Origin of the sequence: Skermanella sp. TT6 (assembly GCF_016653635.2) — a bacterium.
Taxonomy (GTDB): domain Bacteria; phylum Pseudomonadota; class Alphaproteobacteria; order Azospirillales; family Azospirillaceae; genus Skermanella; species Skermanella cutis.
This window is the reverse complement of sequence record NZ_CP067420.1, coordinates 4,716,671-5,171,757: the sequence shown is the minus strand read 5'-3', so window position 1 is coordinate 5,171,757 and position 455,087 is coordinate 4,716,671. Positions and strand designations below refer to the sequence as shown.

General features: G+C 68.2%; 413 protein-coding genes, 2 tRNA genes, 1 other RNA gene, 2 pseudogenes and 1 riboswitch (2 of these 419 running past the window's edge). Of the genes and pseudogenes, 220 read left to right on the top strand and 198 right to left on the bottom strand.

Annotated elements, in window-relative coordinates:
- The 3 genes in view from IGS68_RS24150 to IGS68_RS24140 are tightly spaced (at most 3 nt apart) and all read left to right on the top strand, a layout consistent with a single transcriptional unit that may run on beyond the window.
- Nucleotides 1-952, top strand: the 3' end of a protein-coding gene (locus IGS68_RS24150; protein WP_201074814.1) for a cellulose biosynthesis cyclic di-GMP-binding regulatory protein BcsB. Its footprint begins 1,442 nt before the window's first position; the window shows 952 of its 2,394 coding nt (coding positions 1,443-2,394); its start codon lies off the left edge, out of view; it ends in the stop codon at nt 950-952.
- 3 nt (nt 953-955) lie between these two features.
- Nucleotides 956-1,987: a glycosyl hydrolase family 8 gene (locus IGS68_RS24145; RefSeq protein ID WP_201074809.1), complete on the top strand. Its 1,032-nt coding sequence runs from the start codon at nt 956-958 to the stop codon at nt 1,985-1,987.
- On the top strand, nt 1,987-3,756 hold the full coding sequence (locus tag IGS68_RS24140; RefSeq protein WP_201074805.1) for a hypothetical protein: 1,770 nt from the start codon (nt 1,987-1,989) through the stop codon (nt 3,754-3,756). Before IGS68_RS24145 ends, IGS68_RS24140 begins: the two co-directional genes overlap by 1 nt.
- Before the next feature lie 15 nt (nt 3,757-3,771).
- Here IGS68_RS24140 and IGS68_RS36040 read toward each other — a convergent pair whose 3' ends face one another.
- The 5 genes from IGS68_RS36040 to pepN form a co-directional block, all read right to left on the bottom strand.
- Complete coding sequence (locus IGS68_RS36040; RefSeq protein ID WP_256445733.1) at nt 3,772-3,897, bottom strand: hypothetical protein; 126 nt, start codon at nt 3,895-3,897, stop codon at nt 3,772-3,774.
- Nucleotides 3,898-4,148: 251 nt separating this feature from the next.
- A tRNA-Sec gene (locus IGS68_RS24135) sits at nt 4,149-4,241 on the bottom strand.
- An 89-nt stretch (nt 4,242-4,330) separates the two neighbouring features.
- Nucleotides 4,331-4,909 carry a hypothetical protein gene (locus tag IGS68_RS24130; protein WP_201074803.1) on the bottom strand — a complete coding sequence of 193 codons (579 nt, stop codon included), beginning with the start codon at nt 4,907-4,909 and terminating at the stop codon, nt 4,331-4,333.
- 49 nt (nt 4,910-4,958) lie between these two features.
- Nucleotides 4,959-5,276, bottom strand: coding sequence for a hypothetical protein (locus IGS68_RS24125; protein WP_201074801.1), 318 nt, complete (start codon nt 5,274-5,276; stop codon nt 4,959-4,961).
- 223 nt (nt 5,277-5,499) lie between these two features.
- A complete protein-coding gene (gene pepN, locus IGS68_RS24120; protein WP_201074798.1) occupies nt 5,500-8,154 on the bottom strand; it encodes an aminopeptidase N in 2,655 nt (884 codons plus the stop codon).
- Nucleotides 8,155-8,340: 186 nt separating this feature from the next.
- Between pepN and IGS68_RS24115 the strand changes: the two genes are divergently transcribed.
- The 3 genes from IGS68_RS24115 (at nt 8,341) to IGS68_RS24105 (ending at nt 10,041) form a co-directional block, all read left to right on the top strand.
- On the top strand, nt 8,341-9,348 hold the full coding sequence (locus IGS68_RS24115) for a hypothetical protein (RefSeq protein ID WP_201074796.1): 1,008 nt from the start codon (nt 8,341-8,343) through the stop codon (nt 9,346-9,348).
- A 130-nt stretch (nt 9,349-9,478) separates the two neighbouring features.
- Nucleotides 9,479-9,901 carry a hypothetical protein gene (locus tag IGS68_RS24110; protein ID WP_201074795.1) on the top strand — a complete coding sequence of 141 codons (423 nt, stop codon included), beginning with the start codon at nt 9,479-9,481 and terminating at the stop codon, nt 9,899-9,901.
- Nucleotides 9,898-10,041 (top strand): hypothetical protein, encoded by a 144-nt coding sequence (locus IGS68_RS24105; RefSeq protein WP_201074793.1) that lies wholly within the window; start codon nt 9,898-9,900, stop codon nt 10,039-10,041. The genes IGS68_RS24110 and IGS68_RS24105 overlap by 4 nt, the downstream gene beginning before the upstream one ends.
- A 26-nt stretch (nt 10,042-10,067) precedes the next feature.
- On the opposite strand, the gene IGS68_RS24100 is transcribed toward IGS68_RS24105, so the two are convergent.
- Together IGS68_RS24100 and IGS68_RS35700 are read right to left on the bottom strand one after the other, a co-directional pair.
- Complete coding sequence (locus tag IGS68_RS24100; protein WP_247881053.1) at nt 10,068-11,312, bottom strand: RNA polymerase sigma factor; 1,245 nt, start codon at nt 11,310-11,312, stop codon at nt 10,068-10,070.
- Nucleotides 11,309-11,680 carry a YciI family protein gene (locus tag IGS68_RS35700; RefSeq protein ID WP_247881052.1) on the bottom strand — a complete coding sequence of 124 codons (372 nt, stop codon included), beginning with the start codon at nt 11,678-11,680 and terminating at the stop codon, nt 11,309-11,311. The genes IGS68_RS24100 and IGS68_RS35700 overlap by 4 nt, the downstream gene beginning before the upstream one ends.
- Nucleotides 11,681-11,906: 226 nt before the next feature.
- Here IGS68_RS35700 and IGS68_RS24095 point away from each other — a divergent pair, with 226 nt between their 5' ends.
- The gene (locus IGS68_RS24095) at nt 11,907-12,326 is read left to right on the top strand and encodes a hypothetical protein (RefSeq protein ID WP_201074789.1); all 420 of its coding nucleotides are present in this window, start codon (nt 11,907-11,909) and stop codon (nt 12,324-12,326) included.
- Between the two features lie 24 nt (nt 12,327-12,350).
- Here IGS68_RS24095 and IGS68_RS24090 read toward each other — a convergent pair whose 3' ends face one another.
- The 5 genes from IGS68_RS24090 to IGS68_RS24070 all read right to left on the bottom strand — a co-directional run bounded on the left by IGS68_RS24090 (nt 12,351) and on the right by IGS68_RS24070 (nt 18,730).
- Nucleotides 12,351-12,746 carry a response regulator gene (locus IGS68_RS24090; protein WP_201074787.1) on the bottom strand — a complete coding sequence of 132 codons (396 nt, stop codon included), beginning with the start codon at nt 12,744-12,746 and terminating at the stop codon, nt 12,351-12,353.
- Nucleotides 12,747-12,800: 54 nt separating this feature from the next.
- Nucleotides 12,801-14,267 (bottom strand): PAS domain-containing sensor histidine kinase, encoded by a 1,467-nt coding sequence (locus tag IGS68_RS24085; protein ID WP_201074785.1) that lies wholly within the window; start codon nt 14,265-14,267, stop codon nt 12,801-12,803.
- A 192-nt stretch (nt 14,268-14,459) separates the two neighbouring features.
- Nucleotides 14,460-15,191 (bottom strand): Bax inhibitor-1/YccA family protein, encoded by a 732-nt coding sequence (locus IGS68_RS24080; protein ID WP_201074783.1) that lies wholly within the window; start codon nt 15,189-15,191, stop codon nt 14,460-14,462.
- 206 nt (nt 15,192-15,397) lie between these two features.
- Entirely contained in the window at nt 15,398-17,938 is a 2,541-nt protein-coding gene (locus tag IGS68_RS24075) for an ABC transporter permease (RefSeq protein ID WP_201074781.1), read from the bottom strand.
- A gap of 48 nt (nt 17,939-17,986) precedes the next feature.
- A complete protein-coding gene (locus IGS68_RS24070; protein WP_201074779.1) occupies nt 17,987-18,730 on the bottom strand; it encodes an ABC transporter ATP-binding protein in 744 nt (247 codons plus the stop codon).
- A 40-nt stretch (nt 18,731-18,770) separates the two neighbouring features.
- Between IGS68_RS24070 and IGS68_RS24065 the strand changes: the two genes are divergently transcribed.
- From IGS68_RS24065 to IGS68_RS24045, 5 genes are all read left to right on the top strand, one after another.
- Complete coding sequence (locus tag IGS68_RS24065; RefSeq protein WP_201074776.1) at nt 18,771-19,451, top strand: arylesterase; 681 nt, start codon at nt 18,771-18,773, stop codon at nt 19,449-19,451.
- A 5-nt stretch (nt 19,452-19,456) separates the two neighbouring features.
- Complete coding sequence (locus tag IGS68_RS24060) at nt 19,457-20,599, top strand: FIST signal transduction protein (protein ID WP_201074773.1); 1,143 nt, start codon at nt 19,457-19,459, stop codon at nt 20,597-20,599.
- Between the two features lie 63 nt (nt 20,600-20,662).
- Nucleotides 20,663-21,706, top strand: a complete 1,044-nt coding sequence (locus tag IGS68_RS24055) for an NADP(H)-dependent aldo-keto reductase (RefSeq protein WP_201074771.1) — start codon at nt 20,663-20,665, stop codon at nt 21,704-21,706.
- A gap of 38 nt (nt 21,707-21,744) precedes the next feature.
- Nucleotides 21,745-22,281 (top strand): RNA 2',3'-cyclic phosphodiesterase, encoded by a 537-nt coding sequence (gene thpR, locus IGS68_RS24050; protein WP_201074769.1) that lies wholly within the window; start codon nt 21,745-21,747, stop codon nt 22,279-22,281.
- A 248-nt stretch (nt 22,282-22,529) separates the two neighbouring features.
- Nucleotides 22,530-23,546 carry an aspartate-semialdehyde dehydrogenase gene (locus IGS68_RS24045; RefSeq protein ID WP_201074767.1) on the top strand — a complete coding sequence of 339 codons (1,017 nt, stop codon included), beginning with the start codon at nt 22,530-22,532 and terminating at the stop codon, nt 23,544-23,546.
- Between the two features lie 124 nt (nt 23,547-23,670).
- Here the strand turns inward: IGS68_RS24045 and IGS68_RS24040 are convergent, their stop codons facing one another.
- Nucleotides 23,671-24,093 (bottom strand): type II toxin-antitoxin system VapC family toxin, encoded by a 423-nt coding sequence (locus IGS68_RS24040; protein WP_201074766.1) that lies wholly within the window; start codon nt 24,091-24,093, stop codon nt 23,671-23,673.
- The gene (locus IGS68_RS24035) at nt 24,093-24,335 is read right to left on the bottom strand and encodes a type II toxin-antitoxin system Phd/YefM family antitoxin (RefSeq protein WP_201074765.1); all 243 of its coding nucleotides are present in this window, start codon (nt 24,333-24,335) and stop codon (nt 24,093-24,095) included. The genes IGS68_RS24040 and IGS68_RS24035 overlap by 1 nt, the downstream gene beginning before the upstream one ends.
- A gap of 323 nt (nt 24,336-24,658) precedes the next feature.
- On the opposite strand from IGS68_RS24035, the gene IGS68_RS24030 reads away from it, so the two are divergent.
- The 12 genes from IGS68_RS24030 (at nt 24,659) to IGS68_RS23975 (ending at nt 33,909) form a co-directional block, all read left to right on the top strand.
- Complete coding sequence (locus tag IGS68_RS24030) at nt 24,659-25,168, top strand: SUF system Fe-S cluster assembly regulator (RefSeq protein WP_201074764.1); 510 nt, start codon at nt 24,659-24,661, stop codon at nt 25,166-25,168.
- Nucleotides 25,152-26,633 carry a Fe-S cluster assembly protein SufB gene (sufB, locus tag IGS68_RS24025; RefSeq protein ID WP_201074763.1) on the top strand — a complete coding sequence of 494 codons (1,482 nt, stop codon included), beginning with the start codon at nt 25,152-25,154 and terminating at the stop codon, nt 26,631-26,633. Before IGS68_RS24030 ends, sufB begins: the two co-directional genes overlap by 17 nt.
- Before the next feature lie 6 nt (nt 26,634-26,639).
- Nucleotides 26,640-27,155 carry a DUF29 domain-containing protein gene (locus IGS68_RS24020; protein WP_201074762.1) on the top strand — a complete coding sequence of 172 codons (516 nt, stop codon included), beginning with the start codon at nt 26,640-26,642 and terminating at the stop codon, nt 27,153-27,155.
- Between the two features lie 40 nt (nt 27,156-27,195).
- The gene (gene sufC, locus IGS68_RS24015; RefSeq protein WP_201074760.1) at nt 27,196-27,948 is read left to right on the top strand and encodes a Fe-S cluster assembly ATPase SufC; all 753 of its coding nucleotides are present in this window, start codon (nt 27,196-27,198) and stop codon (nt 27,946-27,948) included.
- A complete protein-coding gene (gene sufD, locus IGS68_RS24010; protein WP_247881051.1) occupies nt 27,948-29,303 on the top strand; it encodes a Fe-S cluster assembly protein SufD in 1,356 nt (451 codons plus the stop codon). Before sufC ends, sufD begins: the two co-directional genes overlap by 1 nt.
- 24 nt (nt 29,304-29,327) lie before the next feature.
- On the top strand, nt 29,328-30,596 hold the full coding sequence (locus tag IGS68_RS24005) for a cysteine desulfurase (protein ID WP_201074758.1): 1,269 nt from the start codon (nt 29,328-29,330) through the stop codon (nt 30,594-30,596).
- Nucleotides 30,596-31,078, top strand: a complete 483-nt coding sequence (sufU, locus tag IGS68_RS24000) for a Fe-S cluster assembly sulfur transfer protein SufU (RefSeq protein ID WP_247881050.1) — start codon at nt 30,596-30,598, stop codon at nt 31,076-31,078. The genes IGS68_RS24005 and sufU overlap by 1 nt, the downstream gene beginning before the upstream one ends.
- Before the next feature lie 29 nt (nt 31,079-31,107).
- Nucleotides 31,108-31,464 (top strand): SUF system Fe-S cluster assembly protein, encoded by a 357-nt coding sequence (locus IGS68_RS23995; RefSeq protein ID WP_228435233.1) that lies wholly within the window; start codon nt 31,108-31,110, stop codon nt 31,462-31,464.
- A 62-nt stretch (nt 31,465-31,526) separates the two neighbouring features.
- Nucleotides 31,527-31,865: a HesB/IscA family protein gene (locus tag IGS68_RS23990; protein WP_201074754.1), complete on the top strand. Its 339-nt coding sequence runs from the start codon at nt 31,527-31,529 to the stop codon at nt 31,863-31,865.
- Nucleotides 31,866-31,907: 42 nt separating this feature from the next.
- Nucleotides 31,908-32,582 (top strand): energy-coupling factor ABC transporter ATP-binding protein, encoded by a 675-nt coding sequence (locus IGS68_RS23985; RefSeq protein ID WP_201074753.1) that lies wholly within the window; start codon nt 31,908-31,910, stop codon nt 32,580-32,582.
- A complete protein-coding gene (locus tag IGS68_RS23980) occupies nt 32,582-33,181 on the top strand; it encodes an energy-coupling factor transporter transmembrane component T family protein (RefSeq protein ID WP_201074751.1) in 600 nt (199 codons plus the stop codon). Before IGS68_RS23985 ends, IGS68_RS23980 begins: the two co-directional genes overlap by 1 nt.
- A 182-nt stretch (nt 33,182-33,363) precedes the next feature.
- Nucleotides 33,364-33,909, top strand: a complete 546-nt coding sequence (locus IGS68_RS23975; RefSeq protein ID WP_201074749.1) for a biotin transporter BioY — start codon at nt 33,364-33,366, stop codon at nt 33,907-33,909.
- A gap of 4 nt (nt 33,910-33,913) precedes the next feature.
- Here IGS68_RS23975 and IGS68_RS23970 read toward each other — a convergent pair whose 3' ends face one another.
- Nucleotides 33,914-34,633, bottom strand: coding sequence for a GntR family transcriptional regulator (locus IGS68_RS23970; protein ID WP_201074747.1), 720 nt, complete (start codon nt 34,631-34,633; stop codon nt 33,914-33,916).
- Between the two features lie 161 nt (nt 34,634-34,794).
- Between IGS68_RS23970 and IGS68_RS23965 the strand changes: the two genes are divergently transcribed.
- The 7 genes from IGS68_RS23965 (at nt 34,795) to IGS68_RS23935 (ending at nt 40,435) form a co-directional block, all read left to right on the top strand.
- Nucleotides 34,795-35,778, top strand: coding sequence for a C4-dicarboxylate TRAP transporter substrate-binding protein (locus IGS68_RS23965; protein ID WP_201074744.1), 984 nt, complete (start codon nt 34,795-34,797; stop codon nt 35,776-35,778).
- Between the two features lie 69 nt (nt 35,779-35,847).
- The gene (locus IGS68_RS23960; protein WP_201074742.1) at nt 35,848-36,366 is read left to right on the top strand and encodes a TRAP transporter small permease; all 519 of its coding nucleotides are present in this window, start codon (nt 35,848-35,850) and stop codon (nt 36,364-36,366) included.
- On the top strand, nt 36,363-37,640 hold the full coding sequence (locus IGS68_RS23955) for a TRAP transporter large permease (RefSeq protein ID WP_201074740.1): 1,278 nt from the start codon (nt 36,363-36,365) through the stop codon (nt 37,638-37,640). The genes IGS68_RS23960 and IGS68_RS23955 overlap by 4 nt, the downstream gene beginning before the upstream one ends.
- A gap of 7 nt (nt 37,641-37,647) precedes the next feature.
- On the top strand, nt 37,648-39,063 hold the full coding sequence (gene uxaC / locus IGS68_RS23950; RefSeq protein WP_201074739.1) for a glucuronate isomerase: 1,416 nt from the start codon (nt 37,648-37,650) through the stop codon (nt 39,061-39,063).
- A 43-nt stretch (nt 39,064-39,106) separates the two neighbouring features.
- Nucleotides 39,107-39,495, top strand: a transfer-messenger RNA (tmRNA) gene (gene ssrA, locus IGS68_RS23945).
- 170 nt (nt 39,496-39,665) lie between these two features.
- Entirely contained in the window at nt 39,666-39,863 is a 198-nt protein-coding gene (locus tag IGS68_RS23940) for a hypothetical protein (protein ID WP_201074730.1), read from the top strand.
- A gap of 23 nt (nt 39,864-39,886) precedes the next feature.
- The gene (locus IGS68_RS23935; protein ID WP_201074728.1) at nt 39,887-40,435 is read left to right on the top strand and encodes a hypothetical protein; all 549 of its coding nucleotides are present in this window, start codon (nt 39,887-39,889) and stop codon (nt 40,433-40,435) included.
- 246 nt (nt 40,436-40,681) lie between these two features.
- Here the strand turns inward: IGS68_RS23935 and IGS68_RS23930 are convergent, their stop codons facing one another.
- The 10 genes from IGS68_RS23930 to IGS68_RS23885 all read right to left on the bottom strand — a co-directional run bounded on the left by IGS68_RS23930 (nt 40,682) and on the right by IGS68_RS23885 (nt 50,304).
- Complete coding sequence (locus IGS68_RS23930; RefSeq protein WP_201074726.1) at nt 40,682-40,906, bottom strand: DUF4926 domain-containing protein; 225 nt, start codon at nt 40,904-40,906, stop codon at nt 40,682-40,684.
- Entirely contained in the window at nt 40,903-41,253 is a 351-nt protein-coding gene (locus IGS68_RS23925; RefSeq protein WP_201074723.1) for a DUF6883 domain-containing protein, read from the bottom strand. The genes IGS68_RS23930 and IGS68_RS23925 overlap by 4 nt, the downstream gene beginning before the upstream one ends.
- Nucleotides 41,254-41,344: 91 nt before the next feature.
- On the bottom strand, nt 41,345-42,391 hold the full coding sequence (fba, locus tag IGS68_RS23920) for a class II fructose-bisphosphate aldolase (RefSeq protein ID WP_201074721.1): 1,047 nt from the start codon (nt 42,389-42,391) through the stop codon (nt 41,345-41,347).
- Between the two features lie 34 nt (nt 42,392-42,425).
- Nucleotides 42,426-44,453: a transketolase gene (tkt, locus tag IGS68_RS23915; RefSeq protein WP_201074719.1), complete on the bottom strand. Its 2,028-nt coding sequence runs from the start codon at nt 44,451-44,453 to the stop codon at nt 42,426-42,428.
- Between the two features lie 38 nt (nt 44,454-44,491).
- Nucleotides 44,492-45,367, bottom strand: coding sequence for a phosphoribulokinase (locus IGS68_RS23910; RefSeq protein WP_201074717.1), 876 nt, complete (start codon nt 45,365-45,367; stop codon nt 44,492-44,494).
- A gap of 4 nt (nt 45,368-45,371) precedes the next feature.
- The gene (locus tag IGS68_RS23905; protein ID WP_201074715.1) at nt 45,372-46,478 is read right to left on the bottom strand and encodes a class 1 fructose-bisphosphatase; all 1,107 of its coding nucleotides are present in this window, start codon (nt 46,476-46,478) and stop codon (nt 45,372-45,374) included.
- Nucleotides 46,479-46,543: 65 nt separating this feature from the next.
- On the bottom strand, nt 46,544-47,431 hold the full coding sequence (cbbX, locus tag IGS68_RS23900) for a CbbX protein (protein ID WP_201074713.1): 888 nt from the start codon (nt 47,429-47,431) through the stop codon (nt 46,544-46,546).
- A complete protein-coding gene (gene rpe, locus IGS68_RS23895; protein WP_201074711.1) occupies nt 47,428-48,135 on the bottom strand; it encodes a ribulose-phosphate 3-epimerase in 708 nt (235 codons plus the stop codon). Before rpe ends, cbbX begins: the two co-directional genes overlap by 4 nt.
- A gap of 12 nt (nt 48,136-48,147) precedes the next feature.
- The gene (locus IGS68_RS23890; protein ID WP_201074709.1) at nt 48,148-48,564 is read right to left on the bottom strand and encodes a ribulose bisphosphate carboxylase small subunit; all 417 of its coding nucleotides are present in this window, start codon (nt 48,562-48,564) and stop codon (nt 48,148-48,150) included.
- A gap of 273 nt (nt 48,565-48,837) precedes the next feature.
- Complete coding sequence (locus IGS68_RS23885; RefSeq protein ID WP_201074706.1) at nt 48,838-50,304, bottom strand: ribulose-bisphosphate carboxylase large subunit; 1,467 nt, start codon at nt 50,302-50,304, stop codon at nt 48,838-48,840.
- A gap of 146 nt (nt 50,305-50,450) precedes the next feature.
- On the opposite strand from IGS68_RS23885, the gene IGS68_RS23880 reads away from it, so the two are divergent.
- On the top strand, nt 50,451-51,389 hold the full coding sequence (locus IGS68_RS23880; RefSeq protein ID WP_201074698.1) for a LysR family transcriptional regulator: 939 nt from the start codon (nt 50,451-50,453) through the stop codon (nt 51,387-51,389).
- Nucleotides 51,390-51,558: 169 nt separating this feature from the next.
- The gene (locus IGS68_RS23875) at nt 51,559-53,340 is read left to right on the top strand and encodes a sensor histidine kinase (protein ID WP_201074696.1); all 1,782 of its coding nucleotides are present in this window, start codon (nt 51,559-51,561) and stop codon (nt 53,338-53,340) included.
- 179 nt (nt 53,341-53,519) lie between these two features.
- Here IGS68_RS23875 and IGS68_RS35695 read toward each other — a convergent pair.
- From IGS68_RS35695 to IGS68_RS23865, 3 genes and pseudogenes are all read right to left on the bottom strand, one after another.
- Nucleotides 53,520-54,257 (bottom strand): annotated as a pseudogene (locus IGS68_RS35695) (amidoligase family protein); the annotation flags it as partial.
- Between the two features lie 95 nt (nt 54,258-54,352).
- Nucleotides 54,353-54,679: a DUF1476 domain-containing protein gene (locus IGS68_RS23870; RefSeq protein ID WP_201074694.1), complete on the bottom strand. Its 327-nt coding sequence runs from the start codon at nt 54,677-54,679 to the stop codon at nt 54,353-54,355.
- Between the two features lie 241 nt (nt 54,680-54,920).
- Nucleotides 54,921-55,667, bottom strand: a complete 747-nt coding sequence (locus IGS68_RS23865) for a class I SAM-dependent methyltransferase (RefSeq protein ID WP_201074692.1) — start codon at nt 55,665-55,667, stop codon at nt 54,921-54,923.
- Between the two features lie 154 nt (nt 55,668-55,821).
- Between IGS68_RS23865 and IGS68_RS23860 the strand changes: the two genes are divergently transcribed.
- The gene (locus tag IGS68_RS23860) at nt 55,822-56,442 is read left to right on the top strand and encodes a glutathione S-transferase family protein (RefSeq protein ID WP_247881049.1); all 621 of its coding nucleotides are present in this window, start codon (nt 55,822-55,824) and stop codon (nt 56,440-56,442) included.
- A gap of 32 nt (nt 56,443-56,474) precedes the next feature.
- Complete coding sequence (locus IGS68_RS23855; RefSeq protein ID WP_247881048.1) at nt 56,475-56,882, top strand: VOC family protein; 408 nt, start codon at nt 56,475-56,477, stop codon at nt 56,880-56,882.
- A 19-nt stretch (nt 56,883-56,901) separates the two neighbouring features.
- Here the strand turns inward: IGS68_RS23855 and IGS68_RS23850 are convergent, their stop codons facing one another.
- The gene (locus IGS68_RS23850) at nt 56,902-57,561 is read right to left on the bottom strand and encodes a glutathione S-transferase family protein (RefSeq protein WP_201074687.1); all 660 of its coding nucleotides are present in this window, start codon (nt 57,559-57,561) and stop codon (nt 56,902-56,904) included.
- A 248-nt stretch (nt 57,562-57,809) separates the two neighbouring features.
- On the opposite strand from IGS68_RS23850, the gene IGS68_RS23845 reads away from it, so the two are divergent.
- The 3 genes from IGS68_RS23845 (at nt 57,810) to IGS68_RS23835 (ending at nt 61,700) form a co-directional block, all read left to right on the top strand.
- Complete coding sequence (locus tag IGS68_RS23845; protein WP_201074685.1) at nt 57,810-59,027, top strand: polyhydroxyalkanoate depolymerase; 1,218 nt, start codon at nt 57,810-57,812, stop codon at nt 59,025-59,027.
- Between the two features lie 140 nt (nt 59,028-59,167).
- Nucleotides 59,168-60,850, top strand: coding sequence for an energy-dependent translational throttle protein EttA (gene ettA, locus IGS68_RS23840; protein WP_201074683.1), 1,683 nt, complete (start codon nt 59,168-59,170; stop codon nt 60,848-60,850).
- A 121-nt stretch (nt 60,851-60,971) separates the two neighbouring features.
- Nucleotides 60,972-61,700, top strand: a complete 729-nt coding sequence (locus IGS68_RS23835; protein ID WP_201074681.1) for a hypothetical protein — start codon at nt 60,972-60,974, stop codon at nt 61,698-61,700.
- A 16-nt stretch (nt 61,701-61,716) separates the two neighbouring features.
- Here the strand turns inward: IGS68_RS23835 and IGS68_RS23830 are convergent, their stop codons facing one another.
- Entirely contained in the window at nt 61,717-62,331 is a 615-nt protein-coding gene (locus IGS68_RS23830; RefSeq protein ID WP_201074679.1) for a glutathione S-transferase family protein, read from the bottom strand.
- Between the two features lie 158 nt (nt 62,332-62,489).
- Between IGS68_RS23830 and IGS68_RS23825 the strand changes: the two genes are divergently transcribed.
- The 3 genes from IGS68_RS23825 (at nt 62,490) to IGS68_RS23815 (ending at nt 65,175) form a co-directional block, all read left to right on the top strand.
- Nucleotides 62,490-62,975: a PaaI family thioesterase gene (locus tag IGS68_RS23825; RefSeq protein WP_247881047.1), complete on the top strand. Its 486-nt coding sequence runs from the start codon at nt 62,490-62,492 to the stop codon at nt 62,973-62,975.
- A 176-nt stretch (nt 62,976-63,151) separates the two neighbouring features.
- Nucleotides 63,152-64,654, top strand: coding sequence for a S8 family peptidase (locus IGS68_RS23820; protein ID WP_201074677.1), 1,503 nt, complete (start codon nt 63,152-63,154; stop codon nt 64,652-64,654).
- Nucleotides 64,655-64,845: 191 nt separating this feature from the next.
- On the top strand, nt 64,846-65,175 hold the full coding sequence (locus IGS68_RS23815) for a hypothetical protein (RefSeq protein WP_201074675.1): 330 nt from the start codon (nt 64,846-64,848) through the stop codon (nt 65,173-65,175).
- 73 nt (nt 65,176-65,248) lie between these two features.
- On the opposite strand, the gene hemB is transcribed toward IGS68_RS23815, so the two are convergent.
- The 3 genes from hemB to IGS68_RS23800 all read right to left on the bottom strand — a co-directional run bounded on the left by hemB (nt 65,249) and on the right by IGS68_RS23800 (nt 68,277).
- Nucleotides 65,249-66,226 (bottom strand): porphobilinogen synthase, encoded by a 978-nt coding sequence (gene hemB, locus IGS68_RS23810; RefSeq protein WP_247881422.1) that lies wholly within the window; start codon nt 66,224-66,226, stop codon nt 65,249-65,251.
- A gap of 192 nt (nt 66,227-66,418) precedes the next feature.
- Nucleotides 66,419-67,270 carry a metallophosphoesterase family protein gene (locus tag IGS68_RS23805; protein ID WP_201074673.1) on the bottom strand — a complete coding sequence of 284 codons (852 nt, stop codon included), beginning with the start codon at nt 67,268-67,270 and terminating at the stop codon, nt 66,419-66,421.
- A gap of 20 nt (nt 67,271-67,290) precedes the next feature.
- Entirely contained in the window at nt 67,291-68,277 is a 987-nt protein-coding gene (locus tag IGS68_RS23800) for a diacylglycerol/lipid kinase family protein (RefSeq protein WP_201074671.1), read from the bottom strand.
- Between the two features lie 219 nt (nt 68,278-68,496).
- Between IGS68_RS23800 and IGS68_RS23795 the strand changes: the two genes are divergently transcribed.
- From IGS68_RS23795 to IGS68_RS23780, 4 genes are all read left to right on the top strand, one after another.
- Complete coding sequence (locus IGS68_RS23795) at nt 68,497-69,636, top strand: isobutyryl-CoA dehydrogenase (protein WP_201074669.1); 1,140 nt, start codon at nt 68,497-68,499, stop codon at nt 69,634-69,636.
- A 64-nt stretch (nt 69,637-69,700) separates the two neighbouring features.
- Nucleotides 69,701-70,840 (top strand): enoyl-CoA hydratase/isomerase family protein, encoded by a 1,140-nt coding sequence (locus IGS68_RS23790; RefSeq protein ID WP_201074667.1) that lies wholly within the window; start codon nt 69,701-69,703, stop codon nt 70,838-70,840.
- 44 nt (nt 70,841-70,884) lie between these two features.
- On the top strand, nt 70,885-71,775 hold the full coding sequence (gene mmsB / locus IGS68_RS23785; RefSeq protein WP_201074664.1) for a 3-hydroxyisobutyrate dehydrogenase: 891 nt from the start codon (nt 70,885-70,887) through the stop codon (nt 71,773-71,775).
- A gap of 74 nt (nt 71,776-71,849) precedes the next feature.
- Complete coding sequence (locus tag IGS68_RS23780) at nt 71,850-72,323, top strand: MarR family winged helix-turn-helix transcriptional regulator (protein WP_201081626.1); 474 nt, start codon at nt 71,850-71,852, stop codon at nt 72,321-72,323.
- A gap of 131 nt (nt 72,324-72,454) precedes the next feature.
- On the opposite strand, the gene IGS68_RS23775 is transcribed toward IGS68_RS23780, so the two are convergent.
- Nucleotides 72,455-73,693: an acyl-CoA dehydrogenase gene (locus tag IGS68_RS23775; RefSeq protein ID WP_201074655.1), complete on the bottom strand. Its 1,239-nt coding sequence runs from the start codon at nt 73,691-73,693 to the stop codon at nt 72,455-72,457.
- A 139-nt stretch (nt 73,694-73,832) separates the two neighbouring features.
- Between IGS68_RS23775 and IGS68_RS23770 the strand changes: the two genes are divergently transcribed.
- Nucleotides 73,833-74,036, top strand: a complete 204-nt coding sequence (locus IGS68_RS23770) for a DUF6898 family protein (RefSeq protein ID WP_201074653.1) — start codon at nt 73,833-73,835, stop codon at nt 74,034-74,036.
- A 194-nt stretch (nt 74,037-74,230) separates the two neighbouring features.
- Here IGS68_RS23770 and IGS68_RS23765 read toward each other — a convergent pair whose 3' ends face one another.
- The gene (locus IGS68_RS23765) at nt 74,231-74,674 is read right to left on the bottom strand and encodes a Ros/MucR family transcriptional regulator (protein ID WP_037454989.1); all 444 of its coding nucleotides are present in this window, start codon (nt 74,672-74,674) and stop codon (nt 74,231-74,233) included.
- 524 nt (nt 74,675-75,198) lie between these two features.
- Here IGS68_RS23765 and rpiB point away from each other — a divergent pair.
- The 4 genes from rpiB to ribD all read left to right on the top strand — a co-directional run bounded on the left by rpiB (nt 75,199) and on the right by ribD (nt 78,676).
- Nucleotides 75,199-75,633, top strand: a complete 435-nt coding sequence (gene rpiB, locus IGS68_RS23760; RefSeq protein ID WP_201074652.1) for a ribose 5-phosphate isomerase B — start codon at nt 75,199-75,201, stop codon at nt 75,631-75,633.
- A gap of 85 nt (nt 75,634-75,718) precedes the next feature.
- A complete protein-coding gene (gene glyA, locus IGS68_RS23755; protein WP_201074651.1) occupies nt 75,719-77,047 on the top strand; it encodes a serine hydroxymethyltransferase in 1,329 nt (442 codons plus the stop codon).
- 5 nt (nt 77,048-77,052) lie between these two features.
- A complete protein-coding gene (nrdR, locus tag IGS68_RS23750) occupies nt 77,053-77,511 on the top strand; it encodes a transcriptional regulator NrdR (protein WP_201074650.1) in 459 nt (152 codons plus the stop codon).
- A gap of 40 nt (nt 77,512-77,551) precedes the next feature.
- The gene (ribD, locus tag IGS68_RS23745) at nt 77,552-78,676 is read left to right on the top strand and encodes a bifunctional diaminohydroxyphosphoribosylaminopyrimidine deaminase/5-amino-6-(5-phosphoribosylamino)uracil reductase RibD (RefSeq protein ID WP_247881046.1); all 1,125 of its coding nucleotides are present in this window, start codon (nt 77,552-77,554) and stop codon (nt 78,674-78,676) included.
- A 9-nt stretch (nt 78,677-78,685) separates the two neighbouring features.
- On the opposite strand, the gene IGS68_RS23740 is transcribed toward ribD, so the two are convergent.
- On the bottom strand, nt 78,686-79,681 hold the full coding sequence (locus IGS68_RS23740; RefSeq protein ID WP_201074649.1) for an acyltransferase family protein: 996 nt from the start codon (nt 79,679-79,681) through the stop codon (nt 78,686-78,688).
- 346 nt (nt 79,682-80,027) lie between these two features.
- Here IGS68_RS23740 and IGS68_RS23735 point away from each other — a divergent pair, with 346 nt between their 5' ends.
- The 5 genes from IGS68_RS23735 to thiL are packed head-to-tail and all read left to right on the top strand — an operon-like array spanning nt 80,028 to nt 83,883.
- Nucleotides 80,028-80,615 carry a riboflavin synthase gene (locus IGS68_RS23735; protein WP_201074648.1) on the top strand — a complete coding sequence of 196 codons (588 nt, stop codon included), beginning with the start codon at nt 80,028-80,030 and terminating at the stop codon, nt 80,613-80,615.
- Between the two features lie 3 nt (nt 80,616-80,618).
- Nucleotides 80,619-81,806, top strand: a complete 1,188-nt coding sequence (ribB, locus tag IGS68_RS23730) for a 3,4-dihydroxy-2-butanone-4-phosphate synthase (protein WP_201074647.1) — start codon at nt 80,619-80,621, stop codon at nt 81,804-81,806.
- 3 nt (nt 81,807-81,809) lie between these two features.
- A complete protein-coding gene (gene ribH, locus IGS68_RS23725; RefSeq protein ID WP_247881045.1) occupies nt 81,810-82,322 on the top strand; it encodes a 6,7-dimethyl-8-ribityllumazine synthase in 513 nt (170 codons plus the stop codon).
- Between the two features lie 45 nt (nt 82,323-82,367).
- Complete coding sequence (gene nusB / locus IGS68_RS23720) at nt 82,368-82,931, top strand: transcription antitermination factor NusB (protein WP_201074646.1); 564 nt, start codon at nt 82,368-82,370, stop codon at nt 82,929-82,931.
- Nucleotides 82,918-83,883 carry a thiamine-phosphate kinase gene (thiL, locus tag IGS68_RS23715; protein ID WP_201074645.1) on the top strand — a complete coding sequence of 322 codons (966 nt, stop codon included), beginning with the start codon at nt 82,918-82,920 and terminating at the stop codon, nt 83,881-83,883. Before nusB ends, thiL begins: the two co-directional genes overlap by 14 nt.
- Nucleotides 83,884-83,952: 69 nt before the next feature.
- Here thiL and argC read toward each other — a convergent pair whose 3' ends face one another.
- The 4 genes from argC to IGS68_RS23695 all read right to left on the bottom strand — a co-directional run bounded on the left by argC (nt 83,953) and on the right by IGS68_RS23695 (nt 86,797).
- Entirely contained in the window at nt 83,953-85,005 is a 1,053-nt protein-coding gene (gene argC / locus IGS68_RS23710; protein WP_201074644.1) for an N-acetyl-gamma-glutamyl-phosphate reductase, read from the bottom strand.
- 136 nt (nt 85,006-85,141) lie between these two features.
- Nucleotides 85,142-85,642, bottom strand: coding sequence for a 30S ribosomal protein S9 (gene rpsI, locus IGS68_RS23705; RefSeq protein ID WP_201074643.1), 501 nt, complete (start codon nt 85,640-85,642; stop codon nt 85,142-85,144).
- A 2-nt stretch (nt 85,643-85,644) separates the two neighbouring features.
- Nucleotides 85,645-86,109 carry a 50S ribosomal protein L13 gene (rplM, locus tag IGS68_RS23700; protein WP_201074641.1) on the bottom strand — a complete coding sequence of 155 codons (465 nt, stop codon included), beginning with the start codon at nt 86,107-86,109 and terminating at the stop codon, nt 85,645-85,647.
- A gap of 223 nt (nt 86,110-86,332) precedes the next feature.
- A complete protein-coding gene (locus tag IGS68_RS23695) occupies nt 86,333-86,797 on the bottom strand; it encodes a PaaI family thioesterase (protein ID WP_247881044.1) in 465 nt (154 codons plus the stop codon).
- A gap of 112 nt (nt 86,798-86,909) precedes the next feature.
- Here IGS68_RS23695 and IGS68_RS23690 point away from each other — a divergent pair, with 112 nt between their 5' ends.
- From IGS68_RS23690 to IGS68_RS23670, 6 genes are all read left to right on the top strand, one after another.
- Complete coding sequence (locus IGS68_RS23690) at nt 86,910-87,725, top strand: enoyl-CoA hydratase (RefSeq protein ID WP_201074639.1); 816 nt, start codon at nt 86,910-86,912, stop codon at nt 87,723-87,725.
- A 560-nt stretch (nt 87,726-88,285) separates the two neighbouring features.
- Nucleotides 88,286-89,737 carry a cytochrome c oxidase accessory protein CcoG gene (gene ccoG, locus IGS68_RS23685; protein WP_201074638.1) on the top strand — a complete coding sequence of 484 codons (1,452 nt, stop codon included), beginning with the start codon at nt 88,286-88,288 and terminating at the stop codon, nt 89,735-89,737.
- 4 nt (nt 89,738-89,741) lie between these two features.
- Complete coding sequence (locus tag IGS68_RS23680) at nt 89,742-90,272, top strand: FixH family protein (RefSeq protein ID WP_201074635.1); 531 nt, start codon at nt 89,742-89,744, stop codon at nt 90,270-90,272.
- Between the two features lie 10 nt (nt 90,273-90,282).
- Nucleotides 90,283-92,790: a heavy metal translocating P-type ATPase gene (locus IGS68_RS23675; protein WP_201074634.1), complete on the top strand. Its 2,508-nt coding sequence runs from the start codon at nt 90,283-90,285 to the stop codon at nt 92,788-92,790.
- Nucleotides 92,729-92,872 (top strand): cbb3-type cytochrome oxidase assembly protein CcoS, encoded by a 144-nt coding sequence (gene ccoS, locus IGS68_RS35690; RefSeq protein ID WP_247881421.1) that lies wholly within the window; start codon nt 92,729-92,731, stop codon nt 92,870-92,872. Before IGS68_RS23675 ends, ccoS begins: the two co-directional genes overlap by 62 nt.
- Nucleotides 92,873-92,974: 102 nt before the next feature.
- Nucleotides 92,975-93,712 carry a Crp/Fnr family transcriptional regulator gene (locus IGS68_RS23670; RefSeq protein WP_201074632.1) on the top strand — a complete coding sequence of 246 codons (738 nt, stop codon included), beginning with the start codon at nt 92,975-92,977 and terminating at the stop codon, nt 93,710-93,712.
- 48 nt (nt 93,713-93,760) lie between these two features.
- Here IGS68_RS23670 and IGS68_RS23665 read toward each other — a convergent pair whose 3' ends face one another.
- The gene (locus tag IGS68_RS23665) at nt 93,761-94,672 is read right to left on the bottom strand and encodes a methyltransferase domain-containing protein (RefSeq protein WP_201074630.1); all 912 of its coding nucleotides are present in this window, start codon (nt 94,670-94,672) and stop codon (nt 93,761-93,763) included.
- A 106-nt stretch (nt 94,673-94,778) separates the two neighbouring features.
- Here IGS68_RS23665 and IGS68_RS23660 point away from each other — a divergent pair, with 106 nt between their 5' ends.
- Genes IGS68_RS23660 through IGS68_RS23650 form a run of 3 tightly spaced genes read left to right on the top strand, consistent with a single transcriptional unit; the run spans nt 94,779 to nt 96,744 of the window.
- Nucleotides 94,779-95,558 carry a ComF family protein gene (locus IGS68_RS23660; RefSeq protein WP_201074627.1) on the top strand — a complete coding sequence of 260 codons (780 nt, stop codon included), beginning with the start codon at nt 94,779-94,781 and terminating at the stop codon, nt 95,556-95,558.
- 59 nt (nt 95,559-95,617) lie between these two features.
- Nucleotides 95,618-95,878 (top strand): glutaredoxin 3, encoded by a 261-nt coding sequence (gene grxC, locus IGS68_RS23655; protein WP_201074625.1) that lies wholly within the window; start codon nt 95,618-95,620, stop codon nt 95,876-95,878.
- Nucleotides 95,878-96,744 (top strand): carbon-nitrogen hydrolase family protein, encoded by an 867-nt coding sequence (locus IGS68_RS23650; protein ID WP_201074623.1) that lies wholly within the window; start codon nt 95,878-95,880, stop codon nt 96,742-96,744. Before grxC ends, IGS68_RS23650 begins: the two co-directional genes overlap by 1 nt.
- A 19-nt stretch (nt 96,745-96,763) precedes the next feature.
- On the opposite strand, the gene IGS68_RS23645 is transcribed toward IGS68_RS23650, so the two are convergent.
- The 3 genes from IGS68_RS23645 to IGS68_RS23635 form a co-directional block, all read right to left on the bottom strand.
- On the bottom strand, nt 96,764-97,156 hold the full coding sequence (locus IGS68_RS23645; protein ID WP_201074621.1) for a response regulator: 393 nt from the start codon (nt 97,154-97,156) through the stop codon (nt 96,764-96,766).
- A complete protein-coding gene (locus IGS68_RS23640; RefSeq protein ID WP_201074619.1) occupies nt 97,149-98,804 on the bottom strand; it encodes a sensor histidine kinase in 1,656 nt (551 codons plus the stop codon). The genes IGS68_RS23645 and IGS68_RS23640 overlap by 8 nt, the downstream gene beginning before the upstream one ends.
- A gap of 241 nt (nt 98,805-99,045) precedes the next feature.
- Nucleotides 99,046-99,627 carry a class I SAM-dependent methyltransferase gene (locus IGS68_RS23635; protein WP_201074609.1) on the bottom strand — a complete coding sequence of 194 codons (582 nt, stop codon included), beginning with the start codon at nt 99,625-99,627 and terminating at the stop codon, nt 99,046-99,048.
- Nucleotides 99,628-99,747: 120 nt separating this feature from the next.
- On the opposite strand from IGS68_RS23635, the gene IGS68_RS23630 reads away from it, so the two are divergent.
- Nucleotides 99,748-100,176, top strand: a complete 429-nt coding sequence (locus tag IGS68_RS23630) for a DUF1178 family protein (RefSeq protein WP_201074607.1) — start codon at nt 99,748-99,750, stop codon at nt 100,174-100,176.
- A 14-nt stretch (nt 100,177-100,190) separates the two neighbouring features.
- On the opposite strand, the gene IGS68_RS23625 is transcribed toward IGS68_RS23630, so the two are convergent.
- Complete coding sequence (locus tag IGS68_RS23625; RefSeq protein ID WP_201074605.1) at nt 100,191-101,309, bottom strand: DUF2336 domain-containing protein; 1,119 nt, start codon at nt 101,307-101,309, stop codon at nt 100,191-100,193.
- A gap of 529 nt (nt 101,310-101,838) precedes the next feature.
- Between IGS68_RS23625 and IGS68_RS23620 the strand changes: the two genes are divergently transcribed.
- The 10 genes from IGS68_RS23620 to IGS68_RS23575 all read left to right on the top strand — a co-directional run bounded on the left by IGS68_RS23620 (nt 101,839) and on the right by IGS68_RS23575 (nt 110,611).
- On the top strand, nt 101,839-102,042 hold the full coding sequence (locus tag IGS68_RS23620; protein WP_201074603.1) for a hypothetical protein: 204 nt from the start codon (nt 101,839-101,841) through the stop codon (nt 102,040-102,042).
- Between the two features lie 67 nt (nt 102,043-102,109).
- The gene (locus tag IGS68_RS23615) at nt 102,110-102,661 is read left to right on the top strand and encodes an NUDIX hydrolase (RefSeq protein WP_201074601.1); all 552 of its coding nucleotides are present in this window, start codon (nt 102,110-102,112) and stop codon (nt 102,659-102,661) included.
- 101 nt (nt 102,662-102,762) lie between these two features.
- Entirely contained in the window at nt 102,763-104,010 is a 1,248-nt protein-coding gene (locus tag IGS68_RS23610; protein WP_247881043.1) for a DUF2336 domain-containing protein, read from the top strand.
- Nucleotides 104,011-104,237: 227 nt separating this feature from the next.
- A complete protein-coding gene (locus tag IGS68_RS23605) occupies nt 104,238-104,834 on the top strand; it encodes a c-type cytochrome (protein WP_201074598.1) in 597 nt (198 codons plus the stop codon).
- A gap of 11 nt (nt 104,835-104,845) precedes the next feature.
- A complete protein-coding gene (locus IGS68_RS23600; RefSeq protein ID WP_201074596.1) occupies nt 104,846-106,150 on the top strand; it encodes an NAD(P)/FAD-dependent oxidoreductase in 1,305 nt (434 codons plus the stop codon).
- Nucleotides 106,151-106,221: 71 nt separating this feature from the next.
- On the top strand, nt 106,222-106,794 hold the full coding sequence (locus tag IGS68_RS23595) for a NapC/NirT family cytochrome c (RefSeq protein WP_228420906.1): 573 nt from the start codon (nt 106,222-106,224) through the stop codon (nt 106,792-106,794).
- Between the two features lie 23 nt (nt 106,795-106,817).
- Nucleotides 106,818-108,122, top strand: a complete 1,305-nt coding sequence (locus tag IGS68_RS23590; RefSeq protein ID WP_201074594.1) for a c-type cytochrome — start codon at nt 106,818-106,820, stop codon at nt 108,120-108,122.
- 29 nt (nt 108,123-108,151) lie between these two features.
- On the top strand, nt 108,152-109,489 hold the full coding sequence (soxC, locus tag IGS68_RS23585) for a sulfite dehydrogenase (protein WP_201074592.1): 1,338 nt from the start codon (nt 108,152-108,154) through the stop codon (nt 109,487-109,489).
- Complete coding sequence (locus IGS68_RS23580; protein WP_201074590.1) at nt 109,473-110,141, top strand: c-type cytochrome; 669 nt, start codon at nt 109,473-109,475, stop codon at nt 110,139-110,141. The genes soxC and IGS68_RS23580 overlap by 17 nt, the downstream gene beginning before the upstream one ends.
- Nucleotides 110,141-110,611: a DsrE family protein gene (locus IGS68_RS23575; RefSeq protein ID WP_201074589.1), complete on the top strand. Its 471-nt coding sequence runs from the start codon at nt 110,141-110,143 to the stop codon at nt 110,609-110,611. Before IGS68_RS23580 ends, IGS68_RS23575 begins: the two co-directional genes overlap by 1 nt.
- A 32-nt stretch (nt 110,612-110,643) precedes the next feature.
- Here the strand turns inward: IGS68_RS23575 and IGS68_RS23570 are convergent, their stop codons facing one another.
- Both IGS68_RS23570 and IGS68_RS23565 read right to left on the bottom strand, forming a co-directional pair.
- Entirely contained in the window at nt 110,644-111,150 is a 507-nt protein-coding gene (locus tag IGS68_RS23570) for a GlcG/HbpS family heme-binding protein (RefSeq protein WP_201074588.1), read from the bottom strand.
- Nucleotides 111,151-111,204: 54 nt separating this feature from the next.
- A complete protein-coding gene (locus IGS68_RS23565) occupies nt 111,205-111,555 on the bottom strand; it encodes a thioredoxin domain-containing protein (RefSeq protein WP_247881042.1) in 351 nt (116 codons plus the stop codon).
- 166 nt (nt 111,556-111,721) lie between these two features.
- Here IGS68_RS23565 and soxY point away from each other — a divergent pair, with 166 nt between their 5' ends.
- The 4 genes from soxY (at nt 111,722) to IGS68_RS23545 (ending at nt 115,180) form a co-directional block, all read left to right on the top strand.
- Nucleotides 111,722-112,201, top strand: a complete 480-nt coding sequence (gene soxY / locus IGS68_RS23560) for a thiosulfate oxidation carrier protein SoxY (RefSeq protein WP_201074587.1) — start codon at nt 111,722-111,724, stop codon at nt 112,199-112,201.
- A gap of 96 nt (nt 112,202-112,297) precedes the next feature.
- Nucleotides 112,298-112,627 carry a thiosulfate oxidation carrier complex protein SoxZ gene (gene soxZ, locus IGS68_RS23555; RefSeq protein ID WP_201074586.1) on the top strand — a complete coding sequence of 110 codons (330 nt, stop codon included), beginning with the start codon at nt 112,298-112,300 and terminating at the stop codon, nt 112,625-112,627.
- 71 nt (nt 112,628-112,698) lie between these two features.
- A complete protein-coding gene (gene soxB, locus IGS68_RS23550; protein WP_201074585.1) occupies nt 112,699-114,387 on the top strand; it encodes a thiosulfohydrolase SoxB in 1,689 nt (562 codons plus the stop codon).
- A gap of 25 nt (nt 114,388-114,412) precedes the next feature.
- The gene (locus IGS68_RS23545) at nt 114,413-115,180 is read left to right on the top strand and encodes a cytochrome c biogenesis CcdA family protein (RefSeq protein WP_201074577.1); all 768 of its coding nucleotides are present in this window, start codon (nt 114,413-114,415) and stop codon (nt 115,178-115,180) included.
- Nucleotides 115,181-115,419: 239 nt separating this feature from the next.
- Here IGS68_RS23545 and IGS68_RS23540 read toward each other — a convergent pair whose 3' ends face one another.
- The gene (locus IGS68_RS23540; RefSeq protein WP_201074575.1) at nt 115,420-115,821 is read right to left on the bottom strand and encodes a hypothetical protein; all 402 of its coding nucleotides are present in this window, start codon (nt 115,819-115,821) and stop codon (nt 115,420-115,422) included.
- Nucleotides 115,822-116,100: 279 nt separating this feature from the next.
- Between IGS68_RS23540 and mdh the strand changes: the two genes are divergently transcribed.
- The 7 genes from mdh to IGS68_RS23505 all read left to right on the top strand — a co-directional run bounded on the left by mdh (nt 116,101) and on the right by IGS68_RS23505 (nt 125,084).
- Nucleotides 116,101-117,066 carry a malate dehydrogenase gene (gene mdh / locus IGS68_RS23535; protein WP_201074573.1) on the top strand — a complete coding sequence of 322 codons (966 nt, stop codon included), beginning with the start codon at nt 116,101-116,103 and terminating at the stop codon, nt 117,064-117,066.
- Between the two features lie 225 nt (nt 117,067-117,291).
- Complete coding sequence (sucC, locus tag IGS68_RS23530) at nt 117,292-118,488, top strand: ADP-forming succinate--CoA ligase subunit beta (protein ID WP_201074571.1); 1,197 nt, start codon at nt 117,292-117,294, stop codon at nt 118,486-118,488.
- Nucleotides 118,489-119,364: a succinate--CoA ligase subunit alpha gene (gene sucD / locus IGS68_RS23525; protein ID WP_201074569.1), complete on the top strand. Its 876-nt coding sequence runs from the start codon at nt 118,489-118,491 to the stop codon at nt 119,362-119,364.
- Nucleotides 119,365-119,460: 96 nt separating this feature from the next.
- Nucleotides 119,461-122,391 carry a 2-oxoglutarate dehydrogenase E1 component gene (locus IGS68_RS23520; RefSeq protein ID WP_201074567.1) on the top strand — a complete coding sequence of 977 codons (2,931 nt, stop codon included), beginning with the start codon at nt 119,461-119,463 and terminating at the stop codon, nt 122,389-122,391.
- Between the two features lie 87 nt (nt 122,392-122,478).
- The gene (gene odhB / locus IGS68_RS23515; protein WP_201074565.1) at nt 122,479-123,738 is read left to right on the top strand and encodes a 2-oxoglutarate dehydrogenase complex dihydrolipoyllysine-residue succinyltransferase; all 1,260 of its coding nucleotides are present in this window, start codon (nt 122,479-122,481) and stop codon (nt 123,736-123,738) included.
- Between the two features lie 90 nt (nt 123,739-123,828).
- Complete coding sequence (locus IGS68_RS23510; RefSeq protein WP_201074563.1) at nt 123,829-124,302, top strand: chemotaxis protein CheX; 474 nt, start codon at nt 123,829-123,831, stop codon at nt 124,300-124,302.
- A complete protein-coding gene (locus IGS68_RS23505) occupies nt 124,299-125,084 on the top strand; it encodes a response regulator (RefSeq protein WP_201074554.1) in 786 nt (261 codons plus the stop codon). The genes IGS68_RS23510 and IGS68_RS23505 overlap by 4 nt, the downstream gene beginning before the upstream one ends.
- A 155-nt stretch (nt 125,085-125,239) precedes the next feature.
- On the opposite strand, the gene IGS68_RS23500 is transcribed toward IGS68_RS23505, so the two are convergent.
- Nucleotides 125,240-125,821, bottom strand: a complete 582-nt coding sequence (locus IGS68_RS23500; protein ID WP_201074544.1) for a hypothetical protein — start codon at nt 125,819-125,821, stop codon at nt 125,240-125,242.
- 81 nt (nt 125,822-125,902) lie between these two features.
- On the bottom strand, nt 125,903-126,721 hold the full coding sequence (locus IGS68_RS23495; protein ID WP_201074542.1) for a hypothetical protein: 819 nt from the start codon (nt 126,719-126,721) through the stop codon (nt 125,903-125,905).
- Between the two features lie 306 nt (nt 126,722-127,027).
- Between IGS68_RS23495 and lpdA the strand changes: the two genes are divergently transcribed.
- Nucleotides 127,028-128,434: a dihydrolipoyl dehydrogenase gene (lpdA, locus tag IGS68_RS23490; RefSeq protein ID WP_201074540.1), complete on the top strand. Its 1,407-nt coding sequence runs from the start codon at nt 127,028-127,030 to the stop codon at nt 128,432-128,434.
- Nucleotides 128,412-129,704: an MFS transporter gene (locus tag IGS68_RS23485; protein WP_247881041.1), complete on the top strand. Its 1,293-nt coding sequence runs from the start codon at nt 128,412-128,414 to the stop codon at nt 129,702-129,704. Before lpdA ends, IGS68_RS23485 begins: the two co-directional genes overlap by 23 nt.
- Here the strand turns inward: IGS68_RS23485 and IGS68_RS23480 are convergent.
- From IGS68_RS23480 to fsa, 3 genes are all read right to left on the bottom strand, one after another.
- A complete protein-coding gene (locus tag IGS68_RS23480; protein ID WP_201074538.1) occupies nt 129,701-130,666 on the bottom strand; it encodes a tyrosine recombinase XerC in 966 nt (321 codons plus the stop codon). The two genes, IGS68_RS23485 and IGS68_RS23480, sit on opposite strands and share 4 nt — an antisense overlap.
- Nucleotides 130,645-131,325 (bottom strand): DUF484 family protein, encoded by a 681-nt coding sequence (locus tag IGS68_RS23475; protein ID WP_247881040.1) that lies wholly within the window; start codon nt 131,323-131,325, stop codon nt 130,645-130,647. Before IGS68_RS23475 ends, IGS68_RS23480 begins: the two co-directional genes overlap by 22 nt.
- A gap of 113 nt (nt 131,326-131,438) precedes the next feature.
- On the bottom strand, nt 131,439-132,110 hold the full coding sequence (gene fsa, locus IGS68_RS23470) for a fructose-6-phosphate aldolase (protein WP_201074534.1): 672 nt from the start codon (nt 132,108-132,110) through the stop codon (nt 131,439-131,441).
- 88 nt (nt 132,111-132,198) lie between these two features.
- Between fsa and IGS68_RS23465 the strand changes: the two genes are divergently transcribed.
- From IGS68_RS23465 to IGS68_RS23455, 3 genes are all read left to right on the top strand, one after another.
- Nucleotides 132,199-134,439 (top strand): primosomal protein N', encoded by a 2,241-nt coding sequence (locus IGS68_RS23465; protein WP_201074532.1) that lies wholly within the window; start codon nt 132,199-132,201, stop codon nt 134,437-134,439.
- A 97-nt stretch (nt 134,440-134,536) separates the two neighbouring features.
- The gene (locus IGS68_RS23460) at nt 134,537-134,821 is read left to right on the top strand and encodes a BrnT family toxin (RefSeq protein ID WP_201074530.1); all 285 of its coding nucleotides are present in this window, start codon (nt 134,537-134,539) and stop codon (nt 134,819-134,821) included.
- A gap of 4 nt (nt 134,822-134,825) precedes the next feature.
- Nucleotides 134,826-135,122 carry a BrnA antitoxin family protein gene (locus IGS68_RS23455; protein ID WP_201074528.1) on the top strand — a complete coding sequence of 99 codons (297 nt, stop codon included), beginning with the start codon at nt 134,826-134,828 and terminating at the stop codon, nt 135,120-135,122.
- 7 nt (nt 135,123-135,129) lie between these two features.
- Here the strand turns inward: IGS68_RS23455 and IGS68_RS23450 are convergent, their stop codons facing one another.
- The gene (locus IGS68_RS23450) at nt 135,130-135,459 is read right to left on the bottom strand and encodes a hypothetical protein (protein WP_201074526.1); all 330 of its coding nucleotides are present in this window, start codon (nt 135,457-135,459) and stop codon (nt 135,130-135,132) included.
- Between the two features lie 374 nt (nt 135,460-135,833).
- On the opposite strand from IGS68_RS23450, the gene IGS68_RS23445 reads away from it, so the two are divergent.
- The 6 genes from IGS68_RS23445 (at nt 135,834) to IGS68_RS23420 (ending at nt 141,873) form a co-directional block, all read left to right on the top strand.
- Nucleotides 135,834-136,394: a F0F1 ATP synthase subunit delta gene (locus tag IGS68_RS23445; RefSeq protein WP_201074524.1), complete on the top strand. Its 561-nt coding sequence runs from the start codon at nt 135,834-135,836 to the stop codon at nt 136,392-136,394.
- On the top strand, nt 136,394-137,923 hold the full coding sequence (atpA, locus tag IGS68_RS23440) for a F0F1 ATP synthase subunit alpha (RefSeq protein WP_201074523.1): 1,530 nt from the start codon (nt 136,394-136,396) through the stop codon (nt 137,921-137,923). Before IGS68_RS23445 ends, atpA begins: the two co-directional genes overlap by 1 nt.
- 100 nt (nt 137,924-138,023) lie before the next feature.
- On the top strand, nt 138,024-138,923 hold the full coding sequence (locus IGS68_RS23435) for a F0F1 ATP synthase subunit gamma (protein WP_201074522.1): 900 nt from the start codon (nt 138,024-138,026) through the stop codon (nt 138,921-138,923).
- A gap of 50 nt (nt 138,924-138,973) precedes the next feature.
- Nucleotides 138,974-140,440 (top strand): F0F1 ATP synthase subunit beta, encoded by a 1,467-nt coding sequence (atpD, locus tag IGS68_RS23430; protein WP_201074520.1) that lies wholly within the window; start codon nt 138,974-138,976, stop codon nt 140,438-140,440.
- Nucleotides 140,441-140,512: 72 nt separating this feature from the next.
- Nucleotides 140,513-140,929, top strand: a complete 417-nt coding sequence (locus tag IGS68_RS23425) for a F0F1 ATP synthase subunit epsilon (protein WP_201074519.1) — start codon at nt 140,513-140,515, stop codon at nt 140,927-140,929.
- 122 nt (nt 140,930-141,051) lie between these two features.
- Complete coding sequence (locus tag IGS68_RS23420; RefSeq protein WP_201074518.1) at nt 141,052-141,873, top strand: ferritin-like domain-containing protein; 822 nt, start codon at nt 141,052-141,054, stop codon at nt 141,871-141,873.
- Nucleotides 141,874-141,931: 58 nt separating this feature from the next.
- On the opposite strand, the gene IGS68_RS23415 is transcribed toward IGS68_RS23420, so the two are convergent.
- From IGS68_RS23415 to IGS68_RS23395, 5 genes are all read right to left on the bottom strand, one after another.
- Nucleotides 141,932-142,819 carry an RNA polymerase factor sigma-32 gene (locus IGS68_RS23415; RefSeq protein WP_201074517.1) on the bottom strand — a complete coding sequence of 296 codons (888 nt, stop codon included), beginning with the start codon at nt 142,817-142,819 and terminating at the stop codon, nt 141,932-141,934.
- 156 nt (nt 142,820-142,975) lie between these two features.
- Nucleotides 142,976-143,752, bottom strand: a complete 777-nt coding sequence (locus tag IGS68_RS23410) for a hypothetical protein (protein ID WP_247881039.1) — start codon at nt 143,750-143,752, stop codon at nt 142,976-142,978.
- Nucleotides 143,753-143,939: 187 nt separating this feature from the next.
- Nucleotides 143,940-144,443, bottom strand: coding sequence for a CarD family transcriptional regulator (locus IGS68_RS23405; RefSeq protein WP_201074515.1), 504 nt, complete (start codon nt 144,441-144,443; stop codon nt 143,940-143,942).
- 338 nt (nt 144,444-144,781) lie between these two features.
- Entirely contained in the window at nt 144,782-145,120 is a 339-nt protein-coding gene (gene fdxA, locus IGS68_RS23400) for a ferredoxin FdxA (RefSeq protein WP_201074514.1), read from the bottom strand.
- 84 nt (nt 145,121-145,204) lie between these two features.
- Nucleotides 145,205-145,708: a tellurite resistance TerB family protein gene (locus IGS68_RS23395; protein ID WP_201074512.1), complete on the bottom strand. Its 504-nt coding sequence runs from the start codon at nt 145,706-145,708 to the stop codon at nt 145,205-145,207.
- 140 nt (nt 145,709-145,848) lie between these two features.
- Here IGS68_RS23395 and IGS68_RS23390 point away from each other — a divergent pair, with 140 nt between their 5' ends.
- Nucleotides 145,849-146,466, top strand: coding sequence for a DUF938 domain-containing protein (locus IGS68_RS23390; RefSeq protein WP_371821858.1), 618 nt, complete (start codon nt 145,849-145,851; stop codon nt 146,464-146,466).
- A gap of 24 nt (nt 146,467-146,490) precedes the next feature.
- Here IGS68_RS23390 and IGS68_RS23385 read toward each other — a convergent pair whose 3' ends face one another.
- Genes IGS68_RS23385 through IGS68_RS23375 form a run of 3 tightly spaced genes read right to left on the bottom strand, consistent with a single transcriptional unit; the run spans nt 146,491 to nt 150,281 of the window.
- On the bottom strand, nt 146,491-147,252 hold the full coding sequence (locus IGS68_RS23385) for a TerC family protein (protein ID WP_201074510.1): 762 nt from the start codon (nt 147,250-147,252) through the stop codon (nt 146,491-146,493).
- A gap of 57 nt (nt 147,253-147,309) precedes the next feature.
- On the bottom strand, nt 147,310-147,744 hold the full coding sequence (locus tag IGS68_RS23380; protein WP_201074507.1) for an RNA-binding S4 domain-containing protein: 435 nt from the start codon (nt 147,742-147,744) through the stop codon (nt 147,310-147,312).
- The gene (locus tag IGS68_RS23375) at nt 147,741-150,281 is read right to left on the bottom strand and encodes a helicase-related protein (RefSeq protein ID WP_247881038.1); all 2,541 of its coding nucleotides are present in this window, start codon (nt 150,279-150,281) and stop codon (nt 147,741-147,743) included. The genes IGS68_RS23380 and IGS68_RS23375 overlap by 4 nt, the downstream gene beginning before the upstream one ends.
- 186 nt (nt 150,282-150,467) lie before the next feature.
- Here IGS68_RS23375 and htpG point away from each other — a divergent pair, with 186 nt between their 5' ends.
- Nucleotides 150,468-152,348 carry a molecular chaperone HtpG gene (htpG, locus tag IGS68_RS23370; RefSeq protein ID WP_201074503.1) on the top strand — a complete coding sequence of 627 codons (1,881 nt, stop codon included), beginning with the start codon at nt 150,468-150,470 and terminating at the stop codon, nt 152,346-152,348.
- 24 nt (nt 152,349-152,372) lie between these two features.
- Here the strand turns inward: htpG and IGS68_RS23365 are convergent, their stop codons facing one another.
- Nucleotides 152,373-154,292, bottom strand: coding sequence for an adenylate/guanylate cyclase domain-containing protein (locus IGS68_RS23365; RefSeq protein ID WP_201074501.1), 1,920 nt, complete (start codon nt 154,290-154,292; stop codon nt 152,373-152,375).
- Nucleotides 154,293-154,698: 406 nt separating this feature from the next.
- Between IGS68_RS23365 and clpX the strand changes: the two genes are divergently transcribed.
- A complete protein-coding gene (clpX, locus tag IGS68_RS23360) occupies nt 154,699-155,943 on the top strand; it encodes an ATP-dependent Clp protease ATP-binding subunit ClpX (protein ID WP_201074499.1) in 1,245 nt (414 codons plus the stop codon).
- A 90-nt stretch (nt 155,944-156,033) separates the two neighbouring features.
- Here clpX and IGS68_RS23355 read toward each other — a convergent pair whose 3' ends face one another.
- Nucleotides 156,034-156,816 carry a thermonuclease family protein gene (locus IGS68_RS23355; protein ID WP_201074497.1) on the bottom strand — a complete coding sequence of 261 codons (783 nt, stop codon included), beginning with the start codon at nt 156,814-156,816 and terminating at the stop codon, nt 156,034-156,036.
- A gap of 100 nt (nt 156,817-156,916) precedes the next feature.
- On the opposite strand from IGS68_RS23355, the gene pip reads away from it, so the two are divergent.
- The 10 genes from pip (at nt 156,917) to IGS68_RS23305 (ending at nt 167,959) form a co-directional block, all read left to right on the top strand.
- Nucleotides 156,917-157,867, top strand: coding sequence for a prolyl aminopeptidase (gene pip / locus IGS68_RS23350; protein ID WP_201074496.1), 951 nt, complete (start codon nt 156,917-156,919; stop codon nt 157,865-157,867).
- Nucleotides 157,868-157,977: 110 nt separating this feature from the next.
- Complete coding sequence (locus IGS68_RS23345; RefSeq protein ID WP_201074494.1) at nt 157,978-158,514, top strand: hypothetical protein; 537 nt, start codon at nt 157,978-157,980, stop codon at nt 158,512-158,514.
- A 128-nt stretch (nt 158,515-158,642) separates the two neighbouring features.
- On the top strand, nt 158,643-158,840 hold the full coding sequence (locus IGS68_RS23340) for a hypothetical protein (protein WP_201074492.1): 198 nt from the start codon (nt 158,643-158,645) through the stop codon (nt 158,838-158,840).
- A gap of 290 nt (nt 158,841-159,130) precedes the next feature.
- On the top strand, nt 159,131-159,331 hold the full coding sequence (gene rpmI / locus IGS68_RS23335) for a 50S ribosomal protein L35 (RefSeq protein ID WP_201074489.1): 201 nt from the start codon (nt 159,131-159,133) through the stop codon (nt 159,329-159,331).
- A 16-nt stretch (nt 159,332-159,347) separates the two neighbouring features.
- The gene (gene rplT, locus IGS68_RS23330) at nt 159,348-159,713 is read left to right on the top strand and encodes a 50S ribosomal protein L20 (RefSeq protein WP_201074488.1); all 366 of its coding nucleotides are present in this window, start codon (nt 159,348-159,350) and stop codon (nt 159,711-159,713) included.
- 135 nt (nt 159,714-159,848) lie between these two features.
- Nucleotides 159,849-160,928 (top strand): phenylalanine--tRNA ligase subunit alpha, encoded by a 1,080-nt coding sequence (pheS, locus tag IGS68_RS23325; protein WP_201074486.1) that lies wholly within the window; start codon nt 159,849-159,851, stop codon nt 160,926-160,928.
- 12 nt (nt 160,929-160,940) lie between these two features.
- Nucleotides 160,941-163,346, top strand: a complete 2,406-nt coding sequence (gene pheT / locus IGS68_RS23320; protein WP_201074484.1) for a phenylalanine--tRNA ligase subunit beta — start codon at nt 160,941-160,943, stop codon at nt 163,344-163,346.
- A gap of 75 nt (nt 163,347-163,421) precedes the next feature.
- A complete protein-coding gene (locus tag IGS68_RS23315; protein ID WP_201074482.1) occupies nt 163,422-164,372 on the top strand; it encodes a cation diffusion facilitator family transporter in 951 nt (316 codons plus the stop codon).
- Nucleotides 164,373-164,551: 179 nt separating this feature from the next.
- Nucleotides 164,552-164,878: a hypothetical protein gene (locus tag IGS68_RS23310; RefSeq protein ID WP_201074480.1), complete on the top strand. Its 327-nt coding sequence runs from the start codon at nt 164,552-164,554 to the stop codon at nt 164,876-164,878.
- Between the two features lie 180 nt (nt 164,879-165,058).
- On the top strand, nt 165,059-167,959 hold the full coding sequence (locus tag IGS68_RS23305) for a PAS domain S-box protein (protein ID WP_201074478.1): 2,901 nt from the start codon (nt 165,059-165,061) through the stop codon (nt 167,957-167,959).
- Between the two features lie 66 nt (nt 167,960-168,025).
- Here the strand turns inward: IGS68_RS23305 and IGS68_RS23300 are convergent, their stop codons facing one another.
- From IGS68_RS23300 to IGS68_RS23285, 4 genes are read right to left on the bottom strand one after another with little or no spacing between them, the layout of a single operon-like run.
- A complete protein-coding gene (locus IGS68_RS23300; RefSeq protein ID WP_201074475.1) occupies nt 168,026-168,382 on the bottom strand; it encodes a Lin0512 family protein in 357 nt (118 codons plus the stop codon).
- A gap of 52 nt (nt 168,383-168,434) precedes the next feature.
- Entirely contained in the window at nt 168,435-169,895 is a 1,461-nt protein-coding gene (locus tag IGS68_RS23295; protein WP_201074473.1) for an efflux transporter outer membrane subunit, read from the bottom strand.
- 31 nt (nt 169,896-169,926) lie between these two features.
- Complete coding sequence (locus tag IGS68_RS23290) at nt 169,927-173,070, bottom strand: efflux RND transporter permease subunit (RefSeq protein WP_201074471.1); 3,144 nt, start codon at nt 173,068-173,070, stop codon at nt 169,927-169,929.
- A 27-nt stretch (nt 173,071-173,097) separates the two neighbouring features.
- Nucleotides 173,098-174,249, bottom strand: a complete 1,152-nt coding sequence (locus tag IGS68_RS23285) for an efflux RND transporter periplasmic adaptor subunit (RefSeq protein ID WP_201074469.1) — start codon at nt 174,247-174,249, stop codon at nt 173,098-173,100.
- 270 nt (nt 174,250-174,519) lie between these two features.
- Between IGS68_RS23285 and IGS68_RS23280 the strand changes: the two genes are divergently transcribed.
- On the top strand, nt 174,520-175,122 hold the full coding sequence (locus tag IGS68_RS23280; protein WP_201074467.1) for a TetR/AcrR family transcriptional regulator: 603 nt from the start codon (nt 174,520-174,522) through the stop codon (nt 175,120-175,122).
- Nucleotides 175,123-175,138: 16 nt separating this feature from the next.
- Here the strand turns inward: IGS68_RS23280 and IGS68_RS23275 are convergent, their stop codons facing one another.
- Nucleotides 175,139-176,389: a sensor histidine kinase gene (locus tag IGS68_RS23275; RefSeq protein WP_201074465.1), complete on the bottom strand. Its 1,251-nt coding sequence runs from the start codon at nt 176,387-176,389 to the stop codon at nt 175,139-175,141.
- A 443-nt stretch (nt 176,390-176,832) separates the two neighbouring features.
- Between IGS68_RS23275 and IGS68_RS23270 the strand changes: the two genes are divergently transcribed.
- From IGS68_RS23270 to IGS68_RS23260, 3 genes are read left to right on the top strand one after another with little or no spacing between them, the layout of a single operon-like run.
- A complete protein-coding gene (locus tag IGS68_RS23270; protein WP_201074463.1) occupies nt 176,833-179,307 on the top strand; it encodes a PAS domain S-box protein in 2,475 nt (824 codons plus the stop codon).
- 37 nt (nt 179,308-179,344) lie between these two features.
- Nucleotides 179,345-179,785 (top strand): response regulator, encoded by a 441-nt coding sequence (locus IGS68_RS23265; RefSeq protein WP_256445729.1) that lies wholly within the window; start codon nt 179,345-179,347, stop codon nt 179,783-179,785.
- Nucleotides 179,786-179,811: 26 nt separating this feature from the next.
- On the top strand, nt 179,812-181,095 hold the full coding sequence (locus IGS68_RS23260; protein ID WP_201074458.1) for a diguanylate cyclase: 1,284 nt from the start codon (nt 179,812-179,814) through the stop codon (nt 181,093-181,095).
- A 150-nt stretch (nt 181,096-181,245) separates the two neighbouring features.
- On the opposite strand, the gene IGS68_RS23255 is transcribed toward IGS68_RS23260, so the two are convergent.
- The 5 genes from IGS68_RS23255 to IGS68_RS23235 form a co-directional block, all read right to left on the bottom strand.
- On the bottom strand, nt 181,246-182,274 hold the full coding sequence (locus IGS68_RS23255; protein WP_201074449.1) for a Fe(3+) ABC transporter substrate-binding protein: 1,029 nt from the start codon (nt 182,272-182,274) through the stop codon (nt 181,246-181,248).
- A gap of 104 nt (nt 182,275-182,378) precedes the next feature.
- A complete protein-coding gene (cobT, locus tag IGS68_RS23250) occupies nt 182,379-184,274 on the bottom strand; it encodes a cobaltochelatase subunit CobT (RefSeq protein ID WP_201074447.1) in 1,896 nt (631 codons plus the stop codon).
- Nucleotides 184,275-184,351: 77 nt separating this feature from the next.
- A complete protein-coding gene (cobS, locus tag IGS68_RS23245; RefSeq protein WP_201074438.1) occupies nt 184,352-185,350 on the bottom strand; it encodes a cobaltochelatase subunit CobS in 999 nt (332 codons plus the stop codon).
- 97 nt (nt 185,351-185,447) lie between these two features.
- On the bottom strand, nt 185,448-186,044 hold the full coding sequence (locus IGS68_RS23240; protein ID WP_201074431.1) for a J domain-containing protein: 597 nt from the start codon (nt 186,042-186,044) through the stop codon (nt 185,448-185,450).
- Nucleotides 186,045-186,100: 56 nt separating this feature from the next.
- On the bottom strand, nt 186,101-187,093 hold the full coding sequence (locus IGS68_RS23235; RefSeq protein WP_247881037.1) for a DMT family transporter: 993 nt from the start codon (nt 187,091-187,093) through the stop codon (nt 186,101-186,103).
- 112 nt (nt 187,094-187,205) lie between these two features.
- On the opposite strand from IGS68_RS23235, the gene IGS68_RS23230 reads away from it, so the two are divergent.
- Nucleotides 187,206-187,502 carry a BolA family protein gene (locus IGS68_RS23230; RefSeq protein WP_201074429.1) on the top strand — a complete coding sequence of 99 codons (297 nt, stop codon included), beginning with the start codon at nt 187,206-187,208 and terminating at the stop codon, nt 187,500-187,502.
- 236 nt (nt 187,503-187,738) lie between these two features.
- On the top strand, nt 187,739-188,179 hold the full coding sequence (locus IGS68_RS23225) for a ribbon-helix-helix domain-containing protein (RefSeq protein ID WP_247881036.1): 441 nt from the start codon (nt 187,739-187,741) through the stop codon (nt 188,177-188,179).
- 10 nt (nt 188,180-188,189) lie between these two features.
- Here the strand turns inward: IGS68_RS23225 and IGS68_RS23220 are convergent, their stop codons facing one another.
- Both IGS68_RS23220 and IGS68_RS23215 read right to left on the bottom strand, forming a co-directional pair.
- Nucleotides 188,190-188,777, bottom strand: coding sequence for a DUF2889 domain-containing protein (locus tag IGS68_RS23220; RefSeq protein WP_201074427.1), 588 nt, complete (start codon nt 188,775-188,777; stop codon nt 188,190-188,192).
- 102 nt (nt 188,778-188,879) lie between these two features.
- Nucleotides 188,880-189,755, bottom strand: coding sequence for an AEC family transporter (locus IGS68_RS23215; protein WP_201074425.1), 876 nt, complete (start codon nt 189,753-189,755; stop codon nt 188,880-188,882).
- A gap of 91 nt (nt 189,756-189,846) precedes the next feature.
- A riboswitch (glycine riboswitch) is annotated at nt 189,847-189,944 on the top strand.
- A gap of 262 nt (nt 189,945-190,206) precedes the next feature.
- Between IGS68_RS23215 and gcvT the strand changes: the two genes are divergently transcribed.
- Genes gcvT through gcvPB form a run of 4 tightly spaced genes read left to right on the top strand, consistent with a single transcriptional unit; the run spans nt 190,207 to nt 194,618 of the window.
- Nucleotides 190,207-191,250 carry a glycine cleavage system aminomethyltransferase GcvT gene (gene gcvT / locus IGS68_RS23210; RefSeq protein WP_371821917.1) on the top strand — a complete coding sequence of 348 codons (1,044 nt, stop codon included), beginning with the start codon at nt 190,207-190,209 and terminating at the stop codon, nt 191,248-191,250.
- Nucleotides 191,251-191,302: 52 nt separating this feature from the next.
- On the top strand, nt 191,303-191,680 hold the full coding sequence (gcvH, locus tag IGS68_RS23205) for a glycine cleavage system protein GcvH (protein ID WP_201074421.1): 378 nt from the start codon (nt 191,303-191,305) through the stop codon (nt 191,678-191,680).
- The gene (gene gcvPA, locus IGS68_RS23200) at nt 191,680-193,029 is read left to right on the top strand and encodes an aminomethyl-transferring glycine dehydrogenase subunit GcvPA (protein ID WP_201074419.1); all 1,350 of its coding nucleotides are present in this window, start codon (nt 191,680-191,682) and stop codon (nt 193,027-193,029) included. Before gcvH ends, gcvPA begins: the two co-directional genes overlap by 1 nt.
- The gene (gene gcvPB / locus IGS68_RS23195; RefSeq protein ID WP_201074417.1) at nt 193,026-194,618 is read left to right on the top strand and encodes an aminomethyl-transferring glycine dehydrogenase subunit GcvPB; all 1,593 of its coding nucleotides are present in this window, start codon (nt 193,026-193,028) and stop codon (nt 194,616-194,618) included. Before gcvPA ends, gcvPB begins: the two co-directional genes overlap by 4 nt.
- A 19-nt stretch (nt 194,619-194,637) precedes the next feature.
- On the opposite strand, the gene IGS68_RS23190 is transcribed toward gcvPB, so the two are convergent.
- From IGS68_RS23190 to IGS68_RS23155, 8 genes are all read right to left on the bottom strand, one after another.
- On the bottom strand, nt 194,638-194,934 hold the full coding sequence (locus IGS68_RS23190; RefSeq protein WP_201074415.1) for a hypothetical protein: 297 nt from the start codon (nt 194,932-194,934) through the stop codon (nt 194,638-194,640).
- A 15-nt stretch (nt 194,935-194,949) separates the two neighbouring features.
- A complete protein-coding gene (locus IGS68_RS23185; protein ID WP_201074407.1) occupies nt 194,950-195,153 on the bottom strand; it encodes an XRE family transcriptional regulator in 204 nt (67 codons plus the stop codon).
- Nucleotides 195,154-195,417: 264 nt separating this feature from the next.
- On the bottom strand, nt 195,418-196,095 hold the full coding sequence (locus IGS68_RS23180) for a cysteine hydrolase family protein (RefSeq protein ID WP_201074405.1): 678 nt from the start codon (nt 196,093-196,095) through the stop codon (nt 195,418-195,420).
- A 2-nt stretch (nt 196,096-196,097) separates the two neighbouring features.
- Entirely contained in the window at nt 196,098-197,630 is a 1,533-nt protein-coding gene (locus IGS68_RS23175; RefSeq protein ID WP_201074403.1) for an ABC transporter ATP-binding protein, read from the bottom strand.
- A gap of 10 nt (nt 197,631-197,640) precedes the next feature.
- Entirely contained in the window at nt 197,641-198,318 is a 678-nt protein-coding gene (biuH, locus tag IGS68_RS23170) for a biuret amidohydrolase (protein ID WP_201074401.1), read from the bottom strand.
- Nucleotides 198,315-199,235, bottom strand: a complete 921-nt coding sequence (locus IGS68_RS23165; RefSeq protein WP_158047196.1) for an ABC transporter permease — start codon at nt 199,233-199,235, stop codon at nt 198,315-198,317. The genes biuH and IGS68_RS23165 overlap by 4 nt, the downstream gene beginning before the upstream one ends.
- Nucleotides 199,236-199,239: 4 nt before the next feature.
- Complete coding sequence (locus tag IGS68_RS23160) at nt 199,240-200,343, bottom strand: ABC transporter permease (protein ID WP_201074399.1); 1,104 nt, start codon at nt 200,341-200,343, stop codon at nt 199,240-199,242.
- 14 nt (nt 200,344-200,357) lie between these two features.
- Nucleotides 200,358-201,488, bottom strand: a complete 1,131-nt coding sequence (locus tag IGS68_RS23155) for a BMP family ABC transporter substrate-binding protein (protein ID WP_201074397.1) — start codon at nt 201,486-201,488, stop codon at nt 200,358-200,360.
- Nucleotides 201,489-201,762: 274 nt separating this feature from the next.
- Between IGS68_RS23155 and atzF the strand changes: the two genes are divergently transcribed.
- A complete protein-coding gene (gene atzF, locus IGS68_RS23150; protein ID WP_247881034.1) occupies nt 201,763-203,571 on the top strand; it encodes an allophanate hydrolase in 1,809 nt (602 codons plus the stop codon).
- 144 nt (nt 203,572-203,715) lie between these two features.
- On the top strand, nt 203,716-203,970 hold the full coding sequence (locus IGS68_RS23145; protein ID WP_201074386.1) for a DUF3126 family protein: 255 nt from the start codon (nt 203,716-203,718) through the stop codon (nt 203,968-203,970).
- Here the strand turns inward: IGS68_RS23145 and IGS68_RS23140 are convergent.
- Nucleotides 203,967-204,674: a GntR family transcriptional regulator gene (locus IGS68_RS23140; protein WP_201074385.1), complete on the bottom strand. Its 708-nt coding sequence runs from the start codon at nt 204,672-204,674 to the stop codon at nt 203,967-203,969. The genes IGS68_RS23145 and IGS68_RS23140 overlap by 4 nt on opposite strands.
- 138 nt (nt 204,675-204,812) lie before the next feature.
- On the opposite strand from IGS68_RS23140, the gene IGS68_RS23135 reads away from it, so the two are divergent.
- The 3 genes from IGS68_RS23135 to hpxZ are packed head-to-tail and all read left to right on the top strand — an operon-like array spanning nt 204,813 to nt 206,778.
- Entirely contained in the window at nt 204,813-205,013 is a 201-nt protein-coding gene (locus tag IGS68_RS23135; protein ID WP_201074383.1) for a DUF4089 domain-containing protein, read from the top strand.
- Entirely contained in the window at nt 205,013-206,395 is a 1,383-nt protein-coding gene (locus IGS68_RS23130) for an AtzE family amidohydrolase (RefSeq protein ID WP_201074381.1), read from the top strand. The genes IGS68_RS23135 and IGS68_RS23130 overlap by 1 nt, the downstream gene beginning before the upstream one ends.
- A 5-nt stretch (nt 206,396-206,400) precedes the next feature.
- Nucleotides 206,401-206,778 (top strand): oxalurate catabolism protein HpxZ, encoded by a 378-nt coding sequence (gene hpxZ, locus IGS68_RS23125; protein ID WP_201074379.1) that lies wholly within the window; start codon nt 206,401-206,403, stop codon nt 206,776-206,778.
- 140 nt (nt 206,779-206,918) lie between these two features.
- Here the strand turns inward: hpxZ and IGS68_RS23120 are convergent, their stop codons facing one another.
- Nucleotides 206,919-207,110: a DUF3553 domain-containing protein gene (locus IGS68_RS23120; protein ID WP_201074370.1), complete on the bottom strand. Its 192-nt coding sequence runs from the start codon at nt 207,108-207,110 to the stop codon at nt 206,919-206,921.
- A gap of 117 nt (nt 207,111-207,227) precedes the next feature.
- Here IGS68_RS23120 and IGS68_RS23115 point away from each other — a divergent pair, with 117 nt between their 5' ends.
- The 6 genes from IGS68_RS23115 to IGS68_RS23090 all read left to right on the top strand — a co-directional run bounded on the left by IGS68_RS23115 (nt 207,228) and on the right by IGS68_RS23090 (nt 213,834).
- Nucleotides 207,228-207,854, top strand: coding sequence for a histidine phosphotransferase family protein (locus IGS68_RS23115; protein ID WP_201074368.1), 627 nt, complete (start codon nt 207,228-207,230; stop codon nt 207,852-207,854).
- A 286-nt stretch (nt 207,855-208,140) separates the two neighbouring features.
- Nucleotides 208,141-210,873 (top strand): hybrid sensor histidine kinase/response regulator, encoded by a 2,733-nt coding sequence (locus IGS68_RS23110; protein ID WP_201074366.1) that lies wholly within the window; start codon nt 208,141-208,143, stop codon nt 210,871-210,873.
- Entirely contained in the window at nt 210,870-211,361 is a 492-nt protein-coding gene (locus IGS68_RS23105; RefSeq protein WP_158047185.1) for a chemotaxis protein CheW, read from the top strand. The genes IGS68_RS23110 and IGS68_RS23105 overlap by 4 nt, the downstream gene beginning before the upstream one ends.
- Before the next feature lie 82 nt (nt 211,362-211,443).
- Nucleotides 211,444-211,809, top strand: coding sequence for a response regulator (locus IGS68_RS23100; RefSeq protein WP_158047184.1), 366 nt, complete (start codon nt 211,444-211,446; stop codon nt 211,807-211,809).
- Nucleotides 211,810-211,822: 13 nt separating this feature from the next.
- A complete protein-coding gene (locus IGS68_RS23095) occupies nt 211,823-212,989 on the top strand; it encodes a protein-glutamate methylesterase/protein-glutamine glutaminase (RefSeq protein WP_247881033.1) in 1,167 nt (388 codons plus the stop codon).
- Entirely contained in the window at nt 212,986-213,834 is an 849-nt protein-coding gene (locus tag IGS68_RS23090) for a CheR family methyltransferase (protein WP_201074364.1), read from the top strand. The genes IGS68_RS23095 and IGS68_RS23090 overlap by 4 nt, the downstream gene beginning before the upstream one ends.
- A 118-nt stretch (nt 213,835-213,952) precedes the next feature.
- Here the strand turns inward: IGS68_RS23090 and ctrA are convergent, their stop codons facing one another.
- A complete protein-coding gene (gene ctrA / locus IGS68_RS23085; protein WP_201074362.1) occupies nt 213,953-214,666 on the bottom strand; it encodes a response regulator transcription factor CtrA in 714 nt (237 codons plus the stop codon).
- A 198-nt stretch (nt 214,667-214,864) separates the two neighbouring features.
- On the opposite strand from ctrA, the gene fliI reads away from it, so the two are divergent.
- Nucleotides 214,865-216,196 (top strand): flagellar protein export ATPase FliI, encoded by a 1,332-nt coding sequence (fliI, locus tag IGS68_RS23080; protein ID WP_201074360.1) that lies wholly within the window; start codon nt 214,865-214,867, stop codon nt 216,194-216,196.
- The gene (locus IGS68_RS23075) at nt 216,193-216,609 is read left to right on the top strand and encodes a flagellar FliJ family protein (protein ID WP_201074358.1); all 417 of its coding nucleotides are present in this window, start codon (nt 216,193-216,195) and stop codon (nt 216,607-216,609) included. Before fliI ends, IGS68_RS23075 begins: the two co-directional genes overlap by 4 nt.
- Here IGS68_RS23075 and IGS68_RS23070 read toward each other — a convergent pair.
- The 10 genes from IGS68_RS23070 to sciP form a co-directional block, all read right to left on the bottom strand.
- Nucleotides 216,606-218,702: a hypothetical protein gene (locus IGS68_RS23070; RefSeq protein ID WP_201074356.1), complete on the bottom strand. Its 2,097-nt coding sequence runs from the start codon at nt 218,700-218,702 to the stop codon at nt 216,606-216,608. The genes IGS68_RS23075 and IGS68_RS23070 overlap by 4 nt on opposite strands.
- A complete protein-coding gene (locus IGS68_RS23065) occupies nt 218,699-219,490 on the bottom strand; it encodes a MinD/ParA family protein (RefSeq protein WP_201074354.1) in 792 nt (263 codons plus the stop codon). Before IGS68_RS23065 ends, IGS68_RS23070 begins: the two co-directional genes overlap by 4 nt.
- Nucleotides 219,487-220,491: a flagellar biosynthesis protein FlhF gene (locus tag IGS68_RS23060; RefSeq protein ID WP_247881032.1), complete on the bottom strand. Its 1,005-nt coding sequence runs from the start codon at nt 220,489-220,491 to the stop codon at nt 219,487-219,489. Before IGS68_RS23060 ends, IGS68_RS23065 begins: the two co-directional genes overlap by 4 nt.
- A 91-nt stretch (nt 220,492-220,582) precedes the next feature.
- A complete protein-coding gene (gene flhA / locus IGS68_RS23055; RefSeq protein WP_201074351.1) occupies nt 220,583-222,694 on the bottom strand; it encodes a flagellar biosynthesis protein FlhA in 2,112 nt (703 codons plus the stop codon).
- Nucleotides 222,695-222,716: 22 nt separating this feature from the next.
- Nucleotides 222,717-224,195 (bottom strand): sigma-54-dependent transcriptional regulator, encoded by a 1,479-nt coding sequence (locus IGS68_RS23050; protein ID WP_201074348.1) that lies wholly within the window; start codon nt 224,193-224,195, stop codon nt 222,717-222,719.
- Between the two features lie 37 nt (nt 224,196-224,232).
- Nucleotides 224,233-224,556, bottom strand: a complete 324-nt coding sequence (gene fliN, locus IGS68_RS23045) for a flagellar motor switch protein FliN (protein ID WP_158047175.1) — start codon at nt 224,554-224,556, stop codon at nt 224,233-224,235.
- 10 nt (nt 224,557-224,566) lie between these two features.
- Nucleotides 224,567-225,337 carry a FliH/SctL family protein gene (locus IGS68_RS23040; RefSeq protein ID WP_201074346.1) on the bottom strand — a complete coding sequence of 257 codons (771 nt, stop codon included), beginning with the start codon at nt 225,335-225,337 and terminating at the stop codon, nt 224,567-224,569.
- Between the two features lie 34 nt (nt 225,338-225,371).
- A complete protein-coding gene (gene fliG / locus IGS68_RS23035) occupies nt 225,372-226,334 on the bottom strand; it encodes a flagellar motor switch protein FliG (RefSeq protein WP_247881418.1) in 963 nt (320 codons plus the stop codon).
- Nucleotides 226,335-226,422: 88 nt separating this feature from the next.
- Nucleotides 226,423-228,087, bottom strand: coding sequence for a flagellar basal-body MS-ring/collar protein FliF (fliF, locus tag IGS68_RS23030; protein ID WP_201074344.1), 1,665 nt, complete (start codon nt 228,085-228,087; stop codon nt 226,423-226,425).
- Nucleotides 228,088-228,385: 298 nt separating this feature from the next.
- Entirely contained in the window at nt 228,386-228,688 is a 303-nt protein-coding gene (gene sciP / locus IGS68_RS23025) for a CtrA inhibitor SciP (RefSeq protein WP_158047171.1), read from the bottom strand.
- 315 nt (nt 228,689-229,003) lie between these two features.
- Here sciP and IGS68_RS23020 point away from each other — a divergent pair, with 315 nt between their 5' ends.
- The gene (locus IGS68_RS23020; RefSeq protein ID WP_206379344.1) at nt 229,004-229,540 is read left to right on the top strand and encodes a hypothetical protein; all 537 of its coding nucleotides are present in this window, start codon (nt 229,004-229,006) and stop codon (nt 229,538-229,540) included.
- A 38-nt stretch (nt 229,541-229,578) separates the two neighbouring features.
- On the opposite strand, the gene IGS68_RS23015 is transcribed toward IGS68_RS23020, so the two are convergent.
- From IGS68_RS23015 to IGS68_RS22990, 6 genes are all read right to left on the bottom strand, one after another.
- On the bottom strand, nt 229,579-230,943 hold the full coding sequence (locus IGS68_RS23015) for a nucleotide sugar dehydrogenase (RefSeq protein WP_201074340.1): 1,365 nt from the start codon (nt 230,941-230,943) through the stop codon (nt 229,579-229,581).
- Between the two features lie 32 nt (nt 230,944-230,975).
- Nucleotides 230,976-231,995, bottom strand: coding sequence for an NAD-dependent epimerase/dehydratase family protein (locus IGS68_RS23010; protein WP_201074332.1), 1,020 nt, complete (start codon nt 231,993-231,995; stop codon nt 230,976-230,978).
- A 68-nt stretch (nt 231,996-232,063) separates the two neighbouring features.
- Complete coding sequence (locus IGS68_RS23005) at nt 232,064-234,328, bottom strand: tetratricopeptide repeat protein (RefSeq protein ID WP_201074330.1); 2,265 nt, start codon at nt 234,326-234,328, stop codon at nt 232,064-232,066.
- 41 nt (nt 234,329-234,369) lie between these two features.
- Nucleotides 234,370-234,786 (bottom strand): flagellar biosynthesis repressor FlbT, encoded by a 417-nt coding sequence (locus tag IGS68_RS23000; protein ID WP_201074328.1) that lies wholly within the window; start codon nt 234,784-234,786, stop codon nt 234,370-234,372.
- Between the two features lie 275 nt (nt 234,787-235,061).
- Entirely contained in the window at nt 235,062-237,626 is a 2,565-nt protein-coding gene (locus tag IGS68_RS22995; protein ID WP_201074325.1) for a tetratricopeptide repeat protein, read from the bottom strand.
- Between the two features lie 93 nt (nt 237,627-237,719).
- The gene (locus IGS68_RS22990; RefSeq protein WP_201074316.1) at nt 237,720-239,411 is read right to left on the bottom strand and encodes a methyl-accepting chemotaxis protein; all 1,692 of its coding nucleotides are present in this window, start codon (nt 239,409-239,411) and stop codon (nt 237,720-237,722) included.
- A gap of 321 nt (nt 239,412-239,732) precedes the next feature.
- Here IGS68_RS22990 and flgK point away from each other — a divergent pair, with 321 nt between their 5' ends.
- The 7 genes from flgK to IGS68_RS22955 all read left to right on the top strand — a co-directional run bounded on the left by flgK (nt 239,733) and on the right by IGS68_RS22955 (nt 247,299).
- Nucleotides 239,733-241,220, top strand: a complete 1,488-nt coding sequence (gene flgK / locus IGS68_RS22985) for a flagellar hook-associated protein FlgK (RefSeq protein WP_201074314.1) — start codon at nt 239,733-239,735, stop codon at nt 241,218-241,220.
- A gap of 20 nt (nt 241,221-241,240) precedes the next feature.
- On the top strand, nt 241,241-242,275 hold the full coding sequence (locus tag IGS68_RS22980) for a flagellin (RefSeq protein WP_201074312.1): 1,035 nt from the start codon (nt 241,241-241,243) through the stop codon (nt 242,273-242,275).
- Nucleotides 242,276-242,369: 94 nt separating this feature from the next.
- Complete coding sequence (locus tag IGS68_RS22975) at nt 242,370-243,542, top strand: glycosyltransferase family protein (protein ID WP_201074310.1); 1,173 nt, start codon at nt 242,370-242,372, stop codon at nt 243,540-243,542.
- Between the two features lie 190 nt (nt 243,543-243,732).
- Entirely contained in the window at nt 243,733-244,551 is an 819-nt protein-coding gene (locus tag IGS68_RS22970) for a flagellin (RefSeq protein WP_201074308.1), read from the top strand.
- A gap of 135 nt (nt 244,552-244,686) precedes the next feature.
- Complete coding sequence (locus tag IGS68_RS22965) at nt 244,687-245,085, top strand: flagellar biosynthesis regulator FlaF (protein ID WP_201074306.1); 399 nt, start codon at nt 244,687-244,689, stop codon at nt 245,083-245,085.
- A gap of 45 nt (nt 245,086-245,130) precedes the next feature.
- Complete coding sequence (locus IGS68_RS22960; protein WP_201074305.1) at nt 245,131-245,871, top strand: DUF1217 domain-containing protein; 741 nt, start codon at nt 245,131-245,133, stop codon at nt 245,869-245,871.
- A 93-nt stretch (nt 245,872-245,964) separates the two neighbouring features.
- Nucleotides 245,965-247,299, top strand: coding sequence for a tetratricopeptide repeat protein (locus tag IGS68_RS22955; RefSeq protein ID WP_201074302.1), 1,335 nt, complete (start codon nt 245,965-245,967; stop codon nt 247,297-247,299).
- Nucleotides 247,300-247,378: 79 nt separating this feature from the next.
- Here IGS68_RS22955 and IGS68_RS22950 read toward each other — a convergent pair whose 3' ends face one another.
- Nucleotides 247,379-249,436 carry an O-linked N-acetylglucosamine transferase, SPINDLY family protein gene (locus IGS68_RS22950; RefSeq protein WP_201074300.1) on the bottom strand — a complete coding sequence of 686 codons (2,058 nt, stop codon included), beginning with the start codon at nt 249,434-249,436 and terminating at the stop codon, nt 247,379-247,381.
- 146 nt (nt 249,437-249,582) lie between these two features.
- Between IGS68_RS22950 and IGS68_RS22945 the strand changes: the two genes are divergently transcribed.
- On the top strand, nt 249,583-249,852 hold the full coding sequence (locus tag IGS68_RS22945) for a hypothetical protein (protein ID WP_201074292.1): 270 nt from the start codon (nt 249,583-249,585) through the stop codon (nt 249,850-249,852).
- A gap of 12 nt (nt 249,853-249,864) precedes the next feature.
- Here IGS68_RS22945 and IGS68_RS22940 read toward each other — a convergent pair whose 3' ends face one another.
- From IGS68_RS22940 to IGS68_RS22910, 7 genes are all read right to left on the bottom strand, one after another.
- Nucleotides 249,865-250,281: a flagellar biosynthesis repressor FlbT gene (locus IGS68_RS22940; RefSeq protein WP_201074290.1), complete on the bottom strand. Its 417-nt coding sequence runs from the start codon at nt 250,279-250,281 to the stop codon at nt 249,865-249,867.
- Nucleotides 250,282-250,431: 150 nt separating this feature from the next.
- Nucleotides 250,432-251,733 carry a flagellar hook protein FlgE gene (gene flgE, locus IGS68_RS22935; RefSeq protein ID WP_201074288.1) on the bottom strand — a complete coding sequence of 434 codons (1,302 nt, stop codon included), beginning with the start codon at nt 251,731-251,733 and terminating at the stop codon, nt 250,432-250,434.
- Between the two features lie 90 nt (nt 251,734-251,823).
- Nucleotides 251,824-252,510, bottom strand: coding sequence for a flagellar hook assembly protein FlgD (locus IGS68_RS22930; RefSeq protein ID WP_201074286.1), 687 nt, complete (start codon nt 252,508-252,510; stop codon nt 251,824-251,826).
- A gap of 20 nt (nt 252,511-252,530) precedes the next feature.
- Nucleotides 252,531-254,441 (bottom strand): flagellar hook-length control protein FliK, encoded by a 1,911-nt coding sequence (locus IGS68_RS22925; RefSeq protein ID WP_201074284.1) that lies wholly within the window; start codon nt 254,439-254,441, stop codon nt 252,531-252,533.
- A 225-nt stretch (nt 254,442-254,666) separates the two neighbouring features.
- Entirely contained in the window at nt 254,667-255,113 is a 447-nt protein-coding gene (locus IGS68_RS22920) for a hypothetical protein (protein WP_201074282.1), read from the bottom strand.
- Nucleotides 255,114-255,446 (bottom strand): rod-binding protein, encoded by a 333-nt coding sequence (locus IGS68_RS22915; protein ID WP_201074280.1) that lies wholly within the window; start codon nt 255,444-255,446, stop codon nt 255,114-255,116.
- Nucleotides 255,446-256,618 carry a flagellar basal body P-ring protein FlgI gene (locus IGS68_RS22910; RefSeq protein WP_201074278.1) on the bottom strand — a complete coding sequence of 391 codons (1,173 nt, stop codon included), beginning with the start codon at nt 256,616-256,618 and terminating at the stop codon, nt 255,446-255,448. The genes IGS68_RS22915 and IGS68_RS22910 overlap by 1 nt, the downstream gene beginning before the upstream one ends.
- 234 nt (nt 256,619-256,852) lie before the next feature.
- On the opposite strand from IGS68_RS22910, the gene IGS68_RS22905 reads away from it, so the two are divergent.
- The 8 genes from IGS68_RS22905 to egtD all read left to right on the top strand — a co-directional run bounded on the left by IGS68_RS22905 (nt 256,853) and on the right by egtD (nt 265,240).
- A complete protein-coding gene (locus tag IGS68_RS22905; RefSeq protein WP_201074276.1) occupies nt 256,853-257,278 on the top strand; it encodes a flagellar assembly protein FliX in 426 nt (141 codons plus the stop codon).
- Nucleotides 257,279-257,415: 137 nt separating this feature from the next.
- Nucleotides 257,416-257,835 carry an RNA polymerase-binding protein DksA gene (gene dksA / locus IGS68_RS22900; RefSeq protein WP_158047149.1) on the top strand — a complete coding sequence of 140 codons (420 nt, stop codon included), beginning with the start codon at nt 257,416-257,418 and terminating at the stop codon, nt 257,833-257,835.
- On the top strand, nt 257,825-258,370 hold the full coding sequence (locus tag IGS68_RS22895; RefSeq protein WP_201074274.1) for a hypothetical protein: 546 nt from the start codon (nt 257,825-257,827) through the stop codon (nt 258,368-258,370). Before dksA ends, IGS68_RS22895 begins: the two co-directional genes overlap by 11 nt.
- Nucleotides 258,371-258,483: 113 nt before the next feature.
- Nucleotides 258,484-260,529 (top strand): NAD(+) synthase, encoded by a 2,046-nt coding sequence (locus IGS68_RS22890; protein ID WP_201074272.1) that lies wholly within the window; start codon nt 258,484-258,486, stop codon nt 260,527-260,529.
- Nucleotides 260,530-260,665: 136 nt separating this feature from the next.
- Nucleotides 260,666-261,643, top strand: a complete 978-nt coding sequence (locus tag IGS68_RS22885; RefSeq protein WP_247881031.1) for a TAXI family TRAP transporter solute-binding subunit — start codon at nt 260,666-260,668, stop codon at nt 261,641-261,643.
- Between the two features lie 87 nt (nt 261,644-261,730).
- Nucleotides 261,731-263,800: a TRAP transporter permease gene (locus tag IGS68_RS22880; RefSeq protein WP_201074261.1), complete on the top strand. Its 2,070-nt coding sequence runs from the start codon at nt 261,731-261,733 to the stop codon at nt 263,798-263,800.
- Nucleotides 263,801-263,904: 104 nt separating this feature from the next.
- Nucleotides 263,905-264,186 (top strand): GNAT family N-acetyltransferase, encoded by a 282-nt coding sequence (locus IGS68_RS22875; RefSeq protein WP_247881030.1) that lies wholly within the window; start codon nt 263,905-263,907, stop codon nt 264,184-264,186.
- Nucleotides 264,187-264,226: 40 nt separating this feature from the next.
- Entirely contained in the window at nt 264,227-265,240 is a 1,014-nt protein-coding gene (gene egtD / locus IGS68_RS22870) for an L-histidine N(alpha)-methyltransferase (protein ID WP_201074257.1), read from the top strand.
- 19 nt (nt 265,241-265,259) lie between these two features.
- Here the strand turns inward: egtD and IGS68_RS22865 are convergent, their stop codons facing one another.
- On the bottom strand, nt 265,260-266,558 hold the full coding sequence (locus tag IGS68_RS22865; protein WP_247881029.1) for a Gfo/Idh/MocA family protein: 1,299 nt from the start codon (nt 266,556-266,558) through the stop codon (nt 265,260-265,262).
- Between the two features lie 361 nt (nt 266,559-266,919).
- Entirely contained in the window at nt 266,920-267,471 is a 552-nt protein-coding gene (locus IGS68_RS22860; protein WP_201074255.1) for a MarR family winged helix-turn-helix transcriptional regulator, read from the bottom strand.
- A gap of 84 nt (nt 267,472-267,555) precedes the next feature.
- On the opposite strand from IGS68_RS22860, the gene IGS68_RS22855 reads away from it, so the two are divergent.
- On the top strand, nt 267,556-268,077 hold the full coding sequence (locus IGS68_RS22855) for a DUF417 family protein (protein ID WP_201074246.1): 522 nt from the start codon (nt 267,556-267,558) through the stop codon (nt 268,075-268,077).
- Between the two features lie 5 nt (nt 268,078-268,082).
- Here the strand turns inward: IGS68_RS22855 and IGS68_RS22850 are convergent, their stop codons facing one another.
- The 5 genes from IGS68_RS22850 to flgF form a co-directional block, all read right to left on the bottom strand.
- Nucleotides 268,083-269,114, bottom strand: coding sequence for a DUF3466 family protein (locus IGS68_RS22850; protein WP_201074244.1), 1,032 nt, complete (start codon nt 269,112-269,114; stop codon nt 268,083-268,085).
- A 637-nt stretch (nt 269,115-269,751) separates the two neighbouring features.
- The gene (flgH, locus tag IGS68_RS22845) at nt 269,752-270,552 is read right to left on the bottom strand and encodes a flagellar basal body L-ring protein FlgH (protein ID WP_201074242.1); all 801 of its coding nucleotides are present in this window, start codon (nt 270,550-270,552) and stop codon (nt 269,752-269,754) included.
- A gap of 64 nt (nt 270,553-270,616) precedes the next feature.
- A complete protein-coding gene (gene flgA / locus IGS68_RS22840; RefSeq protein ID WP_201074241.1) occupies nt 270,617-271,576 on the bottom strand; it encodes a flagellar basal body P-ring formation chaperone FlgA in 960 nt (319 codons plus the stop codon).
- A 15-nt stretch (nt 271,577-271,591) separates the two neighbouring features.
- Nucleotides 271,592-272,377 (bottom strand): flagellar basal-body rod protein FlgG, encoded by a 786-nt coding sequence (gene flgG / locus IGS68_RS22835; protein WP_158047139.1) that lies wholly within the window; start codon nt 272,375-272,377, stop codon nt 271,592-271,594.
- Between the two features lie 36 nt (nt 272,378-272,413).
- The gene (flgF, locus tag IGS68_RS22830; protein ID WP_201074239.1) at nt 272,414-273,139 is read right to left on the bottom strand and encodes a flagellar basal-body rod protein FlgF; all 726 of its coding nucleotides are present in this window, start codon (nt 273,137-273,139) and stop codon (nt 272,414-272,416) included.
- A gap of 406 nt (nt 273,140-273,545) precedes the next feature.
- On the opposite strand from flgF, the gene IGS68_RS22825 reads away from it, so the two are divergent.
- The 7 genes from IGS68_RS22825 to IGS68_RS22795 all read left to right on the top strand — a co-directional run bounded on the left by IGS68_RS22825 (nt 273,546) and on the right by IGS68_RS22795 (nt 280,755).
- Nucleotides 273,546-274,121 carry a flagellar basal body-associated FliL family protein gene (locus IGS68_RS22825; RefSeq protein WP_201074237.1) on the top strand — a complete coding sequence of 192 codons (576 nt, stop codon included), beginning with the start codon at nt 273,546-273,548 and terminating at the stop codon, nt 274,119-274,121.
- Between the two features lie 16 nt (nt 274,122-274,137).
- A complete protein-coding gene (fliM, locus tag IGS68_RS22820; RefSeq protein ID WP_201074230.1) occupies nt 274,138-275,223 on the top strand; it encodes a flagellar motor switch protein FliM in 1,086 nt (361 codons plus the stop codon).
- The gene (locus IGS68_RS22815) at nt 275,220-275,849 is read left to right on the top strand and encodes a DUF6468 domain-containing protein (RefSeq protein ID WP_201074222.1); all 630 of its coding nucleotides are present in this window, start codon (nt 275,220-275,222) and stop codon (nt 275,847-275,849) included. The genes fliM and IGS68_RS22815 overlap by 4 nt, the downstream gene beginning before the upstream one ends.
- A 33-nt stretch (nt 275,850-275,882) precedes the next feature.
- On the top strand, nt 275,883-276,659 hold the full coding sequence (locus IGS68_RS22810) for a MotE family protein (protein ID WP_247881028.1): 777 nt from the start codon (nt 275,883-275,885) through the stop codon (nt 276,657-276,659).
- 36 nt (nt 276,660-276,695) lie between these two features.
- Nucleotides 276,696-277,349, top strand: coding sequence for a protein phosphatase CheZ (locus IGS68_RS22805; RefSeq protein WP_201074220.1), 654 nt, complete (start codon nt 276,696-276,698; stop codon nt 277,347-277,349).
- A 6-nt stretch (nt 277,350-277,355) separates the two neighbouring features.
- Nucleotides 277,356-280,397 carry a tetratricopeptide repeat protein gene (locus IGS68_RS22800; protein WP_201074218.1) on the top strand — a complete coding sequence of 1,014 codons (3,042 nt, stop codon included), beginning with the start codon at nt 277,356-277,358 and terminating at the stop codon, nt 280,395-280,397.
- 64 nt (nt 280,398-280,461) lie between these two features.
- Nucleotides 280,462-280,755, top strand: a complete 294-nt coding sequence (locus tag IGS68_RS22795; protein WP_201074214.1) for a hypothetical protein — start codon at nt 280,462-280,464, stop codon at nt 280,753-280,755.
- An 18-nt stretch (nt 280,756-280,773) separates the two neighbouring features.
- Here IGS68_RS22795 and IGS68_RS22790 read toward each other — a convergent pair whose 3' ends face one another.
- From IGS68_RS22790 to IGS68_RS22770, 5 genes are all read right to left on the bottom strand, one after another.
- The gene (locus IGS68_RS22790; RefSeq protein ID WP_201074212.1) at nt 280,774-281,466 is read right to left on the bottom strand and encodes a YsnF/AvaK domain-containing protein; all 693 of its coding nucleotides are present in this window, start codon (nt 281,464-281,466) and stop codon (nt 280,774-280,776) included.
- Between the two features lie 350 nt (nt 281,467-281,816).
- Nucleotides 281,817-282,599 (bottom strand): flagellar type III secretion system pore protein FliP, encoded by a 783-nt coding sequence (gene fliP, locus IGS68_RS22785; protein WP_247881027.1) that lies wholly within the window; start codon nt 282,597-282,599, stop codon nt 281,817-281,819.
- Complete coding sequence (locus IGS68_RS22780; RefSeq protein ID WP_201074210.1) at nt 282,596-282,889, bottom strand: flagellar biosynthetic protein FliO; 294 nt, start codon at nt 282,887-282,889, stop codon at nt 282,596-282,598. Before IGS68_RS22780 ends, fliP begins: the two co-directional genes overlap by 4 nt.
- A gap of 28 nt (nt 282,890-282,917) precedes the next feature.
- Nucleotides 282,918-283,304 (bottom strand): hypothetical protein, encoded by a 387-nt coding sequence (locus IGS68_RS22775; protein ID WP_201074208.1) that lies wholly within the window; start codon nt 283,302-283,304, stop codon nt 282,918-282,920.
- Complete coding sequence (locus IGS68_RS22770) at nt 283,301-283,660, bottom strand: EscU/YscU/HrcU family type III secretion system export apparatus switch protein (protein WP_201074206.1); 360 nt, start codon at nt 283,658-283,660, stop codon at nt 283,301-283,303. Before IGS68_RS22770 ends, IGS68_RS22775 begins: the two co-directional genes overlap by 4 nt.
- 281 nt (nt 283,661-283,941) lie before the next feature.
- Between IGS68_RS22770 and flgB the strand changes: the two genes are divergently transcribed.
- From flgB to IGS68_RS22705, 13 genes are all read left to right on the top strand, one after another.
- Complete coding sequence (gene flgB / locus IGS68_RS22765; RefSeq protein ID WP_201074204.1) at nt 283,942-284,352, top strand: flagellar basal body rod protein FlgB; 411 nt, start codon at nt 283,942-283,944, stop codon at nt 284,350-284,352.
- Between the two features lie 34 nt (nt 284,353-284,386).
- On the top strand, nt 284,387-284,797 hold the full coding sequence (flgC, locus tag IGS68_RS22760; protein ID WP_201074202.1) for a flagellar basal body rod protein FlgC: 411 nt from the start codon (nt 284,387-284,389) through the stop codon (nt 284,795-284,797).
- A gap of 38 nt (nt 284,798-284,835) precedes the next feature.
- Nucleotides 284,836-285,141, top strand: coding sequence for a flagellar hook-basal body complex protein FliE (locus tag IGS68_RS22755; protein ID WP_201074194.1), 306 nt, complete (start codon nt 284,836-284,838; stop codon nt 285,139-285,141).
- A gap of 33 nt (nt 285,142-285,174) precedes the next feature.
- Nucleotides 285,175-285,447: a flagellar biosynthesis protein FliQ gene (fliQ, locus tag IGS68_RS22750; protein ID WP_201074192.1), complete on the top strand. Its 273-nt coding sequence runs from the start codon at nt 285,175-285,177 to the stop codon at nt 285,445-285,447.
- Between the two features lie 4 nt (nt 285,448-285,451).
- Nucleotides 285,452-286,228: a flagellar biosynthetic protein FliR gene (locus tag IGS68_RS22745; protein WP_247881026.1), complete on the top strand. Its 777-nt coding sequence runs from the start codon at nt 285,452-285,454 to the stop codon at nt 286,226-286,228.
- A 72-nt stretch (nt 286,229-286,300) separates the two neighbouring features.
- Complete coding sequence (gene flhB / locus IGS68_RS22740) at nt 286,301-287,377, top strand: flagellar biosynthesis protein FlhB (protein ID WP_201074190.1); 1,077 nt, start codon at nt 286,301-286,303, stop codon at nt 287,375-287,377.
- 65 nt (nt 287,378-287,442) lie between these two features.
- Entirely contained in the window at nt 287,443-290,043 is a 2,601-nt protein-coding gene (locus IGS68_RS22735; protein WP_247881025.1) for a hybrid sensor histidine kinase/response regulator, read from the top strand.
- A gap of 181 nt (nt 290,044-290,224) precedes the next feature.
- Nucleotides 290,225-291,301 (top strand): recombinase RecA, encoded by a 1,077-nt coding sequence (recA, locus tag IGS68_RS22730; RefSeq protein WP_201074188.1) that lies wholly within the window; start codon nt 290,225-290,227, stop codon nt 291,299-291,301.
- Nucleotides 291,302-291,530: 229 nt separating this feature from the next.
- The gene (alaS, locus tag IGS68_RS22725; protein WP_201074185.1) at nt 291,531-294,191 is read left to right on the top strand and encodes an alanine--tRNA ligase; all 2,661 of its coding nucleotides are present in this window, start codon (nt 291,531-291,533) and stop codon (nt 294,189-294,191) included.
- A gap of 1 nt (nt 294,192) precedes the next feature.
- On the top strand, nt 294,193-295,062 hold the full coding sequence (locus IGS68_RS22720; protein WP_201074183.1) for an AAA family ATPase: 870 nt from the start codon (nt 294,193-294,195) through the stop codon (nt 295,060-295,062).
- Between the two features lie 89 nt (nt 295,063-295,151).
- Nucleotides 295,152-295,559 (top strand): coiled-coil domain-containing protein, encoded by a 408-nt coding sequence (locus IGS68_RS22715; protein WP_201074181.1) that lies wholly within the window; start codon nt 295,152-295,154, stop codon nt 295,557-295,559.
- 73 nt (nt 295,560-295,632) lie between these two features.
- A complete protein-coding gene (locus IGS68_RS22710) occupies nt 295,633-296,820 on the top strand; it encodes a vWA domain-containing protein (RefSeq protein ID WP_201074179.1) in 1,188 nt (395 codons plus the stop codon).
- Nucleotides 296,821-297,285: 465 nt separating this feature from the next.
- Nucleotides 297,286-297,654, top strand: a complete 369-nt coding sequence (locus IGS68_RS22705; protein WP_037459387.1) for a GcrA family cell cycle regulator — start codon at nt 297,286-297,288, stop codon at nt 297,652-297,654.
- A gap of 170 nt (nt 297,655-297,824) precedes the next feature.
- Here IGS68_RS22705 and IGS68_RS22700 read toward each other — a convergent pair whose 3' ends face one another.
- The 4 genes from IGS68_RS22700 to IGS68_RS22685 all read right to left on the bottom strand — a co-directional run bounded on the left by IGS68_RS22700 (nt 297,825) and on the right by IGS68_RS22685 (nt 301,274).
- Nucleotides 297,825-298,403, bottom strand: coding sequence for an OmpA family protein (locus IGS68_RS22700; protein ID WP_201074177.1), 579 nt, complete (start codon nt 298,401-298,403; stop codon nt 297,825-297,827).
- Between the two features lie 304 nt (nt 298,404-298,707).
- On the bottom strand, nt 298,708-299,085 hold the full coding sequence (locus tag IGS68_RS22695) for a Gfo/Idh/MocA family oxidoreductase (protein WP_201074176.1): 378 nt from the start codon (nt 299,083-299,085) through the stop codon (nt 298,708-298,710).
- A gap of 173 nt (nt 299,086-299,258) precedes the next feature.
- Complete coding sequence (locus IGS68_RS22690) at nt 299,259-300,482, bottom strand: NADP-dependent isocitrate dehydrogenase (protein ID WP_201074174.1); 1,224 nt, start codon at nt 300,480-300,482, stop codon at nt 299,259-299,261.
- Between the two features lie 207 nt (nt 300,483-300,689).
- Nucleotides 300,690-301,274 carry an LOG family protein gene (locus tag IGS68_RS22685; RefSeq protein WP_201074172.1) on the bottom strand — a complete coding sequence of 195 codons (585 nt, stop codon included), beginning with the start codon at nt 301,272-301,274 and terminating at the stop codon, nt 300,690-300,692.
- Between the two features lie 299 nt (nt 301,275-301,573).
- Here IGS68_RS22685 and IGS68_RS22680 point away from each other — a divergent pair, with 299 nt between their 5' ends.
- Nucleotides 301,574-302,650, top strand: coding sequence for a LysM peptidoglycan-binding domain-containing protein (locus IGS68_RS22680; protein ID WP_201074170.1), 1,077 nt, complete (start codon nt 301,574-301,576; stop codon nt 302,648-302,650).
- 28 nt (nt 302,651-302,678) lie between these two features.
- Here IGS68_RS22680 and IGS68_RS22675 read toward each other — a convergent pair whose 3' ends face one another.
- The gene (locus IGS68_RS22675; RefSeq protein WP_201074168.1) at nt 302,679-303,113 is read right to left on the bottom strand and encodes a hypothetical protein; all 435 of its coding nucleotides are present in this window, start codon (nt 303,111-303,113) and stop codon (nt 302,679-302,681) included.
- 198 nt (nt 303,114-303,311) lie between these two features.
- On the opposite strand from IGS68_RS22675, the gene IGS68_RS22670 reads away from it, so the two are divergent.
- Genes IGS68_RS22670 through IGS68_RS22660 form a run of 3 tightly spaced genes read left to right on the top strand, consistent with a single transcriptional unit; the run spans nt 303,312 to nt 305,488 of the window.
- Entirely contained in the window at nt 303,312-304,004 is a 693-nt protein-coding gene (locus tag IGS68_RS22670) for a phosphatidylserine decarboxylase (protein ID WP_201074166.1), read from the top strand.
- Between the two features lies 1 nt (nt 304,005).
- The gene (gene pssA, locus IGS68_RS22665; RefSeq protein ID WP_201074164.1) at nt 304,006-304,866 is read left to right on the top strand and encodes a CDP-diacylglycerol--serine O-phosphatidyltransferase; all 861 of its coding nucleotides are present in this window, start codon (nt 304,006-304,008) and stop codon (nt 304,864-304,866) included.
- A 16-nt stretch (nt 304,867-304,882) separates the two neighbouring features.
- A complete protein-coding gene (locus tag IGS68_RS22660) occupies nt 304,883-305,488 on the top strand; it encodes a CDP-alcohol phosphatidyltransferase family protein (protein ID WP_201074162.1) in 606 nt (201 codons plus the stop codon).
- A gap of 15 nt (nt 305,489-305,503) precedes the next feature.
- Here IGS68_RS22660 and IGS68_RS22655 read toward each other — a convergent pair whose 3' ends face one another.
- The 4 genes from IGS68_RS22655 to IGS68_RS22640 all read right to left on the bottom strand — a co-directional run bounded on the left by IGS68_RS22655 (nt 305,504) and on the right by IGS68_RS22640 (nt 307,376).
- A complete protein-coding gene (locus tag IGS68_RS22655; RefSeq protein ID WP_201074160.1) occupies nt 305,504-305,758 on the bottom strand; it encodes a hypothetical protein in 255 nt (84 codons plus the stop codon).
- Nucleotides 305,759-305,760: 2 nt separating this feature from the next.
- Nucleotides 305,761-306,003: a hypothetical protein gene (locus IGS68_RS22650; protein ID WP_201074158.1), complete on the bottom strand. Its 243-nt coding sequence runs from the start codon at nt 306,001-306,003 to the stop codon at nt 305,761-305,763.
- Nucleotides 306,004-306,021: 18 nt separating this feature from the next.
- Complete coding sequence (locus IGS68_RS22645) at nt 306,022-306,363, bottom strand: cupin domain-containing protein (protein WP_201074156.1); 342 nt, start codon at nt 306,361-306,363, stop codon at nt 306,022-306,024.
- A 101-nt stretch (nt 306,364-306,464) separates the two neighbouring features.
- Nucleotides 306,465-307,376, bottom strand: coding sequence for an MBL fold metallo-hydrolase (locus IGS68_RS22640; protein ID WP_201074154.1), 912 nt, complete (start codon nt 307,374-307,376; stop codon nt 306,465-306,467).
- A 138-nt stretch (nt 307,377-307,514) separates the two neighbouring features.
- Here IGS68_RS22640 and IGS68_RS22635 point away from each other — a divergent pair, with 138 nt between their 5' ends.
- Nucleotides 307,515-310,226, top strand: a complete 2,712-nt coding sequence (locus IGS68_RS22635; protein ID WP_201074152.1) for an ATP-binding protein — start codon at nt 307,515-307,517, stop codon at nt 310,224-310,226.
- Nucleotides 310,227-310,229: 3 nt separating this feature from the next.
- On the opposite strand, the gene IGS68_RS22630 is transcribed toward IGS68_RS22635, so the two are convergent.
- Nucleotides 310,230-310,946 carry a terminase small subunit gene (locus IGS68_RS22630; RefSeq protein WP_201074150.1) on the bottom strand — a complete coding sequence of 239 codons (717 nt, stop codon included), beginning with the start codon at nt 310,944-310,946 and terminating at the stop codon, nt 310,230-310,232.
- Nucleotides 310,947-311,139: 193 nt separating this feature from the next.
- Nucleotides 311,140-311,418, bottom strand: coding sequence for a hypothetical protein (locus IGS68_RS22625; protein WP_201074148.1), 279 nt, complete (start codon nt 311,416-311,418; stop codon nt 311,140-311,142).
- A 94-nt stretch (nt 311,419-311,512) separates the two neighbouring features.
- On the opposite strand from IGS68_RS22625, the gene IGS68_RS22620 reads away from it, so the two are divergent.
- On the top strand, nt 311,513-312,016 hold the full coding sequence (locus tag IGS68_RS22620) for a DUF6916 family protein (RefSeq protein WP_201074146.1): 504 nt from the start codon (nt 311,513-311,515) through the stop codon (nt 312,014-312,016).
- 112 nt (nt 312,017-312,128) lie between these two features.
- On the opposite strand, the gene IGS68_RS22615 is transcribed toward IGS68_RS22620, so the two are convergent.
- On the bottom strand, nt 312,129-312,662 hold the full coding sequence (locus IGS68_RS22615) for a GNAT family N-acetyltransferase (protein ID WP_201074144.1): 534 nt from the start codon (nt 312,660-312,662) through the stop codon (nt 312,129-312,131).
- Nucleotides 312,663-312,759: 97 nt separating this feature from the next.
- On the opposite strand from IGS68_RS22615, the gene IGS68_RS22610 reads away from it, so the two are divergent.
- Nucleotides 312,760-313,089, top strand: a complete 330-nt coding sequence (locus IGS68_RS22610) for a DUF6916 family protein (protein ID WP_201074142.1) — start codon at nt 312,760-312,762, stop codon at nt 313,087-313,089.
- A 53-nt stretch (nt 313,090-313,142) separates the two neighbouring features.
- Here the strand turns inward: IGS68_RS22610 and IGS68_RS22605 are convergent, their stop codons facing one another.
- Both IGS68_RS22605 and IGS68_RS22600 read right to left on the bottom strand, forming a co-directional pair.
- Nucleotides 313,143-313,778: a phage tail protein gene (locus IGS68_RS22605; RefSeq protein ID WP_201074140.1), complete on the bottom strand. Its 636-nt coding sequence runs from the start codon at nt 313,776-313,778 to the stop codon at nt 313,143-313,145.
- Between the two features lie 554 nt (nt 313,779-314,332).
- The gene (locus tag IGS68_RS22600; protein ID WP_201070323.1) at nt 314,333-315,595 is read right to left on the bottom strand and encodes an IS110 family RNA-guided transposase; all 1,263 of its coding nucleotides are present in this window, start codon (nt 315,593-315,595) and stop codon (nt 314,333-314,335) included.
- 338 nt (nt 315,596-315,933) lie between these two features.
- Between IGS68_RS22600 and IGS68_RS22595 the strand changes: the two genes are divergently transcribed.
- From IGS68_RS22595 to IGS68_RS22565, 7 genes are all read left to right on the top strand, one after another.
- Nucleotides 315,934-316,233: a DUF6916 family protein gene (locus IGS68_RS22595; protein ID WP_201074138.1), complete on the top strand. Its 300-nt coding sequence runs from the start codon at nt 315,934-315,936 to the stop codon at nt 316,231-316,233.
- A 52-nt stretch (nt 316,234-316,285) separates the two neighbouring features.
- Nucleotides 316,286-316,546 (top strand): hypothetical protein, encoded by a 261-nt coding sequence (locus IGS68_RS22590; RefSeq protein ID WP_201074136.1) that lies wholly within the window; start codon nt 316,286-316,288, stop codon nt 316,544-316,546.
- A 456-nt stretch (nt 316,547-317,002) separates the two neighbouring features.
- Nucleotides 317,003-317,512 carry a hypothetical protein gene (locus IGS68_RS22585; protein ID WP_201074134.1) on the top strand — a complete coding sequence of 170 codons (510 nt, stop codon included), beginning with the start codon at nt 317,003-317,005 and terminating at the stop codon, nt 317,510-317,512.
- Between the two features lie 436 nt (nt 317,513-317,948).
- Entirely contained in the window at nt 317,949-318,260 is a 312-nt protein-coding gene (locus IGS68_RS22580; RefSeq protein WP_201074132.1) for a hypothetical protein, read from the top strand.
- Nucleotides 318,261-318,641: 381 nt separating this feature from the next.
- A complete protein-coding gene (locus IGS68_RS22575) occupies nt 318,642-321,677 on the top strand; it encodes a DUF4347 domain-containing protein (RefSeq protein ID WP_201074130.1) in 3,036 nt (1,011 codons plus the stop codon).
- A 3-nt stretch (nt 321,678-321,680) separates the two neighbouring features.
- Nucleotides 321,681-322,451 carry a hypothetical protein gene (locus tag IGS68_RS22570; protein ID WP_201074128.1) on the top strand — a complete coding sequence of 257 codons (771 nt, stop codon included), beginning with the start codon at nt 321,681-321,683 and terminating at the stop codon, nt 322,449-322,451.
- Between the two features lie 160 nt (nt 322,452-322,611).
- Nucleotides 322,612-323,031, top strand: a complete 420-nt coding sequence (locus IGS68_RS22565) for a hypothetical protein (RefSeq protein WP_201074126.1) — start codon at nt 322,612-322,614, stop codon at nt 323,029-323,031.
- A 150-nt stretch (nt 323,032-323,181) separates the two neighbouring features.
- Here the strand turns inward: IGS68_RS22565 and IGS68_RS22560 are convergent, their stop codons facing one another.
- On the bottom strand, nt 323,182-323,466 hold the full coding sequence (locus tag IGS68_RS22560; protein ID WP_201074124.1) for a hypothetical protein: 285 nt from the start codon (nt 323,464-323,466) through the stop codon (nt 323,182-323,184).
- A 119-nt stretch (nt 323,467-323,585) separates the two neighbouring features.
- Here IGS68_RS22560 and IGS68_RS22555 point away from each other — a divergent pair, with 119 nt between their 5' ends.
- Nucleotides 323,586-324,374, top strand: coding sequence for a hypothetical protein (locus IGS68_RS22555; protein ID WP_201074122.1), 789 nt, complete (start codon nt 323,586-323,588; stop codon nt 324,372-324,374).
- A gap of 415 nt (nt 324,375-324,789) precedes the next feature.
- A complete protein-coding gene (locus IGS68_RS22550; RefSeq protein ID WP_201074120.1) occupies nt 324,790-327,651 on the top strand; it encodes a class I SAM-dependent DNA methyltransferase in 2,862 nt (953 codons plus the stop codon).
- Here IGS68_RS22550 and IGS68_RS22545 read toward each other — a convergent pair.
- Nucleotides 327,648-327,878 carry a DUF6471 domain-containing protein gene (locus IGS68_RS22545; RefSeq protein WP_201074118.1) on the bottom strand — a complete coding sequence of 77 codons (231 nt, stop codon included), beginning with the start codon at nt 327,876-327,878 and terminating at the stop codon, nt 327,648-327,650. The two genes, IGS68_RS22550 and IGS68_RS22545, sit on opposite strands and share 4 nt — an antisense overlap.
- 121 nt (nt 327,879-327,999) lie before the next feature.
- On the opposite strand from IGS68_RS22545, the gene IGS68_RS22540 reads away from it, so the two are divergent.
- Complete coding sequence (locus IGS68_RS22540) at nt 328,000-328,986, top strand: IS1595 family transposase (RefSeq protein WP_201074116.1); 987 nt, start codon at nt 328,000-328,002, stop codon at nt 328,984-328,986.
- 511 nt (nt 328,987-329,497) lie between these two features.
- Here IGS68_RS22540 and IGS68_RS22535 read toward each other — a convergent pair.
- On the bottom strand, nt 329,498-329,932 hold the full coding sequence (locus IGS68_RS22535) for a hypothetical protein (protein WP_201074113.1): 435 nt from the start codon (nt 329,930-329,932) through the stop codon (nt 329,498-329,500).
- Between the two features lie 117 nt (nt 329,933-330,049).
- Nucleotides 330,050-330,634 (bottom strand): hypothetical protein, encoded by a 585-nt coding sequence (locus IGS68_RS22530; RefSeq protein ID WP_201074111.1) that lies wholly within the window; start codon nt 330,632-330,634, stop codon nt 330,050-330,052.
- Nucleotides 330,635-330,890: 256 nt separating this feature from the next.
- On the opposite strand from IGS68_RS22530, the gene IGS68_RS22525 reads away from it, so the two are divergent.
- The 4 genes from IGS68_RS22525 to IGS68_RS22510 all read left to right on the top strand — a co-directional run bounded on the left by IGS68_RS22525 (nt 330,891) and on the right by IGS68_RS22510 (nt 361,952).
- Nucleotides 330,891-358,964 (top strand): Ig-like domain-containing protein, encoded by a 28,074-nt coding sequence (locus IGS68_RS22525; RefSeq protein WP_201074109.1) that lies wholly within the window; start codon nt 330,891-330,893, stop codon nt 358,962-358,964.
- Nucleotides 358,965-359,095: 131 nt separating this feature from the next.
- Entirely contained in the window at nt 359,096-360,889 is a 1,794-nt protein-coding gene (locus tag IGS68_RS22520; RefSeq protein ID WP_201074101.1) for a TolC family protein, read from the top strand.
- A gap of 9 nt (nt 360,890-360,898) precedes the next feature.
- Nucleotides 360,899-361,684, top strand: coding sequence for an efflux RND transporter periplasmic adaptor subunit (locus IGS68_RS22515; protein ID WP_201074100.1), 786 nt, complete (start codon nt 360,899-360,901; stop codon nt 361,682-361,684).
- 40 nt (nt 361,685-361,724) lie between these two features.
- Nucleotides 361,725-361,952 carry a sulfurtransferase TusA family protein gene (locus IGS68_RS22510; RefSeq protein WP_201074098.1) on the top strand — a complete coding sequence of 76 codons (228 nt, stop codon included), beginning with the start codon at nt 361,725-361,727 and terminating at the stop codon, nt 361,950-361,952.
- On the opposite strand, the gene IGS68_RS22505 is transcribed toward IGS68_RS22510, so the two are convergent.
- The 3 genes from IGS68_RS22505 to IGS68_RS22495 are packed head-to-tail and all read right to left on the bottom strand — an operon-like array spanning nt 361,921 to nt 365,916.
- Nucleotides 361,921-362,895 (bottom strand): lysylphosphatidylglycerol synthase transmembrane domain-containing protein, encoded by a 975-nt coding sequence (locus IGS68_RS22505; protein ID WP_201074095.1) that lies wholly within the window; start codon nt 362,893-362,895, stop codon nt 361,921-361,923. The genes IGS68_RS22510 and IGS68_RS22505 overlap by 32 nt on opposite strands.
- Nucleotides 362,896-362,899: 4 nt before the next feature.
- Nucleotides 362,900-363,685: an endonuclease/exonuclease/phosphatase family protein gene (locus IGS68_RS22500; protein ID WP_247881024.1), complete on the bottom strand. Its 786-nt coding sequence runs from the start codon at nt 363,683-363,685 to the stop codon at nt 362,900-362,902.
- Nucleotides 363,682-365,916 (bottom strand): VTT domain-containing protein, encoded by a 2,235-nt coding sequence (locus IGS68_RS22495; RefSeq protein WP_201074091.1) that lies wholly within the window; start codon nt 365,914-365,916, stop codon nt 363,682-363,684. The genes IGS68_RS22500 and IGS68_RS22495 overlap by 4 nt, the downstream gene beginning before the upstream one ends.
- Nucleotides 365,917-366,132: 216 nt before the next feature.
- Between IGS68_RS22495 and IGS68_RS22490 the strand changes: the two genes are divergently transcribed.
- The 7 genes from IGS68_RS22490 (at nt 366,133) to IGS68_RS22460 (ending at nt 372,715) form a co-directional block, all read left to right on the top strand.
- Nucleotides 366,133-367,725, top strand: a complete 1,593-nt coding sequence (locus tag IGS68_RS22490) for a peptide ABC transporter substrate-binding protein (protein WP_201074089.1) — start codon at nt 366,133-366,135, stop codon at nt 367,723-367,725.
- Nucleotides 367,726-367,759: 34 nt separating this feature from the next.
- Nucleotides 367,760-368,677 (top strand): oligopeptide ABC transporter permease OppB, encoded by a 918-nt coding sequence (gene oppB, locus IGS68_RS22485; RefSeq protein ID WP_201074086.1) that lies wholly within the window; start codon nt 367,760-367,762, stop codon nt 368,675-368,677.
- 182 nt (nt 368,678-368,859) lie between these two features.
- Complete coding sequence (locus tag IGS68_RS22480; RefSeq protein WP_201074084.1) at nt 368,860-369,747, top strand: ABC transporter permease subunit; 888 nt, start codon at nt 368,860-368,862, stop codon at nt 369,745-369,747.
- A complete protein-coding gene (locus IGS68_RS22475) occupies nt 369,719-370,768 on the top strand; it encodes an ABC transporter ATP-binding protein (RefSeq protein WP_247881023.1) in 1,050 nt (349 codons plus the stop codon). Before IGS68_RS22480 ends, IGS68_RS22475 begins: the two co-directional genes overlap by 29 nt.
- Complete coding sequence (locus IGS68_RS22470; RefSeq protein WP_201074082.1) at nt 370,765-371,751, top strand: ABC transporter ATP-binding protein; 987 nt, start codon at nt 370,765-370,767, stop codon at nt 371,749-371,751. Before IGS68_RS22475 ends, IGS68_RS22470 begins: the two co-directional genes overlap by 4 nt.
- 189 nt (nt 371,752-371,940) lie before the next feature.
- The gene (locus IGS68_RS22465) at nt 371,941-372,420 is read left to right on the top strand and encodes a hypothetical protein (RefSeq protein WP_201074080.1); all 480 of its coding nucleotides are present in this window, start codon (nt 371,941-371,943) and stop codon (nt 372,418-372,420) included.
- A complete protein-coding gene (locus IGS68_RS22460; RefSeq protein ID WP_201074078.1) occupies nt 372,407-372,715 on the top strand; it encodes a helix-turn-helix transcriptional regulator in 309 nt (102 codons plus the stop codon). Before IGS68_RS22465 ends, IGS68_RS22460 begins: the two co-directional genes overlap by 14 nt.
- Here the strand turns inward: IGS68_RS22460 and IGS68_RS36330 are convergent.
- Nucleotides 372,712-373,542 (bottom strand): annotated as a pseudogene (locus IGS68_RS36330) (IS5 family transposase). The gene IGS68_RS22460 and the pseudogene IGS68_RS36330 overlap by 4 nt on opposite strands.
- Before the next feature lie 87 nt (nt 373,543-373,629).
- Between IGS68_RS36330 and IGS68_RS22450 the strand changes: the two are divergent.
- From IGS68_RS22450 to IGS68_RS22435, 4 genes are all read left to right on the top strand, one after another.
- Nucleotides 373,630-373,803: a hypothetical protein gene (locus IGS68_RS22450; RefSeq protein ID WP_201074076.1), complete on the top strand. Its 174-nt coding sequence runs from the start codon at nt 373,630-373,632 to the stop codon at nt 373,801-373,803.
- Between the two features lie 247 nt (nt 373,804-374,050).
- The gene (locus IGS68_RS22445; RefSeq protein WP_201074074.1) at nt 374,051-375,319 is read left to right on the top strand and encodes a molybdopterin molybdotransferase MoeA; all 1,269 of its coding nucleotides are present in this window, start codon (nt 374,051-374,053) and stop codon (nt 375,317-375,319) included.
- A 15-nt stretch (nt 375,320-375,334) separates the two neighbouring features.
- Complete coding sequence (locus tag IGS68_RS22440) at nt 375,335-375,835, top strand: CoA-binding protein (protein ID WP_201074072.1); 501 nt, start codon at nt 375,335-375,337, stop codon at nt 375,833-375,835.
- Nucleotides 375,836-375,854: 19 nt separating this feature from the next.
- Nucleotides 375,855-377,165, top strand: coding sequence for an O-acetylhomoserine aminocarboxypropyltransferase (locus IGS68_RS22435; protein ID WP_201074070.1), 1,311 nt, complete (start codon nt 375,855-375,857; stop codon nt 377,163-377,165).
- Here the strand turns inward: IGS68_RS22435 and IGS68_RS22430 are convergent.
- On the bottom strand, nt 377,152-378,393 hold the full coding sequence (locus tag IGS68_RS22430; protein ID WP_201074068.1) for an MFS transporter: 1,242 nt from the start codon (nt 378,391-378,393) through the stop codon (nt 377,152-377,154). The genes IGS68_RS22435 and IGS68_RS22430 overlap by 14 nt on opposite strands.
- Before the next feature lie 111 nt (nt 378,394-378,504).
- Nucleotides 378,505-378,813, bottom strand: a complete 309-nt coding sequence (gene cutA, locus IGS68_RS22425) for a divalent-cation tolerance protein CutA (RefSeq protein WP_371821854.1) — start codon at nt 378,811-378,813, stop codon at nt 378,505-378,507.
- Between the two features lie 95 nt (nt 378,814-378,908).
- Between cutA and IGS68_RS22420 the strand changes: the two genes are divergently transcribed.
- Entirely contained in the window at nt 378,909-379,250 is a 342-nt protein-coding gene (locus IGS68_RS22420) for a hypothetical protein (protein WP_201081735.1), read from the top strand.
- A gap of 270 nt (nt 379,251-379,520) precedes the next feature.
- On the opposite strand, the gene IGS68_RS22415 is transcribed toward IGS68_RS22420, so the two are convergent.
- From IGS68_RS22415 to IGS68_RS22380, 8 genes are all read right to left on the bottom strand, one after another.
- Nucleotides 379,521-379,594 (bottom strand) — tRNA-Pro (locus tag IGS68_RS22415).
- A 109-nt stretch (nt 379,595-379,703) separates the two neighbouring features.
- Complete coding sequence (locus IGS68_RS22410) at nt 379,704-380,225, bottom strand: MerR family transcriptional regulator (protein WP_201081591.1); 522 nt, start codon at nt 380,223-380,225, stop codon at nt 379,704-379,706.
- Nucleotides 380,226-380,227: 2 nt separating this feature from the next.
- Entirely contained in the window at nt 380,228-380,560 is a 333-nt protein-coding gene (locus IGS68_RS22405) for an integration host factor subunit alpha (protein ID WP_158047070.1), read from the bottom strand.
- Between the two features lie 149 nt (nt 380,561-380,709).
- The gene (locus IGS68_RS22400) at nt 380,710-381,684 is read right to left on the bottom strand and encodes a beta-ketoacyl-ACP synthase III (protein WP_201074064.1); all 975 of its coding nucleotides are present in this window, start codon (nt 381,682-381,684) and stop codon (nt 380,710-380,712) included.
- Entirely contained in the window at nt 381,685-382,788 is a 1,104-nt protein-coding gene (plsX, locus tag IGS68_RS22395) for a phosphate acyltransferase PlsX (RefSeq protein WP_201074062.1), read from the bottom strand. It abuts the gene before it with no gap.
- Between the two features lie 50 nt (nt 382,789-382,838).
- Nucleotides 382,839-383,024, bottom strand: coding sequence for a 50S ribosomal protein L32 (rpmF, locus tag IGS68_RS22390; protein WP_158047067.1), 186 nt, complete (start codon nt 383,022-383,024; stop codon nt 382,839-382,841).
- A gap of 101 nt (nt 383,025-383,125) precedes the next feature.
- Nucleotides 383,126-383,704 (bottom strand): YceD family protein, encoded by a 579-nt coding sequence (locus tag IGS68_RS22385; protein WP_201074060.1) that lies wholly within the window; start codon nt 383,702-383,704, stop codon nt 383,126-383,128.
- A 77-nt stretch (nt 383,705-383,781) separates the two neighbouring features.
- Nucleotides 383,782-384,327, bottom strand: coding sequence for a ubiquinol-cytochrome C chaperone family protein (locus IGS68_RS22380; RefSeq protein WP_201074058.1), 546 nt, complete (start codon nt 384,325-384,327; stop codon nt 383,782-383,784).
- A 140-nt stretch (nt 384,328-384,467) separates the two neighbouring features.
- Here IGS68_RS22380 and IGS68_RS22375 point away from each other — a divergent pair, with 140 nt between their 5' ends.
- Nucleotides 384,468-384,944: an outer membrane protein assembly factor BamE gene (locus tag IGS68_RS22375; RefSeq protein WP_201074056.1), complete on the top strand. Its 477-nt coding sequence runs from the start codon at nt 384,468-384,470 to the stop codon at nt 384,942-384,944.
- Between the two features lie 36 nt (nt 384,945-384,980).
- Here IGS68_RS22375 and IGS68_RS22370 read toward each other — a convergent pair whose 3' ends face one another.
- The 4 genes from IGS68_RS22370 to IGS68_RS22355 all read right to left on the bottom strand — a co-directional run bounded on the left by IGS68_RS22370 (nt 384,981) and on the right by IGS68_RS22355 (nt 389,346).
- Entirely contained in the window at nt 384,981-387,071 is a 2,091-nt protein-coding gene (locus IGS68_RS22370) for a sodium-translocating pyrophosphatase (RefSeq protein WP_201074054.1), read from the bottom strand.
- 250 nt (nt 387,072-387,321) lie between these two features.
- The gene (locus tag IGS68_RS22365) at nt 387,322-387,780 is read right to left on the bottom strand and encodes a flagellar basal body-associated FliL family protein (protein WP_201074052.1); all 459 of its coding nucleotides are present in this window, start codon (nt 387,778-387,780) and stop codon (nt 387,322-387,324) included.
- Between the two features lie 134 nt (nt 387,781-387,914).
- Nucleotides 387,915-388,640: a hypothetical protein gene (locus tag IGS68_RS22360; RefSeq protein ID WP_201074050.1), complete on the bottom strand. Its 726-nt coding sequence runs from the start codon at nt 388,638-388,640 to the stop codon at nt 387,915-387,917.
- A 121-nt stretch (nt 388,641-388,761) separates the two neighbouring features.
- On the bottom strand, nt 388,762-389,346 hold the full coding sequence (locus IGS68_RS22355; protein ID WP_201074048.1) for a glutathione peroxidase: 585 nt from the start codon (nt 389,344-389,346) through the stop codon (nt 388,762-388,764).
- A 147-nt stretch (nt 389,347-389,493) separates the two neighbouring features.
- Between IGS68_RS22355 and IGS68_RS22350 the strand changes: the two genes are divergently transcribed.
- Nucleotides 389,494-390,987 (top strand): CoA-acylating methylmalonate-semialdehyde dehydrogenase, encoded by a 1,494-nt coding sequence (locus IGS68_RS22350; protein WP_201074046.1) that lies wholly within the window; start codon nt 389,494-389,496, stop codon nt 390,985-390,987.
- A 4-nt stretch (nt 390,988-390,991) separates the two neighbouring features.
- A complete protein-coding gene (locus IGS68_RS22345) occupies nt 390,992-391,783 on the top strand; it encodes a 2-keto-4-pentenoate hydratase (RefSeq protein ID WP_201074044.1) in 792 nt (263 codons plus the stop codon).
- 324 nt (nt 391,784-392,107) lie between these two features.
- On the opposite strand, the gene IGS68_RS22340 is transcribed toward IGS68_RS22345, so the two are convergent.
- The 9 genes from IGS68_RS22340 to IGS68_RS22300 form a co-directional block, all read right to left on the bottom strand.
- The gene (locus IGS68_RS22340) at nt 392,108-393,103 is read right to left on the bottom strand and encodes a branched-chain amino acid ABC transporter permease (protein WP_201074036.1); all 996 of its coding nucleotides are present in this window, start codon (nt 393,101-393,103) and stop codon (nt 392,108-392,110) included.
- Between the two features lie 3 nt (nt 393,104-393,106).
- Nucleotides 393,107-393,994, bottom strand: a complete 888-nt coding sequence (locus IGS68_RS22335) for a branched-chain amino acid ABC transporter permease (RefSeq protein WP_201071326.1) — start codon at nt 393,992-393,994, stop codon at nt 393,107-393,109.
- Nucleotides 393,995-394,008: 14 nt separating this feature from the next.
- The gene (locus IGS68_RS22330; RefSeq protein WP_201074034.1) at nt 394,009-395,229 is read right to left on the bottom strand and encodes an ABC transporter substrate-binding protein; all 1,221 of its coding nucleotides are present in this window, start codon (nt 395,227-395,229) and stop codon (nt 394,009-394,011) included.
- 50 nt (nt 395,230-395,279) lie between these two features.
- Nucleotides 395,280-396,002, bottom strand: coding sequence for an ABC transporter ATP-binding protein (locus IGS68_RS22325; protein WP_201074032.1), 723 nt, complete (start codon nt 396,000-396,002; stop codon nt 395,280-395,282).
- Nucleotides 395,995-396,753, bottom strand: coding sequence for an ABC transporter ATP-binding protein (locus tag IGS68_RS22320; protein WP_201074030.1), 759 nt, complete (start codon nt 396,751-396,753; stop codon nt 395,995-395,997). The genes IGS68_RS22325 and IGS68_RS22320 overlap by 8 nt, the downstream gene beginning before the upstream one ends.
- A gap of 158 nt (nt 396,754-396,911) precedes the next feature.
- Nucleotides 396,912-397,976: a LuxR C-terminal-related transcriptional regulator gene (locus tag IGS68_RS22315; RefSeq protein WP_247881416.1), complete on the bottom strand. Its 1,065-nt coding sequence runs from the start codon at nt 397,974-397,976 to the stop codon at nt 396,912-396,914.
- Between the two features lie 292 nt (nt 397,977-398,268).
- On the bottom strand, nt 398,269-398,661 hold the full coding sequence (locus IGS68_RS22310; RefSeq protein WP_201074026.1) for a response regulator: 393 nt from the start codon (nt 398,659-398,661) through the stop codon (nt 398,269-398,271).
- Between the two features lie 204 nt (nt 398,662-398,865).
- A complete protein-coding gene (locus IGS68_RS22305; RefSeq protein WP_201074024.1) occupies nt 398,866-399,972 on the bottom strand; it encodes a sensor histidine kinase in 1,107 nt (368 codons plus the stop codon).
- Between the two features lie 142 nt (nt 399,973-400,114).
- Nucleotides 400,115-400,402 (bottom strand): GapR family DNA-binding domain-containing protein, encoded by a 288-nt coding sequence (locus IGS68_RS22300; protein ID WP_201074021.1) that lies wholly within the window; start codon nt 400,400-400,402, stop codon nt 400,115-400,117.
- A gap of 177 nt (nt 400,403-400,579) precedes the next feature.
- Here IGS68_RS22300 and IGS68_RS22295 point away from each other — a divergent pair, with 177 nt between their 5' ends.
- Nucleotides 400,580-401,245, top strand: coding sequence for a hypothetical protein (locus tag IGS68_RS22295; protein ID WP_201074020.1), 666 nt, complete (start codon nt 400,580-400,582; stop codon nt 401,243-401,245).
- A 524-nt stretch (nt 401,246-401,769) separates the two neighbouring features.
- Here the strand turns inward: IGS68_RS22295 and IGS68_RS22290 are convergent.
- Nucleotides 401,770-402,552, bottom strand: a complete 783-nt coding sequence (locus tag IGS68_RS22290) for a LamB/YcsF family protein (protein WP_201074018.1) — start codon at nt 402,550-402,552, stop codon at nt 401,770-401,772.
- A gap of 614 nt (nt 402,553-403,166) precedes the next feature.
- On the opposite strand from IGS68_RS22290, the gene IGS68_RS22285 reads away from it, so the two are divergent.
- Both IGS68_RS22285 and IGS68_RS22280 read left to right on the top strand, forming a co-directional pair.
- On the top strand, nt 403,167-404,111 hold the full coding sequence (locus IGS68_RS22285) for a PEP-CTERM/exosortase system-associated acyltransferase (protein ID WP_201074015.1): 945 nt from the start codon (nt 403,167-403,169) through the stop codon (nt 404,109-404,111).
- Between the two features lie 72 nt (nt 404,112-404,183).
- Nucleotides 404,184-406,238, top strand: coding sequence for a ThiF family adenylyltransferase (locus IGS68_RS22280; RefSeq protein ID WP_201074013.1), 2,055 nt, complete (start codon nt 404,184-404,186; stop codon nt 406,236-406,238).
- Nucleotides 406,239-406,247: 9 nt separating this feature from the next.
- Here the strand turns inward: IGS68_RS22280 and IGS68_RS22275 are convergent, their stop codons facing one another.
- From IGS68_RS22275 to IGS68_RS22215, 13 genes are all read right to left on the bottom strand, one after another.
- Nucleotides 406,248-407,495 (bottom strand): BaiN/RdsA family NAD(P)/FAD-dependent oxidoreductase, encoded by a 1,248-nt coding sequence (locus tag IGS68_RS22275; protein WP_201074006.1) that lies wholly within the window; start codon nt 407,493-407,495, stop codon nt 406,248-406,250.
- On the bottom strand, nt 407,492-408,790 hold the full coding sequence (locus IGS68_RS22270; protein WP_201074003.1) for a glycosyltransferase family 39 protein: 1,299 nt from the start codon (nt 408,788-408,790) through the stop codon (nt 407,492-407,494). The genes IGS68_RS22275 and IGS68_RS22270 overlap by 4 nt, the downstream gene beginning before the upstream one ends.
- A 4-nt stretch (nt 408,791-408,794) precedes the next feature.
- The gene (locus IGS68_RS22265) at nt 408,795-409,736 is read right to left on the bottom strand and encodes a S1 family peptidase (RefSeq protein WP_201074001.1); all 942 of its coding nucleotides are present in this window, start codon (nt 409,734-409,736) and stop codon (nt 408,795-408,797) included.
- Nucleotides 409,733-409,915: a hypothetical protein gene (locus IGS68_RS22260; protein WP_201073999.1), complete on the bottom strand. Its 183-nt coding sequence runs from the start codon at nt 409,913-409,915 to the stop codon at nt 409,733-409,735. The genes IGS68_RS22265 and IGS68_RS22260 overlap by 4 nt, the downstream gene beginning before the upstream one ends.
- 35 nt (nt 409,916-409,950) lie before the next feature.
- Entirely contained in the window at nt 409,951-411,483 is a 1,533-nt protein-coding gene (xrtA, locus tag IGS68_RS22255) for an exosortase A (protein ID WP_201073996.1), read from the bottom strand.
- Nucleotides 411,480-412,751 (bottom strand): TIGR03087 family PEP-CTERM/XrtA system glycosyltransferase, encoded by a 1,272-nt coding sequence (locus IGS68_RS22250; protein ID WP_201073994.1) that lies wholly within the window; start codon nt 412,749-412,751, stop codon nt 411,480-411,482. The genes xrtA and IGS68_RS22250 overlap by 4 nt, the downstream gene beginning before the upstream one ends.
- A gap of 6 nt (nt 412,752-412,757) precedes the next feature.
- Nucleotides 412,758-413,798 (bottom strand): FemAB family XrtA/PEP-CTERM system-associated protein, encoded by a 1,041-nt coding sequence (locus IGS68_RS22245; RefSeq protein WP_201073992.1) that lies wholly within the window; start codon nt 413,796-413,798, stop codon nt 412,758-412,760.
- 223 nt (nt 413,799-414,021) lie between these two features.
- Nucleotides 414,022-414,933, bottom strand: a complete 912-nt coding sequence (locus IGS68_RS22240) for an XrtA system polysaccharide deacetylase (RefSeq protein WP_201073991.1) — start codon at nt 414,931-414,933, stop codon at nt 414,022-414,024.
- Entirely contained in the window at nt 414,920-415,990 is a 1,071-nt protein-coding gene (locus IGS68_RS22235; protein WP_201073990.1) for an XrtA/PEP-CTERM system-associated ATPase, read from the bottom strand. The genes IGS68_RS22240 and IGS68_RS22235 overlap by 14 nt, the downstream gene beginning before the upstream one ends.
- Nucleotides 415,990-417,504 (bottom strand): TIGR03016 family PEP-CTERM system-associated outer membrane protein, encoded by a 1,515-nt coding sequence (locus IGS68_RS22230; RefSeq protein WP_201073989.1) that lies wholly within the window; start codon nt 417,502-417,504, stop codon nt 415,990-415,992. The genes IGS68_RS22235 and IGS68_RS22230 overlap by 1 nt, the downstream gene beginning before the upstream one ends.
- The gene (locus tag IGS68_RS22225; RefSeq protein ID WP_201073988.1) at nt 417,504-418,427 is read right to left on the bottom strand and encodes a P-loop NTPase; all 924 of its coding nucleotides are present in this window, start codon (nt 418,425-418,427) and stop codon (nt 417,504-417,506) included. Before IGS68_RS22225 ends, IGS68_RS22230 begins: the two co-directional genes overlap by 1 nt.
- Nucleotides 418,428-418,539: 112 nt before the next feature.
- The gene (locus IGS68_RS22220) at nt 418,540-420,117 is read right to left on the bottom strand and encodes an XrtA system polysaccharide chain length determinant (protein ID WP_201073987.1); all 1,578 of its coding nucleotides are present in this window, start codon (nt 420,115-420,117) and stop codon (nt 418,540-418,542) included.
- Between the two features lie 58 nt (nt 420,118-420,175).
- Nucleotides 420,176-420,793 carry an XrtA/PEP-CTERM system exopolysaccharide export protein gene (locus IGS68_RS22215; protein ID WP_247881022.1) on the bottom strand — a complete coding sequence of 206 codons (618 nt, stop codon included), beginning with the start codon at nt 420,791-420,793 and terminating at the stop codon, nt 420,176-420,178.
- A 369-nt stretch (nt 420,794-421,162) separates the two neighbouring features.
- On the opposite strand from IGS68_RS22215, the gene IGS68_RS22210 reads away from it, so the two are divergent.
- Together IGS68_RS22210 and IGS68_RS35685 are read left to right on the top strand one after the other, a co-directional pair.
- Complete coding sequence (locus tag IGS68_RS22210) at nt 421,163-422,101, top strand: FkbM family methyltransferase (RefSeq protein WP_201073985.1); 939 nt, start codon at nt 421,163-421,165, stop codon at nt 422,099-422,101.
- 960 nt (nt 422,102-423,061) lie between these two features.
- Complete coding sequence (locus IGS68_RS35685) at nt 423,062-427,810, top strand: carbohydrate-binding domain-containing protein (protein ID WP_305800073.1); 4,749 nt, start codon at nt 423,062-423,064, stop codon at nt 427,808-427,810.
- Nucleotides 427,811-427,858: 48 nt separating this feature from the next.
- Here the strand turns inward: IGS68_RS35685 and IGS68_RS22180 are convergent, their stop codons facing one another.
- The 3 genes from IGS68_RS22180 to IGS68_RS22170 all read right to left on the bottom strand — a co-directional run bounded on the left by IGS68_RS22180 (nt 427,859) and on the right by IGS68_RS22170 (nt 430,169).
- On the bottom strand, nt 427,859-428,203 hold the full coding sequence (locus IGS68_RS22180; protein WP_201073976.1) for a hypothetical protein: 345 nt from the start codon (nt 428,201-428,203) through the stop codon (nt 427,859-427,861).
- Nucleotides 428,204-428,290: 87 nt separating this feature from the next.
- Nucleotides 428,291-429,391, bottom strand: coding sequence for a polysaccharide deacetylase family protein (locus tag IGS68_RS22175; protein WP_201073974.1), 1,101 nt, complete (start codon nt 429,389-429,391; stop codon nt 428,291-428,293).
- Between the two features lie 79 nt (nt 429,392-429,470).
- Entirely contained in the window at nt 429,471-430,169 is a 699-nt protein-coding gene (locus IGS68_RS22170) for an FUSC family protein (protein WP_201073972.1), read from the bottom strand.
- Between the two features lie 381 nt (nt 430,170-430,550).
- On the opposite strand from IGS68_RS22170, the gene IGS68_RS22165 reads away from it, so the two are divergent.
- From IGS68_RS22165 to IGS68_RS22155, 3 genes are all read left to right on the top strand, one after another.
- Nucleotides 430,551-431,687, top strand: a complete 1,137-nt coding sequence (locus IGS68_RS22165; protein ID WP_201073970.1) for an AAC(3) family N-acetyltransferase — start codon at nt 430,551-430,553, stop codon at nt 431,685-431,687.
- Nucleotides 431,647-432,837, top strand: coding sequence for a hypothetical protein (locus IGS68_RS22160; RefSeq protein ID WP_201073968.1), 1,191 nt, complete (start codon nt 431,647-431,649; stop codon nt 432,835-432,837). Before IGS68_RS22165 ends, IGS68_RS22160 begins: the two co-directional genes overlap by 41 nt.
- Nucleotides 432,838-433,253: 416 nt before the next feature.
- Entirely contained in the window at nt 433,254-434,180 is a 927-nt protein-coding gene (locus tag IGS68_RS22155) for a hypothetical protein (protein WP_201073966.1), read from the top strand.
- Between the two features lie 329 nt (nt 434,181-434,509).
- Here IGS68_RS22155 and IGS68_RS36325 read toward each other — a convergent pair whose 3' ends face one another.
- Together IGS68_RS36325 and IGS68_RS22145 are read right to left on the bottom strand one after the other, a co-directional pair.
- The gene (locus IGS68_RS36325) at nt 434,510-434,773 is read right to left on the bottom strand and encodes a DUF1883 domain-containing protein (RefSeq protein WP_201073964.1); all 264 of its coding nucleotides are present in this window, start codon (nt 434,771-434,773) and stop codon (nt 434,510-434,512) included.
- Between the two features lie 124 nt (nt 434,774-434,897).
- The gene (locus IGS68_RS22145) at nt 434,898-435,872 is read right to left on the bottom strand and encodes an IS1595 family transposase (RefSeq protein ID WP_201073962.1); all 975 of its coding nucleotides are present in this window, start codon (nt 435,870-435,872) and stop codon (nt 434,898-434,900) included.
- Nucleotides 435,873-435,992: 120 nt separating this feature from the next.
- On the opposite strand from IGS68_RS22145, the gene IGS68_RS22140 reads away from it, so the two are divergent.
- Complete coding sequence (locus tag IGS68_RS22140) at nt 435,993-436,178, top strand: plasmid mobilization protein (protein ID WP_201073960.1); 186 nt, start codon at nt 435,993-435,995, stop codon at nt 436,176-436,178.
- Nucleotides 436,179-436,180: 2 nt separating this feature from the next.
- Nucleotides 436,181-437,896, top strand: a complete 1,716-nt coding sequence (locus IGS68_RS22135; protein ID WP_206379343.1) for a DUF262 domain-containing protein — start codon at nt 436,181-436,183, stop codon at nt 437,894-437,896.
- Here the strand turns inward: IGS68_RS22135 and IGS68_RS22130 are convergent.
- The 7 genes from IGS68_RS22130 to IGS68_RS22100 all read right to left on the bottom strand — a co-directional run bounded on the left by IGS68_RS22130 (nt 437,879) and on the right by IGS68_RS22100 (nt 444,611).
- Nucleotides 437,879-438,370 (bottom strand): hypothetical protein, encoded by a 492-nt coding sequence (locus tag IGS68_RS22130; protein WP_201073951.1) that lies wholly within the window; start codon nt 438,368-438,370, stop codon nt 437,879-437,881. The two genes, IGS68_RS22135 and IGS68_RS22130, sit on opposite strands and share 18 nt — an antisense overlap.
- Nucleotides 438,371-438,681: 311 nt before the next feature.
- Entirely contained in the window at nt 438,682-439,764 is a 1,083-nt protein-coding gene (locus tag IGS68_RS22125; RefSeq protein WP_201073949.1) for a helix-turn-helix domain-containing protein, read from the bottom strand.
- 2 nt (nt 439,765-439,766) lie between these two features.
- A complete protein-coding gene (locus tag IGS68_RS22120; protein WP_201073941.1) occupies nt 439,767-440,438 on the bottom strand; it encodes a hypothetical protein in 672 nt (223 codons plus the stop codon).
- A 222-nt stretch (nt 440,439-440,660) separates the two neighbouring features.
- Nucleotides 440,661-441,059, bottom strand: a complete 399-nt coding sequence (locus IGS68_RS22115; RefSeq protein WP_459559362.1) for a hypothetical protein — start codon at nt 441,057-441,059, stop codon at nt 440,661-440,663.
- 422 nt (nt 441,060-441,481) lie between these two features.
- Nucleotides 441,482-441,964: a hypothetical protein gene (locus IGS68_RS22110; RefSeq protein WP_201073937.1), complete on the bottom strand. Its 483-nt coding sequence runs from the start codon at nt 441,962-441,964 to the stop codon at nt 441,482-441,484.
- Between the two features lie 63 nt (nt 441,965-442,027).
- Nucleotides 442,028-442,270 carry a hypothetical protein gene (locus IGS68_RS22105; protein ID WP_201073935.1) on the bottom strand — a complete coding sequence of 81 codons (243 nt, stop codon included), beginning with the start codon at nt 442,268-442,270 and terminating at the stop codon, nt 442,028-442,030.
- A 928-nt stretch (nt 442,271-443,198) separates the two neighbouring features.
- Complete coding sequence (locus IGS68_RS22100) at nt 443,199-444,611, bottom strand: glycosyltransferase (protein ID WP_201073933.1); 1,413 nt, start codon at nt 444,609-444,611, stop codon at nt 443,199-443,201.
- A gap of 401 nt (nt 444,612-445,012) precedes the next feature.
- On the opposite strand from IGS68_RS22100, the gene IGS68_RS22095 reads away from it, so the two are divergent.
- From IGS68_RS22095 to IGS68_RS22085, 3 genes are read left to right on the top strand one after another with little or no spacing between them, the layout of a single operon-like run.
- The gene (locus tag IGS68_RS22095) at nt 445,013-446,338 is read left to right on the top strand and encodes a putative O-glycosylation ligase, exosortase A system-associated (RefSeq protein ID WP_201073931.1); all 1,326 of its coding nucleotides are present in this window, start codon (nt 445,013-445,015) and stop codon (nt 446,336-446,338) included.
- A 34-nt stretch (nt 446,339-446,372) separates the two neighbouring features.
- On the top strand, nt 446,373-447,554 hold the full coding sequence (locus IGS68_RS22090) for a glycosyltransferase (RefSeq protein WP_201073929.1): 1,182 nt from the start codon (nt 446,373-446,375) through the stop codon (nt 447,552-447,554).
- Nucleotides 447,551-448,519: a glycosyltransferase family 2 protein gene (locus IGS68_RS22085; protein ID WP_201073926.1), complete on the top strand. Its 969-nt coding sequence runs from the start codon at nt 447,551-447,553 to the stop codon at nt 448,517-448,519. The genes IGS68_RS22090 and IGS68_RS22085 overlap by 4 nt, the downstream gene beginning before the upstream one ends.
- A 236-nt stretch (nt 448,520-448,755) precedes the next feature.
- On the opposite strand, the gene IGS68_RS22080 is transcribed toward IGS68_RS22085, so the two are convergent.
- The 4 genes in view from IGS68_RS22080 to prsK are tightly spaced (at most 13 nt apart) and all read right to left on the bottom strand, a layout consistent with a single transcriptional unit that may run on beyond the window.
- The gene (locus tag IGS68_RS22080) at nt 448,756-449,766 is read right to left on the bottom strand and encodes a methyltransferase domain-containing protein (RefSeq protein WP_201073925.1); all 1,011 of its coding nucleotides are present in this window, start codon (nt 449,764-449,766) and stop codon (nt 448,756-448,758) included.
- A 5-nt stretch (nt 449,767-449,771) separates the two neighbouring features.
- Nucleotides 449,772-452,579: an XrtA/PEP-CTERM system TPR-repeat protein PrsT gene (gene prsT, locus IGS68_RS22075; RefSeq protein ID WP_201073923.1), complete on the bottom strand. Its 2,808-nt coding sequence runs from the start codon at nt 452,577-452,579 to the stop codon at nt 449,772-449,774.
- A 13-nt stretch (nt 452,580-452,592) separates the two neighbouring features.
- On the bottom strand, nt 452,593-453,954 hold the full coding sequence (prsR, locus tag IGS68_RS22070; RefSeq protein ID WP_201073921.1) for a PEP-CTERM-box response regulator transcription factor: 1,362 nt from the start codon (nt 453,952-453,954) through the stop codon (nt 452,593-452,595).
- Nucleotides 453,951-455,087, bottom strand: partial view of an XrtA/PEP-CTERM system histidine kinase PrsK gene (prsK, locus tag IGS68_RS22065; RefSeq protein WP_201073919.1) — the 3' portion only. The gene runs 954 nt beyond the window's last position; 1,137 of the gene's 2,091 nt are visible here — the last part of the coding sequence; its start codon lies off the right edge, out of view — the gene reads right to left on this strand; its stop codon occupies nt 453,951-453,953. Before prsK ends, prsR begins: the two co-directional genes overlap by 4 nt.

Below are 455,087 nucleotides of genomic sequence, written 5' to 3'. Positions count from 1 at the left end.
GGTGGTCACGATCCCGGACATGCCGCGGGTAGCCTCGCTTCCGGACCTGCAACTCTTCGCGTCGGGCGGCTTTCCCTATACCGGGGTCTCGGATGCCCGTTCCGGCCCGCGCCGGGAATTCGACGTGGTGCTGACCGCCGACGACGACGCCACCATCGGCGGCGCCTGGACGCTGCTGGCCAAGCTGGCCCGGACGGCGGGCCACCCGATCGACAATTTCACCGTCGGGTCGGCCTCCCGGTACGGGGGCGACGTGCTGATGGTCGGCCCGGCCGGTGCCCTGGACGACCGCATCGCGTCGCGCCTGCCGACGGTCGCCGGCACCGTCCGGGACGCCTTGCGCCCCGCTCTCGCACCGTTCGATCCGGCGTCGCCGTTCCTGCCGGGGCTCTCCTCCGGCCTGGTCGCCGCCCCGGCGGCCGCTTCTACCGGGGCCTCCCGCGGCGCCATCATGGCCGCCTCCGTGGCCGAGTTCAGGATGGTGGAGCAGGCGATCGACTGGACCGCCGAGATGTCCCGGGAGTTCCGCGAGGCCCTATGGCCGGACCGCTACGGACGGGCCGCGTCGAGCCTGTCCGCGATCGACGAGGGCAGCGCGCTGATGACCGCGTTCGAGAACCCGCTGCGGCCGGAGGGCACCGTGACCCTGGTCACCGCGGCGTCCGGCGCGGCGGTGGAGGAGGGTATCGCGGCCCTGGTCCGGCCGGCCCTGTGGGACCGGCTGTCGGGCGGCACCGTCGCCTGGAACCCCGGTACCCTGGCGATGCAGTCCTGGGCGGCCGAGGAGAGCTACCGCGTCGGCACCCTCCCGGACAGCTGGCACCAGCGCATCCTGTTCGTCAACGCCCTGTTCGCCCGCAACCCGGTGGCCTGGACCTTCCTGGCGCTGGCCGGCCTGCTGGTGATGACGGTCCTGACCCAGGCCGCGCTCAACCGGCGGCAGGACTCCTGAGCCATGCGGAGGATCCTCCTCGTCCTGGCGCTGCTGGGCGCCGCCCTCGGAAGCGCCGGCGCCGCATCGGCCGGCTCTCCCCTCCATGGGTCCGAGTGGCAGGCCTTCGCGACCCGCTTCGTCCTGCCGGACGGGCGGGTGGCCGATACCGGCAACAAGGGTATCAGCCACAGCGAGGGCCAAGGCTACGGCATGATCATGGCGACCGCCTACGGCGACCGGGAAACTTTCGACCGGCTCTGGCGGTGGACCGCGGCGAACCTGCAGGTCCGGGGCGACCACCTGTTCGCCTGGAAATGGGAGACGGGACCGTCCAGGGCGACCGACCTGAACAGCGCGTCCGACGGCGACATCCTGATCGCCTGGGGCCTGCTGCGGGCGGCCGACCTGTGGAAGGACGAAGGCTACGGCGCGGCGGCGCTGGCGATCCTGGACGACGTCCGGGACCGGCTGGTGGTCGAGACCTCCCTCGGCAAGGTCCTGCTGCCCGGCCCGGAGGGCTTCGTCCGCGACGGGTCGGTGGTGCTCAACCCGTCCTACTGGGTCTTCCCGGCGCTGGACGCGTTCGCCCGCCGCCATGACCGGGACCTGTGGCGCGCCGTGTCGGACAGCGGCCGGGCCCTGGTCGCCCGGGCGCGGTTCGGCGAGGCCGGGCTGCCGCCCGACTGGGTCGAGCTGGCCGGCACCGAGCTGCGGCTTCCGTCGGGGTTCGAGACGGTCTTCGGCTTCAACGCGATCCGCGTGCCGCTCTACGCGATCTGGGGCGGCCTGGACGACGCCGACGCGCTGAACCGTCCGGTCGTCTCCTGGTGGAGCGGCCATGACGGCGCACCCTTCATCCCGGCGACGGTCGACCTCGCCACCGATGCCAAGGCGCCCTACGGCCTGTCCGGCGGCGGCCGGGCGGTCAGCGTCCTGACCCGGTTCCGCGGCGAGGCGCTGCCCATGCTGCCGAGCATCGGCGATACCGACGACTATTACTCCGCCACCCTCATTCTGCTCACGAAAATCGCTTTCTCCGAAAGGTTCCTGTGATGAGCTCCCTCGCTCCGCGCACCGCGTCCGCCCTGGCGGCCCTGCTGCTGGCCGCCGCTCCCGCCGTCTTCCCCGCCTCGGCCGAGGCCCAGATGGACAACCGCTACCGCGCCATGCGCCAGGGCGTGACCGTCGACCTGACGGTCGAGCGCGCCGGTCCGGCGGACGGCCCGCTCCAGGGCCCGGAAGCCGGCGCCGACGTGGACGTCTCGCTGCTGCGGGCCTACGCCACCCGCTTCGATTACCAGCGGGTGGACGACGAGATCCGCCGCCTGAAGGCGCTGCATCCGGGCTGGTCGCCGCCGACCGACCTGTTCGCCCCGAAGGCCGCCGCGGTCGACGAGCGCGGGCTGTGGGCGAGCTGGGAGCGCGGCGACCTGGCGGCGGTGGACCGCGAGACCGCGATCCTGCGCAGCCTCAATCCCGGCTGGACGCCGCCGGCCCGCCTGACCGAGCTGATGGACGCCCGGCGGACCCGCGACGCCGTCGCCGCGGCGAGCGGGGCCGGCGACTGGGGCGCCGTCGTGGGGCTGGCCGCCGGCAAGCCCGGGCTGTTCACCTGCCAGCATGTCGAGAACCTCTGGGACCTTGCGGAGGCGCAATTCAAGACCGGCGACGCCAAGGCGGCCTATGCCACCTACGGCAACGCCATGGCGACGTGCCCGACCGCCGACCTGCGCCTGTCCACCCTTCAGAAGGCGCTCGCCAACCGGGACACGGCGGCCTTGAAGGCGCTGATCGAGCAGGAGGCGGAACTGCCGAAATCGGCCGAGCAGCAGGTCCGCTTCGCCGCCATCCGGAAGGATTTCGGCGGAGCCGGCAATGAGGGCGGTGCCGGCGCCCGGACGGCGGCGGTAGCGCAGGACAAGCTGGGCGAGGCGCTGGGCCGGCTGGCCAAGGGGCGCTCGGACTCGGCCGAGCTGGACTGGATCGGCCGGACCGCCCGCGACAGGCGCGATGCGCGCGCCGCCCAGGCAATCGGCTGGCATCACTTCAACGCGAAGAGATGGGACGAGGCCGGCACCTGGTTCCAGGCCGCGCTGGACTGGAAACCTTCCGGCAAGGACGGGGCCAAGGCGGCGGAAGGGCTGGTCTATACCTACCAGAAGCTCGGCCGCGCCGAGGAGGCCCGGACGCTTGCCGCGGCCTGGGCCGGCAAGGCGCCCAAGCTGAAGCAGGTCCTGGAGGGTGGCGGCGGTTCCGGCGCCGCGGCGGCCTTCAAGGCGGGCGACTACGCGACCGTGCTGAGCCTGACCGAACCCGGCCGCGGCCCGGAGGCGGCGACCGGCCAGAGCCTGCGCGGCTGGACCCTGATGAAGCTGAACCGTCATGCCGAGGCGGCCCGCGCCTTCGAGGCCGCCCTGAAGCAGGCCGGCACCGATCCGGCCCGGGCGTCCGACGCGGCCCAGGGGCTGGCGCTGGCGAAGAACGCCCAGGGCCTGTCGCGCGAGGCCCGCGCGGTGGTCGAGGCCCATGCGGTGGCGCCGGAGAAGTCCGCCCGGATCGAGGCCGGCATCGTGAGCCAGGACGCGCTGGCCGCGTTCAACCGGGGGCAGTATGGCGAGACCCTGCGGCTGGTGGCCCAGGTGAAGCGTCTCGCCCCGGAGGACCGGTCGCTCGCCATGATCGAGGCGTGGAGCCTCTATAAGAGCAGCCGCTTCGCCGAGGCCGAGGCCGCGTTCCGCCGGCTTGCCGACGTCTACGGCAGCGCGGAGGCCAAGGAAGGGTTGCGGCTCGCGACCGCGCAGGTCAACCGGCGCTGGGATTGAACAGGGGAGGGCGGATCAGGCGGGCTCGGCGTAGTCGACCTGATCCGCATCGACGGCGTGGACTTGGCCGGACGGGTCCTCTACCAGGGCCCATCCTTCGAAAAGCTCGACCAGGACGACGGGAGTCGGAACGTTGGGCACCCACACGAGCTTCCGATCGGCCGCGCCGACGGTGGGGGCCGTGGACGACGGGCCGGGTTTCTTCATAAGCGTAGGATACATTCCGAACATGCCTGAAAGCTGTGCCGCACCCCCTTCCTAACAAACTCATTCGGGGAACGTTCACTCTTTCAGATAATGATCAACCTACCGACTTGTTTTTGTCACATGGCCGACGGAGTGCCCGGCCCTATGTCAAAGGTGCATGCCGCTTGTACAGATGCGCCGGGACATGGCGGAGGCGGATGGGAATCGAACCCACCGCACGCTTGGGGCGTGCCGCTGGTTTTGAAGACCAGGAGGGCCACCAGACCCTTGTCGCCTCCGGTTTGGCATGTGCCAATCAGCACATGCGAACGGATTTAACGATTTCAAGGGTTTATCGGTGCCGCGGGCGGAAGCGGATGGTTTCCGGTTACTCGGATACCAGCCTGAAAACGAACTGGTCCATCAGATGGACGAGATTGTGCGGGCCGAATGCTTTGTAACGCATATCGCGGATCAGCGTCTGGAGCACGGACTTGCCATCCGATCCGAGCCTCTGGTTCAGGTATCTGTCGACCGCGGCGTCGAACCTGGCTCTGTCGTAGACGTACGGCCTGTCCATGCCCTGCGAGGCATCGTAGACGATGATCGACTTGCCTTTCGCATAATCCGCCAGGAACTCGAACGCGAGAAGGATGGCCACCCGCTCATTGATATCGATGATCTCTTTGGAAGAGGGTACCGCGCGCCCAGACGACAGCGCGGCTCTTATGTCGGCTTCCCGGTAGGCTGCGGACACCGGCTTGACCTTCCTGATCCAGAACATCAGGTAGGCGATCAGACGGGCCGGACGAACACCCTTGGTTTCGTCCAGCTTGATCCGGTCAAAGTCCCGAAACCAGTTCACGGCGATGTCGAGGAAGAGTTGCCTGGACAGATCTGCCCGAATACCCATGCGCTCGCTAAGCAGTTTGCCCGTGGCGCGCTGGAGATTTATCGCGAGATCCATGGCTTTCGCCGGGTCCGAGCAGAGCGGAGACGTCATTCCGGCAAACCGATCAGTCGAGCAGGCTGTTTATTTTATCTGCGACGGTGAGGTTTCCCGCAGCGACGCGTCTGGTGACCTCGACAATGCTATCGACCGCCACGCCAGCGTTTTCGTTGCTGTTCTGGGAGGTGGCGTTGAGTTCCATCACCCGGATGCACTCGTCACGCTCGGCCTGATCGGGATCCCATGGCTCCATACCATTGTCGATCAAAGCGAAATCCCTGCTGCCGGGCTTGTCCACGACTGGCACAGTCATTCCACCACCTTCATCCCGTTCGAGCGCATCCGGAAGCGTGTCTCTTACGGGAATATCAATATTAACGTGCATGAAGCCGGGCTCCCGTTCGGAGCCTGTCCCACAAGATGCCCGATACTGCTTACCGCCGCGGGCATTTTCAAGGCATTTTTTAATAAAAAAGAGAGGACATGCCGTCGATATGCTCTCTGATGCGCATGTCCGGCGGACCCGTGAGAATCGGGTGGTCCGCGCAGGTTCGATGATCAAGACAAGCGAGGGTAAGCCTGCGGCCGGGGAGTTCCCGGCCGCAGGGTCAGGAGGCTTCCAGGCTCTTGGAGGCGATCTCGAACACGTCGCGCGACAGCCCGGGGGTGGCGACGATGCGTTCCAGCTCGGCGCGCATCAGGGACTGGCGCCGGGGATCGTACTTGCGCCAGCGGGCGAACATCTTGACCATGCGCGACGCCACCTGTGGGTTGAGACGGTTCAGCGCCAGGACTTGGTCGGCCAGGAACCGGTAGCCGCCGCCGCCCGCGTCGTGGAAGCGCACCGGGTTGCCGCCGGCGAAGCCGCCGATCAGGGCGTAGACCTTGTTCGGGTTGCGGATCTCGAAGGCGGGGTGGGCGAGCAGGGCCGCGACCTCGTCCAGCGTCTCCGGCCGTTCCGACATGGCCTGGATCGAGAACCATTTGTCCACCACCAGCGGCTCGTCCTTCCACAGGTCGTAGAAGCGCCGGAGCGCGGACTCGCGCTGGGGCAGGCGGGTGTCCGCCAGCAGGCCCAGCGCCGCGATCACGTCGGTCATGGCCTGGGCGTTGTGGAACTGGCCGACGCACAGCTCGACCGCCTCGGCGTCCTCCAGCGCCATCAGGTATCCCAGCGCCAGGTTCTTCAGGGCGCGCCGGCCGATCGCGGCGGCGTCGATCGAGAAGGGTTCGTTGCCGCCCATCGCGCGGTACGTGGCGAGCAGGTCGTCGCGCAGCCGCCCGGCGATGGCGCGCCTGGCGAAGGTCCGCACCTCGTGGATGCCGTCCACGTCGATCACCGGCATCTGCTGGCCCAGGTAACCTTCGGACGGCAAGGTCAGGGCCTGCGCCGCGAAGGCGGGGTCGAGGTCCGGATCCTTGAGGATCCGGGAGAAGGCGTCGATGAAGCCGGGCGACAGCTCCAGCGGCCGGTTCTCCGCCCGGTCGGCGACCAGGTCGAGCAGCAGCCGGGTCGCCAGGGTCTGGCCGGCCTCCCAGCGGTTGAAGGCGTCGCCGTCATGCGCCATCAGGAAAGTCAGGTCGTCGTCGGTATAGGGCGCACGCAGCTTGACCGGGGCGGAGAAGCCCCGCAGCAGCGACGGCACCGGCTGCCGCGGCACGTCGACGAACTCGAACACCTGCTCGGGCCCGGTCACGTCGAGCACGCGCGAGGTGCCGGCGGGTCCCGGCTCGCCCGCGAGGCGGAGGGGAATGTCGGCACCGGACGGATCGAGCAGGCCGAGGGCCAGCGGGATATGGAACGGCAGCTTGGTCGGCTGGCCCGGCGTGGGCGGGCAGGACTGCCGCACCGTCAGGCGGTAGGTGCGCGCGGCGGCGTCGTATTCCCCGGTCACCGCCAGTTCCGGCGTCCCGGCCTGGGAGTACCAGCGGCGGAACTGGCCCAGGTCCTTGCCGGCGGCGTCCTCCATCGCGGCGACGAAGTCGTCGCAGGTGACGGCCTGCCCGTCGTGGCGCTCGAAATAGAGGTCCATGCCCTTGCGGAAGCCGTCGGCCCCCAGCAGCGTGTGGATCATGCGCACGACCTCGGCGCCCTTCTCGTAGACCGTGGTCGTGTAGAAGTTGTTGATCTCGATATAGCTGTCGGGGCGCACCGGGTGCGCCATGGGGCCGCTGTCCTCGGGGAACTGGGCTGCGCGCAGGCGCTGCACGTCGGCGATCCGCTTGACCGGGCGGGAATGCATGTCGGAGGAGAATTCCTGGTCGCGGAAAACGGTCAACCCTTCCTTCAGGCTGAGCTGGAACCAGTCGCGGCAGGTCACCCGGTTGCCGGTCCAATTGTGGAAATACTCGTGCGCCACCACCGCCTCGACGCCCAGGAAATCGGTGTCGGTCGCCGTCTCCGGCTTGGCCAGCACGTACTTGGTGTTGAAGACGTTGAGGCCCTTGTTCTCCATGGCTCCCATGTTGAAGTCGCCGACCGCGACGATCATGAAGATGTCCAGGTCGTATTCCAGCCCGAACACCTCCTCGTCCCAGGCCATCGACTTCTTCAGCGAGGCCATGGCGTGGCCGCACTTGTCCTGGTTGCCGGGCTCCACATAGATCCGCAGGGTCACGGTCCGGCCGGAACGGGTGACGTAGCTATCCTCCACATGGACCAGCACGCCGGCGACCAGGGCGAACAGGTAGGAGGGCTTGGCGAAGGGGTCCTCCCAGGTGACGGTGTGGCGGCCGTCCCCTTCCATCTTCGAGGAGGCCACCAGGTTGCCGTTGGACAGCATGACCGGGTATTTCAGCGCGTCGGCGGTGATGGTGGTGCGGTAGCGCGCCATCACGTCGGGCCGGTCGAGGAAGTAGGTGATCTTGCGGAAGCCCTCGGCCTCGCACTGGGTGCAGAAATTGCCGCTGGTCCGGTACAGGCCGGACAGGGAGGTGTTCTCCTGCGGCTTTAGCTCGGTCACCACTTCCAGGGAGAAGGCTTCCGGCGGGCCGGGGATGGTCAGGCTCTCCGGTCCGACCGAGTATTCCGACGGGTCGAGCGTCCGCCCGTCGAGCGCCACCGAGACCAGCCGCATGTCCTGGCCGTCCAGCACCAGCGCGCCGGCGGGGGAGGCGGCATCGGGATTGGCCCGTATCGCCAGCCTGGAGCGGACCCGCGTCACATCCTCGCCCAGGTCGAAGGCCAGATCGACGGTGTCGATCAGGTAGGGCGGCGGGGCGTAGTCCTTCAGGTGGATGGCCTGGGGGGTGCTCTTGTCCATGGGAGATCCCGTGCTTGCTTCCGGTACGGCGGGCCGTAGGGGCATCCTAACAGGGCGGACGGCCTATTGTCGCATGCCGACTGGACGGAGCGCCGCGCTATCCCGAAAGCCGTGCTTTCCGTAACCGCGCCGACATTGTATAAACGCGGTTGTGGTTACCACCATCGGACGGATGAGTTTCAGGCCATGACCGCGGCTGACCAGCTTTCGCAGGCGACCGGCACCACGCCGGCGGCGGACCCTGATTCCGATGAGCGCAGCCAGACCTTCAAGTTCGAGCACAAGGTCTTCTCGATGGACGGAGGCTACTTCTCCTACGTCAAGAACACCCAGGAAGCGGCTTTCCATATCCCGCTCGGCGACCTCAAGGGATCGATCGCGATCCCGGTGCTGCGGTCGGAGTTCGACCTCAACCCGGACACCAAGGACGGCAAGCTGCTGGGGATCGTCGAGAAGTCGCTGCGCTACGTGCGGGAGATCCGGCCCAACGACTCGATTCCGCACGAACTGCTGGACGGCACCGCCTCCTGGACGGTCGAGGAGAAGCACCGGACCATCGCGCGCAACCGCCTGACCATGCAGCTGGTGTCCTGGCTTACGGGCGGCGAGACGCAGGTGGTCGACCTGACCCAGTTGGAGCAGCTGTCCGAGGACCCGCAGACCAAGGCGCGCGTGCAGGAGGCCTTCGCCCGCGCCGCCGAGAAGCTGGGCATCGGCGCGGACCGCAAGCAGGAAGTCGTCGACATGATCGACAAGCTGGGCCGCGAGCTGTCCTATATCGAGGCGCTGCGCGACCGCTACACCCGGGTGCAGTATATCGGCGCGCAGCTGGGCATCCTGTCGAAGCTCTACAAGCGCGAACCCGGCGTGCGGAACGAGATCTTCCGCATGCAGGTGCTGATCCGGGCGCCCCTGGCCGATTTCGACAGCATGTTCACCCAGGCCGACGCCCAGACCGGCGAGATCCTGGCCGTGCTGCGCAACATCGGCGCGCAGACCAAGTTCATCCGGGAGATGCGCGACGAACTGCATCACCGGCTGATGCTGTGGGACGAGATGATCAATCCGTGGGCCGCCGTGACGGTCGAGCGGTCGCCCGACATCGAGGCGCTGCTGAAGGACACCTACCGGTTCCTGGCCCGCAACTTCTCGATCAGCAACGACTGGCCGCTGGCCGGCCGGCGGGGACGCTGACGGACCTTTCCGCCTGCAAGAAAGTGTTATGCGGACCGATTTCGGGCTTGATATGCGGCCCGGATCGGCGCACTATACTGCCCATGTTCGGACCGCATAGGACGGCCCGCTTGGTCAGAAAGCCGCCAGCATGCAGTTCCGCGAGCGCCGCCGCGTCATCCAGGTCATCCGCACCACCTATGACCCCGCCCTCAAGCGCGGCCGGTCCGAGGTGGTCGGCAAGATCGACAAGGACGCCCTGGCCATCCCGGAGAAACTGCGCAAGGCCTGCACCCAGGCCGAAATGGCGGAAGTCGAAAACTGGCTTGCCGAACGGGAAACCGCCTTGCGGACCGAAACGATCCGGGACGACATCGGCACCCTCGCGGCGCGGATGCGCCGAGCGGCCGACTACTTCCGGCATCACGCCACCGGTTCCGAAGGCGATGAGCAGGCCGCCGTCCATGCGGCGGACATCTGGCTTGCCTGGGAGGACCTCAAGAAAGCCATGCGCAAAGCGGGATACGCAGAATCCAGGCTGGCGGAAGAACAAAAAGAACGGAGTTCGCCATGACCACCCAGCAATTCGCTTCCGAGGTTCTCACTTCCGTGCGCGACTGCCGCCGCGGCTTCGACCGGGTGGAGCTCGGCCTGGAGATCGCCCTGGCCCTGAGCGCCGGCCTGCTGCTCCTGGTACTGTTCGCGGGGGCGTGACGGGAACCGGCCGTCCGCGGCCCGGATCAGTCCGGGTCCCGGGCGAGCCGGTCGAGATGCTGGCGGATATGGGCGGCCTCCGCCGCGGTATTGGCCAGCGCGATCGCCCGGTCCCAGGCGCAGCGGGCTTCCCCGGCGCGGCCGAGCTGCATCAGGAGCGCGCCCTTGACCCCGAAGAAATGGAAATACCCGGACAGCCGGGGCTCCAGCGGCTCGATCAGGGAAAGGGCTGCCTCGGGCCCCCGGGTCTTGGCGACCGCGACGGCCCGGTTGAGCGTCACGACCGGTGACGGCTGGAGCCGTTCGAGCGTGGCGTAGAGCCGGTCGATCTGCGCCCAGTCCGTTTCCTCCGGCCGGGACGCCCGGGCATGGAGCGCCGCGACGGCGGCTTGGACCTGATAGGGACCGGTCCGCCGATGGCGCATGGCCTTGTCGATCAGGGCCAGCCCCTCGGCGATCATCTCCCGATTCCAGAGCGCGCGATCCTGGTCCTCCAGCAGCACGACGGCGCCCGCGGGGTCGAAACGCGCGGGGGTGCGGGCATGCTGCAGCAGCAGCAGGGCGGTCAGCCCCATGATCTCGGGCTCGGCGGGGAACAGCCGCAGCAGCAGCCGGGCGAGCCGGATCGCCTCGTCGCACAAGGGCGCCCGGCGGGGCGTGTCGCCGGCGGCGGAATATCCCTCGTTGAACACCAGGTAGATCATCGCGGAGACGGCGGCGAGCCGTTCCGCGCGCTCGACCGGACCCGGCGCCTCGAACGGCACGTCGGCCCCGGCGATGCGGGCCTTCGCCCGGGTGATCCGCTGCTCCATGGCGCTTTCGCCGACCAGGAAGGCGCGGGCGATCCGCCGGACCGGCAGGCCGGAGACGATGCGGAGCGCCAGCGCGATCTGCTGGGTGGCGGGCAGGTCGGGATGGCAGCAGATGAACAGGAGCCTGAGGATGTCGTCGCGGTAGTGCGACCCGTCCAGCCGCTCGGCCATGGCGGCTTCGGAGTCCTCCAGGTCGGATATCACCTCGTCGGGCGGCAGCGGCCGCTGCCTCGCCCGGTGGCGGACCTGGTCGATCGCGGCGTTCCGCCCGACGAGGATCAGCCAGGCCGCGGGATCGCGCGGCGGACCTTTGCGCGGCCAGTTCCCCAGCGCGCGCAGGCAGGCCTCCTGGAAAGCCTCCTCGGCGGCGTCGAGGTCGCGGAAATAGCGGAGCAGCGCTCCGAGCGCCTGGGGGCGCGCCGCGGTCAGCGCCGCGTCGATCCAGGCGAGGTCCGTCACGCCCCGATGACTCCCGGCCGGAAGACGGCGAGCGGGCGGAGTTCGTAGGCGCCGGACGAGCTGCTGGCGCGCGCCAGGTCGCCGGCGGTCTCGATCGCCTGGTCCAGCGTCTCGCATTCGACGATGTAGAACCCCAGGAGCTGTTCCTTGGTCTCGGCGAAGGGGCCGTCGATCACGAGGGGTTCGGCGCCCTTGCGGACGGTCGTCGCCGCCGTCGTGGGCAGCAGGCGCGCGACCGGCCCCAGCCGCCCGTCCGCCGCAAGCTTCCGCTGGACCGCTCCGAGGCGGGCCATGGCGGCATCGTCCTGCTCCTTCGTCCAGGAACAGACGACGTCTTCGGAATCGTAGCAAAGGATGGCGTAGAGCATCTCTGGTCCTTCCGGGTTCCCGCAACCGAGGACGGACGAGTATGCCCGCGGCCGACAGGGTCGGGCAAGAAAACGCACGACCCTGTTTTATCAGCCATACGAGAGCATCTGTGGTCATATGGTTCCTCAGGGTTGCGTTTAGTGCCGGGGTAGGACGGATATCACGCATCTGTGTGGACCTGATCGGCGCTCGCGTGTAGAATAACCGCGAATCTTGGAGTTAAAGATGAGCGACGGCGATAGGGTCACACGTCTGGCTGTCAGCACCTTAAGCCTTGGGCAGAAGGTCGACATGATTCTGGACGTCCAGGCGGAGCACGGCAGGAAGCTGGATGAGCACACCAGGAAGCTGGATGAGCACACCAGGAAGCTGGATGAGCACGGCAGGAAGCTGGATGAGCACGGCAGAAAGTTGGATGAGCACGGCAGGATCCTGGGGGAGCACACCAGGATACTGGATGAGCACACGAGAACTTTGAACGAGCACACCAGGATCCTGGGGGAGCATGGCGAAATGCTGGCGACCCATACCAAGCAGCTGTCCAATCTCGAAAAAGGGCAGGCCATGCTGATCGAGAACCAGTTCCACATGAACCGGAGCCTCGATGCGATCCTGGTCCATCTCGGCATTCCGAAGCCGACCTGAAACCCCGGGCTCGTCCGATCGCCTTCAACCGCTTCGGGTAAAGCCGTCGATCAACCGCTCGATGTCCTGGATCGTGTAGGGCTTCCGGATTCGGGGATAGTCCGCCAGATGCGCCGGGACGCTGAGGCCGCGGTCGTAGCCGGAGGCGAATACCAGGGCAATACCCCTGGCATCCAGGACCTCCGCGATGGGATAGACCAGTTCGCCGGCCACGTTGATGTCGAGGATTGCGCCGTCCAGCGGCTCCTCGCGGGCCAGGACCAGGCCGCGGGCGACCTTGGCGACCGGGCCGACCACTTCGCAGCCGATCGACACCAGCATATCCTCGAGATCCATGGCCACCAGGGTCTCGTCCTCCACCACCAGGATGCGGCGCGCGGCTTTCGGGGCGTGGGGCGGTGTCGTCGCGGAGATCGGCATGGCCCGGATCGATGAGGATGCTGAATACTCACATAACCTTAACCTACCGTGAGGTCAGGGGAAAGGGAGCACACGCTCCGCCGGAAGGCGGACCGTCACCCGGGTGCCGGCGTCCAGGTGACTGTCGACCGTCAGCAGGCCGCCGTGCAGGTCGACCAGGGTTCGCACGATCGACAACCCCAGCCCGGACCCGCTTTCGCCCGTCCTGCCCGCGTTGCTCGCTTGGCTGAACGGTTCCAGGACGGTGGCGAGTTCCGCCGACGGGATGCCGATGCCAGTGTCGGCGACCACGAGCGCCAGCCCGCCGGACCCGTCGGGGGCGGCCGACAGCTCGACGCGCCCGCCCGGGGGCGTGTACTTGACCGCGTTACCCAGCAGGTTGACCAAAACCTGGGTCAGCGCCATCTCGTCGCCCCGGACCCGCATGTCCCGGTCCATCCTGACGGTCAGGGAAATGCCCTTCCTGGACGGCCGGTCGCCGAGCAGTTGGACGGCGCCGCTGGCCAGGGCCGGCAGGTCGATCTCCTTCTCGGTGAGCACGTAGCGGCCGGTCTCGGTCCTGGCGAGTTCGAGGATGCCGTCGATCAGGCTCAGCAGGTGACGTCCGCTGACTTCGATGTCGCGGCAATAGTCATGGTAGCGGGGCGAGCCCAGGGGGCCGAAATACTCCGCCCGCATCACGTCGGCGAAGCCGATCACGGCGGTCAGCGGGGTGCGCAGCTCGTGGCTGACCAGGGCGAGGAAATCGGACTTCGCGCGGCTGGCCGCCTCCGCTTCGGCGCGGGCGTGCTCCAGCGCGTCGCGGGCTTCGGCAAGCTCCCGCTCGCGGGCGAGGCGCGCGGTCACGTCGACGCCGATCCCCCAGCCGCCGGGATAATCGGCGATGGGAAAGTCTCGCGCGATGCAGGAGATCGCGATGGTGCGCACCTGCCCGTCCTTGCAGGTTATCCGCCGCTCCCAGTCGCGGCAGCACAGGTCGGCGCGGCGGAAGGCGGCGGCGGTCGCCCGTCGGTAGTCGGGATCGGGCAGCAGCTGCGACAGGAGCTGGGGGTTGCCGATCGCCTCCGCGGCGCTGTAGCCGGTGATTCGCTCGGCCTCCCGGTTCCAGAGGGCGAGCCGTCCCTCCTCGTCAAGGGCCGCCACCAGCACCGGCATGTTCTCCAGCATGACCAGAAGACGCGCCTGATCCTGGCGCAGGACGACTTCGGCGCGGGCGGCGGCCCCGATATGCCGGATCAGCGCGTGGAGCAGCAGCGACGTGATGAGGATGAAGGTCAGGCCCTTGACGGTCTGCGACAGGGACAGCACCAGCGAGGCGGCATTGCCGAACAGCAGGTTGAGGAGCCCGTCGGAGAGCAGGATCCAAAAGCCCGCCGCGAGCGCGTAGACGATGGTCACGTTGAGGGCCCGCCGCCGGTCGGCGCGGTCATCCTGCCGGCCGCCCTCCCGTTCGCGGGGGCAGTCCTGGGAGCCGCTCCGGAAGCGGAGGGAACCGGCGGAGGATCGCCTTACGGTGAGCATACCCTGATATGCATACGCCCATGCCCTCTTCGTGGTGCGGAACTTCCTATACTTTAGGGCATAGACGGCTTCCGGGAAATCCTCCGCTTCACGCCGGCTCGGCATGGTCGCGTCCGCGCATGAAAAAACCCGGGCTCGAAAGCCCGGGTTTCCTCAACAATCGTCGGCGTGGGGACGCCCGGTACGGCTTGTTTATTCGCGGTTGCCGAAGAGCGACAGCAGCATCGTGAAGAGGTTAATGAAGTTCAGGTACAGCGACAGAGCGCCCATCAGGGCCATCTTGCCGAGCGACTCGGAGCCGTAGCCTTCGCTGTACTCTTCCTTGATGCGCTGGGTGTCATAGGCGGTCAGGCCGGTGAAGACCAGGACGCCGATGACCGACACGGCGAACTGCAGCGCGGTCGAGCCGATGAAGATGTTGACCACGCTGGCGATGATGATGCCGATCAGGCCCATCATCAGGAACGATCCCATGCCCGACAGGTCGCGCTTGGTCGTGTAGCCCCACAGGCTCATGCCGCCGAAGGTCGCCGCCGTGATGAAGAACACCCGGGCGATGCTGGCGCCGGTGAATACCAGGAAGATCGACGAGAGCGACAGGCCCATGACCGCGGCGAAGGCCCAGAAGGTCATCTGCGCCGTCGACATGGACATGGAGTGGATCTTCGCCGACAGGAAGAACACGAACCCGAGCGGGGCCAGCATGACCACCCACTTCAGCGGGGAGCCGTAGAGCGCCTGCGCGAAGGCCGGGTTGGAGGCAGCCAGCATGGCCGTCGCGAAGGCCACCACGCCGGTTACGCCGAGGCCAACCATCATATAGTTGTACACGCTCAGCATGTGCTGACGCAGGCCTTCGTCGTACTGGGCCTGATCGACCGCGCGGCCGGGGGTCGCGTACCGATTGAACATGCCGTTTGCCATGTGATCCTCAATCCGAAAGGTAGATGTCACTTGAGCAAGGATATTGGGGAGCGGCTCGCTCAATTCAACAAAAATCGGATTCTTCGAAAGTTCCTGCCCGAGCGTGCAACCCTTTGACCTGCATCGATTAAATTGGCTCGGCCGGCGCTACGCGCGAGCCGTTTCTTTAATCCCGGGATTTTTGCGCGGACACGCTTTTTCCGGCGTCAATCGTTCCGCAGCAGCGGTGCGGCCGGCTGGCCGAGCGCCCGCCAGGTGCCGACGAAGCCGAAGGCCAGCGTGATCGCGGTGCAGAGCGCGGCGGTGACCAGCACGGCCGACGGCAGGAAGGTCCATTCCCAGTCCATGACCTGGGTCAGCACCGCCCAGGCGGTGACGGTGCCGATGGCGCCCGCGATCGCCGCGGTGATCAGCCCCAGAAGGCCGTACTCGACCAGGAAGGCTTTCAGCACGTCGGCGCGGGTGGCGCCCAGCACCTTCAGCACGACGGAGTCGTAGACCCGGCGCCGGTGCCCCGCGGCCACGGCGCCGGCGAGTACCAGGGTGCCGGCCAGCAGGGTGATCGCCGCGGTGACCCGGACGGCGGTGCCGATGTTGCCGAGCAGTTCGTTGACCGTGTCGAGCGCGTCCTTGACCCGGACCGACGTGATGTTGGCGAAGCGGTCGGTCACCGCCCGCTGGATCAGGGGTTCCGCCTCCGGCGTGGCGCGGACGGTCGCCAGGAAGGTCTGGGGGGCGCCGTCCAGGATGCCGGGGGAGAAGATCATCGTGAAGTTGATGTTCATGGTGGAGAAGTCGATCGCCCGGATGCTGGCGACTTCCGCCGTCAGGTCGCGGCCCAGAACGTTGACCGTGATGCTGTCGCCCAGCTTGAGGCCGAACGCCTCGGCGATATCGGAATAGATCGAGATCAGCGGCTTGCCCCGGTAATCCTCCGGCCACCACTGGCCTGCGACGATGTCGGCGTCGGCGGGCGGACGGGCCGAGTAGGTGATGCCGCGGTCGCCGCGCAGCACCCAGGAATGCTCCGGGTTGACGATCGCCTGCTCGGCGTCCACGCCCTTGGCCTTGGTGATCCGGCCGCGCAGCATCGGCACTTCCCGCAGGTCGCTGGCGCCAGGGACGCCCAGCACCGTCGCGTTGAAGGCCTCCCGCTGGTTCGGCTGGATGTCGATGAAGAAGTAGGCCGGGGCGTCCTTCGGGATGCTTTCATTGACGCGGGCTGAGAAGTTGCCCTCGATCAGCGCGATGGCGACCAGGACGGTCAGGCCGAGGCCCAGCGACAGCACGACGCTGCCGGTCGGGTTGCCCGGCCGGTGCAGGTTGGCGAGCGCCAGCCGGAAACCGGGATGGCGCGGCCGGCCGGCCCGCGCCGCCGCCCAGGTGACGCCCTGGGCCGCCGCCCGGAACGCCAGCAGGGTCACGAAGGCGCCGCCGACGAACCAGGCGGCGAACAGCTTCTCCTGCGCCGTCAGGATCGCGAGCGCCGCCAGCGCCAGCCCGGACAGCACGCCGGCCATCAGGTAGGCGCCGCGCGGGCGTCCGCCCGCGGGAGAGACCACGTCGCGGAACAGCGCGCCGGCCGGAACCTCGCGCGCCCGGCCCAGCGGCCAGAGGGAGAAGGTCAGGGCGGTCAGGAAGCCGAAGGCGGCGGCGATGGCGAGGCCGCCGGGATAGACCCCGATGCGGGCCGTGATCGGCAGCACGTCGGCCAGCACGGCCGCCGCGACCAGGGGCGCCACGGCGCCGATGACCAGGCCGAGCGCGATCCCGAGCGAGGCCAGCACCAGGATCTGGAGCAGGTAGGCCTGGAACACCAGCGGTCCCGGAGCACCCACGCATTTCAGCGTCGCGATGGTCGCGACTTTGCCGTCGAGATAGCTGCGCACGGCGTTGCCGACCCCGACGCCGCCGACCAGCAGGGCCGTCAGACCGACCAGCGTCAGGAACAGGGTCAGGCGGGTGATGAAGCGCTCGATCTGCGGGGCGGCGTTGGTGAAGTCGCGCACCCGCCAACTCTGCTCGGGGAAACGGGCCTGGAGGTCCGCCTGCCATGCCTGGAGGTCGGTGCCGGGCGGCAGGCCGATCCGGTAATGCCAGTAGATCATGCTGCCGGGCTGGATCAGGCCGGTGCTTTCCAGCGCGTCCAGATCGATCAGCAGGCGTGGCCCCAGGGTGAAGCCACCCCCGCCGGCCCGGTCGGGCTCCCGCAGGATGGTGCCGCGGACCTGGAAGGATGTCTCGCCGACCCGCACCGTGTCGCCGACGGCGACGTCCAGGCGCTGGCTCACGGTCTCCTCGACCACGGCGCCCCAGACGCCGTCCCGCCGGCCGATCGCGTCGGGCAGGCCGCCGCCTTCGCGCAGGGTGAAGTCGCCGTAGAGCGGATAAGTGTCGTCCACCGCCTTCAGCTCCACCAGGGTGGAGCGGGCGCCGTCCTCGCGGCGCGCCATGGCCCGGGCTTCGGCCGCGGCCGAGACGCGGCCCTGGCCGTCCAGGTAGGACCGCTCGGCCTCGCCGATGGGGGTGTAGAGGACGCGCAGCGCCACGTCGCCGCCCAGGATCGCCCTGCCGTCGGCGCGCAGCCCCTCGATGATGCCGCCGGACAGCGACTGGACGGTCGCGATGGCCGCGACGCCCAGGGTCAGGCAGGCCAGGAAGATCCGGAAGCCCTTGAGCCCGCCGCGCAGTTCCCGCCGCGCGATGGTCCAGGCGACGGACAGGGTGGACAGGGACATGGCGTTCATCTCGGGTGCCGGGGCGGGTGTCGGGGGCGGATAGGCGGGCGCCGGGGGTCAGATGCCCGAGGCGCGGACGGGACGGAACTCGGCCTTGGAGTCGCCGGCGCTCTCGATCCTGCCGTCGGCGACCCGGATCGCCCGGTCGCAGCGGGCGGCGAGGCCGGTGTCGTGGGTGATCAGCACCAGGGTGGCGCCCCGGTTGGCGGCTAGGTCGAACATCAGCCTGATGACCTGGGCGCCGGTCTCGCCGTCCAGGTTGCCGGTCGGCTCGTCGGCCAGCAGCAGCGACGGTTCGGCGGCGAAGGCGCGGGCGAGCGCCACGCGCTGCTGCTCGCCGCCGGAAAGCTGGCCGGGATAGTGGGTCACGCGGTGCTTCAGGCCGACCGATTCCAGCCCGGCGCGGGCCCGGTCGAAGGCGTCGGACAGCCCGGCGAACTCCAGCGGGATCGCCACGTTCTCCAGCGCGGTCATGGTCGGGATCAGGTGGAATGCCTGGAAGACGATGCCGACATGGTCGCGCCGGAAGCGGGCCAGCCTGTCCTCGTCCAAGGTCCCGAGGTCGTTCCCGGCGACCCTGACCAGGCCGCTGGTCGGCCGCTCCAGCCCCGCCATGATCATCATCATGGTCGACTTGCCCGAGCCCGAGGGACCCACGACGCTGACCGTCTCGCCACGCCTGACGGTAAGATCTATGCCTCGCAGGATGTTGACGGGACCGGCGGCACTGGCCAGCTTTAGGTGGACGTCGGCCAGTTCGACGATCAGGTCATCCCGAGAAGCAGCATCGGACTTCGCCATGGGTCTTCCAGACATTCGTGACAGCTCAAGCGGATATGGCATGCGCCACCGGCTTTTCAACGCAGGTGCGAAAGCCGCCGCCGCGGCGGGACTGGCGCTGCTGGCCCTGGTCGCGGTGCCGGAGGGACGGCCCGCGGCGGCCGCGGAGCCGGTCAGGATCCTGGCGCTGGGCGACAGCCTGACCGCCGGCTACGGTCTTCCCGAGCAGGACGGCTTCACCGCGCGGCTCCAGCGGGCGCTGCGCGACAAGGGTTACCAGGCGGACGTCATCAATGCCGGGGTGTCGGGCGACACGACGGCGGGCGGGCGGGCGCGGCTGGAATGGGCCCTGGCCGACCAGCCCCAGCTAGCCGTGGTGGCGCTGGGCGCCAACGACGGTCTTCGCGGAATCGACCCGGCCTCGACCCGCGAGAACCTGGACGCCATCTTGGCAACCTTGAAGGAACGCGAGGTCCCGACACTGCTCGCCGGGATGTATGCGCCGCCCAACCTGGGGCGCGATTACGGAGAGCGCTTCAACGCGATTTACCCGGAGCTCGCGGCGAAATACGATGTTCCCCTCTATCCTTTCTTCCTGGAAGGGGTGGCGCTCGACCGCAAGCTGAATCAGGAGGACGGCATGCATCCCAATGCCCAGGGCGTGGCGATCATGGTGGACGGCATTCTGCCCCATCTGACCGGGCTGCTCGACGACCTCCCGCGGCGGGACGTGAAGGGATGAGCGGGATGGAGGCCCCCACGGGGGCTCGTTTCGCCTCGGCCTCCGCGACCGGCGAGGACTGGCGCACGACGGTCAAGGCCTGCCTGGACAAGCTGGGACCGGTCGAAGGGTGCAATCTGGGGTTCCTGTATATCTCGGACGCGCTGGCGGCCGACGCGGTCAGCATCGTGACGCTGATGCGCGGCGTCACCGGCATCAAGGACTGGGTCGGCACGGTCGGCATCGGCGTCTGCGCCACGGGCGAGGAGCTGTTCGACCGCCCGGCCATCGCGGTGATGACCGCCCGGCTTCCGCCCGGCAGCTTCCACCTGCCGGCGCCGATCACCGAGAGCATCGAGGGGTTCGAACCCGAGACGGCGGAATGGCTGAAGACCCACGCCCCGGTCCTGGGACTGGTCCACGGCGACCCGCGCAATCCGCGGACCCACGAGATCATCCCCGAGCTGTCCGATGCCGTGGGAGGGTTCCTGGTCGGCGGGCTGACCTCGTCGCGGACCAACTACGGCCAATTCGGCGGCAGGCCGGGCACGGCGCCGGTGATCGAGGGCGGCGTGTCGGGCGTGCTGTTCTCCGGCCAGGTGCCGGTGGCGACCGGCCTGACCCAGGGCTGCACGCCGATCGGGCCGATCCGCAAGATCACCCGTGCCCAGAACAACATCATCGTCGAGATCGACGGCCGGCCCGCGCTGGAGGTCTTCAAGGAGGACATCGGCGAACTGCTGGCGCGGGACCTGCGCCGCGTCGCCGGCTACATCTTCGCGGCCCTGCCGATCACCGGATCCGACACCGGCGACTACCTGGTGCGCAACCTGGTCGGCATCGACCCGAACAACGGGCTGATCGCGATCGGCGACATGGTCGAGCCGGGCCGAGGCATCATGTTCGCGCGCCGCGACCGGGCGAGCGCCGAGGCCGACCTGGAGCGCATGCTGACGATTCTGAAGAAGCGGCTGAAGGGGCCGCCGCGCGGCGGCATCTACGTGTCGTGCCTGGCGCGCGGGCCGGCGCTGTTCGGCGACGACAGCGAGGAGCTGAAGGCGATCCGGGACCGGCTGGGGGATTTCCCGCTGGTGGGATTTTTCGCCAATGGGGAGATTTCCCACAACAGGCTCTACGGCTATACCGGCGTGCTCACGCTTTTCCTCTGAAGCGTCCCGCCGGGGCCGCGAACCTTCAAGCTCCCGGACAGGGGCAGGAAACCAAGGACAGACATGGATTACCGTCGTTTGGGCCGCACCGACGTGCAGGTCAGCGCGATCTGCCTGGGCACGATGACCTGGGGCCGCCAGAACACCGAGGCCGAGGGCCACGCCCAGATGGACTACGCGCTGGAGCGCGGCGTCAATTTCTGGGACACGGCGGAGATGTACGCGATCCCGCCGATCGAGGAGAGCTACGGCTCGACCGAGCGGATCATCGGCTCGTGGTTCGCCAGCCGGGGCGGGCGCGACAAGGTCGTGCTGGCAAGCAAGGCGATCGGCCGCTCGCCCGGCGGCTTCAAGTGGGTCCGCGACGGCAGGGCCCGGCTGGACCGGGAGAACCTGGTGCGCGCGGTCGAGGACAGCCTGACCCGGCTGCGCACCGACTATATCGACCTGTACCAGCTCCACTGGCCCGACCGGACCACCGCCCGCTTCGGCGCCCGCGGCTGGAAGGGCGGCGCCGACGAGGGGGCCACGCCCATCGAGGAGACCTTGCGGGCGCTGGACGAGCTGGTCCGATCGGGCAAGATCCGCCATGTCGGCCTGTCCAACGAGACGCCTTGGGGCACCATGGCCTTCCTGCGGCTGGCCGACGAGCTGGGACTGCCGCGGGTGGTCAGCGTCCAGAACGCCTACAACCTGCTGAACCGGACCTACGAGGACGGGCTGGCCGAGGTGTCGGTCCGCGAGCAGTGCGGGCTGCTGGCCTATTCGCCGCTGGCGGCGGCGACCCTGACCGGCAAGTACCTGGACGGCCGGATCCCGCCGGGGACCCGGCGCGCGCTGGACCATCGCAAGTCGCGCTATGACAAGGTGAACGCCGACGCGGCGGTGCGGGCGTACCTGGAGGTGGCGAAGCGCCACGGGCTGGACCCGGCGCAGATGGCGCTGGCCTTCGTCACCCGGCAGCCCTTCGTGACGTCGAACATCATCGGCGCCACCTCCATGGAGCACCTGAAGACCAATATCGACTCGATCGGGATCACCCTGGGCGAAGAGGTGTTGAAGGAAATCGAGGAGGTCAACGACCGCTTCCCGAATCCCTGTCCCTGATCCCGGTGCCTAAGACGCCTTGCCATGCTCCGTCTGCCATGATCCGTCTATTCGTCGCCCTTGAGCTGCCCGAAGCCGTCCGCGAGCGATTGGCCGGCCTGGGCGGCGGCGTGCCCGGCGCCCGCTGGACCGAGCCGGAGAACCTGCACCTGACCGTCCGCTTCATCGGCGAGGTGGAGAACGGCCTGTTGCCCGACATCGACGCGGCCCTGGGGAGCGTCTCGGCCCCGGCCTTCGACCTTGTCCTGGACGGGGTCGGGCAGTTCGGCAGCGGCAGCCGGTCGCGCGTGCTGTGGGCGGGGGTGGAGCGCAACGACGCGCTGGTCCACCTGAACCAGAAGGTCGAATCGGCGCTGGTCCGGGCCGGGCTGCCGCGCGAGGAGCGGCGCTACAGCCCGCACGTGACCCTGGCCCGCCTGCGCGACGCGCCGCAGGAGCGGGTCGGGCGCTTCATCCAGGACCGTGGGCTGTTCCGCGCCGGGCCGATCCGGGTGGAGCACTTCACCCTGTTCGAGAGCCGGCCGGGCAGCGGCGGACCGGTCTATGACCCGTTGAGGGAATACCCGCTGGGGTGAGGCGAAAGGGACGCTTTACAAAATGCGGGAGCCTTGGTAACAGACCTGCCATGAACCGTTCGCGCGCCATCAAGACTACCATCTCCAAAACGACCCGCTGCGGCGGGCCGTCGGTCGGTGGTATGCGTTGATCGGTTAGAGACGCTTCATCCACCACGAAGGCCCCGCCGGACACGGACGGGGCCTCGTCGTATCGGGGGTTCGTCCTGCGCTCAGTACGGGCATGCAACAGGACGGAACTTGATACCATGAGCCCTTCTTCAAACCCCTCTCCCCGCCGTGTCGCCATCGTCGGCGCCACCGGCGCCGTCGGCCGCGAAATGGTCAGCGTGCTTCACCGCCGCGCCTTCCCGGTGGGCGAGCTCGGCCTGTTCGCCTCGGAGCGCAGCGCCGGCCGCACGATGGAAACCCCGTTCGGCGTCAAGACGCTGGCCGCCTTCGACGCCGACGTGGTCAAGGGCTACGACATCGTCCTGATGGCGGTGTCCGGCGACTTCGCCAAGGAGCACGCCCAGACGCTGGCCTCGGCCGGCGCCGTCGTGATCGACAATTCCTCGGCCTTCCGCTACGACCCCGAGATCCCGCTGATCGTGCCGGAGATCAATGCCGGGGCGCTCGGCACCAGCCGGCTGATCGCCAACCCCAACTGCACCACGGCCATCCTGGTGCTGGCCCTGGGTCCGCTCCACCAGGCGTTCGGCCTGAAGCGGGTGATCGTCTCGACCTATCAGGCGACCAGCGGCGCCGGGGCGGAAGGCATGGCCGAGCTGGAGGAGCAGACCCGCAACCAGCTGTCCGGCCGCCCGGTCACCAACAGCTTCTTCCGCCACCCCATCCCGTTCAACGTCATCCCCCAGATCGACGCCTTCCAGGACAACGGCTACACCAAGGAAGAGATGAAGGTGACGTGGGAGAGCCGGAAGATCCTGGGCATCCCCGATCTGCCGGCGAGCTGCACGGCTGTGCGCATCCCGACATACCGCGCCCATTCCGAGAGCGTCACCATCGAGACGGAACGCCCGGTGACCGCCGACGCCGCCCGCGCGGTGCTGGCCGAGGCCCCCGGCGTCAAGCTGGCCGACGATCCGGCCAACGGCGTCTACCCGATGCCGCTGACCGCGACCGGCGAGTTCGACGTCGAGGTCGGCCGCATCCGCGCCAACCCGGTGTTCGGCGAGAACGGCCTGGACTTCTTCCTCTGCGGCGACCAGCTGCTCAAGGGCGCGGCGCTGAACGCGGTGCAGATCGCGGAGCTGACGCTCTGACTGGACGACGGAGGAGCACGGAGTGAGCGGGGCGGGCGGCCGGGAGGCTGCCCGTCTTCTTCATGGCCGGATCAGGAGGAGAGCTTTGCGGCCAAGATCCGGGACCGATCCTCGGACATCCAGGCTACGGCAGCAGCGTGCTCACGCCCAACGCCATTCCTCCCTCGGCGAGCCGGCGGTCTAGGGTGCAGAGGCTGGCCCCCTTATCTCCGGCGACGGCGAGGTGCAAGGCGTCGCCTGCGCGCAGCCCCAAGGCGTACTGGTCGACGAAGCGGGCGGCGGTACGGAAATGGCTGCCGGTCACCGGAAGCACGGTAAAGGATTCGGCGCTCAGCCGGGTAAACAAGGCCAGTGACGCGGCACGGTGTTCGACGCCGATCTGTCCCGTCCGGACCTTGATCGACAGGGCGGACGAAAATTCGGTCGCTACCCACTCGCTTATCAGCAAACCCTCAGGGTCCTGTTCGCTGAGCCAAGTCTGGATCCGTGCGGTGGCGACTTCATTGGTCAGTGCCGCGATCAGCAGGGAGGTGTCGAGATACCGCATTAAAAGCGGTCGTCATCGCGCATGGTGCGGACGAAGTCACCGGCGGTCTCGGTCTGCATCGGCATCGCATCGGTATGGGATTGGAGCATGGCGAGGGCGATGGGCAAACGGGGCCTGTATACTGCGGTCAGCCGGGCGACCGGCCTGCCTCGGCGAACGATGCAGACTGTTTCTCCGGAGGCGGCCTTTGCCACCAGTTCGCTCAAGTGAGCCTTCGCGTCGGCAAGATTGACTGTATCCATGGTTATGCTTCCTGACCAATCAATTGGTCACATGTAGCGGGTTTGGATCTTGGAGGCAAGCTGGCAGCCCTCTGCCATCCTTATGTATACGGCTTTCGACCGTCCGCGGGGCTTGCGTGAAAACACCCTGTGAGGCGAGCCACTGATCTGGGTGACCGCGGCGGAATGCCGCAGTCTGCCGCCCTGCCCCGAAAGCCCCATAAATGCGGTGGGTCTTTCGCGAACCTGCTGAAAGGCCTATGATAAGGCCACCTTCCGCCTTGACTTTCGGACCGCGCTCCTCACTTAATCAGTACCAGATTGGTACGGATTGAGGCGCCGGCATGATCAAGCTCAGTAAGATGACGGACTACGCGGTCGTCGTGATGGCGCGGATGGCGCGCGACGGCGCCTGCGTCCAGACCGTTCCCCAGCTTGCCGAGCGTACCGGCGTACCGGCCCCTACCGTCGCCAAGCTCATGAAACTCCTCGCCCCCGCCGGCTTGATGGAATCCCACCGCGGGGCCGCCGGCGGGTACCGGCTGACCCGTGCCGCCGAGGGGATCTCGATCGCCGAGATCATCAGCGCGGTGGACGGGCCGATCGCCCTGACCGCCTGCGTCGACGGCGCGGAGGGGAATTGCGACGTCGAGAGCCTGTGCCCCATGCGGGGCAACTGGGACAAGGTCAACCGCGCGGTGCGCCGCGCGCTGGAAGAGGTTTCGCTGGCGGACATGACGGCGGTGCCGACATTCCTGCCGCTCCCCGAAGTGGGGCCTGACATGACAATGAATAACCGTCGGACCGGACGGACGATGAGGGAAATAGGAGAGAAGCATGGCTGCGACGCTTGAGACTGTCGAACAGGTCCGGGCCGTTACGGAACAGAAGTACAAGTACGGGTTCTTCACGGACATCGAGTCGGAGACCGCTCCGAAAGGCCTGAGCGAGGACATCGTCCGGTTCATCTCGGCGCGCAAGAACGAGCCGGAATGGCTGCTGGAATGGCGCCTGAAGGCCTATCGCCACTGGCTGACCATGGAGGAGCCTGACTGGGCGAAGCTGGGCTATCCGGCGATCGACTACCAGGACGCCTACTATTATTCGGCGCCCAAGGTGGCGTCCAAGCCCAAGAGCCTGGACGAGGTCGATCCCGAGCTGCTGCGGACCTACGAGAAGCTGGGCATCCCGCTGAAGGAGCAGGCGATCCTGGCCGGCGTCGAGGGCGCCGGGGACAGCCCGTCCGTGGCGGTCGACGCCGTGTTCGACAGCGTGTCGGTGGCGACCACCTTCAAGAAGAAGCTGGAAGAGAAGGGCATCATCTTCTGCCCGATCTCCGAGGCGGTGCAGAACCACCCGGAGCTGGTGAAGAAGTACATGGGTTCGGTGGTGCCGTACTCGGACAACTTCTTCGCGACGCTGAATTCGGCCGTCTTCACCGACGGGTCGTTCGTCTACATCCCCAAGGGCGTCCGCTGCCCGATGGAGCTGTCCACGTATTTCCGGATCAACGCCAAGAACACCGGCCAGTTCGAGCGGACGCTGATCATCGCCGACGAGGGCAGCTATGTCAGCTACCTGGAAGGCTGCACGGCGCCCCAGCGCGACGAGAACCAGCTGCACGCCGCCGTGGTCGAGCTGATCACCCATGACGACGCGCAGATCAAGTACTCCACCGTGCAGAACTGGTATCCGGGCGACGAGAACGGCAAGGGCGGCATCTACAACTTCGTGACCAAGCGCGGTGCCTGCCGGGGCAGGAACTCGAAGATCTCGTGGACGCAGGTCGAGACCGGTTCGGCGATCACCTGGAAGTATCCGAGCTGCATCCTGCAGGGCGACAATTCGGTCGGCGAGTTCTATTCGGTCGCGATCACCAACAACCGCCAGCAGGCCGATACCGGCACCAAGATGATCCATATCGGCAAGAACACGAAATCCACCATCGTGTCGAAGGGCATCTCGGCCGGCCGGGCGCAGAACACCTATCGCGGCCTGGTCAAGATCCTGCCCAAGGCGGAGGGGGCGCGGAACTTCACCCAGTGCGACAGCCTGCTGATCGGCGACAAGTGCGGGGCCCACACGGTCCCGTACATCGAGAGCCGGAACCGCAGCGCCCGCGTCGAGCACGAGGCGACCACGGCGAAGATCAGCGAGGACCAGATGTTCTACTGCCAGCAGCGCGGCCTGTCCTCCGAGGACGCCGTGTCGCTGATCGTCAACGGCTTCTGCAAGGAGGTCCTGAAGGAGCTCCCCATGGAATTCGCGGTCGAGGCGCAGAAGCTGGTCGGCATCAGCCTGGAAGGCAGCGTGGGATAACCGGCCATGACAGGGCAGCCCGCATCCAAGCCCGGAACCAAGCCCGGAACCAAGTATGAGACGGACTATGTGGCGTGGACGCGTGAGCAGGCCGAAATGCTCCGCTCCCGCCGCTGGGACAGCCTCGATCTTGACCATCTGATCGAGGAGATCGAGGACTTGGGTGACAACAAGCTCGATGCCTTCGAGGGTGCGCTGACCCGTGTCGTGGAACACCTGCTGAAGCTGCAGCATGGCAAGGCCGCCGAGCCGCGCCGCGGCTGGAAGATCAGCGTGGCAACGCACCGGGTCAACGCCGCCCGGCTTCTGCGGCGGGCCAAGTCGTTGCGCAAGCTGGCGGATCTGGACGAGATCTACGCCGACGGCCGCAAGCTGGCGGCCAAGAGCTTCGAAAGCTTCGGCGATACTGATCCGGCGATCCTTCCGGCCCACTGCCCCTACACGCTCGACCAGATTCTCGACCTGGACTGGCTGCCCGAGAACGCCGGCTTTCCGGAACCCGACTCCCCCGAGCGCGCCTGACGGCGCCGCCACCAACCCAATTCGATACGGAACCGCAACGATGCTCGAAATCAAGAATCTCCACGTCAACGTCGCCGACAAGCCGATCCTGAAGGGTCTCGACCTGACCATCGGCGCCGGCGAGGTCCATGCCATCATGGGGCCGAACGGCGCCGGCAAGAGCACGCTGGGCTACGCGCTGGCCGGCCGCGACGGCTACGAGGTCACCGAGGGCAGCGTGACCTACAAGGGGCGGGATCTGCTGGAGATGGAGCCGGACGAGCGCGCCGCCTCGGGCGTGTTCCTGGCCTTCCAGTACCCGGTCGAGATCCCCGGCGTGTCCAACACCACCTTCCTGAAGTCGGCGCTCAACTCCATCCGCAAGGCGCGCGGCGAGAAGGAGCTGGACGCCATGGAGTTCCTGAAGCTGATCAGGGCCAAGACCAAGCAGCTCGGCATGACCGACGAGATGCTGAAGCGCGCGGTCAACGTGGGCTTCTCCGGCGGCGAGAAGAAGCGCAACGAGGTGCTTCAGATGGCCGTGCTGGACCCGGCGTTCTGCGTGCTGGACGAGACCGACAGCGGGCTCGACATCGACGCGCTGCGCATCGTGGCCGACGGCGTCAACGCGCTGCGCGGCCCGGAGCGCGGTATCCTGGTGATCACCCACTATCAGCGCCTGCTGGACTATATCGTTCCGGACAAGGTCCACGTGCTGGCCAACGGCCGCATCGTGCGCACCGGCGACAAGAGCCTGGCGCTGGAGCTGGAAGAGAAGGGCTACGCCGAGTTCGGCGTGGACGAGGCGGCCTGATGGCGAAGAATTCCATGACGACCGATACCGCGACCATCCAGCCCTACCTGGACCACCATGGCCGGGTGGCTGCCGCCCTTCCCGGCGGCGAGCTGCCGTGGCTGGCCGGGCTGCGCGAGACCGGCCTCTCCCGGTTCAGCCGGCAGGGCTTCCCGACCGCCCGGGTCGAGGCGTGGCGCTACACCAGCCTGCGCCCGCTGGAGAAGGTCGCGTTCGAGCCGGCGTCCGCCGCGGGCGGGGCCGTGTCGATCGACGTGCTGCCGACCGTCATGCCGGCCGGGCAGGCGTCGCACCGCCTGGTGTTCGTCGACGGCGCGTTCCGCGCGGACCTCTCCTCCGTCGGAGCGCTGCCGGAGGGGGCCGTCGTGACCTCCCTGAGGCAGGCGTTGACCGGGCATGCCGCCCTGCTGGAGCGGTACCTGGGCCATGTCGGCGTGACCGACGCCAACCCGTTCCAGGCGCTGAACACCGCGTTCCTGGCCGACGGGCTGGTCGTCCACCTGCCCAAGGGCGTCGCGGTGGCCGAGCCGATCGAGGCCGTGTTCGTCGGCAGCGGCGGCGGTGCGGGAACCGGCAAGCCGACCATGCACCATCCGCGCATCCTGGTGGTGGCCGAGGCCAACTCCGAGGCGACGCTGGTCGAGCACCATGTCGGGCAGGGGGACGGCGTCTATTTCGCCAACCTGGTGACCGAGATCGTGGCCGGCGAGGGCGCCCGGCTGCATCACTACAAGGTGCAGCGGGAAAGCCGCGAGGCCTTCCACATGGCGACGGTCACCGCCGACCTGGCCAAGGACGCCAGCTACGACAATTTCGTGCTGACCATGGGCGGCCGTCTGTCACGCAATGAAATCAAGCCTGTGTTGAACGGCACGGGCGTCGAATGCCGGCTGTCGGGTTCCTACATGGTGAACGGTCGGCAGCACTGCGACACGACCACGGTGATCGACCACGCCCAGCCCCACTGCACCAGCCGCGAAGTCTACAAGGGCGTCATCGACGGCAATGCCAAGGCGGTGTTCCAGGGCAAGATCATCGTGCGCCCGGACGCGCAGAAGACCGACGGTTACCAGCTGAACCGGGCGCTGCTGCTGTCCGACACGGCCGAGATCGACAGCAAGCCAGAGCTGGAGATCTACGCCGACGACGTGAAATGCAGCCACGGCGCCACCGCCGGCGAACTGGACGACGACCAGCTGTTCTATCTGCGTGCCCGCGGCATCGACCTGGAGAGTGCCCGGAACCTGCTGATCTCCGCCTTCCTGGCGGACGCGATCGAGGAGGTCCGGATCGACACGGTGCGCGAGGCATTCCAGGGCATGGTTACCGGCTGGCTGAAGACCCAGCGCGTCTGAAGCTTCCAGGGATCAGGAATCGACATGAACGAGATCGCCAAGGTGCGGCAGGGTTTCGATAGCGGAACGGCGACGGGATACGATGTGGAGGAGGTCCGCAAGGACTTCCCCATCCTGTCGCGCACCATCTACGACAAGCCGCTGGTCTATCTGGACAGTGCCGCCAGCGCCCAGAAACCGCGCCGGGTGATCGACGCCATGGTTTCCTGCATGACGGAGGAATACTCCAACGTGCATCGGGGCGTCCACTGGCTGAGCGCCACCGCGACCACGCGGTTCGAGGCGGCCCGGAAGACCGTGCAGCGCTTCATCAACGCCCGCGAGGACCGCGAGGTGGTCTTCACCCGCAGCGCCACCGAGGCGATCAACCTGGTGGCGTCGAGCTGGGGGCGGACCAACCTGCGGGAAGGCGACGAGGTCGTCATTTCGCAGATGGAACATCACGCCAACATCGTGCCGTGGCAGATGCTCCGGACCGAGAAGGGCATCGTCCTGAAGATCGTGCCGATCGACGAGTCCGGCACCCTGCTGATGGACGAGTACGAGAAGCTGCTGGGGCCGAAGACCAAGCTGGTCGCGATCAGCCACATGTCCAACGCGCTCGGCACCATCAACCCGGTCAAGGACATCGTCCGGATCGCCCACGCCAAGGGCATCCCGGTGCTGGTCGACGGCTGCCAGGGCGTCACCCACCTGGGCGTGGACGTGCAGGACCTGGACGCCGACTTCTACGTCTTCTCCGGCCACAAGCTGTACGGCCCGACCGGCATCGGCGTGCTCTACGGCAAGGCCGAGATCCTGGAAGCCATGCCGCCCTACCAGGGCGGCGGCGACATGATCGCCCGCGTCACCTTCGAGGAAACGACCTTCAAGGGCATCCCGCATCGTTTCGAGGCCGGAACGCCGGCCATCGTCGAGGTGATCGGGCTGGGCGCGGCGCTGGAATACCTGATGGAGCTGGGACTGGACAGGATCGCCGCGCACGAGCGCGACCTGCTGGCCTATGCGACGGCGCAGCTGACGGAGATCCCGGGGCTGCGGATCTACGGCACCTCGCCGAACAAGGCGAGCATCCTGTCCTTCACGCTGGGCGACGCCCATCCGCACGACATCGGAACGATCGTCGACCGGGCCGGCGTCGCGGTTCGGGCCGGGCACCACTGCGCCCAGCCGCTGATGGACTTCTACAATGTGCCGGCGACGGCGCGGGCCTCCTTCGCGCTCTACAACACCTTCGACGAGGTGGACGCGCTGGCGGCGTCGCTCCGCCGGGTCCAGGAGATCTTCGGGTGATGACGGGAGCGACGATGGACGACCTGCGGGACCTGTACCAGGAAGTCATCCTGGACCACGGCAAGAACCCCCGGAACCTCCGCCATCCGGAGGACAGCAACCGGGAAGCGCGCGGCGACAACCCGATGTGCGGCGACAAGGTCACCGTATACCTGAAGGTGAGCCCCGACGGCATCGTCGAGGACGCCGCCTTCGAGGGGCGGGGCTGCGCCATCTCCACCGCCTCGGCCTCGATGATGACGGAGCTGGTCGCCGGCCGGACCGAGGCGGAGGTGAAGGCCCTGTTCGAGCGCTTCCACGAGATGTGCACCAAGGACGACCACGAGCATGTCCATGGCGGGGGCGTGGACGGGGAGGCCCTGGAGCGGCTCCAGGTGCTGGCGGGAGTCCGCCAGTTCCCGATGCGGGTCAAGTGCGCCACCCTTGCGTGGCACACCCTGGACGCGGCCCTGGCGGGCGGCGCCAAGGCTTCTACCGAATGAACGGGCGGCAGGTTCGAGGAGGCGATGAAATGCCAGACGATGTGAGCGGCCAAGTGCTGGAGCAGACCGGCGTGGTGGACAACGAGACTTTGATGGACCAGGTGATCGACGCGATCAAGACCGTCTACGATCCGGAGATCCCGGTCAACATCTGGGAACTGGGGCTGGTCTACCGGGTCAACGTGGACGCGGAGAAGAACGTCGAGGTCGACATGACCCTGACGGCGCCGTCCTGCCCGGTGGCAGGCGAGATGCCGATGCAGGTGCAGCAGGTCATCGAGAATCTCGACGCCGTGAAGTCATGCCGCGTCGAACTGGTCTGGGAACCGTCCTGGCATCCCGGCATGATGTCGGAAGAAGCCAAGGTGGCCCTGGATATGTTCTGATGCCGCGGATCGGCACTGGAATCGGCACCGGACAGAGCATGCAGAAGTCGGAGTAGAACGAGATGGCACTTCCCAAGGCAATGACGATCACCGACGCCGCGGCCGAGCGGGTCAAGCAGATCATGGCGAAGTCGGAGAAGCCGGCCCTGGGCCTGCGCGTCGGCGTCAAGACGCGCGGCTGCTCCGGACTCAGCTACACCGTCGAATACGCCGAGGAGATCAAGAAGTTCGAGGAGGTGGTCGAGGACAAGGGCGTCAAGATCCTGATCGATCCGGCCGCGACCATGTTCCTGATCGGCACCGAGATGGACTATGTGGACGACAAGATCCAGTCCGGCTTCGTCTTCAAGAACCCGAACGAGAAGGCCCGCTGCGGCTGCGGCGAGAGCTTCAGCGTCTGACGGCCGGCCCGCGGTACCGTTCCCGATGCGGGCCTTTCCTCCGTGATCGAACTTCGGCAGGTCAGCCACCGGTTCGGCGACCATCAGGTCCTGCGCGACGTGTCGGTGACCCTGGCGGAGCGCCGGGTCGCCGTGGTCGGCGCGAACGGGTCGGGCAAGAGCACCTTCGCCCGCCTGCTGAACGGGCTGGTGGTGCCGGACGAGGGCTCGGTGCTGGTGGACGGGCTGGACACCCGGACGGAGGGCAAGGCCGTCCGCCGCAAGGTCGGCTTCGTGTTCCAGGACCCGGACACCCAGATCGTCTATCCCATGGTCGAGGAAGACATCGCCTTCGGCCTGAAGAACCTGAAGCTGGACCGCGCAGAGATCGACCGGAGGGTGGCCGCGGTGCTGGACCGCTACGGGCTGGCCGGGCACCGGAGCCGCCCCGCGCACCTGCTGAGCGGCGGCCAGAAGCAGATGCTGGCGATCTGCTCGGTGCTGGTGATGGAACCGGCTTACGTCGTGTTCGACGAGCCGACGACGCTGCTCGACCTGCGCAACAAGCGCATGGTCATGGAAACGGTGGCCGGACTGCCCCAGGCCGCCGTCTTCGTCTCCCACGACCTGGACCTGCTCGGCGGGTTCGACCGGGTCCTGGTCTTCGACGGCGGCCGGATCGTCGCCGACGATCGCCCCTCCGCCGCCATATCCCGTTATGTAGAACTGATGGCCTGATGCTGGGCCTCTATATCGAGCGCGAGTCGCCGGTCCACGCGCTGGCCCCGGGCGCCAAGATGCTGGCGCTGATGCTGGTGGCGGTCGGCCTGATCCAGGTGACCGATCCCCGCGTCCTCGGCGTCGTCCAGGCCGTGGCCCTGGGCCTGTTCGCCCTGGCGCGCCTGCCGCCCCGCGAGGTCGCGGCCCAGCTTCGCCCGGTGCTGCTGCTGGGACTGTTCTTCTTCGCGGTCCACGCGCTGCTGGTCGGCTGGGAGAGCGGGCTGGTCACGGTCCTGCGCTTCACCGTGCTGGTTTCCCTGGCGGTGCTGATCACCCTGACGACCCGGGTCTCTGACATGGTAGAGGCCCTGGAACGGGGGCTCCGGCCCCTGCGCCGGGTCGGCGTCAATCCCGCCAAGGCCGGCCTGATGATCTCGCTCGCGATCCGCTTCGTGCCGCTGCTGATCGATCTGGTCCGCGAGATCCAGGCCGCCCAGCGGTCGCGCGGCCTGGAGCGCAGCGTCACCGCCGTGGCGGTGCCGCTGATCGTCAAGACGCTGCGCATGGCCAGCGTGCTGACCGACGCGATCGAAGCCCGCGGCTACGATCCCGATTGAGTTTTCCGCGCCGGCGCGCCATGTCTCCGCCTTGCTGGTGCGGAGCGAAGTGCCGCAGGTCGGCCTTCGCCCGTCAGGGCGAACGCCGACATCCTGCGTCAACGCTCCGGCCATGTTGTCGGCCTTCGGCCGAGGCCGACCTACGATTAATCGATCAAAACCAAGTACCGGACCACACCGACATGCTGACCACCCGCGACATGGTCCATATCGCCCTGTTCGCCGCCATCATGGCGGCGCTGGGGCTGATGCCGCCGATCCCGGTCGGGTTCATCCCCGTGCCGATCACCGCCCAGTCCATGGGCGTCATGCTCGCCGGCTCGATCCTGGGGGCCAAACGCGGCGGCCTCGCGATGCTGCTGTTCCTGGCGCTGGTGGCGGTGGGCCTGCCGCTGCTGTCGGGAGGGCGCGGCGGCCTTGGCGTGTTCTTCGGCCCGACCGCCGGATTCCTGCTGTCCTGGCCGGTCGGCGCCTTCGTGGTCGGCTGGCTGACGGAACGCTTCCGCACCCGCCTGACCTTCGCCCGCCTGCTGGCCGCCTGCGCCGCGGGCGGGATCTTCGTGGTCTACGCGATCGGCATCGTCGGCGTCAGCTTGGTCGCCGGCCTGCCGCTGTTCCAGGCCGCCGCCGGCTCCCTGGCCTTCATCCCCGGCGACCTGGCCAAGGCCGTCGTGGCCGCCTTCGTTGCCCACACCGTCAACCGGAGCTACCCCGTCATCCAGGCCTGAGCCGTCAGGCGGCGCAGGTGGGCCGCGCGGCGGGTGCCGCGGCGCCGTCGAACAGGTCGGGGAAGCGCTGCTCCAGCTCGGGCAGGGAGGTCAGGATCTCCCGCAGATGGCGGCGCATGGCGGCCTCGGCCCCGTCGGGATCGCGGGCCTCGATCGCGTCCACGATCGCCTCGTGCTGGTGGATCAACCGATCGAGCGGCGTCGCGTGGGGCAGGCTCAGGTAGCGCACCCGGTCCATCTGGGCCTTGGTCTCCTCGACCACGCGCCATGCGTATTCGCAGCCGATCCCCAGCGCGAGGGTCCGGTGGAACGCCTCGTCCAGGTCGAGGAAGCGTTCGGGCGTGCTGTCCTCGGCGGCGGCCCGCTGGGCCCCCAGGTTATCGCGCAGGTCGCGGACGATGCCGGCCGGCGGCTCCTCGCCGGCCTTGCGGGCGACCGCCACCTCGACCGCTTCCCGGACGAAGCGCGCGTCGATCACCTGCTTGACCGAGATCTTGACCACGAAGGTGCCGCGCTGCGGGCGGATGGTCACCAGACCCGACTCGCCCAGCTTGATGAAGGCCTCCCGGACCGGCTGTCGGCTGACGCCGAGCTGGGTGGCGACCTCCTGCTCCGACAGCGGCTGGCCGGGGCTGAACTGCATCGTGACGATGGCCTGGCGCAGGGCCTGGAAGACGCGCTTCGCCACCGGCTCGGCCGAGTTCGATTCGATCCTGCTGAGCATCGCCGTCCTTTCGCCCCCTCTCGACCAAACCCCGCAAGGCAAATGGTGCTGCCCATCCTGCGCCGTCGCAAGGGCATTGCCAATACCATTCTTGTATACTACCATACCAGTGAGTAGCAAGAACGCCTCTGCAACACAGGCAAGCCCTCGAGGGAGGAGACATGAGCTTCATCACGCGCACGTGGCGCGCCGCCACGCTCGGCATGGCCCTGGCCACCCTGGCCGGAAGCGCCTTCGCCGCCGACTACACCCTCAGCGTCAACACCGCCCTGGCGCAGCAGGACCCGCTGTACAAGGGCCTGGAGGAATTCAAGAAGAGCGTCGAGCAGCGGACCGGCGGCAAGGTCTCCGTGCGCCTGTTCCCGGGGTCGCAGCTCGGCAAGGACGAGGACGTGCTTGAGCAGGCCCGGGCCGGGGCCGGTGTCGCCGTGGTGGTCGACGGCGGCCGCCTCGCCGTCTTCACCAAGGAGTTCGGCGTCCTCGGCGCGCCCTACCTGGCGCAGGGCTACGAGGGCATCCGCAAGGTCGTCACCTCGCCGCTGTTCGAGCAGTGGACCGAGAAGCTGCGCAAGGCTTCGGGACACCAGGTGCTGTCGTTCAACTGGTGGCAGGGCGAACGCCACGTGCTGACCAACAAGCCGGTGGCCACGCCGGCGGACCTCGGCGGCATCCGCATGCGCACGCCGGGCGCCCCGGTCTGGATGGAGACGATCCGCGCCATGGGCGCCACGCCGACGCCGATGGGCTGGTCGGAGGTCTATACCGCGCTCCAGCAGAAGGTGATCGACGGGGTCGAGGCCCAGCACCCGGCCAGCTACGGCTCCCGGCTGTACGAGGTGACCAGCCACGTCACCAAGACCGGCCACATCAACCTGATCACCGGCATCGTCACCAGCGCCGCCTGGTTCGACAAGCTGCCGGCCGAGTACCGCCAGATCCTGCGCGAGGAGTCGACCAAGGCGGGCGACAACGCGTCGCGCGCGACGGAGGCGTCGCTGGCCGATTACGAGAAGCAGATGAAGGAGCAGGGCATGACGATCGCGGAGATCGACGTCGCCCCGTTCCGCGAGGCCACCAAGCCGGTCTACGACAAGCTGGGCTACACCGAGCTCCATCAGGAGATCGAGAAGATCCTCCAGAACTGACGCGACCGCCCCAGGCCCGCCGTCTAAAGGCCCGCCGTCTAAAGGCCCGCCGTCTAAAGGATTGCCGCCATGACATCCTGGCTGATCAAGGGGGAGGGGCTGCTGGCAACGCTCCTCCTGGCCATCATCGTGCTTCTCGTCTTCGCCGCCGGCGTCATGCGCTGGTTCGGCCATCCCCTGGTCTGGTCGGTGGACCTGGCGCAACTCCTGTTCGTCTGGGTCAGTTTCCTCGGCGCCGACATGGCGCTGAGGAAGCGCGCCCATATCGGCATCGACTACCTGGTCAAGCGCCTGCCCGCGACGGCGCGGGCGGCGCTCGACCTGGTCCTGGGCGCCGTGGTGCTCGGATTCCTGCTGACCATGGTGGTCATGGGCTACGAGCTTACCATGCTCAACCTGGAACGGCAGTTCGGCGACAGCGGGATCAGCTATGCCTTCGTGACGGGCGCGGTTCCGGCCGGATGCCTGCTGCTGTCCGTCACGCTGCTGGGGCAGATGGTCCGGACCGTGCGCGGCCTGCGCACCCGGCCGGAACCCGTCTTCGCTCCCGCCCCATCCGCCATCCATGCCGAGGAGGTCGTTCCGTGACCCTGCTCGCCGTCACTTTCTTCCTCCTGATGGGGCTCGGCCTGCCGATCGCCTTCGCGATCGGGATCGCCGGATTCTCGTTCTTCGCGACCAACGAGATCATGCCGATGTCGATCGGCGTGCAGCAGGTCGCGACCGCGTCCCAGAGCTTCCCGCTGCTGGCGGTGCCCTTCTTCGTGCTGGCCGGCCACATGATGAACCGGACCGGCATCACCACCCGGCTGATCGCCTGCTCCAGCGTGCTGGTGTCGTGGATGTCGGGGGGGCTGGCCCAGGTCTGCATCGTGCTGTCCACCCTGATGGGCGGAGTCTCCGGGTCGGCGGTGGCCGACGCGGCGATGGAGGCGCGCATCCTCGGCCCCAGCCTGATCGCCCGGGGCTATTCCAAGGGCTTCACCTGCGCCACGATCGCCGTGGGCTCGCTGATCACCGCGACCATCCCGCCCAGCCTGGGGCTGATCCTGTACGGCTTCGTCGGCAACGTGTCGGTCGGCCGGCTGTTCCTGGCCGGCGTCATCCCCGGCCTGCTGATGATGGCCGGGCTGATGGTCACCGTGTGGCTGATCGCGCGCCGGCGCGGCTACCGCGCCGAACTGGCGGAGCGGCCGACCCTGCGGTCGGTCGGTCGGGCGGTCGCCGACGCCAAGTGGGCGCTGCTGTTCCCGGTGGCGCTTCTGGTCGCGATCCGCGGCGGGCTGTTCACCCCGTCGGAGGTCGGCGCCTTCGCGGTGATCTATGCCGCGATCGTCGGATTCCTGCTGCACCGGGAGCTGACCTGGGCCGGCGTGATGGAATCCCTCTACGAGGCGGTGGTGGATACCGGGCTGATCATGCTGATCATCCTGTTCTCCGGCATGGTCGGCTACGCCATCATCTTCGAGCAGGCGCCGCAGAGCATCGCCGAGGCGATGACCGGCCTGACGCGCGAGCCGATCCTGGTGGTGGCGCTGGTGCTGTTCTTCCTGTTCGTCGCCGGGCTGTTCATCGAGAGCACGGTTCTGGTGCTGCTGCTGACGCCGATCTTCCTGCCGATCGTGACGCCGCTGGGCGTCGATCCCGTGCATTTCGGCATCCTGATGATGACCATCGTCACGCTGGGGTCGATGACGCCGCCGGTGGGGGTCGCGATGTACACCGTGTGCAGCCTGCTGGACTGCCCGGTGGAGGAGTACGTGGTCGAATCGCTGCCCTTCATCTTCACGATCCTGCTGCTGGTCGTGGTCCTGGCCTTGTGGCCCGGACTGGTCCTGTTCCTGCCGAACGCCCTGATGTGAGAGCGCCATGCTGAACGAAGACCGACTGTTCCCGGCCGATCCCGGCACGCGGGCGATCGCCCGCCGGCTCTATGCCGAGGTCCGGGACCTGCCCATCGTCAGCCCGCACGGCCACACCGACCCGGCTTGGTTCGCCCTGGACGAGGCGTTCCCCGATCCCGCAACCCTGCTGGTGGTACCGGACCACTACCTGCTGCGCATGCTCTACAGCCAGGGCATCCCGCTGGAGAGCCTGGGCGTGCGGCCTCGGGACGGGGCGGCCGCCGCGACAGGCCCGGTCGAGACCGACCCGCGGCGGATCTGGCGCACGGTGGCCGAGCGCTGGCACCTGTACCGGGGGACGCCGACCCGGCTGTGGTGGGAATATTCGCTGGAGCGCGTGTTCGGCGTGACGGAGCGCCTGTCGGCGGCCACCGCCGACGCGATCTACGACCGGATCGCCGAGTGCTTGGCGAAACCGGAGTTCCGGCCGCGCGCCCTGTTCGAGCGCTTCGACATCGAGGTGCTGGCAACCACGGAATCCCCGCTCGACACGCTGGAGCACCACAAGGCGCTCCGATCGTCGGGATGGCGGGGACGGGTGGTGACGACGTTCCGCCCGGACCCCGTGGTCGATCCGGATACCCCGGGCTTCCTCGCCAACCTGGAGACGCTGGGCAGGATCACCGGCGAGGACACGCTGGGCTGGAAGGGCTACCTGTCGGCCCTGGCGCGGCGGCGGCGCGACTTCATGGCATGCGGTGCCACCGCGACCGACCACGGCCACCCGACGGCGTCCACTGCGGACCTGCCCCCGGACCAGGCGGCGGCGCTGTTCGAGACCATCGTCTCCGGCCGGGCCTCTCCCGCCCAAGCCGAGCTGTTCCGCGGCCAGATGCTGACCGAGATGGCGCGCATGAGCCTCGACGACGGACTGGTCATGCAGATCCATGCCGGCGTCCACCGCGGCCACAATGATTGGATGCGCCGCACCTTCGGGCCGAACCTGGGCGACGACATCCCGGTGCGGGGCGAGTTCGTCACGGCGCTGAAGCCGCTGCTCGACCGGTTCGGCAACGAGCGGGACCTCACCGTCATCCTGTTCACCCTGGACGAGACGGTCTACGCGCGCGAGCTGGCGCCGCTCGCCGGGCATTATCCGGTCCTGCGGCTCGGCCCGGCCTGGTGGTTCCACGACAGCCCGGAGGGCATGCGCCGCTACCGCGAGCAGACCACGGAGACGGCGGGCTTCTACAACACCGTGGGCTTCAACGACGACACCCGGGCCTTCCCGTCGATCCCGGCCCGGCACGACGTCGCCCGCCGGGTGGATTGCGCCTATCTGGCCGGCCTGGTGGCAGAGCACCGGCTGGACGAGGACGAGGCGCGGGAGGTGGCGGTCGATCTGGCCTATCGCCTGGCGAAGCAGGCCTACCGGCTGTGAGGCCCGCGCCGGTCCCGGGAAGGGCTTGCGAATCCCGGCGCCAAGGCTTATCTAGGGGATAGCGTTGCAGGGCGGCCCTTGGGCCGTCCGGGACTGCGATCATATAAGACCTGGCGGACGGGGGCTGCAATGCCCCCCGCCTCCACCAAAAGACCTCGCGATGAGCGGGGCATGGCCTCCGGGCCATCAGGCCAAACCTCTGCGGAGTGAGGGCTTGTCCGATGGGGGCGAATTAGGATCGACGTGGGTGAATAAGGGTCGTTTAGACGTTGGGTGAGGTACGCCCGCTGATCCCTTCGGGGAAAGGCTCGTCCGACAACTTGTGAATGTCGCAAATGACAACCACAATGCTCAGGATCTCCGCGTAGCTGCCTAACGGTGGCCGTGGTGAAACTAGGCGGGGCTGGAATGGCCTAGCAACAGAATATTCCCGGGAAGGGCGGGGGCAACCCCGCCCTTTTTGCGTGTGGGCGGCTGTGAGTGGCTGCATCTATGCGGCGGCTCGGGTCCCCTGAAATCCCTTGACCGACCTGCCATCTCGTTGCTATCCATGCGTCGAAAGTGGTATGTTTCCATGTAAAATTCCGGGAAGAGCGCGACCGATGAAGTTGGCCGACATCAAGAAGAACAACAGCCAATTCATCAAGGAACTGCAAGCCGCCAGAGCGGTCGCGTCTTCCGAAGTCCATGTCAATTCGGGCGTCCGCACGGCAGCCGACGTATCCGCCATCATCAACAACCGCATAACAGAAAAGCCGGACTGGGAGCCTCTTTACCAGTACGCGATGCAATTCGATTGATGCGGGACTCGGACCTTTTGCCGGTGGAAGTTCAGGACAAGCTGGCGGTCCTGTTCTGTGAAGCCGTCTCTTCCATAGCGGAGGAGAACGGGTTGCCCGACACCCTGATCGACGTTTCAAGTAGCGAGCTGTCCCTTGCGTTGAGCGAGGCTCGCAAGGATCTGATGATCATGTTGGCGCGCCGCGTTACCCTGACGTCCAAGTCTGGCGGGCCGGATAGGTTCGACGGGCTGTCGATCGGAAAGCTGGCTGGAATACTCGTATTCCGGCTTTCACGGTATCGCATCGTCCATGTGAATACGTCGGGCATGAAATCGACGGACGTGAGGGCGATGAAGCTGTCCAGCAAGCTCCAGGAGTTGGCGGCGCTCAGGTTCGCATCCGAAACGATCCTCAAGGTTCGTCCACTGGTCTGGCATCCCGAGTTGCTTTACGTCCTGTCGCGACGCCATATCAATCAGGAGATGCTTGGCGTAACCTTCGACGTCATTGCAACCCACTGCCCGAACCTAACTACGGCGTCTCCCCTGGACAAGCCTCCATTCGACAAATTCTATAGGCGTGCTTCCTGAGGCGGAGTTCGGTCGGTGTCGGTTCTTGGGGAAAGAGCCGTGATCTCTGGATCTGTACCCGATCAGGTCGATCCGCCCGAGACAGCTGATCCGATGCGTTGCGCCATGGGCGCAACCTACGACCGTCGGCCCGCATCACCTCCGCCCTGCATCGAGCCGTAGGTTGCGCCCATGGCGCAACACGGGGCGGCGAGTGGAACGGCAGGCTGCGAAGACCGGAGCGGTTCAACCTGATCGGGGACCGCTCTAAGCCACCATCCTTGCATGGGGGATTTCCCTATCGCCTACTGCCCTGACCGCGTGGGCGGGAACAGTCACGACGGAGATGGTTTCGCCCGTCAGCGTGGCAAATTCGACTTCATAACCAGCTCCGCCAGCATGGACCATCACGATGCAGCCCACATCACCGGCTTGCAGTCCTTCCTCGGGAAGGTCCTTGGTCAAGACGACGGGGTCGAGTTCCTTGATCATCGCTGACCTCCACGTGCCGGATAGGCTGTCACCAGCCTGGGGATGATAGTACTTCTTGCGACGAACCAAACCACTTTAATCTGCGGATTTCTTCCATCGGGCGTAAGCAACGGCCCCTCAACGATGTACTTTGTGCCGAACTCCGATGAGGTTGCCGATATGAAGTCACTCGTACCCAGGTGGAGGAGCAGTGCATCGCTGAAGATGCTCGATGAGTCGGCTCGAAAGCCAAAGCTACGGAAGTAGGCAGATTTGTTGCGCCCTGTCGGGTGGTTTTCGGATGGCAGGTATCCTTTGATCTTGCTCTCCTCGACTACCGCCAGATGGGAGTTCGGCACAGTGTTCATGGCGTGCGCTCGGCACCTGCAATCTCGATCGGAGAACGTCACTCCTGCATTCGGACCAACCTTCAAGTCAAAACCTTTCGCGCTTCCCCCCTCACGCCGCGACCATATAGCTCTCCGCCACCCGCTCCATCGTCATCGGCCGGATCCGGGACGCCTGGCCGGCGCTGCCGAACGCCTCGAACCGGGCGCGGCAGAGGTCGCTGGCGGCGGTCAATGCTGCGGCGAAGAATTTGCGGGGGTCGAACTCGTCCGGCTTCTGGGACAGCAGGCGGCGAACCGCGCCGGTCATGGCGAGGCGGATGTCGGTGTCGATGTTGACCTTGCGGACACCGTAGCGGATGCCCTTCCGGATCTCCTCGACCGGGACGCCATAGGTTTCCTTGATCTCGCCGCCATGCTCGCGGATGACGTCCAGCCATTCCTGCGGCACGGAGGAGGAACCGTGCATCACCAGGTGGGTGTTGGGCAGGCGGGCGTGGATCTCGCGGATGCGGTCGATCGCCAGGATGTCGCCGGTCGGGCGGCGGGAGAACTTGTAGGCGCCGTGGCTGGTGCCGATCGCGATCGCCAGCGCGTCCACCCCCGTGGCCTGGACGAAGTCCGCCGCCTGGTCGGGGTCGGTCAGCAACTGGTCGCGGCCCAGCGTGCCCTCGGCGCCCGAGCCGTCCTCCTCCCCGGCCTGGCCGGTCTCCAGCGATCCCAGGCAGCCCAGCTCGCCCTCGACCGAGACGCCGACGGGGTGGGCCATCTCCACCACCCGCCGGGTCACCCGGACATTGTACTCGAAGCTGGCCGGCGTCCTCATGTCCTCCCGTAGGGAGCCGTCCATCATGACGCTGGTGAAGCCGGAGCGGATCGAGCGCTGGCATACCGCCGGACTGGCGCCGTGGTCCTGGTGCAGCACGATCGGGATGTGCGGCCAGGTCTCGACCGCGGCCTCCACCATATGGCGCAGGAAGGCCTCGCCGGTATAGTTGCGGGCGCCCGCCGAGGCCTGGAGGATCACCGGGCTGTCGCAGGCGTCGGCCGCCAGCATGATCGCGCGGATCTGCTCCATGTTGTTGATGTTGAAGGCGGGCAGGCCGTAGCCGTGTTCGGCGGCGTGGTCCAGCAGCTGACGCATCGCGACGAGAGCCATGGTTTCCTCCGGGGGATCTTCGGTTTTCGTTCTATCAGAGCAGCGCGCGGGCGGTTTCGGCGACGCGGCCGGGCGTCAGGCCGAAGAAGGGGAACAGCACCTCCGCCGGGGCGGATTCGCCGAAACGGTCGATGCCGATCACGGCGCCGTCCAGCCCGACATATTTCCACCAGCCGTCGGTCCGGCCGGCCTCGACCGCCAAACGGGGGATGTCGGTTCCCAGCACGGCCTTGCGGTAGCCGGCGTCCTGACGGTCGAACACCGTGGTGGACGGCATCGACACCACCCGCGCCGCGATACCGTCGGCCGCCAGCAGGTCGCGCGCGGCCATGGCGAGGGGAACCTCGGAGCCGGTCGCGATCAGGACGAGTTCCGGCGTTCCGGCGTCGGGTTCGGCCAGGACATAGCCGCCCCGTGCCGCCGCCCGGCCCCGGTCGGCGCCGCCCGGCTGGGCGGGCAGGTTCTGGCGGGACAGCAGCAGGCTGGTCGGGCCGTCGCGGCGCTCCACGGCGGCGCGCCAGGCGACGGCGGTCTCCAGCGCGTCGCAGGGGCGCCAGACATCCATGTTCGGGATCAGGCGGAGGCTGGCGGCGTGCTCGATCGGCTGGTGGGTCGGGCCGTCCTCGCCCAAGCCGATGCTGTCGTGGGTGAAGACCTGGATCGTGCCCAGCCCCATCAGCGCCGACAGGCGGAGCGCGTTCCTGGAATAGTCGGAGAATACCAGGAAGGTGCCGCCGAACGGGATATGGCCGCCATGCAGGGCGATGCCGTTGACGATGGCGGTCATGCCGAACTCGCGCACGCCGTAATGGACGTAGTTGCCGCCGCCGACCCCCGAGACGGTCCGGCAGGCCGGCCAGTTCGTCAGGTTGGAGCCGGTCAGGTCGGCGGAGCCGCCGAGCAGTTCGGGCAGCAGGGGGGCAAGCGCTTCGATCGCGCGCTGGGACGATTTGCGGGTCGCCGCGGTCTGGGCCGCTTCCGCCGTGGCGGCGATGAAGGCGTCGGCGCGCTCGGCGAAATCCTCCGGCAGCCGGCCCGCGATGCGGCGGGTGAACTCGGCGGCGAGGTCGGGATGCTCCGCGGCGTAGGCGTCGAAGCGCCGCCGCCAGTCCTCCCGGAGTTTAGCGCCGCGCGCACGGGCGTCCCAGGCGTCGCGGATTTCGGCGGGAATCTCGAAGGCTGGATGGGGCCAGCCGAGGGCCTGTCGGGTGGCGTCGGCCTCGTCGGCGCCCAGGGGAGCGCCGTGGACGTCGTGGGTTCCCGCCTTCTTCGGGGCGCCCCAGCCGATCACCGTCTTGCAGCAGACCAGGACGGGCTTGCCGTCGGGAGCCAGGGCCCGGGCGAAGGCGTCGTCCAGGGCCGCGGGATCGTGGCCGTCCACGTCGCGGATCACGCGCCAGCCATAGGCTTCGAACCGGGCCGGGGTATCGTCGGTGAACCAGCCCTGGACATGCCCGTCGATCGAGATGCCGTTGTCGTCGTAGAAGACGACCAGCTTCTCCAGCCCCAGCGTGCCGGCCAGCGAGCAGGCCTCGTGGGAGATGCCCTCCATCAGGCAGCCGTCGCCGACGAAGACGAAGGTTCGGTGGTCGACGATCGCGTGGCCGGGGCGGTTGAATTCGTCTGCGAGCAGCCGTTCGGCCTGCGCCATGCCGACCGCGTTGCAGATGCCCTGGCCGAGCGGGCCGGTGGTCGTCTCCACGCCGGGCGTGATCCCCCATTCCGGATGGCCGGGGGTGCGGGAATGGAGCTGGCGGAAATTCTTCAGCTCATCGAGCGGGAGGTCGTAGCCGGTCAGGTGCAGCAGCCCGTAGAGCAGCATGGAGCCGTGGCCGTTGGACAGCACGAAGCGGTCCCGGTCGGGCCAGCGCGGATCGGCGGGATCGTGGCGGAGGTGGCGGTTCCACAGGGTCTCCGCGATGTCGGCCATGCCCATAGGCATGCCGGGGTGGCCGGACCTGGCCTTCTCTACCGCGTCTACCGCGAGCATGCGGAGCGCGTTCGCCAGGGTGCGTCGGTCCGTCGCCGGGGCCTGGGCCTCGGCGGTCAGCGTCTCAGTCATCGCGTTTCCTCCGCGGGCGTTTCTTGCGATTGCCCTTTTCAGTGGGCTTTCTTCTTGCGGTCCATGAGCTGCCAGATCAGCGGCGTGATGATCAGCTGCATGGCGAGCGCCATCTTGCCGCCGGGGCAGACGATGGTGTTGGGCCGGGACATGAAGCTGTCCTTCAGCATCGACAGCAGGTAGGGGAAGTCGATGCCCCGCGGGTTGCGGAACCGGATCACCAGCATGCTCTCGTCGGCGCTGGGAATGTCGCGGGCGATGAAGGGGTTGGACGTGTCCACCGTCGGCACCCGCTGGAAATTGATGTCGGTCAGCGAGAACTGCGGGCAGATATAGTTCACGTAGTCGGGCATCCGCCGCAGGATCGTGTCGACGATCGCCTCCTGGCTGTGGCCGCGCGAGATCTTGTCCCGGTGGAGCTTCTGGATCCATTCCAGGTTGATGATCGGCACCACGCCGATCAGCAGGTCGGCATGGCGGGCGGCGTCCACCGTCTCCGTCTTCACGGCACCGTGCAGCCCTTCGTAGAACAGAAGGTCGGTCGGCTCGGGCAGGGGCTCCCACGGGGTGAAGGTGCCGGGCTCCTGGCCGTAGGGTGCCGCCTCCTCCGCGCTGTGCAGGTACTTGCGGGTCGTCCCGGTGCCGGTCTCGCCATAGCCCTGGAACAGCGCCTCGACCTCCTCGAACAGGTTCGCCTCGGGGCCGAAATGGCTGAAGCTGGTCTGTTCCTGGCGCTGGGCCTCGGCCAGCCGCCGGCGCATCTCGGCGCGGTCGTAGCGGTGATAGGCATCGCCCTCGATGATCGCGGCGGTGATCTGCTCCCGGCGGAAGATCTGCTGGAAGGTATGGCGGACCGTGGTGGTGCCGGCGCCCGACGATCCGGTGATGGCGATGATGGGGTGCTTGACGGACATGGGATCACGTTCCTCCTGCTGCGCCGGCCGGCAGGCGGAACAGCGAGCGCGTGTTGAACAGGGGCGAGTCGAACACCCGGTCCTCGCCCCGGTCGTGGGCCTCGTGGTACCGGACGATGCGCTCGACCTCGGCCTTCGAGCCCAGGATCAGCGGCACCCGCTGGTGGAGCGCGGTCGGCACCATGTCCAGGATGCGCTCGCGGCCGGTGGAGGCGGCGCCCCCCGCCTGCTCCAGGATCATCGCCATGGGGTTGGCCTCGTAGAGGAGGCGCAGGCGTCCGGGCCTGGCGGCGTCGCGCGTGTCCCACGGATACATGAACAAGCCGCCGCGGATCAGGATGCGGTAGACCTCGGCGACCAGCGACGCGATCCAGCGCATGTTGAAGTCCTTGCCCCGGGGACCCGCCTTTCCCTGGACGCATTCCTCCACGTAGCGCCGGACCGGAGGCTCCCAGTAGCGCTCGTTCGACATGTTCACCGCGAACTCGCCGGTCTCCTCCGGCACACGCATGTCGGGATGGGTCAGGTTGAAGTTGCCGACCTCGCGGTCCAGGGTGAATCCGTGGACGCCGGCGCCCAGCGTGACCACGATCATGGTGGTCGGGCCGTAGAGCGCGAACCCCGCCGCCACCTGCTCGGTGCCCGGCCGCAGGAAGTCGGCCTCGGTCGGGTCGGCGTCGCCCGGCGGCGCCCGCAGGATCGAGAAGATGGTGCCGACCGTCACGTTGACGTCGATGTTCGAAGAGCCGTCGAGCGGGTCGAACACCAGCAGGTGGCGGCCCTTCCGGTGCGGCGGAGGAACGGCGTAGAACTCGGCCATCTCCTCCGACGCCATGCCGCAGACCTTGCCGCCCCAACTGCACGTATCCAGCATGATCTCGTTGGCGGTGACGTCGAGGGGCTTCTGTTCCTCGTCGTGGACGTTGATCCCAGGGGCGGTCCCGGGAGCGGTCCGGTGCCTGTGGAGCGGCCCGCGCGACACGGTGACCCCGATCAGCTTGCAGGCGGTCTGGACATCGTTCAGCAGCGCGGTCAGTTCGGCGTCGGGACCGCCGCGTCGGCGCTGGTCCTCAATGATGAACTTCGCGAACGTCATGCTGCGATGCGGCATGTGACTTCTCCCTGGGAAATCGTCGTCGTTCTTATTGTTTGCTTCTGTTTGTAAGCTTGGCGGGGCTATTGAGTAAAGACGCGGCTGGCGCGGATGTCGGCCTCCTCGATGGTCTGGAGCATGTCGGCGTCGAGCACGCCGCCCCGGGCGAACAGCCGGTTGGCCTGGCGCAGGCGTGCGCGGTCGAGCGCGTTGCGGATCGAGCGGGCGTTGGCGAAGCGGGGCTGCTCCATGCGGCGCTCGATATATTCCCGCAGGGCGGCGGCGGCCCCGCCGGACAGGCGGTAATGCATCGATCCCGTCATGGATTCCGCGATGTCGAACAGCTCGTCCGACCGGAAGTCGGGGAAGTCCACGTGGTGGGCGATGCGCGATCCCATGCCCGGGTTGCTGGAGAAGAAGGTGTCCAGCCGGTCCTTGTAGCCGGCCAGGATGACCACGAGGTCGTCGCGGTGGTCCTCCATCACCTGGAGCAGGATCTCGATCGCCTCCTGCCCGTAGTCGCGCTCGTTCTCGGGCCGGTAGAGATAATAGGCCTCGTCGATGAACAGCACGCCGCCCATGGCCTTCTTCAGGGCTTCCTTGGTCTTGGGCGCGGTGTGGCCGATATACTGGCCGACCAAGTCGTCGCGGGTCACCGAGACGACGTGGTCGCGGCGGATATAGCCCAGGCGGTGGAGGATGCCGGCCATGCGCCGGGCCACCGTCGTCTTGCCCGTGCCGGGATTGCCGGTGAAGCTCATGTGCAGCGACGGCGGGTCGGTCGCGAGGCCGAGCTGCCGGCGCGCCTGGTCGATCAGCAGCAGGGCCGCGATCTCGCGGATGCGGGCCTTGACCGGGACGAGGCCGACCAGTTCGCGGTCGAGTTGTTCCAAAATCTCGCCGATGTTCGATGCGGCGTAGAGCGCGTCGAGATCGACGGAGGTCCGGGTATCCGTTGCCAGCGCGGTCATGCCGCCCTCCTTGCCGGTTCCATGGCGTTCCGCAAGTCGGCCAGGATCTCCCGGTAGGAGCCGTCGGCACCGCGGGCGCCGAAGATCGCGGAGCCGGCGACGAAGGTGTCGCCCCCGGCCTCCGCGACGGCGCGGATGTTGCCGGCCTTGATGCCTCCGTCCACTTCCAGCCAGATATCCCGTCCGCTCTCCGCCGCGTGGCAGTCGATCCGGCGGCGGACCTGGGCGATCTTGGCCAGGGCCTCCGGGATGAAGCCCTGGCCGCCGAAGCCTGGGTTGACCGACATGACCAGGATCAGGTCGAGCCGGCCCATCACATGGTCCAGGTGCTGGAGCGGGGTGGCCGGATTCAGGGCCAGCCCCGCCTTGCAGCCATGATCCCGGATCAGCGCCAGGGTGCGATCCACATGCTCCGACGCTTCCGGGTGGAACGAGATGATGTCGGCACCCGCTTTGGCGAACATCGGCACCAGCGCGTCCACCGGCCTGACCATCAGATGGACGTCGATGGGTGCGCGCGTGCGGGGCCGGATCGCTTCGCAGACCAGCGGCCCGATGGTCAGGTTGGGGACGTAATGATTGTCCATCACGTCGAAATGGACGATGTCCGCCCCCGCCGCGATGACGTTCTCGACCTCTTCGCCCAGCCGGGCGAAGTCGGCCGACAGGATGCTGGGGGCGATCCGGAAGCCGCCGCTGCTCATGGTGCCGCTCCCTCAGTACCGTGCGCCTATGGGTTTCTCGGTCGCGTAGCTGCGGACGGTGTAGTTGACCTGGCGGCCGGGTCCCTCGGCTCGGACCAGCTCGAAGCCCTTCTCCTCGGCCGGGCGGTCGATGATGAAGGACATGCGGATGCTCTCGAAGCCCTTGCTCGCGTCGAAGGCCAGCACCTTGACGTACCTGCCCTTGTTCGCCTTGCGGCAGGCCTTGACCTCCATCATCACGCCGGCGGCGTCGGCGATGTCGAACATCGGGGTGCCCCACATGTCCCAATAGGTGTTGCGGGGATGGGGATCGTCGGTGGATTCGATCGCGACGGCCCAGCCCTGGCCGAGCGCGTAGGTGATCTGCTGCTTGATCTCGTCGTCCGTCAGGTCGGGAAGGAACGAGAACTGGCCCTGGGTCAGGCGCATGGGAATGGTCCTTCTTGAGGTCGCGGTGAAGGGGCAGGAGAGTCGGAGTTCCGTAGGTCGACCTACGGCCGACCGCTAAAGCTTTGCCCGATCAGGTTGAACCGCTCCGGTCCTCGCAGCCGGCCGTTCCTCCCCGCACTGCGTTGCGCCATGGGCGCAACCTACGGCCCAATGCAGGGCCGAGGTGATGCAGGCCGATGATCGTAGGTTGCGCCCATGGCGCAACGCATCGGATCAGCCGTCTCGGGCGGATCGACTTGATCGGGCACCGCTCTAGAAGGCGGGCGTCGGGGTCGGGACGTAGTCGACGCTGTCGGTCGAGGCGTAGTCGAACGTCACGTCCTTCCAGGTGTCCAGCGCCGCGCGCAGCGGCTGGCACCATTTGGCCGCCCTGGCCAGGATCTCCGGCCCTTCGTTCCAGATGTCGCGCCCCTCGTTGCGGGCCTTGACCATGGTCTCCAGCGCCACGCGGTTGGCGACGGCCCCGGCCTGGATGCCGCCGGGATGACCGATGGTCCCGCCGCCGAACTGGAGCACCACGTCGTCCCCCAGGTATGTGAGAAGCTGGTGCATCTGTCCGGCATGGATGCCGCCGGACGCCACCGGCATCATCTTCTTCAGGCTGGCCCAGGGCTGGTCGAACAGGATGCCGTGCTCCAGCCGCTGGGGCACATGGGTCTCGCGGCAGGTATCGTAGATGCCGCGGATCACGCTGGGGTCGCCTTCCAGCTTGCCGACGACGGTTCCGGCGTGGATATGGTCGACGCCGGCCATGCGCATCCACTTGGCGATCACCCGGAACGACACGCCGTGGGACTTCTGCCGGGTGTAGGTCGAATGCCCGGCGCGGTGCAGGTGCAGGATCATGTCGTTCCTGCGCGCCCACTTCGCCATGGACTGGATGGCGGTGTAGCCGATCACCAGGTCGATCATGATGATGACGCTGCCCAGCTCCCGCGCGAACTCAGCCCGCTCGTACATGTCCTCCATGGTGGCGGCGGTGACGTTCAGGTAGGTGCCCTTGATCTCGCCGGTCTCGGCGATCGCCTTGTTGACGCCTTCCATGCAGTAGAGATACCGGTCGCGCCAGTGCATGAAGGGCTGGGAATTGATGTTCTCGTCGTCCTTGGTGAAGTCCAGGCCGCCCTTCAGCGCCTCGTAGACGACCCGGCCGTAGTTGCGGCCGGACAGGCCCAGCTTCGGCTTCATGGTGGCGCCCAGCAGGGGGCGGCCATAGTTGTTCAGCCGCTCGCGCTCGGCGATGATGCCGGTCGCCGGTCCCTGGAAGGTCTTCAGGTAGGCGGTCGGGATGCGCATGTCCTCGAGGCGCAGGCCCTTGAGCGGCTTGAAGCCGAAGACGTTGCCGATGATCGAGGCGGTCAGGTTGGCGATCGAGCCTTCCTCGAACAGGTCCAGGTCGTAGGCGATGTAGGCCATGTACTGGTCGGGAGCGCCCGGGATGGGGTCGACCCGGTAGGCCTTGGCGCGGTAGTTCTCGCAGTCGGTCAGGCGGTCGGTCCAGACCACGGTCCAGGTCGCGGTGGAGGACTCGCCGGCGACGGCCGCGGCGGCCTCCACCGGATCGACGCCGTCCTGGGGCGTGATGCGGAAGGCGGCGAGGATGTCGGTGTCCTTGACCTCGTAGTCGGGGTCCCAGTAGCCCATCTGCTTGTACTTGAGGACACCCGGCTTGTAGCGGGCCTTCTTGTCGGTGATGACGCGATCCGCGACCACTTCCATTATTCGTTTCCTCCCGCGATCGGCCTGGAGGCTTCCAGGCGTGCCACGATTGACTTGGCCTTGACGGTATCAGCGGATCAGGTTAAGGAAAATTCAAATGTTCTGACCGTTTACCCTAGGGATCCCTTGAGTATGGTGAGGCGACGATGACCCTGCGGCATTCCACGATCCGTCAGCTCCAGGTCTTCGTGGAGGCGGCGCACACCCTGTCCTTCGCCCGCGTGGCCGAGCGGCTGGGGCTGACTCCGGCGGCGGTGTCGTTCCAGATCAAGCAGATCGAGGGGCTGTGCGGCTTCGCCCTGTTCGAGCGGGTCGGCCGCCGGGTGGTCCTGACGGAGGCCGGGGCGGCCCTGCTGGAATATGCCTCGGTTGTGCTGAAGGCGCTGACCGACGCCGACGAGCGGATGCAGGAACTGAAGGGGCTGAGCGGCGGCCACGCCCGGATCGGCCTGGTCAGCACCGCCAAATACATCATGCCGCGGATGCTGTCGCGCTTCCAGGCCGAGTACCCGCGGATCGCCATCCACCTGCACGAGGGCAACCGGCGCGACATCATCGCGGCCCTGCTGTCGGGGGAGGTGGATATCGCGGTCATGGGCAAGCCGCCCGACGACGCCGACGTGGCGGCCGACCCTTTCGCCCCGCATCCTTCGGTCCTGATCGCCCCGCCGGGGCACCGGCTGGCGGGCCAGAAGGATATTCCCCTGGACGGGCTGGCGGAGGAACGCTTCATCGTCCGCGAGGAAGGGTCCGGCACCCGCGCGCTGATGGAGAACTTCTTCCGCGGCGCCGGCTTCACGCCCCGCATCGCGCTGACGTCGAGCAGCAACGAGACGATCAAGCAGGCGGTCATGGCGGGGATGGGCGTGGCGCTGATCTCCCGCCACACCATCGTGCTGGAGCTGCGCATGGGCCTGCTGACCGTCCTGCCGGTGCAGGGCCTGCCGCTGATGCGGAGCTGGTTCGTGGCCTGGCGGCGCCACATGCCCCTGCTGCCGGTCCATACCCAGCTCCGCCGTTTCCTGCTGGCCGAGGGAAAGTCGCTGATCGCCGGGATCGAGAGCGCCTATCGGACCGGAGACTGAGGCGCCGGAAAGAGCTTGCGCGGCCAAGGAATTTTCCGAACTCAATCAATGGACACATAATACTATCTTAATAGGTAGCCTATCACTACAAAGCGGTTTAAAGTTGTGCTAGAATAGGCACCGGTTTCGAGTGTTCCTCACCTGGGGATCGCCGCCCCGGAGTTCGCTGATGTCGCTGCGCCTGAAGATCCTTTCGGTGATGGCCCTGATCGCCGCGCTGATGATCGCCGTGAGCTGGATCCTGCTGCAATCCCTCGTGGTTCCCGGATTCGAGGCGCTCGAGGCGGGAGAGGCCCGGCGCAACCTGCTTCGGGTCGAGCAGGCGCTGGCGGCGGAGAACGAGGCGTTCGGGCGGAACACGAACGATTGGGCGAAGTGGGACGAGACCGCGGCCTTCGTGACCGGCGGTCTGCCCGAATTTCCGGACCGCAACGTCACCGCGGCGGTCCTCCGGGACATGGGCGTCGACATCCTGCTGGTGGTGGCGGCCGACGGCTCCCTGGTCTACGGCACCTCGCTCGACGGCGACCGGCTGACCGAGGGTGCGCCGGCCGGGCTGACCCGCGAGATCCTCCCCCTGGCGTCTCCCGGCGATGCGTCCGGCGCGACCGAAGGGATCGTCCTGAGCGACCGCGGACCGGTCATGATGGCGGCCCGCGCGATTCATCCGACCGACCGCAGCGGCCCCGTCCTGGGCATGCTGGTGTTCGGGCGCTTGATCAATTCGGAGACGGTCGCGGCCGTCCGCCGGAGCGTCCAGCTCGACGTGGATTTCCTGTTCAGCGACCCGGTGACCGGTGCGGCCTTCCCGGAGCATGGCGGGCACGACCATCCGCCGGTGCTGGATCGCCGGGACGACGTGCTGGTCGCCACCGGAATGATCGACGACATGCACGGCCATCACGCGATGATGGCCCGGATGACCATGCCGCGCGACGCCGCCCGGGCGGCGGGGCGGACGGTCCATCTGGCCATGGCCCTGCTGGTGGTCGCCTGCGGCGCCGCGCTGGTGATCCTCTGGCTGATGCTCAACCGACTGATCATGGCGCCGGTGCTGGCGCTGACCGACCACATCCTGTCGATCCGCACCACGGGCGATCTCGCCCGGCCCGGCTTGGCGGACCGCGGGGACGAGATCGGATCGCTCGCGCGGGAGTTCGGCGCCCTGCTGCGCCAAGTGGAAAGCCTGATCCAGGAGAGCGAGACGGCGCGCCGGTCGGCGGAGCAGGCGAGCCGGACCAAGACCGAGTTTCTGGCCAGCATGAGCCACGAGCTGCGGACGCCGCTGAACGCGATCATCGGCTTCTCCGAGATCATCCGGGACGCGATGTTCGGCGCCAGCAGCCCCCGGTACCAGGACTATGCCGAGGACATCCACCGCAGCGGCCAGCACCTGCTGGCGCTGATCAACGATATCCTGGACTTCTCCAAGGCCGAGGCGGAGCGGATCGAGCTGCACGAGGAGGCGGTCGACCTGCCCCGGGTCGTCGCGACCTGCCGGCACCTGGTGGAACCCATGGCCCGCGACGGCAACATCGACGTCGTCGCCCAGTTCGCCGACAGGTCGGTGCGGCTGCTCTGGGCCGACGAACTCCGGCTGCGCCAGATCCTCCTGAACCTGCTGACCAATGCGATCAAGTTCACCGCTCCCGGCGGCGAGGTCCGGGTCCGGGTCGGCCGTCAGGCCGACGGCGGCGTGGAGATCCGGGTGGAGGACAATGGCATCGGCATGTCGCCGGAAGGCGTCGCCAAGGCGCTGGAACCCTTCGGCCAGATCGAGAGCGCCCTGAGCCGGCGCCACAGCGGCACGGGGCTGGGGCTGCCCCTGGCCGCCCATCTGGTCAAGGCCCATGGCGGCCGGCTGGTCATCGAGAGCTCGCTGGGCTGGGGCACGACCGTCAAGGTCGGGCTGCCGCCCGCGCGCCTGATGGACGAGCGCCTGTCCGCCTGATCCCGGTCGCTTCCGTCCCCGTCATCGTCCCGGTCCGCGACCGGGCGGCCCCGGAACAGCAGCCAGGCCCGGCTGAGCCGGTCGAGCCGGCGGGGGTCGCCGGCGAGCCGTTCGACCGCGACCCAGCGGTTCCATTCCGGCGCGATGCTCCAGCCCGGCACGCCGACATGGGCCTGCGGCACGCGGTAATGGAACACGGGACGGGCGGCGATCTTCTCCCGCGGCAGCCGGTGCCGGACGCGGGCGGGGTCGACGTGCAGCAGCAGCGGCAGCAGGTCCAGCCCGCGGTCGCGGGTCGGGTTGGCCGCGAGGTAGTCGTCCACGAAGCCCGCCAGATCCGGCGCGTAGTCCGGATGCAGGACCCGCAGGACATAGTCCTCGGGATAGGGCGGCGGCGTGGCTGTCCGCGTCCCCGGGAGGGTCCCGTGCGGTCCCGCCTGCGGCGAGCGCAGCCAGCGGTCGAGCAGCATGAAGGCGCGCAGATGGGCCAGCAGGCAACCGACCTCAAGCCCGGGCACGTCGACGTTGAAATGCAGGCCCAGCGAACCGAACTGGGGCGACCCGAATCCCGGCGAGCCGAACCGGATCGCGCCGTTTCCGGTCGCGCCGGCCTCCCGCAGCACCGCGACGGCCTCGTCCACCTCGGGCAGCCGGTCCGGCGGCAGCGGTGCCGTGATCAGCTCGCGCGGGACGATGCCGCCGGCGAGCCTGCCCAGCCAGGCGGCGCCGGCAGGGCTCGGCCGGAGCCGCAGGCTGCCGGCGTGGCGCTGGGGATGGGTGTGGCGGAGATCCAGCTCGACGGCGAGGTCGCCGATCTCCGTCCCGCGGATCGTGAAGGCGTGGGGATCCTCCTCCAGCGGCAGGCCGCCCAGCCGGATGGCCAGGATCCGCGCCGCCTCGGCGACGCCGATGCCCATGAACTCGATCTCGACCCCCACCTGCCGCACCGTGCCGCCCGCGGTGAGGGCGGTCGGCAGGGCTTCGAAGCGGGACCCGACGGCGAAGTCGGGTATCAGTCCGTCGCGGCGCACTGGCGGCTCGCCTCCGCATGGCAGGCGACCAGCCGGCTGGTCAGCTCGTCTTCCGGCACCGGGCAACCGGCCTGCTCCAGGTCCGCGCGCACCTTGCGCAGCATGTCCTGGTGCCCCGGCTCGTCGCGGTCGGCCTTGACGACGGACCGCGCGTAGGTCTCCAGCTCGGTGCCGGTGAGGGACAGCCTGCGGCCGGCCCAGAGGCCGAGCAGCAGGTTGCGCCGGGCGGTCACGTAACCCTCGGTCGCGTCGAACGGACAGGGAGCCTCGAGCTCCGGGACTGTATGCTTGTGGTGGGAGGCGGGCATCGGTTGTCTCCTCGCGAGAAAGGGCTGACGGTGACCCACAGCCTGCGGTTTCTGAGAAGGAACCATGTCTTGAACCCTCCAGATGCACGGCGTGCAGGTGGAGAGGTCCGACATCGCGGCGCTCGCTGGAGCTGCCGCCAGAGGGGCCCGGACCCCCGATAAGGATTACGTGGGGGTGGCGGGGCGGTACTTCAATCCTCAGACGGGGCGCCGTCGCCGGGACATCGATGCGACGGCGATATCACCGGCTTGCCACGGGGAGGCTGCGTATCCGGGGACGCGGTTCGATCCCCGTGCAGGTCAGCACCAGCGAGAGCGGCCGGCCGGTCCGCGGGTCGGGCGGCTCCCGCAGGTCGGTCACGCGCCAGCCGCCGTCCCGCAGATCCCCGATCCAGGACCCGAGCGTCCGGAAGTACCAGGGCATCGGGCTCCAGGCATCGCCGCCGGGGCCGCCGAACCCGGCGAAGCTCTCCTCCCGCCAGCCGTCGGCGTAGGGACCGTCGCCGCAGGCGGTCCAGGGATGCACCGTCTGGATGACCAGCGCTCCCGCCGGCGCGCAGACCGCCAGGGCGCGGAGCAGGCCCGCGAGATCCTCGTCCAGCAGCGCGAAGTTGGCGGCGACGGCGTCGAACGGACCGCCGAGGAGATCCGGGGCGGCGGCGATCGCGGCATAGTCGGCGTGACGATAGCAGCCGCCCGGATCGGCCTCGCGGGCCAGCCGGACCAGCTCGGCGCTGCCGTCGGTGGCGGTGACCCGGCAGCCCGCCTCGGCGCGCAGCCGGCGGGCGAGCCAGCCTTCGCCGCAGCCGAGGTCCAGCACGTGGTCCAGCTTGTGGCCGGGACGCAGGCGGGCAACGGCCTCGACGATGGCCGAGTCGGTTCCCGCCCGGCGGCTGGCGATCGCGCCCGACCGCACCGCGGCGGTCCACCGCCCGGCGTTGGCGTGCCAGGAGTCCAGGATCTTCCGGTCCGTCGGTGACGCCGCCATGGTGCTCTCCCAGGTTCGGCGGTAATCCTGCGGACACTATAGTCATATACCTTTGGCCTGACAGGAGCATTCCGGCGCGGCTGGACAGGATATGAATGTTCACGTATTGTTCTTGTCGTTGGATGTCTTTCGAACCTTATGGGAGGCGAGGGCCATGACTGTGATGAAGCTGTACTGGACGCCGCGGACGCGGTCGATGCGGGCGCTCTGGCTGCTGGAGGAGGCGGGCTGCGCGTACGAGCGGATCCTGGTCGACCTGTCCACCGGGGCCCAGTCCGCTCCGGACTACCGCCGGATCAATCCCATGGCCAAGGTCCCGGCGCTGGTGGACGGGGACGCCGTCGTGGCCGAGTCGGCGGCGATCTGCGCCTACGTGGCCGACCGCTTTCCCGAAGCCGGCTTGGCGCCGCCGGTCGGCGACCCGGCGCGCGGCCGCTATCTGCAATGGCTGTTCTTCTCCGCCGGTTGCGTGGACCCCGCCTTCAGCGAGCGGATGAACGGCTGGACGACCGACAGCGCCGCGACGGGTTGGGGCAGCTTCGACCGGGTCTTCGCGGTCCTGGAAGAGGCGCTGGACGGTGTGAAGGCGCGGGGCGGCTGGATCCTGGGCGAGCGCTTCTCCGCCGCCGACGTGCTGCTCGGCATCGACCTGCATTACGGGAAGGACATCATCGGCCTCGTGCCGCGCCGTCCCGCGTTCGAGGACTATGTCGCGCGCTGCCTGGACCGCCCGGCCTTCCAGCGCGCGCTGGCGATCGACGCGGCGGGCGCGTGATGGCCGGCTCTTCCAGGCCCGGGATCGGCAGCGTGGTCCCCTGCTTGCGCTATCGCGATGCTCCCGCCGCGATCGACTGGCTGTGCGATGCCTTCGGCTTCGAGCGGCACGCGGTCTATCCGAACGGCGACGGCACCATCGCCCATGCCGAGATTTCCACCGGCCGGACCGGCGGCCGGGGCATGGTCATGCTCGGTTCGGCGGTCGAGAGCGACTATGGGGCCTTGATGCGCCAGCCGGACGAACTGGGCGGCGCCAACACCCAGGGCATCTATGTGGTGGTGGAGGATATCGACGCGCATTACGCGCGCGCCAGGGCGGCCGGCGCGCGGATCGCCATCGACATCAGGGACCAGGACTATGGCGGCAGGGACTATACCTGCCGCGACCCCGAGGGCCATGTCTGGACCTTCGGGAACTACGATCTCTGGGCGGAGTGACGGCTGGGGCGCGGAGTTCTCAGAACTCCGCGTCCAGCTCCGGCAGCTCGTCGGGTTCCATCCTCGCCGCCTCGAACCATTCGGCCATGTCGGGCAGCGACAGGATATTGGCGCAGTAATCCGAACAAGCCTTGTCCAGCTTTACATCATAGGTCTGGAAGCGGGTGGTCACCGGCGCGTACATCGCGTCGGCCATGGTCGGCATGGCGCCGAACAGGTAGGGACCGCCGTATTTTCCCAGGCAGTCGCGCCAGATGTCGGCGATCCGCTCGATGTCGGCGAGCGCCCCCGCCCATACCTTGAAGCCGGGATAGTGCCGCTTCAGGTTCATCGGCAGGGCCGAGCGCAGCCCGGCGAAGCCCGAATGCATCTCCCCGCAGATCGAGCGGCAATGGGCGCGGGCGCCCGGATCCTCGGGCAGCAGGCCCTTGCCCGCGGGCCTGATCTCGTTGAGGTATTCGCCGATCGCCAGCGTGTCCCACACCGAGTTGCCGCCATGGATCAGGCAGGGGACCAGGATCGACGGCGACAGCAGCAGGATCTCCGCCTTGGCCGAGGAGTCGTCGAGCGAGATGATCCGCTCCTCGAATTTCAGCCCCGACATCCGTGCCAGGAGCCAGCCCCGGAGCGACCACGAGGAATAGTTCTTGCTGCTGATGACGAGGGTGGCGTCGGCCATGGCTGGGATCCCTTCCGGGCGGGGTGCCGTTCGATGCCCCAAGGATTGCGTGCGCGGCGCTTGCAAGTCCAGAAGAAACGCTGTTGCTTGAAGGGGCTTTTGCCTATCATTTCGTATAGGCGAGGGCAGGGGTCTGGGCGCGATTATTTCTTGGGCGGGCTGCCGAGTTCTTGTGCAATCACGTTTTCGGCGAGCTTTTCGTTCGTTCTAAAATAAAGCACTCCACTCAGCGGATCGGGTGAACGCGTATGATTTACCAGCTGTACCAGCACCAGTCCGACATCCTCGATCCGCTGCGCTGGATGGCGAGGAGTTCCAGCGCCGTCTTCGGCCATCCCTGGCCGGGCATCGGCACCGGCGCCGTGGCGCGGCGGCTGTCGGCGGCGCTGGAGGTGCTGTCCTGCATGGGAACCACCCATGACCGCCCCGATTTCGGCATCCGCTCGGTCACCGTGGGCCACCGGGAGGTCGGCGTGACCGAGGAGGTGGTCCGCCGCACCCCGTTCTGCTCGCTGGTCCGCTTCCGCAAGGATATCCAGGTGCAGGAGCCGAGGGTCCTGGTGGTGGCGCCCATGTCCGGCCACTTCGCGACCCTGCTGCGCGGCACCTGCCAGACCATGCTGGCCGAGCACGACGTCTACATCACCGACTGGCACAATGCCCGCGACGTGCCGCTGTCGGAAGGCCGGTTCGACTTCGACTCCTATGTCGACCACCTGATCGGGTTCTTCCAGTTCCTGGGGCGCGACTGCCACGTGGTGGCGGTCTGCCAGCCCTCGGTCGCGGTGCTGGCGGCGGTCGCGGTGATGGCCCAGTCCGACAACCAGTCCCAGCCGCGCAGCATGACCCTGATGGCCGGCCCGATCGACACCCGCGTCAGCCCGACCAAGGTCAACGAGCTGGCCATGTCCAAGCCGATCGAGTGGTTCGAGGAGAAGATGATCTCGACCGTGCCGCTTCGCCATGCCGGCGCCCTGCGGCGGGTCTATCCGGGGTTCGTGCAGCTGGCCGCCTTCATGCAGATGAACCTGGAGCGCCACGTCAAGGCGTACCGCGACATGTACGAGCATCTGGTCGCCGGGGAGGAGGAGAAGGCCCGCGCGATCCGCACCTTCTACGACGAGTACCTGGCCGTGATGGACCTGCCGGCCGAGTTCTTCCTGCAGACCGTCCGGCTGATCTTCCAGGAGCACGCGCTGCCGCTGGGCACGCTGGAGTGGCACGGCCAACGGGTCGAGCCGGCCGCGATCCGCCGCACCGCCCTGTTCACCGTCGAGGGCGAGAACGACGACATCTGCTCGGTCGGCCAGACGCTGGCGGCCCAGGATCTCTGCACCGGGCTGCGCCCGCACCTGAAGCACCATCATCTCCAGGCCGGGGCCGGCCATTACGGCGTGTTCAACGGCCGGCGCTGGTCGGGACAGGTCTATCCCATGCTGCGCATGATCATCCAGGCCAACGACTGAGTCGCGCGAACCTCCCCGGCGGCGAGTCAAACCTCGCCAATCCCCGCGCCTTGCGCTACATAAGGCGCAACATCGACGGGAGGCCGTTGCGGTGGCGTCCCGTCGCACCCTGATCCACGTGAATTTGGTCGGAGAGACGCATGGCGTCCTATCAATACGTCTTTGTCATGAAGGGGCTGACCAAGATCTACCCCGGCGGCAAGAAGGTGCTGGATAACGTCTGGCTGTCTTTCTACCCCGGAGCCAAGATCGGCGTGCTCGGCGCGAACGGCGCCGGCAAGTCCACGCTGATGAAGATCATGGCCGGCATGGACAAGGACTTCAACGGCGAGGCCTGGACCGCGGAGGGAGCCACCGTCGGCTACCTGTCGCAGGAGCCGCAGCTGGACGAGTCCAAGACCGTGCAGGAGAACGTCATGGAGGCCCTGGCGGGCACCAAGGCGCTGCTCGACCGGTTCGAGGAGGTCAGCATGAAGCTCGGCGAGGTCGAGGACCCCGACGAGATGACCGCGCTGATCGACGAACAGGCCGAGCTGCAGGAGAAGATCGAGGCGGCCGACGCCTGGGACCTCCAGCGCACGGTCGAGATCGCGATGGACGCGCTGCGCTGCCCGCCGCCCGACAGCGAGGTCACCAAGCTTTCCGGCGGCGAGCGCCGGCGCGTGGCGCTGTGCAAGCTGCTGCTCCAGAAGCCCGACTTGCTGCTGCTCGACGAGCCGACCAACCATCTCGACGCCGAGTCCGTCGCCTGGCTGGAGAAGTTCCTGGAGGACTACAAGGGCACCGTCGTCCTGGTCACCCACGACCGCTACTTCCTCGACAACGTCACCGGCTGGATCCTAGAGCTGGACCGCGGCCAGGGCATCCCCTACGAGGGCAACTACTCCGCCTGGCTGGAGCAGAAGCAGAAGCGGCTGGAGCAGGAATCCAAGACCGAGGCCAACCGCCAGAAGACCCTGGCGCGCGAGCTGGAGTGGATCCGGCAGTCGCCCAAGGCCCGCCAGACCAAGAGCAAGGCGCGTATCTCCGCCTACGAGACGATGCTGGCGGAGAGCGGCAAGGCGCAAGGCGCCGACGCCCAGATCATCATCCCGACCCCGCCCCGGCTGGGCGGCGTGGTGATCGACGCCGAGAACATCGCCAAGGGCTTCGGCGACCGGCTGCTGTTCGAGAACCTGAGCTTCCGCCTGCCGCCCGGCGGCATCGTCGGCGTGATCGGCCCCAACGGCGCCGGCAAGACCACGCTGTTCCGCCTGATCACCGGCCAGGACCAGCCCGACGAGGGCAGCTTCAAGGTCGGCGACACCGTCAAGCTGGGCTATGTCGACCAGAGCCGCGACACGCTGGCCCCGAACAAGACGGTGTGGGAGGAGGTCTCCGACGGGCTGGACGTGATCGAGCTGGGCAAGCGCTCGATGCCGAGCCGGGCCTATGTCGCCGCCTTCAACTTCAAGGGCAGCGACCAGCAGAAGAAGGTCGGCCAGCTCTCCGGCGGCGAGCGCAACCGCGTCCACCTGGCGAAGATGCTGAAGTCCGGCGCCAACGTCCTGCTGCTCGACGAGCCGACCAACGACCTGGACGTCGATACGCTGCGGGCGCTGGAAGACGCGCTGGAAGGCTTCCCCGGCTGCGCCGTGGTGATCAGCCACGATCGCTGGTTCCTGGACCGCATCGCGACCCACATCCTGGCCTTCGAGGGCGAGAGCCACGTCGAATGGTTCGAGGGCAACTACCAGGACTACGAGGCGGACCGCAAGCGCCGCCTGGGCCACGAGGCCGACCAGCCGCACCGCATCAAGTACAAGCCGCTGGTGCGGGCGTAACGGGAACACGCCTCCGCCGATCACCCATAAGGCCGTGATCGGCGGAGATCGCCGCTTTTCCATGAACCTTGGACCCGATCCGGAGTTGTAGAGAGACCGCCAGCCAGATCGGGTTCTCGACATGACTTCGCGCAGACCGCTTTCGCCTCCCAAAGCAGCGGACTGGCCGGACGAGGAGTTCCCCCGTTTCAAACGGCCCGTCGGTGCCGCCGCCCAACCCTCCGGGCCGGCGGAACCGACTCCGGCGCGCAGGCCGCCGCCCGCGCCGCCGCGCCGCGCCGGGCGCTTCGCCCTGGGATTTCTGGCGGGCTTCCTGTTGGCGGGAATCGGGCTGGGCTTCGCGACCTATGTGCTGATCGTCGACGTGCTGAGTCCCGCCCGTCCGGCGGCGCCGGACGCGGTCGTCATCGAACCGGAGATACTGGGCGCCCCGCTGCCCCTGGGCGGGGAGGAAGCCTACGCGCCGCCGCCGGTGCCGCCGGCCGCGGAAGCTCCGCCGCCCGACCTTCCGCCGCCCGGACCGGCGGACCCGACGCCGCTGAGCGGCGCCCGCCTGTTCGTGCATCATTACGCCACCCCGCCGCTCGCGACGGTCGCCGCCGACGTGGTCGGGGCCTTGCGCTCCGAAGGGCTGACCGTCATCGATACGCGGACCGTCCGGAGCAGCGTCTCCTCCGGCAACGTGCGCTATTTCTTCCCGGAGGACCGGGACGCGGCGGCGAGCCTCGCCGAGCGGCTCGGCGGACTCTATGGCGAGCGGTTCGGAGGGCAGGATTTCCGGGTCATCGACTTCACCCATTACGATCCGAAGCCGCGGGAGCGCACGATCGAGATCTGGCTGCCCGGATGACCGGCCGTGTCCTGGATCAGCGTCCCGGAACCTCGGTGATCGCCACGTGCCCGGGACGCGCGGCCACGCGGCTCAGCCAAGCCAGCACCGACGGGTAGGGCTCCAGGTCGAAGCCGCCCTCGTGGGCGACATGGGTATAGGCGTAGAGCGCGATGTCGGCGACGGTGTAGGTATCGGCGACGAAGAACCGGTTCAGCGCCAGATGGGCTTCCATCACGTCGAGCGCGGCGTAGCCGGCGATCCGCTTCTGGACCACGGATTCCTCGCGCCAGGGCGTCATCTCGACGCCGTGGGTCAGCCAGAAGCGGACGGTCGCGATGTTCGGCTCGTGGCTGTACTGCTCGAAGAACATCCATTGCAGCACCTGGGCGTGGCCGAACCGGTCGGCCGGAAGGTAAGCCGTGCCGTCCGCCAGGTAATGCAGGATGGCGTTCGATTCCGGCAGCAGCCGTCCGTCGTCCAGCTCCAGCAGGGGAATGCGGCCGTTCGGGTTCTTCGCCAGGAACTCCGGCGTGCGGGTCTCGGCCTTGTCGATGTCGAGCGGGATATACTCGTAGCCCTGCCCGAGCAGGGCCAGCATCAGCCTGACCTTGTACCCGTTGCCCGAGCAGGGATCGTCGTAGAGCCGCATGGTGCCTCCGGAAGCTGGGAGCGGTCGAACGTGCCCGCCGATGATAACCGATGGCCGCGAATTTCCAGTATGCCGCGAGCGCATGCTGTCGGGACGGGGGTGCGGCGCGTTACCCTCTGGTTTCCATCTTCCGGACACCGCGTACAGGTACCCAGCCCATGACGATGCCGCCAAACCCTCACGCAGAAGAGCCGAACGATCTGGAGCCGTTCGCCGATCCCCTGCTCGCGCCGGAGCAGCCGTCCGCCTTCCAGCGGACGATCCGCTACCGCCTGGCGGAATGGAAGCCCGACGAGGCGGTGCTGGTGCTGGACCTGCTGCCGCGCCACCTGAACCGCGGCGGCGTCGTCCATGGCGGCGTGCTCGCCACCCTGATCGACACCGTCGGCGGCTTCGCCGGCACCTTCTGCACCGTTCCGGGCAACAAGCGCGGCACCGTCACCCTGTCTCTGACCACCAGCTTCCTGGGGCAGGCCAGCGGCGGCACGCTCCGCGCGGTCGGCCGCCGGCGCGGCGGCGGCCGCAAGATCTTCATGGCAAGCTGCGAGGTCTTCGACGCCGAGGGCAACCTGATCGCCATGGGCGAGGGCACCTACCGCTACCGAAGCGGCAGCGAGAACCCGGAGGGCGTGCCGGTCGGGTGACCGGCTTCGTTAGAGTCGGCAATTTGCAGCAGGACAATTTTACCGCATCTTTCTCAGGATATTTATATTGATTTCGTGGCATATCCGTGGGAACAAACTACCTTAAGAGGAAGCTGGGCGGAGCTTACGGGCTGCCCGCGACCGCCCTGCGGGAATTTCTGTTCAATGGTGCGACGATGAGCGAAGCGATCTCTGATTATGACCCGCAGTCGGGAGATGGATGCGAGCTCATCATAACCTTGAACCAAGAGCCGCCCGAGACACCTTGGTCGCAACATATGCCGGCCGATGCCCTCATGTCCGGATTAACGCATCAGGACATTGCGGCCAAATTCGGGATCCGGTTCCGCAGACTGTTCGGCAGGGCGGACGGATCCCGCGGGGACGCGCCGGCTGACCGGTGGTTCGACGCCGAGCGGTCCGCCGTTTCGAGGCTGGAGGCTTTCTTCGCGGCGGAACCCCTCGGCGGACGGATGGGCCGAAGACAGTTGGAGGAGATCGCGGAGCGTTTGGCCGCATGCCCGGAGATCGCCGCAGCCTACGTCAAGCCCCCTGCTGCTCCGGCCACGCTGCTGGGGACCCCGGACATAGGGCGGGTCGATCCGGGCCTCAAGGGCAAAGTCCCGTCAGGCCCTATGCCGTCGGGGGTATCCGATTTCAGGAGGCTCCAGTCCTACCTGGAACCGGCTCCCGGAGGTGTCGATGCGTTCCACGCTTGGTCCCTGCCGGGCGGGCGTGGCGAGAAGGTGCGGATCATTGATGTCGAGGGTGGCTGGCAGTTCACCCATGAAGCCTTGAGAGCGGGGTCGGTCGGATTGCAGCGTGGGTCTTTGACAGATCCCTCATGGCGGAATCATGGCACGGCGGTTCTGGCGCTGCTTGGTGGTTCCCATGGCGTCATGGGCGTGGCGCCCGGCTGCCAGTTCGGCGGCGTCTCCATCTTTCGGGAGAATGGCGGGGTTGGAAGCGCCGAGGCCATCTATGGCGCGGCGGCGAAGTTAGAGCCGGGTGACATCATCCTTATCGAGATACACCGGCCGGGACCCGGCCAACAATTCTCGGTGATGTCCAACCAGAGCGGATACATCGCCACGGAATGGTGGGACGATGATTTCACCGCGATCCGCAAGGTAGTGGACGACGGCATCATCGTCGTCGCCGTGGCAGGCAATGGGGGAGAGAATCTTGATGATCCCCTTTACGACAGCGCGATGCCGGGCTTTCCTCACCAGTGGCGCAATCCTTTCCGTCGTGGTGCCCGCGACTCGGGTGCGATCCTCGTCGGCGCGGGAGCGCCGCCCTGCGGCAGTCACGGCCCCAACTGCTCGCGCCTGGGCTTTTCGAACTACGGAAGCGCCGTCGATGCGCAGGGCTGGGGACGTGAGGTGGTCACCGCCGGGTACGGGGACCTCCAGGGCGGAGCGGACGAGGATCGATGGTATACGGGAAGATTCAGCGGTACCTCGAGCGCCGCCGCGATGGTCGCCGGCGTGCTGGCCTGTATCCAGGGCATCCGGCGGGCCGCCGGACTTACCCCGTTGAACCCGGGTCAGGCGCGCGACCTGCTTCGGGCCAGCGGGACTCCGCAGGCAGGGGCTCCCGGTAAGCCGGCTGCTGAACGGATCGGCAGTCGGCCCGATCTGAAGGCTTTGACCGCGCTGGCGCTGTCATTCGCCTGATGCGCGAAGTATCGCTCGGCGTCAGCCCTTTTGGCTCGCTTGACTCTCGCTAAAGATAGTTGTCTCGCTGCTTGGAAGGTGTGTTATGGTGACTCCCCCATACCGACTAACCGTCGCGCGGGTCCCGCTTGCGGCGCGAGTCTCGGTTCATGGGGCGGGTTGAGAATAACCTGTCTTGTCGGAGGGTGCGTATGGAGATTGTTCTTACCGTGACGCCCGAGGCCGCGCGCTGGCTGCGTGAAGGCAACGTCAAGGAGAATGAGGAAGCCCAGCGCATCTCCAGAACCGTCCGGTCGCTCGGCGTCAGGCTGGTTCCCATGCATAAGCATATCCGAGGGCGGGATGGCGGGCTCTCCACCTTCTTCATCATCGAGGGCGCGAAGCCCTGGCAGGTCGAGGCGATCACCGGCAAATTGCGCGGCATGAAGGCCGTTACGGGCGCTTACGCAAAGCCGGATGCAGCACCTGCTGCCGGGTTGGTATCCACGCCGCTCAGCCGGGTCGGCTTCAGCCCGCGGTAACGTCATCCCCTGCGATGGCCGCAGGCATGCGCCGGATCAGGGTTCCCGCGCATGCCTGTACAGCCGGAACAGGTCACCCCCGCATCTGGCGCAGCAGCTTGGCGGCCTCGATCGCCGAATAGGTCAGGATCGCGTCGGCCCCTGCGCGCTTGAAGCCCAGCAGGGTTTCCATCACGACCTTGTCGTTGTCCAGCCAGCTGTTGGCCGTGGCGGCCTTCAGCATCGCGTACTCGCCGCTGACCTGATAGACGAAGGTCGGGACCGAGAAGGTCTGCTTCACCCGGGACACGATGTCCAGGTAGGGCATGCCCGGCTTGACCATGACCATGTCGGCGCCTTCCTGGAGGTCGAGCGCCACCTCGCGGAGGGCCTCGTCGGTGTTGGCCGGGTCCATCTGGTAGGTGCGCTTGTCGCCCTTCAGCAGCCCGCCGGAGTTCAGCGCGTCGCGGAACGGGCCGTAGAAGGCCGAGGCGTACTTGGCGGCGTAGGAGCAGATGCGGACGAGTTGGTGGTTGCGCGCGTCCAGCGCGTCGCGGATCGCGCCGATCCTGCCGTCCATCATGTCGGACGGTGCCAGGATGTCGATGCCGGCGTCGGCCTGGGCCAGCGCCTGGGCGACCAGCACCTCCACCGTCTCGTCGTTCAGGATCACGCCGTCGCGCACCAGCCCGTCGTGGCCGTGGCTGGTATAGGGGTCGAGCGCCACGTCGCCGATCAGGCCCAGGTCGGGGAACTGGCCCTTGAGCGTGCGGATCGTGCGGCACATCAGGTTGTCGGGGTTGGCGGCCTCGGCGCCGTCCGGGGTCTTCAGCTCGTTCGGCGTGACCGGGAACAGGGCCACCGCGGGGATGCCCAGCTCCACGGCCTGCGCCACGTGGCCGACCAGCAGGTCCAGCGACAGGCGCTCCACGCCGGGCATCGAGGCCACCGGCTCGCGCCGGTTCTCGCCGTCGAGCGAGAACACCGGCAGGATCAGGTCGTCGGTGCTCAGCCGGTTCTCGGCGACCAGCCGGCGGGTCCAGGCATCCGCGCGGTTGCGGCGCGGCCTCATGCGCAGGCTCAGCTGGCGGGTCGCGGCGGCTTCGGTCTGCGGCAGTTCGGCGGGCCGGGGCGGCTGCCGGTTGAACATCTTGGTGAACATCGGACCTGGGACTCGGGCTTGGAACGGGGGGCTTGGAACTCGGAGTCGGCGCCCGGTATCGCGGCAAAAGGCTTGCCGGCTCCGGCGGGGACTGTACGCCGTTCAGGACGCCGGGCTCAATCCCGGATCTTGCGCCTGAAGCTCCCAGCGGTGTCCCCGCTTCACATATTGGCTCTTCAGCCCCGGCGTGAAACGGGCGCCCTCCCACGATCGCACCAGGAAAGTCACCCTGGCGTCCTCGCCGGTCCCCTCGATGGTGATGAAATTGTACGCGTTCGGCTCGTTCCGCAGCCGGGTCGAGGTGGCCGTCGAGGCCTGCGCCACCAGGATCGAGCGCGCCACCTTCGTGTGGTGGCTCATGATGTCGCCGCTGTACGCCCGGTGCAGGTGCCCGGCCAGCATCAGGTCGACGCCGGCCTCCTCCAGCCGGCGCAGGGCCTCGCGGGCGCGGCCGACCAGCCTGGTCTCCGGCGCGTCGGGCGGCGGCAGGAACGGGTGGTGGGTGAAGAAGATCTTGAACCGGTCCGGTCCGGCGGCGTGGAGCACCTCCTGCATGCGCTTCATCTGGGCGCGGTTGATCCGGCCTTCGGCGAAATCCAGGATCCACGACCTCACCGTGTTGATGCCGACCGCCACCAGCTCGTCGTCCTGGTGGATCGGGCACAGGTCCTCGCTGATGTAGCGCTTGTAGTTGCGGTAGGGGTCGGTGAACCGGCCGAGGATGTTGAAGTTCGGTATGTCGTGGTTGCCCGGGATCACCATGTAGGGCATCGGCAGCCGGTCCAGGAAGGCGCGCGCCTCGCGGAATTGGTTCCGCCGCGCCCGCTGGGTCAGGTCGCCGCTGATGATCGCCAGGGACGGCTTCTGCTCGGCCAGATCCTCGGCCAGGGCCTCGACCACCCGGGGATCGATGCGGCCGAAATGCAGGTCGGAGATGTGGGCGACGGTGCGCATGGTCTGATCCCGGCGCCGGTTCAGGCGCTTTCCTTCCGCGCGACATTGGCCCGCGCGGTCCCGGTCGCCTCGGCCAGGCGCTCCCCGGGGGACGCCGCCCGCACGCCCGACTCCTCGGACGGGACCAGCATCCTCAGCCCGCCGGCCAGCATCCGGTAGTGCAGGGGAGGCTTCATGCGGTGGACCTCGCCGTCGTTGGCGACCTTCAGGGCGCTGCGGCGGCTCTTCACGGTGAATTCGGTCAGGTGCATCACCTCCAGCTCGGCGTCGCGCTGCCAGGTGCCGAGCACCAGGGCGACCATCATCCGGGCCATCCGCAGCGGCTGGCGGTGCTTGGCGACGTAGAGCGCCAGCTCGCCGGTGTCCAGGTGGGAGCGCTTGAGGAAGGAACCGAACCCCTCGTCATAGGGGTTGTTGGCGACCGCCAGGATCGGCGTGGTGATCCGCCGGGTTCCCCTGTCGGTCTCCAGCCGGACGCGCAGCAGCGGATAGCGCTTCAGCGCCTTGCACATGGCGATCGCCATGGCGGGCCACTTGCTGAGCCCGCGCTCCTCCCGGACCTCCTCGCGCTCCTGGACCATCAGCGGATAGAGGCCCAGCACGGAGTGGTTGAGGAAGACGGTGCCGTTGACGTCGCCGACATCCATCGGCTTGATCCGGCCGTGCGCCAGCAGCGGCACCGCCTCGGCTATGTCGAGGGGAATGCCCAGGTCCTTGGCGTAGAGGTTGAGCGTGCCGAGCGGCAGGATGCCCAGCGCCTTGTCGGTGCCCATCAGCTTGCCGGCCGCCGTGGCCACCGTGCCGTCGCCGCCGCCGACGACGACCACCTCGGCGTCCGACGCCGCGGCCTGGTCGATCGCGGCCACGATCTCCGGGCCGGACGCGGCCGTGACCGTGGCGATGTGCCCGGCCTCCTCGAACAAACGCTTCACCTCGCTGACCGACTCTTCGATCGGCTGGCCCACCAGCGATCCGGCGGCGCCATTGAGGACCACGGAGATTTTCATGTGACGGGTTCCACTTCGGAACGGCTTGAAAAGGGAGAATATCCACGCACCTGGGGTTCAACACGGGTGCCGGTCCGGTGTTCCAGGGGGCCCGGCGCGCCGCGCATTCCCGCCCCGCGCTCCGCCGGGGTGCGCCTCGATTGACAGTCATTCCGCCGGCTTTATCATCCGGTCCGAACAAACGGGGCATCCGGATAAACGGGAGGAAGCAAGGCCGCCATGAATTTCGACCTCACCGAGGACCAGCGCGCGTTCCAGGAAACCGCCCGCGGTTTCGCCGACGAGCACATGGCGCCCCATGCCGCCGAGTGGGACGAGCACCAGGTCTTCCCGACGGAGACCTTGCGCCGCGCCGCGGAACTGGGCTTCGCCGGGATCTATTGCCGCGAGGAGTTCGGCGGCTCGGGCCTGTCGCGGCTGGACGCCGCCGTGATCTTCGAGGAGCTGGCGGCCGGCTGCGTGTCCACCTCGGCCTATATCTCGATCCACAACATGGCCTCCTGGATGATCGACAGTTTCGGCGACGAGTCCCAGCGCGCCCGCTGGCTGCCGAAGCTGACATCCATGGAGCATTTCGCCAGCTACTGCCTGACCGAGCCGGGCGCCGGCTCCGACGCCGGGTCGCTCAAGACCCGGGCGGAGCGCGACGGCGACCACTACGTGCTGAACGGGACCAAGGCCTTCATCTCCGGCGGCGGCGTGTCCGACGTCTATGTCGCCATGGTCCGCACCGGCGAGCCGGGTCCCAAGGGGATCTCCTGCATCGTGGTCGAGAAGGGGACGCCGGGGCTCTCCTTCGGCAAGAAGGAGAAGAAGCTGGGCTGGAACAGCCAGCCGACCGCGGCGGTGATCTTCGAGGACTGCCGCGTTCCGGTCGCCAACCGGCTGGGGGCGGAGGGCGAGGGCTTCAGGATCGCCATGAAGGGGCTGGACGGCGGCCGGCTCAACATCTCGGCCTGCTCGCTGGGGGGAGCGCGCGCCTGCCTGGACCTGGCGCGCGACCACATGACCGTACGGACCCAGTTCGGCCGCAAGCTGGCAGATTTCCAGGCGCTCCAGTTCCGGCTGGCCGACATGGCGACCGACCTGGAGGCCGCCCGGCTGATGGTCCATCGCGGCGCCGCGAAGTTGGATGACGGCGACTCCGAAGCCACGCTATATTGCGCGATGGCGAAACGCTTCGCGACCGATGCCGGCTTCAGGATTTGCAACGAAGCCTTGCAGCTTCACGGTGGCTACGGCTACATCAAGGAGTATCCGGTGGAGCGCTATCTGCGCGACGTCCGCGTGCACCAGATCCTGGAGGGCACCAACGAAATCATGCGCCTGATCATTGCCCGCCGCCTGCTCTCGGCCTGACCTCCTCTCCTGATCGGACCCGCTTTTCCGATCGGACGCCTGCCAACGACCAAGAACGGACGCCATGACCGATACAGCGAATTCCCCATCCGGAGCCGGGAGCACTCCGGAGAACGGGCCGGACTCCAGGCACGAGATCACCTTCGAGCGGCGGGGCGCCATCGCCGTCGTGACGCTCGACAGGCCCAAGGCGCTGAACGCGCTGACCCTGGGCATGATCCGGGAATTCGATCCCCGCCTCGCCGGCTGGGCCGGGGACCCCGCCGTCAAGGCTATCGTGGTGCAGGGCGCCGGAGACCGCGCCTTCTGCGCCGGCGGCGATGTCCGCGCCGTGGCGGATGCCGGACGGGCGCTCAAGGAAGGGCGCGCGGGCGGCGATCTTGCCAGCGATTTCTTCCGCGAGGAATATGTCCTCAACCGCAGGATCCACGCCCTGTCCAAGCCCTACGTGGCGCTGCTCGACGGCATCACCATGGGCGGCGGCGTCGGGATCTCCGTGCCGGGCTCGCACCGGGTGGTGACCGAGAGGACCCTGTTCGCCATGCCGGAGACCGGCATCGGCCTGTTCCCCGACGTCGGCGGAAGCTGGTACCTGCCGCGCTGCCCGGGCGAGATCGGGACGTACCTGGCGCTGACCGGTGCCCGGTTGCACGCCGCCGACACGCTCTATGCCGGGCTCGCCACCCATTACCTGCCGAGCGCCGCCGTGGGCGGCCTGGTCGACGCGCTGGCCGGCGCCGACTGGTCGGGCGACGGGCGGGCCGTGGTGGACGAAGCCCTGGCCGCCGCGGCCGGCGGGTCGGCCGGAGAGCCGCCGCTCGCGGCCCATCGCGAGGCGATAGACCGCTGCTTCCGCTTTGATTCGGTTGAAGAGATTTGTGCCGCCCTGGAAAAGGACGGAACAGATTGGGCGGTGTCCACGTTGAAAAATTTGAGCCAGATGTCTCCGACAAGCCTCAAGGTCACCTTGCGGCAGGTCAGGCTCGGAAAGAACCTGTCATTCGATGATGCGATGATCATGGAGTACAGGATGAGTCAGGCATTCATCCGGGGGGATGACTTCTACGAAGGGATCCGCGCCTTGCTGGTCGACAAGGATCGTTCGCCCAGGTGGCGTCCGGCCACCCTGGCCGAGGTCGGCGCGGCCGACGTGGAGCGTCACTTCGCGCCGCTCGGCGACCGCGATCTCGGCTTCGCCGACTGACATGAAGCGCCTGGATCATATGACAAGACGGGGAGGCATCTGAAATGGCGACGGTAGCGTTCATCGGCCTGGGCAACATGGGACTGCCGATGGCCCTCAATCTCGTGAAGGCGGGGCACGAGGTCATCGGGTTCGATGTGTCCGCTTCCAACCTGGAAGGACTGACGGCGGCGGGCGGCACCGGCGCCGCCAGCGCCGGCGAGGCCGCCGCCCGGGCGGACGCCGTCGTCACCATGCTGCCGGCGGGGCAGCATGTCCGGCAGGTCTACGCGGGCGAGGGCGGGGTGATCGCCTCGGCCAGGCCGGGAGCCCTGCTGATCGACTGCTCGACGATCGACGTGGACAGCGCGCGATCGGTCGCGGAGGCCGCGACCGCGGCGGGATTCGCCATGGTCGACGCGCCGGTATCGGGAGGCGTGGGCGGGGCCGCGGCCGGTACCCTGACCTTCATGGTCGGCGGGCCGGACGACGCTTTCGCCAGGGCGGAGCCGCTCCTGTCGCAGATGGGCAAGGCGGTGATCCACGCGGGCGGCCCCGGAACGGGCCAAGCCGCCAAGATCTGCAACAACATGGTCCTGGGAATCTCGATGATCGCCGTGGGCGAAGCTTTCGTCCTCGCCGAAAAGCTTGGCTTGGACCACCAAAAATTGTTTGATATCAGTTCCAAATCATCCGGACAGTGCTGGTCCCTGACCACGTACTGCCCGGTGCCGGGACCCGTACCCACCTCGCCGGCCAATCGGGACTACCAGCCCGGTTTCACGGCGGAAATGATGCTGAAGGATCTCAAGCTTGCACAGCAGGCTGCCAATAATTCCGGAGCGGCGACGCCTTTGGGAGCCGAAGCGGCGGCGCTCTATACGGTGTTCGCCAATAACGGCAATGGCAAACTGGATTTTTCCGCGATTATAAAGATGCTTCGCGGAGCTTGTTGAGCTAACGTATTACTTGAAAGGCTACGGAGTCCTTGGCCTCGAGGAATTCCGGAACCGGGAGAATGGAGAACGCCGTGCGACAGCCCTACTATGACAGCATCCTCCTGATCGAGCGTCTGCATCGACACTTTCTGGAAGTGCTGAAGACCGAACTGGACCGTTTGGGAATCCAGGACATCAACAACGTCCAGAGCCTGATTCTCTACAACATCGGTGATGACGAGCTGACCGTCGGCGAACTGACCGCGCGGGGCTATTACCTGGGCTCGAACGTGTCATACAACGTGAAGAAGATGGTCGAGAACGGCTATCTGGGCCAGGAGCGCTCGCCCCACGACCGCCGGTCGGTCCGGGTCCGCCTGTCCGACAAGGGCCTCGATCTTCGCGACAAGATCAGCAACATGTTCGAGCGCCAGATCAAGGCGCTGGACAAGGCCGGCCTCAGCGACGAGGAGCTGATCAAGGCGAACGAGACCATGCGCAAGCTGGAGCGTTTCTGGTCATCGTCGCTGGATTACAGCGGCTATCCGGTCACATCCGCCGCCTGACCCGGGCGGCCCGGTTCGCACGCCGACGTGCCGGGCTGCCCGAGGGGCGGCCCGGCACGTCGGCGTGCCGCTTCTCCGCCGGCGCTCCCGCGGCGTCCGCGGGGTGAACCGGATCACCCCGCGGCCCTGGGTCAGCCGAAGGCCTGGATGCCGGTCTGGGCTCGGCCCAGGATGAGGGCGTGGATGTCGTGGGTGCCCTCGTAGGTGTTGACCGCCTCCAGGTTCATGACGTGGCGGATCACGTGGTACTCGTCCGAGATGCCGTTGCCGCCCAGCATGTCGCGGGCGACCCGGGCGACGTCGAGCGCCTTGCCGCAGTTGTTGCGCTTCATCAGGCTGATCGCCTCCGGCGGGGCGCGGTGTTCGTCCTTCAGCCGGCCCAGCCGCAGCGCCGCGTGCAGGCCCAGCGTGATCTCCGTCTGCATGTCGGCCAGCTTCTTCTGGATCAGCTGGTTGGCCGCCAGCGGCCGGCCGAACATCCGGCGTTCCAGCACGTAGTCGCGCGCCTGGTGCCAGCAGAACTCCGCCGCTCCCATGGCGCCCCAGGAGATGCCGTAGCGCGCGTTGTTCAGGCAGCCGAACGGACCCTTCAGCCCCTTGACGTTGGGCAGCAGGTTCTCGTCGGGAACGAACACCTCGTCCATCGCGATGCCGCCGGTGATCGAGGCGCGCAGGCTGAACTTGCCCTCGATCTTGGGCGCGCTCAGCCCCTTCATGCCCTTCTCCAGCACGAAGCCGCGGATCTCGCCGGCGTCGTCCTTGGCCCACACCACGAACACGTCGGCGATCGGCGAGTTGGTGATCCACTGCTTGGAGCCGCTGACCGAGTAGCCGCCGTCGACCTTGCGCGCCCGGGTCTTCATGGAGCCGGGATCGGAGCCGGCGTCCGGCTCGGTCAGGCCGAAGCAGCCCACCCACTCGCCGCTGGCGAGTTTCGGCAGGTACTTTTGCCGCTGCTCCTCGGTGCCGTAGGCGTGGATCGGGTGCATGACCAGCGACGACTGGACCGACATGGCGGAGCGGTAGCCCGAGTCCACCCGCTCGACCTCCCGGGCGATCAGGCCGTAGCTGACATAGCCGACCCCGGCGCAGCCGTAGCCCTCGATGGTCGGCCCGAGCAGGCCGAGCGCGCCCATCTCGGTCATGATCTCGCGGTGGAAGTGCTCGTGACGGTTCGCCTCCAGCACGCGCGTCATCAGCTTGTCCCGGCAATAGCTCCGCGCGCTGTCGCGGACCATGCGCTCTTCCTCGGAAAGCTCCTCCTCCAGCAGCAAGGGGTCTTCCCACTGGAAGCGGGCGGCCTGCGCCGACGTCCCGGTTTCCTCGCCTCTTGCCGCATCGGTTGCTGCGACGATCGGGTTTGCGGTCATTGTTGATTCTCCGACTCGAACTCCAGGCGACGGAAAAGGCGCGCCTGGCACTGGGGGAATTTACCGAATCGAAACGCCCGCGGCACTATCCACCTGGACCGAAGCGCTCGATTACCGGATATGGGAAGGGGAAACTGTGATGGCCAAGCCACCCGGGCGCGAGGTCCTCCTGGAGTTCCAGCGCGTCGGCATGTACATGAAGGCGATCGCGATGGATCCGGAAACGCTGACCGAGGTGACCGTGCTCGGCCCGCTGACACACAGCCAGGAAATGCTTCGCCGGACCGCCGTGGCCAAACTGGAATATGTCCTGGCGAAGAAGGCGTCGACTCCGCCGCGTTGATCGCGTCCTCGGCCTGCGAAACGAAAACGGACAGGCAGGCGGATTCCCCATCCGGCCTGCCTGTCCGGCAGTCAGTTCATACCTGTCGACCTGTCAGAACGCCGGGCAGGCTTCCGATGACCTCCGGCTCCCCGGGTCCGGCACCCTTGCTCCCGTACGGGAGCAAGGGTGCCGGACCCGGGGAGCGACGGAAATCAGGACGCCTTGCGCCGGGTCTGGCGACCGGAAGAGCGGCCGAGGCCGATCTTCTTCGCGAATTCGGACCGTTGGGCAGCGTAGTTCGGCGCCACCATAGGGTAGTCCGGCGGCAGGTTCCACTTCGCGCGGTACTCGTCCGGGGTCATGCCATAGGTGGACCGGAGGTGCCGCTTCAACATCTTCAACTTCTTGCCATCTTCCAGGCAAACGATGTATTCGGGCGTCACCGACTTGCGGATCGGCACGGCGGGCTTCTGCGGTTCGGCCTGAACCTCCCGCGGCTGGCCGTTCAGGCCGGTCAGCGAGGAGAATACCGTATTGATGACTTCCGGGATTTGGGTCGCCGGAAGCACATTCTTGCTGACGTAGGCGGATACTATGTCCGCCGTCATCCTCAGAATGGCACCATCCGGCGCGTCGTGTTCAAGCTGGTCACTCATGCCCAGTATCCTGATTATTCATTGTGTTCGATGCTCTTCAAGTCGCACATGGGGATTTGGGTGTCAATAAAATTTCCGCAAGTGGTTCAAAGGTTATTTTGACTCTGCCCAGGTTTTCATCCACACGGCAAGATTGGAAACCGCTAGTTCGCGGGGCGGATTGAGGAGCGGGCAGCATTAAAGATATTTTAGTGGTGCCGGAATGGCATTTCAGCTCCGATCTCCACCCGGCACTTGGCCACGAATTCGAGGCTGGAAGCGAGAACAGCGCTTTTGCTTCAGAAGCATAGTTTGTTCGGGTGCATGGCCGATACGCGCTGAGCGCATGGCTTGCCGCGGCGTGCGCCCCGTGCAGGTCTGCCCGGCAGCGTCGCCCGGTGCGATTCTGGCATGCCGCGCCGATATCTGGTAGTGTCGCGCAAGTAATGCCCCTATGGCCAGCTTTCGGAGGGGAACGCGCGGGGCCGAGGCTTCCCGCCGGGCCACGAGGGTTCCGTTGGGTCTCCGGAAATGGGTTTGGTTCGATGTCTAAACAGAAACTCGTCATTGCGTCCGATCACGCCGGCTTCGACTTCAAGGCTTCGTTGAAGGACTCGCTCGCCGGCCAAGGCTACGAGGTGATCGACCTCGGCGCCCACAGCACCGAGTCAGTGGACTACCCCGACATCGCCGCGGCCCTCGCCGGGGCCATCAGGGACGGGTCCGCCGACCGCGGAATCCTGATCTGCGGGACCGGCATCGGCATCAGCATCGCCGCCAACCGGCATGCCGGCATCCGCGCCGCCCTGTGCCACGACACGACGGGCGCCAGGCTTTCCCGGCAGCACAACGACGCCAATGTCCTCGTCATGGGCGCCCGGGTGACCGGGATCGAGGTCGCGAAGGACTGCGTCGCGACCTTCCTCGCCACGCCGTTCGAAGGCGGCCGCCACAGCCGCCGCGTTGACAAGATGGGCTGAACCGGCCTTTTTTACCGCGATTCCGGTGCCCGGTGCCGGCTTCTCCGTCCGGCGGCCCGAAGCAGCAGATCCTAAGGAACCCCCCATGTCCTCCCTTCCCCAATCCTTCGCACCCTCCTCCGGCTTCTTCGGCGCCGCCCTGGCCGAGAGCGATCCCGAGCTGGCCTCGGCCATCGCGCGCGAATTGTCGCGCCAGCAGGACCAGATCGAGCTGATCGCGTCGGAGAACATCGTCTCGGCCGCCGTGCTGGAGGCGCAGGGCTCGGTCCTGACCAACAAGTACGCGGAGGGCTATCCCGGCCGCCGCTACTACGGCGGCTGCGAGTTCGTCGACGTCGCCGAGCAGCTCGCGATCGACCGGGCCAAGGCCCTGTTCGACTGCGCCTTCGTCAACGTGCAGCCCCACTCGGGCGCGCAGGCGAACCAGGCGGTGTTCATGGCGCTGCTCCAGCCGGGCGACACCATCCTCGGCATGTCGCTGGACGCCGGCGGGCACCTGACCCACGGCGCCGCGGCCAACCAGTCCGGCAAGTGGTTCAAGGCCGTCCAGTACGGCGTGCGCCGCGACGACGCGCGGATCGACTTCGACCAGGTCGAGGCGCTGGCGCGCGAGCACAAGCCGAAGCTGATCATCGCGGGCGGCTCGGCCTATCCCCGCCAGATCGACTTCGCCCGCTTCCGCCGGATCGCGGACGAGGTCGGCGCCTTCTTCATGGTCGACATGGCCCACTTCGCCGGCCTGGTCGCCGGCGGCGCCTACCCGACGCCGCTGCCCCATGCCCACGTCGTCACCACGACCACGCACAAGACGCTGCGCGGCCCGCGCGGCGGCATGATCCTGTCCAACGACCCGGACCTGGGCAAGAAGATCAATTCCGCGGTCTTCCCGGGTCTGCAGGGCGGCCCGCTGATGCATGTGATCGCCGGCAAGGCGGCGGCCTTCGGGGAGGCGCTGCGGCCCGACTTCAAGGACTATGCCCGCTCGGTGGTGGAGAACGCCCGCGCGCTGGCGGCCCGCCTGATCGAGGGCGGCGTCGACATCGTGTCCGGCGGCACCGACAGCCACGTGGTGCTGGTCGACCTGCGGCCGAAGAACCTGACCGGCAAGGCGGCGGAGGCGAGCCTGGAGCAGGCCGGCATGACCTGCAACAAGAACGGCGTGCCGTTCGACCCGCAGAAGCCGATGGTCACCTCGGGCGTCCGGCTCGGCACCCCGGCGGCGACCACCCGGGGCTTCGGCGTCGCGGAGTTCACCCAGGTCGGCGCGATGATCTCGGAAGTGCTCGACGGCCTGGCCGCCAGCAATTCCGGCGACAACGCGGCGGTGGAGGCCCAGGTGCGCGAGCGCGTCCGCGCCCTGTGCCGGCGGTTCCCGATCTACCAGGGCTCGCCGGCCCATCCTGAGAGGCGTTGACCTAGATGCGCTGCCCGTTCTGCGGACATGACGACACCCAGGTCAAGGACAGCCGGCCGACCGAGGACAACTCGGCGATCCGCCGGCGCCGCTTCTGCCCCGGCTGCGGGGCCCGCTTCACCACGTTCGAGCGGGTCCAGCTGCGGGAACTGACGGTGATCAAGAGCATGGGGCAGCGCGAACCCTTCGACCGCGACAAGCTGCTGCGCTCCATGCGCATCGCCCTGCGCAAGAGGCCGGTCGATGCCGACCGCATCGACCGGCTGGTCAACAGCCTGGTCCGCCAGCTCGAATCGTCGGGCGAGAGCGAGATCCCGTCCAAGCAGATCGGCGAGATGGTGATGAACGCCCTGTTCAACCTGGACCAGGTCGCCTATGTCCGCTATGCCTCGGTCTACAAGGATTTCCGCGAGGCGTCCGATTTCAACGAATTCGTCGGAACCCTGAAGCCGGAAGTCACCTGACGATCCGGCAATCCGGGTTTCCGACCAGGATCAGCGACCGATGCCAGTTCCGCCCCCGCCCGCATCGTACCCGCCAGCCGACGCCGGCTTCATGCGGTCGGCCATAGCCCTGGCGCGGCGCGGCCTGGGCACGGTGGCTCCCAACCCGTCGGTCGGCTGCGTCATCGTGCGCGACGGCGTGGTGGTCGGCCGCGGCTGGACGCAGCCGGGCGGGCGGCCCCACGGCGAAACCGAGGCGCTGAGGCGCGCCGGCGCCGCCGCGCGGGGTGCCACCGTCTATGTCTCGCTGGAGCCCTGCAACCATTGGGGCAAGACCCCGCCCTGCACCGAGGCGCTGCTGGAAGCCGGCGTCGGCCGCGTCGTGGTGGCGTGCGAGGATCCCGATCCCCGCGTCTCCGGCTCCGGCATCCGCCGGCTGCGGGACGGCGGCGTCCAGGTGGACGTGGGTCTCTGCGCGGACGAGGCGGCCGAGCTGAACGAGGGCTTCTTCCGCCGCATCCGGGACGGCCGCCCGCTGGTGACCCTGAAGCTCGCGACCTCGCTGGACGGCCGGATCGCGCTCCGCACCGGCGAGAGCCAGTGGATCACCGGCCCGACCGCGCGGGCCTGGGGACACGGGCTGAGGGCCCGCTACGACGCGATCATGATCGGGCTGAACACGGCGCTGGCCGACGACCCGGAGCTGACCTGCCGTCTTCCCGGCCTGGGCCACCGCTCGCCGCTGCGGGTCGTGGTGGACAGCCGGCTGCGCCTGCCGCTGACCTCCAAGCTGGTGCGCGGCGCCCGCACCACGCCGACCCTGGTGTTCACCCTGCAGGGCGTCGATCCCAAGCGCGCCCGCGCCTTCACCGACTGCGGCGTGGAGGTGGTGTCCCTGGTGCCCGACGCGTCGGGCGTGCTGGACGTGGCCGGGACGCTGAAGTCGCTGGCGACCCGGGGCACCACCCGCCTGCTGGTCGAGGGCGGCGCCCGGCTCAGTGCCTCGCTGATGCAGCAGCGGCTGGTCGACCGGCTGGAATGGTTCCGGGCGCCGCGCATGATCGGCGGCGACGGGCTGCCCGCCGTCGTCGGCTTCGGCGTGGACCTGCTGGAGGACACCGCCGATTTCATCCGGGTCGGCGTCCGCCGCGCCGGCGACGACGTGATGGAGAGCTATCGGCGCTGACGGCGGCGCTCAGGCGGCTCCCAGCAGCGCGGTCCGGGTCCAGGGGTTCACCGAGGCCAGGCGCTGCAGGACCATCGGCCCGACGCAGCCGCCCGCCGTCGCCAGCAGGAAGATCTGCCAGTCGTCGGCCCCCAGCCGCATCAGCAGGATGCGGACGGCCGCCTGGAAGAACATGTGGTGCAGGAAGATCGCGTAGGAGTGCCGGCCAAGGGTGTTCAGCAGCGGCACCGCCGGCATGGCCCGGACCAGGACCAGCGCCGCCGCCGATCCGGTGACCAGGGCCAGCAGGCTGGTCCGGCCGAACTCCACCGGGATCAGATGCCACAGGGAGGCCTGGTGGATCAGCGCGCCCGCCGCCAGCACCGCCACGGCCCCGATCCTGGCGGGCGGGGCGGACAGGGCGCCGTGGAACCGCGTGAAGGCGACGCCGAGCAGGAAGTAGGGCAGCAGGTACGCCGCCTGGCTGACCGAGAACAGGTCTACCGTCTTGTACAGGGTGCCGCCGAAGGTCAGGTTCAGCGCCACCGCGGCCGCCGACAGCGCCAGGAACGGCCGGGGCCGGAACAGCGCGCCGTGGGCATCCAGGAACCCTATGAGCACGAAGATCAGCAGCAGCGCCTGCAGGTACCAGAAATGCTGGTAGGGCAGCACCGGGATGGTCAGGAACTCGTACCAGTCTGGCGAGGCGGTCGTCCCCGGCGTGAGCGCCTGGAGCACGAAGAAGGCCGGTGCGACGATCAGCAGCGGGATGCCGAGCCGGCGCAGCTTCTTGCCATAGAAATCGGCCAGATGCTCCCGCCGAACCGGCCGCAACGCGTACACCAGGCCGGAGAGGAAGGTGAAGAGCGGCATCCGCACGAACAGCCAGCTGTCCACGGCGTACCGGTACCAGCTGTCGTCCGGGACCCGCATCGCCACGGATGGATCGTGCCCGATCACATGCAGCGATACCAGCAAAAGGCAGGCGAGTCCCCGCAATTCATCAATATTGAATTTATCGCGCATGGCGAAGGTCTTTCAGATCACTGAATTCGTTTCGATAAAGGGGGCGGGAACAGGTAAGGTTCCAACATATATTTTTGGTGATGCAAGGTATAAGAAGAGGCTATTTGCCGGATCGGGGCGTGCGTGAATAACGGCTGGGTCGAAGTTTGGGTATTTGTTCGAAATGCTTTGCGTACCGCTCCCGGCTGTGTGAAACCGTCGGCCTTCCCGGTGCCGCCAGTCCCGTCGGGAAGGCTGCGCCGCGACCCATCCGCAGTTGACTGGCACCGTGGCGGATGCCATGTCATCTCCCCTGCGGCTTACCGTTACGTGGCCGGCATCCGTCGAAGCTGCTAGGCTTGTGCCCATGTTCACCGGAATCATCACAGACGTGGGTCGCGTCGCCGCCGTGGAGCGGCGGGGCGATACCCTTTTCACCATCGAGACAGCCTTCGACATGGGCACCGTCGACATGGGCGCCTCGATCGCGTGCAGCGGCTGCTGCCTGACGGTGATCGACAAGGCGCCCGGCCGGTTCACCATCTCGGCTTCCGCCGAGACCCTGTCCAAGACGACGCTCGGCACCTGGGGACAGGGGACGGAGATCAACCTGGAGCGGGCGCTTCGGCTGGGCGACGAGATGGGCGGGCACATCGTCTCCGGCCACGTGGACGGCGTCGCCGACGTGGTCTCCTCGACGCAGGAGGGCGACAGCTGGCGCTACCTGTTCGAGGTGCCGGCCGACCTGGCCCGCTTCGTGGCGCCCAAGGGCTCGGTGGCGCTGGACGGCGTGTCGCTGACCGTCAACGAGGTCGAGGGGCGCCGCTTCGGCGTCAACATCATCCCGCATACCCGGGCCCACACCACCTTCCGGACGCTGGGTCCCGGCAGCAGGGTGAACATGGAAGTGGACATGCTGGCCCGCTACGTCGCGCGCTTGGCGGAGAGCCTTTAGATCATGCGGACCGTCAACAAGACCGACCTCGTCGCGGGCCTGCGCAGCCCCCACGACGCCGAATATCTCTCGACCACCGAGGAGATCCTGGAGGAGGCCCGGCAGGGCCGGATGTTCATCCTGGTCGACGACGAGGACCGGGAGAACGAGGGCGACCTCGTCATCCCCGCCCAGATGGCGACGGCGGAAGCGATCAACTTCATGGCGAAGTTCGGCCGCGGCCTGATCTGCCTCGCCATGACAGGGGAGCGGATCGAGAAGCTGCGCCTGCCCCTGATGGCGAAGCAGAACGCGTCGCGCCACCAGACCGCCTTCACCGTCTCGATCGAGGCGCGGGAGGGCGTCACCACCGGCATCTCCGCGGCCGACCGGGCGCGCACCATCCAGGTCGCGATCGACCCGGAGATGGGCGCCGACGACATCGCGACCCCCGGACACGTCTTCCCGCTGATGGCGCGCGACGGCGGCGTGCTGGTCCGCGCCGGGCACACGGAGGCCGCGGTCGACGTCGCCCGCATGGTCGGCCTGAACCCGGCCGGCGTGATCTGCGAGATCATGAACGACGACGGCACCATGGCCCGCCTGCCGGACCTGGTGAAGTTCGCCCAGTTCCACGGGCTGAAGATCGGCACCATCGCCGACCTGATCGCGCACCGCCGCCGCACCGAGACGATCATCGACCGCACGCTGGAGACGGTGCTGGACAGCCGCTACGGCGGCCAGTTCCGCATGATGGTCTATGTCAACAAGGTGCAGTACGCGGAGCACATCGCCCTGGTGAAGGGCGACATCGCGGCGCCCGGCCCGGTGCTGGTCCGCATGCATGCGCTGAACGTGCTGGACGACGTGCTGCACGACCGGTCCTGCGGCCGGGGCGGGGAGCTCCAGGCGGCGATGCGGGCGATCGGCGAGGCCGGCCGCGGTATCGTCGTGCTGCTGCGCGAGCCCCAGCCGACCAGCCTGTCCAGCCGCGTCAAGGCGCAGCTCGAAGGCATGCCCAACCCGGCGGGCGAGCTGCGCGACTACGGCATCGGCGCCCAGATCCTGTTCGACCTGGGGGTGCGGGAGATGATTCTCCTGTCCAACCATAAGAAGACGATCATCGGGCTCGACGGCTACGGCCTCACCGTGGTCGGCCAGCAGCCCATCCCGCTGACCAGTCCTGACCCAACCACTTCCGGAGCCGACTGAGGCATGTCCGCCGTTCCCGATTCAGTAGCCCAGATCATGGGTCCCCACGTCCTGATCGTCGAAGCCCGCTTCTACGAGGACATCGCCGACGAGCTGGTGCGCGGCGCCATCCTGGCGCTGGAGGCGGCGGGGGCGACCTATGACCGGATCGCGGTGCCCGGCGCCTTCGAGATTCCGGCCGCGATCAATTTCGCGATCCAGGCCGGCGGCGATGCCGCCCACGCCCCTGCGAACGACGAAGCCGCGGCGCCGCGCTACGACGGCTATGTGGCGCTCGGCTGCGTGATCCGGGGCGAGACGACCCATTACGACTATGTCTGCGTGGAGAGCGCCAGAGGGTTGCAGGATCTCGCCTTGCGCCACAACGCGGCGATCGGCTACGGCATCCTGACGGTCGAGAACGACGACCAGGCTTGGGCGCGCGCCAAGGTGGATCAGAAGAACAAGGGCGGGGCGGTCGCCAACGCGTGCCTTGACATGATCCGGTTGAAACGCCACTTCGGCCTCACGTCCTGACCGGGACGTTCAGATCAGACATAGACGCGGTTGAAAAGCTCCACCATGGCACAGTCCGACGATGCGCGCGACGGCGCCCCGCCCAAGCGCGGCTCTTCCGGTTCGGGGGCGCGCCGCAGCGGCGGCGGCTCCGCGAAGGCGCGCCGCAAGGCGGCCCGGCTGGCGGCCGTGCAGGCGCTCTACCAGATCGACCTGACCGGCACCAACGCGGAGTCGGTCCTGGGCGAGTTCATCAAGCATCGGCTGGGGCACGAGGTGGACGGCGACACCTATGTCGCCGCCGACCCCCAGCTCTTCTCCGACATCCTGCGCGGCGCCAGCGCCCGCCGGGCCGAGCTGGACGAGATGCTGGGCAGCTGCCTGGACGCCCAGTGGCCGGTGGACCGGCTGGAGCTGCTGATGCGCGCCATCCTGCGGGCCGGCGCCTTCGAGCTGCTGGTCCATGTGGACACCCATCCCCGCATCGTGATCAGCGAGTATGTGGACGTGTCGCACGCCTTCTTCGCCGGGCGCGAGCCGGCCATGGTCAACGGCGTGCTGGACAAGCTGGCCCGCGCGATCCGGGCCGAGGACCTGGCGACGCCGGACCCTTCCCGTGCCGCTCGGTGAATTCGGCCGGATCGAACGATACCTGAAGCCGCTGGCGGCGGGCTTCCCCGGCGCCCTCGGCCTGACCGACGACGCGGCGGTCTTCGGCGTCCCGGCCGGGCACGAGCTGGTGGTGACCACCGACGCGCTGGTCGCCGGCGTGCATTTCCTGGCCGACGACCCGCCGGCGGACATCGCCGCCAAGATGCTGCGGGTCAACCTGTCCGACCTCGCCGCCATGGGGGCCGAGCCGCTGGCCTATTCCCTGGTCACCAGCCTGCCCGCGGGCCTGGGCGACGAGTGGCTGGCCGACTTCGCCGCCCAGTTGGCGGAGGACCAGCGGGACTACGGCATCCACCTGATGGGCGGCGACAGCGTGTCCACGCCCGGCGCCGTCACGCTGTCGGTGACCGCCTTCGGACTTGTGCCCGCCGGCCAAGCATTGCGCCGGGGCGGGGCGGACCCGGGCGACCTGGTCTTCGTCAGCGGCACCATCGGCGACGCCGTGCTTGGCCTGGCCGTGCTCCAGGGAAATCTGACCGCCGCCGACCCGCAGCCGTTGATCGACCGCTACCGCCGCCCGCGACCGCGCCTGTCGTTGGTGCCCGTGCTGAGGCGCTTCGCCACGGCCGGCCTCGACGTGTCCGACGGCCTGGTCGCCGACCTCGGCCACCTGTGCGAAGTCTCGGGCCGCGCCGCCGTGATTCACGCGGACCGCGTCCCCCTGTCCGCCGCCACCCGCGCCGTCCTGGCCGCCGACGCGACCCTGCTGGCGACGGCGCTGACCGGCGGCGACGACTACGAGATCGTCTTCACCGTGAAGCCGGAGGACCGCGACGCGCTGCTCGCCTCGGGCGCCGACGTGACCGAGATCGGCCGCCTTGTTCCCGGCGGCGAGCCCGGAAGCGTCACCGTCCTGGACGCCGCCGGCCAACCCCTGCCGCTGCCGTCCCGAGGCTGGACGCACTTTTGACAAGCCCTCGGCGGAGGGTGCGCGTCTCGCGCACCATGGGCGGCGGGACGCCGCCTCTCCGCGGCAGACTCACGGGAACAGGGGCGCCTGCTCCAGGCCCATGGTTTCGATCAGGCCGGTCATCACGTTCATGTTCTGGATCGCCTGGCCCGAGGCGCCCTTGACCAGGTTGTCGATCACCGACAGCACGATCGCGCGGCCCTTGATCCGGTCCGGGAACACGGAGATATGGATCTGGTTCGACCCGCGGACATGCTTGGTGTGCGGCACCACGCCGGCCGGCAGCACCTGGACGAAGGGCTCCGCCTCGAACCGCGCCGCCAGCGCCGCGCGCAGATCGTCCGGCGTGTTGCCGCCGGCCAGCCTGACATAGGTCGTGACGAACTCGCCGCGGTTCATGGGGATCAGGTGCGGGGTGAAGGCCATGGTCACCGGCTTGCCGGCGGCCAGGCTCAGTTCCTGCTCCATCTCCGGCATGTGGCGGTGGCGGCCGACGCCGTAGGCGTGCATGCCCTCGCCGACCTCGCAGAACAGGTTCTGCTGCTTGGCGTCGCGGCCGGCGCCGCTCACCCCGGACTTGGCGTCCACGATGATGTCGTCGGTCTCGATCAGCCCGTCCAACACCAGCGGCAGCAGCGGGATCAGGGTCGCGGTCGGGTAGCAGCCGGGATTGGCGACCAGCCTCGCGTTGCGCACGCCCTGCCGGTTGAACTCGGTCAGCCCGTAGACCGCCTCGGCCTGGAGCTCCACCGCCTGGTGCTCGTGGCCGTACCATTCGGCATAGGTCGCGGCGTCCGACAGCCGGAAATCGGCCGACAGGTCGACGACCCGAAGCGAGTGCGGCAGCGCGCGGATGATCTCCTGCGTGGTGCCGTGGGGCAGGCCGCAGAAGACGAAGTCGATTTCCGACCAGTCGACCTGCTCGACCTTCACCAGGTCCGGCATCTTCAGGTAAGCCAGATGGGGAAAGACGTCCGACAGCGGCTTGCCGGCCTGGCGCTCGGCCGTCAGGACGCGGATGTCGGCGGCGGGGTGGCGGGCCAGCATGCGGACCAGTTCGGCACCGGTATAACCGCTGGCTCCCAGGATGGCGATCCGGATCCGATCGACCGTTTCGGGCATGGAACGAACTCCCAAAGGCGAAGAGCGGGACAGAAGGCGGAGATATGCAGACTGTACGAAAACGAACAGGGCGCCCCGATCGGGACGCCCTGCCGCAGTATAACAGAAATGCGGGGCTTGGTGCCCTGGGTACCCGTTAGCGCTTCGAGAACTGGAAGCTGCGGCGGGCCTTGGCGCGGCCGTACTTCTTACGCTCGACGACGCGGGCATCGCGGGTCAGGAAGCCGGCGGCCTTCAGCGGCGAGCGCAGGGCCGGTTCGTAGTAGGTCAGCGCCTTCGAGATGCCGTGGCGAACGGCGCCGGCCTGGCCCGACAGGCCGCCGCCGGCGACCGTGCAGGTCACGTCGTACTGGTCGATGCGCGCGACGATCTCGAACGGCTGGTTCAGCAGCATGCGCAGCACCGGGCGGGCGAAATACACGCCGATGTCGCGGCCGTTGACCGTCACCTTGCCGGAGCCGGGCTTGATCCAGACGCGGGCGACCGCGTTCTTCCGCTTGCCGGTGGCATAGGCGCGGCCCTGGGCGTCGATCTTCGGCTCGGGCGCGGTCGCCTCGGCGGTCACGGCGGTGACGGTGGAGGGGGCGCCGCCGGTCAGGTTCTTCAGATCGGCAAGGGTGGTGGTGACCTGCGCCATGATTATGCGATCCTCTTGTTCTTCGGGTTCCGGGCGCCGATGTCCAGCACCTCCGGCTGCTGGGCTTCGTGCGGATGGGCGGTGCCGCCGTATACCTTCAGGTTGCCCATCTGCTTGCGGCCCAGCGGACCGCGCGGAACCATGCGCTCGACCGCCTTGATGATCACGCGCTCGGGATACTTGCCATCCAGGATCTGACCCTTGGAGCGGCCCTTGATGCCGCCGGGGTAGCCGGTGTGCCAGTAGAAGATGTCGTCATTGCGCTTGTTGCCGGTCAGGCGGACCTTCTCGGCATTGATGACGATGATGTTGTCGCCGCAGTCGACGTGCGGGGTATAGAACGGCTTGTGCTTGCCGCGCAGGATGTTGGCGATGATGCTCGCCATACGTCCGAGGACGAGGCCTTCCGCGTCGATCAGGAACCACTTCTTTTCGACTTCGGACGGCTTCAGGGACAGGGTCTTCATTGCCACTCTCTCAAGAAATACCGGTAACGGCACGAGAGCGGGACTCCCCTGCCGAAGTTGGGCGCTGTTCTAGGGCGCCGGCAGGGCTTGAGTCAACCGGAAAAACGCCGCCAGGGCAGGGATTTAAGCAGACGGTACCACAATACCTCTATGCTTATCCCCTTGTTCGAAAAAGCTTTTTCCCGATAGTTTCATCTAACGGTATCTCTATACCGCCCACGCCTCAGGCCAGCATGGTGACCGGAGGGCGGTCGGGCGGGATGCTGTAGGTGCCGGTGACATGGGCGACCGGGTCGTCCTCGCCCTCGGAATAGAGCAGGATGTCGCCATAGGCCAGCCGCTTGCCCAGCTTCAGCACGCGCGCCTCCGCGATCACCGCCCGCTGGCCGGGCCTGCGCAGGAAATTGATGGTCATGCTGGTGGTGACCGCCAGCTCGACCCGGCCGATCAGGCTGAGCACGGCGCCGTAGAGCGCCACGTCCGCCAGGCCGAACAGGGCCGGCCCCGTCACGGTGCCGCCCGGCCGCACGAAATCCTCGCGGTAGGGCATGCGCAGCCGGATCGTCCCGGCGCCCACGCTCTCCACCGCGACGCCATAGCTGCCGACCAGCGGCACGCCCTCCCGGATCAGCGTTTCCAGTTCCGCCGCCGCGATCGCCGACTCACCCATTTCCCAGGCCCCCGTCATCTCGTCTCTTGAATCCCTTCGTCGCATGGTTTCCCATGCGCGTCACCATCCAAGCGAACCATCGCCCCCAAGCGAACCATCGCACAGCCGAAATGAACGGGAGAACGTCACCATGACAGCCACAGGCTCGGCCCCGGCCGCCGCCCGCCCCGCGGAACCGATCCTCCTGCGCGAGGTCCGCGACGGCGTGGCGACGCTGACGCTGAACCGGCCCGCCGCCCGCAACGCGCTCTCCATGGAGTTGATGACCCTGCTGACCGAGGAGCTGGAGGATATCCGCGACGACGCCGGGATCGCGGTGGTGGTGCTGGCCGGGGCCGGCCCGGCCTTCTGCGCCGGCCACGACCTGAAGGAGATCCGCGCCAACCCGGGGCTGGAGACCTACGAGGCGCTGTTCCGGCAGTGCTCCCGCCTGATGCTGACGATCACCCGCCTGCGCCAGCCGGTGATCGCCCGGGTCCACGGCATCGCCACGGCGGCCGGCTGCCAGCTGGTCGCGACCTGCGACCTCGCCATAGCGGCGGACACGACCCGCTTCGCGACCCCCGGCGTCAATATCGGCCTGTTCTGCTCCACCCCCATGGTGGCGCTGTCCCGCGCGGTCGGCCGCAAGCACGCGATGGAGATGCTGCTGACCGGCGACATGATCGGCGCCGGCGACGCCGTGATGTTCGGCCTGATCAACCAGGCGGTGCCCGAAGCCGAGCTGGACGCGACCGTCCAGGACCTCGCCGCCCGGATCGCGTCCAAGTCGCCGCTGACCCTGGCGATCGGCAAGGAGGCCTTCTACCGCCAGCTCGACATGGGCCTGGACGACGCCTACGCCTATGCCAGCGACGTCATGACCAGGAACATGCTGGCCCGCGACGCTGAGGAGGGGATCGACGCCTTCCTCGCCAAGCGCCCGCCGGTGTGGGAAGGCCGTTAGGGAAGGGACTGTCTGAGACCCTGGCTTCATCGCCTGCCGTAGACGATGTCTGCCAGGAAGATGAGGGAGTTGCCCACAAATGCGCGCAGGCAGGCCAGAATGTTATTCAGGCCTTATCCGTGTCCATCTGCGTGAATCTGTGGATGAATGATTATCCCTGCCGCTGACGACGCTGGGCCGGGAAGAAGGAGTTTTGCCACAGATTACGGCGATATCATCAGATGATCCGGGCCTTATCTTTGTCCATCGCCGTAATCTGTGGCAAGAACCTGAATTACGCTTGCGTCCCTCCCGATATACCGGGCCGCACCCCTGGACCGGGACACGGAAAATGATGACGCTTCATGACATTCCGCCCCTTCCGCCGGAGGCGGACGGCGGGAGCGCCCCCGGCACGCCGGCAAGGCCGCGCCCCGCCGCATCCTCCGAAAGCGCCGAATATCGCCGCCGGGCTTTGATGTATCGCAATGCCGGGACCGACCTGTCCGGTTCACACTGCGTTCCGTGATCCGCCGCGTGCGCGCCGGCGGAGACGGCGATGCAGACCCGAGGCGGACGGAATGACGACGACTACCCAGACCCACGGCGCGGCGGAGGATCACGCTCCCAAGTCGCTTTTCAAGAACCGGGAGAAAGTCTACCCGCGATCGGTCGCGGGCAAGTTCCGCAAGCTCAAATGGGCCGCCGTCGTCGTCCTGCTCGGCATCTACTACCTGGTTCCCTGGATCCGCTGGGACCGCGGGCCGACCGCGCCGGACCAGGCGGTGCTGGTCGACATGACGGGGCCGCGCCTGTACTTCTTCTTCATCGAGATCTGGCCGCAGGAGATCTACTACCTCACCGGGTTGCTGATCATGGCCGCGGTCGGGCTGTTCCTCGCCACCTCGCTGGCCGGGCGCATCTGGTGCGGCTACGCCTGCCCGCAGACCGTGTGGACCGACCTCTACATGTGGGTCGAGCGCAAGATCGAGGGCGACCGGTCGGAACGCATCCGGCTGGACAAGGGGCCGTGGACCGGGTCCAAGGCGATGAAGAAGATCGCCAAGCATTCGTCCTGGCTGGTCATCGCCTTCCTGACCGGCGGCGCCTGGGCGATGTACTTCACCGACGCGCCGACGCTGGTCTACAACCTGTTCCATTTCCAGCTCGACAGCCAGTCGATCTTCTTCATCTCCCTGCTGACCTTCACGACCTACCTGCTGGGCGGCTGGGCGCGCGAGCAGGTCTGCACCTACATGTGCCCCTGGCCGCGCTTCCAGAGCGCCATGATCGACGAGGACAGCCTGATCGTGACATACGAGGGCTGGCGGGGCGAGCCGCGCGGGGCCAAGCGCAAGGACCAGTCCTGGGAAGGGCGGGGCGACTGCATCGACTGCAAGGCCTGCGTCCATGTCTGCCCGACCGGCATCGACATCCGCGACGGGCTCCAGATGGAATGCATCGGCTGCGGCCTGTGCGTCGACGCCTGCAACGACATCATGACGAAGATCGGCCGGCCGCTCAATCTCGTCACCTTCGACACCCACAACAACCAGGTCGCCCGCTCCTGCGGGGAGAAGACCAGCGTCAAGCTGCTGCGGCCGCGCACCGTCATCTACGGCCTGATCCTGGTCGTCCTGCTGGGCCTGATGGCCGCAGGACTGATCTTCCGCCCGCAGCTCGACATCAGCGTGCTGCGCGACCGCGCGCCGCTGTTCGTCACGCTGTCCGACGGCGACATCCGCAACGGCTACACCTTCAAGATCTCCAACATGACGCGGTACCAGAAGGAATACAGCCTTCAGCTCGCCGGCGTGCCGGGCGCCACCCTGTCGGTGATCGGCCAGGACGAGAGGCTGGACCGGATCGAGCTCTCCGCCAAGCCGGACACCGTCGCGACGTACCGGATCTACGTGCGGACCCCGCCGGCCGCCCTCAAGGCGACCTCGACCCCCGTCACCTTCACCCTGACCGACAAGCAGACCTCCGAAACGGCGGGCTACGACTCGGTCTTCATCGGCCCGGACAAGTGACGTCATGATGGACCCCACGAGCAGCACCATGAACATCGACCAGCAGCAGTCCCGCCCGGGCGGAAGATCGCCGGGGTGGTGGTACCCGTGGATCTTCGTCGCCTTCTTCTTCGTCACCGTCGCGGTGAACGCGACCATGGTCTATTTCGCGATGAACACCTGGACCGGGCTGGAAACCCAGCACTACTGGCAGCGCGGCACCACCTACAACGCCGCCATCCAGGGCGCCCGCCGCCAGCAGGAGCGCGGCTGGCAGGTCGGGATCGACTTCCAGGCGGCGGCCCTGCAGGGCCGGCTGACGGTGGACCTGAAGGACCGTCAAGGCAATCTCCTGAACGGCGCCACGGTGACCGCCCGGGTCGTCCGCCCGACCAGCGAGGGCCACGACTTCACGGTCGACCTGGCCTACCAGGGCCAGGGCCGCTACGGCGCGGAGTTCGCGATGCCGCTGGCCGGCCAGTGGGACATCCGGATCGTCGCCGACCATCCCCAGGGAGACTACCAGGAAGTCCGCCGGGTCGTGGTCAAGGGGTGATGACCCGGACATGAGCACCTCCGCCGCTTCCGCTCCCGCCTCCACGCTTCCGGGCACCTGCCTCCATTGCGGCCAGGAGGTCCCCGGCCGGGGCGCCGGCTTCTGCTGCTCCGGCTGCGAGGCCGCCTACGCGCTGATCCGCGACCTGGGGCTGGACACCTACTACGCCCGCCGTTCCATCGATCCCGACGCGCGGCCGATCCGCCCGGACGACGACGCGGCCCCCGCCGATTTCTCGGCCCATGTCTCGGTCGGCGCCGACGGGCGGGCCAGCCTGCACCTGATGGTGGACGGGCTGCAATGCGCCGCCTGCGTCTGGCTGATCGAGACCGTGCTGCGCCGGCAGCCCGGCGTCAGCCATGCCCGGCTCAACATGACGACCCGCCGGCTGACCGTGACCTGGGACCCGGCGGCGACGGACGCCGCCGAGGTCGCCGGCGCCGTGGTCCGCCTGGGATACCGGCTGGTGCCGTTCGATCCGGCGAAGCTGGAGGCGGCCGAGGCGGTGAAGGAGCGAGAGCTGCTGCGGGCGCTGGGCGTCTCCGGATTCGCCGCCGCCAACGTGATGCTGCTGTCGGTCGCGATCTGGGCCGGGCATTCCCAGGGGATGGGGCCGGCGACGCGCGACCTGATGCACTGGGTCTCGGCCCTGATCGCGATGCCGGCGATCCTCTACGCCGCCCGCCCGTTCGTCCGCTCCGCATGGGCGGCGCTGTCGGCCCGGCGCACCAACATGGACGTGCCGATCTCCATCGGCGTGACGCTGGCGACCGGGATGAGCCTGGCCGAAACGATCCGCGGCGCGGAGCACGCCTATTTCGACAGCGCGGTGACGCTGCTGTTCTTCCTGCTGATCGGCCGCTACCTGGACCTGCGGGCGCGCGGCCGGGCGCGGTCCGCGGCCGAGCACCTGCTGGCGCTGGGCGCTGCCGCCGTCACCGTGCTCGACGCCGACGGGCGCGGGCGCGTGGTCCGGCCCGGCGAGGTCGCCGCCGGCATGACCGTGCTGGTCGCGGCCGGGGAACGCATCCCCGTGGACGGCCGGGTCTCCGACGGCGTCTCGGACATCGATACCGGCCTGATCACCGGGGAGAGCGTGCCGGGCGCCGCCAGGCCGGGCGACCAGGTGTTCGCCGGCACCCTCAACCTGACCGCGCCGCTCCGGCTGACCGTCACCGCCGTGGGCGAGGGCACCCTGCTGGCCGAGATCGTGCGGATGATGGAAGTCGCGGAGCAGGGCAGGGCGCGCTACGTGGCCCTGGCCGACCGGGTGTCGCGGGGTTATGCGCCGGTGGTCCACCTGACCGCCCTGGCGACCTTCCTCGGCTGGGTGGTCCTGGCCGGCAGCCCGTGGCAGCCGGCCCTGCTGAACGCCATCGCAGTGCTGATCATCACCTGTCCCTGCGCGCTGGCGCTGGCGGTGCCGGTGGTCCAGGTGATCGCCAGCGGCCGGCTGATGCGCCAGGGCATCCTGCTGAAGTCGGCCACCGCGCTGGAGCGGCTGACCGGAGTCGATACCGTCGTGTTCGACAAGACCGGCACCCTGACCGAGGGGCGGCCCGAACTCCAGGGCACGGACGGGGCGGAGGACGGGGACCTGCGGCTCGCCGCCGCCATCGCCGGGGCCAGCCGCCACCCCCTGGCGCGGGCCCTGTGCCGCGCCGTACCGGGGGTTCCGGTGGCGTCCGGCGTGCGCGAGGTGCCCGGCGCCGGGCTCGGCCTCGACGGGCCGGACGGGGAGATCCGGCTGGGCAGCCGCCGCTTCACCGGCGCGGAGGAGGGTGCCGGGAGCCATGGCGGGATGGGCGGCGAGTCGGCCGGCCCCGAGCTGTGGCTGGCCCGGCCGGGCCGCCGCCCCGTCCGCTTCGCCTTCAGCGACGCCCTGCGGCCCGACGCCGCCGCCGTGGTGGCTGCCCTGCGGGCCGGCGGCAAGCGGGTGCTGCTGCTGTCCGGCGACCGGCGTCCCGCCGTGGCGGCCTGCGCCGCCCGCCTGGGCATCGAGGAGTGGCGGGCCGCCCAGGCGCCGGCCGACAAGGCCGCCTGCCTGGAGGAGCTGGCCCGCTCCGGGGCCACCGTGCTGATGGTCGGCGACGGCCTCAACGACGCGCCGGCGCTCGCCGCGGCGCATGTCTCCATGTCGCCGGCCACCGCGGCGGACGTCAGCCAGACGGCGGCCGACGTGGTGTTCCAGGGGATCAGGCTGACGCCGATCCTGGAGGCGCTGGACGTCGCGCTGCGGTCGGACCGGCTGGTCCGCCAGAACTTCGCCCTGACCTTCCTCTATAACTTATTGACTATACCGGTGGCGGTCGCCGGGTTCGTGACTCCGCTGATCGCGGCGCTCGCCATGTCCTCGTCGTCGCTGATCGTCATCCTCAACGCCCTGCGCCTCGCCCGGCGCCGGGCCAACCCGGGACAGTCCCATGGACGTGCTCATATATCTCATTCCCTTGGCGGTGGGCCTGGGACTCCTGGGCCTTCTGGGCTTCCTGTGGTGCCTGAGGTCCGGCCAGTTTGACGACCTCGACGGAGCCGCCAACCGCATCCTGTTCGACGATGACGAGCGTGCAACACCGCAGCCGCGAAACGACCAAAAATAACCCCTATGAGAATGGTTATATTAAGGCGTGTTGCAATCTTGCGAAAAATCCAATTTATAACCAGAATGGAATAGGGAAGCGGAAGGGCGGGGGGGAACCGAGATGCCTCCATTCGACATGGGCAGGGTGCGCGACAAGGGTGCCGCGGCGGAGACGACGCCCTGCGGCGCGTGTCCGGTTCGGACGCTGACGGTCTGTGCGGCGTTGGAAGCGGACGAGGTGCGCCGGCTCGCCGACATCGTCCAGATGCAGCGCATGGAGGGCAACCAGACGATCTTCGCCGAAGGGGATCAGGCGGATGCCCTGTTCAACGTGACCTCCGGCACGGTCAAGCTCTACAAGCTGCTGCCCGACGGCCGCCGCCAGATCACGGGCTTCCTGGTCACCGGCGATTTCCTCGGGCTCGCCATGAACGAGAGCTACGCCTATTCGGCGGAAACGGTGACGCCCACGTCCCTCTGCAGGTTCCCGCGCCGCAAGATGGAGGCGCTGCTGGACGAGTTTCCCAAGATGCAGCGGCGCCTGTTCTCCATGGCGTCCAACGAGCTGGCGGCAGCGCAGGACCAGATGCTGCTGCTCGGCCGCAAGACCGCGCGGGAGAAGATCTGTTCGTTCCTGCTGATGCTGTCGCAGCGCCAGTCGCGCCGGGGCCACAAGGAGAACCCGGTCTACGTCCCGATGAGCCGGGCCGACATCGCCGACTATCTCGGCCTCACGACCGAGACCGTCAGCCGGACCTTCACCCAGCTCAAGACCTCCCAGGCGATCTCGCTCCAGGAGGGCAACCGGATCCAGATCGCCGACATGGACGGCATCTACGACATGGCCGAAGGCGTCTGATCGGTCCCGGCCGCCAGGGTTTTCCCCGATTTGCCGGATGCCGAGTCGTCAGGGTTCCGCCTTGTCGCCCGCCGGCCGCTCCTCCGTCCTCAGGGCGTCGGCCAACCTCGCCTGGGCGCTGCCCGGCTGCATCGGCTTCTGCTGGCTTTCGTGCGGCGACCAGCCGGCGAGGTAGAGCACCTGGAAGGTCGCAGTCACCCGCCCGTCGGGTTCGGAGAACAGCTCGGCATAGCGGCGCGCGGCGTCGATCAGCAGGGCCCGCGGAGTCGGCCGCCGGCGGCGGTTGAGCCCGGCGTTCGTCTCGCCCATGCCGCGAAGGTCGGCCATCAGCTTGAAGGCGCTGTCGTAGGTCACGGTCAGCGTGTCGCTGTCCACCACCGGCAGGCTGAAGCCGGCGCGCTGGAGCAGGCCGCCGGCGTCCCGGACTTCCGCGAAGGGGGAGATGCGGGCGCTGACCCCGCCGGTCAGGTCCAGTTCCGCCTCCATCAGGCAGCGCCGCAGCTCGAACAGGGTGTCGCCGCCCAGCATGGCGCCGATGAACAGGCCGTCCGGCTTCAGCGCGCGGCGGAGCTGGAGCAGCGCTCCCGGAAGGTCGTTGACCCAGTGGAGGCTGAGGTTGCTGACCGCGAGGTCGAAGCTGCCGTCGGCGAAGGGCAGCAGCTCCTCGTCGCCGGCCACGCGCAGGCCCCCGGCGGCGGCGGCCATGGCGGGCGACAGGTCGCACTGGACCAGCCTCTCGATCCCCTTCCGTCCGCGCAGCGCGCGGCCGACCTCCCCGGTGTGGCAGCCCAGGTCGAGCGCCGTGGGGAAGTCGCGGACGACGTCCTCCAGCCGGTCGGCCAGCCGCTCCGCGATCTCCTCGAACAGGAAACTGTACCCGGCGAAACCGGCCGCGGCCCGGTCTCGGTGGCGGCGGACCGCGGCGCGGTCGAACACGTTCATGATGTCGCTGTCGTCCATACCCCTTATATGGAGATCCTGCCGCGCCGCACAACTCGGTCCGGCGCGCGCCGGGTGCGGCATCCGGCCCGTTGCCGTCCGGCGGGGGGCGGTGCGATCCTGCGCCATGGACTGGCCGCTGACCGCCTCCCTGACGACCCTGGCGCGCGCGGCGCTCGACGCGGTGCTGCCGCCGCGCTGCCTATCCTGCGCCGAGTCGGTCGACCGGCAGGGGACGCTGTGCATGCGCTGCTGGGGTGCCCTGACCTTCCTGGCGCCGCCCTGGTGCTCCTGCTGCGGCGAGCCGTTCGAGGGCGTGGTCGATCCGGGCCTGCCCGACGCGCAACGGGCCGAGACGCTGCTGTGCGCCCGCTGCGTCGGGAGCCCGCCGCCGTTCGGCCGCGCCCGGTCGGCGCTCCGCTACGACGACGGCAGCCGGGGCATGATCCTGGGCTTCAAGCATGCCGACCAGACCTATGCCGCGGTCGCCTTCGGCGGGTGGCTCGCCCGGTCCGGGGCCGAGCTGCTGACGCCCGACGCCATCCTGGCGCCGGTGCCGCTGCACCGCTGGAAGCTGTTCGCCCGGCGCTACAACCAGGCGGCGCTGCTCGCCAAGGATGTCGGGCGCCGCTCCGGCGTCGCCGTGCTGCCCGGCCTGCTGGTCCGCCACCGCCGGACAACGCCGCAGGGCGGCCATTCCCGGACCGGCCGGCAGCGGAACGTCCGCGGCGCCTTCCGGGTCCGGCCGAGCCTGGCGGAACGCATCCGCGGACGGCCGGTGGTGCTGGTCGACGACGTCCTGACGACGGGGGCCACGGCCTCCGAATGCGCCCGCGTCCTGCTGCGCGCGGGTGCCGCCAGGGTCGACGTCCTCACGCTCGCTCGAGTCATACGGTCCGGCGTCTAGCGAAATCGCCGGTATCGATCATATAACGGGATAGTCAATCCACAGTGGAGCCGCAGTCCATGGCCGAAGTCGTCATCTATACCAGTCCCTGGTGCCCCTATTGCACGCGGGCCAAGAAGCTGCTGACCGAGAAGGGCGTCCAGTTCGAGGAGATCGACGTGATGATGCAGCCGCGCAAGCGGGTGGAGATGACCCAGCTGGCCGAGGGGCGCACCACGGTGCCGCAGATCTTCATCGACGCCAAGCCGATCGGGGGCTGCGACGACCTCTACGCGCTCGACCGGGCCGGCAAGCTCGATCCCATGCTGGGCCGCGCCTGATGACCGGCGCCCCTCCCGCCGCCTCGCTCCCCGCCGCTGCACTGACGGTCGCCTGCGTCCAGGTCAATGCCGGGCCCGACATCGAGCCGAACCTGACCGCGGTCGGAGACCTGATCCTGCGCGCGCGGGAGGCCGGGGCCGATTTCATCACGACGCCGGAAAACGTCAGCATGATGGTGCTGGGCCGCAGCCGCGTGCTGCGGCGGGCCCGGCCGGAGGACGACCATCCGGCGGTCCCCTTCTTCCGCGACATGGCCAAGCGGACCGGGGCGTGGCTGCTGGCCGGCTCCCTCGCGGTCAAGCTCGACGAGGAGCGGGTCGCCAACCGCAGCCTGCTGTTCTCGCCCGAGGGGGAGATCGCGGGGCGCTACGACAAGATCCACATGTTCGACGTCGACCTGGCGCGGGGCGAGAGCTACCGCGAGTCGGCGACGTTCCGGCCCGGCGACCGGGCGGTGCTGGCCGCGACGCCCTGGGGCGGGGTCGGCATGACGGTCTGCTACGACCTGCGCTTCGCCTATCTCTACCGCATGCTGGCCCATGCCGGCGCCTCGGTACTGACCGTTCCGTCCGCCTTCACGGTGCCGACCGGCCGGGCGCACTGGCACGTCCTGCTGCGCGCCCGGGCGATCGAGACCGGCTGCTTCGTCGTGGCTCCGGCCCAGTGCGGCACCCATGACGGCGGCCGCACCACCTACGGCCATTCGCTGATCATCAGCCCGTGGGGCGAGATCCTGGCCGACGGCGGCGAGGAGCCGGGCGTCGTCACCGCCCGGCTGGACCTGGAGGAGGTCGCCAAGGCCCGCGCCCAGGTGCCGTCGCTGAAGCACGACCGGACCATCGAGCCGCCGGAATCGGTGCCTTGAGCGAGCGGTGCCCTCGGCGTCAGCCCGCGAAGCTCCGGATGATCTCCAGGAGCCGTTCGACCTCGATCGGCTTCTGCATCACCACCAACCTGTCGCCGGCGGGAATGGCCTCCTCCTCGTTCGGCGACATGTAGCCGGTCATCACGACGATCGGGAGGTCGCCGTCCGTCGACCGCAGGGTGCCGATCAGCTCGTGACCGCCGCCGCGCGGCATCCGCATGTCGGTCACCACGATGTCGGCCGGATCCTGCCGGTGGATCGCCAGCGCCTCCCTGCCGTCGCAGGCGGTGGTGACGCGATAGCCCTTGCGGGTCAGGAACCGTTCGAGCGCCATGGCGGCGATCGCCTCGTCGTCCGCGACCAGGACGTGGCTCCTGGGCTGTTCTTGCGTCACGGCATCGGTGTCAGGCATTCGGGTTCTCATGCGGTGGTCTGCTGCGGACCGGCAGCAATATGGTGAAGCGGGCGCCCTGGTCCAGGTTTTCGGCGGATATTCGCCCGCCCATCGCGCCGATCAGGCTGGCGCAGATCGACAGGCCGAGGCCGACCCCTTTGGTCGCCTCCTTGGTGGTGACGAACGGGTCGAAGATCCGCTCCGCCATTCCCGGCGGCAGGCCGGTTCCGTCATCGCTGATCGTGATGCGGATCTGGTGCGGCGCCTGCTCCTCGGACAGGCGCACCTCGATGCGTCCGCCCTCGAATCCAGGGTCGGTGGTCCGGCGGGCGGCGATGGCGTCGTGGGCGTTGCTCAGCAGGTTGATCACGACCTGCTCCAGGCGGCCGGGCCGGCCGGCCACGGCGGGCGCGGCCGGCGGGGCGTCCAGGGCCAGGGCCATGCCCTCGGTCGCGAAGTGCCGTTCCAGCAGGCCGACGGCGCGCCGGACCGGCTGAACCGGGTCGAACGGCACGACCTCCGGGCCGTCGCGCCGGCTGAAGGAGCGCATCTGGTCGACGATCTCGCCCATCCGGGTCGCCTGGGTCGAGATCAGCTCCATACCCTGGCGGAGATAGGCCGCGTCGGCCTCCACGCCCTCCTCCTCCATCAGCAGGCGGTTGTCGTCGGCGGTGATCCTGATGATGTTCAGCGGCTGGCTCATCTCGTGGGCGATGCCGGCCGCCAGGGTGCCCAGGGTGGCCAGTTTGGAAGTCTGGGCCAGTTCCTCCTGCAGCGTGCGGTACTCGGTCATGTCGCGCGCCGTGCCCAGCAGCTTGGTCGGACGGCCCTCCGCGTCGAGCACGGGAGCCAGGTTGGTCTGCCAGACGCGGGTGCCAGCCGGCAGGTCGAGCGTCTCCTCGTACTGGATCGGCTGGCGGGCTTCGCAGCAGGCGCGGTAGCGCTCGACGATCTGATCGGCCAGGGCGGGCGGGAAGAGGTCGTGCGGCGTCCGGCCGGCCACTTCGGCCGAGACCAGGCCGGTCTGGCGCTCATGGCTGGGGTTGAGCGCCTCGAACCGAAACTCGCCCGGGCCCTCCACGCCGACGACGAACAGGCCCTCGGCCAGATGGTGGAAGATGCTGGAATAATGCAATTCGCTGGCGCGCAGCCGGCGGTTGGCCTCCGACAGCTCGGCGGTGCGCTCGGCGACCCGCACCTCCAGCGTCTCGTTGACCCGCTGCAGCGCCGCGTTGGCGGCTTCCAGCTCGGCGGTGCGCTCGGCGACCCGGCGTTCCAGCTCCCCGTTGACGAGCCGGACCTCCGCTTCCGCGCGCTGCCGCTCCCGGATCTGCTGTTCGAGCCGGAAATTGGCGTCGCGGAGCTGGGCCGGGCTGGGCAGGGCGAGCGCGTGGGGGATCAGGGGCCAGAGCACGACCGCGGTCACGACCGAGATCGCGGCGGTGAAGGCCTTGACCGCGCCCTGCGCCACGTAGTCCGGGTTCCACAACGTCCAGGCGCCGAAGAAGTGGCTTATCCCGCAGGCCAGGATGAAGCCGCAGAACATCAGGAAGATCCACTTGTAGGCGAGATCCTGGCGCCGCCAGACGAAATAGAGCAGTCCGACCGGAATGGAGCAGTAGGCGAGGCCGATCAGAACGTCGGACAGCAGGTGCGTCCAGATCAACTCAGGCCGCCAGGTCAAGCAAAGGCCATGGGGCAGAAAGTCGCCGGGTTCGCCAAGGGCGCGAAAGAAGGTTTCCATGCAGTTCCCGGTCTAATAGCGTAGTATGCAAAGCCCTGCGGTTACCGCAAGCCGGTGTCCCGCCCGATCGAGAAGCGCAAACAAGGTAAATAATTGTAAGCTAAAGCTCCGCGCCTTGTCTCTCCCTATCGCACGGAAGGTTCTGTCTCATCGCTGGCGGCGGTCACCCCTCCGCCCGGTTCGGCGGAAGCGGCCAGGGAGCGGGATCTGCCACGGCGCAGAGGCGCTGGACGACCGCCCGCCTCGGGAAATCCGTCACGCCCTGTTCGAAGGCCACCACCTGGAGTTGGTGTCCGACGCGGTCGAGAAGCTCGCCGGGAGCCAGCAGGAAGGCCGGCGACGAGGGCTTGCCGAACCGCTCGTTGCCCTGCCCGAACGTCTCGTAGATCAGCACGCCGCCGGGTTCCAGCGAGGCCAGCAGCCTGGGAAACAAGGGGCGGTGAAGATAGTTGGTGACGACCACGGCGGCGAAGCGCCTGTCCGCCGGCAAGGGCCAGGGGCTTCCGTCCTCCAGGTCGGCCTCGATCAGCTCCGGGGAGGAGCCGCCGGCGAGGTCGGCGACGCCCGCCAGGGTCCGGTCGATCGCGGTGACCGGGTGCCCCAGGCCGGCGAACAGGCGCGTGTGCCGGCCGGACCCGCAGGCCACGTCGAGCACCGGGCCGCCCTGGCGCACCAGAGGCGCGAAGCGGGCCACCCACCGTGACGGGGGCGGGGAAAAGGGCGTGGGGGATGCAGTGGTATCCATTGTCCGTCAACCCGCTTGTGCTTTCACCTTGGCCTAACCAATTCGTACATATATGAAAGCTCGGTCGGATCGATGAACATTCGGCGGCGCCGCCGCCGGGAGCGGAACGAGTAACGGTCGATGATCCTCTTCGATCTCAAGTGCCAGGCCGGCCACGTCTTCGAAGCCTGGTTCAGGAACAGCGGCGCCTACGAGGCCCAGGCGTCGGCGCGGGAGATCTCCTGCCCGGTCTGCGGGGACGTCAGGATCGGCAAGGCGCCCATGGCCCCGCGCATCGCGAAGTCGCGCGACGCCGCCGCCAGGGACACCGACGAGGCGGCCCGGCGCAAGGCCGAGATCCTGCGAGAGCTGAAGGACCTGCGCCGCAAGGTCGAAGAGAACTGCGACTATGTCGGCGACCGCTTCGCCGAGGAAGCCCGGCGCATCCATTACGGCGAGGTCGAAAGCCGCGGCATCTACGGGGAGGCGACCGAAGCCGAGTCGTCGGAGCTGAAGGAGGAAGGCATCACCGTCGAGCGCATCCCCTGGGTTCCGACGACCAACTCCTGACGGCGGGACGGCCGTCAGGCATCCGGGCGTTCGCGGCGGCGCAGCGGGACCAGGTTGATGGCGGCGGGATTCTGGCGCCAGCCCTGGAGGATCGGCAGGGCCGATTCCGGAGTCAGGCGGTCGTAGAGCGCCAGCACCCGTGACAATTCGCGCGGATCGACGATCTGCTCGCCCGGCCGGGCCGCCCGGCTCAGCAGGAAGATCGAGGCGAAGAAGCCCTTGTCGATCCTCAGCGCCCGGCAGGCCAGCGTCAGGGCCTCGCCGCCGGTCTCGGCGATCAACTGGTGCATGGCTTCCGGACCCAGGCCGGCGATCCGGCCGAACAGCGCCTTGAACAGGTCGATCTGGCCGAGCCGCAGGGTCTGGATCAGGACCTGCGGCGTGATGGCACCGGCCTCGGCCATCCGCTCGACCGTCTCCAGCTGGTCGGCGGTCAGGCTGGTCCGCCCGCGCGTGCCATCGATCAGGTCCTGGAGCGTGGCCTGGAGCGCCGCGTCGAGCTGCGCCCTCGGGATCGCGAAGCGATCGAGGATGGTCCGCCGAAGCTCCTGCGAGACGAGCCAGTAGATCTTCGTCGCCAGTTCCGGCGTCAGCTCGGGCCGCCCGAGCAGGGGGGACCGCAAGGGCGGCACCCGGCGCGCGACGTTGGCCAGGCGGATCATCGCCTGTCCGGACAGGCTGGCGCCCCGGTTGCCCAGCAGCGTCTCGGCGACGCGCGTGTTGCCGGTTTCGATCAGGACGTCGCTGACCGCCGTGCTGATCCTGGACCGGCCGGCGACCGCCAGCTGGTGGGCCTCGGCGTGGGCGCGGACGATCGCGATCAGGTCCTCGTCCTCGAGCACGTCGCTGCGCAGCAGGATCGGCCGGGCGATCTCGATCTGGTCGTTCGCCAGGGTCACGATAAGGTCCCGGGGTGCCTCGGCATGGGACGCCAGCCGTTCGGCGAGCGATCGCCGGACATCCATCTCGGCGTCGCGCAGCACTTGCCGGAGGATGTCGACCACCAGGTCGCGCTCGCGGTCGGACAGGCTGTGCCCCGCGAAATAGAAATCGCCGACCTTGTCGGCCAGAGCCCGCCGTCCGGTCTGGCTCCTGTCCCGCGCCATCTCGAACAGATCGGCCAGATGCGCCATTGTACCGCCGCCTGTCCTTGCTTCCGATCCGGGTTCCGTCACGCCTCCGCTCATCGGCGCCCTCCGGCCGGACCGCGCCGGGAGATCTCCCGGCCGCCGTCGCGATGCGCCACAGGACGGGCCTTCCGATCGGCCGGTATTTCCTGGGAAAACAAAACCAAACGCTTCATCGTCGCGACCCTTCTGGTCGGCCGGTCATTGGATCGGGACCGTGTTCCCGCTGGCTTCGCAGCGTGAAGAGCATGCGGAATCTTCCTTAGTAAAATGTTAATCCGCCGCCCCTGGATCATCGGGCCGCGACCGGGCCGCGGATTCGATTGTATTTTAAGCTATTTGGCGCAAGCCCGCCGGGCGCTGGAGAATAGGCCGGGCAAGGTCATTCACCCTCCTGAAAGGCAGTGCCGTCGCAGCCTCATGGGTATGGCTTTATCCCTCCGGTGCGGGCTATACTCCAGACGGTATAACCCTTCTTCGGAATGCGGCGGGCTCGTGCGAGGCCCGGCTTCCGCAGCGCGTCCAGGAGATCGCCATGCAAGTGCAAGCATCGGGAGTCGGTCCCGCATCGGGCTACTCCAGCCCGCTCCAAACAGCCGCGACCCGTCCCCAGGACGAGCAGCAGGGCGGCCAGGGCGGCGGTCAGGCCGTCGGCGGAACGCAGGGCGGCACGCCGGAGAACCAGCCGGTGACGGACCCCTTCGCCACGCGCGGCCGGAACGTGAACATCACGGTCTGAAGTCTCCGCCCGAGGACATCGGCGCGTTCCGCTTGCCCGCTCCCACGGGCTGCGCCACATTACGGCCATGACCTCCGATCCAAAGCCGAGCGGGCCGACAGTCCGCATCATCCCCGAGGGCGACGACCGTCACCGCCTGGTATGCCCCGATTGCGGCTTCATCAATTACGAGAACCCGAAGATCGTGGTGGGGTCGGTGGCCGCGTGGGAGGACCGCATCCTGCTGTGCCGCCGGGCGATCGAACCGAGCAAGGGGCTTTGGACCCTGCCGGCCGGCTACATGGAGCTGAACGAGACGACCGCCGAGGGGGCGATCCGCGAAGCCTGGGAGGAGGCGAGGGCCAGGATCGAGATCGATTGCCTGCTCGCCGTGTACGAAATCCCGCGCATCAGCCAGGTCCAGCTCATCTACCGCGCGCGGCTCCGGTCGCCGGACGTGGCGGCGGGACCTGAAAGCCTGGAGGTGGGGCTTTTCAGGTGGGACGAGATCCCCTGGGACAGGATCGCCTTTCCGACCGTGCGCTGGGCCCTGGACGAGTTCAACGGCCGGCGCCGCGAGCACGAGTTCAGCCCGGCGACCAACCCCGAACCGGAACCGCCGCCGCCCACGGGCCTGTAAGGCCCAGCCTGCAAGTTCATCTTCTGGAAACCCTGATCGCCGATAAAGGTTCGGGATCGGCGCGGCGAGCCAACGCCGCGCCCGGCAGACCAGGACAGATCGTGCCCAGCAGAGAGCAGAACCCGCCGCCCGACGGCCCGCTCGATTACGAGACCTCGAAGCGCATGGCGCAGAGCGAGGACACCGCCGTCCGCGCGCGGGTGGCCGGGCGCGAGGATGTCAGGCCGGAACTGCTCTATTATCTGGCGATCGATCCCGCGGTCGAGGTGCGCCGCGAAGTGGCCGCCAACCCGTCGGCGCCGGCGCAGGCCAGCGCGGTCCTGGCGCGCGACAGCGACGAGAGCGTGCGCCGCCTGCTGGCGGACAAGCTGGCCCGCCTGCTCCCCGACCTCTCGCGCGAGGCGCAGGGCCAGCTCTTCCAGCTCACGGTGCGGACTTTGGAGCAGCTGGCGCGCGACCAGGCGGTCGGAGTCCGGCAGGCGCTGGCGTCCAGCCTGAAGGACGTCGCCTGCGCGCCGCCCGACCTGTGCGCGCATCTGGCGCGCGACGTCGAGCGGGAGGTGGCGGAGCCGATCCTGCACTATTGCGCCACCCTGACCGACAAGGACCTGCTGAGCATCATCGCCAACCAGCCGAAATCCTGGGTGCTCAGCGCGATCGCCCAGCGCGGCGGCGTCTCCGGCCCGGTCGCGGCGGCCTTGTACGAGACGGGCGACGTCGAGGCATCGACCGCGCTGCTCGACAACCACGGCGCCCTGATCCCCGAGAACACCCTGTCCGGCATGGTCGAGCAGTCGGCCGCCCGCCCGTCCTGGCAGGAACCGCTGGCCAGGCGGCCCAGGCTGCCCGGCCGCCTCGCGGTCCGGCTCGCCGAATTCGTCGACCAGCACGTGCTGACCATCCTGCGCCAGCGCCGCGACCTGGATGCCGAGACCGCGGCCGAGGTGGTCAGCGTTGCCCGGCGCCGGATCGACTACCTGGACCAGAGGTCCGACGGCGAGTCGCCCGAGCACCGCGCCCGCCGGCTTTTCATGGTCGGACAACTCGACGAAAGCGCCATCAGCGACGCCCTGTCGTGGAACGACATGGTGTTCGTCAAGCTGGGCCTGGCGCTGATGGCCGGCATCTCTCCGTCCCTGGTGGAGGAGATCATCGCGGCGCAGAGCCCCAAGGGGGTCACGGCGCTGGCCTGGCGCGCGGGCCTGAGCATGCGGTGCGCCATGCAGCTCCAGTCGCGCGCCGCCAACATCCCGCCGCGCATGCTGCTGAATGCCCGCAACGGCGTGGATTATCCGCTGACCCCGGTCGAGATGACCTGGCAGCTCGAGTTCTACGGGGTCGGGCTGTAGCGGCCGGGCGGCCGCGCGGCGGTCCGCCGGCATTGCCGAAAAATTGATCTGGATCATTTCTGCGCCGCCCCGGCCGGCTTTCTTACATTCGGAATCCATTATATACGAGTTCCCTGATATAAGTCGTCCATTCGGACGATCGTTCAGGCGAAGGCGGCAGCGCGACAGCCAGCGGAGCATCCGTCCGGAACAACGAAACGGAACGGGGAGGTTCCCAGGACATGCTCGTGAGGCCATCAATCCCAAGCCGCCGGCTGGGTTCCGCCCTCCTGCTCGGCGCGATCCTGTGGTCGGCGCCGGCGCTGGCGGATCTGGAGACCGAACTGCTCGCCGTTTCCTGCGCGGCGTGCCACGGAACCGACGGCAGCAGCATCGGCGCCGCGACGCCCACGATCGCCAGCCTGTCGCCGGAATACTTCGTCGACAGCATGATCGCCTACAAGACCGAGACGCGGCCCTCCACCGTGATGGGACGGATCGCCAAGGGCTACAGCGACGCCGAAATCGACAAGCTGGCCGAATATTTCGAGGGCAAGCCGTTCGAACGGCCCGGCCAGGCGGTGGACCAGGCGAAGGCGGACGCCGGCAAGGGCCTGGCGAAGAAATACTGCGAGTCCTGCCATGAGGAGGAAGGCAAGGTCGGCGAGGGCGTCGGCGTGCTCGCCGGGCAGCGGCTGCCCTACATGCAGTTCTCGGTGACCGACTTCCTGTCCGGCCGGCGCGCGATGGAGAAGCGCCAGAAGCAGAAGTTCGACGCATTGCTCGCCGACCAGGGCAGGGACGCGTTCGACGCGATCCTCCACTACTATGCCAGCGTGAAGTGAGGGCCGCCGCCATGCAGAACACCGGACGCCGGACCTTCCTGAAACTCGCGGCCCTGAATCTGGCGGGAGCCGCCGCGGCCGGCGTGGTCGCGATGCCCCGCATCGCCCGCGCCGCCGGACCCAAGGTGGTCGTGGTCGGCGGCGGGCCGGCCGGAGCGACCGCCGCCAAGTACCTGAAGCGCTTCGATCCCTCGGTCGAGGTCACGCTGATCGAGGCCAACCCCCAGTACCACACCTGCTTCATGAGCAACGAGGTGATCGGCGGCGAGCGCAAGCTGGAGAGCCTGGCGATCGGCTACGACGGGCTGAAGAAGCACGGCATCGCCGTGGTCCACGACCTGGTGACCGCCGTCGACGGCGCGGCCCGGACGGTGACGACCAAGGGCGGCCAGACCTTCGGCTTCGACCGCTGCGTCGTGGCCCCGGGAATCGAGCTGAACCATGCGGGCCTCGAAGGCTACGGCGTCGAGGCGGCGGAGAAGATGCCGCACGCCTGGAAGGCGGGGGCGCAGACCGCGCTGCTGCGCCGCCAGCTCGAGGCCATGCCGGACGGCGGCACCTTCGTCATGGTGGCCCCGGCCAACCCGTTCCGCTGCCCGCCCGGCCCGTACGAGCGCGCCAGCCTGATCGCCAATTACTTCAAGCACCACAAGCCGAAGTCGAAGGTCATCATCCTCGACGCCAAGGACGCCTTCTCCAAGCAGCCGCTGTTCAAGGAGGCCTGGGAGAAGTTCTACGGCTTCGGCACGGCCGACAGCATGATCACCTGGATCCCCCTCAAGGAGGGCGGCAAGGTGCTGAAGGTAGATCCGGGCACCATGACGGTGACGGCGGAAGCCGGGACCTTCAAGGGCGACGTGGTCAACGTGATCCCGCCGCAGGGCGCCGGACGGATCGCGGTCGATGCCGGCCTGACCGAGGGGGCTTGGGTCCCGGTCAACAAGGGCACCTTCGAGGCGAAGAAGCTCCCCGGGATCTACGTGATGGGCGATGCCGCCGACGCGGCGACCATGCCCAAGTCGGCCTACGGCGCCAATTCCCAGGCCAAGGTGGCCGCCGCGGCGGTGGTCTCCGCGCTCAAGGGGCAGGAGCCGCCCAAGCCGTCCTACATCAACACCTGCTACTCGGTGGCGGGAACCGACCACTGCTTCTCGATCGCGGGCGTCTACGGCTACAGCGCGGCCGACAACAAGATCGTCGAGCTGCCGGACGCGGGCGGCATCTCGCCGCTCGGCGCCTCGGCCGAGGATCGCCGGCGGGATCTGATGTACGCCTACAGCTGGTTCGACAATATCCGCCACGACGCCTGGGGCTGAGCCTGGCCAGCCGCCCGGGCGCTTCGCGCCCGAGGGACCGGCGGGCATTCCCCTGAATCGGAGAGTTCCCCATGTTCGGCCGACTCTGGAACCGGCTTGCGCGCCCGTGGCCCGTCTTCGGCGGCGGGATGGTCCTGATCTTCTCGGGCGTCGCCGCCGCGGTCGTGTTCCTCGGCGGGTTCACGGTCTTCGCCGAGTACACCAACCGCATGGAGTTCTGCATCTCGTGCCACGAGATGGAGACCGGGACCTATGCCGAGTACCGCAAGAGCATCCACTTCACCAACCGCACCGGCGTCCGGGCGGAGTGCGAGGACTGCCACGTGCCCAAGGAGTTCGGCCCCAAGCTGGTCGCCAAGGTCGTGGCCGTCAAGGATGTCTGGCATCACCTGCTGGGCACCATCGACACGCCCGAGAAGTTCGAGGCCCACCGGCTGGAGATGGCGACCCGAGTCTGGGCGCGCATGGAAAGCACCCAGTCGCGCGAGTGCCGGAACTGCCACGCCTTCGACGCCATGAACCTGGGCGAGCAGGGGCGGCGGGCCAAGGTCCGGCACCCCGTGGCGATGCAGGAGGGCAAGCATTGCATCGACTGCCACAAGGGCATCGTCCACGAACTGCCCGCCGGATACGACCCGAAGTGAGTCCGGCACGACTGGAGGCAAGCATGCCCGTCCGCATCATCGGTCCGGCCGTCCTGGTCCTGGCGGCGCTTCTCGCGGCCCTTCCGGCCGGCGCGGAGGAGGTGCTGTCCTCGATCGCACGGGGCGGCCGGCTCTACGATAACTGGCACGTGGAGACCGGCGAGCACGAGCGCCGGATCTCCCATCTCCGCAAGGAGCGCGCGGAGGGCGCCGCCGGGACCGGTTCCGGGCGCTGCGTGGAGTGCCACGGCTGGGATTACCGCGGAGCCGACGGCGCCTCGGGCGGGACCGCCAGGGGCCTCGGCGCCTTCCAGGGCGGCGACCCGGCGGCGGTCGCGGCGCTGCTGCGCCACCCGTCCCACGGCTACGGCGCGCTGCTCGACGCGGAGGACATCCAGGACCTCGCCAACTTCGTGACCGGCGGCCAGGTCGCCATGACGGACCATATCGACCCGGAGACCCTCAGGGCCCGGGGCGAGCCGGCGCGGGGCGCCGTCTATTTCCAGACGATCTGCGCCAACTGCCACGGCGCCGACGGGCTCCAGGTCGAAAGCATGCCGCCGCTGGGCGAGCTTGGCCGCGACCAGCCCTGGCATGCCCTGCACAGCATGATGAACGGCCATCCCAACGGCAGCATGCCGGCGCTTCGGGCGCTGGACCGGGCCGTCCTGACCGACACGCTGGCCTATCTCCAGACCCTTCCCCAGCGCGACCCAACCGCCTCGCTGGTCCGCGGCGGCCGGCTCTACGACAACTGGTTCAAGGAGAACGGCCGGACGCCGCCGCCGGGGCTTCACCCCTCGTTCCCGGCCGCCCGGGCGGCCATGGACGAGGGGCTGCGCCCGCAATCCACCTGGCGCTGCGTCGAGTGCCACGGCTGGGACTATCGCGGGCGCGACGGCATCGCCGGGCTGCGGAACCTGGAGGGGGCCGATCCTGCCGCCGTGGCGGCGGCGCTGTCGAACCAGGTCCACCAGTTCGGAGGCCTGCTGTCGGTCCGGGACCTCACCGACCTGGCGCGCTTCGTGACCCGGGGGCAGGTGGACATGGCGGTCTTCATCGACGATGCGGAGCGCAGGTTCAAGGGCGACGCCGCCGCCGGGGAACCCTTCTTCCAGACCATCTGCGCGACCTGCCACGGCAAGGACGGCCGTGCCGTCCGGACCATGCCGCCGCTCGGCCGGATGGTCGCGTCGGATCCGTGGCGGTCGCTGCACAGCGTCTACAACGGCCATCCGGGAGACACCATGCCGCCGCTCCGCGCGATGCCGGCGGACATCATCGGCAGCATCCTGGCCTACGCCCAGACCTTGCCCGCCAAGAAATGAACCCGCGGAACGATCCCAGGGAGCGCACCATGAACGACCAAGACGAAACTGCCCCTCCGCGCACCCCGACAGCCGTCCGGCCCGGGGAGAGCCCGTCGCGCCGATCCTTCCTGCGCAAGGTCGCGGGCGGAACCGCCGGCCTCGCGGCGGCGCCGGCGCTGCTGTCGGGAACATCCCGCCCGGCGCTGGCCGGCCCGGCCGATCCGGCGAACCTGCCGCCCAACAACCCGCCCTGGACGACCACGGCCGGATACGGAGTGGTCGAGTATCCCTACGGCATGCCGTCGCCGTACGAGGCGAACGTGGTCCGGCGCAACGTCGACTGGCTGACGGCGGACCGCATCGCCTCGATCAGCTTCACGCCGCTGGCCGACCTGTCCGGGATCATCACGCCGAACGGCGTCTGCTTCGAGCGCCACCACGGCGGTTGCGCCGACATCAACCCGGACGAGCACCGGCTGATGATCCACGGCATGGTCGATCGCCCCCTGATCTTCACCATGGACGAGCTCACGCGCTTCCCCTCGGTCAGCCGGATCCATTTCCTGGAATGCCCGGCCAACGGCGGGATGGAGTGGAAGGGCGCGCAGATGACGCGCCTGCAATACACCCACGGCATGATCCATTGCTGCGAATGGACCGGCGTGCCGCTCTCGGTCCTGCTCGACGAGTGCGGCGTGAAGCCCGGGGCCAAGTGGATCCTGGCCGAGGGAGCCGACGCCGCCGGCAACCACCGCTCGATCCCGATGGACAAGGCGCTGGACGACGCGCTGGTCGCCTGGGGCCAGAACGGCGAGCGGCTGCGGCGCGAGCAGGGCTATCCGATCCGCCTGTTCCTGCCCGGCTACGAGGGCAACATGAGCGTCAAGTGGCTGCGCCGGCTGGAGGTCGGCGACAAGCCCTGGCACAGCCGCGAGGAGACATCGCGCTATACCGACCTGATGGCGGACGGCAAGGCGCGCAAGTTCACCTTCATGCAGGAGGCCAACTCGGTCATCACCTTCCCCTGCCCGGAAAAGCCGATACGCCAGGGGCCCGGCCTGTACCACGTGTCGGGCCTCGCCTGGAGCGGCCGCGGCAAGATCCGCCGGGTGGACTTCTCGGCCGACGGCGGCAACACCTGGACGCCCGCCCGGCTGAACGAGCCGGTTCTGTCCAAGTGCCTGACCCGGTTCGAGATCCCGTGGACCTGGGACGGCAAGGACGCCTTCCTGCAATGCCGGGCGATCGACGAGACCGGCTATGTCCAGCCCTCGCTGCCGCAGCTCCGCGCGGTCCGGGGCACCAACAGCATCTACCACAAGAACAGCATCTACACGTGGCATGTCCTGCCCGGCGGCGAGGTCGAGAATGTCCAGATTTCCTGAGAATGCGAAACGCCGCTGCGTCCTGCTGGGCGCCCTGCTCGCCGCGACCCTGCTGTCCGGCGCGGCCATGGCCGGCGACCGCTACGGCTTCGGCCGGCCGGTCACCCCGGAGGAGATCGCCGGCTGGAACCGGACCGTCCGGGCGGAGGACGGGCTGGGCCTGCCCGCCGGCAGCGGCAACGCCACCGACGGCGAGGAGGTGTTCTCGGAAAAATGCGCCGTCTGCCACGGCGACTTCGGCGAGGGCACCCGCTACCTGCCGCTGGCCGGCGGCTTCGACACGCTGGCGACGGCCGATCCGGTGCGCACGGTGGGCAGCTTCTGGCCCTACGCGCCGGGCGTGTTCAGCTACATCTACACCTCGATGCCGTTCGGCCAGGCCCACAGCCTGACCGCGGACGAGACCTACGGCATCGTCGCCTACATCCTCTACCTGAACGACCTGCTGGGCCAGGACGAGACGCTGGACGCCGCCAGGCTGGTGTCGATCAGGATGCCAAACCGGGACGGGTTCCTGGAAGAGGACCCCCGTCCGGACGTTCCCGCCGGCGAGCCGTGCATGAAGGACTGCCGCAAGGGCGAGCCGGTCAGGATCACCGCCCGCGCGGTGGACGCCAACATCACGCCCGACATCGCGCCGGCGGGCAAGTGATGGGACCGGCGGTCAGGCGCCTGACGGCAGCCCTGGTCCTGGCCGGGGCGGCTCTCGGCGGCGCGGGGCATGCTCCGGCGTCGGCCGATACCGTGCTGGCCAGCCCGGAGCCGAGCCCGGAGGCTCCCCGCCGGCTGCTGCTGCAGCTGACCAGCTCGGACGAGAAGGACATCAACAACCTTTTCTACAATGCGGTGAACGTCCAGGACTTCTACGGCCAGGACAATGCCGAGGTGGTGATCGTCGCCTTCGGCGCCGGCATGCAGGCGCTCTACGCCGACGTCTCGCCGGTGGCGGAGCGGATCCGCAGCCTGATGCGCTACGGCGTCGCCTTCATCGGCTGCGCCAACACCATGAAGACCCAGAACCGCACCCCCGCCGACCTGATCCCCGGCGTCGAGGTGGTGACCGCCGGCGTCGCCGAGATCGTCGAGCGCCAGCTGGCCGGCTGGGTCTATGTCCGGCCATGAGGCGCGCCGGGGATGCGGTCCCGGGACCGCGGTCAGAACAGCTTGTCCTCGACCGCGGCTATCCCGGTGCGCGCGCAGGCGTCGTCCGCCTCGCCCGACGGGCCGCCGGACACGCCGACGCCGCCGACGATCGATCCGCCGGCCTCGACCGGGAGCCCGCCGCCCAGCATGACCGCGCCGGCGATGAAGCGGGCACCCGACTGGGGCTGATCGCCCGCGGTGGACGCCGCCAGCTTCAGGGTGTCGGACCGGAAGCTGATCGCCGTCCAGGCCTTGGCCGTCGCGGTGTCCGGCGTGTGCGGACCGGCGAACTGGTCGCGCAGCATGACCTGGGGCGTCCCGAACCGGTCGACGACCGCCACGGCCACCTGGAATCCCTTGTGATGGCAGCTGTCCAGGACCGCCCGCGCGAGATCGAGGGCCACCGAGGGGCTGAGGCTGCGGAACGTGACGAGGGCCTCGTCCTCGGCCCGGGGCTGGGCGGGAGAGGCGGCGAAGCCGAGCAGCAGGGCCGCCGCGAGGGTGATGCGCTTCATCATGGTGTTTCCTTCCTGTTGGGATCGATCGGCATGTTCGGCCCGGCCGGCGCAGGATCAGGGATCCAGCTTGCGGATCAGGTCGCCCAGCATGGCCCAGAAGAATTCCTCGCCCGGGTAGCCCCGGATGCGGCCGACCTCACGGCCGCCCTCGGTCAGGACGAAGGTCGGCGTATGGACGACCCCGGTGATCGGCTTGAGGTCGTCCGGGCGGGGGCCGTGGAGATCGACGCGGCGCAGCGGCGCCCGCCGGCCCTCGTCGGTCAGCGGATAGACGGGGCCGATCTGCCGGTCCCAGGCCGCGCACCAGACGCAGCCCGCCGCTTCGAACATCACCAACTCGGCGGCGAGCGACGGCCCGAAGGGGAGCGGGAGGAAGGCGAGGAGGCTCAGGACGCGGGCGATCATGGCGGCTTCCTATTCCATATGGCCGGTCTTTGATGCTGGATTATATAAGAGAAACATAATATAAAAGCGAATGCCAGCATGGAGTTCGGGGGAAGGCGGAAAGCTTCCCGGAAGGCTGTTCCGTGCCGAACCGATTCAACCCTGAAACCGTAAGGAGGAAGCACCAATGCCGAATTCGACCCCGGCCGCCGGCATCAGCCGCCGCGGCCTGCTCGCCACCGCCGGCGCCGGCGTGATCGCCGCTGCGGGCACGGTCTTCCTGCCGCCGCCCGCCCATGCCACGGTCGAGGCGGCGACCAAGTTCATGGCGAGCCTGATCGGCAACCGGACCCCCGTGGCGGGCCGGGTGAAGCTGACGATGCCGGAGATCGCGGAGAACGGGAACACAGTGCCGGTCGCGGTCACCGTGGACAGCCCGATGACCGACGCCGACCACGTCAAGGCCATCCACATCATGGCCGACGGCAATCCCGCCCCGGAAGTCGCGTCGTTCCACCTGTCGCCGGCCAACGGCCGGGCCGAGGTCACGACCCGGATGCGCATGTCGACCACGCAGAACGTCTGGGCGGTCGCGGAGATGAAGGACGGATCGGTCTTCATCGACAAGACCGAGGTCAAGGTCACCATCGGCGGCTGCGGCGGCTGATCCCGCGGCCCAGTCCCGACCCGGTCAAGTCCCGACCCGGTCAAGTCCCGACCCGGCCGCAGCCTGCCGGCCGCAACCCATTCGAGGAGTGCCACCATGGCCATCGACGCCAAGCCCCGGATCAAGCTGCCCAAGACCGCAGCGAAGGGCGAACTGCTGGAAGTGAAGACGCTGATCACCCACCCCATGGAGTCGGGCCAGCGCAAGGACGACAAGGGGCAGCCGATCCCGCGCCAGATCATCAACGGCTTCGTCGCGACCTTCAACGGCCGGCAGGTATTCAAGGCCGACCTCTATCCGTCCCTGTCGGCCAACCCGTACATCACCTTCCTCGTCAAGATGGAGGAGAGCGGCAAGTTCGAGTTCGCCTGGACCGACGACGACGGCACCGTCTACAGGGACGTCAAGGAAATCACCGTCGGTTGAGCGGGGAGGCCCCAGCGGCCGCCCGCTCCGAGCGCCTGTCCAAGAGAAGACACATCCAAGAGGCGGAAGCGATGTTCAATCGCCGCGATTTCCTGCAGGTGGCAGCGGCCGCCACCACCCTGACCGGCTTTTCCGGCTCGCTGAGCCAAGCCATCGCCGAGGGCGCCATCACCCAGGACGGGCTGCTCCGGTTCGATCCCGTCGGCACGGTGACCCTGCTGCACGTCACGGACATCCATGCCCAGCTCGTGCCGATCTTCTTCCGGGAGCCGTCGGTCAACCTGGGCATCGGCGAGGCGGCCGGGGTGGCGCCGCACGTCACCGGCGACGCCTTCCTGAAGAAGTTCGGCATCCGGCAGGGCTCGGCCGAGGCCTATGCCTTCTCCAGCGTGGGCTATGCCGGGCTGGCGGCGGAGTACGGCCGGGTCGGCGGGCTGGACCGCATGGCGACCCTGGTCAAGGCGATCCGCGCCGAACGCCCGGGCAAGACCCTGCTGCTGGAGGGCGGCGACAGCCTGCAGGGATCCTACGGGGCGCTGAAGACCCGCGGCGGCGACATGGCGGCGGCGCTGAAGGCGCTGGGCGTCGAGGGCTGCACCTTCCACTGGGAGTTCACCTACGGCACCGAGCGGGTCAAGGAGCTGATCGAGGAGCTGGGCTGCCCCTTCGTCGCGGGCAACGTGCTGGATACCGAGTGGGACGAGCAGGCCTTCAAGCCCTACGAGATGTACGAGCGGGGCGGCGTGAAGATCGCGGTGGTCGGCCAGGCCTTTCCCTACACCCCCGTCGCGAACCCGCGCTACATGAACCCGACGCTGTCGTTCGGCATCCGCGAGGATCTCGTCCGCAAGCATGTGGAGGCGGCGCGGGCCGAGGGGGCCGGGCTGGTCGTGCTGCTGTCGCACAACGGGTTCGACGTGGACCGCAAGCTGGCGAGCCGGGTCGCCGGCATCGACGTGGTGCTGTCCGGCCATACCCATGACGCGGTCCCGGCGGTGGTGCCGGTCGGCAGGACGCTGATCGTGGCGTCGGGCTCGCATGGAAAGTTCCTGTCGCGCCTGGATCTCGACGTGCGGGGCGGGGAGGTCAAGGACTACCGGTTCCAGCTGATCCCGGTCTTCTCCGACGCCATCGCGCCCGATCCGGACATGGCCGGGGTGGTCGAGGGGCTGCGGGCCCCCTTCAAGTCCGAGATCTCCCGCGTGGTCGGACGGACCGACGGGCTGCTGTACCGGCGAGGCAACTTCAACGGCACCTGGGACGACCTGATCTGCCGGGCGCTGATCGAGGAGCGGGACGCCGAGATCTCGCTGTCGCCGGGCTTCCGCTGGGGCGCCACGCTGCTTCCCGGCCAGGACATCACCATGGACGACATCTACAACCAGACGGCCATAACCTATCCCGCGGCCTACCGGATGCAGATGAGCGGGGCGCAGATCAAGGACATCCTGGAAGACGTCGCCGACAACCTGTTCAACCCCGATCCCTATTACCAGCAGGGCGGCGACATGGTGCGGGTGGGCGGCCTGGGCTACGCGATCGACGTCTCCAAGCCCATGGGGCAGCGGATCGGCGCCCTGACGCTGCTGCGGACCGGGCAGGCGATCGACGCCTCGGCCAGCTACGCCGTGGCCGGCTGGGCCTCGGTGAACGAGGGGACGGAGGGGCCGCCGGTCTACGACCTGGTGCGCCGCTTCATCGAGCGCCGGCAGGTCGTGAACATTCCGGAGAACGAGACGGTCAAGGTCAGCGGCTTCTGAGTCACCGGTTCCGGGGATCGCGCCGATGGGGATCGACATCACCTGGACCGGTGCGCTGGCGGCGGGCCTGCTGAGCTTCGCCTCGCCCTGCGTGCTGCCTCTGGTGCCGGCCTACCTGTGCTTTCTCGGCGGCGTCTCGCTCGACCGCCTGACCGGCGGGGAAGGGACGGATGCGGAGGGGGGCGGCGGGCCGCCGCCGGGGACCCAGGCGCGCGTCTTCGCGGCGGCGCTGGCCTTCGTCCTCGGCTTCGCCACGGTCTTCGTGGCCCTGGGCGCCACCGCCTCGGCGCTGGGCCGCTTGGTCGCGGACCATCTGGAGCCGCTGTCCCGGATCGCCGGCGCGATGATCGTCCTGCTCGGGTTGCATTATCTCGGCGTGTTCCGCGTCACCGCGCTGTACCGCGACTGGCGGATCGATCCCGGGAGCAGGGCGGCCGGAAGCCTTGCCGGCGCCTATCTGGTCGGGCTGGCCTTCGCCTTCGGCTGGACGCCCTGCGTGGGGCCGGTGCTGGCCGCCATCCTGTTCGTCGCCGGCGGCGAGGCGGACGCGGCGCGCGGCGCGCTGCTGCTCGCCGTCTACGCGGCCGGCATCGGCATTCCCTTCCTGGCCGCAGCCCTGGTGGTGCGGCCGTTCCTCCGCCTCGCGAAGCGCCTGCGGCGGCACATGCCGGTGGTCGAAGGGGTTATCGGCCTGTCGCTGATCGGCACCGGCGCGCTGATGCTGTCGGGAACCATGCCGGCGGTCGCGGGGTGGCTGCTCGACGCGATGCCGGCGCTCGGCCGCATCGGCTGAGGCCGCGGGATGCCCCTCCGGCAGGTTGCCATGCGAAGATTTCCGGAACTGCCGGCCATTCGGCGGGAAGTTGCTTCCGGAGGGCGGCAAGCTATACAAATCTGTCCAAACTGCCCCCGATCCGGCCGACTTTCGGGCACTGCGTCAATCTGCCGCCACAACCGGAAACTGCCTCCGAAGCACATCGGAACGACCTTCCGGCCGACCCTCGGGGAGCCCTATGTGGGGGCCGGCGCCCCTCACATGCCCGGTCGCGGCACCCGGTCCACCGGCCGCTCGACCGGAACGTTTTCCTCGAAGCTCACGACCGGGGAGGCCGTGACGTCGAAGCAGCGCTGGCGCGCGGCGAGCTGTTCGAGCGTCGGCTCGTCCCGGACGAACGGTTCCTGGAACCAGGCGGTCGCGCGCTCCCAGGAGGGGATGTCGACCCGCAGCAAAGTCAGCAGGGACCTGCATTCGAAGGTTTCCGCGGCATCGGAGCCGGGGGTCACCGAGGTGAAGGCGGGAGGGGTCGGCTGGGCCTGCCGGGAGGCCGGATCGGGGGCCGTCCCGGGCGATGGTGATACCACTTGGGCTTGTACCGGCAGCGCGGCGGCGAGCAGTGCCGCCGCACCGCACAAGCGGGAAGTCCAGGTCGACATGAGCGATCTCCTCAGCCAGATTTGGTATTACCATCCAAACCTTAAGCGGGGCCCGCGGGTTCCCGAAGCGCGATTCCGGGGAGGGTCGGCGCGATGGTCGTGAGCGGGTGCTACTCAACCGCCGCTCGGTTATGCCCGGCCCGTCCCCCTTGCCCTCGGCACGGAATCGGAGTACGTAGCCGCGCGGATTTGAGGGCCGATCTCAGGACCGGCCGGCCCGGACCAAAGCGACCCTCGCTCCCTCGTAAACAAAGCTCGGCAACACTTGGGGAACGCTTCATGGCACGCAATAAGATCGCGCTCGTCGGCGCCGGCCAGATCGGTGGCACGCTTGCCCTGCTGGCAGGCTTGAAGGAACTCGGCGACATCGCCGTGTTCGACATCGCGGAAGGCATGCCGGACGGCAAGGCGCTGGACATCGCGCAGTCCGCCCCGGTCGAGGGTTTCGATGCCAAGCTGGTCGGCGGCAGCGACTACTCGATCATCGAGGGCGCCGACGTCGTGATCGTGACCGCCGGCGTTCCCCGCAAGCCCGGCATGAGCCGTGACGACCTGATCGGCATCAACACCGGCGTGATGAAGACGGTCGGCGAGAACATCGGCAAGTACGCCCCCAACGCCTTCGTCATCGTCATCACCAACCCGCTCGACGTGATGGTGTGGGTCCTGCAGCAGGCGTCCGGCCTGCCCACCAGCAAGGTCGTCGGCATGGCCGGCGTGCTCGACAGCGCGCGGTTCCGCACCTTCCTGGCCCAGGAATTCGACGTCTCGGTCGAGGACGTGACGGCCTTCGTGCTGGGCGGCCACGGCGACACCATGGTGCCGCTGGTGCGCTACTCCACCGTCGCCGGCATCCCGCTCCCCGACCTGGTCAAGATGGGCTGGACCACCCAGGAGAAGCTCGACGCGATCGTGCAGCGCACCCGCGACGGCGGCGCCGAGATCGTCAAGCTGCTGAAGACCGGCTCGGCCTTCTACGCCCCCGCCGCCTCCGCCATCGCGATGGCCGACAGCTACCTGAAGGACAAGAAGCGCGTCCTGCCGGTCGCGGCCCACCTGACCGGCCAGTACGGCGTGGACGACCTGTATGTCGGCGTGCCGGTCGTGATCGGCGCCGGCGGCGTCGAGAAGATCGTCGAGATCGAGCTGAACCCCGACGAGAAGGCCATGTTCGACCACTCGGTCGGGGCCGTGAAGACCCTGGTAGAGGTCGTCAAGAAGATGGAAAGCGAGAAGTCCGCCTGACAGCGGCCTTCGGGAGGCCGCCGCTCCGGGCGGCCTTTTTCGTATCCCGACTGGCCGCCCGGCATAGCCGGTACGGCCGGGCCCGGTTCAATCGGGGCGCGGGGGGTGCTAGACTGAGCGGCCGGCACCCCCGCGACCCGGACGGAACGGGCCAGGTATTCTTAAGCCGGGGTGCCTCGTTTGCCACCCGTCACCAGATAGCCGCCATCAGATAGACGGACGTCCATGAACATTCATGAATATCAGGCCAAAAACCTGCTGAAAAAATACGGTGTGTCGGTGCCGCGCGGCGGCGTCGCCTATACCATCCCCGAGGCAGAGCAAGTCGCGAAGGAACTGGGCGGTCCGGTCTGGGTGGTGAAGTCCCAGATCCACGCCGGCGGCCGCGGCGCCGGGCGTTTCGCCGACAATCCCGACGGCAAGGGCGGCGTCCGCGTCGTCAAGTCGGTCGAGGACGTGGCGTCCAACGCCAAGGAGATGCTCGGCCACGTCCTGGTGACCAAGCAGACCGGCCCGTCCGGCAAGGAAGTGAAGCGCCTCTACATCGAGGAAGGCTGCGACATCAAGCGCGAGCTGTACCTGGGCTTGCTGCTGGACCGCGCCACCTCGCGGGTCACCGTCATGGCGTCCACCGAGGGCGGCATGGAGATCGAGGAGGTCGCCCACAACACGCCGGAGAAGATCCTGAAGGTCGCGGTCGACCCGGCGACCGGCATCTCCGGCTTCCATGCCCGCAAGATCGCCTTCGGCCTGGGCCTGGAAGGCAAACAGGTCAACGCCGCGGTCAAGCTGATCCTGGCGACCTACAAGGCCTTCGTTGACCTGGACGCCTCGATCGTCGAGATCAACCCGCTGGTCGTGACCGGCTCGGGCGACATCATCGCGCTCGACGCCAAGATGAACTTCGACGACAACGCCCTGTTCCGCCACAAGGACGTGGAGGAGCTGCGCGACGCCGACGAGGAGGAAGCCTCCGAGCTGGAAGCCGCCAAGCACGGCCTCAACTACATCAAGCTCGACGGCTCGATCGGCTGCATGGTCAACGGCGCCGGGCTGGCGATGGCGACCATGGACATCATCAAGCTGTACGGCGGCGAGCCGGCCAACTTCCTCGACGTCGGCGGCGGCGCCACGCGCGAGCGGGTCACCACCGCGTTCAAGCTGATCCTGTCGGACAAGAACGTCGAAGGCATCCTGGTCAACATCTTCGGCGGCATCATGCGCTGCGACGTGATCGCCGAGGGCGTCGTGGCCGCGGCCCGCGAAGTCTCCCTCCATGTCCCGCTGGTCGTCCGCCTCGAAGGCACCAACGTCGACCTGGGCAAGAAGATCCTCAGTGAATCGGGCCTCCCCATCCTGTCCGCCGACAATCTGGCGGACGCGGCGGAAAAGGTCGTCAAAGCGGTGAAGGAAGCGGCGTAAATGGCTGTCCTCGTCAATTCCCAAACGAAAGTCATCTGCCAGGGCTTCACCGGCGCGCAGGGGACCTTCCACTCCGAGCAGGCGATCGCCTACGGCACGCAGATGGTCGGCGGCGTCACCCCCGGCAAGGGCGGCACCAAGCACCTCGACCTGCCGGTGTTCGACACCGTCGCCGAGGCCGTCCATGTCACCGGCGCCAACGCCAGCGTGATCTACGTCCCGCCGCCGTTCGCGGCCGACGCGATCCTGGAGGCGATCGACGCCGAGATCGCCTTGGTGGTCTGCATCACCGAGGGCATCCCCGTCCTCGACATGGTGACCGTCAAGCGCGCCCTGGCCGGCTCCAAGACCCGCCTGATCGGTCCGAACTGCCCGGGCGTCATCACCCCGGACGAATGCAAGATCGGCATCATGCCGGGCCACATCCACCGCCGCGGCAAGATCGGTGTTGTCTCCCGCTCCGGCACGCTCACATATGAGGCGGTGGCGCAGACCACGGCGGCGGGCCTGGGGCAATCGACCTGCATCGGCATCGGCGGCGACCCGGTCAACGGCACCAACTTCGTGGACAGCCTGGAGCTGTTCCTGGACGATCCGGAGACCGAAGGCATCATCATGATCGGCGAGATCGGCGGCGACGCCGAGGTCAAGGGAGCCGAATTCCTCAGGGACAGCAAGACGAAGAAGCCCGTCGTGGGCTTCATCGCCGGCCGCACCGCTCCTCCGGGACGCCGGATGGGACATGCCGGCGCCGTGATCTCCGGCGGCAACGACACCGCCGACTTCAAGGTCGAGGCGCTGAAGTCCGCCGGCATCCACGTTGCCGACAGCCCGGCCAGCCTGGGCAGCACCATGCTGAAGGCTCTGAAGGGTTGATGACGATCAGCCCGGGCCGGTCCCCGACCGGCCCATCGGAGCCGTAAACCCTTGCCAGAAAGAGGGCGCGGGCGCCAACGCCCGCGTCATTAACAAATGTCAGCGATCGCAGCGACCCCTGATCAGTCATCGTTCCTATTCGGCTCGAACGCCACTTTCATCGCCGAGCTGTACGCCCGTTATCTCAAGGACCCGCAGTCCGTCGACCAGAGCTGGAGCAGCTTCTTCGGCGAGCTGAACGACGACGCGCGGGAGGTGCTGGACGAACTGCGCGGGGCGAGCTGGGCGCCCAACACCACGGCGGTGATCGGCGAGGAACCCGCCCCCGCCGCCAAGCCGAACGGCTCGGCCAAGGCCAACGGCCACGCCGCCGCGAACGGCGCCGCGGCACCGGCGGCTGCACTGGACCAGGACCAGCTCCGCGCCGCCACGCTGGACAGCCTGCGGGCGCTGATGCTGATCCGCGTCTACCGCGTCCGCGGCCATCTCCAGGCCACCCTGGACCCGCTGGGGCTGGAGAAGCGCGAGCAGCATCCGGAATTGGATCCCAAGACCTACGGCTTCACCGACGCCGACTGGGACCGCCCGATCTTCATCAACAACGTCCTCGGCATGGAGACGGCGACGCTGCGCCAGATCCTGGAGGTCCTGAAGAAGACCTATTGCGGCACCATCGGCGTCGAGTTCATGCATATCCAGGACCCCGACCAGAAGGCCTGGATCCAGGAGCGCATCGAGGGCGGGCGCAACCACACCGACTTCACGGTCAACGGCAAGAAGGCGATCCTGGAGCGGCTGACCGCGGCCGAGAACTTCGAGCGCTTCCTCGACAAGAAATACACCGGCACCAAGCGCTTCGGCCTGGACGGCGGCGAGGCCCTGATGCCCGCCATGGAGCAGGTGCTGAAGCGCGGCGGCCAGCTGGGACTGCGGGAGGTCGTGCTCGGCATGGCCCACCGCGGCCGGCTCAACGTGCTGGCCAACTTCATGGGCAAGCCGTTCAAGGCGATCTTCTCCGAGTTCCAGGGCAATTCGGCCCATCCGGAGGACGTCCAGGGTTCGGGCGACGTGAAGTACCACCTGGGCACCTCGTCGGACCGCGACTTCGACGGCAACTCCGTCCACCTGTCGCTGAGCCCGAACCCGTCGCACCTTGAAGCGGTCGACCCGGTCGTGATCGGCCGCGTGCGCGCCAAGCAGATCCAGCGTTGCGGCACCGTCCCGCCGACCGACGAGAGCCGCGACGAGGTGCTGGGCATCCTGCTGCACGGCGACGCCGCCTTCGCCGGCCAGGGACTGGTGGCCGAGACGCTGATGATGAGCGAGCTGAAGGGCTATCGCGTCGGCGGCACGATCCACTTCATCATCAACAACCAGATCGGCTTCACCACGATGCCGAGCTATTCGCGCTCGGGGCCGTACTGCACCGACGTCGCGAAGATGATCCAGGCGCCGATCTTCCACGTCAACGGCGACGACCCGGAGGCGGTCGTCCACGTCGCGCGGATCGCGATCGAGTTCCGCCAGAAGTTCAAGAAGGACGTGGTCGTTGACCTGTTCTGCTACCGCCGCCACGGCCACAACGAGGGTGACGAGCCCGCGTTCACCCAGCCGCTGATGTACAAGGCGATCCGCAGCCACGCCACGACCCGCGAGATCTACGCCAAGAAGCTGATCGACGAGAACGTGATCACGGCGGAGGAGTCGGAGAAGATCGTCGCCGACTTCTACAAGAAGCTGGAGGACGAGTTCGAGGTCGCCAGCCACTACAAGCCCAACCGCGCCGACTGGCTGGAAGGCAAGTGGTCGGGCCTGGAGGCGGCGTCGGGCGACGACCGCCGCGGCAACACCGCGGTCGAGCTGGACGTGCTGCGCGAGGTCGGCAAGGCGATATCGACCGAGCCGAAGCACATCAAGATCAATTCCAAGATCGCCCGCCAGCTCAAGGCCAAGGCCCAGGCGATCGAGAGCGGCGAGGGCATCGACTGGGCGACCGCCGAGGCGCTGGCGTTCGGCACCCTGTGCGTCGAGGGCACGCCGGTCCGCCTGTCCGGCCAGGACGTCGGCCGCGGCACCTTCTCCCAGCGGCACTCCGTGCTGGTCGACCAGGAGACCGAGGAGCGCTTCATCCCGCTCAACAACATCCGGGAAGGCCAGGCGATCTATGAGGTCCACGACAGCCCGCTGTCGGAAGCGGCGGTCCTGGGCTTCGAATACGGCGTCTCGCTGGCCGAGCCGCACGAGCTGGTGATCTGGGAGGCGCAGTTCGGCGACTTCGCCAACGGCGCCCAGGTGATCATCGACCAGTTCATCAGCTCGGGCGAGTCCAAGTGGCTGCGCATGTCAGGCCTGGTGATGCTGCTGCCCCACGGCTACGAGGGGCAGGGGCCGGAGCACAGCTCCGCCCGCCTGGAGCGGTACCTGCAGATGTGCGGCGAGGACAACTGGCAGATCCTGAACTGCACGACGCCGGCCAACTATTTCCATGCGCTGCGCCGGCAGGTCCGCCGCGACTTCCGCAAGCCGCTGGTCGTGTTCGAGCCGAAGTCGCTGCTGCGCCACAAGCTGGCGGTGTCGAAGCTGGAGGATTTCGGTCCCGGCACCTCGTTCCACCGCATCCTGAGCGAGCCGTACGAGCTGGTCGCCGACGACCAGGTCAAGCGGGTCGTGCTGTGCACCGGCAAGGTCTATTACGACCTGCTGCAGGAGCGCGAGACGCGGGGCATCAAAGACGTGGCGATCGTCCGGCTGGAGCAGCTCTATCCGTTCCCGCGCACCTCGCTGACCCGCGAGCTGTCCCGCTACGTCAACGCCGACGTGGTCTGGTGCCAGGAAGAGCCGCGCAACATGGGGGCCTGGGCCTTCATCGACCGCCGGCTCGAGGACTGCATGGTCGCCGCCCAGATCAAGGCCACCCGTCCGCTCTATGCCGGCCGCGTCGAGGCGGCGTCCCCGGCGACCGGCCTGCTGAAGCGGCACAACCGCGAGCAGGCGCAGCTCGTCGACGAGGCGCTGACCGTCAAGTAACCGGACCTGCGGGGGCGCCGTCCTGCGGCCGCCCCCGCACCTCCCAACAAAACCGAGCGAACCGCTCACATAAAAAGGTTTGAAATCATGGCCCTGGAAATCACGGTCCCCGTCCTCGGTGAATCGGTCAGCGAAGCCACCGTCGCGAAGTGGCTGAAGAAGGTCGGCGACTCGGTCGCCATGGACGAGCCGCTGCTGGAACTGGAAACCGACAAGGTCACGCTGGAGGTCAACGCCACCTCCGCCGGCACGCTGGCCGAGATCGTCGCCGAGGAAGGCGCCACGGTCGAGGTCGGGGCCCTGCTGGGCACCCTGTCCGACGGCGCCGGCGCCCCGGCCGCCAAGCCTGCGGAGTCGAAGCCGGAAGCCAAGGCCGAACCCGCCCCGGCCCCCGCGCCGGCGGCCCCCGCCGCTCCGGCAGCCGAGCAGCACGACACCCTGTCCCCGGCGGTGCGCAAGCTGATCGACGACAACAAGCTGAAGGCGTCGGACATCCAGGCGACCGGCAAGGACGGCCGCCTGACCAAGGAAGACGTGCTGCGCTACCTGGAGAGCCGCCCGACCCAGATGCCGGCCGCCCCCGCTCCGGCCCCCGCGGCCAAGCCGGCGCCCAAGCCCGCCGTTCCGGCCGGCCCGCGCGCCCGCGCCGAGCAGGAGGAGCGCGTCCGCATGACGCGCCTGCGCCAGCGCATCGCCGAGCGCCTGAAGGAGGCCCAGGACACCGCGGCCATGCTGACCACCTTCAACGAGGTGGATATGACCAACCTGCTGGCCGTGCGCAATTCCTACAAGGACGTGTTCGAGAAGAAGCACGGCGTCAAGCTGGGCTTCATGTCGTTCTTCGTGAAGGCCTGCATCACGGCGCTCCAGGAGCTCCCGGCGGTCAACGCCGAGATCGAGGGCACCGACATCATCTACAAGAACTACTATGACATCGGCGTCGCCGTCGGCACGCCGAGCGGCCTGGTGGTTCCGGTGGTGCGCGACGCCGACAAGCTGAACTTCGCCGGGGTCGAGAAGACCATCGGCGCGCTCGGCAAGAAGGCGAGGGACGGCAAGCTGTCCATGGAGGAGCTGTCCGGCGGCACCTTCACGATCTCAAACGGCGGCGTCTACGGCTCGCTGATGTCGACCCCGATCATCAACCCGCCGCAGTCGGCCATCCTGGGCATGCACAAGACCCAGGAGCGCCCGATGGTGGTCAACGGCAAGATCGAGATCCGCCCGATGATGTACCTGGCGCTGAGCTACGACCACCGCATCATCGACGGCAAGGAAGCGGTCACCTTCCTGGTCCGCGTCAAGGAGTGCATCGAGGACCCGCAGCGCATCCTGCTGGACGTCTGATCCGGCATCACGGCGCAAGCGAAACCCACGCCCCGGCCATCCCCTGGCCGGGGCGTCGTCGTATCCTCATCCGGCGGGGCGGAAGACAGCATGAGCGCTCTGGAGCACGGCATCACCGAGGAGGCGGTCACCACCTTCGTCGCCGAGGCGCTGGCATCGTTTCCGGAGCCACCTTCCCCGGCGCTGAGCAGGACGGACGCCCGAGTCGTGCTTGCCCAGGCCAGGCTGTCCGGCGCCTGGAACGGCACCGTCGCCGTCCGGGTGCCCTCGCCGCTGGCGGCCTGCCTTGCCTCCGCCCTGTTCGGCATCCCCGCGGAGGAAACCACGCCCGCCGAGCGGACCGACGTGGTGGCCGAACTGTGCAACACGGTCGCGGGAAACGTGAAGGGCCTGGTCCGCGGCGCCGCCGTCCTGTCCCTGCCGTCCGTCGCCGAGCGCGGACCCGAGGCGATGGGCCACCATACCGCATCCCCGGCGGGCGTCGTCGCGGTTAATCTCGTCCATCCATTCCTGGGGCGGTTCATCGTGGTTCAAATCATCGAGCATCGGGACGGCGAGCCGTGAAGCTTCCCGCCAAGGTCAAGGTCCTGCTGGCCGACGATTCGCGGGCCATGCGGGCTCTCATCAAGGGCAATCTCGTCTGGCCGGGCACGAACTTCCAGATCACCGAGGCGGACAACGGGACCGACGCCCTCGCGGCCTACCGCGCGCAACGCCACGACCTCGTCCTGCTCGACATCCACATGCCGGGCCTCGACGGTCTGCAGACGCTGCACGCGATCCGGTCGTACGATCCCTGCGCCCTGGTCTTCATGATCTCTTCGGACACCAGCGCCGCGGCCAGCGGGACCGCGCAGGACTACGGCGCCCTGGGCTTCGTGACCAAGCCGATCAGCGGCGCGTCGCTGAACCGGATCATGTCCACGCTGGAGGAGATCCGTCGGCCCTTCGCGGTGCTGACCGCCGACGACAGCCGTACCGGCCAGGCGCTGCTGAAGCGCGGCCTCGATCTGCTGGGGGTCGAAAGCATGGTGACCGGCGCCGACGACGGGCGGATGGCGGTCGAGGCCTGCAACCGGGAATATTTCGACATCGTCTTCCTGGACGTCCACATGCCGGACATGACGGGCATCCAGGCGCTGAAGGCGATCAAGGCGCTGCGGCGCGACGCTTATGTGGTGATGGTGACGTCGGACGCCTCGATGGACACGGTGCGCGACGCGCGGTCGCTGGGGGCCGACGACTACCTGCTCAAGCCCGTCCAGCAGCCCAACCTCAAGAAGGTCTGGTCACGCTTCCGCGTCATGGCACCGCAATATGTCGGTCACGGCCAGACCATCTTCTGAGCGACCGCCGGCGGTCCGCACCGTGTTGCGCCATGGGCGCAACCTACGATTCGACGCAGGGCGGAGGTGTTGCGGACCGTCGATCGTAGGTTGCGCCTATGGCGCAACGCATCGGTTCGGCTGCCCCGGGCGGATCGACCCGATCGGGCAGAGCTCTACGCGACGGCGCTGAGCAGCGGCAGGGTCAGGTTGTCCTCCTCGGCGTCCAGGTATTCGATCCGGAAGGGGGCACGGACGCCGCCATTCAGCAGTTCGGCGCATTCCAACCCTTTCCGGACGCGCTGCTCCGCCGGCTGGCCGACGGTGGAGGCCAGGGAGCCGAGCGCATAGTCGGCGCCGCAGCCGATCGCGTGGAAGCCGCGGGTCGTCTCGCAGACCTGATAGTCGCTCTGGATCGAGAACAGCCGGCCCTCGTAGGCCACCAGGAAGCTGCCGCCCTGCTCGGCGTCGTTGTTGCGCTGGGCGTAGCCGCCCTCCTTGAGGCAGTTCCGGACCTCGTCCACGAAGTCGGTGACCATGAAGCGGAACACGTCCATCCCTTCGGGCCGCTTCGGCGGACGCAGCCGGAACGCCAGCAGCTGGCCCATGCGGAACGAGCTGGTGAACCCGATCAGGAAATCGCCGTTGCGGAAGACCTTGGGGTCGGCGCGCACGGTGATGTCCAAACCGGAAACTCCGGCGCTGTCGCCGCCCATCCATACGCGGCGGCCTTCGATCAATCCAACGATGCAGGTCATGGGTTCCCCGAACTGGCAAGTCAACCAGAGGGAGAATGACGGCTGTATGGTTAATAAAAACCTACCAAAATTGGACGCGAGTCACCGGCGCCTCGCCGACAGCATCCCCTTGGTCCGGCCCTCGCGAGCGGCCAGGTCCTTCTTGAACTGCTCGAAGGCGAAGAAGATGCTGGAGATCCCGTCCGCGGTGCCGTCCCCGTAATAGACATCCATCTTGATCCGTCCCTCCGGCGTGCGGATCAGGGCCTCGTAGCGGCTGAACATCGCCTCGAAGACGGTGCAGAAGTCCTGGTCGGTGAACTTGTAGACATTGGCCTCGATGCTGCCGACGATGGCCGCGGTGAAGGTCTGGCGCTGATGGTTGAACTGCTTGAAGCGCAGCAGCATGCGGATGAAGATCTTGTCCGCCAGCATGCTCATGGTCTCGTCCGCCCGGATCAGCGGCCACATCTGGGTATCGTCGTCGGTCCCGATGGTGGCGAAGATCGCCTGGGCCTGGCTGTTCAGCATCTCGTACTCGGCATTGCTGAACAGGGTCGTGACGTTGCGCTGGATGCCCCGGACGATCACCTGGGGGAAGTGCTTGCCGCTGATCGGGTCCATGCGGGACGGGATGCTGGTGATCAGCAGGGAGAAGACGAAACGGGTCAGGAAATCTTTGCGGCGGGCATCGGGGTTGTAGGCGCGGGCGCCGTGCTTGTCCAGGCACAGCCGGCAATTGGCCTTGAAGGCGGGCAGCGTCTTCGGCCAGAACCCCTCGATCAGGGTGAAGGCGCGGTCGAGCTCGTCTCGGGTAATGTGGTCCTTGCGCTCGAATTGGACCGCCAGCGCCTCGTAGAAGGTACGGATCAGCGTCCGCGCCAGATCATGTTGGGTTTGATGGAACGTCTCGTCGGCCATGTTCTTGCTTCAAATGTGTGCCGGAAAGCGACGTCTTATGCGCTCCGTCCTATGCCGCAAGCATGATGAGCGCCTGCTCGGTTAAGGAAGATTTACGGCAGTGCCATGGCGCCGGGACCAGCCGTGCGACCCATCGCCGCGCAGCTGCCCTGCGTGCCGCCAAGTACCGCCAATATCAGGGATTTCGGGCATTTCCATAGGCTTGTGACAGTCACGGCGATTGCCACGGGCCGCTTGAGAGGCCATAAATCGCATCCGCAAAGCACGGCCACGCTCGCGAGCTGCCCACGGAGGCGAAGAAGAAAAATGCCTGAGAAAACCTACGACGTTGTAGTCATCGGCGGCGGTCCCGGCGGATACGTCGCCGCGATCCGCGCAGCTCAGCTCGGCCTGAAGACGGCCTGCGTGGAAATGCGCAAGACTCTGGGCGGCACCTGCCTCAATGTCGGCTGCATCCCGTCCAAGGCGCTGCTCACCAGTTCGGAGAAGTTCGAGGAAGCCAAGCACAGCTTCGCGTCGCACGGCATCAAGCTGGGTTCGGTCGAGCTGGACCTGCCGACGATGATGGCCAACAAGAACAAGGTGGTCGAGGACAACACCAAGGGCATCGAGTTCCTGTTCAAGAAGAACAAGGTCGACTGGCTGAAGGGCCGCGGCCGCATCACCGCCAGGAACGAGGTGACGATCGAGGGCGATGGCGGCAGCGAGACCGTCGGTGCCAAGAACATCATCATCGCCACCGGTTCGGAATCGATGCCGGTCCCCGGCGTAGAGGTCGACGAGCAGCGGATCGTCACCTCCACCGGCGCGCTGGAGCTGGCCGAGGTGCCCAAGCGCTTCGCGGTGATCGGCGGCGGCGTGATCGGGCTGGAGATGGCCTCGGTCTGGGGCCGGCTGGGCGCCGAGGTTACCGTGATCGAGTTCCTGGACCGGATCCTGCCGGGCATGGACGGCGAAGTGTCCAAGCAGATGCAGCGCATCCTGGGCAAGCAGGGCATGACCTTCAAGCTGAACACCAAGGTCACGGCGGCCGCGGTGGGCAACGCGGGCGTCACCCTGACGGTCGAACCGTCCAAGGGCGGCGAGGCGCAGCAGATCGAGGCCGACGTCGTCCTGGTCGCGATCGGCCGCCGGCCCTACACCGCCGGGCTGGGCCTGGAGGAGATGGGCGTCGAGATCAACCAGCGCGGCCGGATCGTCACCTCCCACCACTGGGAGACCAACGTCCCCGGCATCTATGCCATCGGCGACGTGATCGAGGGGCAGATGCTGGCCCACAAGGCCGAGGACGAGGGCGTCGCGGTGGCCGAGCTGATCGCGGGCCAGTCGGCCCACATCAACTACGACGCCATTCCCGGCGTGGTCTACACTTGGCCGGAGGCCTCCACCGTCGGCAAGACGGAGGAGCAGCTGAAGGCCGCGGGCGTCAAGTACAAGGTCGGCAAGTTCCCCTTCACCGCCAATGGCCGCGCCCGCGCCCTGGGCATGACCGAAGGCTTCGTGAAGATGCTGGCCGACGCCGCGACCGACCGCGTGCTGGGCGTCCACATCGTCGGCGCCAGCGCTGGCGACCTGATCGCCGAGTTGGCCCTGGCGATGGAGTTCGGTGCGTCCGCCGAGGACATCGCGCGGACCTGCCACGCCCACCCGACCCTGAACGAGGCGGTCAAGGAAGCGGCCCTGGCGGTGGATGGCCGACCCCTCCACATGTAAGCCGGCGCCGTCGGATCCGGCGGCCGGAAGGTCCACTCCCGGCCGGCTGGCCCTGGTGCTCTGCCTTGCCGAGGTGCTCGGCATGGCCGGCACCATGAGCTTCCCGGCGCTGCTGCCGACCTTCTTCGCGGAGTGGCGCCTGGGCACGGTGGAGGCCGGCTGGATCAACGGCGTGTTCCACGGCGGCTACGTCGCCGCCGTGCCGGTCCTGGTCACCTTGACCGACCGGATCGATCCTCGGCGGATCTACCTGTTCTCGACGGCGCTGGCGGCCCTGGCGCTGCTGGGCTTCGCGCTGTTCGCGGAGGGGTTCTGGACCGCCATGCTGTTCAGGGCCCTGGGCGGCGTGGGGCTGGCCGGAACCTACATGCCGGGGCTGCGGATCCTGTCCGACCATACCGCCGGGCCGCGGCAGGGGCGCTATCTGTCCTTCTACACGGCCAGTTACGCGCTGGGCTCCAGCGCCTCGGTGCTGATCGCCGGGCTGGCGGGGGCGGAGTTCGGCTGGCGGGTGGCCTTCCTGGCCTCCTCGGCGGCGACCGCCGCCGCCCTGGCGCTCGCCTGGTGGGGGATCCCCCGGGCGCCGGCCGAGCGTCCCGCGGCGGCCGAGACCGCGCTGCTCGACTTCCGGCCCGTGCTGCGCCACCGGGCGGCCATGGGCTACATCCTGGCCTATTCGGCGCACTGCTACGAGCTGTTCGGCCTGCGCGCCTGGCTGGTGGCCTTCCTTGCCTTCGCCTTCGCGGCCAGCGCCGGGACCGTGCCCGATGGGACCGTCCCGGCGGTGGTCACGACCCTGGGCACCGTCATCCTGCTGCTGGGGCTTCCGGCCAGCATCCTCGGCAACGAGGCCGCGACCCGCTACGGCCGGCGCCGCGTCCTGGTCGCGATCATGGCGGGGTCGGCGCTGCTGGCCTGCGGCGTCGGTTTCTCGGCGAGCCTGCCGTTCTGGCTGGCGGTCTGCGTCGTGGCGCTCTACGGCGTCACGGTGACCGCCGACAGCGCGTCGCTGACCGTCGGCGCCGTCACCAACGCCCTGCCGGGCCGCCGCGGCGCCACCATGGCGGTCCATTCCTTCCTCGGATTCGGGGCGGCCTTCGTGGGCTCGGTGATGTTCGGGGTGGTCCTGGACGCGGCGGGCGGCGGGGAGAGCCACCTGGCCTGGGGACTGGCCTTCGTCTCCCAAGGGCTGGTGGTGGCGCTGGGGCCGGTGGCGCTGCTCGCCCTGGGCGACATGGGAAGCGGCGGGAGAGACGGCGGGAAGCGCTAGTCCTCCGCGGGCTTCCTGCGGGCGCGGGGATGGGCGTTGTCGTAGACGCCGAGCATCTGGTCCGCGTCCACCTCGGTATAGCGCTGGGTGCTGGACAGGGAGGCGTGGCCGAGCAGGTCCTGGATCGCCCGGAGGTCGCTGCCGTCGGCCAGCAGATGGGTCGCGAAGCTGTGGCGCAGGGCGTGGGGCGTGGCGGTGTCGGGCAGGCCCATCAAATGCCGGATCTCCCGCATCTGCTTCTGGGCGATGGCGGCCCTGAGCCGGCCGCCGCGCACCCCGACGAACAGCGGCCCGTCCGCAGGCAGGGCGTAGGGGCAGGCGGCGACATAGTCGGCCAGGGCGTCGCGCACCACCGGCAGCACCGGCACCATGCGCTGCTTGCTGCCCTTGCCGGTCACGACCAGGGTATCGTCGGCCGGCATGTCGCGCCGGTCCAGGCTCAGGGCCTCGTCGATGCGCAGGCCGCAGCCATAGAGCAGGGTGAACAGCGCCCGGTCGCGCTTGCCGACCCAGGGCTGGTTGGCCCAGGCCTCGGCGTTGGGCAGCAAGGCCGCGGCGTCGGCCACCGTGAGGGGCTTGGGCAGCCGGTCGGGCAGCTTGGGCGCCCGGATCAGCCCGACCGCGGCGTTGTGCATCCGCCCGCTGCGGTCGAGCCAGCGGAAGAAGTTGCGGATGCCCGACAGCGCCCGCGCCCGGCTCGCCGTGCCCAGGCCGTCCGCGGCCTGCCGGGCCAGCCAGGCGCGGAAATCCATCAGCCGGGCGGCGCTGAGGTCGTTCAGCGCCGGCGGGCGGCCATGATATCCGGTCAGGAACTCCAGGAATCCCGAGAGGTCGGCGGTGTACGCCGTCAGCGTGTGGCGCGAGACGCGCTTCTCCATCTCCAGCCAGCGGCGCCAGGCGGCGATCGCCGCCGTGACGTCCTCGGCGCAGGAGAAACCGATTACTCCGGCAGGTCGAGCCATGCCCGGATGCTGCGCTCGATCACCCGGCCCAGGAAGCAGACCAGCTCGGTCCCCTGGCCGGAATGGAACATGTCGGGATCGCGGCTGCCGAAGGCGAGCAGCCCCGGCGGCGTATCCTCGCTGACCTGGATGCGGATCAGCGCCTGCGAGCGTACCAGCCCGGCCGCGGCGCCGAAGATCGCCGGGTCGCCGCGCGTGTCGGAATAGAGCATGACGTCGCGCTTGCCCAGCCACCCGTCGACCGTACCCGCCTCGACCACCCGTACGCCCGAGGTGTGTACGTGCGGCCTGTCGTCGCCGTTCGCCTCCACCGCCAGGCCGGCCACGTCGAGGTCCAGCAGCACCGCCAGATCCGTCGTGATGGTCTGGATCAGCTGCTCGAACGACCGTGCGTCCAGCAGGAACAGCACGGCGGCATGGATCCGGTTCTGGTTGTTGATGTTGGCGCGAGTGGTGGTGATCAGCTCCCGCTGCTGCTCCTTCAGGCGCCCGACCTCGCCGCGAAGCCGCTCGACCATGAAGTACTGGAAATCCACCACTCCCTTGCCGTGCGCCATGGCGGGAGGCGTCAGGTGCTGGACAAGGTCGGCGTGCTGGGTCAGGAAATCGGGATGCTCGCGCAGATATGCCGCGACATCCTCAGCAGTCAGCGCGTCCATCGTCCTTTGGCTATGTCCGGTTTCCCGAGCCATCAGCGTCGGCCCTCTCCCATTGTCTGAACCCGTGCCCGTCCCAAGCGGAACTTACTCCATCAGGCGTTAACGTTGTGAGCCTACTCGGCGGCCTTGTCCAGAATCGTCTGTCCAGTGCCCGCCCAGTCGGCGACGAACTGATCCAGGCCCTTCTCGGTCAGGGGATGCTTGAACAGCTGGCGCAGCACCGACGGCGGCATGGTCGCGACGTGGGCGCCCATCTTGGCGCTCTCGACGATGTGGATCGGGTGGCGGATCGAGGCGACGAGCACTTCGGTGGTGATGCCGGGATACTGGTCGTAGATCTGCACGATATCGGAGATCAGCGACAGCCCGTCATACCCGATGTCGTCCAGCCGGCCGACGAAGGGGGAGATGAAGGTGGCGCCGGCCTTGGCCGCCAGCAGCGCCTGCGCGGCGGAGAAGCACAAGGTGACATTGACCATCGTGCCGCCGGACGACAGGATGTTGCAGACCTTCAGCCCGGCCGGGGTCAGCGGCACCTTGACCGCGATGTTCGGTGCCAGGGTCGCCAGGTACTTGCCCTCGGCCAGCATGGTGTCGAAATCGATCGCGGCGACCTCGGCGCTGACCGGGCCGGGAACGATCTGGCAGATTTCCTTGACCAGTTCGATGAAGTTGCGGCCGGACTTGGCGACCAGGGACGGGTTGGTGGTAACACCGTCCAGGAGGCCGGTATCGGCGAGGTCCCGGATTTCGGCGAGGTCGGCGGTGTCGATGAAGAACTTCATCAGGAAACGATCCTTGATTGAGCGAAGCGGCGATTGCGGCGGGCGCCTGCGCGGCAGCCGGCCCGGAAACTCGGGAACACTCTAGCCCATGGTGGATCAGGGTTCCAGTTCCGCCCCCGGATTCGATTTCGGCGATGGCTGGGAGGCGCCGCCTCCGGCTCCCAGGCGGGTGTCGGTGCTGCTGCCGCTGCCCTTGCCGGAGGCGTACGATTACAAGGTGCCGGCCGGGCTCGACGTGGCGCCCGGCGACTATGTCGAGGTGCCGCTCGGCCCCCGCCACCTGCTGGGCGTCGTCTGGGGGCCGGGCGCGGGCGAAGTCGCCGACGGCAAGCTGCGGCCGATCGCCCAGCGGTTCGACGTGCCGCCGATGCCGGAGGTCCAGCGGCGCTTCATCGACTGGGTGGCCGCCTACACAATGGCGCCGCCGGGTGCCGTCCTGCGCATGGCCCTGAGCGCGATCGGCGGCATGGAACCGCCCAAGCCGGTGACCGCCTATCGCCTGGGCGATCCCGGCCGGCTGGCCGAGCTGCGCATGACCCCGGCCCGGCGCCGGGTGCTCGACCTGCTGGCCGACGGGCCGCCGCGCCCCCCGGCCGAGCTGGCGCTTGATGCCGGGTGCGGCGTCGGCGTGGTCCGCGGGTTGGCCGACGCAGGCGTGCTGGAGCCGGTGCTGCTGCATCCCACCCGCGACCTGCCGCTGCCGGACTGGAGCCTTCCCGGCCCCCATCTGTCGGGCGAGCAGGCGGCCGGGGCCGCGGCCCTGCGCGCCCGCGTCGCGGCCGGCGCCTTCAGCGCGACCCTGCTGGACGGCGTTACCGGGTCGGGCAAGACGGAGGTCTATTTCGAGGGAATCGCGGCGGCTTTGGAGGCCGGGAAGCAGGTGCTGGTCCTGCTGCCGGAGATCGCCCTGTCGGCCCAGTGGCTGGAGCGGTTCGCCCTCCGCTTCGGGGCGCCGCCGCACCAGTGGCACAGCGACCTGTCCGGCGCCCAGCGGCGCGCCACCTGGCGCGACGTGGCGACCGGCGCCGCGCGCGTGGTGGTGGGCGCGCGGTCGGCCCTGTTCCTGCCTTATCCCGAGCTGGGCCTGATCCTGATCGACGAGGAGCACGACCCCTCGTTCAAGCAGGAGGACGGGGTGATCTACAACGCCCGCGACATGGCGGTGGCGCGGGCGCACCTGGCCGGCATCCCGATCGTCCTGGTCTCGGCGACGCCGTCGCTCGAATCGGCGATCAACGCGGAGGCCCACCGCTACGGCCGGATCGACCTGCCGGCCCGCCACGGCGGCGCCAGCATGCCGGAGATGAAGCTGATCGACCTGCGGCTCGACCGGCCGCCGCGCAACCGCTGGCTGGCACCGTCGCTGGTCCAGGCCTTGACCGAGACCTTCGCCTCGGGGGAACAGGGAATGCTGTTCCTCAACCGGCGGGGCTATGCGCCGCTGACCCTGTGCCGCAACTGCGGCCACCGGCTGCAATGCCCGAACTGCACGGCCTGGCTGGTCGAGCACCGCCTGGCGGGCAAGCTGCAATGCCACCACTGCGACTTCACGGTGAAGCTGCTGGACGTCTGCCCGTCCTGCGGCGCCGAGGGATCGCTGACCGCCTGCGGTCCCGGCGTGGAGCGGATCGCCGAGGAGGTGACCCAGCTGTTCCCCGACCAGCGCACCGCTCTGATGACCAGCGACAGCCTGGTCGGCCCGCACGCGATCCGCGAGATGGTCCGCCGCGTCCAGGACCACGAGATCGACCTGCTGATCGGCACCCAGGTGATGGCGAAGGGCCACCATTTTCCCATGCTGACGCTGGTCGGCGTGGTCGATGCCGACCTGGGGCTTGGCGGCGGCGACCTGCGCGCGGCCGAACGGACGTACCAGCTGCTCCAGCAGGTCGCCGGCCGGGCCGGGCGGGCGGAGCGTCCGGGGCGGGTCTTCCTCCAGACCTACATGCCGGAACATCCGGTGCTGCAGGCGCTGGTGTCGGGCGACCGGGATTCGTTCTACGAGCGCGAGGCGGAGGAGCGCCACATTCACGCCATGCCGCCGTTCGGCCGGCTGGCCGCGCTGATCGTGTCGGGCGAGGAGGAGGGAGCGGTGGAAGCGGTCGCCCGCGCCCTGGGGCGTACGGCGCCGCGGTCGGAAACGGTCCAGGTGCTGGGACCCGCGCCGGCGCCCTATGCGCTGCTGCGCGGCCGGCACCGGCGGAGGCTGCTGCTGAAGGCGCCCCGCGCCGTGTCGGTCCAGCCGCTGATCGCCGATTGGCTGGCGCGGGTGGAGGTGCCCGGAACGGTCAGGGTGCAGGTGGATATCGACCCCTACAGCTTTCTATAGGGCGCCTGCGATCGCGTTCGATCCATCGAAAGTGTTATAGGCAAACCTTGCGATTCGGTCCTGTTTGTAACTACAATGCAACTACACGCGAGGCGTCATGGACCTGGAATTCGAGTGGTCCGAGGCTAAGCGGCAAGCGACGCTTGAAGCGCGTGGGGTGGACTTTCCGCGCATGCGCGAGCTTTTCGATGGAAGACCGGTGGTCGTCTATCTTTCGGCCCGTGGCGCGGAAGAGCGGTGGGTCAGTGTCGGCCGGATCGAGGACAAGTTTTTTGCCGTGGTCTGGACGATCCGGGAAGAGCGTATCCGGATCATTTCCGCCAGGGGGGCAAGGTATGGTGAAGAGAGACGATACCGTGCGGTATACCGCATCGGAAATTGACGCGATGATCGCGAGGGGCGAGGATCGAACCGATTGGTCGCGCGAGGATACCGACGAAGAGATCGAGGCCCAGATCGCTTCCGATCCCGATCTGGCGGTGCCGGACAACTGGGAGGAACTTTCCGTGCCCGGCTTTCCCTTTCCCCTGCCGTCGCGCGAGAACAAGCGCCAGGTCACGGTGCGCTACGACGCCGAGGTGGTGGATTTCTTCAAGGCCCAGGGGCGCGGCTGGCAGAGCCGCATGAACGCCGTGCTGCGCGCCTTCGTGGAAAGCCAGCGGAACGGAGGCCGGTCCCGCTGAGCCCTCCTCACGCTTCCCGCAGCGCGGGGGCCGGGACGCGGGCCGGACGGGTGCGCCAGATCGACAGGCACTCGGTCGAGGTGGAGCCGCTGCCGATGCTGTGCCAGCCCTGGCGGTCGTGGAACCACAGGGTATAAGTCCCGCGCCGATCGCGCTCGAACCGGAAGACGGGGCGGTCCAGATGGGGGAAGGTGACCAGCAGCAGGTCGCCTTCGGGGCTGGTCTGGCGGGACACGCCGGCCCACAGCCCGCGCTCCATGCGCGGCCGGGCTATCTCGTAGAATTCCGCAAGGTCGGCCGGGGTGAAGCGGGCCAGGCTGAAGGCGACGACGGTCATGGTCAGGTGATCCGGAGGCGTGATCAGAGGAAAAATCCGAAGGGGCGATACCGGCGGGACCGGTCGCCGCACCGCCAGCCGGCGGCACCCCTAAAGATGCGCATCCAAAGTTAATTTGCGCTTAATCGCGGTCCGGATCGCCTCCGCTCCCCGGCCTTAGTGTCGCAGGCCGGCCGGTGCCGCCCGCAGAACGGTAAAGCCGGGGGTCTTTCGGCCCCAACTGCCCGGTTTTGCTGGATTTGAGTCGGTTGCGCGCACCGGCTCCCTGTGTTATGTGACCGCTCGCCGTCAGGGGAGGGGGCCTGCCCGACGCATGTCTTCTCCTCCAAGGCCCTAAAAATCAACAAGGTCTATGGACCGAACCGAGGTACCGCGTGGCATCCGAAGGTACAGGAGTATCCGGGCTGGCAGGGCGATACGCGACTGCCCTGTTTGAGCTTGCGGACGAAAACAAGGCGCTGGACCAGGTCGCCCAGGATCTGGCCGCCATCAAGCAGATGCTCGTCGAAAGTCCCGAACTGGACCGTATGGTACGCAGCCCCGTGCTGTCCCGCGGCGACCAGAGCCGGGCGATGGGCGCTCTCCTCCGCCAGGCCGGCGTGTCCGAGCTGACGCAGCGGTTCGTCGGGCTGGTCGCCCAGAACCGCCGGCTGTTCGCGCTGCGCGGCATGATCGACGGCTACCTTGCCGAGCTGGCGCGCCGCCGCGGTCAGATGACCGCCGACGTGACCTCGGCATACCGCCTGTCCGATCCCCAGGTCCAGGCCCTCACAGATGCCCTCAGGGCCCAGATGGGGTCCAAGATCGAGGTGCGGGTCACCGTCGACCCGTCCCTGATCGGCGGCATGATCGTCAAAGTCGGTTCGCGCATGGTCGATAGCTCCGTGCGCACCAAGCTGAACAAGCTGCAAATCGCCATGAAAGGGGTTGGCTGATGGAAATCCGCGCCGCGGAGATTTCCGCGATCCTCAAGCAACAGATCGCGAATTTCGGGAATGAGGCGGATGTCGCCGAAGTCGGCCAGGTCCTCTCGGTCGGCGACGGAGTCGCCCGCGTTTATGGCCTCGACAACGTCAAGGCCGGCGAGATGGTCGAGTTCCCCAACGGTCTGAAGGGGATGGCGCTGAACCTCGAGACCGACAATGTCGGTGTCGTGATCTTCGGCGACGACCGTGACATCAAGGAAGGCGACGTCGTCAAGCGCACCGGCGCCATCGTCGAGGTGCCGATCGGCCGCGGCCTGCTGGGCCGCGTCGTGGACGGCCTGGGCAATCCGATCGACGGCAAGGGCCCGCTGACCGACGTGGTCATGAGCCGCGTCGAGGTGAAGGCGCCCGGCATCATTCCCCGGAAGTCGGTCCATGAGCCGATGCAGACCGGCCTGAAGGCCATCGACGCCCTGGTTCCGATCGGGCGCGGTCAGCGCGAACTGATCATCGGCGACCGTCAGACCGGCAAGAGCGCCGTCGCCATCGACGCCTTCCTGAACCAGAAGGGCATCAACCAGGGCGACGACGAGAGCAAGAAGCTCTACTGCATCTATGTCGCCGTCGGCCAGAAGCGCTCGACCGTCGCCCAGATCGTCAAGACCCTGGAAGACTCCGGCGCGCTGGAATACTCGATCGTGGTCGCCGCGACCGCGTCGGAGCCGGCGCCGCTGCAGTTCCTGGCGCCCTACACCGGCTGCGCCATGGGCGAGTTCTTCCGCGACAACGGCATGCATGCGCTGATCGTCTATGACGACCTGTCCAAGCAGGCCGTGGCCTATCGCCAGATGTCGCTGCTGCTGCGCCGTCCGCCGGGACGCGAAGCCTATCCGGGCGACGTGTTCTACCTGCACTCCCGCCTGCTCGAGCGCGCGGCGAAGATGAACGACGCCAAGGGCGCCGGTTCGCTGACGGCATTGCCGATCATCGAGACGCAGGCCGGCGACGTGTCGGCCTACATCCCGACGAACGTCATCTCGATCACCGACGGCCAGATCTTCCTGGAGACCGGCCTGTTCTACCGCGGCATCCGCCCGGCCATCAACGTCGGCCTGTCGGTCAGCCGCGTCGGCTCGGCCGCGCAGATCAAGGCGATGAAGCAGGTCGCCGGCACCATCAAGCTGGAGCTGGCCCAGTACCGCGAGATGGCCGCCTTCGCGCAGTTCGCCTCGGACCTGGACGCCTCGACCCAGCGGCTGCTGAACCGCGGCGCCCGCCTGACCGAGCTGCTGAAGCAGGGCCAGTTCTCGCCGCTGCCGGTGGAAGAGCAGGTGGTTTCGATCTTCGCCGGCGTGCGCGGCTACCTCGACAAGGTCAAGGTCGAGGACGTCAACCGGTTCGAGGCCAAGCTGCTGGATGAGGTCCGCTCCAAGGGGGCCAACATCCTCGACGCCATCCGCACCGAGAAGGCGCTCTCCAAGGAGACCGAGGAGAAGCTGAAGGGCTTCCTCGACAACTTCTCCAAGGTGTTCGTCTAAGCTCGAAGCGGTCCCTGGATGCGGCCTCCCGGTGTTCCGGGGGACCGCATCGGGGATCAGGAAGGCAGGGCTCCAACCCCCGGTGTGATGAAGGCCTCGAATGCCAAGCCTTAAGGACCTTAAAAACCGTATCTCCAGCGTCAAGTCGACGCAGAAGATCACGGCCGCCATGAAGATGGTCGCCGCCTCCAAGCTGCGCCGCGCGCAGGAACAGGCGGAGGCCGGCCGTCCCTACGCCGAGCGCATGGGCCGTATGCTCGCGTCGCTCGCCGCCAACGTGTCGAGCAACGGCGAAGGTCCGAAGCTGATGACCGGTACCGGAAAGCAGGACGTGCACCTGCTGGTCGTCATCACGTCGGACCGCGGCCTGTGCGGCGGCTTCAACGGAACCATCGTGCGCGAAGCGCGGCGCCAGATCGCCCGGCTCGAAAGCGAGGGGAAGACCGTCAAGGTGCTGACCGTGGGCCGCAAGGGCCGCGACCAGCTCCGCCGGACCAACCCGAACAGCGTCATCCAGTCCTACGAGGACATCGGGCGCAAGCGGCTGTCGTTCGCCGAGGCCGACATGATCACCGCCAAGGTGCTCGAGCTGTTCGATGCCGGCGAGTACGACGTGGCGTCGGTGATCTACAACAAGTTCAAGTCGGCGATGACCCAGGTCGTCACCGTCCAGCAGGTGATCCCGTTCGCCATGCCGGAGGGCGAGGCCGCCGAGACCCAGGCGGAGGGCCAGGGCGAGGCGAAGGCGCTGTACGAATTCGAGCCGGAGGAGGACCAGATCCTCGCCGACCTGCTGCCGAAGAACCTGTCGATCCAGGTCTATCGCGCGCTGCTCGAAAGCGCCGCCAGCGAGCAGGGCGCCCGGATGACCGCGATGGACAGCGCCACCCGCAACGCCGGCGACATGATCAACAAGCTGACGCTGACCTACAACCGGACCCGCCAGGCCGTCATCACCAAGGAGCTGATCGAGATCATCTCCGGTGCCGAGGCGATCTAACGTCTGCAAGCGTCCGACACTGATATCTGGTTCCGAGGGAGCGAACCCACATGACTGCTGCAATCCAGACCGGCACCACGCCGACCAACGCCGCGCCCAGCAACGCCATCGGCAAGATCACCCAGATCACCGGCGCGGTCGTCGACGTCCAGTTCGAAGCCGACCTGCCCGCGATCCTGAACGCCCTGCACACCCAGAACGAGGGCAAGACGCTGGTGCTCGAAGTGGCCCAGCACCTGGGTGAGAACACCGTCCGCGCGATCGCGATGGACACGACCGACGGCCTCGTCCGCGGCCAGCCGGTCACCGACACCGGCAGCCCGATCTCGGTGCCGGTCGGCCCGGCGACCCTGGGCCGCATCCTGAACGTGATCGGCGAGCCGATCGACGAGCGCGGCGACGTCGGCAACACCTCGACGCTCCCGATCCACCGCTCCGCCCCGGACTTCGTCGACCAGTCGACCGAAGCCCAGGTGCTGGTCACGGGCATCAAGGTCATCGACCTGCTGGCGCCCTACGCCAAGGGCGGCAAGATCGGCCTGTTCGGCGGCGCCGGCGTCGGCAAGACCGTCACCATCATGGAGCTGATCAACAACGTCGCGAAGGCGCACGGCGGCGTGTCGGTCTTCGCGGGCGTCGGCGAGCGGACCCGCGAGGGCAACGACCTCTACCACGAGATGATCGAGGGCGGCGTCATCAAGACCGACGGCCCGGGCTCCAAGGTGGCGCTGGTCTACGGCCAGATGAACGAGCCGCCGGGCGCGCGCGCGCGCGTCGGCCTGACCGGCCTGACCCTCGCGGAGTATTTCCGCGACGAGGAAGGCCAGGACGTGCTGTTCTTCGTGGACAACATCTTCCGCTTCACCCAGGCGGGTTCGGAAGTGTCCGCGCTGCTCGGCCGCATCCCCTCCGCGGTGGGATACCAGCCGACGCTGGCGACCGACATGGGCGCCCTCCAGGAGCGCATCACCTCCACCAAGAAGGGCTCGATCACCTCGGTGCAGGCGATCTACGTGCCGGCCGACGACCTGACCGACCCGGCGCCCGCCACCTCGTTCGCCCACCTGGACGCCACCACCGTGCTGTCGCGCTCGATCGCCGAAATGGCGATCTTCCCGGCCGTGGACCCGCTGGACAGCACCAGCCGGATCCTTGACCCGCGCGTCGTCGGCGACGAGCACTACCAGGTCGCCCGCTCGGTCCAGAAGGTCCTGCAGACCTACAAGTCGCTGCAGGACATCATCGCGATCCTGGGCATGGACGAGCTGTCGGAAGACGACAAGCTGGTCGTCGCCCGCGCCCGCAAGATCCAGCGCTTCCTGTCCCAGCCGTTCCACGTCGCGGAGGTGTTCACCGGCACCCCGGGCGTGCTGGTCAGCCTGGAAGACACGATCAAGGGCTTCAAGGGCATCGTCAACGGCGAGTACGACCATCTCCCCGAGGCCGCCTTCTACATGGTCGGCAAGATCGAGGAAGCGGTCGAGAAGGCCCGCAAGATGGCCGCCGAGGCCGCGTAAGTACCGGAGGCCGAAGGGGCCCGATCGCCCCTTCGCCTTGTTTGACGCCTAACTCAGGAACGAGAGCTATCCATGGCCGACAAAGTCGAGTTCGAGCTGGTTTCGCCGGAAAAGCTGCTGGTCTCCCAGCCGGTCGACATGGTCGTGGTGCCGGGCGGCGAGGGTCACTTCGGCGTGCTGGCCGGTCACGCGCCGATGATCACCACGGTGCGCCCCGGCGTCATCGACATCTTCGAAGGGGACCGGGTCGTCGACCGGATCTTCGTCGCCGGCGGCTTCGCCGAGGTGACCGAGACCCGCTGCACCGTCCTGGCCGAGCAGGCGACCAACCTGAGCGAACTGGACCGCGCCGCGGTCGAGCAGGAGGTCAGGGACGTGGGCGAGGACGTGGAGGACGCCAAGTCGGACAGCGAGCGCGCCGCCGCGGAGGGCCGCCTGGCGGTCGCCCGCGCCAAGCTCGAGGCGATCACCGGCACCACCGCGCACTGATGCCCGCTCCGGCGTTGTAAAACGCGCATGGTGGGATAATCTGCAGACCTGATATCGATGGCCTGGCCGCCTAAGCCGGGCCATCGGTCTTTCAGGGTCAACAAGAATCGGCTTGGGAAAGAATGGGCTATCAACACTGGACGCTGGAGGATCTTCCTTGGGACCGGATCGACAGATCCAAAGCGGATGCGGAGATCCTGAAGATCATCAAGGCCGCGGCTCTCGTTGAGTACAACGGCAGGGACTACGCGACCTACCTGTGCAACGTCTTCAACGACGATCCCGAGTTCCAGCAGGTGGCCCGGGACTGGGCGGAAGAGGAAGTCCAGCATGGTGCCGCGCTCGGCCGCTGGGCCGAGATCATCGATCCCTCCTTCTCCCTGGAGGACGCCTTCAAGCGGTTCACCGACGGCTACAAGATCAAGCTGGAAGCGACGGAGTCGGTGCGCGGGTCGCGCAGCGGCGAGCTGATCGCCCGCTGCATGGTCGAGACCGGCACCAGTTCCTACTACACGGCCCTGGGCGATGCGACGGACGAGCCGGTTCTGAAGGAGATCTGCCGCCGCATCGCGACCGACGAGCTCCGTCACTACAAGCTGTTCTACCAGCATCTCAAGCGCTACATGGAGCGCGAGGACCTGGGGCGGCTGTCCCGGCTGCGCATCGCGCTGGGCCGGATCAACGAGTCCGAGGACGACGAGCTGGCCTATGCCTATTACGCGGCCAACGGCTCCGACGCTCCCTACGACCGCGAGACCAACACCCGTGCCTATATGCGCCGGGCCTATGCTTATTACCGTCCGACCCACGTTGACCGCGGCGTCGCGATGATCTTCAAGGCGGTCGGTCTGAAGCCCCATACGACACTGTACCGGGCGGCTACGCGGATGGCCTGGTGGTATCTTGACAGCAGGCTGAAGAAGCTGACCAAGGAAGCGGCCTGAGTCCTGCCGAGCGCCGGGTCCGGAGGCCCGGCGTACCTCCCCGGGTCAGCGAAAGCGATCACATCTCCAGGAGAAGGTCGCTGGACAGTTCCACCCGGCGCATCATGGACTCCTTCAGCTTGAGCATCGCGCGGTGCTCGAGCTGGCGGACCCGCTCCTTGCTGACGCCGAGTTCCCTGCCAAGCTCCTCCAGGGTGGCCCCGTCGTCACGCAGGCGGCGCTGGGCGATGATGGTCCGCTCCCGGGGGCTCAGCTCGCCCAGGGCTTCGGCGAGCCACTTGGAGCGTGTGTTGCTGTCGCGCATGCCGATCACGACGTCTTCGGGGCTGGGCCGCTGGTCGGCGAGGAAATCCTGCCAGTCGTCCTCGCTGCTGTCGCTGATCGGGGCATTGAGCGACTGGTCGGCGCCGCTCAGGCGCATCTCCATCGCCTCCACCTCATGGACCTCAACCTTCAGTTCGGTCGCGATCTTCAGCCGGCCGGCCTGGGTCAGGGCGCCGTTGCTGGACGCATCCTCGATCTTGGCACGCAGGCGGCGCAGGTTGAAGAACAGGCTCTTCTGGGCGGCGGTGGTGCCGGTCCGCACGATCGACCAGTTGCGCAGGATATAGTCCTGCATGGCCGAGCGGATCCACCAGGCGGCGTAGGTCGAGAACCGCACCTCGCGATCCGGCTCGAACCGGGCGGCGGCCTGCATCAGGCCGACATTGCCCTCCTGGACCAAGTCGCCCATGGGCAGGCCGTAGTTCCGGAAGCGCGACGCGGTGGAGACGACCAGACGGGTATAGGCGCGGACAAGATCGTGAAGCGCCGACTCGTTGCCGTCTTCCCGCCAGTTGCGCGCCAGTTCGAATTCATGGTCACGGGAAAGGAGAGGTTCCCGCATCGAGGCCTTGATGAAAGTCAGATTGGCCCGCTGTGTTTCCGGGTCATCGATATGAGCCATCGTCCTGTCCTTCCCCCTGATGGACGCGCGACCTCGGCGATGGCCCTGTCCGTGAGGGTCAACACCGGCGGGTGCCGTCGGTTGCTTCAGATACGCAGCCCGGGCGGACCCGGATCACATCGGGAAGGAAGTTTTTTCAGCCGGCCGGCCGCCGCTTCAGACCTCTATCAGCTCAAGGATCTCCCCCGAGGCGGCGAGGCAGCCGCAGACCAGCGGGCCGCCGAAACCGCATCCGCCATCCAGGGTGACCGTGAAATCACCAGCCTGGATACCTCCGCGTCCGGGGTCGTACCCGCGGACGATGCGGCGGAACTGGTCGTAGGGCTGGTCGATGCGTCCGAATCCGGTACCGCCCCACCAGAAGGTGTCGCCCTGGGCCGCCAGCGGCCGGGAAATCTCGATGCCGGAGGAGACCAGCAGGACGCCCGCAGGATTGCGTTCGGCCGGTCCGGCGCCGGGCTGGCTGGTGTAGGCGGCGCGGCGCAGCGCGCTCATCACGTTTTCGTGACCGGGGTGCCCGCGCATGGCGCCCCGCAGGCTGTTGGTCCAGCGCGTGATCGCGACGGCCCCGTCGCGCGCGGCGGCCAGGCCCTGGTCCGGGTTGCCGCCATAGGCAGCCAGGGTCGCGTCGGCGCCCTGCCGGAGCATCCAACTCAGGACGACGGCCGGATCGGGCGCGAACTGAAGCTGGAGCAGCTTCTGCCACATCTCCTCCTGGGCGCCGCGGAGATAGACGACATCCTCCGCCAGCATGCCGGGCATCGCGATGAGGGTCCGGCGGAACGACAGCAATTCGTCCATCGTTTCCCGAACCGCGGTACCCCGGCCTATCATGTTGCCGGTGTAGACGAGCCGATCGCCCGGCGTGAACCGCCGGCCGATGTCGGCATGCAATGCCGCCAGACGGTCGACTTCGCCATGGACGGCACCCACGGCCCAGATCCGCTTGGGATGGCCGATATCTGCAAATTTCTGATTGTCTGACATCAGGACGCGTAAACGCAACTCCGGTCCGGCTTGGACTGTGGCCGGAGTTTAGGCGCCCGGCGTGCCCAGCAAAAGCCGATAAAAGGGAGTGGCCGGGGATTGTTGCGGTCCCCGGCCCCAGCTTCCGCGCAGCTCAGGCGGCGGCCTTGGTCAGGACGGCCTCGAGCCGTTCCGTGGCCTTCATCTCGTCGATCTTCTCGACGGCGGCCAGCTCCCGGGCGAGCCGCTCCAGTGCCGCCTGGTAGATCTGGCGTTCGCTGTAGGACTGGTCGGGCTGGTCGCTGCCGCGATACAGGTCGCGCACCACTTCGGCGATCGAGACAGGGTCGCCGGAATTGATCTTGGCTTCGTATTCCTGGGCGCGGCGGCTCCACATGGCGCGGCGGGCGCGCGAACGGCCCTGGAGCGTCTCCAGCGCGACCTTGATCCGGTCCTTGGAGCTGAGGCGGCGGAGACCTGAGTCCTTGGCCTTACCCACCGGTACCTTCAGCGTCATGCGCTCCTTCTCGAAGGTGATGGCGTAAAGCGTTACGGTCTGGCCGGCAATATGATGCGTTTCGATTCCCTCGACACGACCGACCCCGTGGGCCGGGTAGACGACGAAATCACCGGCCGTGAACTCAAGCTTGTTCATCATTCCTGTTGGCTCTCACTTCACGCTCGCTGGCACCCGGCTGTCCCGGCCGGATGCCTCGGGACAACGAAAGGCTGAAGCGCCATCCACCAGCCCCCATGAGGTTCAAGGGCCGACGAATAAGGCAATCCGAGCCTGGAGCATCGCAAGCCCGGGACGCGCGCGAAAGCGACCGGGCCTAGGGCCGCCATTATATAGGAAGTGAGGAGGGCGTTACAAAGATATAACGTCTTGGTCATAAGCAAGCTCCCGCCGGTCGCACGATGGCGGACCTGCGGGAATTGCATGGCGGAACGTAAGAATAAACTTTCAGGCTGACGAATAGCGCGCCAGCCCAACGTTCAGTTGCCAGATCCCGGATTGGGATTGAAGAACTTCTCGAATTTGTCCGGGGCTCCCTTGAACTCCTCGGCCTCGGGCGCCGCGTCCTTCTTGCGGGTCAGGTTCGGCCATTGCAGGGAATACTCCCGGTTCAGCTCCAGCCACTTCTCCGCATCGGGCTCGGTGTCCGGGACGATCGCCTCGGCCGGGCATTCCGGTTCGCAGACGCCGCAGTCGATGCATTCGTCGGGGTGGATCACAAGCATGTTCTCCCCCTCGTAGAAGCAGTCGACGGGGCACACCTCGACGCAGTCGGTATATTTGCACTTGATGCACTGTTCGGTGACGACGTAGGGCATGCTCGCTTTCCCTTTATCCTCTTCGGACGCCCGGGCTTCGTCCTGGTCCCGGGGGCCGGCAGCAGTTCAGTCAGATGGAGATCTCTAGTTCGAGCTCTCTCCGGTCGGCGCCTCCAGCGTGGAGTCGGCGATGCCCAGCCGTTGAAGCACGCGCATCCGGGCCGCACCACGGTCGCGGTCGGAGACGTAGAGCAGTCCGCCCACCCTGCGCAAGAGGCTGGCTTCCAGATCGTGCAGTTCGCCATCGGCGTAGACCACTTCCCAGAGCATTTCAATCATCTGAATGCGTTCCTGGTCGGAAAAGCGGTCTTTCAGGGTGGAGGTGAAGCGGTGCCACTGGGCCGGCCCCTCCGTCACCGTCTCGGCCTCGGCCAGAAGGTCTTCCGCCTCGGCGCCCGACAGGGAGAAGCGCCCCTCGAGCAGGTCGCGGATGCGGGCGCGCTCGCGCTCGCCGAACTCGTCGTCCAGGCGCGCCGCCTCGACCAGCAGCGTCGCGGCCGCCAGTTGCACCTCGTCGCGCGAGTGCCGCCCGGCCCGCCGGGCCGTTTCGTCGGCATCCATCAACAGTGCTTTCAGTCGAGCCAGCATTACGGAAATCCCATCCTTGCGGCCCATCGCCGGGCCGGTATCGCGAAACCATGCAGTCCGTCAGATATGGGGGCTGTCCTGTCGATGACGACCCCTGCTGACCCTTGCCCTCGGGTGCGGGAGGCACTAGCCTGCTCGCCATGATGACCGCAGCCGGCCCAGACCACCGCCGCCATGCCCCGGCGACCCAGCGCAACAGGGAACCTATCCTGGGCGTGCTTCGGCGCGTGCTTCCCGCCGCCGGCACCGTGCTGGAGATCGCCAGCGGCAGCGGCGAGCACGCCGTCTTCCTGGCCGGCTCGCTGCCCGACCTGATCTGGCATCCGACCGATCCGGACCCCGACAACCGGGCCAGCATCCGGGCCTGGATCGCCGAGACCGGCGTCACCAACGTCACGGCTCCGGCCAGCCTGGACGCCGCGGCCCGCGCCTGGCCCGTCACTCACGCCGACGCCATCGTCTGCATCAACATGATCCATATCTCCCCCTGGCCGGCGACCCAGGGCCTGATGGCGGGGGCGGGGCGCACCCTGCCGACGGGCGCGCCGCTCTATCTGTACGGCCCGTACAGGCGGGACGGGCGGCACACCGCGCCGAGCAACGAGGATTTCGACCATTCCCTGAAGGCGCAGAACGCCGAGTGGGGGGTGCGCGACCTGGAGGAGGTCTGCGCGGCGGCGGCCGGCTCCGGCCTCACCCTGGACGAGGTCATCGAGATGCCGGCCAACAACCTGTCCGTGGTCTTCCGGCGGGGCTGAGGCGGCCCGGCCGAGTTCCGCGGGTCACCCCGCCGCGCGCGGGCTGCCGGCGGGCCGGCCGGCCAGGCCGCGCTTGCGCCGCCGCCTCCGGTTCGCCAGCAGGTTCAGCGACTCGACGAGGATCGAGAAGGCGATCGCGAAGTACAGGTAGCCCTTCGGGATGTGGAAGTGCAGGCCGTCGGCGATCAGGGCGACGCCGACCAGCAGCAGGAAGCTGAGCGCCAGCATCTTGACCGTGGGATGGTCGTTGACGAACCGGCTGACGGGGCCCGACGCGAACAGCATGACGCCCACGGCGATGATGACGGCGGCCATCATGACTTCCAGGTGCTGCGCCATGCCGACCGCGGTGATCACCGAATCCAGCGAGAAGACGATGTCCAGCATCATGATCTGGATCACCACGGAGGTGAAGGTCGCGGTGCCCTTCCCCCCGGCCTCCTCGTCCTCGCCCTCCAGGTTGTGATGGATTTCCGTGGTCCCCTTGGCCAGCAGGAACAGGCCGCCGACGATCAGCACGAGGTCGCGTATCGACACGTCGAACTCGCCGACCGTGAACAGCGGGTTGGTCAGGGTCGAGATCCAGGCGATCGAGGCGAGCAGGCCCAGGCGGGTGACCAGCGCCAGCGCCAGGCCGACCTGCCGCCCGCGCGCCTGCCGCTCCGGCGGCAGCCGCCCGGCCATGATCGAGATGAAGATGATGTTGTCGATGCCGAGCACGATTTCGAGCACGGTCAAGGTCAACAGGCTGGCCCAGGTATGGGGATCGGCGAGGATGTCTGGCATGGCGCGCTGAGAACCGGGCAGCAGCAGGTAAGTTCCGCGCCGACCCGGCGAATCGACTCAGGAATCCGACCGCAGCCTTTCGGTCGCCCGCCGTTCCGCCTTGGTCGGCCGGCCGGCCCCGGAGGGGCGTTCCGCCGGACGGGCCATCGCCGTCTCTGGCGCCGGCGGCGACAGATCCTCGTACAGCGCCTGGGCTTCCGGCGCCGGACCGCGCCGGGAGCCCAGGGCGACCACCTTGATGATCCGGATATGGCGCCCCTGGGCGAAGGTCAGCACGTCGCCCGGCTTGACGGCGTGATGCGCCTTGGTGACCGGCGCGCCGCCGATGCGGACGGCCCCGGCCGCGCAGAGCTTCGCCGCCAGGCTGCGCGTCTTGAAGAAGCGGGCGTACCAGAGCCACTTGTCGAGCCGCAGCCTGCCGGACGCCAGCTCCCGGGCGGTGGCGGCCCCGCCGTCGCCCTGATCCTCGTCCCGATCCTCGTCCGCTGTCATCGCATGAACTCGATCTGCCTCAGCTTGGCGAAGGGGGAGTCCGGGGACGCCTCCGCGCGCGGATTGGCCGCGGCACCGCGGCGCCGGCCCTTCCGCTCCTGCCGGCGGCGCGGCGGCTTGCCGCGCGCCCAGGTGACGGCGCCGGCCTCGTCCTCCCTGCGGCGGTATCCCATGGCCGCCAGCACCCCTTCCAGGTCCTGGGGCGTGCTGCCGATCATCTGGGCCAGGTCGGGCGCCGCGGTCAACGGGCCCTCGCCGGACCGCCTGTACAGTTCGCGCTCGAACCGCTCCAGGATGTCGGCCCGGAGCGCCCGCGGTCCCATCGGCGGATAGCCCACCGCTTCCCAGAAGCCTGGCGGCACGGCATCGGTCGCGACCGAGACCCGGCCGGCCGGCGGAGTGGGCGGGGGCAGGGGCATCGCGGCGTGGCCGCCGTGCAGCACGGCCCACAAGAGGCCGCGGGTCTCCACCGCCCGGGGCTTGATCAGGGCCGGCAGGAAAACCTGGCTGGTCGCCAGCCGCACGCCCAGCCGGTTGAGCGCCTGCCGGTCGGCCTTGCTGAAGCCGGCGATCAGCGGCTCAAGGTCGGGCCGGGCGAGGCTGCCCAGCGACTCGGAAAGCTGGAAGGCCAGCCCGCGCGCCGGGCCGGCCAGATCGGCCTCGCGCAGCTTGAACAAGGGCGCCAGCCGCTCCTTGACGAACCCTTCGACCCAGCGGCCGAGCCGCGCCCGCACCCGGTCGCGCTGCCCCGACTCGAACAGGTCGTCGTGCAGCGGGATCACCGCCGGGGTCAGGACCGACGTGCCCGGGCCAAGACGCGCCACGGGATGGCCGTCCCAGGCCAGGATGCCGTCGGGCCGCAGGTCGATCCTGTCATCGCCCGCCTGTTCCAGCAGGCGGACCCGCCGGCCGATCTCGTCGCGAAGCGCCCGGCGCGCGGCGCTCATGAAGGCTCGCACGTCGTCCTCCCGCACCTCGGGGTCGAGCGTGAAGTGGAAGCCCTCCAGCCGGCCGACATGGTGACCTTCCACCAGCACCTCGCCTGCGGCGGTGACGGCGGCCAGGAGTTCGCCGCCGCCGGCCAGGGTGCGCGCCAGCACGGCGGAGCGCCGGTCGACGAATCGCTGGGTCAGCCGCTCGTGCAGGGCGTCGGACAGCTTGTCCTCGATCGCGCGGGACTGGGCCTGCCAGTGGGCCGGGTCGGTCAGCCAGTCCGGCCGGTGCGAGATGTAGGTCCAGGTCCGGATATGGGCGATTCGCGAGACCAGGGTATCGATGTCGCCCTCGGTTCTGTCCATCCGGGCGACCTGCTTGGCGACCCAGTCCTCCGGCAGGCGGGCTTCCGGCGTCATCAGGTGGCGGTAGATCTGGGACAGCAGTCGGGTATGGGCGTCGGACAGGACCTTGCGGAAGTCGGGGATCTGGCAGACCTCCCACAGCAGCCGCACGGCCCCGCGGTTGGTCGCCAGGGAGGCTATCTCCTGGTCGCGCGACAGCGCCACCAGCGACAGGTAGTCGTCGGCGTCCCGGGCGCGCATCAGCTCCGGCCGGGGCGGGCGCTGCTCCAGGCTCTTGATCAGCGCGCCCGGGCTCTCGAACCGCAGCGCGGTGTTCCGCCACATGATCGCCTTGAGCGACTCGAACTGGTGGTTCTCCACCGCGTTGACCGTCTCCGCGTCCAGGCCGTTCAGGTCGCCGGTGGTGCCGAAGGTGCCGTCGGTCATGTGGCGGCCGGCGCGCCCGGCGATCTGGGCGATCTCGGTCGGGCGGAGCTTGCGCGGGGCGTGCCCGTCGAACTTGGTCAGCCGGGCGAAGGCGACATGGTCCACGTCCATGTTCAGCCCCATGCCGATCGCGTCGGTCGCGACGAGGTAATCGACCTCGCCGGTCTGGTACAGCGACACCTGGGCGTTGCGGGTGCGCGGACTGAGCGCCCCCAGCACCACGGCGGTGCCGCCCCGCTGCCGGCGGATCAGCTCGGCGATGGTGTAGACGTCGGTCGCGGAGAAGGCGACGACGGCGGAGCGCGGCGGCAGCCGGGTCAGCTTCTTGTGCCCGGCATAGGTCAGCGACGAGAATCGCGGTCGGCTGATGAACTCGGCCCGGGGCACCAGCCTCTGGATCAGCGGCCGGACGGTGTCGGCGCCCAGGAACATGGTCTCGTCCATGCCGCGGGCGTTGAGCAGCCGGTCCGTGAAGATGTGGCCGCGTTCCGGGTCGGCGCAGAGCTGGATCTCGTCCACCGCCATGAAGGCGACGGGCCGGTCCAGCGGCATCGATTCGACCGTGCAGACGAAATAGACGGCGCGCGGCGGGATGATCTTCTCTTCGCCGGTGACCAGCGCCACCGCGTGACGGCCCTTCGCCTTGACGATCTTGTCGTAGTTCTCGCGCGCGAGAAGGCGCAGCGGGAACCCGATCATGCCCGACCTGTGACCCAGCATCCGCTCGATGGCGAGAAAGGTCTTGCCGGTGTTCGTCGGCCCAAGGACTGCGGTAACCCGCCCCTGGTGCTGACCCTGGTGCTGAAAGGCCACGCCAGAAGATGCTGCGCTCATGGGGGAGAGCATTGGGGTTCGCGTGCTGCATTGCAAGGGGCGTTATCGCCCCTCACGCTCCGGTGCCGGAAGGGGTTGCAGCTTTTCGCGGCATTTCACATATCTGGCGCACCTTACCATCAGCCTGCTCAAGGCACCGAACCTATATCCGAAGGTGATACTGCAATGTCCGAGGAACGGCTCAGTTTCCAGGCCGAGGTCAGCCGCCTGCTCGACATGGTCGCGCACTCCCTCTACAGCGAGAAGGAGGTGTTCCTGCGCGAGCTGATCTCGAACGCATCCGACGCCTGCGACCGTCTGCGCTACGCCGCCCTGACCCAGCCGGAGCTTTCGGCTGACGATCCCGACCTCAAGATCCGCCTGCTGACCGACGCCGACGCCAAGACCCTGACGGTGGCGGACAACGGCATCGGCATGAACCGCGAGGATCTGATCGAGAACCTGGGGACCATCGCGCGGTCGGGCACCGCGGCCTTCATGAACAAGCTGACCGGCGACGCCAAGAAGGACATCGGCCTGATCGGCCAGTTCGGCGTCGGCTTCTATTCGGCCTTCATGGTGTCGGACAAGGTCGAGGTGCTGACCCGCAAGGCGGGCGAGAGCCAGGGCTGGCGCTGGGTCTCGGACGGGCGCGGCGAGTTCACGGTCAGCGAGGCGGATGAGGCCCCGCGCGGCACCCGAGTCGTGCTGCACCTGAAGGCCGACGAGGGCGAGTTCCTGGAGGAACACCGGCTGCGGCGGATCGTCCAGAAATACAGCGACCATATCGCCTTGCCGATCCTGTTCGGCGACGCCGCCGACGCCCAGGCGCTGAACAGGGCCTCGGCGCTGTGGACCCGGTCCAGGAACGAGATCACGGCCGACGAGTACAAGGAATTCTACCACCATGTCGGCCACGCCTTCGACGATCCCTGGCTGACCCTGCACTGGCGGGCCGAAGGCAAGATCGAATACACCAGCCTGCTGTTCGTTCCCTCGGCCAAGCCGTTCGACCTGTTCAACCCCGACCGGCGGCACCGGGTGAAGCTGTACGTCAAGCGCGTCTTCATCACCGACGAGGCCGAGGGGCTGCTGCCGCCGTACCTGCGGTTCCTGCGCGGCGTGGTGGACAGCGAGGACCTGCCGCTCAACATCAGCCGCGAGATGCTCCAGCACAACCCGATGCTGGCCAAGATCCGCGCCGGCATCGTCCGCCGCGTGCTGGGCGACCTCGTGAAGAAGGCCGACGACGCTGAGCAGGCCGAATCGTACGCGTCGTTCTGGGAGAACTTCGGCGCCGTCCTGAAGGAAGGCCTGTACGAGGACTACGAACACCGCGAGCAGCTGACCAGGCTGATGCGCTTCCGCAGCACGGGCTCCGACGGGCTGGTCTCGCTGGACGACTATGTCGGCCGCATGAAGGAAGGCCAGGACGCGATCTTCTACATCACCGGCGACGACATCGAGGCGCTTCGCCGCAGCCCGCAGCTGGAGGGCTTCAAGGCCCGCGGCGTCGAGGTGCTGCTCCTGACCGACCCGGTGGACGAGTTCTGGATCCCCTCGGTCGCCGAGTACAAGGAGAAGAAGTTCAAGTCGGTCACCCGCGGCGGCGCCGACCTGTCCAAGATCAAGGCCGAGAGCGAGCCCGAGAAGAAGGAAGAGGAGAAGCCCGCCGAGAACGACCTGGGCAGCCTGGTCGCGGCGCTGAAGCTGACCCTGGCCGACTCGGTAAAGGACGTCCGGATCTCCGAGCGGCTGACGGACAGCCCGGTCTGCCTAGTGGCCGACGAGGGCGACATGGACATGCACCTGGAGCGCCTGCTGAAGCAGCACCGCCAGCTCGACGGCGGCGCCAAGCGCATCCTGGAGGTCAACCCGACCCACCCGCTGATCCGCCGGCTGACCGGGATGGCGGCGAAGGAGGGTCTCTCCGACAACATCGAGGACGTCGCCTGGCTGCTGCTCGACCAGGCCCGCATCGTCGAGGGCGAGCCGATCCCGGATCCGGCCGCCTTCTCGCGCCGCCTGGCGCTGGTGATGGAGAAGGGCCTGGGCTTGGCGGCCTAGAGACGGCCGGGAAGGGAGGGGTGCTCAGGCGTCCAGCCTGAACACCTCGACCCGGCCGCTTCGCCCGCGCAGTCTCTGGGGACCCAGCGGGCTGAGCGGGACGCAGCCGCCGCTCTCCGCCGCGGTCGTGGCGCCCACCAGCACGATGATCTCGGCATCGCCCTGCATCGCGGTGCCCAGTTCCTCGATCCGGGCGGCCGTGTTCACGCTGTCGCCGACGATGGTGTAGTTGATCCTGCTGGCCGAGCCGATGTTGCCGACCACCACCGGGCCGCTGTGCAGGCCGACGCGGATCCGCACCGCCGGCAGGCCGACCGCGATGCGCTTGGCGTTGTCGGCCCGCAGCGCCAGCGCCATGGCGCGGGCCGCGCGGAGAGCGCGCGCGGCATGGTCGTGCTGGACTTCCGGGGCGCCCCAGAACGCCATGATCGCGTCGCCGATGAACTTGTCCACCGTGCCGCCCTCGGCCTCGATGCAGGTGGCCAGCAGGGTGAAGTGGCTGTTCAGCAGGGCCGCGGTCTCGGCGGCGCCGAGATCCTCCGCCAGGGTGCTGAAGCCCCGGATGTCGGTGAACATCACGGTCACCTGCCGTTCCTCCGAGACGAGGCCCGACGTGCCGCCGCCCTGGGCGCTGCGGCGGATCAGGCGCAGCACCAGCCCCTTGGGAACATAGGTCTCGAACCAGCGCAGCCCGGCGACCATGGAATTGAAGGCGTCCGCCGCGTTCGCCAGCTCGCGGAAGCGGCTGTCGGGCAGGGTCGGGGCGCCGCGGAAGTCGAGCGCGCTGACGCTGGCCGCCGCCGCGGCCAGGCGGGCGATCTGGCGGCTGATGGCACGCCCGATCCACAGGGCGGCGCCGACCGACACCAGCAGGATGCCGAATCCGACCAGCCCGGTCGTCCACAGCCGCTCGACCTCCACCCCGACCTCGTCCAGGCGGTAATTGATACCGACGGTCCAGGGCTGGGCGCCGTAGCCCTCCAGCGTGCGCAGCAGGAACAGGTGGCTGTCGTCGCCGATCTCGACCACCTCGGCGTTGGCCGAGTTGCGTCCGGGGATCGCGAAGGTGTCCGCCGGCCGGCTGTTGCGCCACAGGCTGGCGAGCACCGGGTCGTCGACCTGGTCGATCCGCGGCAGCGGCAGTCCGCCGCCATGGTCGGAAAAGTCGAATTCCTTGTAGCGCAGCGCCTGGTGGGCCAGCACGTGCTCCCGGCCGTAGAGGACGAAGGCGCTGAGCCCCTCGTCGACGTACAGTTCCGACAGGAAGCGCGAGAGGTCGCCGATGGAGACCCCGACGATCAGCATGCCGATGAAGCGGTCGTCGCGCCGCACCCCCATGCGCACGGTCAGCAGCGTCGTCTTCACCTCGGGCGACCACATCGGCTCGACCCAGAAAGGACCCTGGCGGTCCCTGGCCTCCGCCATGGCCGCGGTCATCTCGGGCGAGGCGGACAGGTCGAGCGTGCTCTCCACCATCTCGCCGTTGATTCGGCCGGCCCTCGTCATTATCTGGTTGAGAGGCGCGAAGCCGATCCCGGTCACCTGGGGCGTCGCGGCCAGCGCCCCGCGCAAGGTGTCGCGCATGGCTTCCGGATCATCCGGATCCAGTTTTCCGCTTTCGATCAGCCGGTTCAGGTACGTGATCTGATCGCGCGCCGGATCGAGCTGGTGGCGGACCCTCACCACGACATTGTCGATCGCCAAGTCGGCCTTGTCGTTCAGCAAGGCAAAAGTGTTGCGCCCGGCGCTGCTGAGCCCCAGGATGAGGACGCTTGCCACCGCGGCCAGCATCAGGGTGCCGAACCCCGCCACGAGCACGGCGGCGATCGGCAGACGCAGGCGGCGGCGCCGTCCGGCGGCCTGCCCGGTCATCGGGGAGGTCGGCATCAGGGCGGCGGGGGGAGCGACCAAGGGTGTCGGTGCGTGGTCGGCCGCTTCGGTCATGGCCGGGAACTTACCCGGTGGCGACCCCGGCGGCAATCGCGATCGTAGGGGGGCGACCGGCGGTTCAGACGGGTGCGCCCGCGCTTCAGGAGGTTTTGCATGATGGCGTGTGACCGGAGGCGTGGTAGCGTGTCATGCATGCCACGGCATACCGAACCGCTTACAGGCCAACGGCGTTCTATGTCATGCGTCGTGTTGACGCTGGCATGAAAGGTGTGCAGGACTGGTATGATCGTGCAGTGCTGCAACAGGCTGGAACCTTCTACGCAGAAAATCCACCTCGGAACTGTTAACTGTTGGGGATGCACCATACATTGTGGATAGACGCGGACAATCCACACCGCTTCGCCGCATCGAGTCGTGATGCAGTTCCGGTTGCTCGCAGGGACCAAGGTACAGCCCGGATATGACGAAAGAACACTCGAACCAGACCCTCTACTGCTCCTTCTGCGGCAAGAGCCAGCATGAAGTGGTGAAGCTGATCGCCGGCCCGGCCGTGTTCATCTGCAACGAATGCGTCGATCTCTGCATCGACATCATTCGGGAGGAGAACAAGGAAAGGGACACCAAGGCGGTCGGCACCCCGTCGCCGAGGGAGATCGCGGCGACGCTCGACAGCTATGTCATCGGGCAGGCCCAGGCCAAGAAGGTGCTGGCGGTAGCGGTTCACAACCACTACAAGCGCCTCGCCAACGGGGCGGGGGCCGGGCGGGGCGAGGTCGAAATCGCCAAGTCCAACGTCCTGCTGCTGGGTCCCACCGGCTCGGGCAAGACGCTGCTCGCCCAGACCCTGGCCCGCATCATCGACGTGCCCTTCGCCGTCGCCGACGCGACCACGCTGACCGAGGCCGGCTATGTCGGCGAGGACGTCGAGAACATCGTCCTGAAGCTGCTCCAGGCGGCCGACTACAATGTCGAGCGGGCGCAGCGCGGCATCGTCTATATCGACGAGATCGACAAGATCTCGCGCAAGGGCGAGAACACCTCGATCACCCGCGACGTGTCGGGCGAGGGCGTCCAGCAGGCCCTGCTCAAGATCGTCGAGGGCACCGTCTGCTCGGTCCCGCCCCAGGGCGGCCGCAAGCATCCGGGCCAGGAGTTCATCCAGGTCGACACCTCCAACATCCTGTTCATCTGCGGCGGCGCCTTCGCCGGCCTGGACCGGGTCATCGCGCAGCGCAACCGCGGCACCGTCATGGGCTTCGGGGCCGACGTGAAGGGGCCGGACGAACGGGGCATCGGCGAGCTGCTGCGCGAGGTCGAGCCGGAGGACCTGCTGAAGTTCGGCATGATCCCGGAATTCGTCGGCCGCCTGCCGGTGGTCGCGACTCTGGAGGACCTGGACGAGGCGGCCCTGATCAAGGTGCTGACCGAGCCGAAGAACGCGCTGGTCAAGCAGTACCAGCGGCTGTTCGAGCTGGAGCAGGTCAGCCTCGAGTTCACCGAGGACGCCCTGGCGGCGATCGCCCGCAAGGCGATGCAGCGCAAGACCGGCGCCCGCGGCCTGCGGTCCATCATGGAGGCCGTGCTGCTGGACATCATGTTCGAACTGCCGGGCATGACCGGCGTCGACAGCGTGGTGATCAACCGCGAGGCCGTCGAAGGCAAGGCCAAGCCGCTTCGCCTGTTGTCCCAGCGCCGCACGGCGTAACGTCCCTGACGGTTCCGGAAGAATGGCGGCCGGGTCGGAAGACCCGGCCGCCATTTTCCTTTGGCGGCCGGGAGGACGCCTGCGGCGCGGTCACTCCAGCACCTCGACCTGTTCCGGATGGGTCAGGTCCATGGCGGGGCCGTTCCGCTCGTACAGCCAGCCCCGCAGCCTGAGCTTCTTCCCTTGCAGCGACTCGATGTCCACTCCGGACGCCGAGAAGGTCCGGACGTCCTTCGGCGCCACCGTGGCGGTGAAATCCTTGCGGTAGTCCTCGCCGAAATTCAGGAAGATGCGGCCCCGTACGTCCGCGACCTGCCTGACCGTACCTTCGACGAGCTGGTACGTGTCCGGGGGACCGACCTTGCCGTCCGCGTCCTGTACGCGGTAGTAGCCGAGCGTCCAGATCCCTAGCTTGGCTTCCCTGGCTGCCGTTTCCCGGCCGAGCATCTCGTTCGCCGCGGCGCGGTTGTCGGGGAAGGTGTAGACGCGGGCGAGGCCGCGGCCCAGCATCTCCCCTTGCGCCCAGGTCCCGTCTTCGGTGTGCAGGTGGGCGAGAATCCGGCCGTGGCGGTCGCCCCGGGCGCCGCCGTGGGACAGCGTCACGCGCCGGCCGAGAACCAGCTTCTCCAGTTCCGCCTTCGCTTCGCGCGCCAGCGGCCATTCCTTGAAGTTCGGCCGGCCGAGGGGCAGCTTGGGCGCCTGGATGCCGACCAGCCGCACCTCGCCGCCGGTATCCAGCACCACGGTGTCGCCGTCGATCACCTCGACCACGGTCGCGGCAGCCCCCCTCGCCAGGTCGCGGGGCAAGTCCGCCGCGGCCGTGCCGGTCCAGGACTGGAACAGCAGGGCGGCCAGGGCGATCGCCCGCGCCAAAATGGCCGGTCCGTTTTCTGTTGCCCGTGCAACGCGGCTTTGCCACGGTGCGCGCCGTCCCATAGACTTCAATCCGCTCCACTTCATACGGCCCGCTCCTATGCCCCGCACCGAGTTGTTCCCTCCGCTCGATCCATACCAGACCGGTCTGCTCCAGGTCGATGCGATCCATACCCTCTACTGGGAACAGTCGGGCAACCCGCGCGGCGTACCGGTGGTCTTCCTGCACGGCGGGCCGGGCGCCGGGGCGTCGCCCACGCACCGGCGTTTCTTCGACCCGTCCCATTACCGTATCGTCATCATGGACCAGCGCGGCGCCGGGCGCTCGACCCCGCTGGGGGAGATCCGCGATAATACCACCGACCACCTGATCGCCGACCTCGAACAGCTCCGGACCGAACTGGGCATCGAGCGCTGGCACGTGTTCGGCGGGTCCTGGGGCAGCACCCTGGGACTGGCCTATGCGCAGGCGCACCCGAAGCGCTGCATCAGCCTGATGCTGCGCGGCATCTTCCTGATGCGCCGGTCGGAGATCCAGTGGTTCCTGTACCACATGAGGACGATCTTTCCGGAAGCCTGGGCCAACTTCTCCAATTTCCTGCCCGCCGAGGAGCGCGGAGACCTGCTCGAGTCCTACTACCGGCGGCTGACCGGCTCCGACTACGGCATGCGCATGGCGGCGGCCCGGGTCTGGAGCGTCTACGAGGGCGCCTGCTCGACCTTGCTGCCCAGCCCGGAGCTCCTCTCCGCCTCCGGCGAGGATACCCACGCCCTCGGCCTCGCCCGGATCGAAGCCCACTACTTCCGCAACAACCTGTTCACGCCGGAGAACCGCCTGCTGGAAGGTCTCGGCCGGATCCGCGGGATCCCCGCGGTGATCGTCCAGGGCCGATACGACATCGTCTGTCCGATCGCCACCGCGGACGAACTGCATCGCGCATGGCCGGAAGCCGACTACGTGATCGTTCCGGATGCGGGACATTCGGCCATGGAGCCGGGCATTCGGGCTGCCCTCGTTGCGGCTACGGAAAAATTCAAGCATCTGGCCTGAGGGTGAGTGTATTGCATCGCCGCATGCACTATTTACCAGATGTTACACTTCCGCCTATATGCTAGGTCCCGCGCTTCAGAACAGGGGGCTTTGTGATCCAGATGCGTCGCATGATGGCAGTCGTGGTCGCGCTTGGATTCTGCCTGACGGCAGCCGAGGCCACGGCCCAGATCAATTCCACCCAGCCGAAGCCGGAATACATCACCGGCGGCGTGGGCTATTTCGACCTGAAGCCGGCCGAGCCCAATTCCAACGTCCAGCTGGAGTGGGGCCTGGGGCTCAAATACTGGCTGTTCGTCCCCGAATCGGCCGGCTCGGCCCTGGCGCCCAGCGACCGCAACGCGGTCATTTCCGGCGGCACCCAGGGCGGCATCGGCCTTGAACTGTCGCTGGGCGAGAGCTTCATCTTTACGCCGAGCATCGCGGCCGGGGTCGCCGACAGGGGCGAGATCCGCGACCCGACCGATCCGAACAATGGACAGATCGAGATCCGCACCGGCATCGCCGCCGCCTACGAATTCTCGAACGACTGGCGGTTGGGTGCGACATACTTCCACGTGACCAATCCGGCCCAGGTCGGCACCTCGACGGGTGACAGCGGCGAAGTGCTGAACTTCACGCTGGCGGTTCCGTTCGGCGGGAAGTAGCCGCCGGTCCGGCGCGCCGGACCTCGGCATATATGCATCTAATTTTAGCAGTATACGACCGCGTCCGGGTTAGTCGGCCGGGGCTCCGCGGGTATCATTCATCCGGGCATGCAGACCGGAGAACACCCATGTCGGACCGCCGCGCATTTCGCAGACCATGCCGGGAAGAAGCTTTCCGCGGATCGCCGCAGGCCGAGGCAAGGGGGGCGCCGATCCCCGAAATCCACGGCTTCGAATCGGCGAAGCCGCTCCGCGACTTCGGCGCAGGCCGGCCGGTCCCGCCGGCCGATCGCCTGGCGCGCCGACTCCTCGATGCCGCCTTCTGACGGGGAAGCGGTGACGTTCCGCGAGCCACTGCCGGCGCCGGCCGCCCCCGGGGGTTCTGAAACACTGTCGCCGGCGGAACGCGTCGCCCGCCTCGCGTGGGCCGACTGCGCAGCCGCGACCACCCGCCGGGACGTTTTCCAGGATGTGACCGCGGACGCACTGCCGGCTTGCTTTCGCCCGCGCGCCCCACTATAACCCACGGCTCATTCGGGCGGCGAGGCCGGGTCGGTGGACCCTACGGACATGCCCAACCGCTCTGATATGTCACTCCAGGTTCTTGGGAGCAGAAATGTCCAAGTTGAAGACCCATAGCGGTTCGAAGAAGCGCTTCAAGGTGACGGCCTCCGGCCGGGTCAAGGCCCAGGCCGCCGGCAAGCGCCACGGCATGGTCAAGCGTACCCAGAAGATGAAGCGCAACGCGCGCGGCACCATGGTGCTCGCGCCGCAGGATGGCGAGATCATCCTGAAGAACTTCCTGCGCAACGCCTGATCGGGAGAGCTGAACCATGGCACGTGTCAAGCGGGGCGTAACCACCCACGCCCGTCACCGTAAGATCCTCAAGCTGGCCAAGGGCTATCGCGGCCGTTCCAGCAAGTGCTTCCGCATTGCGATCCAGAAGGTCGAGAAGGCGCTCCGTTACGCCTACCGCGACCGCCGCAACAAGAAGCGCGAGTTCCGGGGCCTGTGGATCCAGCGTATCAACGCCGGCGTCCGTCAGCACGGCCTGACCTACTCGCGCTTCATGAACGGCATCAAGCGGGCCGGCATCGACGTGGACCGCAAGGTCCTGGCCGACATCGCCGCGCGCGAGCCGGAAGCGTTCAAGGTCCTGGTCGACAAGGCCCAGGCCGCTCTCGCCCAGGCTGCTTGATCTTTTCCGGCGTCCGCCGAAGCGGGCGCCAGAGCGATCGACGGCAATTGACTAGGGGGCCGCCCGGCTGGGCTGGCCCCCTTTTCGCGCTTGCCGCACCCGTTTCCGGCGGCGCCCAACCTTGACGAGGAACCCATGTCCGCTCTCGAAGCGCTGAAGACGGAATTGCTGACGGCGGTGAGCCAGGCCGCCGATCTGGCCGCGCTGGAAGAGGTCCGCGTCGCCGCACTGGGCAAGAAGGGCCGCATCACGGGCCTGATGGCCGACATGCGCACCCTGTCCCCCGAGGAGCGCAAGGAACGCGGCCAGCAGATGAACGCCCTGAAGGACGAGGTCGGGGCGGTGCTGGACGCCCGCAAGGCCGAGCTGCACAAGGCGGAGCTCGCCCGGCGCCTGGATGCCGAACGCATCGACGTCACCCTGCCGGTCCGGGCGGAGACCCAGGGCCGCGTCCATCCGATCACCCAGACCATCGACGAGCTCACCGCGATCTTCGCCGACATGGGGTTCTCGGTCGCCGAAGGGCCGGACATCGAGGACGATTTCCATAACTTCACGGCGCTGAACTTCCCGCCCGGCCATCCGGCGCGCGACATGCACGACACCTTCTACCTGCCGGACCGTCCGACCGACGGCAGCCGCATGCTCCTGCGCACGCATACCTCGCCGGTGCAGGTCCGCTCGCTGCTGGCCGACAAGGCGCCGATCCGCGTGATCATCCCCGGCCGCACGTATCGTTCCGATTACGACATGACCCACACCCCGATGTTCCATCAGGTCGAGGGGCTGGTCGTGGACGAGAAGACCAGCATGGCGCACCTCCGCGGCTGCTTGGTCGAGTTCTGCCGCGCGTTCTTCGACGTGGACGACCTGCCGCTGCGCTTCAGGCCCAGCTTCTTCCCCTTCACCGAGCCGTCGGCGGAAGTCGACATCGGCTGCCTGCGCCGCGGCGGCGAACTGAAGATCGGCAACTTCGGCGACTGGCTGGAGATCCTGGGCTGCGGCATGGTGCATCCGAACGTGCTGGAGAACTGCGGCATCGACAGCACCAAGTACCAGGGCTTCGCCTTCGGCATGGGCATCGAACGCATCGCCATGCTGAAATACGGCATCCCCGACCTGCGCACCTTCTTCGAGGCCGACCTGCGCTGGCTGAAGCATTACGGCTTCGTGCCCCTCGACGTGCCTTCCCTGGCCCAGGGCCTGAACCGATAAGGACAGCCGACGATGAAGCTCACCCTTTCCTGGCTGAAGGCCCACCTGGACACCGGGGCCGACGTCGAGACGATTTCTTCGAAGCTCACATCCCTCGGCCTGGAGGTCGAGGAGGTCGTCGACCGCGCCAAGGGTTTGGAAGCCTTCCGCGTGGCCTACGTGGTCTCCGCCGAGAAGCACCCCGACGCCGACAAGCTGCGCGTCTGCATGGTCGATACCGGATCCGAAACGGTCCAGGTCGTCTGCGGCGCTCCCAATGCCCGAACGGGCATGAAGGGCGTCTTCGCGCCGACCGGCTCGGTCATCCCGGCGACCGGCGCGGAGTTGAAGAAGGGCGTCATCCGAGGCGTCGAGTCCAACGGGATGCTCTGTTCCGAGCGCGAAATGGGCCTGTCGGACGCCCATGAGGGCATCATCGACCTGCCCGAGGATGCCCCGGTGGGAGCCCCCTTCGCCTCGGTAGTCGGCCTGGACGATCCCCTGATCGACGTCTCGCTGACGCCGGACCGGGCCGACTGCGCCGGCGTCCGCGGCATCGCCCGCGACCTCGCCGCGGCCGGCCTGGGCGAGCTGAAGCCGCTGGAGACCACGCCGGTGCCGGGCGCCTTTCCCAGCCCGATCGGCGTCACGCTCGATTTCGGGGCCGGGGAGGAGCAGGCCTGCCCGATGTTCGTCGGCCGCCTGATCCGCGGGGTGAGGAACGGTCCGAGCCCGCGCTGGCTGCAGGACCGGCTCCTGTCCATCGGGCTCCGGCCGATCTCCGCGCTGGTCGACATCACCAACCTGCTGACCCACGACATCGCGCGTCCGCTGCACGTGTTCGACGCGGGCAAGCTGCGGGGCGGGCTGACCGTGCGTCCGGCCCGCGCGGGGGAGACGCTGCTGGCCCTGAACGGCAAGGAATACGCCCTGGAAGAAGGCATGACCGTGATCGCCGACGACAGCGGCGTGGTCAGCCTGGGCGCCGTCATGGGCGGCGAGGGCACCGGCGTCACCGGGACGACGACCGACGTGTTCCTGGAGGCGGCGCTGTTCGACCCGGTGCGCACGGCCCAGACCGGCCGCAGGCTGTCGATCGACAGCGACGCCCGCTATCGGTTCGAGCGTGGCGTCGATCCCGCCTTCGTGATCCCCGGCGTCGAGATCGCGACCCGGCTGATCCTGGAGATCTGCGGCGGCACTGCCAGCGAGCTGGTGGTCGCCGGATCGGAGCCGTCCTGGCGGCGCGAGCTGACCCTGCGGCCCGGCCGTACCCTGGAGCTGGGCGGGGTCGATGTTCCGGTACCGGAACAGGTACGTATCCTGGAGGCGCTGGGCTTCGGCGTGACGGAGCGGGGGGACGGCGTGATGGCCGTGCTGCCGCCGAGCTGGCGCGCCGACATCCACGGCGAGGCCGATCTGGTCGAGGAGGTGCTGCGCGTCCACGGCTACGAGCACATCCCCGCGATCCCGCTGGAGCGGACCTCGGCGATCACCCGGCCGGCCCTGAACGCCCGGCAGAGGCGCACGGCCATGGCCCGGCGCGTGCTGGCCGTGCGCGGCCTGTCGGAGGCGGTCACCTGGTCCTTCATGTCGTCCGCCCACGTGGATCTGTTCGGCGGCGTGACGGACGGGCTGCGGCTTCTGAACCCGATCAGCTCGGACCTGGACGTCATGCGTCCCTCGATCCTGCCCAACCTGATCCAGGCGGTGGGCCGCAACGCCGACCGGGGCTATCCGGATACCGGCCTGTTCGAGGTCGGCCCGGTCTTCCGCGACCCGTCGCCGCAGGGGCAGGACACGGTCGCCGCCGGCGTCCGGTCCGGAACCCTGGTGCCGCGCCAGTGGGCGGAAAAGCAGCGCCCGGTGGACGCGTTCGACGTCAAGGCCGACGCCCTGGCGGTGCTGGAGGCGGCAGGCGCCCCGACGGGCAACCTGCAGGTCACGACCGACGCGCCGGCCTGGTACCACCCCGGCCGCTCCGGCGTCCTGCGCCTCGGGCCGACGGTGCTCGCCCGGTTCGGCGAGGTGCATCCGGAAGTGCTGGACGCGCTGGGCGCCAAGGGCGCGGTCGCGGCGTTCGAGGTGATGCTCGACGCGGTGCCGGTGCCGAAGAAGAAAGGCGGGACGGCCAAGCCTCTCCTGCGGCTGTCGCTGTTCCAGCCGATCCAGCGCGACTTCGCGTTCCTGGTCGACGCCTCGGTCGAGGCCGAGAAGCTGGTCCGGGCGGCCAAGGGGGCGGACAAGGGGCTGATCACCGACGTGTCGGTCTTCGACGTCTACCAGGGGCAGGGGATCGATCCCGGCACCAAGTCGCTCGCCATCACGGTCACCATCCAGCCCACCGGCAAGCCGCTGACCGAGGCGGAGATCGATGCGGTCGGCGCGAAGGTGGTCGCCGCGGTGTCGAAGGCGACCGGCGGCACTTTGCGCGGTTGACAACAACCGGTCCCGTCCATGGTTTAATGGTGGAGGCCGCCGGCGGCGGTCTCCTGAACCTTGGAGGTGCCGGGCATGGGCTCCCACTCTCACCACGACCATGGCGGCGGGCACGGCCACGCCCACGCCCACGCCCACGCCCACTCCCACTCGCATAACGAGCGCCGCCTGCTGCTGGCCCTGCTGCTGACCGGGAGCTTCATGGTGGTGGAGGCGGCCGGCGGCATCCTGGCCGGCTCGCTCGCCCTGCTCGCCGATGCCGGGCACATGCTGACCGACACGGCGGCGCTGGCCCTGTCCTGGTACGCCTTCAGGGTCGGCCGGCGGCCGGCCACGGCGGACCGGTCCTACGGGCAGCACCGGTTCCAGGTGCTGGCCGCCCTGATCAACGGCGCCACGCTGATCGCGGTAGCCGCCTGGATCGTCCTGGAGGCGGCAGAGCGGCTGCTGGATCCCGTTCCCGTCATGGGCACCACCATGCTCGCCATCGCCGCGGCCGGCCTGGCGGTCAACGTCGCCGCGTTCCTGATCCTGCACGGCGGCGACCAGCGGAACCTCAACATGAGGGGGGCGGCGCTCCATGTCCTGGGCGACCTGCTCGGGTCGGTCGCGGCCATCGTGGCGGCCGGCGTCATCCTCTGGACCGGCTGGACGCCCATCGACCCGATCCTGTCGGTCCTGGTGGCCCTGCTGATCCTCCGCAGCGCCTGGGCTCTGGTCGCCCGGTCCTGGCACGTGCTGATGGAGGGAACGCCGGAAGGGCTGGACATCGACCGGCTCAGCCGCGAGCTGGCCGACGCGGTCCCCGGCGTGGCGGACGTCCACCATGTCCATGCCTGGTCGCTGACGCCCGACCGTCCGCTGATCACCTTCCACGCCAGCCTCGCCGCCGGCGCCGACCACGACGAGGTGCTTCGCCGGCTCCGCCAGGAACTGGCGCACCGCTTCGACATCGAGCATTCGACGATCCAGCTGGAGCGGGACCCGTGCCAGGTGGAGCCCTGCCGGGGCAGGACCTTCGCCTGAGCGGCCCGGGCCGGCGCCGCGCCCGAAAAACCGTCGACTGAAAAAAAATCAAGGGGCGTCAACGTGTAGTGATCCATTTCACAGCGCGGTTCCCGTTCCGGGGCCACTCTCCCGCCAGTCCTCACCCCTTGGATTTCCATCGGAAGTCGAAGGGCACCAGGAAAGCCAGGAGCGCCGCGATGACTGTGATCCCGTTTCCCGCCTGCCGCTTCACGCCCGCCGATCTGGTCGCCTTCTACCGGATCGCGCTGCCCAAATGCTCACGGGGCGCCTGGGCGGCGGTCGCCCGCCAGACCGGCCGGCACCATGACAGGCTGCTGATCTCGCTGCCGGGGATCGAGGATCCCGTCTTCATCTTCGAGCGCGACGCGGGCGGCCGCTACCGGCTGTGGTTCAGGGAAGGCGGCACGCGCTGCATCGGGTCGGCCGCGACGGCGGAGGAATGCCTCGGGGTCTGGCACGCGGCGCCGGTCCGCAGACGATCCGGCGCGGTGCCGGGGCGCTGACGCTCCGGATTGAATTAAATGTATTTTAACCATGATGGCCGAGTCTTCGGATCCGTAGCGATGCCGAAACGACCCTTCCGTCTCCTCCCTGGGGGACAGGCAGACTCGAACCGGCGGCGCAATCCACCAAACAACGGCGCCTCGCGCCCTTCAACAGCCGATTGGCCGCGGCGCGTCCAGATGAGCCTGCTCTCACGCCTGATCCTGATCTTCCTGTCCATCCTGGTCCCCGGGGTCGGAATCGGCATCTTCACCGACTACGAAGCCCGGAACTCGGCCGAGGCCGCCGTCCGGGAAGAGGCGTCGAGGCTGCTCGACAGGGTCCAGGGGGAGCAGGCGCGCGTCTTCGACGGCATCCGGCAGATCGCCGCCCTGGTCGCCGCGACCGATGCCGTCAGGGCCGGCGACCGGGCCGGATGCCAGGCCCTGCTGGACAGGACCGTCCAGCGATTGTCCCCCCACCTGACCATCTCGGTCGCGGACCGGCGGGGCGTCCTGCTCTGCTCCAGCCGGCCGGACCAGGTCGGGCGCTCGATCGGCGACCGGTCCGACATCATGGCGGCGCTGAAGACCGACGAGATGGTGGTCGGCGAGTTCATCCGGCCGGACATGGCGGCCGGCGGCGGCGCCCTGCCGTTCGCCCTGCGCTATGTCGACGATACCGGGGATTCCGGCGGGGTCGTGACCGTGCTGCTCGACGTCGCATGGTGGAACGCCGTCCCCGACGAGGTCCCGCTGCCCGACGGCGTTTCCCTGATCGTCACCGACCGCGCCGGGACCATCCTGGCGGTCCGGTCGGCCCACGCCGCGGCACCGAGTTCGGACGCTCCGGAGGTGATGGCGACGGTGCGTCCCTCCGCCGCGGTCCGGGGCCTTTTCGTCGGCATCGGCATCGGCATCGACCCGGAGGAGATCCGCCAGCGCCTCGACGAGGTGATGCGGCACCGGACGCTGGTGATCGGCGCCGGGCTGCTCGCCGCCCTGGCGGCCGCCGCGGCCCTGGCCTACCGGCTCGTCCTCCACCCGGTCGCGGCCCTGGCCCGCACGGCCGACCTGTGGCGTGCCGGCGACGCCCGGGCGGGCGCCTTCGCCAGCGACGACACGTCCGAGTTCGGGACCCTGGGCAGGACCTTCGACGCCATGGCCGACGCGCTGGAGCGCAGCCGGCAGGAGCGGGAACGGGCGGAAGCGGCGGCCGACCGGATGGCGGCTGTCCTGGAAGGCACCGCCGACGGCATCTGCGAGGTCGACGGCGGCTGGCTGATCACCTACGCCAACCTGCAGTGCCGGACCCTGCTGGGCGGCGACCGGGAGTTGGTCGGCATGCCGCTGCTGGAGGCCCTGCCGGAGGCGCTGGCCGATACCTTCCGGACCGAATGCGCGCGGGCCCTCGCGGACCAGGTCCCGGTCAGCTTCGAGGCCTATCCGGCTCCGCTCTCGCGCTGGCTGTCGGTCCGGCTCCTGCCCTGCCGGGACGGCCTGCTGATCTCCTTCCAGGACATCACCGAGCGGCGCGAGACGGAGCTGTGCATCGAGCGGGCGGAGGCCCATTACCGGGCGATCGTCGACACCGCCGTGGACGGGATGGTGGTGATCGACCATACCGGGATCATCCAGTCCTTCAACCCGGCCGCCGAGCGCATGTTCGGCCATGCCGCGGCGGAGGTCATCGGCCGGAACGTCACGGTGCTGATGCAGGACCGCGACGCCGCGGTCCATGACGGCCACATCTGGAACTACCGGCACGGCAGCGACCGCAACGTGATCGGGCGGAAGCGCGACCTGGAGGGGCGGCGCAAGGACGGCACGGTCTTCGCGCTTGAACTGTCGGTCGCCGAATGGTCGGACGGGCGGCAGCGGTTCTTCACCGGCTTCATGCGCGACATCACCCTGCGCCGCCGGACCGACGCCGCGATCCAGGCCGCCCGCGACGAGGCGGTGGCCGCGCGGGCCGAGGCGGAGCGGGCCGTCCTGGCCAAATCGAAGTTCCTGGCCGCCGCGAGCCACGACCTGCGCCAGCCCGTGCAGTCCCTGTTCTTCCTGGGGTCGGCGCTGGCCGATGGATTGCGCGGCCATCCGATGCTGCCGCTGGTCGGCAGCATCAACCAGGCGACCGAGGCCCTGAAGCTGCTGCTCGACGGGCTGCTCGACATTTCCAAGCTGGATGCCGGCGTGATCACGCCGCAGGTGACCGACATGCCGGTCGCCGATCTGCTCCGCCGCCTGGGGGCCGAATACGCCCACCGCGCCGAGCGGCAAGGACTGCGGCTCAAGGTGGTGCCGTCGGACAGCACCGTGCGGACCGACGCCGTCCTGCTGGAACGCATCCTGCGCAACCTGATCGAAAACGCGCTGCGCTATACCGAACGGGGGCGCATCCTGATCGGCTGCCGCCGGATCGACCTGGACACCCTGCGCATCGAGGTGCGGGACACCGGCATCGGTTTCCCGGCCGACCAGGCCGAGTCCATCTTCGAGGAGTTCCACCGAATCAACCCGGGCGACGGCGGCGATGCCGCGGAGGAGGCCCAGGGCCTGGGGCTGGGGCTCGCCATCGTGCGCCGGCTCGCCGGGCTGCTCGGCCATCCCGTTTCGGTGACCTCGACGCCGGGCCGCGGCTCGCGCTTCTCGATCGACGTGCCGCTGGTCGCATCGGCCGCCGCGGCCCTGGCCGCGCCGCCGGTCATCGACGATCGCCGCGGGCGCGGGCTCGCCCTGATCCTCGACGACGAGCCGGTGATCCTGATCGGGCTGAAGCTGTTGCTGGAGAGTTGGGGCTACCGGGTGCTGTCGGCCCGGAACCCGGGCGACGCGCTGCGCCAGGTGGCGGACGACGGGGTGCCCGACCTGATCGTCGCCGATTACCGCCTGGGCGACGGGGTCAAGGGGCCGGATGCGATCCGGAAGCTGCGGGCGGCCACGGGGGCGGACATCCCGGGGATCATCCTGACCGGCGACACGACGCAGGAACTGCTCGACGAGGTCGAGCGCGGCGGCTTCGACCTCCTGCACAAGCCGGTGGCGTCCCATGAACTCCGCCGGAAGCTGGAAGCCCTGTGCGAACCCGAGGGAGGGCCGTAGGCTCCCGAGGGAGGGTGCGCGTCCCGCGCACCCTGGGCGGCGGGACGCCGCCCCTCCGCACCGGTTTCAGATCCCGACCTCGACGGCGGCGTTGACGATGTAGATCATCTCGTTGGCGTCGCCCTTGTCCGCCAGGAAGATGCCGCTGGGCGCCAGCATCCCGCCGGCGACCACCTCGATGCTTACCTGGCCGTAGGGGAAGACCGCGCGCACGGCCTCATGGTCCAGCTTCTCGGCGTCCGCCGGCACAGCGAGGTGGACCCGCACCCGCATGCGGCTGGTGTCGCCGTCCACCAGGGTACGCATCCCCGGCATGGAGTTGCGTTCGATGGCGTTCCGCACGGCGCGCACGGCCGCCTTGGTCACATCCTGGCCGTGCAGGTCGGCGCCCATGCCGAGCTCGACGAACATCACCTGCTTCATGGCTCGTTTCCTCCCTTCGAAATCCGGCCCGAGAAAGCCGGAGCAGCCGGGCTTACTCCGGGTTGCCCGCCACCCTCACGGGTTCGGCCGGCGCCCCGCCGCCCAGCACCTTGTACAGGGTGACGAGATTGCCGAGCTGCGACAAGCGCGCGTTGATCAGGTCCTGCTGGGCCGAGTACAGCGACCGCTGGCTGTCCAGCGCGTTGAGGAAGCTGTCCAGGCCGCGGTTGTAGCGCAGGATCGACAGGTCGTAGCTCGACCGCGTCGCGTCGACCAGGGCGCTCTGGGCCTCCAGCTGGTCGTCCAGCGTGCCCTGGGCGGCCAGGGCGTCGGACACCTCGCGGAAGGCGACCTGGATCGCCCGCTCGTACCGGGCGACCCCGATCTCCCGCTGCACCTTGGTGCTCTCCAGGTTCGCCTCCCGCAGGCCGTAGTCGAAGATCGGCAGGCCGATCTGGGGCAGGAAGCTCCAGGCGCCGCTGCCGCCGTCGAACAGGCCCGACAGGGCGGCGCTGGCCGTGCCGGCCGAGGCGGTCAGCCCGATGGTCGGGAAGAAGGCCGCCCGCGCGGCGCCGATATTGGCGTTAGCCGCCCGCAGATTGTACTCGGCCTCGATGATGTCGGGGCGGCGCTGGAGCAGGTCGGAGGGCAGTCCCACCGGCAGGTCGGCGACGAAGTCGCCGGTGCCGAGCGACGGCGCCCCGTCCAGCACGGAATCGTCGATCGGGGTGCCGACCAGCAGCGCCAGGGCGTTCTTGTCCTGGGCGATCAGGCGGACATAGGCCGCCCGGTTGGCCCGCGCCGTCTCCACCGCCGTGCGCGCCTGGGCCACGTCGAGCTGGGTGCCGACGCCGCGGTCGAAGCTGCGCCGGGTCAGGTCGAAGGACTGCTGCTGGGTCCGCAGCGTGTCCTCGGTCAGCTTCAGAAGCTCCTGGTCGGCCAGCAGGGTCAGGTAGGCGTTGGCGACCTCCGCGATCAGCGAGATCCGGGCTGCGGCCTGGGCCTGCTCGGTCGCGAAGAAGCTTTCCAGGGCCGACTGCTCCAGGCTGCGGATGCGGCCGAACAGGTCCAGCTCGAACGACGTGGTGCCGATGCTGGCTTCCCACTGGCTGCCGACCGAGGCCCGGCCGGTCCGCGACAGGTCGGCCGGCGTGCGCTGGCGGGTCAGGCTGCCGCCGACGTCCACGGCCGGCAGCAGCGTGGACCGCTCGATGCGGTACTGGGCCCGGGCCTGCTCGACGTTGAGCGCCGCGACCCGAAGGTCGCGGTTGTTGGCCAGGGCAGTCCCGATCAGCTCCTGGAGCCGGGTCGACCGGAAGAATTCCTGCCAGCCCAGGTCGGCCAGCGTGGGCCCCGCGCTTGCCGGCAGGGCCGCCGCCGAGTCCATATAGGCGGGACCCGACGGCCAAGCCTGCGGCACCGGCGACCCGGGCCGGACATAGTCGGGGATGAAGGAGCATCCGCCGAGCAGCAGCAGGGCCAGGGATGCCGGGGCGAGGCGCCGTTTCGTCATGATCTTGTCCGTCATTTCCTTCAGCGCCTCGTCAGTCGGCCTGGGCCGGTTCGGGTGTGCCCTGGTGACCCTTCGGGGCCCAGCGGGCGACCAGCTTCAGCACCGCCACGAAGAACACCGGCACGAAGAAGATCGCCAGCACGGTGGCCGAGATCATGCCGCCCATCACGCCGACGCCGATGGCGTTCTGGCTGCCCGAACCGGCGCCGGTGCTGATCGCCAGCGGCAGCACGCCCAGGATGAAGGCGAAGGACGTCATCAGGATCGGCCGCAGGCGCTGGCGGCACGCCTCGATGGTCGCCTCCAGCAGGCCCATGCCCTCGTCGTGCATGTCCTTGGCGAACTCCACGATCAGGATCGCGTTCTTCGCCGACAGGCCGATGGTCGTCAGCAGGCCCACCTGGAAATAGACGTCGTTGGGCAGGCCCCGCAGGTGCGCCGCGATGACGGCGCCCAGCACGCCCAGCGGCACCACCAGGATGACCGAGGCCGGGATCGACCAGCTCTCGTACAGGGCGGCCAGGCACAGGAACACGACCAGGATCGAGATCGCGTACAGGGCCGGGGCCTGGGAGCCGGACAGCCGTTCCTCGTAGGACAGGCCCTGCCACTCGAAGCTGATGCCCGTGGGAAGCTGGCGCGCCAGGTCCTCCATGATCGCCATGGCCTCGCCGGAACTGACGCCCGGCGCCGCCTGGCCCTGGATGTTGATCGAGGAGACGCCGTTGAACCGCTCCAGCCGGGGCGAACCGTAGTCCCAGTGAGTGGTCGAGAAGGTGGAGAAGGGCACCATCTCGCCCGCCCCGTTCCGCATGTACCAGCGGTCCAGATCGGACGGCAGCATGCGGTAGGGCGCGTCGGCCTGCAGATAGACCCGCTTGACCCGGCCGTTCTCGATGAAGTCGTTGACGTAGCTGGAGCCCCAGGTCGCCGTCAGCGTCGTGTTGATGTCCGCCAGCGACAGGCCCAGCGCGCTCGCCTTCTCCCGGTCGATGTCGATCCGCAGCTGCGGATTGTCGTCCAGCCCGTTGGGCCGGACGCCGACCAGCGCCGGGTTCTGCGCCGCGAGGCCGAGCAGCTGGCCGCGCGCCTGCATCAGCGCCTCGTGCCCCAGGCCGCCGCGGTCGACCAGCTGCATGTCGAAGCCGGTGGCGTTGCCCAGCTCGATGATGGCCGGCGGGGTGAAGGCGAAGATCATCGCGTCGCGGACCCGGGACAGCGAGGCCATGGCGCGTCCGGCGATGGCGCTGACGGCGCCCTCGTCGCTGCCGCGGACCTCCCAGTCCTTCAGGTTGGCGAAGGCGATGGCGGTGTTCTGGCCGCGGCCGCTGAAGCTGAAGCCGGCGACCGCGAAGATGCCGTTGACGTAGTCCTTCTCGTCCTCGAGGTAATGGCGCTCGACCGCCTCGACGGTTTCCAGCGTCCGTTCCAGCGTGGCGCCGGGGGGCAGGGCCATCTGGGTCAGCAGGATGCCCTGGTCCTCGTTGGGCAGGAAGGCGGCGGGCAGGCGGACGAACAGCACGCCCAGGCCGGCGACGATCAGCAGGTAGATCACCAGGTACCGGCCGCGCCGGTGGATCATGTGGCCGACGCCCCGCTGGTATCGGGCGTTGCCGCGGTCGAAGGTGCGGTTGAACCAACCGAAGAAGCCCTTGCGCGGCTGGCCGTGGCCCTTGACCGGCTTCAGCATGGTGGCGCAGAGCGCGGGCGTCAGGATCAGCGCCACCACCACCGACAGCGCCATGGCCGACACCACGGTCAGCGAGAACTGGCGGTAGATGGCGCCGGTCGATCCGCCGAAGAAGGCCATGGGAACGAACACGGCGGACAGGACCAGCGCGATGCCGATCAGCGCGCCGGTGATCTGGCCCATGCTCTTCCGGGTCGCCTCCCTGGGCGACAGCCCTTCCTCCGCCATCACGCGCTCGACGTTCTCGACCACGACGATGGCGTCGTCGACCAGCAGGCCGATGGCCAGCACCATGGCGAACATGGTCAGCGTGTTGATGGTGAAGCCGGCCGCCGCCAGCACGCCGAAGGTTCCAAGCAGCACCACAGGCACCGCGATGGTCGGGATCAGCGTCGCCCGGAAGTTCTGGAGGAACAGGTACATGATGGCGAAGACGAGGACGATCGCCTCCAGCAGCGTATGCACCACGCCCTCGATCGACAGCTTGACGAACGGGGTCGTGTCATAGGGGTAGACGACCTCGACCCCGGCCGGGAAGAAGGGCTTCAGTTCCTCGATCCGCTCCCGCACGGCGGCGGCGGTGTCCAGCGCGTTGGCCCCGGTCGCCAGGCTGATGCCCATGCCGGCGGCGGGCTTGCCGTTGTAGCGCGCGACGGTGGTGAAGTTCTCTGCCCCGACCTCGACCCGGGCGACGTCGGCCAGACGGATCTGGGAACCGTCGGTGTTGACCCGGATCAGGATCCTGCTGAATTCCTCCGGCGTCTGGAGCCGGGTCTGGGCGATGATGGTCGCGTTGAGCTGCTGGCCGGGCGCCGCCGGGGCGCCGCCGAGCTGGCCGGCCGACACCTCGGCGTTCTGCGCGGTGATGGCGCCCACCACGTCGGTCGTGGTCAGGCCGTAGCTGATCAGCTTGTTCGGGTCCAGCCAGATGCGCATGGCGTGCTGGGCGCCGAACAGGGTCACGGTGCCGACGCCGGTCACCCGGCTGATCGGGTCCTGGACGCTGGACGCCACGAAGTCGGCGATGTCGTCCTGGGGCATGGTGCCGTCGGACGACACGAACCCCATGACCATCAGGAAGGTGTTGTTGCCCTTGGTGACCTGGACGCCCTGCTGCTGGACCTCCTGCGGCAGGCGCGGCATGGCGAGCTGCAGCTTGTTCTGCACCTGCACCTGCGCGATGTCGGGGTCGGCCTCCGGGTTGAAGGTCAGGGTGATCTGGGCCGTGCCGGAGCTGTCGCTGTTGGACGAGATATAGCGCAGATGGTCGAGACCGTTCATCTGCTGCTCGATGACCTGGGTCACCGTACCTTCCAGCGTCTGGGCCGAGGCGCCCGGATACGTCGCGTTGATGCGGATCGAGGGCGGGGCGATCGAGGGATACTGCTCGATCGGCAGCCCCAGGATGCTCAGGCCGCCCGCCAGCATGATCACGATCGCGATCACCCAGGCGAAGACCGGCCTGTCGATGAAGTATTTTGACATGTTGGATCCGTGATCTGGGCCGCGCCCCTACCGGGCTTCTTCGGCCTGGGCGACCGCGCCCGGCTGGCCGGCGTCGAGCGCCACCGCATTGACCTGGGCGCCGGGCGCCACCTTCTGGATGCCTTCCACGACGACCCGGTCGCCGGGGGCGACGCCCTGGGTGACCAGCCACTTGTCGCCGATCGCCCGCTCCGCGTTCACCGTCTTCTGGGCGGCCTTGCCGTCCGGACCGACCGCCCAGACGAAGGCGCTGCCGTCGGGCCGGCGGACCACCGCCTGCTGCGGCACCATGAAGACGTTCTCGGCGGCGCCCCAATTGACCTTGGCCCGGACGAACAGTCCCGGCAGGAGGTCCTGGTTCGGATTCGGGAACACGGCGCGCAGCCGGACCGAGCCGGTCGATTCGTCGACGCTGACCTCCGAGAACTGGAGCTCGCCCCGGTGCGGGTAGGGGGCGTCGTTCGATCCGCCGACCAGCAGGGTGACCGGCGCCTTGCCCTCGACGCTCTGGATCGCGCCGCGGCCGACGGCCTGGCGCAGTCGGAACATCTCGGCGCTGGACTGGGTCACGTCCACGTAGATCGGGTCTAGCTGGGTGACCGTCGCCAAGGCCTGGGTCTGGTTGGCGGTGACCAGGGCGCCCTCGGTCACGGTCGAGCGGCCGATCCGGCCGGAGATCGGAGAGGCGACCTTCGTGTAGTCGAGGTTGATCTGGGCCGTCCGGATCGCCGCCTTGGCGGAGGCGACCTGGGCCTCGTTCTCCAGCAGGGTCGCGGCGATGTCGTCGTAATCCTGCTGGCTGACGGCGCGCGACTTGACCAGGTCGCGGTAGCGGGCCGCCTTGGTCCGGGCCGACTTGGCCGCCGCTTCGGCGCGCTGAAGCTCGGCCTTGGCGGTGTCGAGCGACGCCTGGTAGGGAGCGGGGTCGATCTGGTAGAGCTGCTGCCCCGCCTTGACTTCCGCGCCTTCCTCGAACAGGCGCTTCAGGATGATCCCGTTGACCTGCGGCCTGACCTCGGCCAGGCGCGCCGCCGTGGTTCGTCCCGGCAGTTCCGTCGTGACGTCGACCGATTGCGGCTGCAGCGTGACGACACCCACCTCCGCCGGCGGGCGGCCCTGGCCGCCCCCCTGTTGGGCGACGGCGCCCGTGCCATCACACCCCGTCGCGAGAAAAAGCATCGCGACGGCAATCGAGGAGTTCCTGACTGACCAGAAATTCATCATCGCAGCCCCATGACCTGTCTGTATTTCTTGAAGGAAGCGACCCGGCGGGCGGCAGGACGCAAGCCCGCATTGAACCGGTCAGCTCTGTACTGTACGATACAGTATAGTGCGCAGGTGCAAAGTACAAGTCTGTCTAATCGAGGGATGCTGAATGGCAGGGGACGACGTGGTGCATAGGGGGCGGGGCACGGAGGTGCGCCGATGACGCTGGAGGGATGTTTCAAGATGTGCGGGCCGCGAGGGGATGCGCGGCGCCGCGCCATACTGGACGCTGCCTGGACGCTGTTCCTGGAAAAGGGATTCGAGCGGACCACCCTGGCCGACATCATCGCCCTGTCGGGCGGGTCGCGGTCGACCGTCTACGAGGCGTTCGGCGACAAGGACGGCCTGTTCGAGACCGCGATCACCTTGAAATGCGCGGAGTTCGCCGAGCGCTTCCGGAACATCCCGTTCCGCGACGGCGATCCCGAGCGGGCCCTGACGGATTTCGGCATGAGTTTCGTCCAGGGCGTCCTGTCTCCGGACAGTTCGAAGATCATGCGCCTGCTGATCGCCAATGCGGACCAGTTGCCCCGGGCGATCGACGCCTTCTTCAAGGGCGGCCCCAATGTCATCCGCGGTATCCTGGCGGACTACCTGCGGTCGGCCACCGAGCGCGGAGAACTGAATGTCGGCGACCCGGAACAGGCCGCCGCCACCTTCATGGGGCTGCTGCACGGCGACCAATACCTGAAGATGCTGCTGCGCCCGTCCGACCTGGCTCCGCCGGAAGAAATGGCCCGCCATGTGGAGGGAGTGGTCGCGATCTTCCTGGACGGCGTGCGCTGATCCCGGTTCCGGGCGCTCACTCCGCCGGTTTCGCCAGGGTGAAGTGGAAGGTGCTGCCGCGGCCCGGTTCGGAGGTGACCCAGATCCTGCCGCCATGGTGCTCGACGATCTTGCGGCAGATCGCGAGGCCGATGCCCGTGCCGTCATAGTCGCCGCGGCCGTGGAGCCGCTGGAACACCATGAAGATCCGGTCGAAATGCTCCGCCGCGATGCCCAGCCCGTTGTCGGTCACGCCGAAGCGCCAGCAGCCGGGCTCGTCGGCCCAGTCGATCGAGATTTCCGGCACCGTGCCGGGAGAGCGGTATTTCACCGCGTTGCCGATCAGGTTCTGGAAGAGCCGCGTCAGCTCGTTGTCGTCGGCAGGCACCACGGGCAGGTCGGGCGGCACCCGGAGTATGGCGGCGCTTTCGGCAAGTGCCACCTGGAGATTATGGCGGGCGGCCGCGATGACCTCGGCCACCGGGATCGGCGCCATCGCCTTCGAGCGCCGGCCGACCCGTGAGTAGTCCAGCAGGTCCAGGATCAGCCGGTCCATCCGCGTGGCGCCGTCGCGGGCGAAGCCGATGAAGTCGCGGGCATCGTCGTCCAGCCTGTCTTCGTAGCGGCGCTGGAGCAGCGACAGGTAGCTGGTGACCATGCGCAGCGGCTCGCGCAGGTCGTGGGAGGCGACATAGGCGAACTGCTCCAACTCGGCGTTGGAGCGCCTCAGCTCCTCCGCCTGCCGGGCCATCCGGTCGCGCGCCTCGGCGATCTGCTGTTCGTGCCGGCTCCGGTCGGTGGTGTCGCTCATCACGCCGACGAGGCCGCCGACCGACCCGTCCGACTGGCGGTAGAGCGCCTTGGAGAACAGGATGTCGTGGCGCGAGCCGTCGGCGAAGTCGATCTGGGTCTCATAGACCTGGAAAGGGTCTTCCAGGGCCGCCAGGCAGGTATCGGCGTTGTCGTCCAGCCCGGCGAGGGCCGGACCCATCAGGTCCGCCGCGCGCCGGCCGACCACCTCGTCCACCGTGCGGCCGTGGATCGCCGCGAAGGCCCGGTTGCAGCCCAGATAGAAGCCGGCCGCGTCCTTGTAGTAGATCGGGCTGGGAATGGTGTCGAGCAGGGTGGAGAGGAACGCCACCTGGTCGCGCAGTGCTGCTTCCGCCCGTTTCCGCTCGGTATCGTCGCGCGCGGCCGAGTCGATCGCCGCCTGCTGCCGGCGGAGCCGCTCCGCCATCTCCCGCCCGGCTTCGGCCAGCCGGTCCAGCCGGTGAAGGAGCGCGAGCACGACCGCCGCGGCGACGACCGCCGCGACGACGGTCGACGGCGGCAGTCCGGCCGCGGGTCCGGCCGCGAAGCCGGCGACGATGACGAAGGCGGCGATCGCCGCGGCCGAGGCGGCATGCCGTTTCAGTGTTCCGCCGTTCAGGATGGACCCCGATGCCCTGTGGTGACTAGGTTGCGCCAGCTAGGCCGGACCTGTCCGGTTATTCAAATCACGATCTTCGGGGCGGACAATAAGTCGCGCCTCCGGAAACGGTATGCCCGGTATGGTAATGGTACGAAGCGTTCGCCGTCGCATCCTTCAGCAGGCATCGGCGGATGCCAGCGTATGTCCGCGGCGCGGCGCACCGGGAGGAGCATCGGAATGGAAGGGCGGTCGAAGCTTCCTGCGGTCAATCGCGGGTGCCGCGTCCCGCCGACCGGCCGCGCTGACCCGCGGATCTTTCCATGACGCGAACGCGCTGGGAAAGCCTCCTGCCGGCCCTGGCCGCGGCGCTGGTCGTGCTGCTGGTCCTCGGCGGCGTGTTCCTGATCGACGCGGCGGAGGGCCGGCGCTACGCCGAGCAGACCACCGCCACGGTGACCGAACGCGCGGCGGCGATCCGCGCCCGGGTCGAACAGGCTCTCAACACCCGCCTGTTCCTGGTCCGGAGCCTGGTGGCGCTGGTCCGCAGCAACCCGGAACTGACCCAGGCCGAGTTCGAGGAGGCGGCCGCCGCCGCGGCGGAAGGCATCGACGGCGTGCGCAGCCTGGCGCTGGCGCGCAACGCGGTCGCGACGCACTTCTATCCCTTGGCCGGGAACGAGCAGGCGATCGGCCACGACCTGCTGGCCGATCCGAACCGGCGGGGCGCCATCATGGAGGTCCTCGGCAAGCGGCGTTTCCTGATCCAGGGCCCGGTGCCCCTGCTGCAGGGCGGCGTCGCCGTGGTCGGACGGCTGCCCGTGGTGCTGCCCGACAGCCCGACGGCCGCCATCCAGGCCACCCCGCGCGGCAAGGTCTGGGGGCTGGCGGTCATCATCATCGACGTGGAGACCATCCTGCGCGAGGCGGGAGCGGCGGGCGCCGGGGACGAGACGGTCGAATTCGCCATACGGGGCCGGGACGGCCTCGGCGCGTCGGGGGAGGTCTTCCTGGGGCGGTCCGAGCTGTTCGAGGAATCCCCGGTACTGACCGACATCATCCTGCCCAACGGGACCTGGCAGCTCGGCGCGCTGCCGCGCGACGGCTGGTCCAGCCGGTCCCCCTACGCCGCCAGCCTGCGCCTGGTCGGCGGATTGCTGGCCGCGGCCTGCGGGTTCGCGGCTTGGCGGCTGGTGCGCGATCCCATCAAGCTCCGCCGCGAAGTGGCCGCCGCGCGCGAGACCGTGCTGGTCAGCGAGTGCCGGCAATCGATGTTGGTGGACAGCGTCGAGGACTACGCCATCTACATGCTCGGACCCGACGGTACGGTCGCGAGCTGGAGCAACGGCGCCCGGCGTATCGTGGGTTACGGCGCGGAGGAAGTCGTCGGCCGGCCCTACGGCCTGTTCTTCCTGCCCGACGCGGTCCAGGCCGGCGTCCCCGAGGTCGAGCTGGCGGTCGCGCGCGAGAAGGGCCGGCATTCGACCGAGCGCTGGCATCTGCGCCGGAACGGCTCGCGCTTTCCCTGCGTCACGACCATCGCGAGTATATGGGAGGGCGGCCGGAACGAGGCCCGGGATGGCGGCGAGGGCCGTCTGCTGGGATTCTCCGTGGTCACCCACGACCTGACCCAGCGGATCGAGATCGAGAACAATCTTCGCGAGAGCAACCGGCGCTTCCAGGACATCGTCGGCATGGCCGGGGAGTTCATCTGGGAAATCGACATCGCCGGCCGTTACACCTTCGTCAGCGACCGGGTCCAGGACGTGCTGGGGCACAGCCCGGCGGAACTCCTGCGATGCGCCATGGTCGACACGATGGCGCCGGAGGACGGCGCCCGCATGACGGCCGTGCTGCGCAACCACGCCGCCGCGGCCCGCCCGTTCCGCCACGAGGAATTCCGCTGCATCGGCAAGGACGGCAGGACGGTGTGGCTGTGGGGAAGCGGCATCCCGATCCTGCAGGCCGACGGCCATGTCGCCGGGTTCCGGGGCGTGGCGCAGGACATAACCGACCAGAAGATCATCGAGAACCGGCTGCGCCGGACGGTCGAGAAGCTGGAGCGCTCCAACGTCGAGCTGGCCCGCTTCGCCGAGGTGGCGGCCCACGACCTTCAGGAGCCGCTGCGGATCATGGTCAGCTACGCCAACCTGCTGGTCCGCCGCTATGCCGGGCGCCTCGACAAGGATGCCGACGATTTCCTGGGCTTCATCGTCGAGAGCAGCGTGCGCATGAAATGCCTGATCCAGGATCTGCTGCGCTACTCCCTGATCGAGCGGAGCGATCCCCCGGCGTCGCTGGCGGACACCGGCGCCTGCCTCCGGGAAGCCATGGACGGGGTGAAGGAACTCGTCCATGCGATCGGCGCCGCCGTGGAACTGCCGGACCGCGCGCCCCTCGTGCCGGGAGATGCCCGCGAGATCACCGAGGTCTTCCGGAACCTGCTGGCGAACGCGATCGAGTACCGGGCGTCCGACCGGGACCTGAGGATAGCCGTCGGCGTCAAGCCGGCCGGCTCCGCCTGGGAATTCTCGGTCTCGGACAACGGCATCGGGATAGAGGCCCGGTATTTCGACCGGATCTTCGAGGTGTTCGAGCGACTGCATACCCAGCGCGTCCATCCCGGCACCGGCATCGGGCTGGCGATCTGCCGGAAGATCGTGCAGCGCCATGGCGGCACCATGGCCGTGTCGTCGGTGCCCGGCTCCGGCTCCGTCTTCTCCTTCACCCTTCCGGCGGCTGCGGCGGATGACCACGCTCCGCGCGCCGAGCTTGTCGCGGAACCGGCGGCGTCATAAGCATTCCCTTCGCTCACCGACGGATCGGGGCTTCAGCGTGCATCAGCTCTCCCATGGCCTGAACATCCTTCTCGCCGAGGACAACCCCGCGGACGCGCGCCTGGTCGAGGAGGTCATGAAGGAGGGCAGGTTCCTGGCGAAGCTGCACCATGTGGAGGACGGGGTCGAGGCCATGGCGTTCCTGCGCCGGCAGCCCCCTCACGAGGCCGCGCCGCGCCCGGACCTGCTGCTGCTCGACCTCAACATGCCGAAGAAGGACGGCTGGGAAGTGCTGGAGGACATCCGCGCCGACCCCGGCCTAACCGATCTGCCGGTCATCATCCTGACCACCTCGGACGTCCATTCCGACGTGCGGCGGGCCTACAGCAGGCACGCCAACTGCTTCCTGACCAAGCCGGTGGAGCTTGAGGATTTCATCAGGATGATCACCCTGCTGAAGGACTTCTGGCTGACCGCCGTCCGGCTGCCGTCCGGCTGATCCCGTCGCGGCGCGGAATGCCTGACATGCTTCCCATCCAGGTCCTGCTGGTCGAGGACAATCCCGGCGACGCCCGCCTCGTCCGCGAACTGCTCGGCGAGGAGGAGGGCCGCTTCGTCGTCGACCATGCCGGCTCCCTGGGAGCCGCGTGCGAGCGGCTCTCGGCAGGCACCAGCGACGTGGTCCTGCTCGACCTGTCGCTGCCCGACAGCCAGGGCTTCGGCACGATCAGCAGCATCCGCGCCCGGGCGTCGCACCTGCCGCTGATCGTCCTGACCGGCTTCGACGATGCCGACTTCGCGGTCGAGGCGGTCAAGGCCGGCGCGCAGGACTTCCTGGTCAAGGGGCAGTTCGAAGGCGGGACCATCCGGCGGGCGATCCGCTACGCCATCACCCGCCGATCCCTGGAGGAGCGGGTCCGCCTGTCCGAGGAGCGCCTGAAGGGAATCATCGAACTCGCCCATGACGGCATCGTGGTGATCGACGAGGGCCACCGCATCTCGCTGTTCAACCCGGCCGCCGAGCGCCTGTTCGGCTATCGGGCGGACGAGGTCCTGGGCCGGTCGCTCGACCTGCTGCTGCCCGAACGGTCGCGTCAGGTCCACCGGCGTCATGTCGAGCGGTTCGCCGGCACCGGCCGGGGTTCCAGCGCCATGACCGAGCGTCCGGCGGTGACGGGGCTGCGCCGCGACGGCACCGAGTTCGCCGCCGAGGTCTCGATCTCGCATTTCGCCTCGCCGGGAGGGCGGCTTTTCACCGCGGTGGTGCGGGACACGACGGACCGCCGCCGGGCGGAGGAGGAGTTGCTCCGGCTCGCCACCACCGACGCGCTGACCGGCGCCGCCAACCGGCGGCACTTCCTGGAGCGCGCGGAACTCGAGCTTGCCCGGCTGCGGCGCTATGGCGGCCCGGTGTCGCTGGTCATGCTCGACGTGGACCATTTCAAGCGGGTGAATGATTTGCACGGCCATGCCGCGGGCGACGCGGCGCTGATCCTGCTGGTCAAGAGCTGCCGCTGCATGCTGCGCGACACCGATCTGGTCGGCCGCCTCGGCGGGGAGGAGTTCGCGCTCCTGCTGGTGGATGCCACGGATCAGGATGCCCTGCGGATCGCGGAGCGGGTCCGCCGGAACCTGGCCGACCTGGAAGTCGCCGCCGACGACGGGACCGGCTTCGGCATCACCGTCAGCATGGGCGTGGCCGGCTGCCGGTCCGGGGATACGAGCATCGAGCAGCCCCTCGGCCGGGCTGACCGCGCCCTGTACCATGCCAAGGCGACAGGGCGCGACCGAACCGTGGTCGCGCCCTGAAGGATTATCGGATTCAAGTTTCTTGGGTCGGCCCTGGCCCGCAGGGCCAGCGCCGACAGCATGCGGAAACGTTGGAGTCCGCCGTCGGCGTTCGCCCTGACGGGCGAAGCCCGACCTACGATTTCAGGTAGCCACCGCCGGACCGTCAGCTCACTTCCAGCCGGCGCGGTCCATGATCTTCAGGGCTTCCTCGTTGTTCTTGCCGAACACGGAGGCGTTCAGCTCGTCCTCCTTGAAGGAGCCCCAGGAGGCGATGACCGGCGACAGTTCCGCCTGCTTCAGGACCGGGTATTCGTAGTTGCCTTCGGCGAAGATCTTCTGGGCCTCCGGGCTGACGAGATATTCCAGGAACTTGACGGCGTTCTCGCGGTTCGGTGCGTTCTTCAGGACGCCGGCGCCGCTGATGTTCACGTGGGTCCCGCGGTCGTTCTGGTTGGGGAAGAAGACGCCCACCTTCTCCGCGATCGCCTTGTCATCGGCCTTGCTCGACCCGACGAGGCGGCCGAGATAGTAGGTGTTGCTGATGGCGATGTCGCCCTCGCCGGCGGCGACGGCCTTGATCTGGTCGGTGTCGCCGCCCTGGGGAGCGCGGGCGAGGTTGGCGACGATGCCGCGGGCCCACTCCTCCGTCTTCTTCTCGCCGTGGGCGGCCAGGATGGCGCCGGCCAGCGACTGGTTGTAGACGTTGGTCGAGGAACGGATCAGCAGGCGGCCCTTCCACTTCGGATCGGCCAGATCCTCGTAGGTCGACAGGTCGGCCGGCTTGACCGCCGCCTTGTTGTAGATGATGACGCGGGCCCGCTTGGTCAGGCCGAACCACAGGCCGGACGGCTCGCGCAGATGGGCCGGGACAGCCTGTTCCAGCACCTGGGACTTGGTCGGCTGCAGGATTTCGGCGTTCTGGGCGCGCCACAGGCGGCCGGCATCGACGGTGATCAGGATGTCGGCCGGGCTGTTGCCGGACTCGGTCCGGATGCGCTCGATCAGCTCGTCGTCCTTGCCTTCGATGATGTTGACCTTGATGCCGGTCTGCTGGGTGAAGTTCTGGTAGAGCGCCTTGTCGGTGTCGTAGTGGCGCGACGAATAGACGTTGACCTCGGCAGCCTGGGCGGCGAAAGCCGTGCCCAAAAGGACGGCGCCGAAAGTGGCGGCAAGGGTGCCGCGAGTGAAGAAGTTCATGGGTTTCCCTCGACAGACCGGCGTGAATGAGATGCGTTCGCAACGCTCGGCACCTTGTTAGGACACGCCGCGCCTGTCAAGCGAGTTTGAGAAGCATTTTCACGTCAGCGGGTGCGCCGGTTGGCCGCGCCCCCTGCGCGCCGGCCTCCGGCGGCTTGGCCGGCCCTGGTGTCCTCGTCGAACAGTTCGGCCAGCTTCTCCATCATGGTGCCGCCCAGCTGCTCCGCGTCGACGATGGTCACCGCGCGCCGGTAATAGCGGGTGACGTCGTGGCCGATGCCGATCGCCACCAGCTCCACCGGCGAGCGGGTCTCGATCGTGTCGATCACCTGCCGCAGGTGCCTCTCCAGGTAGTTGCCGGAATTCACCGACAGCGTCGAGTCATCGACCGGTGCGCCGTCGGAGATCACCATCAGGATGCGCCGCTGCTCCGGCCGGGCCATCAGCCGGTTGTGCGCCCACAGCAGCGCCTCGCCGTCGATGTTCTCCTTCAGGATGCCTTCCCGCAGCATCAGGCCCAGGTTCTTGCGGGCGCGGCGCCACGGCGCGTCGGCGTTCTTGTAGACGATGTGCCGCAGGTCGTTGAGCCGGCCGGGATTGGCCGGCTTGCCCCGCCCGATCCACCGCTCGCGCGCCTGCCCGCCCTTCCAGGCCCGGGTGGTGAAGCCCAGGATCTCGACCTTGACCGCGCAGCGCTCCAGGGTGCGCGCCAGGATGTCGGCGCTCATCGCGGCGATGGTGATCGGCCGGCCGCGCATCGATCCCGAATTGTCGATCAGCAGGCCCACCACGGTGTCGCGGAAATCGGTCTCCTTCTCCCGCTTGAACGACAGGGGCAGCACCGGGTTGACCACCACGCGGCTCAGCCTGGCCGCGTCCAGGAGGCCGTCGTCCAGGTCGAACTCCCAGGCGCGGGTCTGCTTGGCCAGCAGCCGGCGCTGGAGCCGGTTGGCCAGCCGGGAGATCACACCCTGGAGGTGCTGGAGCTGCTGGTCGAGCAGGGCCCGCAGCCGGGTCAACTCGTCCGGGTCGCACAGCTCGTCGGCCTCGACCACCTCGTCGAACTCCGTCGTGAACGCCTTGTAGGCGTCGGGATCGACCTCGTTGCGGCGGCCGTGGTCGGGACGCCAGGGCTGCCCGGGCGAACCCGGTTCCTCCGACCCGCTGCCCTCGGCCATCTCGCCGTCCATCTGGTCGGCGCCCTCCGCCCCGTCGTCCTGGTCGACCTCGCGGGTGTCGGGCTGGGTCATGGTCTCGGTCTGGCTGGTGGAATCCTCGCCGCCGCGGGACTGGCCGTCGTTCGGCTCGTTCTCGTCCGGCTCGCCTTCCTGCTGCTCCTCGTCGTCCTCCTCGGTCGTCTCCGGCTCGCCGCCGACTTCCATGTCCAGGTGGGACAGCAGCTTGCGGACCTCGCGGGCGTAGCGGTCCTGGTCGTCCAGCAGCGCCGCCAGCTCGTTCATGTCCTTGCCGATCCGCTCCTCGACCCAGGGGCGCCACAGGTCCACCGCGAAGCGGGCGGTGGCGGGCGGCGGCGCCCCGGTCAGGGCCTCGCGGGCCAGCAGGCGCATCACCTCCGACAGCGGGGCCTGGTCGCGCTCGGTCACCCGCTCGAACCCCTGGCGGCGGTACCGCTCGTCCAGCGCCGCCCCCAGGTTGGAGGCGACGCCCGGCATGGCACGGGCGCCCAGGGCCTCGCAGCGGGCCTGCTCCAGCGCCTCGAACGCCGCCCGGGCGGTGTCGCCGGTGGGCATGCGCTGGGTGTGGATGCCGCTGTCGTGGTGGCGAAGCCGCAGGGCCACCGCGTCGGCCGCTCCGCGCAGGGTGGCGACGTCCCGGGGATTGAGGTCGCGCGCCGGCATCGGCACCCGGACCCGCGCCCCGGCCACGCCCGGCGGCTCGCCGCTGAAGCCGATCTGGAGATCGTTGCGCTCCGCGATGGCCCGGATCGTGGCCGACGTGGCGCGCTTGAAGATCTCGACGGGGTTTTCTTTGTCGGACATGTCTATCTTCGGCTCTGCTGTTTCGCGCGGGTCGGGGCGCCCCTCACCCGACCCTCGGATCGGCGCCCCCGTCTTCCTTACGCCAGGTTGGCGCGGACCCCGGTCTCCGGAAGCTCGGTGCCGAAGCAGCGCTGGTAGTACTCGGCCACGGTCGATCGCTCCACCTCGTCGCACTTGTTCAGGAAGGTGATCCGGAACGCGAACGGGATGTCGTTGAAGATCTTGGCGTTCTCGGCCCAGGTGATGACCGTGCGGGGCGACATGACGGTCGAGATGTCGCCCGACATGAATCCTGCGCGCGTCAGGTCGGCCAACTGGACCATGGCCGCGATCTGCTGGCGCCCCTTCTCGTCGTCGTAGCCCTGGACCTTGGCCGCGACGATCTTCACCTCGTCGTCGTGCGGCAGGTAGTTGAGCGTGGCGACGATGTTCCAGCGGTCCATCTGGCCCTGGTTGATCTGCTGGGTGCCGTGGTACAGGCCGGTGGTGTCGCCCAGGCCCACGGTGTTGGCGGTCGCGAACAGGCGGAACGCCGGGTGCGGCCGGATCACGCGGTTCTGGTCGAGCAGGGTCAGCTTGCCCTCGACCTCCAGCACGCGCTGGATCACGAACATGACGTCGGGGCGGCCGGCGTCGTACTCGTCGAACACGATCGCGCAGGGATGCTGGAGCGCCCAGGGCAGGATGCCCTCGCGGTACTCGGTCACCTGCATGCCGTCGCGCAGCACGATGGCGTCCTTGCCGATCAGGTCGATGCGGCTGATGTGGCTGTCCAGGTTGATCCGGATGCAGGGCCAGTTCAGGCGGGCGGCGACCTGCTCGATATGGGTCGACTTGCCGGTGCCGTGATAGCCCTGGACCATCACCCGCCTGTTGTAGGCGAAGCCGGCCAGGATCGCGAGCGTGGTGTCGTGGTCGAACCGGTAGGTGTCGTCCACGTCCGGCACATGCTCGGAGTTGGCGCTGAAGGCGGGAACCTGGAGGTCGCTGTCGATCCCGAAAGTCTGCCGGACGGAGACCTTGATGTCCGGGAGCGAGCCGGTCAGCGCTGATTGTTGTGTCGTTTCGGAGGCCATAGTGTCTGTCGCTTCATTCATCGGTTGGGTGGACGGCTCGGGCGCCGGTTCTATCGTGCGGAGGATCCCCCTTGCCGAGGATCCGGAGGAAGCCGTCTCAGGCCCCGTAGCTGGTTTTCAGTACCGAGTAGGCCCTGTTTATCCGTTTTAACGTCTCCTCCGCGGTCTTGTCGCCACCATTGATGTCGGGATGGTGGATCTTGGCGAGTTCCCGGTATCTGGCCTTGATCCGCGCGAAGTCCACCGGCGGCTCCAGGTCGAGGTCGGCCAGCGCCTCCTCCTCCGGGGTGCGCATCCGGTTGGCGGCGCCGTCGGCATGGCCGTTGCGGCCGTTCCCCCGGGCGCCGGCCCCGTCGCCGGCGTCGCGGAAGCCGTACTGGCGCATCGCCTCCTCGTGCATCGTCCGCTCGCGGGTGCGCCAGAAGCCCATCGGCCAGGTCGGCCGCTGCCATGTCACGTCGCTGCGGACGTGCCGCTCGATCTCGCGCTCCGACATGCCGGCGTAATAGTCCCACGCCTTGTTGTACTCGCGCACGTGCTCCAGGCAGAACCAGAAATATTCGTTCAGGCGCTCGCGGCCCTTAGGCGCCCTGTACTCGCCCGCGGCCGAGCATGTGGGCATGTCGCAGCAGCGGGTCGCCGGCGGCGCCTCCTCGGAAAAACGGGTCGAGTATTGGACACGGTTCTTGTGCATCGGAAAAGTATGGTCAGAGGTTGAAGCGCTGGCAAGCATCCCCGCTCGCAGCGCGGCTATCGGTTGCCGGACGGCCTGCGGTCGGCGAGGGCCAGCCAGGCCAGTCCCCCGAGGATCAGCACCAGTCCCGTCAGGTTGGTCAGCGTCACCGGTTCCCCCAGCATCGCGGCCGAGGCGATGACGCCCGCGACCGGTACGCCGAGCGTGCCCAGCGAGGTGGTGATGGCGGGCAGGGCACGGTTGACCGTGACCACCGCCCAGAAGCAGAACGCCGTGGCGATCGGCGCATTGTAGAACAGGACCGCGGCCAATTGCGCGGTCCAATCGATGGGTTTGCCGGCATCCAGGAGGACCGCGAACGGCAGCAGGGTCACCGCCGCGACCGTGAACTGCCAGGGCGCGAGTTGAAGGGGCGACGCATGCCAGGTGTGGCCGCGCACCTGTATGATCTGGGCTGCCCAGGCCAGCGCCGCAACCATCAGCAGGCCGTTGCCGATCAGGACGTCGCGGTCGGTCCAGTCGAACGCCGCCGGGTTGAACATCACCGCCACGCCCGCCATGCCGAGCAGGAACCCGACCAGGCGCCGGCCGCCCAGCCGCTCGCCCAGGAACAGCGCGGCGCCCGGCACGACCCACAGGGCAGTGGTGTAGGCCAGGATCGACGACCGGCCGGCCGGCACGAACTGGAGCGCCACCGTCACCAGCGCCAGGAACGCCCCCATCTGGAGCAGCCCGACCGACAGCACGATCGGCAGGTCATGGCGGTCCGGCAGGCGGATGCCGCCGCGCACCGCCAGCACGCCGAACATGCAGAGCGCGCCCAGCACCATCCGGATCACGGCGAAGGTCATGGGCGGGATGTCGGCCAGGCCGAGCTTCATCACCGGCCAGTTGATCCCCCAGAGAACGATGACGGTCGCGAGCAGCAGGTAGGCGCTTCGGGCCGAGACGGTGGCGCTCGCCCCGGTCCCGGCCGTGCCGGCCCCTGCGGTATCGGACGGGGAACCCGGGGAGGAAAGGGCGGGCCGGGTGGAACCGGGATCTGACAATCAGGGGCTTCCTTGACAGCGGGAAGGGGACGATAGCACTTTTCGAGGGGCGGCGATGCTGCATCCGCCGCACCACGCACCTCAACAGCCCCATCGGCAAGGCGGTTTCAAGATGACCAGCACGGCGACCCAGTCCGGGGACTACGCGACCCGCATGCGTACCAAGCTGACCGAGGCTTTCCGCCCGAGTCGGCTGGAAATCGTCGATGACTCCCACCGCCATGCCGGCCATGCCGGCGCGGATCCCCTGGGCGAAACCCATTTCAACGTCCTGATCGTGTCGGACGCCTTCGACGGGAAGTCCCGCGTCGCCCGCCAGCGCCTGGTCTACGAGGCCGTCGCGGACGAGCTGCGGGAGCGGGTCCACGCCCTGAGCCTCAGGACACTGACCCCCGCGGAGGATGCCTGATCCGCCAAGGTGAAGTCCCCTGGATGCAGGCAGCGGAAGACTGCATACAAGAGCAACCAGAGCGATAGCAGTAATGAAGAAATATCTTCCAAAGGGTATATGACATTGGTTGAAATTACCTCGAAAGTGCGTAAAGTCACACCTGCGCAACCATTCGGCTGATATGGGTTTTTCGAGGATCCCTGTCGATCGGACGGCGGCGCATTCCGTAGGATCGATTGAGAGGGATTCACCGAATGCATTCTGATCAGGCGCTAGCCGCCCCGGCGCCAGAGGTCGCCTCCGAACCGGCGGGCGCTCGCGACAACCAGCCCGCCGAATTCGCAACGGACGGCGAGGGACCCGGCGCACCGCGCCTGGAGGCGGCCATGAAGCCGAGCACGCTGGTCAGCCGGAACGTCACCGTCGCGGGGCACCGGACCAGCTGCCGGCTCGAACCCTTCATGTGGGACGCCCTGTACGACATATGCCGGCGCGAGCGGATCACCATCCACACGCTGTGCACCCAGATCAACGAGCGGAAGGAGCCGGCCACGTCCCTGACCGCCGCGATCCGGGTCTTCGCGCTGGCCTATTTCCGGGCGGCCGCCACCGAGGAGGGACATGCCCGGGCCTCCCACGGGCAAGGCGAACCGTTCCACCAGACGCCGTTCGAGACGCCGGACGCCGCCGAGTGATCGCCGGGGTTCAGTCGTTGCCGGTATAGTATTCCGGCCATTGTTTCCGGGTGACCTCGCCGTCGCTCCGGAAGGCGTGGCAGGTGTCGAGCAGCAGCGGCGGGCGTTTGCGCGCGGCGGGAGCGGACGGCGAGTCGCCGTCCACCGACCCGCCCCGCGCCCGTTCGCGCGCCAGCACGGGGAAGATCGTCTGGAACGCCGTCGTGGCGACCGGCCCCAGCAGTTCCACCAGATGGGTGCAGCCCTCGACGCCGCCCAGCAACTCCTTGACCTTCTGGGTCCACCCGGACCGGATCCGCAATCCGACCAGCCGCTGGAAGTTCGGCGTGATCGCCGGGCATACCCCGTATGGGCTCTTGTCGGTCACCGCCTCGACCGCCTTCACCTCGAACCGGTCGTCCACCGTCAGCCGGATCCACATGTCGTGGATGGGATCGCCCGGCTCGATCGGGCCGCGGAAATCGTTCTCGAACGGGTATGTCTTGACGTCGGTGATATGGCCCTCGATGTCCCACAGCCCGTCGGCCCGGCGGAAGCCCCGGCAGGTCACCCGGCGGGTATGGATATGCTCGCGCGGGGCGGGTGCTGAAAGCGGCATCTGGACCTGTGCTCTATGTTACGTATACGTAAACCAGTCATCGAATATCGGTCCTGCGCCCCGGGGGGTCAAGCGCGGCGCCGGAATGCCTGCGATGTCCCGTCACGCCGCGGCCAGCAGGATCAAGGGCAGGGCCGCCAGCGCCAGCAGGGTGGAGATCAGGATCATGCCGGCGACCTCGTCCGCCGGGCCGTTGTAGCGGACGGCGAACAGATAGCTGAAGACGGCGACCGGCATCGCGCACTGGATGACCAGCACCCCCGCCGGCAGCGGGTCCAGGCCCAGGGCCTTCGACACGGCAAGGCCGGCCGCCAGCCCCAGCCCGACGCGGAGGCAGGACAGCGCCGCCGGCCGGCCCAGCCGGTACAGCTTCAGCTTTCCCAGCGACCCGCCCAGCAGCAGGAGCATCAGCGGAACGGTCAGCCCGCCGAGCAGGCCCGTGACGTCCAGCACCCACCGGGGCAGCGGCGTGCCGGTGCCGATCAGCGCCAGCGCGACCGCCAGCGAATAGAGCGGCGGCGAGACGAGCACGGTGCGCCACGACATCTGGCCGGAGGCGAGCCCGACGCCCACCGTGAAATGGCTGATCTGGACCAGGGTGGAGAAGGCGATGGCGTAGGGCATCGCCGGCTCGCCCAGGGCGAAGAAGACGATCGGCAGGCCGAGGTTGCCGGTGTTGGGATGGATGATCGAGGGCAGGTAGGGCCGCACCGGCAGCCGCGCCAGCTTCAGCGCCGCGGCCCCGGCGGCGGCGCAGAGCGCCAGCGCGAGGCTGCCGGCGAGCAGCGTCTCCAGCAGCACGTCGAGCCGCACCTCGGTCTTCGACAGGGAGGTCAGCAGCAGGCTGGGCACGCCCAGATAGGCCACCAGGGCCGAGATCGACTTCTCGTCGAACGGCTGGCCCAGGCGCTGCCATAGCCAGCCCAGCCCGGCGCACGCGAAGATCGGCCAGACCACATGGATGAACTGAAGGATCATGGAGGCTCTATACTGCGCGGATGCGGCAGGGGAAACGGCAGACGTGCGTTGACTTTCGCACCGCACCCGTTAGCTTAGGTACACATGCTGAAGACCTCTCGCGGGAGAGATCGCCGGGCGTTCGTCCCGGTGGCGCCGAAGGAGCAACCGCCCCCGGAAACTCTCAGGCAAAAGGACCGCAGAGGGAAGCACTCTGGAAAGCAGGATGCCGGTCGGTGGATCCGACTCGGGCAAGCCTCACCGAAGGAGTAAGCCGGTCCCGCCGAAGGGTGCGCCGGTGAATCTCTCAGGTCCGCGACAGAGGGGGCCGTGACCGCGCCGTTCGCGCGGAATGGGATTCTGTCGGAGGAAATGTTCCTTGAGTAATTCAGCTGGGAGTGACTCAACTGGCGGTGACGCCCCCCTGCTCACGACGCCGCTCCACGCCCTGCATGTGGAATTGGGCGCCAAGATGGTGCCCTTCGCCGGCTACGACATGCCGGTCCAGTATCCCCTCGGTATCCTCAAGGAACATCTCCACACCCGGTCGGCCGCCGGGCTGTTCGACGTCTCGCACATGGGTCAGGTCCGCCTGATCGGCGAGGGCGCCGCGGCGGCGCTGGAGACGCTGGTTCCCGGCGACGTCCAGGCGCTGGGGCAGGGGCGGATGCGCTACAGCCTGTTCACCAACGAGCAGGGCGGCGTCCTGGACGACCTGATGATCACCAACATGGGCGACCACCTGTTCCTGGTCGTCAACGCCTCCTGCAAGCAGGCCGACGTCGCCCATCTGCGCCGCCATATCGGCGACCGGATCGCGGTCGAGTACCTGGCCGACCGCGCGCTGCTGGCGCTGCAGGGGCCGCAGGCCGCCGAGGTGCTGGCCCGGTTCGTGCCCGAGGCCGCGTCCATGCGGTTCATGACCGCGATCGAAGCCGACTTCCGCGGCGTGGCCGTGCTGATCACCCGCTCCGGCTACACCGGCGAGGACGGCTACGAGATCTCGATGCCCGACGTGCTGGCCGACACCGTCGCCCGCCTGCTGCTGGCCGAGTCCGAGGTCGAGGCGATCGGCCTGGGAGCGCGCGACTCGCTGCGGCTCGAGGCCGGGCTGTGCCTATACGGCCATGACATCGATACCACGACCACCCCTGTGGAGGCCGGCCTGAACTGGGTCATCGGCAAGCGCCGCCGCGCCGAAGGCGGCTTCCCCGGCGCCGATGTGATCCTGGGCCAGCTCGCCGACGGCACCGCGCGCCGGCGGGTCGGCATCCGCCCGGACGGCCGTGCGCCCGCCCGCGAGCATGCCCCGATCACCGACGCCTCGGGCGCCCCGATCGGCGAGGTGACCAGCGGCGGCTTCGGCCCCAGCGTCAACGGCCCGGTCGCGATGGGCTACGTCGCGGTGTCGGCCGCGGCACCGGGCACGCCGGTCAACCTGATGGTCCGGGGCAAGGCGATTCCGGCCAGGGTCGCCGAGATGCCCTTCGTCGCCCAGCGTTATTACCGGGGATAAGCGTTTCTCCGGCCGTCCTTCTTCTCAGGTTTTCAATTCCGGGATATCCGCCATGAGCACCATCAAGTTCACCAAGGACCACGAGTGGATCCGCGTCGAGGGCGACGTCGCCACCGTCGGCATCTCCGACTATGCCCAGAAGCAGCTGGGCGACGTGGTGTTTGTCGAACTGCCCGAGATCGGCCGCAACGTCGTCGCCGGCAAGGAAGCCGCCGTGGTCGAGTCGGTCAAGGCCGCCAGCGAGGTCTACGCGCCGGTTGCCGGCGACGTGGTCGAGGTCAACGAGGCGCTGGCCGACGACCCTTCCCTGGTCAACCGCGACCCCATGGGGGAGGGCTGGTTCGTCAAGCTGCGCCTCGAGAACCAGTCCGACCTGGACGACCTGATGGACGAGGCGGCCTACCAGGAATACTGCGAGGGCCTGAGCTGATGCGTTACCTGCCCCTGACCGAGGCCGACCGCCGGTCGATGCTCGCCACCATCGGCGTGCCCTCGGTCGACAGCCTGTTCCGCGACGTGCCGGAGTCGGCCCGGCTGGAGGCGCCGATCGACGGCCTCGCCCCCCATGCCGGGGAGATGGAGGTCGAGCGGACGATCGCCGCCATGGCGGCGAAGAACGTGGCCGCCGGCAGCGTGCCCAGCTTCCTGGGCGCCGGGGCCTACCGCCACCACGTGCCCGCGGCGGTCGATCACCTGATCCAGCGCGGCGAGTTCCTGACCTCCTACACGCCCTACCAGCCGGAGGTCACCCAGGGCACGCTCCAGTACCTGTTCGAGTTCCAGACCCAGGTGGCCCTGATCACCGGCATGGACGTGGCGAACGCCTCGCTCTATGACGGCGCCACCTCCTGCGCCGAGGCGGTGATGATGGCGAACCGGGTGACCCGGCGCAGCCGCGCCGTGCTGTCCGGCAGCCTCCACCCGCACTACCGCGACGTGACGGCCACCAACGCCCGCTTCCACGGGTTCGAGGTGGTGACGGCCCCCGCCGACCCGGAGGGGAAGGAAGACCTGGCGGCCCTTATCGACGACAAGACCTCCTGCGTCGTGGTGCAGAACCCGGGCTTCTTCGGGCAGGTGCGCGACCTGACCGACCTGGCCGCCGCGGTCCACGCCAAGGGCGCGCTGCTGATCGTCGCGGTCGCGGAGGTCGTCTCGCTGGGGCTGCTGACGCCGCCGGGCGAGATGGGCGCCGACATCGTCGTGGCCGAGGGGCAGTCGATCGGCAACGCCTTGAACTTCGGCGGGCCCTATGTCGGCCTGTTCGCGACGCGCGACAAGTATGTCCGCCACATGCCCGGCCGCCTGACCGGCCAGACCGTCGATGCCGAGGGCCGGCGCGGCTGGGTGCTGACGCTGTCCACCCGCGAGCAGCATATCCGGCGCGAGAAGGCGACCAGCAACATCTGCACCAACAGCGGTCTGTGCGCGCTGGCCTTCACGATCCACATGAGCCTGCTGGGCGAGGAAGGTTTCACGCGCCTGGCCCGGCTGAACCATGCCAAGGCGGTGCAACTCGCCGACAGGCTGGACTCGCTGAAGGGCGTCGAGGTGGTCAGCGACAGCTTCTTCAACGAGTTCGCCGTCCGCCTGAAGAAGCCCGCCGCGAAGGTGGTCAACAAGCTGGCCAAGGCCGGCATCCTCGGCGGCGTCCCGGTTTCCCGCCTTTATCCCGGCGACGAGGCCCTGGCCGACCTGCTGCTGGTGACCGCGACCGAGACCAACACCGACGCCGACATGGATGCCCTGGCCTCCGGCCTGAAGGAAGCACTGTCATGAACACCCAGGGACGCAAGACCCACATCGACGCGCTGGGCGTCGAGGGCGGCGGAGCGGCTTCCGCCGCGGCCGGCACCATCAGCGGCAACCGCGCGCTGATGCTGGAAGAACCCCTGATCTTCGAGCAGGACAGCCCCGGCACCACCGGCGTGGACCTGCCGGAGCCGCCCGCCGTCAAGAGCCGCTTAGGCCAAGTGCGGGAGCGCGGGCGGATCGGCCTGCCCGGCCTCAGCGAGCCCGAGGTGATCCGTCACTATACCCGGCTGTCCCAGAAGAACTACGCGATCGACAGCGGGCTCTATCCGCTGGGATCGTGCACCATGAAGCACAACCCGCGCCTGAACGAGAAGCTGGCCCGCCTGCCGGGCTTCAGCGACATCCACCCGCTCCAGCCGGAGCGGACGGTGCAGGGCGCGCTGGAATTGATCGACACGCTGGCCCACTGGCTGAAGACGCTGACCGGCATGCCGGCCGTCGCCATGTCGCCGGCGGCCGGAGCCCACGGCGAGCTGTGCGGCATGATGTCGATCCGCGCCGCCATCGAGGACCGCGACGGCGGCACCAGCCAGCGCCGCCGCGTGCTGGTCCCCGAATCCGCGCACGGCACCAACCCGGCGACGGCCGCCGCCTGCGGCTTCACCGTGGACGCGATCCCGGCCGACGCCACCGGCCGGGTCGATGTCGAGGCGCTGAAGTCCAAGCTGGGCGACGACGTCGCCGCGATCATGCTGACCAACCCGAACACCTGCGGGCTGTTCGAGCGCGACATCGTCGAGATCGCGGAAGCGGTGCATGCGGCCGGCGCCTATTTCTACTGCGACGGCGCCAACTTCAACGCCATCGTCGGCCGGGTCCGTCCCGCCGACCTCGGCATCGACGCGATGCACATCAACCTGCACAAGACCTTCTCCACGCCCCACGGCGGCGGCGGCCCGGGCAGCGGTCCGGTCGTACTGTCCGACGCGCTGGCGAAGTTCGTGCCCTTGCCCTACGTGGTCCACGGCCCGGACGGCTTCTCCCTGGTCGAGAGCGGTGCGGACGAGGACTCCACCGGCAAGGAGTTCGGCCGGCTGAAGGGCTTCCACGGGCAGATGGGCATGTTCGTGCGGGCGTTGGCCTATATCCTGAGCCACGGCGCCGACGGGTTGCGGCAGGTGGCCTCCGACGCCGTGCTCAACGCCAACTACGTGATGGCGAGCCTGGGCGACGTGATGACGCCGTCGTTCGAGGGGCCGTGCATGCACGAGGCGCTGTTCGACGACCGCTTCCTCAAGGGCACCGGGGTGACCACGCTCGACTTCGCCAAGGCGATGATCGACGAGGGCTACCACCCCATGACCATGTATTTCCCGCTGGTCGTCCACGGCGCCTTCCTGATCGAGCCGACCGAGACCGAGAGCAAGCAGAGCCTGGACGCCTTCATCCGCGTGATGCGCGGCCTTGCCGAGCGCGCCAAGTCCGGCGACGCCGACCACTTCCTCGGTGCCCCGCGGATGACGCCGCGGAGACGCCTGGACGAAACGGGCGCGGCCCGCAAGCCGGTGCTGCGCTGGGTGCCGGAAGTGGAGCAGCGGGAGGCGGCGGAGTAATCTTCCGCCCATCCCCCGCTCAGGAGGGCGGAGCGCCGGGAACGGGATGGATGTTCCCGGCGTTCAGCGCAAGCCGTAGTTCGCCATGCTCGAACGCGGTTTCCATGCGGTCGATCTCCGACGGCTTGACGCCCAGGGACGCGGCGACGGTTCGCCATCGCGAAGTCGCGGAGGCAACCTCGCGGACGATCGCGTTGGCCCCGGACGGGGACAGGCCGAGATACCCGGCATTCTCAAGAGCCAGTTCGATGGAGCAGGAACAGTTCGGTCGAGTCGAAGTCGGACCCGGATGTAGGGCCCAGGTCGGCATGAACATCAATCTCGCTCCCGCTCATTCCAGGAGCGCCTTTCTCGGCCGGACACGCTTGGGCAGCCGCTCGTTCTCCAGATCCTCGCCAAGCTGGTCGTCGGCCGCCAAGTCGCCCAGCCCGCCGATCAATCCCAACGCCTGCATCACCGACGCATAGATGCCGAACGACACGGCGGGATCGCCTTGCTCCACGCGGGCCAAGGTCGGGGTGTGCGGCGTCGCCATGATGGCTTGATGCTAGCTTCCATAAACCTTACAGACGTCAAAGTATGTTCAAGCTGGCATAAACTCAAGGCCAGAGCTTGGCGCGTACTGCGCTGAGCGCCAGAGGTGGAGCAGTGGGGAGGCGGTAAGGTTTGGCCGCAGATGCACGCAGATAAACCCAGATAAAAATCGATCATTGACGCAAGCCGTCATTTCATTGATCCGAAGATCAAATATTCATCTGGGTTTATCTGCGTGTATCTGTGGCCAAATACCTTTGAGCTTTCACCGCGCCAACGCCCCCATAACCTCGTCCACCTCGGCCGTCCATCCCACGATCGCCCCCTGCGCGCGGACCATCTCCAGCGTCGCCTGCTTGAAGGCGGGGAAGTAGCTTTCCGTCGCGTCCTCGACCAGCAGGCATTCGAAGCCGCGGTCGTTGGCTTCTCGCATGGTGGTCTGGACGCACACCTCCGTCGTGACGCCCGCGAACAGCAGGTGGGTGATGCCGCGCTCGGCCAGGATCTCGCCGAGCCGCGTGGCGTAGAAGGCGCCCTTGCCGGGCTTGTCGATCACGATCTCTCCCGGCAGCGGGGCGAGGTCGTCCACGATGGCGTTGCCCGGCTCCCCCTTGACCAGGATGCGCCCCATCGGTCCTTCGTCGCCGATCCGCAGGTCGGAGGAGCCGCGCAGACGCTTCGCCGGCGGGCAGTCCGACAGGTCCGGCTCATGCGCCTCCCGGGTGTGGATGATGGTCAAGCCGGCCGCCCGGCAGCCGTCGAGCAGGCGGCGGACATGGGGCACCAGGGCCGCCAGAGGCGTCACGTCGTTGCCCAGGGCCTCGCCGAAGCCGCCGGGCTCGATGAAGTCGCGCTGCATGTCGATGATGACCAGCGCGGTGCGGGCGGGGGGAAAGGCGAAGGGGTAGGGCTTGGCGGTCGGTATCGTCAGGACATCGGTCATGGTCAATGCCCCGCCATGTGCTGCCCGATCACGCCGATGTCGGCCTGTCCGGTCGGCGTCTCGTGGACCAGGTGCCCGTCGAACATCACGCAGATCCGGTCGGCCAGTTCGAACAGCTCGTCCAGGTCCTCGCTGACCAGCAGCACGGCGGCGCCCCGGTTGCGGGCCTGCATGATCTGCGAGCGGATGTCGGCGACCGCGGCGAAGTCCAGGCCGAAGCAGGGATTGGCGACGATCAGCACCCGAACATCACGGGCCAGTTCGCGGGCCAGCACGGCGCGCTGGACGTTGCCGCCGGACAGGGTGCCGATCGCGGCGTCGGGGCCGGGCGTCTTGACCTTGTAGAGCTGGATCAGCTCGCGCGCGGCCCCGCGCATGGCGCCGCCGTTCAGCCACCAGCCGCCGCGGGCATAGGGCGGGTCGTCGAAGTTGCGGAACGACATGTTCTCCGCCACGCTCATGCGGGCGACGCAGGCGTTGCGCAGCGGCTCCTCCGGCAGCAGGCACAGGCGGTGGCGCTTCATCTCGGCGCGGGTCGCGGCGTAGCGCTCGCCGCAGACATGGATCTCCCCGGCGGCGGGAGGGCGCTGGCCGGCCAGCACCTCGACCAGCTCGCGCTGGCCGTTGCCCGAGACGCCGGCGATGCCGACGATCTCCCCGGCACGGACCGTCAGGTCCAGGCCCTCGACCGCGGGGAGGCCGCCGTCGCCCAGCGCCTTCAGCCCGGCGATCCGGAGGCGCGGCTCGCCCAGGTCGGTGCTCAGGCGGGCGGCGCCCTTGGGGATCTCCTTGGCGCCGATCATCATCTCCGCCATGTCGGCGGGGGTCAGGTCCGCGACCTTGCCGGTCCCGGCGAAGCGGCCCCGGCGCAGCACCGTCACCTCGTCCGCATAGGCCATCACCTCGCGGAACTTGTGGGTGATGGTCAGGACCGTCAGCCGGCCCTCCCGGGTCATCCGGCGCAGCAGGCCCAGCACCTCGTCGGCCTCGCCGGGCGTCAGGACGGAGGTCGGCTCGTCCAGGATCAGGAAGCGGTTCTTCAGGTAGAGCTGCTTCAGGATCTCCAGCTTCTGCTTCTCTCCCGCCGCCAGGGCCGACACCGGCACGTCCAGCGGCACCCGGAACGGCATCCCGGCCATGAAAGCGTCCAGCGCCCTGATCTCCGCCGCCCAGTCCACCACGGCCGGCACGTGCGTGCGCGACAGCACCAGGTTCTCCGCCACGGTCATGCCGGGGACCAGGGTGAAATGCTGGTAGACCATGCCGACGCCCAGCGCGTGGGCATCGCGCGGGTTGGCGATGGACCGCTCCGTCTCGCCGACGGCGATCTGACCCTGATCGGCGTGGTAATAGCCCATGACGCATTTGACCAGCGTGCTCTTGCCGGCCCCGTTCTCGCCCAGAAGCGCGTGGAAGCTGCCGGCGGAGACCCGCAGCGACACGTCGTCCAGGGCTGCGAGCCCGCCGAAGCGCTTGGTCATGCCGACGGCCTCCAGGCCGAGGGCGCCGTTACGATGGGTGCGGAGGAAGCTCATGGCCCATACCTCATGATAAGACCCCCAGCAGATCGTCGGAGCGGGCGACCGCGCCGAACACGCCGCCCTGCATCTTGACCATGCGGATCGCCGCCTCGTGGTTGCCCCGGTCGGTGGCGCCGCAGCAGTCCTCCAGCAGCAGGCATTCGTAGCCGCGGTCGTTGGCCTCGCGCATGGTGGTGTGGACGCAGACATCCGTCGTGATGCCGGTCAGGACGATGTTGCGGATGCCGCGTTGGCGCAGCATCAGGTCCAGGTCGGTGGCGCAGAAGCTGCCCTTGCCCGGCTTGTCGATGACCGGCTCGCCCGGTTCGGGGGCAAGCTCCGGGATGATCTCCCAGCCGGGCTCGCCGCGCACCAGGATGCGTCCGCACGGCCCCGGATCGCCGATCCCGGCGCCGATCCGCCGGGAGCGCCAGCGCTTGTTCTCCGGCAGGTCGGCGAGGTCGGGCCGGTGCCCCTCGCGGGTATGGAAGACCGTGAAGCCGCCGCGCCGCATGGCCGCCAGCACTCGGCCGATCGGCTCGATCGGGGCGCGGGTCAGCGACAGGTCGTAACCCATGGCGTCCACATAGCCGCCCTTGCCGCAGAAGTCGGTCTGCATGTCGATCACGATCAGCGCCGTGTTGGCCGGCCGCAGGTCGCCGTCATAGGGCCAGGGATAGGGATCGGAGTCGATGTGCGTCATTTGGTGATACTCAGTTCGCCCGGCGCGCCGGCCAGGGTGCGGGTCGGCGAGCAGGTCGCGATCATGATGACCAGGGTCAGCAGGTAGGGCGCCGCGTTGAACAGGTAGTATCCCTGCGTCACCCCGACCGACTGGAGAGCGGGGCCGAGCGCACCGGCGCCGCCGAACAGCAGGGCCGCGCCCAGGCAGCGGATCGGGTGCCAGCGGGCGAAGATGACCAGCGCCACGGCCATCAGCCCCTGGCCGCTGGACAGGCCCTCGTTCCAGCTTCCGGGATAGTAGAGCGACAGGAACGACCCGCCGATCCCGGCGAGGAAGCCGCCGGCCATGGTCGCCGCCCCCCGGACCAGATCGACCGGATAGCCCATGGCCCGGGCGGCGTCGGCGCTGTCCCCGACCGTCCTGACGATCAGGCCCCAGCGGGTGTTGGTCAGCACCCACAGCAGGAAGGGCGCCAGCACCAGCCCCAGGATGAACAGCACGTTGATCTGGAGGGCCGAGCGGACCTGCGGCAGATCGCTCCACCAGCCCAGGTCGATCGCCGGCAGGATCGGCGCCTGCGGCTGGATGAAGGGCTTGCCCAGGAAGAAGGCCAGTCCCGTGCCCAGCAGCATCAGCGCGATGCCGACCGCGATGTCGTTGACTCGTGGCAGGCTGCATATGGCGGCGTGGAGCAGGCCGAACAGGGCGCCGGCCAGGCCCGCCACCAGCACGCCCGCCCAGGGCGAGCCGGTCATGTACGAGACGGCGTAGGCGCTCATGGCGCCCATCACCAGCGTGCCTTCAAGGCCCAGGTTGATCCGCCCGCTCTTCTCCGTCAGCAGTTCGCCCAGGCTGACGAACAGGAAGGGGGTGCTGACCCGGATGGCGCCCGCCAGCACCGCCAGCGCCACGCCCCACCAGCCGAGATCCTCCATGGCGTCACCCCCTCGGCTGGAAGATGCGGAACCGGCCATAGAGCGTGTCGCTGGCCAGGATCATGACGAAGGCGATGCCCTGGAGCACCAGGATGGTGGCGTCGGGCAGGTCCAGCCGGCGCTGGAGCAGCCCGCCGCTGGCGGCGATGCCGCCGAACATCAGGGCCACCGGGATCACCGCCAGCGGGTTCTGCCGGGCGATGAAGGCGATCAGGATGCCGGTGTAGCCGTAGCCCGCGACCAGCGAGGCGTTGGCGCTGCCATGCACCGCCGCCACCTCGACCATGCCGGCCAGCCCGGCGGCGGCGCCCGCCAGGAAGCAGGTGACCAGGGTCAGCTTCGCCACCGACAGTCCGGCCATGCGGGCGGCCCGGACATTGCCGCCGACCATCCGGGCGCCGAAGCCGAAGGTGGTCCGCTGCATCAGCACATAGGCGGCGACGCAGGCGACCAGGCCGAACGCCAGCCCCCAGTGGACGTCCAGGCCGGGCATCGACCCGATCATGGAGGATTCCCCCAGCGGCGGGGTGGACGGCTTGTTGAGGCTGGCCGGATCGCGCAAGGGTCCTTCGACCATGTGGTTCATCAGGGCGATCGCGATATAGGCCAGCAGCAGGCTGGAGATCGTCTCGTTGACTCCGCGGAACTGGCGGAGCGCGCCGGCCAGCGCGATCCAGGCGCCGCCCGCCGCCATGCCGGCCAGCGCCATGACGCCGAGCAGCAGCCAGGGCGGCGTTCCCGCCATCGCCATCCCGGCGGCGGCGGCGCACAACCCGCCGATCACCAGCGCCCCCTCGCCGCCGATGATGACGAGGCCGAGGCGCGCCGGCAGGGCCACGCACAGGGCGGTCAGAAGAAGCGGCGCCGTCCGCTGGAGCGTGTTCTGCCAGGAGAACCAGGTGCCGAAGGCGCCCCGGTACATCAGCTCGAAGGTCTCGAACGGATCGGCGCCGGCCAGCGCCACGAAGATCCCGAACAAGACCGCCGTGGCGAGCAGGGCGCCGACCGGGATCAGGACCGCTTCGGCGGCGCTGCGTATCGCATCGAGGGGGAGGCTGCCGAAGGGCGGCGCGGCGGCGCCCGGCAGCCGGGCGGTCTGGTTGACCATCGTCCCGGCCCTCCTCAGGAGGTCGAGCCGACGACGCCCTCGGCCAGCCAGTCCATCCCTTCGAGCCAAAGGTCGGTCTGGCCGTAGGTCTTGCCGGCGGGGATGACCTCCGCCCCGGCGTTGCTGCGGATCGGGCCGGCGAAGATCGGGAAGTCGCCCGCCATCATCTTGGCCTTGATCGCCTCGCCGGCCGCCCTGGACTCGGGGCTGACCGCCGGTCCGTAGGCGGAGGTCTTGATGAAGCCCTCCTTCAGGCCGCCGCGGACGAACTGGCCCGGCTTCTCGCCCGCCTGGGCCTTGGTCACGAAGTCCTTGTAGACGGTGATCCAGTTCCACTCCGCCCCGGTCAGGTAGCCCTTGGGGGCCAGCGGCGCCTGGTTGGCATGGTAGCCGCAGGTATAGGCGCCGCGCCGCTCGGCGGTCTCGACCACGACCTTGGGGCTGTCCACGTGGCAGGTCACCACGTCCACGCCGGCGTTCACCAGGCCGTTGGTCGCCTCCGCCTCCTTGACCGGCATGGACCAATCGCCGGTGAAGATCACCTGGGTGGTGATGGACGGATCGACCGAGCGGGCGCCGAGCGTGAAGGCGTTGATGTTGCGCAGGACCTGCGGGATCGGCTTGGCCGCGACGAAGCCCAGCTTCTTCGACCTGGTCGCGTGGCCGGCGGCGACGCCGTTGAGATACTGGCCCTCGTCGATATAGCCGAAATAGCTGCCGGTGTTGGCGGGATGGGTGCCGGCCTTGAACATGCCGCCGCAGTGGCGGAACTCCACGTCGGGATATTTCTGCGCCACCTTCAGCATGTGCGGGTCGAAATAGCCGAAGGAGGTCGGGAAGACCAGTTCGGCGCCGTCCAGGTTGATCATGCTTTCCATGGTCTTCTGGACGTCGAGGGTCTCGGCGACCTTCTCCTCCTCGACGACCTTGATGCCGCTCAGGGAGCGGAGCGCGGCGGCGGCCTCCGCATGGGCCTGGTTGTAGCCGAAGTCGTCGCGCGGGCCGACATAGATGAAGCCGACCATCAGCTTCTTGGCGGCGAGGGCCCGTGAGAACGGCGAGAAGCCCGAGAGCGCGGTTCCCGCAGCGGCGCCCGCAAGGACGCCCAGAGCCGTGCGACGTGAAATGCCCTGATTCACCGTCATCAGAACCCTCCATCCAGGAATTTTCATTCGTTTGATGGCCAGGGCCGTGCAAGCCTTATACCAAGGGTCATAGACCGCCCGGCTGCGGGTTTCCGCCGGCGGTGACGGCCGTAACCTGCATAAGCCTTGTGCGCACGCGGGCCTGTCGGGATAAAATTTAGGCAGATGCGTTCAGGGAGCGAATGAGCGCGCTGCAAGACATTGTAAAATAATGATTATTCTTCTGGCTTGCTGTATGCATGATCGCATACGGAGCCGATCGGGAGGGATGACGATGCACGGGGACGACGGAATCGGAAGCTTTGACCTGGCCACCCTGAGCGACGGATATGCGGGCGGCACCCTGACGGTCGCCGCCGTCGTGGAGGCCGTCCTGCGACGGATCGAGGCGGCCGGCGACGATCATGTCTGGATCTCCCGCTGCGACCCGGCCGACCTGCGGCGGCGTGCCCGGGAACTGGACGGGCTGGGCCGCGACGAAGCCGCCCGGCTGCCGCTCTTCGGCATTCCCTTCGCGGTCAAGGACAACATCGACGTGGCGGGGATGCCGACCACGGCGGCCTGCCCCGATTTCGCCTACCTGCCGAAAGCGACGGCACCCGTGGTGAAGCGGCTGCTCGAGGCGGGGGCCGTGCTGGTCGGCAAGACCAACCTGGACCAGTTCGCGACCGGCCTGGTCGGCGTCCGCTCGCCCTACGGCGTCCCGCGCAACCCGTTCGACGCCCGCTACATTCCGGGCGGCTCCAGCTCCGGCTCGGCGGTGGCGGTCTCCTCGGGGCTGGTCGGCTTTTCCCTTGGGACCGACACGGCGGGGTCGGGCAGGGTGCCGGCGGCCTTCAACAACATCGTGGGCCTGAAGCCGACGCGCGGAGCCCTCGGCACGTCGGGCGTCGTGCCGGCCTGCCGGTCGCTCGACTGCGTGTCCATCTTCGCCCTGACCGCGGCCGACGCGGCGGCCGTGTTCGAGGTCGCCCGCGGGTTCGATCCCGACGATCCCTATTCGCGCGCCGTGGGGGACGCGGCGCTGCCCGAGCGCTTCCGCTTCGGGGTGCCGCGCGCCGAGGACCTGCGTTTCTTCGGCGACGAGGCGGCGGCACAGCTCTTCGCCGACGCCGTCGAGCGCCTGTCGGGCCTGGGCGGGCAGGCGGTCACGATCGACTTCACCCCGTTCCGGGAGACCGCGGACCTGCTCTACAGCGGCCCCTGGGTGGCCGAGCGGATGGCCGCGGTCGAGACGTTCCTGCGCGACCGGCCGGAGAGCGTTCATCCCGTCACCCGGCGCATCATCCAGTCCGCGGATCGGTACAGCGCGGTCGATGCCTTCCGCGCGATGTACCGGCTGGAGGAGCTCCGCGGGGCGGCCGGCCGGGCCTGGCGGGAGATCGACGTGCTGCTGGTGCCGACGGCCGGAACCATCTACACGGTCGACCAGCTGGAGGCCGACCCGGTGGCGCTCAACACCAACCTGGGCGCCTACACCAACTTCACCAACCTGCTGGACCTCTCCGCCATCGCCCTGCCGAACGGCTTCGGACCCCTGGGCCTGCCGCTCGGCGTCACGCTGATCGCGCCCGCCGGACGCGACCGGGCGCTGGCCGCGCTGGGCAGCCGCTGGCAGCGTGCCGCCGGGCTGACCCTGGGCGCCACCGGCGCTCCCCTGCCGGACCGGCCGGCCGAGGCTCCCCCGCAGGAGGGAACGCTGGTGGCGGTGGTCGGCGGTCACATGGAGGGCATGCCCCTGAACGGCGAGCTGGTGGCGCTGGGCGCCCGCAAGGTCGCAGCGGTCCGGACCGAGCCGCTCTACCGCCTGTTCGCCCTGACCGGCATGGCGCCGGCGCGGCCCGGCCTGCTGCGCGTCGGGCCGGAGGAGGGGTATGCGATCGAGGGCGAACTGTGGTCGGTGCCGGACGCCGGCTTCGCCCGCTTCATGTCCACGGTCAAGGCGCCGCTCGGCATCGGCACGGTGCTGATCGACGGGATCGGGCCGGTGAAAGGGTTCCTGTGCGAGGCCTGGGCCACCCGGGAGGCGGAGGATATCTCCCGTCACGGCGGCTGGCGGGCCTACGTGGCGGCGCGCGCCTGAACGGCGATAAAACCAGTCGTCGTCACATTCCGGACTTGCGCAACGGCTTCCGGTGCCGCAACACGGAGCCTCGGCCCGATGTTGTCAATCGAACCGCGGCACCAGGATCGGGGAATGACGCCGCAACAGCCTGTCGAGAGTGTGATGACGCCCAACGAAATCGCCAGGGTCCAGGATTATCTCCGCCGGACCTTCGGGAACGACCGGATCACCATCGTCCCTCCGCCCAAGCGCGGCGCGCCGATCGAAATGCTGATCGGCGACGAGTTCATCGGTGTGGTGCACAGGGACGAGGACGAGGGCGAGGTGTCCTACGACCTGCACATCACCATCCTGTCCGAGGACCTGCCCCCGGCCAGCGCCGTCCCGGCCGGCGGCAAGGGCAAGCCGACCCGCTAAGGCGCCCGGCGCCGAGTGGCCGCCATCGTCCTGGCCGCCCGGCCCGCCTCGGCCAGATAATCCTCGAACGCGTGTTCGACCGTCGCCAAGTGGGCGCGCATCGCCCGGAAGGCCGCGTCCCCGTCGCCCCGCACGATCGCCGTGACGATCTGGTCGTGCTCGGCGAAGGAGCGGGCCATGCGGCCCAGGTTGCGGAACTGCGCGCGCGAGAACGGCGACAGCCGCCGGCGCAGCGCCACGGTGGTCTCGGCCAGGAAACCATTGTGGCTGCCCTGGTAAATCATGTCGTGGAAGCGGATGTTGGCCAGGTGATACTCGTCCGGATCGCCGCGACGGACCAGGTCGCCGACCTCCCGATGGACCGATTCGAGCGCGCGCCGCTCGGCGCCGCTCATCTTCTCCGCCGCCAGCCTGCTGCACGCGGCCTCCAGCTCCGCCAGCCCTTCGAACAGCTCCGACAGGCCGCCGTTGGTGATCGGGGTGACGACGGCGCCCTTGTGGGCGCGCAGGACGATCAGGCCGGTGGCGGAAAGCTGCTTCAGCGCTTCCCGGACCGGCGTGCGGGACACGCCGAAGCGATCGGCCAGCTCCTGCTCGTCCAGGCGGACGCCGGGAAAGATCCGCCCGGACATGATGTCGTCGGCGATCGCCTCGCGGATCTCGTCCGACCGCGTCCGCCTCAATTCGATTCTCCGCTCACTCACGCCCGGTCACCCGATCCCCCTTTGGCCCGCACAACATTTATGCAGGGCCGTCCGTTTCGGCCAATAATTCCGTAGCCTTTGCCATTGGCATGCCGGTTGCGTCGAGAACGGCCAAGACCTTAGCAAAGGGGAAGGACCATGCCCGATAATACTTTCGATGCCGAGCGTCATGTGGATCGCATGGCGGCGGCGCTGGGACTGGCGATCGACCCGGACCACCGTCCCGGCGTCGTCGCGAACATGGCCCGCACCGCCGAGATAGCCCGGCTGGTCACGGAGTTCCCGCTGCCCGACATGGTCGAGCTGGCGCCCGCCTTCCGGCCCGGGGAGCAGTCCTGATGATCGACCATGCCAGCGGCGCGCTGGAGATCGCCTCGGCGGTGAAGGCCGGATCGGTCAGCGCGGTCGAGATCGCGCGCGCCGCCCTGTTCCGGATCGGGGCGCTGGACGCGCATCTCGGGGCCTTCACCGCGGTCACCGCGGAACGCGCGCTCGACGAGGCCGCCGCCGTGGACGCCCGGGTCCGCTCGGGCGGCGATCCCGGCCCGCTCGCCGGGGTCCCGTTCGCGGTGAAGAACCTGTTCGACGTCAAGGGGCTGCCGACCCTGGCGGGCTCGAAGATCAATGCCGGTCATGCGCCGGCCGGGACGGACGCCGAACTGGTCCGGCGCCTCAACGACGCCGGGGCCGTGCTGGTCGGTGCCCTGAACATGGGCGAGTACGCCTACGACTTCACGGGGGAGAACAGCCATCACGGCCCGTCGCGCAACCCACACGATCCGGCGCGGATGTCCGGCGGCTCGTCGGGCGGGTCGGGAACCGCCGTCGCGGCCGGGTTCGTTCCGCTGGCGCTGGGGTCCGACACCAACGGGTCGATCCGGGTGCCGTCCTCGTTCTGCGGGCTGTTCGGGCTGAAGCCCACCTTCGGCCGGCTGAGCCGCGAGGGAACCTTCCCGTTCTGCTTCAGCCTCGACCATCTGGGGCCGCTGGGACGCTCGGCGGCGGACCTCGCCGCGGCCTACGACGCGATGCGGGAACCGGGGGCCGGCACCCCCGTGTCTCCCGTGCTGGGACAGGGAGCGGAGGGGCTGCGGATCGCCGTCGCCGGAGACTACTTCGCGCGCGGCGGCGACCCGGTGGCGTTCGAGGCGGTGGCGACGGTCGCAGAGGCGCTGGGGGCCCGGGACACGGTCGTGGTGCCCGAGGCGGCGCGGGCGCGGGCCGCGGCCTATGTCATCACCGCCGCCGAGGGCGGCAGCCTGCACCTGGACCGCCTGCGGACCCGGGCGGCCGACTTCGATCCGGCGACCCGCGACCGGCTGATGGCCGGCGCCATGGTGCCGGTCCCGTGGTATCTCCAGGCGCAGCGCTTCCGCCGCTGGTACCATGACCGGGTGATGGAGCTGTTCTCGCGCGTCGACATCCTGCTGGCTCCCGCCACGCCCTGCACGGCGCCGCCGATCGGGCAGCAGACCATGGTGCTGGACGGGGTGGAGATGCTGGTGCGGCCGAACATCGGCATCTTCACCCAGCCGCTGTCGCTGATCGGGCTGCCCGTCGTGGCGGTCCCGGTGCGGCGGCCCGGCGGATTGCCGATCGGGGTCCAGGTGGTGGCGGCGCCGGGACGGGAGGACTTGGCGCTCCGGGTCGCGGCGGACCTGGAGGCCAAGGGGGTCTGCCAGGCGCCGGTGGCGCGCGGCGAAACCAGCTGGGAAAGATGACGGCCATGGAGATCAACGACCCCGGGACCCTGGCGGAGGTCACCGCCGCGTTCGAGCGGTACGAGACGGCGCTGGTGACCAACGACGTCGCCGTGCTGGACGAGCTGTTCTGGGACAGCCCGCACACCCTGCGCTACGGCGTCGCGGAGAACCTGTACGGTTACGGCGCGATTTCGGCGTTCCGCGCCGCCCGCCCGTCGGCCGGGCTGGCGCGCGCGCTGTTCAACACGGTGATCACGACCTACGGGCGCGACTTCGCGACGGCGAACACCGAGTTCCGCCGCGAGGGCAACCCGCGTACCGGGCGGCAGAGCCAGACCTGGATGCGCACCCCGGAGGGCTGGCGGGTGGTCGCCGCCCATGTCAGCCTGATCGGCGGCTAGAGCCGTGCCCGATCAGGTCGATCCGCTGCGCTGAACCATGGGCGCAACCTACGGGTATCGGCCTGCATCGAACCGTAGGTTGCGCCCATGGCGCAACACGGTGCGGCTGATCGGGTACCGCTCCGGCACGCCGGGTCAGGTCAATGCAGGTCGCCGTCGTCGGGATCCACGACCTCCAGCGAGACGACGGCGGCATTGATCAGCACCTTGCCGGCATGCTCGAAATTGACCGTGACCCGGTGGCCGATGGCCGACTGGATCTGGCCCAGCCCCCAGTCGGGCTGGGCGGGATGGCGCACCAGGGCGCCGGGAACCATCGTCGGGTCGCTCATGTCCGGTCCTGATGCGCATCGGGCGTCGAAAAGGATTTCTTCCAGCCGTAACCATTCCGTACCATGATAGACTCAACGGGTGACATCAGGAATCGCTCCAGCCACCGATGGGATGAGATGAGGACCAACCTGGATATCCGCGTGGTCGAGCTGCTGTGCTCCCGCCTGTGCCATGAACTCGTGAGCCCCGTCGGCGCCATCAACAACGGCGTCGAACTGATCGAGGAGATGGGCTCCGACATGGCCGACGAAGCCATCGGGCTGATCGCGCACAGCGCCGATCAGGCATCCCGCCGGCTTCAGCTCCTGCGCCTCGCCTACGGCGCCGCCGGCGAGACTTCCGGAATGGCCGATGTCGTCCAGGCGGCCGAGGGCTATTTCGCCGGGACCAAGCACAAGCTGGAGTGGCAGCCGGGGCGCCTGGGTCAGGGAGCGCCGATGCCCCAGGGCGCCGGCAAGGTGCTGCTCAACCTCGTCATCCTGGGCGAGGAGGCGCTTGCCCACGGCGGCCGGATCACCGTCGAGCCGGGACCGGGCGGCGACCCCGTCGTCATCGCGGCCGGCCGCTCCGCCGGGCTGCGGCCGGAGACGCTGCAGGCGCTGTCCGGCAGCGCCGACATCGACTCCCTGACCCCGCGTACGGTCCACGCGTACGCAACCGGGCGCTTCGCGGAACATTACGGAATGCGCGCTTCCGGCGAGCCGGACGGACCCGAGCGTTTCGTCCTGAGATTGAATATCTGACGGATCCGGACAGGATCGGGAGCCCTGCCGCGCCGGGTTCCCCGGGGCGTTTCCCTTTTTTCTAGAAAACGTGTCTATTGCTACCCGCCGAGGGCGGTGGCAATAGCTTGCCTTGTCTATATCTCTTGAATTAGAACTTTTTCGTAAACTCGAAAGTAAGGTACTCTTAATCAGTGTTTGGCAGGCTTGAATGGTCCCGGAGTGAACGCCTGCCGGCGTGGCGTCGTGCATTCTTGGGCCCGAATGGCAAAGCGGCAAGCCCAAAAACGGCGTGGGAAATATCGTCATGGATGATCTGCTCAGCGAATTCCTGACCGAGACGTCCGAGAACCTCTCGGTTCTCGACGTCGAGCTGGTCCGGCTCGAGCAAAACCCGAACAACCCCGAACTGCTCAGCAACATTTTCCGGCTGGTCCATACGATCAAGGGGACCTGCGGCTTCCTCGGCCTTCCCCGCCTGGAGCACGTCGCCCACGCTTCGGAGAACGTTCTCGGCAAGTTCCGCGACGGCGAGCTGTCGGTATCGCCCCAGGCGGTCTCGGCGATCCTCGAATCGCTGGACACCATCAAGCTCATCCTGTCGGTCCTGGAAGCGACCGAGGCCGAGCCCCCGGGTGACGACAGCGACCTGATCGCGCGCCTCAACGCGATCGCCGAAGGCCGCGACGTCCCCGCCGCGGCCGCGGCGCCCGCCCCGCCGCCCGCTCCGGAACCCGTCGCCGCGATCCCCGCCGCGCCCGAGCCTCCGCCGGTACCCGTGGCGGCATCGGCGCCCGCTCCCTCCGTGCCGGCGCCCCAGGTCCCCGCCGCCCCGGCCCGCGCGCCGGAGCCGGAAGTGCCGGTCGCCGCCGCGAAGGAGCTGGTGGTCCACGAGTCCGCCCCGGTCGCGGCCCCGGCCCCCGCCGCCCACGCGCCGACCGGCGCCGGCTTCACCGCCGACGAGACGCGCGACGCCGGCAGCAAGGAATCGGCCGTCGCGGCCCAGACCATCCGGGTCAACGTCGACCTGCTGGAAAACCTGATGACCATGGTCTCGGAACTGGTGCTGACCCGCAACCAGCTCCTCCAGATCCTGCGCAGCCAGAAGGACAGCGAGTTCGCGGCCCCGCTCCAGCGGCTCAACCACGTGACGTCGGAGCTGCAGGAAGGCGTCATGAAGACGCGCATGCAGCCGATCGGCAACGCCTGGGCAAAGCTGCCCCGCCTGGTGCGCGACCTGGCCCATGAACTGGGCAAGAAGATCGACCTGCAGATGCTGGGCGCCGACACCGAGCTGGACCGCCAGGTGCTGGAGCTGATCAAGGATCCGCTGACCCACATGGTGCGCAACTCCGCCGACCACGGGCTGGAGACGCCGGTCGAGCGGCTGCGCGCGGGCAAGAGCGAGACCGGCCGCGTCACGCTGAACGCCTACCACGAGGGCGGCCACATCATCATCGAGATCACGGACGACGGCCGTGGCCTCAACATCGACCGGATCAAGCAGAAGGCGATCCAGAACGGCCTGGCGACCGAGGCCGAGCTGGCCGCCATGTCTGACAGCCAGATCCAGGCCTTCATCATGAAGCCGGGCTTCTCGACCGCCCAGAAGGTCACCAGCGTCTCCGGGCGCGGCGTCGGCATGGACGTGGTCAAGACCAACATCGAGAAGATCGGCGGCACGATCGAGATGAAGTCGACCTACGGCCGCGGGTCCTCCTTCATCATCAAGATCCCGCTGACCCTGGCGATCGTCTCGGCCCTGATCGTCGAGTGCGCGACCGAGCGGTTCGCCATCCCGCAGATCAGCGTGGTCGAGCTGGTCCGCGCCGCCGCCGACAGCGAGCACACGATCGAGCGGATCAACGGCACGCCGGTGCTGCGCCTGCGCAACCGCCTGCTGCCGCTGGTGTCCCTGCAGCGCCTGCTGCGGCTGGACGGCCCGGCCCATGACGACACCGAGACCTTCATCGTCGTGACCCAGGTCGGCACCTACACCTTCGGCATCATCGTCGACCGCGTGTTCGACACCGAGGAAATCGTCGTCAAGCCGGTCGCCCCGATCCTGCGCCACATCGAGATGTTCTCGGGCAACACGATCCTGGGCGACGGCAGCGTGATCATGATCCTGGACCCGAACGGCATCGCCGCGTCGTCCGGCGAGATGGCGGTCGGCGACGCCGCCGCGACCGACACCGCGGTGGCCCACGCCACCCGCCAGGACGACAAGATCGCCCTGCTGCTGTTCCGCGCCGGCGGCGTCAGCCCCAAGGCGGTCCCGCTCTCGCTGGTCGCCCGCCTGGAAGACGTCGATCTCAGCGCGGTCGAGCTCAGCAACGGCATGCCGGTGGTCCAGTACCGCGGCAAGCTCATGCCCCTGGTCCCGATCGACAGCGGCTGGGAGATGAAGCGCGAAGGCCGCCAGCCGGTGCTGGTGTTCGCCGACGGCGACCGCTCCATGGGCCTGATCGTGGACGAGATCGTCGACATCGTCGAGGATCGCCTGCAGGTCGAGCTGGCCGCCGACCGGCCGGGCATGATGGGCAGCGCGATCATCGCGGGCAAGGCGACCGACCTGATCGACGCCGGCTTCTTCCTGACCCAGGCCTACAAGGACTGGTTCGGCTCCTCGGCGCGGGATGCCTACGAGGAGGAGAAGGCCCACAAGGTGCTCCTGGTCGACGACAGCCCGTTCTTCCGCAACCTGCTGACCCCGCTGCTGACGGTGGCGGGCTATCAGGTGACCACGGTGGAGAGCGCCGACGAGGCCCTGAACCTGTGCGAGGCGGGCGAGAACTTCGACGTGATCGTCAGCGACATCGAGATGCCCGGCATGAGCGGGTTCGAGTTCGCCCAGATGATCCGCAAGGACACCCGCTGGAACACGACCCCCCTGGTGGCGCTCAGCAGCCACGCGTCGCCGCGCGACCTGGACCGCGGCCGTCAGGCCGGCTTCACCGACTATGTGGCGAAGTTCGACCGTGACGCCCTGCTGTTCACCCTGTCGCAGACCCTCTCCGAGACCAAAGGTGCCGCATGAGTGCCAACCTGCCGGCCAAGAAGACCAAGTACGACGACTTCTCGGTCAACGCGAACGAAGACTTCGTGACCATGATGATCGCGGACCAGCTGTTCGGGATCCCCGTGCTGCAGGTCCAGGACGTTCTCGGTCACCAGCGCATCACCCGCATCCCGCTGGCGCCGCCCGAGGTGGCCGGTTCGCTGAACCTGCGGGGACGTATCGTCACCGCGATCGACGTCCGGCTGCGCCTCGGCCTGCCAGCCCGGCCCAAGGAAAAGCCGGGCATGAGCATCGTCGTGGACCTGCGCGGCGAGCTGTACAGCCTGATGGTCGACGGCGTCGGCGAGGTGCTGAGCCTGTCGTCCGACGACTTCGAACGCAACCCGTCGACGCTCGATGTCCGGTGGCGCGAACTGTCCACCGGCATCTATCGACTGAACGGGACGCTGCTGGTGGTGCTGGACGTGTCCCGGCTGCTGAACTTCGCCAATCTGGAGGCGGTGTAGGCGGCAGGGACCGGGCGGATCGCCGATCCGCCCGGTCCCGCCCCGCGCCCCGGAAACAAGCGCCCTAGCCGAGGTCTCCCTAATGAAATCCTGTCTTGTCGTCGATGACAGCCGCGTTGTCCGCAAGGTGGCCCGGAAGATCCTGGAGGAACTGCATTTCACCTGCTCGGAGGCCGAGGACGGGCGCCAGGCGATGGAAGCCTGCGCCAGGGAGATGCCGAACGCGATCCTGCTGGACTGGAACATGCCGGTCATGACCGGCATCGAGTTCCTGCGGCGGCTGCGCAAGATGTCGGGCGGCGACGCCCCGAAGGTGGTGTTCTGCACGACCGAGAACGACCTGGCCCACATCCAGGAGGCGCTGAGCGCCGGGGCCAACGAGTACATCATGAAGCCCTTCGACAGCGACATCATCCAGACCAAGTTCGCCCAGGTCGGCCTGATCTGAGGCCCGGAGGAGCATGAGCGATATTCCGGGCAAACCCGCTGGTGCCGCAGCGGTCGCGGACGACCCCCACCGGGTGATGGTGGTCGACGACAGCGCCGTGATCCGCGGCCTGCTGTCCCGCGCATTGGAGGGCGACCCCGAGCTGCGGGTCGTGGCTTCGGTCGGCGACGGCCAGATGGCCATCAACGCCCTGACCCGCCAGAGCATCGACGTGATCGTCCTCGACATCGAGATGCCCGTGATGGACGGGCTGACCGCGATCCCCAAGCTGGTCGCGATCGATCCGGCGGTGAAGATCATCATGGCCTCCACGCTGACCCTGCGGGGGGCGGAGGTCAGCATGAAGGCGCTCCAGTCCGGGGCGGCCGACTACGTCACCAAGCCGTCCTCGACCCGCGAACTGGGGGCGGCGGACAGCTTCAAGCGGGAGCTGGTCGGCAAGGTCAAGGCGCTGGCCGCCTCTGCCCGGCGCGCCGGGTCGCGCAACCGGCCGAGCCTGCGGAACGAGCGGGTGGCGGCTCCCCTGGCGCCGCTGCCGCGTCCGCGCTCGATGGACCCCGCCGCCGTGGTGCTCCGCCCGATGCCCGCGGTCGTGACGCCGCCGGACATCATCGCGATCGGCAGCTCGACCGGCGGACCGCAGGCATTGTTCGAGGTCTTGTCCCACCTGAAGGGCGGGATCCGCCAGCCGATCCTGATCACCCAGCACATGCCGGCCACCTTCACCACGATCCTGGCCGAGCACATCACCCGCCAGTGCGGCATCGCCTGCGCGGAGGCCAAGGACGGCGAACCGCTGGTCGGCGGACGCATATACCTGGCGCCGGGCGATTTCCACATGACCCTGGCGACCCGGGGCACCGGGACGGTGCTGTCGGTCAACAAGGACCCGCCGGAGAATTTCTGCCGCCCGGCGGTGGACCCGATGATGCGCACCATCGCCAAGATCTACGGACGCCGCGCCTTCGCCATCATCCTGACCGGAATGGGCCAGGACGGCATGCGCGGCTGCACCGAGCTGGTGGCGGCCGGAGGCATCGTGATCGCCCAGGACGAGCCGTCGAGCGTGGTCTGGGGCATGCCGGGCGCAGTATCCACGGCAGGCCTGTGCAGCGCCGTCCTGCCGCTCCGTGAAATCGGACCCTACATCCGCAAGATTGCTTTGAGGACCGCAGCATGAAGGTCGAAGACTTCGACATGTTCAGCACCCTGCTGAAGCAGCGCTCGGGCCTCGTCCTGTCCCGCGACAAGGCCTACCTGCTCGAGTCGCGGCTTATGCCGGTCGCGCGCAAGTGGAACATGAAGGGCCTCGACGAGCTGGCCGCAGCCATCCGCACCCGCCGCGAGGAGGCGCTGCTGCGCGACATCACGGAGGCGATGACGACCAACGAGTCGTCCTTCTACCGGGACCAGAAGCCGTTCGACCAGTTCCGCAACGTGGTCCTGCCGATGATGCTGGCCAGCCGCGGGGCGCGCCGCTCGATCCGGATCTGGTCGGCCGCGTGCTCCAGCGGTCAGGAGGCCTATTCCCTGGCGATGCTGCTGCTGGACGAGGGGGCCAGGCTCGACGGGTGGCGGTTCGAGATCATCGGCACCGACCTCTCGTCGGAGATGGTCGAGAAGGCCAAGGCCGGCATCTACACTCAGTTCGAGGTCCAGCGCGGCCTGCCGATCACCCATCTGGTCAAGTACTTCAAGCAGATCGGCGACAAGTGGCAGCTCAACGACAAGATTCGGCAGATGGTCTCCTTCCGGGAGTACAACCTGCTGACCGACCTGACCCCGCTCGGCCAGTTCGACGTCGTGTTCTGCCGCAACGTGCTGATCTATTTCGACCAGCCGACCAAGGGCAAGGTACTGGACAGCATCGCCAAGCTGATGCCGGCCGACGGCGTGCTCTATCTGGGCGGCGCCGAGACCGTCCTGGGCATCACCGAGCGGTTCAAGCCGATGGACAATCAGCGCGGGCTCTACGTGATGAACCAGCCCGCCGGCGCGCCGGCTGCGCGGGCCGTGGCGGGCTGACGCGGACCCGGAAGGCAAAAACGGCGATGGAATCGGATACCGGCCAGGTATCCGATTCCATCGCCGTTCATCCGCGGCCAGGATCTTGTTGGTGGAGACGCCGATGCGGCGGGGTTCGTCACCCCGCCGCCTGGGCCTTCTGGGATACCGCCTCTTCCTGTGGATCGCGCAGCACGTAGCCGCGGCCCCACACCGTCTCGATATAGTTGTCGCCGTTGGTCGATTGGGCGAGCTTCTTGCGCAGCTTGCAGACGAACACGTCGATGATCTTCAGCTCCGGCTCGTCCATGCCGCCGTAGAGATGGTTCAGGAACATCTCCTTGGTCAGCGTGGTCCCCTTGCGCAGGCTCAGCAGTTCCAGGATGCCGTATTCCTTGCCGGTCAGGTGCAGCGGCTGGCCGTCCACCTCCACGGTGCGGGTGTCCAGGTTGACCGTCAGGCGGCCGGTCCGGATCACGCTGTCGGAATGTCCCTTGCTGCGGCGGACGATGGCCTGGATGCGGGCGATCAGCTCGCGCTTGTCGAAAGGCTTGGTCAGGTAGTCGTCGGCGCCGACGCCCAGTCCCTTGATCTTGTGGTCCAGCTCCGACAGGCCGGACAGGATCAGGATCGGCGTGGTCACCCGGGCGGACCGCAGACGGCGCAGGACCTCGTAGCCGTCGATGTCCGGCAACATCAGGTCCAGGATGATGATATCGTAGTCATACAGCTTTCCGATCTCCAGCCCATCCTCACCGAGATCGGTGGAATCGACGATGAAGCCCTCGGAATGCAGCATCAATTCAATACTCTTGGCGACCGAGGAGTCGTCTTCGACCAGCAGAACCCTCATGGCGACATCCCGACGTTGATGGGCAGGAACACAACCCTGCCGAACCAGATGATACACATATTAACAGACGATTCAGCTTAATGCTACCGTTAGCAAAGTTTACAGAAAGTTAATCATTCCTGCATATCTTCGCTTTCGCTGCATTTGCCGACGAATCATCCGCCAACACGGTTAATACACGTATAGATATCTCACATCGTGCGCCTCCAGCAAAGCCACTTTATTAACGAAATTGAACGCATACCAGAGTATCGCTACTTTGGGCGCGTAACGGCCGTGCTGGGCTTACTTGTGGAGGTAGGCGGCGTGGAGCGCCTGTTGTCGATCGGCGGACGCTGCACGATCGTCGCGCGGGCCGGGCGGCGGGTCCCCTGCGAGGTGGTCGGGTTCCGGCAGGGGCGGGCGCTCCTGATGCCGCTGGGCGGCTTGGACGGAATCGGACTCGGCTGCAAGGCGGAAGTCACCGAAGGCGGGCCGGAAGTGTTCCCCGACGAGAGCTGGCTGGGCCGCGTGGTCAACGCCCTGGGCGAGCCGATCGACGGCAAGGGTCCGCTGCTGAACGGCAAGGTCGGCATCCCGATCCGCAACAACCCGCCCCCCGCCCACTCCCGCCGCCGCGTCGGCGAGAAGATCGACCTCGGCGTGCGCGCCATGAACACCTTCCTGTCCTGCTGCCGCGGCCAGCGCATGGGCATCTTCGCCGGCTCCGGCGTCGGCAAGTCGGTCCTGATGTCGATGCTGGCGCGCTACATGTCGGTCGACGTCAACGTGATCGGCCTGATCGGCGAGCGCGGCCGCGAGGTGCAGGAATTCATCACCGAGGACCTGGGGGAGGACGGCATGGCGCGCAGCGTCGTCGTCGTCGCGACCTCGGACGAGGCGCCGCTGATGCGGCGGCAGTCGGCCTACATGACCATGTCGATCGCGGAGTATTTCCGCGACCGGGGCAAGAACGTGATGTGCATGATGGACAGCGTCACGCGGTTCGCCATGGCCCAGCGCGAGATCGGGCTGTCCGCCGGCGAGCCGCCGACCACCAAGGGCTATCCGCCGACCACCTTCGCCGAACTGCCGCGCCTGCTGGAGCGGGCCGGCCCCGGCGTGGGGGAGGGCAACATCACCGGCCTGTTCACCGTGCTGGTGGACGGCGACGACCACAACGAACCGATCGCCGACGCCGTGCGCGGCATCCTGGACGGCCACATCGTGATGGAGCGCGCCATCGGCGAGCGCGGCCGCTATCCCGCCATCAACATCCTGCGCAGCGTCTCGCGCACCATGCCGGGCTGCAACACCGACCGGGAGAACGCGCTGGTCGGCCGGGCGCGGCGGCTGCTGTCGGCCTACAACGACATGGCGGAGATGATCCGGCTCGGCGCCTATCGCCGGGGCAGCGATCCGCTGGTGGACGAGGCGATCGAGTACAATCCGGCCATCGAGGCCTTCCTGAAACAGGGCAAGCGCGAGCGTACCGACATGGCGACGGGGTATGCCCAGCTTGCCGAGATCCTGGGTGAACCCTGGCCATGAGCAGCGGCCTGCACACACTGATCCGCCTCCACAAGTGGCGCCTCGACGAGAAGCGCCGGGCCCTGGCCGAACTCCAGACCCTGGCCGACAAGCTGGCCGACGACGCCGGGCGCCTGGAAGCGGAGATCGCGGCGGAGCAGGAGATCGCCCGCGCCTCGCCGGAAGCCGGGTTCGGCTACGGCAACTTCGCCAAGCTGTCGATCGAGCGGCGCAAGCGCCTGGCGCAGTCCATCGCCCAGGTCCAGGCGCAGATCGCCGAGGCGACCGAGGAGATGGCGGAAGCCTTCCAGGAACTGAAGCGCTACGAACTGGCGCAGGAGGGCCGCGACAAGCGCGACCAGGCCAAGCGCAAGCAGCGCGAGGACGCCGCCCTGGACGAGGTGGCGCTCAGCGGCTTCATGCGCCGGCGCTAGGCGCTGAAGCCGACGCTTCCGGCGCAGCCGGGCTGGACCGCGACCCATCCCTGGGTACCCGCCTGGAACGACACGCCCCCCGTCATCCCGAGCGCCTCCACCGAGTCGTGGAAGATCCGGCCGATCTCCCGGCGCATCTCCGGCGGCAGGGGCAGGTGGGTGCGGAGGATCAGGTCGAAGCGCCGGTGGCGCACCAGCCCGTCCAATTGCAGCTCGCCCAGCCGGCTGAGAGTCAGGTCGATCAGGAACCGGTTGGCCCGGGCGGAGCTTCCGGCCGCGTTCTCGCCATCCTCGTCCACCTCCTCGGCATCCGGGTGCCTGACATAAAGGTTGATCCGGCTGAACTCCGTGCCGTCGGAGAACGGGATCGAATAGGCGCGCCAATCCCCGGGGAGGGGCTCCGACGCCTGCTGCGCGAGTTGCTTGAAGTCCTCCCCCAGCTTCTCGACCAATTCGCGGCGCCCGAGCGATTCCAGCGCCTGAGCGGCCGGCTCGCCCAGCCAGCTCCGGGCGTCGCCCTTCTTCACATGGCCCGCGAAGGCCAGCAGCGTCGCGGCAAGCCGCGGGTTGACCTGGGGCAGGATCGCGTTGGCAAGGGTACGGGCGCCCGCGGGATCGGTCCTGGCAAGGACGTCGAGAGCGTCCTGGAGCGCCGGCCAGTCCCGCCCCCGAAGGGCGTCGAACGGCTGCTCGGCGGCGGGCGGAGGGGCGGGCAGGCTGACGGCGACCTGCGTCCCGGGCGGCAGCGGGACGCGCGTGTTCAGCACCAGGACGCCGCGCTCGGTGGTCAGGATCGGTTGCCCGGTATTGGTCGTGCCCGCCACGGTCGCCGGCAGGGTCGCGGCACCGCCCTGCGGAAGTGGCGGCTGGACCGGAGGCGGCGTGGTTGCCGGGGCCGGCGTGGCGGCCGGCGTGGCCGGTTGAGGCTGCGTCGGCAGCGCGATGACCCGGACCTCCACCGGCGTGCCCGATTTCAGGAGGGGCATCGGAAGGGGCTGCGCCGGCTGGCGAAACCCTTCCGGAGTCGGCGGCGGGGTCTGAGGGAGGGCCGGGGATGTCGCCTGCGGGGCCGGGGGCGAACCCGGCGGAACCGGCGGGGACATGGTCACGGCAGGCTGGGCGGAAGCCTGCGGCGCCGGACCCGGGTGGGCGGGCCTTCCGGGGGCGGGCGCCTGCTGGACCGGACCCGGTGCCGTCCCGGACGGCGGAGCCTGCGGAACCGGCGGATTGGCCGATGGCGTTTGCGCGGCGGCTGACCCCGCCGGAGCGGGTGCCTGCAGCGCACCCGGCATGGCCGGGGCGGGAGCGCCCTGCACCGGGGCGGGAGCGCCCAGGGCCGGCGCGGGCATCGCCGGGATAGCCTGCCTCGGGGCAGCCTGTGCCGGGACAGCCGGCGTCGGGAGAGGGGGCGGGGCGGACAGGGCCGCCGTCCGTGTCGGCACGGGAGGGGCGGCGGGCAGGGTCGGCGCCGCTGCCGGTAGGGGAGGCGGAAGCGGAGGAGGGCTGGAGGAGACGACCATCGCCGGGATCACCGTTCCCACGCGGACCTGCGGCGCAGGCACCTGCGCCGGTGCGGCGGCATTCGCCCCTGGGGGCTGGTTGACGCCCGCCGCGGCGGGCGGCGGCGATGCCTTCGGCACCTGGGGAGATACTGCGGGCGATGCTGCGTGCGGTGTTGCGGACGGTGCCGGCGCGGCATGCTGCGGCACTTGCTGCGGCACTTGGGCCGGCGGCGGGGGCGGCGCCTGGGCGGCCGGCGGGCCGAGCATGAAGACCAACGCCTTCAGGGGCGGGTTGCCCGGCGGGATCCGGAGCGAGACCGGGCGGTCCGGCAGCAGCGGGATGGGGGTCTTCAGGCTCACGTCGCCCGCCTGGGTGCGCACCTTGACGCCGCCGTCGGCCGTCTGTTCGACCACCGTCCCGGACAGCACGATGGTCCGTATCAGGTTCTTCAGTTTTTCCGGCAGCTTTTCCAGCGTCGCCTCGCCGGCCGGCTGCGGCGGCGGAGTCGCCATGGACGCCGCGGCTCCGGCTCCGGTGCCGGCCGCGCCCGCGGGGGTCGCGGCGACCGCGGGCGGCACCGTTCCGGTCATGGCACGGTGAACAGCTTTGCCGCCAGGTTGCGCACGTCGGAGGCCGCGTCGGAGCTGGGCGAGCGCATCAGCAGCGGCACCTGGTTGCGGATCGCGTCCCGGACCTTCTGGTCGCGGCGGATGATGCCGGCCAGCGGCGGCGAGAATTTCAGGAAGTTCTGGCAGGCCTTCAGGATCGTCACATAGGTGCGCTCGCCCTCGCGCACGCTGCTCGCCATGTTCACCACCACCCGCAGGTCGGCGTTCGGGTTGGCGGCGTGGGTGACCTTGATGAAGGCATAGGCGTCGGTCAGCGAGGTCGGCTCGTCGGTCGTCACCACCAGCGTGATCCCGGCGGGGCCGGACAGCTGGCGGACGGTGCGGTCCACGCCGGCGCCCAGGTCGATCACGACGGCGTCGTAGTTCCGGGCGACCTCCAGCAGGTCGGCACGCAGCTCGTTCAGCCGCTGGACCGTCAGGTTGGCCAGGTTGCCGGAACCGGAGCGGCCCGCGATGATGTCGAACCCGCCGTCCTCGAACCGCTCGGCCGCGGTCTGGAGCGACATGCGGCGCTCGACCACCGATCCCAGGTCGCGCTTGGGCATCAGCCCGAGCTGGATGTCCACGTTCGCCAGACCCAGGTCGCCGTCGAACAGCAGGGAGCGCCGGCCCAGCTTGGTCAGGGCGTGGGTCAGGGTGATGGAGAACCAGGTCTTGCCGACGCCGCCCTTTCCGCTCGCCACGGCGACGACGTTGTGGCCACGCAGCGGGGTGATGTTGGCGGGGAAAACCGAGGATGCTTCGGTCATGAGAAAGTTCCCGTTTGCTTGGCGGATCGTGTCGCATGCTGGACGCTGGAGGGGAGCAAGAGGCGTGCCAGAGACTCGGCATCGAGCGCGCTCAGCCCCTCGGCGACCTGCGGGGTGGCGCTGATGTCGGAAAAGCTCAGGCGCGCCTCGTACGCGATGGCGAGCAGGCTGCCCAGCCGCCGGGTCATGTCGAGCCGGGTGAGCAGCAGGCGGCGCGCTCCCAGTTCGCGGAAGGCAGATCCTACCTCGGCAGCTTCTGCCGCGTCGCATCCGGCCGGCAGCACCAGCACCGGTTCCAGGTCGGCGGCGTTCAGCAGGTCGCCGAGGTCGTTCATGTCGTCCGGGTCGAACGGGTTCCGGCCGGCGCTGTCGATCAGCACCTGCTCGACCCCGCGCTGGACGCCGAGCGCGTCGGCCAGGGAGTCGGTGTCCTCGACCGCCAGCAGCTTCAGTTTCAGAAGCTTGGTGAAGGCGGCGAGCTGGTCGACGCCGCCGGCCCTCACCGTGTCGGTGGTGATGACGCCGACCTTGCGGCCACCCAGGGTGGCCCGGGCGGCCAGCTTGGCGACGGTCAGCGTCTTGCCGGCTCCCGGCGGCCCGATCAGCATGAAGGGGCGGGGCGCGCGGCCGTGGGGCAGCGGCTGGAAGGTGAAGATGCTGTCCAGGGCGCCGCTCAGCGCTTCCACCGGATCGCCGGTGTCGTAGGTCGCGATGGTGTTGAGCAGGCGGTCGCAGATGCCCGCGGGGGTTCCGTGGCGGGTCAGCGTGTCGGAGATCAGGTCGACGATGTCGATTTCCGGCTCGCGCCGCCAGGATCGGCCGCCATGGCCATAGGCGGTCGGCTCCTGTTCAGGCTCGTGGCTGGAAGGCGGCGGCAGCAGCGGCTGTTCCGCGTCGTCGATCGCGGCGGTCAGGCGGACGCCACCCTCCTCCTCGCGCGTCGCGACGATGATGGCATCGTCGCCCAACGCGTCGCGGACGAGCCGCATCGCTTCAACCATGGTCGGAGCATGAAAGCTCTTCAGCCGCACCTACGTCACCTTTCAATCCCGGCTGGTTCGCGCCGGCCTTGGCTTTCCCTCGTCCCCGCCATCAGATCTGCCCAAGGGTCCGGATCTTGGCCTTGGGGTGGATCTCGTTCTGCGACATGACCGTGGTCGCCGGCCGGAACCGTTCGATGATCGACCGCACATAGGGCCGGACGCCGGGGCTGGTGAGCAGCACCGGCGTCTCGCCCATCATGGCGTGACGCTCGAAAGTCTGCCGCACATTGGTGATGAATTGCTGAAGGCGGGACGGCGCCATCGAAAGTTGACGGTCGTCGCCGTCGCCGACGATCGATTCGGCGAAGGCCTGCTCCCATTCCGGCGACAGGGTGATCAGCGGGATGAAGCCGGCCTCGTTGCTGTTCGATTCCGAGATCTGGCGGGCGAGCCGGGTCCGGACGTGCTCGGTGATGGCGGTGATGTTGCGGGTGAAGCCGCACGCCTCCGAGACGCCTTCCAGGATGGTGGCGAGGTCGCGGATCGACACCCGCTCGCCCAGCAGGTTCTGGAGCACGCGCTGCAGCCCGCCCATGGTGATCTGCGCCGGGATGACGTCCGCCACCAGCTTCTGGCTCTCGCGCCCGATCTCGTCCAGCAGCTTCTGGGTCTCGGCATAGGACAGCAGGTCGGGCATGTTGTCCTTGATCACCTCGGTCAGGTGCGTGGTGATGACCGTGCAGGCGTCGACCACGGTCAGGCCCTTGAACAGCGCCTCCTCGCGGTAGTTCTGCTCGATCCACATGGCGGGCAGGCCGAAGGTCGGCTCGACCGTCGGCTCGCCGGGCAGGGAGATCGCCTCGCCGCGCGGGTCCATCACCAGAAGCATGTTCGGCCGGATGTCGCCGCGCCCCGACTCGATCTCCTTGATCCGCACCACATAGGTGTTCGGCGGCAATTGCAGATTGTCCTGGATCCGGACGGACGGCAGCACGAACCCGACCTCCGCCGCGAGCTGGCGGCGCAGGCCCTTGATCTGGTCGGTCAGGCGGAAACCCTCGTTCGCCGTGTTGATCAGCGTCAGCAACGCGTAGCCCAGTTCCAGCCGGACCGAGTCGATGGACAGCGCGGTCGAGATCGGCTCGTCGGCGATCGGCGCCGGGGCGACCTGCTCCATGGCCTCCTCGGCCAGTTCCTTGGACTTCCTCTCCCGCATCCTCGGCAGGTACCAGGCCGCGGCGCCGGTGGCGCCGGCCAGCGCCATGAAGGGGACGAAGGGCATGCCCGGCAGCATGCCGAGCATCATCAGCATGGCGGACGACAGCCCGAGCGCCGTGGGATAGTTGCTGAGCTGGCCGAACAGGGCCTTGTCGGCCGATCCCGAGACGCCCGCCTTAGACACCAGCAGGCCCGCCGCGACCGAGATGATCAGCGCCGGGATCTGCGACACCAAGCCGTCGCCGATGGTCAGCCGGGTATAGGTGTCGGCCGCCTCCATGAACGGCATGTCGTTCTGGGCGATGCCGATGATCATGCCCGCGATCACGTTGATGAAGGTGATCATCAGGCCGGCGGTGGCGTCGCCGCGGACGAACTTGGACGCGCCGTCCATCGAGCCGAAGAACGCGCTCTCGTCCTCCAGCTCCTTGCGGCGCTTGCGGGCCTCCGGCTCGTCGATCATGCCGGCGGACAGGTCGGCGTCGATCGCCATCTGCTTGCCGGGCATCGCGTCCAGGGTGAAGCGGGCCGCCACCTCGGCGATGCGGCCCGAACCCTTGGTGATGACGACGAAGTTGACGATCGTCAGGATCGCGAAGACGATCACGCCGATCACGAAGTTGCCGCCCATCACGAAGCCGGCGAAGGCCTCGATCACCGCGCCGGCGGCGTCCGGCCCCTCGTGGCCGTGGGACAGGATCAGGCGCGTCGAGGCGAGGTTCAGCGCCAGGCGGAGCAGGGTGGTGATCAGCAGGATGGTCGGGAACGAGCTGATCTCCAGCGGCTTCTGGATGAACAGCACGGTCATCAGGATCAGCACCGACATGGTCATGGACAGGGCCAGGAACATGTCGAGCAGGAACGACGGCATCGGCAGGATCATGACCACCAGGATCATGACCAGCCCGATCGCGAGCGCGATGTCGCCGCGCAGGATCATGGACTTGGCGGTCTGGAACAGGTCGCCCGCGTTGAAGCCGCCGCCGGTGGTCTGGTCCGTCATGGCGTCGCCCTATGCCGGTGCCTCACAGGCTTGCCCTTTCCATGTCGCCCGGCGGCGGGACGGCAACGCCTTCCTCGCTGTACTGCTTCAGCTTGTTGCGCAGCGTGCGGATCGAGATGCCGAGGATCGTCGCAGCATGGGTGCGGTTGCCCAGGCAGTGGTGAAGCGTGTCGATGATCAGGTCGCGCTCGACGTCGGCGACGGTCCGGCCGACCAGGCCGGTCAGGCTGCCGGGGAGCGTGGACGCGGCCGGCGGCGGACTGGCCGGGGGCGGCGCCATGATCCGGCCGCCGCCATAGGCGGCATAGCCGGCCGCCGCGCGGGCGGCCGCCAGTGCGGCCGGCGCGGCCTCCGCCGGGGCGTGGATCGGAGCCGGGGACGGAGCGGGGGCGGGCGCCGGGGCGGGGTCCGTCAGGAGGATCGCGTCGGTGTCGATGTCCTTCCCGCGGGAGAGCAGCACCGCCCGGTGCATGGTGTTCTCCAGCTCGCGCACGTTGCCGCGCCAGTGGTGGGACTTCAGCACGTCGAGCGCCGCGGGGGTCGGCTGCTTCTCCGGCATGCCGTTCTGCTCCGCGTACTTCTTCGCGAAATGGGCCGCCAGGGCGACGATGTCCGCCGGGCGGTCGCGCAGCGGCGGCAGGCGCAGGTTGACCACATTGAGGCGGAAGTAAAGGTCCTCCCGGAAACGGCCGGCGCGGGCCTCCTCCTCCAGGCGGCGGTTCGAGGTCGCCAGGACCCGGATGTCCACCTTGACGGGGTGGCTGCCGCCGACCCGGTCGATCTCCCGCTCCTGGATCGCGCGCAGCAGCTTGGCCTGCAGCCGGATGTCCATCTCGCTGATCTCGTCCAGCAGCAGGGTGCCGCCGTTGGCCTCCTCGAACTTGCCGACGCGGCGCGCGAGCGCCCCGGTGAAGGCTCCCTTCTCGTGGCCGAACAGCTCCGATTCCAGCAGGTTCTCGGGGATCGCGGCGCAGTTGACCGCGACGAAGACCTTGTCGGCCCGCCGGCTCTTGCGGTGGATGTAGCGGGCCATCAGCTCCTTGCCGGTGCCGTTCTCGCCGGTGATCAGGACGGAGGCGTCGCTGGGCGCGATCTGGTCGGCCATGCGCAGCACCGATCCCATGGCGGGGTCGCGGCTGACGATCGCGTGGCTTTCCTGGACCACCGCCTCCAGCACGGCGGCGATCAGCTCCGCGTCGGGCGGCAGCGGGATGTATTCCTGGGCGCCGGCCCGGATGGCCCGGACCGCCGCCTGGGCGTCCGTGCCGATGCCGCAGGCGATGACCGGAACCGTGATGCGTTCCAGCTTCAGCGCGTCGATCAGGCGCGCTATGTCGAACTTGACGTCTATCATCACCAGATCGGCGCCCTGGCCGCCGCGCAACGCGTTCATGGCCTTGTCGATGCCGTCCGTGTAGGCGACCTTGGCGCCCCGCTCGTGGGCGATCCTGCCCGCCGCGGTGATGTAGCCTTCCAGCGTGCCGACGATCAGCAGTCGCATGACCCGTATCCCCCAGAAACCGTTCCGGCCGAAGCGCTCAAGACCGGTCGGACTTGATGATTTCGGTCATGGTGACGCCCAGCCGGTCTTCCACGACCACCACCTCGCCGCGCGCCACCAGGCGGTTGTTGACATAGATGTCGATCGCCTCGCCGACCTTCCGGTCGAGCTCCACGACGGCGCCGCGGCCGAGCTTGAGGAGCTGGCTGACCTGCATGGTCGCCTTCCCCAGCACCGCGGAGATCTGGACCGGGATGTCGTAGATCGCCTCCAGGTCCTTGGCCGCATGGCTGTCGAATTCGGCGACGTCGCGGGAGCCGCCGTCGAGTTCGTCGAGCGAAAAGCTGTCCTTGCTGGCCATCGGGCCTCTCCTAGCTGTCGATTACGGTGGACGGCGCTGCCGCCGGGAAAGGGGCGGACTGGCCGGGGGCGTGTGCCGGGCCATGGTTCGCGCCCGCCGGATGCAGGCCGGGGTCGAGCAGTCGGGCCGCGGCCCTGTCGATGTCCTGCCACAGGCGGGCGCTGTCGCGCTCCGCCCCGCCGTCGGCCCACTCGATCCGGCAGTCTCCGGGAGCGACCGTCGGTTCCGCCAGCAGGACGACCTTGCCGGCGAAGCCGCGCCGGGTGGTGATCGCGTCGATCCGTTCGGACAGCGCGTCCAGGTCGGCGTCGGCCAGCCGGATCACCAGCCGGGGCTCGTCGATCAGGTCGCCGACGCAGGCGGCGATCATGGATTCGATCTCCGCCGTGCCCTGCCGGCGGGCGAAGTCGGGCAGCAGCTTTCGGGCGATCGCGGCGCCGATCTCGATCACGCCCTCGCGCTGGCGCGCGGCGCTCTCGGCGGCGCTCTGCACGATGTACTCGATCTGGTCGGCCAGGCGATCCAGCGTGGCGGCGATCCGGGCGTTCGCCGCCGCCTCGGCCTGCGCCTTGCCGTTGGCGAACCCGTCGGCGTAGCCGTCCTCGTGCGCCTGGAGCAGGTCGGCCGACTTGAACACCGGCTCGGGCGGCGGGGGCGGCTCCTCCGGTTCCGGAGGCGGCGGCTTCGCCGCGACGGACTCGGCGGCGAGGCGTTCCTCGCGCCGGCGCGCGACGTCCACGTCGAACTCGGTGTCGAACAGGAACTTGCGGGTCGATGACATGGTCGGGGCCTGATCTCCGTGGTTCCGGCCGGGCCTAATAGATCAGCTCGTCTTCGCCCTTGCCCTCGGCCATGACGATCTCGCCGCGCGCGGCCAGGTCCTTGGCGACCTGGACCATGTACATCTGGGCTTCGTCCACGTCGCGCAGGCGCACCGGTCCCATGGCCGCCATGTCCTCGCGCATGATCTTGGCCGCGCGTTCCGACATATTGGTGAAGAACAGGTCGCGCAGCGTTTCCGACGAGCCCTTGAGGGCGAGACCCAGCTTGGGCTTGTCGACGACGCGCAGCAGGGTCTGGACGCCGGAGGGGTCGAGCTTGGACAGGTCCTCGAAGGTGAACATCAGCGCCTTGATGCGCTCGGCGCTGTCGCGGTTCCGCTCCTCCAGGGCCGCCAGGAACCGGCTCTCGGTGTTGCGGTCCAGGTTGTTGAAGATCTCGGCCATCATCTCGTGGGCGTCGCGCCGGCTGGTGCGGGCCAGGTTCGACATGAACTCGGTGCGCAGCGTGCGCTCGACGTCGTCGAGAACCTCCTTCTGGACCGATTCCATGCGCAGCATGCGCATCACCACTTCCATGGCGAAGCTTTCCGGCAGCTGGGCCAGGACGCGGGCCGCGTGCTCGCCCTTGATCTTGGACAGCACCACGGCGACGGTCTGCGGGTACTCGTTCTTCAGGTAGTTGGCGAGCACCGTCTCGTTCACGTTCGCCAGCTTGTCCCACATGGTGCGGCCGGCCGGACCACGGATATCCTCCATGATCTGGTTGACCTTCTCGCTGTCCAGCACCTTCATGAGCAGCCGTTCGGTGCTCTCGTAGGTGCCGACCAGCGACCCGGTGGAGGAGATCTGCTCGGCGAACTCGACGAACAGCCGCTCGATGATGTTGGCGCTGACCGTGCCCAGGTTGGCCATGGTCTGCGACAGCTCGCGGATCTCCTCGTCGTCCATGTGGGTGAACAGCTTGGTCGCGTGCTCCTCGCCCAGCGCCAGCATCATGATGGCGGCCTTCTCCGGCCCGGTCAGGGTGCGGTAGTCTTCACGGATGCGCAGCGCTGCCACGGCTCAATTCTCCCCGTTCACCGGATCAGGTTTCCTGGTACAGCCAGCTCCGGATGATCGAGACGGCCTCTTCCGGATGCTTGTCCACGATCTCGCCGACCTTGCGGAGCGACGAGGCGCGCACGCGACCCTCGACGCGGTTGATGTCGATCATCTGCTCCAGCTCCTCGCCGGCCTGGGCGTCTTCCAGCGCCAGGTCCTGGGCCAGCGCCCCCGGTCCCATGAGCTGCGCCTGGGCGGCGGTCTGGTCGGTCAGCAGGCGCTCGGCCTCCTCCTCCGCGGCGCTGTCGTCGCTCCGCTCGAAGGCCTTGGCCATCAGCGGCCGGATGACCAGCAGGATCACCAGGATCGCGACGATCGCGAGCACGATCATCTCGGCGATGCGGAACAGGTCCTCCTTCGCCATGCCCAGGAAGGTGGCGCCCGCGTCGGCGAACTCCGCGTCCGGCGTGGCGAAGCGCATGTTGATCACCTCGACCGTGTCGCCCCGGACGGCGTCGAACCCGATGGCGGAGCGCACCAGCGTCTCGATCTGGGCCATCTCCTCCCGGGAGCGGGGGCTGTAGACCGGCGTGCCGTCCGCGCCCGGCGCATAGAGGCCGTCCACCAGCACGGCGACCGACAGGCGGCGGACCTGGCCGGATTCGCGGACGTGGCTCTTGACCGTCTTGCTGATCTCGTAATTGATCGTCTCCTCGGTCCGGGCGCCCTTGGTGCGGCTGGTCGCGGCGGACTCCGAGGAGTTGGAGTTGGCGGTCGGCAGGTTGTTCGCGACGGTCACGGGGTCGAGCGCGTCCCGGTCGGTCGATTCATTGTTGTCCTCGACCGTCTGGGTCGACCGGATGACCTGGCTCTCGGGATCGAAGATCTCCGAGCTGGTGGTGATGCGGTCGAAGTCCAGGTCGGCGGTCACCTCGGCGCGGACCTTGCCGAAGCCCAGGGAGCGTGACAGCAGGTCCTCGATCACCCGGGTGGTGCGCTGCTCGTAGGCCAGCTTCTTCTCGTCCGCGCTGGCCTGCAGGAGCTGCTCGCTGCCGGCCCCCATGCCGCGGGCCAGCAGGTTGCCGCGGTCGTCGACGATCGAGATCTGGTTCGGTTCGAGCTGGGGCACGGCGGCCGCGATCAGGTGCTGGATCGCGACGATCTGCTCGCGCTTGAGCTGCTGCCCCGGGCGCAGCTTGAGGAACACGCTGGCGGTGGCGGCCTGCTGGCTGCGGCTGAACATCTCGCGCTTGGGCAGAACCAGATGGACCCGCGCCTGCTGGATCGGCCCCAGCGTGGCGACGGTGCGCGCCAGCTCGCCCTCGGTCGCGCGCAGGTGGTTGATGCCCTGGACGAAGCTGGTGGTGCCGAACCCTTCGGGCTTGTCGTAGATCTCGTACCCGATCGAGCCGCCGGCCGGCAGCCCGGCCTGCGCCATGACCATCCGAAGACGTCCGACCTGATCGGACGGCACCATGATCCGGGTGCCTTCCGCGTTGACCTGGTGGGGGATCTTCTGCTCTTCCAGCTGGCGCACGATGGCGCCGCCGTCCTTGGGGTCGAGATCGCTGTAGAGCAGGGCCATGTCCGGGGTGGACAGGCGGGTCATCAGGTAGACGAAGAAGCCGATCAGGCCCAGCGCCACCACGCCCATGGCGGCCAGCCGTACCGGGCCGAGATTGCGCAGGGTCTGGAGAAGCGTGTTCAAGCGGGCTGCCCTTGGCGGCTTGGGAATGGCGGCTTACAAAACCGGTTGCTTCGGCGGACTGCGGACGCAGCCGCCGGCCCAGGCCGTCACTCGCCTGAAATGTAACGATATTTTCGTTTATGGATGGTTAAGAAGACCCGGTTTCGATGCCCGCCCGGCAAATTCTGCCTAGCGGGAGAGGGTCTCCGGGAGGGGGAACCGGCCCCGGGATGCCGGTGGAAAGCGGGGCGCCTTCTGGGATGGCCGCGACGGCCGAACGGCGGAATGACCGGGACCGGACATGGCCCCGCGCGGCTCCTCACTCGGCCAGGGTCGCCTTCTCGCCCTGGCGGTAGTCCTGCAGGCGGGTCGCCCGCAGCCCGCGCACCCCGTGACTGTCGATCAACCGTTGCCAGGAGAGGAATTCCTCGACCGACAGCGTGTAGCGACGGCAGGCCTCCTCAAGGCTGATCAACCCGCAACGCACCCCGGCAACTACTTCCGCCTTGCGCCTCATGACCCAGCGCTTGGTATCGGGTGGCGGAAGATCTGCCTCCGTCATTACCCGCGAGGCCAGGTCTACGACACTGTCCATCATCGGGTCTTCTTTATGAGCTGTCATGCGACAGGTTACCTCGCGAATCCTTACTCATCCGTCGGCAGCGGGCGTCAGTATCCGAGCGCCAATTTAAAAAACTGCTAACTCGCGGAAATCTTGTCGCTCCAAAGGGGTAGACTACCCCGATGGGCGGGACTCGCGGGCGGAGCGGTGGTGCATAAGTCCGTGGGCCGGCTAACTTTCCCACTCTTCGCGAGTCATATGTTAACAAAAGGTATAGCGCTTGAGGGATTCTTCGGCCGCCAGTTAAGAATCCCTTGACTCCTCCCGCAGGAGTCGGGACCATGCACATGGATCACCAGTATTGGGTCAGCTATGATGGACGCCATCGGAAACACACTGCAGGGAACGGCGGCGGTACGCGCGCCCGCCCAGCAGTCAGTTCCGCGGACGGCTCAGCAGGAAGCCGATCCGACCGCCGGTGCCGCGTCGGAACCCTCCCGCTACTTCAGCCCGGTCGTCCGTCTCGACAGCGAGACGCAGCGCACCGTGCTCCAGTACCGCGACGGATCCGACGGCAAGGTGCTGGTTCAGTATCCCTCCGAGAAGCAGCTTGAAGCCTATCGGAACCGGGCCATCGCCGAGCGGTCGAAGGAGCAGGAGCAAGCCGACGCGACGAAATCGGCGCGGCAGGGCGAACCGATCCGGGTCGCCTTCGGCCAGCCCGCGGCCGGACCGTCGGAAGCCGGGCAGGCCGGCGCCGACGCATCCGCGACTCCCGTGCCCGCTCCCATCGGCGCGGCCATTCCCATCGCCGTGCCGACGCCCGCGCCGCGACTGGCCGGTTCTGGAGCCGGGGAAGGCGGGGCCGCGTTCGGCGCTGCCCGTCCCCCGTTGAACTCGATCTCGGCCTGATCCGTCCCGGTCCCGCGGATGCCCTCCGGGGGAGGGCATCACGGTGCGGAGCAGTCGGCGGACTCCGCGTGCCCCGCACCCATGGAGTGGGTTCCCAGCGCCACGTAGCGGATACCGGCATCCAGGGTCAGCCGCTCCGGCAGGAAGTTGTTCCAGAAGTCGTAGACCATGCCGGGCCGGGCCATCCCACGCGAGAGCCGTGACAGCGGCATGGCCTGGAACGCCGGGTGGTTGTTGTGGATGACGACCAGGTGGCTCCCGTCGAACGCCTGCGTCAGGTCCGGCAGGGGGGTCAATCCCAGCGCGCTCAGATCCTGGGCCGAAACGATCGGATCATAGCCGCAGAAAGCCGCTTCCGGCATCAGCCGGCGGAGTTCGGCGAGCAGGGGAATCGCCGTGCTGCCGCGCAGGTCGTCGGTCTCCGGCTGGCCCTTGAAGGCGAGGCCCATCAAGGTGACCTTGAGGGCGCCGGACCGGTGCCACCGGAGCACCTGGCCGGCCATGTACCGGGCGGTCTCGACCATCAGCCGTTCGTTGATCGTGCGCGCGGCCGCGGCGATCTCGGGCATGACCCCGCGATCGGTCATGCTCTCCACCAGGATGTGCGAGTCCTTGCTCAGGCACGGGCCGCCGACCGGGCCGGGCATCGGCAGCTGGGTCCGGGCATAGCCCAGCTTGCCGAAGGTGATCACCTCGGCGGCCGAGATGCCGACCGCGCCGCACAGCCGCGCCACCTCGTTGGCGAAGGCGAAGCCGACGTCCCGGCTGGTATTGTCGATGAGCTTGATCATCTCGGCGGTTTCCGGATCGCGAACCCGGATCACCGTCGGCGTGATCGCGTTGAAGACCTGGGCGAGTCGGACCGAGCCGCGCTCCGAGGCGGCGCCGATGATCTGCGGCAGATGGGTCAGCTCGTAGAGCGCGCGGCCTTCCAGGGTCCGTTCCGGACAGAACGCGACATCGACGTCGCGCCCGGTCTCGGCCAGGATCGGCATCACGACGTCGCGGGTGGTGCCGATCTTGACGGTGGAGCGCAGGACGACGGCATCGCCGTCCTTCAGCCGGTCCGCGATCTCCCGCGTGACCCGCCTGACCATGTCGAGCCGGACCTTGCCGTCCGGCCCCAGCGGCGTCCCGACCGTGATGATGTAGAGCGAGACGGCGGGATCGTCGGGCAGCGCGTTGCCGACATGGAAGCGCCCGGCCGCGAGCTGGAAGCCGAGCCGTTCGTCCAGGCCGGGTTCGTGGAAGTGGGCCTTTCCCGTGACGATCCGGTCGGTGAAATCCCGGTTCAGCTCGACGCCCCGGACCGTGTAGCCGGCCTCCGCCATGATGATGGCGAGTGTCAGCCCGACATAGCCGAGACCGATGATGCAGACCGTGCGGTCATGCTGGTAGTCCATCGCCGAGGCTCCCGCGTTCGCTGTTCAGGTTGTCACAGGCGGCCTGCGGCGAGTTCCGCGCGCACCCAACCGACCACTTCGCGCACGCTCTCGGCGATCGGCACCGTGGCGGCGAAACCCAGCACCCGCGCGGCCTTCGCCGTGTCGGGAACGCGGTGCTGCACGTCGTATTCGAAGGGGGCGTCGCTGGCGTGGCGGAGCGGCCGGTCGCCGTGGACCTCGCGCCAGACCAGGGCGGCCAGTTCCAGGACGGTGGTCGGCTCCGGCGTGGACAGGTTGAAGTCGTCGTTCAGCGCCTCGTCCCGTTCGACGCACAGGCGGATGCCCCGGGCGAGGTCGCTGCCGTGGGTGTAGCAGCGCACCTGGCCGCCGTCCCCCAGGATATGCAGGGGATCCTGCCCCTTCAGCACCTTCTGCGCGAGGTCCGGAAGCACGTGGGACATGCTGAGCCTGACATTTCCGCTCATGATCTCGGCGTCTCCCAACGCCTTGCCCTCGCCGATGCCGACGCAGTTGAACGGCCGCGCGATCGTGAAGGGCAGCCCGTACTGCTGGTGGGCCGCCCGCGCGAAATACTCCACCGCCAGCTTCTGGAAGCCGTAGCTGCTGGCGGGGGGAGGGGCGCGGGTGATCTCGCTCTCCGGCGTCGGGAAGGTCGAGGCGCTCTCGAACACCATGCTGGAGCTCAGCACGACGATCCGGCCCAGCCGTCCCGCCCGGTGCGCCGCGATGGCGGCGTCGAAGGTGGACGCGGTGATCCGCTCGTTCTCCGCCAGCAGGTCGTAGGCATATTGGTGGAAGTACGAGATGCCGCCGATCATCGCGGCGCCGGCGACGATCCGGTCGCAGTCGGCGGCCAATTCCGTCATCAGGCCGACATCCTTGCAGTCGCCGAAGACGAAACGGTAGCCGGGATGGCCGTCGTGCGCCTTGGCGACGGGGCCGTACTTGCTGAAATTGTCGATGCCGACGACCTGATGCCCGTGCTTGAGCAGTTCGGCCACGACATAGCCCGCGATGAAGCCGGCGGCTCCGGTAACCAGGATCTTCATGAGCGTTTCCGCGCTGGCAAATCCGGCGGCACGCCGCCGAAAGATATAGCCAAGCTATGCCGAAACGGTTAATCAATCCTTCCGGTAAGGCACCGGTCCCGCCACATCCGCCTGAAAGCCGCTTCCAGCGTTCGCGTGAAATGGGCGGCGTCGCAGAGCGGCGAGGCCGCCATCCGGTCGCGCAGCCTGCCGCGCAGGTCGGCCAGCCGTCCGAGGTCGGCGGCCAGCCCCTCCGCCCGCGCCAGGTACCCCGAAGCGTCCTCCGCCACCAGGCCGGGGAGCCCGGCGGCGGTCAGGTGCGACAGGCTGTGGCGGGTACAGAACCGCTCGCCCGGCAGCGTGATCACCGGTACGCCCATCCACAAGGCTTCCAGCGTGGTCAGCCCGCCCGAATAGGCCAAGGGATCGAGCGCTATGTCGACCGAGTTATAGGACTGGAGCAGGCCCGCGTGGCCGGACGCCCGCCGCAGGTCGAGCTGGCCGGGAGCCACGCCGTGGGCGGCGAACCGGGCCGCCACCGCGTCGCGCACGCTCGGAACGTCGAGCGCGAAGGTCTGGAGCATCAGCCGCCGGTCGGGACGGTCGCGCAGCAGGGTGCTCCAGAGCGCGATGCTGGACTCGTCCAGCTTGGCGAGATTGTTGAAGCAGCCGAAGGTGACGACGCCCGACTCCAGGGCCGGCAGCGGGCCGACGGGCGGCGCATAGGGCGGCGGCTCGTAGCAGACATAGCAGTCGGGCAGCCGCATGATCCGCTCGGCGTAATGGGGATCGACCCCGTCCGGCGTCTGGCGCGGGTCGGAGATGAGATAGTCGATGGCCGGGATGCCGGTGGTTCCGACATAGCCGGCCCAGGTCGCCTGGACCGGCGCCGGCCGGTGGACGAAGGCGCGCAGGCGGTTGTTCGCGGTATGCCCCGACAGGTCCACCAGGATGTCGATGCCGTCGCCGCGGATCCGGTCGGCCAGTTCCTCGCCGTCGGTGTCGCCGATCTCGTGCCAATGCTCCGCCATGCGGCGGAAGCGGTCCGTCAGGGCGTCGCTCCGCCGGCGCGCCGAATAGCAATGGACCTCGAACGAGTCCCGGTCATGGTGCAGGACCACTCCGCTGAGGAAGAAGCCCACCGGGTGCTGGCCGAAATCGGCCGACACGTAACCGATGCGGAGCCGCCGCCCCGGATCGCGGATCGCATCGGGAGCCACCCGGCGCGCGCCGGCCGGCCCGCCGGAGGGGGCATGGCGGCGGTACCATTCGGCGTGGAGGCGGTAGAGGTCGGCCAGGCCCAGCGTCCCGTCATACTGGAGGGTCAGCAGCAGGTTGCTGTGGATCTCCGCGTTTCCGGGCTGCAGCAGGAGGGACCGCCGCAGCAGCCGGACTCCCTCCCGCGACCTGCCCATGCCGCTCAGCATCACGCCGTACGAGTTCAGCGCGAAGGGGTCGGCCGGGCCGTGGCACAGGGTCGCGCGGAAGATCGCGTCGGCCGCCGGCATGTCGCGGACGGCCAGGTGGAGCATCCCGAGGCAGTGACGGAGGTCGACGTCCTCCGGCCGGTGCGCCACCGCCAGCGCGGTGATCGGGATCGCATCGCCGGTCCGCCCGGCGTCGCGCAGGGCGATCGCCAGGAGCCGGATCAGGCTGCTGTCGAGCTGTGCGGGATCGAGCCGGGCCTGACGTCCCACCGCCCGGAGGGCGCCGTCCAGGTCGCCGGTACGGAACCGGACCACCGCGATCTGGTGAAGGGGCGCCGGATTGTCCGGCCGGTACGCCGCGGCATTGCCCAGGGCCGTCAGGGCGGCGTCGGAACGGCCGGCCAGATGGAGGGCTATGCCCAGGTTGTGCCAGGCGGGGTCGTGATGGCGGTCGATGCCCAAGGCGCGGCCATAGGCTTCGGCGGCGGCGAAAGCGCAGCCGTCGTCGAGCAGGACATTGCCCAGGTTGTACCAGCCGTCCCGGTCGGCCGGGTCGATCAGGAGCGCGCTGCGGCAGCACAGCAGCGCGGCTTTCGCATTGCCGCTCGACCGGTGCAGCGAGGCGAGGCTGAGCCAGGCGGCACCGAATTCCGGCTCCGCCGCCAGCGCCTGGCGAAAGAGCCGGGACGCGTCGCAAAGGCGGCCTTCCCGCTCGGCGATCAGCCCGAGCAGGTGCAGGGCACCGGGGGAGTCGGGATCGACCCGCCGGACCTCCTCGCACAGCCAGGCCGCCATCACGAGATTCCCGGCCAGAAGGGACCGTTCGGCTTCGGCAAGCAGCCCGACGCTCAGGGCGCCGGACGGGAAGGGAGGGGACGCGGAAGAGGCGGCCCTGGAAGCGGGGGCCGCCGGATACTCATAGGACATGCTCTAACCGGGGTGGCCTGGATCCGCCATGCCGCCGGGCTTCAGCCGGCCGGAAACTCGCGGACCAGGGCATCGTCGAACTGGATCAGGTGGCGGCAGACCTCCAGCGCGGCGAGGTACTCGCCCTTGCGGCTCAGCTCCGAGATGATCGCCAGGCTGCGCAGCACCGGCTGAAGCTCGGTCGCCTCCGCCCGATCGTCGAGCAGCGAGATCAGCTTATCGTGGTAGATGCCGGCGGAGGCGCCGTCGAGGGTCATCAGCTGAAGCGCGTAATAGATGCGCTTGGTCGCCGTGTCCGCGTCCTTCTCGTCCAGGATCAACTGTTCGCGGGTCAGGGTCGGGGTATCCTTGGGGACCATGACCGTGCCGTCGTCCTGCATGTGGATCGGAACGCCCTTGACGATGACGGTGCCGCCGGGCTGGAGCGGGAGAGCAATCAGTTCGATCGTTTCGGTCATTGTCGTGCCACCCTCTTGCAGTCGTTGCTGGTGCAGTCGTTGCTGGCTTGCAGCCGTTGCTGGACATCGCGGGTGGCCTTCGAAGCTTGCCCCGCCCGGTGTTGATGGCCGGGATTATGTCCATCTTCAAAGTAGCTTGCAACAAGGAGTTACACTTTCGGATGTAATACTTTTGGGAAACGACCGGGACGATCCGCGCCGGGGACAAGGCGGCGCGCGACCGCGAAGGGGCGGCCAAGGCGTCTGCTTCGCTGAAGTTCGGGTTCCGCCCGATTTCATTCGGTCTGGAGGATTTCGTTTTCGATGGCCCGGACGCTTTTGGCGTCGTCGAACAGGAGGGGGACGCGGTCGAGGACGCGTCGGATGACGTGGGCCCTGCGGTCTGGCTGGCTGGCGAGGTCGAGGGCGAGGTCGACATAGTGGGCGTGGTCTCGGGCGACGCAGTCGTCCAGGCCCATCAGGCGGTAGAAGCCGTGGGTGTGGCGGCCGCGCATGAAGGCACCGGGCCAGGTGACGATCGGGGTGCCGAGCGCGAAGGCCTCCAGGCTGGTGTTGCCGCCGCTGTAGTGCAGCGGGTCGAGCATGACGTCGCTGCACGCCACCAACGACAGGAAGTCTGGCAGCGGCATCTGGCGCAGGAAGCGGAAGCGCGCCGCCACGTCGGCTCCGGCGGCGGCGAGCCTGCGGCGCAGCAGGGCGTCGAGGTTGCGGTCGCGCCCCGAGAGCAGCACCACCAGGCCCTTTGGGTCGCGGCGCAGCAGGTCGACCAGGGCGCGGTCGAAGTCGGGATGGATCTTGAACAGGCTCTGCGGGCAGACATAGAGATGGGCGTCGTCGGGCAGTCCGAAGGCCGAGCGCGGCTTGAGCCGGGCCGGCAGGCGGGGTCTGGCGTAGTGCAGGGTGGTCCCGGGCAGTCGGACCAGGCGCTCGGAGTAGTGGCGCTCGGCGCCGTCCGGCTCCATGGCGGCGCACGACAGGAAGCGGTCGAGGTTGCGGATGCCGGTGGTGTCGGGATGGCCCCAGGTCAGGCACTGCAGCGGGGCGAGCCTGGCGAAGGCGAGGAAGTAGGTCAGGGCGGACATGCCGATGTCGGCGTAGTACAGGACGTCGAGGCGTCGGGCGGCGATCGCGTCGCGGGCGGCGCCGAGGTCGAGGGGCAGCTCGACGGTGGCGTCGGCGGCGCGGACCAGGGCGTCGCGCAGGGCGTCGCCGGCGTGGGGGGTGGTGAACAGGGTGACGTGGAAACGCTCGCGGTCGAGGGTCCGGATCAGGCCGAGGTTGAGCTTGGCGATGGTGTGCTGGTGCCAGTACTGGGAGACGAAGCCGACATGGGTTCGGCCGTCGGGCCGGGGCGGCGGGTCGGCGCGATCCTGGAGCAGGTCGGGGCAGGCGGCCTCGTACAGGCCGGCGACGGCCTGCTGGAGGGGCCGGTCGTCGGCGGCGTGGTAGGCCAGGTAGAAGCAGGTCTGGCCGACCTGGGCGAGCGGGTCGCGCAGCCGGATGCCCCGTCCGGCCAGCCGCGCCACCCCGTCGGCCAGGCGCTCGCGCACCTCCCGGATGTGCGCCTCCGACTCCGGGATGATCGGAAGGGCCAGCGCCTCCTTCACCTCGAGCCCGGGATCGCCGCACAGGCGGCGGGCCTGGCGGAAGGCCGTCCGGGCGCGCCCGGTATGGCCCTGGTCCAGCAGGATGTTGCCGAGCATGGTCTGGGCGCGCGCGAAATCCGGCGTCACGGCCAGCGCATGGCCCAGCGTCGCGGCGGCGGCGTCGAGCCGGTGGTCGCGCAGGCGGGCGTTGGCCAGGCTGATCAGCGCCTCCGGATGGTCGGGCCAGAGCCTGAGGGTGCGTCGCCACATCGCGTCGGCCTCGCCGTGGCGGCCCAGGCCGGCGAGGGCGGTCCCGAGATTGCACCAGGATGTGGCGTAGGCGGGATCCAGGGCCGCGGCCCGGGCCAGGGCGTCGCGGGCGTCGCCGTGGCGTCCCAGGCGGCTCAGGCAGAAGCCCAGGTTGTTCCAGGCGTCCACCCCGTCGGGACGCAGCGAGGCGGCGTGCCGGTATGCCGCCTCGGCCCCGTCCAGCCGGTCCAGGACGAGCAGGATGTTGCCGAGCGTCAGCGGGGCGGCGGAGTCGGCCGGGTCGCACAGGACCGCGCGGCGGGCGGCGGGCGCCGCCCGTTCCGGCAGTTCGAGCGCGGCCAGGACCATGGCCAGGTCGTGCCACGCGGAGGCGAGCGAGGGATCGACGGCCAGGGTGTGCCGATGGACCTCGGCCGCGTCGGACAGGCGGCCCAGCCGGACCAGGGCGGTTCCCAGCCCGGCGAGCGCCGGCATGCCGGACGGATCGCGCGCCAGGGAGTCGCGGAACGCGGCCTCCGCCCCCGCGGGGTCGCCGGCGGCCAGAAGCGCCATGCCCAGACTCGCATGGGCCGGGGGGTGATCCGGGGCGAGCGCCGCGGCGGTCCCGAAGGCCCCGGCGGCTTCGGCGGGGTTTCCCAGCTCCAGCAGCGCGTGGCCCAGGTTGAGCCAGGCCTCGATCATCCCCGGGTCGAGGCCGATCGCGCGCCGATAGGCTTCGGCGGCGTCGTCGGGCCGTCCCTGGTGCCTGCGGGCGATGCCGTACTCCAGCAGGATGTCCGGGTCTTCGGGACGCGCCGCCGCGAGGATCCCGAAGGCGTCGGCCGCCAGGTCCCAGTCGCCGGCCTGGGCGCCGACCTGGCCGATCACGAGCAGGGTGCCGGCCGGAGGAGCCAGCGCCATCGCCTGCCGGCACGCCCGCGCCGCCTCGGCCAGGCGTCCCGCTTCATGATGGTGCTGGGCGGTCTTGAGGAGTTCGGCGAGCATCTGCAGGCATCGTTCCGTGGGAGACTTGGACCGCCGCACCGTAACACCGGCGCGCCCCCGGCGACATCCCGGTCTTTGCCGCTCCGCGGACGGTCAGGCGGCCCCTGGTCGGAACTCGGCGGTGAAGCGGTCGGCCTCGGCGCGCAGGATATCGATCTGGCGGGTGATCTGCACGGCGGAGTCGGTCATCCTCCCGACCGCCTCGTCGGTTTCGCGGATCGCCCGGGTCACGCTGCCGAGGCCGCCGGTGATCTCCCGCGCCGACCCGGCGCTGTCGGCCATGCTCGCCGCGATCCGTTCGGTCGCGGCGCTCTGTTGCTCGACCGACCCGGCGATGGCGGTCGCGATCGCGTTGACCCGCTCGACCGTCGCCGCGACCTCCCGCATCGCCTCCACCGCCATGCCGGTCTCCGACTGGATGTCGGCGACCTGGGTCGAGATCTCGGCGGTGGCCGACGCGGTCTGGTTCGCCAGCAGCTTGACTTCCTGCGCGACGATGGCGAAGCCCTTGCCGGCCTCCCCGGCTCTCGCCGCCTCGATGGTGGCGTTCAGCGCCAGCAGGTTGGTCTGCTCCGCGATGCCGTTGATCAGGCGGACGACATCGCCGATCCGCTGCGCCGCGCCTTCCAGGTCCCGTATGCGCGTTGCGGCCCGCCCGGTATGGGCGACCGCCTCCCTCGTCACGGCGGCGGCCTCGGCCGTCCGGCCGCCGACCTCCTTGACCGACGACGCCAGATCCTCCGAAGCGGAGGCGATGCCCTCGACCGACGACGCGGTGCTTTCGGCGGCGGACTGGACGGCCGCCGCCTGGCGGCTCGCCGTGGCGGCCTGGGCCGAGATCCCTTCGGCGACCATGCGAAGATCCCGGTCGGCCCCGAGGAGGGCGGCGGCGACGCCGGCGACCCCGTCGTTGAAGCGGCCGGTGGCCTCGGCCATGCGCAGGGCTTCCCGCGACGCCGCGTCCCGCCGCGCGTCCTCCGCCGCGCGCATCGCGTCCAGCGCGGATGCCTGGGTCTGCATGGTCAGGATCGCCCTGGCGACCTTCCCGAGTTCGTCGTCGGGCCCGGTTCCGTCGAGCGCCACGTCGCGCCGCCCCGCGCCGATCGCCTGGATCGCGGCGGCCGCCTGCCCGAGGGGCCGGGTGATCGATCTGACGCCGAGCACCGACAGGACCACCGCCGCGGCGATGGTCAGCAGCGTGATCGCCGCGGTCAGCGCGATCGTGAAGCGACCGGTCGTGGCGCTTTGCAGGGCACGTTCCGCCTTGCGGCGCCCGATCAGGTCGGAAATGGCGCCGTTGCGCTCCTCCAGGGTCTCGAACGCCTCGATGAAATCCCGCATGCGGACCTGGGCCTCGACCGGGCTGGTCCGGGCCAGGCCGACGATCGTCTCCGCCGAGGCGATGTAACGGTTGAGCGCCGGCTCGACCTCGCCCAAGGCCGCCTTGATCTCCTGGTCCAGGCCGGACCGCTCCGCATTGGCCCGAAGCGCCGCGCGGAAGGTCCCCGCATGCTCGTCCAGCGATTCCCGCGTCGCGTCATGGTCGTTCTCCTGCGTTCCGTAAGCGCTGGACAGCAGGGCGGTCAGGACGTCGGCGCGCAGGGCGTCGTGCATCATGTCGCCCAGCAGATGGCTGGCCAGGGCATCCGACATGACGATCAGGTCGTCGGCGGCCCGGTTGGACGCGACGATGCCCGCGGCCCCGATGCTCCCCGTGATTCCGGCGGCGATCGTCAGGCCGGCGGCAAGGCCGATCAGGCGTTGGCGTAGCGTCAGGTGTGGCATGGCTGCGCGGTCCTGGACTGGAGTGCACGGGCTGGGGCAGGTGCGGGAAGATCGAATGCAGAAGTCTTCATGTCGCCGCATGAATCGGAATTAGCATGAATAGCATGTTTCCGCATCCTCCGCTCTGCTCCGGCATCCCGGCAAAGCATGCATGCCCCCGGCAGATTTTGCCGGGACTCGAGGCCGGCGCAGCTGCGTTGCCGAGCCCCGGGTGGTCGGCGACGCCCCGAAAGCCCTTTGCGGTCGAAGAGTTTTCCTTCTGGCCCGGAGATTGCTTGGAGGATCGCCGACAGGCACCGCATCCGGCGGGACCTGCGGGTGATGGTGGATCAGATGGGCCTCGACGTTTCCCTGCGCACGGCGATGAGCGGACTTCGGACTGTCCAGCAGGGGCTGGACGTCGTCTCGCGCAACATCGCCAATGCCGATACTCCCGGCTATACGCGCAAGATCCAGACCCAGTATACCCAGGTCATCCAGGGCCAGAGCGTCGGCGTCCAGACCGGCAACGTCGAACGCGAGGTCGACACCGCGCTTCAGAACGAGGTGCGCAAGCAGGGCAGCCGGGTCGCCAACCTGACCGTGCAGGAACGCTACCTGAGCCAGGTCGAGACCCTGCATGGCGATCCCGGCTCGGAAAGCTCCCTGGGCAACGTGCTCAACCGGATGAAGGACGGCTTCACCCGGCTGATGGACACGCCGAATTCCGTTCCGCTCCAGAACGAGGTCGTTTCGCTGGCCGACACCGTCGCCCGGACCCTCAACCGGGTTGCCGACGGCATCAACGACATCCGGACCCAGGTCCAGGTCGATATCGAGAACGCGCTGACCGACCTGAACAACCAGTTCCAGCGGGTCGACGACCTCAACCGGCAGATTCGGTCCCTCACCGCCACGGGCCAGTCCCAGCCCGACCTGGAAGACCAGCGGGACGAGGCGTTGCGGAAGATCTCCGAGCAGATCGAGGTCAACGTCATGCGCCGGGGCGACGGCACGGTCTCGGTCCTCGACCGGTTCGGCCAGCCCTACCTGGAGGCCGGCTACCAGCCGCTGTCCATCTCCCAGGTCTCGATCAACCCGCAGGCGGCCTATCCGGGCGCCATCGACCCGATCCGCCTGGGCGATCCCGCGACCGGTACCGACGTCACCGGCCGGCTGTCGCAGGGCGGCAGCCTGGGCGGGCTGCTCCAGCTGCGCGACCAGACCCTGCCGCGGTTCCAGGCCCAGCTCGACGAGTTCGCCCAGACCATGGGCGAGTCGTTCGAGAGCGCCGGGCTCCTGCTGTTCACCGACAGCACGGGGGTGGTTCCGGTCGACGACCCGCTGGCCTCCCCGCCCACCTCGTCGGTCGGCTTCGCCAACCAGATCCGGGTGGCCCAGGCGGTCATCGACACCCCGAGCCTGCTGCGCGACGGATCGCCGATCGTGCCGGGGACCGCCCCGGCGAACAGCAACCTGCTGCGCACGATCGTCGACGGCGTGCTGGGCGGCAACCGGACTTTCCAGACCACCGGCCTCGGCCCCAACGCCGACCTGGGCACCGTGCTGCCCGGCAGCGCGACGCTGGCGTCCTTCGCCGCCGAGCTGGTCAGCCACCAGACGAACCTGCGGGCCAGCACCACCGCCCAGCTCGAACCCGCCACGACGTTGCGCGACCATCTCAGGACCAAGCTGTCCGATCAATCCGGCGTTAACCTGGATCAGGAAGTATCGCTCCTGATCCAGCTGCAGCGTTCCTATTCCAGCTCCGCCCAGGTCGTCTCGACCAACCGGCAGCTGTTCAACGACCTCATCTCGATCCTGCGCTGATCCGACCAGGGAGTCCGGCCATGACCTCGATCTCGACCAACGGACAGTTCCTGCGGCTGCAAACCCAGAACCTGGCCATCCAGCAGCGCCTGACCGAGACTTCCGCGCAGGTGTCGAGCGGTAAGAAGACGTCCGTCTACGGCGGGCTGGGCGCCGATGCGCGCCAGTCGATCGACCTGCGCGGCCAGGTGACCGAGCTGGACACCTACCAGAAGAACATCGCTTCCGCGAAGCTGCGGGTCTCCAGCGCCGTCGAGACCATGGACCGCATCAAGAACGTGGCGCGCGACGTGCGCGAGCAGCTGACCAAGCTGACCGGCAACCCGCCGCCCAACCAGACGGTGGTCCAGGATATCGCCCGGCGCGGCTACGAGGAGATCGTGCAGCTTCTCGGCACCCAGGTGGAGGGGCGCTACATCTTCGCGGGCAGCGACATCGACAATCCGCCGTTCCCCGACTCCGCCCAGTTCTTCGCCGACGTGCAGGCCGAAGTCACCGCCTTCGCCGCCAACGGCGCCGCGGCGACCCTGGCGGCGACCACGGCGATCGCGACCGACGACGCCTATTTCTCGACGGCGCTCCAGGCGGCCGATCCGTCGCCGCTCCGCGCGCGGGTGGACCGCAACCTCGACCTCAGCTACCAGGTCCGCGCCAACGGACCGGAAAGCCCGGCCCCGCCCCCCGGGGAACTCGCCCCGTTCCGCGAGATCCTGCGCAGCCTGGCGACCGCCGCGACCCTGACCTACGATCCCGCCAATCCGGGATCGTTCGCCGACTACACCACCATGCTGGACGCCACGCGCAACGCGCTGGACAGCGCCGCCAAGAACCTGGACAACCATGTCGGCATCCTCGGCTCCACCTACAAGCGGATGGAGGCGATCGACAACCAGCACGACGTGACCGCCCAGACGGCCAGGACGAACCTGGGTGCCGTCGAGGACGTCGACATGGCGGAGGCGATCACCAAGCTGCAGCTGATCCAGACCCAGCTCCAGGCGTCGTACAAGGTCACCTCGACCCTGCGGCAGGTGAACCTGATCGACTTCCTGTAGCGTCACGGCCGCCCGGCTCCCGCGGAGTGAGGCTTCACGACTCGTCAACCATGCCGGTGCTAACCAGCCGCTTCGACCTCATGCGGGAAGCCTGATGAAACTCGTCGTCCTCGATCCCGGCCTGGACAGCACCGCCGGCCATCATTACCACCTGGATCTCGTGCTGCGGGAACAGGCGGCCGCCCATGGGTTGCCTTCGGTGTTCTACGGGTTCAAGGGAATGGACCCGGCGATCGAGGACCAGTTCGACGCCCGCCTGATCTTCGACCTGCACTCCTACGCCAAGACCGCCGGCCTGCCGGAACTGGCGCCGATCCAGAACTGGTCGACCAAGAACGCCAGCTTCTGCCGCAACCTGTGCGACGGCGTGCCGGTCGATTTCGCGGCCGACGACATCGTGGTCATGCACACCGTGCTGGGCAGCGAGATGGTCGGCCTTTACCTTTGGTACCGCAGCCTTCCCGACCCCAAGCCGCGCGTCTGCCTCGTCCTGCGCTTTCCGCCCTGGTTCCACCTGGCGCGCCGGTATCACGAGATCGCGGTGGCGCTGGAACGCTACGCCGTCTCGCTCTGGACCGAGTTCCCGGCGGACCGCGTGATGATGGCCTGCGACAATGCCGGCCTGGCCCGCTTCTACGGCAAGCTCGCCGGTTTCGAGATGCCGAGCCTGCCCATCCCGATCCGCTATCCCGCCGTGACCCTCCGCGAGGGAGGAGCCCGCAGGCCCCGTTTCGTGTATCTGGGCGAGGCGCGGGAGGAAAAGGGCATCCACCTGATCGTCGAGTCGCTGCGCCGCCGTCCCGCGGCCCTGGCCGGCATCGACTTCACGATCCAGTGCGGCCGGCCGGAACTGCTCGGGTCGCTCCTGGGGGAATGGCGCCGGGACCTGCAGGAGGTCGACTTCATCGACCGGAACCTGTCCGAGGCGGATTACCTGGCGTTGCTGTCGAGCGCCGACGCGGTGCTGGTTCCCTATCAGCCCGACATCTACGACGTCCGCACCTCCCACGTCTATCTGGAGGCGGTCGGAACCGGCAAGCCCGTGCTGATCACGTCCGGTTCCTGGATGGACCTGGAGTCCGCCCGCCTCGGCCACACGCCCGCGCGCGCCGCCGATTTCACCGTGGACGCCGTCGAGGAGGCCCTCGTCCGCCTGGCCGGCGACTGGCAGGACCTTCGGGCGCTCGGCCCCGCAGCGGGCGAGCGGTGCCGGGCATATCACAACCCCGCGACATTTTTTAACACGCTGCTTTCCCTTTTCCCGTGAGAAAGCGCCCGTAGCTGTCGGCGGGCCGCTGCCCGGAAGGGCGGAGAACCGCGGATTTCCTGATGTTTCGCATGCAACTCAAGATGCGGATGTCCCTCCCGGGAATCCGGCAATTAAGACTCTTTTTACGGTCTGGGCTTACCATCGAGTCGCGGAAGAAGACCGCAATCTATCCAAAATGGAGGCACCGGTGGCCAACTCGGTTAATACCAACATCGGGGCGATGATCGCCCTGAAGAACCTGAACAGCGTCAGCGACTCGCTGTCGACCACCCAGAAGCGCATCAGCACCGGCCTGAACGTCGCCGACGCCTACGACGACGGCGCGTCCTATGCCGTCGCGGAAGGCATCCGCAGCGACGTCAAGGCGATCGGCGCGGTGAACGAGCGTCTCGCGGTCGGCAAGGGCATGATCGACGTCGCCGTCAAGGCCGGCGAAAACATCTCCAAGTCGCTCCAGGATGTCCGCGTCGTCCTCACCAAGCTTGCCGACCAGGCGCTGACCGGTGCGGACCGCACGAACTACGAGAACCAGTACAACACGCTGAAGAACGACATCGACAACTTCATCAAGGACGCCAAGTACAACAACATCACCCTGATCAATACCGGAACCAACCAGTCGATCATCTCCAACATCGACGGCGGCAACATCACGGTGACGGCGCAGAACCTGGCGTCCGCCGTTTACGGGCAGCTTTCCGCCGCGTCCGACTACTCGGCCGCCGCGGCGCTGATCGCGACGACCGGCGCGTTGGCCAACGCCGAAAGCAACCTCGGCCGCGCCATGAACCAGCTGGCCGCCGACAGCCGGCGCATCACGAACCAGATCGGGTTCAACAACGCGATCGCCGACGCGACCAACACCGGCCTGGGCGCCATCGTCGACGCCGACCTCGCGAAGGAGAGCGCGCGGCTGCAGTCCCTGCAGGTGAAGCAGCAGCTGTCCAGCCAGGCGCTGTCGATCGCCAACCAGTCGCCGCAGTCGCTGCTGGGCCTGTTCCGTTAAGGTCGAACCCGCGTCCAACCCTCTCCGGGCGCCGTTCCGGGGAGGGGGGCGGTGGCCTTGCGGCCCTTCCGGCGGTTCCTGCGGCTCCCTTCCCTTGAAATCACCAGCTAATTGCAGTTCTGAACGGAAGTGGCAATGAACTCGAAGATCAATGCCTACAAACAAGCGGCGATGATGAAGACCGATTATCGCTCGCAAGAGGCCAATCTCTTCAAGCGAGTCACGTTTGGCCTGATCCAGGGCAAGGCGAATCCGAACGGCATGGACCTCGTCCGCGCCGCCTCGGACGACAAGCTGCTCTGGATGACCATCGTCAAGCTGCTGCAGGACGACCAGAACCGCCTGCCGGCACCGCTGCGCGCCCAGATCATCTCGATCGGCCAGACGGTGATCCGCGAGATCGACCAGAACATCACCGGAACCCTGGATGTCGATTTCCTGATCGACATCAATACCCAGATGATCGAAGGCCTTGCGGCGCAGCCCGAGATGGCCGCCGGCGCGGGCCTGCCGACCGAGATCCCTCCGGCGTAAGGGGGCCGGCCGGGAAGAGATCAGACGACATCGCGGAGTCCGACCATGTCCAGCAGCCTCGTCTTCGCCAAGATGCCGGCGATCGCCGCATACAAGCTCGCCCTGAAGCAGGGCGACGCGGCGCTTGAGAAGATGGCGGAGCGGAAGGACGTCAAGGCGGAGGTCGATTACTTCAACAAGAACATCCAGAGCGTGAAGTCCGTCGACGACCTGTTCAAGGACAGGCGGATGATCCAGTTCGTGCTGGACGCCGTCGACCTGGGCAAGGAAACCGGCAAGATGGGCCTTCTCAAGAAGGTCCTGACCCAGAAGGCCGACGATCCGGACGCCTTGATGAACAAGCTGATCGACAAGCGCTTCAAGACGGCGGCCAGCCTTCTCAAGCTCGGCGAGAACGGCCTCGGCACGATCCAGCGCGAGAGCACAAAGGCGGACTTGGCCGAGCTGTACGTCAAGAACAAGTATGACGCCGGCTTGGCCTCTCAGAATTCGGCAGTCCCGTTAGCCTTGTATTTCAAAGAGAACGCTTCCTCCGTCAAGAATACGTACGAGATCCTGGGTGATCAGCGGATGCGCCATGTCGTGACCACGGCGCTCGGCCTTCCGCTGCAACTCGCCAACCAGTCGGTCGAAGCGCAGGCAGCGGCGATCGAGAAACGGTTGAAGCTGTCCGATCTAAAGGACGGCAAATTCGTAGACAAGCTGGCCCAGCGTTTCCTGATGGCGTCCGACGATGGCCGGTCTTCGACCGGGTCCAACAAGTACGTCCTGAACCTCTTTGCGTGAGATGCCGGACACCCCAGCCCTGGCGGCGGCCTTCCTCCGCGCCGGCGGTGTCCGCCGCAACACCGGCCGAGCGCCGGGATCTGGAGAAGATGAATGTCTGCTGAAATGACCATGGAAATGCCGGCCGACGCCGCCGACCTGGCGGACCTCAAGCAGCGCGCCACGATCCTGCTGACGCGCGGCGACCTGGAAGGCGCGCGGTCCGCGGTCGATGCCGCGATGATCGATCAGCCCGAGGATGCCGACCTGCTGGCGCTGCGCGGCACCTGCCGGGCCCGGCAGGGCGAACTGAGCGACGGCATCCAGGATCTCGCCACCGCCGTGATGGCCCGGCCGCGCGATTGGGAACTGCTGAACAGCCTCGCGGTGCATCTCCAGCAGATGAAGATGTTCGACGAGGCGGTCGTCTTCCATGTCAAGGCGATCAACAATTCCGAACCGGAGCAGCATCCGCAGCTCTATATCAACCTTGGCCTCGCCATGATGGGGCAGGGCGAGCACCTCGCCGCGGTGGAGCTGTTCGAGGCGGTCCTGGCGGTTCATCCGGACATGCTGGACGCCGCGGTCAACCTGTCCAGCGCCTTGAATTCGCTCAAGGAATACGGCCGCAGCGTCGAGGCGTGCCGGCGGACCCTGGCGATCGTCGAGGTCCCCGAGCTGTACCACAACCTGGGCAATGCGCTGCACAGGATCCCGGGCCGCAACGCCGAAGCCCTCGCCGCGTTCCAGAGGGCGGTGGAGCTCGATCCGACGAACTGGAAATCGAAGCACATGCTCTCCCTGCTGCGGGACGAGGACATGGACTCGATCCCGACGAACTTCGTGGAAGGGATGTTCGACGAGTATGCCAGCTTTTACGAGCAGGACGTCATCGAGAAGCTGCGCTACCGCGTCCCCGGGCTGATCCGGCGCTACCTGCTGAAGGCCGTCCCGGGCAGGACCCGCTTCGCCTCCGTGCTGGACCTCGGCTGCGGCACCGGTTTGACCGGCGTCATGCTGCGCGATATCGCGGACTTCCAGAAGGGCGTCGATATCTCCCGCAACATGCTGAAGCTGGCCCTGGAGAAGGGGATCTACGACCAGCTCGAGGCCGCCGACCTGCAGGTCTCCCTGGGAGAGATCGACCGGGCCTACTCCGTCGTCGCCGCCGCCGACGTGTGCGGCTATATCGGCCGCCTGGAGGAGTTCTTCGCCAAGGTGGCGGCGGCCGTCGAGGCCGACGGTCTGTTCGCCTTCTCGGTGGAGGAGTCGTTCCTGGCGGACTTCGAGGTTTCGGCCGCCGGCCGGTTCGCCCACCGTCGGACCTATGTCCAGAAGGCCCTGGCCGATGCCGGTTTCAAGGTGCTGTCGGTCGCGCGCGAGCAGCTTCGCAACAGCGGCGGCCGGCCCGTGTTCGGCATGATCTTCGTCGCCCAGAAGACGGCCTGACCGTCCGGTCCAGGGTAGCGGGCGGCATGGGCCGGAAGAGGGGCAACCCTCCTCCGGCCTTTTTCGCTGGCGAAAAGGCTCAAGGTGTCCGGAGGATTTCGTTTTCGATGGCCCGGACGCTTTTGGCGTCGTCGAACAGGAGGGGCGCGCGGTCGAGGACGCGTCGGATGACGTGGGCCCTGCGGTCTGGCTGGCTGGCGAGGTCGAGGGCGAGGTCGACATAGTGGGCGTGGTCTCGGGCGACGCAGTCGTCCAGGCCCATCAGGCGGTAGAAGCCGTGGGTGTGGCGGCCGCGCATGAAGGCACCGGGCCAGGTGACGATCGGGGTGCCGAGCGCGAAGGCCTCCAGGCTGGTGTTGCCGCCGCTGTAGTGCAGCGGGTCGAGCATGACGTCGCTGCACGCCACCAACGACAGGAAGTCGGGCAGCGGCATCTGGCGCAGGAAGCGGAAGCGCGCCGCCACGTCGGCTCCGGCGGCGGCGAGCCTGCGGCGCAGCAGGGCGTCGAGGTTGCGGTCGCGCCCCGAGAGCAGCACCACCAGGCCCTTCGGGTCGCGGCGCAGCAGGTCGACCAGGGCGCGGTCGAAGTCGGGATGGATCTTGAACAGGCTCTGCGGGCAGACATAGAGATGGGCGTCGTCGGGCAGTCCGAAGGCCGAGCGCGGCTTGAGCCGGGCCGGCAGGCGGGGCCTGGCGTAGTGCAGGGTGGTCCCGGGCAGTCGGACCAGGCGCTCGGAGTAGTGGCGCTCGGCGCCGTCCGGCTCCATGGCGGCGCACGACAGGAAGCGGTCGAGGTTGCGGATGCCGGTGGTGTCGGGATGGCCCCAGGTCAGGCACTGCAGCGGGGCGAGCCTGGCGAAGGCGAGGAAGTAGGTCAGGGCGGACATGCCGATGTCGGCATAGTACAGGACGTCGAGGCGTCGGGCGGCGATCGCGTCGCGGGCGGCGCCGAGGTCGAGGGGCAGCTCGACGGTGGCGTCGGCGGCGCGGACCAGGGCGTCGCGCAGGGCGTCGCCGGCGTGGGGGGTGGTGAACAGGGTGACGTGGAAACGCTCGCGGTCGAGGGTCCGGATCAGGCCGAGGTTGAGCTTGGCGATGGTGTGCTGGTGCCAGTACTGGGAGACGAAGCCGACATGGGTTCGGCCGTCGGGCCGGGGCGGCGGGTCGGCGCGGTCCTGGAGCAGGTCGGGGCAGGCGGCCTCGTACAGGCCGGCGACGGCCTGCTGGAGGGGCCGGTCGTCGGCGGCGTGGTAGGCCAGGTAGAAGCAGGTCTGGCCGACCTGGGCGAGCGGGTCGCGCAGCCGGATGCCCCGTCCGGCCAGCCGCGCCACCCCGTCGGCCAGGCGCTCGCGCACCTCCCGGATGTGCGCCTCCGACTCCGGGATGATCGGAAGGGCCAGCGCCATCCTGACCTCGAGCCCGGGGTCGCCGCCCAGCTTCCAGGCCTGCCGGAACGAGGCCCGGGCTTCCTCGGTGCGGCCCTGCTGGCGGAGCGCCATCCCGGCTCCGGCGAAGGAGGCCGGATCGGCCGGACGGACATGGGCCGCCCGGCGGAACTGGGCCAGCGCCTCCCGGAACCGGCCCTGCTCGATCAGCGCATTGCCCAGGTTGACCAGGGCCGGCGCGTGGTCGGGCCGAAGCGCCACGGCCATGCCCGCCGCCGCCGCCGCGTCGGCGATCCGGCCGCGCTCGTGGAGCGCATTGCCCAGGTTGCACCAGGTCTCGGGATCGCCGGGCCGCAGGCCCAGGGCTTGGCGATAGGCCCGGATCGCCTCCTCGAAGCGGCCCAGGCCGGTCAAGGCATTGCCCAGGTTGAACCAGGCTTCCACGAAACCCGGCTCCAGGACGGTCGCGCGCCGGTAGGCGCCCAGCGCCTCCTCCGTCCGCCCGAGGCGCCGCAGCGCCATGCCGAGGTCGCACCAGCCGTCGGAATCGTCGGGTGCCAGGACGAGGGTCCTGCGGTAGCAGCCCGCCGCCTCCTCGACGCGTCCCTGATCCTCCAGCGCGGTGCCCAATGCACGGTGGAGCGAGGCCACCGACCCGTCCAGGGCCAGGGCCTGGCGGTAAAGCGCCTCGGCCTCGGCGGGCCTTCCGTCGGTCTGGTGCCGGCGGGCCACCGCCGCAAGCTGTTCGAGCATCGCCTTTACCCTCCCCGCCGGGGTTGCGCAGGACCGGAGGTGCGCGTCATGGTCGTGCCGGCGGGTGCGGCGCAGTCGCGGTCCGCTTGACCCCCGGGGCCGGCCGCGTCATCTTCCCCGTGCGGGACTGATCCGAAGGAAGCAGCATGAGCTACGAACAGGTCGAGCAGGCTTGGCAGCTGAGCGAAGCCGCCCGGGACATCGCCGGGACCCTGAGCGCCGATCCCGGCCCGGCGGATTACTGGACCGGGTTCTTCAGCGGTTCCGACCAGGTGGACGTGGAGCGTACGCTTCGCGAGGGTGGCGACCCGCCCAGCCGGATCTTCCTGAAGTCGCCGTACGGCCTGCGCTGGCGGCCGGAGGAGAAGGACTGGATCCCCTTCCGCCACGGGCCCGTCGAGCCGTTGCCGGTGTAGCGCCACGCCGCCTCAGGCCCGCTTGGCGTCCTGCCAGCTCGGCTGGTCGAGGAAACGGTCCTCGTGCTTCATCACCGCGTCGGCCAGTTTCAGGGCCTGGTAGTATTCGCCCCGCTGCACGAGCGAGCGTATCGACTCCAGCGTTTCCTTGATCGCCGGGACCGTCGTCGCCTCATGGAAGTCGTCGACGAAGCCTTCCAGCGTCTCGAGCAGCGGCGGCCTTTCCTGGTCGGTCGCCATGTATGAATTCTGGATCATGAAATAGATCCGCCGTGCCGGGGTCGACGCGGACTGCGGCGGCATGATGTGCTTTTCCGTCAGGAACGAGACGTTGTTCAGGAAGATCAGAGTGCAGCGGCCATCGGCCTGGATCAGGGCCCCGTTGACGACGATGCGTTCTTCCGGTGCCAGGCGAATCTTCAACGACACTGCGGATACCCGTATGGAGTTGGTGCGGTCGACGAGCACAGTAGCATTTCGCGCACGCAGGCACAGCAGTTAGGTGCCCGAATTCGACCGGGCGCCGCAGGGCGCCCGGTCCAGTTCAACCTTAACGAAATATTAACGATCCATCGGACCTTACCGGAGCTGGAGCAGTTCGGTCAGCATCTGGTCGGCGGTGCTGATGATCTTGGTGCCGGCCGAGTAGGCCCGCTGGGTCACGATCATGCGCGAGAACTCGTCGGCCAGGTCCACGTTGGAGGCTTCCAGCGAGGATGTCGCTATCTTGCCGGCTCCGGCGGTACCGGCCTCGCGCAGGTTGTAGGCACCGCTCTGGCTGGTCTGGATATAGACGTTGCCGCTGCGCTCCTGCAGGCCGTTGGGGTTCGTGAAGGTGGCGACCGGCACCCGCGCCAGGTTCTGGGTCAGGCCGTTGCTGAAGCTGGCGACCACGTTGCCGTCGGCGTCGATCGAGATGCCGGTCCGCAGCCCGAGCTCGGCGCCGTCCTGGTTGATCGTGCCGACGCTGTAGTCGGACGCGGACTGGGTGAAGCCCGAGATGTCGATCGTGATGTCCTGGGTGGCGTCGGAGTTGTTGGCCCAGTCGATATCCGTCAGGTTCAGCCGCAGGCTGCCGGTCGCGCTGCCGGCGGGGTCGAGCACCATGTCGGTCGGGTTGGCCGCCTGGGTCGCCACCCTGTCGATCTTGCCGTTGGTGCCGAACACCAGGGTCATGGCCGAAGTCGGGGTCGCCAGCGCGCCGCCGGCCGGATCGCTGATGCCGAGGGTCCAGGTATTGGGGGTGGCGGTCGCCGTGAAGTCGAGCGCCAGCTGCTGGGCCTGGCCGAGCGAGTCGTAGACGGTCATGCTGCGGCTGAAGTGCGGTCCGGCCAGCCCGGTGTTCTGGCGCGCGTCGAGGTTCAGCACGACGTCGGCCCGGGTGGTCTGCTTGGTCCGGCCGGATTCGAAGCCGACGCTGACCGGGGTGAGGCTGGCCACGTCGGCGGTGGCGTTCACCAGCTGGCCGTCGTCGCCGATCTCCCAGCCCATCAGGTAGTAGCCGTTGGAATTCCGCAGAAAGCCGTTCTCGTCCTCCGAGAAGGAGCCGGCGCGGGTATAGAGCGTCTCCTGCGTGCTGCTGCCGTTCGGGCTCGCCTGGACCACGAAGAAGCCCGAGCCGGAGATCGCGACGTCGGTGGACGACGCGCTCTGCTGAAGGATGCCCTGCTGGTTGACCGTCTGCTCGGTCGAGGCGCGCACGCCGCCGGGCGAGTACACGGTGCTGCGGCTGGCCTGTGTGACCAGGCTGGAGAAGGCCGCCTCGTTCCGCTTGTAGCCGACCGTGTTCACGTTGGAGATGTTGTTGGCGATCATGCTCATCGACTGGCTCTGCGCGCTCAGGGCGGAAACGCCGGTGAAGAGGGATCCGAACAGGCTCATGATACTCTCCTTGGTCTTTGGTGCGGCCTGCTACGCCTGGGCGGAGGCCGGAAGGTAACGGGACTGGGCGAATGACTGAGGGGCGTTTGGTCAGGCGGCCGCGGCGATCGGCTGGCGGGCGGAGACGACGTCCTCCATCCTGACCGGCACGTTGCCCATCAGCAGGGTGGTGTTGCCGTTGCCCGACTCGATGCCGGAGACGCGGCCGTAGACGGAGGTCTTGGCGGTCAGCAGCTTGCCGTCCGCGTTGGGCGCCACCACCGCGAAGCTGTAGTTGCCGGCCGGCGCCGCGGATCCGTCGTTCCTCTTGCCGTCCCAGGTCAGTTCCTGGCGGCTGGCCAGGCGGGTCCCGTCGAGGGTCCGGACCACGACGCCCTTGTCGTTCTTGATCTGGATCCTCGTGGAGGTGGAGGTCTCGGGCAGGGTGTAGGACATCTTGGCCGTGCTCCCGTCGAACGTGAAGGCGCTGCCGCTGGCTTCCACGTCGAGCCCGATGAACCCGAGCGACGCCTGGGTCTGGTTGTTGGTCTGCATGGTCAGCAGCTTCTCCAACTTGTCGTTCTGGCTGATCTGCTGCTCGACCTGGCTGAACTGCACCAGCTGGTTGGTGAACTCGGTCGACTCCATCGGCGACAGCGGGTCCTGGTTCTGCATCTGGGTGGTCAGCAGCTTGAGGAAGCTGTCATAATCCTGGGTCAGCTTGGCGCGGGACGCCTCGGTCTTCGTGGTGGCTGCGGTCTGGCCCACGGTCTGGGCGGTGCCGTTGATCGTCGTCATGGTCGTTCTCCTGCTCGCGCTCAGATGCGGATGTCGAGACGGCTGCGGCTGGCGCCGCCGGGCTTGTACTGGGCCGGGGTGGCGGCCGCCAAACTGAGATCTTCCTCGATCCCGCCGAAATTCCGGCCCCGGCGGTCGGCCGGCTGGGTATAGCCGGCGAACTGGCGCTGGTTGCCGCCCTGTCCCTTCAGGTCGAAGCTCAGGCTGCCCGCGTCGGTCCGCAGGCCGGCGTCGGCCAGGGCGCGTTCCAGCGTGCGCTGGTCCTTCTGGAGCATTTCCAGGGTCTCCGGGCGTTCTGCCCGGATCGAGGCCTGCACCCGGCCGTCGGCCCCGAAGTCCAGCTTGACCTCGACGTTGCCCAGTTCGACCGGCTTCAGGTTGATCACCATCTGGTCGATCCGGCCGGCCGCCGCCTTGCCGATCTGGACCGAGACCTGCTCGGCCGGCGTATGGGGCATCGGGCTCCGGGCATGGCCGGGGGCGGCGCGGTCCACCGCCTCGCTCTCCGCCGGGCCGCGGCCGGGAGCCTGGACCGCCAGGGCGGGATCGGCCTCCGGTTCCGCCGGCGCGGCATTGCCGTTGCCGGCGGCGACGAGCACTTCTTCGAAGCTGCCGGCGTCCTTGACGCCGCGGTCCCCGACCGGGCGGCCGCCGTCGGCCGGGTTCGCCACGGGGCCGGCGACCGGGCCGGCGACCGGGCGGGCCTCCGCGGCATCCGTCGTCTCGGCGCCGGATGCCGCGGAGGGCGCGGCGTCGGGAACGCCGCCGGCGTGCTGCTGGGCGGCCCGCTCGTGGCGGTCGGCCTGACGCGCCGCCTGGCGGCTGCCGTGGCCGTCGCCCCGGTCCGCGTCTTCGGACATCGGGTCGCCGCCGGCCGCGTCGTCCGACGGCGTCGCGGCGACGAACCCGGCACCGTCGGCCGTGGCCGCGTCCAGCGGAGCTTCCGCGGCCTCCGGCCGATTCGCGGCCGGGACGGCCGGGACTGCAGGGGTGGCCGGGACTGCCGGGGCCGCCTGTCGCTCGGGCTGCTGCTGCAGCACCATCGTTTCGCGGGCGTGCGATGGGGCCGTTTCCGGCTGGCGCTCCGTCCTTGCCGGCTGCTGCGCGGCCGGGTCGCGGGGCGCCGGGCTGCGAACCGCCTGGACCATCGGCGGAGCCTCGGCATCGACGTCGGCGGTGGCGCCGGCAACCTGCGGGGCGGTCCTGCCGCGGTCCTGCTCCGGCTTCGGCAGCACGGCGTCGGCTTCGGCTTGGGGCTGCGCCCTCGTCTCGGCCAGCGTCTTCGTCTCGGGCTGCGCGCCCGTTCCGGCCAGCGTCTTCGTCTCGGCCTGCGGCGCGGGGCGGGGCCCGGCCTGGAGCTTGGCCCTTCCTTCCTCGACCAGCTTCGCCAGGACCTCTTCGTCCAGCGGCGAGTCGCCCTCCTGGGCATCCGCGTCCGCCGCCGCGGCATTCTCGTCGGCGTCCCGGCCGTCCTGGCCCGGCTGCGGCGCCATTCCCTTGACGGGGGGTTCGGGGCGTTGCGCCGGCTGCATCGGGACCATGCCGGGCAGGGCGGGCGGCAGCGGATCGGTGCCGGAAGCATCCGCCGGGGGAGCCGACATGCCGGCGTCGGCGGAGAGGCCGCCGGTCGCGGCGCCGGCTTCGGCCGGCAGCCGCTGCGGCACCGCCAGGTTGGAGAACAGGCCCGGCGCGATCAGGCTCAGCAGTCCGTCCGGCACGGTGCCGGCATCCTGGTCGGTCGTGCCGGCCTCCTCCGCGGCCCCGGCTTCGGGGGGGAGCTGCGGGACGGCGGGCTGGGGGGTCATGAAGTGGGCGACCAGGGCGAGAAAGCCGCCGTCCGCGGTCCCGCCGGCCGCGGGAGCCGCGGCGGCTGCGCCGGCGCTCCCGGTTGATGCCGCCTGGGGCATCGTTATGGTCTGGGTGATCTCCACGGCATCCTCGCTGGCTGTACGGTATCCAGTAAAGCAAGCTGCGGGCCAAACCTTAGGGCATTGTTATTCCTCGATATTCCAGCAGGTAGGCAATTGCCGGCGGGGGCCTGTCGGGAAGATTTTGCCCGGTACCCGGCAGGGCGTTCCCGGTGGACACGACGGCGGGCGGGACGCCCCCCGGCATCCCGCCCGCCTGGCCCGGAAGCGTCGAGGCTCCGGGACCGTTCACAGCGTCGTGTTGACGGCGACCGAGAGCGCCTGCGGCGCCCTGCCGGTGGGGTAGCGGGCGCTCGGCTTGCCGTAGCCGGCTACGGAGTGCTGCTGCCGGTTCTGCTTGGTCACGTCGACGACCATGTCGATCACCCGCTTGGTCGCCTCCTCGGCGGTCTTCAGCGCCGCCAGGTTGGCCTCCGCGATCGCGTTGAGCCGGTTCCACAGCGTCTCCAGTCGTTGCCGGAGCGCCAGGTCGACGCCGGCCACCACCGCCTTGTTGTGGCGAAGCACCTTGAGCTGGTGGTCCAGCCTGCCGGCCAGCGCGGCCTTGGCGTCGCCCAGCCCGGCGACCTCCTCCAGCCGGCTGGCCTTCACCGCCTCCGTCTCCCGCTCCAGCAGGGCGGCGTAGGCTTCCATCGTCTCGCAGGTCTGGCCGACCGCGGTCGCCGCTTCCATCATTCAAACCTCCTGCATCTTCAGCATGGCCTGCTTGACCTGGTCGGCGATGCCGAGCCGGCCGCTCTGCGTGATCATCTTGCCGTACTCGTTGATCATCAGGCCGCGGAACATCTCCTCGCCGTTGCCGCCGCCGAAATATCCGTCGGTCTCGATGCCCTGCCACATCTGGCTCAGCATCTGGGACACGAACTGCGACTCGAACTCGCCGGCGGCCTTGGCGACCGCCTTGTCGTCCGCCCCGGCCCGGGGACGGGCCGCGGGAGCAGGGTTCGTCAGGACTCCGGTCGCCAGGCCGGCGGAGGCGAGGGCCGGGGGGGTCAGGGTGCCGTCCATCACATCACCTCGATTTCGGCCTGCAGCGCGCCGGCCGCCTTGATCGACTGCAGGATGCTGATCATGTCGCGGGGGCCGATGCCCAGGGCGTTCAGGCTCTCGACCAGCTCCTGCAGGCTGACGCCGTTGGACATGATCGCCAGCCGGTTGTTCGACTGCTCGTCGACCTGGATGTTGGTCTGCGGGGTCACCACGGTCTGGCCGGCGGCCAGGGGGTTGGGCTGGGACACCTGTGGGGTCTCCGTGATGCGGATGGTCAGGTTGCCCTGGGCGATCGCCACCGTGCTGATCCGGACGTTCTCGCCCATCACGATCACGCCCGACTTCTCGTCGATCACGACGCGGGCCGGCTGGTCGGGAGTGACGCGGAGCTGCTCGATCTCCGTCATCAGGCCGACGATGTCGCCGCGCCGCATCTGGGGCACCGTCACGACCACGGCCGACGGGTCGGTCGCCCGCGCCGTGTTCGCCCCGTAGACGCCGTTGATCGCCTGGGCGACCCGCTGCGCGGTGGTGAAGTCGGGGTTGCGCAGCGACAGCCGCAGCACCGGCAGTTCCGCCAGGGAGAACTCGATCTCGCGCTCGACGATGGCGCCGGCGGAGATCCGGCCCGAGGTCGGCACGCCGCGGGTGACCGAGGCGCCCTGGCCGGCCGCGCTGAAGCCGCTGACCGCCAGCGGCCCCTGGGCCACCGCGTAGACCTCGCCGTCGGCGCCCAGCATCGGGGTGACCAGCAGGGTCCCGCCGAGCAGGCTCTTGGCGTCGCCGAGCGCCGACACGACGGCGTCGATCCGGCTGCCCTGGGCCGCGAAGGCGGGCAGGGTGCCGGTCACCATCACCGCGGCGACGTTGCGGGTCTTCATGGACTGGCCGCGGGTATTGACGCCCAGCCGCTCCAGCATGCCGATCAGGCTCTGCTCGGTGAAGGGCGAGTTGTTGAGGCTGTCGCCCGTGCCGTTCAACCCGACCACCAGGCCGTAGCCGATCAGCATGTTCTCGCGCACCCCCTCGACGTCGACGATGTCCTTGATGCGCGAGTTGGCCAGGGCCGGGCTGGCGACCGCCACGACGACGGCCGCGACGCCCAGCGCCAGGATGGTCCGGGCGGCATTCCGGAGACGGACTCGGAGCGGCGTCCGAGTCGCGGCTGATTGGCGGGGGAACGGGGTCATGGCGGGTCGGCTCCTCTACTGGCGTCCCTCTCCCAAGCGAATTGCGTGCCAGCCCCGGAAACCCGCGCCGGCGCCGGAAGCGGCCCGGCCGCCGGACGGCCGCGCGGCAAGGAGTGCCGGTTCGTCCCGGCAATTCCTGCCGGCCTCCGCCCCTGTGACCGGAGGGTGCCCGTTAACCGGGTATTAATTTAGATATGATCACCCTTGGAAATCGGTATTGGAGCATCTTGTGCCATGAAAGTCGAAGGTCCCGGTTCCTTGCGCAACAGCGGTGCGGCGAAACGCACCGGCCGTTCCGACGGCAGCCTGGCCAGCGCCTTCGCCCGGGCCCTGCACGGCACCGACGACGCGGCGGCTTCGGGCGTCAACGGCGCCCAGGCGGCCGGTGCGATCAACCCGCTCCTCAACCTACAGGAGGTGGAGGATTCGACAAGCGGCCCGTCGAAAGCGAAGGCCCGCGCGGAGGAGCTGCTGGACCGGCTGGACGAGATCAGGCACGCCCTGCTGTCGGGCGGCCTGCCGGAGTCGAAACTGAACGCCCTCCAGCAGGTGGCCCAAAGCCACCGCGCGGAAGTCGACGATCCCCGTTTGGTGGAGATTTTGGACGAAATCGACCTTAGGGCGCAGGTCGAGCTTGCCAAGCTGTCGCCCAGAGGGTAGCTCATCCCCCCAGGATTTCGCCGCTTTTCCAAAGGCTTGTATCCGGTCGAGAAGCCCATCCGCGACGGTTGCGGTCGGGCTTGCCGATCCATATACTCCGCGCCGTTTCGGCAGCCATCCGGTTTGGGTGTTAGAGGATGTCGTCACCGTTTCCGCCGCCTGACTATAGGCCGTCCGAGGACGAGCCTTTCATGAACCCCCAGATGACGGAGTATTTCCGTCGGAAGCTGCTGAAGTGGCGTTCGGAGCTCCTCCACGAGTCGGAGGAGACGCTGCAAAGCCTACAGGAAGGCGGGCTCCAGGAAGCCGACATCGCCGACCGGGCTTCGCTCGAGACCGACCGTTCGCTTGAGCTGCGGACCCGCGACCGCGAGCGCAAGCTGATCTCCAAGATCGACGCCGCGCTGGAGCGGATCGAGGACGGAAGCTACGGCTACTGCGAGGAGACCGGGGAGCCGATCAGCATCCGCCGGCTGGAGGCGCGTCCCATCGCGACGCTGAGCCTCGAAGCCCAGGAAAGGCATGAACGGCTGGAACGGACCCACCGTGACGATTAGCCGCCCGGTCCGCCGCCTCGTCGTCTCCATCCTGGCGCTCGCCGCCTCGTGCCTGCCGGCCCTGGCCCAGGCGCCCGGCCAGGGCCGGGAGAGCGCCGTCCTGGAAGGCGTCAACATGGCCGTGGTCATGCCTGTCGACCTGGCTTCCAGTGCAGCCAACGCCGAATGCGGTCTGACCGAGCAGCTGGTCAACGACTCCATCCAGCTCACCGTCCAGTCCGCCGGCCTGCGGACCGAGCTTCTGTCGCAAGCCCAGCCCTTCACCACGGTGACCCCGGGCGTCTACCTGATCCCGACGATCGCGACGCTGCGGGACAGTTCGTCCCTGTGCGTGACCTGGCTGAGCCTGAAGGCCCAGTCGGCGCATACCCTGACGCTCCCCTCGACCCAGCAGCGCAAGACGGTCCAGGTGCTCTACTGGGACCGCGGCATGCTGCTGAGCACGCCGCGCGGCAGCCATGCCGGCGCGGTCGCCGCCGGCCTGCGCCAACTCGCCGCCGACTTCGGGGAGCAGTGGCGGCGCGACCAGCGCTGACCGGCGGCCCGGAAAAAGGATCGGCGGGGCGGACGGGATCAAGTTCGCCTGTCAACGAATCGTGGTCTAGACTGTTGGATCCAGACCATCGATCCGCTGCTCCGGAAGCTCCCATGACGTTCCGTTCGATCTATCAGCATGGCTTTGCGCGCGTCGCCTCCTGCACCATGAGGTGCTCGCTCGCCGATCCCGCCGGCAACGCCGAGGCCGTCCTGCGCGTCGCCCGGACATGCCACGACCGCTCGGCGGCGCTGGCGCTGTTCCCCGAACTGGCGCTGTCCGGCTACGCGATCGACGACCTGTTCCTCCAGGACTCCCTGCTGGACGCGGTCGAGCGCGCGGTGGAGGATGTCGTCGCCGGCTCCAAGGACCTGTTGCCGCTCCTGCTCGTCGGGGCGCCGCTGCGCCATGACGGGCGCGTCTACAACTGCGGTCTTGCGATCCATCGCGGCCGCCTGCTGGGCGTCGTCCCCAAGATCCACCTGCCCAATTACCGGGAATTCTACGAGAAGCGCTATTTCGCGTCGGGCGCCGGCACCGGCGGCGGCGAGATCCGGATCGCCGGCCAGAGCGTGCCGTTCGGGCCCGACCTGCTCTTCGCCGCGGAGGACCTGCAAGGATTCACCGTCCATGTGGAGGTCTGCGAGGACCTGTGGGTGCCGGTGCCGCCCAGCTCCGCGGGCGCCCTGGCCGGGGCCACCGTGCTGGCGAACCTGTCGGCCAGCAACATCACGATCGGCAAGGCCGACACCCGGCGCCTGCTCTGCCAGTCCCAGTCCGAGCGCTGCATCGCGGCCTATCTCTACTCCGCCGCGGGGGCGGGCGAATCGACCACCGACCTCGCCTGGGACGGCCAGACCTCGATCTACGAGAACGGTACCGTCCTGACCGAGACCGACCGCTTCCCGACCGGCGACCAGATCGCCGTGGCCGACATCGACCTGGACCGCATCCGCCAGGAGCGGGCGCGGATGGGCAGCTTCGACGACAACCGCCGCTACCGGGACGTCATCGGCGCCGATTTCCGCACGGTCCGGTTCCGCCTGGACGCGCCGCGGGCCGATATCGGGCTTGAACGCCGGGTGGAGCGCTTCCCCTTCGTGCCGGCCGATCCGGCGCGGCTGGAGCAGGACTGCTACGAGGCCTACAACATCCAGGTCGCCGGCCTGGTCCAGCGGCTGCGCGCGATCGGCACCGAGCATCCGGTGATCGGCGTTTCCGGCGGCCTCGACTCGACGCACGCCCTGATCGTGGTCGCCCGCGCCATGGACCAGCTCGGACTGCCCCGGTCCAGCATCCTGGCCTATACCATGCCGGGGTTCGCGACCAGCGACCACACCAAGGGCAACGCGGTCCGGCTGATGGAGTCGCTCGGCGTCACCTGGCGCGAGCTCGACATCCGCCCGGCGGCCCGGCAGATGCTGGCCGACATGAAGCATCCTTTCGCCGGGGGCGAGCCGGTCTACGACGTGACCTTCGAGAACGTCCAGGCCGGCCTGCGCACCGACTACCTGTTCCGGCTGGCCAACCAGAACGACGGCATCGTGGTCGGCACCGGCGACCTGTCGGAACTCGCCCTGGGCTGGTGCACCTACGGCGTCGGCGACCAGATGGCGCACTACAACGTCAATTCCGGCGTGCCCAAGACCCTGATCCAGCACCTGATCCGCTGGGTCAGCGCGTCCGGCCAGTTCGAATCGGACGTGTCGGCGACCCTGGACGCGATCCTCGGGACCGAGATCTCGCCCGAGCTGGTGCCGGTCGAGCCCGGCCAGACGCCGCAGAGCACCGAAGCCAAGGTCGGCCCCTACGAGCTTCAGGACTTCAACCTGTACTACACGCTCCGCTTCGGCTACCGGCCGGCCAAGATCGCCTTCCTGGCCCTGCATGCCTGGAGCGACACGGAGCGGGGCGCGTGGCCCCCCGGCTTCCCGCCGGAGCGGCGCCGCAGCTACGAACTGCCGCAGATCCGGCAGTGGCTGGAGGTCTTCGTCCGCCGCTTCTTCGGCTTCAGCCAGTTCAAGCGGTCGGCCATGCCCAACGGGCCCAAGGTGAGCGGCGGCGGGTCGCTGTCCCCGCGCGGCGACTGGCGGGCGCCGTCGGACACGACGGCCCGCACCTGGCTCGACGACCTGGAGCGCAACGTGCCCCGGTCATAAGCGGAATGCCTATGTTTCGGAACAATCCGATAGGGTGACAATCTCAACGGCAACCGCCATGATCCCCCGACATATCGGACCGGCAGGAACGGGTCCGACAAGTCTGCATAGTAGAGAGGGGACTGCCGTGAGCTTCATGACAAGAAAAAGCCGCCTGGCGATCGGGGCGATGCTCGGGGCCATCGCGCTCGGCACCACCGTCGCCATGGCCCAGGCGCCTGCCTTCTTCCGCATCGGCACGGGCGGCACCGCGGGAACCTACTATCCCGTGGGCGGCCTGATCGCCAACACGATCTCGGCGACCGGCGGCGGCGTGCCCGGACTGGTGGCGACCGCCGTGTCGTCCAACGGCTCCGTCGCCAACATCAGCGCCGTCAACGGCGGCTCGCTCGAGTCGGGCTTCTCGCAGTCCGACGTGGCCTACTGGGCCTATACCGGCACCGGCCTGTTCGAAGGCAAGGGCAAGATCGAGAACCTGCGCGCCGTCGCCACCCTGTATCCCGAGACGATCCACCTCGTCGCGACCAAGGATTCCGGCATCAAGTCGGTCACCGACCTCAAGGGCAAGCGGGTGTCGCTCGACGAACCCGGATCGGGCACGCTGGTCGACGCGCGGATCGTGCTCGGCGCCTACGGGCTGACCGAGAAGGACGTGAAGGCCGAATATCTCAAGCCCGGCCCGGCGGGCGACCGTCTGCGCGACGGCGCGCTGGACGCCTACTTCTTCGTCGGCGGCTACCCGACCGGCGCCATTTCCGAACTGGCGACCTCCAGCGGGATCACGCTGGTCCCGATCGCCGGTCCGGAAGCCGACAAGCTGCTGTCCGAGTACCAGTTCTTCTCCAAGGACACTGTTCCCGCCGGGACCTACCGCGACGTTCCGGAGACCCAGACCATCTCGGTCAATGCCCAATGGGTTACCAGCGCCAACCAGCCGGAAGAACTGGTCTACAACATCGTCAAGGCGCTCTGGAGCGACAGCGCCCGCGCGGCCCTGGATGCCGGCCATGCAAAGGGCAAGCTGATCACCCTGGAGAACGCGACCAGCGGCACCGCCATCCCGCTGCATCCGGGCGCCGAGAAGTTCTACCGTGAAAAGGGCGTGCTGAACTGAGCGCCCCCGGCCCCCGCGTGCCCGGTGGGTTGACGGGGGCCGGCCCAACCCTTTCCTGACAGCCGAAATCATGATCCTGGAATACCGATGAGCGATTCGTCGCGCGAACAGCCGCACTTGTCCAAGTCCTCGCTCGAACTCGACCCGGAGAAGGCGAAGGAACTGGAGGAGAAATTCGACAGCGAGATCCGCTTCCGGCCGCTGGCGCCCGCCGCCGGCTGGCTGGTCGGCGGGCTTCTCGTGGTGCTGTCGCTGTTCCACTATTACACGGCGGGCTTCGGGCTGCTGTCCGAGATGGCCCACCGCGGCATCCATCTCTCCTTCGTGCTGGGACTGGTGTTCCTGGTCTTCCCGTTCTCCAGGCGGGGTTACGACCAGCCGGCCCGGGGCACGGTGCTGCGCCCGCTCGGCATCTCGCTGCCGGACTGGGCGCTCGCCGCCGGGGCCGTCGTGGCCGTGCTGCATGTTCCGCTGATCCCGCTGGACGACCTGGCCTTTCGGGTCGGAAACCCGACCACGACCGACGTGGTGCTGGGCGGGATCCTGATCGTCGTCCTGCTGGAGGCGACCCGCCGGTCGGTCGGCTGGCCCCTGCCGATCATAGCGCTGCTGTTCATGGGCTATGCGATCTGGGGGCCGTCGATGCCCGGCATCCTGATCCATCCCGGCGCCAGCTTCCCCCAGCTGGTCGATCATCTCTATCTCACGACCCAGGGAATCTACGGCATCGCGCTGGGCGTGGTCGCCACCTACGTCTTCCACTTCGTGCTGTTCGGCGTCTTCGCCACCCGCATCGGCCTGGGCCAGCTTTTCCTCGACTGCGCCGCCTGGGTGGCGGGCCGCTATGCCGGCGGTCCGGCGAAGGTGTCGATCTTCGGGTCCGCCCTGTTCGGCATGATTTCCGGCTCGTCGGTCGCCAACACCGTCACCGTCGGCTCCCTGACCATCCCCGCGATGATCCGGCTGGGCTACAAGCCGCATTTTGCCGGCGCCGTCGAGGCGACGGCATCGACCGGCGGCCAGATCACCCCGCCGATCATGGGGGCCGCCGCCTTCCTGATGATCGAGTTCCTGGGGCTGCCCTACACGACCATCATCCTGGCGGCGATCGTCCCGGCCTTCATGCATTTCTTCGGCGTGCTGGTCCAGGTCCATTTCGAGGCGAAGCGCACCGGCCTGCGGGGCCTCCGCCCCGACGAGATGCCCGACCTCCGGGAAGCGTTCCGCCGCGACTGGCCGACCGTGATCCCGCTGGTCGTCCTGGTCGGCATCCTGCTGGCCGGCTACACCCCATACTTGGCCGCCTTCTGGGGCATCACCCTGTGCGTCGCGGTCGGCCTGCTGAATCCCCGCAACCGCATGAGCATCCCGGACCTGCTGATCGGCCTGCGCGACGGCGCCAAGTACGCGCTCGCCGTGGGCGCCGCGGCGGCGACGGTCGGGATCATCGTCGGCGTGGTCACCCTGACCGGCGTCGGCTTCAAGATCTCCTTCATCGTCACCTCCACCGCCGCCGAGATGGCCGGCTGGGTCGGGGCGTTCCTGCCGGCCGGCTGGACGGCGCCGCAGACGCTGACCCTGCTGTTCACCCTGATCATGACCGGCATCGTCTGCATCCTGATGGGCTGCGGCATCCCGACGACCGCCAACTACATCATCATGGCGACCATCGCCGCCCCGACGCTGGGGCTGCTCGGCGTGGCGCCGATCGTCGCCCACTTCTTCGTCTTCTATTACGGGGTGCTGGCCGACATCACGCCCCCGGTGGCGCTGGCGGCCTACGCCGCCGCGGGCATGGCGGGGGCCGATCCGTTCAAGACCGGCAACACGGCTTTCCGCCTGGGGCTGGGCAAGGCGCTGGTGCCCTTCGTGTTCGTCTTCTCGCCGTCGCTGCTGCTGGTCGCTCCCGGCTTCACCTGGACCGACTTCATCATCGCCTTCGTCGGCTGCATCGTCGGCATCACCTGCCTGGGTGCCGCCCTGGCCGGGTGGATGCTGACGACGGCCCGGATGTGGGAACGGGTGCTGCTGGGCATGGCGGCGATCCTGCTGGTCGCGCCGGAACTCTACTCCACGCTCGCGGGCCTCGTGCTCCTGGCACCGGTTCTGGTGCGGCAGGTCACCACCTGGCGGGCGGAGGCGCCGGCCGCCGCCTGAACGCCTGGAGGGCTTGGAAAGGTTTGCGGTTCCTGTCGAACCAAGCCCCCCGCCGGGGTGTTCTCCCTTGCAAGGCATCGAGACCCTGCATGAGGAGAACGCCCGTGGCGGAAGTCACCGACAATCAAGCGGATAACCGGTACGAGATGGACGTGAAGGGCACCGTTGCGTTCATGGACTACCGGCTGAAGGACGATGTCATCGCCCTCGTCCATACCGAAGTGCCCGAGGCGCTGTCCGGACAAGGCATCGGATCGAAGCTGGCCAGCGGCGTGCTGGACGACGTCCGGCGCCGCGGCCTGAAGGTCGAGCCGTACTGCACCTTCGTGCAAAGCTACGTGGAACGTCATCCGGAATACCGGGATATCGTTCTGCCGATCCGCTGATCGCCGCCGTCAGACGAAAATAAGGTCAAGGGAGGAATACATGACGGATGGAACAGCCAGCCGCCGCATCGGCATGCCTGCGCCCGGGCCCGACCGGGACACGGAATTCCTCAAGGACGTCCTCGACGGGCTGGGCCAAGCGGTGAAGGCTCTGCCGGCCAAGCATTTCTACGACCAGCGGGGATCGCGGCTCTTCGACCGGATCTGCGAGCTGGAGGAATATTACCCGACCCGTACCGAGACGGCCATCCTCGCCCGCTACGCCGGCGACATCGCCGGAAAAGCGGGTCGCGGCGTCACGCTGCTGGAACTCGGCAGCGGGTCGAGCGTCAAGGTACGCCTGCTGCTCGACGTGCTGGACGAGCCTGCCGCCTACATCCCGGTCGACATCTCCGGCGCGCATCTGGAAGCGTCGGCCGCCCGGCTGGCGGCGGATTATCCGGAGATATCCGTCAAGCCGATCCATGCCGACTACACCCGGCCCTTCCCGCTTGCTGTGAAGGGCGGGGCGGAGCGCACGCTCGCGTTCTTCCCCGGCTCGACGATCGGCAACTTCTCGCCGGAGGAGGCACGGGCGTTCCTGGCGCGCCTGGGCCGGCAACTCGGCGGGGGCGGCCGGCTGCTGATCGGCGTCGACCTGAAGAAGGACATCGGGCGGCTGGAGGCCGCCTACAACGACGCGGCCGGGGTGACGGCGGCGTTCAACCTGAACCTGCTGGAGCGGATCAACCGCGAACTGGACGGAACCTTCGACCTCGCGGCCTTCGCCCACCGCGCCTTCTATGACAGGGATCTCGGCCGGATCGAGATGCACCTGGAAAGCCTCAAGCCCCAGACCGTCCTGGTCGCAGGCGCTCCGTTCCGGTTCCAGGCGGGCGAGACCATCCATACCGAGGTTTCGCACAAATACACGGTGGAGGAGTTCCGGGACTTGGCGGCCGATGCCGGATGGCGGGCCGACGAGACCTGGACGGACGGCGACCATCTGTTCAGCGTCCACCTGCTGACCTTCCGGGCGCCACCGGTCCGCCTCCGACGGGGGTCGGACGCGTAGCGCCCGGTCCGGATGCGCTTCAGCCCTCCTGCTGCGGTTCCGGTCCCCGGGTCGTGTCCCGCCCGGACACCGCCTTGAGGGACACCGGAGCCATGGTGCGGGCGGATTCATACAGGGCTTCCATCAGGACATGGTCCTGCACGCCCTCCTGGCCGGGCGTCCGCGGCATCCGGTTCTCCTTGACGCAGGACGCCATGTGGTCGATCTCGAGCGCGAACTGGTTCTGCTGCGGCAGGCGCACCCGCTCGACGATCTCCGCCTTGCCGCCCCGGTGCGCCACCTGCATCTGCTGGCCCTCGTAGGCGAAGGCGTTCTCCAGGTCGATCCAGCCTTTCTCCAACCGAACCCGCAGGTCCTTGCTCTCGTGGGCGCCGTAGCTGGTCGTGCAGTTGGCGATCGTCCCGGAGGGGAAGCGCAGCATGAAGGAGACGGATTCCTCGACTTCGCGGTAGCGCGGGTCGCCTTCCGGGTTGAAGATCCGGGCGAAGACCTCGATCGGCTCCTCCCCGGTGATCGCTCGGGCCGTGTTCAGGCAATAGAGGCCGATGTCGGGCAGCGCGCCGCCGCCGGCCAGCGCCTTGCTGAAGCGCCACTGGTCGCCGGGTCCCATCACCTGGGTATTGGTCGCCTCGATGAACCGCGCGGCGCCCATGTCGCCGGAGCGGACCCGCTGGATGGTCTCGCGGTTATAGGGTTCGTACTGGCAGCGGTAGGCCACCATCAGCTTGACGCCGGCCTGGTCGCAGGCGGCGACCATGTCCCGCGCCTCGGCCGAGTTGTTGGCCATCGGCTTCTCGCACATGACGTGCTTCCCGGCCTTGGCGGCGCGCATCACGAACTCGCGGTGAAGCCCGTTGGGCAGCACGACATAGACGACCTGGACCCGGGGATCTTCGGCGATCCGGTCGAAACCCGCGTAGTCGTACACGGCCTGGTCGGGAATGCCGTACTGGGCGGCCACCAGCCTGGCCTTCTCCGGCGATCCCGAGACCAGGGCCACCGGCCGCGCCCGCTTGCATTCGGCGAAGGCGGGCAGGAGCTGCTCCAGGGACAGGCGGCCGAGCCCGACGATCGCGAACCCGACGCGCTGGTCCGGCGGCAGGGGTGCCGGCGGCGGAGGGGAGGGGCGGTCGGCCTCGCCGCGCCAGTTGGGAAAGGTCACCTTGCCGCCTTCCACCTTGCCCCTGTCCAGCGGCGTCGGGCCGGGTGCCGCCGGACCGCCGGCCGCCATCGCGGGACCGGCGACGGCGGACAGTAAGCCGATGGAGCCGGTCCTGATCAAGGTCCGGCGGGAGAGGAACGGAAGCTCGAATGACATGGGCGTGCGCTCTCCCTTGAAGCCCGCGGGCGGATCAGATCACGCCGATAACCAGGAGCACGATGATCACGATCAGCGGGACACCCATCATCCAGAGAATTCCACCCTTGAGCATTGCCGGTCTCCTGTCGTCTTCCATGAAAGTTCTTGTACTCGAGGAAGTTCAACAGCGCTGGCGGCCATTTGTTACGAGTGGCGGGTGGCCTCGCCCGAGGTGATCGCACACGCAGAATGGGGATATCGTTGCCTGTTCGCGTGTCGATGCATTTCTTGAACTTCTTCCGAGGTTTCCCGCAAGCTGTGGACGAGTGATTACCGACCGACGCGACGACGGCATGCCGGAGCGAGTGGTCTTATAACCTTATTTCGAAGAGGAGATGTCGCGTTCTTGGCATCTGATCGGGTCGGAGGACCCCAATGCACTGGAAACGGGACAATCCACACACGCGCTCTCATCGCAGAGCCGACAGACCGAGTAGGCGTGATTTTCGCCCTTGATAAGCCCACGCAGCAACTTCTCCGTCAACGTACCCAGAGCGGCACGTTCATCCGCATCGAGCAGATCGAGCATTTTGGCGACGCCGTCCAATCGCGCCGCCCGAATGTCCGCGCAGGTTCTTCGGCCGGCTTCAGTCAAGACGAGCGCGACGGCACGACGATCGCGATCAGAGACTTCACGAATTACTGCGCCATTCGCCACCAGGCGATCGACCAGACGCACCGCACCTGGATGCGACAGACCAAGCGCGCGCCGTAGCCGGTCGATCGACATGCCCGGATCGTGAGCGAGCAGCGATATGGCGGCTGCGGCGGGGCCTGGTTCCGGTGCAGCGGCCTGGGCTCCGCGGAGCAGAGTGTCGGAGATGGCCAGGGCAAGCGCACCGACGATATTGGCAGTTCTGTCGTCGTTCATGCGTCGAAAATATATGCATGGCGCATAGACATCAATCCCCTATCTATGTTATATGCTTGACGCATACAATTGATCAGAGGACTTATGATGAACAATCCCGTTCGATCCGCCGTCGGCGCAGCCGCCTATCTCTCGCGGACAGAACTGCCCAGCCGCTTCACGTTCACCGGCCGGGTCGTGTCACTCGCCGGTATTGTCCTGCCGCTTTTCCTGATCGGTATTCTGAAGTTCACTCAGATCGAGATCGATGCGCTCAAGCCGCTCATCAGTGGGACACCTTGGCTTGCTTGGCTTTACCCGGCGTTCGGTGAGGCGGGCGCGGCATATCTTCTCGGCGTCGTCGAACTCATCACCGCGATACTGCTGGTTGCCTCGCCATGGTCGGCACGTGCGGGTGTCGTCGGTGGCGCACTTGGCGCTCTGACCTTCGCCGTCACCGTTTCCACCATGTTCGCGCTGCCGATCTGGGAAGAGTCCTTGGGCAGCTTCCCCTGGCTTAACGCCACCGGCCAGTTTCTGATCAAGGATGTAGCGCTCCTGGGTGTCAGCCTTCTGGTGCTGGGGGAAAGCCTTACCCGCCTGATGCGGAATCGTGCCCAGGCTTGAGCGGATCATGGGTCGAGCAGAGTACCGGCGCCAGTTGATCCATAAGCCTTCCGGCGCCTATCACTGATCGCCTCTCCACGTATGACGGTCCATCCTGCCTCTGGACTGATCAACCCATTCAGGTCGAACATGCTCGTCCCGTCCCACAGGAACGCATGCTCGGATCTGTTTGCGTCTTCGCTCGATCCTACCACTTGGCCGCTGTTGTTGATGCCGTTTCCGGAACTGTACCTTCCTCCCAGTGTGCCGAGATCCTGTATGCCGTTCGCTGAGTCCCACAGGAATGCACGAAAGTCTGCGTCACTGGTTTGGTTGGTTCCCGTTATCTGACCCCTATCGTTGATGTCGTTGCCGATGCTGAACTCCCCGCTGCGGGTGCCGATATCCCGCATGCCGGTCGCCGGATCCCATAAGAAGGCATTGTACCTACCTGCCGTGTCATCGAATGTCCCGCTCCTGCCCGTCACTTGGCCGCCTGCATTGATACCCAGGCCGAGGCTGACCCTGTCTCCGTCGAGAGTGCCGAGGTCCTGCATGCCGGTTGCAGGGTCCCACAGGAATGCATGGCTTGGGGTGTTGGGGTCGTCGATGTTACCGCCGCCGGTCACTTGGCCTTGGTCGTTGATGTCCGTGCCTTGGCTGAAGCCGTCGCCCCCGCTGATGGTGCCGAGATCCCGCATGCCGGTGGTGGGTTCCCATAGAAAGGCATGGACCCTGCCCGTGATCTCAGGGCCGGGTAATAGGCTGTTCCCTGTTATCTGACCTCTGGCGTTTATACCAATTCCTTGGCTGAAACGCCCGCCGAGCGTGCCGAGGTCCTGTATTCCGCTCACAGGGTCCCACAGGAACGCATGCTGGCCGACATCATTCTGAATGAGACCGGCACCGGTGACTTGGCCGGCATTGTTGACATCAAAGCCAAGGCTGAAGGTTCCGCCGAGGTCTCCGATATCCGTGATTGTGTAGGTCGGGACGGCTAGAGCCGTGCCGGGAGCGAAGGCGATGGTGGCCAGGAGGAGCAGGTGATGCGAGCGCATGGTTTGTCTCCGTATCACTGTCTGGCCTGAGGTTAAGCAGTTCCCGGGCTTCTATCCCAAGCCGAAGATATCAGACAATAGACCCGTTTAATTTCCGTAATCTGGATAGTATCATATGGATATGAGCTGTCGGCAAGACGGCGGACGGCAGTTCTAAAGCGAAGAGCGCAAAACCCAGATCGATGTTGTGATCTCGGATCGAGTGTGATTCACCGTGTAGCGAGGTGGATCATGGGTCAGGGTTACTCGTCTGATCTGCGTGTCCGGATTCTCGGAGCGATCGAGAGTGGGAACTTCTTCCGAGCAGCGGCACGCCGGTTCAGCGTCGACCTGAGTACGAGCATCCGGCGGGCGCAGGGAAGCCAGATGCCCAGGAGCCTTTCCCAAGCAAAGGAGCGCTTGGCCTCTCATCCCGCCGCCCTACAGCCCGATCGAGCTGGCCTTTGCCAAGCTCAGCGATTCATTCACTCCGGACAGGTGCTGGAGCTGCCCCAAGCACGCCCGCCAGTAACGCGGCATCGTGATGCGCTGGCATTGTCTCCGGCATCGACGGGAAAACACCGAAAGGGGCTTTCCGGCGTGAATGCGTCACGGCGGAAAGCCCCCCTGGATATCACCGGTTTTCCGGGGCCGTTCGTCAGAACGGCATGATGATGTCGAAGATCTGCTGGCCGTAGCGGGGCTGCTGGACGTCGGTGATCTGGCCGCGGCCGCCGTAGGAGATCCGGGCCTCGGCGATCTTCTCGTAGCTGATCGAGTTGGCGGAGCTGATGTCCTCCGGCCGGATCACGCCGGCCAGCAGCAGTTCGCGCACCTCGAAGTTCACCCGGACCTCCTGGCGGCCCTGGAGCACCAGGTTGCCGTTGGGCAGCACGTCGGTGATCAGCGCCGCGACCTGCAGGGTGATCGTCTCCCGGCGGTTGATCTGGCCGGTGCCCTTGTTGCTGGTGTCGCTGGACAGGCCCAGCAGGTTCTCGCGCCCGCCCGGCTCGTACTGGGTCGAATTGCCCTCCAGCTTGCCTTCCAGCAGCGCCTTGGCGGCGCTGGTGCCGGGCAGGACCTTGTTCAGGTCGAAGCCGAAGATCTCCGGCATGCCGGCGTTCTCGCTGTTGGCCCGGGTCCGGGTGGTCTGGTTGTTCATCTGGGCCTGATCGTTGATGTTGATCGTCACGGTCAGGATGTCGCCGACCCGGCTCGCCCGCTGGTCCTTGAAGAAGGCCCGGGCGCCCGAGCGCCACAGCGAGTTGGCCTCGCGCACGCCGGTCTGCGGCGCCGGCATCGGCAGGCTGACCGGGACGAAGCCGGGAGCGCGGTTCGGGTTCTCGATCTGCGACAGGGCCGGCGCGCTGCCCACTTCGGACAGGCGGCTCGTGGCGTTGCAGGCGGAGAGCGAAGCGGCGGCGGCGGCGATCAGGGCGATGCGGGCGAAGGTCGACATGGCGGTATTCCTCGGGTGCCGGACGTTTCGGCAGGAGATCGGTTCGGGAGATCAGTTCAGGAAATCAGTTCAGGATGGCGGCGCCGGGCCTGGCGACGGTCACCTGGTTGGGGCCGACGACGACCGCCTCGACGGTGCGGTTGCTCATGGTGTTGACGACGCGGATCACCGCCCCGTCGGATCCACCCTCCAGGGCCTTGCCCTGGGCGGTCAGCATCATCGACTTGTGCTGGAGCACCATGGTGACCAGCGCGCCCTTGGCGACGACCTGCGGCTGCTGCAGGTCGCGGGCCCGGACGGGGGTGTTGGCGGAGATCTGCCGGCGCGGGGTCTGGCCGACCAAATCGTCGGCATCGCGGAGCAGCTCGGCGCCGATCCGGTTCATCCGCACCTCGGTGTAGCCGATGTCGGAAGCGGTGATGATTTCCCCCGGCTTGATCCGGCGGGTCAGGACCGGCACCTCGACGATGGCGGCGGCACGGCCGGAGATGGCGGTGCGACCCTGTTCCGGCCCTTCGGCGGGAGCGACGACGACGGCGCTGAAGCGGCCCTGGACTTGGTCGTAGGTCACGGATTCGAGCTTGAGCGTCGCCGGCTGGCCGCTCGGCAGGTGCAATTCCAGCAGCTTGTTGTCCAGGTCGACGTCGAGCCGGTCGGCTTCCGACCGGCCGGCCAGCTCCTGCGCCACCGCGTCGCGGACCCGTTCGGCGTCGACGATCGTGCTGCCGCGGGTCAGCACCACCCGGTCGTATTGGCTGGCCGGGCGCCAGCCCAGCTGGTGGTAGGAGGCGAGCCGCACCAGGAAGCCGGCGTCGTAGGTGGCGCGGCGGCCCGGCGCCGGGGCGCGGCCGACCGGCTGCCCGGCCTTGTCGCCGACGTCGTCGAACAGGTCGCCCAGGAGGACGGTGTCGCCCTCGATGGTGGCGTCGGTCCGCAGGGTCGCGGAGTCGGCCGGCAGGGCGGCGGCGAGGGACAGCGCGGCGGAGAGGGAGGCGGACAGGGCGATCAGGGAAAGCTTGTTCATCTATCGGTCCTCCGCTCAGCGCAGCTGGCTGGTGGTGTTCATCATCTGGTCGGTCGTGCTGATCACCTTCGAGTTCATCTCGTAGGCGCGCTGCGCGGTGATCAGGTTGGTGATCTCGGCCACGATGTTGACGTTGCTGGTCTCCAGGGCGCCCTGGACCAGCCGGCCGTAGCCGGGGGCCGAGGGGTTGCCGGGGACGGCGTCGCCCGACGCCGGGGTCGCCAGCAGCAGGTTGCTGCCGATCGCCTCCAGGCCGGCCTCGTTGGGGAACACGGCGAGCTGGATCTGGCCGACCACCTGGGGCTGGATCTGGCCGTCCAGCTTGACCTGGACCTCGCCGCTGCCGTTGACCGTGATGTCCACGGCGTCGGCCGGGACGACGATGCCGGGCTGCACGGTATAGCCGTCGGCCGTCACCACGGTGCCCTCGGCGTTGATCTGGAACGAGCCGGCGCGGGTATAGGCGGTGTCGCCGTCGGGCAGGGTGATCTGGAAATAACCCTGGCCGTTCACCGCCAGGTCCAGCGCGTTGTCGGTGACCGACAGGTTGCCCTGCTCGTTGATCCGGTAGACGGCGGCGGCCTTGACGCCCGCGCCGATCTGGACGCCCGAGGGAACGATCGTGCCGGCGTCCGACGAGGTCGAGCCGACCCGGCGCTGGTTCTGGTACAGCAGGTCCTGGAACTCGGCGCGCTGGCGCTTGAAGCCGGTCGTCGTCATGTTCGCGATGTTGTTCGAGATGGTCTCGACGTTCAGCTGCTGGGCCAGCATGCCGGTGGTGCCGATGCTCAGGCTACGCATGGTTGGTTCCTCTTCCTCTCGGGGGTAGCCGGGGCTTCAGCTCAGCCGGGACAGCTTGGTGATGGCGTTGCGCTGCCGTTCGTGCTCGGCATCGATGATCTTCTGGTTGTTCGCGTACTGGCGCGAGATCTCGATCATCTGGGTCATCTCGACGACGGACTGGACGTTGGATTCCTCGACCGCGCCCTGGACGATCTTGGTCCCGGGGGCGGGCAGGGGCGGCTCGTCGGTGGTGTAGATCCCGCCGCCCAGCTCGGTCATGAACTGCTCGCGCTCGAACCGGACCAGCTTGATGCGGCCGATCTGGCCCTGGTCGGACGACACCGTGCCGTCCGCCGCGATGGTGACCGGGCCGGAATTCTGCGGCACGGTCATCGGCAGGTCCTGCTCGTTCAGCACCGGCAGGCCGTTGGTGTCGACGATCTGGCGGTCCAGGTCGAGCTGCAGGCGGCCGTTGCGGGTGAACCGCTGGCCGTCGCGCGTCTCGACCGTCAGGTAGCCGTCGCCCTGGAGCGCCACGTCGAGGGGGTTGCCGGTGGAGCTGATCGGGCCCACCGCGGTGTTCCGCAGGACGCCGTAGTCCTGCACCATGGAGATCTTCTCGACCGGGGTGGCCGCCGGCTTCGCCAGGTATTCCAGGAACATCATGCGCTGGTTCTTGTAGGCCGGCGTCGTCATGTTGGCGAGGTTGTTGGCGACCACGTCCATCTGCCGGCGCAGCGCGTCCTGACGCGACAGGGCGATGTAGATGGGGTTTTCCATGTCCGACGCTCTCGTTCCTGGTTGCTGGCCCGGCGCCGTCCGCCGTGCCGCGATACCCTTTGCATCCCCCGTGCCAGACCCGGGAAGCCGCGGGACCGCCGGGGTTTCGCCGCCTCCGGCGCTCCGGGGCAGGGATTGCCCGGCACAAATTGCCGGTTCCGGCGGAGCGGGCGGGGCAAAGGGTGCCGGTGCGGCGCATCGGCCCGCCGGGGCATCCGCCGGGGGTTCGACGGAAGATTGAGAGGAATTATACTTAAAGATTCCTGAACGGCGGACTGGTCTGCGTCTTGCAGAATGGCAGTAGCGCTTAATAAAGCCGGGTAGCTTCAACGACTTGTTAACTATCCCGAGCTAAGTGTTTACCTAGTTTTTCGCACGCGCGGCGATCGCAGGGAGCCCAGTGATTATGGCGGGTGCAACCCACGAGGAAGATGAGGGGGCAGGCGGCGAAGCGCCGGCACGCAAGAAGTTCAGCGGCAAGAAGCTGGTGCTGTTCGTCATCCTGCCGCTGCTCCTGGTCCTGGGCGGCGGGGCCGCCGCGTTCTTCGCGGGCGTCTTCAGCCCTGCCGAACCCGCCGCCGAGGAAGGCCACGGCGAAGAGGCGCCTGCCCATGCAGGCGACGGACATGGCGCGAAGGGCGACGGGCATGGCGGGGGACACGGCGCGCCGGGCGGCGGCGGCGTGTTCTTCAACGTGCCGGACCTGGTGGTCAACCTGAACAGCACCGGGCGCCGCCCCAGCTTCCTCAAGATCAGCATCAGCATAGAGGTCGGCCGGCCGGAAGATGTGCCGGAAATAGAGAAGGTCATGCCGCGTATCGTCGACAACTTCCAAGTCTACCTCCGCGAACTGCGGCTGGAGGACCTGCGCGGTTCGGCCGGGATCTACCGGCTGCGCGAGGAGTTGTTGATGCGCGTCGGCGTCGCCGCCCAGCCGGTGCAGGTCAAGGACGTCCTGTTCCGCGAAATGCTGATCCAGTGAGCCGGGGGAGCATGGCATGAGCGACCTTAAGCTGGACGGGCTGAGCGACGAGGAGCGGCTGGCCGCCGAGTGGGCGGCGTTGGCCGACGAGGGCAGCGACGGCGGCGGCGGCGACGTGGGCGGCGGGACCTCGACCCGCGTGCTCAACCAGGACGAGATCGACAGCCTGCTGGGCTTCGACAGCGACGGCTCGGGCGACGGCGACAATTCCGGCCTGATGGCGCTGGTCAACAGCGCGCTGGTCAACTACGAGCGCCTGCCCATGCTGGAGGTGGTGTTCGACCGCCTCGTCCGCATGATGTCCACGTCGCTCCGCAACTTCACCTCCGACAACGTGGAGGTCAGCCTCGACCAGATCTCCTCGGTCCGGTTCGGCGACTATCTCAACTCCATCCCGCTGCCGGCCATGCTGTCCGTCTTCAAGGCGGAGGAATGGGACAATTACGGCCTGATGGTGGTGGACAGCGCGCTGATCTACTCCATCGTGGACGTGCTGCTGGGCGGACGGCGCGGCACCGCCGCGATGCGCATCGAGGGGCGTCCCTACACCACGATCGAGCGCAACCTGGTCGAGCGCATGGTCCATGTGGTGCTCAGCGACCTGTCCGCCGCCTTCGACCCGCTGTCGCCGGTGACCTTCCGGTTCGACCGGCTGGAGACCAACCCGCGCTTCGCGACCATCGCCCGGCCGGCCAACGCCGCCGTGCTCGCCAAGCTGCGCATCGACATGGAAGACCGCGGCGGCCGGCTGGAACTGCTGATCCCCTACGCGACGCTGGAGCCGGTGCGCGAGCTCCTGCTGCAGATGTTCATGGGCGAGAAGTTCGGCCGGGACTCGATCTGGGAAACCCACCTGGCCAGCGAGCTGTGGATGACCGAAGTCCAGATCAGCGCCGTCCTGGACGAGATCACGGTGCAGCTCTACGACGTGCTGAACTGGAAGGTCGGCACCCGCATCCTGCTCAACGCCACGCCCGACGACACGATCGAGCTCCGCTGCGGCGACGTGCCCATGTTCGACGGCCGGATGGGGCGCAAGGGCGGCCATATCGCGGTCCGCATCGAACGCGAGGCCCCGCGCGAGGAGGATACCCGGAGATGACCGTCACGCTGCCCCTCGTCCTGGACGTCCTCATCGTCGTGCTGCTGTCGGCGACCATCGGCTTCGCCATCGTGCTGAACCGCCGGCTGACCCGCCTGCGCGACAGCAAGGACGAGCTGGACGCGCTGGTGAAGGGTTTCGCCGACGCCGCCGGCCGGGCCGAGACCAGCGTTGCCGGCATGAAGGACACGGCGGCCAAGGTCGCCGAGACCCTCCAGAAGTCGATCGACCGGGCCCAAACCCTGCGCGACGAGCTGCAATTCATGATCGAGGCCGCCGACAGCCTGGCGAGCCGCCTGGAAGGATCGGTCGGCAGCCACACCCTGCGCGCCGCGACCGGCCCCGCTCCCGCCGCGATCAAGGCGGGGGCCGTGCCGAAGCCGTCCGCGGCGGCTTCGCAGCAGCCGCCCGCCGGTCCCGCGCGTCCGGCCAGGGCCGAACCGTCCGCGCGCCGCCCGGCGCCGCCCGGCCCGTCGAACGCGGCGCAGCATCCGCCCCTTCAGCATGCCGCGCCGGCAGCCCATCCGGAGCCGCCGGCACCGCCACCGCCATCCCCGGCGCCGCCGCAGGAGGCCCGCTCGCGGGCCGAGCGCGAATTGCTGCGCGCCCTCGAAAACCTGCGCTAGCAGCGCACCAGACCCAGCGTCGAGCCGACCGCCATGTCCAAACCCAAACGCCCCGCCAAGACCCCCGCTCCGGCCAAGGCCTCCCGCGCTCCCGCCGGAGCCTCGGCCCCCGTCGCGACCCTGAGCCTGCCGTCCCGCTTCCGGCCGCGCCTGCTGCCGCTCACCATCTTCGTCGCGGTCCTGATGCTGGGCGTCCGGGTCGGCGACATCTGGCTGGCGATCGGCGGCGGCATGCGCGACCCGATCGCCGTCGTCCAGGCCCGGGAGCCGGCCGCCGCTCCCCCGGCCCCTGTTCCGGCTCCTGTTCCGGCCCCGGCGCCGCAGCCTGCGCTGGCTCCGCCGCCGCCGCTGCGGACCGTGACCGCCTCGACCGGCGAGACCGACGGGCAGGGCTTCGGCAATGTCCAGGCCGAGGTGTTCCAGCGGCTGACCGAGCGGCGGGAGGAGCTGGACCGGCGCGCCCGCGAGCTCGACCAGCGCGAGGCCCTGCTCACCGCGGCGCAGCAGCGGATCGATCAGAAGGTGGCGGAGCTGACAGACCTGCGGACCAACATCGAGGGGCTGCTCCGCCAGGTCGACGAGAAGCAGGCGGCCCAGCTCGAAAGCCTGGTCAAGATCTACGAGACCATGAAGCCCAAGGACGCCGCCCGGATCTTCGAGGCGCTCGACATGCCGGTGCTGCTCGACGTGATGGAGCGCATGAAGGAGGCCAAGAGCGCGCCCATCCTCGCGGCGATGGACCCGCTCAAGGCCAAGGAGGTCACGGCATCGCTCGTAGACCGGCGCGCCCTGCCCACCATACCCCAATGACCGGCGCCCGAAGGCCGGCCCAGCGAGAAGGCGAAGATGACAACCGCTCCTTTCGGCTCCACCCCGCCGCTTCACCAGCGTCTCGCGCTGGCGCGCGATGAAATCCGCCAGCCCTTCGCCCGGGAGGAGGTGGCCGGGATCGTGACCGCCGTGCTGACCTCCATGGAGGGCGACGTCTCCGCGGCCGACCTGAAGCTCTACGGCGAGCTGGAGGCGTTGGCGCGCTACATCCAGCATGCCAAGCGCGAGATCGCGGCGATCCGGCCGGACGACATCGGCAGCGAGCACATCGCGAGCGCCACCGACGAGCTGGACGCCGTGGTCGGCGCGACCGAGGACGCGACCAACCGGATCATGGATTCCTGCGACGTGATCGGCGCCATCGCCGGCAAGGTCGATCCGGAGAACGGCGCCGCGCTGACCGCCGCCGTCACCGCCATCTTCGAGGCCTGCAACTTCCAGGACATTACCGGGCAGCGCATCACCAAGGTGGTCCGCACGCTCAAGCATATCGAGGGCAGGATCGACGTGCTGATCCAGGCCCTGGGCGACGAGGTCCAGAAGACCCACCGGGACGCCGCCGCGGCGGCCGACCCGGGCGACGAGTCCTCGCTGCTGAACGGCCCCCAGCTTCCGGGCAACGCGATCGATCAGAGCGAGATCGACAAGTTGCTCGCCAGCTTCGACTGAACCGACATGACAACCCGGCTGGGGGCGGCACTGGCGGCCGCGATTCTGCTTGCCGCCGGGTTGTCCGGAGGCTCCGGTCCGGCCGCGGCGCAGCAGCCCGCCCCCGCGGGTTCCGGGCCGGCAGCCGCGGAGGCCGTGGTCCGGGTCCGCGCGGGCGTGCATCCCGACCGCAACCGGCTGGTGTTCGACTGGCCGGGAGCGGTCGACTATTCCGTCGCCCGGCGGGGCGATACCGTCCAGATCACCTTCTCCAGGCCGGGGCAGGCCGATTTCTCGCGGCTTCAGCGGGTCCGCCTGCGCAACGTGCCGACGATCGGGCAGACTGTCGTCGATGGCCGGCTGGTCGTGCAGGTCACCATCCCGTCCGGCAGCGAGATCAAGGATTTCCGCACCGGGGCCGGCGGCGTGGCCCTCGACGTCGTCGATCCGCCCCGCCGGGAGGCCGCCGCGCCGGCTGCCCCCGCGCCGGCTCCGCCCGCGACGGCGACCGTGGCGGCGACGCCGGCCCAGCCCGCTCCCCCGCCGCAGCCGGCCAAGGCTGCGGCTCCGGCTCCAGCGGCTCCGGTGAAATCCGAGCGACCGCCGGCACCGCTGCCCCAGCCGCAGGCGGCGGCCCCGGCACCCCGCGCCGCGCCGGCCCCGCCGCCCTCGGCGGCCCCGCTCCAGCCCGTGGCGGCGCAGCCGCTGTCCCCGGGCGGCGCCGAGACTTGGCGCGGCACCGTGACGGTGGAGGCGCAGGAGCCCGCGGCGGCGGCCGTCTATGTCCGCGCAGGATATCTCTACGCCGTGTTCGGAAGGCCGCTGGACCTCGAGGGCCGGGTCAGGGTGGATGCCCTGATCCCCGGGCTCGGCGGGCCGGAGACGGTGCCGATGCGGGGCGCCACCGCCTTCCGCATGGCCGTGCCCGACGGGTTGGAGCCGACCGTCGCGCGCGACGGCAATACTTGGCGGATCGCGCTGGCCCAGCGTGCCGCCGCCCGGCCCGAAGGGCTGCCGGTGGATGCCCAGCGCGATTTCCCGCTCGGCGCCCGGCTGGTGGTCGGCGTGCCCGACGCCCGGCAGGTGATCCAGATGAACGACCCGGCGGCGGGGGACCAGCTGCTGCTGGTGCCGTTGCCCAATCCGGGACAGGCGGTGGTCGAGCCGCACGGGTTCGCCCAGCTCCGCCTGCTTCCCGCCGCGCAGGGCATCGTGGTGCAGCCGCTGGAGGATACGGTCGCGGTCCGGCCAATCCGCGACGGCGTCGAGGTGACCACCGCCGGCGGCCTGATGCTGTCGCCGCCCGGCGACCTGGTCGGCGTCTCGCCGACCCGCCTGAGCGGACGGGGCCGCGAGGTCCAGTCCCCGACCGGGCTGTTCGACCTGGCGGGATGGCGGCGCGGCCCGAGCGGCGAGTTCAACAAGCTGCGCCAGGAGGTCCAGAGGGCGGTCGTCGCGGCGCCCGAGGCCGAACGGGACCGGGCCCGCATGGACCTCGCGCATTTCTATTTCGCCCACGGCTATGCCGCGGAGAGCCTCGGCCTGCTGGGCTTGCTCGCGGGAAACCAGCCCGACCTGGAGACACGCCCCGAGTTCCTGGCGATCCGCGGCGCCGCCCGGCTGCTTTACGGGGATCCGCAGTCGGCCGCCGACGACCTCGCCGACCCGGCGCTCGACGGCAAGGAGGAGGCGATCCTGTGGCGTGCCGCGGTGGCGGCGGAGCGCGGCGACTGGCCGGCGGCGGCGCGCGATTTCGACCGCACCCGTGCCCAGCTCGACGGCTATCCGGATCCGTTCTTCACCAAGCTGGCCGCCCTCGCGGTGGACGCCCGCATCCGCACCGGCGACCGGACCGGCGCCGCCCGCCTGCTGGAAACCCTGGCGCGGCGGACCGGTGGGAATTTCGAGCGCAGGCCGGCCGGGCAGTTCCGGCGCGCCCAGCTCCAGCAACTCGCCGGCGACAAGGACGGTGCCGCGGCATCCTTCCTCGCGGCGGCAAGCGGCACCGACCGGCTCTACCGGACCCGGGCCGAGCTGGCCCTGGTCGATATCGAGCTGGAGCAGGGCAAGCTGACGCCGGCCGACGCGGCGGCGCGGCTGGAGCGCCTGCGCTTCGCCTGGCGCGGCGACGACCTGGAGCTGGACATCCTCCAGCGCCTGGGCGAGACCTACATGAAGGCGAACAATTACGCCGAGGGCTTCAACACGATCCGGCAGGCCGTCGCCCTGTTCCCCGAAAGCCCGCGGGCCGCCGAACTGTCCCGCGGACTGTCCGACAGCTTCGCCAACCTGTTCATCAAGGACGGTGCCGCGGCGCTCCCGCCGGTCGAGGCGCTGGGGCTGTACGACCAGTTCAAGGACCTCGCCCCCGAGGGGCCGCGCGGCGACCTGGTGGTCCGCATGCTGGCCGAGCGGATGGTCGAGATCGACCTGCTCGGGCGCGCCGGGGACCTGCTCCAGGCCCAGGTCGCGGGCAGGCTCCAAGGCGCGGAGAAGGGCGAGGTGGGCGCCCGGCTGGCCGAGGTCAGGCTTCAGGACGGCAGGCCCGAGCAGGCCCTGTCGGCGCTCGACCAGTCCGAGGTTTCCGACCTGTCCGCGGAGATGGTGGCCCGGCGGCGCGTGCTGCGCGCCCGCGCCCTGGCCGAACTGAAGCGCTACGGCGAGGCGGTGGCGCTCCTGAAGGAGGATTCCAGCCAGTCGGCGGAACTGATGCGGGTGGATATCGCGTGGCGCGGCGCCCAGTGGGCCGAGGCGGCGGCCGGTCTCGCCAAGGTGGTCGGTCCGCCGCCGCCGGCCGGCACGCCGCTTTCCAAGGACAAGGCCGACCTGGTGCTGAACCAGGCGGTGGCCCTGTCCCTGGCCGGCGACAGCGCCGGGCTCGACCGGCTGCGCGGCCAGTTCACGGCGGCCATGGACGGGACGCCCCACGCCGACACCTTCCGCGTGCTGGCCCGTCCGGGCCAGTCCGGCGGCCTGGTCGACCTGGCCTCGATCCAGTCCCGCGTCAAGGAGGTCGGGACCTTCCAGAAGTTCCTCTCCGGCCGCCAGGGCGGGCAGGCGGTGAATTGACGGAACGGACGCCCCCGGGTCCTGTTAAGTCTTCCCGACTGAACGAGATCCGGAGAAGCCGACCGTGTCAGACCATGATCAGAACAGCAGGAACAGGGAAACGGAACGGCTGAGGTTCCGCCCCGGCCAGCCGGTGCAGACCGATGCCGACGGCACCAAGGTGGGGCAAGCGGCCGGCCCGGGCAGCCCGACCGCCGCCGCGTCGAGCAGCGGCGGTTCCGGCGATCATGTGGCTCCGGAACAGAAGGGCGCCAATCCGGTCGCCGACGGCACCGAGCGGGCGGATGCCGCCGGCGACGCCGAAAGCAAGGCGGCCGAAGGGGATGGCGGGCCCCGCGGGGAGCCCGCCACCTCCTGACCGCACGGGCCGTCCGGGTCAGGACTTGCCGGACTTCCGGTCGATATCCTCGACGGTGACGTCCTGGCGGCGGACGGTGCCGCTCACGGTGGCCTCGCGCTCACCCGACTGCTTGGTCAGGGCGACCTCCTCGACCACATGGGCCTGCTTGGAGACGACCGGCTTCTCCTTGACCTCGGTCATCTCGACGGTCCGGTCCTGGAACGCCTTGTCGGCATCCTCGGACTTCAGGATCCGGTCGGCCTTGGTGCGCTCGACATCGACGGTTTCCTCGTGCAGGGTCACCGACTCCTGGACCTCCCGCTCGCTGACGGAAACCTCCAGGCGCTTGCCGCCGGTCGTCCGAGCCTTGCCGACTTCCAGCTCTTCCTCGATCACCTGGGCCTTCTCGGTTTCCGAGCCGCCGGTCTTTTCCAGCAGGGCTTCCGGGGTCAGGACATCGAAGCGGCGCATGGTGCCGAGAGCCTCGTCGGCCTTCTCGTCGTCGGTTTCGGCGACGACCAGGGCGCCGCCCTTTTCGACCGCCTCGCCGTAGCGCTCGGCCCGGGCCTTCTCATAGCCGGCCTCGACCAGCCGGCCGGAAATCTTGGATACCGCGACCCCCTGCAGGATTTCCACCGCCTTCTTGTCGAAGCCGGCCTTGGTCAGTTCGCCAACGACCTTGCTGGCGACGTCGCGGCTCTCGAAGAGTCCGATGACGGAAGTGGTCATGAGATGTTCCCTCGCGATGATGTGCTGTGATTGTCTTCGGGCGATGGGACAGGCCGTGGCCGGCCGTCCTCGCACATGCAAACAAACATGCTGCACTGCACGATGGTTCCTGAATTTGTCTGTCGAGGTCAAAGTTTTATTAATCGCATACAATAAAGAGTAAGAATAATATTGAGTCTCGTTCGGACGGAGGTCGACATCCACACTCCGTTGGATGACTAGCCATCAAGATCGGGAGCGGCTGATTCTCTGTGATATTTGTAATTCAGGAAGCTCTTGTGCATTTTCCTGTATTCCGGCGGTTCGATCTTTGTGGAAGCCGCCCTGCGGCAATCGACGCCGCCGGATTTCTAGGAAATCGTCCCGAAGCTCTGGACCAGCGTGCCGGAGATCAGGTGCCACCCGTCCACCAGGACGAAGAAGATGATCTTGAACGGCATGGCGACGGCCGCCGGGGGCAGCATCATCATGCCCATCGACATCAGGATCGAGGCGACCACCATGTCGATGATCAGGAACGGCAGGAACAGCAGGAAGCCGATCTCGAAGCCCCGGCGCAGCTCGGAGATCATGAAGGCGGGGATCAGCACCTGGAGCGGCGTGTCCTCGGGGGTGCGGATCTCGCCGACCTTGGCGATGTCGGCGAACAGGATCAGGTCCGCCTCGCGCACGTGCCGCATCATGAAGGCGTGGAACGGCTTCACCGACTGGTCGAACGCCTCCATCTCGTCGATCTCGTTGGCGATCAGGGGGGCGATGCCGTTCGTGTAGGCCTCGTCCATGGTCGGAGCCATGATGAAGGCGGTCAGGAACAGGGCCAGGCTGATCATCACCGAGTTCGGCGGGGTCTGCTGGATGCCCATGGCGGTGCGCAGGAACGACAGCACCACGACGATCCGGACGAACGCGGTCACCATGACCAGGATGCTGGGGGCGAGCGACAGAACCGTCAGCAGGGCGAAAAGCTGGATGATCTGGGACGTGCTGGATCCGCCCGCCCGGTTCAGGTCCAGGCTGAAGCTCTGGGCAAGGGCCGGCGACGCCGCCAGCCATGCGCCCGATGCCGCGGCGACGGCCAGCCCCACGACGAGCGCTCCCGCTGGCAGCCTCGTCCGGAACGGCGGCATCCTCATGGCACGGTGCCCCCCGCTTCCGCCGCGGGCCGGATGCCGCTTTCCAGGACGAGGTCGGCGTTCATGCCGAGCAGCACCAGATGCTCGACGCCGTCGCGCCGGACCAGGACCAGCTTCCGGCGGGCGTCGATCTGCGCCACCTCGACGATGCCGAGCCGCCTCTCGCGGCCGGGTCGGGATGCCGCGGCCCCGCCGTAGCCGAACCGTCTCATGAACCAGGCCGCGACGACGATCAGGCCCAGCACGAACACGAGGGCCAGGGCGAAGCGCAGATAGGTTTCCATCTCCATGTCGGTGGGTTCCAGGTCTGTCGGAAGGCTATTCGCCGGTCGGGCCGCCCAATGGCGGCGGCGGCTCCGGCTTGCGGCCATAGGCCAGCGAGGCGCGGTTGCGGGTCGCGACCCGTTCCAGCTCGATCGAGGTATCGGCCCGGACCTTGTCGCAGGCGGCCGAGAGCCCGTTGAGGTCTTCCACCAGGGCCAAAAGCCTGGGCAGCAGCGCCCGGGCCGCTTCCGGGGGGCGGGTCTCCAGGGCGGCGCAGATGGCGGCGATCCGGTCGTCCAGTCCTGCCAGGTCGATCACGCCGCCGCCGGCCAGAGCCACCTGCGCATCGGCCACCGCCAGCACGATCCCTTCCAGCTCCCCTTCGATCGCCTGCATGTCCGCGGAGTCCGGCAGGGTCGGGGCCGGTGGGCGCCCGGTCATGGCTGACCTCCGCGGGGCGGCAGCTTGCCGTTCGCCCGATAGATATAGGCGAGGATCTCGGCCACCGCGACCAGGGCGTCGGCCGGGATCTCCGAGTCGAGCTGGACCACCGACAGCAGCTCGGCGAGATCGGCGTCCTCGCGCACCTTCACGCCGGAGGCGAACGCCATTTCCAGGATCTGCTCCGCGACATGCCCCTGACCGCTGGCCACGACGCGCGGCAGGGACGGGCCGTCCAGTTCGTACTGGAGGGCCACGGCGATGGGGCGGCGCGGCTTGGCGTGCCGGCTGCGGGAACGGCCCGCGTCTGAGGGGTCCGGATAGGCCACGGAGGTCTCGACCAGGTTTTGCGACATTGCCCGCTTGCACGGGCCGGCCGTCACCCTAATCCGGTCATGCTTAACCAAATCTGAAGGAGGGCGCGGCAATCTTGACCCGGCAGGAATTGCCGCAGTGCCGGCCGTCACCGGCCTGCGACGGGACGATCCGCAGGAATCCGGGGCTTCCGGCGTTGGCTCGCGGCTTGCTTGAGGGATGCGGGTGGCCGGAGTTCGGTCGGGCCGCCGCCGCGGCGTTAACGGCAAATTAACGCGGGCGGGCAATTCTGGAACCTTGCGTTGCAAAGGGTGGTGGCACCATGGATCTGGGCAATACGGGGCTCTTCAAGCTCATGAAGGGCAAGCTGGACTGGCTGACCGAGCGCCAGCAGGTGCTCGCCCAGAACATCGCCAATGCCGACACGCCGCGCTACCGCCCGAGCGACCTGACCGGGTTCACCTTCGACAACGCGCTGAGCCAGACACGCCAGCTGGCTCCCCGGATGACGGCGGTCGGCCACATGTCCGGTTCGGTCGCCGCGCGCGGCAGCGATGTCCGGGAGGACCGGCCGAAGAACAATTTCGAGGTCGCTCCGGACGGCAACTCGGTGGTGCTGGAGGAGCAGATGAGCAAGGTCGCCGACACCGGCATGACCTACCAGCTGGTCACGAACCTGTACCGCAAGCATGTCGGGCTGATGCGCACGGCCATCGGCCGCGGCGGCGTCTGACCGCTGACACCTGACGCCAGGAGGAGGAAACCACATGGATCTGCGCGACAGCCTGAACGTCGCCGCCGCCGGCATGAAGGTCCAGGGGGCCCGCATCAAGGTCATCGCCGAGAACATGGCCAACGCCAACTCGACGGCCGAGACGCCCAACGACCTGCCGTACCGGCGCAAGGTCATCACCTTCGAGAACGCGCTCGACCGCCAGATGGGCGTCGAGACCGTGCGGGTACGCAAGATCGACAAGGACCGCAGCGACTTCCAGAGGCGCTACGACCCGACCCACCCGAGCGCCAACGCCGAAGGCTACGTCCTCTTCCCCAACGTCAACACGCTGGTCGAAACCAACGACATGCGCGAGGCGCAGCGGAGCTACGAGGCGAACCTGAGCGTCATCGAGGCGTCCAAGACGCTGCTGATGCGCACCATCGAGATCCTGCGCGGCTGATCCGCGCGGCTGAACCGCCCTTGTCCGGAGCCTGAACCATGGTCGCCACCGTCGCCAACGCCGTCAACGCCTATGCCAAGATGGCCGCCACCGGCACCACGCCCGGCATGGCGCCGCGCGACGCCGGCCCGTCCTTCGCGACGTTCGTCCGCGAGGCGGCGCAGACCGGCATCGGGCAGCTTCACCGGAGCGAGCAGGTCAGCGCCGCCGCGGTCGTCGGCAAGGCCGACCTGACCGAAGTCATCACCGCGGTGACCAACGCCGAGCTCACGCTGCAGACGGCGACCAGCGTGCGCGACAAGGTGGTCCAGGCCTACCAGGAAATCCTGCGGATGCCGATCTGAGCCTTCCCCGAAGCCGAAGCCGGTGCCTGGCCCATGAACGAGACCGACGTGATGGAGGTCGTCCGCGAATCGATCGTCGTGACGCTGAAGATCGGCGGCCCGATCATGATCCTGACGCTGGTGGTCGGGCTCGTGATCTCCCTGTTCCAGGCGCTGACGCAGATCCAGGAGATGACCCTGACCTTCGTGCCCAAGGTCGTCCTCGTGTTCGGCGCGTTGCTGCTGCTGATGCCGTTCATGCTGTCGACCCTGATCACCTTCACCCAGCAGCTGGCCGACCGGATCATCGGCATGGGAGCCACATGATCCCATGCCGATGGAGCTGCTGAGCCTGAACGAGGCGCTGACCGGACAGATCTACGCCTTCATGGTGATCTTCTCCCGGGTCGGCACCGCCTTCATGCTGCTGCCGGGCTTCGGCGACGCCTATGTCTCCTCCCGCATCCGGCTGCTCCTGGCGCTTGCCATCACGGTGGTGGTCCAGCCGATCCTGATGCCCATGCTGCCGCCGGTTCCCGCGGGCGCCCTGGGAATGACCGTGCTGATCGTGAAGGAGAGCTTCATCGGGGTCTTTCTCGGGACCGTCACGCGGCTGCTGACGGCGGCGCTGGATACCGCCGGAACCCTGATCTCCATGCAGATCGGCCTGTCCAACGCCTTCATGTTCAACCCGGCGCTGGCGTCCCAGGGCACCTTGGTCGGCGCCTACATGGGCTATATCGGCGTCGTGCTGCTGTTCGTCACGGACCTCGACCATCTCCTGATCCTCGCGGTGGTCGGGAGCTACGAGGTGTTCGTTCCCGGCGCAGCCCTGCCGATGGGCGACTTCGCCGAGATGACGACGAAGATGGTCGGGCAGAGCTTCGCGATCGGCGCCCAGATGGCGGCACCCTTCCTGGCGGTCGGCATCATGTTCAACCTGGCGGTCGGCCTGCTTCAGAAGATGATGCCGCAGTTCCAGGCCTTCGCCGTGATCATGGGCGGACAGGTAGCCCTTGGCCTGGCCCTGTTCGCGATCGTGATCTCCGCGACCATGCTGTTCTGGCTGCGGACGGTCCAGGACACCCTGATGGGATTGCTCGGCTGAGCCCGCTCCCGGCATACGGCCGTTCCGGTTCCGAAATGGCCTTCGGATTCCCTTGGCTGATTGGAGGTGCCGATGGCCGAGGAAGAAGATGATGCTTCCAAAACGGAAGACCCGACCGGAAAAAAGCTGAGCGACGCCCGCGAGAAGGGCAACGTTCCGATGAGCCAGGAAGCCAAGAACTGGCTGATGCTGCTCGGCGGGCTGGTGGTGGTCTCCCTCGTGGCGCCGGCGTCGATCCGGCGGCTGAGCGACGCGCTGGTGGGCTTCTTCGAACGGGCCGGCACCGAGCGGCTCGACCAGGGGATGATCGGCCTGATCCTCACCGATACCATGCTGGCGGCCCTGCTGGCGATCCTGCTGCCGGTGATCATCATGGCGGCGGCCGGCATGCTGGGCACGCTTCTCCAGATCGGCTGGCTGGTCACCGCGGAGAAGATGAAGCCGGACCTGACCAAGCTGAACCCGCTCCCCGCCTTCATGAAGCTGTTCTCGCTGCGGAACATCCTGGAGATGGTCAAGGGCTTCGTGAAGATGGGGGTGGTCGGCGTCGTCTGCGCGATCGTCCTGATACCGGTGATCACCAGCGTCGAGCACTATGCCGGCATGCCCATGGACCTGCTGCTGGCCGAGACCCAGTACCTGGTGGTCAAGCTGTTCCTGTGGGTCACGATCATCATGCTGTTCGTGACCATGGCCGACTTCTTCTATCAGAGGTTCGATTACACCAAGAAGATGCGGATGACCAAGCATGACGTGAAGGAGGAGTTCAAGCAGCAGGAAGGCGATCCGATCGTCAAGGGGCGACTGCGCCAGTTGCGCTTCGACAAGGCGCGGCGGCGCATGATGCAGGCAGTCCCTCGCGCCGACGTGGTCGTGACCAACCCGACCCATTTCGCGGTCGCCCTGAAATACGACCAGTCGGCGATGGCGGCCCCGGTCGTGCTGGCCAAGGGTGCCGACGCCGTCGCCGCCAAGATCCGCGAGATCGCCCGCGAGCACGATATCCCGCTGGTCGAGAACCCGCCGCTGGCGCGCGCGCTCTACGCCGCCGTGGAAATCGACCAGGAGATTCCGCCGGAACACTATAAGGCCATGGCGGAGGTCATATCCTACGTGTTCAAGCTCAAAAATCGCTTCTCGGGACGGTAACCGTACCTCGCGCGGAACGCATGCAAGTAGTAGGATCGATACGTAATCATTGGCATGGGGCAGCAGTGCAGGAGCAGGTTTCTTCATCCGCCCTCGACCTTGCGGGGCCGGAGCTGTCCACCCTGGGGAAGCCCGCGCGCGACGGCACCCTGACCCGGACCACCGTTATCGGGGTGGGCGGGCTGGCGGCGGTCGGCGCCGCGGGGCTGGGGCTGGCGGCAGGCGGGATCGTGACCGATCCCGTGGCCCTGAGCGGCGGCATGTTCGCCCTTCTCGCCGCCGGCGGCGCCGCGCTGGCGGGCAGGATCTCATCGCTCCAGGCATCCGGCCGGGGCCGGACCGATGGCGAGCGGGCAATGCTGGCCAGCGCCTTCCAGGCCGGGACGGTAGGGCGCATGATCACCGGCCGTGACGGCCGCGTCGTGCAGGTCAACGCCGCCTTCCGCCATCTGGCCGGCGGGGCCGGCAAGGACGAGCTCGAGTCGTTCCGGCTGCGTTTCGATCACGACCCGGAGATGGCCGCCGGTATCGGCAGGCTGGTCGACGCGGCGTTGCGCGGCGACGCGGCGTCCGCCGAATTGGCTTTCGAGCCGGGCCGGCCATGGTTCCTGGTCCAGGTGATGCCGCTGGCCGATGCGGATCCGGCCGCCGGCATCCCGAGCTCCGGGGAGAGGCTGGTCAAGTGGGTGGTCGAGGACATCACCGAGCGCAAGCTGGCCGAGCAGCAGTTGCGTGACGAACAGGCGAACCTGTCCGATTTCATGGGCAGCGCCCCGATCGGCTTCTATTCCGTCGATCAGGACGGCCGCTTCCTGTACGCCAACGCCACCCTGGCGAAGTGGCTCGGCTGCGCGCCGGCTGACCTGGTCGGCAGCCAAGTCAGGCTGCACGACGTCCTGGCCGAACCGCTGCCCGGCCCGTCGGCGGCCCACAGCCCGTTCCCTGGATCGGAGAGCCACGGCGACGTGACCATGAAGGGCCTCGGGGGGCGGCGTTTCCAGGCTTCCATCGTCCAGACCGTGGTGGCATCGGGCGACGGCCGGTCGCTGCGCACCCGCTCGGTGGTGCGGGACCTGACGCCCGAGCGGGAGTGGCGCGAGGCCCTGCACCTGTCGGAGCAGCGGTTCCAGAGCTTCTTCGAGGAGGCGCCGATCGGAATCGCGCTGATCGACGAGGGCGGCAGGCTGGCGGAATGCAACCAGGCCTTCCTGACCATGGTGGGACGCCCCCTGCGCAGCATCATGGGATGTCCCCTGGCCGAGCTGTTCAGCGCCGGCGAGCGGTCCACGGTGGTCGCCCGCCTGGAGCAGATCAAATCCGGCTCCGACATGATCGCTCCGTTCGAGGTCAATCTGCGTGCCCAGGGCCGCGACAAGAAGATGGCGCAGCTCTATGCCCGCCGGATGGCCGGCGGATCGGGGAGCGGCGATGCCGGGCCAGGTTCCGGCTCCGGAATGATCCTTCACTTCATCGACCTGACCGAGCAGAAGAGCCTGGAGGCGCAGTTCGCCCAGAGCCAGAAGATGCAGGCGATCGGCCAGCTCGCCGGCGGCGTCGCCCATGACTTCAACAACCTGCTTACCGCGATGATCGGCTTCTGCGACCTTCTGCTGCTCCGGCACAAGCCGGGCGACCAGTCGTTCAGCGACATCATGCAGATCAAGCAGAACGCCAACCGGGCGGCCAACCTGGTGCGCCAGCTGCTCGCCTTCTCGCGCCAGCAGACGCTGCAGCCCCGGGTGCTCAACATCACCGACGTCCTGGCCGAGCTGTCGAACCTGCTGCGCCGGCTGATCGGCGAGAACATCGAGCTGAAGATGACCCACGGCCGCGACCTGGGACTGATCAAGGTCGACCAGGGACAGCTGGAGCAGGTCATCATCAATCTCGCGGTCAATGCCCGCGACGCCATGGCGGGCGGTGGGCGGCTGACCATCCAGACCAGCAACGTCTCGACCGACGGCCCGACCCGACGCGAGCACGAGGAGATGCCGCCCGGCGAATATGTCGCGATCGAGGTGTCGGATACCGGCATCGGCATTCCCAAGGAAAATCTCGCCCGCATCTTCGAGCCGTTCTTCTCGACCAAGGAGGTCGGTTCCGGCACCGGCCTCGGCCTGTCCACCGTGTACGGCATCGTGCGGCAGACCGGCGGCTTCATCTTCGTCGACAGCGCCCCCGGCGAGGGTGCCAAATTCACCATCTATCTGCCGCGCCACCAGTCGGCCAAGGCCGCCGGCGTGACGGCGGAGGCCGAGAGCGAGGCCCGGGAACGGTCGGCCGGGGACCTGACCGGGACCGGGACCATCCTGCTGGTCGAGGACGAGGACGCGGTGCGCGTGTTCAGCGCCCGGGCGCTCCGCAACAAGGGCTATCAGGTGCTGGAGGCCCGCAGCGGCGAGGCGGCCCTCAGCCTGCTGAACTCCGAGTCGAACCGGGTCGACCTGCTGGTCAGCGACGTGGTGATGCCGCACATGGACGGGCCCACGCTGATCCGCCACGTCCGCGACAAGCGTCCGGAAATGAAGGTGATCTTCATCTCCGGCTACACCGAGGACAAGTTCCGCGACCAGATCGACGCCGGCGAGCACATCCATTTCCTGCCCAAGCCGTTCAGTCTCAAGCAGCTTGCCGGCAAGGTGAAGGAGGTCCTGCGCGACGGATGAGGCGGGGTGCCGAGGGGGCCGCATGGGGTGCTCCTCCGGACGGCTGCGGAACACGGGGGCAGGGGGAACGCCATTTCGTTCCCTTTATGTTCCGATTGTCCCTTGGCAGGAGGGAACGGAAAGGGTACATTCTCTTCACGTTGCACTCCTGCCGACCGTATGAGAGAAGAGGGGCCCCAGCATGTCGTCCGCACCCTTGCGTTTGGTTGAAAGTCCCATGGATAAGCAAAAGGCACTAGACGCGGCCCTCGGTCAGATCGAACGCGCGTTCGGCAAGGGCTCCATCATGAAGCTCGGTGCCCGCGAGACCCCGACCGAGGCGGAGGTCGTCTCGACCGGCTCGCTCGGCCTCGACATCGCGCTCGGCATCGGCGGCCTGCCGCGCGGCCGCATCATCGAGATCTACGGCCCGGAAAGCTCGGGCAAGACCACGCTGGCCCTCCATGCCATCGCCCAGGCCCAGAAGAACGGCGGCACCTGCGCGTTCGTCGACGCGGAGCACGCGCTCGATCCGGGATACGCCCGCAAGCTGGGCGTCGACGTGGACGAGCTGCTGATCTCCCAGCCCGACGCGGGCGAGCAGGCGCTGGAGATCACCGATACGCTGGTGCGCTCGGGCGCCATCGACGTGCTGGTGGTCGACAGCGTGGCGGCCCTGGTGCCGCGCGCCGAGCTGGAAGGCGAGATGGGCGACAGCCATGTCGGCCTGCATGCCCGCCTGATGAGCCAGGCGCTCCGCAAGCTGACCGGCTCGATCTCCAAGTCGCACTGCACGGTGATCTTCATCAACCAGATCCGGCTGAAGATCGGCGTCATGTTCGGCAATCCGGAGACCACGACCGGCGGCAACGCGCTGAAGTTCTACGCCTCGGTCCGTCTCGACATCCGCCGCATCGGCGCGATCAAGGACCGGGAGAACGTGGTCGGCAACCAGACCCGCGTGAAGGTGGTCAAGAACAAGATGGCCCCGCCTTTCCGGGTGGTCGAGTTCGACATCATGTACGGCGAGGGCGTGTCCAAGGTCGGCGAGCTGCTCGACCTCGGCGTTCAGGCCAACGTGGTCGAGAAGTCCGGCTCCTGGTTCAGCTACGAGGGCCAGCGCATCGGCCAGGGCCGCGAGAACGCCAAGAACTTCCTGCGCCAGAACACGGAAGTGGCCGACGCGATCGAGGCCAAGATCCGCGCCAACGCCGGCCTGGTCGCCAATGCCATGATGGGCACGCCGGAAGCCGACGGCGAGGCCAGCAGCCCGGACTGATCCGCTCCGCGCGATATCCCGTCCGGGGTTATCGCGCACCGGAAAGCGAGCCGCGCGGACCTTCGGGACCGCGCGGCTTTTCCGTTTGGGCATTCCCCGGGGCTTCGGTCGGGCATCGGTGGACATCGGCCCCACCGGCACGGTACAAGCAGGTAAACCCGTGTCGGCCGAAACCTTTGAACAGAAGACGGGCCGCACCATACCTGCGTCCTGGGAACCGAGCGCCATCATGCAGACCGCCAACGACATCCGCGCCACCTTCCTGAACTATTTCGCCAGTCAGGGTCACCAGATCGTCGAGTCCAGCCCGCTGGTGCCGCGCAACGATCCGACGCTGATGTTCACCAACGCCGGCATGGTGCAGTTCAAGAACGTCTTCACCGGGGCCGAGGCGCGGCCCTATTCCCGGGCGACCACCAGCCAGAAATGCGTGCGCGCCGGCGGCAAGCACAACGACCTGGACAATGTCGGCTACACCGCCCGGCACCATACCTTCTTCGAGATGCTCGGCAATTTCTCGTTCGGCGACTACTTCAAGGAAGGCGCCATCGAGCATGCCTGGAACCTTATCACGAAGGAGTACGGGCTTCCGGCGGACAAGCTTCTGGTCACCGTCCACTCCTCGGACGAGGAGGCGGCCGCCCTGTGGCGGAAGATCGCCGGCCTGGACGACGGCAGGATCATCCGCATCCCGACCGACGACAATTTCTGGCGCATGGGCGATACCGGGCCGTGCGGTCCCTGCTCCGAGATCTTCTACGACCACGGCCCGGCGGTGGCCGGCGGCCCGCCGGGCAGCGCCGACCAGGACGGCGACCGTTTCATCGAGATCTGGAACCTGGTCTTCATGCAGTACGAGCAGGTGACGCCGGACCGGCGGATCGACCTGCCGAAACCCTCGATCGACACCGGCATGGGCCTGGAGCGGCTGGCGGCCGTGCTCCAGGGCAAGCATGACAACTACGACATAGACCTGCTGCGCACGCTGATCCTGGCCTCGGCCGATGCCACCAAGGTCGCCGCCGACGGCCCGCACGCGGTTTCCCACCGGGTCATCGCCGACCACCTGCGCTCGACCTCGTTCCTGATCGCCGACGGCGTCCTGCCGTCCAACGAGGGCCGTGGCTATGTCCTGCGCCGGATCATGCGCCGCGCCATGCGGCACGCGCATATCATCGGCTGCAAGGAGCCGCTGATGTACCGGCTGGTCCCGGCGCTGGTCCAGCTGATGGGCACGCACTATCCGGAGCTGGTGCGGGCGCAGCCGCTGATCACCGAGACCCTGAAGCTGGAGGAGACCCGGTTCAAGCAGACGCTGGAGCGCGGCCTCCGACTGCTGGACGAGGAGACCGCCGGCATTCCCGAAGGCGGCTCGCTGCCCGGCGAGGTCGCGTTCAAGCTCTACGACACCTTCGGCTTCCCGGTCGACCTGACCCAGGACGTGCTGCGCGGTCGCAACCGCTCGGTGGACATCGACGGCTTCAACCAGGCCATGGGCCGCCAGAAGGCCGAGGCGCGCAAGGCCTGGGCCGGCTCCGGCGAGGCCGCGACGGAGACCCTGTGGTTCGAGCTGCGCGACGAATTGGGCGCCACCGAGTTCCTGGGCTACGACACCGAGGTGGCCGAGGGCAAGGTACTGGCCCTGGTCGTAGAAGGTCAGCGGGTGGAGAAGGCCGAGGCCGGGACCGACGTCCAGGTGATCGTCAACCAGACTCCCTTCTACGGCGAATCCGGCGGCCAGGTCGGCGACAGCGGCGTGATGTTCACCGCCGAGGGCGCCGAGGTGCCGGTTTCCGACACCCAGAAGAAGCTGGGAGCGCTGTGGGTCCATCAGGCCAAGGTCGCCAAGGGCGCCATCTCGGTCGGCGACGTGGTCGAGCTTCGGGTCGATACCGCCCGACGGTCGGCGATCCGGGCGAACCATTCCGCGACCCACCTGCTGCACGAGGCGCTTCGCCGCCGGCTGGGCGAGCACGTCACCCAGAAAGGCTCGCTGGTGGCGCCGGAGCGCCTGCGTTTCGACATCAGCCAGCCGGTGGGATTGTCCGCCGAGGATATCGCCGTGGTCGAGGCGGAGGTCAACCGCCGGGTCCTGGGCAACAGCGACGTGGTCACGCGCCTGATGAGCCCGCAGGAAGCGGTCGAGCTGGGCGCCATGGCTCTGTTCGGCGAGAAGTACGGCGACGAGGTCCGGGTCGTTTCCATGGGCGGGCGGGACCCGGACGCCAGCAAGGAGTTCTCGATCGAGCTGTGCGGCGGCACCCATGTCCGCCGCACCGGCGACATCGGATTGTTCAAGATCGTCGGCGAGGGCGCCGTGGCGGCCGGCGTCCGCCGCGTGGAGGCGCTGACCGGCGCCGGCGCCGCGGCCTACCTCAACGAGCAGGAGCACCTGCTCCAGCAGACCGCGGCGGCCCTGAAGGCGACGCCGGCCGAGGTGCCCTCCCGCGTCGCGGCCTTGGTCGAGGAGCGGCGCCGGCTGGAGCGGGAGCTTGCCGACCTTCGCCGACAGGTCGCCATGGGCGGCGGGGCCGGTCCGGCCGGCGGCGGCGAGAAGGAGGTCGCCGGCATCAAGTTCGCCGCGCGCGTGCTCGACGGCATGCCGGCCAAGGACCTGAAACCCATGGCCGACGAGATGAAGAAGCAGGTCGGCTCCGGCGTGATCGCGCTGGTCGCGGTCAATGACGGCAAGGCGTCGCTGGTGGTCGCGGTGACCGAGGACCTGACCGGCCGCTTCAGCGCGGTCGAGCTGGTCAAGGCGGGGGCGGCGGCCGTCGGCGGCAAGGGCGGCGGCGGCCGCCCCGACATGGCCCAGGCCGGCGGACCCGACGGTGCCAGCGCCGGCGACGCGGTCGCGGCGATAGAGCAGGCCATGGCGGGAGCCGCCTGAGATGACCCTTCCTGAATCGAAGAAGTTCACCGGCACCGACAACTACGTCGCCACCGAGGATCTCCGGGTGGCGGTCAACGCCGCGGTGGCGCTCCAGCGCCCGTTGCTGGTCAAGGGCGAGCCCGGCACCGGCAAGACGATCCTGGCCGAGGAGATCGCGCGGTCGCTGGGCCGCCCGCTGATCCAGTGGCACATCAAGTCCACGACCAAGGCGCAGCAGGGCCTGTACGAGTACGACGCGGTCAGCCGCCTGCGCGACAGCCAACTGGGCGACGAACGGGTCCGCGATATCGCGAACTACATCGTCAAGGGCAAGCTGTGGGAGGCGTTCGACGCTCCCGAGGCGCCGGTGCTGCTGATCGACGAGATCGACAAGGCGGACATCGAATTTCCCAACGACCTGCTGCTCGAACTGGACCGGATGGAGTTCTTCGTCTACGAGACGCGGCAGGTGGTGAAGGCGCGCCGGCGTCCGGTCGTGATCATCACCTCGAACAACGAGAAGGAACTGCCGGACGCTTTCCTGCGCCGGTGCTTCTTCCACTATATCCGCTTCCCCGAGCCGGAGACGATGGCGCGCATCGTCGAGGTCCATTATCCCGGACTGAAGGGCGACCTGCTGCGGGAAGCGCTGACCCTGTTCTACGAGGTCCGCGAGACCCCCGGCCTCAAGAAGAAGCCCAGCACCTCGGAACTGCTGGACTGGATCAAGCTGCTGATGGTCGAGGACGTGTCGCCGGAAACCCTGCGCACCCGCGACGCCAAGAAGCTGATCCCGCCGCTCCACGGAGCCCTGCTGAAGAACGAGCAGGACGTCCACCTGTTCGAGCGCCTGGCCTTCCTCAGCCGGCGTGAACGGGGCGGCGGCTGAAGGGAGAGGGCATACCTCGAAAGTTCGTGACGAATGCGGTCGTAACGGTTAAGCTCCGGGGTTGACTGCCCTTGGAAGATGCCTGCGACATGGAAAAGCCGGATGAAGCGCTTGTGATCCTCAATCGGCTTGAGCCGATGCTTTCCACCATCCTGGAACAGCAGGAACGCATTCTTTCGGAACAAAAGCGTATGTCTGCGGAACTGGTCCGTCTGTCAGCGGAACAGGACCGCATGAACGAGGGGTTGGCCCGCCTGTCAGCGGAACAGGATCGCATGAGCCGGGAATTGACGCGCGTCGGGCAGGAGCAGGTCCGGATGTCCGACACCTTGGTCCGGCTGGAAGCTCGGATGACCTCGGCTGAGGACCGCTTGCGGCGGATCGAGGAACTCCTGGACGTGGCGGAGTTGCGTGGCCGGGTCGAGGAGATCAGCCGCCGACTTCCCACCAGCCTCGCCTACGTGCCGCCTCCCGCCCGCAAGGATCCGGGAAAATAAGGGCGGAATCATCGGGCTGAAACATGGCACTATGCGGGCCTGACCCATTCAGCCCGAAATTCACCGACGAGCCATGTTCACGACTTTCTTCTACGAACTGCGCAAGGCGCAGGTGCCGGTATCCCTGAAGGAGTACCTGGCGCTTATGGAGGCGATGCGCCAGGGTATCGCCGACTACAGCGTCGAGGATTTCTATTATCTCTCCCGCACCTGCCTCGTGAAGGACGAGCGCAACCTGGACAAGTTCGACCAGGTCTTCGGCCACGTTTTCAAGGGACTGGAGGGGATGGCCGACGGAGGCGAGCCGGTCACCGCCGACATCCCCGAGGAATGGCTGCGCAAGCTCGCTGAGAAGTACCTCACGGAGGAGGAGAAGCGGCAAATCCAGTCGCTCGGCGGCTGGGACAAGCTGATGGAGACGCTGGCGCAGCGGCTGGCGGAGCAGAAGGGGCGCCACCAGGGCGGCTCCAAATGGATCGGCACGGCCGGCACCTCGCCCTTCGGTGCCTACGGCTACAATCCCGAGGGCGTCCGCATCGGGCAGGAGGGAAGCCGCCACCGCCGGGCGGTCAAGGTCTGGGACAAGCGCGAGTTCAGGAACCTGGACGATACGGTCGAACTGGGCACCCGCAACATCAAGGTCGCGCTGCGTCGGCTGCGCAAGTTCGCCCGCGAGGGCGCCGCGGAGGAACTGGACCTGCCCGATACGATCCGCTCGACCGCCCGCAATGCCGGTACGCTCGACCTCAAGATGGTCCGGGAGCGGCACAACAGCGTCAAGGTGCTGCTGTTCCTCGATGTCGGCGGCTCCATGGACGATCATATCCGGATCTGCGAGGAACTGTTCTCGGCCGCGCGGGGCGAGTTCAAGCACCTGGAATATTTCTATTTCCATAATTGCGTCTACGAGGGACTGTGGCGCGACAACCGCCGCCGGCACGCCGAGCGCACGCCCACCTGGGACGTGCTGCATACCTATGGGGCGGACTACAAGCTTGTCTTCGTCGGCGATGCCGCGATGAGTCCCTACGAGATCGTCTATCCCGGAGGCAGCGTCGAGCATTGGAACGAGGAGGCCGGGCAGGTCTGGCTCCAGCGGCTGTTGGACACCTACAGCCGCTCGATCTGGCTCAACCCCTCTCCCGAAGCTTATTGGAGCTATACGGAGAGCACCCGCATCCTTCAGAGACTGATGGGCGGGCGCATGTATCCGCTGACCATCGATGGGCTGGACGCCGGAATGCGCGAGCTGAGCCGATGACCGGCAGGGTGCCGACCGGCGGGCGTGGCGGCGAAGTCACGGTGCGTAATCGTTTTCATGTCCGGCCCTCGATTGAAATAGAAAGAACAGTTCATGCAACTGCCTGAAATGTTATCGCAATGACATCTTTCCCTTGCGAATGAGCACAGGCGCGCGGACCTGTGGGACGCGGCATTCCATTGGAATGATTGGCATATATCCGGTTCATCCCCCGTATCGGAACAGAATGGTCATTCTGTTCGCTGGAATCTTCGATTTGACGGCAACTGTGACTTAAACAAATGGTTTACCACCTTTGCATATAAATGTAACAGCAACCCTCTAGGCACCGGCGGGCTTATCTGGTAGCCTTCCAGCGCGTCGGCACTAGATATAGGTTTTTATGGAAAGCGGCACGCCATATGCGGCCCACCATACTCCTGTCGGCAACAAATAATAGGGACCCGGATGAGTGGAGACAGCGGCATGAGTTGGACTGACGAGCGGGTAGAGCGCCTGAAGCAACTCTGGGGTCAGGGGATGAGCGCGAGCGAGATCGCGGACACCCTTGGTGACGTCACGCGCAACGCCGTGATCGGCAAGGCCCATCGCCTTGGATTGTCAGGACGGCCGTCACCGATCAAGAAGAAGCCGTCGCGCGGCGCCACGATCCTCGCCTTGACCGAGCGCATGTGCAAATGGCCGGTCGGCGACCCCAAGCACGCGGATTTCCACTTCTGCGGCAAGACGGCCCAGCCCGGCATGCCCTATTGCGCGGAGCATGCCGCCATCGCTTACCAGCCCAGCTCGAAGAAGCGGGACGACGATCGCGAGCGCAAAGTCGGCGCCGCCTGATCCGACCTCCGCGACGCCACCCGAAAGCCCGCCGGCACCCCACCGGCGGGCTTCTTTTTTGGCGTTGGCTGCCCCGTGCCGGATTGCCGGCAAAGAAAAAGGGGCGCCGGACGGCACCCCTTTCTCCCGGTGGGACCCTCCGCTCGAAGGGTCCCGTGAAACCCGCCCGATTACTGGAAGCGGATCTCGGCGCGACGGTTGGACGGCTCGCGGACGCCGTCGCCGGTGGCGATCAGAGGCTGCGTCTCGCCGACGCCGCGGGTGGTGATCTGATCGGCCGGAACGCCACGCTGCACCAGGGCCTCGCGCACGGCGGTCGCACGACGCTCCGACAGGCGCTGGTTGTAGGCCGCCGAGCCCGAAGTGTCGGTGTGGCCGAGCACGTTCAAGCGGGACGCGTTGGTCCGGCGGGCATCGCTGACCACCGTGTTCAGGATGTCCTGCGCCGCCGGGGTGATGGCCGAGCGGTCGAAGTCGAAGAACACGAAGTAGACGGCGTTGGCCAGCGGAGCGGCCGGAGGAACGGCTGCGGCCGGGGCGGCGGCGGCCGCTGCGGGCGGCGGCGGGCAGTCGAAGCTTCCGGCGTGGAGAACGGCGGTATTGTTGGCGGCAACCACGGGCTTGCCGGTGGAGTCCACCACCGTGTTGCACTTTTCCGGAGCGCTTTGAGCCAGCACGCTGGCGGGCGCAACCACCGACATCGCCAGGAACGCAAAGACGCCCGAGGCAGCGATTTGATTAAGGCGCACGACCTTCTCCCTTGAGCTGAATTGGTGCATCAACATAACGCGTACACGCGAGAGTCCAATGCGGAAAACACATACGGCGCGGGCACGGTTCCTATCGGATCCGAAGAACGGAGGCTAGTCCGTAGCATCCAGAACGAGGAGTAACCTGCCGAAAACAAACGTTTTCCACAAGCTTCGCGGAGCGGCCTGCGGGAGTGCCGTTTCCCTACAAACACGACAGCAGTGGCGAAATCATGGAGGCCGTCCTGAACCTGTTATTCCATATTCCTATAATCAAGGCCGAGTGAACGCAGCCAACAGGAGCTCAATAATCCAAATCGCCATGCTTGATCTGGACCAGCTCACCTTTGGACAGCGAGAGCAGAAGGACGGCGATCAGTTCATGCATGATCACGGTATGGTGATTGTCCGAATCCCGCATGTAGTGCCGCAAAGCATCCCGGACCTTGTGTACACCGGTCACATCAATGAATATATCGATATCTTCGCCCATCCGAGCCAGTTCCAGGAAATCGCTGTAAGTCTTCACACCCCTGGACTGGGCCAATACAATGCCCGGAGCATCGGGATTTAGGTCGGCAATGCCTATAACCTTGACAAAATCTGCCGAGAGAAGCTGCTCAAGAAGCGGCGCGCCGGTTTCACCTGCCCCGACGATCGCGATTCTGATCTTGTGTGGCATCTTTGCAATTCCTCTGCACGGCGGACACAGGTAGCCCGCCGGTATTATGACGCGTCCGGTTTATACCATTTCGCGAATAGGAGGATAGATTTGCGCGCCGCGCAGCAAAAAGCAACCCCGCCCGAACGAATCGGGCGGGGTTGCAGCGAAACGAGGTCCGTGCCGGAGCCGGATCAGGCGGCTTCGGCCATGGCCTTCTTCAGGTTCTCGTCCAGCTTGTCCAGGAACTGCTTGGTGGTCAGCCAGGGCTGCTCCGGGCCGATCAGGATGGCGAGGTCCTTGGTCATGAAGCCGGCCTCGACGGTGCTGACGCACACCTTCTCCAGGGTCTCGGCGAACCGGGTGACCTCGGGCGTGCCGTCGAACTTGCCGCGATAGGACAGGCCCTGGGTCCAGGCGAAGATCGAGGCGATCGGGTTGGTCGAGGTCTCGCGGCCCTTCTGGTGCTCGCGATAGTGCCGGGTCACGGTGCCGTGGGCGGCCTCGGCCTCCACCGTCTTGCCGTCGGGGCTCAGCAGCACCGAGGTCATCAGGCCCAGCGAGCCGAAGCCCTGCGCCACGGTGTCGGACTGGACGTCGCCGTCGTAGTTCTTGCAGGCCCAGACGAAGCCGCCGTCCCACTTCATCACGCTGGCGACCATGTCGTCGATCAGGCGGTGCTCGTAGGTCAGGCCGAGCTTCTTGAACTCGTCGGCGAACTCCGCGTCGAAGACCTCCTGGAACAGGTTCTTGAAGCGGCCGTCATAGACCTTCAGGATCGTGTTCTTGGTCGACAGGTAGACCGGCAGCTTGCGCGCCAGGCCGTAGTTCATGCAGGCCCGGGCGAAGCCGCGGATGCTTTCATCCAGGTTGTACATGCCCATGGCGACGCCGGCCTCGGGGAACTGGAAGACGTCGTAGGTCACCGGTTCGCCGCCGCCGTCGGGCGTGAAGGTCATGGTCAGCTTGCCGGGGCCGGGAACCTGGAAGTCCGTCGCGCGGTACTGGTCGCCGAAGGCGTGGCGGCCGATGATCAGCGGCTTGGTCCAGCCCGGAACCAGGCGCGGCACGTTGGAGCAGATGATCGGTTCGCGGAAGACGGTGCCGCCCAGGATGTTGCGGATCGTGCCGTTGGGCGACTTCCACATCTTCTTGAGGTTGAATTCCTTGACCCGCGCTTCGTCCGGGGTGATCGTGGCGCACTTGACGCCCACGCCGTACTGCTGGATGGCCTTGGCCGCGTCGACGGTGACCTGGTCGTCGGTCTTGTCGCGATGCTCCATGCCCAGATCGTAGTATTTCAGCTCGATGTCGAGGTAGGGCAGGATCAGCTTGTCCTTGATGAACTGCCAGATGATCCGGGTCATCTCGTCGCCGTCGAGTTCGACGACGGGGTTAGCGACCTTAATCTTTGCCATGTATGGAATCTCCCGGTTGGAGCGGGTAGCGTGTGGTTCTTGGGCGCCCCGGATCCCGCCGTTCGCGGCGGTTCAGCAGGCGTCGTGCGGCGTTCCAGAAGTTTGGACGGCGCGTCTTATAGCACCGTCGCTTCCGCATAAGAAGGCGCACTTGCCCGCAGCGATCCCGCGTCGCAGGCCCGCCGCCCCGACCGGGCCGCTACCGGATCACAGCCACTTGGTCTCCGGCTTGATCACCGGCTCCGGCTGGCGCGACAGGGCCGGCATCACGTCCTCCACCCGGGTCACGACGCTGAACAGCTTGCGGTGGGCCGGCTGGGCGAAGCCCTGGGCGATCATGTGGTCGAGCAGCGCCTCGAACGGATCCCAGTAGCCGTCGATGTTGGCCACCACCACGGGCTTGTCGTGCAGGCGGAGCTGCTTCCAGGTCAGGATCTCGAACGTCTCGTCCAGCGTGCCCAGCCCGCCGGGCAGGATGACGAACGCGTCGGAGCGGTCGACCATCAGCCGCTTGCGGGTATGCATGCTGTCGACCACCAGCAACTCGGTCAAGCCGGTATGCTCCACCTCGAGCACCTGTATGTGCTCCGGGATGATCCCGACGACGGGTCCGCCGGCCGCGATCGCGGCGTCGGCGACGATCCCCATCAGCCCGACCCGGCCTCCGCCATAGACGAGCTGGCGCCCGCTCTGCCCGATCAGCGTGCCGAGCAGGTGCGCGGCATCCTTGTAGGTATCGCTGACCCGGCTAGACGAGCCGCAATAGACACAAATCGAAGTCAAGTCCTTCATTCCATCACCCTTACGGACCGCGGCGGCCGGAACCGGACATGGCGCCTGCCGCCGACGGTCGATCCGTCCGCGCTTTCCAGCCTCTCACGGCGGAGCCGCCGCGCCAAGTGCAACCATGACGATCCGCCGCATGCCCTTGCGTCCATGGCATGAACGGACCGGCTCGACGGATGGCCCGGCATGATTTAGACCGATGAGCTTCGGCTGTTGACGTAACTTCTATGCATCCTGATCTACACCGAATAGACTTTGCGGCGGACGAGGGTCGGATCGTTCGGGGAAGAACAAGCGGGACGATCGTGAAGAGAGCGCTCATAATCGGTGCCGTCGGCGTCGCCCTGCTGGGCGTGGCCCTGGCCTTGACCTGGCTCGACCAGACCGGTGAATCGCTGATGGACGCGGCGCCGCCCGCGGCCGTGAGGCCCGATTCCGGACCGTCCGTTTCCGCCGCGGCGCCCGCTCCCGAACCCGCCGCGCCGCCGGACAGGGACCCGGAGCCGTCCAGGCCGGAGCCCCGGCCCGGCGCGCCGCCCAGTTTCGACGTCGTCAGGATCACCCCGCAGGGCAACGCCGTCATCGCCGGGCGCGCCGAGCCGCATTCCACCGTGACCGTGCTCGACGGCGGCCGGACGATCGGGCAGTCGATCGCCGACCAGCGGGGCGAATGGGTGCTGCTCCCCGACAATCCGCTCGGCCCCGGGGGCCGCCAGCTCAGCCTGTCGGCGCTGGCACCCGACGCCGAGGCGCCGGTCGGTTCCGAGAACGTGGTGGTGCTGGTGCTGCCCGAGGCGGGCCAGGAGGTGGGCCGGGAGGCGGGCCAGGAGGCGGGCGGCGCGATCGCCCTGGCGGTGCCCCGGGACGGCATCGGCCCGTCGGCCGTCCTCCAGGCGCCGTCCGCCGCCGTCCCGGCCGCCGCGCCGAGGCCGGCCGGCGGCGTGTCGATCGACGTGGTCGATTACGGTGCGGACGGGCGGGTGAATATCGGGGGACGGGCGCCGCCGCGGACCCGGGTCCAGGTGTATCTCGACAATCTGCTGGTCGGCCATGCCCAGTCCGGCGACGACGGACGCTGGGCATTGACGCCGGAACAGCCGGTGCGGCCGGGCCGCTACGCCCTCCGCGCCGACCAGGTGGCCGAGGACGGCAAGGTCGCCGCCCGCGCCGAGATCCCGTTCCAGATGGCGGAGCAGGCCGCGATGCTTCCGGCCGGCCAGTCGGTGGTGGTCCAGCCCGGAGCGAGCCTGTGGCGCATCGCGCGGCGCACCTACGGCTCCGGCGTCCGATACAGCCAGATCTACGAGGCGAACCAGGAGCATATCCGCGATCCGGACCTGATCTATCCGGGCCAGATCTTCAGCGTGCCCCCGACCAACTGACGGGGCGGGGCGCCGGATCGCAGCCGGATCACAGATAATCGGACAGGATGCGCAGGTAGGGCCGGACCTCCTGGAGGAACAGCAGGGTCTCGAACACGACCCCGGTCACGTCGAGATGCTCCTCCGCCTCGGACTCGCCGATCACCAGGATCTTCTGACCGTCGTCGAGTACGAAGCAGGCCCGTTCCAGGTGCTGCGACGCCCGGAGGATCGTCAGCACGTCGCGGCGGCGCTCGGGCGATTGGGCGGTGTAGGGAACCCAGCCGATCTCCGCCCAGATGCGGAAGCGCATGCGGTCGCCGATCGGCGTGGTGGAGACCTGGAACAGCAGGTCGTCGACCACGAAGCGCTGGTTCGACGCCGACGGGACCGCGGCGATGCCGAGCAGGCCGTCCGGGGTGACGTGGACGGTCCCCAGCCTCAGCGGCAGCGCCGCCTGCGAAACTTCGACGAGAGCCTGCATCCTATCCGCTCCGCTGTGGAAATGGACCGCGCAGGGCGCCGCCGGGGGGAGCATGATGGATCCTTCCGCCTTAATATCGGGTAAAGGCACCGGGGTGCGGCGGCGGAAGTGGTTTGCATCGGGCCTCCGGTGTCATAAGTATCGGTGTCCGCCCAGCCCGCTTTCAATCCAGACCAGCGCAGGAACCAGCTTCCGACCATGTCCGCTCTGCAATCCGTCGTCGTTCCGATCAACCGTGCCGGTTGGCCCTTCATCGCGCTGTTCGCAGCCGCCACGGCCGTCCTGGCCTTCGTCGCCCAGCCGCTCGGCTGGATCGGGGCGCTGCTGACCGCCTGGTGCGTCTATTTCTTCCGCGACCCCGACCGGGTCGTGCCGGCCCGCCCGGGATTGCTGGTCAGCCCGGCGGACGGGACGGTGCAGATGATCGTGCCGGCGGTCCCGCCGCCCGAGCTGGGCATGGGCCCCGAGCCGCGCCTGCGCATCAGCATCTTCCTGAACGTCTTCAACGTCCACGTCAACCGGACCCCGGCCGCCGGCACGGTCGAGGCGGCGGAGTACCGCAAGGGCCGCTTCCTCAATGCGGCGCTGGACAAGGCGAGCGAGGAGAACGAGCGTATGGCGATCCGGCTGCGGCTGGACGACGGGCGGGAGATCGCCTTCGTGCAGATCGCCGGGCTGGTGGCCCGGCGCATCATCTGCCGCCTGAAGCCGGGGCAGGCGGTGGCCGCGGGCGAGCGCTACGGGCTGATCCGCTTCGGCAGCCGGACCGACATCTACCTGCCCGACGGCGTCCATCCCCAGGTGATCGTCGGCCAGACCACGATCGGCGGGGAGACCGTGATCGCCGACCTGAACTCGGCCGAGCCGGCACGGCTGGGGGAGGTCCGCTGACATGACCGCCCGTCCCGAACGCGCCCGCCGCCGCAACCGTCCGCCCCGCCTGCGGGGCCTGTCGATCAATCGGCTGCTGCCCAACATGCTGACCATGCTGGCGCTGTGCGCCGGCGTCACCGCCATGCGCTTCGCGATCCAGGGGAGGTTCGAGGCGGCCGTGGTGTCGGTCATGATCGCCGCCGTGTTCGACGCCCTGGACGGCAGGATCGCCCGGCTGCTGAACGGCCAGAGCCGGTTCGGCGAGGAGCTGGACAGCCTGTCCGACGTCGTCAGCTTCGGCGTGGCCCCCGCCATCACCCTGTACCTGTGGGTCCTGTCGGGAGCCGGCACGCCGGGCTGGATCGCGGTGCTGGCCTTCAGCGTCTGCGCCGCGCTGCGGCTCGCCCGGTTCAACAGCAAGCTGGGCGATTCGGACCTGCCGCCCTACGCCTACAACTACTTCACCGGGGTCCCGGCGCCGGCCGCGGCGGGGCTGGTGCTGCTGCCGCTGGTGATCTCGTTCGAGGCCGGCACCACCGTGTTCGGCCATCCCCTGTTCGTCGGCGTGTGGGCAGCCGCCATCGCCCTGCTGATGGTGAGCCAGTGGCCGACCTTCTCGTTCAAGGGGATCCGGGTCCCGCAGAAATACGTGATACCGCTGCTGGCCGCGGTCGGGCTTCTGGCCGCGATGCTGGTCAGCACCCCCTGGCTGACCCTGGCCCTGATCGGCGTGGCCTATCTGGCCAGCCTGCCGTTCAGCCTGCGGCAGTACCGCCGGCTGCGCCGCGAGGCCGAGCGCCTCCACGAGGCGGCGCACCAGGACCCGGAGGCCGAGGCGGGAGCGGAAGCGGAAGCCGCCGGCGAGCGGCCGGCGGACTGACCGGCCCGGCGCCGGCATGCTCGACGCCCGCCTGCGCCGGCTGATCGACCCGCCGCTCGGCCGCGCCGGCGCGGCGCTGGCCCGGCGCGGCGTGCCGGCCGACGCCGTGACGCTGGCGGGCTTCGCCGTGGGGGCGGCGTCCTTCCCGGCGCTGGCGGCGGAAGCGTACGGCTGGGCGCTGGCGCTGATCCTGCTGAACCGGGCGATGGACGGCCTGGACGGCGCGGTTGCCCGCCATGCCGGGGCCACCGACTTCGGCGGCTACCTGGATATCGTCTGCGACTTCCTGTTCTACTCGGGCGTGGTGTTCTTCTTCGCCGTGGGCCGGCCGGAGGACGCGCTGGCCGCCGCCTTCCTGGTGTTCAGCTTCGTCGGCACCGGCTCGTCCTTCCTGGCCTACGCGATCCTGGCGGCCAAGCGGGGGATCACGACGGAGATCCGCGGCGCCAAGTCGCTCTATTACGTCGGCGGCATCACCGAGGGGACCGAGACGATCGCGCTGTTCGCCGCGATGTGCCTGTTCCCCGGCGCCTTTCCATGGCTTGCCTGGGGCTTCGGCGCCCTGTGCTGGCTGACGACGGCGGCAAGGGTCGCGGCGGCGGCCCGGGCCTTCCGGCCCTGATCGCCCCGCCGCCGATCATCCCTCGACGCAGTCGTAGGCCGAGACCCGGCTGTTGCGGGCTTCGCTGGCGTAACGCTCCACCACCGAGGCGGTGCGGCCCCACTGGCGGCAGATGCCCTCGGCCGCCGTGTCGATCGCCTCCTCGGGCCGCCCGTCCGCCGGGTGGCTGATCGTGACGGCGGCGGGCAGGCGGACCGGCGGCTCGTCCGGCGTGCCGCAACCGGCCAGGCCGGCGGCGAGCAGGAGGAGGCCCGCGGGACGGAGGCGCACGGTCAGGCCCCCTCGCCGAAGGACTCGCCGGCGACCTCGACCAGGTCGCCGCGCCGCTCCAGGGCGTCGACCACCGGCTGCCAGTCCTGGCCGGCGGGAAGGTCGAGGGTCACGGTGGTCAGGCCCTCCTCGCCGGAGTGGCTGCCGGTCGCCCGCGCCTCGCCGAACCGCTCGCCGACATCGCGCAGGACGGAGCTTTCTAGCCCCTCGTCCCGCCCGCCCTCGTAGCTGTAGATGATCTTCATCGGAACCCCCCGGGCCGCTTATTCGCGGCCATGGACCTGCGCCGGCGGGCTGGTCGCCTCGACCGCGGTGAAGGGCTCCAGGATCTTGTAGGAATGCCTGGCGCCCTTCGGCACGGACCAGCTGTCGCCGGGCTCCAGCCTGACCATCTGGCCCTCGATATGGAGCTCCGCGCTGCCGGAGATCACGTACCCGACCGTCTCGTAGTCCCGGGCGGACGGCTCCTTGGCGTCGGCCTCGGAGGGCTGCTCGTCCTGCCAGAGTCGCATCGACAGGGTCTTGCCCGACGCCAGGTATCTCTGGCCCATCCCGCCCTTGGGCGAGTCGGCGGAGTGGACCTTCATCACGGTGGTGTCGGCCATGGTGCTCTCCCTTGCCTCGTTGCATCCGGTCGCAGCCGGCCGGTGGCCGGCGCTCCACCCCACAACATCGCCGGCGGGGCGAGGTTCCCCGGCCGCCCGGCTCATCCCACGGAGACCCGGTCGAAGTCGGCGGCGACGCGGACCCGGCCGAACCCGGCCCGCGCCTCCGCCTCCACCGCGCCGGCGGGATAGCGGGCGGACTGGTGGTTCAGCCAAAGCTCGCCCACGCCGGCCTCGCGGGCCAGCCGCGTCGCCTGGCCGACGGTCAGGTGGCTCCGCGCCTCGGCCTTGTCCCGGTCGGCGTCCAGGAAGGTCGCCTCGATCACCAGCAGGTCGACGCCCCGGACATGCTCCAGCAGGCCGGCGGTGCTGCCGGCGTCGCCGACCACCGCGACCCGCCGGCCGCGCCGCTCGGGACCCGTCACCTGGCCCGGCTCGACGCGCCGCCCCTCCGGCAGGACGACCGCCTCGCCGCGGGCCAGCCGCCCCCGCGCCTCGCCGGGGGGCACCCCCAGCGCGTCCAGCCGGTCGGCGAGCAGGTGCCGGCGCGGCGTCTCCTCGAACAGGAAGCCGAAGCAGTCCGGCGCCGCGTGGCGCACCGGGAAGGCGGTCACGGTCAGGTCGCGCGCGGCGAGCAGGGGGCCGGGCGACAGCTCCCGCCAGTCCAGCCCCAGCCGGGGCGGGCCGTCCGGCCAGACGACCTCCTCCAGCAGGCGCCGGGCGAGGCGGAGCGGCGCGGGGCCGGCATGGATCGCCAGCCGCTCCGTGCTCCGCCACAGGTTCAGCGTCCCGGCGAGCCCGCCCAGCCCGAGCAGATGGTCCAAGTGCCCGTGGGTCAGCAGGACGGTATCGAGCCGGCGGAAGCCCAGCCCGCTCGCCATCAGCTGGCGCTGGGTCCCTTCGCCGCAGTCGATCAGGAAGCGCCGGCGGCCATGCTCCACCAGCAGGGAGGACAGGCCGCGGCCGGCCGAGGGAACGCTGGCCGCGGTGCCCAGGAACGTGATCTCGAACATGGCGCGGATATTAGCATGACCGGACCCCCGGCCCGGCGCGCAGTTGCGCCCGCCGGGCCGCTCCCCCACAATCACGCCCGCAATCTTGGGTGACGGAACGGTCGGGCGGGTACCGACCGAAGGGACGGGCGGCGTAGCGTGATTCATTCCTGGTGCGTAATCCTGCTGATCTGCGCCGTCTTCGGTATCGGCGGGTTCGGGTTCGTGCTGAGCCTGGCCGGGGAGCCGGGGCCGTACGAGGGCGCCGGGCTGGCGGTCACGCTGGCCGTGCCGCCGGTGCTGGCCGGCTTCCTGGCGTTCCGGACCGGGCTGGCGGCGATCGGCCGGATGTCCGCGGCGCGGACCGACACCGAGCACGAGCAGATCGTCATCCGGATCCTGCTGGTCAGCCTGATCCTGGCCTATGTGCTGGTCCTGGTGCTGGCCGAGGGCACCGCCGGCCACCTGGTCCGGTCGGTGCTGATCCTGCCCACCGTGTTCGCCGGATCCTGGCTGCTGCTGGTCCACCTGATGCTGGAGCCGGGGCCGTCGGTTCCGCGCCGGGTGGTCGGCAACCTGCTGGACATGTCGATGGTCAGCGCCTTCCTGCATGTCGGCGGGGCCATGGCGGCGCCCTGGTACCTGATCTACCTGTGGGTCACGTTCGGCAACGGCTTCCGCTACGGCCCCCGCTTCCTGATGTCGTCGGCGGTGCTGGGCGCCGCCGGGTTCGCCTGGGTGATCCATGCCACCCCGTTCTGGCTGGAGATCCCCCATGTCGCCTACGGCCTGCTGGCGGCGCTGCTGGTGCTGCCGGCCTACGTCGCCCGGCTGATCCGGCAGCTCACCGAGGCCAAGGTCCAGGCGGAGGCGGCCAACCGCGCCAAGGGCCGGTTCCTGGCGACCGTCAGCCACGAGCTGCGCACGCCGCTGACCGCGATCATCGGCATGGGCGAGATGATGATGGGGACGAGGCTGGACGGCGAGCAGCGCGAGATGGCGGCCACCGTCAACGCCTCGGCCAAGCAGCTCCTGTCGCTGATCACCGACGTGCTGGACTTCTCCCAGCTGGAGGAGGCCAAGCTCACCATCGATTCCGGCCCCTTCGACCTGCACCGCGTCCTGTACGCCACGCGACTGATGCTGCGCGGCCAGGCGCGGGCGAAGCGGCTGGCCCTGCGGCTGGTGATCGGGGCCGACGTGCCGCGGACGCTGGTGGGGGACGGGCGGCGGCTGCAGCAGGCGCTGACCAACCTGCTGGCCAACGCGGTCAAGTTCACCGAGGCCGGCGGCGTGACCCTGTCGGTGCGCGTGGTCCGGTCCGCCCCCGAGCGGGGCGGGCACCGCATGGTCCTGGAGTTCCGCGTCGCCGACACCGGCATCGGCATCGCCCCCCAGCACCTGGACCGCATCTTCGACCGCTTCACCCAGGCGGAGGACGACATCAACCGGCGCTACGGCGGCACCGGCCTGGGCCTGGCGATCTCCCGCCAGCTGGTCGAGCTGATGGGCGGCACCATCGGCGTCTCCAGCGAGCTTCACCGCGGCAGCGAGTTCTGGATCACCCTTCCCGCCCTGGCGCCGGAATCGGGAATCCCGGAACCGGGAACCTCGGAACCGGGAATCTCGGAACCGGGAATCTCGGAACCGGGGGGCCGGGAATGGGCGGGGGAGGGCGTCGTCGCCGATGCGCCGGAGGCCGACGCCCGGCTGACCGCCGCGCTGCGGGAGGACTCGGCGCTTCCCGTGCTGCTGATCCCGCGCGCCGCGCTGGACGACCCGGCGACCGCGCTGGAGCCCTGGCTGGAAAGCGCCGACGGCGTCGAGCGCGCCGCGGTGGTGCTGGTCGGCGCCACCCCGCTGGACGCGGCCCGGCGCGCCCGGGCCTGGCGGGCGGAACTGGTGCTGAGCTGTGCCGACGACCCGGAGCAGGTCGCGCGCGCCCTGGGGACGGCGCGGTCGCTGGCCGCGGCGGCCGCGGGCGCTGCCGCGTCCGGCGGCGGCGGCGAACCGGTCACCTCCGGCCGGCGCTGCCGCATCCTGGTCGCGGAGGACAACGCGATCAACCGGCGGGTGATCGAGAAGATCCTCCAGCGGGCGGGGCACGAGGCCGTCTTCGCCGCCGACGGCGACGAGGCGCTGGACCTGCTGGACCGCAGCCGGTTCGACATCGTGCTGATGGACATGAACATGCCGGCGGTCAGCGGCCTGGACGTCGCCCGGATGTACCGCTTCACCCATACCGACCGGCCGCACCTGCCGATCGTGGCGCTGACCGCCGAGGCGACCGAGGCGGCGCGGCGCCAATGCGCGGAAGCCGGCATGGACGCCTTCCTGACCAAGCCGGTCGATCCCGGCGCGCTGTTCGCGACCATCGCCCGGCTGGTCGACGGCGGGACCCGGCCGGCCGTGCCGGTTCCGACCTGGGCCGTGCCCGCCGCCGCGACCGGTCCCGCGGACCTCGGGGGCGGAGCGGAGCCGGGGCAGGGCGGGGCGTACGGAGGGGCGCACGGCGGGGCGCCGGGACAGGACGAGCCGAGCATCGACGCCGCGGCGCTGGACAAGCTGCGGTCGGTCGACGGTGACCCGGCGTTCCTGGCCCAGATCGCCCGCGAGTTCCTGAACGACGCCGAGGAGCTGGTCGGCGAGCTGGAGCACGCCTGGGCGTCCGGCGACCTGCACGCCTTCAAGGACCACGCGCATTCCTTGCGCAGCAGCGCGTCCTATGTCGGGGCGGCGCCCCTGGTTCGCCTGCTGCTGTCGTGCCGCGACCTGTCGCGCGACGAGCTGGCCGAGGAGGGATACCGGCGGGTCAAGGACATCCAGGCGGAGTTCGTCCGCGTGCGGGCGGCGCTTCGCGAGCTGGCGTGACGGTCACGCGGCCAGGCCGGCCTCGACCTCCGCCAGGCGCCGGGCCAACTCGGCCCAGGACAGGCCGGCGACCTCGTCGGGCAGGTCGTCCAGCAGGTCGGCGGGGAGATCCTGGAGGAATTCGGGCGGGAGACGGGCCGCGAAGGCCTCTATCAGTCCCCCGGGCAGCCCCCCGGGCAACCCGGGAGCGGGAGGGGCGGCGGGGTCATTCCCGGGAACCTGCGGAAGGTCATCCTTGGTCACTGCGGGGGCCTCGGGCTCGGGCTCGGGTGCCTCGGGCTCGGGGGCGGGAGGGACGGCGTCCAGCCACTCCATCGGGTCGGGGGCCATGTCCTGGACGTCGGCGTCGGGTGACCAGCCTTGGCCGTGGAAGTGGTGGGCGATCCGGCGGTCCTGGACGATGCCGAGCAGCTTGAGCTGGAATTCCACGGCGCGCATGGCGATGCCCGGCTTCTTCGCTTCCACGGCGTCGGCGATGATCGTTTCCATCACCTCCGCGGCGCGGTCCAGGTGGGCCTGGTGGAACGCCCGCCGCTCGGCGCGGAGCGCGTCGATGCGGACGCGGATCTCCTCCCGGCCCAGCAGGAAATGGCCGCGCTGCTTCGCCCCCCGCGGCGAGTAGCCGGCCCGCCGGGCCGCCTCGGCGGCGGACACGCCGGCGGCGATTCCCTCGCAGAAGAGTTCCTGTCGGGCGGCGAGCCGGGGGGCGGGGACGGTCATGGCGGCGTGCTTTCGCTGGCGGTGGGCGGGTAAGGATGATAGTCCTATTATCGGTCTGTTTGTCAAGGGTGATGGGATCGGGCGAGGAATATCGGGAAAGGGGAGTGAGTAAAATTACTCTGACCCCATTTGCGCTGACCCCATTTGCGGTAGAGTGTTCCTTCCTTCAGCGTCATGACCGGGCTTGACCCGGTCATCTCTTGCAGACTTCATCAGCGCCGCCATGCAGGGAGATGACCGGGTCAAGCCCGGTCATGACGACAAAAAAGAGTAAAACGCCGCCATGCAGGGAGATGACCGGGTCAAGCCCGGTCATGACGACGAAAAAGAGTAAAACGCCGCCATGCGGGGAGATGACCGGGTCAAGTCCGGTCATGACGACGAAAAAGAGTAAAACGCCGCCATGCAGGGAGATGACCGGGTCAAGCCCGGTCATGACGATAAAAGGAAGATTAAGTATCCTGAGCGTCACCTTGGGGTTGTCGCCTGCTGCTCAAAAAGGCTGAGCCATGGTTGATATTGCCCCCTTTTCGTCATACCCGGACTTGATCCGGGTATCTCCCCGCATGGCGGCGCTGATGAAGCCTGCAGGCGATGACCGGGTCAAGCCCGGTCATGACGATGAAGAGAGGAACGCTCTCCTGGAAAAGCGTCCTCTGATCGCGTCGGCGGTGCGGGAGGTCGGGCCGATCGTTGGATTTATCGCTTTACGCCACGGCATCTATGCGTTTAGAGGTAATCATCCTGGGAAAAGGCGGAGTGCGCGGGTCATGGTGGTGTTCGGGTCGCTGACGATCGAGACGTTCCGGAGCGAGATCGGCAACATGTTCTGGGTGGATACAGTTCCCGAGCCGGTCAGGATCCGGCTGATCCGGATGAAGGAAGGCGTGCCGTCGCTCCGCGATTTCCGGGTCCCGTTCTCGCTGATCTTCGCCAGCCCGCGCGACACGCTGCTGCTGGAGGGCACCTACGACTTCAAGAGCGAGAGCGGACGGGAGTTCCGGCAGATCCATATGGCGCCGATCCAGTCCGCCGGCCCGATGCAGGAGTATCAGGTGATTCACAACTGACGGGAACGATCCGGGTCAGGGGCTGAGCGGGCTGAACGGCTGCGCCTGGGTGGGTGTGCCGCGCCAGCGGGATCTGGCTGGAGGAGAGCGTCACCGAGGTGGCGCCGCTCCGTCACGGCGCCGGGCGGCGCAGGGCCGGGGGCACCCATTCCAGCGGGATCATCGGCGAGTCCGGCCTCATCGGAAGCTCGGTCACGCCCAGCCGGGCATAGAGCCTGCGCGCCGGATTGTGGGGCGCCACGGAGGCCCGCGCGATCTTCCCGCAGCGGATCGCCTCGGCGAAGATCACGTCCCTGATCACGATCCGCCCGCCGCCCACGCCCTTGCGCCCCGGCAGCATCGCGAGGTCGTGCAGGATGATCTGGTCCGGCGGGTTGGAGAAGATCAGGCGGCCGACCGGCTCGCCGCCGCATTCGATGATCCACTGCTCCAGGCCGGGGTAAAGGTACCGCCAATTGTAGAGCTGCGAGACATGCTGCTGGCGCAGCAGGAAATCCTTCTGGTGCTGCGGCATGGGCATGCCGTCGAAATCCAGCGCCTTGGACGCGGCGAAGATGCGGAAGGTAAGCGCCTCGTCGTCCGGACGCTCGGGCCTCAGGGTCAGGCCGGGCCGGGTGGTCAGGATGCGGTCGCCGTCGCGGATCATGCGGAACGCCTTCTGTGGGTGGTAAGTCGGAAAGCTGGAGTCATAGGACTTTCGCAGTATAATGCCGGATCGTTACACTTCCGGAAAGAGCCATGCCATGACCGAAGCGACCGCCGCTCCCGACATCTTCACCCTGGAGGTCTTCACGCCGTGGATCGGCAAGGAGTTCTCGATCCTCCACCCCGACGTGCCGCCCGACTTCAAGCTGCGGCTGACCGGCGCCTATGACCCGAGCAAGGGAGCGTCGCACCCCAGGTTCCGCAAGCCTCTGACTCTCCAGTTCCGCGGGCCGGCCGATCCGCTGCTGCTGGAAGGATTCTACGAGGTCGAGGCGGAGGGCACGGGGGTCCTCGGCTTCCACATCATCCCGACCCTGACGCCCGACCGGGAGGAGAACGGCATGGGTTACCACGTCGCCTTCAACTGAATGCGGTTGGGCCGCCGCTTCCCTAGGGGGAGCGGCGGCCCGGGAACCTCGGATCACGGGCGGGTCGGATAGAGGCCGTTGATCGCGATGAGGTAGTACAGGGGGAGGTAGGGCTCCCGGATGTTGAACGGCGTCGCGCCGGTGGAGGCGTTGGCGCCGACCGTCAGGCCGGACAGCGAGACGGTGCCGGTGCCGATGGTCTTGGCGGTGCCGCCGTTGGCGGGAGCGGGGGGACCGTAGATCTTGACGGTCACAGCCTCGTCGTTGAAGTCGCCAGAGGCTGCGGCCAGGACGTTCGTTCCCGTCGGCGCAGCCGAATCCGCAGCGCCGGTCGTTCCCGTGATGCTCACGCTCGCCGTGGCCGATCCGCTGGACAGCGGATGGACGTGCGGCGCCAGCGGAACGTTGGCCGTGGTCAGCGTCGCGGTGACGGCACCGCCCTTGACACCGGTGTTGTACGGGGTGTTCACGCCATTGAGGCTCAGGATACCCTGGCCGATGATGGTCCGGCCCGTCAGGTCCGGCAGATTGAAGTTCTGGTTGCCGCTGCCGCCGAAGGTGTTGCCCAGCAGCGAGTACAGGGCGGCGTACTGGTTAACCTGATAGTTCTGCCCCTGACAGGTGGACCAGTCAACCGGGGCGAACTGGAACGCGACGGGCATGATCGTGCCCAAAAACGGATCGGACATCTTCGACTCTTCCTTCCTGGTGCGATGGCGAACCATCCCGGGACAACCCCGCGGGGGGCCGCCGTTTCCCCCGTCCGGCCCTGGGCCATAGAGAAACCGGATCTGCTTCGGTTCCTCCGAAAGGCATAGGGCCTCAGCCATGGCTACCCGAAATTCCGCCCGGATTGCATCGACAAAAACACTCCGGGGATGAATCGATATCGCACTATGCGCTTTTTAAGGGGATTGAGGATGTCGGTGGTCAATCGCAGGTACGATGGTATGCGATTCGGGAAGGCGCAGGCCGGATCGGACCCGCCAAGCGTGATCGCCGCAGGGGGACATGCATCGACTCGGGGGGGACTCCCCACCGCTTGTCAATGATCCGAGTAGTGTCTGGGGGTGCCCCTTACGTCCGATGATTATGGTTCCCGACGGCCCGACACGCGTCAAGCCTGACCCTGCGGGTCACCGCCGATGGCGGCACGGGCTTGACTCGTGCCGTTCCGCCGGAAGCGCCGCCTCCATCGGATGTAAGGGACAGTATCACCTCCGCCCAGTTTCAGAGGCTTGCTTCAGGCGGCTTGGCGTGTCCGCCCGGCGCGTTGCGGGTCGTACAAGCCGCGGCCACGCAACATGGCGCAAGCGGTTTCCAGCAGCCGGTCGCCGACCGTGCGCAACGCCCGGCCATGACTGTGGCCGGCTTTGCGCAGGGCTTGATAGCGCACCTTGCAGGTGGCGTCGCATTGGACCGCGACACGGCTCCAATGATAGACTGCGTCGCGCAGACGCTGGCAACAGGCCTGACGCATCAGCACGATGCAACTCTTGCCACTACGCCGGGTCACCGGCGCCACGCCGGCCAGCGCCCGCAGGGCTTGATGGTCACCCGCCTTCAGGGGCTCGCCGGCCTCGACCAGCAGAGTGGCGCAGACGATCCTCCCAACCCCCGGCAAGGAGCGCAGGATCGTCACGTCGCTCTGCTGTGGCGGCTGCCCCGGCACCGCCTCCGGTTCCTCTGGAGAGGCCGCCAACTCGGTCAGGATCTGGTCGACCCGCCGCTCGGCCGCCGAGATCTGGCGGTTGACGAGGCGCAGCCGGTCGCGCAAAGCGCCGACATGGGCGCTCGCCGCCTCGACCGTGCCGGACGCCACCGTCAGCGCCGGACGACGCAGGCGTCGCACCACTTCGGCGGCGTCGAGCCGGCGAATCCGATGCTTCCTCAGCAGCTTGGCGATCGTGCTCTCGCGCACCCGGCGCGCCTTGGCCGGCGTTGGCGCCAGCGCCCAAAGATCCAGCAACCATGCCGCCGACAGATCGTCGGATAGGTCCAGAATCTGCGGGTAATAGCGCCAGAGCTGCTCGCGCATCCGATTGGTCAGGCGAACGCGCTCGTGCTTACACTCCTCGGTCATGCGCAGCCGTTCGCGCAGTTCGATCATTCTGGGCTCATCCCGCCTCAGGCGCCGGAAGCAGCGGGTATCGGTGCGCAGGCTGTCGCCCAACACCCGGGCATCGCGCCGGTCGTCCTTGGCTCCGGAAACTGAAAATCGGTCCCGGAAGCGGTCGAGTTGCTTGGGATTGATGGCGTGCACCGCGAAGCCGCGTTCCATCAGGCTCTCCACGACCGGACCGTGGGGCAGTTCGATGCCAATGCCGATGCGTTCCGGAGCGGCGCCCGTGGTCTCGATCAGCCAAGCCGCCAGACCGGCCAGTTCCTCGCCACTGTGGCGCACCGCGCGCTCCCCGCGTACCACGCCACGATCATCGACCAGGCAGACCTGATGAACCTCGCTCGCCCAGTCGATGCCGACATACCAGTCGAACATCTCACTCATTCAAGGGCTCCCATCCAAATGGGCCGCCGCAGCCTGGATCCACCCCTGTACTGGCGCTCGCTTGGCGCTGACTCCCCACTGGGCCTCAGCCGCGGCCTGCCGCCGGGGCACGCGTCCCCCCCAGGTGTTCGTGACACAGGGGGCAAAAGGTTGCTCCCGGCGGATCGGCCCGATCAGTCAACGGCGCTATGATACCGCTGACCATTCGACCCGTGAAGGGTACAGGGGCGCCATCCGCCGATATTCCGCATCGGGGGCCGACGCTTTAATCAGAGATTAGTACATTCGATATAGGTATTTTGGTCGGATTAGGTCAAAGTGCCGGAAGGATGGTTTCGATGAGCTTTTGGAATCCCATCGATATCGATTATTTCAAGAAACAGCTGGGCAATGTTTTCATCGCGGCGGCCATCCCGAGGCCGGTGGAACTGCGATTGATCCGGATCAGGGAGGGTGAGGAGGACCTTGAAACCGCCAACATCCCGTTCACCCTGACCTTCGCCAACCCGTCGGAGGAGCGGCTTTCACCGGGGATCTACCACCTGACGAGCGAGGACGGGCGGGAGATCTCCTATGTTCCCCTGATCCCGGTCGCCTGCACCAAGCCGATCCAGCAGTATCTGGCGGAGTTCACCTGACGCGGACCGGCCGGTCCGGCAGCCGGCCGGCGCGGATGCCCGGTGTTGCGCCATGGGCGCAACCTACGACGCCGGCGCGGATGATCGGTTGCGTCCATGGCACCCCGCCGGCATCCGCTCCGGTGGCCGGCAACGTAGGTTGCGCCCATGGCGCAACGACGGCACCGGCGCCGAGGAGCAGGTAAGGCTCCGCGCCGACATCCAGGAGTTTCGGCCGGAACCCAAAGCGGACATCGCGATCGTCGCCGAGAACACCCATTCGTTGAATCGCAAGCTGAACATCCTGCTCGTCCACATGGGCTTGCCGGAATAGCCCGTTGGCTGGGCCATGGCCCAACATCCAAGGTGCCCGTCTACTGGACCCTGGAGACTACGAGCGCCAAGTCGAAAATGTCGCGGTGGCTGGCATGCGATGGCGTGCTATGCCGCCGGCATGGAATACCGGCGTGATCGGACCCCGGGCGGGTCGTACTTCTTCACCGTGGTGACCTATGGGCGATCCGCGACGAAGCCGATCACGAGCATTGCGTGGCATACATCCATTGGAACCCAGTCAAGCACGGCTTGGTATCCGCATCCACCGCCGGTAGGTTGCGCCCATGGCGCAACACCCGTTTCCGGAGCGTTGCCGTCGGCCGCGGGTGAATGATTTTGCGCCATGGGCGCAACCTACGAGTGCTCAGGCGAAGGGGCCGCGGTGGCTGGCACGTCGATTTGCCACGGCTATGGGTGCGTGCTATACCATCGCGTGAAGCAACGGAGGGACGTAATGGACGCTGAGCTGCTCGCCGACCGGGTTTTCGACAGCCTGACACTGATCGTACGAAAAATCGACGGCGTTGACCGCCGGATGGGCGAGGGCTTTTCGCAGCTCGCCGCCGGTCAGGCGGAGCTCGCGGCTGGTCAGTCGGAGCTCCGCACGCGGGTGGACCAGCTCGCCGCCGGTCAGGCGGAGCTCGCCGCCGGTCAGGCGGAACTCACTGCCGGTCAGTCGGAACTCCGCACGCGGGTGGACCAGCTCGCCGCCGGTCAGGCGGAGCTCACCGCCGGTCAGTCGGAACTCCGCACGCGGGTGGACCAGCTCGCGGCCGGTCAGGCGGAACTCACCGTCGGTCAGTCGGAACTCCGCACGCGGGTGGACCAGCTCGCCGCCGGTCAGGCGCAGCTCCACACGCGGGTCGATCAGGTCGTCGAGGGGATGAATGGTCGCTTTTCGGTTGTCGACGAGAACCTCCACGAGATCAATCGCAAGCTGAACCTCCTTCTCGCCCGCCCGTGATGGTCGCTGTTGCGGCCGGAGAAGATCCGTGGGTTTTCTGTTCCTTCATGTGCGGGGCAAGCCCGCTTATGACTTAAAAAGGTCTGCCCAACCTGTAGTCTACCCTCCTCGGCTGCGCCCTGCGAGGGCCGCCGGCGGCGGTTGATCCGAGTTACCCGGAGCTGCCAAGCGTAAGCATCCCCGGGCCTTCGATCGAAGGTTCATGTCAGCCTTCCCGTATGGAGGCGGATAGGTACGCGTTGCGCCGACACTCCGGCCATGGACGGAAAGGGAGTCTTTCCGCCCTGAAAAAAACTTTCCGTGATTGGAAAACCGCCATGGCCGACCGCCATGACGGGAATGTTAACACCCTTTACGTCTACTCAAGAGGGCATGGTGCTTATTGCGATAGCCGGAGCAGCGTGATACGCAATCGTATGCCGGACAGGAGTAGGCGATGGTTGCTCACATGCGCGCGGACATGGTGGTCAGTACGATGATGACCATCGCTCAGAAAATCGATGGCATGGATAAGCGCCTCACCGAGGGCCAAGCGCGCCTCATTGATGAGCAGGTGCGCCTCACCGAGGGGCAGGCGCGGCTGGAAAAGCGGTTGGACGATGTCGTCGAGGAGCAGGGAAGGCTGCGCGCCGACTTGGCGGAGGTCCGATCGGAACTAAAGGCCGATATCGCTGTCGTGGCTGAGAACACCCATTCATTGAACCGCAAGCTGAACATCCTGCTGGATCGTTTCGGCATCGCCGAATAGGCGGCAACTCCAGCTCCCCGGCTCCCTCATGGTCCGACCGCTACCCGCGCTGGGTCTCGGCGTCCACGGCGGTCTCTCCGAATTCGCCGGACCTGCCAGGTCATAGCATCCCCGAGCCGCGGACCCACGGGTCAGGTCGGCCTTCCCCGCGTCAAGATAAACGCCGACGCCTCGCGCCGACACTCTCCCCATATGCTCCCGCCAGTGTTTCTCTTCCTGAGACGATTGTGATTCGATGTTCCTGCAACCATGCGGACAGGTTGGTTGATTTAGCATCTTGTTCCGGGCAATATGGCGATTAGTGCGTACTCATAAAGAGTGCCATTTCCGCCGCCATGGCGGAAACCTAGTCGATGCGAGCAGCGCAGGGGTACCGACCACATGCCCGACGATCTGACCTACCGCCCGGAACGTGCCGGCCTGCGCAGGCTGCTCGACCGCTTGAAGAGCGAAACGGCCGGGGGAGCACTCAGCACGGGTCAGCCGGCGGCCGGCATCGCCCTGGCGCTGGAGCCGCGGTTCATGTTCGATGCGGCGGGAGTCGCGACGGCTGCCGACGCGGTCGTCGATGATCCGGCGCACGATGCCCTCTTCGATGCCGCCGACCCTTCGGTGGACCAGGCGCTGCTGGACGCGGCGGCGCAGGCGGCCGGACCGGCTGCAAGTGGCGAGTCCAACGCGCCGCAGGGCGAACGGCCCGCTTCGCAGCGCGTCGAGATCGCTTTCATCGATACCGGAATCACCGGGTGGGAAGCGCTACGTGACGGCGTCAAACCGGGCGTCGAAATCGTGCTGATCGATCCGTCGCGAGACGGATTGGCGCAGATGGCGGAGGTGCTGGGGCAGCGGACCGGCATCGAAGCCGTGCATGTGATCAGCCACGGCTTCGACGGCGGCATCTTCCTTGGATCCAGCCGGATCAACACGGCAACCCTGGAGGCATCCGCGCCGCTGCTGGCGACGATCGGCGGCGCGATGTCCGAGGGCGGTGACATCCTGATCTATGGCTGCGATGTTGGGGCGACGGCCACCGGCGGCTTTATCACTGCCCTGGCGGACTTGACCGGCGCCGATGTCTCGGCTTCTTCGGACGATACCGGCGCTGCGGCTCGGGGGGGTGACTGGGATCTGGAGGTGGCGGCGGGCAGCATCGAGTCGGAGGTCGCGCTGACCGATCAGACCGTTGCCTCGTGGGATGGCATCATGGCTGCCACGACGCTTTCGGCCGGCGATATCGCGGTCATCGGCATCAATACGGACGGCACTACCAAGCAGGACACTTGGGCTTTCGTGATTCTTGTCAATATAAATAACGGAACCACGATCCACTTCACTGATTCTGGCATAAATGGCACTATTTCCAACTCAAGTAATCAATTCCACGAAATAGCGGCCAGTGAAGGGCATATGACCTGGAACGTTGGAGCTGATCTGACTGCTGGATCAGTTTTCATCGTGACCAACAATAGTGGATCGAATGCCTCCATCAGAAATGTTTCCAACACATCAATGACAGGGGTCACCGGTTCATTGGGTGGAAGCACTGACGACTTCGCATCTATTGGAGACCAAATTTTTGTTTATCAAGGAACTTCAGGAACTACGGTTGGGGCAACCTTTATTTATGGTCTCAACACCGGCCAGGCCCCTGCATATAGTTCAACCGGAACTTGGCTTTCCTCATGGCCGGGCTCACCAACCGGTGCCCATTCCTATATTCCGAACGGCCTTACGGAAGGAACATCCGCGCTTGCACTGACGCACACAAGCTCTTCGGCCGGAACGACAGTGTCGGGCTCAGTATATGGCTATGATAACATGAAGTACACCGGGACGACTACCGGATCCCGCGAAACTTTGCTTGCCGCCATCGGAAACGCCGCGAACTGGGGAGGTCACGACTCGACAGTCTATGACTTCTCAACTCTCATCAACTTCGATATGAGCACCGACACCACCCCCCCCACGCTCGACGGCGCCAACTCCACCCCGGCGGACAATGCGACCGGAGTCGCCGTCGGTGCCAACCTGGTCATCGACTTCAGCGAGAACGTCGCGTTCGGGACGTCGGGAACCATTGTCCTGCGCAACGTCACGACCGGCCAGGACGTCGAGACCTTCACGGTGTCCAGCGGCTCCGCCAGCGGCGGCGGCGGCGGTACGGCCAGCATAAGCAACGACAAGCTGACCCTCAACCCCGGCGCCGACCTGCGCGCGGGCACCCAGTACAGCGTCCGGTTCTCCGCCGGCTCCATCGTCGATACGGCCGGCACGCCGAACCAGCTTGCCGCCATCACGGACGATACGACTTACAATTTCACCACCGCCGCCCCGACCGTCTCGCTCTCCGTCAACAACGCGACCATCAACGAGGCGGCCGGCACGTCCACCGTCACCGCGACCCTGAGCGCCGCGGCGTCGGTCGATACCACGGTGACCCTTACCGCATCAGGCACGGCGACCGGCGGCGGCACCGACTACACCCTGTCCTCGACCACCATCACCATCCTCGCCGGCCAGACCACCGGCACCGCGACGATCACGGCGGTGCAGGATTCCCTGAACGAGGCCAACGAGACCGTCATCCTGGACATCACCGGAGTGTCCGGCGGCGGCGGCGCCACCGAGAACGGCACCCAGCAGGTGACCGTGACGATCAATGACGACGACCCGACGCCCACCCTGTCGATCGCCAACGTCAGCCAAGCGGAAGGCAACAGCGGCACTTCCACCATGACGTTCACCGTGACGCTGAGCGCCGCGTCGGGCCGGGCCGTGTCGGTCGACTACGCCACGTCCGACGTCTCCGCGACGGCGGGCACCGACTACACCGCCGCCAGCGGCACCCTGACCTTCGCCGCCGGCACGACGACCCAGACCTTCACCGTCACCGTCACCGGCGACACCGCGGTGGAGTCGGACGAGACCTTCACGGTCACGCTATCCAACGCCAGCAACGCGACCATTCCCACGAGCACGGCCACCGGCACGATCACCAACGACGACTCCGCCGGCCCGGCCATCACCAGCGCCACCTACGACGCGACCACCGGCGTGCTGACCGTGACCGGCACCGGCCTGACGAACGGCGGCGCGATCGACGAGACCAGGCTGACGCTGACCGGCGAGGGCGGCTCGACCCATACGCTGACGGAAACCGGCGCCATCACGGCCTCCAGCACGACCCAGTTCTCGCTGACGCTGAACGCCGCGGACAAGGCGGCGGTCAACCAGATCCTGAACAAGGCCGGCACGACCTCGACCGGCGGCACGGGCTTCAACCTCGCCGGCGCCGCCGACTGGCACGGGACCGGCAACGCCGACACCACCGGCAACGTGGTGACGGTCAGCAACGTGCCGGTCCCGGCGATCACGCGGACTTATGACGCAAACACCACCACACCAAATAGGGGGTAGAAATTGACCGATAGTAGTTATGGAATGGAATGGAATGGGGTGACTGCGGATGCTCCCGGATTACGCCAGCGCCTTGAGTCTGTGGAGCAGGTTTTCCGTGGCTTCGGCCGCGGATTGAAGGAACGTCATGACCGGGGCTTCATCGACAAACGGCGGCTCGCGCAACGCTACCTCGAAGGTCGGGCGTGGATCGTCTGTGAACTGGACTTGACCGAAGGGGGCCATCAGGTATCCGCAGCCCTGTCCTGCCACCGTATTGACGCTGAAGTTGCTCCAGACGTTTCCGGCGGCATCACGGAAGGATGCGGTTATGCCGGCCATATGGACGGTGGTCAGCAACAGCCTGTGCTTGTCGATGTTGCGAAGCTTGTTCAGGACCCAGAAGGCGTGGCCATTACCTCCCTCGTATGCCTGCACTTCATCGATGAAGATGCTCTGGATCGTCACATCGCATGGACCGAGGCATCGTACCGACCTCACCTGACCGGCGAAGCCGGATGCATCGTCGGCGAATGGGAATCCAACTCCATCGCTCTGGCCCGTATGTGGGTAGGTCAGAGCTACAGCGGCATAATCAAGAACGCTTCTCAGGTTCCCGATAGCGTCACCAACGAGAGTATTGAACGCCTTGTCAGGCTGATGAAGCGTGTCAAAGAAAATTTTCACGATGGATTTCCGCTCATCGGGCTCAATGCGGACTCGATAAAAGTCTGCCGACAGAAAGAATCTGATCTCAGTATCTACGTCCGCAATGTGCTTGCGTGCGCGGTCTAGCTTTATGAATGCGTCGGAGAATTCGGGAGTGTTCAATGGTACCCCCAGTTGCTAGGAGCAGTGGCCCTTATCAACTCAGAAGTTTGTGTCGAGAGCCAGTGACGCAATCGGACACTCCTTTTTAGGGACAACACCACTACACCACATAGAGGGTAAAATCTTGGCTGATGAGATAGGTGCCGACACCACGATCCAGATCTGGACCGATAGGGTCAGCGATGCTGATGAACTAGCCGACGATGCGGGAGCGTGTCCGCTGGTCCTGGTCGAGTGGGAGGACAGCGCCCAGCCGGTGTCGAGCTGGCAGTGGATCACGGCCTACAAGGAGCCTGACATTGTGACCTGCGCCTCGGTCGGATGGCTGATCCATGACGGCGCTGATGTGAAGGCACTGGCACCCAACCTGGGGCACTCGGACGAACAGCGGGCGGTGCAGGTCTCCGGCGTCATCAGGATACCGACGAGATGCGTCACGCGGATCGTCAGTCTGACAGAGATGGCTGCGCCTACTTCGTCTTCTTCGCCGGCTTCCTCCTCGGTTTCGGATGCGCTTCTGCCGGATCGTCAGGCCGCTGAGTGAGCGCAGACCCGGCAAGCTTCCTGATTTCGTCGTGTGTCAGGCTTTCCGGTTTGCGTAGGCCGCGAGAGGCGATGGAGCCGATTGTTTCCGCAGTCTTCTCGTTCTTCGACATTTGGTCCTCAGTCTCGGGAAAGAGGGTAGTTGATGCACCTAAAGATCGATGACGAACCGATAGACCTTTTTTGGGACGGGTTTTGGCGTGACCTTGAAGAGATTGCCGCAAGCCAGGGTATCAGACATTTGCCGAAGGACCTTATCTGCCGTGCGATCCTCGACGTACTCGCCGACCACGGCAAGGATGTTGTCGAACTCATCAGCGTTCCCGCAGACGGGACAGGCGTACCCGTTCTTAAATTTCGGATCAGTGCTGGGTTCAAGCAGCGCGCTACAGAAGCCGCACTTCACGTCATGGGCATCGATCACAGGCTTCTCCATGTGCATTAGCGTCCCCGATCCGGGCGCGATGCTTAGGACTCCGAACCGATTCGGCCATTTGGGCAATAGATTTTCTCCTGTTCGGCAGTTGTTTGTGCGTCAGGCAAGAGGGTGCTACGGTGAACCACATCGAGATCAAGGTCATGGGCCGATTGGCCAATCCCTCTCCTGGAGACAGAGTTTTGGCGTTGCTCAGCGCGTACTTTGACAAGTCCGCTACGGAGCCTGTGGGAGTCACGTCCGTCGCTGGATACGTTGCGCCGTTGGTAGAGTGGGAGCGCGTGGAAGCAGAATGGGCTGAGCATCTCGCGTTTTGGGGTCTGAAACGTCTTCATTTTTCCGAGATCGAACAGGATTTGGGTCGGGAAAAAGGGATACTGTGCGTCAAGGGCTTCGAGAGCATCATAGCCAAGTCGAGCATTGATGCCATTGGGGCCGCCCTTCTTGACAGGGACTGGCACAGGGATGACTGGAAAAGGGACGAAACACCAAAACTCTCCAGTCCGTATGAGCAGTGCCTGGACATGGTTCTGAAGTGTTTGGGAAAACATACTGAAGAACGATTTCCCGGAGCAGATGTGGCGGTTTTCTTCGACCAGGATGCAGCAGAAGATTGCATCCTAAGTGTTTTTAGAACGGCGCAGATCAATCATCCGCATCTCATTTCCGCGAACGTTGGTAGCAGCCTTAGATTTCTTCCCATTCAGTGCGCGGACCTCGGTGCCGGGATGCTCCGAAAGAGTTGGCTCAACATTGACTCCGGCAATGCTGACGACCTCCCCTGGGGAGCGATGCCACGAGGCGGAACGATAAGGACGGCATTCTGGTCACTACGACAGGAGGCTGCAGTTGCGCGAGCAATGCTCATTCATCTGCGCAATACGCGAGGTATCCCAGATCCCAGCTAGAGACAGAGTTGCGGCGCCATCCTATTCAGCGGCAGCACGAAGAAGGATGTCAGTGCATTCAGTAGAGGTGAGGGTCATATTCTTCTCAGCCTCCCATGCCAGCAGCCATAGCTGAGCACGAAGCACGGCAAGCCGCCGCGCTTGGTCCGGGGAGCAAGGTCCAGCGGCGGCTTCGTCAATCAACCGAATAGCTTCATTCAAGGCGGCTTGATTCATCGCACTATCCCTTTCGGCGTATCAGAACCTCGCCGTAAAGATCTAGGCTGATTCGGTTAATTTTCCGTCAATGAGCATAGTCTAGTGAGAACGGGATAGGTCAGATCCTCTGTGTCGCGATTGACGATCAAATTTTTCGCGATCCTACAGCCAGTGATGGGGTAGAACGTTATCGGTTCTCGTCACGTGGAAGCCCAGATTGACTCCCGAAGCGTTCATCAAAAAGTGGAAGGCATCGACGCTCACTGAACGTGCCGCTGCCCAATCGCATTTCCTCGACCTGTGCGCGCTCCTGGACGAGCCGACCCCGACCGACAGCGACCCGACCGGCGAGAACTACGCCTTCGAGCGGGGCGCCACCAAGACCACTGGCGGCGAGGGGTGGGCGGATGTCTGGAAGCGCGGCTGCTTTGCCTGGGAGAACAAGGGCAAGCGCAAGGATCTGCGAACCGCCTACGCCCAGCTCCAGCAATACGCTGTCGCGCTCGACAATCCGCCGCTGCTGGTCGTCTGCGACATGGAGACGATCGAGATCCACACCAACTGGACGAACACCGTCCATCAGATCTACCGGATCGGCATCGAGGATCTGCGGGAGGCGCATCATCGCGCTACGCTAAAGGCCGTGTTCAGTGATCCGGAAAAACTGAAGCCGGGTCAGACGCGGCAGGGATTGACCGAAAAGGCTGCGAAGGAGTTCGCGGGACTGGCGCTGCGGCTGCGCTCCCGCGGTCATGATGCGCAGGCGGTGGCGCATTTCATCAACCGGCTGGTCTTCTGCATGTTCGCGGAAGATGTGGGTCTGCTGCCGGGGCGCATGTTCCAGCGGATGCTGGAGCAAGGCGTGAAGCGGCCGGACCAGTTCGCACCGATGGCCAAGCAGTTGTTCGGCGCCATGCGCAGCGGTGGCCTCGTCGGCTTCGAGGAAGTCGCCTGGTTTAACGGTGGGCTGTTCGATGACGATGACGCGCTACCGATGGAGAAGGAGGATCTGGAGCAGGCATTGACCGCTGCCCGTCTCGACTGGGCGGAAATCGATCCATCGATCCTCGGCACCCTGTTTGAGCGCGGTCTGGACCCCGACAAGCGCAGCCAGCTTGGCGCGCACTATACCGACCGCGACAAGATCATGCTGATTGTCGGGCCGGTCGTCATCGATCCGCTTACTCGTGAATGGGAAGAAGCGAAGCTGACCGTTCAGGCGGCGCTGGAGAAGGCGCGGAAGGCGAAGTCCGCCTCAGCGTCCACCAAGGCCCATAACGATGCCTGGAGCCTCTGCATTGGGTTCCTGGAACGTCTGCGGCGCTTCCGGGTTCTCGATCCCGCTTGCGGCTCGGGGAATTTCCTCTACCTTGCCCTACTGGCGCTTAAAGAGCTGGAGCATCGCGTCAACCTGGACTGTGAGGCTATGGGCTTCACTCGTCAGTTCCCCGCCGTAGGGCCGGAAGCGGTGCGGGGCATCGAGATCAACCCCTACGCAGCCGAGTTGGCGCGCGTCTCCGTCTGGATCGGGGAAATTCAGTGGATGCAGCGCAACGGCTTCAACGTCTCGCGCAATCCCATTTTGAAACCACTCGAAAACATCGAATGTCGGGACGCCTTGTTTCCCGCTGATCCGACAGCACCTTGGCCTGACCCCGCACACTTATGGCCAAAAGCAGATGCCATCATTGGCAATCCCCCTTTCCTTGGGGACAAAATGATGATTGGCCTACTAGGCGAGCAGTATGTAAACCAGTTGAGACGCGGCTACGGTGACTGGTTGCCAGGTGGGTCGGACCTTGTATGCTACTGGTTCGCCATTGCCGACCGCGCACTTCGAGCTGGCCATGCACAGCGGGTCGGGTTTGTTGCGACCAACTCGTTACGGGGGGGCGCAAACAGAGCGGTTCTGAATGCCATTTTCAACCATAACAGGATAACAGACGCGTGGTCTGACGAGGAATGGACAGTGGAGGGTGCTGCCGTCCGCGTATCTCTCGTGTGTTTCGCGCAAAAAGAAGTTGCAGAACTAGAATGCCGATTGAATGGCTTAGTTGTGAAAGAGGTTTTCTCCGATCTGACAGCAGGAGGTGTTAACTTAACGGCAGCCACCACTCTTGAGCAGAACGCAGGCAAAGCTTTTATTGGTACTCAAAAGAGCGGGCCCTTTGATGTCTCTGAGAGTACGGCACGCAAGTGGTTGATGTTACCTCGCAATCCAAATGGTCAACCCAATTCCAATGTTGTCCGTCCGTGGATGAACGGCATGGATGTTACCCGCCGCCCGTCTGATACGTGGATCATAGACTTTGGGACATCAATGTCTGAAGAGGAAGCTGCTTTATATGAAGCACCTTTTCAGCACGCGTTGGCAAAAGTGAAACCTATGCGGGAGGGTGTGCGGCGCGATGGACATCGCCTGAATTGGTGGAGGCATGGTGAGGCCAGACCAGGGATGCGTCGGGCACTAACACCACTGTCCCGTTACATTGTAACTCCTCGCGTTGCCAAGCACCGAATTTTTGTCTGGCTTGATTCATCGGTTCTCCCCGACTGTCAGTTGGTTGTTATTGCCCGTGACGATGACACAACCTTTGGCATTCTTCAAAGCCGCTACCATGAGGGATGGGCACTGCGTCTATGCACCTTCTTAGGCGTTGGAAATGACCCGCGCTATACACCCAGTACCACATTTGAAACCTTCCCATTTCCTGAAGGACTGACACCCGATATCTCCGCAGTTGATTATGCTGCCGACCTGCGCGCGCAACGCATTGCCGCCGCGGCACAACGATTGGATGATCTACGCAGTAACTGGCTCAATCCGTCAGACTTGATCCAGCGCGTGCCTGAAGTCGTTCAAGGCTATCCAGATCGTCTAATGCCACTGAATGGAACAGCGGCGGAACTCCTGAGAAAGCGCACCTTAACTAACCTGTACAATGAGCGCCCAACTTGGCTTACCAATGTTCACCGCGAACTCGACCAAGCTGTGGCTGCTGCATATGGATGGCCTGAGGATATTACCGACGAAGACGCTCTGGCAGAGTTGTTCGCACTGAATCAGGCGCGTGCTTAGTCATCCTCCATGCGCAGGCTTTTGCATCCTATAGCCGAAAGGCACTGGATCATGAACACAGCGGTGAATTTGCCCCGAGCCACCTTGTTACGGATGTTCACTGCAGTGTCATGGACGCCTATCGCGGCCAGCTTCTCGGTTAGCTGGTCGTAGGTAATCCCTCGCCGGGTCATCTCGGCCTTCAGCAGCCCCTTTGTCAGTGCCGCCCACTCTTCCTCACTCCGCACGGTCGATCTCCCATAGCGTAGTCGTTACGGATGCCATCATATACGTTACGATTGCCATTGACAATATGACGCAGTGCCATCATATTCAGTGCGTAAGTAACGCAAACGATGGCAAAGGATCATGGCACAGCATTTCCTCATGTCGGCAGCGGCCCGCACGATCAGCCTGAAGGCTGTGATGCGGCTATCCGACGCGGATGCCTGGACCATGTTCCGCAAGCTGCGCTGGCCGGACACAGACGGCTCGCCGGTCTGCCCGCACTGCGAATGCCCGATCGCCTACGACGTGACCCGCGGCGCCACCCCGCGCTATCGCTGCAAGGCTTGCCGGCGTGACTTCAGCCCGACCAGCGGAACGCTGTTCGCCTATCACAAGCTCCATATCCGGGACTACATGGCGGCCATCGTGATCTTCGTGAACGCGGTGAAGGGCATCAGCGCCTTGCAGCTCGGCCGCGATCTCGACGTGTCCTACAAGGCGGCGTTCGTCCTGGGCCACAAGCTGCGCGAGGCGATGGCGACGGAGATGAAGGGTGCCACGGTCGGCGGCGTTGGCGCGGTCGTGGAAGTGGACGGCTGCCACGTCGGCGGTCATGTCCGCCCCGAGAACCGCAAGGAAGACCGCAAGGACCGTCGCCTAGCCGAGAACCAGACCGGCAAGCGCGAAGTCGTGGTTGCCGTCCGCGAGCGCGACGGGCGCACCCTGACCGCCGTGTTCAAGTCGGAAGCCGCCTCGGTGGACTTCATCAAGGCCCGCGTCGAGAAGGGCAGCACCATCCATGCCGACGAGGGGATCGGTTGGGACAAGCTCCGCGCCAAGTTCCCGGTCAAGGTGATCAACCACTCGCTGGCCTACAGCACGGATGAAGCCTGCACCAATCAGGCGGAAAGCTTCTTCTCCCGCCTGCGCCGCGCCGAATTCGGCCAGCATCACCGCATCAGCGGGATCTACCTGGGCAGGTACGCGGGTGAGATGGCATGGCGCGAGGATCACCGCCGCAAGCCCAACGGCACCCTGTTCAGCATCGTTGCCAAGCGCGCGGGCATCATGGGGCAGTCGGTGGACTTCACCGGCTACTGGCAAAGAAGTCGAGTAAACCAAGTCTAAGTTTAGAGTAGCCCCACGAAGCTGTTGACTCCAAACCCCGAATCATGATGGCGTCGTTATTGGCGCTCATCGCTGCCTTCTCCTGCCTGCCCTCATGCCCTGATACGGGCGGGGCGCACAGGGCACCCCGGAACGCCGGGGTTACCCCCGGCATCCACAGGAGAAGTTGCTATGAGAGCAGCCTGTACTTGGCCGAAACCCGTCTCGGTACGTTCGTACCAACGGTTCCGGTTCGGACAGTGGGAGACGGTAGTCTCTCACTGTCGATCCTGGCCTAAGCGCTGAACCCGCTTAGACTGAGATGAAGGGGCGGTTGATGGGCGCCACCTCGTACACGCATGTCAACATAGTCGGGACTCGCGGTCCAGAGAAATTGATACAAGCTACCGTTTTGGCATAGCTGTCACTTTCTGGCCTGCTCATCAGCGTCCCATTTGAAGTCGCCGTTGGCCTGTGGGAACCATGGACCGGCCAATGACCTTTGGCCGACATTGGCGAAAGGCCAGGACAACTAAGCCTTCAAAATTGCGGTAGTCACTGCAGCCGTGGCTGCTATTATCGCAGCCGCTATGGAGATAAAGTTAGTAGTAAATGCACGCCTGGATGTGCGTTCCTGTTCTGCTGATTGAAGGACAAAGGTAATCAGAAGCTGTAACTTGTTTGTGTCCAACGGTTCTATATAAGAGACTTCCTCGGGATCGTTGACATCCCCTCCTTCTTTCTGCGCGTATCTGGCCTGAAGCGCATAATAATGCTGACCATTTCTTGCCTTTCTGACTGAACGTCTGTAAATACCAGGAAAGTTGTTAAAAACTTTCTGAAGCCTATCCTCGTCCAAGGATAACTCCTCTGCCATGTTCTTCGGCGAACGAGCCCAATAATAATTATGAGAACCCAAATATATTATCGATGCCAAGAGATAGTCAACATTCTGTGCGTATTGCATAATGCGATATCCTTTTATGATTCTGGTAAAACCTCAACACCAAGTCGGCTGTTTCGACAACGTTCTGTAGTCCAAGTATTGTTCACTCATGGTTTGGTAGGAAATAGTCTCGAAAGGTTAGACACCGACTTTCCACCCCATAGCCCCATCCATCGGCACCCGCTCCAAGTCGCTCATCCGCCTCAGCGTCTCCCGCAGACTGCGCTTGATCTGCTCCACTACCCGCGCGTCGGACCGGTCGATGCCTTTGGCGTCCATGATGTGCTCCGCGATAGTCCGTGTCAGCACTGGCGCTTCGGCATCGCGCAGGATGTCGTAGACGAGGTTCCGGCACTCACCCGGCCTGAACCAGTCGCTACGCCGGCTGATGTCCTTGGCCCGGATAGCATCGGGATCGGCTTTGCCGTACATCCGCAACACCGCGTCGATATGCACCAGGTCGGCCTGGTGCCGGTTGATCTGCCTCTCCAGCTCCGCGATCTGCCCGGAGATCTCCGACCGCTTCTCAACCAGCGCTGATACCACGTGAAGTTCCGCCACTGCCCATCTCCATTCCACAGGTTGATCTAGGAAAAAATGACTCGACGGCGGTGTGGAATCGGGTTCTCTTGACTGCGGCACCTGCCGTTCACCTCGGCATGATTCTCCATCCGGCACATCGCTACCCGGCAGGGCGATAATGCCCTTGATGGAGGTGACCATGAGCAAATGTGGATGCCGTCGCGGACGGAGCGGGAAGAAGCCTGGACCAAAGACCGTGTGGGTTCGCGCTCACAAACGTCCTAAGCCCAGGCCCCCGCGCCGATGCAGGTAAGGGTTAGTCACTAGCTAACCAGCGGCAGGTGCCACCTCCCCGATTCTGCCTACCTCCCGAGTCGCCGTCCACACATTTATCCAGTATCGCCTACAGGCAGCATAGCGCACACGAAAGCCAGGCGCCGGGCGGGCGTGGTGGCGTTTGATACCGAATACCGCGATCACGAACGCGACCTACGACGCCTCGACCGGCGTGCTGACGGTGACCGGCACCGGCTTCACCAAGCTCGGCGGCGCCACCAACGACATCGACGTGTCCAAGCTGAGCCTGACCGGCCAGGGCGGCAATTCCCGTACGCTGACCTCGTCGAACGTGGAGATCACCAGCGGCACGTCGTTCACGGTCACGCTGAACGCGGCGGACAAGCTGGCGGTCAACGGCCTGCTCAACAAGAACAGCACGACGGCGGTCGACAACACCACCTACAACCTGGCGGCGGCGGAGGACTGGGCGGCCGGCGCCGACGCGGCAGTCACCACCGTGGACGCGACCGGCAACGGCGTGACCGTCAGCAACGTCGCGGCGCCGACGATCACGTCGGCCACCTACGACGCCACGTCGGGCGTGCTGACGGTGACCGGCACCGGGCTGGTCGGGGCGTCGGGCGCCGCCAACGACATCACCGTCAGCAAGCTGACGCTGCTGGGCGAGGGCAACGCCACCCATACCCTGACGACATCCGACGTCGAGGTGACCAGCGCCACCAGCTTCTCGGTCACGCTGTCCGGGACCGACAAGGCGGCCGTCAACCAGATCCTGAACAAGGCGGGCACCAGCTCGACCGGCGGCGCCACCTACAACCTCGCGGCGGCCGACGACTGGAACACCGTGATCACCGGGGGCGACATCGCCGACGCGACGAACGCCGTGACGGTCAGCAACGTGCCGGTGCCGGCGATCACGTCGGCGACCTACGACGCCTCGACCGGCATCCTGACGGTCACCGGCACCGGCTTCCTGAAGCGCGACGGCGCCGACAACGATGTCGACGTGACCAAGCTGACGCTGAGCGGCGAGGGCGGGGCGACCCGCACGCTGACCACGTCGAACGTGGAGGTGACCAGCGCCACCAGCTTCTCGGTGACGCTCAACGCCGCCGACCAGGAGGCGGTGGCGCTGTTCCTGAACAAGAACGGCACCAGCTCGACCGGCAACACCACCTACAACCTCGCCGCGGCGGAGGACTGGGCGGCGGGCGCCGACGCGGCGGTCACCGTGGCCGACACCACGGGCAACGTGGTGACGGTCAGCAACCGGGCCAGCCCGGCGATCACCTCGGCGACCTACAACGCCTCGACCGGCGTGCTTACGGTGACCGGCACGGGCTTCTCGTCGCGGAGCGGCGCCACCAACGACATCGACGTCACCAAGCTGACGCTCAGCGGCGACAGCACGGCCTACACGCTGACCGCCAACACCACGGACGTGGAGGTCACCAGCGCCACCAGCTTCACGGTGACCCTGGGTTCGACCGACAAGACGGCGGTCGCCTCGCGCCTCAACAAGGACGGCACCAGCTCGACCGGCAACGTCACCTACAACCTCGCCGCGGCCGAGGACTGGGCGCGCGGCGCGGATTCGGCGCTCACCATCGCCGACCTCACCGGCAACGGCATCACGGTGTCGGGCAACAACGCGGCACCCACCTTCACCAACCTGAACGGCGGCGGCACCTATACCGAGGCCGGGATCGCGGTCGTGATCGACGCCGACGTGCTGGTCGCCGACACCGAGCTGGATGCGCTGAATTCGGCCGCCGGCAACTACAACGGCGCCACCCTGACCATCCGGCGCAACGGCGGCGCCAACGCCCAGGACGTGTTCGGCTTCAGCGACGGCAACGGGATCTCGCTGAGCGGCACGGACCTAGTGAAGAACAGCCTGACCATCGCCACCTTCAGCCAGACGACGGCCGGCCAGCTCGTGGTCACCTTCACCAACGTGAACGGCGAGACGCCGACCTCGGCCGACGCGGACAACATCCTGCGGCAGATCACCTACCGCAACACCTCCAACGCGCCGCCGTCCAGCGTGACGCTGGACTGGATCTTCAACGACGGCACCACCGACAGCACCGGCACCAACCAGGCGACGGTGACCGTCACGGACGTGACGGCGGCATCGTCCACCGCGGCCGGCTTCAACACCACCACCGGCGCCAACCTGAACCCCGGCATCACCTTCGGCAGCGGCAACGAGACGCTGACCATCGCCAGCGCCAGCCACATCACCAGCGCGTCGGTCGCCAGCGGCGGCACCGGCACCGACACGCTGGTGCTCGGGGTGACGGGGATCGACCTGTCCACCCCCGGATTTACGCTGAACGGGTTCGAGAACCTGACCCTCGACGGCATCGCCGCGGCAACCATGACCGCGGCCCAGCACGCCACCTTCGGCAGCGGCACCATCTCGGCCACCGGCACCAACCAGATCACCTTCTCCGACGCCGTTACCGGCCAGACCGGTTATGCGGCAGTGGAAACCTATGTGCTGGCCAACGGCACCAACAGCTTCACCCTGGGCGCCAACGGGCAGAGCGTCACCGGCGGCACCGGCAACGACACGGTGGACGTGGGCATCCGGACGCTTACCGCCGGCACCACCCTGTCGGGCGGCGACGGCACCGACACGCTGGTGCTGGGCAACGGCGCGAACATCTCGGGCGCCAATGTCAGCGGGTTCGAGAACCTGACGATCGCGTCGGGTGCCACGGTGACCATGACGGCGGCGCAACTGGCGCAGTTCACCGGCACGATCACGGCGGCCGGGACCGAGACGATCACCGTCACGGGCGACGGCAACTTCACCACGCTGGCCAATGTCGAGACCTTCTCGGTCGGCGACGATTCGACCAACGCGCGGACCATCACCGTGGCCGCCGCCGGGACCAGCGTGACGGCCACATCGGCGACCGACGCGGTGACCTTCGACATCGGCACGCTCACCTACACCGGCACGCTAACCGGAGCCGGCACCAACGACATCGTGCGGGCGAGCGGCGGGGCGAACCTGACCGGCGGCACCTTCACCACCGTCACCAACCTCGCCATCGGCACCGCGGGGACGGTGACGATCAACACCACCAACCTGGGCGCGTTCTCGACCTCCATCGCCGGCTCGGCGGGCAGCGACGTGCTGGCGCTGTCGGGCGGCGGCACCTTCGACTTCACGTCCGGCAGCCGCACCGTGGGCGGGATCGAGGGCATCGCGCTGGCCTCCAACGCCGCCTACACGATCACGGTGGGCGACAACTTCAACATCAACGGCGGCACCTTGACGGTGACCAACACCTCGGGCGCCGCCATCACCGGCGCGGTCGGCATCGACGCGAGCCGGTTCGCCGGCGGCGACGCGCTGAGCGTGGGCGCCATCGGCCTGGACGGCGGCGCGACCCTGACCGGCGGTGCCGGCGCCGACACGCTGACCGGCGGCGCGGGCAACGACACCATCACCGGCAACGGCGGCGCCGACACCATCGTCGGCGGCGGCGGCGACGACGTGTTCGTCATCAACGGCAGCAGCGACATCGCGGTTGGCGAGAGCTATGACGGCGGCACCGGCAACGACACCCTGTCGGTGACCGCGACCACCGATTTCACCGGCGTGTCCACGCTGACCAGCATCGAAACCCTGACCCTGGCCGCCGGCGTCGGCGTGACCTTCGACGCGGCGGCGGTCACCGGCGACACCATCGCCGTCAACGGCACCGGCAACAACGGCGGCGAGAGCCTGACGGTCAACGGCACCAACAGCGCCGACACGATCAACCTGTCCGGGCTGACGCTGGACCTGGACGACATCGCCGGCGCGACCATCAACGGCCTGATCAACGCCGACACCATCACCGGCACCAACGGCGCCGACATCATCGACGGCGGGGCGGGCGCCGACACGATCGACGGCGGCGGTGGCAACGACGTGTTCGTCTACGCCTCCCTCGGCGCCTTCATCTCCGGCGGCACCGTGGTGGACAACATCACCGGCGGCACCGGCACCGACACGGTGCGCATCACCGACACCGGCGCGATCACCATCGCCGCCGGCAACCTCGCCACCCGGATCGGCACGGTGGAGACCCTGGCGGTGGTGGCCGCCAACACCGGCGGGATCAGCATCACCCTGAACGAGACCGACCGCGCGAACAGCGGGCTCAACACCATCGACCTGTCGGGCGACAGCAGCACCACCGGCGCCAACACGGTCGACCTGAGCGCCGTGACCGGCGGCGCCTTCACCGTCACCGGCTCGTCCGGGGCGGATACGATCACCGGCACGACGGGGGCCGACACCATCAACGCCGGCGACGGCGACGACACGGTGAACACCGGCGGCGGCAACGACACGCTGAACCTGGGCGCCGGCGCCAACATGGTGACCATCACGGACGGTCACGATATTTCGGGCGCGAGCATCAATACCTCGGGCGGCGGCACCTACGGCCTGACGGTCAACGGCAACGCCACCATGACCGGCGCGCAGCACTCCGGCGCGACCGGCATCACCGCAGCCGGCGGCAGCGACCAGATCACCTTCAGCGGCACGGTGACCGGGCTGACCGGCGCCGCGGCGGTGGAAACCTACGTGCTGGCGAACGGCACCAACAGCTTCACCCTGGGGGCGGCCGGACAGAACGTGACCGGCGGCACGGGGGCCGACACGGTGAGCACCGGCGCGTTCGACGCCACCGGCGCGCTGTCGCTGGGCGGCGGCGCCAACGTGGTGAGCATCGCCGATGGCCGGAGCATCGCCGGGGCGACGATCTCGGCGACCGGCACCTACAGCCTGACGGTCAACGGCAACGCCACCATGACCGGCGGGCAGCACAGCGGCGCCAATTCGATCACGGCGTCGGGCGGCAGCGACCAGATCACCTTCAGCGGCGTCGTGACCGGCGTCACCGGCGCCGCGGCGGTGGAAACCTACGTGCTGGCGAACGGCACCAACAGCTTCACGCTGGGGGCGGCCGCGCAGAACGTGACCGGCGGCACGGGCGACGACACGGTCAGCACCGGGGCGTTCAACGCCACCGGCGCGCTGGCGCTGGGGGCCGGGGCCAACGCGGTGAGCATCGCCAACGGCCAGAGCATCGCCGGCGCCACCATCACCACCTCGGGCGGCGGCACCTACGGCCTGACGCTCAACGGCGGCGCGACCATGACCGCGTCCCAGTACGGCGGGGCCAGCGGCATCGCCGCGACCGGCACCACCGACCAGATCACCTTCACCGACGCCTTCAGCGGCACGGTGGACGGCGCGGTCGAAGCGGTGGTCCTGGCCAACGCCACCAACAGCGTCACCCTGGGCGGAAACGGGCAGAGCGTGACCGGCGGCACCGGCAACGACACGGTGGACGTGGGCACCCGCACGATCACCGGCACGCTGTCGGGCGGCACGGGCACCGACACGCTGGTGCTGGGCAACGGCGCGAACATCTCGGGCGCCACCGTCAGCGGGTTCGAGAACCTGACGATCGCATCGGGCGCCACGGTGACCATGACGGCGGCGCAGCTCGCCCAGTTCACCGGCACCATCACGGCGGCCGGGACCGGGGCCGGCGGGGAAACCATCATCGTCACCGGCATCGGCGACTTCACCACGCTGGCCAACATAGAAACCTTCAACGTCACCGGCGACGAAACCGACAATCTCCGCACCATCACCGTGGCGCAGGCCGGGGTGAACGTCTCCGCCACCTCGGCGGACGACGCGGTGACCTTCGACGTCGGCACGCTGGCCTATACCGGCACGCTGACCGGGGCCGGCACCAACGACATCGTGCGGGCGAGCGGCGGGGCGAACCTGACCGGCGGCACCTTCACCACCGTCACCAACCTCGCCATCGGCACCGCGGGGACGGTGACCATCAATGCCGCCAAGCTGGGCAGCTTCTCGACTTCCATCGCGGGCTCGTCGGGTTCCGACACGCTGGCGCTGTCGGGCGGCGGCACCTTCGACTTCACGTCCGGCAGCCGCACCGTGGGCGGGATCGAGGGCATCGCGCTGGCCTCCAACGCCGCCTACACGATCACGGTGGGCGACAACTTCAACATCAACGGCGGCACCTTGACGGTGACCAACACCTCGGGCGCCGCCATCACCGGCGCGGTCGGCATCGACGCGAGCCGGTTCGCCGGCGGCGACGCGCTGAGCGTGGGCGCCATCGGCCTGGACGGCGGCGCGACCCTGACCGGCGGTGCCGGCGCCGACACGCTGACCGGCGGCGCGGGCAACGACACCATCACCGGCAACGGCGGCGCCGACGCGATCGACGGCGCCGGCGGCGACGATACCTTCGTCTACAACACCAACGACGTGGCAACCGGGGAAACCCTGGCCGGCGGCGCGGGCACCGACACGATCAGCGTGGTCACCTCGACCAGCTTCGCCAACCTGACCACGGCGACGATCCTGACGGCGGGCGCGGTCGAGCGGATCCTGATCACGTCGGGCCAGACCGCGACCTTCGCGGGCGCGCAGCTCTCCAATCAGGCGATCGCGGTGAACGCGACCACGAACGCGGCGGCGACGCTCGACATCGACGTGGCGAGCGGCGGCACGGTGAACTTCTCGACGCTGACCTTCACCGCCTTCGGCGGCCACGACGCCTTCGACAGCGGCACCGACATCGTCACCATCGACGGGACGTCGGGGAACGAGACCATCACCGGCACCAGCATCGCCGACGTGATCAGTCCCGGGGCCGGCACGGACATCCTGACGCTCGGCACCGGCAACGACACGGTCAGGGGGACGGTCGCGGAACTGGCCGGCGACACCATCACCGACCTGGCCGCCGGAGACCGGGTGCAGCTCGCCGGCGCGCCGAACCTGACCGGCGCCAATATCCGGATCAGCAGCGGCACGCTTCAGATCGACACCGACGCGACGACCTTCGCCTCGGCGGAGGTCTCGATGACGCTGACCAACGCGCCGAGCTTCGGGTTCAGCGCGGTCAACACCAACGGCAACGCCGACACGCTGTTCACCGCCAACACCTTCCCGACCCTCGACCTGGACGGTGGCGGCGGAACGACCGGCAACACGGTGACCCTTGCCGATGCCGCCAACGGGCTGGCCACCGCCGCCGCCACCGCGGCCGATGCCGAGAACGACACCGGCAACTGGAACACCGGCACGCTGACCGTCCAGCGGGTGAGGAACGACGGGTCCGGCACGGCCGACGGCACGGGCGCCGACGTGTTCAGCTTCCTGACCGGCCACTCCATCACCTTCACCGGCGGCCCGATGGCGGCCTCCACGGCCGGCAACGGCACCCTGTCCCACGGCGGCACCCAGTTCGCCACCTGGACCTACACCAATGCCGGGAAGCTCACCGTGTCCTTCTCGTCGGGCTCCACCTCGACCATGGTGCGCGACCTGGTGCGGAGCATCGGCTACGGCAACGCGACGCCCTACGGCGACGCCACGATCCGCTTCACGCTCGACGACGGGATCGGCTCGGCCACCGCCGACGCGACGGTCACCAGTTCGACCATCTACGCGGACCTGAGCGCCGATACCGACGCCGACGGCGACGCCGCCGACGGCTTCTCGCTGCGCGAGGCGCTGGCGCGCGGCGTGGCGCAGACGGGGGCCGACACCATCAAGGTCAAGCTGGCCGACAATTCCACCGTCACGCTCGCCAGCAGCGTCACGACCGGGGCCGGCGACACGCTGGACCTCGACCAGGCGAACGGCCTGACCCTCGCGCGGAGCGGCACGGCCGTGATCACGCTGGGCGGCGCGCTGACCGTCACCAGCGGCTCCGGCGACACGGCGACCCTCAGCGCGGTCATCGCCGGCAGCGGGGCGCTGACCAAGGCGGGCGCGGGCACCGTGACGCTTTCCGGCACCAATACCCGCACCGGCGCCGCCAGCGTCTCCGCCGGCACCCTGTCGATCAGCGGCGGCTCGTCCCTCGACGACGCGGCGATGGCGAGCGTCGCCTCGGGCGCCACCCTGGCGCTGGGTGCCGACGAGACCGTCGGCTCGCTGGACGGCGCCGGCACGGTGTCGCTGGGCGCGCACACCCTGACCGCCGGCGGCGACGGCACCTCGACCGGCTTCTCCGGCGTCATCGCGGGCACCGGCGGGCTGACCAAGGCCGGCACCGGCACGCTGACGCTGACGGGGATCAACACCTATACCGGCGCCACCACCGTGTCGGCCGGCAACCTCGAACTCAACAACGGCAGCGGCACGGCGCTGGCCGACGGCGGCACGGTCTCGGTGACCGGCACGCTGACCTTGTCGTCCGCCACCGAGACGATCGGCGCGCTGACGGGGGCCGGCACGGTCGCGGTCGGCGCCAAGGCGCTGACGGTCAGCCAGTCCACGGACACCACCTTCTCGGGCACCCTGACCGGCACCTCGGCCGGCAGCCTGACCAAGGCCGGCGCCGGCACTCTGACCCTGACCGGGACCGGCAGCAACGCCGGCTTCGCGGGGGGGACGGTGGTCGCCGGCGGCACCCTGTCGGCCGCCGGTCAGACCAACCTGGGCCAGGGCGCCCTGACGCTCGACGGCGGCACGCTGAAGGTCACCGGATCGGGCGCCAGCCTGTCCAACGCGCTGAGCGTCGGGACGGGCGGCGGCACGCTGGCCAGCGACGGCAACGACGTCACCCTGTCCGGCGCGATCTCCGGCTCGGGGGCGCTGACCAAGACGGGCGCCGGCACGCTGATCCTGACCGGCGCCAGTTCCGGAGCGGCCTTCACCACGACCGTCTCGGCCGGCGCGCTGTCCGTCGCCGCCGACGCCAACCTGGGCGGCGGGAGGGTGACGCTGAACGGCGGCACGCTGACCCTGACCGGCGCCGGCGCCGATATCGACAACCTGCTGGAACTGGGGTCCGGCGGCGGCACGGTGAGCAACGCCGTCGCGGCCACCCTGTCCGGCACGATCTCCGGCTCGGGAGCGCTGACCAAGACGGGCGCGGGCACGCTGACCCTGACCGGCGCCAGTTCCGGAGCGGCCTTCACCACGACCGTCTCGGCCGGCGCGCTGTCCGTCGCCGGGGATGCCAACCTGGGCGGCGGGAAGGTGACGCTGAACGGCGGCACGCTGACCGTGACCGGGGCCGGCGCCGATATCGACAACCTGCTGGAACTGGGATCCGGCGGCGGCACGGTGGGCAACGCCGTCGCGGCCACCCTGTCCGGCGTGATCTCCGGATCGGGAGCGCTGACCAAGGACGGCGCGGGCACGCTGACCCTGACGGGGAACAACACCTATGCCGGCGCCACGACGGTGGCCGCCGGCATCCTGGCGGCCGGGCACGCCGGCGCGCTCGGCACCACGGCGGCCGGCACGACGGTCGCCAGCGGAGCCACCCTTCAGATCGGCTCCGGCATCACGGTCGCCGAGGCGGTGACGATCAGCGGCACCGGCGCGTCCGGGGTAGGCGCGCTCTACGCGGCGTCCGGGACCGGCACCGTTTCCGGCACGGTGACCCTGGCGGCGAACGCCACCCTGGGCGCCGCCTCGGGTGCCACGCTGGCCCTGACGGGCGGGATCACCGACGGGTCCTCGACCTTCAACCTGACCAAGGCCGGGGCCGGCACCGTGGCGCTGACCACCGCCAACGCCAGCTACGACGGCACCACCACGGTGTCGGCCGGCACGCTGTCGATCGACTCCGACGGCCGCCTGGGCGCCGGCAAGCTGACGCTCGCGGCCGGCGCCGTTTTCCAGGTGACCGCCGCCACCACCGTCGACAACGCCATCGAGCTGACCGGCGCCGCCACCGTCCGGACCGACGCCGACGTCACCGTCAGCGGCGCGCTGTCGGGCGGCGCGCAGGCGCTGGCCAAGACCGGCTCGGGCAAGCTGACCCTGACCAACACCGCCAACGAGGCCGGGCTGACCGGCGGCGTGACCGTTTCCGCCGGCACTCTGGCCGTTTCCCACGACGACGCGCTGGTGGGCGGCGAGGCGACGCTGAACGGAGGCACGCTGGCCGCCACGGTCGCCGACATCTCCATCGACAACGCCGTGGCGATCGGTTCCGGCGGCGGCACCATCGACCTGTCCACCGCCTCCTTCACGCTGGCCGGGGTGATCAGCGGCGGCGGCGCGCTCGCGGTCAGCAGCACCAACGCCGGCAACGTGCTCGGGCTGTCGGCCAGCAACACCAACAGCGGCGGCGTGACGCTCAACAGCGGGATCATCCAGGTCGGCTCCGCCACCGCGCTCGGCACCGGCACGCTGACCGTGCTGGGCGGCAAGATCCGCGCCAGCGGCACCAACAGCTATACCCTGGCCAACGCCGTGTCGATCGGCGGCACCTTCACCCTGTCCGGCTCGGGCGCGCTGACCTTCACGGGTGCCGTCGACCTGGGCGGGGCGACCCGCACCGTCAACAACTCGATCAGCGCCGACCTGACCTTCGGCGGCGTCATCGGCAACGGCGGCGTGACCGTCGCGAGCCAGGGGACCGGCAAGGTCGTCCTGTCCGGCGCCAACACCTATGCCGGCGGCACCTCGGTCACGGCGGGCACCCTCAGCGTGTCCGCGGACGCGAACCTCGGCACGGCCCCCCTGACGCTGGCCGGCGGCACGCTGGAATTCACCGGCACCGGCGCGCAGGAGATCACCAAGGCCATCGCGCTCGGCACCGGCGGCGGCACGATCAGCTACGCCCTGACCGGCGGCACCGACGCGCTGACGCTGTCGGGCGCGATCACCGGCACCACGACGCTGACCAAGGCGGGGGCGGGCACGGTCGCGCTGACCGGGAGCACCAACAGCGCCGCCGCCTGGGCGGCCACGATCGGCGGCGGCACGCTGTCGGTGGGCGCCGACGCCAACCTGGGGCAGGGAACGGTGACCCTGGCGGCCGGCACCGCGCTGAAGGTGACCGCCGCCGCCACGATCGACAACGCCGTCACGCTGACCGGCGACGCCTCGGTCCGGACCGAGGCCGACGTCACGCTGTCCGGCGCGGTGGCTGCCAACGGCTTCGCCCTGACCAAGGTCGGCACCGGCACCCTGACCGTGACCGGCGCCACCGGCGGCATGTCCGTCACCGCCGGCACGGTGGCCGTGGGCTCGGCCTCGGCGCTGGCCGGCACGGTGACCCTGAACGGCGGCACCCTGAGCGTCACGGGGTCGGGGCTTTCCCTCGCCAACGCGATCACGCTCGGCGCCTCCAACGGCACGGTGAGCAACGCCAACCCGCTGACCCTGTCGGGCGCGATCTCCGGCACGGGCAACCTGACCAAATCGGGCGCCGGCACGCTGACCCTGACCGGCACCAGCAGCTATTCCGGCACCACCACGGTGTCGGCCGGCACGCTGGCGGTCAACGGGTCGCTGACCGGCACCGGGGCGGTGACGGTTTCCTCCGGCGCCACGCTGGGCGGTTCGGGCAGCGTCGCGGGCGCCGTCTCGATCACGAGCGGCGGCACCGTCGCGGCCGGCAACAGCCCCGGCACGCTGACGCTGGGCAACGGCCTCGCCATCTCCTCGGGCGGCTTCCTGGCGGCGGAGCTGAACGGCACCACGGCCGGCACCGGCTACGACCGGATCGCGGTGACCGGCACGGTCAACATCACCGGCGCGAGGCTGACGCTGACCCTGGGCTATACGCCCGCGATCGGCGACAGCTTCGTCCTGATCAGCAATGACGGCACCGACGCCATCACCGGCACCCTGAAGACGTCGGACGGCTTCACCCTGGCGCAGGGCGATACCTTCGCGTCCGGCGGCTACACCTTCCAGATCAGCTACACCGGCGCCGACGGCAACGACCTGACGGTGACGGTGGTCAACAACGCGCCGGTGCTGATCGACACCTATTCGCCGACGCTGACCGGCATCGCCGAGGACGTGGCGGACGCCTCCAACACCGGCACCAGCATCGCCTCCATGGTGGTCGACAGCTCGATCACCGATGCCGACGGCACGGCGGTCAAGGCGATCGCGGTCACCGCGGTCGACAACGCCAACGGCACCTGGCAGTACTCGACCAACAACGGAACGAGCTGGACCGACTTCGGCTCCTCCGTCTCCGCGTCCGCCGCGCGCCTGCTCGACGGAACGCTGACCGGCAACGATACGCACAAGATCCGCTTCGTCCCGGCGGCCAACTACAACGGCTCCGCGACCATCACCTTCCGCGCCTGGGACAAGTCGAGCGGCACCGCCGGCAGCACGGCGGACACCGGGACCGGCAAGAACGGCGGCATCACGGCGTTCTCGACCGCGACCGACACGGCGTCGATCGCCGTCGGCGCGGTCAACGACGCGCCCAGCTTCACCGGCGGCGCCACCCTGGCGGCGGTCGACGAGGACACCACGGCGCCCGCGGGCGCCACGGTGACCAGCCTGTTCTCCACGCTGTTCTCCGATGCCACCGACACGGTGACCGGCGGCTCGTCCGCCAACGCGCTGGCCGGGATCGCGATCTCCGGGGATGCCAGCACGGGGACCCAGGGCACCTGGCAATACTCGACCGACGGCACCAACTGGCATTCGGTCGGCACGGTCTCGACCTCGGCGGCGCTGCTGCTCGACACCGGCGCCAGGCTGCGCTTCGTTCCGGCCGCCAACTACAACGGCACGCCGGGCGCGCTGACCGTGTTCGCGGTGGACGACTCCTCCGCCACCACCTTCACCAGCGGCACCGCCCGGGCGAGCTTCGACACCACGTCCGACGACGGCACCTCCAAGGTGTCGGCGGCGGGAGTCTCGCTCGGAACATCCATCGCCTCGGTCAACGACGCGCCCACGGACATCGCGCTGACCGCCGGCACGGTGACCGTGTTCGACACGGCCAACGCGGTGATCGGCACGCTGTCGGCGACCGACGTGGACCATGCGTCGCACAGCTTCTCCATCGTCAGCGTCAACGGCGACACCACCGCCGCCAGCTTCAACGTCAGCGGCACCAGCCTGCGGGCGACCAGCCCGACCACCCTGGCCACCGGCACCTACGCGGTGGTCGTGCGCGCCGACGACGGCGCCACCGGCGGGACCTACGACAAGTCGCTCTCGATCACCGTGACGAACGAGCTGACGGTCACCGTGAACTCGGACGACGGCGTGGACGCGGGCGACACCGACGGAACGGCCGACGCCACCATGGCCGCCGCGACCGCGGACGGCGGCGGGCTCTCCCTGCGGGAGGCGCTGCATTTCGCGGCCAACAACCCCACCGGCGCCACCATCCGGTTCGCCGCCGGGCTCAGCGGCCAGACCATCATCCTCGGCTCCGACGTCGCCGTGGCGGCCGGCCTGACCCTCGACGCCGATCCCGCCGGGACCCTGACCCTCGCCGGCACCGGCAAGCTCAACCTGGGCGGCGGGCTGACCGTGACCAACGGCTCGGGCGATACGCTCGCCATCGGCGCCGTCCTCGCCGACGCGGGCGGCAGCACCGGCGCCCTCACCAAGACCGGCGCCGGCACGGTGACGCTGTCGGGCGCCAACACCTACACGGGCGGCACGACGGTGTCGGCCGGCACGCTGACGGCGTCGGGCGGCAGCGCGCTGAACGACGGCGGGACCGTGGCGGTCGCCTCCGGCGCGACGCTGGGCCTTTCCGCGTCGGAGACCATCGGCACGCTGTCCGGCGCGGGCGCGATCACCCTCGGCGCCAACGCGCTGACGGTCAACCAGTCGGCCGACGGCACCTTCTCCGGCGTCGTTTCCGGCACCGGCAGCCTGGTCAAGCAGGGAACGGCCAACCTGACCCTGTCGGGCGCGAACAGCTACGGCGGCGGCACCACGGTGTCGGCCGGCACGCTGACCGGCACCACCGTCAGCCTCCAGGGCGCCATCGCCAACAACGCGGCGGTGGTGCTCAGCCAGTCCACCGACGGCACCTATTCCGGCGCCATGACCGGCACGGGTTCGCTGACCAAGTCGGGCACAGGCACCGTCACCCTGTCCGGCGCCAACACCTACACGGGCGGCACGACGGTGTCGGCCGGCACCCTGGCCGGCACCACCGTCAGCCTCCAGGGCGCCATCGCCAACAACGCGGCCGTGGCGTTCGGCCAGTCCACCGACGGCACCTATGCGGGCGCGATGTCCGGTACCGGCACCCTGACCAAGTCGGGCACCGGCGCGGTGACCCTGTCCGGCACCAGCAGCTACGGCGGCGCCACCACCGTCGCCGCGGGCTCCCTCCTGGTGACCGGCGGCCTGACCGGTTCCGGCGCCGTCTCGGTCGCTTCCGGCGCCACGCTCGGCGGCTCCGGCTCGGTGGCCGGCGCGGTCTCCGTCGCGTCGGGCGGCACGGCCGCGCCGGGCACCGGTCCCGGCACGCTGACGCTGGGCAACGGCCTGACCGTCGCCTCCGGCGCCACGCTGTCGGCGGAGCTGAACGGCACGACCGCGGGGACGGGCTACGACCGGATCGCGGTCACCGGCGCGGTCACCATCACCGGCGCCACCCTGTCGGCCAGCGCCGGCTTCACGCCCGCGCAGGGCGACAGCTTCACGCTGATCGACAATGACGGCGACGACCCCGTCACCGGCACCTTCGGCGGCCTCGCCGAGGGAAGCCTGCTGACCATCGGCACCCGGAGCTACCGGATCTCCTACGCCGGCGGCACCGGCAACGACGTCGTCCTGACCGTGGTCCCGGCCGTCACCGACGCCAACATCTCGATCTCGGGCGCCACCGGGACCGGCGGCGCGTTCCGGATCGGCGACACGGTGACCGCGACCTGGAACAGCACCGCGGGCGGCGACAACAACGGCGCCCTGACCGGGGTCACGGTCGATTTCAGCCAGTTCGGCGGCGGCTCGGCCGTGAGCGCTTCGAACAGCTCCGGCACCTGGACCGCCAGCTACACCATCGTCGCGGGCACCATCGAGACGACCGGCCGCAACGTCAGCGTCACCGCGTCCGGCCCCAACGGAACCTCGACCACCGCCGCCGACACCACCGGCGCCGCCGTGGACACGGTCACCGCGACGGTGACCGGCGCCACCTCCTCCACCGCCGACGGTTCCTACAAGGCCGGCGGCACGATCAGCATCCAGGTCGCCTTCAGCCAGGCGGTGACCGTCACCGGCACCCCCCTGCTCACGCTGGAGACCGGCACGACCGACCGGGCGGCCAGCTACGCCTCCGGCTCCGGCACGAGCACGCTGACCTTCACCTACACGGTGCAGGCCGGCGACACCTCGGCCGACCTGGACTTCGCCTCGGCCACCGCGCTGGCGCTGAACGGCGGGTCCATCGTGGACGGCGCCGGCAACGCGGCGACGCTGACGCTCGCGACGCCGGGCGCCACCGGCTCGCTCGGTGCCAACAAGGCCATCGTGATCGATACGACCGCGCCGACCCTGGGCGCCGCGGCCCTGACCGCCGCGACCGACAGCGGCAGCTCGTCCACCGACGGCATCACCAACGCCGCGAACCCCGCCTTCTCGCTGACCGTCGGCGAGGCCGGGCTGACGCTGGAACTGCTGCGCGGAACCACCGTGGTCGCCACGGCGACCTCCACCGCCGGCACCAACACGCTGACCCACACGGGCGCCGCCGAGGGCACCGGCCTCAGCTACACCGTCCGGGCGACCGATGCGGCCGGCAACCAGACCACGTCGAACGCCGTGACGGTGACCATCGACCGGACCGCGCCGACCATCTCCGACGTGGCGAACCAGACCATCGAGGAGGATGCCGGCACCGGCGCCCTGAGCGTCACGGTCGGCGACGGCGTGACCGCGGCCGGCACCGTGCAGCTCACCCGCGGCTCCGGCAACACCACCCTGGTGGCCGACAGCGCGGTCGTGCTCGGCGGCAGCGGTTCCGGCCGCACGGTCACCGTGACCCCCACGGCCAACCAGTTCGGCAGCGCGGTCATCACCCTGACCGTGACGGACGAGGCCGGCAATACCGCCACCGACAGTTTCACCGTGACGGTCAACGCGGTCGCCGAGACCCCGACGGTCTCGGGGGCCACCAGCACCACCGAAGACACCCTGTCCAGCGCCATCGCGATCACCCGCAGCGGTACCGACGGGTCGGAGATCACGCATTTCAGGATCTCCGCCATCACCGGCGGCACGCTCTACAAGGACAGCGGCGCGTCCGTCGCGATCGCCGGCGGCGACGTCATCACCGCGGCCGAGGCGGCATCGGTCTATTTCAGGCCGGGCAGCAACGCCAACACAGCCGACGGCGGCACCTTCGGCTTCCAGGTCCAGGGTGCGCGCGACAGCGCCGGCAACGGCCTCAGCCCAACGCCGGCCACCGTCACGCTGACCGTCGCCGCGGTCAACGACGCGCCGGTCCTCACGCCCGCGTCCCCGGCGCTGACCCAGATCACCGAGGATGCCACCGCCAACGGCGGCCAGCCGGTCTCCTCCATCCTGGGCAGCAGCGTCACCGACGTGGACACCGGCGCCGTGCAGGGCATCGCCGTCACCAGCATCACCTCCGGAAACGGCACGTGGCAGTACTCGCTGGACGGCTCGACCTGGACAGCCTTCGGCTCGCCCAGCCCGGCGGCGGCGCTGCTGCTGCGCTCGACCGACCATGTCCGCTTCGTGCCCGACGGGCGGAACGGCACCTCGGCGAGCTTCACCTACCGCGCCTGGGACCGCACGAGCGGCACGGCCGGCTCGACCGCCGACACCTCGGCCACCGGCGGCACCTCGGCCTTCAGCGCCGCGACCGACACCGCGACCCTCACCGTCGCCGCGGTCAACGACGCGCCGGTCCTCACGCCCGCGTCCCCGGCGCTGACCCAGATCACCGAGGATGCCACCACCAACGGCGGCCAGCAGGTCTCCTCGATCCTGGGCAGCAGCGTCACCGACGTGGACACCGGCGCCGTGCAGGGCATCGCCGTCACCGGCATCACCTCCGGAAACGGCACATGGCAGTACTCGCTGGACGGCTCGACCTGGACAGCCTTCGGCTCGCCCAGCCCGGCGGCGGCGCTGCTGCTGCGCTCGACCGACCATGTCCGCTTCGTGCCCGACGGGCGGAACGGCACCTCGGCGAGCTTCACCTACCGCGCCTGGGACCGCACGAGCGGCACGGCCGGCTCGACCGCCGACACCTCGGCCACCGGCGGAACCTCGGCCTTCAGCGCCGCGACCGACACGGCCTCGATCACCGTGACCGGGGTGAACGACGCGCCGACCATCGGCGGTGCCGGCACCCACTCGATCACCGACAAGCAGACGGCCCTGCCGTTCGCCACCATGCTGTTCGCCGACGTGGACAGCCCGGACCAGACCCAGACCGTCACCGTAACCCTGGACGCCGCCGCCAAAGGCGGGTTCACCACGCTCAACGGGTTCACCAGCCAGGGCGGCGGCGTCTATACCTACACCGGCACGGCGTCGGCGGCCCAGGCGGCCATCCGGGGCCTGGTCTTCACGCCGACCGACAACCGCGTCAATCCCGGCTCGACCGAGACCACGACCTTCACGGTCTCGATCAGCGACGGCAACGGCGGCTCGGCTTCCAACGCTTCCACCCGGGTGACCACGGCCGCCGTGAACGACGCGCCGCAGCTCGGCGGCGCGGCGTCCGGCCAGCCGGTCTCCGACAAGGGCACCCTGCAGCCGTTCCAGGGCTTCACCGTCACCGACGCCGACGCCAGCCAGTCCCTGACGCTGACGGTCACCGTCGACACGCCCAGCCGAGGCACCTTCAGCACGGCGTCGCTGACCGCTTCCGGCTTCACCCAGGCCGGGACCGGCAGCTTCACCTTCGCCGGCACCGCATCGGCGGCCCAGGCCGCCATCCGCCAGCTCGTCTACACGCCCGCCGAGAACCTGGTCGCGCCCGGCACCGTCGAGACCGTGCGCTTCACCGTGGCCGCGCTCGACGCCTCCGGGGCCAGCGCCAGCGACGACTCGACGACGGTCCGGATCACTTCGGCCAACGACGGCCCGGTGATCTCCGGGATCTCCGGCGCCATCGACACCACGGACCGCAGGACCGCCCGGCCGTTCCCCGACGTCCGGGTAACAGATGCCGATCGCCCGGACCAGACGCTGACCGCCACCGTCGCCATCGATCCGGCCAAGGGCTCGCTCAACGGCACCTACGACGCCGCCACGGGCGTGTGGAGGGTCACCGGCACCGCGGCCCAGGTCCAGGCGGCGCTCCGCGCCATCGTCTTCACCCCGACCGAGAACCGCGTCACCCCCGGCACGGTCGAAACCACCATGTTCACCCTCCAGGTGTCCGACGGGACGGTCACGGCTGGGGACAGCCTGACCAGCGTGCGGACCCTCTCCGTCAACGACGCGCCGACCGCCAGCCGCACGCTCAGCCGGGCGGCCGCCACGCAGGGCGTGCCGTTCTCCCTGACCATCCCGGCGACCGCCTTCAGCGACGTGGACGGCGGCGACCAGCTGACCGCCACCGCGACCCTGTCCAACGGCAACCCGCTGCCGGCCTGGCTGACGTTCCACACGAACACGCGGACCTTCAGCGGCACCCCGGCCAACGGCGACGTCGGCACGCTGACGATCCGGCTGACCGTGACCGACCTGGCCGGCGCCGGCGCCTCCGACATCTTCATCCTGACCGTGGAGAACGTGAACGACGCGCCGGTCGCGGCGGACGACCGGGTCTCCACCGGCGAGAACAGCGCCTTCACCCTCTCCCCCGCCCAGGGCGTGCTGTCCAACGACACCGACCCGGACATCGGCGACACCCGCGTCGTCAGCATGGTCAACGGCCTGGCCTCCAGCGTCGGCCGGGCGATCACGCTGCCCGGCGGCGGCCAGGTCACAATCCGCCAGAACGGCAGCGTCGTGTTCGACCCCAACGGCGCCTATGCCGGCCTCAACGCCGGGCAGAGCGTGGTCGAGCAGGTGCGCTACACCATCGTCGACGCGGGAGGGCTGACCTCGACCGCGACCCTGTTCATCACGGTGGAGGGCCGCAACAACGGCCCCGTCCTCCAGCCGGACAAGATCGTGACGATCGACCAGGACAGTTCCGCCATCGGCCTGAGCATCACGCGGCCGGTGGATCCGGAAGGCGACCCGCTGACCATCGCAATCGCGGCGCTGCCGTCCGTCGGAACCGTCAGGACCGCCGAGGGAGCGGCCGTGACGGTCGGTACGACGCTGACGGCCACCCAGCTCGCCAACCTGACCTACACGCCGCCGGCCGGATTCAGCGGCGACGCCGGCAGCCTGATCTACAGCGTGTCCGACGGGGGCGCACCGGCCGAGCAGGTGGTCGGCATCAGGGTCACCGCGGTCCAGCGGCTCGACGTGGTGCCGGTCGCCGCCGTCGCCGCCGAGGGCACCGCCGGCAACACCGTGCTGACCTTCCGCATAACCCGGACCGGCGACACCAGCGCCGAGACGGTGGTCGACTGGCAGGTCGACAACCCGACCCGGAACAACGGCCAGGCCGATGGCGCCGATTTCGTTGGCGGGCTGCCGTTCGGCAAGGCGACCCTGGCATCCGGCGCCAGCTTCGTGGACGTGACCCTGACGGTCGCCGCCGATACCGTGGTGGAGCCGGACGAGACCTTCACCTTCTCGGTCACCGGCGTCGCCACCAGCCTCGCCGGCGGCAAGATCGTCTTCCAGCGCGAGACCGCCCGGGGAACGATCCTGGACGACGACCGCGACGTGACGCCGCCCGCCATCGTGTCGGTGACGGTCCCCGCGGCCGGCAACTACGTGGACGGCGACACCCTGACCTTCACCGTCAAGTTCAGCGAGGCGATCGACCGGACCAACCTGGGCACGCCGCGCCTGGCGCTGACCATCGGCAGGACCACCCGCTTCGCCGATCTGGTCGCGGTGCCCGGCCAGCCCGCCGACACGCTGACCTTCGCCTATACCGTCACCCCGGCGGACGCCGACAAGGACGGCATCTCGGTCGGCCAGAACATCAACCTGAACGGCGGCAGGATCCAGGACGCCGCAGGCAACAACGCGGCACGCAACCTGGGCGCGCTCCGGACCGGCGACGTCATCGTCAACACCTTCAAGGGCGTCGTGGTGGACGGCTACATCACCGGCGGCACCGTGTTCGCCGACGCCAACCGCAACAGCGTGCTGGACGAGGGCGAGTCCTTCTCGATCACCGACGGCTCGGGCAATTTCGAGATCCTGGGCGGCAGCGGCCCCTATATCCTGGTCGGCGGGCGCGATATCTCCACCGGGCTGGACTTCAAGGGCATCTTCGAGGCGCCGCCGCGCGCCAAGGTGATCAACCCGCTGACCACGCTTCTGGTCGGCGTCGCCGGCCTCAGCGCGACCGACCCGCAGATCGCGGCGGCCCAGACGGTCGTCCGGTCGGCGCTGGGGATCGATGCCGGCATCGACCTGCTGACCTACGACCCGATCGTCGAGGCGACCGCGGCGGGCCGCTCCGCCGCCGAGGTCGCGGCCGCGGTGGGGATCCAGGCCGAGGCGGCCAAGATCGCCAACCTGCTGGTCCAGGGCAGCTCGGTGCTCGCCGGGGCCGCCACCACGGCGATCAACATGGGCGACGCCGGGCGCGCGGTCCTGGCGGCGCTGGCCGGGACCGTGTCGGCCCTGCCGCCGGGCACCAGGATCGACCTGTCCGCGCCGCCGGTCATCGAGGCCGTGCTGCGCGACGCCGCCGCCCGGCTGCCCGGCATCGACGCCGGCCGCGTCGCCACGGTCGCGGCCGACGCCGCCCAGGTGATCGGCGCCAGCAACGGCGCCGTGGACACCGCGACGGGCGGAGGCCAGGGCGACGCGGTGGAGAACCTGACCCGCATCACGCAGGCCCAGGTGGTGGCGCAGGGCAGCGCCGCGACCGCCCTGCAGGAGGGCACCGCGGGCGACGGGCTGACCGGCGCGGTGGACAGCTTCACCGGCGACAACCTGGGTGCCCGGGTGGACCAGGCCGCCGTGGGCATCGTGGTGCCGTCGCGCCTCGCCATCGCCGCAGCCGACGCCGCGAAATCCGAGGGCGACTCCGGCACGACCCTCTACAGCTTCACCGTGACCAGGTCGGGCAACCTGTCCGGCGCGCTGAGCGTCGATTGGCAGGTCACCGGAAGCGACACCCTGGACGCCGACGATTTCGGCGGCGCCCTGCCCGGCGGCACGGTGAGCTTCGCCGACGGCGAGACCGTGAAGACCATCACCGTGGCGGTCGCCGGCGACCAGACGATCGAGGCGGACGAGGTCTTCGGCGTCCGGCTGTCCAATCCGACCGCCTCGGCGGCGCTGGCCGTCGACACGGCGTTCGGCGTGATCCTGAACGACGATCCGGCCGCCCCGCGGATCACCCTGCCGGGCACCGCCAGCGTCCCGGCCGGCACCGCCACCGCCATCGCCGGCCTCGGCGTCGCCGACGGCAACAGCGCCACGGTCACCGTCACTCTGACGCCGGTCAACGGCTCGGTCGTGGTGACGGGACCGGCCTCGGTCTCCGCCTCGGGCAGCGTCCTGTCGGTCACCGGCAGCGTCGCCGACGTCAACGCGACCCTCGCCACCCTGCGCTTCGCCGGAAGCTCCGGCAGCGCCGCCGGCGCGATCGACGTGACCGTGTCGGACGGCGACCCCGCCACCGCCGACGATTCGGGCCGGATCGCGGTCTCGATCCTGTCGGCGCCGGAGAACACGCTGCCGGCGCGCCCGACGGTGGTCGCCGGGGTGTCGAGCGAGATCTTCGGCATCAGCGTCGCCGACACCGACAGCGGCAGCGTGACCGTCACCTTGACGCCCAGCCAGGGCACCGTCACGGTCACCCAGTTCGGCTCGGCCACCGTCACGGGCCTGTCCGGCGACCGGGTCCAGGTCGCCGGCACGGTCGCCGACGTCAACAAGGTGCTGGCCTCGCTGGAGTTCACGGCCGTGCCGAGGGTGCTCGGCGCCAGCCTGCTGATCACCACGGCCGACGGCGACGACGCCACGGCCGACGACAGCGACCTGCTCAGCATCGACGTCCTTTCCAGCCCGGAAAGCACCGTCCCCGCCGCCCAGACCGTGGTGGCGGGGGTGCCCCAGGCGGTCCCCGGCCTCACGGTCGGCGATTTCGACACCGCCGAGCTCCAGGTCACCCTGGTCCCGACCAACGGGCAGATCGGCATCGACGCGGTCGGCTCGGCCGTGCTGACCCGGCCCAACGACACCACGCTGCGCCTGACCGGCACCATCGCCGACCTCAACGCCTCGCTCGCCTCCCTGACCTTCACCGGCAAGTTCGGCTCGACCGCCGGCAGCGTCCAGGTGCTGACCACCGACCGCGACGCGCTGACGCCCGATCCCGCGGTGACGGTCGGTTTCACGATCCTGAACGCGCCGACCCTGGACCTGCCGCGCCAGCCGTCGGTCGTGGCCGGGACCACGGTGGCGCTGACCGGCATCACGGTCGCCGACGCCGACCCCGGCGAGGTCACGGTCACCCTGGCCCCGTCCGGCGGCACCCTGGCGGCCGCCGCGGCGGCCGGCGCGACCGTCTCCACCGCGTCCGACGGCACCCTCGCCATCACCGGCACGGTCGCCACCGTGAACGCCACCCTGGCGGGCCTGACCTTCACCGCGGGCCGCGGCGGGACATCCGCCGGCATCGCGCTTACGGTCAGCGACGGCGACGGCCGCACTCCCGACGCGCAGGAGACCCTGTCGATCGCGATCACCAGCACGGTCGACCTGAACCTCCCGGGCTCCGGCGTCGTGCTGGCCGCCGGCACCCCGGCGCCCCTGGCCGGCATCTCGCTGAGCGAGGCCGGCGCCGACCTGATCACGGTGCGCCTGACGGCCACCAACGGCATGCCGGCGCTGGCCGCGCAGGGCGGCGCCGCGGTCGCGGACCTGGGCGGCGGGCTCTTCACCCTGATCGGCAACTCCAGCGACATCAACGCCACGCTGGCGGGGATGACCTTCAACGGCATCCAGGGGACGGCCGAAGCCTCGCTCCGGATCCAGGTCGAATTCACCGACCCGTCGCTGGGCGCCATCGACAGGACCCTGTCCATCGCCCTGGTCAATCCGCCGGTCATCACCCTTCCGGCCGCGGCGGACACCTATGTCACCGCCGGCGGGACCGGGACGATCCCCGGCATCTCCGTCGCCGATTTCGACGACGCGAGCCTGACCGTCACCGTCGCGCCCAGCGGCGGCACCGTCGCCCTGGCCGCCGTCGGGGGCGCCACCGTGACGGCGGGCGCCGACGGGCGCCTGACCGTGTCGGGCACCAAGGAGGACGTCAACGCGACGCTGGCCGGCCTGGCCTTCACGCCCGCCGCCGGGGTCGCCGCCGGCAGCGTGACGCTGACCGCCATCGACTCCGACCCGGTCTCCCCCGCCGTCACCGCGACGCTGGCCGTCACCGTCGTGTCGCCGTCCCAGGTGACGCTGCCGACCGGCGGCACGGCGATCGCCGGCGTCCCGACGGAACTGCACGGCTTCTCGATATCGGACGCGGACAGCGCCGAGGTCACCGCGACGCTGGTCCCGACCGGCGGCACGGTCGAGGCGACGGCGTCCGGTTCCGCCACCGTCACCGTCGGGACCGACGGCCGGATCACCGTCACCGGCAGCCCGGCCGACGTCACGGCGACGCTGGAGACCATCAGGTTCACCATGACGGCGGGGGCGAGCGCGCCGTCGCTCCAGGTCTCGGTCTCCGACGGCGACGACCGCACCGCCGACACCTCGACCACCATCGCGCTGACCGTGTCCTCCCTGAACCCGCCGGTGGCGGGCGGCGACATCACGGCGCGGGCCCCCGACGACACGACCCTGTTCCTGCCCGAGGACAGCGCCGTCCCGGGCGCCGCCAACATCAGGCTGGCGCCGTCGGTCGTGCCCAACGGCGACGGCCACGCGCCCGACGCGATCCGCATCCTGTCGGCCACGGGCGGCACCCTGACCCTGGCCGACGGCACGACCATCGTCCTGGGCGCGTCGGGCACGGTGATCCCGCTGACCGCCGGCGTCGCCGACCTGCGCTTCACGCCCGCATCCGACCGAGACACCGCCGCGACGCTCCGCTACGTCATGGTCGATACGGTCCGGGGCACGCCGAACTCGGCCGCCTCCACCGCCACAATCGCGATCACGCCAGTCAACGACCTGCCGGTCGGATCGGCCGACACCGGCACGGTCGGGCCGGGCGGGACGCTGTCCGTCGGGGCCTCCGCCGGCCTGCTGGCCAACGACCGGGACATCGATACCGGCGACAGCCTGCGCGTTTCCGCGGTGAACGGCACGGAGTCCTGGGTCGGCCAGGCCGTAACCCTGCCGTCCGGCGCGCGCCTGACGGTGAACGCCGACGGTTCCTACAGCTATGACGCCAACGGCGCCTTCGCGTCGCTGGCGGCCGGGACGACCGGCACCGACAGCTTCACCTACACGGTCCGCGACAGCGCCGGCGGGACCGCGACGGCGACGGTGACGCTTGCCATAACGGGCGTCAACGACGCCCCGGTGGCCATGGCCGACGCCCTGGGCGTCGCGGCCAACGCCCGGCTGACCGGCGACGCGCCCGGCCTGCTGGCGAACGACCGCGACGTGGACGCGGGCGACACCCTGCGGGTCGCCGCCGTCAACGGGGCGACCGACGCCGTCGGCCGGCAGATCACCTTGCCGTCCGGCGCGCTGCTGCGGCTGAACGCCGACGGCTCCTACGGCTACGATCCCAACGGGCGGTACGACAGGCTGCCCGAGGGGGCGACCGCGACCGACAGCTTCACCTACACGGTCCGCGACGCGGCCGGCGCGACCGCCTCGGCGACCGCGACCATCACCGTCCGGGGCGTCAACGACGCGCCGGTCGCGGCGGCGGACACGGCCGTCCTGACCGAGAACAGCGTGTTCAACGTCGCCGGCGCCGGCGTGCTGGTCAACGACATCGACATCGACACGGGCGACACGCTCACCGTATGGGCGGTGGACGGGCAGACCGCCAATGTCGGCCGGACGATAACGCTCGCCTCGGGCGCGAGGCTGCTGGTGAACGCCGGGGGATCCTACCGCTACGACACCAACGGCGCGTTCAGCAGCCTGGCCCCGGGGCAGAGCCGGACCGACAGCTTCACCTACACGGTCCGGGACACGGCCGGCGCCGCCTCGACCGCGACGGTCACGCTCACCATCACCGGCGTCAACAACGCCCCGGCGGCGGTCGCGGACAGCGCGGCGACGACCGCGTCGCGGGTCCTCACGGCGACCGGCGCGGCCGGCCTGCTGGCCAACGACACCGACGTGGACAGCGGCGACGGCCCCCGGCTGGTGACGGCGGTCAACGGGAACGCCGCCGGCGTCGGAAGCACGGTCACCCTGGCCTCGGGCGCGAGGCTGACGGTGGCGGCGGACGGCTCCTACCTCTACGACCCCAACGGCGCCTTCGACACGCTGGGCGCCGGGCAGACCGCGACCGACAGCTTCAGCTACACGGTCGCGGACGGCTTCGGCGGAACCGCCGTGGGCCAGGCGACCATCACGATCACCGGCGTCAACAGCCCCCCGGCGGCGGTCGCCGACAGCGCGACGGTGACCGAGAAGGCCGTGCTGTCGGTATCGGCCCTGGGCGTGCTGGCGAACGACACCGACATCAACCGCGGCGACCGGCTGACGGTGGTCGAGGTCAACGGGAACGCCGCCTCCGTCGGCCGGACGATCAGCCTGGCAACCGGCGCCAAGCTGACGCTGAACGCCGACGGCTCCTACGTCTACGACCCGAACGGCCGGTTCGCCGCCCTGAACCAGGGTCAATCGGCGACCGACCGCTTCACCTACACGGCGTCCGACCCCAGCGGGGCGACCAGCACCGCCACGGTGGTCGTCACGATCACCGGCATCAACGACGCGCCGGTGCCGCAGCCCGATCCCGGCACCGTGCCCGAGGACTTGGCGGTCAGCGTGAGCGCCGCCAACGGCGTGCTGTCCAACCTGACGGATCCCGACCAGGGCGACACCGCGACCGTGACCGCCGTCAACGGCAGCGGGTCGGCGGTCGGCCGGGCGATCACCCTGGCCTCCGGCGCGATCCTGACGGTGAACGCGGACGGCTCCTACCGCTACGACCCCAACGGCCGGTTCGAGAGCCTCGCGGCCGGGGAGACCGCGACCGACGGCTTCACCGCCACCGTGCGCGACGCCGGCGGGGCGACGGCCACGGCGACGGTGACCCTGACCATCGTCGGGGCCAACGACGCCCCGGTGGCGAGGGCCGACGCGCTCGCCCTGGGCGAGAACGACCGGGCGGCCGTCGCGGCATCCGCCGGGGTGCTGTCCAACGACTCCGACGTGGACGCGGGCGCAGCGCTGGCGGTCAGCGCGGTGAACGGGCAAACCAGCAGCGTCGGCCGGACGATCGCCCTGGCGTCGGGCGCGCGCATCACGATGAACGCCGACGGCAGCTACGTCTACGATACCAACGGGGCCTTCGCCGCCCTGGCGGCAGGGCAGACCGCGACCGACAGCGTCGACTACACCGTCTCCGACGGGAAGGGCGGCAGCGCGACGGCGACGCTGACCCTGACCATCGCGGGCGCCAACGCGAATCCCGTGGCGGCCGCCGACAGCGGAACCGTGGCCGAGGACGGCATCCTGGCCGTGGCGGCCCCGTCCGGCCTGCTGGCGAACGACAGCGACCCCGACCGGGGCGCCGTCCTGACCGTCTCCGCGGTCAACGGCTCGCCCGCCGCCGTCGGAAGCACCATCCTGCTGGCCTCGGGAGCGAAGCTGACGGTCAACGCGGACGGCTCCTACCGCTACGACCCCAACGGCGCGTTCGAGAGCCTGGCGGCCGGGCGGAGCGGCACCGACAGCTTCACCTATACGGTGAGCGACGGGACCGGCGGCACCGCGACCGCGACCGCCACCATCATGGTCACCGGCGTGAACGACGTTCCGGCCGCGGTCGCCGACGCCGTCTCGGTGGCCGAGGATGCCGTGCTCGTCGTTCCGGCCAGGGGCCTGCTGGCCAACGACACCGATGCGGACGCCGGGACCGTGCTGACGGTGACCGCGGTCCAGGGGAGCCCCGGCGCGGTCGGGACCGCCGTCACGCTGGCATCCGGCGCGCGGGTGACCGTGGCGGCGGACGGTTCCTACACGGTGGACACGGCCGGCAAGTACAATGGGCTGGCGGCCGGCGAGACCGTGACCGAGCGGTTCGATTACACCGTCTCGGACGGGCAGGGCGGCAGCGCCACCGGCACCGCCACGATCACGATCGTCGGAACCAACGACGCTCCCGTGCTGACCGGCGCCGTCACCGCCCAGGGCGCCCGGGAAGCCGAAGCCTTCAGCTTCAAGCTGCCGGCCGGGCTGTTCGCCGACGCCGACGTTTCCGACAGGCTGACGCTGTCGGCCGACCTCGCTTCCGGCGCGGCCCTGCCGGGCTGGCTGAAGTTCGATGCCGCCACCGGCACGTTCAGCGGCACGCCGGGCGGCGGCGACGCCGGATCGGTCAGGGTGCGGGTGACCGCGACCGATTTGGCGGGGGCGACCGTCTCCACCAGCTTCGCGCTGACCACGCAGGCGGCGCCCCAGGTGGTCACGCCGGTCTCCAGGCCGGCCGAAACGGTCCCGGCGGCGACCTCGACCACGGTGCAGGCAGGCGGGCCGCCCGCCATGATCATCCTGCCGCTGGTCCAGTCGACCTCCACCCTGTCGACCGGGTCGTCCACGATCCCGTCCTCCTCCTCGACCTCGGGCGGGAGCGAAGCCTTCTCCTCCGGCAGCTTCACCTTGCCGGCCGGCCGGTCCCCGCTGGTCAGCATCGGGTCGGGAGCGGCGGACGGCGGCCTGCGGCTGCTCAGCGGCGTGCCGGACCGGCAGTTCGGGATCGACGGCGCGAACAGCTTCAGGCTGCCGTCGGGGGTGTTCGGCCACTCCGACCCCACGGCGACCATCACCATCGAGGCCACCCTGGCGGACGGCTCGCCGCTGCCGGGATGGCTGAAGTTCGACGCCTCCTCCGGCACGTTCAGCGGAGCTCCGCCGGCCGGCACGGAAAGCCAGCTGGAGATCCGGGTGAAGGCCCGCGACAACGCGGGCGCCGAGGTCGTGGTGGACTTCAAGCTGAACGTGGGCGAGTCGCGCGAAGCGCCGGCGGCCGACCGCGCTCCCGACGCAGCCCCGGGCGACGGGCAGAAGAACTCCGACGCCGCGCCGCGGCGCGACCCGCAGGAGGCGCGGGCGCCGCTGGCCGGCAAGCCGTCGCTCACCGCCCAGCTCAAGGCGGCCGGGCAGGGCGATCTCCTGACCGAGGGGATGGCGCTGCTGGAAAGCCTGCTGAAGGCGGCGGGCGCCGACTCCCTGGACCGCGCGGCGTGACCGCCGCGCGCATCGACTTTTCAACGAAATCAATTGACCGCGCCAACCGTAACAACTACACCTAATTGATTAAACAAAAAGAGGTATGCCCTGCAGTCGAATCTCATGCTGGGGCTTTTCAAGGGGCGAATATGACTGGCATCATTTCGGGTGGACGGGTGCGGCGTCGACTGCGGGGCGGGCGGCATTTCCAGATTGCGGCACTCGGCCTGGCGCTGCTGACGGCATCGGGCTGCGCGATCACGCCCGAGCCTGTCACGCCGGAGGAGCGGTCGGCCCTGATCGCGGCCGACCGGCAGGCCCTGTTCCGGAACCAGGAGCCGGTGACCGGCCCGATCTCGCTGGAAGAGGCGATGGCCCGGGCCATCAAGTACAACCTGGACTATCGGCTGACCGCGATGGACCAGGCGCTCCAGAACCGGCAGCTCGACCTGACGCGCTACGACATGCTGCCCAGGCTGGTGGCCGCCGCCGGGGGAACGGCCCGGTCGAACGAGAACCTCTCGGTCAGCGAAAACACCAGGACCGGCGTCAAATCGACCGATCCGTCCCTCAGCCAGGACCAGGAGCGCTTCACCACCGACCTGACCCTGTCCTGGAACGTGCTGGATTTCGGCGTCAGCTATTACCAGGCGCGCCAGCAGGCGGACCGCGCGCTGATCGCCGACGAGCGGCGCCGGCGGGTCGTCCATTCCGTGATCCAGCAGGTCCGGGCCGCCTATTGGCAGGCGGTGTCGGCCGAGCGGATCGAGGCGGCGATCGGCCCGATCCTGGCGGAGACCCGGCAGGCGCTGAGCGACGCCCGGTCGGTCGAGGAACAGCGCCTGCGCCCGCCGGTCGAGGTGCTTCGCTACCAGAAGGCGCTGATCGAGGTCATGCGCCAGCTTGAAACGGTCGAGCAGGACCTTGCCATCGCCAAGGCCCAGCTCCGCGCGCTGATGAACCTGCCGCCGGGCCAGCCCTTCACGCTGGCGCTGCCGGCCGGATTCCGCCGCGACGTTCCCCAGGTCGGCCTCGCGATCGAGGAGATGGAGGTCCTGGCGCTGGACCGCCGGCCGGAACTGCGGGAGGAGCATTACCAGCGCCGGATCAGCGCCGCCGAGGTGCGCAAGTCGATCCTGCGCCTGCTGCCCGGGCTGACCTTCACCGGCTCCGCCAACTTCGACACCAACTCCTATCTGGTGAACAACAGCTGGGCCGAAGCGGGGCTGCGGGTCAGCTTCAACCTGTTGAACCTGCTGACCGCGCCGGCATCGATCGGCGTCGCCGAGGCCCAGCAGGAACTGGCCGAGACCCGGCGCCTGGCGCTGAGCATGGCGGCGCTGACCCAGGTCCATGTCGGCTACCAGCAGTACCAGCGGGCGCGGCGGAATTTCGAGCAGGCCGACCTGCTCGACTCGATCGAGCAGCGCCTGTACGAGAACATCCGGCAGGCCCAGGCGAGCCAGGCCCAGAACGTGCTGGAGCGGGTGCGGGCCGCGGCGTCGGCCATCCTGTCCGAACTGGCGCGCGACCGGGCCTATGCCGACCTGCAGGCGGCGGCGTCCAACGTGATCGTCTCGCTCGGCCTCGACCCGCTGCCCGCCACGGTGCCCAGCCACGACATCAAGGCCCTGACCGAGGCGCTGGCCGCGATCAACGCCGACTGGCAGGCCGGCCGGTTCGTGCCGCCGACGCCGGTGCCGGTGGCCCTCGCCGAGCCGGCCGTGTCGACGGCTCCGGCGGTCTCGGCGGTCCCGGCGGTGCAGCCCGTCGAGGCGGTGCCGATCGCCGCACCGGCGGCCCCGGAGCTGGTCGCCCCGGAGCCTGCCCCGGCCATGCCCGCCGCGGTCGTGCAGGCATCGGCCCCGCCGGTCGGACTGGCGCCGCGTCCCGTCCACGCGGCCGGGCCGAGCCGGAAGCCGCTCATCGCCGACCCGATCTAGGAGGCGGCGATGATCCGGTGGTTCCCCAGCCTGCTTGCCGCCGCCCTCCTGATCGCCTCCGCTCCGGCCGCGGGCCAGCCGGCCGACGCCGGCGCCGGCCTGGGCGGCGTGCCGGAGATCCGGGCGCAGATCTCGCCGCGGCGGAGCACCATGCTTTCGTCCGAACTGGCGGCCAAGATCGACGACCTGGGCCTGCGCGAAGGCGAGCGGTTCAAGGAAGGGCAGAAGCTGGTCGGGTTCGACTGCGCGGTCCACCGCGCCCGGCTCAACAAGGCGATCGCCCAGCAGCAGGCCGCCCGCAAGCTGTACGAGGTCAATTCCCGGCTGGACAAGCTGGGGTCGGTCAGCACGCTGGAGCTGGAGGCCGCCGCCGCCCAGCTCAGCGCGGCCGAGGCGGAGACCGCCATGATGCGGACCATGGTCGAGCGGTGCGCCGTCCTCGCCCCGTTCCCCGGGCGGATCGCCGAGCTGAAGGTCCGGCGATACGAGTTCGTCACGGAGGGGAAGGAGCTGATGGAGATCCTCGACGACCGGGAACTGGAGGTCGAGATGATCGTTCCGTCGCGCTGGCTCTCCTGGCTGGTGCCGGGGACCGGGTTCAAGGTCCTGATCGAGGAGACCGGCCACGCCTACGCGGCGGAGGTGACCCGGCTGTCCGCCCGGATCGATCCGGTCAGCCAGTCCATCAAGGTGTTCGGCAAGGTGTTCGGCAGGGTCGCGGAGAAGGGTGGCGGCCGTCAGGAGGAGCTGCTGGCGGGCATGAGCGGCCGGGCCGTGTTCGCCATGCCCAATTGAGCTACACTCGCCTCCGGTCCCGACAACAGGAGGAGAGCGAATGGCACGGGAACTGGACGTCCGCGGGCTTCATTGCCCGCTCCCGATCCTGCGCACACGCCGTCAGCTCGACCACATGGACGCGGGGGAGGAGCTGATCGTGCTGGTCACCGACCCGGCGTCGGTCATCGACTTCCGCCATTTCTGCAATACCACGGCGCACGAGCTGGTCGAGCATTCCGCTCAAGGCGGCGTCTTCACCTATCGGATCCGGCGCGGCGCGGGCTGAGCGCCGCCCCGGCCGTCCGGGTTTCGCCCAGCGCCAGGAACAGGCCGCCGGGCAGGCTGACCAGCAGCAGCAGCGCTCCGAACAGGATCGACATCAGGAGGGCGCCTTCCACCGGGACGCCGGCCAGCCCGAACACGGCGACGACGGCGCCCTCGCGCAGGCCCCAGCCCGCGATCGACAGCGGCATGCCCGCCACCAGGACGATCGGCGGCATCAGCACCAGGCAATCGACCAGGCCCACCGGCACGTCCAGGCCCCGGGCGATCAGCCACATGGTCGCGCCGGCCAGCAGATGGACCAGCGCCGAGACGCCGACGATCGGCACGGCGGTCAGGGGGCGGGCGAGCAGCCCGCGGACCGTCCGGCCGAACTCCGCGACGCCGCGCAGCCTTCCCGACAGCCAGCGGCCCGGCAGCCGGTCGGCCGCCAGCGCCAGGGCCAGCAGGGCCATTCCGGTGCCGAGGCCGGCCAGCAGGCCCCCGCGCATCGCCGGGTCGGGCATGCGGGCCAGCAGCGCCGGCCCGGTGGCCAGGACCACCGCGACCAGCCCGAGCAGCGCCGTCGTCCGGTCGACCAGGACGCCGCGCACGGCGGTTCCGACTCCGTGCCCCAGCGCGCGGAGCCGCCAGACCCGCCAGACGTCTCCGGCGATCGAGGTCGGCAGCGCCTGTCCCAGGAAGAAGGCGGCAAGGTTGATCCGCAGCGCCCGGGCCGTGCCGATGGCGGCGTCCAGGCCGGCCATGATGAAGGCCCAGCGCCAGGAGATCAGGACGACCTGGACCGCGGTGAGGGCGAAGGCCGCCGCCAGCCAGCCCGGATCGACGCCGGCCAGGCGCCCGGCGAGAGCCGTCACGTCGGCCTGGCGCAGCAGCAGCCAGAGCAGCAGGCCCGACAGGGCGAAGCGCAGGGCGGCCAGCCCGATCCGGCGGAGGCGGTCGGTCAAGACGTCAGTTCTTCAGGGCCACGGTGGCGCGTACCGGCAGGTGGTCCGACGCCCGCCGCGTCACCGGCGTGCGGACCACGTCGTAGTTGGACAGCACCAGCCCGTCCGACACGAAGATCCGGTCGAGCCGGAGCGTCGGCATCCGGACATGGAAGCTGCGCGGCGCGGCGCAGTCGGCGAAGCAGTGCATCAGCCGCTTGATCCGGGGCGACCGGGGCCGCCATTCGTTCAGGTCGCCCATGAACACGGTCGGCCGCTCCGGCCCGCGCTCCATCGTGTTCAGGACGCGGGTGATCTGGGCGTTGCGCTCCCACGGGTCCAGCCCGAGATGGGCGACGATCACCCGGACCACCTTGTCGCCGACCTGGATATCGGCGTCGATGGCGCCCCGCGGCTCCCGGTGGGGCAGGGACAGGTCGATCGGGCGGATCTCCAGGACGGGAAGCCGGCTGAGCAGGGCGTTGCCGTAATGGGCGCGCTCGTTGTGCTTGGTCGGGCCGGAATAGGCCTTCAGCCCCGTCTCCCGGCCCAGGAACTCGAACTGGTCCAGCCCGATCTCGCCCCGATGGTGCCAGCCGACCTCCTGGAGCCCGACCACGTCGGCCTCCAGCCCCTTGACCACGCCGGCGATCCGGTCGGGCGCGAACTTGGCATCCACACCGACACAGCTGTGCACGTTGTAGGTCGCGACTCGGAACGAGCGCAGGCCGGGCGGTGCCGCGCCCGGCCTCTCGTCGCGTTCGTCGACGCTCTCGATGTCGGTATCGGTGTTTTCGAGCAGATCAGTCACGCTTCGCTTGCCCCTGTCGTTGCTGTCGTCGCCTTGTCGCCCTTGCGCGCCGGTCCCGTCCTCGTTCGCCCGCCCAGCAGCTTGTTGGCGATCCATCCCAGGCTGGCCGCCACCAGCGCGATGCCGGCGGCGATCCCGATGCTGGCGGGAGTGGGCTCCCGCAGCGTCCGTTCGAGCTGGCTGCCGAGCAGGCTGAACGCCAGCGTTCCCGGCGCCATGCCCAGGGCCGTCCCGATCACATAGTCAGTGAACCGCAGATGGGACGCTCCCGCCACCACGTTGACCACGCTGAAGGGGGCGACCGGCATGACGCGGATCACCGCGACCGCCAGGATACCCTGGTCCGCCAGCCTGCGGCTGATCTTGTTGACGAACCGGCCGCCGAAACGCCGCACCCAGCGCCGGCCGCCGAGACGGCCGACCCAGAACAGGACGGCGGCGCTGGCGAGGCAGCCGGAGATCGCGGTGGCGAATCCCCAGACCGGCCCCAGCACGATGGCCGTCGCGGCGATCAGCACCATCACCGGGAACATCACGAACCCGCCGACCACATAGACGGCGACTCCGATCAGCGGCCCGAACGGCATGTCGGCCAGGCCCTGGGCCCAGTCCAGCACGCCGTCCACGGTCGCCAGCTCGCTCAGGCCGGTGAAGCGCCACAGGGCGGCGATTCCCGCCAGCAGCAGGGCCAGCGCCCCGACGACGAGTCCGAACTTCAGGCGCGGTGTCGGCTTTTCAAGGTCGGGCATGATCTGGCGGGTCAGTTCCTCTGCGGTTACCGGCTTCTCGGGGTCGAACAGGTGGATCTCGGCGATGAAGCTGTCGACACCGGCAACATCGTCAACCCTGACGGGTTCCAGGCGATGACCCTTCGGGTCGTGGAAATGCCGGATCGTCTCCAGCAGGGAGCCGGTCTCGGCCATCTTCGCCGCGACGGCGTCGCGGGGCGCTCCCAGGTGCTCGGCCAGCAGCCGGTCGCGGTAGCGCCGGATCGCCTTGCGCCGGGCCTCGCAGCCCGCCTTGCCGGGAACCGCCTCGATCGCCAGATCGCATTCGGTGTCGAAGCCCATGGACCGGTTGTTCAGGTTGGACGAGCCGACCCGCATCAGCGTGTCGTCGACCACCATGGTCTTGGAATGGATCGTGACCGGCACCCCGGCCGGCGTGACCGCGCCGAAGATGGCGAACTTGCCGTAGGTGTCGGCCTTGCGCAGCCGGTCGACCAGATGGCGCCGCGCCCGGCCCATCAGCTCCTCCTCCAGCCAGCCCGGGCAGTTCAGCGGCGTGACCACCACGATCTCCGGCCCGTCCGGATCGCCCAGCCGGGACAGCAGGGCCTGCCCGACGCATTCCGCGGTGAAGTACTGGCTCTCGATGTAGATCAGCCGCTTGGCGGCCGCGATCGAGGCGACGTAGAGCGCTTCGACCTCCCGCGCCTCGGCCTGGTCGCCGTGGCGGGGCAGGGTGCGGGCGATGCCGACCTCGGCGTCGCGCAGGTCGACGCGGAGCCGGTCCGGCCAGGGGTCCGACGCCCCGGTGGCCGGCGGCATGGGCGGCTCGCCGGTGCCGCGGCGCCAGCGGTAGCGGGCCAGCTCGCCCAGCGCCGCCGCGGCGTTCCCGTCCACCGCCATCATCATGTCGTGGAACGGGTCGTACAGCTCGCCGTTGGGCCGCCTGCGCCGGATGTCGTGGTCCAGGTGCTCGCTGGTGTCCCAGCGGTTCGCCGTGATGTCGATGCCGCCGCAGAAGGCCACGGCGTCGTCGATCACCACCAGCTTCTGGTGGTGGCAGGCACCGGCGGGATGCTCGCCGTCCAGCCGGAACGAGACCCGGGTGTGGGTCATCAGGTCCAGCAGGGCGGTCGGGAAGATCTCGCGCTCCAGCGCGAAGATCATCGAGAAGTCCCATTTCAGCACATGGATCCGGAGCTTCGGCCGGGTTTCCACCAGCCGTTCCAGGAATTCGCCGAACCGGTTGGGCACCTTGGGGTCGGAGGGATCGCTTTCCAGGCCGACGCGCGTGTCGAAGTCCCAGCCGAGCAGGATGATGGAGTGCTTCGCCTTGAGCATCGCCGCCTTGACCGCGCCGTAGTAATCGGCGGCGTCGATGATGAAGGCGACCCGGTCGGCATGCTCCAGCCGCCAGCAGGTGGTGCCCGGCCGAAGCAGCGGCGACGACGTGTCGAGCGGGTCTGGAACGGGGCAGTTTCGGCGGGGCTCGGGCTGCGGCATGGATATCGGGCTTCGGCTTGGCATCCGGGACGGGACGTATCGCTGTATCAACGTTTGACAAGCCGGGATAACCCCAAACCGGCGGGAATCGCCGCATCGGCGGGTTCATGCACAATAAAGTTGCGAATTCCTTCCGCTGTGATGGACTCGCGGGAAAATGCGTTGCGGTCGCGGAAGGGCGTGCTTTACGTTTACGTAAACAGGGAGCTTCAAGACATGCGGAATCTGCGCAAATTCCTGGCGTGCGCCGGGCTGGCCTTGGTATTCGCCGCGACGGCATCGGCTTCATCGCATGCCGAGGTGGTCCTGAAACGCGGCAACGGTGCGGAGCCTGAATCCTTGGACCCGGCCATTTCGACCGGCGTGCCCGAATCCTTCATCCAGATGGACATTTTCGAGGGTCTGGTCCATCCAGGCCCCGACGGTACCCTGCGCCCCGGCGTGGCGGAAAGCTGGGAGATCAGCGACGATGGGCTGACCTATGTCTTCAAGCTGCGGCCCGACGCGGTCTGGTCCGACGGAACGCCGCTGACGGCGGGGGACTTCGTCTATTCCTGGTCGCGCATGGTCGATCCGGCGACCGCGTCCAACTACGCCTTCATCCTGTGGCCGATCACCGACGCGGAGCGGATCACCAAGGGCGAGCTGCCGAAGGAGCGGATCGGCGCGCAGGCCGTGGACGACCGCACGCTGAAGGTGACCCTGCGGTCGCCCACCCCCTATTTCCTCCAGATGCTGATGCACCACTCGGCCTATCCGGTGCCGAGGCAGGCCATCGAGAAGTTCGGCCGGGAATGGACGCGGCCGGGCAACATCGTGTCCAACGGCGCCTACATGATCCAGGAATGGGTGCCCCAGGGACACATCAAGGCGGTCAGGAACCCCCGGTTCCGCGACGCCGCCGAGGTCCGGATCGACACGGTGTTCTATTACCCGGTCGAGGAGTACGGCACCGAGCTGAAGCAGTTCCGGGCCGGCGAGCTGCACACGACCTACGACGTCCCGCAGGAGCAGATCCCCATGCTCGAAAAGGACATGGCCGGCCAGTTCCGCAACTCCCCCTATTTCGGCACCTATTATTACGGCATCAACGTCACCCGCGAGCCGTTCAAGAGCAACGTCAGGCTCCGCCACGCCCTGGCCATGGCGCTCGACCGCGACATCCTGGTCAAGCAGATCACCAAGGGCGGCGAGATCCCGGCCTATGGCTGGGTGCCGCCCGGCGTGCCGGGATACCAGCAGCAGCAGGTCGAGTGGGCCGGGACCGACCAGAAGGCCCGCGTCGCCGAAGCGAAGAAGATCCTGGCCGAGGCCGGCTTCGACAAGGGCAACCCGCTGAAGGTCGAGCTGCTCTACAACACCAACGACAACCACAAGAAGATCGCCATCGCGGTCGCCGGCATGTGGAAGCAGTTCCTGGGCGTCGAGACCACGCTTCGGAACGAGGAGTGGAAGGTCTATCTGGAAAGCCGCAACAAGAAGCAGTTCGAGGTGATGCGCGCCGCCTGGATCGGCGACTATGTGGACCCCTACAGCTTCCTGGAACTGCTGCGCGGCGACATCGGGGAGCAGAACCCGGCCGGCTACGCCAATCCCGAATACGACCGGACGGCGGACAAGGCGACCGCCGAGACCGACCCGGCCGCCCGCTTCGGGCTGCTGGCGGAGGCCGAGCGGATGGTGCTGGCCGACATGCCGGTCATCCCGATCTATTTCTACAGCCAGCAGCACATGGTGTCCGACAAGGTGAAGGGCTGGCAGGACAACCTGATGGACTGGCACCCGACCCGATACCTGCGCCTCGAATAGTCCGCCCGGAAAAGCCAGCCAGAAAGAACCTGCCGTGCTGAGCTATGCCGTCCGCCGCCTGCTGGGCGCGATCCCGACGCTGCTCGTCATCCTGACGATCACCTTCTTCCTGGTCCGGCTGGCGCCGGGCGGGCCGTTCGACGGCGAGCGCTCGCTTCCGGCGGAAATCGAGCGGAACCTGGCGGCGGCCTACCACCTGGACGAGCCGCTGCCGATGCAGTACCTGCGCTACCTGGGGCAGGTGGTCCAGGGCGACTTCGGGCCGTCCTTCAAGTACAAGGACTTCTCGGTCACCCAGCTGATCTGGAGCGGCTTCCCGGTGTCGCTCCAGCTCGGCGGCACGGCCATGCTGCTGGCGGTGGTGGTCGGCACGGCGCTGGGCGCCTTCGCGGCGCTCCGCCAGAACAGCGGGCTGGACCATGCGGTGATGGGGACGGCCATGTTCGGCATCGCCGTCCCGAACTTCGTGATAGCGCCCTTGCTGACGTTGGTGCTGGGCGTCCATCTGGGGCTGCTCCCGACGGGCGGCTGGGGAACCTGGCAACAGATGCTGCTGCCGGTCGTGGCGCTGGCGCTGCCGCAGATCGCCTACATCGCCCGCATGACCCGGGCCAGCATGATCGAGCTGCTGCGCTCCAACTTCATCCGCACCGCGCGGGCCAAGGGCCTGCCGGAGCGGGTGACGATCTTGCGCCACGCGCTGAAGGGGGCGCTGCTGCCGGTCGTCTCCTACCTGGGGCCGGCGACCGCGGCGGTGATCACCGGGTCGGTGGTGATCGAGCAGATCTTCGGCATTCCCGGCATCGGCCGCTACTTCGTCCAGGGTGCCCTGAACCGCGACTACACCCTGGTGATGGGCGTGGTGATCTTCTACGGCGTGCTGATCATCCTGTTCAACCTGATCGTCGATCTCGCCTACGGGCTGCTGGACCCGAGGGTCCGGTATGACTGATTCTGGAGAATGCCGCCGTCCGATCGTAGGTCGGCCTTCACCGGGAGGTGAACGCCGACAGGCAGACCGGGGTGTTCGCCTGGAGACGTCGGCGTCGGAATCGACCGGGGTGTCGGCGTTCGCCCTGACGGGCGAAGGCCGACCTACGACAGCCGCGTCTCGCATGACTGAGGTTTCCTGACATGGTCCTGCACGACCCCGCCGTGACGGCGGCGCCGATCCGGGGGCGCAGCCTGTGGGGCGACGCGCGGCGCCGGCTGATGCGCAACAAGGCCGCCGTGTCGGCCGGCACCGTCCTGGCTCTGGTGGTGCTGGCCTGCCTCGCCGGGCCGCTGCTGATCCCGTTCGACCTGGACGAGATCTCCTGGGACGCCATCATGGCGCCGCCGGACATCGCGGCAGGGCATTACTTCGGAACCGACGCCAACGGCCGCGACTTGGCGGTCCGCACCCTGCACGGCGGCCGTATCTCGCTGATGGTCGGACTCGTGGCGACTGCGGTCAGCCTGACCATCGGCGTCCTGTACGGGGCGACGGCGGGCTATCTGGGCGGCCGGACGGACGCGGTGATGATGCGGCTGGTGGACGTGCTCTACTCGCTGCCCTTCATGTTCTTCGTGATCCTGCTGATGGTGTTCTTCGGCCGGAACATCGTGCTGATCTTCGTGGCGATCGGGGCGGTGGAGTGGCTGGACATGGCGCGGATCGTGCGCGGCCAGACGCTCAGCATCAAGCGCAGGGAGTTCATCGAGGCGGCGCGGGCCGGCGGCGTCCGCCCGCTCTCGATCATCCGGCGGCACATCATCCCCAACACGCTGGGACCCGTGGTCGTCTACATGACGCTGACCGTGCCCAAGGTGATCCTGCTGGAAAGCTTCCTCAGCTTCCTGGGCCTGGGCGTCCAGGAGCCCATGACGAGCTGGGGCGTGCTGATCAGCGAGGGCGCCGCCAACATGGAGAGCGCCTGGTGGATGCTGGTCTTCCCCGCGGTCTTCCTGGCGGTGACCCTCTTCTCGCTCAACTTCATCGGTGACGGTATCCGTGACGCTCTCGACCCAAAGGACCGCTGAGGACGCCGTGCTCTCCGTGCGGGGGCTGACCACCCGCTTCGCCACCCCGGAGGGGGAGGTGAGGGCGGTCGACGACGTGGGCTTCGACGTGATGCCCGGGGAGACCGTCGGCGTCGTCGGCGAGTCCGGTTCCGGCAAGAGCCAGCTCTTCATGACCGTGATGGGCCTGCTGGCCGGCAACGGCCGGGCCTCGGGCAGCGTGCGGTTCCGCGGCCGGGAGATCCTGGGGCTGCCGGCCCCGGCGTTGAACCGCATCCGAGGCGAGAAGATCTCCATGATCTTCCAGGACCCGATGACCTCGCTGAACCCCTACCTGAAGGTCAGCACCCAGATGACCGAGGTGCTGCGGCTCCACAAGGGCATGGACAAGGCGGCGGCCCGTGCCCGCGCGGTCGAGATGCTGGACCTGGTCCGCATCCCGGAGGCGCGACGCCGGCTGGACATGTATCCGCACGAGTTCTCCGGCGGGATGCGCCAGCGGGTGATGATCGCCATGGCGCTGCTGTGCCGGCCCGACCTGCTGATCGCGGACGAGCCGACCACCGCGCTGGACGTCACGGTGCAGGCGGCGATCCTGGACCTGATGGCCGACCTGAAGCGGGAGTTCGACACCGCCATCGTCCTGATCACCCACGACCTGGGCGTGATCGCCGGGCTGGCCGACCGGGTGATGGTGATGTATGGCGGCCGGGTGATCGAGACCGGCACCGTCCGCGACATCTTCTACGCGCCCGGCCATCCCTATACCGAGGCGCTGCTGCGGAGCATGCCGCGCATCGACGCCGACACCCTGTCGGAGCTGCCGACGATCCCGGGCCAGCCGCCCAACCTCCAGCATCTGCCGCCGGGCTGCAACTTCCAGACCCGCTGCCCGTACCGTTTCGAGCGCTGCGTCGCCGAGGATCCGGCCTTGCTGACGGTCGATCCAGCAAAGGGGTTGGCCCGCGCCAAGGCCTGCCATCTCGACCGCCCCGCCGTGGAGCACCCTAACGTGGATCACCCTGCCGTGGGATACCGATGACCGCCGCACCCGCTCCCCTCCTGTCGGTCCGCGACCTGCGGGTCTCCTTCCCGATCCCGCGCGGCATGTTCCGGGGCACCGATACCCTGCGCGCGGTGGACGGCGTCAGCTTCGACCTCTATCCCGGCGAGACGCTGGGCATCGTGGGCGAGTCCGGCTGCGGCAAGTCCACCCTGGGCCGCGCCGTGCTGAAGCTGATCGAGCCGACCGGCGGCACGGTCGCCTGGCTGGGCGAGGACATCTCCGGCCTGCCGGAATCCCGCATGCGCCGGCACCGCCAGGACATGCAGGTGATTTTCCAGGACCCGCTGGCCTCGCTGGACCCGCGCATGACCGTCGGCGACATCATCGGCGAACCGCTCGACACCTTCCATCCGGACCTGAAACGACCGGCCCGCCGCGCCCGGATCGAGGACATGATGGTCCGCGTCGGCCTGCTGCCGGAGATGATCAACCGCTACCCGCACGAGTTCAGCGGCGGGCAGGCCCAGCGGATCGGCATCGCCCGGGCGATGATCCTGAACCCCCGGCTGATCGTGTGCGACGAGCCGGTCTCCGCCCTGGACGTGTCGATCCAGGCGCAGATCGTGAACCTGCTGATGCGGCTCCAGCGCGAGTTCCACCTGTCGCTGATCTTCATCAGCCACGACCTGAGCGTGGTGCGCCACATCAGCCACCGCATCATGGTGCTCTACCTGGGCAAGCAGGCGGAACTGGCCGACCGCGACACCCTCTACCGCGACCCGCGCCACCCCTACACCAAGGCGCTGATCTCGGCGGTGCCTATCCCCGACCCGGACCGCGAGCGGTCCAAGCAACGCATCGTCCTGACCGGCGATCTGCCATCGCCTTTGAACCCGCCCAGCGGCTGCTACTTCCGCACCCGCTGCCCGCGCGCCGAGGCGGTGTGCGCGGAGGTGGCGCCCGGCTTCGATCCGGTGGCGCCGGGGCACTTCGCGGCGTGCCATTTCAGGGGGGAGTGATCACCTCACACCCTCACGCATACGAGGGAATTGCGGAACTACCTCTTTCGTTATATCCAGTCGGCATGGGAACCGATCGTTCAACCGCCTGGTGACGGGAATGCGCGCAAAACTCCAAGAGCACCGCGCCCAGCGCGACGTTGGACGCGGGTCGGCGGCATCCGTTGCGAAGATGCGGTGTTGACTTTTATGGCAACACTGGAGCATCTTTGGACGAAGGGTACCCTCGTCAAGTTCGAAGCGAACCTTGCACCCCATGAACTGCCGCACCGGTCGGTCTATTTTGCGGCGCAGTTCGATGAATGGATCGAGGCCGTCCTGTATGACGAATGGAGCGATGCCCGCGGCAGGGACATGAGTCCCTATGAGCAGGTGGAGGCTATATTCGTTGATTTCGTCAAAGGATGGCCCATGGTCTATGGGGTCCATAAGAAGCTTCTGCGACCGGAAACGCGGGGCATCTGGTCATTGAGAACACCGGATGTACGGATCTTCGGATGGTTTCCTACTCTTGGAACTTTCCTTGCGGTAAGGGGTGCCATGAAGCGGAACCTAAAGCAGCCCATGGACTATCGAGAGCATATCGACCACGTCGCGGACTTTCGTGACGCATTGCCACTGGACGAACCCAAGAGCATCGCGGGGACAAGGCCCGATGAGAACGCGTAGCTTCCGTATCGACGAACGCCGCCGCTCCTACCTGCGCTTGGTGAGCGAGATCAAGCATGTCCTCGCCCAAGCCCTGGCCGAAGAGCAGGAACGGCGTGGGCTGACCATGGCCGAGATGGCACGCATCCTGGAGGTGGACCGGTCGCATATTTCACGAAAGCTCAGCGGCGAGACCAACATGACTTTGGAAACTCTCGCTGATCTGGCTTACGCCCTTGATCGGCCGGTGCAAATATCATTGTTGCCGCGCCCGGTTCGGCACGACGTCAATCACGGAGCGGATAAGAGTGCCTAACATAACCATCGTTCGACGAAGCGGAAGGTGATGAGGGCTGCGGCGAGGTGGTTGAAGGCGGCAAAGATATCGATCCGGCGTTCGTAGCGCACGGAGGTCCGCCGGAATTGGGCGAACCATCCAAGGTGCGTTCGACCTTCCAGCGGTGCCGGCCCAGGCGCTCGGTGCTGTCGATGCCGCGCCGCGCGATCCGGGGAATGATGGCGCGTCCGCGCAACGCACGCCGGCAGCGCCGGAAATCATAGCCTTTGTACCGCTTTCAGCGTTAGCTAAAGCTCCCGCATGCAGCTTGGCGGGACGGCGGCGGGGCCGGCCGGCGCACTGGCGGATGGGCGGGATGGCATCGACGGTGGCCTCCAGCATCCGGCTGTCGTGGATGTTGGCGGCCGACAGGGTCACGGCCAGCGGGATGCCGTTGGCGTCGATGACGACGTGGCGCTTCGAGCCCGGCTTGCCGCGGTCGGTCGGGTTCGGCCCGGTCTCCCGGCCTCCCTTTTTGCCGGGACGCTGGCGCTGTCCAGCGCCGCCCGGCTCCAGTCGATCGCGTTGGCCTTGCCCAGCCGGTCCAGAAGAACGTGGTGCAACCTCTCCCAGACCCCTGAGGCCTGCCAGTCGCGCAGCCGCCGCCAACAGGTCATGCCCGAGCCGCAGCCCATCTCCTGCGGCAGCATCTCCCACGGAATGCCACTTCGCAACACGAACAGGATGCCGGTCAGCGCCGCCCGGTCATCGACCGGCGGCCGACCGCCTTTCGGACGGGGCGGACGGGACGGCAACAGCGGCGCCACGACCGCCCACAGCTCATCGCTGACAAGGGGTTTCGCCATGCCCGTCAGATAGGCGGCGTCAGCCTCTCATCAAGGTTTTGTTAGACGCTCTTAGTGATCCCTGCAAATGTCCGGTCCGAATTGGGTATGCAGGAGGGAGGCAAGTTCATCCTCCATGTCGAGGCCGGCCAGATCCGCCTTGAGCCGATCCGGGCTGCCGTCGCTTGTGCCCAGGCAATGGCAAGCCGCTATGTTCCGGAAGGGATCAGTCTGGTCGATGAACTGAGCGAGGAGCGTCGGGCGGCGGCCGGGTTTGAGTGATCCGGTTCTTGATGGATCGACGGTTCCTGCCTGTGGTGGGAGCGGCGGGCCGTGGTCATTATCGCCGAAAGAGCCTGGAACGATCGAGTGGAAGCCGCAACCGGCGTGAAAATCCTGCGGATAGGCAACGGGTCTTCATCCTGACATCCGGTGGGCTACTATCCGGTGGGGTGACGGCTTCGGTCCGGCCCGTTAGGATGCCGCGTTCCGACCCTGCCGTTTCCGAGACTTCGAGAGAACATTCCCCATGGCCCAGCTCAGTGACGATTGCTTCGCCTTCGGCGGCCCCCTGATGTCCCTGGACGCCGCGCGCGACATGCTGGCGTCCCGGCTGGTGGCCGTCACGGAGGTCGAGCGGGTGGCCCTGGATGCCGCCCTGGACCGGGTGCTGGCGGAGGACGTGGTGGCAGGGGTCAGCGTGCCGCCCCATGACAATTCCGCCGTGGACGGTTACGCGGTGCGGTTCGAGGATCTGTCCGCCGAACGGGAAACCGTGCTCCCCATCGTCGCCCGCGTGGCCGCCGGCGACCGGCCGGTGGAGCGGGACCCGGCGGGGACGGCGGTCCGGATCTTCACCGGGGCGCCGATGCCGGCCGGGTACGACACCGTGATGATGCAGGAGGACTGCGGCGAGCGGGAAGCGCCCGACGGGACTCGGGCCGTCGTGATCCGGCCGGGCATCAAGCGCGGCGCCAACCGCCGCGAAGCCGGGGAGGACGTCCGGGAGGACTCGGTGATCCTCCGCGCGGGGCGCCGGCTGCGGCCCCAGGATGTCGGGCTGATGGCGGCGGTCGGTCTGACCGGCGCCGCGGTGCGCAGGCCGCTGCGGGTCGCCGTCGTCTCGACCGGCAACGAGCTGGAGGAGCCCGGCCGGCCGCTCGGCCCCGGCGCGATCTATGACGCCAACCGCTTCACCCTGTCGGCGCTGGTCCGCCGGATGGGCGGGCTGGTGACCGACCTGGGCATCCTGCGCGACGATCCGGCCGAGCTTCGGGCGGCGCTGGAGCGGGCCGCCGAAGGGCACGACCTGATCGTGACCACCGGCGGGGTTTCGACCGGCGAGGAGGACCACGTCAAGGGGGCCGTCGAGTCGCTGGGCGGGCTGCATTTCTGGCGGCTCGCCATCAAGCCCGGCCGCCCGGTGGCGCTCGGCCAAGTCCAGGGCAAGCCGTTCGTCGGGCTGCCCGGCAACCCCGTGGCCGCCATGGTCACCTTCTTCTGCCTCGCGCGTCCCCTGATCCAGCACCTGGCCGGCGAGACCGTTTCGGAGCCGACATTGTTCCGGGTCCGGGCCGACTTCGACTACAGGAAGAAGGAGGGCCGCCGCGAGTTCGTCCGGGTCAGCCTGTCGCCCGGAGCCGACGGGGAGCTGGTCGCGACCAAGTTCGCCCGCGACGGGGCCGGCGTCCTGTCGTCCATGGTGGACTCGGACGGCCTGGTGGTGCTGCCGGAGGACGTGACCCGGCTTGAGCGGGGCGGCATGGTATCGTACATGCCGTTCAGCGAAGTGCGCTGAACACAGGCGGATCCCATGCAGCACGACACGTACACGGACCGGTACCTCTCGGACATCCTGGCGTCGGCCAAGGTGATCGCCCTGGTGGGCGCCAGCACCAACTGGAACCGGCCCAGCTATTTCGTCATGAAGTACCTTCAATCCAGGGGCTACCGCGTGATCCCGGTCAATCCCGGCGTCGCGGGGCAGGAGCTGCTGGGGGAGACGGTGTACGCCCGGCTGGAGGATATCCCCGAGCCGGTGGACATGGTCGATGTCTTCCGCAATTCCGAGGCGGCGGGGCCTGTGACGGACAGCGCCATCGCGATCGGCGCCAAGGTCGTCTGGATGCAGATCCAGGTGCGGAACGACGAGGCCGCCGAGCGTGCGGAGCAGGCCGGGCTGAAGGTCGTCATGAACCGCTGCCCGAAGATCGAGTATATGCGGCTCCACGGCGAGCTGGGCTGGAACGGCATCAATTCGAACGTCATCACCAACCGCAAGCGGCCGGTCAAGGCCGTCAAGAAACTGATGTAGGACAGGGGAGGGGAGCGCCATGGCCGGGGACGGGACTGGGCAGAGGACATTCGGGTTCGAGACGCGGGCGGTGCATGCCGGGGCGGCTCCGGACCCGGCGACCGGCGCGCGGGCGACGCCGATCTACCAGACCACCAGCTACGTGTTCGACGACGTCGAGGACGCGGCGTCGCTGTTCAATCTCCAGAAGATGGGCTTCATCTATTCGCGGCTGACCAACCCGACCGTTTCGGTGCTGGAAGAACGCATCGCCAGCCTGGAGGGCGGCCGGGGCGCCACCGCCACCGCGTCGGGCCACGCGGCGCAGATGCTGACCTTCTTCGCCCTGATGGCGCCGGGGGAGGAGTTCCTGTCGTCGCGGCGGCTCTATGGCGGGTCGCTCAACCAGTTCGCCAACAGCTTTCCCCGCGCCTTCGGCTGGAAGGCGGTGTTCGTCGACGGGGAGGACGCCGACGGCTACCGCAGGGCGCTGACGCCCAAGACCAAGGCGATCTTCATCGAGAGCCTGGCCAATCCGGGCGGCGTGGTCTCCGACATCGCGGCGATCGCCGAGGTGGCGGGGGAGGCCAACGTTCCGCTGATCGTGGACAACACCATGGCGACGCCGTACCTGTGCCGACCGATCGAGCACGGCGCCGACCTGGTCGTCCATTCCACCACCAAGTTCCTGTCGGGCCACGGCAATTCGGTCGGCGGCGCGGTCGTGGACAGCGGCCGGTTCGACTGGACCGCGGCGGGCAAGTATCCGGCGCTGACCGAGCCGGAGCCCGGCTACCACGGCCTCCGCTTCCACGAGACCTTCGGCGACCTGGCCTTCACGATCCACGGCCACGCCATCGGGCTGCGCGACCTGGGGCCGAACCAGCAGCCGATGAACGCCTTCCTGACCCTCACCGGGATCGAGACCTTGGCGCTCCGCATGGAGCGGCACTGCGCCAACGCGCTGAAGGTCGCCGAATTCCTCCAAGGCCACCCCGCCGTGGCCTGGGTCAACTATGCCGGCCTGCCGTCCAGCCCATACCATGAGCTGGCCCGCAAGTACCTGCCCAAGGGGGCGGGCGCGGTCTTCACCTTCGGCCTGAAGGGCGGCTTCGATGCCGGCGTGGCGGTGGTCGAGGGCGTCGAGCTGTTCAGCCACCTCGCCAATATCGGCGACACGCGGTCGCTGATCATCCATCCGGCCTCGACCACCCACCGCCAGCTCTCCGACGAGGGGCTGAAGGCGGCGGGGGCGACGCCCGACGTCATCCGCCTGTCGGTCGGCATCGAGAGCGCGGAGGACCTGATCGCGGACCTGGACCAGGCGCTGGCGAAGGCTACTCCGCGCTGACGGCGGAGGCCGCGAGCGGCGGCGCCACCACGGGAACGGCCGGCACGGCGGGAGCCGCCGGCGCCTCCCGGGGGAGCAGGGTGGCCGCCAGCACGGCGGTGGCCGCGAAGCCGGCGAGCATGACGAAGAGCCACCAGAAATCGGTGCTCCAGCCATAGGCCAGCGCCACGAGCTGGACGCCCAGGGGAGCAACGCCGAAGGACAGCACGAACTTGGCGCCGAACGCCAGCCCGCGGTGCCGGGCCGGCGTGTAGCGGGCCAGCAGCATGGTTTCCGCCGGGATCTGGAGGCTCTGCGTGAACACCACCAGCGCCGCCACCATCAGCAGGGGAAGCCCGGCGAAGCTGGAAGCGATCAGCAGCAGCGGGATCTGGATCGCCAGGCACCCGACATAGACCCGCTTCAGCGGATAGCGGTCGGACAGCATGCCGCCGACGAACTGCGACCCGCTGGCGAACAGATAGACCAGGGTGACCAGTCCGCCGACGCCCAGGGTCCCTTCGCCGACGAGGCCGGTCATGCGCTCGCCGAACCATTTGGGCATCGCGGTCATGGTGGACTGGAAGATCAGGCCGGCGCAGACCATGGTGACCGACAGCACCAGGAAGGCGCGGACGGCGTCGGCGCGGTTGGTGCCCGGCTGCGGCTTGGCGTCCCGTTCCCTGTCGGTGACCAGCCCGGTCGCGATGCAGGCCAGCAGAACGAAGCCCGCGGCCATGCACACCACCCCCGGAACGATGAAGGCGGCGCGCCAGTTGATCAGTTCGGTCAGGCCGCCGGCGACGATCGCCGCCCCGGCGATGCCGACGCTGCCGAAGATCCCCATGACGCCGAGCGCGCGGCCCCGGTTGGTCGCGTTCTTGATCACCCAGGACATGCCGACGGGATGGAAGATCGAGCCGCCCAGCCCCAGGACCGCCAAGCCGACGGCCAGCGCCGTGGTGCCGCCGGCGAACCCGGCCGCGATCGACCCGGCGCCCGTCAGCAGGAAGAAGACGACCATCATCTTGGCGTCGCTCCAGCGGTCGCCCAGCCAGCCGGCGATCGGGGCGCCCAGCCCGATCATCAGGGAGCCGACCGTCCAGAGCCGGATCAGCTCGTCGTAGCTCATGGCCCAGTCCCGCTCCAGCCCGAGCACGACCGTGAGGTACAACGCGGTCAGCACATGCATGAAGGCATGGCCGATACAGGCGAACCCCAGCGAGAGGCGGGCGGAGAGGGGAGACATGATGGACCTCGGAAGAAGACAGTGCGCCGTCGATGGATGCTGGGTGAAAACGTCGCATGTCGCGGGGAACCCGGGCAAGTTGCACCCCGCGCATGGCTCCTATGCGCGTCTTCACCCGGTTTCGGCGACGATCCAGTCCAGATAGGGTGCGTGGCCCCGCGAGAGGGGCAAGGCCACGATGCAGGGGCAGTCATAGCCGTGGAGCTCTTTCACCCTCGCTTCCAGCTGGTCGAACAGGTCGGCCTTCGTCTTTGCGATGACGACCACCTCCCCGGCCTGCTCGACCTTGCCCTGCCAGCGATAGATCGAGGTCATGCCGGGCAGCAGATTGGCGCAGGCCGCGAGCCGCTCCTCCACCAGGATGCGCCCGATCCGGCGCGCCTCGTCCGCGGTCGGCACCGTCATGTAAACGAAGATCATGTCCATCGATCGCCCGCCGCGTGTGCATGATATTGGCTGAGCAGGCAGGCTAACGTAAGATGCGCCACCCGTCATCCCACCAGCCGGACCGATCCATGACCGCTCTGCCAGAACCCGGGCCAGAACCCAGGCCAGAACCCGGCCCGGAGACCGGCGCTCGGCCGGAGGCCCGGCAGCTCCAGTGGCTGCGCCGGGGGCTTTCGCAGCCCGGCGGGAAGCTGCCGCTGTTCGACGAGGAGGGGCAGCGAGTCGACCGCGCGCTGGTCCGGTCGTGCATCGACGCCGGCTGGGCGGAGCGCTGGTTCCATAATCCGCTGAAGCCGGACTGGGTCGTCTGCCGCCTGACCGAGGCGGGACGGCTGCTGCTGGAGGTGCCGGCGGGCGGCGAAGGGAAGGGGCGAAAAATTTCTGCCAGTGGCGATACGCCGCAGGCTTGACATAATACCTTCCTTGAACGCATACATATGCAACGGATCGCACCGGCCCGAGTCTAGGGGGGAAACGCCCGCAAAAGGGCGAGGCGGCCAATGAGCCGCAGAAGGTTTTGTAGACGCGAACGGCCCCCATCGGGGGCCGTTCGTGTTTGCGCGTGCCTTATCCTTCGGCCGGTTTCCCTCGTCGATGACGGCGCCGCTCCGGAACGGAAAGAGCCGGCAACGTTCGTCACGTTGCCGGCTCTCGACCGAATGTTCAGTTTCCTGAAGATATCGGGCAGGCGGGATTCGAACCCACGACCCCCAGTCCCCCAGACTGATGCGCTACCAGGCTGCGCTACTGCCCGTCAAACCCCGGCGATCCGTGCCGGCCTTCTCGGCGGCGGTTCGTCCGGTGTGGCGCGGACTATAGCCGCGCCCCCGGGGCCACGCAATCGCTCCGATGAATTTATTTGCCTATTTCCTGCCGCCCCGCAGCATGTCGCGGAGTGCTATCAGTTCGGTCAGCACCGCCTCGATGTCCTCGCGCTGGGTGCGGGTCATCCCGCCGGGTTCCTCGTACCCGTGTCCATGCCCATGCTCGTGATCGTCCTCGTCGTCGTCATGGTCGAAAGGTTCGTGGTCCGTCTCCGCGGCCGCGGCGGCGCGGGGTTCCTCCCCGGTCCGGGGCTGCTGGTCGGGGCCGGCCTGGGGCATGCCGCCGCGCGCTTCCCGCAGCAGGCGCTGCACGCCCTTGATCGTGTAGCCTTCCTTGTAGAGCAGGCTCTGGATCCGCCGGAGCAGCTCGACGTCCTCGGGCCGGTAATAGCGCCGGCCGCCGCCGCGCTTCAGGGGTCGGATCTGGGGGAACTTGGTCTCCCAGAAGCGCAGCACATGCTGCGGCACGTCGAGTTCGGCGGAAACCTCGCTGATCGTGCGGAAGGCTGTGGCCGATTTCGCCATGCTGCGGGGCCGCGGGTCCGGGTTGGGTGCGGTCATCGTCACGAGGCTACTTCAATATGCGGCGGATCGAGTTCGGCGAGCGTCTGGTTGATCCGGGACTTGAGCACGTGGCTCGCCCGGAAGACAAGCACGCGCCGCGGCATGATCGGCACCTCCTCGCCGGTCTTGGGGTTGCGACCGATGCGCTGCCCCTTCTGCCGGACCGAGAAACTGCCGAACGACGAGATCTTCACCATCTCCCCACGCGCAAGGGCGTCGGAGATCTCGTTCAGGACGGTCTCCACCAGATCGGCGGATTCGTTGCGCGACAAGCCGACTTCCTGGTACACGGCCTCGCTCAGTTGAGCGCGGGTGACGGTCTCCTGAGTCATGACGTCTTCCCTCTCGCCAGTGGCCCGATAGCCGCCGGACCTGCCGCCGGAACCGTAATCCCACGGAAGAAATGCGTCAATTACAAAGAGTTGGCGCGCGTCGTTGAGGGGCGGGGCGGCATCACAGCTTTCCCGGACCGGTGTTCCCGTCACATGCGGACCAGGGCGGAACCCCAGGTGAAGCCGCCGCCCATGGCCTCCATCAGCACCAGGTCGCCCTGCTTGATGCGGCCGTCATGCACCGCTTCCGCCAGGGCCAGCGGGATCGAGGCGGCCGAGGTATTGCCGTGGTGGTCCACGGTCATCACCACCTTGTCACCCGACAGCTTGAGCTTGCGCGCCGTGCCTTCGATGATCCGCTTGTTGGCCTGGTGCGGCACCAGCCAATCGATGTCGTCGGCGGTCAGCTTGTTGGCTTCCAGCGCCTCGTTCACGACCTCGCTCAGCCGTGTCACGGCGTGGCGGAAGACCTCCTGGCCGACCATCCGGACATGGCCGGTGCTCTGGGTCGCCGACGGCCCGCCGTCCACCCACAGTAGCTCGTACTGCCGCCCGTCGGAATGCAGGTGGGTCGACAGGATGCCCCGGTCGCTCTTGGCGCCTTCGCCCTCGGCGGCCTGGAGCACCACGGCCCCGGCGCCGTCGCCGAACAGGACGCAGGTGGTCCGGTCCTCCCAGTCCAGGATGCGGGAGAAGGTCTCCGCGCCGATGACCAGCGCCGTCGTCGCCTGGCCCAGCCGGATGAAGTTGTCGGCGACCGACAGGGCGAACACGAAACCGGAGCAGACGGCCTGGAGATCGAAGGCGAACCCCCGGGTGATCCCCAGTTCGGCCTGGACCCGGGTGGCGGTCGCCGGAAAGGTGTGGTCCGGCGTGGTGGTCGCCAGGACGATCAGGTCGACGTCGGCGGCCTGGATGCCGGCATGCTCCAGCGCCCGGCGCGCCGCGGCCAGCGCGAGGTCGGACGTCTTCTCGTCCGGTGCGGCGAGGTGGCGCGACCGGATGCCGGTCCGCTGGGTGATCCAATCATCGGAAGTATCGACCCGCTGGGCGAGGTCATGATTGGTCACAACGTTCTGCGGCAGGTACGAGCCGCAGCCTACGATCCTTGAACGTCGAACCATCTATATGGCCGCTGCCTTTGAGTCCGGGAGGGATGAATTCGGAACCGTGGGGTTCTGGGGCGTGCCGTCCGGGCCCGCGGCGGCGGTCAGGTCGCCGATCCGGGCCATCTCGGTCTTGATCGTCTCGTTGAAGCCCCGGGTCACCAGGTCGACGCCCACGCAGATCGCGTTGGCGAAGCCGGTCGGGTCCGTGCCCCCGTGGCTCTTGACGCACACGCCCTGCAAGCCCAGGAACATCGCGCCGTTGTAGCGTCGCGGGTCCATGCGTTTCTTGAGCTTGGTGAAGGCGTTGCGGGCCAGCAGATAGCCCAGGCGCGCCACGATCGAGGACTCGAACGTCCGGCGCAGCAGTTCGGAATAGAGCTTGGCGGTACCTTCGGCCGTCTTCAGCGCGACGTTGCCGGTGAAGCCGTCGGTGACGACGACGTCGACCGTGCCGGACGGGATGTCGTTGCCCTCGATGAAGCCGTGGAACTTGCCGGGCAGGGGCGTCACGCGCAGCTGGGCGGCGGCGGCCTTGATCGACTCGTGTCCCTTGACCTCTTCGGCGCCGATGTTGAGCAGCCCGACGGTCGGTTCCATCAGGCCCAGCACGGTGCGCGCGAAGACCGAGCCCATGACCGCGAACTCGACCAGGTTCCTGCTGTCGCACTCGATGTTGGCGCCCAGGTCCAGCATCACGCTCTCGCCCCGCAGCGTCGGGAAGAACGAGGCTATCGCCGGCCGGTCGATGCCTGGCAGCGTCTTCAGCACGAACTTGGCCATGGCCATCAGCGCGCCGGTGTTGCCGGCGGACACGACGCACGCGGCCTTGCCCTGCGCCACCGCGTCGATGGCGAGCCGCATGCTCGAATTCCGGCCAGCACGCAGCGCCACGGCCGGCTTCGCGTCATTGCTGACGGCATCCGGCGTGTGATGGATCGTGGAAATGCGCTCCAGGTCGGGAAGGTTCGCGAGCAGCGGCCTTATCCGCTGTTCGTCGCCGAAGAACAGATAATCGATCTCCGGGCAACGCAGCCGAGCCATATCGGCACCCGCGACGACCACCTCCGGCGCATGATCTCCGCCCATGGCGTCCAGGGCGATCGTCAAACGCGCGCTCACCGCATCCGATCTCCGTACACCGTCCGGTTCCGCTCCGTCCGCCGGACCGGTCAAGCGGTCGCGGCTTCGGCCACCACTTCACGGCCGTCGTACTGGCCGCAGGAGCCGCAGACATGGTGCGGGCGCTTCAACTCGCCGCAGTTCGGGCACTCGGCATAGGAGGCGGCGGTCAGGGCGTGGTGGGAGCGGCGCATGTCGCGCCGGGACTTGGAGGTCTTTTTCTTCGGAACAGCCATGGTCGGAACTCTCTATTATAAAAGGCGGCCCGAAGGAGCCGCCTTATGCGAACCGCTTCATTACAGAAAACGCCCCCGGGGGGCAAGCGCGAACCGCGAATTTAGTGGGGCCGCTTCAGCTTGGCAAGGGTCAGGAACGGATTCGGCCGCTCGGCCGGAACCTCGTCCCCGCCCTCCGCGGGGGCGTCCTCTATATGGTCCTCGAACGCGATTCCGGGGCGGCGCGGATAGGGGTCGAGCGCCAGCGACAGGTGCTGGGCCGTCAGCTCGCCGATGTCGATCCGGTTGCCGACCAGCGGCTCGGGCGGCTCTTCCGCGTCCGGATCGATCTCCACCTCCATCGGGATCTCGGGGATCAGGTGGCGGGGCGCGAACATTGTCTCGAACTCGTCCGCGACGTGGTTCTCGACCGGCTCCAGCGTGACGACGCAGGTCTGGACGACGTCGGCCTCCAGCGTGCCGCGGACCCGGATCATCTGGCCGCCGCCCACCCGCTTCAGCCGGACGGTGGCGGTCAGGGACTTCAGGTCCCGCAGGTCCAGCCGGGCGGCGAGCCGGCGGCATTCCTGGGGGTTGGCCTTGATGGACTGGGTCGTCTCGTCGCCGCTCACCTTGTCGGCGAGCACGGTCCGCGAGAATTCCGGTCCGATCGACGGGGCGGCGGTCGGCTGGTCGGTCATGGGGGCCTCCTTCAAGGTCCTCGGCAACGTCCTCGGCAACGTCCTCCGGCAGCGTCCTCCGGTGCCGGGGAAGACTGTCACCCTATAACAGGCGGCGGACCGAATTGCACACGGCCGGCGGCCAGGCCGTCCACCGGCTGGCCGGCGAGGGCCGCGGTCTCCCGCCTCATATAGGCGGCCATGGCGGCCAGATGCGCCTCGGGCACCTCCAGGACGGTGCCGTACAGATTGCGGTCGAGGGCGGCGTGAAGCTCGGCGTCGCCGGGGTCTTCCAGGCCCTTCTCGTAGGAGACGATGCGTCCGTACAGGCCCTTGGCCATGTTCTTGATATGCTTCGGCACGCTCAGGTCGCCGATGCCGATCTCCCGCAGGCTGCGGTCCATGTCGGCGATCAGGGTGTCGAACAGTTCCTGGGACACCGCGGAGGCGGCCTGCCCCTGGCCCTTGAGCCGGCGCATCACCAGGAAGGCATGCAGCGCGATCATCTCGAACCGCCCGTCGATCGTGTCGGGCACGCCGAAACCGGCATAGAACTCCGGCCGCCGCGCCTGGGCGACGATGGCTTCATAGAGGCCCAGGGCCTCGGCCTCGGGGCGCTTGCGCCGGAACAGGCGGTTCAGCAAGGGGGGATCTCCCTGATCCGAAAAGTTGACATGGCGGCGCGGGGGGTGCAATTGTCCCACCCGAAATGGGTGCCGCCCCAGTCCCCGTCAATCCGCCTCGGATGGCGGGGAGGGCGTTCAATGGACATTACCGGGCAATCATGGTCAGACCAACACTTCGTCACGTCTCCGCCGCCTGCCTGCTCGGCCTGACGGTGGCCGCCTGCTCCCCAACGATCGAGACGCGGGGCAACCTCGCGGAGAAGGCCCGGCTCGACCAGATCCGGCCCGGCGTCAGCACGCGCGACGACGTGGCGGTCACGCTGGGGACGCCGTCCACGGTCGGCACCTTCGACGAGAACACCTGGTACTATATCGGCGCCCGCACGGAGAAGACCGCGTTCTTCCAGCCGGAGGTGGTGGAACGCAAGGTCGTGGTCGTCAGGTTCGACGAGAACGGCACGGTCGCCGACATCCAGGAACTGGACCAGTCCGCCGGCCAGCAGGTCGAGCTGGTCGAGCGCACGACGCCGACCGCCGGCCGCGACATGAACTTCATCGAGCAGATGCTGGGCAATATCGGCCGCTTCTCCGGCGGCCAGGGCGGGGTCCGCCAGCCGGGCATGCCCCGGCGCTGAAGCCCGGGCGGCGCGCGCCGCCCGGGTCCGTCCGGTTCAGCCGGCCAGCTGGGCGAGGATCGCCAGCAGCAGGATCGCGACGATGTTGGTGATCTTGATCATCGGGTTGACCGCCGGGCCGGCGGTGTCCTTGTAGGGATCGCCGACGGTGTCGCCGGTCACGGCCGCCTTGTGGGCGTCCGATCCCTTGCCGCCGTAGTGGCCTTCCTCGATGTATTTCTTGGCGTTGTCCCAGGCGCCGCCGCCCGACGTCATCGAGATCGCGACGAAGATGCCGGTCACGATGGTGCCCAGCAGCATGGCGCCCACCGCGGTGAAGGCCTCGGCCTGGCCGGCGATCAGGCTGATCACCAGGTACAGCACGATCGGAGCCGCCACCGGCAGCAGCGAGGGCAGGATCATCTCCCGGATCGCGGCGCGGGTCAGCATGTCCACGGCGCGGCCGTAGTCGGGCTTGGCCGTGCCTTCCATGATGCCCTTGATCTCGCGGAACTGCCGCCGCACCTCGACCACGACCGAGCCGGCCGCCCGGCCGACCGCGGTCATGCCCATGGCGCCGAACAGGTAGGGCAGCAGGCCGCCGATCAGGAGCCCGACGACCACGTACGGGTCCTGGAGGTTGAAGGTGACCACCACGTCGGGGAAGTAATGCTTCAGGTCCTCGATGTAGGCGGCGAACAGGACCAGGGCCGCGAGGCCGGCCGAGCCGATGGCGTAGCCCTTGGTGACCGCCTTGGTGGTGTTGCCGACCGCGTCCAGCGCGTCGGTGATGACGCGGGTCTCCTTCGGCAGGTCGGCCATCTCCGCGATGCCGCCGGCATTGTCGGTGACCGGGCCGTAGGCGTCCAGGGCCACCACCATGCCGGCCAGCGCCAGCATGGTGGTGGCCGCGACGGCGATGCCGAACAGCCCGGCCATGGCGTGGGCGACGAGGATGCCGGCGCAGATCACCAGCGCCGGCAGGGCGGTCGCCTCCATCGACACGGCGAGGCCCTGGATCACGTTGGTGCCGTGCCCGGTCTCCGACGACCGGGCGATGCTGCGCACCGGGCGGAACGCGGTCGAGGTGTAGTATTCGGTGATCCAGACCAGCAGGCCGGTGACGCCCAGGCCGACCAGGGTGCAGACGAACAGCCGTATGCCGGTCACCGCCTCCCCGCCGATCCGTTCGAGCGGCGTGCGGAAGCCCAGCAGGACCGCGGTCGCCAGGAAGATCAGCACGGACGAGATCGCCGCCGTGACCGCCAGGCCCTTGTACAGCGCGCCCATGATGTTGTTGGTGGGTCCCAGCTTCACGAAGAAGGTGCCGGCGATCGAGCCGATGATGCAGACCGCGCCGATCACCAGCGGATAGATCATCAGCCGGGCCTGGGTCTCGCCCACGAAAAAAATCGCCGCCAGGAGCATTGTGGCGACGATGGTGACTGCGTAGGTCTCGAAGAGGTCGGCGGCCATGCCGGCGCAGTCGCCGACATTGTCGCCCACATTGTCCGCGATGACCGCGGGATTGCGGGGATCGTCCTCCGGGATGCCAGCCTCGACCTTGCCCACCAGGTCGGCGCCGACGTCGGCCCCCTTGGTGAAGATGCCGCCGCCCAGACGGGCGAAGATCGAGATCAGCGACGCCCCGAAGCTGAGCGCGACCAGCGCCTCCAGGATCGCGCGGATCTCCAGCCCGGCGGCCAGCAGCGCGCCGTAATAGACCGCCACGCCCAGCAGCCCCAGCCCGACCACCAGCATGCCGGTGATGGCCCCCGACTTGAAGGCGATGTCGAGCGCCGGGGTCATGCCGTGGCGCGCCGCCTCCGCCGTGCGGACGTTGGCGCGGACCGAGACGTTCATGCCGACATATCCCGCCACGCCGGACAGGATGGCGCCGATGAAGAAGCCGCCCGCCACGTGGAACCCGAGGATGAAGCCCAGGATCACGCCGATCACGACGCCGACGACGGCGATGGTGGTGTATTGCCGGTTCAGATAGGCCTGGGCGCCTTCCTGGATGGCCCCGGATATCTCCTGCATCCGGGCGGACCCGGCGCTCGCGGCGAGGACCTCCCGGCCGGCATAGATGCCGTAGCCGAGGGCCGCGAGGCCGCATAGAATGACGAAGACGAACGCAACTGACATCGATCCCCCCAGATTTCCGTCGAAGAGCTTTTATCGCGCGCAATCATCCCGTTGATTCAAGGCTGTAGCGGGCAACTTCTTATCGGCGAAGCATGCAGGAGGGCTGCGGACAAAGCAACTGCGGGGCTGTTTCGGCACAAGGATGCCACGCCGGGCGGCGGGAATCCGCCATCCGGGGCTGAATCGGACCGAAGAATAGGAAACTAAGGGTCGCGACTCGGGCCGCGACTCCGGGGAATCGCCCCGGGCGTCACATCGGGCGCTGGTTGACGACCTGGATCAGCACGTCGCGGACGACGCCCTTGCCCATGACCTTGACGGTGGCCTCGTTGAGCTGCGCCTTGACCTGAGGCACGTCGAGCAGCCCGGCCTGCATCGCCTTGCCCGAGGCGATGACACCGTACACGCCGGTCAGGAAGGCGTCGGTCAGGCGGGGCGCCTGGCTGCGGACCCGGTCGGCCATGGCGGCGTCGGGCACCTCCAGCGCCACCATCAGGGTGACGAACTGGTCGATCCGCTCCGCGCCCAGCACCGGGACGGTCAGGGGGCCGATATTGACGAAGACCGGCGGCCCGGCGGGCGGGGGCGGCTCCGGCGGCGCCTCCACCTTTTCCTCGTGCGCGCCCTTGTCGGCGAACAGGTACCAGCCCGCGCCGAAACCGCCGCCGCCGAACAGGAGCGCCACGAGCAGCAGGATCAGGATCTTCATGGGGGTCCCCGTCGCGATGCCTTTCCGCCCCGGGGGCGGCAACCCTGTCTTGCCGCCCCGAGGGGGCGGCAGGGCCGATATGTGGACCGGGAGCCCTTAATACCCGATTAACTTACAGATCCGAGGCAGGGGGATCACGGGAATGGGCAGCGCTCGCCGGTGACCTCGACGAACGACCGGGATCCCGCGACGACCGTGAACTGGTGCTCGACGCCGGCGGCCACCACCACGTGATTGAGCGGCAGGACGCCGGTGGCCTCGGTCTGGCGCCCGCCCGCCTCGGTGAACCGGATGGTGACCGGGGCCGCGGGATCGAACCAGCCCTCCGCGTTGCCGGCGGAACTGCGGGCCGGCGTGCCCTCGCCGCTGACGGTGACGGCGCCGTTGGCGAAGCCGACCGCGGAGTTGGGTCCCTTGTATATGGGCGTTGGCAGGATGAATCGCTTGTTCTCCGGCTTCTCGCACTGGCGCGGGGTTCGGATCTGGTTCAGCACGAAGACCAGCCGCCTGGGATCGACGCCGGCCGCCAGCCGCTCGCGCGCCAGTTCGGTCAGGCGCGCCAGGTCGCCGGTCGGCAGCTCGCGCGTCAGCCGGGCCTCCAGCTCGGCGGCCCTGGTCTCCGCCGTCTGGGCGGCCATGCGCAGCGAGGCGACGGAGCGGGCCAGGTCGGCATTGGCCTGGGAGAGCTGGGCGTTCTCCGCCCTCAGGCCGGCCTCCCGCGCCTTCACCTGCTCGACACCCATCTGGTACGCGAACAGGCCGACGCCGAGGAGTACGCCGACGAACGCCAGGAACTTGACCGTACGTACCCAGAAGCGACGCCGCCGACGCCGTTCGTAGTCATGCAGACCGAGCGTCATGCCGCGGTTCCCGTGGTGTCGACAAGCATGCCGGGGACACGTACGTACCCCCTTCGCGAGGCTGCTTTATCGCAAAGCCACCGGGGCCGACGCAACAGCGAACGGCGCTTTCAACGACGGGTCACTCCGGAAGGACCGCCTCGACCGCCCGGACGACCTTGTCCGAGCCGGGCGACGCCGATGTCGGGAACCAGCCGGCCAGCCGTCCGTCGGGCGCGACCAGGTATTTGTGGAAGTTCCAGCGAGGCGCCGCGGCAGGCCCGAGCTCCTGCCCGGCCCAGCGGTAGAAGGGGTGCGCGCCGGCGCCGGTGACGGCCTGCTTCTCCGTCATCGGGAAATCGACCGAGAAATTGACCTCGCAGAAATCCTTGATCTGCTCCGCGCTGCCCGGCTCCTGGCCGCCGAAATCGTTGCTCGGAACCCCCAGCACGACGAGGCCGCGCCCGCGGTACCGCTCCCACAGGGCCTGGAGGTCGGCATATTGCGGTGTGTAGCCGCACATCGACGCCGTGTTCACCACCAGCACCGCCTTGCCGGCGAACCCCTTCAGGGGCAGCGGCGCGCCGTCGATCGAGACGAAATCGAAGTCATGGGCGTTGTCGGGAGTGTTCCCGGGCGTCGGCATGGCGGCGCTCCCCATGGCTGGCGGAAGGACGATGACCAGCGACAGCAGCATCAGCATGGCGGCGCGGGCGGAACGGCGCATGGCAAACCCCGTCGGAGGCGGAACCTGATCCAGGAGATAGTCTTTTCGCGGCGGCGGTCCAGCGATTCGCCCCCGGAGATTGTCGGCGTACCCAATTGCTTGCTAGTGTCCTTCGCAACCAACCAAACAAAGAGGGGGAGGGCAGGCATGCCCGACATAGATCATTACATCGGCGGCCGGATCGTGGCGGGGACCGGCGAGCGCCGGGCCGACGTGTTCAACCCGGCGACCGGCGAGGTCAGCGGCCGGGTGGCCCTGGCGAACAAGGCCGACGTGGCCGCCGCGGTCGAGGCGGCATCCGCGGCGCTCCCCGGCTGGGCCGCGACTCCGCCGGTAGTCCGCGCCCGCGTGATGTTCAAGTTCAAGTACCTGGTCGAGGCCCACGCCGACGAGCTGGTCCGCCTGATCAGCGCCGAGCACGGCAAGGTCCAGTCGGACGCGCGCGGGGAGCTGACCCGCGGCCTGGAGGTGGTTGAGTTCGCCTGCGGCATCCCGCACCTGCAGAAGGGCGAGTTCAGCGAGAATGTCGGCACCAACGTGGACAGCTTCTCCATGCGCCAGCCGGTCGGGGTATGCGCCGGGATCACGCCGTTCAACTTCCCGGCCATGGTGCCGATGTGGATGTTCCCGATTGCACTCGCCTGCGGCAACAGCTTCATCCTGAAGCCGTCCGAACGCGACCCGTCCACGGCGCTGCGGCTGGCCGAGCTGCTCACCGAGGCGGGGCTGCCGCCCGGCGTGTTCAACGTGGTCAACGGCGACAAGGAGGCGGTCGACGCCCTGCTGACCGACCCGCGCGTGGATGCGATCAGCTTCGTCGGCTCCACCCCGATCGCGGAATACATCTACCGGACCGGCACCGAGCACGGGAAGCGGGTCCAGGCCCTGGGCGGCGCCAAGAACCACATGGTGGTGATGCCCGACGCCGACCTGTCCCAGGCGACCGACGCCCTGATGGGGGCCGCCTACGGCTCGGCCGGCGAGCGCTGCATGGCGGTGTCCGTCGCGGTCGCGGTCGGCGGGGTCGGCGACGCCCTGATGGAGCGGCTGGAGCCCAAGGTGCGCGCGCTCAAGATCGGCCCGGGCAACGATCCCGAGGCCGAGATGGGGCCGCTGGTCACCCGGCAGCACCGCGACAAGGTCCGGGGCTACGTCGACCAGGGCGTCAAGGAGGGCGCAAAGCTGGTGGTCGATGGCCGCGACCTGAAGCTCCAGGGCTACGAGAACGGCTTCTATATCGGCGGCTGCCTGTTCGACGACGTCACCACCGACATGACGATCTACAAGGAGGAAATCTTCGGCCCGGTGCTGGCGGTGGTCCGCGTGCCCGAGTTCGACCAGGCGGTCGCCATGATCAACGAGCACGAGTACGGCAACGGCACCGCCATCTTCACCCGCGACGGCGACGCCGCCCGGACCTTCGCCAACCGGATCAAGGTCGGCATGGTCGGCATCAACGTGCCGATCCCGGTTCCGATGGCGTTCCACAGCTTCGGCGGCTGGAAGCGCAGCCTGTTCGGCGACCACGCCGTCCACGGCATGGAGGGCGTGCATTTCTACACCCGCCTGAAGACCGTGACCTCGCGCTGGCCGACCGGCATCCGCGCCGGGGCCGAGTTCACCATGCCCGTCATGAAGTGACGCCATGATGACCCCGGAGAGCGCCGTCTTCGCCGCCTGCGAGCTGTTCGCCGCCCATCTCAGCCTGCGGGCGCTCGACCGGCTGCCGGATCCGTTGCAGCCGGCCGACGAGGCGGAGGCCTACCAGGTCCAGGAAGCGTTGAACCGGAAGCTCTCCGGAGCCGGCTTCGGGGAGCTGGCGGGCTATAAGATCGGCTGCACCACGGCGGTGATGCAGGCCTATCTGGGCATCCCGAGCCCGTGCCGCGGCGGCATCCTGTCCAGCACCGTCGCGGCGGGCGGAACGGCGCTGGACCACGCCGCCTTCCGCCGCCCCGGCGTGGAATGCGAGATCGCCGTGCGGCTGGGGACGGACGTGCCGGCCTCCGGCGCGCCTTACGACAGGGTATCGATCGCCCGGTTTGCCGAATGCTGCATGCCGGCCGCCGAGATCGTGGACGACCGCTACGCGGACTGGCGGACGGCCGGCACCCCGCTGCTGATCGCCGACAACTTCTTTGGCGCCGGCTGCGTCCTGGGCGCCCCGGTCCAGGACTGGGGCGCCCTGGACGAGGTCGCGGGGACCATGCTGATCAACGGCGCCGTGGTCGGGACGGGCAGGGGCTCCGACGTGCTGGGACACCCGTTCGAGGCGCTGGCCTGGCTCGCCAACCAATTGGCCGGGCAGGGGAGAGGGCTGGAGGCGGGCGACCTTGTGCTGACCGGCAGCGTCGTCCAGACCAACTGGGTCGCCGCCGGAGACCGGGTGGCGATGGACCTGGGGAGGCTGGGGGCGGTGGAATTCAGCTTCGGGTGAGTTCCTACCGTAGGTCGGCCTCGGCCGAAGGCCGACGCCGACGGCGTGGCCGGAGCGTCGATGCAGGGCGTCGGCGTTCGCCCTGGCGGGCGAAGGCCGACCTACGGCGATGCAGGCAACCGCGTTCGGGTACGGGAATGTCGCCTCGGGGAGTCTCCGCCAGAAGCAATTCCTTCAGAGAAGGACGGGCACTTTCACAAGCTCGTTCCCGATCCTTCATGGAAAACTCCCATACTGAAGCCTGTGCGGGCGTCCACGGCCGTCCGTGACCGGTCATGAAGCTAGTCACGGATGACCGTGGATGCAAGCGCCTCCCGGGAAGCCTCAGCCCCTGGGCTTGAGGCGTGCTGCGATCTCGCCGACGATGCCGCGGCGGAAGAGGAGGACGCAGACGACGAAGATGACGCCGGTGACCACGGTGACGGGGAGCTGGGTTCCGGCCAGGTAGTTCTGCAGGGTGACCACCAGGAAGGCGCCGACGACGGGGCCGAAGATGGTGCCCAGGCCGCCGAGCAGCGTCATCAGCACCACCTCGCCCGACATCTGCCAGGTGATGTCGGTCAGCGAGGCGAGCTGGAACACGATCGCCTTGGTCCCGCCGGCGAGGCCCGCCAGCGCCGCCGACATCACGAACGCCGCCAGCTTGTACTGCTCCACCTTGTAGCCCAGCGACACCGCCCGCGGCTCGTTCTCCCGGATCGCCTTCAGCACCTGGCCGAACGGCGAGTGGATGGTGCGGTAGATCAGCAGGAACCCGGCCACGAACACCGCCAGCACGAAGTAGTACATGGTCAGGTTGTCGCCCAAGTCGACCAGCCCGAACAGGTGGCCCCGCGGCACCGCCTGAATGCCGTCCTCGCCGCCGGTGAACGGCAGCTGCAGCGCCAGGAAGAACACCATCTGCGACAGCGCCAGCGTCACCATCGCGAAGTAGATCCCCTGCCGCCGGATCGCCAGGTAGCCGAACGCCAGCCCGAGCAGCGCCGCCACCGCGACGCCGAGCAGGATGCCGAGTTCCGGCGTCAGGCCCCAGACCTTGACCGCGTGGGCGGTCACGTAGGCGGCCGCGCCGAAGAACGCGGCGTGGCCGAACGACAGCAGCCCGACATAGCCGATCAGCAGGTTGAAGGCGCAGGCGAACAGCGCGAAGCACAGCGCCTTGGCCAGGAACACCGGGTAGAGCTGGAAGGGGGCGGCCAGCGCCACCAGCAGCAGCGCCGCCAGCGCCGCCCACTGCAGCGCGGGCGAGCCCCGGCGGGCCTGCGCGCCGGCCGGCAGGGCGTCGGCCTGGGAGGGGGCGGTATGGGAATGGGTCGCCATGGCTTACTTCTCCCGTCCGAACAGACCGGCCGGCTTGATCAGCAGCACCACGGCCATCACGACGAAGATCACGATGTTGGAAGCCTCGGGGTAGAACACCTTGGTGAAGCCCTCCAGGATGCCGAGCATGAAGCCGGTCAGCACGGCGCCCAGGATCGAGCCCATGCCGCCGATCACGACGACCGCGAAGACGACGATGATCAGGTGCGATCCCATCAGCGGGTTGACCTGGTAGATCGGCGCCGCGAGCACGCCGGCCAGGCCGGCCAGCGCCACGCCGAAGCCGTAGGTGGCGGTGATCATGACCGGGACGTTGATGCCGAAGGCCTGGACCAGCACCGGGTTCTCGGTGGCGGCGCGCAGGTAGGCGCCCAGCCTCGTGCGCTCGATCATGAACCAGGTGCCGAAGCAGACCACCAGCGAGACGGCGACGACCCAGCCGCGGTATGTCGGCAGGAACATGAAGCCGAGGTTGTAGCCGCCGGCGAGCGCCTGGGGGATCGGGTAGGGCTGTCCGGAGACGCCGTACCAGTGGCGGAACATGCCCTCGATGATCAGGGCCAGGCCGAAGGTGAGCAGCAGGCCGTAGAGGTGGTCGAGCTTGTAGAGCCGGCTGAGCATCAGCTTCTCGAGCACGACGCCGAGCAGCCCGACCAGCAGCGGGGCCAGCACCAGCGCCACCCAGTAGTTGATCCCGGCGAACTTCAGCAGCATCCACGCCGCGAAGGCGCCCAGCATGTACTGGGCGCCGTGCGCGAAGTTGATCACGTTGAGCATGCCGAAGATGACGGCCAGACCCAGGCTCAGCAGGGCGTAGAAGGACCCGTTGATCAGCCCCAGCAGGAGCTGACCGAACAGGACCTGGGGCGGAATCCCCAGCAGCTCCATCATTGCGGGTCCGTCCCTTACTTCTGCGCGATCTTGCAGCCGCTGGCGGCCGCGTCGAGATAGGCCTGGTCACCGGGGATGGTGCTCACGATCTCGTAATAGTCCCACGGCCCCTTGCTCTCGGACGGGGTCTTGACGCGGGCCAGGTACATGTCGTGGACCATGCGGCCGTTGGCCAGGATCTTGCCGTTCTTGGCGAACATGTCCTGGATCGGCAGCTCGTGCATCTTGGAGACGACGGCCTTCGCCTCGTCGGTCTTGGCCTCCTGGACGGCCTTCAGGTAGTGCTTCACCGAGGAATAGACGCCGGCCTGCACCATGGTCGGCTTGGCTCCCATCTTCTCCTGGTACTTGGCCGACCAGGCGCGGGTCTCCTCGTCCATGTCCCAGTAGAAGCCGGTGGTCGCGACCAGGCCCTGGGCCGCGTCGAGCCCCAGCGCGTGGACGTCGGAGATGAACAGCAGCATCCCGGCCATGGTCTGGCCCGCCTGGGTGATGCCGAACTCGTTGGCCTGCTTGATCGCGTTGGTCGTGTCGTTGCCGGCATTGGCGAGCCCGATCACCTGGGCGCCGGATCCCTGGGCCTGGAGCAGGAAGGACGAGAAGTCCGAGTTGCCCAGCGGATGGCGGACCGATCCCAGCGCCTGGCCGCCGAGCTCCTTGACCACCGCCGTGGTCTCCTCCTCCAGCGAATGGCCGAAGGCGTAGTCGGCGGTGATGAAGTACCAGGTGTTCTTGCCTTCCTCGGTCAGCGCGCGGGCGGTGCCGGCGGCCAGCGCGTGGTTGTCGTAGGTCCAGTGGATGCCGGTCGGCGAGCAGGCGTCGCCGGTCAGGCGTGAACTGCCGGGACCCGACATCAGGAAGATGCGGTTCTTGTCGCGGGTGATCTCCTGGACCGCGAGGGCCGCGGCCGAGTTGGGCACGTCGGCGACCACGTCGACCTGCTCCCGGTCGATCCACTGGCGGGTGATGTTGGCGGCGATGTCCGCCTTGTTCTGGTGGTCGGCGACCACGATCTCGATCGGCGTGCCGTCGATGGCGTTGCCGAACTCCTCCGCCGCCATGCGCGCCGCCACGGCCGAGCCCTCGCCCGCCACGTCGGCATAGATGCCCGAACGGTCGTTCAGGACGCCGATCTTGATCCTGCCGTCGGAAATGGCGCCCTGCGCGTTCGCGGCGGCGGCGAAGCCGACCGACAGTGCCGCGAGCGCCGTCCCGGCCATGATCTGCTTCAGCATCTTGTTCATCCTCTTCACCGTTTCCCCCGTTGGTCCGTTGTTCTGGCTGGTCAAACGCCGAGATATTCGTGCAGCTTGCCCATGTTGGCTTCGAGCTGGTCGTTCGGGATCATGTCGACGATATGCCCCTCCTCCATCACGTAGTGGCGATCCGCGATGGTGGCGGCGAAGCGGAAGTTCTGCTCGACCAGCAGGATCGTGAAGCCGCTTCGCTTCAGCTCCCGCACCACCCGCCCGATCTGCTGGATGATCACCGGCGCCAGGCCCTCGGTCGGCTCGTCCAGCAGGATCAGGTCGGCCCCGGTCCGCAGGATCCGCCCGATCGCCAGCATCTGCTGCTCGCCCCCGGACAGCCGCGTCCCCTGGCTCTTGCGCCGCTCCTTCAGGTTCGGGAACAGCCGGTAGATCGCCTCCACCTCCATCCCGCCCGCCTTGATCGTCGGCGGCAGCATCAGGTTCTCCTCCACGTTCAGGCTGGAGAAGATCCCCCGCTCCTCCGGAACGTAGCCGATGCCCAGCCGGGCGATCCGGTTCGACGCCAGACCCACCAGCTCCGTCCCGTTCAGCCGGATCGAGCCGGTCCGCCGGCCCACGATGCCCATGATCGAGCGCATCGTCGTCGTCTTGCCGGCGCCGTTGCGCCCCAGCAGCGTCACGACCTCGCCCCGCCGCACGTCCAGGCTGACCCCGTGAAGGATGTGGCTCTCGCCGTAGAAGGCGTGGAGATCCCGGATCTCCAGCATCCCCGTCGTCGTCGCGGCCCCGTCAGGCATGTCCCGTCCCCATGTACGCTTCCATCACCTGCGGGTCCTTCGACACCACGGCGTAGGGCCCCTCGGCCAGGATCTCGCCCCGGCGCAGCACCGTGATCTTGTCCGACAGGTCCGACACGACCGACAGGTTGTGCTCGACCATCAGGATGGTGCGGTCGGCCGAGACCTTGCGGATCAGCGCCGCGGTGTGGTCGATGTCCTCGTGGCCCATGCCGGCCATCGGCTCGTCGAGCAGCATCAGTTCCGGCTCGAGCGCCAGCGTGGTCGCGATCTCCAGCGCGCGCTTGCGCCCGTAGGGCAGCTCGACCGCCGGGATGTCGCGGTAGGCCGCCAGGTTGACCTGATCGAGCAGATCGTCGGCCTGGCCGTCCAGCGCCCGGAGCGTCGTCTCCGAGCGCCAGAAGTCGAAGCTGTCGCCGCGCAGGCGCTTCTGCAGCGCCACCCGTACGTTCTCCAGGCAGGTCAGGTGCGGGAACACCGCGCTGATCTGGAACGAGCGTACGAGGCCGCGCCGGGCGATGTCGGCCGGCTTGACCCGGGTGATGTCGTTGCCGTTGAACAGGATCTGGCCGCCGCTCGGGATCAGGAACTTGGTCAGCAGGTTGAAGACCGTCGTCTTGCCCGCCCCGTTCGGGCCGATCAGGGCATGGATGCTGCCGCGGCGGACCTGGAGATTGACGTCCTTCACCGCGATGAAACCCTTGAATTCCTTCGTCAGGTTCCGGGTTTCAAGTATGTGATCCCCGTCCATGCGCACCTCCCCTTCATCGGCCCTTATCGGACTGGTCCGCCGGATCTCCCGTCGCCGGGGCATGCGGTCGGATGTCCTGGATTTTGCGTGAAGTTAGGGACAGGGGGGGACGTGACGCACCACCCGAAAGGGTGGCATTCTGCCGAAACTCCAAAGACCTACGGCAGATAGCCCATTTCCCTTCCCCGGGCGACCGCGCTGGTGCGGGTGGTGACGTACAGCTTGGCGAACAGCCGTTTCATGTACCATTTGACCGTGTCCTCCGAGATGCGCAGTCGCCCGCCGATCTCGCGGTTGCGCAACCCTTCGGAGACGAGCCGAAGGATCTGGATCTCGCGATGGTGCAGGCGGTCGGGTGCGGCGGGAGCCGTCCGCGCGGTCTCGGGCCGGAGGGTTTCCAGCACGCGGCCGGATGTCTCGATCGCATCCCGGCACTGGGCCAAGGCGGATTCCAGGTCGCCGGCGGCACCCGCCGCATAGCCGACCATCAGGGCGGCGAAGCCGCGGAGCAGCAGGTCGTCGGCCTGGGGAGCCGCATCGGGGCCGGCGGGATCGACCTGGTCGAGCCACTGGTCGGCGCGGTGGCGGATCTCCGGCAAGGCGTCGCGTTCCTTCGCCATCAGACGCCGGGTCATCACCGCCAACTGAAGGGCCGAGATGCGGCCTTCGGTCTTCTCGGTCACGTCACGGACCTGATCCTCGGTTAGGTCGAGGGATTGGACCCGGGTCAGGTAGTAGCGCGCCTCGTCCAGGGTGAAGCGCAGATCGGCGGCGCGCAGTTCCAGGAGCGCGCCGCAGCCGCGCAGGCGCGCGAGCGGCAGCGGCGGGTCGATGCGCGTGGCGATCACCAGGGTGAAGCAGCCGGGCAAGGCGCTCAGCATCCGGTTGACGTCGCGATGGATCGCCGGGTCGGCGACCGCCTGGTAATCGTCCAGGAACAGCACGACCTGGCGGCCGAGGCGGTCAAGTTCCCCCGCCAGGTCGCACAGCACCTCCTCCAGGACCGCCGGAGCCCCGCCGGCGTCGAGTCCGGCGACCCGCCGCGCGAAGACCGGCAGGACCGGGTCCAGGACATCGGCGAGGTCCGCCAGGAACCGCCTGGGATCGTGGCCGCTGCGATGCAGGGACAGCCAGCCCGCCGCGATGCCGCGATTGCGCGCGATCGCATGCCAGCGCGCCATCAGCGTCGTCTTGCCGACGCCGGAAGGTCCCGACAGAAGCACGAGGCGCAATCTATCGAACCGGGCGATACAGTCTTCCAGGCGTGACCGGAAGACAAGACAGGAGTCCGCCGGCTGAATATCGAGTTTATCTCTAAATTTCCGCAACGTCTCGGCTGTCCCTCGGCACAGATCCGGCCCGCGTTTTAACGACGGGATATGCGGGTGTGTAGCGGTATTCTGCCGCCTGCTTCAACACTTACCTGACAGCGCGAGGATGGACTGTCCGGAATATTGGAGGGTCTTCCCCGGCGGCGGGGCAATGCCGACACCAGGGCCGGAGCGGCAGCGGCGCTCAGTCCTCCGCCAGCCCCATGCCCTGCAGTGCCGCGGTCAGCGCCGCGCCCAGCCGGGCGTCGTCGTAGGGTTTCCCGACGAAGCCGACGGGCTGGGCCGCCTGGGCCCGGACCATGGTGGCCTGGTCGCTGAAGGCGCTCATGAAGAGGGACGGGATGCCGAGGCGCTGGCGGATCTCGATGGCGGCGTCGATGCCGTCCGTTCCCTGGGCCAGCCGGATGTCCATCAGGACGAGGTCCGGCCGGTAGTCCTCGGCGGCCATCACGGCGCCGGGACCGGAGACCGCCTTGCCGCAGACGGTGAATCCCAGGTCTTCGACCATTTCCTCCAGCAGCATGGCCGGGATCGCCTCGTCCTCGACGATCAGGATCCGGACGCGCCGCGATCGCACGGGTTCCTGCCGGTCCGAGGGCAGGGCACTGGCGGAGCTGGAGTGGACAAGTCGAATTTTTGAGATTGCGTGCATCGGACCAAGCTACAGTTCGGGACTCGGAGGTGGCAAGAGTTCAACACCCGTCGGCTCGAATCGTCCAAATGCCTACAAAGCGTTCGTTCCAATGGGCCTTCCGATGGGCTTCCGGTCGCCCCGACGCGGTCATCCCGCGGCGTGGATCCGGAACATGGTTCCGGCCGGGCCGGACTCGCAGGCCAACTCGCCGCCGAACTGACCCAGCAGGGCGCAGACCATCCGCATTCCCAGGCTCTGGGTCTTCGCGGGATCGAACCCGGCGGGCAATCCCACCCCCTCGTCCGCGACGCCGACCTCGAACCCGCCGTCCGGCAGGGTCGTGAAACGGACCCGGATCACGCCGCGGCGGCCGGCGGGATAGGCATACTTGACGGCGTTGGTCACCAGCTCGTTGACCACCAGGGCCAGCGGGATGACCTTGTCGGTCGCCAACTCGTGGGTGTCGGCCTCCACCTCGATGTGGTGTCCCTGCTCGACCATGGCGGAATGGGCGAGGTCGGCGCACAGGTCGCGCAGGAACAGGCCGAATTCCACGACCCCGACCTTGTCGGTCATGTACAGGCGCTCGTGGACCCGGGCGATGGTGGCGACGCGGGCGCAGGCCTCGTCGAAGTGGCGGCGCGTCACAGGGTCGGAGATCTGGCGGCTTTCCAGCCGCAGCAGGCTGGAGACGAGCTGGAGGCTGTTCTTGACCCGGTGGTTGACCTCCTTGAGCATCAGGTCCTTCTGCTGGATCGAGCGGCGCAGCTCCAGCAGCGCCATCACCTGGCGGGCCAGGGTGGACAGGGCGGCCTTCTGCTCCTCGTCGAGGTCCGGGCGCGGCTCGTGGTCGAGGACGCACAGCGTGCCGAGGGCGTGCCCGTCGGAGGTCTTCAGCAGCGCGCCGGCGTAGAACCGCATGCCCGGAGGGCCGGTCACCAGCGGGTTGTCGGAGAACCGGCCGTCCGCGGCCAGGTCGGGCACGATCAGGAGGCCGGACTGCCGGATGGCGAGGCGGCAGACCGAAGCGTTCAGGGCCGTCTCGCCGGCGCCCAGCCCGATCTCCGACTTGAACCACTGGCGGTTGGCGTCGACGAAGCTCACCAGGGCGACCGGGGCGCGGCAGACATAGGCGGCGAGGCGCGTGACGTCGTCGAACTCCTCCTCGCGGGGGGTGTCGAGTATGCCGTACCGGCGAAGTGCTTCGAGCCGCTGGATCTCGGAGATCTGCTGGCCCGGAATGGCGGTGCCCATCAAGCTGGTGGTCCCAATAATTCGAGGCGTCGTCCGGGACTGGATCGATACGGACGGCCCGTCCCGCCGGCTGCCCGGCGAATCGCGCGCCCGATGATGCATCGGGCGGGGCGCGATGTCGAGCCCCGCCCGGCGCGGCCGGTCAGGCCGCTTCCCCGGCCATCTCCGGAACCGCGAGGTCCAGATGCGTGCCGGTGTGGTGGGCGTAGAGCAGCAGGTCGTTCAGCAGCTCGGTTTCGGCGTCGGCCGAGTCCTTGCGGCGGATCGCGACCAGCCGGTCGAGCGCCCTGATGTTGAAGCCGGCCGATTTCGCCTCGCCCTTCAGGTCCTTCAGGTCGTTCTTGAGTCCGTCGATTTCGTTCAGCAGATTTTCCATGCGGTCGGCGAACTGCTTCAACTGTTCGGCCGTCGTAGCACCAGCGTCGATCAAGATCAGGCTCCGTGGATGGGGCTGGAGTTGGGGAGTGGCGTCATACCGGCAAGCGCCGGTCCTGGCAACAACGCGGCGGGCCGGCCTCGGAACGATCCGAGGCTCCCCGCGGTTGGTATCGCATAGCCGTCGCGCCGCGGCGGTCCCCAAGCAACAACCAACGAATGGGGCAAAAAAATGGTGGACGCCATACCCGCTTCCGATACCGAGAACAGGCGTTACCTCAGCAACACGCCCGAGCACCCCTACATCCCCTACGACACCCCCAGCGCCTATGGCCGCGCCCGCATCGGCGGCGCCGACGGTCGGCGGGAGCGCGGGTGGCAGGGGGACTCGGGCGGAATCAGCGCCGTGATCCGCGACCATCCCGTGCCCTTCGTGATGTTCGCCGCCAGCGCCGGCATCCTGCTGGCGGCCTGGCTCGGCTACCGCTACCAGCGCGACGGCCGCCCTGGGGCGGGCCGGAGGTCGCGGCTCTACACCGATCCGGACCGTCACCATACCCATGTCTCGGGGGACATCTCGGGCCGGGCTGCCGGCCGCTCGCCCGATCCCGACCGGCTGGTCGGGATGCCAGGCGGCGGCAAATCGGCGCGGGAGAGCGCTTCGGTCCTGCTGGGACCCGACGGGGAGCCCTTGCGCGGCGGCGCCGGCGGGGCTTCGGCAGGCGGCGACACCAGCGTCGGCTGGGCGACCCCGGACGGCTCCGCGTCCCATTCCGACACCGTGACGGGCGAAGCCGCCGACACGCTCGGCCAGACCCGGCGCGAGAACGCCCCTCCGGGAAGCTCGGCCACCACGATCCGCACGCCGGGGAACCCGCCGATCTTCGACCGGCCCTGATCGGGGCGGGGCCTTCCCCCTGGCCGGGTCAAAGTCCGCGCCTGTCCGGCACGATGATTGCTCATCAATCCCAAGCTGATGCTCGGGACACTTCATCTTCCCTTTATCGTCATGCCCGGACTTGATCCACGGCTGTCCGGCACGGTACTTGCTGATCAACCATTGGGAACATTTCTAGCGACCGTTTTCTCCTTCAGTTCGTCATCCGCGGGCTTGACCCGCGGATCTCAAGGCACGGAGGCTCCGATGCTTCCCGTGAAAGATGGCCGGATCAAGTCCGGCCATGACGAAAATGGAGTAACTTTACCTGAGACTAACCCTTTCGTAGTGCAAGCAATCGTCGTGCCGGACAGCCGTGGAGCCCCGGTGAGACCTGTGAGACGATAACCGGATCAAGTCCGGGCATGACGAAAAAGGGGTAGTTACGCCTTGAGTTCAGGCTTGTGAGCAGTAAGCAATAAACGTGCCGGACAGCCGTGGGTCAAGCCCGGGCATGACGATGAGGGGAGGGGGCCGCCCGAGCCCTACGCCAGGGTGCGGCTGAACGGTTCGATCGCGACGCCGAGGGCTTCCAGGCGCCCCCGGATCGTCCTGGCCATCCCGACCGCCTGCGGGTTGTCGCCGTGGACGCAGATGGTGTCGATCCTCGCCGGGATCCGAGCGCCGCTCACCGTCGGGATCGCCTCCTCCTCCAGCATGCGGACGATCCGGTCCGCCGCCTCCTCCGGGTCGTGCAGCACGGCGCCGGGCTTCTTGCGGGACGTCAGGTTGCCGTTGTCGTCGTAGGTGCGGTCGGCGAAGATCTCCCGCGCCGCCCTCAGTCCCATCCGTTCCGCGGCGCGCTCCGTCTCCATCCCGGGCATGACGACGAAGATCAGGTCGCGGTCGACGGCCCGCACCGCCCGGGCGCAGGCCAGCGCAAGATCGAAATCGACCGCCGCCATGTTGCCGAGCGATCCATGGGCCTTGACGTGGGTGACCTGGTGCCCGGCGGCGGCGGCAAGCGCCTGCACCGCGCCGATCTGGTAGACCAGCATCTTCTCGATATCCGCCGGATCCTCCCCCAGGATCGGGCGACGCCCGAAACCCCACTGGTCCAGGAAGCTGGGATGGGCGCCGACCGCGACGCCGGCCTCCAGCGCCAGGCGCACGGTGCGGTCGATCACCAGCGGGTCGCCGGCATGGAAGCCGCAGGCGACGTTGGCGCTGGTGACGATCTTCAGCATGTCCGCGTCGTTGCCCAGCGTGTAGACGCCGAAGCTCTCGCCCATGTCGCAGTTGAGGTCAACCCGGGAAACGCCTGCCATCCTGCCCCCATCCTCGCCGGATCCGGCTGCCGAAATCCTGCTTCAGGATGGCGACTTCGCAGGCCCGGGGCAACCCTGTTCGGGCGGCCCGCGGAGGGTGGGTCGTCCACGCGGTACCCCCGAATCCTTTCAAATATGTTGATTGCATAAGCGGGTCATCCTTCGAAATTGACGACGATTATGCCGGAAAATTCACAGGATTAGCCCCTCAAAGTCACAACAATTCTCATCGAGGTCACATCTTTGCCACGTCAAATTTTTCTCTATTTCGAATACATTCGCGGCCGTGGCATAAAGTTGGTCAGCACTCTTTTAATTGAGATTTAACTTTTGAGTGCTTTGATACATGGCGAAGAACCATACATCCGACTTTATGCTTGATCTGCTGTAAGCGGTCTGGGCTTTCGGGCCCCGTTTCCCTTGTAGCGACTTGTTGAAGTGCGAATTTGCAGTTCGCTCACTGCTTTCGGCTGCGTTGAACGGCATCGAGGCACGGGGAGCCGCCCGGGGTCTTCCCGGGGTTTGCACCCGCTCCGTGTCACACCGCGAGACAGTCGGGCCAGGGCGGCTGCGCCGAGACATGCGCGATCGGGCCGAACCGTCGCCGAGAGACCATGAGCAGGAGCCGCCATCACCGGGACACGGTGGTTTGTGCAACCAAAAACAAACTGGAAGACACCATGTACCATTCGAGATCTGGAGTTGAGCGGCTGGTATCCGAAGGGCAGACCATCGGCAACGCCACTTCACTCGCGAACGATACGGCCACAGTGCGAAAGTCTCCCGGTTTCACCGGCCTGGATTATTATAATTCGATTTTCGATTCTTCGATCGCGACGACTTCAGAACGTAAGGATGAATGTTTCCGTATTCGTTATCAGGTTTATTGCATCGATAACGAGTTCGAGGATCCCGCGAACAGCCCCGACGGACTCGAGACCGATTCCTGTGATGTCCATTCCGCCCATTCCCTGCTGATCCACCGCGCCACCGGCAACGCCATCGGCACCGTCCGCCTGGTGCTCCCGCAGGACGGCGGCGAGCGCCGCGTGCTGCCCATGCAGCGGATCGCCGGCGCCATCGCCGCGGATGCCGTGGCGCCGTTCCCGGTCTACCGCACGGCCGAGATCTCCCGCTTCTCGATCGTCAAGAGTTTCCGCCAGCACATGCCGGAAAACGGGGTCGAGGCGACCCTTTCTCCCGAGGAATGGCGCAAGATGCTCTTCCATCTGCCGCTCGGGCTCATTAAATCCTGTGTCGAGATGAGCGTGCGCGAGGGGATCACCCACTGGGCCGCGGTGATGGAGCCGGCTTTGCTTCGGCTGCTGACCCGCCTCGGCATCCATTTCAACCCGCTGGGGTCGCTGGTCGATTACCATGGGCGGCGCCAGCCCTGCTGGGCCGACCTGGGCGCCCTGCTGAGCCGCGTCCATGCCGAGCGTCCCGACGTGTGGGAAATCATTACCGATGGCGGCCGCCTGTGGCCGCTGGATGAAACGAGCCCGGCCGAAGCGGTCGCCGCTCCCTCCCGGCAGCCCTGCCTGGCGGTCGCCAACTGAGGGTGGGCGCCGACCGGGGCAAACCGACGGGAACCGGCCGCCCGGGACGCGATCTTGAGGAACATGCCGACCATGACCATGCCCACGATGCCTGCGCGCGGTTTCGATTTCGACTATGACGAGGCCTTCAGCCGCAACATCGGGTGGGTCACCGAGTGGGAGCAGCAGATCCTGCGCACCAAGCGGGTCGCCATCGCCGGCATGGGCGGCGTCGGCGGAGTCCACCTGCTGACGCTGGCGCGCCTGGGCATCGGCGCCTTCAACATCTCGGACATGGACGTCTTCGAGACGGTCAACTTCAACCGGCAGATCGGCGCCAGCACCGCCACGCTCGGCCGGCCGAAGGTCGACGTGATGGCCGGCATGGCGCGCGACATCAACCCGACCGCCGAGATCCGCCGCTTTCCGAACGGGATCAGCGACGACAACATCGACGAGTTCCTGGACGGCGTCGACCTGTTCATCGACGGCTTCGACTTCTTCGTCCTGGACGTGCGCGCCAAGGTGTTCGCCCGCTGCGCCGAGCTGGGCATCCCCGCGATCACGGCGGGGCCGATCGGGATGGGCACGGCCTACCTGGTCTTCATGCCCGGCGGCATGACCTTCGAGCAGTATTTCGGCCTGGAAGGCCAGCCGATCGAGCAGCAATACGTCAATTTCCTGGTCGGGCTGACGCCCCGCGGCCTGCACCGCTCCTATTTGGTCGATCCGTCCCGGCTGGACCTGGTCAACCAGCGCGGCCCCTCCACCGGCATGGCCTGCCAGATCTGCGCCGGGGTCACCGGGATCGAGGCGCTGCGCATCCTGCTGAACCGCGGCGGCGTCAAGGCCGCCCCCTGGTTCCACCAGTTCGACGCCTATCGCGGGCGTTTCGTCAGCAAGAAGCTGCCCGGCGGCAGCCGGCATGTCGGCCAGCGGTTCAAGCAGAAGCTGGGCATGCGCATGATGCAGGCGATCGCCCGCAACGCGCCCCGGGCCGTGCCGGAGCCGCGCGCCTCCGAGGTCGAGCGGATCCTCGACCTGGCCCGCTGGGCGCCCAGCGGCGACAACAGCCAGCCCTGGCGCTTCCATATCGACGGCGACGACGCCGTGACCGTGCTGGTCCGGAACGAGGCTGGCGCCAACGTCTACGAATATGCCGACGGCCAGCCGACGCTGCTGTCGGCCGGCCACCTGCTGGAGACCGTCGCCATCGCCGCGGCCCGGTTCGGCCGGCGCATGGAGTGGGCGCTCGACCGGACGGATTCCGGCGAGCCCGGGATCCGGATCAAGGTCCGCCTGCCCAGGCAGCCGGGCATCCGGCCCGATCCGCTGGAAGGCTTCGTCAAGCTGCGGTCGGTGGACCGGACCACCTACAAGCGCGACGCCTTGACACAGGCGCAGAAGGACGCGCTGGCCGAGGCGCTGGGACCGGACCTGGCGCTCTCCTGGTTCGAGAGCCGGGGGGAACGCTGGAAGTTCTCCCGCCTGAACGGGCTGGCCACCGACATCCGCCTGCGCTGCCGCGAAGCCTACGACGTCCACCGCCGGATGATCGACTGGGAGAACCGGTTCAGCCCGCACGGCCTGCCCTCCACCGCCATCGGGCTGGACGCCGGGACCCTCAAGCTGATGCGCTGGGCGATGGGGGACTGGTCGCGGATCGAGCGGATGAACCTGCTGGGCACCGGCGCCGCCAGCCTCCAGCTGGACATCCTGCCGGGCATGGCCTGCGCCGGGCATTTCACCATCGGCTGGAGCACTCCCCGGACCGCCCGGGCGACGGCGGAGGAGCTGCTGGCCGCCGGGCGGCGGCTGCAGCGCTTCTGGCTGACCGCCGCGAAGCTGGGCCTGGCGATGCAGCCGAGCCTGGCGCCGCTCGCCTTCGCCAGCTACGCGGTCACGGGGACGCGCTTCACGGAGGCGCCGAAGCTGATCGCCAAGGCGGAGAAGCTGGCGGTCGAGCTGGGCCGGGTGTCCGGCCACGAGGTCGATTCGCTGGTCTTCATGGGCCGCATCGGCCGTCCCAGGACCACCCGTCCGGCCAGCCGCTCGCACCGCAGGCCGCTGGACGAGCTGATCGTCGGCGACGACCGCCGGACGGACGGAGAGGACCGGCAGGACCGGGGTGTCGCCCGCAGCGCCTGATTGCCGGGCTCAGGCCGGATGCGGCAAGTTCCGGCCCAACAGCTTGAGGACGCCGTGGGCGGCGGCGACGCCGCTGCTGAGGGAAGCCTGGAGCAGGTAGCCGCCGGTCGGCGCCTCCCAGTCCAGCATCTCCCCGGCGGCGAACACGCCGGGCAGGCGCCGCAGCATCAGGTCGCCGGTCAGCCCGTCCAGATCGATGCCGCCGGCGGAGGAGATCGCGCGCTCGATCGGCTTGACGCCGGTCAGGTGCAGCGGCAGCGCCTTGACCAGCCGGGCAAGCTCGGCCGGTCCGGCGCCGGCCCCGGCGGCGCCGCGCAACAGGCCGGGCAGGGGACCCGTCAGGTTCAAGGACTTGCGCAGCCAGGTGGACCAGGATTCCGATCCCCTCGGCCGCCGCAGCCGGTCGCGCACCTGTTCCAGGGAAAGTTGCGGGCGCAGGTCGATCGTCGGGCGGGCCGACCCGTGGCGCTCGACCGCGTCGCGCAGCGGGGCGCCCAGGGCATAGACGGCGCCGCCCTCGATCCCGGTGCGGGTCAGGACCAGCTCGCCCCGGACGGTGCGGCCCTCGAAGGTCAGCGCCAGGTTCTTCAGCGGCTCCCCCTCGTGCCGGGCGATGAAGCCCGGCTCCCAGGCGACGTCGAAGCCGCAGTTGGCCGGCCTCAGCGGCCGCACGGCGACGCCGCGGGCCTCCAGGATCCCGGTCCAGCCGCCGTCCGAGCCCAGCCGGGGCCAGCTCGCCCCGCCCAGCGCCAGGACGACCGCATCGGCCGGGACGGGGCGGGAGGCTCCGTCCGGACCCCGGACCAGCGCCGTCCCGGCCTCGTCGAAGCCGGTCCAGCGGTGGCGCGGATGGACGGCGACGCCCAGGCCGTCGAGGCGCCGCAGCCAGGCGCGGAGCAGCGGCGACGCCTTGAACTGCACCGGGAACACCCGGCCGCTGCTGCCCACGAAGGTCTCGACGCCGAGGCCGGCGGCCCAATGCCGCAGGTCGGCGGGGGAGAAAAGCTCCAGCCAGCGACGCACTTCCGGCGCCCGGTCGCCGTAGCGCGGCAGGAAATCCTCCAGCGGTTCGGAATGGGTCAGGTTGAGGCCGCCGCGCCCCGCGAGCAGGAACTTGCGCCCGACCGAGGGCATGGCGTCGAACAGCTCGACGCGGACGCCCGCCTCCGCCAGGACGGTCGCCGCCATCAGGCCGGCCGGCCCGCCGCCGATGACTGCCACCCTTGCGGCGGTTTCCGTGGAACCGGCGGCGCTCATGCTCTTTTCCCGAACCTCGTTCCCGGCCGGGGCACCGCCCGAAGCAGGCCGGCCGCCAGCGACACCGCGAGCAGCGCATAGAGCGGCAGCAGCGGCAGGTTGAACCGGGGCTCCCCGAAGAAGACGCCGGTGATGGCGGCGAAATAGCCGATCGGGACGAAGGCCGCCAGCGCGGCGTCGCGCGGGCGGAGCGCCCAGGGGAACAGGAACGGGAACAGGAAGGCCGGGATCACCATCGCCCAGTGCCACAGTTCGGCGAGCGGCGTGACGGCCGCGACCAGGGCGCTTATGTCCTGTCCGTTGCGCCGGGCGCCGATCTCCGCCTGGTCCAGGGGCAGGGTGTCGAACCGGAAGAACTGGTCCAGCTTGTAGGGCACGCGGAGCAGGGCCTGCGCCGGATTGTCGCGGATGTAGGACAGGGCGGCCTCGTTCAGCCGGCGGTCCAGGGCGATCTCGTCCGGGATCGGCTCCAGGATGTTCAGCCCTTCCGTCGCCGCGGTGAACTCGGCCGGGGCCGGCCACATGTAGTTGCCCCAGCGGTTCCAGGGGTTGTTGCCCATGAACAGGTTGAATCCGCCGTTGGTCGAGACCAGCACCGGATCGCCCAGGACCAGGGCGTTGCGGAGTGTCCAGGGCGCGATCGCGGCCAGGCAGGCGGCGTGCAGCACCAGTCCCACGGCCACCGCCCTCCGGAAGCCCGTCCGCCGCAGCACGAAGGCCGCCGCCAGCACGGCCGCGGGCAGCAGCAGCGCCTGGGTCTTGACCAGGGCAGCCAGGCCGAAGCAGAGGCCGGCGAGAGCCGGCCTCCGCCAGCCGGGCCGGTCCAGCGCCGCCAGCAGCGCGTCCAGGCCGGCCAGCAGCAGGGCCATGAACAGCAGCTCGGCATAGAGCAGTTCGGTGTAGAAGACCAGGGTCGGCGACAGGACCGCCAGCACCAGCGCCGCCCGGGCCGCCGTCTCCGACCCGGTGGCCCTTCGCGCGATCCGGAACAGGAAGACCAGCGCCACCGCCGACAGCGCGAGGTTGGCGGCCTTGGCGGCCTCCAGGCTCGGGCCGGTCACGGCGAACAGGCCGGCCAGGAACGCCGGATAGCCGACCGGCCAGAACGCCGTCGGCCGTCCCCCGACCGAGTAGCCCTCGCCGTCCAGCAGGCCCACGGCGCGCTGGAAATACCAGAGCTGGTCGCTCATCGGGGCGGCGTCCACCGCCGCCATCCAGCCCAGCCGGGTGCCCAGGAACAGCACCGCCACCAGGATCAGGAAGCGGCCCATGCCGCCGGCGCCGTCCCGTCCCACGGCGTCAGTTCCAGCATTCGACGCGCGCGGAATAGGTGCCGGCGCGCTCCAGCAGGTCCTCGGGGGACAGCGCCGGACCGCGCGCCTGCGTGGCGTAGGAGATGCTCCGGGGCGCCAGGAAGCGGAAGATCGTCTCGTTGGTGACCGCCTGGGCGACGTCGTCGACGAACCGGCCGGTCTCGCGGAAGGTGGTCACCTCGTCCACCTTGCTGCGGATCATGCCGATCACCCTGCCGGTCTCGTCCAGCACCGGGCTGCCGCTGTGGCCGGCGCGGATGCGCCCCTCGACCGCGAATTCCGTTCCGCCGCCCAGCATGTCGGAGGTGATCTGGGAGGGCCACGCCTCCACCGCGGTCCGGCTCGGCACGACGGTGGCGGCGCCTAGCGCCGGATAGCCCACCACCGAGGCGTCCATTCCCCGGTTGCGCTCGGGCGCCGGGTTGAAGCGGGCGAAACGCTTCGGCTTCGCCTTGGCCTGGAGCACCGCGAGGTCCATGCCGTAGTCGGAGGCGACCACGCTGGCCGGCTTCCGCCCGCCCTCGACCGTCGAGACGGTCAGCGCGGCGCAGCGCGCCACCACGTGGAAGCCGGTCAGCACCTGTCCCTGGCCGTTGATGAAGAAGCCGGAGCCGGCGCTGCGGATCTCCACCTTGTCGTCCGGCCGGGAGCGGCGGTCGCCGACGATCTGCGCCCGATGCCGCCGGGACCGGGCCTCGGCCAGGGCGGCGGCCTCGGCCTCGTCGATGATCCTGCCCCGGCACTCCGCCGGGGCCACGCGCAGGACGAGGTCGCGGTCCGGCTCGTGGCAGGTGACGACCGGCGGCGACAGCTCCGGCCCGGCGGGGCCGGCGGCGACGGCGGAAACCGGCGCGGCGAGGCCGGCGCAGCCGCCCAGCGCCGGCGCGAGCGCCGCCAGCAGCGCCGCTCCCGTGAGCCGCCCCCTCACCGCGGGCGCCGGCGCTTGCGGTCGGTCTGGCCGTTCCGGTCCGGCCGGTCCCTGTCCGGGTGGTGCATGGCGAGCAGCCCGGTGGTCTTGCCGCCGTCCGGGACCTTGTCGTTCATCACCGCCCAGCCGACGATGACCACGACGCCGATCAGCGAGAACAGGAACAGCAGGCTATCCATGGAACTTCATCCGGGGTGACCTCATCGGGGAAACGTCATCGTGCGGCGGCCTGTTCCAGGTACGGCTCCGGCGCGAAGGCCTCGAAGAACCTTGCGGCGTCCTCCGACCGCTCGACCGACAGGGCGACCAGGGCCGCGGCGGGACGGACGCCGAGCAGGGTGGCGAGGCTCTGGTACAACTTGGCCTCATAGGGGCTCGCCGTGAAGCGTCCGCCGACCCAGTACCACGAAAGCACCAGGCGCTGGCGCTGCCCGCGAACCATCCGGTCGAGCCGGCCCGGCGGCATGCCGCCGACGCCCTCGACCGTGCGGCTCTCGACGCGGGTCCAGCCGTCCCCTTCCAGGCGGTTGGCGTAATAGACCACTTCCGAGCCCTGCCGCTGGTAGGCGTAATGGGCGACGAAGAGCTCGGCGGCCCGGCCTTCCGGGCTCCGGAAACCGGCCAGCAGCGTGCGGTCGGCGCCGGGGAAGGCCGGCCGCCAGTCGGTCGGCGGGGCGGCGGCCCAGTCGGCCACGGCGGGCGGCGGGAGCGCCGCAGGGCCGGCGGAGGCGCCGTCGGGCGGACCCATCACCGTCCAGGCATAGGCGGGGCCGGCCAGCACCACCAGGACGGCCGGCAGCGCCAGGGGCAGGCGCCAGGACCAGCCGCGGCGGGTGGCGGGCGGCGGCACCGCGGCCTCGCGCGAGAAGTCGCCCAGCCGGCGGTCGGCGAAGCTGTTGCCGATCGCCAGCAGCAGGATCATCACGACGGAGAAGAAGACCCAGCCATAGACCAGGTGGTCGACGCCGGCGGCCAGCCTGCCGTCGGTCAGGTGCGCGATCAGGATGATGCCGAACGCCCGGAAGCCGTTGGCGACGATCGGCAGGGCGAAGCCGATGCCCAGGAACAGCCAGAACTTCCAGCGCCTGGTATAGGCGAGATGGGCGAACAGCGCCGAGATCACCAGGTTGGCGATCAGGAAGCGGATGCCGGCGCACGCCTCGGCGACCCGGAACAGCCCGTTGGGGATCTCGATCATGATCCCGTCGTGGAACACCGGGATGCCGATCAGGCGCAGCAGCGCCACCGCGAAGACGGCGGTGAAGTCCTGGAGCGGCGGGATCAGCGCGTCGCCCACCGGCACCATGAAGAACAGGAAGGCCAGCGGGAACGCGATCCGCCGCGCCACCGCCCGGCCGAAGAAGAAGACGGACAGCGCGACCAGCATGCCGACCAGCGCCGTCTCCTCCACCGCCAGCACGTCGCCCGCCCGGCCGAGCAGCCAGGCCAGCATCATCGCCGCCAGGGCGGCCAGACCCAGCGGCTCCAGCCGGGGCGTCAGCCGCCGCAGCTCGTCCCGGCGCAGCCAGACCAGGTACAGGCTGGTCGGCAGCACCAGGAAACCGTGATTGTAGGTGACGTTGGTCGACCAGGTATGGACCATGGCCCCGGCCACGTCGTGGAGCAGCGCCACCAGCAGCGCCGCCGTCCCGGCGAAGCAGGCGACGGCGCGCGGCCAGGCCGGGTCGGCCGGGGGCATGGCGGTGGCGGCGTAGTAGCCGCCGTCCAGGTCGGCCCGCTGGGTCATGCCCGTCCCTCCCATGACCGGTCGAGGGAGCGGGTTTCCGAAGACATGGCCGGAAACACCGCCGGCGCCCGCTCGATGATGCCGTCGAGCGGCGCCAGACGGCTTTCCCAGGCGTAGCGGTCCAGCAGCAGGCGCCGCCCGCGGGCTCCCAGCGCCTCCGCCTCCGCCCGGTCGCCGAGCAGCCGGCAGGCCTGAGCCGCCAGGCCGGCGGCGTCGTCGGCGACCAGCAGGTGGGCGTCCCGCCCGGCGTCGATCCCCTCGTGGGCCTGGGGCGTGGCGATCACCGGACGGCCCATCCCCATCGCCTCCAGCACCTTGTTCTGGATGCCGCGCGCGATCCGCAGCGGTGCCACCGCGACGGCGGAGTGGGCGAGGTAGGGGCGGACGTCCGGCACGCGGCCGGTCACGATCACGCCCGGCTGCCCGGCCAGGCGCCTGACCGCGGGATCGGGCTTCGCGCCGACGACGGCGAACCGCGCCTCCGGATGGCGCGCCCGGATCGCCGGCAGCACCTCCGCCGCGAACCAGAGCACCGCGTCGACGTTGGCGCGGTAGTCCATCATGCCGGTGAAGGCCAGCACCGGCCCGCCCGCCGGATAGGGGTCGACATGGTCCCGGCGCGGGTCGAAATAGTCCAGGTCCACCCCGTTGCCCAGGCCGTGGACCCGCTCCGCCGCGACGCCCGGCCGGCGGCGGAACAGGTCGGCCTCGGCCTCGCTGACGAACAGGCTGGCCGACGCCCGGGCGGCGATGGCGACCTCGGCCTCGCCCAGCAGCCGGGCCTCGCGCCCGTGGATCCAGCGCATCGGCGCCCGGCCGCTCATGGCGTACTGGCGCCATTTGTCGCTGTCCAGGTCGATGAAATCGACGATCCGGCGGCCCCGGAAATCGCCGGCCGCCTCCGCGAAGGGCGCCATGGAGGAGGAGAAGACGAACTGCACGGCGACGGCGCGGGCGGCGTGGGTCGCGCGCACCCACTCCGTCAGCCCGGCGTCCCGGAAATAGGCGAAGGTCAGCGCCTGTCCGGTGGCCAGCCCGCGCAGGCTGCCCAGCCTGGCCAGCGTCGGGTCGAGCCGGGCGAAATGGCAGCTCGCGCACAGCGCCCGCAGCACCGGTTCGTGGGTCCGGTCCTCGGGATCGTCCACGAAGCAGCCGAGATGGACGCGGTAGCGCTCCGCCAGGTGGCGCAGCAGGTGCCAGGAGCGGATCTTGTCGCCCTTGTTCGGCGGATAGGGAATGCGGTGGGCCAGGAACAGCAGGTCTTTCATGGCGGCTCAGCCGATCTGGCGGGCGATCACGGGACCCATCAGGTTGGCCACGGGCAGCGGCAGGCGCTTCCAGGTCTCCACCATCGCGCGGTATTTGGGGTTGAGCGGGTTGACCTCGGGCAGCTCGCGCCCGCGCACCAGATGGAACTGGTAATGCAGCGCCCGGGGCTCGAACCCCCAGCCCAGCTTGTAGTCGAAGGCCCCGGTGCCGCGCTTGCTGCGGCCGAAGTCGAACAGCCGGGCGCCCCGCTCCGTCGCCCTGTCCATCAGGGACCAGTACATGAAGTCGTAGGCGTGCTCGGTCCGCGCCTCCGGCAGGCCGCCCGCGAAATAGGGGCAGACCGTGTCGCGGAAATGGAACGCCATCACCGCCGACACCGGGCCGGAGGCGCCGTGGACCACCGCCAGCTCGACCGCCTCGCCGAACTCCTCCGCGATGGCGGCGAAGAAGCGGCGCGGATAGACCGGCGTGCCGAGATTGCGGACGCTGGTGCCGTAGATCCGGTAGAACGCGTCTAGCAGGCCCGGCCCGACCTGCTGGCGCAGGCCGCCGCGGATGCTGCGCCGGAGCTCCTGCCGCTTCTGCTGGGGCAGGGTGCCCCAGGTGACGCCGATGTCGGCGTCGAGCGGCCGGCGGAACGCGGCGTAGAGCTCCGATTTCACGGTCCAGCCGATCGGCAGCGCGTCCACGTGGCGCAGTTCCACATGATCGACGCCCAGCCGGGCGCCCAGCTCGGCGGCGTCCCTGGCTAGCGCCTGGATCGCGCCGGGGTCCGAGGACGCGATGCCGCCGAAGGTGCAGAACCCGGTGGCGATCAGCGCATTGCCGAACAGCGGGCTCTTCACGTGGACCAGCGGCAGCACGCCGACGATCCGGCCGCCGCGGCTGGCGTAGCGGAAATATGTCGGGTGCCCGTAGCTCCGCCCGATCACGCGCGCCCATCCGGCGCGGTGGAAGAACGTGGCCTCCGGCGACTCGGCGACGAATGCCTCCCACGCGGGCTCCGTCGCCGCGTCCAGCGTCCCGACCTCGACCATCGCGGTCATTCCGCCGCCTCGATGAAAAGCAGTTTACAGAAGGCGATTTCCCTTTTCCTGTCGTCATGCCCGGACTTGATCCGGGCATCTCCGGGCACGAAGACGTCGTTGAACCCCGCAAGAGATGGCCGGATCAAGTCCGGCCATGACGGAAAGGGGAGGCTTGCGTCCGAATGCAAGGCGTTCGGACCCCGGCCCAAAAGGGTGCCGGACGGCCGCGGATCATGGCCGGTCATGCCGAAATGGAAGCCGATCCGCCTTCCCCTCCATGATTGTGTTTTCCCGACAGGGTCGTCCGGTAGACATGGTCGATCCGGTCCCACCGGAAGTCGGACAGCAGGCGCTTGAGCTTGGATTCCATGACGGACAGGTTGGTGTAGTGGCGGAGCCGGGAGCGCAGCGGGGCCGGGCGGATGCGCGGCTGGCCGGGATCGATCTCCCAGGGGTGGAAATAGAAGGTCACGGGCTGGCCTTCGGTCCGGTTGACCCTGCCGATCGCATGGGACGACCAGCGGTAGGGCAGCAGGCGGAAGAAGCCGCCGCCGGCGCAGGACAGCCGCCGGCCCCTGAGATCGACCGTGCCGACCGGGATCTCCGCCAAGTCGCGGCCCGCGGCGGGCGCGAAGGGGAACCGGGGGGCGTCGGGCACGCCGTAATGGTCGTGGCGGATCGGGTGGATGCTGGAGCTGTAGCGGTATCCCGCCTCGGCCAGCTCGTCGAACGCCCACCAGGTGCCGCGGTCGATGGAGAAGCTGGCCGCGCGATACCCCGTGACCGCCCGGCCCGACTGGTCCTCCAGCAACTTGCGGGTGCGCGACACGTCCGCGCGGAATTCCGCCGGGGTCTGCTCGCCGACGCGCCGATGCTCCCAGCCGTGGCTCGCCACCTCGTGGCCGGCGTCGGCGATGGCCCGGACCAGCGACGGATCGCGCCGGGCGACGCAGCCCAGCGTGAAGAAGGTGGCGCGCACGCCGGCCCCGGCGAACAGGTCCAGGATGCGCCGGGTATTGTCGCCGACCCGCGACGGGAACCCGTCCCACCGGGCGCGGTCGACCGTGCCGGCGAAGGCGGAGACCTGGTAATAGTCCTCCACGTCCACCGACATGGCGTTGACGATCGGCGCGGCGGCGTCACGCGCGGTCATCGTCGGCCTCCCTGGCGATCCCGGCCGCCGATCCGTTCCAGGCCGTGCCTGCCGCGTTCACCGCGAGGTAGCCCATCGCCGTCTCCAGCAGGTGGCGCAAGGTCCGGTCGTGGGAGTTTACCGTCTCGGCCAGCCTTTCCAGCCGGCCCAGCCGCTCGTCCAGGCTCGCCAGCAGGGCCGCCACCTCGCCGCCGGCCGTCCCCGCCGGGGCGGCCGCCCTTCTCCCGCCGCCGGCGGGCGCCTCGGTCACCTCGGTGTTCAGGTCGGCGACCACGGCCTCGACCGCGGGCGCGTCGATCGCGTGGAGCCCCTCCAGCGCGCCGAACAGCAGCAGCCGGCTGCACAGGGTGTTGATCCGGCGCGGGATGCCGCCGCTGTGCCGGTGGATCAGCGCGAAGGCCTCGGCGTCGATCGCGGGATCCTCGTTCCAGCCGACCAGGCGCAGGCGGTGCCGGACATACTCGGCCGTCTCCTCCTCCGACAGCGGGCCGAGATGGTAGGAGGCGATCACCCGCTGGCGGAACTGCTCCAGCGCCGGATCCGCCAGCACGTCCTTGAATTGGGGCTGCCCGACCAGGAAGCTCTGGAACAGCGATCCGCCCTCGACCGTGAAGTTCGACAGCATGCGCAGCTCCTCGATCGTCTGGAGCGGCAGGTTCTGGGCCTCGTCGACCACCAGCAGGACCCGGCGCCCGGACCGGTACTGGGACAGCAGGAAACTCTCGAACGCGCGCAGCAGCCCCGCCTTGTCGGTGGACCGGGGCGTCACCCCGAAGGCCGACAGGATCATGCGGATCACGTCGTCGGCATCGATGTTGCTGGTCACGATCTGCGCCGCCAGGAACCGCTTCCGGTCCAGTTCGGCGAACAGCTGGCTGACCAGGGTCGTCTTGCCGGCTCCGATGTCGCCGGTCACCACGATGAAACCCTCGTCCTGCTGCAATCCGTACCGGAGGTAGGACAGGGCCTTGTCGTGGTTCCGGCTCGGGAAGAAGAACCGGTGGTCCGGCCCCAGCTTGAAGGGCGATCCGGTCAGGTTGTAGAAATCCTCGAACATCAGAACACGATCCGTACGCCAAAGGTCAAGGAGTTCTCGGTGTATTCGTCGGCCTCGTCGTCGGCCACGCGCTGGGTGCGGCCGAGCGCCACGCTTCCGAAAACGTCCTTGGCGAGTGAATGGGTCAACGCGACGCGGGCGCTGAAGGTGTCGCTCTCGGGTGCCGCGGGACCCAGGATGCCGGCGACCGGTGCGGCGGCGGTTCCGGCGGCGTTGCCGTCGTTCTCGGTGCGGCGCCAGCCGACCCCGGTGAACAGGTTGGTCCCGGGCGACAGCCGCCGGGTCCAGCCCAGGCGGGCCGACAGGTAGCGCTCGTCCGGGCGGATGTCGTATTCGCGCTCCTCGGCCGTACCGGCCAGGGTCACCGTGTTGCGGTCGTAGTTCCCGACCAGGGAGGTCTGGAACCGGCTGGCGATGAAGGCTTCCGTGCGCAGGCCGAAACCCGGGTCGGTGTCGGTGATGTCCACCGGCAGGTTGGTGACCGGATCGATCAGCTGGCCCGACGGGTCCACCGCGAGCTGGAAGCTGCTGAACTGGCGCTGGGTCGTCTCCAGCACGTGCACGTAGCCGGCCTGGAAGGTCAGCCGCGGGGTGATCCGGTAGGTCAGGGAGCCGTTGTAGTCGGGCTCGCCGTAGCGTTCGCCATAGGTCACCCGCAGCTCGGTACGCGGCCCCGGCCGGGTCAGGAAGCCCACGTACCAGATCGGCCCGTCGGGGTCGTCGTTCAGGGAGTTGGTCTCGATCGTCTCGTATCCGCCGGAGGCGAGCAGGAAGAACCGGCGGGAAACCGCGTACTGCCCGTTCAGCCGGTAGGTCGAGCGCTCGATGTCGCCGGTCCGGCTCTCCGAGTCGGTGTTCTCGTATTCCGCGATGGCGTCGAGCGCCACGCGCGAGAACACGGGTCCGGTGGACAGCCGGGCCCGGGCCTCGCTGGTCGTGCTGTCGCCGATCTCGTCCTTACCCACGAAGGTATAGGAATAGCGGTAGCGCAGCTCGCTCTCCGCGAGGTTGCCGAAGCGGTTCAGCAGGTAGGGGCTGATCGAGCCGCCGACCACCTGGGTCCGGTTGCCGCGCCCGACCGACGCGTTGGTCGAGGTCCGCCCGCCCGGATCGATCAGCGGCTGGCTGGCCGACCCGGTGACGTCGACGAACAGCATGTCATCGACCAGCTCGGCGGTGCCGAAGCCGATGAAATCGTTGCGCACGTTGACGTCGCTGTTCTTCGACAGGGTGGTGTCCAGGGTCAGCCGGTAGTCGAAGATGAAATCGGCCCGGCCGCCTTCCCCGCGCACGTTGACTCCGGCGAAGGGCGACAGGATCAGGGCCGCGTCCGCCCGGTCGTCCGGCTCCAGGTTGACGTTGTCGGTGATCGTGACGTCGAACCCGGCGTTCCGTTGAGCCTGGATGTTGGCGGCCCGGGCGGGGAGAACCGACGCGGGACCCAGGGCCTGGGTGAAAGCCAGCAGCGCGGCGGCGGGAAGCAGCGCCCGCCGACGTTCCGTTCGGTAGGTCATCAGGCCTTCTCTTCGGCGGCGGGGCCTGCGGATCTGCCAGGGCCGCGCCCGCCGTAGGACGCCTTGTCGTAGCCGCTGTAATAGGAGCCGAAATGCTCGCTGGTCTTGCCGGCGGCCGACTTGTTGAGGATCAGGTTGACGTTGTCGCAGGGTTCCAACAGATCCAGGGCGTGCTGCACCTGGGAATGAGCGGTCCGGTTCGCCTCGACCACCAGCAGGACCTGGTCGACGATGTGGGACAGCACGACCGGCTCGGTGGTGGCGAGCACCGGCGGAGCGTCCAGGATCACGATGCGGTTGCGCTGGGACCGCGCCAGCCGGCCGACCAGCTCCTTCATGGCCGGGCTGCTGTAGAGATCGGTGGCGGACGGCACCTCGCCGCCCGACGGCAGGATGGTCAGCCGCATCCCCGGGTCGCGGAGCAGGACCTCCGACGGGTCCAGGTCCGGCTCCAGCAGCAGGTCGGACAGCCCGCGCGCCGGCGGCAGGCCCAGCATCCGCAGGATGCTCGGCCGCATCGCGTCGGCGTCGATCAGCAGCACGTCGAAATGCTCGTCGGCCACGAAGCTGAGCGCCAGGTTCAGCGAGATGAAGCTCTTGCCCTCGCCGGGCACGGCGCTGGTCACCATCACCAGGTTGGTGCGTCCCTCCGCGTCGGCTTCCATCGGGTTCAGCTTCTGGATCAGCCGCCGCTTCAGCAGCCGCATCTCCTCGGCCAGCCGCGACCGGCGGTCGCCCGGATGGATCATGCCCATCTCGCGCAGCCGGGCCGGGTCGATCGAGATCTCCACGGCCTCGCGCGGCTCCCAGGCGGGGGACGCCGCCGGAGCGAGCCGCGGGCTCGGATCGGCCCGGGGCGGTTCGACGATGTTGCCGCGCCGGGCCGCGCTCGACTGCTGCACCGCTCTGTGGATCAGGTCCATGTTCGTAGCCTTGCCCTCGTCGAGCTTCTCTTGGGAGCTTCTCTTGACAGCCCATCTCCGGGCATCCCCCGGCATCGCCGGGATCGAACGGTCTTCCGGCCTCGGCCGGGGATCAGGTCTCGCCGCGCTCGAACAGCCCGCCGGCCAGCCCGGACAGCGTCGGCTTCGGCGCTCCCGGCTGGTACAGCATCATCAGGCCGGCGAACACGACCAGCAGCACCGCGACCGACCCGCCCAGGGCCGACACCTCCAGCAGCCGCCAACGGCTGCGGTGGGGCGACTCGACCATGCTGACGTTGCCCAGCACCGGCAGGTTGAAGGTGTCGCGGAGCGTATTGACGTTCGTGAAGCTGTCCTTCAGCTGGATCAGCACGAACACGACGCCCAGGGCCGCCGCGAAGGCCGCCGCCAGGACGCCGCCGAACAGCAGCATCCGGTTCGGCCCGCTCGGCCGGTTCGGCACGACCGGCGGATCGACCACGCGGAAATCGACGTTGGTGGTCTGGCTGTCCAGCCGCTCCGCCATCCGGATCGACTCGCGCCGCTCGATCAGCTGCTCGTAGTTCTGCCTGAGCACGCCGTAGTCGCGGTTCATCTGGGCGAGCTGGAGTTCCACGGCGGGAACCTCGTTCTGCCGGGCGCGCAACTGGGCCAGCTCGTCGTTGCGCAGCTCCAGCCGGCGGTTCAGGCCGCCGATCTCGGAGTCGAGGCGCTGGATCTCGGCTTCCAGCTGCCCGCGCATCGGATTGGGCACCGAGCTGGAGGTGGACTGCCGGCGGACATCCGCTTCGGCCTGCTGGATCATGCGGCGGAGATTGGCGACCGACGGGTTCTGGTCGGTATAGCGCAGCCGCATGTCGGTGAGCTGCTGGCGGAGCTGTTCCAGCCGCTGGCCGGCCGGCGTCGCCGCCAGGGCCGCGGCGGCCTGGGCGGCGTCGGCCGCGGCGAGCGTTTCCGGCGTCCCGGCGAGCTGGGCGCGCAGCTGGTCGCGCTGCCAGGTCGTAGACTGGAGCTGGTTCTCGAGCTGGCGGATGTCGAATTCCGCCGTCTGGAGCCGGCCGTTGACGACGTCCTTGTAGCGCAGCTCCTCCGAGTTGATGCGGCGGAAGTCCGACACGGCGGCTTCCGAGTCCCTCAGCCGCTTCTCGTAGTCGGCGATCTGGGTATCGATGAAGCGCCGCGTGCGTTCGATGTCGCGCCGGTTGTCGCCGACATTCTGCTCGACGAAGATCTGGAGGATGGACTGCACGACGGAGTGGGCGAGCCTCGGGTCGCTGTCCTCGAACTGGATGCTGAAGATCTGCCGGCCTTCGCCGTAGAACCTGATCCGCCGCTCCAGGTCGGTCAGCAAGGCCTCGCGGGCACCCTCGCTCTGGACCGTCAGGTCCAGGTCGGTCAGCCGGAGCAGCTGTTCCAGGTTGGGCCGGGAGATCAGGGTGCGCCGCATGATCTCGACCTGCTGCTCCACGTCGGGCCGGACGGTCATGCCCTTCATCAGCGGGTTCAGCAGGCTCTGGGTATCGACATAGACGCGCGCGCTGGCGCTGTAGCTGTCCGGGAGCTTGGCCACGACCAGCCAGCCCGCCAGGCTGACCAGCCAGACGATGCCGACCACCCACCAGCGCCGTGCCCAGGTCTCGGAGGCGTAGTGGCGCAGCAGGTCTTTGAGGTTGAGGGTCAGGTCATTCATGTGAACCGTCCGGTTTGTCCTGGCGCTCCGGGGCGCGGCGTCCCCGGGCGCAGCCGCCTCAGAACCAGCTTTGCGGGATGATGATCACATCGCCGGGCAGCACCGGCACGTTGGCCCGGATGTCGCCGTCGCGCAGCAGATCGTCCAGCCGAACGTTGAAGGTGGCCTTCTCGGAACTCGTGCCGCCGCCGCGCGCCAGCACGGCCCGGTTGCCCGAGGCGAACTCGGTCAGGCCGCCGACCTCGATCATGACGTCGAGCATCGTCATGTTGGCGCGGTAGGGGATGGCGCGGGGCTGGATCGCCTCGCCGACGACCCGGACCTGCTGGTCGAACGGGCCGGCGAAGCCGCTGACGATCACCGTCACCAGCGGGTCCTGGACATAGACCTTCAGCTTGTCCTCGATGTCCCGGGCCAGTTGGGTCGGCGTCTTGCCCGTCGCCTCCAGATCCTCGATCAGCGGGGTCGAGATCCGGCCGTCGGGACGCACCGGGACCGTGACCGAGAATTCCGGGCTCTGCCACACATAGATCTGGATCGTGTCGAGCGGCCCGATGCGATAGTCGGGCGTGGTCGGCTGCTGGACCTGGACCGTGCCGGGGGCCGGCGGGTTGTCGGCGGACGAGCAGGCCGCCAGGCCGGCCGCGGCCAGGAACGCCGACGCGAATGCCGTCACAAGACTCGTCGGCCGACCGCGAAAACGGCGCGAGATCATTCCTCCACCCCACATACCCCTTTTAGAACCGATGGCTTTTTAGGCGAATTGCCGAGTTCCTGCCCGAAAACGATAGAAAAACAATCATCTAAGCAGGTGCTTTTCAACGGTCTGTACGGGCAACCACTAAAGGGCTAAGCGTGACCGGTCGGACTGGCGTACCGGTTCTTCCGTAACATCGCGCCGATTTCGTCAAGGGTGTGTCCGACCGGTCGGGAATTACTTGGCCGGCACTCCTTTCGATCCGCGCTACACCCTTTCCGGCCTTTCGGCATACCGCGGGCTTCGCTATCAGGTCCGCTCGACGGAAACATGTCATGGGATGCAGCAATGAAGAGCCTCGCCGATCGTGTCAAGCTGGCGATCCTGTCGTCGTCCTTCCTGCGCTACCATTGCCGGTTCGATATCGCCGACGCCGCCGCCGGATTGAAGATCCCGGTGATCGACGGCCAGGGGCTGGGCAACCTGACCGGCCACGAACCGATCGTCGAACGCATGGTCGCGCGGCTGCTCGACCTGCGCGCGGGCTGCTTCGTCGACGTGGGCGCCAATTTCGGCCAGACGCTGCTCAAGGTCGCCCGCCACGATCGCCGGCGCGCCTATGTCGGGTTCGAGGTCCAGCCCCTGTGCCTGCACTATCTCGACCAGCTGATCTCGATCAATCGGCTCGACACGTTCAAGATCCTGCCGATCGGGCTGTCGGACGCCGACCGTTTCGCCACCATGACCAGCGAGCATCCGGGCGACCCGCGCGCCACCACGGTCCAGGGGTTCTGGCCGCCGGACTGGCAGCCGCACGCGCGCCTGGTTCCGCTCCGGGTCGGCGACGCCGTGATCGAGGAACTGGGCCTGGACGATGTCGGCATCCTGAAGGTGGACGTCGAGGGCGCCGAGGCCGACGTGCTGGACGGGCTGGAGCGCACGGTCCGGCGCCACCGCCCCTATGTCCTGATCGAGATCCTGCCCTACACGGTCGATCCGATCGGCCGGGACGGCCCGGTGGCGGCCGGGATCCGGGACCGGCGCACCGCGGCGGTCGAACGCCTGCTGCGCCAGAACAGGAACCGGGGCTACCGCTCGTTCCGCATGATGCCCGACGCCGGATTGCTCGAGACCGCCGACTACGACGTGCCCTACCATCCAGACAACTGCAACTACCTGTTCGTGCCCGAGGAACGGGTCGGGGAGGTGACGGGTAACGGCGAGTCCGCCCCCGGGGTGGACATGGGCAGAGGCCTTGTCCAACCGGTGGGTTCCCGATCGGATTGAACCGCTCCGATCCTCGCAGCCGGCCGTTCCAATCGGCGCACTATGTTGCGCCATGGGCGCAACCTACGGCTCGATGCAGGGCGGAGGTGATGTGGGTCGACGATCGTAGGTTGCGCCCATGGCGCAACGCATCGGATCAGCTGTCTCGGGCGGATCGACCTGATCGGGTGCTTTCCCTGGAGGCAGGAACTCGGACATTTCAGCAAGAAGGTGGACCGCTCCGAGGCGGCCTGTTGGTGCGGAAACGTGCTTTGCGGCTTGGCGATCGGCAAAACATGTCGGTCCACATGATCGAAGGCCTTCAAGGCGTAAGTCCAGGGTGTGCCGGACCAGCGGTCCCGGTCGGCCTCAGTCGGGTAGTTCAGCGTCGTCCGGGCTGCTGACAGCCGCCTGCGGCGCGAAGTCGCAATCCAGTTCCCGTGCGCCTGACAGCGCCGCCTCGCCGGATTCGGCGGCGGCCTCGTGCGGCCGTATTGGCTTGGAACGGTAACCGATCAGGTCGATCCGTCCGAGACAGCCGGACCGATGCGTCGTGCCACGACCCAGGCAAACTCGACGGCCCGCGTCACCCACACTTCGAGTGAAACCCCAGGTTGGGCCACGGGCCAACACTATGCGGCAAGCGGAACGCGGGCAAAGCGCTCCCACGCCGCCGGTGACCCCATCGAAGGTTGCGGCCTGGAGAGCGCGGCGACCCCTGCCGTTCGGCTTTACTTCGAAAATGCAGGGAATCAGCGCGTAAAGCCGTATGACAAAATGCGGCAATTACCAGAGTAAATCAATGCAGATAAAGACACGAAAGAGACTGCATAATTAACTTTACATATACCATGTACAATAGGTTACGATTTCAAAGTACTCCTGCTTTTACTGATCATTAAGTCTGCGAGAATACCCTTGGATTAACTTGAGGCGCTTGCGATGCGCCGCAGCAAAGTCCTTTTCCAAGGTATCCGCATCATGACTGCTCAATCGGCTGGCCAGACCCTCGTCGGCACCGGCGGCAACACTGTCCTTACCGGCGGCCCGGGCAACGACACGATCTGGGGCGACGGGATGCCGACGACCGTGGCCGAACCCTTCAGCCTGCGCGTCAAGGCGTCGGCGGACCTCTACCAGGGGGCGCCGAAGATGCGGGTCTGGGCGGACAAGGTCTTCCTGGGCGAGGTCACCGTCACGGCGGTCCATGGCGACGGCGCCTGGCAGGAGTTCGCGTTCTCGCGGGTCGGCCTGTCGGGCGCCGCCAGGATCAGGATCGAATATGTCAACGACCTGGGCGGCTCGACGCCCGGCAAGGATCGCAATCTCTGGATCGACAGCATCGAGGTCAACGGCGCGACCCTGACGCCGGACCAGTCGGTCTATGAACGGGGCGCCAAGGTCCAGGCCGGCCAGTCCGGCATGATGTGGGGCGGCGCGCTGGTGTTCGATACGGCCAAGTATCCGGCCGTCAGGAAGCCGGCCTGGCTTCCCGGCGGCGGCGACGACGTCCTGAGGGGCGGCGACGGCGACGACCTGCTCCATGGCGGCACCGGCAGCAACGTCCTGGAGGGCGGGGCCGGGATCGACACCGCGGGCTATCTCCATGCCAGGGCCGATTATGCCGTGACCGCCGAGACCGACGGCACGGTGAGGGTCGTCGGCCGCGGATCGAGCGACCGGCTGGACGGGATCGAGAAGCTGAAGTTCGCCGACGGCACCGTCGATCTCAGGGACCTGGTGCCCGTCGCGGCGCCGGACGAGGCCGACACGAAGGAGGGAACCCCGGTCGTCATCGACGTGTTGGCCGACGACACGGTGCCCGCCGGGGAGAGCCTGCACCTGACCGGCGTGGGGCAGCCCGCGAACGGCATGGTTACCATCAATGCCGACGGCACCCTGACCTATATCCCGAAGGATTATTGGAGCGGCCGGGATAGTTTTACCTACAGCTTGAGCGACGGGAAGCACGGCACCGCGACCGGTTTCGTGTCCGTCGAGGTCTCGGCCGTGGCGGACAAACCCCTGCTCTCCGTCGCCGGCACCCTCCGAGCCGAAGTGAAGCCCACGGAGACGACAGCAGTGCCCATCGATATCTCCGCGAACCTGATCGATCTCGACGGTTCCGAAAACCTCACGGTGATGATCAGCGAGGTCCCGCAAGGGGTGACCTTCACCGCGGGGGCGCGCGACGACAGCGGCAACTGGGTCCTGCAGCCGGCCGACCTGGCCGGATTGCAGATGATCCTGCCGGCCGCCTTCTCCGACAGCTTCGCGCTGACCGTCGCCGCCCAGTCGGTCGAGACGTCCAACCGCGCCACCGCGGCGACCTACAAGACGGTGGAGGTCCAGCTCGCCAAGGCCGCCGCCACGGATATCGTCGTGCGCGCCTCCGGCGACAGCTACAAGGGCGCGCCGACCTTCAGCCTCCTGGTGGACGGCCAGAAGATCGGCCAGACCGCCTCGGTGCAGGCGTCCCACAAGCTGGGCCAGTGGCAGGACATCGTCTTCAAGCTTCCGGCCGGCACCGACCCTCGCAGGGTCGAGATCCGCTACGAGAACGACCAGGGCGACTCCGGCGGCGACCGCAACCTCTATGTCCAGTACATCGACGTCCTCGGCACCCGGCTGATGCCGGACGAGGGCCGGTACGAGCGCTACTCCAAGCCCGCGATCAAGGGGCAGGAAGCCCTGCTGTGGGGCGGCAAGCTGATCTTCGCCGACCTCGCGCAGACGCCGGCCCCCGGCGGCAGCGCTCCGGGCACCGGAGGCGGCAGCGGAGGCGGCAGCGGCGGGTCCGGCGGCTCGGGCTCAGGGACCATCGCCGTCAAGGCGTCGGGCGACCTCGCGGGCGGCGTTCCGCCGCAGTTCGACCTGTACGTCAACGGCATGAAGATCGGGGCGACCACGCCGGTCACCGCGTCGCACGCTGACGGCCAGTGGCAGACCTACACCTTCACGCCCCCGTCGGGCACCACGGCCCGGAGCAAGATCGAGCTACGCTACACCAACGACAGCTCCTCCCAGGGCGACCGCAACCTGTATGTCGACTATATCGAGGTCAACGGGACCCGGCTCCAGGCGGAGGACGCCGTCTATTCACGCACCGGCCTGAGCACGATCACCGGGGCCGAGGCCATGAAATGGGGCGGCTCCCTGGTCTTCAACGGCGCCCCGGTGGCGATCGTCCCGGCGGTGATCGAGGTGAAACCCTCCGGCCCGGTGCTCAAGGCGCCGGACCTGGCCGAACCCGCCAGGGCGGGCGAGATCGTGGCGCTCCAGCTCAGGAACGACGGCGACAAGGCCGAGCCCGCCGGCCAGGTCACTTTCGGCCACGTCTTCAAGCAGGGCGACCTGCAGCCGGGCAAGTACCTGGTGGCCCTGATCGACGGGCGCGCGGTGCCGGTCCAGCTCGACGTCAAGGCGACCCACGAGGACGGCTCGGTCCGCCATGCCCTCCTGACCGTGGCGCAGCCGGCGCTGGCGGCCGGGGCCAAGGTGGACCTGATGCTCAAGTCCGCATCGGCTCCGCCGGCCGGGCCCGCCATCAGGCCGTCCGACATCCTGAACAAGGGCTACGACGTCGACGTGGTCCTGAACCTGAAGAACGCCGACGGGACCGTCACCAAATTCGCCGTCGATGCCGCCGCGGAGGTGGCCAAGGCCGCCGCGGCCGGCACCCTGACGACCTGGATGAGCGGGCCGCTGGCGAGCGAATACCGTTTGGTCAAGGCGATCAACGACCATCTGAACGTCACCCTGGACATCCGCGCCTTCAAGGACGGCAGCGTCCGGACCGACGTGACGCTGGGCGTCGAAAGCTCCTACAAGCCCGGTGTCCAGAACTTCTACACCTACGACATCCAGGTGCTCGACCACGGCACCGTGGCCTATGCCAAGACCGACATCGCCCATTACCGGAACACCCGCTGGCACAAGGAGATCTGGTCGGGCGGCGAGCCCGACATCCACGTGGCCTACGACGTGGGATATCTCCAGGCGACCGGCGCCGTGGCTTCGATCGACAGCTCCCTGGGCGTGCTCGCGGGCAGCGTCCACCTGCCGTCGGGGGCGAACACGGACCCCCTGGGCAACGCCATGATCTACAAGAAGATGTCCGACGTCGGCGGGCGCGGCGACATCGGCATCATGCCGATCTGGAACGCCCGCTACCTGGCGAGCCAGGACGCGGACGCGATGAAGACCATGCTGGCCAACGCCGACGCGGCCGGCAGCATCCCGTGGCATTACCGCGACGAGAAGACCGGCGAATACCTGCGTATCGACCAGCATCCCAGGCTGTGGATGGACGGCCGGACCAACTGGGCCGAGTTCGGTTCCGACGGGCTGACCAACGGCTTCGCCAAGGGCACCGCGGTCGGCTGGGAGATGGACACCGCCCATCAGCCGGCGCTCAGCTACCTTCCCTACTTGGTCACCGGGTCGCAATACTACCTGGACGAGCTGCTGGCGCAGACCTCCTACAGCATCGGGTCGTACGCTCCCCATTACCGCGGCTACGGCGAGGGCTTCCTGGACTTCGACCAGGTCCGCGGCCGGGCCTGGACGTGGCGCAACATGAGCGACACCGCCTACATCGCGCCCGACGACCACGAGATGAAGACCTATTTCGTCGACATGCTGGAAAGCAACCTGGACAAGCTGGTGGAGCGGTACATCACCAAGGGAGCCATGGACAAGTACGGCGCGATCGAGGGGTTCTTCCGCCACGACATGTGGCCCGACGGCGACCTGCTGGTCTGGCAGTCCGACTTCGTGGCGCTGGTCCTCGGATCGATCGCGGAGCGCGGCAGCGCCCAGGCGGCAGAACTGCTGAAATGGATGGACGGCTTCACATCGGGCCGCTTCATCCGCGGCGACGACGGGTTCGACCCGCGCTTCGGGGCGGCCTACATCCTCAAGGTCAACGCGCCGGCGAACGGGCCGGTCTATACGACCTGGGCCGACCTCTTCAAAGGCAGCTTCGGCTCCTCCCCCTCGGTCCCGGCCGAAGGCATCATGGGCACGCCGACCTCGCCCTACGGCTACGCCGCCAATGCCAAGGCGGCGGTCGCCGCCATCTTCAGCGCGATCCAGTCGCCCGACGCGATGGAGGCGTTCGGCTTCCTGACCAAGTCCATCGTGCAGGCCAAGGGCGCCCCGTCCTTCTACCATGATCCGACCTGGAACGTGGCGCCCAAGCTGTCCGACGGAAGCTACCTGACTTTCGACGGCATCCGCATCACCAGCTCGTCGGGCAAGCAGACCCTGACCGGGGCGGACAAGAACGAGCTGATCCACGGCTCGCTGGGCGACGACACCATCACGGGCGGGAAGGGGATCGACATCCTGTTCGGCGCGGAAGGCAACGACATCCTGAAGGGCGGGGCCGGGGACGATTTCCTCTACGGCGGACCGGGCGACGACCGGCTGTACGGCGGGCCGGGCGACGACTACCTGAAGGGCAACTCCGGCGACGACACCTTCGTGTTCGACCGGGAGGCGGGCGGGCGCAACCGGATCGGGGACTTCAACGGGCACGGCTCCGACATCCTGGAGATCACCGCCGACCTGAACGGCAACGGGCTGCGCACGGCCGCCCAGGTGATCGGGACCGCGACCCATGACGCCGACGGCAACGCGGTGCTCCATCTGGGGAGCGGCATCGAGATCGTCCTGCTGGGCGTGTCGGCCGACGAACTGAAGGCCGACATGATCCACATGACCTGAGGGATCGGAACCTGAGGGATCGGGCGGGGAGGGGGCGCCCCCTCCGCGTCACTCCGTGTAGGGCGTGACGAACTGCGCCGGCTCGATCCAGCCGAAGCTCTTCACCTGGTCGCCGCGGAAGACGCATTCGAACTTGACCGGCACCGGCTCGCGGAAGCGGTCCCCGTCCTCGATCGTGCCGACGACCTGGATCATCCGCATCGGGAACAGCGCCGGCGTACCGGCTTCCGGCAGGATCTCGATCCGGGCGTTCCGGATCGGCTGCCACGGCCAGACCGCCGAGGGCAGCTCGGCGCATGCCTCGACGGCGGTCGTCTCCGGAAACAGGGTCGTGCAGCCGCCGGCCGCCAGGGTGGCGGCCGCGAGGAGGGCGGCGGTGGGAAGAGGACGCATGGTTGTGAACCCTGATTGCCAGTCTGTACGCTAAACCCGGATCACCATGGCGCAACCCCGTGCGGGCGTCCACTGGCCAATCGTGGGTCAGCCGCTCGACGAGCACTGCCGGGCCGCCGGGCGGACGGCGGGCGCCCGGTTCGGCTGTTCGTCGCGGGCCAGCCCCGCGTGCCGCTTGAGCAGGTCGCGCACCGACAGGGGATCGCCGGCGGTCCCGCCCAGCTCGCCGAAGAACCGCTCGCAGAAGCCTTCCACCCGGTCCATGAAGACGTCCAGGTCGCGCCGGGTCCGCACATAGGGCGTGTTGCCCGGCACCAGGGACGGGCTGTGGTAGGACAGCATGAAGATGCGCTGGCCGCGCCGGATCATCGCGCGGACCAGGGCCATGTGCTGGGCCGGCGGCACCCCTTCCGGGGTCAGGATGATGCGGTCGATCAGCCCCAGGCGGGACAGCACGCCGGGGATCCGGCAGGCCTGGGCGATCGGCGATTCGAGGGCGCCTTCCAGGCCGGGGCCCTGGCCGGACAGCAGGCCGACATAGCCTCGGGTCAGCGGCAGCTCCAGCAGCCGGCCCGGCGGCCCGATCCAGTAGGGCTGCGGCTCGACCCGCCGGAAATCCGGGCCGTGATGCACCCGGAGGTCCGCTCCCGGGACGGCGCTGAGGTCGATGCAGTAGCCCAGGTCCGCGAGGGTCCGGAAGGTGCGCGGGCCGAGCCCGTAGCGGCCGGCCTTGTAGATCCGCGGCGTCAGCCCCAGCCCGTCCTCGATCGCGCGGGTCAGCGCCTCCAGCTTGGCCCGTTCCAGGTCGGGCGGCAGGTTGCCGGGGAACGAGTTGCGCTCGGACACCTCCTCGTCGAACGGCGGGTTGACCCAGGGATGGAGCTGGGTCCCGATCAGGCAGGCATCGTCCTTCAGCAGGTCGCGGAGCGGTTCGAGCCCGTCGCGCTGGCTGGCCACGGGATAGTCGACGACATAGGTGGGGCGGATGCCGAACTTCCCGAAGATGCGGTGCATGGGGCCCTGGGCCGCCATGGAACGGACGCTGCGCTGATCGCGGGAGAAGGGGGCCGACCAGTCGAATTCCTCCTCCGCGTCCACCACCACCAGCAGGATCGGGGGAAGTTCGGGCGGAGCCTTGATTGGATTCCAGTCGTCCTCGAACAGGACTTTTTGCTTTTCCGCCCGCATGTTCCCGCGTTCGTCTGAGTTGTAAGCCTGATTTGGCCGGCCGCCGGCCGCCCGCAAGCGTCAAGATGGAGTGGGTGGGTCAGGGCTGTATGCCGAAATGGATCGCCAGGGCCGACCCGATGCTGATTCCGACCGCCGCGAGCGCCAGGAGGCCGGCGACCCAGTCCGGCACGAGCGACCGGCGCTGGTGCCGGATCAGCGCCTCCAATTCCTCCTGCCGGACGGCCAGCGCGTCCAGACGGTCGATCAGCGCGCGGCCGAGCAACTCTTCCCGTTCGCGGTCGGCCTCCAGCCGGCGCATCAGCCGGTCCACCCGGTCGGCGGTCGCCCGCATGCCCTGGGTATGGTTCAGCAGGAGCGAGGCGAGCTCTTCCCGCTGGCGCGCTCCCGCCTGTTCCATCGTGCGTTCCAGGGTCGGGGCCAGGGTCCGGCCCAGCTCGGCGGACAGCAGGTCGCCGACCATCCGGGCGGCCGGCGGCAGGGCGCGCCCGTGGGAACCGTCGTCCTCCGCGGGCGGGGCCGGGTCGGGCCGGCCGTCCAGGCCCATCACCCGGGCCGTCATGATCTGGCCGGACAGCGCGCGCAGGTCGGATGCCAGTTCCTCCAGCGTTCTGTCATCCGGAATCCGGTCCCGGACGCTCTGTGTCACCTCCCGCTCCTTTGCCGGTTCGTCCGGGGTCCTGTCATCCGGCGCCCCGTGGTCCGGTGCCATTCCGTCGGGCGCCGTCGGGTCTATGCCGGCTTCCGTGCCGTGCCGCTGCGACGGAGCCCGGCTCATCGTGGAAACCGATCTAACCATGAGAACCCATAGAGTTGCATGACGCGACAGCGGCTTGTCCGCTGTCCTTCCGAGGTATCCGGACCGTTCCACCGGGGTGATTGGCGGCACCTCCGCAACGAAGTGGTAACGGCTTCAAGGCGCTGGCTGTTGCAGGTCGAGTTTTCCCGAATCCGGTGCCGAAGATGCAACAATCCATATGAAGTATCGGCCTCACCATTGGCGTCATTGATGGTCGATTACGGTTCCCGCAACCTCGCATGGGTAAAGAGATATGATTGTATTTGTAGCTTTGTTTATGAAACGGATGAGCTCCGATTGACTGGAAAAGATCAGCTTAATCATGCAAAGACTGTAGAAAGTCCAAGGGGAGACAAACCGATGGCTGCGAACCCTGGCCAGACCGCGTCGGTTCCGCCGGAGAACAGGAAGCGGATCCATCGCATGATCGAATCGGCCGTCCCGGGGCCGCTGCTCAGGGCGGCCAGCCGGCTGCTGCCGGCCGGGATGAAGCGGGCGATCAACGCGGCCATATCCTCCGGCGGGGCCGCCCTGGTCGAGTCCGCCCTGGCGAAGCGGTCGGAGCGGCGCCACGGCGCCGGCCGGCGCGCGATCGGGCGGGCGGAGCTGGAGAACGACCTGAAGGCGGCCGGCCTGCCCGACGGGGCCGTGGTCTTCGTCCACGGTTCCCTCTCCCGGCTGGGCTTCGTCGAGGGGGGCGCCGCGACGGTGCTGGCGGCGCTGGAGAGCACGGTCGTCGCGCGCGGCGGCACGCTGGCGATGCCGGCCTTCACCATGACCGGTTCGATGTACGAGACGCTGAAGTCCGGCCCGCGCTTCGACGTGCGCGAGACGCCGACCGGCATGGGAAAGATCGCCGAGACCCTGCGCCGCGACCCGCGCGCCCGGCGCAGCATCCACCCCACCCATTCGGTGGCGGCGCTGGGCGACCTTGCGGAGTGGCTGGTCGCCGACCACCACCGCTCGCCCTTCGCGTTCGACGCCGACAGCCCCTTCGGGCGGCTGCTGGAGGCCGACGGCTGGCTGATGGGCCTGGGCACGGACCTGGGGCCGGTCACCTTCTACCACGTGCTGGAGGACCTGCGCGGCGACAGCTTCCCGTTCCCGGTCTATACGCCGGACAGCCCGCTCCTGCGGGAGGTCACCGGGCACGCCGGCGAGACGCTGAAGGTCGCCGTCATGGCCCATTCGTCGGTCGTCTCGGCCGACCGCATCGACAAGCCGACCGGCCTGGCCGTGCGCGACTACGTCACCCGCTACCTGGAGCGGGACGGCGGCCTGCGCTGGATCAAGCTGGGCGACGGCAAGGCCTGGGTGATCCGGGCGGCCGACATGTTCACCTGCCTGGAATGCCTGATGGTCCAGGGCGTCACCATCTACCGCGACCCCGCCGAGGGGCGCGTGCCTGACAGCGAGAGGAAAGACTTCGGTGCCGGTTCAAGAGCTTCTGCCCAGATTGGTCCCGAGGATCGTCAAAGACAGGCTGCGTCCGCTTAAAGACCTGGCCGACTTCCAGCGGCTGCCCCCGGCGGCCAAGGCGGCCGCGCGGCGGGATCGCTCCGGCGACCGGCGCGCCGATCCCGGCATCGAGGCGGCGGTCGCCGCGTCGCTGGACTGGCTGCGCGCGGCCCAGGACAACTCCGCCTCGCGCGACGGCGGCGTGGCGCGGCACTTCAGCCTGGTGGGCGGCTGGGCGCCCTCCTACCCGGAGACGACCGGCTATATCGTGCCGACGCTGATCGCCCAGGCGCGGCTGCGCGGCGACGCCGACCTGCGCGAGCGGGCACGGCGCATGCTGGACTGGCTGGTGTCGATCCAGTTTCCCGACGGCGGGTTCCAGGGCGGCATGGTCGGCCAGACGCCGCGCGTGCCGGTGACCTTCAACACCGGGCAGATCCTGCTGGGGCTGGCGGCCGGCGTGGCGGAGTTCGGCGACGCCTACCGTCCGGCCATGACCCGGGCCGCGGACTGGCTGGCCGGTAGCCTGGACGCGGACGGCTGCTGGCGCCGCTTCCCGACGCCGTTCGCCCGCGCCGACGACAAGAGCTACGAGACCCATGTCGCCTGGGGCCTGCTGGAGGCCGCCCGGATCGATCCGTCGCGCGGCTGGGGCGAGGCGGGCCTGGCCCAGGTGCGCTGGGCGATCGGCCGCCAGCGGCCCAACGGCTGGATGGACGACTGCTGCCTGGAGGAGCCGGACCGGCCGCTGACCCACACGCTGGGCTACGCGCTGCGCGGCATCCTGGAGGCGTCCCGCTTCCGGCCCGACCAGGATTTCCGCGCGGCCGGCATCCGCCTGGCCGACGGCCTGCTGGGCTGCATCGGCCCCGACGGGGCGCTTCCCGGCCGGCTGACGGCGGAGTGGCGGCCGGCGGTCGACTGGGTATGCCTGACCGGCTCCGTCCAGGTCGCCCATTGCTGGCTGATGCTGTACCGGGACACCGGCGACGCCCGGTACCGCGACGCGGCGCTGAAGGTGAACGCCCATGTCCGCCGCACCGTGGACACCGCCGGCCCGCCGGAAACCCGCGGCGGCGTCAAGGGCTCCTTCCCGGTGGACGGCGGCTACGGCACCTTCGAGTACCTGAACTGGGCCGCCAAGTTCTTCATCGACGCGAACGAGCTGGAGCGGGAGGTCGCGGGCTGACGGCGGCGTCGGGGTAGGTCCTTCATCCTGACCTTCCCTACACCCGGAGGAGAGGGAGTTCGGTTCGGAAGCTGGCGAAACAAGGCAAAAGCCAGCGAGGGACACGTGCCGACAATCCTCAGACGCTTCAGACACTTCCCTGCGACATGCCCGTGCCGGCGTTACAGCTTATAAGGGTGGAAAATCCACAACAAGCCATACTAAAATAAAAAGACCCCGGGCGCGGCGTACCTGGCCCGAGGTCCGTGCTGCGCCTTGCGTTGCGCTAGCTGCTCTGGATCTGAGAATAGTCGGCAATGGCGGAAAGTCAAGATCTGTTCCACTATACAGAGCAGCTACATAGTGACCTGGATGCGGCGATATCGCCCTCGCGCTTGGCGCCATACCTAATGGCTGTAGGCGGCTCGGACCGCGACATGGCAATGAAGCTGTATCTCTGGAATGCCAGGATCGCGAAGTCGTTCCTGTACCCGTTGCACGTTGCCGAGGTAATAACCCGAAACGCCATGCACGAGGCATTCTCACGCAGTTTCGGCGGTCCCGGTTGGATGAACCCGGTTTCCGGGCACTTGGATAATCGCCTGAACATCCAGCCGCAGGCGGCTATCCAGAAGGCGATCGGCAGACTGGCAGCGAACGGGAACATTCATCCAAGTCCGGACGACATCGTCGCGGCGCTCACGTTTGACTTCTGGTCCAACCTCTTTCGTCGTGACTACAGCTGGCTGTGGCCGTTGCCTGACCCCGTGAGCGGCAAGAGCATCCTCAAAACGGTTTTTCCCAACCTGCCGGCCGGCAAGGGAAGGGGCTACGTCAAGGATCGGGTCGCCGCCATCAACGATTTCAGGAACAGGATCGCGCATCACGAACCTGTCCACTACCGGCACATCAATCATAAACAGGTTCACGACGGAGTCCTGGAATTCATCGGGTTCCGTTGCGCGTCCACAAGAGAATGGGTGGCTCGCCACTCGACGGTGCCGGCCGTGACCCGCACGGTGCCTACGCCTGAGGCCTATCTTCCAGGCAAGCTGTTGACCACCTTCAAGTTTGTGGCGCCGACCATCCTCTCTTCAGGTGATACGCTCGCCTCGGCTCTGACTGCCGTCAGGGCGGCCCGGCCGCCGCTTGCGCTTATCCCGGATCCCACCGCGACGCCATCCTACCGGCTCCTGACTCCGACGATGCTGCTCGAGTACCTCTCCGAGAGATCGGCAGAAAGCGGCGGGTTGGTCGATTTGACAGCATCCACTGTCGCCGACGTCGCCGCCGCCACAACGGCGGTGCTGATCGACACGGTCGATGTCGGAGTTTCCACCGGGGACCTTTCCGGTATTCGGTAGCAAACACACCCATTATACATAAAGATATGTTTATATATACAAGCCTTGCGCGACGTGGTAAAGTGCCTCATCAGACGTTCATGGGCGGTGTCCGCGCGCAAAGCGAAAGGGCCGCCTTGGTGGGGCGGCCCTTTGCTGTTGGAGGCAATGAATGATTGAAGTTTTTCCGGAAGCCGATGGCAGCCGCTCTTGCTCGACGCCTCCTATTCAAGCGCAGCACCCACCGAAAAACACAGAAAAGCTCCCAGCGCTGTCTATGTCTGGAGACATCTCCGGGTTCCCGACGGTATTGCTGAGCGGAAGTGGGGCGACGAGCCGAGCTATTCCAGCTATCGGGTCATGTACCCAATATTATACCTGATGTTTGCCCTTCCGCCGCCAAGATCCAAGGTGACGTTCCAGTACCCTGACGATGGAACCGTGATTCTAGCTGGAAACCTTTCATAATATCCGCCGTGGCAGTAGTGCTCTCGTCCGCTTTGGAACAACTGATAGTTATGATCGTCCATCACTCTGATGTTGCATCTGTGCGAGCACTGCACAATAACCGAGTCTCCTGAGTTCAGGTGCTTGCGGTCATGGATGTAGTCCATTGAGATATCCTCTCACCTTCTATTTGTTTGAATGCGAAAGACCGAAACCGACCATTTGTGGTATGATGAGTTGAAGAGATTACTGCCAAGTACCCGAAGTGTCGAATCTTAGGATGCGAAGCGACTACGCGACCCGGATGCGCTGCCAGTACCCACACCAATCCACGGACGGCGGCAGCGCGGCGGCACCGAAGCCCACGGTACGGAACTGTTCGCCGTTGCTGGTGCGGCGCTGGTCTTCACGCCACGCCATTTCGGCGGCGTAGCGGGTGAGGTACTTCCCCCCGATCCGGTGATACTGGCCCCACTGCGCGCGGCGCAGACGGGCGAAGTAGCTCTCCGCTTGGTTGGTGCAGGCGTCATCAGCGCTGTAGGCTTCCTGATGATTGATCCGCTTCATGTTAAAGCGGGCGTGCAGGGAGTTCCACCCGGCGGCTTCATCGGCATGGACGGTGGAGTTCCGGTCCACACGGGCCTTGATGAAGGCGACGCTTTCCTCTTCGGAGCCGAACACCTGGGTCACGGTGCGCCCGTCGCGCTCGCGGGCCACGACGACGACTTGGCGCTTCCCGTTCTGGTTCTCGGCAAGGCGACGGTCTTTCCGGTCTTCCTTGCGGTTCTCGGGGCGGACATGGCCACCGACATAGCAGCCGTCAACCTCCACGTCGGCACCGTCGCCGCCCAGCACCACGCCCCGGACTTCCGCAGCCATGGCTTCCCGGAGCTTGTGGGCCAGGACATAGGCCGTCTTGTACTGCACGTCGAGATCGCGGCCGAGCTGGAGAGCGGAGATACCCTTGACCGCGTTGACGAAGATCACGATGGCGATCAGGTAGTCGCGGATCGGGAGTTTGCGCCACGCGAACAGGGTGCCGGAGGTTTCGGAGAACTGGCGACGGCACGCGGCGCACTTGAACACCGGCCGGGTGGCGAAGGAATAGCAACGCTCCGATCCGCAGTGCGGGCACACCGGAGCGCCGTTCGTCTCGGGCCAGCGGATTTGACGGAACAGCGCCCGCGCTTCCCCGTCCGTCATGCGCGCAACCTGCTTCAGGCTGACCGTGCGGGCGGCGGCGGACATGAGGAAGTGCTGCGACATGGCATCGTATCCGGTGCGTTGGTCTTGAGTAAATTGTACCCACAATGTACCCACAAATCAATGGAATTTGTTGACTCGTGGGGACAAGCCGGGTACAACGTTCGGCAGACGGAGGCTCGGATGTCCAAGACAGAATGGCTAAAGATCCGGCTTGAGCCGGAAGAGAAGGAAGGGTTCCAGCAGGCAGCAGATATTGCTGGCGCCTCTTTGTCATCGTGGATGCGTGAGCGCCTTAGGCGCGCGGCGGTGCGCGAACTGGAAGATGCCTCGCGTCCGGTACCCTTTATTCGTATAAACAGGAGATAATGATGCCGGGCAGCAAGTTCGTATTTAAAGATATGGGTCTTGGGTTGCTGCTGAAGCAAGGGCGTCTCGTGGTACCGGCCAACCAACGTCCCTATGCATGGGAAGACAAGCATGTCCTTGATCTATTTCGCGATCTTCATGAAACAATAACCAACGATGAAGACGAATATTTTCTAGGAACTGTTGTTCTGATTCAGACAGGTAATGAGATACCGTCTATTGCCGATGGGCAACAACGTATTGCGACTACTACCGTGCTTTTGTGTCGTATAAGGGATAAGTTGCTGACCCTCGGGAGGGATGGCCGCGCCAGATCAATTGATGATACTTATCTTCGAAATATCGATATGGAAACTGAAAACATTGTCCCTAGAATATCCCTAAATATTGAAGACAACGACTATTTCATACAACACATCTTGCCATCACCGAAGGATGATGGTTACGACATTTTGGCTCGACGCACGAGTGCGGTTCGGCCTTCAAATGAACGATTGCTGACTGCATCCAGGTTGGCCGAAGAGTTCATCGAAGATATTTTGAAGCCGCTACGCCAAGAGAGCCATGCTGACTATTTGGCAAAGTGGGTTAAGTTCATTGAGAACAATGCTACGGTGGTTGTCGTCTATGTTCCTGATGAGATAGGAGCGTTTCGCATATTCGAGACATTGAATGATCGGGGGCTCAAGGCGTCCCAAGCGGACATCCTAAAAAATTTCCTCTTCAGCAAGGCTGGATCGCGCCTTGAAGAAGCTAAGATGATGTGGAACACGACGACAAGTGTTGTTGAGTCTATTAGTGATGACGCAAATGAGCGGTTGGTAACTTACATCCGTCATCTGCTTGTTCTCTGGCACGGTCCGACCAAAGAGCGTGAGTTGGCTGATAGGGTAAAGAAGACCATCACCGGCCAGACAAAGGCTATCGACTTTTTGTCGAATTCCAGCACATCGGCCATTGACTATGCAGCTCTCTGGTCATCAACCCACCCGAAGTGGAATTCTTACAAAGCCTCCACAAGTCAGTATGTGCACACCATCAATGAGCATCTGAAAGTTGAGCAGATTCGGCCGCTGATGTTCGCCGTAGCCCGCCACTTCGATCCAGTTGAAACCGACAAGGCATTCCGTCTCTTCGTGAGCTGGTCAGTGCGCTTTCTTATTTTCGGGGGGCGTGGCGGTATGTTGGATTTACAATACTCCCTGCGAGCCCAAGACGTTGGCACGAAAAAAATTACAAAAGCTAGGGAACTCCGCGAAGCCATGAAAAAGTATGTGCCTACTGACAAGGAATTCGAAGATGCTTTCGCGACGGCTAGGGTGTCACGAGAGCATTTGGCTAGATACTATTTGAGGGCAATGGAAAATAAGATAAAGGAAGATCCTCAGCCAGAATACGTAGCAAATGAGGATAAGTCACAGATAAATCTTGAGCATGTACTGCCCATGAATCCTGGCCCTGATTGGGGAATTGACTCGGAGGTTGCGCAATCGGCGCAAAAAATGCTTGGGAATATGGTTCTTCTTCAGGCCAGGAAAAACAAGGGTATAGGGAATTCCGGATTTTCCGAAAAGAAGGCGACGCTCGCCGAATCTGGTTATTATTTAACCAGGATGGTTGCTCAATATGATGAGTGGGGCATCGACCAAATACGAGCTAGACAGGCCGAGTTGGCGAAGACCGCTGTGCAGACGTGGTCATTAGACTTTGCGGACTGAGGTTTGTACATAACCGGCGCGCTGAGCAGAGCGCCGGCTTTCAGACTGTGCCACCCTCCACACCGCTACCTTCCCATCCCCGGCCCTCTCCACCAGATCCGCCGCATGCCGGGTGCAGACGTTGTGCACCAGCTTCCCCACGAGGTGGACGGTGCGTGCGTCCCCGGCATCCAGCCCCCTGCGCTGCATGACCTGGGCGGCGATCTCTTTCCCGGTCATCGGCGCCGACGCCACGCGGAGGATGTCCAGCACCATGCGGGACAGCTCGCCGGGCTTGAACCAGTCGTTGCGCTTGCGGACGGCCTTGGGTGCGATGCTCTCTGGCTCCACCTCAGGGGCGTAGAGCCGGAGCACGGCGTCGATGTGCACCAAGTCGGCCCGGTGCTGGCCGATGCGCTTCTCAAGGTCCGCGATGATGCCGGAAAGCTCGGCCCGCTTGGTGGTCAGGCCGGAGATGATGAAGGTGTCGCCCATGGCTTCCTCACTGGAAGGGAATGGGCTATAGTGTATCTAAATCAATGGGTTGCCGGATATGGCGGCGTGGGTGTGTTTGCTACCGAATACCGGACCTTTCCGCGAAGTTCTTTCCTAAGGGCTCGACACCAGCGACACGTCCACAAGCGTTGCTTGTCACGGATCCCGCCGGCAGCTTGCTGGGCGTGGTCACAAGGCCTGAGTTCCGCTACTGATAAACTGTCGCGGTAGAACTCGGTCCAGGGCTCGGACACGGTGACGATGCCACCGGCGCTGCCGGCAACCCGCCGCTCCATTCGAAAGTCATGAGTTCACTTTACAACGCGCAGATGCGTTCCGTTTCGCTGCTCAGCCGCTTGCCTTGCAAATCCATCTATAGGCAACTTGGCAAGTCCATACATCAATCCAATCAACTCCCCTTCTGGAATTGACATCTCGTTAGCTGCAAACCGAAGGCTAATTCCCCTTTCTCTCATGACCCTTAAGACCGCATCAAAAATTTCAGACTGCTCCTTTGGCGAGCCATCTGGCTCCTTGTTCTTATAGCCTCTGCGCCCGAGCTCAATATTCAATGACTTGAAGTGCCATTCTGACATCAATCCAAGATAATGAAGTCGATAAGCAAGTGCCAACGCAGATACATTCCATAGCTTCTTCTTTTCGATGAGGGAGCGAATTGACCAATAATCTACGTTAGTAGCGCGCACACTCGATTCAGGCATCAAAAATTCAGATGCGAATGCGTTTGCCTCATTTTCTGCTGCGCGTCCGGTTGGGGCTGCATGTTTATGCAGAACTAAATGCCCAAGCTCATGCGCCATATCAAATCGACATCTCTCATTCGATGTTTCTGTGTTCAGCATTACAAACGGAACACCGTCGGACCAGAATGAGCAAGCGTCTACCTCGCGGCAATTTTCAACAAGGGCAAAAACACGGACACCTTTTGCCTCAAGTAGATGTACCATATTTTTGATTGGTCTGTTTCCCAGCCCCCATTCACGTCGCAGCAAGATTGCAGCAATAGTTGGGTCTTCATCGCGCAAGTCCGGAACTGCTGGTGACGGAATCCCAAACCGCTCCGCGATCCAGGTGGCAACGTCTTTTGCAATATCGCACATGGCGAGCACTGCATCGCGCTGTCCGGCAGTCTTCTTTGTTAACGAACGAAAGCTCACCGCTTCAGTCATCGTTTTGGCGGTGTCATCCAACTCGAAGAAGGAAACTGGGAAACCGAGCACATCCGACAGCTTCCATAGATTACGTTCGTCAGGTGGATACTCATCAGCCTCCCATCCGGTGATCGTCCGCGGAGTCACCGACATCATTTCTGCCAGATGTTTCTTTGTCATAGCTCGCCGTTGGCGAGCAACGCGCAACCTGTCACCGTTCATATCTAAATCTTTAGAGTTACAACTGGACGGATATCCGGACCTTCGTCAAAATTAGGCTCATCACTAACTTCGGCATCTGGCAAAGACACCGGAATTAGGATTCTTTCGGCCCATCTGTTCACATGGTCGGCCCCATCCATGGAGCTTGGGAGAGACAACTCAGCACGGATCTCCTCGTCAGTAATGTAAATAAGGAACACCCATGTCTTGTATGTGATGGTCTGATCAAATTTTTGAACAGCAACAGGTAAGCTGCCCGGAAAGAGGTCGTATTGTCTTGTGTTTCGAGCAATAGCTTCCTCCATCAACACGCCCTTCGGGTTCTTGCTGCGCGGTTGTCGCGGACCCTCTGCACCCGTGAACTCATCTCCACTGCTAACCGTAATATTGATCTTCTTTTCATCGGAAATCACCAATGGAAGGTTACGAGGGTTGTCTATGCGCCACCCAAGTTCCATCAGCGCCTTGCGCAACATCCGGACAGGATATCGCCACGCGTCCGTGCCCGGTGCGGTAACAGGGTCGAATGGAGGTTCAGCGTTCAAGCGCTCAACGAATCCCTGTTGTGCCGCTTCGATCAGAAGCTCAAGCGGCACCGAAAGCTCGCGGAGCTTGTGCCGGGCAGCCAAACCCTTGTGAACGATACAAGAAGGTAAGTCTGACGCGGGTTCCATGGTGGTCTCACTTCACTTTTTTCACCTACATGTAGGTTACAAAAATGAAGCGACGTCCGTCAACCGCTATCTCTCCCACCGCTCTGCTGATGCCTCCTGCGCAACTTTTTATAAGGTTTCCGGATGATCAGCAAGATAATCCGGAAACCGAAAACCCGGCAGATCAATGCCATAGGCATCGATCGAAAGGGCCATACCGAAACCGTTGCGACGGTTTCGGTATCAAACACCGGCATCATTCATGGTTCTAATTGCTCTGCCATTGCTGCAATCTTCGATTAGGCATCGTTTTGGAATTGGGCTAACAGCGCCCACAGTCTTTTCTGGGTCATAGAAGATGAGGCGCCATAGGGTGTCGGTTCCGAAGTCAAAGTAAACCGTTGCGGTTGCCTCTCCCCATTTTCGCAAGAACTGACTGCGACTCCACCAGTTGATTTGATAAATTAAAGGGTCTTTCTGAATTGGTCCGCTTAGGCCAACGCTAAAATAGCCTTTGATCATTCCTGTTGTAACATTAACAATCCAAATCATTTTTCCATAAAAGTTCTCGCGTGACCGCATTTCAATTGAGTCGATAGGTGAATTTTGGAATTCAATCACTAATCCGTAAGGAATCTTCACGTCGGCAATATGCCTCTCGCCGGTCGTTTGATCGATATGCCTAACTTCTTGCCAATCTAATGGAAAGTTGTTCTTCCAACTACGGTGCCACTCGGTTTCCGATTCCCACCAGGGATCGCATGACAGTCGTCCTTTATGCGCCCAGTGCCAAACGTTAACGGGACCACACCTCGCAACCATCTCGGCATCGCAGTCGGGGCAGCGCCCTTTGAGTTTAGGCCGTGCATCTGCCCTCTGACCGTCGACAAGTGCATACCGCATCTGCTTCAAACTTTCCAACAGCTCAATGAATTGTAATTTTTACATTAAATGAATACGAATTATAGAAAAATGAGACAAACACTGCGTTAATTTTCTTGTTGCGAGTGGCTGTCAGCATAATTTTCATAGGTCCCGGGACCTGACAGAAGAAATCTCCCCAATCACGCCGGCTTCGGCCATGCCACCGCCAAAAGCACCAGCCTAACATCCGAAGGCAAGTGCGTCTCTTCGGATGCCAGGGGGACCGCGACCGCCTTCAGGCAGCCGGTCCGGTCCGCCGCGCGCGGTTCGGGAGGGATCGGGCCGGACACGGCTGCCTGCGCCGCTCCCGCACTGTGGACCAGGATGCTCAGGCGCAATGACTGCGCCCCGTCGGCCCAGGCGCCGCCGTGGAAATCCGTCGGCACTCCCAGCAGTTCGGCGGCCAGCGGGAACATGGTGCAGCAGAACGGCGGACGAAGGCCCAAGCCGTCGCGGACCAGGAACAGGCGCCGCCTGAACGGCATCGCCAGGTGCCGGCCGATCTCCGCCCAGCTCGGCTGGCGCCGCTCTTCCAGCCGCCGGGTCAGGCGCCAAGCCTTCATCAGCGGATCGAACTGCAGGTTGGGCATCAGCCAGGGAACGGTCGGATACCGATACTCCACATGATTCCGAACGGCATGATCCCGCGTTCCTTCACCGAATCGCCATAGCTCCGCGGCCTGTTGCTACTGTGTCCGAGTCGGCAGCTTTCCGGCCGCCGCGAGCATCGCCATGAATATGGCGCGGGTCCGCTCGGCGCTGGTTCCCGCCACGGCCATGCCGGCGGCGATCATGGCGTCGGTCGGCTCGGATTCGATGACCGTCAGCCGGGTGTCCTTGAGCAGGCCGATCACGTCGAGGGCGTGGGCCATGAGCGGGGAATTGGAATTGTCGTCGTCCTGCATCTGAACCGGACCCTTCGCACGCATGCGGTACGGGAACCAAGGCCGTCGTCGCGGTCCTTCGGGCAAAACCATGCCGCCATCCGGAAAGCGCGGAACGCTCGCCGACAGCGCGAGTGCCGAAGGCCGGTTCGCGGCCCCGTCGAATGCCGGGAAGGATCGCTGGCGAAACCGTCAGCCGCACCGGACCCGGCCGAAGCCGGCGGCGGTCAGCAGTCAGGAACGGGTGTTCCCGCCGCCGCAGGAGCCGGGACCCCTGCGGCGGCGGAGAACAAAGATTGGCGCAACAGGGCGCCGGTTGTGCTATTCGGATCGGTAGCCATCGATTTGGTCCTTGAACAGAGAGATCGGTGGTCAGGCCGGGTGGGGAGTTGGTAGCTCCTTGCTCGGCCGCCTCGCGGGGTGCGACGGCGCGCGAACTGTGCGCCGAATGCATGCGTGTTGTCAATTGCCATGGGTGCCGCACCGATGGTGTGGCCAAGTCCAATACCCGCCATGGTAGCCTGACCCGTGTAGCCTGACAGGCGCGAGGTCGATCCCTGGATATCCGTGCCCATCCCAGATATCCGTGTTCATCCGTGATCCCCAATCTCCGCATTCCGAAGGCGCTCGGCGCCAGTATCGTTCTATCGAAACCGTCGATCTTGACTTCAGTCCAGGATATAGGATAAATATCCCTAAAACCCTACATTCCCGCCCAAAGGCGTGTCCGGCATGACCGTTGCCTTCCTCACCATCCGCCAGGAACTCCTCCGTAAAGCCGTCCTGGCTGGCATTTCGCCCAGGGGGGCGAAGCAACGCGGCCATTTCCTGCTGCGGCAGCCGGAGAGGCCGCCGGGACCAGGATAGTGACCAATGACGACTTTTCCCGGATGATCGGCAATGACCCGTCCCCGGACCGTCCGGCGGCAGTCCCGGCCCACGATCGGCGGATCCTCGAGTTCGCCTGAGCCCCTCAGGCGTCCCTGGGCTTTCGGGTGGCGCAGTCGGCGGCGACGGGCTGGGTGACCTTGACGCAGAAATCCAGCAGCCGCTCGAACTGGATGTCGCGCGACAGGCCCTCGCGGGCGGCGGGGGACAAGCGTTCCAGGCGGCCGCCGGCGGCGTCCTTGGCGGCCAGCCAGCGGCGGATCTGGTCGGCGATGGCCTGGGGATCGTTGGAGAAGAAGCCGGCCTGCCGCTCGCGGATCAGGCGCGCGGGAACGCCGTCCTCCAGGCCGATGCCGAGGATGGGGCGGAGCACGCCGAAATACTCGAACAGCTTGGCCGGCACGTTGCCCTGCTCGCGCGGGTTGTTCCATTGGAGCAGCAGCAGCACGTCGGACCGGCGCTGGATCTCCAGCGATTGCTTGTAGGGCACGGCGGGGTGGACCGTGACCCGGTCGGTGACGCCCGCCCGCTCGGCCGGGGGGAACACCAGCCCGGGGTCGCTGCCGTAGAACTCGATCCGGACCCGCTCCCGCTCCGGCCCCAGCAGGGCCAGCGCCTGGAACAGCGGCGAGGGGTCGCGCCGGCCGGAATAGAGCACGCCGGCATAGGTGATCGTCAGGTCCGGCGAGGCCGGGGGCGGCTCGGTCGGCAGCGGGAAGTCCTGGGGATCGTAGCCGTTGTAGATGGTCGCGACCGGCTTGCCGTACTTGGCGCGGTAGAACTCGGTCCAGGGCTCGGACACGGTGACGATGCCGCTGGCGCTGCCGGCGACCCGGCGTTCCATGCGGTCGAGCAGCGCCATCCGCCAGTCCGGCGCCTCGAAATAGGGGTCGTCGGCCCAGCGGTCGCGGAACTCGGCGATCCAGGGCACGCCCAGCCGGGCGCTGAGATGGTGGCCGGCGAGGAAGGCGGTGAAGGGCGGGCCGGTCACGTAGATCAGGTCGGGCTTCCAGTCGCGGCAGGTGCGCCTGGCCCCTGCCACGGCCCAGGGAAGCCAGCCGACATAGCGGTCCGGCAGGTTGGACAGGTTGAGATAGAAATCGCTGACCGTGGACAGCACCCGCCCGACGAGGGAACCGCGGCCCCCGCCCCCGGTGCCGCCGGCCCCGGCCGGAGCGCCGCCGCCGGGGGGCGGCGTCCGGCGCAGCAGGCGGTTGCGCAGGTTGCCGACCACGTCGATCGGCCGGTTGACGTCCACCGCGCGGGTATAGACCACCCGTTCCGGCGGGATCTCCAGCGGCAGGGTCTTGGCGAGGTCGGGCTCGCGCGCGGTCACGACCCGCACGTCCACATGGCGGCGCATCAGGTATTTGGCCAGCTTGCCGACCCGGATCGCGCCGATCGTGTTGGACGGCGGGAAGTACCAGGACAGGACCAGCACCTTCAGGGGATCGCGGTCGCTCCGCTCCTCGCCGTCGCGGCCGGACGCCGACACCATGGCCTGATCAATCTGTGAAGAAGCAAACCCAGTCAACCTAGTTCCTTTCGGGCCCGATCCTTCAGGACTCAGCTCCGCGGGGCTGACGGCCCCCCGGAATGAACGACCCCCCCGGAATGAACAACCAAGGGGCAAACGGTTCGTCCGCCTTGAAGGATGCCGCCGATACCCGGGAAATATTGCCAAGCGGCATGAAACACACCCGCCATATCACTACGCAAAAAGTCAAAGGGGGCCAATAGTGCGAAATGGGCTTACTTCCAAGTTCGATTTGACCCTTCTGGGTCCTGGCACCGTAAATGGCCGCCATGATGTGGTCGGGACCGCCGCGGCGGTCCGTTCGGCGCATGGTCTTTCCGAAGATTTTTAGGGGTTTTGAAATCCCGGTGGACGGGCACTGAATGCGTTCCCTCATTCTGTTCATGCTTTTCCTGGTCCTCGCGGTGATGGCGCTGACGATGCCGGCGGTCGGCGTGCTCACCTGGGCCTGGATCGCGATCATGAGCCCGCACCGCCTGACCTGGGACTTCACCTACGCCCTCCAGCTCAACCTGGTGATCGTCGTCATCACCTTCATCGCGTGGCTGGTGGCGAGGGAGCCGAAGCGCCTGCCGTTGAACGCCGCCACGGTCATGATCATGCTGTTCATGGCCTGGATGACGCTCACGACGGCCACCTCGCTGGCACCGTCCAATTCGTGGTTCCACTGGGACCTGCACATCAAGAACCTGATCTTCGCCCTGGCCGTCGCGGCGATCATGCGCAGCCAGGTCCGCATCCAGGCGCTGATCTGGATGATCACGCTGTCGATCGGCTATTTCGGGGTCAAGGGCGGCGGCTTCACGATCGCCAACGGCGGCGCCTATACAGTGCTCGGGCCGCCGCAATCGATCATCGAGGACCGCAACCACCTGGCGCTCGCCTGCTGCATGGTCATCCCGCTGATGAACTACCTGCGGGTGACCACGGCCAACCGGCTGATCAAGATGGGCCTGGCGCTGGCCATGGCGCTGACCATCATCTCGGTGATCGGGAGCTACTCGCGCGGCGGGTTCCTGGCGCTCAGCGTGACGGCCTTCGTGTTCTGGCTGCGCTCGTCCGGCAAGTTCGTGACCATGGTGCTCCTGCTGGCCTCCTTCGTGCCCGCCGTGACGATGATGCCGGACAGCTGGAAGGAGCGCATCGGCACGATCGAGAACTACCAGAAGGACGAATCGGTCCAGGGCAGGTTCGACGCCTGGAACTATGCGATGCGGGTGGCGGCCGACCGACCGCTGGTGGGCGGCGGCCTCGCCACGACCGAGGTCCGGCAGGTGTTCCAGCGCTACGTTCCCAACCGGCCGCAGCGGGCGGCCCACAGCATCTATTTCCAGGTGCTGGGCGACCAGGGGCCGGTCGGGCTGGCGATCTTCCTGGGGATCGGCGTGGTCGGCTGGCTGAACGCCCGGTCGATCATCCGGATGAGCCGGGACCGGCCGGAGTTCGAGTGGGCGTTCCACCTGGGACGGATGATGCAGGTCAGCTTCATCAGCTACTTCGTCGCCGGGGCGGCGCTGTCGATGGCCTATTACTCGGTATTCTTCGTGTCCGTGGTGATCGTGACCTCGGTCAAGGCCATCCTGACGGCGGCCGAGCGGGCGGAACGGGCGGCGGCCGAGCCGGCGGCGGCGCGGGTCAGCCGGGGCGGTTTCCTGCGGCCCGCCGCCACCGGTGCCCCCGTGGGTTGACCCGGTCCGCACCGTCCAATATGTCCGACCGACCATGATCATCGTCACCGAGCCCATCATCTGGGGCGACGAGCATGTGCCGGTGAACACCGGCCTGCTCGAAACCGTCGTGCGCGCCTTCCCCGGCGAGCCCGTCCGCTTCTACGGCGAGGCCGGGCATATCGGCCTGATCCGCTCCCTGATCGACCCCGCCGACGGGGCCGATGTGGATTTCCGGCCGGTCGAGCTGCCGCCCCGGACGCCCGGCTTCCGCGGCCGGATGCGCCATGACCTGGAGTTCGCCGGCCGGCTGCTGGCCGATGCCGCCGGATCCCACCTGATCCTGGCCAGCTCGTGCCCGTCGCTGATCGCCGCGCTGAAGCTGCGCGGCCTGCGGTCGAGCGTGCGCGACGTCCATGTGGTCCTGCACGGGAACCTGGCATCGCTGTGGTCCTGGCGGTCGCGCAACCCCGTCACCCGGCTGACCGACCTGCGGACCGCCATGGCGCTGCCGAGCCGGCTGCCGGTCCGCTATTTCGTGATGGAGCCGGCGATCCGGGGCGAGCTGCTGGCGGCGCTGCCCGGCCTGGATCCCGCCGACATCCGCGTGCTGCCGCATCCCGTCAGCTCGGTCGAGGCGGCGTCCGCGCCGGCGCCCGTGGCGGACGGACCGCTGCGCATCGGCTTCATGGGCGGCGCCACGCGCGAGAAGGGTTTCGGCGAGTTCCTGGACATCGCCGCGCGGGCGGCGGGGCCGGGCGTGGAGTTCCATGCCGCCGGCCGGCTCGGCGCCGACATGGCCGGGGCCGACCTGGGAGCGCTCGCCAGCCGGCCCGCCGCCGCCAAGCTGGGACGGCGCGACTATGTCGAAGCCCTGGCCCGCCTGCATTTCGTCTGCATGCCCTACCGGGGCGACCATTACCGCTACTCGCCCAGCGGCGTGCTGGCCGACGCCCTGGCGTTCGCCAAGCCGATGCTGGCCTTCGACCTGCCGATCTTCCGCGACCTGTTCGACCGCCACGGCGATATCGGCTACCTGTGCCGCGACGGGGAGGAGATGGCCGCCCTGATCCGCAGCGGCCTCAGCGACACGCTGGGGAAGGGCGGGCGCTACCGCGCCCAGGTCGAGGCGGTCAGGGCGGCATGCGCGCCCCGGCTGGCCGGACGGCTGAAGGACGACCTGCGGGCGGCGCTGGCCGGCGCTCCGGGCGGGCAGCCGCTGTCCCTGGCGTCATGACCGGTCCGCGCTTCAGCGTGGTGATCCCGACCTACAACCGGGCGGAGCATGTCGCCCGGGCGGTCCGGTCGGTGCGCGCCCAGACCTTCCCGGCCCACGAGATCGTCGTCGTGGACGACGGCTCGACCGACGGGACGGCGGACATACTGGACGCCCTGGCGCGCGAGGACGGCCCGCCCGTGGTGGCGCTCCGGCAGGCCAACCGGGGGGCGGGGGCGGCGCGGAACCTCGGCATCGGGGCGGCGGCCGGCGACTGGGTGGCGCTGCTCGACTCGGACGACGCCTGGCTGCCGGGCAAGCTGGAGGCCGCCCGCCGTATGATCGGGCGGGAGCCCGGCCTGGACTTCATCCATTCTCGCTGCGTCCAGGACTTCGGGCAGAACTTCGGGCAGGACTTCGGGCAGGACCCGGGACCGGACGGCGGGACGGCTGCGGAGCCGCCGCTGACGGCCGAGCAGCGCTGCGACCCCGCCGTGCTGCTGACGGGTTGGCACATCAAGACGTCGAGCGTGATCCTGCGCCGGGACCTGCTGGACCGGATCGGCGGGCTGTTCCCGACCGACCTGCGGACATGCGAGGATTTCGAGCTGTTCTGGCGCGCCGCCATAGCGGCTGATCGCATCGGCTTCGCGCCGGAGGCGGGCACCGTCATCGCCAACATCCCGACCAGCCTGTCGCGCGACGAAACCCGCGTCCTGCCGCGCCTGATGGACAATGTCGAGGCGCTGGGCCGGGTGATCCGCTGGCTCGACGGCCGCGCCGGGTCCGCCCGCCTGCGCCCGATCCTGGAGGCCCGTCGCTACTGGGCCGCCCGCGTCCTGCTGACCCGCGCCGCGCGCGACCGGCGCTTCGTCGAGGCGGTCCGCTGGCTGCGGTGCCAGGATCTGCCCCCCGCCGAGATCGCCCGCGCCGCCCTGTCCGCCGGCCGCGGCGTCCTGAACGGCGAGAACCCGTCGGGGCTGTAGGTCATCTGTGGCCCATTCCTCCCTTCGCCGCGACCCTTCTAAGGTCCTCGCGGCCGGCCGTTCCACTCGACGCCCTGTGTTGCGCCATGGGCGCAACCTACGGCTCGATGCAGGGCCGAGGTGATGCGGGCCGACGGTCGTAGATTGCGCCCATGGCGCAACGCATCGGATCAGCCGTCTCGGGCGGTACCCATGTCCATCGCCGTCATCCGTGGCCCATTTCCCCCTTCGCCGCGTCAATCCTCGTAGACGACGTCTAGGCCGCGGTAGAATTTCAGGAGGTCGCGGTCGGAGATCGGCTGCTCCGCCTTGGTGCCGAAGAAATACACGCCGCCGGCGGCATCCAGCGAGCCTTCGCGCTTGGCCAGGACGCGGTCGAGATATTTCAGCGGGAGGGTCGCCACCTTCGCCGCAGCCCTGGCGTATTTGCGCGCCCGCCGGCCCCGGAAGAAGCTGAGCACGAAATACTCGAACGACCACGCGAGCGCGCCGGCCGGGCCGAGCGCCATGCCGGCCTTGATCTCCGTGAAGTGGCGGAACAGCCGGCGGTGGCCCAGGAAGGTGAAGCGGGTGAAGTCGTAGCGGCCCATATGGACCTGCTGCATGAAGGGTGTCACCGAATAGACGTAGCCGCCGGGCTTGAGCACCCGGGCGATCTCGGCGACGCAGCGGTACGGGTCGGCGACATGCTCCAGCACCGCGACCGCGATCACGGCGTCGAAGGTGGCGTCGGCGAAGGGCAGGTCGTGGAGGTCGCAGACATGATCGGCTCCCTGGCCGAGGATCACGTCGGTATAGACGTAACGGACGTTGGGCAGGTCGGGGTAGCGCTTGTCGCCGGCCCCGGTCACCAGGATGCGCGCCTCGGGCAGGGCCCGGGCCACGTAGTCGACCGATTTCTCCGAACTCCAGTCCGACGCGTTGACCGAGAAATAGATCGCCCGTTCCGCCGCGCGCCGCAGGGCAGCCTTGAGGCCCCGGGCCGGGGCCTCGCCGCGGAGCTTGATCGTCTCGGGCCCGGCACCTTCGCCGCCGCGCCGCGCCGTGAAGTCGGCGACGGCGAAGACGCTGTTCTCGTCATGGATCAGGATGGGGGTGCCGTCCACGATCGGATAGACCCTGCCGCACTGGGGAGCCGTGCAGGCCAGCCCGGTTTCCCGGCCGATCAGCGGAGCCCGGCAGCGCGGGCACACCAGCGAGTCGGAAAGTGCCCGCGGCGGGGCGGCGGGGGAGACCCGGAGCTGCATGGTCCCTATCGCCTGATCGACGCCAGCAGCTCCGCCGCATCGTCCCGCGCCTGGAACGCTTGGTCGCCTTGGGTCAGCTTTTCCAGGATCGCCGTGGCCTCGTCCTTGGCGCCCGAGGCGTTCAGCGCATAGGCCAGATGATACTGGATGTCCCGGTTGTCCGGGGCGATCGCGGCGGCGCGGCGCAGCAGGTTCAGTCCCTCGCCGGTCTCGCCCGCCTGGACCAGGATCCAGCCCAGCGTGTCGGCGATCTCCGGCGAGTTGGGAGCGGCGGCGTAGGCTTGGCGCGCCAGTTCCAGCGCTTCCGGCCGGTCCAGCTCATGCTTCAGCCAGGCGGCGTTGTTCAAAAGCATCGGGTCGTTCGGGCGGTTCCGAACCAGCACGTCGTAGTGGGTCTCCGCCTGCTTCAGGTTCTGCAGGGTCAGGTAGGTATCGGCCAGGACGGTGCGCACCGACGTGTCGTCGGGATTGTCCCGGACCCAGTCCTCCAGGCCGGCGATGGACCGGTCGACCTGTCCCTGGTTGCGGCGAACCTCGAACAGCGCCATGGCCAGCCGGCGGTCCGGCGTGCGCTGCATCGCCTGCTCCAGGGACGTCAGCGCGTCGGCCGGCCGGTTCGTCCGGATGAGGACGTTGCTCCGGAGCTGGGCGGCAGCCACCGGGTCGGCCTGGGCGAGACCGTCGGCCAGTTCCAGCGCGCCTTCCGCGTCGTCGGCGGCCAGCGCCAGGTCGATCAGCCCGAGGGTCGCCACCGGGCTGGCGGGGTCCTTCGCCTTGATCCCCTCCAGCACCGGCTTCGCCTCGGTTTGCCGGCCGGCCGCCATGAGGTTCTGGGCCAGGGCGACCTGGGCCTCGGTGTCGTCGGGCCTGGCCCTGACATAGTCGCGCAGCGCGTCGGCCGCCTTGCCCGGTTCGTCCGCGGCGCGATAAACCGCGGCGGCGGCCGCCAGGCCTTCCGGCCGGCCGGCGCCGATCTGGCGGAGCTGTGCCGCGACCGCCTGCAACTTGGCCTTGTCGTCGCGGCGGGCGTACAGCTCGGCCAGCGCCCGGCGGACTGAGATCGAGTCCTGCTGGGCCGCGGCGGCGCCCTCCAGCACGGCGATCGCCTCGTCCGGGCGCTGGCCGCGCGCCAGGAACTGCGCCAGCCGCAAGGCCGGCTGCTCGTCGCGCGGGTTCGCGGCGGCGTCGTCGCGCAGGCGCTTCTCCACGGCCTCCAGGTTGCCCATGCGGACATCGACGGCGTTCAGGTTGCCGATCAGTTCGGCCATCTCCGGGTCCATCCGCCGGGCGTCCTCGAGCTTCGACCGGGCGGCGCCCAGGTCGCCCTCGGCCATGTAGACGGCGGCGTCCAGGCTGGCCAGCAACGGGTTGTCCGGTTCGCCCTGCCGCATCGCCGCGACCGCCTCGTGGGCCCGCCGGAACTCGCCGTTTCGGATATAGTCCAGCACCAGGGCCGCCTGTTGCCGCTTCTCCGGCGGCAGGTCCTGCGACTGGTCGCCGGCGGCCTGGAGCAGGCCCAGGGTGGAGCGGGCGCGGAGCGCCGTCTGGCGGTCGCGCACCGTGGCGAGGTCGCGGTAGATCGCGGTCGCCTGGTCGAACTCGCCCAGCCGCAGATAGGCGCCGGCCAGCATCTGGCGGGCGGTCAAGTCTTCCGGATGGGCCGCGACCAGGGGCTTCAGCACCTCGACCGCGCTCAAGGGGTTCTCGGTGCGCAGGTGGGTCGCGGCGAGCATCCGGCGGGCGCCGGTATGGTCGGGCATCGCCGCGCTGAAGCGGTTCAGGGCTGCTTCGGCCTGGGCATACTGGCCGGTATTGAACTTGATCAGCGCGTTCAGCAGGAGGGCGGGCGTATAGTCGGCCAGGGCGCCCTCGATCGGCAGGAAGGTTTCCCGCGCGCCGTTGGCGTCGCCCCGGATCATCTGGATCGACGCCTTGAGATACCGGGCCGTCACGTCCCTGGGCGACCGCTGGAGGACGCGGGCCACGTCCTTCTCCGCCTCATCGACCAGCCCGGTCTGGAGCCGGACGCGGGCGCGCGGCAGCAGCACCCTGGGATCGTCGGGAGCGATCGAGCCGGCGCGGTTGAGGGCGGCCAGGGCGTTGTCGGTGCGCTGCCGGACGAGGTCGATCTCGCTCGACAGCAGCAGCCCCTCCAGGCTGTCGGGATCGGTCCGGAGAACCTCCTCCACCAGCGTCGAGGCGGAGTCCAGGTCGTTGCGCAGGGCCTCGACGCGGGCGAGGCCGAGCTTGGCGTCGACCGCGTCCGGGGCTCCGTCCAGCGCGGTCCGGAACATGGTCTCGGCGTCGTCGATCTGGCCGGTGCCGATATAGGCCTGCCCGGTCAGGACAAGCTTGGCCCGGGTCGCTTCCGGAGTGGCGCCCTGCGGCGACAGGACCTCGAAAACGTCGCCGAAGCGGCGCTGCAGCATCAGCGACTGCGCCAGCAGCAGTTCCACCGCGTCGTCGCGCCTGCCGTCGAAGACGCGGCGCAGCTCCTTCTCGGCCGAGACGGGGTCGCCGGTGCGCAGGTACATCTCGCCGAGCAGCAGGCGGGCCTCCAGGTTGCCGCCGTCCTGCTGGAGCGCGTTGCGCAGCTGGATCACCGCGGCGCCGGCATTGCCGGCCTCGTACTGGCGGATGGCGTCCTGGTAGAAGCCCTGGGAGCGCTGGGTGTCGGCGTGCGCGGGGGTGAAGCCCGCGCCCAGGGACGCGCCCAATGCTGCGCCCAGGACCGCGATGGGCGCCGCGGCCATCAGGCGGCCCAGCGTGCGCCGCATGCCGTGCCGGGTTTTCGTCGGCGGATGCGTCTTCATGGAAGGTCCCTCCTCAGGACGGCGTATTCACGTTGTGCTGCTTCAGCAGGCTATAGATGGTCGGGCGGCTGACGCCCAGGATCTTGGCGGCGGCCGACAGGTTGCCGGCGGACAGGGCGAGCGCGCTGGACAGCGCCTTCCGCTCCGCCTCGTCGCGCGCCTGCTGGAGCGTCGCCGAGGGTTCCGGGGCGTCGCCGCCGGCCGGTGCCGCCAATCCCATGTCGGCGGCCGTGATGCCCTGCCCGCCGGCCAGGATCACCGCCCGCTTGATGCGGTTCTCCAGCTCCCGGACATTGCCCATCCAGGGATGGCGGCGCAGCGCCCCGAGCGCGTCCGGGGAGAGCTGGAGCCTGCGCCGGCCATGGTCGGCGGAGAATTTGTCGATCAGGTGGCGGGCCAGCAGGACGCAGTCGTCGCCCCGGTCGCGGAGCGGCGGTATGTTCAGCGCCATCTCGCCGATCCGGTAGAACAGGTCCTCGCGGAACGCGCCGTCGCGGATCCGGGCCTCCAGGTCCTGGTGCGTGGCGCAGACGATCCGGACATCCACCGGGATCGGCTCGCGCCCGCCGACCCGCTCGATCACCCGCTCCTGGATGAAGCGCAGCAGCTTGACCTGGAGACTCATCGGCATGTCGCCGATCTCGTCCAGGAAAAGCGTGCCCTTCTGCGCCGTCTCGATCTTGCCCTTGACCTGCCGGACGGCGCCGGTGAAGGCGCCGCGCTCGTGGCCGAACAGCTCGGACTCCAGCAGGTTCTCCGGGATCGCGGCGCAGTTGATCGCGACGAAGGGCGCCCGGCGGCGCGGACCGAGGTCGTGCAGCGCCCGGGCGAACAGCTCCTTGCCGGTGCCGCTCTCGCCCAGCAGCAGGACGCTGATGTCGGTCGGCGCCACCTTCTCCACCGTGCGGCACAGCGCCAGCATCCCGTCGTCGCCGGTCACGATGCCCTGGAAGCTGGGCTCCCGCGCCTGCTGGAGCCGGCGGTTCTCGGCTTCCAGTTGCCACACGTTGAAGGCCCGGTCGACGATCAGGCCCAGCACCTGGCCGTCGATCGGCTTCTGGTAGAAATCGTAGGCGCCGAGCGCTATCGCGCGGACCGCGTGGGCCCTCTCCTCGTTGCCGGTCACCACGATCACCTTGGTGTCGGGTGCCGCCGCCAGGATCTCGGCCAGGGTCCGCAACCCCTCCACCGCGTCGTCGGGGGCAGGCGGCAGGCCCAGGTCGAGGGTCACGACCGCCGGCCGATGGGCCTTGACCTGCCGGAGCGCGCTCTCGCGGTCGGAGGCGGTATGCACCTCCCAATCCTCGAACGACCATTTCAGGCCGCGCAGGATCGCCGGATCGTCGTCGACCAGCAGCAGGGTGCGTGCCGTCATGGGAGTGCCTGCCGTTCCGTATGCGCTTTCGGTAGGGCCAGGGGCATCAGCACCCGGGCCGTGGTGCCGGCGCCGACCTCGCTCTCGATCTCCAGGTGTCCGCCCCAGCGCTCGATCAGGTCGCGGGTCTGGTACATGCCGATGCCGTAGCCGGTGGTCTTGGTCGAGGCGAAGGGGCGGAACAGGTGGTCGCGGATGAAGGCGTCGGTCATGCCCGGCCCGTCGTCGGCGACTTCGACCACGGCATGGCCGCCCTCGGCGAAGCCGGAGACGCGGATCCGGCCGCGCGCGGCGTCGATCGCGTTCTGCACCAGGTTCTCGACCGCTGATGTGAAGCCCAGCCGGTCCACGGCGACCGCGATGCCCTCGTCCAGCCGGCCGAACGCCAGGCCGGGCAGGGCATGGCGCCGGGGCTCGACCACGTCGAGCAGCATGGCGCGCAGGTCCGCCGCTCCCGCGACCGGCTCCGGGCCGGATTCGGCGCGTTCGCGCAGGCGGCCCAGCAGGGCCCGCATCCGTTCGACCGAATCGCCGATCGTCTCCAGCGTGTCGCGCTGGAACTCCGGCTTGTCGCCGTGCTTCTCGGCGTGCTGAAGAACCAGGGAGAGCTGGCTGACCATATTCTTCAGGTCATGGGCCACGAAGCTGAAGGACTGGCCCAGTCGCTCGAACCGCTGGGCCTCGAACAGGGCGCGGCTCGCCTGCTCCTCCGCGATGTAGCTGCCGACCTGGACGCCCAGGATCTCCAGCAGGTCCTCGTCCTCCCAGGTCAGGTCGCGGGGCGCCCGCGGCTCGCTGAGCACGATGGCGCCGACGATCTCGTCGCGCAGGCGGAGCGGCACCAGCAGCCAGGGCGCGTTCAGCCGGCGCAGCCAGCCCAGCACCGCCTGCTCGGCCGGGTCGCCGGACAGGTCCAGCCCGTCGCGCAGGTTGAGGACCACGCGACGCTCGCCCAGCCGCTCGGCAAGGGCATTGGGCAGCGCCAGCATGCCGGCGCCGCCCGACCAGTTGTAGCGGCCGGCCATGGCGTAGATGTCGCCGCGTCCGCGCAGGAACAGGGCGCCGCTGCTGCATTCGAACAGGTCGGCCATGGCGCGGACGGCGCGCTCGTGGAGGCCGGTCTTCGACGCGCT

Excerpts from the sequence above, each read along its gene's own strand:
- IGS68_RS23475 (WP_247881040.1), bottom strand. The coding sequence starts at position 131,325 with ATGGACGCGCTGACTGCTGAGGATGTCGCGGCATATCTGCGCGAGCAT.
- IGS68_RS23405 (WP_201074515.1), bottom strand. The coding sequence starts at position 144,443 with ATGATGAACAAGCTTGAGTTCACGGCCGGTGATTTCGTCGTCTACCCG.
- IGS68_RS23545 (WP_201074577.1), top strand. The coding sequence starts at position 114,413 with ATGGGGATCGACATCACCTGGACCGGTGCGCTGGCGGCGGGCCTGCTG.
- IGS68_RS23625 (WP_201074605.1), bottom strand. The coding sequence starts at position 101,309 with ATGGCGCATCTGGCCGATCTGTTCGAGATGGCGCGGGACAGGAGCCAG.
- fliG (WP_247881418.1), bottom strand. The coding sequence starts at position 226,334 with ATGATGCTGGCGCTGGGCGAGGAGCACGCGACCAAGCTGTTCACCCAC.
- IGS68_RS23930 (WP_201074726.1), bottom strand. The coding sequence starts at position 40,906 with ATGATCAAGGAACTCGACCCCGTCGTCTTGACCAAGGACCTTCCCGAG.
- IGS68_RS22710 (WP_201074179.1), top strand. The coding sequence starts at position 295,633 with ATGTTCACGACTTTCTTCTACGAACTGCGCAAGGCGCAGGTGCCGGTA.
- IGS68_RS22105 (WP_201073935.1), bottom strand. The coding sequence starts at position 442,270 with ATGCGTGCGAAGGGTCCGGTTCAGATGCAGGACGACGACAATTCCAAT.
- IGS68_RS23385 (WP_201074510.1), bottom strand. The coding sequence starts at position 147,252 with ATGCCAGACATCCTCGCCGATCCCCATACCTGGGCCAGCCTGTTGACC.
- IGS68_RS22430 (WP_201074068.1), bottom strand. The coding sequence starts at position 378,393 with ATGTCTCCCCTCTCCGCCCGCCTCTCGCTGGGGTTCGCCTGTATCGGC.
- fdxA (WP_201074514.1), bottom strand. The coding sequence starts at position 145,120 with ATGCCCTACGTCGTCACCGAACAGTGCATCAAGTGCAAATATACCGAC.
- xrtA (WP_201073996.1), bottom strand. The coding sequence starts at position 411,483 with ATGACCCAGCGGGCCGACCTGGACGGCGGCTACTACGCCGCCACCGCC.
- IGS68_RS23845 (WP_201074685.1), top strand. The coding sequence starts at position 57,810 with ATGATTTACCAGCTGTACCAGCACCAGTCCGACATCCTCGATCCGCTG.
- IGS68_RS24075 (WP_201074781.1), bottom strand. The coding sequence starts at position 17,938 with ATGAACGCCATGTCCCTGTCCACCCTGTCCGTCGCCTGGACCATCGCG.
- IGS68_RS22085 (WP_201073926.1), top strand. The coding sequence starts at position 447,551 with ATGACCGGTCCGCGCTTCAGCGTGGTGATCCCGACCTACAACCGGGCG.
- IGS68_RS22360 (WP_201074050.1), bottom strand. The coding sequence starts at position 388,640 with ATGACGCTCGGTCTGCATGACTACGAACGGCGTCGGCGGCGTCGCTTC.
- atpA (WP_201074523.1), top strand. The coding sequence starts at position 136,394 with ATGGAAATCCGCGCCGCGGAGATTTCCGCGATCCTCAAGCAACAGATC.
- IGS68_RS22580 (WP_201074132.1), top strand. The coding sequence starts at position 317,949 with ATGGTTGCTCACATGCGCGCGGACATGGTGGTCAGTACGATGATGACC.
- mmsB (WP_201074664.1), top strand. The coding sequence starts at position 70,885 with ATGGCGACGGTAGCGTTCATCGGCCTGGGCAACATGGGACTGCCGATG.
- cbbX (WP_201074713.1), bottom strand. The coding sequence starts at position 47,431 with ATGACCGCGCTGGCAACGGATACCCGGACCTCCGTCGATCTCGACGCG.
- IGS68_RS23020 (WP_206379344.1), top strand. The coding sequence starts at position 229,004 with ATGGACGCCATCGGAAACACACTGCAGGGAACGGCGGCGGTACGCGCG.
- IGS68_RS22340 (WP_201074036.1), bottom strand. The coding sequence starts at position 393,103 with ATGGCGACCCATTCCCATACCGCCCCCTCCCAGGCCGACGCCCTGCCG.
- IGS68_RS23460 (WP_201074530.1), top strand. The coding sequence starts at position 134,537 with ATGGACCTGGAATTCGAGTGGTCCGAGGCTAAGCGGCAAGCGACGCTT.
- IGS68_RS22350 (WP_201074046.1), top strand. The coding sequence starts at position 389,494 with ATGCCCGACATAGATCATTACATCGGCGGCCGGATCGTGGCGGGGACC.
- IGS68_RS23990 (WP_201074754.1), top strand. The coding sequence starts at position 31,527 with ATGGCACTTCCCAAGGCAATGACGATCACCGACGCCGCGGCCGAGCGG.
- IGS68_RS24070 (WP_201074779.1), bottom strand. The coding sequence starts at position 18,730 with ATGGCGAAGTCCGATGCTGCTTCTCGGGATGACCTGATCGTCGAACTG.
- cobS (WP_201074438.1), bottom strand. The coding sequence starts at position 185,350 with ATGGCCTCCGAAACGACACAACAATCAGCGCTGACCGGCTCGCTCCCG.
- alaS (WP_201074185.1), top strand. The coding sequence starts at position 291,531 with ATGCAGACCGCCAACGACATCCGCGCCACCTTCCTGAACTATTTCGCC.
- IGS68_RS23970 (WP_201074747.1), bottom strand. The coding sequence starts at position 34,633 with ATGCTCAGCAGGATCGAATCGAACTCGGCCGAGCCGGTGGCGAAGCGC.
- IGS68_RS24115 (WP_201074796.1), top strand. The coding sequence starts at position 8,341 with ATGACCGCGGCTGACCAGCTTTCGCAGGCGACCGGCACCACGCCGGCG.
- IGS68_RS24085 (WP_201074785.1), bottom strand. The coding sequence starts at position 14,267 with ATGCTCACCGTAAGGCGATCCTCCGCCGGTTCCCTCCGCTTCCGGAGC.
- IGS68_RS22260 (WP_201073999.1), bottom strand. The coding sequence starts at position 409,915 with ATGGATAGCCTGCTGTTCCTGTTCTCGCTGATCGGCGTCGTGGTCATC.
- IGS68_RS23280 (WP_201074467.1), top strand. The coding sequence starts at position 174,520 with ATGTGCGGGCCGCGAGGGGATGCGCGGCGCCGCGCCATACTGGACGCT.
- IGS68_RS22630 (WP_201074150.1), bottom strand. The coding sequence starts at position 310,946 with ATGACCGTCCCCGCCCCCCGGCTCGCCGCCCGACAGGAACTCTTCTGC.
- IGS68_RS22165 (WP_201073970.1), top strand. The coding sequence starts at position 430,551 with ATGGCTGCGAACCCTGGCCAGACCGCGTCGGTTCCGCCGGAGAACAGG.
- IGS68_RS22130 (WP_201073951.1), bottom strand. The coding sequence starts at position 438,370 with ATGGGCGACACCTTCATCATCTCCGGCCTGACCACCAAGCGGGCCGAG.
- IGS68_RS23565 (WP_247881042.1), bottom strand. The coding sequence starts at position 111,555 with ATGATCGCCCGCGTCCTGAGCCTCCTCGCCTTCCTCCCGCTCCCCTTC.
- IGS68_RS22180 (WP_201073976.1), bottom strand. The coding sequence starts at position 428,203 with ATGCGTCCTCTTCCCACCGCCGCCCTCCTCGCGGCCGCCACCCTGGCG.
- IGS68_RS23415 (WP_201074517.1), bottom strand. The coding sequence starts at position 142,819 with ATGGCTCATATCGATGACCCGGAAACACAGCGGGCCAATCTGACTTTC.
- IGS68_RS22920 (WP_201074282.1), bottom strand. The coding sequence starts at position 255,113 with ATGATGGAAGCGGCGACCGCGGTCGGCCAGACCTGCGAGACGATGGAA.
- IGS68_RS23135 (WP_201074383.1), top strand. The coding sequence starts at position 204,813 with ATGCCCGATAATACTTTCGATGCCGAGCGTCATGTGGATCGCATGGCG.
- egtD (WP_201074257.1), top strand. The coding sequence starts at position 264,227 with ATGACGGATGGAACAGCCAGCCGCCGCATCGGCATGCCTGCGCCCGGG.
- ccoG (WP_201074638.1), top strand. The coding sequence starts at position 88,286 with ATGACGACGACTACCCAGACCCACGGCGCGGCGGAGGATCACGCTCCC.
- IGS68_RS23435 (WP_201074522.1), top strand. The coding sequence starts at position 138,024 with ATGCCAAGCCTTAAGGACCTTAAAAACCGTATCTCCAGCGTCAAGTCG.
- sciP (WP_158047171.1), bottom strand. The coding sequence starts at position 228,688 with ATGACAGCTCATAAAGAAGACCCGATGATGGACAGTGTCGTAGACCTG.
- nusB (WP_201074646.1), top strand. The coding sequence starts at position 82,368 with ATGGCACAGTCCGACGATGCGCGCGACGGCGCCCCGCCCAAGCGCGGC.
- glyA (WP_201074651.1), top strand. The coding sequence starts at position 75,719 with ATGTCCTCCCTTCCCCAATCCTTCGCACCCTCCTCCGGCTTCTTCGGC.
- IGS68_RS22560 (WP_201074124.1), bottom strand. The coding sequence starts at position 323,466 with ATGGAGAAGCCTGTGATCGATGCCCATGACGTGAAGTGCGGCTTCTGT.
- IGS68_RS23215 (WP_201074425.1), bottom strand. The coding sequence starts at position 189,755 with ATGATCCTTCAGTTCATCCATGTGGTCTGGCCGATCTTCGCGTGCGCC.
- IGS68_RS24140 (WP_201074805.1), top strand. The coding sequence starts at position 1,987 with ATGAGCTCCCTCGCTCCGCGCACCGCGTCCGCCCTGGCGGCCCTGCTG.
- IGS68_RS22690 (WP_201074174.1), bottom strand. The coding sequence starts at position 300,482 with ATGGCAAAGATTAAGGTCGCTAACCCCGTCGTCGAACTCGACGGCGAC.
- recA (WP_201074188.1), top strand. The coding sequence starts at position 290,225 with ATGTCGTCCGCACCCTTGCGTTTGGTTGAAAGTCCCATGGATAAGCAA.
- IGS68_RS22240 (WP_201073991.1), bottom strand. The coding sequence starts at position 414,933 with ATGACCGCGCGTGACGCCGCCGCGCCGATCGTCAACGCCATGTCGGTG.
- rpmF (WP_158047067.1), bottom strand. The coding sequence starts at position 383,024 with ATGGCTGTTCCGAAGAAAAAGACCTCCAAGTCCCGGCGCGACATGCGC.
- IGS68_RS23495 (WP_201074542.1), bottom strand. The coding sequence starts at position 126,721 with ATGGCCGACGAGACGTTCCATCAAACCCAACATGATCTGGCGCGGACG.
- IGS68_RS22575 (WP_201074130.1), top strand. The coding sequence starts at position 318,642 with ATGCCCGACGATCTGACCTACCGCCCGGAACGTGCCGGCCTGCGCAGG.
- IGS68_RS22210 (WP_201073985.1), top strand. The coding sequence starts at position 421,163 with ATGAAGAGCCTCGCCGATCGTGTCAAGCTGGCGATCCTGTCGTCGTCC.
- IGS68_RS23010 (WP_201074332.1), bottom strand. The coding sequence starts at position 231,995 with ATGAAGATCCTGGTTACCGGAGCCGCCGGCTTCATCGCGGGCTATGTC.
- soxC (WP_201074592.1), top strand. The coding sequence starts at position 108,152 with ATGAACGACCAAGACGAAACTGCCCCTCCGCGCACCCCGACAGCCGTC.
- IGS68_RS23305 (WP_201074478.1), top strand. The coding sequence starts at position 165,059 with ATGAGCCTGCTCTCACGCCTGATCCTGATCTTCCTGTCCATCCTGGTC.
- IGS68_RS24145 (WP_201074809.1), top strand. The coding sequence starts at position 956 with ATGCGGAGGATCCTCCTCGTCCTGGCGCTGCTGGGCGCCGCCCTCGGA.
- tkt (WP_201074719.1), bottom strand. The coding sequence starts at position 44,453 with ATGACTGAGACGCTGACCGCCGAGGCCCAGGCCCCGGCGACGGACCGA.
- IGS68_RS35700 (WP_247881052.1), bottom strand. The coding sequence starts at position 11,680 with ATGCTCTACGCCATCCTTTGCTACGATTCCGAAGACGTCGTCTGTTCC.
- IGS68_RS22675 (WP_201074168.1), bottom strand. The coding sequence starts at position 303,113 with ATGCAGGCTCTCGTCGAAGTTTCGCAGGCGGCGCTGCCGCTGAGGCTG.
- IGS68_RS23795 (WP_201074669.1), top strand. The coding sequence starts at position 68,497 with ATGAATTTCGACCTCACCGAGGACCAGCGCGCGTTCCAGGAAACCGCC.
- IGS68_RS23885 (WP_201074706.1), bottom strand. The coding sequence starts at position 50,304 with ATGGAAGTGGTCGCGGATCGCGTCATCACCGACAAGAAGGCCCGCTAC.
- argC (WP_201074644.1), bottom strand. The coding sequence starts at position 85,005 with ATGCCCGAAACGGTCGATCGGATCCGGATCGCCATCCTGGGAGCCAGC.
- IGS68_RS22890 (WP_201074272.1), top strand. The coding sequence starts at position 258,484 with ATGACGTTCCGTTCGATCTATCAGCATGGCTTTGCGCGCGTCGCCTCC.
- IGS68_RS23095 (WP_247881033.1), top strand. The coding sequence starts at position 211,823 with ATGAGCGATATTCCGGGCAAACCCGCTGGTGCCGCAGCGGTCGCGGAC.
- IGS68_RS24065 (WP_201074776.1), top strand. The coding sequence starts at position 18,771 with ATGCGCCACCGGCTTTTCAACGCAGGTGCGAAAGCCGCCGCCGCGGCG.
- IGS68_RS22465 (WP_201074080.1), top strand. The coding sequence starts at position 371,941 with ATGGCAACACTGGAGCATCTTTGGACGAAGGGTACCCTCGTCAAGTTC.
- IGS68_RS22175 (WP_201073974.1), bottom strand. The coding sequence starts at position 429,391 with ATGCGGGCGGAAAAGCAAAAAGTCCTGTTCGAGGACGACTGGAATCCA.
- IGS68_RS24080 (WP_201074783.1), bottom strand. The coding sequence starts at position 15,191 with ATGGCAAACGGCATGTTCAATCGGTACGCGACCCCCGGCCGCGCGGTC.
- IGS68_RS24060 (WP_201074773.1), top strand. The coding sequence starts at position 19,457 with ATGGAGGCCCCCACGGGGGCTCGTTTCGCCTCGGCCTCCGCGACCGGC.
- IGS68_RS23735 (WP_201074648.1), top strand. The coding sequence starts at position 80,028 with ATGTTCACCGGAATCATCACAGACGTGGGTCGCGTCGCCGCCGTGGAG.
- IGS68_RS22615 (WP_201074144.1), bottom strand. The coding sequence starts at position 312,662 with ATGATCCGCGACGGCGACCGCATCCTGACCACCCGGCCCGGCCTGACC.
- grxC (WP_201074625.1), top strand. The coding sequence starts at position 95,618 with ATGGCCGAAGTCGTCATCTATACCAGTCCCTGGTGCCCCTATTGCACG.
- IGS68_RS23225 (WP_247881036.1), top strand. The coding sequence starts at position 187,739 with ATGCATTCTGATCAGGCGCTAGCCGCCCCGGCGCCAGAGGTCGCCTCC.
- IGS68_RS23630 (WP_201074607.1), top strand. The coding sequence starts at position 99,748 with ATGATCCTCTTCGATCTCAAGTGCCAGGCCGGCCACGTCTTCGAAGCC.
- hemB (WP_247881422.1), bottom strand. The coding sequence starts at position 66,226 with ATGAGGCCGCGCCGCAACCGCGCGGATGCCTGGACCCGCCGGCTGGTC.
- IGS68_RS23620 (WP_201074603.1), top strand. The coding sequence starts at position 101,839 with ATGCAAGTGCAAGCATCGGGAGTCGGTCCCGCATCGGGCTACTCCAGC.
- uxaC (WP_201074739.1), top strand. The coding sequence starts at position 37,648 with ATGCTGAACGAAGACCGACTGTTCCCGGCCGATCCCGGCACGCGGGCG.
- IGS68_RS22365 (WP_201074052.1), bottom strand. The coding sequence starts at position 387,780 with ATGAAGATCCTGATCCTGCTGCTCGTGGCGCTCCTGTTCGGCGGCGGC.
- IGS68_RS23975 (WP_201074749.1), top strand. The coding sequence starts at position 33,364 with ATGCTGACCACCCGCGACATGGTCCATATCGCCCTGTTCGCCGCCATC.
- IGS68_RS23175 (WP_201074403.1), bottom strand. The coding sequence starts at position 197,630 with ATGAGCTTCCTCCGCACCCATCGTAACGGCGCCCTCGGCCTGGAGGCC.
- IGS68_RS23835 (WP_201074681.1), top strand. The coding sequence starts at position 60,972 with ATGACTTCGCGCAGACCGCTTTCGCCTCCCAAAGCAGCGGACTGGCCG.
- IGS68_RS24125 (WP_201074801.1), bottom strand. The coding sequence starts at position 5,276 with ATGCACGTTAATATTGATATTCCCGTAAGAGACACGCTTCCGGATGCG.
- rpe (WP_201074711.1), bottom strand. The coding sequence starts at position 48,135 with ATGAGCAGCGGCGGCTTCCGGATCGCCCCCAGCATCCTGTCGGCCGAC.
- IGS68_RS23270 (WP_201074463.1), top strand. The coding sequence starts at position 176,833 with ATGACGCGAACGCGCTGGGAAAGCCTCCTGCCGGCCCTGGCCGCGGCG.
- soxY (WP_201074587.1), top strand. The coding sequence starts at position 111,722 with ATGCCGAATTCGACCCCGGCCGCCGGCATCAGCCGCCGCGGCCTGCTC.
- IGS68_RS22335 (WP_201071326.1), bottom strand. The coding sequence starts at position 393,994 with ATGATGGAGCTGCTGGGGATTCCGCCCCAGGTCCTGTTCGGTCAGCTC.
- flgF (WP_201074239.1), bottom strand. The coding sequence starts at position 273,139 with ATGGAAAACCCCATCTACATCGCCCTGTCGCGTCAGGACGCGCTGCGC.
- IGS68_RS24105 (WP_201074793.1), top strand. The coding sequence starts at position 9,898 with ATGACCACCCAGCAATTCGCTTCCGAGGTTCTCACTTCCGTGCGCGAC.
- flgH (WP_201074242.1), bottom strand. The coding sequence starts at position 270,552 with ATGTCGACCTTCGCCCGCATCGCCCTGATCGCCGCCGCCGCCGCTTCG.
- IGS68_RS22530 (WP_201074111.1), bottom strand. The coding sequence starts at position 330,634 with ATGGTCACCTCCATCAAGGGCATTATCGCCCTGCCGGGTAGCGATGTG.
- IGS68_RS22910 (WP_201074278.1), bottom strand. The coding sequence starts at position 256,618 with ATGACCCCGTTCCCCCGCCAATCAGCCGCGACTCGGACGCCGCTCCGA.
- IGS68_RS22590 (WP_201074136.1), top strand. The coding sequence starts at position 316,286 with ATGGGCGCAACCTACGACGCCGGCGCGGATGATCGGTTGCGTCCATGG.
- IGS68_RS22515 (WP_201074100.1), top strand. The coding sequence starts at position 360,899 with ATGATCCGGTGGTTCCCCAGCCTGCTTGCCGCCGCCCTCCTGATCGCC.
- atpD (WP_201074520.1), top strand. The coding sequence starts at position 138,974 with ATGACTGCTGCAATCCAGACCGGCACCACGCCGACCAACGCCGCGCCC.
- IGS68_RS22930 (WP_201074286.1), bottom strand. The coding sequence starts at position 252,510 with ATGACGACGATCAACGGCACCGCCCAGACCGTGGGCCAGACCGCAGCC.
- IGS68_RS23285 (WP_201074469.1), bottom strand. The coding sequence starts at position 174,249 with ATGCTTTTTCTCGCGACGGGGTGTGATGGCACGGGCGCCGTCGCCCAA.
- IGS68_RS23455 (WP_201074528.1), top strand. The coding sequence starts at position 134,826 with ATGATCGCGAGGGGCGAGGATCGAACCGATTGGTCGCGCGAGGATACC.
- IGS68_RS22825 (WP_201074237.1), top strand. The coding sequence starts at position 273,546 with ATGGCGGGTGCAACCCACGAGGAAGATGAGGGGGCAGGCGGCGAAGCG.
- gcvPA (WP_201074419.1), top strand. The coding sequence starts at position 191,680 with ATGCGTTACCTGCCCCTGACCGAGGCCGACCGCCGGTCGATGCTCGCC.
- rplT (WP_201074488.1), top strand. The coding sequence starts at position 159,348 with ATGGCACGTGTCAAGCGGGGCGTAACCACCCACGCCCGTCACCGTAAG.
- IGS68_RS35685 (WP_305800073.1), top strand. The coding sequence starts at position 423,062 with ATGACTGCTCAATCGGCTGGCCAGACCCTCGTCGGCACCGGCGGCAAC.
- IGS68_RS22975 (WP_201074310.1), top strand. The coding sequence starts at position 242,370 with ATGAAACTCGTCGTCCTCGATCCCGGCCTGGACAGCACCGCCGGCCAT.
- IGS68_RS23590 (WP_201074594.1), top strand. The coding sequence starts at position 106,818 with ATGCCCGTCCGCATCATCGGTCCGGCCGTCCTGGTCCTGGCGGCGCTT.
- IGS68_RS23160 (WP_201074399.1), bottom strand. The coding sequence starts at position 200,343 with ATGGTCAACCAGACCGCCCGGCTGCCGGGCGCCGCCGCGCCGCCCTTC.
- flgK (WP_201074314.1), top strand. The coding sequence starts at position 239,733 with ATGGTGGATCAGATGGGCCTCGACGTTTCCCTGCGCACGGCGATGAGC.
- IGS68_RS23110 (WP_201074366.1), top strand. The coding sequence starts at position 208,141 with ATGGATGATCTGCTCAGCGAATTCCTGACCGAGACGTCCGAGAACCTC.
- IGS68_RS22245 (WP_201073992.1), bottom strand. The coding sequence starts at position 413,798 with ATGACCGCGATGGTCGAGGTCGGGACGCTGGACGCGGCGACGGAGCCC.
- IGS68_RS23500 (WP_201074544.1), bottom strand. The coding sequence starts at position 125,821 with ATGACCTGCATCGTTGGATTGATCGAAGGCCGCCGCGTATGGATGGGC.
- rpsI (WP_201074643.1), bottom strand. The coding sequence starts at position 85,642 with ATGGCGCAGGTCACCACCACCCTTGCCGATCTGAAGAACCTGACCGGC.
- IGS68_RS23425 (WP_201074519.1), top strand. The coding sequence starts at position 140,513 with ATGGCCGACAAAGTCGAGTTCGAGCTGGTTTCGCCGGAAAAGCTGCTG.
- IGS68_RS23040 (WP_201074346.1), bottom strand. The coding sequence starts at position 225,337 with ATGTCATCGACCCGCAAGTTCCTGTTCGACACCGAGTTCGACGTGGAC.
- IGS68_RS23240 (WP_201074431.1), bottom strand. The coding sequence starts at position 186,044 with ATGCACAAGAACCGTGTCCAATACTCGACCCGTTTTTCCGAGGAGGCG.
- IGS68_RS24110 (WP_201074795.1), top strand. The coding sequence starts at position 9,479 with ATGCAGTTCCGCGAGCGCCGCCGCGTCATCCAGGTCATCCGCACCACC.
- IGS68_RS22445 (WP_201074074.1), top strand. The coding sequence starts at position 374,051 with ATGGCCCAGCTCAGTGACGATTGCTTCGCCTTCGGCGGCCCCCTGATG.
- hpxZ (WP_201074379.1), top strand. The coding sequence starts at position 206,401 with ATGGAGATCAACGACCCCGGGACCCTGGCGGAGGTCACCGCCGCGTTC.
- IGS68_RS22745 (WP_247881026.1), top strand. The coding sequence starts at position 285,452 with ATGCCGATGGAGCTGCTGAGCCTGAACGAGGCGCTGACCGGACAGATC.
- IGS68_RS22090 (WP_201073929.1), top strand. The coding sequence starts at position 446,373 with ATGATCATCGTCACCGAGCCCATCATCTGGGGCGACGAGCATGTGCCG.
- IGS68_RS22460 (WP_201074078.1), top strand. The coding sequence starts at position 372,407 with ATGAGAACGCGTAGCTTCCGTATCGACGAACGCCGCCGCTCCTACCTG.
- IGS68_RS23825 (WP_247881047.1), top strand. The coding sequence starts at position 62,490 with ATGACGATGCCGCCAAACCCTCACGCAGAAGAGCCGAACGATCTGGAG.
- IGS68_RS23100 (WP_158047184.1), top strand. The coding sequence starts at position 211,444 with ATGAAATCCTGTCTTGTCGTCGATGACAGCCGCGTTGTCCGCAAGGTG.
- IGS68_RS22275 (WP_201074006.1), bottom strand. The coding sequence starts at position 407,495 with ATGAGCGCCGCCGGTTCCACGGAAACCGCCGCAAGGGTGGCAGTCATC.
- IGS68_RS24045 (WP_201074767.1), top strand. The coding sequence starts at position 22,530 with ATGAGCCCTTCTTCAAACCCCTCTCCCCGCCGTGTCGCCATCGTCGGC.
- IGS68_RS22800 (WP_201074218.1), top strand. The coding sequence starts at position 277,356 with ATGACAACCCGGCTGGGGGCGGCACTGGCGGCCGCGATTCTGCTTGCC.
- IGS68_RS23830 (WP_201074679.1), bottom strand. The coding sequence starts at position 62,331 with ATGCGGCTCTACGACGATCCCTGCTCGGGCAACGGGTACAAGGTCAGG.
- sufD (WP_247881051.1), top strand. The coding sequence starts at position 27,948 with ATGGCGAAGAATTCCATGACGACCGATACCGCGACCATCCAGCCCTAC.
- ettA (WP_201074683.1), top strand. The coding sequence starts at position 59,168 with ATGGCGTCCTATCAATACGTCTTTGTCATGAAGGGGCTGACCAAGATC.
- IGS68_RS23190 (WP_201074415.1), bottom strand. The coding sequence starts at position 194,934 with ATGTTCATGCCGACCTGGGCCCTACATCCGGGTCCGACTTCGACTCGA.
- IGS68_RS23910 (WP_201074717.1), bottom strand. The coding sequence starts at position 45,367 with ATGTCCGTCAAGCACCCCATCATCGCCATCACCGGATCGTCGGGCGCC.
- IGS68_RS23595 (WP_228420906.1), top strand. The coding sequence starts at position 106,222 with ATGTTCGGCCGACTCTGGAACCGGCTTGCGCGCCCGTGGCCCGTCTTC.
- nrdR (WP_201074650.1), top strand. The coding sequence starts at position 77,053 with ATGCGCTGCCCGTTCTGCGGACATGACGACACCCAGGTCAAGGACAGC.
- rplM (WP_201074641.1), bottom strand. The coding sequence starts at position 86,109 with ATGAAGACCCTGTCCCTGAAGCCGTCCGAAGTCGAAAAGAAGTGGTTC.
- IGS68_RS22140 (WP_201073960.1), top strand. The coding sequence starts at position 435,993 with ATGTCCAAGACAGAATGGCTAAAGATCCGGCTTGAGCCGGAAGAGAAG.
- fliP (WP_247881027.1), bottom strand. The coding sequence starts at position 282,599 with ATGAGGATGCCGCCGTTCCGGACGAGGCTGCCAGCGGGAGCGCTCGTC.
- prsR (WP_201073921.1), bottom strand. The coding sequence starts at position 453,954 with ATGACGGCACGCACCCTGCTGCTGGTCGACGACGATCCGGCGATCCTG.
- IGS68_RS22670 (WP_201074166.1), top strand. The coding sequence starts at position 303,312 with ATGTCCGCTCTGCAATCCGTCGTCGTTCCGATCAACCGTGCCGGTTGG.
- odhB (WP_201074565.1), top strand. The coding sequence starts at position 122,479 with ATGGCCCTGGAAATCACGGTCCCCGTCCTCGGTGAATCGGTCAGCGAA.
- IGS68_RS23000 (WP_201074328.1), bottom strand. The coding sequence starts at position 234,786 with ATGACCGAAACGATCGAACTGATTGCTCTCCCGCTCCAGCCCGGCGGC.
- IGS68_RS22540 (WP_201074116.1), top strand. The coding sequence starts at position 328,000 with ATGGCACAGCATTTCCTCATGTCGGCAGCGGCCCGCACGATCAGCCTG.
- IGS68_RS22955 (WP_201074302.1), top strand. The coding sequence starts at position 245,965 with ATGTCTGCTGAAATGACCATGGAAATGCCGGCCGACGCCGCCGACCTG.
- IGS68_RS22960 (WP_201074305.1), top strand. The coding sequence starts at position 245,131 with ATGTCCAGCAGCCTCGTCTTCGCCAAGATGCCGGCGATCGCCGCATAC.
- IGS68_RS23800 (WP_201074671.1), bottom strand. The coding sequence starts at position 68,277 with ATGAAAATCTCCGTGGTCCTCAATGGCGCCGCCGGATCGCTGGTGGGC.
- IGS68_RS23675 (WP_201074634.1), top strand. The coding sequence starts at position 90,283 with ATGAGCACCTCCGCCGCTTCCGCTCCCGCCTCCACGCTTCCGGGCACC.
- IGS68_RS23850 (WP_201074687.1), bottom strand. The coding sequence starts at position 57,561 with ATGGCCGACGCCACCCTCGTCATCAGCAGCAAGAACTATTCCTCGTGG.
- IGS68_RS23580 (WP_201074590.1), top strand. The coding sequence starts at position 109,473 with ATGTCCAGATTTCCTGAGAATGCGAAACGCCGCTGCGTCCTGCTGGGC.
- IGS68_RS22510 (WP_201074098.1), top strand. The coding sequence starts at position 361,725 with ATGGCACGGGAACTGGACGTCCGCGGGCTTCATTGCCCGCTCCCGATC.
- IGS68_RS23115 (WP_201074368.1), top strand. The coding sequence starts at position 207,228 with ATGAGGACCAACCTGGATATCCGCGTGGTCGAGCTGCTGTGCTCCCGC.
- IGS68_RS23540 (WP_201074575.1), bottom strand. The coding sequence starts at position 115,821 with ATGTCGACCTGGACTTCCCGCTTGTGCGGTGCGGCGGCACTGCTCGCC.
- IGS68_RS22170 (WP_201073972.1), bottom strand. The coding sequence starts at position 430,169 with ATGAGCCGGGCTCCGTCGCAGCGGCACGGCACGGAAGCCGGCATAGAC.
- IGS68_RS22905 (WP_201074276.1), top strand. The coding sequence starts at position 256,853 with ATGAAAGTCGAAGGTCCCGGTTCCTTGCGCAACAGCGGTGCGGCGAAA.
- IGS68_RS23820 (WP_201074677.1), top strand. The coding sequence starts at position 63,152 with ATGAGCGAAGCGATCTCTGATTATGACCCGCAGTCGGGAGATGGATGC.
- IGS68_RS22230 (WP_201073989.1), bottom strand. The coding sequence starts at position 417,504 with ATGACCTACCGAACGGAACGTCGGCGGGCGCTGCTTCCCGCCGCCGCG.
- atzF (WP_247881034.1), top strand. The coding sequence starts at position 201,763 with ATGCACGGGGACGACGGAATCGGAAGCTTTGACCTGGCCACCCTGAGC.
- IGS68_RS22155 (WP_201073966.1), top strand. The coding sequence starts at position 433,254 with ATGGCAATGAAGCTGTATCTCTGGAATGCCAGGATCGCGAAGTCGTTC.
- IGS68_RS22645 (WP_201074156.1), bottom strand. The coding sequence starts at position 306,363 with ATGGCCGACACCACCGTGATGAAGGTCCACTCCGCCGACTCGCCCAAG.
- fliM (WP_201074230.1), top strand. The coding sequence starts at position 274,138 with ATGAGCGACCTTAAGCTGGACGGGCTGAGCGACGAGGAGCGGCTGGCC.
- IGS68_RS22595 (WP_201074138.1), top strand. The coding sequence starts at position 315,934 with ATGAGCTTTTGGAATCCCATCGATATCGATTATTTCAAGAAACAGCTG.
- IGS68_RS22235 (WP_201073990.1), bottom strand. The coding sequence starts at position 415,990 with ATGTTCGAGGATTTCTACAACCTGACCGGATCGCCCTTCAAGCTGGGG.
- IGS68_RS22490 (WP_201074089.1), top strand. The coding sequence starts at position 366,133 with ATGCGGAATCTGCGCAAATTCCTGGCGTGCGCCGGGCTGGCCTTGGTA.
- ribB (WP_201074647.1), top strand. The coding sequence starts at position 80,619 with ATGCGGACCGTCAACAAGACCGACCTCGTCGCGGGCCTGCGCAGCCCC.
- IGS68_RS24090 (WP_201074787.1), bottom strand. The coding sequence starts at position 12,746 with ATGCCGATCTCCGCGACGACACCGCCCCACGCCCCGAAAGCCGCGCGC.
- IGS68_RS22325 (WP_201074032.1), bottom strand. The coding sequence starts at position 396,002 with ATGCCTGACGGGGCCGCGACGACGACGGGGATGCTGGAGATCCGGGAT.
- IGS68_RS24030 (WP_201074764.1), top strand. The coding sequence starts at position 24,659 with ATGATCAAGCTCAGTAAGATGACGGACTACGCGGTCGTCGTGATGGCG.
- IGS68_RS22435 (WP_201074070.1), top strand. The coding sequence starts at position 375,855 with ATGGCCGGGGACGGGACTGGGCAGAGGACATTCGGGTTCGAGACGCGG.
- IGS68_RS22420 (WP_201081735.1), top strand. The coding sequence starts at position 378,909 with ATGACCGCTCTGCCAGAACCCGGGCCAGAACCCAGGCCAGAACCCGGC.
- IGS68_RS22990 (WP_201074316.1), bottom strand. The coding sequence starts at position 239,411 with ATGCCACACCTGACGCTACGCCAACGCCTGATCGGCCTTGCCGCCGGC.
- IGS68_RS23230 (WP_201074429.1), top strand. The coding sequence starts at position 187,206 with ATGACCAGCACGGCGACCCAGTCCGGGGACTACGCGACCCGCATGCGT.
- IGS68_RS23865 (WP_201074692.1), bottom strand. The coding sequence starts at position 55,667 with ATGGCGGCGTCACCGACGGACCGGAAGATCCTGGACTCCTGGCACGCC.
- IGS68_RS23155 (WP_201074397.1), bottom strand. The coding sequence starts at position 201,488 with ATGACGGTGAATCAGGGCATTTCACGTCGCACGGCTCTGGGCGTCCTT.
- IGS68_RS22450 (WP_201074076.1), top strand. The coding sequence starts at position 373,630 with ATGCAGGAGGGAGGCAAGTTCATCCTCCATGTCGAGGCCGGCCAGATC.
- IGS68_RS22810 (WP_247881028.1), top strand. The coding sequence starts at position 275,883 with ATGTCCAAACCCAAACGCCCCGCCAAGACCCCCGCTCCGGCCAAGGCC.
- IGS68_RS22520 (WP_201074101.1), top strand. The coding sequence starts at position 359,096 with ATGACTGGCATCATTTCGGGTGGACGGGTGCGGCGTCGACTGCGGGGC.
- IGS68_RS22965 (WP_201074306.1), top strand. The coding sequence starts at position 244,687 with ATGAACTCGAAGATCAATGCCTACAAACAAGCGGCGATGATGAAGACC.
- IGS68_RS23145 (WP_201074386.1), top strand. The coding sequence starts at position 203,716 with ATGACGCCCAACGAAATCGCCAGGGTCCAGGATTATCTCCGCCGGACC.
- IGS68_RS22440 (WP_201074072.1), top strand. The coding sequence starts at position 375,335 with ATGCAGCACGACACGTACACGGACCGGTACCTCTCGGACATCCTGGCG.
- IGS68_RS23680 (WP_201074635.1), top strand. The coding sequence starts at position 89,742 with ATGATGGACCCCACGAGCAGCACCATGAACATCGACCAGCAGCAGTCC.
- IGS68_RS23290 (WP_201074471.1), bottom strand. The coding sequence starts at position 173,070 with ATGTCAAAATACTTCATCGACAGGCCGGTCTTCGCCTGGGTGATCGCG.
- rpmI (WP_201074489.1), top strand. The coding sequence starts at position 159,131 with ATGTCCAAGTTGAAGACCCATAGCGGTTCGAAGAAGCGCTTCAAGGTG.
- flhB (WP_201074190.1), top strand. The coding sequence starts at position 286,301 with ATGGCCGAGGAAGAAGATGATGCTTCCAAAACGGAAGACCCGACCGGA.
- IGS68_RS24020 (WP_201074762.1), top strand. The coding sequence starts at position 26,640 with ATGACAGGGCAGCCCGCATCCAAGCCCGGAACCAAGCCCGGAACCAAG.
- htpG (WP_201074503.1), top strand. The coding sequence starts at position 150,468 with ATGTCCGAGGAACGGCTCAGTTTCCAGGCCGAGGTCAGCCGCCTGCTC.
- IGS68_RS22780 (WP_201074210.1), bottom strand. The coding sequence starts at position 282,889 with ATGGAGATGGAAACCTATCTGCGCTTCGCCCTGGCCCTCGTGTTCGTG.
- IGS68_RS22695 (WP_201074176.1), bottom strand. The coding sequence starts at position 299,085 with ATGCCACACAAGATCAGAATCGCGATCGTCGGGGCAGGTGAAACCGGC.
- fsa (WP_201074534.1), bottom strand. The coding sequence starts at position 132,110 with ATGAAGTTCTTCATCGACACCGCCGACCTCGCCGAAATCCGGGACCTC.
- IGS68_RS23260 (WP_201074458.1), top strand. The coding sequence starts at position 179,812 with ATGCTTCCCATCCAGGTCCTGCTGGTCGAGGACAATCCCGGCGACGCC.
- IGS68_RS22770 (WP_201074206.1), bottom strand. The coding sequence starts at position 283,660 with ATGTCGCAAAACCTGGTCGAGACCTCCGTGGCCTATCCGGACCCCTCA.
- IGS68_RS22320 (WP_201074030.1), bottom strand. The coding sequence starts at position 396,753 with ATGGACGGGGATCACATACTTGAAACCCGGAACCTGACGAAGGAATTC.
- IGS68_RS22125 (WP_201073949.1), bottom strand. The coding sequence starts at position 439,764 with ATGAACGGTGACAGGTTGCGCGTTGCTCGCCAACGGCGAGCTATGACA.
- IGS68_RS23740 (WP_201074649.1), bottom strand. The coding sequence starts at position 79,681 with ATGCGCGATAAATTCAATATTGATGAATTGCGGGGACTCGCCTGCCTT.
- IGS68_RS23670 (WP_201074632.1), top strand. The coding sequence starts at position 92,975 with ATGCCTCCATTCGACATGGGCAGGGTGCGCGACAAGGGTGCCGCGGCG.
- IGS68_RS23650 (WP_201074623.1), top strand. The coding sequence starts at position 95,878 with ATGACCGGCGCCCCTCCCGCCGCCTCGCTCCCCGCCGCTGCACTGACG.
- pepN (WP_201074798.1), bottom strand. The coding sequence starts at position 8,154 with ATGGACAAGAGCACCCCCCAGGCCATCCACCTGAAGGACTACGCCCCG.
- clpX (WP_201074499.1), top strand. The coding sequence starts at position 154,699 with ATGACGAAAGAACACTCGAACCAGACCCTCTACTGCTCCTTCTGCGGC.
- IGS68_RS22400 (WP_201074064.1), bottom strand. The coding sequence starts at position 381,684 with ATGGTTCGACGTTCAAGGATCGTAGGCTGCGGCTCGTACCTGCCGCAG.
- IGS68_RS22225 (WP_201073988.1), bottom strand. The coding sequence starts at position 418,427 with ATGGACCTGATCCACAGAGCGGTGCAGCAGTCGAGCGCGGCCCGGCGC.
- IGS68_RS22685 (WP_201074172.1), bottom strand. The coding sequence starts at position 301,274 with ATGAAGGACTTGACTTCGATTTGTGTCTATTGCGGCTCGTCTAGCCGG.
- IGS68_RS22720 (WP_201074183.1), top strand. The coding sequence starts at position 294,193 with ATGACCCTTCCTGAATCGAAGAAGTTCACCGGCACCGACAACTACGTC.
- IGS68_RS23465 (WP_201074532.1), top strand. The coding sequence starts at position 132,199 with ATGGTGGATCAGGGTTCCAGTTCCGCCCCCGGATTCGATTTCGGCGAT.
- flgB (WP_201074204.1), top strand. The coding sequence starts at position 283,942 with ATGGATCTGGGCAATACGGGGCTCTTCAAGCTCATGAAGGGCAAGCTG.
- IGS68_RS22585 (WP_201074134.1), top strand. The coding sequence starts at position 317,003 with ATGGACGCTGAGCTGCTCGCCGACCGGGTTTTCGACAGCCTGACACTG.
- lpdA (WP_201074540.1), top strand. The coding sequence starts at position 127,028 with ATGCCTGAGAAAACCTACGACGTTGTAGTCATCGGCGGCGGTCCCGGC.
- IGS68_RS23365 (WP_201074501.1), bottom strand. The coding sequence starts at position 154,292 with ATGACCGAAGCGGCCGACCACGCACCGACACCCTTGGTCGCTCCCCCC.
- IGS68_RS23890 (WP_201074709.1), bottom strand. The coding sequence starts at position 48,564 with ATGCGCCTGACCCAGGGCCAGTTCTCGTTCCTTCCCGACCTGACGGAC.
- IGS68_RS22805 (WP_201074220.1), top strand. The coding sequence starts at position 276,696 with ATGACAACCGCTCCTTTCGGCTCCACCCCGCCGCTTCACCAGCGTCTC.
- IGS68_RS23690 (WP_201074639.1), top strand. The coding sequence starts at position 86,910 with ATGACAGCCACAGGCTCGGCCCCGGCCGCCGCCCGCCCCGCGGAACCG.
- IGS68_RS23120 (WP_201074370.1), bottom strand. The coding sequence starts at position 207,110 with ATGAGCGACCCGACGATGGTTCCCGGCGCCCTGGTGCGCCATCCCGCC.
- sucC (WP_201074571.1), top strand. The coding sequence starts at position 117,292 with ATGAACATTCATGAATATCAGGCCAAAAACCTGCTGAAAAAATACGGT.
- IGS68_RS22285 (WP_201074015.1), top strand. The coding sequence starts at position 403,167 with ATGAGCAGGAGCCGCCATCACCGGGACACGGTGGTTTGTGCAACCAAA.
- IGS68_RS22345 (WP_201074044.1), top strand. The coding sequence starts at position 390,992 with ATGATGACCCCGGAGAGCGCCGTCTTCGCCGCCTGCGAGCTGTTCGCC.
- cobT (WP_201074447.1), bottom strand. The coding sequence starts at position 184,274 with ATGTCCGACAAAGAAAACCCCGTCGAGATCTTCAAGCGCGCCACGTCG.
- IGS68_RS23065 (WP_201074354.1), bottom strand. The coding sequence starts at position 219,490 with ATGACCGAAGCATCCTCGGTTTTCCCCGCCAACATCACCCCGCTGCGT.
- IGS68_RS22650 (WP_201074158.1), bottom strand. The coding sequence starts at position 306,003 with ATGAAGATCATCTACAGCTACGAGGGCGGGCGGGACGAGGGGCTAGAA.
- IGS68_RS23185 (WP_201074407.1), bottom strand. The coding sequence starts at position 195,153 with ATGGCGACGCCGCACACCCCGACCTTGGCCCGCGTGGAGCAAGGCGAT.
- IGS68_RS23660 (WP_201074627.1), top strand. The coding sequence starts at position 94,779 with ATGGACTGGCCGCTGACCGCCTCCCTGACGACCCTGGCGCGCGCGGCG.
- sufB (WP_201074763.1), top strand. The coding sequence starts at position 25,152 with ATGGCTGCGACGCTTGAGACTGTCGAACAGGTCCGGGCCGTTACGGAA.
- IGS68_RS23765 (WP_037454989.1), bottom strand. The coding sequence starts at position 74,674 with ATGAGTGACCAGCTTGAACACGACGCGCCGGATGGTGCCATTCTGAGG.
- ctrA (WP_201074362.1), bottom strand. The coding sequence starts at position 214,666 with ATGAGGGTTCTGCTGGTCGAAGACGACTCCTCGGTCGCCAAGAGTATT.
- IGS68_RS22945 (WP_201074292.1), top strand. The coding sequence starts at position 249,583 with ATGAGCTACGAACAGGTCGAGCAGGCTTGGCAGCTGAGCGAAGCCGCC.
- IGS68_RS23070 (WP_201074356.1), bottom strand. The coding sequence starts at position 218,702 with ATGACCGGAACGGTGCCGCCCGCGGTCGCCGCGACCCCCGCGGGCGCG.
- flhA (WP_201074351.1), bottom strand. The coding sequence starts at position 222,694 with ATGACGGACCAGACCACCGGCGGCGGCTTCAACGCGGGCGACCTGTTC.
- IGS68_RS22470 (WP_201074082.1), top strand. The coding sequence starts at position 370,765 with ATGACCGCCGCACCCGCTCCCCTCCTGTCGGTCCGCGACCTGCGGGTC.
- IGS68_RS23575 (WP_201074589.1), top strand. The coding sequence starts at position 110,141 with ATGGGACCGGCGGTCAGGCGCCTGACGGCAGCCCTGGTCCTGGCCGGG.
- pheT (WP_201074484.1), top strand. The coding sequence starts at position 160,941 with ATGAAGCTCACCCTTTCCTGGCTGAAGGCCCACCTGGACACCGGGGCC.
- IGS68_RS22640 (WP_201074154.1), bottom strand. The coding sequence starts at position 307,376 with ATGTTCGAGATCACGTTCCTGGGCACCGCGGCCAGCGTTCCCTCGGCC.
- IGS68_RS23965 (WP_201074744.1), top strand. The coding sequence starts at position 34,795 with ATGAGCTTCATCACGCGCACGTGGCGCGCCGCCACGCTCGGCATGGCC.
- sufU (WP_247881050.1), top strand. The coding sequence starts at position 30,596 with ATGACGGGAGCGACGATGGACGACCTGCGGGACCTGTACCAGGAAGTC.
- flgC (WP_201074202.1), top strand. The coding sequence starts at position 284,387 with ATGGATCTGCGCGACAGCCTGAACGTCGCCGCCGCCGGCATGAAGGTC.
- IGS68_RS23050 (WP_201074348.1), bottom strand. The coding sequence starts at position 224,195 with ATGCGACTGCTGATCGTCGGCACGCTGGAAGGCTACATCACCGCGGCG.
- pheS (WP_201074486.1), top strand. The coding sequence starts at position 159,849 with ATGTCCGCTCTCGAAGCGCTGAAGACGGAATTGCTGACGGCGGTGAGC.
- IGS68_RS23665 (WP_201074630.1), bottom strand. The coding sequence starts at position 94,672 with ATGGACGACAGCGACATCATGAACGTGTTCGACCGCGCCGCGGTCCGC.
- IGS68_RS22120 (WP_201073941.1), bottom strand. The coding sequence starts at position 440,438 with ATGGAACCCGCGTCAGACTTACCTTCTTGTATCGTTCACAAGGGTTTG.
- IGS68_RS23520 (WP_201074567.1), top strand. The coding sequence starts at position 119,461 with ATGTCAGCGATCGCAGCGACCCCTGATCAGTCATCGTTCCTATTCGGC.
- IGS68_RS24055 (WP_201074771.1), top strand. The coding sequence starts at position 20,663 with ATGGATTACCGTCGTTTGGGCCGCACCGACGTGCAGGTCAGCGCGATC.
- IGS68_RS22995 (WP_201074325.1), bottom strand. The coding sequence starts at position 237,626 with ATGCTCGCCGAACTCCTCAAGACCGCCCAGCACCATCATGAAGCGGGA.
- IGS68_RS22880 (WP_201074261.1), top strand. The coding sequence starts at position 261,731 with ATGAGCGATTCGTCGCGCGAACAGCCGCACTTGTCCAAGTCCTCGCTC.
- soxB (WP_201074585.1), top strand. The coding sequence starts at position 112,699 with ATGTTCAATCGCCGCGATTTCCTGCAGGTGGCAGCGGCCGCCACCACC.
- IGS68_RS22495 (WP_201074091.1), bottom strand. The coding sequence starts at position 365,916 with ATGCCGCAGCCCGAGCCCCGCCGAAACTGCCCCGTTCCAGACCCGCTC.
- IGS68_RS23510 (WP_201074563.1), top strand. The coding sequence starts at position 123,829 with ATGAGCGCTCTGGAGCACGGCATCACCGAGGAGGCGGTCACCACCTTC.
- IGS68_RS22915 (WP_201074280.1), bottom strand. The coding sequence starts at position 255,446 with ATGGACGGCACCCTGACCCCCCCGGCCCTCGCCTCCGCCGGCCTGGCG.
- IGS68_RS22790 (WP_201074212.1), bottom strand. The coding sequence starts at position 281,466 with ATGACCACTTCCGTCATCGGACTCTTCGAGAGCCGCGACGTCGCCAGC.
- IGS68_RS23005 (WP_201074330.1), bottom strand. The coding sequence starts at position 234,328 with ATGTCCTATGAGTATCCGGCGGCCCCCGCTTCCAGGGCCGCCTCTTCC.
- IGS68_RS23480 (WP_201074538.1), bottom strand. The coding sequence starts at position 130,666 with ATGGCTCGACCTGCCGGAGTAATCGGTTTCTCCTGCGCCGAGGACGTC.
- IGS68_RS22775 (WP_201074208.1), bottom strand. The coding sequence starts at position 283,304 with ATGACCGGGCGCCCACCGGCCCCGACCCTGCCGGACTCCGCGGACATG.
- IGS68_RS23390 (WP_371821858.1), top strand. The coding sequence starts at position 145,849 with ATGATGACCGCAGCCGGCCCAGACCACCGCCGCCATGCCCCGGCGACC.
- flgA (WP_201074241.1), bottom strand. The coding sequence starts at position 271,576 with ATGAACAAGCTTTCCCTGATCGCCCTGTCCGCCTCCCTCTCCGCCGCG.
- prsT (WP_201073923.1), bottom strand. The coding sequence starts at position 452,579 with ATGAAGACGCATCCGCCGACGAAAACCCGGCACGGCATGCGGCGCACG.
- gcvPB (WP_201074417.1), top strand. The coding sequence starts at position 193,026 with ATGAACACCCAGGGACGCAAGACCCACATCGACGCGCTGGGCGTCGAG.
- flgG (WP_158047139.1), bottom strand. The coding sequence starts at position 272,377 with ATGCGTAGCCTGAGCATCGGCACCACCGGCATGCTGGCCCAGCAGCTG.
- IGS68_RS23380 (WP_201074507.1), bottom strand. The coding sequence starts at position 147,744 with ATGACAGCGGACGAGGATCGGGACGAGGATCAGGGCGACGGCGGGGCC.
- IGS68_RS22100 (WP_201073933.1), bottom strand. The coding sequence starts at position 444,611 with ATGGTGTCGGCGTCCGGCCGCGACGGCGAGGAGCGGAGCGACCGCGAT.
- IGS68_RS23255 (WP_201074449.1), bottom strand. The coding sequence starts at position 182,274 with ATGAACTTCTTCACTCGCGGCACCCTTGCCGCCACTTTCGGCGCCGTC.
- IGS68_RS22385 (WP_201074060.1), bottom strand. The coding sequence starts at position 383,704 with ATGACCGACCAGCCGACCGCCGCCCCGTCGATCGGACCGGAATTCTCG.
- IGS68_RS22135 (WP_206379343.1), top strand. The coding sequence starts at position 436,181 with ATGCCGGGCAGCAAGTTCGTATTTAAAGATATGGGTCTTGGGTTGCTG.
- pssA (WP_201074164.1), top strand. The coding sequence starts at position 304,006 with ATGACCGCCCGTCCCGAACGCGCCCGCCGCCGCAACCGTCCGCCCCGC.
- IGS68_RS23295 (WP_201074473.1), bottom strand. The coding sequence starts at position 169,895 with ATGACGAAACGGCGCCTCGCCCCGGCATCCCTGGCCCTGCTGCTGCTC.
- IGS68_RS23995 (WP_228435233.1), top strand. The coding sequence starts at position 31,108 with ATGCCAGACGATGTGAGCGGCCAAGTGCTGGAGCAGACCGGCGTGGTG.
- IGS68_RS22715 (WP_201074181.1), top strand. The coding sequence starts at position 295,152 with ATGGAAAAGCCGGATGAAGCGCTTGTGATCCTCAATCGGCTTGAGCCG.
- rpiB (WP_201074652.1), top strand. The coding sequence starts at position 75,199 with ATGTCTAAACAGAAACTCGTCATTGCGTCCGATCACGCCGGCTTCGAC.
- IGS68_RS23860 (WP_247881049.1), top strand. The coding sequence starts at position 55,822 with ATGACTGTGATGAAGCTGTACTGGACGCCGCGGACGCGGTCGATGCGG.
- IGS68_RS22295 (WP_201074020.1), top strand. The coding sequence starts at position 400,580 with ATGGTGGACGCCATACCCGCTTCCGATACCGAGAACAGGCGTTACCTC.
- IGS68_RS22095 (WP_201073931.1), top strand. The coding sequence starts at position 445,013 with ATGCGTTCCCTCATTCTGTTCATGCTTTTCCTGGTCCTCGCGGTGATG.
- IGS68_RS23870 (WP_201074694.1), bottom strand. The coding sequence starts at position 54,679 with ATGCCCGCCTCCCACCACAAGCATACAGTCCCGGAGCTCGAGGCTCCC.
- IGS68_RS24130 (WP_201074803.1), bottom strand. The coding sequence starts at position 4,909 with ATGGATCTCGCGATAAATCTCCAGCGCGCCACGGGCAAACTGCTTAGC.
- IGS68_RS23980 (WP_201074751.1), top strand. The coding sequence starts at position 32,582 with ATGCTGGGCCTCTATATCGAGCGCGAGTCGCCGGTCCACGCGCTGGCC.
- IGS68_RS22885 (WP_247881031.1), top strand. The coding sequence starts at position 260,666 with ATGACAAGAAAAAGCCGCCTGGCGATCGGGGCGATGCTCGGGGCCATC.
- IGS68_RS23775 (WP_201074655.1), bottom strand. The coding sequence starts at position 73,693 with ATGACCGCAAACCCGATCGTCGCAGCAACCGATGCGGCAAGAGGCGAG.
- IGS68_RS22370 (WP_201074054.1), bottom strand. The coding sequence starts at position 387,071 with ATGTCAGTTGCGTTCGTCTTCGTCATTCTATGCGGCCTCGCGGCCCTC.
- IGS68_RS23105 (WP_158047185.1), top strand. The coding sequence starts at position 210,870 with ATGAGTGCCAACCTGCCGGCCAAGAAGACCAAGTACGACGACTTCTCG.
- IGS68_RS22865 (WP_247881029.1), bottom strand. The coding sequence starts at position 266,558 with ATGTCATTCGAGCTTCCGTTCCTCTCCCGCCGGACCTTGATCAGGACC.
- IGS68_RS23615 (WP_201074601.1), top strand. The coding sequence starts at position 102,110 with ATGACCTCCGATCCAAAGCCGAGCGGGCCGACAGTCCGCATCATCCCC.
- IGS68_RS22600 (WP_201070323.1), bottom strand. The coding sequence starts at position 315,595 with ATGAGTGAGATGTTCGACTGGTATGTCGGCATCGACTGGGCGAGCGAG.
- IGS68_RS23060 (WP_247881032.1), bottom strand. The coding sequence starts at position 220,491 with ATGGTTGAAGCGATGCGGCTCGTCCGCGACGCGTTGGGCGACGATGCC.
- IGS68_RS22145 (WP_201073962.1), bottom strand. The coding sequence starts at position 435,872 with ATGTCGCAGCACTTCCTCATGTCCGCCGCCGCCCGCACGGTCAGCCTG.
- IGS68_RS22610 (WP_201074142.1), top strand. The coding sequence starts at position 312,760 with ATGACCGAAGCGACCGCCGCTCCCGACATCTTCACCCTGGAGGTCTTC.
- IGS68_RS23015 (WP_201074340.1), bottom strand. The coding sequence starts at position 230,943 with ATGGACTACCAGCATGACCGCACGGTCTGCATCATCGGTCTCGGCTAT.
- IGS68_RS23880 (WP_201074698.1), top strand. The coding sequence starts at position 50,451 with ATGACCCTGCGGCATTCCACGATCCGTCAGCTCCAGGTCTTCGTGGAG.
- IGS68_RS22375 (WP_201074056.1), top strand. The coding sequence starts at position 384,468 with ATGGTCAGACCAACACTTCGTCACGTCTCCGCCGCCTGCCTGCTCGGC.
- IGS68_RS23695 (WP_247881044.1), bottom strand. The coding sequence starts at position 86,797 with ATGACGGGGGCCTGGGAAATGGGTGAGTCGGCGATCGCGGCGGCGGAA.
- IGS68_RS24095 (WP_201074789.1), top strand. The coding sequence starts at position 11,907 with ATGAGCGACGGCGATAGGGTCACACGTCTGGCTGTCAGCACCTTAAGC.
- IGS68_RS23300 (WP_201074475.1), bottom strand. The coding sequence starts at position 168,382 with ATGAAGCAGGTGATGTTCGTCGAGCTCGGCATGGGCGCCGACCTGCAC.
- IGS68_RS23770 (WP_201074653.1), top strand. The coding sequence starts at position 73,833 with ATGGCCAAGCCACCCGGGCGCGAGGTCCTCCTGGAGTTCCAGCGCGTC.
- fliN (WP_158047175.1), bottom strand. The coding sequence starts at position 224,556 with ATGGCCAGCAAGGACAGCTTTTCGCTCGACGAACTCGACGGCGGCTCC.
- IGS68_RS22080 (WP_201073925.1), bottom strand. The coding sequence starts at position 449,766 with ATGCAGCTCCGGGTCTCCCCCGCCGCCCCGCCGCGGGCACTTTCCGAC.
- IGS68_RS23420 (WP_201074518.1), top strand. The coding sequence starts at position 141,052 with ATGGGCTATCAACACTGGACGCTGGAGGATCTTCCTTGGGACCGGATC.
- cutA (WP_371821854.1), bottom strand. The coding sequence starts at position 378,813 with ATGATCTTCGTTTACATGACGGTGCCGACCGCGGACGAGGCGCGCCGG.
- IGS68_RS23075 (WP_201074358.1), top strand. The coding sequence starts at position 216,193 with ATGAGCAGCGGCCTGCACACACTGATCCGCCTCCACAAGTGGCGCCTC.
- IGS68_RS23645 (WP_201074621.1), bottom strand. The coding sequence starts at position 97,156 with ATGCCTGACACCGATGCCGTGACGCAAGAACAGCCCAGGAGCCACGTC.
- IGS68_RS23790 (WP_201074667.1), top strand. The coding sequence starts at position 69,701 with ATGACCGATACAGCGAATTCCCCATCCGGAGCCGGGAGCACTCCGGAG.
- IGS68_RS23805 (WP_201074673.1), bottom strand. The coding sequence starts at position 67,270 with ATGCGCACCGTCGCCCACATCTCCGACCTGCATTTCGGCCGCATCGAT.
- IGS68_RS22305 (WP_201074024.1), bottom strand. The coding sequence starts at position 399,972 with ATGGGCACCGCCATTCCGGGCCAGCAGATCTCCGAGATCCAGCGGCTC.
- gcvT (WP_371821917.1), top strand. The coding sequence starts at position 190,207 with ATGGTGCCCTTCGCCGGCTACGACATGCCGGTCCAGTATCCCCTCGGT.
- IGS68_RS22855 (WP_201074246.1), top strand. The coding sequence starts at position 267,556 with ATGATGAACAATCCCGTTCGATCCGCCGTCGGCGCAGCCGCCTATCTC.
- IGS68_RS22410 (WP_201081591.1), bottom strand. The coding sequence starts at position 380,225 with ATGACCGCACCCAACCCGGACCCGCGGCCCCGCAGCATGGCGAAATCG.
- IGS68_RS22660 (WP_201074162.1), top strand. The coding sequence starts at position 304,883 with ATGCTCGACGCCCGCCTGCGCCGGCTGATCGACCCGCCGCTCGGCCGC.
- IGS68_RS23340 (WP_201074492.1), top strand. The coding sequence starts at position 158,643 with ATGTCGGACCGCCGCGCATTTCGCAGACCATGCCGGGAAGAAGCTTTC.
- IGS68_RS23395 (WP_201074512.1), bottom strand. The coding sequence starts at position 145,708 with ATGCTGGCTCGACTGAAAGCACTGTTGATGGATGCCGACGAAACGGCC.
- IGS68_RS23600 (WP_201074596.1), top strand. The coding sequence starts at position 104,846 with ATGCAGAACACCGGACGCCGGACCTTCCTGAAACTCGCGGCCCTGAAT.
- fliQ (WP_201074192.1), top strand. The coding sequence starts at position 285,175 with ATGAACGAGACCGACGTGATGGAGGTCGTCCGCGAATCGATCGTCGTG.
- biuH (WP_201074401.1), bottom strand. The coding sequence starts at position 198,318 with ATGACGCACATCGACTCCGATCCCTATCCCTGGCCCTATGACGGCGAC.
- IGS68_RS23485 (WP_247881041.1), top strand. The coding sequence starts at position 128,412 with ATGGCCGACCCCTCCACATGTAAGCCGGCGCCGTCGGATCCGGCGGCC.
- IGS68_RS23345 (WP_201074494.1), top strand. The coding sequence starts at position 157,978 with ATGATGGCAGTCGTGGTCGCGCTTGGATTCTGCCTGACGGCAGCCGAG.
- sucD (WP_201074569.1), top strand. The coding sequence starts at position 118,489 with ATGGCTGTCCTCGTCAATTCCCAAACGAAAGTCATCTGCCAGGGCTTC.
- IGS68_RS22950 (WP_201074300.1), bottom strand. The coding sequence starts at position 249,436 with ATGCTCGAACAGCTTGCGGCGGTGGCCCGCCGGCACCAGACCGACGGA.
- IGS68_RS23875 (WP_201074696.1), top strand. The coding sequence starts at position 51,559 with ATGTCGCTGCGCCTGAAGATCCTTTCGGTGATGGCCCTGATCGCCGCG.
- IGS68_RS22535 (WP_201074113.1), bottom strand. The coding sequence starts at position 329,932 with ATGCAATACGCACAGAATGTTGACTATCTCTTGGCATCGATAATATAT.
- IGS68_RS22755 (WP_201074194.1), top strand. The coding sequence starts at position 284,836 with ATGGTCGCCACCGTCGCCAACGCCGTCAACGCCTATGCCAAGATGGCC.
- IGS68_RS23315 (WP_201074482.1), top strand. The coding sequence starts at position 163,422 with ATGGGCTCCCACTCTCACCACGACCATGGCGGCGGGCACGGCCACGCC.
- IGS68_RS23165 (WP_158047196.1), bottom strand. The coding sequence starts at position 199,235 with ATGGAGGATCTCGGCTGGTGGGGCGTGGCGCTGGCGGTGCTGGCGGGC.
- fba (WP_201074721.1), bottom strand. The coding sequence starts at position 42,391 with ATGGCTCTCGTCGCGATGCGTCAGCTGCTGGACCACGCCGCCGAACAC.
- IGS68_RS24005 (WP_201074758.1), top strand. The coding sequence starts at position 29,328 with ATGAACGAGATCGCCAAGGTGCGGCAGGGTTTCGATAGCGGAACGGCG.
- IGS68_RS22705 (WP_037459387.1), top strand. The coding sequence starts at position 297,286 with ATGAGTTGGACTGACGAGCGGGTAGAGCGCCTGAAGCAACTCTGGGGT.
- ribH (WP_247881045.1), top strand. The coding sequence starts at position 81,810 with ATGTCCGCCGTTCCCGATTCAGTAGCCCAGATCATGGGTCCCCACGTC.
- IGS68_RS23310 (WP_201074480.1), top strand. The coding sequence starts at position 164,552 with ATGACTGTGATCCCGTTTCCCGCCTGCCGCTTCACGCCCGCCGATCTG.
- IGS68_RS23090 (WP_201074364.1), top strand. The coding sequence starts at position 212,986 with ATGAAGGTCGAAGACTTCGACATGTTCAGCACCCTGCTGAAGCAGCGC.
- flgE (WP_201074288.1), bottom strand. The coding sequence starts at position 251,733 with ATGAGCCTGTTCGGATCCCTCTTCACCGGCGTTTCCGCCCTGAGCGCG.
- IGS68_RS22980 (WP_201074312.1), top strand. The coding sequence starts at position 241,241 with ATGACCTCGATCTCGACCAACGGACAGTTCCTGCGGCTGCAAACCCAG.
- IGS68_RS22290 (WP_201074018.1), bottom strand. The coding sequence starts at position 402,552 with ATGGCAGGCGTTTCCCGGGTTGACCTCAACTGCGACATGGGCGAGAGC.
- IGS68_RS23905 (WP_201074715.1), bottom strand. The coding sequence starts at position 46,478 with ATGCCGCATCGCAGCATGACGTTCGCGAAGTTCATCATTGAGGACCAG.
- IGS68_RS22480 (WP_201074084.1), top strand. The coding sequence starts at position 368,860 with ATGGTCCTGCACGACCCCGCCGTGACGGCGGCGCCGATCCGGGGGCGC.
- dksA (WP_158047149.1), top strand. The coding sequence starts at position 257,416 with ATGTCGTCACCGTTTCCGCCGCCTGACTATAGGCCGTCCGAGGACGAG.
- IGS68_RS23130 (WP_201074381.1), top strand. The coding sequence starts at position 205,013 with ATGATCGACCATGCCAGCGGCGCGCTGGAGATCGCCTCGGCGGTGAAG.
- ribD (WP_247881046.1), top strand. The coding sequence starts at position 77,552 with ATGCCAGTTCCGCCCCCGCCCGCATCGTACCCGCCAGCCGACGCCGGC.
- IGS68_RS22355 (WP_201074048.1), bottom strand. The coding sequence starts at position 389,346 with ATGCGCCGTTCCGCCCGCGCCGCCATGCTGATGCTGCTGTCGCTGGTC.
- IGS68_RS23450 (WP_201074526.1), bottom strand. The coding sequence starts at position 135,459 with ATGACCGTCGTCGCCTTCAGCCTGGCCCGCTTCACCCCGGCCGACCTT.
- IGS68_RS22620 (WP_201074146.1), top strand. The coding sequence starts at position 311,513 with ATGGCGGCGCTGATGAAGCCTGCAGGCGATGACCGGGTCAAGCCCGGT.
- IGS68_RS22220 (WP_201073987.1), bottom strand. The coding sequence starts at position 420,117 with ATGAATGACCTGACCCTCAACCTCAAAGACCTGCTGCGCCACTACGCC.
- IGS68_RS23570 (WP_201074588.1), bottom strand. The coding sequence starts at position 111,150 with ATGATGAAGCGCATCACCCTCGCGGCGGCCCTGCTGCTCGGCTTCGCC.
- pip (WP_201074496.1), top strand. The coding sequence starts at position 156,917 with ATGCCCCGCACCGAGTTGTTCCCTCCGCTCGATCCATACCAGACCGGT.
- IGS68_RS22850 (WP_201074244.1), bottom strand. The coding sequence starts at position 269,114 with ATGCGCTCGCATCACCTGCTCCTCCTGGCCACCATCGCCTTCGCTCCC.
- IGS68_RS23815 (WP_201074675.1), top strand. The coding sequence starts at position 64,846 with ATGGAGATTGTTCTTACCGTGACGCCCGAGGCCGCGCGCTGGCTGCGT.
- IGS68_RS23960 (WP_201074742.1), top strand. The coding sequence starts at position 35,848 with ATGACATCCTGGCTGATCAAGGGGGAGGGGCTGCTGGCAACGCTCCTC.
- IGS68_RS23635 (WP_201074609.1), bottom strand. The coding sequence starts at position 99,627 with ATGGATACCACTGCATCCCCCACGCCCTTTTCCCCGCCCCCGTCACGG.
- IGS68_RS36325 (WP_201073964.1), bottom strand. The coding sequence starts at position 434,773 with ATGGACTACATCCATGACCGCAAGCACCTGAACTCAGGAGACTCGGTT.
- IGS68_RS22605 (WP_201074140.1), bottom strand. The coding sequence starts at position 313,778 with ATGTCCGATCCGTTTTTGGGCACGATCATGCCCGTCGCGTTCCAGTTC.
- IGS68_RS23940 (WP_201074730.1), top strand. The coding sequence starts at position 39,666 with ATGAAGTTGGCCGACATCAAGAAGAACAACAGCCAATTCATCAAGGAA.
- thpR (WP_201074769.1), top strand. The coding sequence starts at position 21,745 with ATGATCCGTCTATTCGTCGCCCTTGAGCTGCCCGAAGCCGTCCGCGAG.
- IGS68_RS22280 (WP_201074013.1), top strand. The coding sequence starts at position 404,184 with ATGACCATGCCCACGATGCCTGCGCGCGGTTTCGATTTCGACTATGAC.
- IGS68_RS22860 (WP_201074255.1), bottom strand. The coding sequence starts at position 267,471 with ATGAACGACGACAGAACTGCCAATATCGTCGGTGCGCTTGCCCTGGCC.
- mdh (WP_201074573.1), top strand. The coding sequence starts at position 116,101 with ATGGCACGCAATAAGATCGCGCTCGTCGGCGCCGGCCAGATCGGTGGC.
- IGS68_RS23925 (WP_201074723.1), bottom strand. The coding sequence starts at position 41,253 with ATGAACACTGTGCCGAACTCCCATCTGGCGGTAGTCGAGGAGAGCAAG.
- IGS68_RS22330 (WP_201074034.1), bottom strand. The coding sequence starts at position 395,229 with ATGCTGAAGCAGATCATGGCCGGGACGGCGCTCGCGGCACTGTCGGTC.
- soxZ (WP_201074586.1), top strand. The coding sequence starts at position 112,298 with ATGGCCATCGACGCCAAGCCCCGGATCAAGCTGCCCAAGACCGCAGCG.
- IGS68_RS23180 (WP_201074405.1), bottom strand. The coding sequence starts at position 196,095 with ATGACCGATGTCCTGACGATACCGACCGCCAAGCCCTACCCCTTCGCC.
- gcvH (WP_201074421.1), top strand. The coding sequence starts at position 191,303 with ATGAGCACCATCAAGTTCACCAAGGACCACGAGTGGATCCGCGTCGAG.
- IGS68_RS22405 (WP_158047070.1), bottom strand. The coding sequence starts at position 380,560 with ATGACTCAGGAGACCGTCACCCGCGCTCAACTGAGCGAGGCCGTGTAC.
- sufC (WP_201074760.1), top strand. The coding sequence starts at position 27,196 with ATGCTCGAAATCAAGAATCTCCACGTCAACGTCGCCGACAAGCCGATC.
- IGS68_RS22250 (WP_201073994.1), bottom strand. The coding sequence starts at position 412,751 with ATGAAAGACCTGCTGTTCCTGGCCCACCGCATTCCCTATCCGCCGAAC.
- IGS68_RS23220 (WP_201074427.1), bottom strand. The coding sequence starts at position 188,777 with ATGCCGCTTTCAGCACCCGCCCCGCGCGAGCATATCCATACCCGCCGG.
- IGS68_RS24035 (WP_201074765.1), bottom strand. The coding sequence starts at position 24,335 with ATGGATACAGTCAATCTTGCCGACGCGAAGGCTCACTTGAGCGAACTG.
- IGS68_RS22815 (WP_201074222.1), top strand. The coding sequence starts at position 275,220 with ATGACCGTCACGCTGCCCCTCGTCCTGGACGTCCTCATCGTCGTGCTG.
- IGS68_RS24040 (WP_201074766.1), bottom strand. The coding sequence starts at position 24,093 with ATGCGGTATCTCGACACCTCCCTGCTGATCGCGGCACTGACCAATGAA.